Consider the following 433,555-nt stretch of genomic DNA (forward strand, 5'->3'; position numbering starts at 1 on the left):
CGAAGGCGCGAATGATGGGCTACGCCCCGCCCTCGGCTGCGGGTGGCAAGTCCGAGAACAAGGACGCCATCAAGGAGCGCCGCAAGCGCGAGAAGGAAAACAAGAAGAAGAACCGGAAGAAGAAGTAGCCAGCCACCGCTCCAAAGAGGAGCGTCACACACGCGCCGCTCGGGAAGCCCCAAGGAGGGCCTCCTGGAGCGGCGCTGGTGTTTCCGGGAGAAGTCCGGCGAGGTAGACGGTGCATCCTGGGAACAAGACGAGGACGCCCCACGTAACTCCCCGGTTCGCGCTGGACTGAGGCATTCTCCGCGAGTTGTTTCGGGAACTTACACACGCAAGATCCCGAGACTCAGCCACAGGCGCCTGGAACGGAGCCTGCACTGCGGAGCGGCATGCAAACATTCAAACGCTACATCCCCCTGGTCCTCATTGGGCTGATTTCCGCATGCATTGACGTGCCGAACATCGAACCCAACAACCCCCCCACTACGCAATCGGACGCCGGTTCGACGGACACCCCTGACTCGGGTACACAACCGAGTGAGCTGTCTGTCGAGATCACCTCCCCCACGGGCACGATCTACACCAGCAGCTCGGTTTCCATCTCTGTCGGTGTGCGAGGAGGAACACCCGAGACGGTACAGCTCTTCAAGGGGTCCGTGGAACTCGCAACGATCTCCTCGCCCTACACGTACACATGGAACACAGAAATGGAGCCCGAGGGCAGTTACACGCTCATGGCTCGCGCCACCAGGTCTGGCCGGACTGTCTCCAGCGAACCCGTGACCGTGATCGTCGACCGTACCAATCTGCAGGTCGCTTCGCGTTCGCCCGCGCCCGGCTCAACCAACGTGGCCTACAGCACGCCCATCCAAGTGGTCTTCTCGAAGCCCGTAAAGGCGGCGACGGTCAGCGACACCACTGTGAGTTTCGCTGTCTCTGGAGTTCTCGCGGAGAAGACACTCTCGCTTTCGAGTGACGGGAAGACGCTGACGATCGCCCCAAAGGTAAAGCCTCCGCTGCCGGCAACCTTCTCGATTGGCCTGAGTAGCGGTATCACCGATCCGGCCGGTAACGCGCTCGTCGTCCCAAGCACACAGTGGAGCTTCGAGCTGCCACACTGGTACGCCTTCGGCGGGCCACTGAATGCGGTGGGTGGCAACACCCAACTGAAGGATACCGCGATGGTCCTCGACAGCCAGAACAATCCCGTGGTCGCCTGGAGTGAGGAAGTCACGACCGGAGGCAGGGCGTCCATCTTCGTCTATCGCTGGGACGGCAATGCCTTTACGCCTATCGGTAGCGCCCTGAACGGAACTCCGAGCGGCTCCGCTTCCAAACCAGCGCTGGCCCTCGACGGCGGCGGGAATCCCATCGTTGCATGGCAGGAATCAGACGGCTTCAATGAGAACATCTACGTGAAACGTTGGACTGGAACGTCCTGGCAGTCCGTGGGCACAGGAGCCCTGTCCGCAGAGAACGACACTCGCTCCAGCCCAGTTCCGACACCAGCTCGCAACCCCACACTCACAGTGCGCGGAAATGAAATCTACGTCGCATGGGATGAAACCAATATCGACCAATTCTCGTCCATCTACGTACGAAAGTCAGTCGGTGGTGGCGCGTTCACCGAAGCAGGCACGGGTGGAGGTTTAGTTAACGCCGTATACAAGCTGACCAGCGCATCCAAGCCCTCGCTCGTACTGGACAGCAACGGCCAACCCATCGTGGCCTTCCAAGAGCAGACTCTGGAGCAGTATTCCCCCACCAACATCTATGTGATGCACCTCAAGCCGGACGGCTATTGGGAGTATGCGGTTCCACCATTCTACGGCGACGACACCAATGGCTACGTCTCTGGCGGCCTCAGCGCCTCTCCCGGGGGGGACTCGTGGGCCCGTGATTGCTCACTGGCCATTGATGCCCAGAACAACTTGTATGTAGCGTGGACAGAAGAGACCTACACCGATGGACCTCGGGACATACAAGTCTTCCGTTCCATTGGACCACAGTCGTGGGAGCGGGTTGGAAATCCCCTGAGCGCATATGGCGCTATTACGACTGCTGGGCAACCACGAATCCAAGCCACCCCCTCCGGCAAGCTCTTCGTTACTTGGAAAGAGTTCGATGGAATGGCAGAGACGGGGTACGAGCACCTTTTCACCAGCTATTGGGACAGTAAGTCATGGAGGAGTCTAGCAATTCGCGATGGCATCAACCAGGGCCAGAAGAACAGCAACCGTCCTGTCCTTGCAATTGACTCATTTGAACGGCCCGTGGTCGCTTGGTACGAGAGCCGCGATGCTGTTGATGACGTCGCTGGAGACTATGCCTATGTCCGCCGGTACAACAATTAATCCTGTCGCCCCTTGCAACAGCGCCAAGGGCCACAGCGTCCCGCAGTAAATGCAATCTTCAAAGCGGCAGGAAGAAACTTCAGCCTTGCCGCTTTGGCACCACGAGTCCTCGGGAGAGGCGGCGCAGAACACGCCGCTTCTGACGACGCTTATAGAGTTTGTGAGCGTTCTCCCCTTCCTCGTTCTGGCGAGCGGTTTCTTCGTCGATGATCTGGAACTCCACGAGAGTAAAGATCGTACGGTTCTTGCGCTCGCGTGTGTCCTGCTCCGGCGGCGGCAGGTACGCATCCATCCGCAGAGGCACATCTACGATGAAGTTCAATGCCCGGTAGGAGCCTCCGGAGAACAGATTGCGCGTACGCTCCTCTCTATCCTCGTAATCGAGGTCCAGGTGGAGGTGCTGCGCGTACTGCTGGAGGTGGGGATTCTCCTCAAGCACGGCCTTGAAAGAAACGAGTGTGTTCTCGGTCTGACCAGGGACAACGAAGTTGAAGGGGAAGAGGTGCTGCGTCAGGAAATAGAGAACTGGGAGGATGTCCGCTTGATTCTGGGTAACGATACGAAATCGCGTCCGGTCGTAAATTTGAGCCGCGACCGTTTCTCTCTTGGCCAGCAGCTTCGTGATGAGAGACTCGCGTGATTTGATGGAATGGGCGAACTCGACGACAGGCAGCCCCTTATCCCGAAGCAACTGGGCCACCCCCAACACCTTGGCCATCACCAACTCGGACAGCTCCGCTTCGGAGACCGCCAAACGGTGGAGCAGATCCCGCCCCTCGATGTGCTGAATGACATGCATCACCTTGAGCACGATACAGGCGATACGACGGTGCCTCGGGAGCCCCTTTACGCCGGAGGCATAGAGGAAGAGATCGTGGATCTCAGCTGGGTCCGCTACAGCATCCGCTACCCGGTAGTTGTAAGTCTGCCGCAAGTACTCGACGGCATCCGCGAGCACCAAGCGGGCCCAGACTGCATCTTCAGGACGAGTAGTGTCGATTTGGCAGAGCCGCAGGAATCGGTCGACCTCATCCCGAGTCTGGAAGTGCATCCGCCGCCAGTCGATGACCGAACTCCCCCGAAGGATAAGCCGGATGCGCTCAAGCTCGCGGAGGCCCATGTCCGCCATGGTGCAAACAGGGATATCGGGCAACTGTGGGATAGTGGGCACGAACTTCACATCTGGGCTTCTAGCCGAGCCCGCCCACGGAGGGAAGGGCCTCCGGAATCGGCATAGGGGGTAGCAAGGTCGCCTCGCTACTCCCCTGCCACACCACCGGACATGCGGGTCCGCATCCGGCGGTTCAGTAGGTTGAGGTTAGCTGGAAAGTCTCGGGACTCCCAGCCGGTCGAAGTAGCTCGTGGGCAGGGCGACATGGAGGTACATGCCCGCGTTCTTCCACCAGCGGCGGGCGTTGGCGGCGACCTTGAGGGCCATATGCTCGGGCATTCCTCGGGCACACAGCTCGCGGTACACCGTCTTCCCCCGCTTCCACTGCTTGAGCTGGAGGGCTCGCAGGCGATGACGTAGCCACTCGTCTAGTCTCCGAAAGACACCGGGGGTGTCCGCCAGGTGGAAGTATTGCTTCCAGCCCAGCAGGTACCCACGTAGTTCCTCGGCCACTGCTTTCAGGCTGCGCCCCCCGGACACGGGAGGTCAGCTCCCACACCCGGTCCTTCATTGTCTCAAGGGCCTTGGGCGACACGCGCCGTTTCACCTGCCGTCCCTTGGCTATCCAGAAGCTGTAACCCAGAAACCGCCGGCCCCACGGTCGCGCCACCGCGCTCTTCGTCTCGTTGACTCGCAGCCGGAGCTCCGCGTACAGCCGCCTGAGCGTCTGCATGGCATCCTCCGCCGCACGCCTGGACTTCACGTACACGTTGCAGTCGTCGGCGTAGCGCACGAAGCACAACCCGCGCTTCTCCAGCACCTTGTCCACCTCGTCGAGGAGCACGTTCGCCAACAGCGGCGAGAGGGGACCTCCTTGCGGTGTCCCCTCGTACCGCTCCATCACCACCCCGTTGGCCATGACTCCGGCCTCCAGGTAGCGGCGAATCAGCCTCAGCATCCGCTTGTCCCCGATTCTCTTCTCCAACCTTCCAATCAGCACATCGTGGTTGACACGGTCGAAGAATTTCTCCAGGTCCACGTCCACCACCCACCTGCGTCCTTCCTGGATGTAACGCTGCGCCTCGCACACCGCGTCGTGTGCGCTGCGTCCAGGCCGGAAGCCATGGCTGTGCTCCGAGAAGGTGGGGTCGAACATCGGTTGCAGCACTTGCAGGATGCTCTGCTGGATGAGCCGGTCGAGCACCGTCGGAATCCCCAGCTTGCGGACTCCTCCTCCGCTCTTGGGTATCTCCTGCTCCCGTACTGGTTGGGGCTGGTAGCTGCCGTCCAGCAGTTGAGCCCGGACAGCCTCCCAGTTGTCCACCAGCCAGGGGCCCAGCTCTTCCACGTGCATCCCGTCGATGCCGGGGCTGCCCTTGTTCTGCCTCACTCGCTTCAGCGCCGCCTTGACGTTGCCGCGCTCGACCACCCGTTGCATCAGGTGGTCGTCTCCCGGGTGTCCGTTTCCGCTCTCCGCCGTCAGTGCTTCACCGCTCCGCTGGCCCTTCGGGGCTTCATCCCTATGCTCCAGCGGGAGCTCCCTTTGCAGGGACTTCTGGCGCCTGGCACTTCCGAGATTCACGTTCGTGACTCCCTCCCTACCATTTGGCCCTTCGCGGCTCGTCGTCTCTCCAGCTCCGGTGAGGCTTCCGCGCCATCCCTGCCGGTCCGCTCCCCGCTACTACGGCCTCTGCTGACTGCTCGCTCCGCCTCTCGGCGTCGCCCTTTCAGGCGCGAGGCGAGCTCTCCCCGGGTAAGAACATCGACCTTCACCACGCGAGCGCCGGCTTTACGTCACCTCGCCTTGGCCACCGAGGCTTCGCGGCTCTTTGCCCGCTCGCCCCGCTCGGTGCCGCCTCACAGCCGGTTCCTGTTCGTCGCCCCGCCGCTTCGTTCCCCGCTTCCTTCACGTCGGCCTCGCGGGCCGGCGCTCTGCGGTTCCCTTCGTTCGCGGTGGCCTGCTCTCGGGAGGACTTCCACCTCCCTGTCGATGCCCATGCCGGGCGCACCAAAGCGAAGGGCCCTCTCCCGCTCGGGGAGGGCCCTCTGGGTGTCACTGCGAGGCAGTTCGACTACTTCGCGGCGACCTGCTGGTCGTCGCGGTACTGGGCTTGGCGGATGAGTTTCCCGTCCTCGGAGAACTCCTGCACGAGTCCGTTGCGCTTGCCATTCGCGTACTCCTCCACGATGCGCGGCTTGCCGTTCGCGAAGTAGAGAACACGCTTGCCATGGTAGTTCTCACGCTGGAATTCAGTACGGCCGGTCACCTGACCAGCCTCGTTGTAGAAGGTCCACTGGCCGGAACGAAAACCATCGACGTACTGCCCCTCGGAACGCTTCTGGCCGTTGGGATAGTACGACATATACGGGCCATGAGGGGTGTGCATGCCGTCCGTAGCCTCGGCCTTACGACAGAAGAGTCCATCATCCGCGTTGCCGAATTGCTTGGTACCTGCAGGGCAGTTCAGTTTGTAGGTCGCCGCGCTCTTGGTCGCCTGCCCCTCGGCAAAAGCCATCGGCGCAGCAAGCACCACTCCAAGAGTGAGGGTCTTCATCATCTTCGAAGGCAACATGGACTCTCCTTGTGAGAACGTCGGCATCGCCGTACGCACACTCTAGAGGACGCCCCACCTCGGGAGAAATTCAGCGCTTTTCCCACCGGATTTCGAGCCGAATACGCCTAGAGCGGGCACGACTCAGTATGGAACTCTCAAATGCAAGGGCCCCGCTCAGCGAAGTGCCAAGCAGGGCCTGGAAGGCAACAACTGTTGCTGCTGAATCAAGACCGATACGAGATCAAAGCGTTAATAGTTGGCTTGATAGCAGAAGAAATTGCCGTTGGCGAAGTAGAACGCCGTCGAGAGCGTCTTGCTGGTGTCCGCAACGCAGAAGCTCAGGGTGATGTCCGCGCGCTCACGGTTCGTACCAGTCACCGTGTAATTGCCTGGCGAGCTGCTAATGATTGCAGGGGCAGACTTCTTGGTACCATCCACCTGAACCCAGAACATGCCATTCAGTTCGTCCTTCGTCTGCGGGAAGGGGCTGCCAGAATACGCAGAAATAGTCACCTTGACGCGCTTGGGCGTCGCAGAACCAGAACCGCAGAAGCTATCGGTCGCGGCACTTGTGGTCACGGCTTTGAAGGTGATGGGGCCAGTCGTCCCCAATTCATTGCGTGCGGTGAAGTTCTGGTAGTTCTCGCACGTGGGAGCAGGCACTGCCGCACACTTGCTGCTGCTGCAGAATTCGCCATAGGCGCAGGTGGTCTGACCCTCGCCAGAGCAGGTGGCGCCCGTGGTCGGCGCCTTGCACACGCCCGCCTGGCAGGTCTGGCCCGAGGCGCAATCCGCGTCCTTCGTGCACGTGGCCGGAGCGGTCCCGGTCGGCGCACACACCTTGTAAGCGCTCGAGCACTCCAGACCCGAAGCATCAGACAACCGCTCGTCCTGCTTGCAGAACTCCGACGTGCTGCACTTGCAGATCTTCGTGGTGTCCGTGCTGCTCAGCGCCTCGCAAACCTTCGCCGAGGCGGGGCAATCCGAAGCATTGCCACTGGCACAGGTCTGCACGCACACCTTCGCGCCAGGATGGCAGATCTCATTATCGAGGCAGTCCGCGGTCGTCGAACACGTCAGGCTCTCACGACCATTGCCGCCACAGCCCATCAGCGCCAGACCCACCGCGCTCAGCGCGGTCAGCATCAACGTCATCTTCCGAATCTGCATTCTCGACTTCCTCCTCAATGGGTACGTCGCTCGGGGTGGGCCTCCGGCCACTCAGTCAGGCTCCCCTTCCGTCCTGCAGCGCGCGGCTTTAGTCCCGGCGCTCCAGAAGTGTCAACGAATGTCGACACTTCCTCCGACGTATGGCCTCAGGGGAAATTCAGCAGGCGTGAAGCGGACAGTCGTACGAGTCGGTTGACTCAAATGTAACTGTCCGCTTCCCGAACTTTTAGAAGGTGAACGGGAAATCGATGGAGTCGCCCTGCACCTTGTGCTTCGGGAAGTTCCAGCCCTTGATGAGCCCAGAGATGCAGCTCGCCATGTAGGTCGAGCGGTACTCCGCCGTCTGGCACGACACGTTCTTCGTCTTGCCGTTCGTCTGGATCGTCCAGCGCATCACCAGCTTGCCGCTCAATCCCGGATCCTTCTTCTTCTGCTCGTTCACGCACTTGACGATCGCCGGCTTGTTCGCCACCACCACCTGCATGATGTCCGACTGGCCGAGCCGCTCGAGCGTCGCTCCACCACCGCCAGGCTCCGGCGGAATGTAGGCCGTACGGCCGTTCGCCGATGCATTGTCGTTCTTGGGACTCGACTTCTTCGTCCCGAAGAGCTCGTCGAACTCGTCATCCGCGTTCCCGCTGCTCTTGGGCTGCGTCTTGCTCGGGCGCGCGACCACCTCTTCTTCGTCGTTGCTCGGGGTATTACGCGTCGGCGGAGGACGGCTCGCCGCGGAGGTCCGCTTGGTTCCATTGCGATCCGGCACCTCGGCGCGAGCGATCTGCTGCGGCTCCGTCTTCGGAGGCTCGGCGGGCTTCACCGTCTCGGCGGGCGGAGGCGTCGTCGGATTCGCCGCTGGCGCAGTCCCAGGGGTCCCCGCGGCCGCAACGGCCGGAGCGGTCGCAGGAGCCGTCGTCGGTGCAGTGGCCTGCTGGGCCGAGGTCCCCGCCGGTGGCGTGCCCTGGGGATTCTGCGCCGCACCCGCCGGAGGTGGCGGCATGGGCGGCAGCTCCGCCGGCTTCGCCGGGGCTGTCGTCGGTGCCTGAGCCATCTGCTGCTGCGTCGCCGCGGGCGGCGTTACGGGCCCTCCATGATCGGAAGACCGGGTCGCGAAAAAGATCCCCACTCCACCGACCAGCAGCACCACGCCCGCCGCCACGCCGATGATCATCCCCATCTTGCCGCCCTGCTTCGGAGCAGGCGCCGCATGCGCATAGCCGGGGTAACCCTGAGGCGGCGCGTAGTGCTGGGGAGGCGGATACGGCTGGGCCATCGGCTGCGCATACGCCTGCGGGGGCGGCTGCGCGTAGGCCGGCGCCGGAGCAGGCTGCATGTACGGCGCGGGAGCGGAGGGCTCTGCCCGCAGGGGGCTCGGGGCCGCCACGGGCGCAGGCTCCGGCGGAGGTACGTCGAGCAACCCCGACGCCGCGGGCTTCGCCCGCTCCTCCACCGGCGAGGCCTTGGGCGCCGACTTCGACAGCGCCTCGTTCTCCTCCTTCACCAGCGACGCGAGCACGCTCGCAGCCGAGGGCTTCCAGCCCGAATCCTGCGCGGACGGTGCCACGGGTGCTGGCGTCTCGGCCTTCGCCGACTTCGACAGGCCACCCGCGCTGAAGGCGGACTCCACCGGCCCGGATGCCACCGGCGCGGGCGACGCCACCGGTGCGGGCTCCACGATGACCGGCCGGGTCGGGCGCGGCGCCAGCACCGACGCCAGCTCCGAAGCCTCCGAGAGCGGAATCCAGTCGCTGAAGCCCGCACGCCAGCACAGGCTGTCCGGACCGACCTCGCCCCGCTCCCAGTAGTCCTTCACCTTCTCGAGCGACAGCGGGCCCACCTGCTTCTCGTCGATGGCGACGAACCACTCGTGCGCGGCCGCGGGCTTGGCGCTCCCCGCCTCGGCCTCCGCGAGCTTGCGCACCGTCTCGCCAGCGTCCGACACGGCCGCTGCATCCAGCTGCGCCGGGCCGCTACCGGCCGCCTCGCCCGCGGGAATCCTGTGCGACCCGGAGTTGAGCACCTGGTCGAACACAGCGCCGAGCTCGTCCTCCTCGACACCGCTGAAGATGCCCCCCTCGGGAGGCGTCCCCAGCGACGCGGGCAGACCGAAGCCGGTGTTGTCCGATTGATCTTGGGACGCGGCCGCACCGCCAGCGGCCTCACCACTCGTCCCCTCCTCCTTCGCCGGCGCGGAGCCGGCGGGGCGGACCACGATGTTGTAGCCGCACTTCTTGCAACGAACCTTGACGCCCTTCGCGCCAACCTTGTCGTCGCTGATCATGTACTGCGCGCGGCAGCTATCGCAGACGAAACGCATCGTTCCCCGCAACTCTCAGTAATGACGGGAGAAAACCCGCCGGAATCGTAGAGGTGGCACCCGGGGGGGTCAAGGATGCCGACTTCGCCCGCCCGGTTGCCATTTCAACGTGTGAGCACCCCATTCGGGTCTCACGGATATTCGAGCCGCTCATCTACTTCCTTACCTGTACCTCCACGTCCGTACCCACCGCGACACGCAGCTCGCGGAGCTCGTCGGACGTGGCGAACAGCAGCAGCTCCTTCTGCTTCACCTTCGGGGAGACCCGGAAGGACGAACCGGTCTCCTCCAACACCATGCGCTTGACGGGCTCGCATTCGCCCGCGGCGAAGAGGCCGGCGCGCGCCGCCGTCAGCTCCACCCCCTCGAGGTACTGGCGGACATCCGCCGGCGTCGCCGTGGGCAGGTAGACGCGCGCCACCTTGGCCAGCGCCGCGCGGGCCGGATCGCTGAAGCTCTTCTCCAGCACCCGGCGCTCGGCGTCCACCAGCCGCGGGTCCACCGAGAAGCGCAGGTTGGGAACCACCAGGCCGAGCGCCGCCTGAACCACGGCCTCGAGCCGCTCCGGAGCCAGCCGCTGACTGAAGGCCAGCTCCGGGCGCACCAGCGCGAACGTCCGCCCCAGCAGGTAGTACGCCTCCTTCTGTCCCTGCTCCGCGAAGAAGCGCCCACCCGCGCGTACGCAGGCCGGGTGCGTCTGCAGCACCTCCACGTTGAGGCGCGGATCCGGCGTCGGCTCGTTGGAGCGCTTCGCCAGGTTGTCGCGGCGGACCACCAGATGCGGCGAGTACAGCTCCACCGCGTCCATCCCGAAGAGGCGCGCCACGTACCGGTAGTGCTGCACGTGGTACTCCTGCGCGCTCGCCAGGTCGATGCGGTGCTTCTTCGGAACGATCTGGTAGTTCTGGAAGGGCACCGCGTACAGGTGGCCCACCTGCTCGAAGAGCAGCCCCATCAGCTCGGTGAACGGCCCGCGCAGCTTCGGGTGCAGCAGGTGCGTCTGCCACATCCGATCCGGAAGCGGCCGCTGGGCTACCTCCTTGCGCTTCGCGTAGGGCCCCAGCTTGGTGAGGATCTCCTTCTCGTCTTCTCCCGCCTCACCGAGCAGCCCCGACACGGCCTGCGCCGCCATCCACGCGCCGTCGTAGTCCTTGCGCAGCGCAGACAAGCGCACCAGCTGAGAGACGACCTTGCGCGGATCGCCGGTATTCGGCAGGGCGCGGCGGAGCGCGGCGACGGCCTCGTCCTCCTTGCCCGGAGAAGCCGCGGCCAGCTCGGCGTAGATCTCCTGCGCTTGCGCGTCCTCGGGCAGGCCCTTGGCGACGACACCGTAGGCCGCCAGCGCGCCCTCCTGGCTCTTCAGCACCTGACGGTAGAGGTCACCCAGCGCCCGCCACAGCGCCATGCGCGCCCCGTGCGTGTCGGGCGTCTTCGGCATGCGCCCGATCATCTTCGCGTAGTTCTCCTCGAGCGACTTCCACTGGCCCGCGCCGCCCAGCATCGCCTCGAGCGAGCTGAAGGCTTCGACGAAGCGGTGGTCCAGGTCCAGCGCCGTGTTGAAGGCCACGGCCGAGCCCTCCACGTCGCGCAGTTCGTCCCGGCGCAGCTCGCCGAGCGCGAACCACACCCGCTTGGCCTTGTTCGGCTCGGAGGTCAGCGCGGGCAGCCGGAGCATCCGCTCCAGCATGTCCGCGGCCTTCTGGCCCTGACGCGTCTCGCGCAGCAGCACGTAGAGCGCGTCCAGCACCTCGAGCGACTCTGGCTGGATCTTGAGTGCGCCCGAGTACGCGTCGATGGCCTGGTACGGGTCCTTCAGCTTCTCGCGCGCGAGCTCGCCCAGCTCCAGGAAGACCTGTGCCTTCGCCTCCCCTTCCAGCACGTTGGCGAGCTGCTGGCGGAGATCGGCGGCCCGCTCCCACTTGCCCGACTGGTCCATCAGCGCCACCAGGGCGCGCAGGGACGCCTCGTGGCTGGGGTCGACGGCGAGCGCCTTCTCGAAGTGGTTCTGCGCGCGATCCAGTTGGTTCAGCTTCGCGTGGATGTCGCCGAGCTGCCAGTAGACCTCCACCACCTCCATGTCGGTGAGCTCTTCCCGGTGGTGGATGAGGATCGTCTGGAAGATGCGCAGCGCGTCCTCGTACCGCTTCGCGTGCTGCACGAGCAGATGGCCGTAGCCCTCGAGCACCGGCAGATAGGTGGCGTCGAGATCGTAGGCCTTCTTGTACGACTCGAGCGCCTTGTCGCGCCTGCCCAGCTTGTCGGCCACGTAGCCCAGCCGGTACAGCTGCCGGCAGAGGTCCGCCGCAAGCGCGGAGTCCTTCTCCGCGATGGCCTTCTCCGCCATCTTGCGCACGACGATGTCGAGCATCCGCTCGGCGGCCACCCAGTCCTCACGCGCGCTGTAGACGTCCGACAGCGGGCGCGCCGCCTCCAGGCAGTCCGGAGCGTACTTGAGGGTCTCCTCGTAGTAGGCCGTGGCCGTGTCCGGATCGCCCTTCGTCTCGGCGTTGTAGCGCGCCACCTCGAGCAGCGCGCGAGCCTTGGCCTCCGCGTCCTCGGTCTGCTGCGCCTCCTGGAGCAGCGTCTGCTCGTAGCCGCCCCAGTCCTTCTCCTGCTCCTGGATGCCCTTGAGGGCGCGGATGCTGGGCAGGTGGCCCGGGTCGATCGCAAGGGCCTGCTGATAGGCACTCCGGGCGCTGCCCGTGTCCATCAGCATGTCCTCCTGCATCTTGCCCATGCGGTAGTACAGCTCCACCGCCTCGGGCACCGGGCCCGCCAGCTGCGCCTCCTGCTGCAGCATCTCCAGAGCGTAGGGCCAGTTGCCGCTGCGCTCGTACAGCTTGCCGAGCGCATGCAGCGCGGGCCGGCTCGTCGGGTCCACCGCTTGCGCCTGGTGGTAGGTGTTCACCGCCCGATCCACCTGCTTGAGCTGCTGGTGGTAGACGTTGCCGATCTCCACGTACAGGTCGGCCTGCTCCTGCGGCGACGTGGCCAGCTGGAGCTGCCGCTCGTACGCGACGATCAGGTCCTCCCACCGGCCCTGCATGCGCCGCAGGCGAATCAGCGTCTTGATGGCCTGCAGGTTCTGCGGATCGATCGCCAGCACGCCCTCGATGAAGACGTCCGCGTTGGCAGGGTTCTGGTACTTGTCCTCCCAGATGCTCGCGCAGCGGAACATCACCCGCACCCGCTCGCGGTAGTCGGAGACGACCTCGAGCATGCGCTCATAGATGGCGAGCAGGTCCGCCGGCTGGTCCAGCTTCGTGTGCAGCCGCTCCAGCGACTCCAGCGCCTGGAGGTTGTACGGCTCGAACTCGAGCGCCTGCCGGAACGCCGCCACCGCGGCCTCATCGTCACCGATGTCACGCTCGTAGACGTCCGCGACCTCGACCTGGATGCGGGCCCGCTCCTCGACCGTGGCCGCCAGATCGCGCGCCCTCAGCAGCGTGGAGGCAACCTCCCGCCAGGCCTTCTGACGCCGGTAGAGCGCGACGAGCACGCCCAGCGTCTCCGCGTCCGGCTCCAGGTCCAACGCACGCAGCAGCGCGCTCGCGGCCTCATCCGGATCACCCTGCTCGTCCCGGACTCGGGCGATCTCCCGGAGGATGCTCTTGCGCGCCTCGATGGAGCCAGCGGCCTCGATCTTCTGCTCCAGGGCCACCACGTACTCGCGCTCGCGGCCCCGCCGCTGGAACATCCCCGCGAGCCCATCGAGCGCCGTGACGTTCGTCGGGTCGAACTCGAGGATCTTCCGCAGCGCCGCCTCCGCGGCCTGCGCGTCATCCAGCTTCAGGTCGTGGACGCGCGCCAGCGTGGCGTACATCCGCTCGGCGAGCGGCCCTCGCGGCAGCGCGTCGGCCACCTCCTCGTAGACGGCGGCGAGCTCCTCGTGAGAACCCGTCTCGTCGGCGAGCCGCTCCACCTCCTCGCGCAGGAGGTCGTCCGAGGCATCGATCTGCAGCGCGCGGCAGAGCGCCAGGAAGGCCACGTCCTTCTGGCCGAGCCGCTCCTCCTGCACCCTCGCCAGCTCCTTGAGGGTGGCCAGCTTCTCCTCGTCGGTGACGAGGTGCGGCAGGTAGCGATCCACCACCTGCGCATAGGCCCGCCAATCGTTGCTCGCGCGGTAGATCTCGCTGGCGCGCTCGTAGGCCGTGCGGTTGGCCGGATCGAGCTCCAGCACCTTCTCCAGCGCACCCGCGGACAGCTCGGGCTTGCCACCCACGCCCGCCCACAGGTCCGCCACCGCGAACCACGTGGCCACCGCCTGCTCACGCTCCTCGGCCTGCTGGTGCACCTGCACCTTCAGCTCGAGCGCGCGCACCGCGTCGTTGTAGGCCCTCAGTGAGACGAAGAGCGCGTGGACGCGATCCAGCTCCACCACCGAGTGCGGCTCCACCTCGAGCGCGCGGCGGGCCGCGTCCAGCGCCTCCTCGCGCCGGCTCATCCCCGCGAGCACCTCGGCCAGCCGCAGGCGCAGCACCTTCACGCCCTCGGCCGACTCCTGCAACGGAACCAGCCGCCGCAGGATGCCCACCAGTTCCTCCGCCTGCTCCGTCTCCTCGTACAGCTCGCGCAGCGTGTCCAGCACGCCCCGGTGCCGTGCATCGCGGTCCAGCGCCGCCTTGAGGTAGCTCACCGCCGCCGCGGGCTGCTTCAGCAGCCGGTACAGCACCCGGCCCAACCGCTCGTTGAGCCGCACCACCTCGCGCGGATCCAACGTCTGCGCCAGACGATCCGCCAACAGCGTACGCAGCTCCTCGTACCGGCCCGCCCGCTCGTAGAGGGCCTCCAGCGCGGTGAAGGCCTGCTCGTTGCGCGCATTCTTCGCCAGCAGCTCCCGGTACAGCTCGATGGAGCGGTCCAGGTCGTCCAGACCCTCGGCGGACACCTGCGCCATCCGCGTGAGGACGCGCTCGCGCTCGGGGCCGGTGACGCGCTCGGACTGCAGCTTCAGGATGGCGTACAGCTTGTCGTGCGCACCGGCCGAGTCGTAGATGTTCTCCAGCAACCGCGCCGAGGCGAGGTGACCGGGCTCCAGCGCCAGCACCTGCTCGAACGCAGAGGCCGCACGGTCCATGCCGTCCAGCTTCTCCTGGATGAGCTGGCCCAGCCGGAAGAGGAAGCCCACCTTGTCCGCCGTCTCCTCCGCCGTGGAGGCCAACGCCTCCAGCACGTTGGCCAGCTCCGGCCACGCCTCCAGCGTGATGTAGAGACGATCCAGCGCAGCCAGCGACTTCTGCTGATCCGACGGGTTCAGCGTGCGCGCGCGCTCGTAGTAGATGACGGCGCGCTCGGGCTCCTGCAGACGCGACTCGAAGATCTGGCCCAGCTTGAGGCACATCTCCGCCGCGTCACGGGCCTCGGCCACACGCGGCAGCGACTCCTCGTAGGCCACCACCAGCTCGTCGTACGAGCCCGCCGCGTCCGTGGCGTTCTCCAGCCGCTGGCGCAGCTCGCCGTCGTTCGGGTCCTCCTTGAAGGACCGGAACAGCGCCAGGAAGGTGAGCTCCGGCTCACCCTGGGCCTCGCGCAACGTGGCCAGCTCGCTCAACAGCGTCTTGCGCTCGTGCGCGTCCGGCGACACGCCCACCCGCGTCTCGATGAGCGACGCGAGCCGCGCCACGTCTCCGCTCGCCCGGAAGGCGCGCAGCAGCGTCTCCACCGCGAGCAGGTTCTGCGGCTCGCGGGCCACCAGCGCCTCCAACCGGCCCACCGCACCCGCGTGGTTGGGCTGCAGCGAGAGCACCTCGCCGTAGAGCGCCAGCGCCCCCGCCTTGTCCAGCAGCTTCGTCTCGCGCAGCACCGCGAGGCGGAACTTCAGCTCCAGCCCCTCCTCGGGCGACACGAGCGCGATGCGCCGCGCCAGCACGTCCGCCATCTCCGGCCAGCGCTCCAGCTTCTGGCACAGGCCGTCCATCCGCGTGAGCGCGGCGGCGTCGTCCGGCTTCACGTCCAGCAGGCGCCGCAGGGTGGCCAGTGCGCCCAACCCATCCTTCAGCTTCTCCTCCTGGAGCACGGCGATCTGCAGCAGCACCGAGGCCCGGCGCGCCGGCTCCTCCGCGCTCGCGAGCTGGCGGCGCAACACCTCCAGCAACTCCTGCGGCGTGCCCGAATCCGCCACCAGCCGTGCCACGCTGTCGAGCGCGTCGGTGTCCGTGGGCCGCAGCGTCAGCACCCTGCGCCACGAGGCCAGCGCCTCGTCATCCTCGCCCAGGCGCGCCTGCAGCCGGGCCAGTGCACGGTACAGCTCGGCACGGGCGGTATCTCCCGCTCTCGGGGCGATCTCGGAGAGGACGGCCGCGAACTCCTCGGCGGCCCCCGCCTTGTCCACCAGCGAGAGGCACAGCTCGAGCGTGCGCGGGTCGTCCGGCATGTCGCGCAGCGCGCGGGTGGCGGAGAGGAAGGCCATCTCCACGTTGTCCAGCGGACCCGCATACGTCTCGGCGATCCGGCGCAGCAGCGCCGCGCGCTCCTGGGGCACCGGCTCGGCGGAGACGCGCGACTCCAACATCTGCACCTGCTTGAGGTGGTCGCCCACCGCCGTGAACACCGGCTCGAGCGCCAGCGCCGCCTGGCCACGCAGCGGGCTGTCCGAGCGCGCCATCTCCTCCAGCGCGCCCACGGCACCGGCGTGTCCGGCCCGGCGACGGAGCACGTCCTGGTAGAGATCCAGCGCCCCACGCGGATCATCCAGGCGGCTGAACTTCAGGCGGCCCAGGCGCACGCGCAGATCGCTCCCCTCCTCCTGGGCGTTGCGGGCGTCGGTGAGCTGGATCTCCCGCTCGATGTGCTGCGCCAGCTCCGGCCAGCGCTCCATCTGCGTGAGCACGCGGCCCAGCAGCTTGAGCGCGTTGGCGTCCTCCGGCCGGCGCTCGAGAATCTCGCGATACGTCTGCGCCGCGAGCGCCTTGTCGGCGAGCGTCTCCTCGGCGAGGTGGGCCAGCTCGAAGAGCAGGTTCACCTGCGCGGCAACGGACGGCTCGGCCGACACCTGCCGGCGCATCACCAGTCCCAGCTCGCGGTGCGCGCCGGTGCGGCGGTGCACGCGGGCGATGGACTCCAGCACCTGCTTGTTCTGCGGATCCCTCCGGCTGACTTCCTCCAGCGCGCGCACCGCCAGGTCGTAGCGCTTGAGGCGTCCGTCGTAGATGCCCGCGAGCCGCCGCCACAGGTCTCCCGCCAGGGGCTCGGTGGCGCCGCGCTCGAGCTCGTCCTCGTACGCCGCGGCAACCTCCTCGAAGGAGCCGGAGTCGGCCGCGAGCCGCTCCAGGTCGTCGCGCACATTGGCGTCCTGCGGGGCTTCATTGAAGGCGCGCAGGCGCGCGACGAAGGCGAGCGACGTCTGGCCGAGCGCCTCGCGCAGCGTGGCGATCTCCTGGATGCGCTCCAGCCGCTGCACGGGCTGCGTGCCCGGCAGGAGGATCTCCAGCACCTCCACCAGCTTCCGGGTGTCGTTGAGGCCGCGATAGACGGGATCCAGGAGCCGTGCCGCTTCCGCGCGCTGCGCCTCGAGCTGGAGCATGCGCTCCAGGCCCGCGACGGCCTGCGGATCCGCCGGGGCCAACGCCATCAGGTCGCGGTACGCGCTCAGCGCCTCGGCGTGGCTGTTCTCCTTCTCCAACAGTTGTGCCCGGCGCAGGATGAAGCCGCGGCGGGATTCGTTGTCCGTGGACAGCTCGGCGAGCTGATCCAGCACGTCCGCCTGCTCCACGAAGCGCCGCGTCTTGGCGAACAGCTTGTCCAACGCGAGCAGACCGTCAGACGCCTTGCGGATGGCCAGTGCCGAGCGCCACGTCTCGATGGCCTTCGCGTCATCACCCGCGGCGGCATGGGCCTCGCCGGCCTTCACCAGCAGGGCGCGCCGGGCCTCGGGGTCCTTGGCCAGCGCCGACTGCGCGGCGTAGACCTCGGAGAGGCTCTTGGCGTTCTGCCCCCGCTCGTACAGGCGCGAGAGGGCCTCGAGCGCCTGCCGATCCTGCGGCGCGTCCTCGAGGATCTTCTTCCAGACGCTGGCGGCCTCCTCCGTCTGTCCGAGCTGCTCGCGCAACTCCGCGGACCGGCGCAGCAGGCCGAGGCCCGAGGGATCTCCCGCGGGCAGGTCCGAGGCAGCCTCCTCGTACAGCTCGGCCAGCATCTCGTGCGAGCCCGTCTCACGCGCGAGCCGCTCCAGTTCCACCTGCAGGCCCTGGCGATCCACGCCCTGAGAGAAGGCCTTCACCGCCGCCATGAAGGCGAGCGACGGCTGGTGCATGTCCTGCTCGTAGATGCGGCGGATGTCCGCGGCGAGCTGCGCCTTTTCCACGCTGAGCGCGGACTCCATGCGGGCCTCGCGCAGCGACACGCGCCGCGCGTGGTCTCCGAGCCGCGCGAGCACTGGATCGAGCACGTCCAGCGCGCCCGCGCTCATCGGCACGGCGGCCTTCACCCACTCCTCGAGCGCCGAACGGGCGCCAGGGTGGCCGGGGTCCTCGGAGAGGATGCCCTGGTAGAGCTGGAGCGCGGCGTTGGGGTCATCGAGCCGGGTGCGCAGCAGCTCCGCGAGGCGGAAGGAGACCTCGCGGCCCTGCGGGCTCTGTCCCTCCTGCGTGCGCCGCAGGCCGAGCGCCCATGCCAGCTCCTTCGGGCGGTTCAGTTCCCCGTAGAGCCGATCCAGTGCGACAGCGGCCTCGCGCTGGAGCGGATCCCTCTCGGCGATGGCACGCCACGCGGCGGCGGCGCTCTCCAGATCTTCCAGCTTCGACTCGTGCAGCAGAGCGGCCTCGCGCAGATACGCGAGCTGCTCGGCCAACTCGGGCGCGGCGGCGGCGAGCTTCTCCAGGACCTCGGCGAGCGCGGCCCATTCCTCGCCCGCACGGTGCAGGCGCTGCAGTGCACGCAGGCAGTCGAGGTTGCCCGGCTCCAGCTCCAGCAGGGACCGGAGCGCCTTCACCGCGGCGCCACGGTCGTCGAGCTTCTTCTCCTGGACCTCGGCCAGCTCGCGCAGCAGACCCGCTCGGGCGGGATGCGAGCCACCCTCCTCCGTCAGCTCGATGAGGATCTCCGCGTAGGCGTCCAGCGAATCCGCGTCCTCGGCGGCCTGGCGCGCGGCGGAACGGAGGGCGGCATCGCCCGGGGCCAGGCGCAGGGCCCGGGCGAGCGAGGCGAAGGCCAGCTCCGGCTGCCGCAGCTGCGTCAGGTGCACCTGCGCGGCCTGACGAAGCGCCAGCACCCGGGCGGAGTCGTCACGCGCCACCTCGGCGAGCACGTCCAGCGCCGCCACCAGCTTGCGGTGATCCTTGGTGGCCTCGTAGGCGGGGATGAGCGCTCGGGCGGCCTCCTCGCGTGCGGTGCCAGAGGAGAGCATGCCCTCGAGCGCGGTACGGGCGTTCGTGTCGGAGGGGCGCTGGCGGAGGATGTCCGCGAAGCTGCGCACCACGTCGGTGCGGTCCCCGGACGAGTCCTGCAGCACCTGCGCGCGCTTGAGCGTCAGGCGCGCCACCCGGTCCAGGTCACCCGCGTCCTCCGCGAGCGCGATCTGCCGCGCGAGCACCTCGCCCAGCTCAGTCTTGCGGCCGGCCTTCTCGTACAACTCGGCCAGACGAGGCAGGTGACGCACCTCGTCCGCGCCAGAGTTGATGGCGGCCTGGAGCGCCTCGGCGGCCTGCAGGGGCCGGCCCAGTCCGGCGTTGAGCTCCACGAGCTGCATCTGCAGCTCCACCTTCTCCGCCTTCGTGGCCGTCAGGATGCGCTTGCGCAACAGCGCGTCCGCATCCGCCGCCCGCCCCGCCTTGCCGTAGAGCTGGATGAGCCGGCCGAGCACCTCGGGCGACTCGGGCAGCCGCTGCAGCGCTGCCTCCAGCGAGCCGATGGCCTCCGGAAGCGCCCCGGACTCCTCGGCCAGCTTCGCCGCCTCGGAGAGCAGTTGCACCGCGAGCTCCGGCGCCTCGGCCTCGGTGGCCAGAGCCCGCAGCACGCGCACCAGCTCGGCGTGAGCGGACAGGTCGTGTGCCAGACGCGCCGCCTCGGCGCGGTTCTCTTCGTCCGTGGGGGCCTCGCGCAAGGCCTTCACGCGCAGGTCGAAGGCGGCCCGGCCATCGGCGAGCTGCTTCTCGTGGGTGTCGGCGATCTGGCCGTACAGGCGCTGGCGCGCCGCCGCGTCCTTCGTGGCCTCGAGCTGCTGCAGCATCGCGGACACCTGGCGCTGGTGGTCACCATTGCGTCCGTAATGGCTGGCGAGCGCCTCGGTGATCTCCGCCGTGCGCACACCGGCCGCCGCGAGCCGCTCGAGCCCGCCCAGCACCACGCCCGTGGCGACGTTCTCCGCGAGCAGTTGCAGGAACAGGCCCGCCGCCTCCTGCGGACGGTTGAGGCGCTCGGCGAACAAACGGGCCTGACGCGCCGCCCAGTCGCTGCGCTCCACCTGCGTCTCGGCCAGCTTCGCCAGCTTCCCGGCCAGCGCCGCGGCCTCCTCGAACTTGGACAGCGCCACGCACAGCGCCTGCAGGCGCCGCACGGGAGAGGGATCCTCGGGAGCCAGCTTCACCAGCTCGCGCACCATCGGCTCCAGCTCGGCCGGAGTCGCACCGGAGGCCTCGCGCCGGACGATCTCTCCCTCCAGGCGCACCTTCGGATCATCCGCGAGCGCGGCGGCGGACCGGAGCGACTTCACCGCCTCCTGCGCGGCGCCGTCACCCGGAGCACGGGCGAGCACTTCCTTCCAGGCCGCCTCGGCGCCCGCGGGGTCCGCCAGCGTCCCCTGGAGGAGTTGCGCGAGGTGCCGCCAGAGCGGGAGGGCCGCCTCGGGAGGAGCGACCGTGGCCGCGCGACGCAGCGCCACCGCGAGCGCCGGCTCCGCGTGGGCCTTGCTCGCGTGCTCCACCACCGAGTCGAGCAGCATGGGCCGGCCGGGCTCCAGCACCAGGGCGCGCGCGAGGACCTCGAAGGCCCCTCGGGCGTTGTCCGCCTCCTCGTAGAGGAGCGCGAGCCCCTCGCAGAAGGCCACGCGCTCGGCGCGCGGGCGCGGGGCGAGCAGCGCCAGATCCAGCAGTGGCTCCAGCGCCTCGAAGTTCTCCTCCTCCACCAGGAGGCGGGCGAGCTGGAAGGCCGCGAGTGCATTGGCCGGGTCCAGCTTGAGCGCGGCTTCGAGGTGCCCGCGCGCCGCGCCTCCATCGTTCTGCTGCAGGCAGAGGTCCGCCAGCCGCAGCCGCAGGGCCACCTGGGTCACGCGGTCCTTCACCGTGCCGAGGTAGCGCTCCAGCATCGCGAGGGCGTCCGCCGGGCGGCCCTGCTCCAACAGCAACTCGGCGCCGAGCGTCGCCACGTCCGCGCGCGCGGCATCCACGGAGGTGGCCTTCTCGAAGGCGGCGAGCGCCCCGGCCGCGTCGTTGAGCCGGGTGAGGCGCAGGGTGCCCAACCGCAGCCACAGGTCCACCTGGGCATTGCGCTCGCGCGCCTCGCCCGCCAGCGCCTCGTACCAGGCCTGCGCCGGAGCGAAGTCACCGTTGCGCTCGGCAACGCGCTCGATGAGGTTGAGGGCCTCGGGCATGCCGGGCCACAGCAGGAAGCAGCGGTCCAGCGCCTCCTTCACCTTGTCCGTGGCGGTCGGCTCGTACCAGGCATGCAGCTTGGCCACCAGGAGGGACAGCCGCGCCGCGCTCTTGCGGTCACGCTCCTCCAGGGACATGCCGCGCAGCATGCGGGCGCGCTCGCGCCACGACTGCTCGAAGCGCTGCATCGTCTGCGTGGCCTTCTCCACCCGGGCGTTCTTCGGATCCAACTCCCGCGCCACGTCCAGCGCCTGCTGGGCGAGCACGTGCTCGGTGGGATCCTCCACGAGCCGCTCGGCGAAGACGACGTACTCCTCCACCATGCCCTCGCCGCCGAGCGCGGCACGCTCGCGCTCCAGCGACTCGAAGACGGGCTGGAAGCGCTCCTCGGCCATGAGGAGCTGGCGCGCGCGCTTGAAGGTGGCGCGCTCGGGCTTCGCACGCGCGGCCCGCTGCAGGCACAGCACCGCGCGGTCGCGCCGGAACAGCTTCTGCTCGTGGAGGTTCGCCGCCTTCATGAAGCAGGACGCGGCCTCGTCCCCCTTGCTCAGGGCGCCGAGCCGCTCCAGCACGTCGACGAGCGCGGCCATGTCCTGGCGCGCCTCGTAGACGATCCTCAGTCCGCGAAGGACGGGCCGCGGGTCCTCGGCGATCAGCAGCGCGCGCCGCAGAAGCTCTTCCGAACGAGCCGGATTGCGCAGCCGCTCGTAGGCGAGCTGCCCCGCGCGCACCAGCACCCGCACCGCCTCGGCGGTGGGAGTCTCGCGCGCGCGTCCCTCGTACAGGCGGATGAGTTCCTCGACGCGCCCTGCCTTCTCGAGCGCGGCCTCGACCTCAGCGAAAGGCCGGTCGGACACGACACGCTCGGCGGGTCGACGGAGGTTCGGCTGGTCCATGTAAGGCGGGCCTCGCGAAAAGGAAGGGGGCGGGAGAGCGGGACTCTATCGCCCGCTCACCGCCCCCAGCAATCCCGCAAATCCCGCCAACTGTCGAGATTTATTGGCTTTCTCGCTCGTTTGCAGCGGGAGCGGACGAGCCTCCCTCAGAGCCCTTCTGGTCCTCGGAGCCAATCTCTTCGGCCTCTTCCGCGGCCGCAGCGGCATCCGCGGGCTTCTTGGGCGGAGGGGTGGCGGGCAGGGTCTGGGCCCGCTGCACGCCCGCGTTGTCGCCCAGCTTCGTGTACAGGTCGATGGCCCTGTCACGCAGCTGAAGCTCCTCGGCCAGGGCCGCGGCCTTCGGCAGGTGGCCGATCTGCTCATACAGCCCCAGGGCCTTCTCCTTGCGGCCGATCTCCTCGTAGAGCGCCGCCGCGGTGGCGGACTCCCCGAGCAGCTCCAGCCACCGGGCGCGGCCGGCGGGCTTGTTCTCCGCCTCGGCGCGGGCGAGCTCCTTCTGCGCGAGCGTCTTGGCCTCCTCCTCCAGCTTCAGCCGCTGGAGGAAGTGGAAGGCCTTGGGCGGCGGCAGGGTGCCGAGCACGTCCACCGCCTCCTGGCGGCGGCCGGCGTTCACCAGCAGGGTGGCCGCACCGAGCCGATCTCCACGCTCCACCAGGGCCTTCACTTCCAGGTCCCGGATGCGGTTGGCCGCCGCGAAGTCGCGGGTGCGCTCGTACGCCTTGCGCGCGAGGGACAGCTTCCCGGCGCGCTCGTAGGCGAGTGCCGCCTGGTCGAACTGACGGGCGCGCTCGTACAGCCGGGCGACGTTCTCGAAGTCGCCCTTGCCGATGTAGAGCTCCATCAGCAGCTCATAGGCACCGGCCTTCTCGAGCACCTGGGCGAGCTGCTCGGGGGGCACCGTGGCCATGAGGCGGCGGGCGATGTCGTTCTCCTTGCCCTCCAGCGCGGCGCGCAGCGCGCTCCGCACATCCCCACCGGCCTCGAAGAGCCGGGCGGCCTCGGCGAAGGACTTGTTGCGCTCGTGCATGCGCGCCGCGTCACGCGTACGGCCCATGCCCTCGAGCTGCTTCGCCTGCTCCTTCCAGTCCCCCGTCAGCTCGGGCAGGGGCTGCCGGCGCTCGCGCTCGCCCCGCTCACGGCCCTCGCGGCGCTCACCCTCGGGAGCACGCTCCCGACGCTCGCCACGCTCACGGCGCTCTCCCCGCTCACCCTCGCGGCCTTCACGACGCTCGCCACGCTCACGACCCTCGCGGCGCTCTCCCCGCTCACGACCCTCGCGGCGCTCTCCCTCACGGCGCTCACCCGCGGGACGGGCGGCGGGCTCCTCGCGCTCGGCCTGCGGCTCGCGTCCGCTCAGCGAGAAGGCGGCCGTGGCACGCTCTGGATCGCCAGCGGCGCGCCAGGCGCGGCCCACCAGGTACATGACGTCCACGTAGGCGACGATCTTCTCCTTCGCCGGATCCGCCGCCGGAGCCTCGACCGGAGCACCGGTGGACACGTCTTCCCCCGTGGCGACACCGGACGCCGCCTCACGGTCGGCGAGCGGAGCCGTCTCGGCGATCTCCTTCGTGACGGCGGGCGAGCCCTCGCTGATGCCCACGTCCGTCTCCCCGGGCACGTTGCCCGGAGTCCCCGGAGGCGTCAGCGTGGACACGGCCACCACGCCGGTGGCGCCCACGGCCGAACCGGCCTCACCCGCGGCAGAAGGAGCCGCGGGGGCCAGGGGCCACGTCGAGCCCTCGGGCAGGGGCGGACGGGTCTGGCGCTGCACGCGCAGCAGCGTGGTGATGAGCCGGCCCCTCACGTTGAGATCCAGCTCCTCGAGCGACTTCACCCGCATGGACCGCAGCGAGCGGACGATCGCCTCGAGCGGCTGCTTCTCGGCGCCGAGGTCGGACTTGCCCAGCGCCTTCTCCAAGGTGCTCAGCTCGGCGATGACGCGCTGGCCGGGACCGACAGGCCCTTCCGCACGATCACGACCCCGGCCTCGCCCGGGACCATCACCCCGGCCACGACCCCCGTCGCGACCACCAAAACCACCCGGACCGTCACGGCGCGGACCCTGGCCGGGCGCACCGCCCTCCCGGCCCCGCCCACCGCGCGGCCCACCGCTTCCATTCTCCTGAGGCACGTGTTTCTCCCGCTAGAACGCGTAGCGAAGGTTCGGCGTCACCGCGAACCCGAATGACTGAGACTTGACGAAGAGGCTCCCCGTCACCTCGACACCCACCGAGAAGTGGCGAAGGCGTGTGTAGTACTCCAGTCCCGGTCCGGCGAATACCAGAATGTCGGAGTCAGGCAGGAGCTGCTTCGGCCTGAAGATGGCGTAGCCGGCCCCGCCGCGGACATAGAGCCACGTCCGCTTGACGTCCTGGGAATCGGCGAAGCCCACGAGGTGGACACGGGCCAGCGCGCCGGGCACCAGCGTGGAGAAGTCTCCAGAGGCCGCGCCTCCCGAGTTCCCCACGTAGTCCGAACCGGCCCGGTTGGAGGCCCCCATCAGGAAGGCGCCAATGGACAGGCGCTCGCCAATGTCCACGCCCACCTCCACCTGGGCCATCTGTCCAGGAGAGAAGGGCCGCGGACCCGAGGAGGCCGGGGGGTTCACGATGAAGAAGGGGCCACCGAGCACAGAGAAGTAGAGGCCGCGCTCGATCTCCTCGAAGGTCTCGGCCGGCCTGTCACCGGCGGCCTGCGCGTTGGCGAGCGCGGGGAGAGCCAGTGCGGCGCAAAAGACAAATGGGCGGAGGGCTTTCATGCGGGGGCGGACGTTAGCCCAGGAGCACGGAGACGCCAGCGCCAAAAAGCAAGATGGGCGGCCCCGCCGAAGCGGAACCGCCCACCTGAACGTTTTCACTCAGCGGGAGCGACTACTCGCCGGCCGCCTTGAAGATGAACGGATAGGTGACCACCACCGAGCCACCGCCCTTGGGCTTGGGGAAGGACCAGGTGCGCACGCGGCCGGCCACGCACTGCTCCAGCTCGGCGTTGCCCGCGGTGGACTGGGCCACCGAGGAGGTGACCACGTTGCCCTCGGAGGCGATGGTGAAGCGGATGGACACCTTGCCGCCCAGCTTGGGGAAGCGGTTGAGCAGGCTCTCGTAGCAGAAGCGGATCTGCCCCTTGTTGCGCTGGATGACCTGGCGGATGAGCTCCTTGTCGAGCGAGCCGGTCACCGTGGCGTCCTCGGCCGCGATGCCCACGTCCACGCTCTGCTTGCCACCCAGGCCGCCCACGGCCGAGCCGTAACCACCCATGCCGCCGCCACGGCCCTTGGTGCCGACCGCGCCGATGCCGACGGTCTCACCGCCACCACCGCCGCCGCCGCCGCCGCCGCGCAGACCGAGGCCGCCGAAGCCGCCAGCGGCGCCGCCCTTGGCGCCGAACATGTTGCCCATGGCGCTCTTCAGGTCACCGCCCAGGCCGCCGCCGCCGAAGAGGCTCGCGGCGCCACCCTTCCCGCCGAAGATCTTCGCCGCCATGTTCTTGGCCGCTTCCTTCTTGTCGGGCTTGCCCTGGGAGGTGGCGTGGGCGGGCTGCTTGGGGGCTTCCTTCTTCCCCATCTGCCCTTCTTCCTTCTTCGCCTTGGCGGCCTTCTCGGCCTGCTTCTCCGCCTTCTGCTGGTTGAGCTTCTCCAGGAACTTGTTCTTCTGCGTGTCGGGCGCCTTGACGATGAGCTTGGCGATGCGCGAGTCGCTGCCCGCCAGCTCGTCCGCGTACTCGTCACCCGCCGCGGCATGGTTGGCCGCGCTGATGACGAACATCGACGCGAGGAAGAACATCACCAGGAAGATGTTGACGACGGAGAAGTCCACCGCCTCGCCCAGCGGCGCGAAGGCGCGCTTGGGCACGGACTCGAAGACGGCCTCCAGCGTCACGCCGCCCAGGTCCACCGAGAGGAAGTCCTCCTCCTTCAGGGTGAGCGCGTAGGCCTCGCCCTCGTGGTTGGCCTTGCCGGACTCGATGACGGCCTTGAGGTCCGTGGTCTCGCCCTTGCGGGTGAGCTCGCCCTTCATCTTGCCGGTGAAGAGCACCGTGAAGGACTGGCCGTCCGTGCGCACCACCTCGAAGCGCTCGCCGCCCAGCTTCGCGTCACCCATGATGAAGTTGACGCCCTTGGCGCTGCCCACCGTGAAGGACTGCTTCTTGCCCGGCGGGAGGAAGAACTCGCCCACGCGCTGGTCGCCCCACATGAAGTGCAGGCCCAGCCCGAGCGGACCGCTGCCCTTGCGAGCCACCCGGCGCACGCGCGGAGCGGGCTCGGCGGCCGGAGCCTCGGCCATGGGAGCGGCCACCGGCTGCGCGGCCGCCTTCTGCACGGGAGCGGCCACCGGCTGCTGTGCCACCGCCACGGGAGCGGGAGTCGCGGCCGGAGCCGGAGCCGCCGCAGTCTGGGCGAGGCCCGCGGCCAGGGAAACCTCCGGCACCGCGGCCGCCGGGGCGGGCGCGGCACTCGCGGCGGCCGAGGCCAGGTTCACCGCGGCAACGGCGGCGGGGTTGTCCAGGCGGATGGTGGTGCCACCGACCTTGATCTCGTCGCCGAAGGACAGCTGGCCCTTGTTGACCCGCTTGCCGTTGACGTAGGTGCCCTCGACGCTGCCCATGTCGATGATGGACAGGCTGCCGTCGGCGGCCACCTCGATGACGGAGTGGATGCGGCTGACCTTCTCGTCGTCCAGGCACAGGTGCGCCGAGGCGAGGCGGCCAATCTTGATGATGTCTCGCTCGAAGTCCTTCGTGGTGACGAGCGTGTCACCCTTGAAGACCTTGAGTGTCAAAGGGACGGGCATGGAAATTCCCCAGTTGGGTTTCGGCGATCTCTAGGACAACGCGGGCGTCGGTGGGTTCCCAACGATTTTTCAGAGCTCTCCCACCGACTGCATCACCTTGTCCTCGAAGTCCTCGCGGACGCGGATCAGGTTGGAGTGCTGGACCTTCTTGCGCGCCTCGACGTACTCGCCGTCCGGCTTGGTGAGGTCGCCCTCGATGGTGTCGTCCTCGAAGTCGATGGTCTGCGGGCCCTTCTGGCCCTTGCCACCACCACCCGACTCCTTGCGCACGGGCGCGCTCTCACCCTCATCCTGGGCAAGCGCCGGGCCCACGGCGAACACCACGCACAACATCAGGAGCTTCCGCATGACTGCCTCCGAGCGGTTCCCCCCACCGGGGTTCCGCATTACGTCCGCCATCGCCGGATTCCGGCGCCAGCGGACGAAGGTTCGCATCAATCCCCCCACCCTCGCCACTGCCACCTGCTAGAAGAGCTCGTCCGACGGCTCGTTGGAATCCGTCTTGGCTGGATTCTTCTGCTGGGGCGCGTTGGCCGGCTGCTTCGGCTGAGCCGGAGCGGGCGGCGGGTTGGCGGCGGGCTGCTGAGTGGCACCCGCGGGCTGAGTGGCACCTGCGGGCTGGGTGGCGCCGGCAGGCTGAGCCGGAGCCGGGGCGTTGGTGCCCGTGGCGGGTACCGCGCCCTGCTTGCCCTCCTCGGCCTTCATCAGCTCCTGCTGCTGCTTCTGGAGCTCCTCGAGCTTCTTGGCCTGCTCCTCCTGGAGCTGGGCTTCCTTCTGGGCCTGGACGATGGACTCCGCCTCGCGCAGCAGCCCGAAGATGGGGTGCTCGGCGTTGAGGGCCACCTCGCCACCAGAGAGGGCGATGTACTTGCGGTACAGCTCGATGGCCCGGTCCGGAGCGCCCTTGTTGCGGTGCAGGAGGACGCCACGGTTGAAGTAGATGGCGGCCATCTTCGGATCGAGCTTCTCCGCCTCGTCGTACTCCTGCATGGCCTTGTCGAACTGGCCCTGGCCCTTGTAGGCGATGCCGAGATCGAGGTGCGCGGCGGCGTTCTTGCTGTCGGCCTGGAGGATGCGGCGCAGGTGCGCCTCGGCCGTGGGGTAGTTCTCCACCTCGAGCGCCAGCTGCGCCAGCATCACGTGCGAGGGCACGTAGTCGGCGCGGGCCTCGACGGCGCGCTTGAACTCGGCACGGGCCTCGTCCTTCTTCTCCTCCTGCTGGAGGATGAGGCCGATAGTGTGGTGCAGCTCGGGATCGTTCTGGTCGATCTTGAGCGCGCGCAGCGCCACCAGCTTGGCCATGGCAAGCTGCTTGCGCTCCAGGTAGCTGCGCATCATCACCTTGTAGGCGGTGACGGACTGGGGCTCGCGCATGAGGGCGGCGCGAGCGAACTCCATCGCCTTGTCGTGGTCGCCGGTCTGCCGGTAGATCTCCGCCAGACGGGCGCGGCTGCTGGCGTCGTCCGGGTAGATCTTCAGCACGCCCTGGTAGATGGAGACCGCGCCGGCGACGTCGCCCGAGTTCTGGGCGATCACTGCCAAGTTCTCCGAGGCCTGGCGCAGCGTGGGCTTCTTCTTGAGGGCGGCCTGGTAGCGGGCGACCGCCTCCTGCTGGTTGCCCTGGCGCTCGGCGATGACACCCAGGTTGTACTCGGCCTCGGCGACGTTCGGATCCGCGTCCAGCGCGGCCTTGAACTTGCGCTCGAGCGACGGGTAGTCGAAGGCGCCGGCCTTCTTCTGGGCATCGAACGCACCGAGCGCGTCCTCGAAGAGGAGCTTGGCGCGGTTGGAGATGGACACCGGCTCATTGGGCTTGCTGGTCGAGCCCGTCTTGCCACCCGGGGTGTTGGTACCGGTGCCGGGACCGGCAGCTGTGGTGCTGGTGCAGCCCGCGGCGAACAGCGCCGCGAGCGCGGCCACGAGGAGTGAGCGCGTCATGGGGGTGCGATTCATTAGAGGAAGTCCTCCGGCTCCTGCTCATCCGTCCCGGCCTTCTTCGGCGTGCCTTCCTTGGTGGGAGCGGACGGGCCATCGACCTGGGTGGCCGTCTGCTGCTGGAGCCGCTTGGCCAGATCCGAGACATCCTCGGCCGCTTCCTGGGTCTTGCCCTGATCGGCCGTGGCCGTCTCGACGACGGGCGGCGGCACGTCCTGGATGGCGGCGAGCACGTCCCCGCCGATGGCCAGATCCCGACCCTTGGAGAGGGCGACCTTCTCCTCGAACATCGTCGGGAACTGCTCCGGGCGGTAGGTGTCACGCAGCATCTTCAGACTCTCGGCCGCGCAGTTGTTGAACACGTCCAGCTCCCGGCTCTTGGCCACGGCGTTGGAGAAGGCCTCCGTGGCGCTGTCCTTGAGGGGCTGGGCCTGGTTGCTGAACTCGTCGCGCAGCGCGTTCTCGGTCTCCTCGTCGATGCCCGGGGGCATGGGCGCGTTGGAGATCTTGTCCGCGAAGTTGTCGTAGATCTGCCCGATGCGGTTGAGGGCGCAGATGGCGGGCTCGGCCGCGCCGATCTGCACCGTCTGCACGTACTTCTTCTCCACCACGGCGCGCGAGTCGTTCTTCTCCTTGATGGAGCCCTTGAGCTTGTCCGGGCTGGGCGGACGGCCCCAGGTGAGCTTGAGGCGGGAGTAGAACTGGAAGTCCGGCTCCACGCTGCGGTACTGGGCACGGCCCACGGCCTCCAGCGCCGGCTTCTCGAGCGACTGCTGGATGCGGCGCGGCAGCTTCTCGTAGTAGTCGAGGATGCGGTTGTAGAGGCGCTCGGTGTCCTTGGGCTTGCGGACCTTGTTCTCGTAGATGTCGACGATGCGGCCCTCGGCCATGAGGAACTTGCTCGGGCTGCGCATGTACTGGCGCTCGTACTCCTCGAGCTGGGCGATGGCCTTGTAGAAGTTCCCCATCTTGTCGTGCAGGGTGATGATGGACAGGAGGATGTCCTCGGCGTCCTTGGCCTTGGGCCACAGCGTCAGGTAGCGCTCGCGCAGAGCCAGTGCCTGCTTGTACTGGGCGAGCCCCTCGCGGTAGGTGGCCGCGTTGAAGAGCGCCACCTGCGCCTTGGACTCCTCCCACTTCTGAGGCTGACCGGGCTTGTCGGACACCACCACGGCGGCGGCCTTGCCCTTGCCACCCTTGCCCGCCTTGCCCTTCTTGGCGGCGTGAGCGGGAGCCGCACGGACCACCGCCTTGCCACCACCGGCCAGGCTGGCCTCGTAGCCGCGCACGTACTGCTCGTACACGTCTGCGGACTCCTGGAAGTCACCAATGGCCTCCAGCGCCTCCGCGTTGTTGTAGATGCACTCGGGCACGAAGCGCGAGGACGGGTACTGCTCGATGATGCGCTGGCGGACCTGGATGGCCTTATCCAGCATCTTCGCCTTGTAGTAGTCCACCGAGGCGTTGAAGAGCGCCACGTCGGCGATCTCCGTCTGCGGGAAGTCCGCCACGAAGGACAGGTAGGCCTCGGCCGCCTTGCCGAACTGGTTCTTCGCCTCGAGCTGGCTCACCAGCTTGAAGGCCGACTGCTCGATGACCTTGGAGAGCTCCTCGCGGAACTTGCCGCTGGCGAGCTTGTCGTTGTTGTAGAAGCGCCGCGCCCACTCGTTCACCTTGGACCAGTCCTCGACCAGGTTGTACGAGTCGAGCACCAGGTTGGCGGCCACCTCGCCCGCGCGCTCGCCGGTCTCGAACTTGTAGTCCGGGTAGCCCAGCGCGATCTCGCTGAAGCGCAGCACCGCCTCGTCGAAGTGGTTGTGGCGGTAGTAGATGTTGGCCGCCTTGAAGGCGATCTCCACCCGCTTGTCGCCCTTGGTCACGTACTTGAGGTAGCGCTCGCAGGCCTCCAGCAGGTCCTTCTTGGCCTGCGGGATGGTGGCCTTCTTGCGGACGTCCTTGGCCTCCTCGGTCTTGAAGAGCCCCTTGGCCTCGGCGTCCTTCACCATCTCGTCATAGGCGAGCACGGCGTTGTACGCGGCGTTGTTGAGCCACTTGCCCGGCTTGCCCGGCTTGGGGTTGCCCTTCTCGTCCTTGGCCTCCAGGATCTTCACGTCCTGCAACGTCACCAGCGTGTAGTTGGCGGCGGCCTTGTCGTACTTCTGCAGGTTGTCGTTGAGCAGTTCCGCCCAGAAGAAGCGCAGGTCGTACGCCTTGGGGTTGTCCGGGAAGAGCGTGAGGTAGTCCTGGTAGATCATGTCGGCGTAGCCGAACGTGGCCTCCTCGCGCGTCTTCTTCGCCTCGTTGTGCCAGGTGACGGCCAGGTTGGACAGGGTGCGCTCGGCCAGATCCTTGGCCTCCGCGAGCGCCTTCTTGTCCTTCTCCTCCTTGATGACGCCGGAGCCCTCGACGTCCTTCATGATCTTCACGAGCCGGCGCACCTGGGTGACGGTGCGATCCTTGTTGCCCATGCGAAGGACGATGTCGACGATGCGGCCCTGGAAGCCCGGAGCCTCGGGCGACAGGGGCTTCTCCTTGATGAGGGAGTTGTAGGTGATGGCCGCCTCGCGGTCCTTACCATCGCCGTAGTACATGTTCGCCAGGGTCCGCATCATCGCGAACCGGTCATCCGGATTGGTGGCGACCTTGGAGAAGTCCTCGCGGGCGAGCATCACGTCGCCCTCGCGCGCATAGGCGCGGACGTAGTCGGTGCGAGCCTCGCGAACCAGCGAGCTGCCCTTCTTGCCCTTGCCGTCCTTCTCCACGTTCTTCTCGCCGGCCAGCTCGCCGTAGAGCACCACCGCCTTCCACTTGTCCTTGGCGTTCGGATAGTCGGCGAGGTTGAAGTAGCACCAGCCCTGCTTGTAGAGCGCGAAGGCGTACACCTGGCTCTCGGGGAACTCGGCGGCCTTCTTGTAGGCGGCGAGCGCCTTCTCCAGCTCCGGCCGCTTCCCCTTCGAGTTGTTGAAGTAGTACTCGCCGAAGGCCAGGTAGGCGTCGGGGATGTACTTGGACTTCGGGTGCTTCTCCACCAGGCGCTTGAAGGCCACCAGCGCCTTGCGGTCCTGGCCGTCCTCCATCAGGTACGTGCCGAGGAAGAAGAGCACCTCGTCCGAGCGCTCGAAGTCCGGGTACTCCTGGACGATCTTCGTGTACTGCTCGAGCGCGAGCTTGCCGTACTGCTTCTGCCGGGTGAGCAGCTCGGCCTTGCCCGCCTTCGCGCGGCTCTGGCCCGCGGAGTCACCGCGGTTCATCGCCTCGATGAGCTCGTCATCCTTCCGGTTCGCCTCGAAGAAGTAGAACTTCGACTCCTCCCAGTACAGCTCACCCAGGCGGAAGAGCAGCGAGGGCTGCTCCTTGGGGTCCGCCGACAGGGAGATGATCTTCTTGAGCGATTCGATCTGCTCGCGGCGCTTGGAGGCAACCTGCGTCTCCACGCCGAGGCGGAACTGGTCGTACTGGAGAGCGGGAGCGTTGTCCTGCTTCTCCTTCTTGCGGCTGATGTCGCCAGCGAGCGACTTGTCCACCACGGCAGTGGAGCTCTTCTTGCCGAGGTTGGCGTCGCGCGGCGCTTTCTTGTCCTGCGCTTGGGCAACCGAGGCCAGGAGCAGGAGGCTGAGGAGGAGCGTGCGGCGCATGGGTTTCCTCTGCTGGGGTCTTCCGGCCGGGCCCCTTGCCTGCTCGGCAAGTGTCCGGGACTCTTCGGGAATTTCCATGTGGAAGGCTGCGCACTATGCGCGGTGCGTTGGGGCCGGTCAACAGCCCCTTGGGGGTATGCCAGCTCGGCAGGTCCGAAGCGGGAAGATTTCAGGAATGCTGTGCGAAAAGCATCGCGCCCGTTGCGCTGTCAGCCCCGGCTGGTAAGGGGGAGCCTTGCGCCCGGCCGTCCGGCTGGCCACCTGGAGATGTAGCACCACATGAGCCTCCTGCCCGAGAGCGCCAGCTTCGAAGAGCTGGTGCAGGACTACTTCCTCGCGATGCGCGGCAGCGGATTGATGCTGTCCGCGCTGGACGCGGAGCTTTTGACGTCCTGGGCCGAGCAGGGGGTTCCCTTCGAGGTGGTGGCGCGGGGGATTGCCCGCTCGGCGGAGAAGGCGCTGTGGGACGCCCGGCCCGGAGAGCCCGTGCTGCGCAGCCTCCGGGCCTGCCGCAAGCAGGTGGAGGCGGAGATCAAGAAGCACCGGGAGCGCTCGGCGGGCGCGGGCAGCGAGGGGAGCCGGCGCACGGCCCGGACCCGCTCCTGGGAGGAGCTGCGGCACGCGCAACTCCAGGCCTCGCTGGAGCGGCTCGCCGAGAGGGAGCCGGGGCTGGCACCGCAGATCCACCGGCTGATGGAGGCGGTGCTGCACGAGGTGCCTACCGAGTTCGCGCGAATGGAGGCCCAGGAGTCCCTCGTGGGGCTGGTGCTGCTGCGCGCCCTGCCCTTCTCCGAGCGGCGGGGGCTGTGGCGCTCGGCGCGGGGGGAGGCCGTGGATCAGCAGTACATGTCCTTCCGTGCCCGGCGGCTGGCCCGGCGCTTCCGGCTGCTGGCGGTGGTGCGCCGGCGGCTGGGGCTGATGGACGCGTAGAGAGAAGGTGGGTGTACGCCCGTGTAGCCGCTGACGAGCGTCAGGGGGCTCTGCTATGGCCTCGCGACATGGTCACGAAGGCGATCGGCGAGGTGTGTGGCGAGTGTGGGGGACGGACGTACGTCATCGAGCGGCGCGGAGACCGGGCGCACGCGCGGGTGTGCACGTGCTCGGTCCGGTGCAGCATCTGTGACGGGCGCGGGTTCTCCTATGACGTGCGCGAGGAGACCTTCAGCGCCAAGGTGGGCCCCAAGCGCTACGAGGTGCTGGTGCCCTGCGTATGCCAGCACCGCGCGAAGAAGGTGGCGCAGTTCAACGAAGTGGGGCTTCCCGGAGTGATGTCGCACGCGGGCTTCGAGAACTACCAGCCCGCCGTCCCGGCACAGGGCCTGGCGCTCAACGTCGCGCGGGACTTCGCCTATAGGTTCAACAAGGCGGGGGTGAACAAGGGGTTCATCCTCGGCGGCCCCGTGGGCACGGGGAAGACCCACCTGCTGGTGGCCTCGCTCAAGCACCTGGTGCTCGAGGTGGGACTGGAGGCCCGGTACGTGGAGATCTCCCTGCTCTACGCCACCATCCGGCGCGGCTTCCAGGAGGGCAAGAGCGGCGGGGAGATCATCGGCCCGCTGTCGGACGTGGAGGTGCTCGCCATCGACGAGCTGGGCAAGGGGCGCGGCAGCCCCTTCGAGATGGAGACGCTCGATGAGCTGATCGCCCGGCGCTACAATGCGGGGCGCACCACGCTCTTCGCGACGAACTACTCGCTGGAGCCGGAGCGCAAGAGCACCCGGACCGCGGCTCCGAGCGGCTACCGCGCCACCGAGGATGCGAAGACCGCGGTGCGCGAGATGGAGCTGCTGCGCGAGCGCGTGGGCGAGCGCATCTACAGCCGCCTGTGCGAGATGTGCAGCTTCGTGGAGCTACCGAAGGAGACGCCGGATCAGCGCCGCATGCGGCAGGAGCTCGACATCCGGCCGGGCCCGGCACCGGGTGGGATGCGCGGCCCGGGGCGCTGAGAGCCACATCAGGGCTGCTTGGGTTCGAGCAGTCCTTCTCGAGCGGCGTACTGCCGCGTCGTCATCACCTCCTCGATGATCTCAGGGGAGTCCGGAAACATCCTCTCCGCCAGCTCCCCCAGCTTGAGCGCCTTCTCCAGGGTTTCTTTCGTCCGCTCGGCATTCCAGTACCGGAGCAGCCCCCACCACGCATCCTTGAGCGTCTCCGAGGCCTTGGTGGCACCTTCCTCGTAGAGCTTCGCCGCCTCGTGAGGAGAGTCGCGATAGGTGTCCAGGAAGAAGCCAAGTTCGACCAACGCGGACGCGCTCCGATACGAGCCCAGGACGGCCTGCTCCAACAGGTGCTGGATCTCCTTGAAGGGCCCCTCGGGCGCCTTGCCATCATCCTCCGCGGTCCAGAGCCGTCGTTGCATCAACCATGCGAGGAAGAGGGTGTTCTGCGTAAACGCGGGACAGGCCTCGAACAGCTCACGATGCAACTGGATCTGCTCTTCGCTCGGCCTCGCGATGTCACCTGAATGCCGGGCAGCTTGAAACTTCGCGACCAACTCCTCGAGCCCAGGGTGCGCCATGAGTCACCTCACCGTCTGGACGGCTCCCCCGCCATGGCGACAGCCCCCGGCGAAGAACAGCACGAACGCACACAGAGGCCACTTCCTGCCGGGCATGCCTCCCTCCGCGAATCACCGGGGCCTCGCCCGTGATTGTACTCCAGCAGAGGAATGGCCCCGGTGAATCCGCAGCGAGTGTGTGGCTCAGGTCACAGCCCTCATCCCTGCCCGCCCCCTGGGGCGGCTCAGGTCCCCAGGAACTCCCGGTGCAACCGCGCCGTCAGTGGCTTCAGGTGCTGTTTGTCCACCAGCAACGTCAATTGCAGGGGCGAGGTGTGCACTGCATGCACCCGCGCCCCCAGCTCCTCCGCCACCCCCAGGGCCCTGCGCAGGTAGCTCCAGTCCGCGTTCAGCCCCGCCCCCACCGCCGTCACCGTCCCCACCTCCTCCCGCAACGTCACCGCCTCCCCGAAGCGCGCTCCCACGTCCCGCTTCAGCGCCTCCAGCCCGTGCACGTCCTGCAACGGCACCGCGATGAACGCCCTCCCCTCGCGCCCCAACATCCCGTCGAACGTCAGCGCCCTGCCGCGCACCCCTCGCGCGTCCAGGAACTCCAGCAGCTCCGGCACCCGCACCGACTCCACCGCCGCCGACAACACCGCCATCTCCGCCTCCGCCGTCACCCCCTTCACCCGCGTATCCGTCGGCGCCACCAGCTCCTGCACCGCCGTCCCACTCCCCGCCGCATGCGCCGTGCGCGCCAGGATGACGATGCCCTTCGCCTTCGCGAACTCCACCGCCTGCGCGTTGAGCACCTTCGCCCCCGCGCTCGCCAGTTCCTGCATCTCGTCGTACGACAGCGACTCCAGCTTGCGCGCGTCCGGCACCACCCGTGGATCCGCGCTGAACACCCCGTCCACATCCGAGTAGATCTCACACGACTCCGCGCTCAACGCCGCCGCCAGCGCCACCGCCGTCGTGTCCGAGCCCCCTCGTCCCAGCGTCGTCACCTCCCGCTTGTACGAGACCCCCTGGTAGCCCGCGACGATGACCACCTTGCCCTGCGCCAGCTCGTCCTGGATGCGGTAGGGCCGCACCTCCACGATGCGCGCCTGTGAGTGCGCGTCATTCGTGATGATGCCGCTCTGGCTTCCCGTGAAGCTGATGGCCGGCACCCCCATCTCCTGCAGCGCCATGGACACCAACGCCATGGAGATGCGCTCCCCGCACGTGAGCAACATGTCCAGCTCGCGCCGGGGCGGATCCGGCGACACCTGCTTGGCCAGCGCCAGCAGTTCGTCCGTGGTGTCCCCCATGGCCGACACCACCACCACCACCTGGTAGCCTCGATCGCGCGTATCCTTCACCCGGCGTGCGACCTTGCGGATCTTCTCCACATCGGCGACTGATGAGCCGCCGTACTTCTGCACCACGATCGGCATAAAGCACCCGCTGCGTTGTTCCTAGGGGCCGACGAAGGTCACAGGTAACCTGTCGGCCGTGTCCGCCAAGACACACTGGAAGCACCTCATGCACAAGGCTCGCCAGCATCCCCCGAAGTGTCCCCGATGCCCGCCTGCCTGCCTTGACAGGCCAGAGCCAGCTTTTATATCGGCCGCCGGTCGAGCGCTTCTGAACGGAGCCTTCCCATGCCCATGATCGAGGTGCAGAACCTCACCAAGCGATACCGGGAACGGGTCGCGGTGGATCACCTGAACTTCTCGGTCGCCGAGGGGCAGATCCTCGGGTTCCTCGGCCCCAACGGTGCGGGCAAATCCACCACGATGAAGATCCTCACCGGGTTCCTGCCTCCCTCCGAGGGGATGGCCCTCGTGGCGGGTTTCGATGTCTTCGAGCAGCCCTTGGAGGTCAAACGGCGGATCGGCTACCTGCCGGAGACGCCGCCGCTGTACCCGGAGATGACGGTGGTGGGGTACCTGAAGTTCGTGGCCGAGCTCAAGGGACTGCCCGGCCGGGGCCTGCGCGCCGAGGTGGAGCGGGTGGGCGGCCTGACGGGCGTCTCCGACGTCATGGGCCGCGTCATCCAGAACCTGTCCAAGGGCTACAAGCAGCGCGTGGGCATTGCCCAGGCCTTGCTCGGCTCCCCGCCGGTACTCATTCTCGACGAGCCCACCGAGGGGTTGGATCCCGCCCAGCGCGCCGAGGTGCGCGGCCTCATCAAGGGGCTGGCGGGCAAGCACACGGTCATCCTCTCCACCCACATCCTCCCCGAGGTGACGATGACCTGTGAGAAGGTCCTCATCATCAACCAGGGCCGGGTGGTGGCGTACGACGACATCCGCAAGCTGGCGCGCGTGCACGGCGGCCAGGCGGAGAACGTGTCGCTCGAGGAGATCTTCATCAAGCTGACCGCGGCCTGAGGCCCGCGCGTCCCCACGCACACGGTTTTCGGAGGACCCATGCGCACCGCGCTGGCGATCGCCCGCAAGGAACTGTCCATCTACTTCACCACGCCGTGGGCCTACGCGGTCTTCACGGCGATGCTGGGTATCGCGTCGTTCTTCTTCATCAGCTACCTCTACGAGTTCCAGCGTGCCCAGGAGATGGCGCGCACGCTCGGCTGGGATCGCGTCCCCCAGGAGTTCCGCAACCTCACCGACGGGGTGATGGTGCCCTTCTGGTCCACGGTGATGATGATCACGCTCTTCGTGGTGCCCTTCCTGTCCATGCGGCTGTTCGCCGAGGAGAAGCGCAACAAGACGTTCGAGCTGCTGATGACGGCGCCGGTGCGGCCCGTGGAGATCGTCCTGGGCAAGTACCTGGGCGGCCTGGGCATCATCACCACCACCCTGGGGCTCACCATCTTCTTCCCGGTGATGCTGTCGCTCTTCGGAAAGAGTGACTCCGGCACCGTGCTGGAGTGGGGCACGGTACTCCTGGCCTACGGCGGGCTGCTCCTGTGGGGCGCCACGTGTATGGCCGTCGGCATGTTCATCTCCACGCTGACGGAGAGCCAGATGGTGGCCGCCCTGGTGACCTTCGCGGTGTTGCTGCCGTGGATGATGCTGCGAGGGCTCGCGCAGGCCACCGAGGAGCCCGTGCGCTCCTTCATCAGCTACCTGTCCTTCGACGCGCAGCTGCAGGGGATGATGCGCGGCGTGTTGGATCTCAAGACGCCCGTCTTCTTCGTGTCCGTCATCTTCTTCTCCCTGCTGCTCAGCCACCGCACGGTGGAGGCGCAGCGCTGGGCCTGACGTGCCCCCCTCGAGGACGCCAATGAAAGCGGCCAACATCGGCAAGATTCTGGGCGGGTTCGGGCTGCTGCTGCTGTTCTCCAGCCCCTTCACCCTCTTCTTCACCTCTGGCTCCATCCCCATCGTCGCCACCAAGGCGGTGGCCGGCCTGGTGCTCGTGGGTCTGTACTTCGCCACCAACTTCAAGCAGTTCGGCCAGTTCGCCTCGCGGCGCTCCAGCTTCTTCTTCGCCAGCACCGCGGGGATGGTGCTGGTGGCGCTCGGCGCGCTGGTGGCCCTCAACTACATCGCCCAGAAGAAGAACACGCGGTGGGATCTGACGGAGCAGAAGATCTTCACGCTCTCGCCCCAGACGGTGAGCACGCTCCACGCCCTCAAGGAGCCGGTGCGCGCCATCGGCTTCATCCCCACGGACCACCCCTCCTACGAGGCGCTGCACGCCACCTTCGAGCGCTACCACTCGGAATCCCCCGACACCTTCGAGTACTCCTTCAAGGATCCGCGCCGCCACCCGGACCTGGCCGCGAAGTATGAGCTGCACGAGGGCCAGACGACGGTGGTGCTCACGCGCGGCGAGGGCTCCAGCGAGTCGCACACCTCGCTCAACATCATCAGCGAGCAGGAGCTCACCAACGCCCTGCTCAAGCTCACCCGGGTGAGCGAGCAGAAGGTGTACTTCGTCATCGGCCACGGTGAGTGGCCGCTCGAGGGGCAGATGCCCGTGCCGGGCCAGCGCGGCCGGATGACGAGCCTCTCGGAGATGAAGCAGCAGCTCATCCAGGAGGGATACAACCCCCGGGAGCTCAACCTCGCAGGCGGCACCACGGTGCCTCCCAACGCCCCGCTGGTGGTCATCGCGGGCTCCAAGGCCCCCTTCAGCCCGCCGGAGGTGGAGTCGCTGCGGAGGTACCTGGCCGCCGGCGGCCGGCTGCTCTACTTCGCCGAGGCCTATGGCGAACCGGGCGCCGAGCTGGCGAAGCTGCTCGCCGAGTACGGTGTGGAGATCGACAAGGGCGTGGTCGCCGACGCGCAGTTCAACAGCGGCAGCCCCTACGTCGTCCTCTCGCTCTTCTACGGCAACCATGAGATTGCCCGGCCCCTGCGCCAGCGGCAGCTCAACATCGAGTTCCCCACCGCGCGAGGCCTCACCGTGCGCACCGAGGGACTCGCCGAGGGCGTGAAGGTGGAGCCCGTGCTCATGACCTCGCCCTTCGGCTGGGTGGAGACGACTCCCGACGACAAGCCGGCGCCCACCGAGGGCGAGAGGACCGGGCAGATCCCCCTGGTGACCGCCACGACGCGCAACACCTCGGGCGCCCCGGGCAAGCGCTACGACGAGGCCCGGCTCGTGGTGGTGGGTGACTCGGAGATCCTCCTGAACTCCAACTGGGGCCACGAGGGCAACCGCAACCTGGTGATGAACGCCTTCGGCTGGGCGAGCGCCCAGGCGGACAAGGTCACCATCCGCCCTCCGGATCGGGCGTCCTCCACCCTCCAGCTCGACACGGACATGCTCAACCGCATCCGTTTCGTATCCACCGACGTGCTGCCCCTGTCGCTGCTCGGCGTGGGGCTGGCCATCTGGCTCTCGAGGCGCAACAAGTGAACGCCAAACAGAAGAACCTCGTCTCGTTGCTGGCCGCCGCCGCCGCGGCCGGTGGGCTCGGGCTCTATGCGTACTTTGGCGTGATGAAGCCGGAGGAGAAGACGGCCCAGCGCAAGGAAGCGGATGAGACGCTCTTCGCCGTCAACCCCCCCGCCGAGCGCGGCACCGACGCGGGCACTCCCGCCGCTCCCGTCTTCACCTCGGTCTCCGTGGAGGTGCCCCAATCGAAGACGGTGATGGAGCTCCAGGACGGGGTCTGGCGCGTCACCTCACCGGTGTCCTCGCTCGCGGACAAGATGCAGGTGAGCACCCTCATCAGCGAGATCGCCACCGCGAAGTTCAAGGCGACCCTCGACGAGAACCCCACCGACGCGGACCTGGAGCGCTATGGGCTGAAGCCGCCCCGCGCCATCGTGACGGCCCGCGCCTACGTGCCCGATGCGCAGGGCGGCGGGAAGGACGATCCGGCACGCCAGCACTCGGTGACCTTCCACATGGGCGTCGAGAATGTCTTCGACGGCACGGCGTACCTGCGCCGCGAAGGGGACCCGCGCGTGTACCTCGCCGGTGGCGCGCTCCGCTTCGCGCTGCAGAAGAGCACCCATGAATGGCGTGACCACCAGCTGTTCCCCGTCGAGGAGCCCTCGCTCCTGCGCATCGAGGTGAAGGCGCGCAAGAACTCCCTCACCCTCGAGCGCACCACCACCGACAAGCCCTGGCAGCTGACCCAACCGGAGAAGATGCGCGCGGATCCCGAGCGGGTGGCGCAGATGATCTCGGATCTCAAGCTCCGCACCGCCCTCACCTTCCCCAACGAGGCCCAGGAGGCCAAGGCGCGCAAGGCCCTGGAGAAGCCCCAGGTGGAGGCCACCCTCACGCCCAAGATCGGCCCGCCCGTGCACGTGCGCATGGTCGAGCTGGTGCTGGACGGAGCGAAGCAGTCCTTCGCGCTGAGCGAGTGGGGCTCGGAGAGCGTCCTCGCCGTCGTGGACTCGGGCACCCTCAACGTCCTGGACCTCGAGGCGCGGGAGTTCAAGGACAAGAAGGTGCTCGCGCTCCAGGTCAACGACGTGCGGCAGATCATCATCCACCCGTCCGCTGGCGGCGAGGCGCTCACGCTGGCCAAGGCCCCGGACTCCGGGAAGTGGGAGGTGGTGGCCCCCATGCCCGGCCTGGCCCGGGAGTTCAAGGTGGCCTCGCTGCTGGGCTCGCTGGAGAAGCTCAAGGCCGCGGCCATCGGCGAGTCCCGCACGAAGAACTGGGCCCGCTATGGCATCAGCGATACCTCCCGGGGCGTGTCGCTGATGGACAGCACCGGCCAGGTGATGGCCCGGCTGTGGATTGGCAACCAGGTGAAGGGCAACCCCGAGCGTGTGTGGGCCCGCGGCTCGTCCGAGGACCTGTTCGAGCTGGACAAGTCGGCCCTCGACGCGCTGCCCTGGAAGCTGGAGGAGTTCCTGGACAGCTCGTCCGCCGCCGCCCGCCCCTGAAGCTCCCGCCTCACACCTCGAGCAGCAGGAAGCGATGCTCGGGGCGCATCTTCGTCATGAGCGGCATCGCCACGTTGTAGACGGGGATGCCGCTCTTCGTCTTTCCGGCGGGCGAACCGTGGTGCGCGTGGCCGTGGAAGACGGCCTCCGCTCCATAGTGGTCCACCGGCATCGCCAGACGGCTCGTCCCGAGAAAGGGGCGGATCTCGATGTTCTCGCCCTCCAGCGTCTCCGGCACCGGGGCGTAGTGCATGATGACCACCTTCTTCGGCGTGTCGAGGTGGCTGAGCGCCGCTTCCAGCTTGAGCGACTCGTGCACCGCCTCCTGCACGAAGGACTTCGTCTGCCCCTCGCCAAAGGCCTGCAGCGTGGCGTTGCCGAAACCACCGCCGAAGCCCTTCACCCCGGCCACGCCCAGCGTCTTCTCGAAGATGAAGTGGTCCCCATCCAGGATGTGTACCCCCACCCGGGACAGCTCGCCGCAGATCTCCTTCCACTGGTTGTGCTCGTAGTCATGGTTGCCGAGCACCGCCGCCACCGGCACCCGCAGCGCCGCCAACTCCTCGGCGAGCACCTTGCCCTCCTCCACCATCCCCCGATCCGTCAGATCTCCGCACAGCACCAGCATGTCCGCTTCCGCGTTGACCTGCTTGACGAGCTGGCGGAACCGTCCGTGCTGATCATCCCGGCAGTGGAGGTCACCGACCGCCGCCAACCGTATTTTCGAGTTCGCGTCCCGCGCCACGTGCCTCCCCCTTCTCTCGCTCTCGCTCGTCCCAGCACCGTCCGTCACCGAAGCCCCAGTGGTGGATGTCCACCGTGTAGTTCACCCTCGAGATGAGGTTGCCGCGGCACAGCCGCTCGTCCCAGTTGCCCTCCTTGAGGGTGTCCAGCGTGCGCGACATGAGCTCCGTCATCAGCCACACGGGGATCAGATCCCTCTCGCACGGGTAGGCGAAGCGGAACATCATCAGGTGGCTGAGCAGCACTTCCCAGTACCGGTCGAAGCGCCGCAGCAGCCGCTCCCAGTCCATCCCCTTCCCCATCTTGAGGATGAGGTGGTTGATGTCCGCCCCGTCGTACCGCTCGCGCTCGTTCACGAAGGCCTTGGACCAGATCATCTCCTCGGTCGGTGCCACCAGGCAGCGGTGGCCGAAGACGGAGGCCGAGCGCGCGTGGACGAACCACTCGTCATCCACCGTGGCCACTCCGTTGCCGGAGGAGAAGATGAAGTCCACAAAGTATTCGCCCCGGAAGGCCTTGTAGAGCCATACGTCATCGGTGCGCTCGGTGCGCCAGCCGTCCGCCTCCAGCACCACCAGCGCCCGCTCCGCGTCGCGCTTGCGGGGAAAGAGATCCAGGTCCTTCGTGTCCCGGTAGATGCCCGTATACGTGGCGTAGGCATAGGCCCCACCCACGAGGAAGGGCACACCGGCGTCCAGCAACACCTCGATGGCCCGGCCCCGGGCGTTGATCTCGTCCGCTGTCCGGCACCGCTCGGCGAGCGAGGCGTCGATTCCCATCTCCCCGGGGTGGTTGGGGTGGCGCTTTTCCATGCGGCAAACCTAGGAACGGGTCCTTTTTCCCGTCGGAGCCCCCGTCCGGTATGCCTGGAGGGCAACCAGGGGACTTCCAAGGGCTCGAAACTCCCGGGGTTTCGAGCCTCCGAAAATCGCCTTTTCTGTTTTTGGACCCCTGCTGTGTCCCTACGGGCGAACGACCCGCAACGGCCTGAAAGGGACCGGGCGGACACCCGAGAGGACCGACACATGACGTTCCGCAAGAGCCTGCTGATCTCCGCGCTGATGCTGGTGGGCTGTGGCCGTATGAGCCGTGAGGACGAGTTCCGCGCCGTGCTGCCGACGCAGGAGATGGTGGCGGTGAAGACGCCCGAGAAGAGCGGCCAGGCGCTGATGGCGGAGGGGACGGGTGCGCAGTCCGGACAGAACCAGCTGAGCGACCTCTACGTGCTGACCCGCGTCACGACCGTGGTCGTCAATGGCGGCACGCTGGCGGTGCTGGGCCTGGTGGACGCGGTGACGAAGTACCCGCCCACCTCCGTCACCAACGACACCGCGGTGTGGGGCCCGCACACCGAGGCGCTCGCCCGCAACACGTGGAAGCTCACCGTGAAGAAGACGGGCGACCACACCTATAGCTATGCCCTCTCGGCCAAGGCGAAGGACGCGGCGGACTCGGCCTTCGTGGACATTGTCACCGGCACCCATACCGCCTCGCTGGACGCGGCCGGCGAGCCCATGAAGGGCTTCGGCCAGGGTGAGTTCAAGCTCGACTGGGACAAGGCGGCGACGCTGCCCGAGCACGACAACAACGTGGGCTCCTTCTCCGTCAAGTACTCGCGCCTGGACGACAAGAGCACCGCCACCGTGGACGCGAGCTTCCGTCAGATAAAGGACGACAAGGACAGCAGCAAGCGCGTGGACGCGGACTACCGCTACGCCGCCACCCCGGGCCAGGGCGGCCAGTTCGACTACAAGCTGAACCAGGACTGGTACAAGCCCGAGGGCTCCAGCTCCGCCGCCCCGGAGACCCTCACCATCAAGAGCCGCTGGCAGGAGACGGGGGCCGGCCGCTCGGATGTCAAGCTGGCGGGCGGAGACCTGGGCACCGAGGAGGCCACCGCCAGCGAGTGCTGGAACGCCTCCTTCGCCAGCGTGTACCTGCGCGCCAGCTACACCTTCCCCCAGGTGCGCTACGGAACGGAGAACACTGACTGCGCCTTCACCCCGGCGGTCTACTCCTCGCTGTAGGCCCTCGTTGTAAGCTCGGGACCTTCCACCCCGAGGCGAGACGAGGAAGTTCGTGGCAGGAACGACCCAACCGGCCCTGAAGGTCATCGACGGAGGTCAGAAGGATCGGCGCGCGTTCCTGCGCGAGCTGTACACGGTCCATGGCGGCAGCGTGTACGGGCGCTGCCGCTATCTGTTGAAGGACGCGAGCAAGGCCGAGGACGCGATGCAGGAGGTGTTCGCCCGCGCCCTCACCCACTCGGACGCTTTCCGCGCGGAGACCTCGCCGCTGGCGTGGTTGATGAAGATCGCCACCCACCACTGTCTCAACCAGCTGCGTGCGGAGCGGGCTCCGTGGAGGCGCTGGTTCGAGCGGGACGAGAAGGCCCGTCCGGAGGGAGACCGGGGCGCGCAGGCGATGGAGACGCGGGAGCTGGTGCGCTCGCTCCTGTCGAAGGTGGACCCGGAGACCCAGGCGGCGGTGGTGCATTACTGGGTGGACGGGATGACGCTGGAAGAGGTAGCAGCGCTGCTGGAGCGCTCTGTCCCCACGGTGCGCAAGCGGCTGGAGCGGTTCGCCGCCCTGACGAATGAGGAGTTGAAGGTCCCATGAGCGCGCACCTGTCGGAATGGACGCTGCGGCGGCTGCATGCCGGAGAGCTCCCGGGCGCGGAGTCCCAGCAGGCCCGCGCGCACGTGGCCGCGTGCGCGGAGTGCCATGGGGTGCTCAAGGGCCTCGAGTCGGACCAGGCCCGCTTCGAGGCGGAGGTTCCCTTCGACCGCTTCGCGGCCGGCGTGGAGCGCGCGCTGAAGAATCCATCGGAGGAGAACTCGTCGCCGCGGTTCCACGGCTTCATGGTGGCGGTGGCGGCCACGGTGCTGCTGGCATTGCTGGTCCGGCCGATGCTGTCCGAGCCGCCCACCAACCGGCTCAAGGGCGGGGCCTCGGCGGAGCTGCGCATCGGAGGCGAGGGGCCGCAGCGCGCCGTCATGCCGGGCGACACCGAGTCGCTCCTTCAGGGCGAGCGGGTGCGGGTGGGGTATGTGCCGGGAACGTACCGGTACGTGATGACGGTGTCGGTGGACGAGGCCGGCGAGGTGTCTCCGCTCTACTCCCAGGCGGGGATGAGCCTTCCCGTGGAGGAGGGCGCCACCGTGCGGCACTGGCTGCCCGAGAGCGTGGTGTTCACCGGCTCCGGCTACGAGCGCGTGGTGGTGGTGCTCTCCGAGAGGCCCCTGGAGGTGGAGACGGTGAGAGAGGCGGCGCGTCGGGCCTGGGAGTCCGCGGGCGGTAATGTCTCGGCCATGTCCTCGCTGGGCGTGGACGGAGAAGAGAGTCACTGGCTCCTGCGCAAGCCATGAGGCGCGCTCCCGCTCATGGCCAGGCGTTGGTCCTGGCGCTACTGCTGGCGGCGGCCGTGCAGGCCCAGCCGGTGCGCCGCTTCGCGCTGGTGGCGGGCAACGACGAGGGCGGCTCGGACACCCGGACGCTGCGCTTCGCCCGGGACGACGCGCGCAAGATGCACGGCCTCCTCGTGCGGCTCGGTGGCGTGGCACCCGGTGACGAACGGCTGCTGCTGGACAAGAGCGCGAAGGACTTCCTCCAGGCACTCACTGAATTGGAGACAGGCGCACAGGCGGCACGCGCTCGGGGCGAGCGCACCGCGCTCATCGTCTACTACTCGGGCCATGCGAAGGACGGCTCGCTGCGGCTGGGGGACAGCACGCTGGACCTCGAGGCGCTCAAGCGCCGGTTGTCGGCGGCACCGGCGGACATCCGCATCGCCATCCTGGACTCGTGCCGCTCGGGGGCACTCACTCGGACGAAGGGAGCTCGGCGCGCGCCTGCCTTCGCCATCGACGCGGGCGCCACGCGCGAGGCCCGGGGGCTCGTCATCCTCACCTCCAGTTCGGCGGACGAGGACTCACAGGAGTCGGACCTGCTGGGCGGCAGCTACTTCTCCCACCACCTGGCCAGTGGACTGATGGGGGACGCGGATCGCTCGGGCGACGGACAGGTGACGCTCTTCGAAGCCTATTCCCATGCCTACGCCCGCACCGTGGCGGACACCGCGGACAGCAGCGCCGGGCCCCAGCATCCCACCTTCAGCTATGACCTGGCCGGCAATGGCGACCTGGTGCTGACGGATCTGCGAGGGCGTGACGAGGGCCTGCTGGTGCCCCGCACCGCGCCCGCCGGGGCCTATTACTTCGTGAGCCCGGGTGGCCTCGTGGTGGCGGAGCTGGACAAGGCCGTGGACACCGAGCGGCGCCTGGGCCTGGCCCCGGGCACGTACACGGTGAAGCGGCGGATGCCGGATCGGCTGCGCATCGGAGAGGCCGAGGTCCGGCGCGGGCGCACCACGGTGCTCGACGAGTCGCAGCTGCGCGACGCACCGTTCTCCGATGATCCGGTGAAGGGCGTGCCGCCCCAGCCGCGCGCGCTTCGCACGTACTGGACGCTGGGGCTCGCCGGTGGCTACCACTCCTTCTTCGACGCGCCGACGCGCGAGAACCTTTTCCTCTCCACGCCGCTGCTGGGCCTGGAGGTGGGACTGCACCACTACTTCCGCGAGAACTGGCGCTGGGACTTCGACCTGTCGCTGGGCGCGCGCCAGGCCACGCTGGAGCTACCGACCCTCTCGGGGCCACGCTACCGCTACTCGCTGCTGACCGTGGGCACCTCGTTGGTGGCCGAGTGGCCCTTCGGCCCCGTGGCCCCCTTCGTCGGCGTGCGGCTCGCCTATCTCCTCACGGGCCGGGACTTCGAGGACCCGAGCCTTCCAGACCAATTCTACGCGGTGCTCACGCCCGGCCTCGTGGGTGGCGTGCGCTGGCACATGTCGGAGCACTTCGAGCTCACCGGGCGCGGCCGCGTCCACTACCTTCTCTACAACGTCGACGCACAACGCTCCCTGGGGTACTGGGAACTCGGGGCGCTCGTGACGTACCGCTTCTGACAGGGAGCACACGATGCGGACCTCCTGGCTCCTCCTCCTGGGCTGCCTCGCCACCGCGTGCGGTGGGAACCTCTCCAACGACGACCTCGAGTTCTTCAACGCATTGCCGATGCGAGAGGACCTGGCTTCCAAGCTGCCCGGGAGCGAGCGCTCCGCCAGCGGGGGAGGCCTGCGCCAGCGCTCGGACCTGTTGACGCTGGGGGCTCCCTCGGAAATCTACGTGGAGACGCGCGCGGCGTCGGACACGTTCAACCAGGGGATGGATGGGCTGCTCACCGTGCTGGAGGAGATCCGCAAGCTCCCGCCGACGACGCGCGGACCGGATTACCGCGTGTGGGGACCCTGGCCGGACGAGCAGCATCCCGGCCACGAGGTGCGCTTCCTGATGGTCCGCGACGCGAACACCTTCGGCTACCAACTCCAGTTCCGGCCCAAGGGCTCCGGCGAGGAAGGGTGGTGGTCCGCCCTGGAGGGAACCTTCCAGGCGGACGGAGGGCTGCGCAAGGGCACGGGCGCGGTGCGGGTACTCGTCAAGGAGACGAAGGCCCACGGCTTCGACATGGGGTCTCTGTCGGGGATGGACCTGTTGGAGATCGTCTATCAAACGCGGGCGCTGCCCATCAGCGTGCGGATGCGCTTCGTGCCCGCCTCCACCCAGGCCGCGTCGGAGATCCTCTACGCGTACCGCGAGATTCCCGGGGGCCTGGGGGAGATGGGGTTCGTGCTCCAGGACACCGACCTGATCCCCGGGACACAGAAGGAGGATCTGACCATCCTCAGCCGGTGGACGCGGGACAGCGGGGGCGTAGGAGTCATCTCGGTGACGGGCGGAGACGTTCCCGCGGGCTTCACGTGGACCCAGATCGAGTGCTGGGATGCCAGCTTCCGCCTCACCTACCTGAAGCAGAGCTGGGAGACGGCGGCGATAGGCAACGCCTCCGCCTGCCCGGACGTGTCCGCGCTGGAGAACTGAGGGCGCGCGAGCCCATCACGGAGTCACGGCGGCGGCGAAGTGACGCTTGCCCTCGTGGATGGTGAGGATGACCGCCGGCTTCACCGGGTTGCGATCGGCATCCATGGTGAGGGTGCCCGTGGCGCCGGGGAAGTCCTTCGTGCTCGCGAGCGCGTCCCGGATGTCCGGGCCCGAGAGCGACTTCGCCCGCTCGATGGCGGCGAGCGCCACCTTGGCGGCGTCATAGCCCAGCGCGGAGGCGGCCTCGGGAGAGCGGCCGTAGCGCGCCCGGAACGAGGTGATGAAGCGCTGCAATTCGGGCGCGGGGTTGTCCTCGGCGTAGTGCGAGGAGTAGTAGGCGCCCTCGAGCGCACCACCCGCGAGCTCGAAGATGCGATCCGATTCCCAACCATCCCCGCCCAGCAAGGGCTGCATCAGCCCCAGCTCGCGCGCCTGGCGGGCGATGACCCCCACCTCGCTGTAGAAGCCCGGCAGGTACACCGCCTGGGGCTTCGCCTTCTTCACCGCCAGCAGCGGCGCACGGTAGTCCGTGTCGCCCTTGGAGTAGCTCTCCACGGCCACCACCGTCCCGCCCAGCTTCTTGAAGGCCTCGGTGAAGGCCTCGCTCAATCCGAGCGAGGAGGCGTTCTTGCTGTCATGCAGCACCGCCACGCGATCGATCTTCAGGTGCTCCCGGGCGAAGCGCGCCATGGCACCACCCTGAAAGGGATCGATGAAGCAGGTGCGGAAGATGAAGTCGCCCTTCTTCGTCACGTCCGGGTGGGTGGCCGAGGGCGTCACCATGGGAACGCGCGCCGCCTGCACCGCGTCCGCGATGGCCAGCGAGCCGGAAGACGTCACGTCTCCGAGGATGAGCACCACCCGGTCCTGCGTGAGGAGACGCTTGGCCGCGGCCACGGACTCCTCGAGCTTGCCCTGGGTGTCATAGGAGCGGAGCTCCACCTTGCGGCCCTTCACTCCGCCCGAGGCATTCACCTGCTCCACCGCGAACTGGATGCCATCGCGAACCACCGTACCGAACGAGGCCTCCGAGCCCGTGAGGCTCCCGAGCATCCCGATGACGATCGGCCCCTCGTCCGCGGCAGCACGCTGCTCCGAAGAGGCAGCCGACGGAGCCGGAGACGATTGAGGAGGAGACTTCCGCTCACAAGCGAGGGAGCACAGCGCGAAGACGGCGAGCAGCGGAACGAAGCGATGCATGAGGTGGCTCACGGGGAGCGCACTCTGTCATGGACGCCGGAGGTGGGCATCTCGGATGCACCCGAGCCGCCCGGAAGGCGGGCCTGTGCGCGGGGTCCTCAGGCGGCGCCCTGGGCTCCTCCCTCCGGTGCGGTGGAGGGCTCCTCCTCGGGAGGCTCGACCGGGCGGACCGGGAGCTCGATGCGCAGCCGCGCCCCGCCCTCGGGACGGTTGCTGGCGGTGAGCGCGCCGCCGAACTGCTCCACCAGCTCGCGCGACAGGGTCAGACCCAGGCCGGTGCCCTTCTCGGGGCTCTTGGTGGTGAAGAAGGCCTCGAAGAGCCGGGACAGCACATGCGGGGCGAACCCGGGCCCGTTGTCCTCGACGAGCAGCACCACGCGCTCCTGCTCGGCCCGGCCCGTCACCCGCACCTCGCCACCCTCCACCTTGTGCGACTCCAGCACGTCGCCCGCGTTGACCAGCAGGTTGAGCAGCACCTGCACCAGCCGCTGCCGCACGGCGAAGATCTCCGGCAGGTCCGCGGGCACGTCCACCCGCAGCAGCGCCACGTGCTTGAGCCGGAGCGAGGCCAGCTTCATGGCATCGGCCACCACGTCCGCCAGAGAACACGGCGTGGGCTCGTTGGCGTCCATCCGCGCGAAGCCCCTCAGGTCCGCGACGACCTGCCGGATGTGCTGGATGCCCACGCGCGTCTCCGCGAGCACCTCGGCCAGCTCCTCCCGGTCCACCTCCCGCCCCGACGTCAGCTCGTTGCGCACGAAGTCGACGTTGGAGCCGACGTAGGCGATCGGGTTGTTGATCTCATGCGCCACCCCCGACGCCAGCCGCCCGACGATGGCCAGCTTCTCCGACTGGGCCCGGCGATGCTCGCTCAGGGCCAGGGCCTCCAGGGACTCGCGGCGGGCGCGCTCGAGCCGGGCCTGCTGCTCGGCCGTCTGGACGTGGCGCGCCTGGCGCGAGAGGAAGTCCGCCAGCACCGCGGTGCCCATCATCATGAGCACCCAGGTCAACCGCTCGGCGAAGGAGTGATTCGCCCCCCCCACGAGCACGAGGGTGCCCACGAAGCTCACCCCGCCCGCGGCGAGGGTGGCGCGCCGATCCTCGCGGAGGACCAGGGCGGTGCCGAGCGGCAGGGTGGGCACCATGACGAAGTAGGGGCTCCCCACGCCTCCCATCACGAAGGAGAGCCCCGCGACGCAGATGCCGGACAGCCCCACGGACACATAGACCCGCCAGCGCGCCCCGGACGAGGAGTCCCCCGGAATGCCCCACATGAGCAGCAGGCTCACCACCCACCCCAGGCGGAACACGAGTGCCCAGACGCTGAAGGAGCCCAGGTAGAGGACGTCCACCCCGTAGAAGCCCAGGATGATCGCGGCGAGCCCCCAGAGCATCCGGCTGTTCCAGACACCTCGCTGCTCGTCCCGCTCGGCGGGGGTCGGCCCGGGTTCAGGGGAGCGAGGCATCAAGGAATTCACCGGGATACGGGAAGCGGAGCATCTTCTTCCGGAAAGGCACTGAAACCCGAAAAGCGTACCACGTCTCCGGTGGGGAGCAGGCGTCGCGTCCCGTGGCTGACGGGCAGCTCCATCCTTCCTTGACTCGGTGGGGGTCACTCTCTAGGTTGACTCCCTTACCTCAGTACCCTGCGAAGGATCTTCTCCACCATGGCTCGCGTCACAGTCGAAGACTGCCTCCCCCTGGTCGACAACCGCTTCGCGCTCGTGCTGCTGGCGGCCAAGCGCGCCCGTCAGCTCATGGCCGGCGCCCGCCCCATCATCGACACCTCGAAGAACAAGCCCCCCGTGCTCTCGCTGCGCGAGGTCGCCACCGGCCGGGTGAAGTTCGACCGGGACGTGCGCGAGGCCCTCACGGGCAAGTACTCGCAGAACGAGCCGCCGAAGGCCAACGCCAGCTAGTCCCCGGAGCCCTCCGGACGCACTCCGGAGAGGGCGAGGGTGGCCCCCGCGCGCAGCAGCATCCTGGCCGCTCGCGCGGCAATGGCCTTCTCGCCCTTGTAGCCCAGCAGGGCCGCCACCCGGGCGAGCGGTACCCAGCGCGTCTCGTCCACCTCCACCCGGTGTCCCTCGTGCTGGATGTCTCCCAGCACCCCGGACTCGTGGCGGAAGAGGAAGAAGTGGACGCGCTTGAAGATGCGCTGTCCGCGGAACTGGTAGACGTAGCGGATCTCCCCCAGCGGCGCGACGAGCGTGGCCCTCAGGCCCGTCTCCTCCCACACCTCACGTACGGCCGTCTGCTCGGGCGACTCCCCGGGGTCCACATGCCCCTTGGGAAGCGCCCACAGGGAGCGGCCGTGGGGCCGGATGACGGCCACCTCCAGCTCGCCCCCCTGTTCTCGGACGACAACTCCTCCAGCGGAGGCCTCACGGGGCATACGCCCTCAAGGTAACCGATGCCCGGCCGCCGCGTTCATGAGACTTGCGCGAAGTGCCTCAGCTTGGCTTCTGCACCCAACCGGTACGCGTAACGCAGCTCCGACAGGAGCCGCTCCAGCCGCCGGGCCGTCACGTGCCCCATCAGCCGGGAGCAGAAGTTGCGCGACAGCCGGTTGGCCTCCTCGTAGCGCCAGCGCTCCTCCCCGGACAGCTGCTCCCGGTAGGACACCCGATCGAACAGCCTCCGCCGCAGCTCCCCCGCCCACGCCCCCACCCCATCCCCCCACCGGTGCAGCAGGCACAGGGCGAACTTGTCCACCTCCGCCTGGGCCTCCAGCTCCAGCAGCGACACGGTACGCCCATGTGTGGCCGTGTGCGCCACATAGACAAAGTGGGACACACCCTCGGCGAGCTGGCAGAAGCCGTCCAGCTCGCGCTCCAGCAGGGAGGCCACCGGGCCGCTCTCGTAGGGCTTGAGGCGGTGGAGCAGCGAGGGGGCGAGGTAGAGGGCGAGCTCCAGCTGCCCCTCCCCCTCGAGCACCAGCAACTCCTCCTCGGCGCGTCCGGTGGCGCCGAGCTGGACGGCGGCCTCCGTGTCCACCACGAAGACCTCCGCCCGGGCGGCGCAGGTAATCCCGTAGATGGCCTCCAGGTGCGCCTGAACGCGACCGATCATGCAGGGCTCTCCGGCTAGTTGGGCAGACCCTTGGGCACCACCATGCCGGCGTCCACGAGCACCTGCTCCAGCCGGTCATTCCCCGTGCGCACCCAGCTCTCGTACACCTTGAGGGTGCCCGAGGGGCCGTTCTGTACCAGCCCTCGCGCGGCGATCTCCTCGAGCACATCCACCAGGGCGCGGAAGCGGGCGCTCAGCTCGCGGTAGACGGAGGCGAAGCCCGCGGCGGGTGCCAGGTCGGCCACCTGCCCGTAGGCCGCCCCACCCATCTGGATGTAGTAGTCCTGCCCCACCGGCCCCTCGCGCAGCGCGCCCGAGAAGAACCCGGCCTGGTAGAGCGAGACGTCCCCCAGCCGCCGCAGCGTGCGGATGCGCTCGTCCCGCTGCTGCTGGAGCGCGCGGTGGTAGAGCATCGCCAGCGGCTCCTGCTCCTTGCGCCCGTCATCGCCCTTGCTGAACAGGTTGTCCGCGCTCGCGAACTCGGCCAGCAGGTTCACCAGATAGAACTCGGTCGTCTCCGCGACCGCGAGCTTCTGGCGCCGGATGACTTCATCCAACAGCGTCCTGAAGAACTCCTTCAACGACGGGGCCGTCACCAGTTGACTCATGGACTCTCGACCTCCCTCGTCCCCGGGGAAGAATCAGGCCGGGGACGCCATGAAAAATTTACCAACGGCCCCCCACATGCCGCAAAAGGACCTCCAGTCATTCCGGACACTTACGCTGGCACTCGCCACCTCCGACTGCCAGAAACGCACGGCCTGCCCACCCACCAGGCCCAGGATGTCCACAGGCAGACAGAGTCGAAAAAGCGAGTTGTGACGAGGGTTTGGCGGAACCCTGCCCTCGGGTCTGGGCTCGCTTGACGGGTCGACTTCGCTGGTTATTATCCCGCGCGCTCGCCGGTTAGCACTCATGTGGTGTGAGTGCTAACGGCCCAGGGCCCCAGGCCCCATTTCCAACCCCTACACGGGTGCCCCGTGAGCGGGGTGCCTCATCAGGAAGGAGACAAACCGTGAAGATTCGTCCCCTGCAGGATCGTCTGATCATCAAGCGCGTGGCCGAGGAGAACAAGACCAAGGGTGGTCTGTTCATCCCCGACACCGCCAAGGAGAAGCCCCTCGAGGGCAAGGTGATCGCCGTCGGCAACGGCAAGGTGCTCGAGGACGGCAAGGTCCGCCCGCTCGACATCAAGGCTGGCGACACCATCCTGTTCAGCAAGTACGCGGGCACGGAGATCAAGATCGACGGCGAGGACCACCTCATCCTCCGTGAGGAGGATGTGCTCGGCGTGATCGAGAAGTAATCCCCCTCCCCCTCATCGCCTTACCCAAAGGAAGCAATCCACATGGCAAAGGACATTCTTTTCGACGTCCGCGCGCGCGAGTCCATCCTGCGCGGCGTGAACATCCTCGCCGACGCGGTGAAGGTCACCCTGGGCCCCAAGGGCCGCAACGTGGTGATCGAGAAGTCGTTCGGCTCCCCCACGATCACCAAGGACGGCGTGACCGTCGCCAAGGAGATCGAGCTCGAGAACAAGTTCGAGAACATGGGCGCCCAGATGGTCAAGGAGGTGGCCTCCAAGACCTCGGACGTGGCCGGTGACGGCACCACGACGGCGACCGTGCTGGCCCAGGCCATCTTCCGCGAGGGCGCCAAGCTGGTGGCCGCCGGGCACAACCCGATGGACATCAAGCGCGGCATCGACAAGGCCGTGGCGGCCATCGTCGAGGAGCTGAAGAAGCTCGCCAAGCCCACCAAGGACAAGAAGGAGATCGCCCAGGTCGGTACCATCTCGGCCAACGGCGACACCACCATCGGGCAGATCATCGCCGATGCGATGGAGAAGGTCGGCAAGGAGGGCGTCATCACGGTGGAGGAGGCCAAGGGCCTGGACACCACCCTGGACGTGGTCGAGGGCATGCAGTTCGACCGCGGCTACCTCTCCCCGTACTTCGTGACCGACCCGGAGCGCATGGAGGTCGTCCTCAACGACGCCTTCATCCTCATCTACGAGAAGAAGGTCTCGTCGATGAAGGATCTGCTCCCCGTGCTCGAGCAGGTGGCTCGCTCTGGCAAGCCGCTGCTGATCATCGCCGAGGACGTGGAGGGCGAGGCCCTGGCCACCCTGGTGGTGAACAAGATCCGCGGCGTGCTGAACGTGGCCGCGGTGAAGGCGCCGGGCTTCGGTGACCGCCGCAAGGCCATGCTCGAGGACATCGCCATCCTGACCGGTGGCAAGATGGTGGCCGAGGACCTGGGCATCAAGCTGGACACGCTGACGCTCAACGACCTGGGCCGCGCCAAGCGCATCACCATCGACAAGGACAACACCACCATCGTCGACGGTGCGGGCTCGCAGAAGGACATCGAGGCGCGCGTGAAGCAGATCCGCGCCCAGACCGAGGAGACCACCAGCGACTACGATCGCGAGAAGCTCCAGGAGCGTCTGGCGAAGCTGGTGGGCGGCGTGGCCGTCATCAACGTGGGCGCCGCGACCGAGACCGAGATGAAGGAGAAGAAGGCTCGCGTGGAGGACGCCCTCAACGCGACCCGCGCCGCCGTGGAGGAGGGCGTGGTCCCTGGCGGTGGCGTGGCCCTGCTGCGCTGCTCCAAGGCGCTGGACACCCTCAAGGTGGACGCCGGTGAGAAGTTCGGCGTGGACATCATCCGCCGCTCCGTCGAGGAGCCGCTGCGCCAGATCGTCGCCAACGGCGGCCTCGAGGGCAGCGTCATCGTGAACAAGGTCAAGGAGGGCTCGGGCTCGTTCGGCTTCAACGCCGCGACCAGCATCTACGAGGACCTGCTGGCCGCCGGCGTCATCGACCCGGCCAAGGTGAGCCGCACCGCGCTGCAGAACGCGGCCTCGGTTGCCTCCCTCATGCTCACCACCGAGGCGATGGTGGCCGAGCGTCCGAAGGAGGAGAAGGAGATGCCCGCCGGCGGCGGTATGGGCGGCATGGGCGGTATGGGCGGCATGGGCATGTAGTCCCCTCCAGGACTCCGGAGCGCGGCTCCTCCCGCGCTCCGGGTGCCTCGCAACGGCCTCCGGTTCCCTCGTGGAATCGGGGGCCGTTCGCGTTTGCGGGAAGCCAGCGGGCATCCATCGGGCGGCCATCGGGTGGCGCGCTGTCCCCTGCCCTCTTAGTTTGGAGGAAGACACCAGGAGGACATGTGAAGCCCGTCAAAATCTACACCACCACCTACTGCGGCTACTGCGTCCGGGCGAAGGATCTGCTCACGCGCAAGGGCGTGAAGTACGAGGAGCTGGACGTCACCGGCAACGACGACATGCGCGAGAAGCTGGTGGAGATGAGCGGCGGCCAGCGGACCGTGCCGCAGATCTGGATCGGCGACACCCACGTGGGTGGGTACTCGGACCTCGCCCGCCTGGAGACCGAGGGTCGGCTCGATCCGCTGCTGGCCTGAGCCTGAGCCATCCACGATGCCCGGGGGCAGGCGGCCAGCCAGTCCCCATGGGCGTCCTCCCTCCGCCGTGAGCAGGTTGCCCGGAGTGATGGGCTCACACAGGAGGTGGACGATGGCAGAGACAGGGGAACAGGTCACCGGCACCAAGGACGAGAACTACGACGTCATCAGCGTGCTCTACCACTGTCTCCAGGCGGCCTCGTCGGTGGACCAGTACATCCAGGACGCCGATCAGAGCGGGGACCGGGAGCTGGTGGACTTCTTCCGCGACTACCAGGAGTCCCAGCGTGACCTGGCCGAGCGCGCGAAGAACCTGCTCGCGGCCCGGCTGATGCGGACCGGGCGCGTGCAGACCCGGAAGAGCCAGAAGGCCGCGGGCGGCAGGAAGGGCGGCAGGAAGCCGGTGGTGGATGCGGGCCAGGGAATCAGCCCGGAGCAGCTCGGCGCCCAGACCAACGCCCAGGTGAACTCCGGCGGCCCCGAGTTCGAGGACCTCGTAGACGAGGAGTCCATGGAGTCCTTCCCGGCCAGCGACCCGCCCGGCAGGTACTAGCGGCGAACAGCTGCGCTTCGACAACCCAGGGCTGGCAACCCGATGCGCTGCTTCAGCACACCGGGATGTCGGCCTGTTCGTGCGCGAAGCCCCGGACGGGCAGAAAACCTGGCTCCGTTTGAGGCCGCGTTCGCCGTCCGGATGGAAATTTTCCCGAGCGACTCCTGCCCTGACGCACTGCCCCGCGGGCCTCGTCGGTAACGCTTGCCCCCGCCGTACCAACCCCCATAAACAGGGAACTCCCGCGACGCTGGCGGTGCTCGTAGCACTCCGCTCCGGGGGGAGGGTCTACGCCAATGATCAACGACAGGCCGGAGGTCACGCTCACCGTGCAGACGGGCGAGTCACGCCCGACACGGATTCAAGTGCGTGAATGGACGGTGGAGGTAGTGGCCGGCCCGGACAAGGGCAAGAAGGTCACCACTCAGGATGCGCTGCTGCGCGTGGGCTCGGACCCCGCCAGCGATCTGGTGCTCAGCGACCAGACGGTGAGCCGCCGTCACCTGGAGTTGGAGCGCTCGGGGAAGGGAATCCTCCTGCGCGACCTGGGCAGCCGCAACGGCACGTTCCTGGACGGCCACCAGGTGATGCAGGTGCTGCTGCAGCCCGGGGACAAGGTGGTGCTGGGCAAGACGAAGCTGGCCATCAAGCAGGAGCCGCGCGCCACGGAGGTGGAGGTCTCCGGTGGGGCGGACGCCTTCGGGGGGCTGGTGGGCACCTCGGAGAAGATGCGGGTCGTCTTCGCGCAGCTGCGCAGCATCGCCCGCGAGGACATGAACCTGCTCATCGAGGGCGAGACGGGCACCGGCAAGGAGCTGGCCGCGCGCGCCGTGCACCAGCACTCGATGCGGCGGCACGGTCCCTTCAAGGTGGTGGACTGCAACCTCATCACCGAGGAGAAGGCCGAGCGCGAGCTGTTCGGCGGCCTGCGCTCCGGCGAGGACGACGACAAGGGCACCAAGGGCGTCTTCGAGGCGGCCCAGGGTGGCACGCTCTTCCTGGACGAGGTGGGCGAGCTGCCACTGTCGCTGCAGCCCAAGCTGCTGCGCGTGCTGGAGTCGCGCGAGGTGCCCTCACTGGACGGGGCGCCGGTGACCGTGGATGTGCGCGTCATCGCCTCCACCCACCGCAACCTCGAGGAGGACGTGCGCCAGGGCCGCTTCCGGGCGGACCTCTACTACCGGCTGGCGGTGGCGCGCGTGCGCCTGCCCCCGCTGCGCACCCGGCGCGAGGACATCCCCGTGCTGGCCCAGTCCCTGCTGCGCGGCATCAAGTCCACCTTCGAGCTCACCCCCCAGACGATCGCCCTCTTCGAGGGCTACGACTGGCCCGGCAACGTGCGCGAGCTGCGCAACGTGCTCGAGCGCGGTGCCCTCATGCAGGAGACGGGCAACGTCAGCTGGCTGGACTTCATGGCCCAGCCCGAGCGGAAGATCGAAGGCAACCAGCCCACCACCAGCGTGGCCGCGCTCGTGACGGGCATGCCCTACCATGAGGCCAAGGACCGCGTGGTGGCCGACTTCGAGCGCCTCTACTTCGCCGAGGTCATGCGCCAGTCCAACTTCGACATGAAGACGGCCGAGCAGCATACCGGCCTGTCCATGCAGAGCCTCTACCGCCTCCTCAAGAAGAACGGGCTGCGGTTGAAGGATCTCAAGAACGCCGAGGGACTTGATAAATGAGTCCCCCCGCTGTCCCAACCCCAAGGGAGATCCCCGACATGATGCGCCGTATCGCCATCGCCTCCGTCCTCTTCGTCGCGGCTGGGTGTGCCACCCAGGAGCAGGCCCAGAAGAAGCAGCAGGGCCCGACCACCAAAGAGGAGCGGATGCGCATCACCAACCAGTCGCCGTTCGACGTGGCGGTGTGCCAGCCCAAGACGCGCTCCCTGCCCCAGCCCGCCAACCAGGAAGTCATCCTGGGCGCGCTCACCTCCGCCCGCCCCCAGGTGCTCGAGTGTCTGGTGGATCCCAAGTCCCGCGGCGCCGCGGACACCACCAACGTGACGGTGAAGACCACCGTCAACGACCAGGGCGGCACCCACGCCGTCTCCGGGGAGAACCTCACCCCCGAGGGCACCGCGTGCATCCAGAAGGTGGTGGATACGCAGGTGCCGCTCACCGCCCTGCCCAAGGGCGCGCAGCCGGTGACGTCCGAGAGCAGCTTCGTCCACGAGACGAGCAACAGCGCCAGCGTCAAGTTCGGCATCAACCCGGGCTCGGACTACTCGGGCACCGTGCGGCTCGCCCTGCCCACCTGGTGTGACTGCTACGCGAGCTTCGGAAACAAGGCTCCGCCCATCCTCAAGGCCAGCGTGGACCTGAAGAAGGGCCTGGCGACCGCGGCCGACATCACCTTCGATCCCGTGGGCACCCCCGAGGGTGACCAGCTCGCCGCCTGCCTCAAGGGCAAGATGATGGCGCTGCCGGCCAAGCTGGAGACGGACGAGCTGAAGTTCGGCTACCGCTTCGTCCAGTTCAACTCGCAGGCCTCCGAGCCCGCCGCGGACCTGCCGCCCGAGCTGCGCTTCCTGCAGCTGGACCTGGTGCGCAACCAGCGCTCCGCCGACGTGGCCATCGCCTCGGGCGCCCGCACCAACGCCGCCGAGGCCTATGACGCCATCGTCACCAAGTACCAGAAGAGCAAGGACTGGAAGCTGATCGACGAGCTGAAGACCAAGTGCAAGGCGCTCGTCGACTCCGCCCAGGGCTGGGTGAACGCGATCGACTCCCAGCTCAAGGTGGACCAGGCCTCGCTGGCCATCGTCCAGGAGCTCAAGGCCAAGGACACGGCCTGGGCCGATGTGGAGACGAAGAGCCAGGAGGTCATCGGCAACACCGAGAAGTACCTGGCCAATGCCCAGCAGCGTCTCAAGGACGACCAGGCGGCCTGCCCCAAGGAGCGCAAGTAGCACGCGCTCCGGCCCGAGCACACGGGCCTGAAACGACGAAGGCGCGGGACCTGGAGCCAGGTTCCGCGCCTTCTTCAATTCAACCGCCATGGCAGGCGATACCGCCCATTCCTAGATTGAACACAGCCATGGATGTTCCCGCGTCATTGCAGGACTTCTCGCTGCTCCAGGGAGGCCCGTTCCTCCTGCTGCGGCGGCGGTTCCATCTCCTCCGCCCGGGACGTCCAACCCTGCGCTGGCGCCTGCTCGCCCTCACGCTCCTGGGCTGGCTCCCCCTCCTGCTCCTCACGGCCGTGCGAGGAGAGCCCGCGGCGCTCCGTGCCTTCCTGCTCGACTACCACGTCCACACCCAGTTGCTGATCTCCCTGCCCGTGCTCATCGCCGCTGAGCGCTATGTCGACAAGCGGCTCGCGCTGGCCGTGCGCCAGCTCGTCTCCTCGGAGCTGATCGAAGCGGAGAACCTGAGTGCCCTCGACGACGCCGCGCGCAAGGCGCAGCGGCTCCGGAGCCTGGGACTCGTCGAGGCCGGGCTGCTGCTCGTCAGCTACATGCTCTCCTTCTGGCAACAGCTCCCCAAGCAGCACGTGGAGTGGCTCTTCGCGGACGGCGAGGGACACCTCACCCCGGCCGGCTTGTGGTACGTGGCGGGGAGCCTGCCCCTCTTCCGGTTCATGGTGCTCTGGTGGCTGTGGCGCGGAGCCGTGTGGGCCCTGTTCCTGTTCCGCGTCTCACGGATGCCCCTTGCCCTGAGACCGACCCACCCGGACTTCACGGGAGGCCTGCGGTTCCTGAGTACCTGCCAGAGCAGCTTCTCCGTCGTCGTCTTCGCACTGGCCTGCGCTTCCGCCAGTGCCACCCGTCACCTCAACCGGGTGAGCCCCACCGAGGACCCGCTGAGATACGCCAGCCCCCAGCTCGTCCTCGCGCTCATTGCCTTCATCCTCGTGTTCGCACCGCTGCTGCCCTTCGGGATCCCTCTCCTGAGAGCGAAACGGCGCGGAGTGCTCCAGTTCTCCGCGCTGGCGGCCCACCACTCGCGGGACTTCGAGCGCAGGTGGTTCGACCCCCAGGGCGGCCCACAGGGCGCTCCGGGCAACTCCGAGCGCCCTCTCCTGGGTGCCGCCGAGTTCTCCTCGCTCGCTGACCTGGGAACATCATTCGACGTCACGCACCGGATGCGGCTCATCCCGTGGGGCCGCCGGCCGCTCCTGAGCGTCGCCGCCGCGGCCCTGGCGCCCCTGGTGCCGCTACTCATCGTGGACCGGCAGTTCCTCGCCCTCGTGTTGCAACTCATCCAGAACCTGCTCTGAAGCGCGCCGCGCCCCACTCAGCGAGGCGCGAGCTTGGGGGCGGATGCCTTCTCGTTCCGCTCGATGCCCGGTGCAACGGGCAGGGTGAAGAAGAACGTGGTCCCCCGCCCGAGGGTGCTCTCCGCCCAGATGCGTCCCCCATGGGCCTCGACGATGCCCTTGGCGATGTAGAGTCCCAGGCCCGCGCCCCGCCGGTCCGTGGGCCTCTCCTGCCAGAAGCGGTCGAAGAGCCGGGAGAGGTGCATCGGCGCGATTCCCTTGCCCGTATCCGAGACCGAGAAGCACACCTCGCTGTCGCGGCGCTCGGCGCCAATACGGATGTGGCCACCAGGGGGCGTGAACTTCACGGCGTTGCCGAGGAGGTTCGAGAAGACCTGCAGAATCCTGCCCCGGTCGGCCATGACCAGCGGAAGCGCCTCGGCCAGTTCGGTCCGCAGCTCGAGGGATGCTGCGGACGCCGCCGCGGTGAACAACTGGACTGCCCCGGCCACCAGCTCCCCCGGCGCCACGCATTCACGCTCGAGGTGAAGCCCTTGCTTCTCGATTCGCGCCACGTCCAGCAGGTCCTCGATGAGTCGATTCGCCTGGTGGATGTGCCGTTCAATGGTCTCCGCCGCCTTGTGGACGGTTCTTCCCGGGTCGTCTTGCGGCACATTACGCCGGAGCGCCGCCGCGGCGAGCCCGACCGCCTGGAGCGGATTGCGAAGGTCATGCGCGACGATACTGAGCACCTCGTCCCTCGCGGCAACGGCCTGCTGTGCGGCCCGATAGAGGCGCGCGTTGTCGACCGCCAGGGCCGCACGGCGGGCCAACTCCTCGCCCAGCCGAAGGTCCTCCGGGTCGTAGTGACGGCGCGAGTCCGTGGAAACGACGAGGAGGACTCCCACCAGGTGCCCATGGGCCAGGAGCGGAAGTCCCATGAAGGAAGTGGGATGGAGCTGGCGGAGCAGCTCGAGGTGCTCGGGCCCCTGGGCAATGGACTGGAGGACTTCCGCGGAGACGTCGGACACCAGTATCGGCTGTTTCGTCTCGAAGATCTGACAGTAGAGAGAGCCCCTGTTTCGGTCCAGCGGCACCTGCTCGAGCGCGGCTGCGAGCTGCACCCTGGCGGGCTCCCGGTGAACGACGCGGAGCCGATGGAGCTGCCCCCCCTCCTCCACGATGTCGATGATGCAGGCGTCCGCCAGGAAGAGAACCGCGAGCTGGGCAATGCGGGTGAGGACCTCCTGGTAGTCCAGGGTCGCGGCGAGGACGCTTCCGACCTCCACCAGGAATCGCTGGTCGCGCTCGACGCGGGCGCGCTCGGTGATGTCGCGCAGCACGACGTTGAAGAGCACCTTCCCCCCGACTTTCAGCTTCGAGATGGCGGCCTCCGCGGGGAACTCCTGGCCGCTCTTGCGCAGGCCGAAGATGGCGGGGCGATGCTCGCCCATGTATCGCGCTTTCACGGGCCCGGCCGCGAACTCACGCATGTGCTGCCGGTGAATCTCCCGGAATCGCTCTGGCAGCAGGATGTCGAGCGGCCTCCCGAGGATCTCGTCACTCCGCCAACCGAAGATGCTCTCGGCGCCTTCGTTGTAGATGACGATGTGTTGCTCCTCATCGACCGAGATGACGGCGTCCAGGGCGATGGAGACAATCCCCGCGAACTTCGCCTCTGACTCGCGAAGCGCCTCCTCCACGAGCTTGGCGCCCGTCCGGTCAACGCCCACCAGATAGACGAACTCCGGCGTTCCGTCGGGGCGCCTCGACACCTGCGCCGACCAGGCAATCCACCTGCGCTCCCCCGCCTTCGTGAACACGACGGATTCCTGAGGGGGAGACTTGCCTTCCAGGAGCTGGGTGAGAAGGCGCCTGGCGGACTCGGCCCTGTCTGAAGCGGGATTGAACTCTCCGACCTTCCGGCCCCGGACCTCCTCGAAGTCATACCCGAGCAACTCCGAGCACGCCCGGTTCCACAGGAGGACCCGCCCCTCCCGGTCGAGGACGACCACGAGGGGCTCCCTCATCTCCAGGAGCCTCACATCGAAATCCATCATGGGGCGGACCTCTCCCGGGCCGCACCGACTGCACGGGCTCAACGCTCGCCGCTGTCCTCAAGGGTGAGCATCCCGGCCGGGCCTTGCCATGCCCGGCGTCCCCTTCGGCCAGGCGAGCCCCCAGCCGGATGTCTTCAAGACGCACATGGCAAGAAGCCCATCAGCCAGGCGAGCGGGGAGGAGCGGGCGAAGCCCCGAACCGAGACCCATGCATGCACCGGAGGGCAGCCGGGCGCTTCGCGGACTGGAGGACAAGACCCGCTCCGCGCAGCTCAGCGCGACTTCGTCACCAGGAGCACGGCGAGCAGGAGCGCGCTGCCCGCCCCCGCCACGACGACGAAGGGCTTGCGCAGACCCTCTCCCAGCGCGGCCAGGATGCCGCTGGACACCTCGCGGCCCGCTCGCTGAAGAACTCCCCCGACCGGAATGGACTCGCCCAGGGAGCGCACCTGGTGGACCAGCTCCCCGGTGGCGCCCCGCACGCATGCCGCGGCGATCTGCTCGGCCGTGCCTTCCAGGGCCCGGCCCAGCCTCCCCTCCTCCTTGCCCCACCGGGCCCGCAGCTCCGTGTCGAGCTGGTCCACGAGCGCGTGAACGAAGCGACGCCCCGCATGCTCGAGGAACTCGGCCAATGCATCGCTCTTCTCCGCCGCCTTCGCGCCGAGTCCCTCGATGAAACCAGCCCCTACCTGCGACGAGAGCTCGGCCGCCACTGGCACCAGCTCCTGCATCGAGTCGTGGACCTGTCCCAGCACGCCCCGCACCGCTCCTGCGGCGGTGAGCCGGGCGCGCATCTCGACCGTGTGAAGCTCCGTCTCCCGGTTCGCCTCGACCCTGATGGAGCGCTCGAGCAACTGGTTCAGACGCACCACCACCTCACGGGAGAGCACATCCACGCCGGGCATCAAGCGCCGCAGCTCCTCGACCGCTCCCCGCACCGCGCTCTCCGCGACGAGGCGCGACCACTCCTCGGGTGGCCGGAAGGGGCGCCCGGCGGCCTCGTGTGCCATGCGCTCGAGAAGCGTCAACACCTCCTTGAAGACCGCCTGGAGCTGCCCGTCGAGCTCCGGATGCCCCGCCCGGAGCTCCTCGGTGGCACCGCGCACCGCGCCGCTGGCGATTCCCTGGGCCGCGAGGCGCTCGACCGACAGGGTGAGTTGCCTCAGCAGCTCGACAGGAGACAGGCGCGCCTCTTTGCTCATCGCTCCTCCCGGAGAAGACGCTCGGCCCTGCCGGAGACTCACCAGATGTAACGGAGGATGAGCTGGCCATAGTAGAGCGTGGGCCTGCCGGACTTCGCGGGGTTGCCATCCGAGTCGCGACCGATGCGGGACTCCGCGTGGAGCACGGCCACGCCGCCCAGACCGAACTGCAGGTTGGGCCGCCCCGAGTAGTAGAGGCCGAGGCCGACCGAGCTGGTGTTCAGGTTCGTGCGGGCCAGCGCCACCTCCGACTGGTAGCCCGCGGTGAAGAGGTACTCGCCCATCAGCGCCAGGGGGACGCCGAGCGGCTTGAAGTCCGCCGAGAGCGCGGCCGCCAGATCGACGCGGGTGGAGGTGGAGTACTGGTCGACGCGATCGCCCAGGACGGAATCGAAGGGCCTGCGCGAGCGCCAGATGCGCGTGGCCGAGGCCGAGGCCTGGAACCCCATGACGGACCCCCCGAGCGCCTGGGCCAGGAACAGGCCGCCATTCGCCGAGTACTCGGAGGTGGGTACGGTGACGAGCTCGCCCAGGCGGCCACGCAGGATGTCCTCCAGCGTCGCGCCCGGGGTGTCCAGGATGGAGGTCACGAGTGTAAACAGCGAGAGCTCCCGGCCCTGCTGGTAACCGCCGCCACCGCGCAGCGACAACTGAGTGCCGCTCGAGTCGAGGTGAAGCAGCCGCACCACGAGACCGCCGTCGCCGCCCGCCTGGAAGTTGGCGCCATCCGAAAGGAACGAGCCCACCGTCAGGCCGGCGTAGAGGGTGCCTCGCGCCTGACCCCACAGACCAAGCCAGCGGGTGAGCCGCACGCCCAGGTCCAGCGTCTGCTGGTAGCCCGTGAGTGACACGTCCACCGTCCCCAACCTGCCGATGGGCAGATCCGGCACGTCGTACACCGCCGCGCCCGAGCGGAGGCCCACGTAGCTGGAGACGAAGGCGCTCTGCTGGAGCATGGGAAAGAGGAAGTTGTGGCCCCCGAGCTGGTGCGAACGGCCCTGGCCACACTCGCACGCCGGCGGCTCCCGGGCAGCCGCGCTCTCCGCAGGCGCCACGTTCAAGGCAAGAAGCAACGCAATCGCGGTCAGGTTCATGGCCCGGATATGAGGCCCGGGCACACGCGCGACACCTGCTTGCGAGGCGGGGCGGGAAGCGGAGTGGTGAACGCTGGCGGAAGGATGCCTGTCCACACAGCAGGCATCGCCCGTCCACCTCGCGACACCCCATGGCCCTGGAGTGCCGGGAGCCCGCGAGGGAGCGGAGACAGGCAGGTCACCCCTGGACTCCTCGAACGAGCACACCCGGATGTCCCCTCGCGAATGAACACCCCATGTTTCACGGCCAGAAGCACCCTGTACCGGAGCCGCACATGAGCCAGCGGGGCACAACCACGGACAGACGCTCCTCCTTCATTCCGTTCCTGGCCTCGATGCGGGGTTACCGCCCGAGCTGGCTGAAGCGAGACCTGGTGGGAGCGCTCACCATCACGGCCCTCCTCATCCCCGAGGGCATGGCGTACGCCCAGCTCGCCGGCGCACCACCCCAGGCGGCCTTCTATGCGTGCCCGGTGGCCCTGGTGCTCTACGCCCTGCTGGGCAGCTCGCGTCAGCTCGTGGTGGCCGTCTCCGCCACGGTGGCCGTCCTCTCCGCCGCCACCATCAGCGCGCTGGCGCCTTCGGGCTCGGCCCACTTCCTCGCCCTCACCGCTGGCCTGGCCATGCTGGCGGGCCTCATCTCCCTGCTCGCGGGCGTGCTGCGGCTCGGGCGCATCGCCCAGTTCTTCTCCCCTTCCGTCCTCACCGGCTTCGTCTTCGGACTGGCGCTCGTCATCGCCATCAAGCAGGTGCCCAAGCTCTTCGGATTGAAGGGCGCCGAGGGCGGATTCTTCGAGCGGCTGTGGTTCGTTCTCACCCACCTCCCGCGGACCCACCTGCCCACGCTCCTGGTGGGCGCGAGCTGCCTGGTGCTGCTGGTGGTCCTCGAGCGCATCTCGGAGCGCCTCCCCGCGGCCCTGGTGGTCCTGGTGCTGGCCATCCTCGCCTCCCATCTGCTCGGCCTCCAGGCGCGGGGGGTGGAGGTGGTGGGGAACATCCCTTCCGGGCTCGTGGCGCCACGGCTGCCGGGCATGAAATGGAGTGACGTGCTGACCCTGCTGCCGGGAGCGTGCGGCATCGCGCTGGTGGCCTTCGCGGAGGCCATCGGCCCGGCACGCATGCTGGGGGCCCGGCATGGCTACCCGGTGAATCCCAATCAGGAGTTGATCGGCCTGGGCTGCGCCAACCTGGGCGCCGGTCTCTTCCAGGGCTTCTCCGTCGGCTGCAGCCTGTCCAAGTCAGCGGCCAATGATCAGGCGGGAGCCCACAGCCAGCTCTCCTCCCTGGTGGCGGCCGGCTTCACGCTGCTGGTGGCACTCTTCTTCACGCCCCTCTTCCGGGCCCTGCCCGAGGCCACCCTGGGCGCCATCGTGGTGGTGGCCGTGTCGGGGATGATGGAGGTGGGCGAGCTGCGGCGGCTGTCCCGGCTGCGCCGTGTCGACTTCCTCGTGTCGATGACCGCCCTGCTGGGCGTGCTCGTCCTCGACGTGCTGCCGGGCCTGCTCCTCGCGGTGGGCCTCTCCCTGTTCCTCACCGTCTATCGCGCCAGCCTCCCCCGGCTGAGCGAGCTGGGGCGGGCCGCGGGCACCCTGGACTTCGTCGACATGCGGCACGACCCCTCGGCGCGTTCCCTGCCTGGGCTGAAGGTCCTCCGCCCCAACGAAGGCATCTTCTTCGCCAACGCCGAGTCCCTCCGCGAGGAGATCCTGGAACACGTGCGGCGCGGCCCCCTCTCGGTCCAGGCCGTGCTGTTGGATCTGGAGGTGACGACGGATCTGGACGTGCCCGGAGCCGACATGCTGGCCGGCCTTCACGAGGAGCTGGAGAGCCGGGGGGTGACGCTGATGCTGGCGCGGGCCATCGCTCCCACGCAGGAGATGATGGAGCGCACCGGCGTGCTGGAGAAGGTGGGCCGAGACCACCTCTACCCGCATGTGCTGGGCGGGGTGGTGGACTATCTGGCCCGGCACGCACCCCACGCTCGGGACGAGCGGGCGTTCTTCCACGACGGCCTGCACCGGCTGGGCACCCTGGCGGAGGAGGTCGAAGCCTCCATGCCGGACGAGGAGCGCGAACAACTGGAGCGGATGCGGCGGGAGCTCCGCCAGGCCGAGTCCGCGCTGGAAGAGCCACCCCACGGAGGCAGCGGACCATGACGGCATTCCCAACACTTCGCACCGCTCGCGCGGTGGCCCTGCCACTGCTGGTCCTGACAGCGCTCGCCGCGAGCACCCCCACCATCGCCCAGGCTCCAACGGCGCAGGTGGATCCACTTCCCTCCTGGAACGAGGGAGCGCCGAGGAAGGCCATTCTCGACTTCGTCAAACGTGTCACCACGCCGGGCAGCCCGGACTTCATCCCGGTCGAGGAGCGCATCGCCACCTTCGACAACGATGGCACGCTCTGGCCCGAGCAGCCCGTCATCCAGGGCGCCTTCGCGCTCATGCAACTCCAGAAGCGCGTCGCGAAGGATCCCTCGCTCAAGCAGAAGCCCGCGGTCAAGGCCGCCCTCGACGGAGACCTCGAGTACCTCACCCGGGCCGGTGAGAAAGCGGTGCTGGAACTGCTGGCGATCACCTCCGCCAACATGACCAACGAGCAATTCGACCAGGAGGTCCGCGACTTCTTCCAGACGGCGAAGCACCCGAAGCTCGGCGTGCCCTACACGCAGCTCGCCTACAAACCCATGGTGGAGCTGCTGGAGTACCTCCGCGCCAACGGCTTCCGTACGTACCTCTGCTCGGGGGGTGGCATCGACTTCATGCGGGTCGTCTCCCAGCGGATGTATGGGATTCCACCGGAGCAGGTGATCGGCAGCTCCCTGAAGAAGGAGTTCAAGACCCAGAACGGCAAGTCCGAGCTCTGGAGGAAGCCCGAGCCCGGCGCGGTCAACGACAAGGAGACCAAGCCGGTGAACATCGATCTGCACATCGGGAAGCGTCCGGTGCTCGCGGCCGGCAACGAGCGCAGCGGTGGAGACATCGCGATGCTCGAATACTCCCAGGGCCGAGAGGGGCCCTCGCTCCAACTCCTCGTCAACCACGACGACGGTCAGCGGGAGTTCGCCTACCAGGAGAAGGACAACGCCTCGCTCAACGCCGCCCGGACACACGGCTGGACGGTCGTGAGCATCAAGAACGACTGGAAGACTGTCTTCGCCCCTCCGCCCCCAGGCGCGAGTGGCCAGAAGCCGTGAAGCGTGGATCCCGGCTCCGGGACCCCGCCCCTCCGGGCTGTACGAGCAGCGGGGCTGGCGAGAGTCCCTCCCCGGAGCATGCACATCGTTCCTGCCAGACCTACCCGGAACCGGGCAACCACGGAGAGGGAGAAACACCATGGCCAGAGCTGCGAAGCCCCCCAACATCCTCGTCATCTTCGGAGACGACATCGGCTACTGGAACGTCAGCGCCTACAACCAGGGAATGCTGGGCTACGAAACGCCCCACATCGACCGTCTGGCGAAGGAAGGAGCGATCTTCACCAATTACTACGGGCAGCAGAGCTGTACCGCCGGCCGCGCGGCCTTCATCACCGGCCAGTGCCCCTTCCGCACGGGCCTGACGAAGGTCGGCATGCCGGGAGCCAAGGTGGGCCTGAGCGACGAGGACCCGACGATCGCCGAGATGCTCAAGCCCCTGGGCTACCAGACGGCCCAGTTCGGCAAGAACCACCTCGGGGACCGGGACGAATACCTGCCCACGAACCACGGCTTCGACGAGTTCTTCGGCAACCTGTACCACCTCAACGCGGAAGAGGAGCCCGAGAACCCGGACTACCCGAAGGATCCCCAGTTCCGGAAGCGCTTCGGTCCGCGCGGCGTCATCCGCTCGTACGCGGAAGGCCGCATCGAGGACACCGGGCCCCTCACGAAGAAGCGCATGGAGACGGTCGATGAGGAGTTCCTCGCCGCGGCCCTCGACTACCTCGAGCGGGTGGCGGACTCCGACAAGCCTTTCTTCATGTGGTTCAACACCACGCGCATGCACATCCACACGCACCTGAAGCCGGAGTCCCAGGGCAAGACGGGAATCGGGCTCTATCCCGACGGCATGGTCGAGCACGACGGACACATCGGCCAGCTCCTGGACAAGCTCGACGAGCTGGAGCTGAGGGAGAACACCATCGTCATCTACACCACGGACAACGGCGCCATGGTCAACATGTGGCCGGACGCCGGAGCGACTCCCTTCCGCGGCGAGAAGGACACCAACTGGGAGGGCGCGTTCCGCGTGCCGTGCCTCATCCGCTGGCCCGAGGTCATCAAGCCGGGCACCCGCATCAACGAGCTCGTCTCGTCCGAAGACTGGCTGCCCACGCTGGTGTCCGCCGCGGGCGACCCGGACGTCAAGGACAAGCTCCTCAAGGGCTACGAAGCCAATGACAAGACGTTCAAGGTGCACCTGGACGGCTATGATCAGACCGGGCTGCTCGCGGGGCGGGAACCCTCCCGGCGCAAGGAGTTCTTCTACTTCGGCGATGATGGCGAGTTGCTCGCGGTGCGCCATGGGCGCCTCAAGGTGGTCTTCGCCGAACAGAAGGCCGAGGGCATCGACGTCTGGTCGACGCCCTTCGTGATGCGCCGGGCGCCGCTCCTCTTCGACCTGGGAGCGGACCCGTTCGAGCGGGGAGAGGACGGAATCGGCTACCACTCCTGGCTGATCGACCGGGCCTTCATGTTCCTCCCGGCTCAGCAGGTGGTGGCCCGGTTCCTGGAGAGCTTCAAGGAGTTCCCGCCGCGTCAGAAGGCGGCGAGCTTCACCATCGACCAGGTGCTGGAGAAGCTGGAGAACGCGCCGCCCCCGGACCATTGACGGTGACGAGCGGCCCGCCCCCTGTGAGCCATTCCAGGGGGCGGGTCCAGCTCCGGTTCATCTTCTCGCTGCTCTTCCCGACAAAGAAATAGAGGTTTCCAATGTCAGATGTGCTCACTCAGATGTGGCGGGAGATCGTCGAACGCCCCGATGGGCCGATGGCATTCCGCTTCTACTTTCAACCGCTGATGGCGCTGCTGTTCGCCGTGCGCGACGGCATCAAGGACGCGCACGAGGGACGGCCCGCCTACTTCTGGGCGCTCTTCACGGACAAGCCGCACCGTCGCGAGTTGCTGCGCTCTGGCTGGAGCTCGGTCGGCAAGATCTTCATCCTCGCGGTGGTGCTCGACACGGTCTATCAACTCCTCGTGTTCAAGGGGCTACGGCCACTCCAGGGACTGATCGTGGCCGTGCTCCTGGCGCTCGTGCCGTACGTGCTGCTCCGAGGCCCGGTGAACCGGATCGCCCGCGGCCTCCTCCACCGCCGTGCCAGCCGGCAAGGATGAGCGGTGTCGGGGTGGTGATAGGTCCACCCTCGAACAAGGCGCGGACCCCGGGCCGTACTGCACATCCCGCTCTCATGCCAGGCAGGGAGCCGAGGGGATACACGCTCCCGTCCGGAGCCGGATGCGCCGTCCTGGCACCAACCCTCCTCCCGCCCTCGCGGTCTGATGGGAGTACCGCTCACCCGATACATACCCTCGACGCCAGGAGGAGCGAGATGCGATTCATTTCCATGAGGACCGTGGGGCTGCTGGTGGCGTTCGCAGGCGCCTGCCCCGCCCTGGCGGCCGAACCCGACATTCCCGCGAGCTTCGTCACCGAGAACGAGCAGGATTCGCTCGTACCGCACGTGGGCTTCAACATCGGAGCCGGCGTGAGCTTCCCGCTCGCCGACTCGGGCAAGCGCTTCGAGACGGGCGGCGCCTTCCAGCTCGGAGTGACGTACAACTTCAACCGGCTTCTGGGCGTGCAGGCCGAGTACCTCTACAGCGGCTACAACATCCAGTCCAACGTGCTGGACTCGACAGGCGTCAACGGCTACCACTCCATGCAGTACGGGGACCTCAACGCCGTCTTCAACGTGATCCCCGCCCGCCCCTTCGGCATCTACGTGCTGGGCGGGCCCGGCATCTACCATCGGCGGGTGGAAATCACCGAGTTCGCGGGGGTGGCCGCGGTGCCGTACTGCGACCCCTGGCTGTACATCTGCTACACCACGCCCGTGTCGGTCGAGTCCGTGCTCGGCGCGCGGAGCAGGACGGACTTCGGGCTCAACGCGGGCGTCGGCATCAGCCTGAGGCTCTTCGGAGGCCCCATGCGCCTCTACGCGGAAGCCCGCTACCACTACATCTTCAGCGGCGACATCGATACGGCGGCGGGCCCGAAGAAAGCGAATGGTCAGTACATTCCCCTCGTGTTCGGGTTGCGCCTCTGAGGCCCGCGTCAGGCGCGGCCGCCCGTGTCTCATGACGGGCGGCCTCATCTCGCCCTTAGACGTGAGCCTGCTGGAAGCGGGCGATGGCCTGCTCGACCTGATCGGCGAAGTGATGGAGCACCTCGCCGATGTTCGTGGTCGCGCCCTCCTCCTCTTCCTCGCGCTGCGCCTTCATCTTCGCTGACTTCTCCTTCATCTTCTCGCGCACCCTGTCCTTGAGGGGCCCGATGCTGAGACTGCCGGGCGCCTGGCTCGGTGGATAGTCGATGAGGCTCTCGGCGAACTGCCGGACGAGCACCTGCCCTGGCACGAAGAGGAACATCCGTTCGCCATACCAGCTGGTGTACTGCCCCGAGTGCGTGGCGTATTCGAACGGGTCGGAGCGCAGGTTGATGATGTAGGGCCATGCGGGGTTGAAGCGCTTGCCGCTGAACCACATGTCCGGCCCTTCGCCGTCCTGATAGGAGAAGATGAGCTTCCAGTCGTCGTAGCGGACGGCGGCGAGGTTGCCGCTGTCGAGCACGTAGATGTACTCATGACGCTTGCCGGGCCCCTGGCCCGCGAGCAGCTCGCGCTGGTCGTACCCGTCCAGGTACACGCGGAACTTCTTCTGGCCCACCTGGAAGCCCGTCTTGCACCGCTCGACCAGATCCTCGGGGCCTCCCGCGGCCGCCACGAGGGTCGGCATCCAGTCCTCGTGGGAGAAGATGTCATTGATGATGGTGCCCGGCTGGATGATGCCCGGCCAGCGCATCACACAGGGCACACGGACACCGCCCTCCCAGGTGGAGCCCTTCTCGCCCCGGAACGGCGCGTTGCCACCGTCGGGCCAGCCCATCTTCTCCACGCCATTGTCGGTGGAGAAGACGACGAGGGTGTTGTCCGCGATGCCCAGCTCCTCGAGCTTGGCGAGCAGGGCGCCCACGATGTCGTCGAGCTGGGTCATGGCGTCTGCGTAGAGGCCCTTGCCCGTCTTGTCCTTGTATTTGTCGCTGAGGTACGTCCACACGTGGGTGCGCGTGGTGTTGTGCCAGACGAAGAAGGGCTTGCCCTCCTTCGCCGCCCGCTCGATGAACTTCAGCGAGGAGTCCAAGAACTCGTCGTCCACCGTCTCCATGCGCTTCCGCGTGAGGGGCCCGGTGTCCTCGATGCGCTGCTTGCCCACGCGACCCCAGCGCGGATCCTCGGTCGGATCGTCCCGGTCCGTCGCCCAGCAGTGGAGCACGCCCCGCGGCCCGAACCGCTCCTTGAACTTCGGATCCTTCGGGTAGTCGGGGCACTCCGGCTCGTTCTCGGCGTTGAGGTGGTAGAGATTGCCGTGGAATTCATCAAAGCCGTGCACGGTGGGCAGATAGGGATTGGAGTCGCCCAGGTGGTTCTTGCCGAACTGGCCACACACGTAACCCAGGGGCTTGAGCATCTCGGCGATGGTGGGGTCCGAGTCCTGCAGTCCGTACTTGGCGCCGGGCATGCCGATGGTGGTGAGCCCCGTGCGCAGCGGGTTCATGCCGGTGATGAAGGCGGCGCGGCCCGCCGTGCAGCTCTGCTGCCCGTAGCAGTCGGTGAGCAGCGCCCCCTCCTTCGCGATGCGGTCGATGTTCGGGGTGCGGTAGCCCATCATGCCCTGGTTGTAGGCGCTGATGTTCCAGTACCCGATGTCATCTCCCCAGATGACGAGGATGTTGGGCTGCCGCTGCTCGCCCTTCTTCTCGTGGCCATTGCCCGTTTTCGAGTGGCCGTTGCCCGTCTTCTTGCCCTGCGGCATGTGCAGACTCCTTCCTCATGGGGACGACCGTCTCCGGTTACTTCGCGCCGGGCACTGGTGCCCGGGGATGTGTCCTCCGGAACAATCCGTGCGCATCCCGGCCGACACAGGGCAACGAGGTGGCGAGCGGCGGCATGGCGATGCCCGTGTCCTGTCCTCCGGGGAGGGACGGGCGGCGGCTCATGAACACGTGCCCCGGCCTGGAGTCCCGGGTGGCCCCGCTCCGGACGCTCCCCAGCTTGCGCCTGGGTAGGGAGCGCGAGTGCTCCACCCGGAAGAAGGGAGCGCACCCATGAGCACGGAAGACATTGGAGTGTCAGCGAGCCTGGAGACCCGGCCCCAGGAGCAACCCGCTCCGTGCAAGGCTCCGTTCCCGGACATGGTGTGGATTCCCGGCGGCACCTATTGGATGGGCTCGGATCACCACTACCCCGAGGAGAGGCCCGCCCATCAGGTGACGGTGTCTGGCTTCTGGATGGACATCCATCTGGTGACGAACTCGCGCTTCGCCTGCTTCGTGGAGGCCACCGGCTACATCACCGTGGCCGAGCGCCCACTGGACGCCAAGGATTATCCGGGAGCGGACCCCGCAATGCTCGTCCCCGGCTCGCTCGTCTTCCGCAAGCCCGAGCAGCGCGTCAGCCTCGACGACTTCTCGCAGTGGTGGGCCTATGTGCCGGGCACCTGCTGGAGGCACCCCGAGGGCCCCGGCAGCACCTGGGAGGGACGCGAGCAGCACCCGGCCGTCCACGTGGCCTTCGAGGACGTGGAGGCCTATGCCACCTGGGCCGGCAAGGAGCTGCCCACCGAGGCCGAGTGGGAGCGCGCCGCGCGCGGAGGCCTGGACCGCAAGAGCTACGCCTGGGGAGACCTGCTCTCGCCCGAGGGCCGGATGATGGCCAACACCTGGCAGGGACAGTTCCCCATGCAGAACCTGCTCGAGGACGGCTACGAGGGCACATCCCCCGTGGGCACCTTCCCCGCCAACGGCTACGGCCTCTTCGACATGATCGGCAACGTCTGGGAATGGACCACGGACTGGTACCAGGACCGGCACCAGGGCAACCGGGGCAAGGCGTGCTGCATCCCGGTGAACCCGCACGGGCCGGCCAGTCCGGAAGGAACCCAGGACCCTCTGACGCCCCAGGTGATGATTCCGCGCCGCGTGCTCAAGGGCGGCAGCCACCTGTGCGCGCCCAACTACTGCCAGCGCTACCGCCCCGCCGCGCGCTCCCCGCAAGCGGTGGACAGCGGAGCCGGTCATCTCGGCTTCCGCTGCATCGTCCGTCCTCCCTTCCAGTGAGCCGCACGGAGGAAACCCCTCAGGAGGGGGTATCCACCGGGCGCCGGGTGGCCAGCCGCTCGGCCCGCTCGCTCTCCAGGGCCCGCTCGGCACCGGTGGCGGTGATGGCCGCCGAGGGGCGATGCACCGTGCGGTACACGGCCGCCGCCGTGGCCCCGCCCAGCAGGGGCGCCACGATGAACACCCAGAGCTGGCTCAACGCCCAGCCTCCCACGAACAGCGCCGGCCCCAGGCTGCGCGCTGGATTGACGGAGGTGTTGGTGATGGGAATGCCCACCAGGTGCACGAGCGTCAGCACCAGGCCGATCGCCACTCCGGCGAACCCCACGGGAGCGCGGGCGTCGGTGGCGCCCAGCACCGTCAGCACCAGGAAGAAGGTGAGGACCACCTCGGCCAGGAAGGCCGCGCCAATGCTGTACCCTTCCGGCGAGTGGGCCCCGAAACCGTTGGCCGCCAGCCCCTGGGAGGCCGCCGAGTAGCCCTCCGGCGCGCCCTTGGCCAGCAGCAGCACCACGCCCGCGCCCACGATGCCCCCCACGCACTGGGCCACCACGTACCCCAGGGCGTAGCGGCGCTCCATCTTCCCGCTGAGGAGCAGGCCGAGCGTCACCGCGGGATTCAGGTGACAGCCCGAGATGGGACCGATGGCGTACACCATCGCGAGGAGCGCTAGCCCGAAGGCGAAGGCCACCCCGAGGAAGCCAATCCGCGCCCCCGCGAACACGGCGGCGCCCACGCCACCGACCACCAGGGCGAACGTGCCGACGAACTCCGCCCCGTAGCGCCGCATCGCCTCCGTTCCACCGGAGGGAGCTGCAGACCTCACCTCGACCTTGTCCATGGTCAGCCTCACCAGGCGGGAGCCCGGACTCATATCCGGTTCCCACCAAACGGGTCTCACGGGTCACGCTGTGCACGGTGCTTCACGAAGCAATCACCCAGGCAACGCACTCCCCCGCGCCTGCTGGGTCCGCGGATGGGGTACTCCCAGCGGGGCGGTCTTCCGCTCGGCGCCCACCCTGAGCCCCGCCGCCGGCCGCACTCCGACGATCTGCGCGTAGGCGAGCCCCTGGGGAATGAGCATCGCGCTGATGAATTCCTTCGGGGCTGTCAGTCCTCACATGGGCGTCGGGACGTACACGAGGTTGGGGCCGTCGTAGCTCGGCCGGTAATAGGTGGTCCCGCACTTCTGGTACACGACGCCCGCGTTGACGACCTCGACGCAGCCAGCGGGCAGCGTGGACACCACCGCTGCCGTCCCTACCGCGGCCGCTGTTCCCACTGCGGCGGCGGTCCCCACGGCCGCTGCCGTGGCTGCTCCCGCATAGGCCACTCGCCGGGTGGTGCGGCGGGCCACCCCCGCATAGCTCATGGGCGTCGCGGGCATGCCAATCACGGCCAGCGCCTCGCCCGCGACGAGCACGAGCGCAAGCGAGAGGGCGGAAAGGTGAGCACGTTTCATTTCTTGCCTCCTTGGGTCTCCGGTACGGCCGACTTCACCGTGAGGAAGTCGATGCGCTTGGCGTCTCGGGGCGGAACGAAGTGGAACACCTCGTCGGGGAGCCTGGGCGAGAAGTTCCACTGCGTGAGCTCGACCGAGAACTCGGGTGAGCCTTGAACCTTCTTCGAGGTGATCACGAACTTGCGCGGCGCGGGCTTGGGCCCGTCCTCGATCCAGATCTGCCAGTCGGTCTCGTTTCCACGAAACGCCAGGTGGTGGCAGGGAACACCGCGGACGGAGCTCATTCCCAGGTCGGTCCCCGAAACGACGTCCTCCATCAGGACCTCATAGGGATTGCTGTAGAGCAGATCCGCCCCGGGCGCCTCGATCCCCAGCTTCTCGCGCGCGGCATCGATCGCCTCGTCGAGGTTGGGCGGGGCATCCGTGGTCGCGTAGTAGTGTCTGTACTTCCCGAACAAGGTGAAGCTGCGTCCGTCGTAATAGAACTCCGCGTCCACCTTCTCTCCGCGCCGGTCGCTCCTGAGCATGTTGGGCCGCCTGACCCGAACGGTGCTCGAGTGCTCGAACTCCACCTTCTCTCCCGACTGGAGCACGACCTCCATCGAGCCGTCCGCCTCGACACTGAACTCCTGCTGGCTGGCGAGGAAGTCGCTCATCCCCTTGAGCAGCGAGCGAGCCTTGGGATCGACGTCAGGCTTCTGGGCGTTTTCTGCCTCCGGGGATGCTGCCCAGAGAGTTCCGCCAGCAAGCGCGGCGAGCACTGCGATTGGCCCGACCCACCGCCGCAGGACTGTGGCGGTTCCAAGGTGCTGCCCCCGTGGCACTGGCTTCCCCATCTTCGCCTCCGGCCGCGACCAACGGAGCCCCGGGTGGGAGGGGCCGTGGATTCGCGGACTGTGGAGAATCTGATGAGCACCCGATCGAGAAACAACCGCGGCTCCTCCACCCGCTCTCGGCCAGGCGGAACGCCCGCACAGCAGTTCGCCGCCCTGCCGATGAGGCCAAGGCATTCCCAAGCGAACGAGAGTCTGAGCTCGAAGGTCTGGACGGTGTCGCTGCCGCCGGGCATCCGAGCGGCGCGTACTCCAGGGCGGGGCAGGCGCGGAACCAGCCAGGCGCGAAGTGGGAGCCCGGAAGCCGGGCTCCCGTCCCCTCCCGGAGGAGAGGGGTAGCGGCTACGCCGCGGTGACGTTGTCGTTGGCGGCCTTGGCCTCGCGCAGCTTCACGCTCACCAGCTTGGAGATGCCGGGCTCTTCCATCGTCACGCCGTACAGCGTGTCCGCCACTTCCATGGTCCGCTTGTTGTGGGTGATGAGGATGAACTGCGACTGCTTGCTCATCTCCTTCACCATGTCGTTGTAGCGGCCCACGTTGCCCTCATCCAGCGGCGCGTCGACCTCGTCCAGGAGGCAGAAGGGCGTGGGCTTGATGAGGAAGATGGCGAAGATGAGCGCCACGGCCGTCAGCGCCTTCTCGCCGCCGGACAGCAGGTTCATGCTCTGCAGCTTCTTGCCAGGGGGCTGCGCGACGATCTCCACGCCCGGCTCCCCGCCCTGCCCCTCGTTCGTCAGCACCAGGCTGGCGCGCCCGCCGCCGAACAGCCGCGGGAAGATGGCCTGGAACTTCTCGTTGACGATCTCGAACGTCTGCTTGAAGCGCTCGCGGCTCGTCGCGTCGATGCGCCGAATGGCCTCCTGCAGCTTCTCCACCGACTCCGCCAGGTCCTTCTTCTGCGTGAGCAGGAACTCCGAGCGCTTGGACAGATCCGTGTGCTCGTCGATGGCGGTGAGGTTGATCTCCCCCATCTTCTCCACCTGCGCGCGCAGGTCCTTCAGCTCCTGCTCCGCCTCCGCGCTCAGCGACGGCAGCATGTGGTAGCGGTGGACCTCCTCGCTCAGCTCCGTCGCGTGCCGCTCGCGGATGCCCGCCACCAGGTGCTCCAGCTCGAGGGCGATCTCCCGCTCGCGCAGGGTGATCTGCGACAGGCCCTGGGTGAGACCTTCCAGCTTCGTGCGCAGCTCGCGGAACACGTTGTCCTGCTCGCGCACCCCGGCCGAGGCCGCGCCATGGGCCATGCGCCGGGCATCCAGGCCCTCGGACACACCGCGCAGCTCCTCGGCCTTCTTGCCGCGCTCCTCCTGCGTCTCGGAGATGCGGCGCTGCAGCTCCTCCACCCGCGAGGCGCCCTCGCGCACCGTGGACTCCAGCTTGCGCACCCGGCCCGCCATCTCCTCCTTCTGGGCCAGCAGGCTCTCCAGCTCCTTGCGAGCCGACTCGCCGCGCTCGCCGCCGGCGGCCACCTTCACCTTCAGGCTGGTGAGGTTGCTCGTGGCCGTCTCGCCCCGCTGCTTGAGCGACTCCAGCTCGCCCACCAGCTGCTTCACGCGCTCCTCGCGGCCCTCGCGGTCCGTCTGGCCGTGCGCCACCTCGCCCCGGCTGTTCTCCTCCTCGTGCGCCAGGCCGTCGTACATCTGCGTGAGGTGGGACTCGTCGGCGTCCAGCGCGCGCAGACGGTCGCGCACCCGCGCCAGGTCCTCGCTCGCCTTGTGCAGGTCCTTCTCCTGGCTGGCAAGGCTCAGCTCCTCGGCGTGCTGGTTCTTCGCCAGCCCCTTGAGGACGTCCTCCGTGTCCCCCATCTGCTTCTGCAGGGTGTAGTGCCGGGTGAGGATCTCGTTGTAGCGCTCCTCCACCCGGGCCACCTCGGTGGCCAGCTCGGCGATCTCGCGCTTCTTCTGCAGGGCACCCACCGCGGCGCCCTCGCGCTCGCCGCCGGTGATGGTGCCATCCGGACGGAACACCTCACCGTCCAGGGTGACGAGCGTGCATGCATTGCCCTCGGCGTCCGCGTAGGACTTCGCGGCGGCCAGGTCCTCCACGATGACCACATCCCCGAGCAGCAGCCGCACCACCGGCTGGAGCGACTCCTCGCACGTCACCTCGTCGAGTGCGCGGGCCAGCACCCCGGAGCGGGCCATGTCCGGCTGCACCGCGGAGGGAACGCGCTCGGGAGGAGGCACCGGCAGGAAGCTGCCCCGGCCCTCGGCGGCGTCCCGGAGGTACTCCACCAGCTCCACGCCTTTGTCGCGGCTCTCCACGACGACGTGCTGCAGGCGCTCGCCCAGCACGGCCTCCACGGCGCGCTCGAAGCGAGGCGTGGTGGAGATGACGTCCGCGACGAGGCCGAAGATGCCCTGGGTCCGGGCGTCGTCACCGGCGCGCACCATCACCGCGCGCACGCCCTTGTCGAAGCCCTCGTAGTCCTTCTGCAGCGCCTCGAGCGAGGCGAGCCGGCTGCGCTTGTCGCTCAGCTCCTCGCGCAGGCCGATGACCTGGACCTCGTTCTCCATGAAGGCCTGACGCGTGCGCATCAGAGCCTCCTCCTCGTGGCCCTTGCGCTCGGCGAGCTCCACGGACAGGTGGCGGCTCTCCTCCACCCGGCGAGCCACCTCCTGGCGCACGTCCTCGAGCTGCTTCTCCTGCTCGCGCAGCGCGTCCGCCTCGGTGCGGTTGCGCGAGCGCCGGGCCTCGAGGTCCGTCTTCTGGCGGGCCAGATTGACGAGGTTGCTCTCGTGGTTGGCCAGGCGGCTGGCCACGGTGACGAGCGCCGCGCGCTCCTGCTCCAGCCGCAGGGAGATCTCCGTCTGCAGCTGGCTCACCCGGCGCAGCTCCTCCTGCGCCACCTTCATGGCGACCTCGTCCTCCTTCCACGAGCCGGCGATGTTGCTGAGCTCCGCCTCGCGGGAGGCCATGGTGTCGGCCACCTCGGACTGGCGGGCCAGGAGCGCGCTGAGCTCCGTGTCGGACTGGGCGACGCGGGCGCTCGTCTCCTCCAGGTCCTTGCGCCAGTAGGCCAGGTCCTGGTCCGCGCGCTGCACGGCGCTCTCCAGCGTGTGCACGTCGGCGGAGAGCTTCTGGAGCGCCTCGGCCTCGGCCTCCAGCTCGGTGCGGCGGTTGGCGATGACCACTTCCAGCTCGCGCAACTTCTCCAGGCCCTCGCGCTCCTCTGTGCTCACGCTGTCCAGCCGCGTCTGGAGCACCTTGGCTTCCGCGTGCAGCTCCAGGAAGCGGTGCGAGGCCGAGTGCAGCTCGATCTCCCGCATGCGCGTCTTGAGCTTCTTGTACTTCTCCGCCTTCTTCGCCTGGCGCGAGAGGCTCTCGAGGCGGCGCTCCAGCTCGCTCGTAATATCCGTGACGCGCAGGAGGTTGGCCTGGGTGGCCTCCAGCTTGCGCTCGGCGGCCTTGCGGCGGGACTTGTACTTGGTGACGCCCGCGGCCTCTTCAATCAGGTGGCGCCGGTCCTCGGGCTTGCTGGAGACGATGAGGCCCACGCGGCCCTGCTCGATGATGGAGTAGGCCTTGGTGCCCACGCCGGTGCCGAGGAAGAGCTCGGTGATGTCCAGCAGGCGGCAGATGGTCTTGTTGATGAGGTACTCGGACTCACCGCTGCGGAAGAGGCGGCGGGTGACGGTCACCTCGGAGAGGCCGGAGAGGTGAACCGGGAGCGTGTCCGTCTCGTCCACGTGGAAGGTGAGCGACACCTCGGCCATGGACAGGGGCGGCTTGGACTCCGAGCCGTTGAAGATGACGTCCTCCATGCCGCGGCCGCGCAGGTTCTTGGCGCTCTGCTCGCCCATCACCCAGCGGATGGAGTCCACCACGTTCGACTTGCCGCAACCGTTGGGGCCGACGATGCCCGTCACCCCGTCATCGAACGTGAAGACGCTGCGTTCCATGAACGATTTGAAGCCGGTGATGTCCAGGCGCTTGATTCGCATGTGAAACGGGCTCCCGAAAGGTGTGCAGGCGAGGGAGAAAGCGCGCCGGAGGCCGAAAAATCGGCCTCGGAGCGTTCAGACGAGTAGCACGCTGGATCTCAGCCGATCAAGCATGACCCTGCCATGCGTGACGATATGCGAGCAGGCAAGCATGGCGCCCAACGGCCTGGCGACCGGGGGGTTGTCCGGGCGGGAACAGACCTTATCTGCACTCAATCGTTTCTGGAGGCGACCTGGGTTCAGGCCCCTGCCTGCTCTCTCCCTCCTCGTAGGAGCGTCCGGGGCGGGCATACCAGATGGGTCTGACACGCCTGCTCCCCAGGCGGGCAGCCCACCCCTCGCCCTGTCACTCCTGCTGACGCACACCCCGTCCACCGGCTCGGCTTCACCTACGACTCCGGCCGACACCGGGCGGCTGACGTAGGCTGGAGCGTCATGGCCCTCGTCATCCGCTACCGCTGCCATGCCTGTGGAGCCCATGTGGACTCCACGGGCCACGCCGCCTGGGTGCGCTGCGGCTACTGCCGTGCGCTGGTGGGAATCGACTGGCAGGCGTGGTTCGAGTCCCCCGCATACGCGGAGTGGCTCCGGAGCTACACGGCGCTACAGCCGAAGTTCACCGCCCTGCAGCAGCATCGGACCCAGGCCGAGGCGGCCGTCCGAGCGGGCCGGCTGGACGAAGCGGAGCGGCACCTGCGAGAGGTGGTGACACTCCAGATGGAGGTGACGCCACAGCTCTTCCCGCCGGAGGTCCGCACCGATGCGGCCTACCGCGAGCGCTACATCCGCTACGAAGCCTGGTCCCGTCTCCAGACGCTCGAGGACCCCACCCTCGCGGCGCTCGACGCACAGATGCAGGCGGTCAGCGTCTCGATGGATCTCAAGGATCCCATTCCCACGGCGGAGAAGGTGCTGGACATCGTGCGCCAGCACTACGACCGCCTCTTCACCCTGCCCGGCTTCGAGGATCCCGACGGCATGCCTCCCGCCTCGCGCTGCCGGCTCTCCCTCACGCTGATCGCCAATGCGTACCTGCCGCTGCTCTCCCCCGAGCAGCGGCTCACCCTGCTGCGGAGCGTGCACGGTGCGAACAACGTCCTGGAGACGGGGAAAACAGCCTCGGACGAGGTGGGCGTGTACCTCGAATGGACGTGCCCCACCTGCGGACTGGTGTCGTTCCAGGGGCGCACCGCGACGGAGCTCACATGTGTCGGGTGCTTCTACAAGCGCCCCTTCTCCGCCGACGTGCTGGGGCTCGACGAGGTCTCCACCCGCTGCGGAAGCTGCGGTCACCCGGTGACGCTCCCCGAGGGGACATTGGAGCTGCCCTGTGACGTGTGCGGTGCGCAGGTGCGGCGGATCGCCCGGACCGGCGCGGTGGAGCAGACGTTCTCGCGAGACATGGCGGCGCGTTACGGCACGGGGCTTCCGGTGCTCCCGGACGAGGGGGCGCCCGGGCTTCCGGTCACGGAGAGCAACCGGTGGGAGCTGCGCCTCGCCGGGCTGGCGCGCCAGGCGAGCTGGTACGCGAAGATCGTCCCGCTGTCCCGCTACGTGAGGCTCGTCCGCCAGAGCTTCCCGGAGCTGACGGACGCCGAGCGCGCAGCGATGCTGGAGCGCGTGGGAGAGCTGAAGACCTTCGAGGGGCTATCGGAAGATGGCCGGGTCCGGCTCGCCGAGGCCCGGGCGAAGCTGTTGGGCGCGTGACGGTCAGCGCTTGAGACGCCGGGTCCACTCGAGGCAGGGAGCCTCCACCCAGGTGTGCAGCAGGTGGGCGACGGAGATGCTCACCGCGAAGATGACTCCGAGGAACGCGAGGGCGACCGCGTCCGAGGGCGGAGCGACGCGCGACTTCACGGACATCAGGAGCATGCACAGGGGCACGTGAACGAGGTAGAGGCTGTAGGAGATGCGACCCAGGTACTGGAAGGGCCGGGCGGCGAGCCAGGAGTAGAGGCGCTGGCGGCGTCCGGCCACGTAGAGGATCGACGTGGTGGCGGCCGTCACGAACACGCGGTCGTCGAGCTTCCACAGGAAGAGGCCCCACAGCCCGAGCGTGAAGACGTACCAGACCGCGCGAGGCAGGCGGCCCTCGAGCGTCCACCACGTCAGGGCGCCGGCCAGGAAGACGAACACATGGGGAGGCAGGTACCGCACGTGAATCCGGGGGGACACCGTCTCCACCAGCCCCGTGGGCCAGGCGAGCGACAGCACGAAGAGGACCGCGAAGAACAGCGGCAGCACGCCCTCGCGGCCCGTCCGGCGGGAGAGCGCCTGGGCGAGTCCCAGGAGCACGGCGAACGCCAGGTAGAACTGGAACTCGATGCAGAGGGTCCAGAAGGCGACGTTGAGCTGCCCGTAGCCGAGGATGTCCTGCAGGTAGAGCAGGTGCGAGAGCAGATGCGGCCCCGAGGGCAGTCCCGCGGGAGTCCGGGTCACCCACGCGCGCAGGAACTCGTAGCCGCAGAACAGACCGATGGCCACCCAGTAGGGGGGATCCAGACGCAGCGAGCGGCGGAGGATGAAGTTGCCGATGGCCCCCGGGGACAGGTGCGTGCGGCGCAGCGAGAAGGCGATGACGAAGCCACTCAGCGCGAAGAACACCTCGACGCCACGGTTTCCGAAGACAGCCAGGCGCCCCATCAGCTCGGACAGGGCCCCCGCACCGGCGAACCGGAAGAGGCCCACGGAGTGCGGCACCACCACGGCAAGCGCGGCGAACCCGCGCAACCCATCCACCAGGGCCATCCGGCGAGCGGAGCCCCCTGCCTCGGGAGAGGGCCCGGCCTGCCCGGCGACGGACGGGGGCCCGGGCTCAACGGAGCGAGGCGCGTCGGAGGCGGGAGTCGAGGACGGGGACGACATGCAGACCGGGAACAAACGAGCGCGGCTCAGGCATCCGCTGGCGCCGCCACCGGGGGCTTCGGGCTCGACTGGGGTTCGACCGTCACCCGCACCACACGAGGCCCATCCACCTCCTCCACCTGGATGCGCCACATGTCCAGCTTGAGCGAGTCCCCCTTCTCCGGAATGCGGCCCAACTTCGCCATGATGTAGCCGGCGATCGTCGTCACCTCGACCTCCTCGTCCTCGATCTCGAACGAGACGTCCAGGCGATCCTCCAGGTCATCCAGCTGGGCCGTGCCCGGCAGCTCGAAGCGGCCGCCCGGCAGCGAGCGCACCTCGTCCACCCGGCGGCCCAGCTCGGCGACGTCGCCAACCACCTCGGCCACCACGTCCGCGATGGTGACCAGCCCCGACGTACCGCCGTGCTCGTCCACCACCAGTGCTGTCTGCCGGCGCCGTCGGCGGAACTCGTTGAGCAGCTGCTCCAGCGTCACGTGCTCCGGCACGTACAGCACCGGCCGCTGCACCTGGGACAGGCTGCGCAGCTCGCCTCGGGACAGGAGGAAGAAGAGGTCCTTCACGTTGACCAGCCCCTCGACCTCGTCCAGGTTGCCCCGGCACACCGGCAGCCATGTGTGGCCCGCGGCCCGCGCGTCCGCGATGCACTTCTCCAGGGGCTCCTCCATGTCCAGGAACTTCACCTGGTTGCGCGGCACCATCACCTGGCGAGCCGTCTTCTGGGCCATCTCCAGCGAGCGCTCCAGCAGCTCCGCGCGGGCCGTGGTGATGGCCCCCGCCTGCGCCGAGCTGTGGAGGATGACGCGCAGCTCCTCCTCGCTGTGGGCCTCCTGCGCCTCGTGCGCGGTGTCCAACCCGAAGGCCTTCAACACCCAGCCCGCCACGCCGTTGAGCAGCCAGATGGCGGGGTAGAAGAGGAAATAGAAGAGCCGCATGGGCAGCGCGACGGCGATCGTCGTCTGCTCGGCGCGCTGGATGGCGAAGCTCTTGGGTGCCAGCTCTCCCACCACGATGTGGAGGAAGGTGATGATGGCGAAGGCGATGGCCACCGCCAGCGAGTGCGCCAGCGCCACGCCCGCTGCCTCCGGCACCACCCGCGTCAGCACTGGCTCCAGCAGGTGGGCGAACGCCGGCTCACCCAGCCAGCCGAGTCCCAGCGACGCGAGGGTGATGCCGAACTGCGTGGCGGAGAGGTAGGCATCCAACTTCTCCACCATCTTCAGGGCGGAGCCGGCACCCGGCCTCCCCTCATCCGCCAGTGCCTGCAGGCGGGTGTGGCGGATCTTCACGATGGCGAACTCGGTCGCCACGAAGAACCCGTTCGCGAAGACCAGCAGCAGCGCCAGTCCGAGGAAGACCCATTCCATAGAAGAGCTCAGACGCTCAGAAGAGCGCCTCGAACTCGGGGTCGCCCTTCAGCGAGTCGAACATCGTATCCGTGGCCAGCCAGCCCTGCACCTTTTGGCGATCCGCCGTCACGGCCTTCTGCAGATAGGTCAACGCATCCGGCCGGCGGCCCCACAGCGCATAGAGCGCAGCCAGGTTGTAGTTGAGCAGCAGATCCTCGGCGTTGAGGGCGCGCGCCTTCTCGTAGGAGCGCTCGGCCTCGGCGTAGAAGCCCTTCTGGGCGTAGCAGATGCCCAGGTCCAGGTGCGCCTCGAAGTTCTCCGCCTCCAGGCGGACCACTTCCTTCAGCTGGGTGATGGCCGAGCGGTAGTCCCCCTCGTCCATCAGCAGCGCGGCAAGCTCGTGCCGGGGGAAGGCGTCCTGCGGATCCAACTCGATGGCCGTCTGCAGCTCGCGCATGGCGTCCTCGATACGCCCCTGGTCCGCGTAGGTGAGACCCAGGTTGAGGTGCGCGTCCGGATACTCGGGGTCCAGCTCGATGGCCTCGCGGTACTCGGTCACCGCCATCTCGGCCGCATGCGTGGAGAGGAAGCAGGCGAGGTTGTAATGGGCAGTGGGGCTCTCCGGCTCCAGTTTGAGCGCGGTGAGGTACTCGCCCAGGGCCTCGCGGAAGAGCTTCTTCTCGGCGTAGACGGTGGCGAGGTTGTCGTGCGCGTGGGCGGAGTCCGGATCGAGGTCGATCGCCTTCTTGAACTCCTTGATCGCCTCGTCGAGCCACCCGCGATCGGCCAGTTCGATGCCGCGCGAGTTGTGCTCGTCGGAGAGTACGATGTTGTCCTTTTCCCGGGCCATGAATTCGCGGGGCAATCTACGCGCCGCCACTTTCGCGGCGCAAGGAAGAGTCATGCCTCCCGCCGAGGGCTCGGCGGGTAAACCCTCAGGCTGCCCCGACGGGCCCGCCCCAAGGGAGTCCGGCGCAGGAAAGGGGTGCTCACCCCCTCCCCCAGGACTCGGGGGAGGAGGCAGGCAGAGGACTACTTGCGGCGCGCGCGATCGCGGCGGCGCTTGAGAGCCGACTTCTTCGAGGAAGCACGGTTGGACAGCTTCTTCTTGCTGCGATTTCCCTTCTGGGCAGGCATCTTCTGGTACTCCGTGATAGGCGGAAGTGGGCCGCACTGGCGGCAGCGAACCGCCCTTTTTTCACGCCCTCGGGCCCGAAGTCCACGGAATTTCTTGACCCCGTCCGGCCTTGCCTGTGGCCTGACAACGGGGCACAACCCCGACCCCTGACCGATGATTGACAAACTCGAAGAGGTGGAGCGCAAGTTCGAGCGCCTCACCGCCGACCTCTCCAACCCGGACGTCATCGCCGACTCGGCGAAGCTGCAGAAGGTCTCCAAGGAGCGCGCCAGCCTGGAGAAGCTGGTGGAGACCTTCCGCACGTACCGTAAGGTGCTCGACGATCTGAAGGAGGTCGAGGCCTGGCTCGGCAGCTCGGACCCCGACGAGAAGGCCTACGCCCGCGAGGCCCTGCCCGGGCTCAAGGAACAGCGCGAGACGCTGGAGGGCCAGCTCAAGATTCTGCTGCTGCCCAAGGATCCCAATGACGAGAAGGACGTCATCCTGGAGATCCGCGCCGGCGCCGGTGGCGACGAGGCGGGCCTGTTCGCCGAGGAGGTCATGCAGATGTACCTCCGGTACTCGGATCGCAAGGGCTGGAAGTCGGAGATCATCGACATGAGCCCGGGGAGTGTGGGCGGGGTGAAGGACGTCACCGTCATGCTCTCGGGCGAGGGCGTCTACAGCCACATGAAGTACGAGTCGGGCGTGCACCGGGTGCAGCGCGTGCCGGCCACCGAGGCGCAGGGGCGCATCCACACCTCCACCATCACCGTGTCGGTGATGCCCGAGGCGGAGGACGTGGACATCAAGATCAACCCGGCGGACGTCGAGATGCAGGTGATGCGCTCGACGGGCTCGGGTGGCCAGAGCGTGAACACCACGGACTCCGCGGTGCGCCTCATCCACAAGCCCTCGGGCATCGTGGTGAAGTGCCAGCAGGAGAAGAGCCAGACCAAGAACCGGGCCATGGCCGAGCGCATGCTGCGCGCCAAGCTCTATGAGATCGAGCAGGAGCGCATCCGCAACGAGCGCGACACCATGCGCCGCGGGCAGGTGGGCACCGGCGATCGCTCGGAGAAGATCCGCACCTACAACTTCCCGCAGGATCGGCTGACGGATCACCGCATCGGCCTCACGGTGCACAACCTGCCGGCCATCATGGTCGGGGGCATCGAGGACGTCATCACCGCCTGCCGCACCCACTACCAGGCCGAGGCCCTCAAGCAGCAGATGGGCGGAGGCCCCGGCACGAGCGCATGAGCGGAGACACCTGGACCCTCCGGAAGCTCCTCACCTGGACGACGCAGCACTTCGAGAAGAAGGGCATCGACGCGCCCCGGCTCACCACCGAGGTGCTGCTCGCCCACGTGCTGAAGACGACCCGGGTGCGTCTGTACGTGGACCTGGACCGGCCCATGGAGAAGGCGGAGCTCGCCGCCTTCCGCGCCCTCATCGAGCGGCGCGTGGCCGGCGAGCCCACCCAGTACCTCACCGGTGTGCGGGAGTTCTACAACCGCCCCTTCAAGGTGGACCCACGGGTGCTCATCCCCCGGCCGGAGACGGAGCTGCTGGTGGAGGCCGCCCTGCACAAGCTGCCCAAGGACGGGCCCGGTACGGCGCTGGATGTGTGCACGGGCTCGGGCTGCATCGCCATCAGCCTCGCGGCCGAGCGGCCCCAGGCCACGGTGCTCGCCACGGACCTCTCCCCGGATGCCTGCTCGCTGGCCAAGGAGAACGCCCAGGCGCTGGGCGTGGCGGACCGGGTGACGGTGCTCCAGGGCAGCCTCTTCACTCCCCTTCCCCCGGACGCCCGCTTCGACGTGGTGGTGTCCAATCCCCCCTACATCGCCTCGGGGGAGATTCCGGGCCTGTCCGCCGAGGTGCGCCGCGAGCCCCACATGGCGCTGGACGGCGGACCGGACGGGCTGGTGCTCATCCGCAAGGTCATCGAGGGAGCCCGCCGCTTCCTCAAACCTGGCGGGCTGCTTGCAATGGAGATTGGCGAGACGCAGGGCGCCGCCGTCCAGGGGCTCCTCCAGGCCGCGGGTTACGAGGACGCGCGGGTGGAGAAGGACCTGGAGCGGCGGGATCGCCTCGCTTTTGGGACACAGCCCGTGGCCGCAGGGCCACAGGGGTGAGACGGAACTGATGGACAAGATCATCGTGAAGGGTGGCCGCCCGCTGCAGGGCGAAGTGAACGTGTCGGGCGCGAAGAACGCGGCGCTCCCCATCCTCGCCTCGGCGCTGCTGGCGGACGGCAAGAGCGTGTACCGCAACGTGCCGGACCTGGCGGACGTGAAGACCATGCTCAAGGTGCTGGAAACCATGGGCTGTGGCACCGCGCGGCTCACCGGCCGCAAGAAGGACGTGTGCGAGGTGGCCGTCGAGGGCCCCATCACCCCCGAGGCCCCGTACGATCTCGTGAAGACGATGCGCGCCTCGGTGCTGGTGCTCGGCCCGCTAGTGGCCCGCTACGGCCGCGCCCGCGTGTCCATGCCGGGAGGGTGCGCCATCGGGGCCCGGCCCATCGACCAGCACCTCAAGGGCCTCAAGGCCCTGGGCGCCGACATCACCCTCACCGAGGGCTACGTCGAGGCCCGGGCGAAGCAGCTCAAGGGCGGCACCGTCAACTTCGACGTCATCACCGTGACGGGCACGGAGAACGTGATGATGGCGGCCGTGCTGGCCAAGGGCCGCAGCGTGCTGGAGAACTGCGCGCGCGAGCCCGAGGTGGAGGAGCTCGCCCGGGTGCTCAACAAGATGGGCGCCCGCATCGAGGGCGCGGGCACCTCCGTCATCACCATCGACGGCGTGGAGGCCCTCAACCCGGTGGAGCACGCCATCCTCCCGGACCGGATTGAGGCGGGAACACTCATGGTGGCCGCCGCCATCACCGGCGGTAACGTGCTGGTGAAGCACGCCGTCCCCGAACACCTGGAGGCCGTCATCCTCAAGCTGCGCGAGACGGGCTGCACCGTCACCGCCGAGCAGGGGGGGCTGCGGGTGAAGGCCCCCAAGGTCGTCGGCTCGGTGGACGTGAAGACGACCGAGCACCCCGGCTTCCCCACGGACATGCAGGCCCAGCTCATGGGGCTGATGACGGTGGCCAGCGGTACCTCGGTCATCTCGGAGAGCATCTTCGAGAACCGGTTCATGCACGTGCCGGAGCTGCACCGCATGGGGGCGGACATCACCATCCAGGGCCATACGGCGGTGGTGAAGGGGGTCAAGAAGCTGTCCGGGGCGCCCGTGATGGCCACGGACCTGCGCGCCAGCGCCTCCCTCGTGCTGGCGGGCCTGCGCGCCGAGGGCAAGACCGAGGTCCAGCGCATCTACCACCTGGACCGCGGCTACGAGCGCCTGGAGCGCAAGCTTCGCAACCTGGGGGCTGACATCCGCCGGGTGAAGGCCTGAGCCTGGGGGGCCCCCGGGTTTGCGCACGTGAACACATTGTGGCGGTCGGGTTGCATCTCAAAATTCATGCGACCTATCATTCTCTGAACGTCCGGGGGTGCACAGCTCCCCTGGACGCTCACCACGGGAGCGTTGCTCCCCCCTACAGGAGAATGAGCCACCCCATGAATTGCCCCGGTTGCAGCGTCGAGATGGCCGATCTCGAAGGCGACCACGAGACGTTGCGTAAGTGTGGAGAGTGCGGCGGGCTGTGGATAGACGTCGCGGATCTCAACCGGATCCTCCTTCACAACAACCTTCCCGGGCTCGAGAGCCAGGGCGGCAAGGTGGACGCGGAAGCGCTCACCGGCCAGTGTCCCGAGTGCCAGGTGGACCTCATTCGGGTGGACGGGGGTGATCGTCAGCACCCGTTGCACTACGACACCTGCGAGTCCTGCGGCGGCATCTTCCTCGAGTCGGAGTTCGCCGACGCCACCGACGCCAAGATCGCCGAGCAGGAGATCATCGACTTCTTCCGGCACTTCGGAGCCAAGAAGAAGACGGCCGCCGGCTGACGCCCCCACCGCGGGCGTCCCCTTGCGCACCACCCCTCCGGGCCCGTCGTCGTCGCGCGGGCCGGGAATACCCCCGCTCCGTCCTCCCTCCTTTCCCCCCTCGGGATGAAAGCGTCGCGCTGTCTGTTGGCGAACCTTGACACCCGGGCGCCAGGGGATTGAGTAGGCGCCCGAATGCCAAGAGGGAACGGAATGCGACGTCTGGGGTGGGTGTGGCCGTGCGCACTGCTGCTCGCCGGCTGTCCGAGCAGCTGCTCCAACAAGGGCTCCGAGGCACCGGACGCGGGTCCGGTCGTCACGGGGCCCGAGCAGCTCAACGAGAAGGAGCCCAACGACCGGCCCGAGCAGGCCCCCACCCTCGCGAGGGACGCGACGGTGAGCGCCAGCCTGGGGGCGGATCCGTCCAAACCCGACGAGGACTGGTACCGGCTCGCGCCCGACAGCCCGCGAGTGGCGGACGTCACCGTCTCCGGCATTCCCGGCGGGAACGTGGTGCTGGAGGTGTTCGACGCTCCCGGCGTGCGCAGCGCCAGCATCAACAGCGAGGGGGACGGCAAGCCGGAGCGCTTCCCCAACCTCTATGTCGAGCGCGAGCGCTGGGTGCGCGTGGCCTCGGCGCGCAAGGGCACGGGCGGCGCGTATACGCTCGAGGTGCGCTACCACGTGCCCGAGGACGGTGTGGAGCGCGAGCCCAATGACCGGGCCGTGGACGCCACGCCGATGCAGCTCGGACAGGCGGTAGCGGGGTTCCTCGGCCATGCGGGCGACGAGGACTGGTATCGGCTGGAGCTGCCCGAGCCGGCCGGTAGCACTCCCTCGGAGCCTGGAACGGCTCCGGACTCGGGTGGGGCCACCGGTGCCGCGCCCTCCACCGAGCAGCCCCCTACGGGCCAGCCCCCCGAGGGGACCGGCACCCCACCTCCCCCTCCTGGTTCCTCCGAGACGGCCCCCGCCACGCCTCCCGAGGAAACGGCCAACGCCCCCACGGGCGAGGGCAACCCGGCCGGCACGGGCACGCAGCCGCAGCCGGGGGGCTCACCACAATTCCAGGTTCCCGTGCCCGTCCCGGGCCAGGGCCTGCAGGCGCCCCCTCCCGAGGAGCCTCCCGCGGTGGCGCTGAAAATTGAACTCACCGGCATCGAGGGCGTGCGTCCGGAGCTGTCGGTCCTGTCGGCGGCGGAGGCGCCCCTGTTCACCACCCCCAAGGGCAAGGAGGGCGAGGGCTTCTCGCTGCGCAACATCGGCGTGCGCTCGAGCGATCGCGTCGTGTACCTGGTGGTGAAGAGCGGCTGGACGGGGACGGGCAAGGACGCGAAGCGGGGCTTCAACTCGGAGAAGCCCTACACGCTCACGGTGTCCTTGGAGGAGGCCGGGGCGAACGCGGAGCTCGAGCCCAACGACGAGCTGTACAAGGCCACGCCCCTGCCGGTGTCCGGCTTCAAGGAGGGCTTCCTGTCGCCCAAGGGGGACATCGACAACTTCGTCCTGAAGACGACGGAGCCGGTGCTGGCCAAGGTGGAGGTGTCCGGTGTGGAGCGCGTGGACCTGGAACTGTCGGTGGTGCAGCCCCCCGAGGGCGAGGGCCAGAAGGAGACGGTGCTCCAGCGGGCCAACGACGGCGCCATCAAGGAGCCCGAGCGCCTCAACAACGTGGCGTGCAGTGGCACCTGCTACTTCCGGGTGCAGGGAGCGGCGCGCAAGGTGGAGGGCAAGTGGGTGCGCGACTACGAGAACGCGGAGCAGCCCTACCGGCTGACCATCACCACCGTGCCCGACGATGGCAGCCAGGAGCGCGAGCCCAACAACACCCCCGACCGCGCCACGGAGCTCACCCCTGGCAAGGCGGTGCGCGGCACCATCTATCCACTCAAGGACGTGGACTACTACCGATTGGACCTGTCGGACCGGCCCGTGCGCACTCCGCTCAAGGCCACCCTGCTGGGCATCCTCAAGGTGGACGTGGGGCTGTACCTGCACCGCCTGGGCGAGGACGGAAAGCTGGCGCTCGTGCAGACGTCCGATCGCGCCAAGGGAGATCAGCCCGAGGTCATCCGCTACAGCGCCGAGCCGGGCGTCTACATCCTCGAGGTCCGCGACGCGCGCAACCGCGAGGCGAACTTCCAGGATGCCTACCAGCTCACTGTCGAGGAGGGCGAATAGCCCCCCGCGATACTTCTCGTTGACAAGCAGCGCTCAGCTCCCTACTTTGCGCCTGCTTGCGACGCGGTGGTAGCTCAGTTGGTAGAGCACGAGCTTCCCAAGCTCGGGGTCGAGGGTTCGAATCCCTTCCGCCGCTCACTTGAGGCCGACAGTTTCCGGGTCAACCCGGGGATTGTCGGCCTCTTCCTTTTCCGGCCCTCGAAGGAATTTTCCCGCGCGACCGGCTGTGCAGACTGCGCGTGAGCTCATTCCGTACCCGCCTGCCCCTCGGCCGTTCCGCCATCCTCTTCCTGGTCGCCGCCCTGCTCCTCCTGGCGCAGTACGCCATGGCGGCCACCCCTGCATCCGAAGCCATGGGGGGTAGCGCCGGGCAAAGCGTTCCTCGCGTGGAGCTGCTCTCCCGTGGGTTCAGCGGCGCCCTGCGTGCCGTCGTCGTGCCGCCGGGCGAGTCGCTCCAACCGTACCTCTCCGTCCGAGAGAGCTCGAAAGAGGCGCGTTGGTTCTCGCTGGGCTCCGGCCTGCAGGCCCCCGCCACTGTGTCCAACGAAGGACTGAAGGCACCGGACCAGCCGGGTATCTGGACGCTCGATTCCGCGCAGCCCGGCCTGGACGCTGCCCTGCACGCCGTCATCACCCCTGTCCACTTCGACGGCTCGAAGACCCACCTCAACGGCTACCACATCGGTCGCTGGCCGGCCCGCGCCGCCGGCCGCACCGGCCGCTACGCCCCACCCGAGCTCTTCATCGAGGTGACGCCTCGGAACCAGGACTTCGCCGTCTCCGAGCACTTCCGCCTCCGGAACTTCCTCACCAAGGACCAGGCCGACGTCTGGCCCAAGTACCTCGTGCTCGATCTGCGGCTGGTGGACAAGCTGGAGCTCGTGATCCAGGAGCTGCGCACCCTGGGCCATCCGGCGAAGGGACTCCACGTGATGAGCGGCTTCCGCACGCCCCAGTACAACGGGCCCGGCGAGAACGGCCGCGCGAAGTTCAGCCGCCACACCTATGGCGACGCGGCGGACGTCTGGCTCGATGATGACGGCGACGGGCAGATGGATGACCTCGATGGCAATGGGCGCATCGACGCGAAGGACGCCGAGGTGCTCGCCCAGGTTGTCGAGCGCGTGGAGCAACGTGTGCCCGCCCTGACCGGTGGCTGCGGGCTCTACCGCGCCAACCCGGCGCACGGGCCCTTCGTGCACATCGACGTGCGCGGCACTCCGGCCCGCTGGACCCGGCGCTAACCGCGCATTCCGCTCGAGGACGGAGGCTCACCCACCCGGGGCGGCGAATTCACCGCCAGCGCCTGCAACACCACTTCGTCCTGCTCGTAGATGTCCGGCCGGAACCCGACCCAGCCCTCCGTGTCCACGAAGGCCGTCCAGTAGAGCAGGTACACGGGGATCGGCGAGGGCAGTTCCACCCGCCTCGGCTCGCCACCCACCTTCATCTCGGCCGCCAGAGCGGCCTCCGACCAACCCTCGTGGCCCCGCAGCATGAAGTCCGCGAGCTTCGCCGGCTCCGCCACCCGGACGCAGCCGTGGCTGAAGGCCCGGTTCGTCTGGGTGAAGAGCACCGGATTGGGCGTGTCGTGCAGGTAGATGGCGAAGCGGTTGGGGAACATGAACTTCATCTGGCCCAGCGGGTTGGCCTCTCCGGGCGCCTGCGCGAAGCGGTAGGGCAGCTTTCCGGGTTCCAGCCCATTCCAGTCCACCGACCACGGGTCCACCTCCTCCCCCGTGGTCTTGTCGAGCACCGTCAACCCGAGTGCCTCGGCCGCGCCCGGATCCTCCCTTAGCTGCGGCAGCACCTCTTCCTCGGTGATGTCCGGGGGCACGTTCCATTCCGGATGGAGCACCAGGTACTTCACCTTGTCCTCCAGGACGGGCGTGCTCCAGTCCGGCATCCCGATGATGACGGGCATCCGCAACACCGTCCGGCCCTGCTCCACCGCCTCCAGCTCGAAGGCCGGAAGGTTCACCATCACGTACTGCGGCCCCAGGTTCCTCGGCATCCAGCGCCAGCGCTCCAGGTTCACCCGGATCTCGCCGATGCGCTCCTCCACCGGAACCCGCAGCTCCGCCAACGTCTCCTCACCCACCTTCCCGTCCACCGCCAACCCGTGCCGCCGCTGGAAGGTCTTCACCGCCGCCTCCATTTCCGCGTCATAGAGATCGTCCGGCGGAGGCATCCGGGGTGGCTCTGGAGCCGCCATCACCGCTCGGACGAGCTTGCCCACCAGCGCCACCGCGCCCACGCCCGGAACCTTCGCGTAGAGCTGCCGCTCCTCCGGGGCTGGCGGCAGGTCTCCCGTGACACGCAGCCGAGCACGTAACACAGACACCCGCGCCCCCTTCATCCCCCGCCTGAGCGGCTCGCCCTCCGGCACCAGGGGCCAGCCCCCAGCGGCGTCGATGGCCCGATAGCGAGCGAGTGCCTCGCGGAGTCGCACGAAGCCCTCGTTGCTCGGGGAGAGATTCCGCAGCGCACCGGCCAGGTCTCCGCTCGCGAGCGACCCTTCCAGCAGCGCCGCGAGCGCCACGGGCCCCGGTAGCTTCGTCCTCCACCGGATGAGCCGCGAGGACACCTCGCCGGACAGGAGATGCGAGGCGTAGGAGAGAAAGCTCGACGTCAACCCGAGCTCCATCCCCACCCACGCGTCCTCCGGCGCGCCACCCAGCGTCAGCCGGCGCAAGGACGCCTCGAGCTCCGAGCGGTGGTAACGCTCCGGCGACAGGCCCTCCGTCTCCGCCTCGCTAAGCGCCGTGAGGTACTGCTCCACCTGGGGCCGCACCGAGCCGTCATAGGAGAACCACGCGGGCTGGAAGCCCCGCGACTCGTAGAAGCGCAGCAGGGCCCTGGCAGTCTCCCGGGGCTCCATCTCCACCCGGGCCCGTACTGAGGACTCAAAGGAGGGAGGCATACCTCCTCCCGCGGCGAGAGCGGGCATCCCAACGAGCAAGCACCACAGGAGGACGAGCCAGGGCCTCATGGGACGACGGTAGGCATCCCCGGAGTGCGAGGCAGGCGAGCAGGCCCGCCCGCCCGCTCTCTTGACCGTTCAGGTATGGAGCCACCTGACCAATCAAACCTTGACTGAACGTCCTTTCAGCCCCACCCTGGGAGTGTGAAACCCCGCCCCGTCTCCAACCCGCCCAACCCTTGGGACACCACCGCGGTGGAGTACCTGGAGGAGATTCCTCCCGCGAAGTTGGAGGTCCTGGAGGACCACAGCCGCGAGGTGCTCGGGCGCAACGACAGCCCGGACGTGGGCTTCACCTGGAGCGTCAACCCGTACCGGGGCTGCCTCCATGCGTGCGCGTACTGCTATGCCCGGCCCTACCACGAGTACCTCGGATTCGGAGCCGGCACGGACTTCGAGACGAAGCTGGTGGTGAAGCCGCGCGCCGCGGAGCTGCTGCGCGCGGCCTTCGAGCGCAAGAGCTGGAAGGGAGAGACGGTCGCGTTCAGCGGCGTGACCGATTGCTATCAGCCGCTCGAGGCCTCGCTGCGGCTCACCCGGGCATGCCTGGAGGTGTGCGCCGAGTACCGCAACCCGGTGGGCATCATCACCAAGGGGCCGCTCATCGAGCGGGACCTGGACGTACTGCAGACGCTCGCACAGGAGGCCCGGCTGTCGGTGTGCATCACCCTGCCCTTCCACGACGAGCAGGTGGCACGCGCCATGGAGCCGTACGTCGCCACACCCCGGAGGCGGCTGCAGACCATCGAGCGGCTGGCCGCCGCGGGCATCACCGTGGGAGTGGCGGTGGCCCCCGTCATCCCCGGACTCAACGACGAGGACATGGTGCGAGTCCTCACGGCGGCGCGAGAGGCCGGAGCCACCCGGGCCTTCTACACGCTGCTGCGACTTCCCGGCCCGGTGCAGAACGTCTTCGAGGAGCGCCTGCGCGAGAAGCTCCCCCTGCGGGCCGAGCGAGTGCTGCACCGCATCCGCGAGACGCGAGGGGGCGAGCTCAACGACGCGCGTTTCCGCGTCCGCATGCGCGGCGAGGGCCTCTACGCGGACACCATCCGCAAGCTCTTCGAGACCACCGTGCGCCGAGTGGGGTTGAACACCGCGTGGCCCATGGACGAGACGGAGAAGGAGAAGGAGAGCCCCTTCCGCCGCCCCATGAAGCCGGGCACGCAGCTCAGTTTCTTCTGAGCGCCAACCATTCGAGTTCCAGAGCAAGGTCCGACGGCACCGGGCACCGGGTGGGATGATGTGCGCCAGCTGTCTCAGGCGTGTACGGCCGTCCAAGAGGCAAGACACTCTAGGAGGGGCAGGAGACCCTCGACCGGGGCCTTGGAGCCAGGGAGGGGCTTGACGAGACCCGACTGGCACGGCGAGTGCTTTCCCCGCCGACCGCACGCACAGCATCAATACGCCGTGCATCGAGCGAAACCCATGCACCGACGACTTCTCAAGACCCTTCTACCTCTCTGCATCCTGGGCAGCCCTGCCTGCATCGATGTCCCCGACATCGACACGCCCGGCCAGACGGTCGGCAACTTCTCGCTGTCCATCGACCCGAGCCAGACCAGTGTCTTCCAAGGAGGGAGCCGCGGCATCCAGCTCACGCTCACCCGTACGGGCGGCTTCACCGACAGCGTCACGGTCGAACTGCACAATCCTCCAGCCGGCATCAGTGCTCAGCCCGTCACGATCGACGCGGGAAGCACCTCCGCCACGCTGACTGTCTCCGCCAGCGGCAGCGCCGAGCCCGGCCCCAAGACACTCACCGTGCGAGGCAGCTCGGGGACACTCATCCTGGACGTCTCCGTGACGCTCACGGTGGCGCGGCAGGGGGACATCCTCGTGCAGTGGGCGAGCCCCACCCAGTCCAAGGCATACGCGAAGGACTCCATCCAGGTGCAGGTGGTGGTCGAGGGCGGCACGGCGGATTCCATCGACCTGTACAAGGGGACTCAGTTCCTGACGCGCCTGTCAGGGCCCTCGTACCAGTACACGTGGGACACCAGCCAGGAGACGGAGGGAGAGTACCCGCTCACGGCTCGCGCCACGGTGGGAGGCAAAACCTTCGACAGTGCGATTCGCACCATCGCGGTCGACCACACGGCGCCCAAGGTGGCTACGCGGACTCCGACCGCCGGAGCCACTTCTGTCTCCGTCCGAGACACCATCCAGGTGAGCTTCGATGAAGCGCTGAAGGCCGCCTCGGTGACCGATGCATCCGTGGTGCTGAGCACTCCGAGCGCGTCGAACATCGCCAAGACGCTCTCACTGTCGGCGGATGGGAAGACGCTGACGATCAGCCCTACGGCACCACTGGCGTTGCCGGCCGATGTCACCATCAGCATGGGCACGGGCACGGCACCGCTGACGGATCTGGCAGGCAACGCGCTGGCGTCCTCGTCAGCCTGGAGTTTCACGGTTCCTGCCTGGCTGCCACTGGGAGGAGCCATCAGCGCAGTCCCTGACAACACTCCCGCCGAAAACGTAGCCATGAAGGTCGGTACAGACGGAAACCCCGTGATTGCCTGGTCCGAATCCAACGGGGCGACGAAGAATATCTACGTCAGGCGCTGGACGGGCACGAACTGGGTGGACCTCGGAAGCACGATGAGCGCGGTAGCAGATACGGGCACACATTCAGACATGCCTGCGATTGCCCTGGACGCTTCGAACCGGCCCATCGTGGTGTGGCAGGAACTCACGACCACCTCCGGCCCCACCAACCTGTACGGAAGACAGTGGACTGGCTCAACTTGGGAGGCCCTTCCTGAAATCCCGGCCACCACAGGTTCTGACACCAGGCGCTACGAACCTTACGTCGCTTTTGACAGCACAGGCAACCTGGTCATCTCCGCATCCTACTATAATGGTGCCGGCTTTCAGGCACTCGCCTTCAAACTCGACGCCACCACCAACACATGGGCCGACGTCTCGCCTCCCAAGCCGAGCGATCTAATCCAGCCCAGCAATCCTGTCCTGGCTATGGATGGCACAGGCAACTGGTTTATCGCCTATGACGCCTACTCGGAAGCCTTGAGCCAGCGAGGCATTGTTGTACAAAAAAGAGACTCTTACGGCGCCTGGTCTCCACAGATGGGCAGTACAGTCACCAGCCCATCAAAGAACATCGGGTACCAAGCTTCACTTACCCTGGATGGAACCGGCTCTCCCTATATTGCATGGAAAGAGACCCCGGCGTGGGATAGCACGAACAACTCCATCTATGCCGCGTTCTGGAATGGATCGTCCTGGCAGATGATTGGCAGCAGTGTCAGCGGCAGCACAACCGCAAACTCGTTCCCCTCCATCATCATGGGCAGTGATGGACGTCCGCTCATCGCATGGAGTGGCTATGCCGCCCCCGAGACCTCCATCTGGGTGAGCCGGTGGAATGGCACCACCTGGCAGCCTGTAGGCCCTCGGCTCAGCGCGGAAACAGGCATCAGCACCGCTGGTTTCCAGCCGGCTCTGGCCCTCGACAAGAACGGGCAGCCCCTGGTCGCCTGGCATGAGTCCGATGGCGCCGTGTCGAACGTCTACGTCTATCGCTACAACTATTAGCCTCGACGGCGTGCGCCTGAGCGAGTGCTTTGAATAGAAGAAGGGCCGTGCCCGGTTGCAGGCACGGCCCTCGTCTTCAACTCCGCGGCTCCGCTCGAATCGCTACCAGACCTCGCAGCGCTGCGCGGCCGGGCGCACCATCTTCGCGCCTTCCTTGCACTGGAAGGCCTTCTGGAACCCGGGCAGGTTCACCACCGGCCCGTTCACCCGCCAGTACGGCGGCGAGTGCGGATCCACCACCGCCATCTGCCTCGCGAACGCGTCCCGGTACTTCGAGCACCACGACTGCGCGTATCCCAGGAAGAACTGCTGGCTCGGCGTGAACCGGTAGCTGTTCGCCTGCTTCGCCACCTCCGGCTCCTTCGCCAGCCACGCCTCCATCGCCGCGTGCGCCAGCTTCAGTCCTCCCAGGTCCGCCACGTTCTCGCCCAGCGTCAGCGCTCCGTTCACCTTCAGCTCGTCCACCGCCGTGTAGCCGTCGTACTGCGCCTTCACGCACGCCACGCGCTCGCGGAATGCCTTGTCCGAGGCCTGCGTCCACCAGTCGCGCAGGTTGCCCTCCGCGTCGTACTGACGGCCCTCGTCGTCGAAGCCGTGGGTGATCTCATGCCCCACCACCATCCCCATCGCCCCGAAGTTCACCGCCGGCGTCGCCTCGCGCGTGAAGAATGGAGGCTGCAGGATGCCCGCAGGGAAGACGATCTCGTTGAACGGCGGGTTGTAGTAGGCGTTCACCGTCGGCGGCGACATCAGCCACTCGGCCTTGTCCACCGGCTTGCCGATCTTCGCCAGCTGCCGCGCCTGCTCGAACGCCGCCGCGTTCTGGAACGAGTTCAGGAACGAGCCCCGCTCCACCTTCAGCGCGTCGTAGTTCCGCCACTGGTCCGGATAGCCAATCTTGTTGATGATCTTCCGCACCTTCACCAGCGCCTGCTCGCGCGTGGGCGCGTCCATCCACGTCAGCGTGTCCAGGTTGCGCTCGAAGGCCTTCTCGATCTCCACCACCATGTCCTGCGTGGTCTTCTTGCCCTCCGCGCCGAACGTCTGCGTGATGAAGGGCTGCGCCAGCGCCTCGCCCAGCGCTCCGTTGGTGAAGCGCACGCACTTCTTCCAGCGCGGCACATCCTCCTTCGCTCCCGTCAGGTTCTGCGCGTTGAAGCGGAAGCGCTCGTCCTGGAAGCTCTTGGGCAGCGCCGGAACGACGCTCACCACGTAGTTCCAGGTCAGGTAGGGCTTCCAGGCATCGGGCTTCGTCGCCTTCACCAGGCGATCCACTTCCGCGAAGAACGGCGGGTGGGTGACGTTGAGCGCCTGCACGTCCTTGGCGCTCGCCGCCGTGAAGTACACGTCCCACGGGAATGTCGGCGCGGTCTCCTTCAGTCCCTTGCGCTCCAGCCGGTGGTAGACGTTCTTCGGCTCGCGGCGGTCCACGCGCGACAGCGAGGCCTTCGCCAGCGCAGTCTCCAGCTCCATCACCGACGCCGCGCTCTTCGCCGCCTGCTCGGGCTTCTCGCCCAGCAGCCCGAAGATGTTCTTCATATGCTCCACGTACGCCGCGCGCAGCGCCTTCGATTTCTCGTCATCCTTCAGGTAGTAGTCCCGGTCCGGCAGACCGAGTCCGCCCTGATCCACCTCTCCGATGACCTGGGTGGCGTCCTTGAAGTCGGTGTTGGAGCCGAGCTGGAAGAACGGGAACACGTGCTGGGCATGCAGCGAGCCCACCACCTGGGCCAGCTCCTTGGCGTTCTTCACCGCCGTCAGCTTCGCCAGCTGGGCCTTCAACACGGGCAGCGATGCCTCGAGCTGGTTCTCGTCCATACAGGCGCCGTAGTAGTCCCCCAGCTTCTGCGCGTAGGGCGTGCCCTCGGGGGCCTTGCCCGTGGACGTCGCCGCCAGGATGTCCCGGAGGATTTCCTCGTTACGCGCCGCGATGGTGTCGAAGCCTCGCGACCAACGTGGGCGATCCGCGGGAATCTCCGCGCTCTTCACCCAGTTGCCGCACGCGTACTCGTAGAAGTCCTCGCAGGGATTCGCCTGCTCATTGAGCGCCGCGGCGTCCAGCCCGGACGGCAGCGGCTTCGTCTCGGCCACCGGCTGCGGCTGGGGCGCAGGCGCGGACTGAGGCTGCGCGGGAGCGGGTTCCGCCGTCTTGCAGGCGGACGCCAGGAGACAGCAGGCGGCGAGCAATGCCTTTCTCATCCAGTATTTCTCCATGTAGAGAGTCAAAGCGGTCCGCACCCTACTCGGCGGCTGGCTCCCTGCAACCTCTGGATGTGAGTGGCACTCCACGGCGAGCATGGGAGTGGGAACGCCTCGACACTCCGCGCCTCGGAGCCCCAGGCCCGGCGCTCCACGTACGCACCGCGCGAGGACGGGTGACACGGTGCGACGCGGCTCTCCATGATGTCCATCCCTCCCCCCGCCCTTCACTCCCAGGACGAGGCGGAGGGTGGCGCCCGGGTGGGGACTACTTGCCCAGCATTGCGTCCTTGAGGCTCTCGTCGACCGGGCTCTTCCCCAGCCACACCGAGAAGAGCGCGTCCGAGAAGTCCTTGCCCTCCACCGAGATCTTCTGCCCCGCCTTGCTCTCGATGGTGGTGCCCTTGCCCGGCGTGTACGTCAGCACCAGCTCGTCGCCCTTCTTCAGGTCCGGGATCGCCGCGGTGAACGTGTCCAGCCGCTGCTGCAGCGCCGGCAGCTTGTCCTTCGCGTTCTTCTTGAAGCCTTCCTCGATGGCCTCGACGATCGTCTTCTTCTCCAGGTCGCGCAGCATGGACATCCGCACGCGCTTCACCTGATCCGACTCGATGACCTGCTGGGCACTCTGCGACGGGTTCTGCAGGTACAGCCCGGCCGTGTACACGTTGAAGACGAACTTCTTGCGCAGGCCCGCACCGTTCAGCTTCAACTCCTTGCCCTCGACCGTCACCGTGTCGGGGAACTGAACCCCCGACACCTCCTTGGCGGCAGCGGGCAGCGCGAGCACGACGGCCATCACGACAGCGCACAGCGTAGCGTTCTTCATGACCCCTCCTGAAAGGTAAGGCCCCCCAGGTCTAGCCAATCGAACGCCCCTCCGTCGACAGATGGATGGATGGCGCCTCGCGTCAGCGGCGCCCTACCCGTTCTTGCGGATGAACTCCTCCATGAAGGACACCAGCGTCCGCACGTTGTCCACCGTCACCGCGTTGTACAGGGACACCCGGATGCCCCCCGCCGTGCGGTAGCCCTTGAGGCCCACCATGCCCACCTTCTTCGCCTCGGCCACGAACCGGTCGTCCAGCTCCGGCGTGGGCAGCTTGAAGACCGCGTTCATGTACGAGCGCGAGTCCTTCTCCACCGGCGCCTGGTAGAAGCCGGCGTGCTTGTCGAGTGCCGCGTAGAGCAGCTCGCCCTTCTGCCGGTTCCACTTCTCCAGCTGGGGCAGCCCTCCCACCTGCTTCACCCAGGCCAGCACATTGCGGCACAGGTAGATGGCCAAGGTCGGTGGGGTGTTGTAGAGCGAGTTGTTTTCCGCGTGGGTCGAGTAGCGGAAGATCTTCGGGATGTCCTTGCGGCCACGGGCGATGAAGTCCTTGCGGGCCACGGCGATCAACACGCCCGAGGGGCCGAGGTTCTTCTGGGCTCCCGCGTAGATGAAGGAGAAGCGGCTCACGTCCGTCGGCTTCCACAGGAAGTCCGAGCTCATGTCCGCCACCAGCGGGACGTCCCCCACCTCGGGCCACCAGTGCCACTGGGTGCCGTAGATGGTGTTGTTGGTCGTCACGTGGACGTAGGCCGCCTTTGGATCCAGCTTCAGCTCGTCCTGGCGCGGAATCCGCACGTAGCGCTTGTCCGGCAGCACCGTGGTGGCCGCGATGCGCGCCTTGCCCACGATCTGGGCCTCCTCGTAGGCCTTCTCGCTCCAGACGCCCGTCATCAGGTAGTCCGCGCTGGCGCCCGGGGGCAGGAAGTTCATGGGCACCTGGGCGAACTGCTGCCCGGCCCCACCGGTGAGGAAGAGCACCTGGTGGGTGTCCGGGATGCCCAGCAGCTCGGTGAGCAGGGAGATGGTCTCCGTGTGGACGGCGTCGTACTCCTTGCCCCGATGACTGTGCTCCATGATGGACATGCCCGAGCCCTGGAAATCCAGCAGCTCGTCCCGCGCGCGCTCGAGGGCGGGCAGGGGCAGACCGGCGGGACCGGGGTTGAAGTTGATGACGCGCATGGCTGTGTCCTCAGGAAAATGAACAACCGCGTGGCCATTCTGCCGCACACTCCTCCCAGGGGAAGCAGGAAGCGTGGCGTCCGTCCACCGGGTCGCGTGTGGCCGCTGTACCCCCAGGAGGGTCTATGACTCGGGTGGGTTCCTCGCGGGAGCTGACGGAATGGGTGGTGCGGGCGGCCCGGGGAGAAACGCCTGCATTCAGCGAGCTGTACCGGCGCACCCGGCCCCTGGTGGCCCGGCTGACCTCCAGTTTCGCCCCGTTGGACCCGGATGAGGTGGAAGACGTGATCCAGGAGACCTACGTGCGCGCCTTCAAGGCGCTCCCCCGGCTCAAAGAGCCGGCGGCCTTCGAGGCGTGGCTCCTGTCCATTGCCCGCAACCGCGCCCGCACCCGGCTGGAGCGCAAGGGCCAGACGCGCCGGATGGACGAGGAGCTCACCGAGCCCCAGCCCGAAACGGTCTCCGTGGTGCCCGAGGCCCTCCAGCTCGAGCGAGACATCTCCGTGGTGCGCCAGCTCATCGACGAGCTGCCCGAGGGCGAGGAGAAGAAGACCGTCTACCTCTTCTATGTGGAAGGCCAACTGTCCGCCCGGGAGATCGCCGAGAAGCTCGGGGTGGGAAAGAGCGCCGTGACCATGCGCCTGGAGCGTTTCCGGGCCCGAATCAAGCAGGAGCTGCTCCGGCGCGTGCTCGCCGGACGGTGGGAGTGAGCCACATGAAACACCTGGATGCCGAAGCCCTGCGAGCCCTCTCGGCCCATGAGCCCGAGGCGGTGGCGTACTTCCGCGAGCACCTCGCCCACCCGTGCGAGGAGTGCATGGACTTCCTCGCGAAGGTCCCCGGTCCCGGGCTGCTCGACGGCCAGGTGGATGCCCTCCTGCTCCAGCTCGCGCCGGCCCGGCAGGAGGAACCCAGGCTGGACGAGGTGGGTTTTGCCCGCGTCCGCCGTGGCATGAGGGGCCCCACGCGGCCCTGGCTCAAGGTGGGGGCAGCCGTGGCCCTGGCGGCCGGCCTCGCGGGGCTCATGCTCCTCCCCCGCGCCCAGCATCCGACCGGACGGGAGACGGGTGCGTGGAATGGGGTGAAGGGCGTGGGCCGGCTCGCCCTGGAGATGTCCGTGGTGGCCCGCGAGCCAGACGGAGACCTGCGCCGGATGGATCCGGGAGCCATCGCCTCGGAAGACGATGTGCTGGTGCTGCGCTACCACGCCACCGAGGCCGGTGAGGCCCTCCTCTTCCAGCAGCGCGACGGCGCCGCTCCCGAGCTGCTCGGCCGCTTCCCCCTCGAGGCCGGGACACACGAGCTGGAAGGCCCCCAGGGCCTGGTGGGCATCAGTCTGGAGGGCGAGTCCGGGCCGCTCGCCTTGTGGTTGGTGGGTTTCCCCTCGGGGCAGGTTCCCCCACCCGACGAGGTGCGCGATGCACTCACTCGTGGCGACATGGAGGAGAGCGCTGCCCTGGCGATCAACCGGTTCGAGCTCCAAGTTGGCGACCACGCAGGGCAGAATCCCCGCCCACGGTGAGATGCCTCGTCTTCATGCTGCTGGGGGTGCTCGCGGCCTGCGCGAGCCCGGGGTCGCTCGAGAAGGGCGACAAGGGCGGACTCGTGTCCGTGAAGGTGGATGAGACCGCGCTCTCGGAGGCCTATGCGCCCCGGAGGCTGGCCCTGCTGGTGGGCGTGTCGCAGTTCCAGGACGCGCAGTGGAGAGACCTGCGCTACTCCTCCAAGGACGCGGAGGACCTGGCCGCGGCGCTGAGGGATCCGGCGCGCGGCCACTTCGACCAGGTGCGCGTCCTCACCCGCCCCGAGGAGACGACCCGGGCCGCCATCCTCGGCGCGCTCCGCCAGTTGAAGCAGGAGGCCTCGCGGCCGGATGACGTGGTGGTGGTGTACTTCTCCGCGCACGGGACGCTGGCCCGCGATAGCAAGGGCGAGCTCAAGCGCTACCTGGTGACCGCCGACGCCGCGTACCGCGCCATTCCCCAGACAGCGCTGTCCATGGACGTGCTGAAGGCCGAGTTCGACCAACTCCCCTCGCGCCGCCGGCTGATGGTGCTGGCCACCTGTCACAGCGGCAGTGGCAAGTCGCTGCTGCCCCGCGAGCTGGAGGCCGAGCTGGCGGGGATCAAGGCCGGCTTCTACGCGCGGCCCATCGAGGAGTCGAGCCGGGCCTCCATGGTGTTCGCCGCCTGCGACTGGGGCGAGACGGCCCGAGAGGACGAGGGACTGAAGAACGACATCTACACCCACTTCCTCATCGACGGGCTGAACGGCGCCGCGGATCGCAACATCGACGGGGCCGTCACGGCCACCGAGGCCCATGACTACGCGCGCCGCCGCACCTACGCCTTCACCGAGGGGCGGCAGCGGCCCTCGGCGGAGATCCTGGAGGTGGGCGCGGATCCGGTGGTGCTCTCGGGCCGGATCGACCGGACGGGCCGCCCGGAGCTCTTCTCGTACAACCCCCGGCTGGACGGCTTCACGCTGAAGGTGGACGGAGAGACGCGCACGGAGCTGCCCGGAGGCGCCGCCGTGACGCCCGGCCGCCGCACCGTGGAGCTCACCAAGGGGGATGACATCCTCATCCGTGAGGTGGTGGACATCTCCGCGGGCGAGCGGCTGCCGCTGGAGCGCCTGCTGACCCAGGCCTTCCCCCACCGCTCGCTGGCGCTCATGGGCGGCATGTTCTCCTTCGTGGACGCGCGCAGCCGCAACGAGCTGCTGCCCGCCGCACCGGAGCTGGCGGTGGTGCTGCGGCTGGAGGAGCGCCCGCTGCCGGACCTGAGCCTCCTCTTCGACGTGAGCGGGAGCCGGGGCCATCGGAGCCTCCAGCTGACACCTGGCAACAGCGTGCCCTTCATCTACACCTCGCTGTCGCTGGGGGCCGCGGTGCCCTACACGTGGCGGTGGCAGCGCCTGTCGCTCTACGCGGGCCCACGTGTGGCCGCTCTGCTCCTCCAGCGGTCCTTCCAGACAGAGGCCTTTACCGGGGCACAGCAGTACTTCACCGTCAGCCCGGGCGTGGTGGGAGGTGTGGTGTGGCGGCTGAACGAGCGGCTGGAGCTGACATCGCAGCTGCAGATGATGGTGACGTACGTGGTGGTGGACGGGCGGGGGCAGGCCGTGGGTTTCACCGGCGGATGGGCCGGCATGGGGTACCGCTTCTGATGCGCCAGATCGGCTACAGCGTGCTGATGGGACTCGCCTTCGCGGCGGGGGCGTGCGGGGGGTTCGACAACACCCCCTTCCGCACGGGGACCGTGCGCGGCCACATCACGGAGGCCGACCCGGCGGTCGCCCTCGTGTCGCTGGTGGGCAACCCGGACATCCGCGGCACCGTGAACGCGGACGGAAGCTTCCTGGTGGAGCGCGTTCCAGCCGGCCCGGGGGAGCTCTTCATCGTGGCCTCCGCGAACAAGGCGTTGCGCCTGCCGGTGGTGGTGCCCGGGGGAGGCTCGGCGCGACTGGAGGACGTCAAGCCGCGCGCCGCCGGCTTCCTGGAGCTGAAGGTGAGGGCCCCCGGACACCAGCGGGTGGGCAACGGGCAGGTGTCCGTGACGGGCACGCCCTTCCAGGGGTTGCAGCTCGAGGAGAATGGGAAACGGCAGGTGGGTCCGCTCCCTGAGGGTTGCTATACCCTGGAGACGTCCGTCCCCGGCTTCCCGGTGAAGACGACGGACGCGTGCGTGGGAGAGGACGAGCACAAGGAAGTGAAGATCGATCTCCCCGAGCCGGACGAGGACTTCGCCAGCCGTGGTTGCAGCGTCAACGGCTGTGAGAGCGGCAGCCACTGCGCAGCGGATGGCCGGTGCCTGGAGTGCGTCTCGGATGACCAGTGCGCCCCAGGCCTTTCCTGCCAGAGCGAGCGCTGCAGGGCCCCTGGCGAGCCGTGTAAGCCCTGTGATGAGAATGAGGACGAGGGGTGCCCGTCCGACGGCCAGGGCCAGGGCTGCGAGGAGTTGCGCGAGGGCGTCTCGGCCTGCATGGCGCGGTGTGACAACCAGATCTGGTGAGGCCGGGTCACTCTGCGGGTGGGCACCTTCCGTGACAGCGACGGGCACTACCGCGCTCGAGGGATGACGCAGAAACCGTGCGTCGAGGGCACCTGCACCTACCACTGCGCCACGGGCGCGGCCCGGCTGCCCGCGTGGCGAGCGACTCGGAAGTACTCACCGGGCTCCCCACGCCAGGGGTGATCCATTCGTGAGAATTCAGGAAACCTCGCGTCCTCGCCCTCCCGGCTGCGATCCCGTTTCAAGCTTGCGGTGCGGATGAAGACACGGCCGGGCAACCACATGAACCCCCAAGCCAGACGTCAGAAATGGCGGTACGCTAGAGGCCTATGTGGAAGAAAACCTGGCTACTCGGCATCCTGATGGCAGCGACCGCGCTGTCTGGCTGTTCCTCCTGCGGCGACAAGCCCGGTGGGGGCGGTAATACGGTGGATGGCGGAGATGGCGGCGGCGGCTCACAAAACGATGGAGGCGGCGGCTCTACCGACGGCGGCGGCGGCTCTACCGACGGCGGCGGCGGCGGTTCTACCGATGGCGGCGGCGGCGGTTCTACCGATGGCGGCTCCACTGACGGAGGAGGAGGCGGCAGCCCCACGCTGGGCTCCCTGACGATTTCTCCCACCAACCCGACCCTCGCTGTCACGGGCAGCACAGGCGTCCTCCAGGCCTTCACGGTGAGGGGGACCTTCACCGACGGGCACACGGAGGACATGACGAGCCGGTCCAGCTTCAGCATCGACGATACGCGGCTGGGCACCTTCGGCGGAGCGAGCTTCACCTCGAGCACCACCGTCGGCGGCGCCAGCACCGTGCGTGCCCGGGTGGGCACCATGTCCGTCTCCACCCCCATCACGGTGCGGCTCGACCAGAAGGTGTCGGACACGCCTCCGGCCGGCAGCACGAGCACCACGCCCGTGCCCGCCGATCCGGGCTCGAAGTTCGGCGGCACGGTGGACACCTCGTACAAACCGCAGATCGTCTACCCCAACAATGGCGTCCTGGTGCCGCCCAACCTCGGGCAGTTGGAGATCCACTTCCTGCCGAACAACGCCTCCACCTCGCTGTTCGAGCTCGCCTTCTCCAACAGCATCACCAACGTGCGCGTGTACATGCGCTGCTACCTGCCGTCGGGCTTCACCCTGCCCTCGGGAGTGAGCCGCGGTTGCATCTACACGCCCGAGGACAAGGTGTGGAAGTTCCTGGCCGAGAGCAACCGTGGCGGCCAGCCGGTGAAGGTCACCGTGCGCTCCACGGACGACTCGGGTTCTGGCACGGTGGGCGTGTCCGATCCCATCGCCATCCAGTTCGCCCGCGCCGAAATCAAGGGCGCGCTCTACTACTGGACCACCTCGGGTGGCACCGGCGTGATGCGCTACGACTTCGCCGGCGGCACGGGCACGCAGACGGCCTCGCCCGTACTGAGGGCCAGCAACATCAGCACCAGCGTGAGCTGCGTGGGCTGCCACGCGCTGAGCCGCAACGGCAAGAAGCTGGTGGCCGAGGTCAATGGCCAGAACGACGGCCGGCTCGCCCTGGTGGACCTGTCCACCTTCAAGAGCACCGACAAGATCCCCCTGTCGCAGGGTGGCGTGAAGCTGAGCAACTTCGAGTCGTGGAACCCGGACGGCACCAAGTTCGTCGGCGTCTACGCCGATAGCGGCACCTCCCGCTACTCCCTGCAGATCTTCAACGGCGACACGGCGGCCTTCGAGTCGGAGATCCCCAACAGCGGCGACTCCACCAACCCCGCCAACCACCCGGACTGGAGCCCGGATGGCCAGACGATCGCCTACATGTCCATGAGCAACATCGGCTCGAGGACGAACCAGCGCAGCTGGATGGGCACCATCAAGATGGTGACGGCGAAGACGGGCGGCGGCTGGAACGCCCCGGTGACGGTGGTGGCTCCCGAGACCTACAAGAACCGGTACTACCCGGCCATCGCGCCCGACAACTCCTTCCTCGTCTACAACGAGTCCCTCTGCGTCACCGCCGATACGGACAAGAACTGCAACGGCGATACGGACCCGTCCGCCCGGCTGTGGGCCGCGAAGCTGCAAGCCGGCGCCCAGCGGGTGGAGCTGGCCAAGGCCAACGAGGGCGGTGTGATGGACAAGGGCGAGACGAAGCTGACCAACAGCTACCCGAAGTGGAGCCCCTTCGTGACGCGCGGCAACTCGGGCGACACCAGCCGGCTGATGTGGGTGACGTTCTCCTCCTCGCGCAAGTACGGCCTGCGCGTGCCCATCACCACCGGAGGCGATGAGAACCCCAGCGGCACCCTGCTGTGGATGGCGGCGGTGGATCCCGACAAGGTGAGCGCGGGAGTGGATCCGTCCTACGCGTCCTTCGCCCTGCCCTTCCAGGACCTCAGCACCTCCAACCACATCGCCCAGTGGGCCCAGTACCTCGTGAGCAACGGGTGCTCCACGGTGGGCGAGGGGTGTAACTCGAGCGGTTCCACCTGCTGCAACGGCCTGCAGTGCGTGCAGACCAGCTACGATCCGCCCATCCCCTGCGACGTGGCCGGCGCCTGCGTGTGCCAGGCCATCCCGCAGTGCGCGCCGTCGTTCGAGAAGTGCTCGTCCGTCGCGCCCTGCTGCGACGGTCTGAGCTGCGTGGATGACTCCACCGGTGGCGCGTGCAGCGGCCCCAACTGCACCTGCAAGCCGCCGTGCTCCAACGTCAACCAGCCGTGCGGCGGCGCCTCGGCCTGCTGCGACGGTCTGCGGTGCACGGATACCTCGAGCGGCAGCGTCTGCCGGATCATCATCGAGTAGCCGCACCCGCCGCGGCGGCTCCGGTCCACGCCGGAGCCGCCCGGTGAAGTCTCAAGGCGACAGGACGAGGCCGTCCGCCACGCACGACTCCACCGCGGCGCGGATGTCCGCCTCGGCCACGCTGGTCGCCTCCGCCACCTGAGGCGGCGTCAGTCCCTCCACCGCCATCTTCAACGCCAGCAGCGAACGATCGTTCGCTGACAGGTACATCGTCACCAGCCGCTCGGGGTGCCGCCACAGCAGCGCCATCTCCTGCCCCGGCTCCGGTCGCGCCCTCCGCTCCTTCGCCCGTACGTACGCGCAGAGCTGGAAGGGGTGCTCCAACACCACCAGCGTCGGGTTCACCGTCAGCCGCTCCACCTTCTCCGGCACCGGCTCCATCGACGTGTACACGGCGAAGTCCGCCCACTCGAAGCGAGCCAGCGAGGGCAGGAAGTCCGGCAGGCCGCGCCGCTCCGCCTCGTCCGCGAGGAAGCCCGGAAAGCCCTCGCCCAGGTGGTTCATCTCGTAGGGACGCGAGGGCCTGGACGCCTCGTAGGCCCGCCCCAGTTCCGCCCACAACGCCTCGTCCACGCACGCACGCGTCAGCGGGTAGAGCTTGTCCAGCGTGGACCTGCCGTGGTGGGCCACCATCCGGCCGTAGAGCTCCACGCGCGAGCGCGGTGCGTCCCAGCCCGGGTGCGCCGCGTACAGCCGTTCCAGTGCGTCCGGGCCCGGGGTGAGGAAGAACTCCGTCATCGAATCGAAGAAGCCGCGCAGCCCGGGTTTCATCGCGACTCCACCTCCGCCAGCACCGCGCGAGCCCGGTCCGCCTCGTCCAGCACGGCCTCCAACGAGGGAATGTCCTGATCCCATTCGATGAGCGTCGACACCGGCCCCGTGCGCTCCAGCACGTAGCGGTACAGCGACCACACGTCGTCGCAAACCGCCGCCCCGTGCGTGTCGATGATGACGTCCGGCAGGCGCTCGTGCCCCGCCAGGTGGATCTGCACCACCCGCTCCAGCGGCAGCGCGTCCACGAAGGCCCGCGGGTCATACCCGTGGTTCTGCGAGTTCACGTACACGTTGTTCACGTCCAGCAGCAGGCCACAGTCCGCCTGCTCCGCCACGTGCCGCAGGAAGTCCGCCTCGTGCAGGGTGCCCCCCGGCATGCGCGCGTAGTAGCTCGGGTTCTCCAGCAGGAAGGGCCGGCCCACCCGCTCCTTCACCTCGCGCACCCGCGCCACCACGTGCTCCACCGCCTCCTCCGAGAAGGGCAGCGGCAGCAGATCATAGAGGTACGCCCCGCCCAACCGCGTGTAGCACAGGTGGTCCGAGAAGAAGGGCGCGTCCACCCGCTCCACCAACGCCTTCAGCCGCGAGAGGTAGTCCTCGTCCAGCGGCTCGGGCCCGCCGATGTTCAGCGCCACCCCATGGGGCAACACCGGCCAGCGCTCCACGCACGCATCCAGCGCGCGCTGGGGACGGCCTCCGAGCGTGAGGAAGTTCTCCGGGATGATCTCCACCCAGTCCAGCGCACGGGAGGTCTCCGGGAGCTGCGCGTAGAACTCGCGCCGCAACCCGATGCCCGCTCCGAGCGGCTTCAATCCATGTCTGCGCGCGTAGCTCACTGACACGTCGGCACCTCGGGAAAAGACACGGGCGGCGGGAAGAGGCTCCCCACCGCCCGAAAGAGAACCCCGGGGATTCCGGGGGCTATCCCTTACTGCGGCTTGGCGGCGCCACAGCCGTCCTTGCCACAGCCGTGCTCGCTGCCCTTCTCGGAGGTGGAGGCGGCCTTGCCGCTGCACTTGGCCTCGCCGCCCTTCTCCTGGGTGGCCTCGGCGCCACCCTTGCAGGACGCCTCGGTGCCCTTCGCCTCGGAGGTGGCGGCCGCGGGCTTCGCGGTCGCACAGCCGGTGGCCAGAGAGCCGAGGGACAGGGTACCGACGATGGCTGCCATGGTCTTGACGTTCATGGTGTTTCCTTTCACTGCGTGAGGGGTGGCAACTGCACGTGGCGAGGACTCCCATCGCGAGAGACGAAGGGGTCGCGGTCAGACATACGCGCTCCGAATTTCGCGGTTACAGGGCCTCGGCGCGCTCCTTCCAGGGCTTCCCGCACCTGGCTGTCACGCGCGGCACCGAGCCTCACTCCGTCCGGCCCGGGCTCCACGCCCAGCGCTTGTAACAGAGGCTCCACCCCGGCAAAAGCAGGCTGGGACAGGTGGCGCTCGAGCAACTCGTGGAAGAGCGACCGACCCGCGACGGCATCCACCGCCGCACCAAACTCGTCGAAAGTTGCGGTAGGGCCGGAACTGGCGAGCCGCTCGAGCACCTCGTCCAGGCTCCGCGTGTTGCCAGTAGCGCGGCGCAACTCCACGTCCACGAGCAGGGCGAAGAGAGCCCCCGTCCAATAGATGCCCTGGAAGGAGGCGCCGTGAGTCATGACGTCCTCCATCGTCCGGGTGCCCACGGCGGCGCGCCCACGGGAGAAACCGGAGACCAGCTCCGCCCAGGCCTGCTCCGGCGTCTGCCTGCCTGAGCGCGCTCGCGCCAGCTCCGTGTAGTAGGTGGCCAGCCCCTCGGACAGCCAGGCGATGTGCGGCACGAAGGTGGGGTGCGCCAGGTGGAGGAGCTCGTGCACGGCCACCCAGTCCCGCGGGAAGAACTCGGGCCCCGCCTCCTGGCCCACCAGCACGGAGACGCTCGGCGGCGAGCTCCACAGCACCATGCCGAAGACGGCGGGTGCCTGGCGTCCCGGCACTGGGATGACGCGCACGGTGATGCGTGGGTACGGGAAGTGGCGCCGCACCGTGAGCACCTCGCTCGCGGCCTGGTGGAGCCACGCGCAGAGGCCGGCGTCATCCATGCGCGACATGTGGCCGAGCACCGCCACTTCCATCACCGCGTCCGGTAGCCGCACCGTGCACCGCCGTCCGCCGAAGGCATGGAAACCCGAGTCCACCAGATCTCCACCCTCCAGCCGGTAGACGCCGCTCGCATCCGGTTCCCACGGCAGCAGCGCGTCCACGCCCTCCACCACGAGCTCCGCGCGAAGCGAGGGCGATACCACGCGAGGGCGCAACAACCAGGCCCGGCCCGCCACATGCCACGAGTCCCCTTCGCCCATGCCGGAGGAGAAGTCCGGGCGCGCCCCCCGGACGCGAGCCTCCAAGGGATAGCGGTAACGCAACAGGCGCGTGTCCCGCGGGACGAGGACGCGGCCCTCCGGAGACACGGACAGCTCGTGGCCGGAACCTTCCGGGCCGAAGACACGCACCCGGTCGACTCCGCCAGGTTGGGTGAAGAGGAAGTCCCGGGGGGCATTCTCACCAACGAGGACGAGCTCCACGTCCAGCGCATGCACCGGCTCGCGGACATAGGTGACGCGGTAGCGCAGCGCCGTCGGATCCTCGCCCGGCCGAAGCGGAAGCGTCCGAGCCGGCTGGCACGCCCCCAACACCAACAGCAGGGACACCCGTACCGCGAAGGAGAGGACCGGCCTGGATGAAGGCATCACGCACCCCGCTGCCCGCAGAAACCCGGACACTCTATCGGCGCACTCATGGTGTGGCCGGGAGACGAATCGTGAGGTCACTCCCCTGCCCCCAGACCGGCAAGGCCACCGATCACCTTCCGGGTCTCTCCTCAACGGACTCGCCGCCCCCCGATTCCCCACCCCGTTGCTGGTAAACCGTAGCGGTAAAACTTTGACAGACCTTCTAGGGCATGGCCCGACAGGTCGCAGAGCTGTCCACCAAGCATTGTGAAATCAAACGGTTAGCCACTTCAGGACGGGTGGGGACGATCACCAGGCCCTCCCTCCGTTCCGTTGAGGACAGGGGCGGTTGCGCTCGAAAACGTTTATTGCAAATCGGTAAATGCCTCCGCACAGTGGCGTGTCGGAGGGGCCGGGTACTGGGGTAGAGGACCCCCCATCCAGGAAGCGCGGAGATGAACGAGAACGCACTCAACGCGAACGTGGGCCTGAAGCTGCGCAGCCTGAGACTCGCGCGGAACATCAAGCAGACGGACGCGGCCAAGGACCTGGGAGTCTCCCCGGCGTACCTGAACCTCATCGAGAAGGGCAAGCGGGTCATGCCCTTCCCGCTGCTGTGGAAGGCCCTGCGCTACTTCGACCAGGACCCCGAGCAGTTCATGTCCACGCTGGGCGAGGGCCGGGTGGACGAGGCGCTCGCGAAGCTGCTGGACGAGCCGCTGCTCAAGAGCCTCGACATCGATCCGGAGTCGCTGCAGAGCCTGTCGGCGGAGCCGAAGCTGGCGGGCACGGTGGCGGCGCTCTTCAACCTCTACAAGAACACGCGCACGCAACTGGAGAACGTGCTGGCGCAGCTCAACGCCGAGGAGCGGGCGCGCACGCAGTCGGTGCCGGGCAGCTCGGCGGGGCCGGGCCTGCGCTTCGACTACTCGCCCTTCGACGAGGTGAGTGACTTCCTGCAGTCGCACCACAACTACTTCCCCGAGCTGGAGGAGCAGGCCGAGGCGCTGCGGCGCGACTTCAAGCTGGGGCGCCTGCTCACCAGCCCGCAGTTGGTGCCGCTGCTGGAGGAGCGCTTCGGCTACCGCGTGCGCTTCGAGTCCGCGGTCAGCGGCTCCTCGGTGGTGCGCCGGTTCGATCCCGAGTCCCAGGAGCTCATCCTCTCGCCGGACCTGATGGAGCAGCCGCTCAAGTTCCAGCTCGCGACGTCCATCGGCCTGCTGGTGCTGGACCGGGAGAAGCTGGTGGAGCGCATCGTCGGTGCGGCGCGCACGCGGCACGCGGAGACGCTGCGCCTCATCAAGGTGAACCTGGCCAACTACTTCGCCGGCGCGCTGATGCTGCCCTACGGGGACTTCTTCAAGGAGGTGGAGCGCACGCGCTACGACGTGGAGCTGCTCTCCAACCTCTTCGGCACCACGTACGAGACGGTGGCCCACCGGCTGTGCAACCTGTCGGACCCCAAGCGCAAGGGCCTGCCCTTCCACTTCCTGCGCTCGGACATCGCCGGCAACATCTCCAAGCGCTACAGCGGCACCGGCATCAAGTTCGCCACGGGCGGCGGCTCATGCGGCAAGTGGGCCGTGCACCTGGCCTTCCTCAACCCGTCCCAGCTCACCCGGCAGTATTCGATGATGCCGGACGGCACCTCGTACTTCTGCTTCGCGAAGGTGCAGCTGCAGCCGATTGAAGGCTCCATCGTGCGCGGCACGGCGTACTCCATCGGCCTGGGCACGCACGCGGAGAACGCCAAGTACCTGGCGTACGGCCTGCCCACCACGGATCTGCGCAAGGACGCGGTGCCCAGCGGCATCTCCTGCCGCTTCTGCGAGCGCACCGACTGCAACCAGCGCGCGGCCGCCAGCTACCGCTTCGCCTTCTCCTTCGACGAGTACACCAAGAAGGATTGCTTCTTCTCGCCCCTGCTCGTCCACGAGGCCGGCCGGGGTGGCGATCACCTGCGTGCGGATTCGCTGGACAAGCAGCCGCGCCGACGCAACAAGGGCGAGGAACACTGAGCCCCATCCCCCCATGAGCATCTCCGACACCGAACGCGCCCATATCCTCGAAGCCCTGCAGAACCAGCGCAACGCGCTCGCCACGACGCGCATCACCGGTGAGCCCGGGGAGATCGGCCGGGGGCTCGTGCACCTGGCCGAGCTGCACGGCATGCTTGAGGACCACGCCGAGAGCCGCCGTCACTACGAGGAGGCGCTGGGCTTCTTCCAGACGGCCGGGGACAAGCACGGCCAGGCGCAGGTGTACTTCGGCCTGGGCGTGGCACGCGCCAACTTCGAGGACCACCGGGGCGCCATCGAGCAGATCGCCAAGGCCGCCATGCTCTTCAACGAGCTGAAGGACCAGGAGAACGAGGCGCTGTGCCGCGCGGCCGTCGGCGAGTCGCTGCGCTCGCTCGGTCAGGCCAAGGCCGCCGAGGAGAAGTACCAGGAGGCGCTGCTGCTCTACCGGCAGTCGAAGAACGGGCCGCGCATCGCCCAGCTGCTGCTGGACATCGGCGACATCCGCATGGAGGCGGGCGAGTACGAGGCGGCGCGCAAGCGCTTCGCCGAGGCGATGCCGCTGCTGGAGAAGGAGGGAGACCCGGAGCCGCTGGCGCTGTGCCGGTTGCTGCTGGGTGAGGCCGAGGGCCTGCTGGGCAACCACAACTCGGCGCGACCGTTGCTCCAGGCGGCGGTGGACCTCTACGAGGAACTGCACGATCACGTGTACGAGGCGCGAGCCCGGTGGGACCTGAGCATCGCGTACACCTTCGCCCAGGAGTGGAAGGCCGCGCGCGAGCAGCTCGAGGCGGTGATTCCGCTCTTCGAGGAGCAGGGACGCCAGGACGACGTGGCGAAGGCCCGCAAGGTCCTGGCGCACTTCGACGCGCGCGGGGTGTGAGTCAGGCGTGGAGCCCCGCGCCCACCGCCAGCGCGAGCAGCCCCAGCACACCGGCCGCGTAGAGCGCGTACTTCCACTCGCCGCGGATGCCCAGCGTGGTGCCAGCCACCACCAGCCGCACCACGGGCGTCACCAGCAGGGCCGACGCCGCCCCCTTGCGCAGCACGTCGATGACCACGTGCACGTTCTCGGACCTGGGAAGGGCCTCCAGCGCCAGTGAGGTCAGGAAGAGCGCTCCGCTGCACATGGCCCCGCCCCGGAGGAGCCGGGAGATCCACAGCTCCCCCGCCTCGGCGCGCGCCACCTGCGCGGGGGTGGCTGCTGTCGCGGGCGCCTCGGGGGCGTCGTGGGTCCCCTCCTGAGCATGGGCCCCTTCGGGCAGTCCCTCCTGGACGGCCTGCGTCAGGTCCATGTGGGCCGGGTTCTTCAAATCCACCGGAATGGCCCTCGTCAGCACCTCGGGCCCCCCCCTCGTCAGTTCGGCAGACTCGGCCACAGTCCCTCCCCTCCCTTCCACAGCATCTGGGCCGCCACCAGCAGCAGCACCAGAGCGAACAGCCGCCGCAGCACCGCCGTGGGCAGGCGCGGCATCAGCCGGCTCCCCACGGACGCACCGGCCAGCACCCCCACCACCAGCGGAGCCACCAGCGCGAGCTTCACGTGCCCGCGCCACGCGTAGGCGGCCACGCTCGCCGCCCCCGTCACGCCGATCATCAGGTTGCTGGTGGCGCTGGCCACCTTGAAGGGCACTCGCATGCCGTAGCTCATCAACGGCACCTTGAGTGGGCCCCCGCCCACCCCCAGCAGGGCCGACAGTCCCCCGGCCACGAAGGAGCCGGAGATGCCCAGCGGGTAGTTGGTGGGAACGTAGTCCTCGACACGCTGCTCCGGCGGCGCGCGCATCAGCAGCATCTGCGCCGACACGTACAGGGTGAAGAGCCCGAAGACGAGCGCCACCCACGCCGGAGCCAGCAGGCTCGCCACCAGCCCTCCGACGATGGCGCCCAGCACCGTGGCCAGCTCCAGCGTCAATCCCAGACGGATGTCACTGAGCCGACGCTCCACGTAGCTGGCCGCCGCGCCGCAGGAGCTGGCCACCACGCACATGAGGCTCGCGGGGACCGCTTCCTCCAGCGGAACCTTGAAGCCCAGGACCAGCGTGGGAACCAGGATGACCCCTCCTCCTACACCCAGCAGCGCACCGGTTGCACCCGCGAGGACACCGGCTGAGATGAGCAGGAGAAGCGTCATACCCACGAAGAGGATAGGGGTCACCTTGCCGATCGGATAGCGGCATTCCCCTTGACCTCCGGTGCTCGACTGGCCGGCTGCTCCTCACCCGGCTCGAGCACCTAGGCGGCGTATGCACCGATGGTGCCCTCGGGGAACTCCTCGAGGAAACGCGCGCGAGCACGCGGAGTGAAGATGCCGCGTGCCATGTACGCCAGCAGACGCCGCAAGACGGCGCGCGTCTGATCCACCGCGTGCTCCACCTCGGCGGCGAAGTCGAAGGCGTCGTTGCGGTACAGCTCCTGGAAGCTGAGCTGGGACCAGGCAGGCAGGGCCTGCATCCGCCCCATGGGGCTGGAGAGATACAACCCCGCCAGGTACAGGCCTCGCACCCACCCATCCACCTGGGCCTTGGTGGGCGCCTGCTGCAGCGTCTCCTGCGAGGCCAGCCGCACCAGCTCGTAGATGCCCCGGCCGATGCCCTTCACCGGCAAGCCGGCGCTCTTGGTCACCTCGAACTTCGAGCGCAGGCGCGGGCTGCCGACCAGGTCCACCCCGTGCAGCTCCCGCAGGTAGAAGAGCGTCTGCGTCCATTCAATCTTCCGGTGCGCGGCGAGCGCGTGCTCACCCCGGCGCCGGTGGCGCACCACCAGCCTGTCCACGTGCGGATGGAGGGCCCGATCCAGGGACAGGTGGGTGAAGTAGCCGGCCAGCAGCGCGAGCCCGGCCTCGGTGCCCACCAGCGCTCCGGCGGCCACCAGCTCGGCCATCTTCAGGCCCAGGCCCACTGGCGCCCGCTCGTGGTACAGCCGCGCGAAGTGGGGCCAGTCCCGCCCACCATGGCAGGAGTGGAGTGCGCGAATCCCCTCGCACAGGGGGAGATCCGGCAACGCCGCGCCGAAGCGCGCGTAGGCCAGGTCCTCGGTCAGCGCGCGCACGAAGTCCTCGGGGAGCGCTCCCGGGTTGGCGGCCAGTCGCTCGATGGCCGTGAGATGCAGCAGCAACGAGGGCATGTGTCGGACGTAGCCAGCACGGCGTGTCATTGCAACGACGGAAAGCTCGACCGTTCTTGCCTGAAACATTCGCGGCGCTACAGTCGCCAACCCCATTTCCAGGAGCCCGTTTTCCGTATGAACTTCAGCTTCATCTCCGGCGAGGCCGCCCGCGCGAGCGGTGAGCTGCTCGTGATTCCCCTCTTCGACGGCGAGACCGGGGACAAGCCGCCCGCGCCGCTGGCCGGAGCCAACTCGGCGCTGGAAGGCCGGCTGCTCACCGCCGCCACCCAGGAGGGCTTCAAGGGCAAGAGCGACCAGACCTTCGTGGTGCACTCGCTGGGCCGGCTCGAGGCGGAGCGCGTGGTGCTGCTGGGCCTGGGCTCACGCGCCCGGTACACCCCCGAGGTTCTTCGCCTGGCGGCCGGCCGAGCCGCGAAGACGGCCCAGCGCCTCAAGGCGCGCACACTCGTGTTCGCCGTGCCCGAAACGCAGGACACGCCCGCCGCCCTGCGCGCCGTGGTGGAGGGCCTGGAGCTGGGCGCCTACCGCTTCGAGCGCTACAAGTCCTCGGCCAAGGAGGACAAGAACGCGCCGAAGCTGACCACGGTGCGGCTGGCGCTCCCCGGCGGCGTGGAGAAGACGAAGGAGCACGATCAGGCCGTGGCGCTGGGGCAGCGCGTGGCCGAGTCCACCAACTGGGCGAGGGACCTGGTCAACGAGCCCCCCAACGTCGTCAACCCCGAGCACCTCGCGCGGGCCGCGCAGGAGATGGGGCGCGAGGCCGGCCTCAAGGTGACGGTGGGCAACCGCAAGGAGATCGAGCGGCTGAAGATGGGGATGTTCCTCGCGGTGGCGCAGGGCAGCGTGAACGAGCCCAAGCTCATCCACGTCGAGTACACGCCGAAGAATGCCCGGCACGCGAAGAATCCCCCGGTGGCGCTGGTGGGCAAGGCCATTACCTTCGACTCGGGCGGCCTGTCGCTCAAGCCCACCGACTCCATGGTGGACATGAAGACGGACATGGCGGGCTCGGCCGCGGTGCTGGGGGCCATGCGGGTGATCGCCACCCTCAAGCCGCCCTTCCCCGTGCACGCCTTCATCGGCGCCTGCGAGAACATGCCCTCGGGCACGGCCTACCGGCCCGGTGACATCCTCACCTCGCGCCTGGGCAAGACGGTGGAGGTCACCAACACGGACGCCGAGGGCCGCCTGGTGCTCGGCGACATCCTCACCTGGGCCACCGAGCACAAGCCGGCGGCGATCATCGACCTGGCGACGCTCACCGGCGCGTGTGTCGTCGCCCTGGGCAACTACATCGTGGGCGCCTTCGGCGACCATGATCCGACGGTGTACGACGTGCTTGAGTCGGCGCACACGGCGGGCGAGGAGATGTGGCGCATGCCCATCAGCGAGCTGCAGAAGGACGCGCTGCGCTCCGAGGTGGCGGACATGAAGAACTCGGGCGAGCGCTGGGGCGGCTCCATCAACGCCGCGCTCTTCCTCAAGGAGTTCGTGGGCGACACGCCGTGGGTGCACCTGGACATCGCCGGCCCGTCCACCAGCCCCAAGGAGCGAGGCTACCTGGGCAAGGGCGGCACGGGCGTGGGCGTGCGCACGCTGGTGGAGTACGTGCGGCGCCGCACGAACCAGCTCGAGGGGAGCGAGGCCGCCGAGGCCCCTGCTCCCAAGCCGGCGCGCGGCGGCCGGGCGAAGGGCTGAGGCCCCTGCTCAGGTCTGCTCGGGCGCGACGGGCAGCGGACGGACGCTCTCGAAGAGGGCGTTCACCGTCTTGGGCACCTCGTCCGGAGCGGTCGTGGGCCAGGTGGCGAGCATCATGAAGACGTGGCCGGGGCTGCCGTCGCGCACCACCACCCGGCCGCGCACGTTGTCACCCACGGCGAAGTCGAAGCCCACGGCGCTGTCGGACATGGACAGTGGCACGGGGTCCGAGGTGACGAAGCCCGGCTGGCTGCGCAGGCCCACCGTCAACCGCTCGGCGAACTGGGCGGGCGTGGCCACCGCCGGCGCCACCTGCAGCACGACCTGGGCACCGCTCGAGCGGTGGCGCAGGACGACGGGAATGGCGAGCCCCTCGGGGGTCTTCTCATCCGTCTGATCCAGGATCCACTCACCCCCGGGCTGGATGAGCTCGAAGCCGAGGGCCTCGTCCACATACCGTCGGGAACCAGACTGCTCGGAGTCCAGAGACTGGGAGCGGGCCACCGCGCCGGAGCCTCCGGTGCCCGGGTCGGACGGCTCCCTCACCGCCTGCTTCGCCCCACTGCATGCCGTGCAGAGAGCGACCAGGCCCCACCCCAACAACCGCCTTGCGTCCATGAGTTCTCCCCCAGCCAGATGGCCTTGGGGGCACAAAGTGGGTACGGAGCACAAGGGCGGCCAGGGGTCCTCGTGCGCGAGCCCGAGAGCGCTGTCAGGCGGTGGAAACTTCGTCGGCGATGGCACGCGCGGCGGCCAGCGGCTCCGCGGCGGTGTGGATGGGGCGGCCCACCACCAGCAGATCCGCTCCCGCGCGCACCGCGAAGGCCGGGGTCTCCGCGCGGCTCTGGTCTCCCTTGGCCGAGCCCGCGGGGCGGATGCCGGGCGTGCACAGGAAGGGCGTGGGGCCGAGCTCGCGGCGGAAGGCCTCGGCCTCGCGAGGCGAGCACACCAGCCCGTCCACGCCGGCGCGCACGGCCAGCTTCGCCAGCCGCAGCGCCGCCTCCTCCGGGGCGCCGGAGAGGCCCACCGAGGCCACGTCCTCGGCGGACATGGAGGTGAGCACCGTCACCGCGAGCACCTTCGGAGCCTCATGCCCCTTGGAGCGGGCACCCTCGCGCGCGCCCTTCACGGCGGCCTTCAGCATGGCCTCGCCCCCAGCAGCGTGAACGGTGAGCAGCGACGCCCCGAGCGCTCCGGCGCGTGCGGCCGCCAACTCCACGGTGTTGGGGATGTCATGGAGCTTCAGATCGAGAAACACCTTCGCGCCCAGCTTCAGGAAGGCGACCACGGCGGCCGGGCCGTGCTCGACGAAGAGCGAGAGACCCACCTTCGCGTAGGCCACGTGGGGAGCCACCTGCTGGTAGAGGCGCAGACCCTCCTCCAGCGGCAGATCCGCGGCGAGCGCGAGCCGCGCCCGCGCCTGGGAAGCATCCGTCACGAGAGTCCCTCCTGGAGATCGCGATAGCTGCGGTAGAGCCGCTCGGACATCTCGCCCGGCAGCACGTTGCGCGCGGAGAAGAGCGCGTAGGAGACGAAGCCGTCGAGCGCCTCGAGCGTCATGGCGCGCGCCAACGCCTCGTCTCCACCAGAGACGTTCTGGCGGATGCGCGCCACGTCCACCCGGCCATCCGGGCCGAGCGTCACCCCCTCATAGGCCGTCTCCAGGCCGGGCTGGGGCGACTCGAGGAAGCCGCGCAGCAGATCCGGGTTGGCGCCCGCGAGGCGGATGGCGGTGTGGATCTGCGCGAGCAGCGCGTTGAAGCGCTCCTCGGGGCTGAGGGGAGCCACGGGAGGCGGAGGCACCGCCATGAAGGTGCCAGAGGCGCGCCGGGGCAGGGGCGGCGTGGAGGCCTTCTGCTGAAGGACGAGCGCACCATCCCGAGAGCGCTCCTCCACCCACGTCAGGAAGGAGAAGAGGCTGCCCTCCCAGAGGGAGCGCAGCGCGCCCAGCGTGGTCCCGGCGGCGGCCCTGGCGAAGAGGGCCTCCTCACCCGGGGGTGGAGACTCCGGGCCGGCCAGCACGGGCGTGTCATCCGGGAAGTGCTTGCGCAGCCGGGCCACCAGCTCGCCGCGCTTCATCCCCTGGAGGACGAGGTCCTTGGTGCGCTCCTGGAGCTTCACCGAGTCGCCCTCGGGAGGACGGCCCTCGAGGAAGAGGAAGCTGCCCTCGGACATCTCGAAGAGGTTGAGCACCACCTCGCGCACCAGGTACGTCATGGCGCTGTAGAGGTTGGCTTCCGAGAGGAAGCCCTCGCGGGTGAGCACGGCGCCGATGCGCAGGGTGGGCGTCACCTTGCCGAGCGCATGATGGAGCTGCTCGGGAGTGACGAGCCCCAGCTGCACCACCACGGCGCCGAGCCGCTCATGGTGCACGCTGGAGACGGCGAAGATGGGCTGCCCGTCGCGGAAGCTGACGGTGCGCTGCACCAGGCCGTGCTGGAAGATGAGCTGGCCGCTGCGAACGCCCGAGAGGACGTGGCCGAGCACCTCTTCCACGGCCAGCGAGCTCAAGCTGCCAGCGAAGAAACCGGTGAGGGCGGCGGGCTCCCGCAACAGCACCATCCCCTCGGGCGAATGGAAGTGCGCCACGAGAGGATGGCCGGGAGAGAGGCTGGTGGCGAGCGGGCGCTCCAACTCGAGCGCGGCCGGCTCACCACTCAGCCCCAGGCGAGGCGTAGCCTTGGGGCGTGTCGCCACGCGCGCAGGCTCCTTACTTCTTCGCCTGCAGCTCGGAGTCGATGACGCTCTTGAACTCGTCGAAGGGCTGAGCGCCGGAGAGCAGGATGCCGTTGATGAAGAAGGCCGGGGTGCCGTTGACGCCCACCTTCTGACCGTCGGCCATGTCGGCCTGCACGGTGGCGGCCTTCTCGCCGGAGTCCAGGCACTTGTCGAACTTCGCCGAGTCCACGCCCACCTTCTTGGCGTACTCCTTCAGCTTGGGAACCTCGAGCTCCTTCTGGTTGGCGAAGAGCGTGTCGTGCATCTCCCAGAACTTGCCCTGGTCATTGGCGCACAGCGCGGCCTCGGCGGCCTTGGGCGCCTGCTTGTGGAACTCCAGCGGGAACTGGCGGAACACCAGGCGCACCTGGTTGGGGTAGGCCTTGAGGACCTCCTCCACGGTGCCGATGGCGCGGCTGCAGAACGGGCACTGGAAGTCGCTGAACTCCACGATGGTGACGGGCGCGCCCTCGGGACCCTTGGCCGGGCCGGTGGCGGCCACCTGCTTGCGCTCCACCGGCGGCTTCGGCGGCTCGGGCAGGGTGATCTGCACGTTGGCGTTCTTCTTCAGCTCGTTGAAGTACTCGCGAGCGCGCTCCTGCTTCTTGGAGCCGTTGAGGAAGTCGACGATCTGCGGCTTCACCTGCTCGTAGGTGGTGCCCGGGGGCAGACGCTCCTTGGCCTCGTCATACAGCTTCTTGATCTCCGCCTCGGGCGGCGCCGGAATCTTGTCGTCGACCTCGGCCTTGACCAGCTGCTCCTCGGTCATGTTGCGCTTCTTGGCCTCGGCCTGCACCAGCTTCTCCACCACGAAGCCATCCAGGCCCTGCTTGCGCAGCTGGAACTTCTGCTTGTCCAGGTTGGCCAGCGGCTCCTTGATGCGATCGTTGAGCTCACCGAAGGTGATCTTCTGACCATCGCCGAAGGTGGCCACGACCGTGTCCGGAGTGGGCTCCGCCGGGTTGGCGGCGGTGGGAGACGGAGTGGGGGCGGTCGCCGGGGCCTTCTCCTTGTTGCAACCGGAGAAGAGGGAAGCCGCCAGCAGCGCGGCCATCAGGGTGGAAGTAGAGCGCATAAGCATGGGAAAGGGGTGCTTAGTCGAGAAAACCCCGGACCCGCAAAGAAATTTCTCACGCCACCAGGGGCTCGAGCCCGAGCTCCGGCAGGCGCAGCTCCGGCAGTTCCAGGTGCTTGCGCGCCGGGACGATCTCGTAGCTGCTCGGGTCGGCGAGGACGGCCTTCACCAGCTTCTGGTTGAGCGCGTGACCCGTCTTGAAGGCCTTGAGGTGGCCCACCACGGGACGGCCGAACAGGGAGATGTCCCCGATGGCGTCCAGGATCTTGTGACGCACGAACTCGTCGGGGAAGCGCAGGCCATCCGGGTTGAGGATGGAGAACTCGTCCACCACGATGGCGTTGTCCAGCGAACCACCGCGCGCCAAGCCCATCTTCTTGAGCATCTCCACGTCGCGCAGGAAGCCGAAGGTGCGCGCGCGGGAAATCTCCTTGGCGAAGCAGCGGTCGGAGAACTCCAGCTCGAAGGCCTGCTCGGTGATGAGCGGGTGCTTGAAGTCGATGGTGCAGGAGATGCGGAAGCGGCTGGCGGGAGAGAAGCTCGCCTCCTTGTCGCCGTCCACCACGGAGACCGTCTTCTTGATGACGAGCAGGCGGCGGGGCTCCTCCTGCTCGCGCACGCCGGCCTCGGCGATCAGCGCGGCGAAGGGCGCGGCGCTGCCATCCATGATGGGCACCTCGGGGCCGTCCAGCTCCACCCGCACGTTGTCCAGCCCCATGCCGGCCAGGGCCGACATCAGGTGCTCCACCGTGCCCACCTTGACGCCTTCCTTGCCCAGGGTGGTGGCCAGCGAGGTGTCCACCACGAACTCCGTCAGCGCGGGGATGGCCACCGGGCGGGGCGTGTCCGTGCGCACGAAGACGATGCCGTGGTTCACCGGCGCGGGCAGCAGCGAGAGGTTCACCGGCGCTCCGGAGTGGAGCCCTACCCCCTGGCAACGGACGGGCTGGGTGAGGGTGCGCTGGTTGTAGGAGGTGTGAGCCATGGTTCGGTGTCGCCTCTTCGATGCGGGTGCTTCACTGTTCACTGCCCATCTGACGCGCCGCGTATCGATGCAAACCACACGCCATTGGGCCCACACCCGGAAGGGGGAAACCGGGCCTCTCTGAGCGTCCCAAGTATTGGGAATCACTGGAGTTTCTGGCTGGTTTGCCAGGACCACCGAAGCCTCCGGCGCCCTGCCCCCCTCGACTCGCTGTGCACCTACCCCGTCACCGTGACAAATGTGTCAGGACTTCCACTCGCTGACCGCCCTATGACGCGTCATGGCGCGACCCAATAACGCAAGCGGATGCCCGGAATCAAACGGTTGACAAACGAATCCGTGACGTAAGGAGGACTTACGATGACGGACTCCTGACAACCGCGCCTCACCGGGTGGCGGCAAGGAAACGGTCCCGGAGCAGCTCGGCCTCGGCCCGGTCGAAGTTGAAGCCCCGGAGCTGCGCGCGCCGGCTGACGGCGGCGAAGGTGTTCTCCAGCACCATGGAGAAGGCGCGCAGATCCTCGATGAGGCGGGTGCGCACGGCGGGGCCCTCGGGCGGCCAGGGGAGCTCGGTGAGCAGCGCGCTGAAGCGATCGAAGGCCTCGTAGTCCACGTAGCGCAGCAGCTGGTAGCTGCCGTCCTGGAAGTAGCCGAGGAAGGCCACGATGCTGGAGATGACGGACTCGGCGGACGGCACGTCGTCGTTGCGCAGGTGCCCCTCCGCGGCGCGGCACAACTGGGAGAAGACCCACAGGTCCTTGCGCAGCCGCTCGGCAGCCTCCATGGAGGAGGCGAGCTGCTCGAAGGGGGCCTCGCCGGAAGCGGAGCCCGGAGCGAGCGCCTCGGTGAGGGTCACCACCTGCGTCTGGAAGAGCTGGGTGAAGGCGTAGGAGGCGCGGGCGGCGGCGGCGCGGTCCCGGTCCAGCTCCACGAGGATGTCGCGGGCGATGCGCTCCGTCTCGCGGGCGATGTCGCGGGCGACGCGCAGACACGCGGCCTGGAGGGGCTTGGGACCCGCCTTGGGAGCGAGCTCGTTCTTCAGGTAGCCCACGAGGCTGAGCGCCTCGCTGCGCACCAGCGCGAGCAGCACGCGCACGCGGCGGGGAATGGGGCCCTGGGCGTCCTGGCTCACGTAGGCCAGGTAGTGCAGGAGGCGGAACATGCCCAGGTAGGCGGTGGTGAAGAGGGGCCGGGTCTCCGCCGGCACCGTGGAGAGCAGCGACAGCAGGCGCACCGAGCGCAGCCGGTCGTACTCCAGGCGGAACTCGTTGAGGCGGCAGGGCCGGAAGTAGCGGTTGAGGACGATCTCCCGCAGGACGAGGTTGCCCACGTCATTGAAGAGGCTCAGCCCGCACACCGGCAGTTGCAGCAGGTGATCGATGAGGTTGCGCAGCGACTCGAAGGACTGGCGCAGGACGAAGAGGCTCTCCTGGGGCGTCTCCTGATCCTGCTCGCCTTCGATCCGCGAGCGGCGCATCCGGTCGTCGGAGAGCTGCGTCTCCACGTAGCGGCGGAACTGGAGCTTCTGGGTGGAGTCCGGATCCAACAGGTGCCGCGCGAGGCGGATGGCCTGGCTCAGGGTGGCGCGGACGTCCTTGAGCTCCTCGCGGAAGTCACGGGTGACGAGCGGCTGATCCTGGGGATCGATGACGCCGTTGTCGTGCAGGTGGACGTAGCGCTCCACGCCACGCAGGAGCATCTCGAACTCGAAGAGGAGCTCCTCGCGGGCCTCCACGGGCAGGGCGCGCAGCCAGCGCTCGCGCTCGGCGAGGAAACCACCCCGGTTGCCCTGGGAGGTCCGGACGAGGTCCTCATAGAAGTCGCGAGGAACGCGCGACATGCGAGGCGGCTGGACGACGGTCGCGGTGGTGCTCACCAGAGTGTCCCCTGCGCCGTGGGGGGCGCCTTCTTGTTGAAATAGGTGTACGCGAGGTGCGTGGCCACGCGGCCCCGCGGCGTGCGCTGGAGGAAGCCTTCCTGGAGAAGGAACGGCTCGTACACGTCCTCGATGGTATCGCGCTGCTCGCCCACGCTGGCGGCGATCGTCTCCACGCCCACCGGGCCCCCGCCGAACTTGTCGAGGATGGTGAGCAGGATCTTCCGGTCCATCGCGTCCAGGCCGGAGGCGTCCACGCCCAGACGGGTGAGCGCCTGCGAGGCCAGCTCCTGGGTGATGCGGCCATCCCCCTCCACCTGGGCGAAGTCGCGCAGCCGGCGCAGCAGCCGGTTGGCGATACGGGGCGTGCCCCGGGCGCGGGTGGAGATCTCCTTCGCCCCATCGCGCTCCAGCTTCACCCCGAGGATGCGCGCCGAGCGGTTGAGGATCATCTCCAGGTGCTTGGGCTCGTAGTACTCGAGCCGCTCCTGGATCTGGAAGCGGTCGCGCAGCGGCGAGGTGAGCAGACCCGTGCGCGTGGTGGCGCCGATCAGGGTGAAGGGCGGCAGGTCGATCTTCATCGCCCGGGCGGCGGGGCCGGTGTCGATGGTGATGTCCAGCCGGAAGTCCTCCATGGCCGGGTAGAGGTACTCCTCGATGGCGGCGTTGAGGCGGTGGACCTCGTCGATGAAGAGGATGTCGCGCTCGTTGAGGTTGGTGAGCAGTCCGGCCAGATCGCCCTTGCGCTCGAGCGCGGGGCCGCTGGTGACGTGGATGCCCACGCCCAGCTCGGTGGCCATGAGGTAGGCGAGAGACGTCTTGCCCAGACCCGGAGGCCCGGAGAAGAGACAGTGGTCCAGCGCCTCCCCGCGGCTCCTGGCGGCCTGGACGTACACCTTGAGCTTCTCGACGACGGCGCTCTGGCCCACGTACTCGTCGAAGGTGCGCGGACGCAACGAGGCCTCGACCCGGACCTCGTCGTTGAGCGCCTCTCCCGAGAGCGTGTCGTCGGACTTCCGCTTCGACTTCGCCATACCAGTCAACCCTCTGCCGTCACCCTACCAGAACGGCTCTGTGTCGCGGGCCCTCTCGCGGCGGTAGACTCCCGGAGTGCCCGCCGTCAGGCCGCTTGCCCAGGGAGCCAGCCCGTCGTGAAGGGACTCATCTTCGAACTCTCCATCCCCAAGTACGTCCTCGCCAAGGGGATTGGAGGCATGTACCCGAAGTTGCACTACGGGCGCGGGAGCTGTCTCTCCCTGCGTGAGCTGGCCTCCCCCACCCTGCCCGGCCCGGACTGGGTGCGGCTGCGCCCGCTGGCGGTCAACCCGCTGTTGCCCTGCCGCCTGCGGGGCATCCAGCCGCCCTGCAAGCCGTGCGCGTCCGGCCAGGAGAACGGCTGCGAGAACACGGCCGAGGGCTGCCTCGCTCCCGGGCAGATGCTCGGCTTCCAAAAGGACCTGCCGGGGGGCATGAGCACGGAGATGGTGGCGCACCCCTCGCAGCTCCACCCCCTGCCACAAGGTGTGGGTGACAAGGCGGGCGTGCTGGTGGGAGCGGCGGGCCTCCTCGAGCGCGTGGACTGGACGACAGTGTGGCGCAACGAACTGACGCTGCTCGGCGCCTACGTGTACGGGCCGGAGCGCTTCCGCGACGGGCGTAAGCACACCTTCGACCTGGTGCTCGAGCTGCTCGCCCGCCGGGAGGGCCCGGATCCGAGCATGCTGGTGACGACACATACCTTTCCGCTCGCGCGTTACCAGGAGGCCATCGAGGCCAACCTGGCGCGTGGCCGCCACCAGTCCGTGAAGACCGTCTTCGACCTCAGGGAGAACCCATGAACGCCTCGTTCCGTCCCCTTCCCTTCCTCGCCGAGGCCCGCGCCGAGCCCGTATCCGCGCTGCGCCTGCAGAAGCTCCGACGGGCGGCGCAGGAGGCGCGCGATGCCTTCACGGCTGGAGGCCCCGTGGCGGCGGTGACCACGTGCGACCTCGTCACGTTCCCCTACCCGTCGCAGTTCGCCTTCAGCGGAGGAGCGCTGTCTCCGGCGCCCTACGTGATGATGACGAACCGGATGCAGGTGGTGCAGTACCAGGAGGACGGGGTGACGCGCACCCTGCTCTTCAACCCGAGCGACTACGAGCGCGGCCAGGCGGCCCCCTTCTTCAAGTCCCTGCGCGAGAAGTATGGCGACTTCATCTCGGACAAGGTGATGAGCCGGAGAATCGCCACGGTGCAGAGCCACCTGGCCGCGCTGGGGCTGCATCCGGAGGACGTGGACTACATCGCGTTCGACCACCTGCACGTGCAGGACGTGAGGCGGTGGCTGGGTGGAGACGGAGAGCCGGCGTATTTCCCGAGGGCGAAGCTGCTGGTACAGCGGACCGAGTGGGAATCGGTGAAGAACCTGCACCCGCTGGAGAAGGTCTGGTACGTGCCGGGCGGGACGGACGGCGTGCCGGAGGAGCGCGTGGTGCTGCTGGACGGAGACGTGTGGCTGGGCCGGGGCGCCGCCATCCTGTCGACGCCGGGACACACGATGGGGAACATGTCGCTCGCGGTGGCGTCGGACAAGGAGGTGTTCGTGGTGAGCGAGAACGGCGTGGCAACGGAGAGCTATACGCCGCTGCAGTCGGGCATCCCCGGAGTGCGCGCCTGGGCCGAGCACATGGGCTGGGAGGTGGTGCTCAATGGCAACACCCGCGAGAGCTCTCTGGAGCAGTACTCGTCCATGATTGTCGAGAAGGTGTTCGCGGGCCCGTCGCGAGTGGAGGGAGCGTTCGTGAACTTCCACCCGTCCTCGCTGCTGACGAGCTCGCTGGTGGCGCCGGGCCTGTCACCCACCATCATCCTGCCGGCGCCGAACCACGGAGACATCCGCCCGACCACGGCCGCCCGCCGCGCGGCCTGAGACGCACTGACGGGCCATCGGGCAAAGGAGCGGAAGCGCTCCTCTGCCCAGGCCTGACCGCTCTGCTCAATTGATGACGACCTTGTCGACAGTGATTGTCGCCCGCTTGTAGAAGTAAACCCTGTACTCCAGGGGGTGGTTGATCGTCGTCTGAGTGAAGCTCAGGCTGAAGTCCTGGTACTGGTTGATGGCGGTGAACTGTTGCGCCGTCACCTCCATGCTCGTGAGAACCGTGCCCGTGGTGCCGTCCCTCACATCGATGCTCGCGAGGCTCTGGGCACCCAGAGAGTTGTTGTCGGTCTTCAGCCGGAAGGTGACCTTCCGGGTGCCGACCGGCACATTGGCGTCATAAGGTCCGTAGAGCATGTGATCGGCTGCGTCGAGGGAAGGCGAAGCCTGCCAGCCGTCCCCGCTCACACGTCCGACGCGATGCGCCTGCACAGCGCCTTCCGCTTCGTATTGTCCGATGCGGGTCGTCGTCGTGACCTTGTCGATGTTGATGGCCGCCGTGTCCTTGAAGTTGGCCCTGAACTCGAGCTGATGCCCGGCGACGTTGTTGTAGGTCAGGCTGAAGTCCTGATAGAGGCCATTGGCCTTGAACTGATTGCGGTAGACATCGAACGCCGTCAACACGCTTCCCGTGGTGGCGTCCCTGACATCGAGCGTCACGACGTTGTCATTGTTCCCGGTGATGACGTCTATCTTCATCTTGAACGTCGTGGTCAGCTGCCCGGCCGGGAAGGTCGTCACATAGGGGCCATAGAGCATCATTCCCGCGTCGTCCTGTGTGACGTTCGCCGACCAGCCATTGTCGTTCGAGCGGCCGACCGTGTGCGAGAACGGCGATGCGGCGTAGCTCGTCGTCTCCGCCTCATAGGTCTTCACGACGGTGGACGGGTCCGTGGGCAGGTTGTTGTATTCCCGCATCAACTGGAAGTAGTTGTCCGGCCTCACGAAGACGATGTTGCCGTTGCCGCTGAAGTTGTTCACCACGTTGATGAAGCTTTGATAGCTGTTGCCCTCCCAGGGATTGGCCTGGATGCTGACGAACCGGGGCGCCGAGCCGCTCCACCCCGAGATGGCGCGGTTGATCTCGGAGATCATGGAGCTCTCCGTCGGACAGTACGTGGCGTTGAGCCCCTGGCTCGGCAGGACGTTGTTGTACACCGAGATGCCGCCTCCCGCGTTCTGCGCGGTCAAGCCCAACAAGGACGGCGCGTTGTACGCGAAGCTGTTTCCCACGTTCACGTTCGTGGCGCCGTCGATCTTGTTCCACACGGTGACGACCTTGAACCCCGCGCGGTTCATGTAGTCGTTGCTCAGCGACACATAGTTGTCCAGGAGGGACTGGCTCGCCCAGTAATTGGGGTAGGTGTAGCCAAGTCCCGTCGGGCCCGAGATGAGCGCGTCGTTGGGAGTGGCCGTGTTGTAGAAGTAGTTCAACACCCCGGGCATGGCGTCCAGCATCGCCGGAGAGAGCGTCCACCCCAGGGGAACCTGCCCTCGGGAGGGGCTGTCCCACAGCTTCTTGAAGAGATGCTCCACGTACTGCAGGTTGTCCCCGTCGCTCAGAATCAACGTGATGTAGATCTTGTTGCTCAACGTGGGCTTGTTGGGGACCGGTTTGACGTTGACGACTCTCGACGTTCCGCCGAGCACCGTCAGGTTCGACGCGAAATCGCTGGCGACGGTGGAGATGCCGTATTCGGATACCCGCTGAACGCCCGAGGCCTCTTCCGGCCACCATCCCATGTAGATGCCGCCGTTTCCATAAGGCATCTCCACCAGGAACTTCCGCAGCAACGAGTCCTCATCGGCCACCCTCGGGTCGAGCCACACGACGGCCGCCCGGACCGCCACGGCGTAATCCCGCAAGTTGCCTTTGACGCCGGGTGAGAGACCGACCAGCAACTTGTGCGTCACCTGGGACCAGTAATGATCGTACAGATACTGGTAGGCCTGGAGCTTCGTTGTGAAGGCGCCGCGCAGGTCCATCAGGATGGGCAGACTGTACGGTGCGGCCGTCAGCCTGGCCGCGAGTGAAGGAGAAGCAACGATGCCCCCCTGCAGACCCGCGATCGTCGTCGCCACGTTCAGCGTATCGGGCAGCGCGCTGTCATAGATGACGATGCCGCTGATCTCGCTCCTGTATCTGGTCAGGAGGCTCCAGTTGTCGGCGACCCCCGTGTACTGGAGACCCAGGGAGTCGAGCCAGCCGGACCTCCCATCCTGGTTCTGCATGGTTCTGTCATACGTGAAGATACGGGGCTGGGTCCTGTTCACGACCCCTTTCAGGGTCGTGAAGAGCGTCGTCTCTTCATCGCTGACTGGAGCCCTGGCCCCTACGCTGTCCACCTTGATGTAGGCTCTTCCGTACCAGTAGACCCTGAACTCGAGTCCGTGCCCGGCCACCGGATTGTTGAACGGGAGGTCGAAGCCAATGAACGTGGATGGGCTCTTGAATTCCGTCCGGGTGATGTCCCGCTGTGCCAGAACGGTTCCCGTCGTGTTGTCTCGAACATCCACGGTCACCATGACATCGTTGTTGGCCGTGTTGTTGTCGATGAGCAGATTGAAGAAGGCCGTGTTGTTGCCCGTGGGAATGTTGGTGGCATAGGGGCCGTAGACCAGGAATTGATTGGGTGTATCAATCGAGGTCTGCGCGAGCCAGCCGTTGCCATCCAGATGCCCGGTCCCGTGTCTGACCTGTGTGCCTTCAGCCTCGTACCTGTACTCGACGGCAGTCAAATCCATCAAGTCCAGCGTCGGCGCGGGCGCGGAGAAGGAAGGGAGCACCTGTCCTGAAGGCCATGTGAGTCCGGCGGCCGAAGCCGCCTGAGGGTGAGCCATCCCCGCCGCGGCGCATGTGACAGCGGATGCAAGCGCCAGATGAATCCATCGATTTCTGTTCATGGGCAGCAATCTCCTTCCCTTTGATACACCCTCGAATCCCATGAAATCAAGATTATCGAGCACAACCAACAAGACCCGTAGAAACGCGCTGGGTTTATTCTCGACAAAGTGTTCTCGGGCCCATCGCGAGTCGCGGATGAGTCCGTAAACTTCCGCCCGTCGTTGAAAACCGTGTCCACTCCGCCGGGCATATCACCGCCAGAGTGCACACCCCCCCCATCGAAGCCACGAGAGCACGCCTCGGTCTTCGATTGAGCAGTGATTGGTGTTACAACGGTACAACCCCACCACGGGAGAACCTGCAATGACTCGACGTATTCTCGTGTTCCCCATGATGCTGCCCCTGCTCTTCACAGCGGCGTGTGGCCGTGTCGACGCCAACTCCGAGGAGGCCGTCAAGGAAGACTCGATGGACCAGGGTGCTGACTCGGCCGGCAGATGCACCCTGGCGGGTTGCTCATCCGGCTTCGAGCTGCGTGTTCCCATCCACGTGAGCCTCGAGAAGCTGCGAACGAGCACCGTGTCCGTGTGCCACAACACGCTCTGCTACACGAGCGGCCTCGAAACGCTCGGGAAGACGAACAACACCATCCACTTCCCCGATCTTTCGAAGCGCGACGCCGAGCACACTCCGCTGATTGTCGTCGCGGTCGACCAGCCCACGAATAGCGGGCTCCAGCTCCAACTCTCCTATGACACCTGGTCACTGAAGGATGTGCAGGACGGAGACGCATACGACGTGACCCTCACGGACGAGCACGGTGAAAAGTTCGTCGAGGTACACGAGACGGTCTCGTACCAGACCCTCCAGCCCAACGGCCCGCAGTGCGCCCCCACGTGCTGGCGCGCCACGATCGACAAGACCTGATCGTGAGTTCCGGACTCCTCAGTTTCCCCCAGCCCCACCGTTCGCGGTGGGAGGACGGGGCGCCCCACCGGGACCGAGCAGGCCCTGCATGGAGTCGAAGAGGTTGAGGTTGGAGCCGCTGGGCAGGAACACCACCTTGTCCAGGCCTCCCACCACCGCGGCCTGCGCCTGAGCCGCCACGGCCTTGACGAAGTTCTCCCCTCCTCCGAGCGCCTCCACCCGCTGGCGGAACTGCGCGGCCTCCACCTCGGCGAGCCGCGCCTGCCGCTCCACCTCGAGGTCGTTCATCCGCTTCTGCCGCTCCAGCGCCATCTCGCTCATCTTCCGCTCGCGCTCGAGCTCCGCCTCGGTGCGGATCCGCGAGGCCCGGGCCTCGGCCTCCGCCCGGGCCAGTGCTTCCTCGCTCTCCACCCGCGCCCGCTCCAGTTGAGCCTCCGCCTCCACCTTGGCATGGCTGATCGTCGCGAGCTGGTTGTTGCGGTTCTGCAACTCGATGAGTGATTGCCGCTCGGCCTCCGACTTGCGGTGGCTGGAGATGTCCGCGAGCTGCTTCTCCTCCTCGCTGCGGATGCGCTTGAGCTCGGCCGCGGCCTGCGCCTCCTGCTTCGAGGCATCGAGCTGAATCTGAATGTTGGTGTCGATGGCCTCGCGCAGCTTGAGGGCCGTCTTGTCGTCGACCGGGGCGATGTCCTTGATGTCGATGTCGATGATGCGCAGCTGGTTCTCGGAGAACAGGCGATCCTTGCGCGCCTTGCCGGACTCATCGACTCCGAAGATGGCGCGGCGGATGAGCACGCTGGCGTTCTTGTGGAATGTCTCGAAGTCGTTCTCCGCGGCGACCTGGCGGATGCGCGAGGCGAGGTTCTCGCAGACGTACCCGATGAAGTCGTTCACCCGGAAGATGCTCTTGTCCTTCTCCGAGTCACCCTCCACGTCGAACTGCCACTTGTAGGAGAGCTTGATGCGCAGCCGGGCGTGGTCTCGCGTGGCCACCTCGAACAGGTCGGTGGCGAAGTCCGGTCCCAGCCGGAGCATCAGCACCTTGAGCTGCCGGGGCCGCTTCGGCGTGCTGCCGGACAGGTCGAGCACCGTCACGTCCTCGTACGGGCGCAACATCACCTTCGCGGGGCCGAACTCCACCCGGGCATGGTTGGTCTCGAAGTCGTTGATGAGCACCGCGGTGTTGTCCTCGATGCGCAGGACGATGGCGCGCGTACGGTCCACCCGCTCCATCACGGGCACCGGGCGCGGCGCCTTGCCCTCCTTGCCATCCACCGCCGCGAGCGGAGGCGCCGGAGGAGGTGGCGCCAATCCCAGCAGGGCCTCGGCGTCGGGCGAGAGCCGCTTCTCGTGCAGCTCCTGGTGCGCCTCGGGCATGAACTGGCACGGCCCCTGGACCAGCGACACCTTGCCCGAGCGCAAGTCCCTCACGTAGAGGCCCTCGCCCTGCCCGAGCGACAGGGCCGAGATCTCCTTATGGATGACCACCTTCTCGTTAGGCACGTAGGTCCGAGGCCCGCGGACGATCCACGTGTCGCCCGCCTTGCGCAGCCGGGGCTCTCCGCCCTCCTCCGGCTCGGCGAAATCGTCGAGTGCCTGGAGCTTGAGACCCTGCATCTCGGAGAGCACGTGCTTGCGGCGCACGTCTCCCTCCAGGGCCTCGCCCGGCTCCAGGAAGAAGACATCCGGTCCCGAGATGACCTTGCGGCGGCCCTCCTGGATGCGCCCGGTGGCCCGCTCCACGGGGTTGAGCACGACGCAGTACTCCGTCTCCTTGAGGACACGCGCCTTCTCCGCGGAGACGACCGTCACCGCCGCGCTGGGCACGTAGCGGCCGGGCCCTCGGACCAGCCACTCGTCACCCGCCTCGCGGCGGCGCGGCCCACCGGGCGCCCGCTCGTCCGTGAAGGTCGTGAGCGCACGCAGACGCAGCGCCTCGTAGATGCCGAGCACGTACTCGGGCGTGATGTCGCCCTCCAGCTCCTCGCCCGGGTAGAGGGGAAACACCTGCGGCCCGACGCGCACCTCCCGGTCGCCCACCGCGATGCGCGCCTGACCGAATTCATCCAACCCCACCCAGCCGTCCGCGCGCACCACCGGGTTGCGCACCACGCACCAGTTCCCCGTGCCCAGCTCAATCATCCGGCTCTTGGAGACCATCGTGAGATGGGCCTCCAGCGTGAGCACCTTGGGGCCAATCTCCACGAGCACCACGCCGCGGTTCGCATCCTCGATGTATGCGTACTCGCGATTCTTCAGGGAGATGCGCTGAATGGATTCGCCGCTGCTGTTCGAGGGAGGCACGAAGGCACCTGTCCGGTGGGGGTTCACCGTCCAGGTATTGCGAGCCGCATGCCGACCCGGTGCGGGCCCCGTTGCCTCGGAATGGGAGACGCTCCCGTCCAGAATGGATCGCCCGCCCGCTCCAGATTGAAGCGCGGTGGGCCACCCTGGTGCGCCTGCCCGGCACCCCACCGGACCCGGGCGGAACCCGGGCCCGGCGAGGCTCACCCCGCAATCAATAGCAGAGGAAGTTGTCGTCCCATGTGTGGCTGTCCGCGAACTCGTGCCACATCACGCAGGACTTCCCGAGGATGGGGCCCGCAGAGGACCACTGGAACAGGTACGGGCTGGAGGTCGGCACGCAGAGGTAGTTGTCATTCCACGTCGAAGACGCCGGCTCGGTGCCTTCCGTGATTTGAGTGCAGCGCATGCCGGCGATGGGGCCGGCGCTGCTCCACTGGATGCCGAGGTTGGAATCCGAGCACAGGTAGTTGTCCGTCCAGGTGTCCGGATCCGCCGCCTCGTGGATCTGCGTGCAGTACTTGCCGGAGATGGGCGCCGAGGAATCCCACGACAGCGTGCTGCGCACGCCATAGAGGCTCTTGATTCCATCGACATCGTCCATGGTCAGATTCCTCTTGATGCCCGAGTAATACGCATACATCACCGCGTAGGACTCATTCGAGTGGGCCAGACCGAGGGTATGGCCGAGCTCGTGCAGCGCGACCGACGCCAGGTCTGTGCCCGAGCCATTGTCGGACCAGGTCTCGGCGTCATCGAAGTGGACGCGGCCGTTCTGCGGGTAGAAGGCATGGGCCAGCACGCCGCTGGCGCCATCGAAGGGATAGCCATCTCCGTGGTCTCCCACGTGGAAACCCAGCCGGACGTCGATGGTGCCCGTGTCGGTAAAGGTCTGGGTGAAGCGCATGTCCGTCACGGCCGCCCAGCGGGCGAAGGCCCCCCGGATGGCGTCGGAGGTGGCCGCCGTGCCCATGTCACTGGTGTAGTTGTAGATGAAGAAGACGAGGTCGCGCTTGGACCAGGCGTAGCCCGACTGGACGTACTGGGCGCTGACCGAGCCCGGCTCGCGCGAGGGGTAGAGATCCGGAAAACCGCAGCGCGGCTGCTTCATGCGCTCGCGGGTCTCCGCGTTGAGGGTGCCGTCCACCGGCAGGCCATGCGCCTGCTGGAAGAGCCGCAACGCCTTCTCGAGCGATTCATCGAAGAGCCGCGGGTCCGCGGGCTCCTGCGCGACCAGCGGCTTCCACCCCGGCAGGTGTTGCAGCTCGGGGTTGGAGAAGTAGCCGTATTTGCGCAGGTACGAGACGAGGCCCCGCACCTCCTCGCTGCGGTCCCCCTTGCGCAGGTGCCGCGTCAGGAAGGACGGCGCCGCGTGCAACTCCTCCGACGCCGAGCTCGTGTCCGTGGACACCGGCTCCGGACCGCCGCACCCCGCCAGGGACAGCACACCCGCCCCCAGCACGAAAGACATGGCCAGACCCTGCCGGGCGGACCGGTTGAAGAAAGACATCATGGATGTGGGCTCCTTTGACAACGATACGAAACGGGAGAAGCCAGACGCCTCTCCCGCACTGCCCGAGGACGACCACGCCAGCTCGTAGCCTCTCGGGAGGCCACGGCTTTACCAGATTTTCATGTTTCGCGCACTAAACTCCTTGCATGTATTGCGACAAAAAAAGACGCCTCGGAGAGACATCCCTCCGAGGCGCGCTCGTTGAAAAAGATTTACACGCTTGGGATTCAGTGAATCGGGGAGAGCGCTCGCCCGCTCAGGTCCCCGGCGGCTTGCGCGGCAGGTCCACGCTGAGCACGGCCTGCATCAGGTCCACCAGGCCAGGCCACTCCTCGGCCGACAGCCACACACCCTCGGGGTCGTGCTCGGCGTTCATCAGCAGCGAGGAGGACTCGAAGAGCCGCGAGGACACCGCCCCTTCCTTCGGGAGCGCCCCGGACACCTTGAAGCGCTGCCCGTCCCAGCTCAGCCCCTCCGGCATCACCTGCTCGAGCACGGTGCGCAGCGCGGCCTTGCCTCCTCCCACGCGCAGCACGCCCTGCACCAGCGCCGAGGCCACCTTGGACTCCTCCAGGTCCACCCGGCCCGGGGTGAGCAGCGTCAGGTGGTAGCGGCCCGAGGCGAGCTCCAACCGCTCGATCGCCACGTCCACGCGCAGCTTCCAGCCGGAGACGGCCAGCCGCACATCATAAGCATGTGGCAGGTTGGCCCAGTTCCCCAGCGCCAGCTGGCGCACATCCCGCAGCGCCCTGCGCGTGAGCGCCTCCACCCGAGCATGGGACAGCCGCAGCCGCCGCCGAGCCACGTCCACCGTCACCTGGCCGGACAGGCCCGAGGGCAACTTCCCCACCCACTCTTTCGCGCTCTCCCACCACCGCGAAGGACTCGACATCTCGGTGCTCCCTCCTGGCAGACCCTCCCTGTATCTGGCCCCGGACAAGACCCGGATTCAAGCGGAACGGGCTGGCCCGTGTGTCTCCCCGCCCCGTGTGATTAGATGCCCCCAGGCATGACGATCGGTTCTCCAGAAGGTCCCCCGCCGCCGTGGCAGGAAATCCACCGGGCGGTCCTCTCCACGCTCGATGCACTGGCCTCTTCCACCGGGTGGATTCCCACCGCCGCGACGGTCGGCATCGAACCGCTCTTCGAACGCGTCCTCCAGCAGGTGTGCGAGCCCCATGGCGTCACCCCGGGCGCCTACATCGACCTCATCACCAAGGACACCGGGATGCGGCGGGAGGTCCAGAAGCGCCTCTCGAAGCTGATGGAGCATCCCGGGCTGGTGGCCATGCGCCGCGAGGCCCAGCGCCGCGAGGCCGAGCACCAGCTCTACGTCCTGCGCTACGTCATCTCGGGCGAGGAGCCTCCCGACTGGGTGTGGACGTCGATCGACGAGGCCCAGCAGGCGCAGCTCCGGGACGCGGCGGAGTCGGGCGAGGAGCGGGATCCCGTGCTCACCCCGCGCGTCCAGCATGCCCTGCGGAAGCTGGCCGAGGCTCCCTCCACGTACGGCGAGTGCGAGGACTGCGGCACCACCATCCTCCTGGAGCGCCTGCAGATCGTCCCCTGGGCGGAGTGCTGCGCCGCCTGCCAGCGCAAGCGCGAGGGCACTCCGGACGTGCCGCCCGAGCCCCAGGTTCCCGTCACCTACTTCTGACCGCGCGGGCTCCCTCCACCACGCTCCGGGCGATGGCGCGGCTGATGGGGTGCCCCAGCTTCAGCTCGACATCCAGGTAGATGGGCGAGCTGTTGAGCTCCAGGAACACCCAGGCGTCCCCCTGGTGCTTGATGTCGATGCCCGCGAAGGTGAGGCCACAGGCGCGCGCCGCCTCCCGGCAGAAGCGCTGGACGGACTCGGGGAGCCGCACCTCGCGGTAGGAGGCCCCGCCTCCGCTGTAGATGGGGTCCGCCCGGAAGTCGAGGTGCTGCTCGGGCGTCTCGATGGCCACGCAGGAGACGAGCTCGTCCCCCACCAGCATGACGCGCAGATCGTCCCCGGGAGCACGCTCCTGGAAGATGACGGGCGAGGCGGTGACGTCCTCGAGCCGCTCGAGCGCCTCGTCATCCAGCACCCGGGTGACGGCTCCTCCCATGATGGGCTTGTAGATGACGTCCTTCACACTCGCGTGGAAGGCGCGGATGGCGGCCGGGTCGTTGGAGATGAGCGTGCGAGGCACCCGCGCCCCGAGGCTCCGCAGCGCGTGGAGCTGGAAGGGCTTGTATTGCATGACGCTCGCCGCATGCGGGCCGTTGACCAGCGTGACACCCCGGTGGGCGAGTTGGAGCAACCACGCCACGAAGTAGGAAGCCCGCTCGCGCGTGTGCATGAAGGTGGTGAACCAGTCCTCGTAGAGGACGAACTCTCCCTCGTGCTCCAGGGACGGCACATAGGGCGCGGGAATGGAGCGGAGGTAGAAGCCCCGGAGGTCGTCCACCGGCTCGCCGAGGTAGTAGCTCTGCCCGTCGAGCATGGACAGCGGCAGGCCCCGGTCGAGCGCATCGGGCTCGATGAACAACGTGTCCGCGCCGAGCGCCGCGGCCTCGCGAGCCACTGCCTTGCACTGAACATCCGACGCGCCGCCAAAGATGCCGATCCTCAAGGCACTCTCCCGGGGAATGGGACCGGTACATGGTCCTCCCCTTGCAGCCCCGAAGATGAACCTCCAGGAAGGGAGATGTCGTGACGAAGACGCGAAAGGGCCCGCCATTCATCAAGTTCGAGCTGCCCAAGCCCAAGAAGCCCACCGACAACAAGCAGCCGAGCAAGCCCGACAAACCCAAGCCCGCAGACCGGTTGACGACGATGATGGTGGGCGAGGAAGGCGGCCACCCCCGCTGAGCCCGCCGAGGCAGCGCCGCACCGGGGGATGAGGAGACCTCCCGGGCACGTTTTCCCGCAACTGGTCCGATGGTCCTACCAGTCAACGCAACTTCGCGCCCGGACGTCAGGCGCTGGTGCGCAGCACCTTGAGGGCCTCGCGGAACAGGGCCTGGAAGGCGGCCTCTTCTCCGAGCCGCTCGCTGGCGGACTCGGCGGCCTTCTCCGCCTGGGGCTGCTTGTAGCCAAGGTTGACGAGCGCCGAGACCAAGTCCGCCATATGCCCCGACACGGGCGTCGCCGGCACCGCCTGCGCGGCCACCTGCTCCAGGTGCAGCGTCTTCACCTTGTCCTTGAGTTCCAGCACGAGCCGCTCGGCGGTCTTCTTCCCCACGCCATGAATCTTGGTGAGGCGCGCCACCTCGCCCCGGCCGAGCGCGGCCACCAGCTCCGGCACCTCCATGCCGGAGAGCACCGCCAACGCGAGCCTCGGCCCCACGTGGGACACCGAGTTGAGCAGGAGGAACAGCTCCTCCTCGGGCCGGGAGAGGAAGCCGAACAGCTCGAAGGCGTCCTCGCGCACCACGGTGCGCACCCGCACCTGGACGGGCTGGCCCTCGGCGGGCAGCCGCCCCAACGTGAGCGAGGAGAAGAACACCCGGTACCCCACTCCGCCCACGTCGATGATGGCCTCGTCGAGGCTCTTCTCCTGAACGGTCCCGCGCAGTGCCGCGATCATCGCGCCTCCGGTCTCCGGTAGGACGGCTTCAGCCTGTCCGTGAGCTGATCCTGCGCCGACTTGCGGCGCGTCTTCGAGGCCTTGCCACCCGCCACCGGCACGGCGGCCCGGCCATGATTGAGGTGGCAGATGGCCACCGCGAGCGCGTCGCTGGCATCCGCGCGCTCCAGCACCTCCACATCGAGGAAGGTGCACACCATGCGCGCCACGGCGTCCTTGTCGGCGGCGCCCCCCGCCCCCACCGCGCGCTTCACCCGGGCGGGAGGGTACTCGTGCACGCCGAGCCCCACCTGAGCGGCGGCCAGCAGCGCCACGCCCCGCGCGTGCCCGAGGATGAGCGCGCTGCGCGCATTGCGGAAGGTGAAGACGCCTTCCACCGCCACCGCCTGGGGCCGGTAGAGCTTGAGCGCCGTCAGGAGAGAGCCGTGCAACTCCTTGAGCCGCAGCTCCAGCGGGGCATCCGGGTCCACCTTGATGACGCCATGGCCCACATGGACCAGCCGGCCGCGCCGCTCCTCCACCACGCCATACCCCATGAAGCGGCTGCCGGGGTCGATGCCTAGGACACGCAAGTTCCTCTCCAGGGACAACGGAACAAGGGTTCAGCCAGCCCTATAACGCGCGGGCCGCCCCCCTGTCGATGTGCCTGTCTCCCCCACTACGCGGAGAGCGCCTCCATGAGGGCGTCGTCCATCTCGAAGTTGGCGTGCACGTTCTGCACGTCGTCGTTGTCCTCGAGCAGCTCCATCAGCTTGAGCATCTTCTTCGCGTTGTCGCCCTCGAGCCGGACGGTGTTCTCCGGGATGTATGTCCACTTCTGCTCGCCCAGCTTCAGGCCCGCCTGCTCCAGGCTGGCGGCCACCGCGTGCAGGTCCGCCGGAGCGGTGCGCACCTCGAAGCCCTCGGCGCCGTGGTTGAGGACGTCCTCGGCACCCGCCTCGATGGCCTTCTCCATCACCTGGTCCTCGGTAGGGCCCGGCTTCACGGTGATGAGGCCCTTCCTGTGGAACATCCAGTTCACCGAGCCTTCGGAGCCCAGGTTGCCGCCCCCCTTGGAGAACATGTTGCGCACGTCGCCCGCAGTGCGGTTGCGGTTGTCGGTGAGGCACTCCACGATGACCGCCACGCCGCCTGGGCCATAGCCCTCGTAGACGATCTCCTCGTAGCTCTCGCCCTCCAGCTCGCCAGTGCCCTTCTTGATGGCGCGCTGGATGTTGTCGTTGGGCATGTTGGCCTCGCGCGCCGCGAGGATGGCCACGCGCAACCGGGCGTTACCGTCCGGGTTGCCTCCGCCCAGCCGCGCCGCCACGGTGAGCTCCTTGATGACCTTGGTGTAGAGCTTGCCCTTGCTCGCCCCCATCGCCGCTTTGTACCGCTTGAGCTTCGACCATCGGTTGTGACCGGACATGGTGGGATGACGCTCCTGGAGGATGCCCTTCGAGAGATAACGCGACGCCGCGCCTTCTCCCCCGGACAGCGATGCCGAGTCAAACATGACCGCCAGCACGAGTCCCGTCCCGCCCGGGTCAGGCCGCCCGGGAGGGGCCCGCGGACTCGAAGGCCTCGGAGAAGGGCTCCTCCTCGTCCCCGGAGTCCAGCACCGGCTCGAAGAACGGGGGGATGGACTGGGGCACCGGCTCGTGCTCGGCGATGAGGTTGGCCGGCACCAGCACTCCCTGGGCGTAGAGATACGTCACCACCTCCAGGGTCGTGACCTCCGGCAGGCCGCACTCCAGGAGGACGACGTGCACGGTGCGCTGGCCATCGAAGAGCCGGATGACCTGGCCCACGTCGTCGGGCAGGGACTTGAGCATGTCCGCCAGCCGCTTGAAGTCCACCACGAGGCGGGCGGACAGGGGGATGCCCAGGGTGCACAGGGCCGCGAAGCGCTCGGCGGCCGGCAGGAGCAGCGAGGCGTAGATCTTCAGGTTGAGGAAGAGCTTGCCCTCGGCGAGCGCCTCCGCGAACGAGACGGCGTAGGCGCCCGAGCCGAAGAGCAGCAGGCGGCGGATGGCGGTGAGACCGCGCTCGCCCTCGAAGGAGGCGTCCACCACGTGGCCCTGGCGGAAGGAGAGCCAACCCGTGTTGTCGCGCAGCTCGATGCGGCCGGCGCGCGAGCCGCACAGCAGCGCATGGAGCACCTGGGCCAGGGGCATGCGAGCGGTATGGGCCTCGTAGGCGGGGGCGAAGGCGCTGCGGCCGGCCTTCAGACGGGCGAGCGACACCACGACCTGCGGGGGCACGGGCTGGAGCAGGTAGTCGTCGGCGCGGACGGCGTCGGCGCGCTCGCGGTGGTGGGGCGCCTCGTGGTGCGAGAGCAGGTACACCGGGAGGTGCTCGGTGCGAGCGTCGGCGCGCAGCCGCTCGCAGAAGGTGAAGCCGTCCATGCCGTCCCCGGTGGCCTCGACGGGGGCGAGGACGAGGTGTGGCAAGGGGCGGCCCTCGCCCAGCTCCCCGAGGATGTCCTCGATGGCCGGGGCGGCGATCACCTCGAAGCCGGCACCGACCAGACCCAGGGCGAGCGAAGCGCGGACGTCCTTGTCGGACTCGACGAGCAGGACGCGGGGGCGGAACCGGTGGGAGCGCCGCCGGGGGCTGACGTCGGCGGAGGCGGAGGTAGGGGCGGGCTCGAGGACGGTGGCTCGGGACGTGCTGTCGGCCATGGGAACCTCCTGGAGCGCCGGTCCTGGGGTGAGACCGGACCTCACTGTCAGTGAAAAACTATAAGATTCCGGGAAAAAAGACTACCGGGAAACGTATGTACGCCCAGATATAGCCGAGAGGAGGGCCACGTCGAAAGCCAAACACCTGAAATTGTTGGGTAACGGGCAAGCGAGAGGGCAAGGAAACGCTCGACGGGCGAGGGGGCGAGGCGACAAAGTGGGCGGCCTATGACGCGACTGATGCTGGTGTGGGCGCTCATGCCGCTCGCGGCGGTGGCGCAGGAGACGAAGGCGCAGCAGGCCCCGACGTCCGAGGCGGTGAGGCAGGAAGCGAAGCGGGAGAACTTCGGGGCGGTGGTGGCGCCGGCGGCGCTGCCGGACGGGGCGACGGCGATCTCCGGGTGGGTGGGAGTGCCGGAGGTAGGGGTGGCGTATCGCCAGGGGACGGCGGGCTGGGAGATTGGGGCGAGGGCGCGCTTCGACTATCTGCGGCTGGCGGTGACGGCGGAGGCGGTGGCGAGGCACCAGGTGTGGACGGACACGGAGAAGTGGACGGTGGCGGCGGAGCTGGGACTCGGGGTGACGGGGAACACGGGGAGCCGGTACTTCGACGAGAAGAACCTGGAGGGATGGTTCCTGAGGCTGAACCCGGCACTGGTCGCGAGCTGGAAGGCGGCGGAGACGGTGACGGCGGTGGGGCTGGTGGAGGTGCCGTACGACCTGGGACTGAGCCCGAGCGGGACGTGGCGGGTGAAGCCGATGGCGGGAGGAGGGGCGGAGATCTACCTGGGCGAAGACCTGTCGCTGTCCGCGGTGGGCGAGCTGGGAGTGGACGTGTTCAAGGAACTGCGAGGGGTGACCCAGACGCGACTCGGTTACGGGGTGCGCCTGGGCCTGGGACTGCGTCTCTTCTGAGTCGAGCCCGAGCTCACCACTCCGGAATGGGAGTGACACGAGGAGTGCCCAGGAGCTCCAAAGTGCGCAAAGCGACCTGAATCAGCGTCTGGGCACAAGGCTCACACCCGCCGCCACAACAGCGGGGCCAATGACCCTCGGGGTTGCGCAGGAGGGGCCTGACACAGGCCTCGTAGTACGAGGGGAAGGACAGCTCCTCGCTGGCGCGGCGGAGTGCGGAATCCATCTGCTCTTCGGTGAAGTCAGCCACGATCCTATTTTAATCATACCGGGGCTCGCCGCTCGACAGGGCCATTCCCCTCGAAGGAGTTCTTGCCCTGAAACCTGCGCGCGGCTAATTGCGCTGTGCGTTCGCGAAGAGAGCGAGGATGAAAGTCATGCAGGTCGTCAGTGTGAAGAAGGCGCTGGGGGGCTCGATCTCCCCGGATACCAAGGTGGAGGTGCGCGGATGGGTACGCACCCGCCGCGACTCGAAGGCGGGGATCAGCTTCATCAATGTCAGCGATGGCTCGTGCTTCGATCCCATCCAGGTGGTCGCGCCGAACTCGCTGCCCAACTACGAGAAAGAAGTGCTGCACCTCACGGCGAGCAGCTCCGTCATCTGCCGCGGCACGCTCGTGAAGTCCCAGGGTAAGGGACAATCGTACGAAATCCAGGCCGACGAGGTGCAGATCCTCGGCTTCGTGGATGATCCGGAGACGTACCCCATCCAGCCCAAGCAGCACACGCTGGAGTTCCTGCGCGAGGTGGCCCACCTGCGTCCGCGCACCAACACCTTTGGGGCGATCAGCCGCGTGCGGCACGCCGCGGCGCAGGCCGTCCACCGGTTCTTCCACGAGGAAGGCTTCTTCTGGGTGAACACGCCGATCATCACCGCCAGCGATACCGAGGGCGCCGGACAGATGTTCCGCGTCTCGACGCTGGACCTGATGAACCCGCCCCGTACGGACAGCGGGAAGATTGACTGGAGCAAGGACTTCTTCGGCAAGGAGGCGTACCTCACCGTCTCTGGCCAGCTCAACGCCGAGACGTACTGCACCGCGTTGTCGAAGGTGTACACGTTCGGGCCGGCCTTCCGCGCGGAGAACTCGAACACCACACGGCACCTGGCCGAGTTCTGGATGATCGAGCCGGAGTTCGCCTTCGCCGATCTCAACGAGAACGCGAACCTGGCCGAGCGGTTCCTCAAGTACATCTTCAAGGCAGTGCTGGCCGAGTGCGGCCCGGACATGAAGTTCTTCGCGGAGCGCCAGCAGAAGGACGTCATCGAGCGCATGGAGAAATTCATCGACTCGAGCTTCGCGCGAATGGACTACACCGAGGCGATCGAGATCCTGAAGAAGGCGAAGAAGAAGTTCGACTACGCGCCGGAGTGGGGCAACGACTTGCAGACGGAGCACGAGCGCTACCTGACGGAGGAGCACGTGGGCCGGCCGGTGGTGGTGATGAACTATCCGGAGAAGATCAAGGCGTTCTACATGCGCCTGAACGACGACGGGAAGACGGTGGCGGCGATGGACGTGCTCGCGCCGGGAATCGGGGAGATCATCGGCGGGAGCCAGCGCGAGGAGCGCCTGGACGTCTTCGACAAGCGTCTGGCGCACTTCGGCCTCGAGCCGTCGCACTACCAGTGGTACCGGGACCTGCGGCGCTACGGGACGGTGCCCCACTCGGGCTTCGGGCTCGGATTCGAGCGCCTCCTCGTCTACATGTGCGGCCTGCAGAACATCCGTGACGCGATCCCCTACCCGCGCGTGCCGGGCTGGGCGCATTTCTGACAGCGATTCCCCCCTCCAGAGTGGTTTCTGGAGGGGGGTCATCCGTTGTAGCCGTCGCCGACTCCCGCGCGACCTAATCGAGCTCGAAAATCTTCTGCGGGAACTTGTGGAGCTTCTCGGCCACCCCCTTCTCACCGACCAGGAAGTTGTCACATACCCAGGTGTATGTGCTCGCCGTGGCGTAGGTGGGATGGACGACGATGTTCATGCTCTTCTGGATGGGCATGGTTTCATCGAACCGGATGAGGGGCCGTTCCACCATGTCGTAGCCCTGTCCATGACAGTGCAACCGCTTTTCCTCGGGCCTGCCATTCTTGCGCATGAACGCGTTGTAGGACTCGAATATCTCCTTGCACGAAGCACCGGGCTTGAGCTGATTGAGAACGACCTTCTGCGCTTCCAGGACGAAGGCAAATTCGTCCTTCATTTCCTGGGAGGCCTTGCCCAATACACAGGTCCGGCCCAACTCGGTGTAGAGCCCGCCGGGTCCGTTGTTCTCTATCAGCAGGGTGAACTGGTCCCCCTTCTGGATCACCCGGTTCTGCAGGTGGCGGCTGCCAAACACCGCTGACACCCCGACCGGAGCCGACGAACTCAGGAACAACCCCTGCTCGCTGCCCAGGCTGTGTCCGACCTGTTCGGCGATGGCGGCCACTTCCAGGTCTCGCATTCCGGGCTTGATCGCCTTGAACACGGCTTCCATGGCCACGTCCTGCATGGCGGCGGTGCGTCGAATGAGCGTCAGCTCCTCTTCGCTCTTGATCGACTTGATCCGATCGACCATGTCGGAGGCATCCACGAACTTCGCCTTGGAGAGCTTGCCTCGCTTGAGGTAGTCCACCAGGGCAAAAGACATGGCGGCCGTTCCCAGGAGGCCCACCGTCGCTCCGGCGAAACGCCCGAGCGCCTCTTCCGCGAGCGCTGCATCGTATTCAGCGGTGTAATACGCGGAAGCGTAGCTCGGCGAGCCCAGGAATCGTGCGGTGCCACGACGCAGACCATCCCCTTCCGGAGGCAGTTCCCGCACCAGGCCAAACGCGCCCTGTGCGACCACCGTCATCCGATCGTCCTTCGGGAAGATCACGGTCACCGGGTAGCCGTTGGCCGCCGGCACATCGGTGAAGTATTTGACGTACCCCCCCATGAAGTCGTTGTTGGCCTGCATCAACAGCACGTCGATGCGGTGTTCGGCCATCGCGGCCCGCACGGCCGCCCAGCGCCGCTCCAACTCCGCCGTGGAGATGGCTGTGTTTATCCGCTCAGACATGTCAACCATCGGTTGTCTCCGTTTCCAGTTCAGGAGCCCTACCTATCCCCTGGCCTGCTCCGCACTCCGCGCGGCTCCGGTACTGTCCAGGACCGACTGCAAGCGATCCACGAGCTCTCCCAGGTGGGGCTCCCGCAACATCGTGGAATGCGAACCCGAAACCTCGATGCTCTCGAAAGGCCCCTGCACGAGCCGCTCCCACGCCGGTTGCAACCCGGCGACGGAAGAGGACGCCGCGGGGAGCCCGGACAAGAGCTCTTCGCGCGCCCGTAGCGTGGTCATCTTCAGGGAACACGGTTTCGGCGCGTAGCCCAGGATGGCTCGTGCGTTGCGCTCGAAATCGCCGAACATCCGCGAGAACGCGGTGAGGTCGAGATCCTTCTCACCCGCCGCTCGCGCCTGCTCGTGGACGTGCCGCAGCCTGTCCTCCGGCGTCATCTCCTCCAGGAGCAATCGATCCAGGCGCGCCACCAGCTCGGCACCGCCCACGTCGGCCGCGAACCACAAGAGGATGCCAACGTCGTCGGAGCAATAGTGGTAGGCCTCTGGCGTCCAGCTGTCGATCAGGATCAGGTGCTCGACGCTCTCCCCGCTCTCACGCAACTGGCGCGCCATCTCGTAGGCGAAGATTCCTCCCGTGGACCAGCCTCCGAGCAGATAGGGCCCCCGCTCCTGGACGGAGCGGATCTGCTCGATGTACTTCGCCACCCTCTTCTCGAGGGTCTCGGTGTCACTGTCGCCGAGGCCCGCGGCACGCAGCGCATAGATCGGGCGGCCCTCCCCGAGGCGGTTTGCCAGGGGGACGTAGCAGTTCACGTCGCCACCGGTCGGGTGCATCAAGAAGAGAGGCGCCGCGCTTCCCCCTTCCCGGAGCGCAATGAGCGGCGTCTGCGGCGCGGCGGGGGGCCGGCCCTCACCCAGGACCATGGCCAGACTCTCAATCGTATCCCCGGTCAGGAGGCTCGAGATGTGGAAGTCCTGTGCGAATTCCTTGCGGATGCGCGCCATCAACCGGACCGCCAGCAAGGAGTGGCCGCCGAGATCGAAGAAGCTGTCCTGAACACCAATGGGACGCCTCTGCAACAACTCCTCCCATATCCGCGTCAGGCGTACCTCGGTCGGAGTACGGGGCGCCACATACTTCGAGGTCGTGCTCTGGAGATTCTCCAGCGCCGGCAACGCTGCCCGGTTCACCTTCCCGTTCGCGGTCCTCGGGAATTCGTCGAGCAGGACGAACGCAGAGGGAATCATGGGGGAAGGGAGCCGCTTCTTGAGGAACGCGGCAATCTCCTCGGAAGAAGGCCGCACCTTGCCCGGCACCGTGGACGTCATGTAGGCGATGAGACGCTTGTCACCCGAATCGTCATCCCGGGCGACCACGACGGCATCCTGAATGCTTTCGTGCTCGGTCAGGTTCCGCTCGATCTCCTCGGCTTCGATCCGGTGGCCACGAATCTTCAGTTGCTGATCGGCGCGCCCGAAGAACTTGACGTCGCCGTTCGGCAGGAAGCACGCCTGGTCTCCGGTGCGGTACATGCGCGCCCCTGGATGAGTGCTGAAGGAATCCGGGAGGAAGCGCTCCGAGGTCAGGGTCGGCCGGTTGTGGTAGCCGCGGGCCACGCCCTCACCACCAATGTAGAGCTCTCCGGTGACTCCGGCCGGTACGAGCTGGCGGTTCGAGTCGAGGATATAGAACTGCGTGTTGGCAATCGGCTTGCCGATCGTGATCGCGGCGTCGCTCTCCACGCGGGCGGTGGACGACCAGATGGTCGTCTCCGTTGGACCGTACATGTTGTGGATCTCGCACGGCAGCGAGGAGAGATCCTTCACCAGGGCGGGCGGCAGCGCCTCACCCCCCAGCATCAGCATCCGCAGGCCATGGAGTGCCTCGAAGGTCTCGGAATCCATCGCCAGCATCCGAGCCATCGACGGCGTGCACTGGAGGTGGGTGACGCGGTGGCGCCGGATCTGCTCGGCGATCGAATCGCCTGCCTCGCTCGGCTCATTGCTGAGCTCCCGCAGCCGATTCAAGTACGTGAGGTTGGCCAGGACATCCCGGGTATCGACGCCGAAGTCGATCAGGCAGGCAACCTCATCGACCCCGATGGCCTTCAGGCGGTCGATAATAGGGAGACACGACTCGGGCGTCCCGAAGAGGCCGATGTTCCCGAAGAAGCGATCCACGGCCTTGGACAGCAGGAAGTCCATATCCTCCTTGGACAGGCTTTCGAACGAGGTCGTCCCCGCGAGTTGCCCCAGAGCGGCTTTCATCAGGTCCGCGGAGCACCTCAGGTACTCGGCGAGCGGACCGGGGACCTTGCGCCGCACGTAGTCTTCGTCGTGAGCGACGAAGGTGTGCATCATCAACGCGATGTGGCCCTGGCCCGGGTGGCCCGCCTCCGCCCACGCCTCGCGGTAGAGCTTCAGGTTCTTCTCCAGCCCCTCGATGTCCTGTCCGAGGAGGTGGGTCAGAAGCCCGGCGCCGCGCTGCCCCGCCAGCCGGTAGGTCTCCGGGTTGCCCGCCGCGGTGAGGAAATACGGCAGCTCCGCCTGAATGGGACGGGGCAAGGTCCTGACCTTCGCCTCCTGCCCCGCGCCGCCCGGGAAGTCGAGCGTCTCCCCGCGCCAGAGCCTGCGCACGGTGTCGATCCCCTCGAGCAGGAGCCGTCTCCGCTCCGCGTAGTTCTGCGGCATGAGCGCGAAGTCGTTCGCGTGCCAGCCGGACGCGAAGGAGAGCGCGACCCTGCCGTTCGAGAGGTTGTCGACGATCGACCACTCCTCGGCCACCCGGATGGGGTTATGCAGCGGAATGACGACGCTTCCGGCCCGGAGCTGGATCCGCTTCGTGGCCATGGCGATCGCCGCGCTCACGACGGACGGGTTGGGGTACGGGCCACCGAAGTCATGGAAGTGCCGCTCCGGCGTCCACACGGCCGTGAAGTCGTTCTGATCGGCGAACCTGGCTCCCTCCATCAGGATCTCATAGGAGTTGTCACCGCCGGCGGCGCTCGCGAAATAGAACAGGCTGAAGTCGATGCCTCTGTCGGCCTGTCCGCTGGCCTTCGGGGCCCGGGACCGGGAAACCGTCGGCGCGAGCTGCCTCGTGTTCTGGATCACGACCCGGAAGCCCCGAGCGAGCGTCCAGAACAGTTCGAGCACGGAGATGTCGAACGAGATGCTCGTGACGGCGAGCCAGGTTCCCACGTCGCCGCCGAGGCGCTCGTCCATCCCGGCGAAGAAATTCACGACGTTGCGGTGGGAGACCTCGGTGCCCTTCGGTTTCCCGGTGGAGCCCGAGGTGTACAGGATGTAGGCAAGGTGGTTGCTGCGAACGCCCGAGACAGGGTTCGCGATCGACTCTCGTGCGAGCGACTCCCGGTCCGAGTCGAGGCGAATCCTCTTCACGGGTGCTGCCGCCAGCGTCCGAGGGGCTCCCTCGCCCATGACGAGGACCTTCGCGCCCGAATCCTCGAGCATGAACGCCAGCCGGTCCTCAGGGTAGCCCGGATCCAACGGGACGTACGCCCCACCCGCCTTGAGGATGCCGAGCAGTCCCACCATCATGTCGATGGAGCGATCGATGCAGATGGCGACGAGGACCTCCGGCCCCACCCCCAGCGATTTCAGGCGGTGCGCGAGCTGGTTCGCGCGAGCATTGAGCTCCGCGTATGTGAGCTGCTCCTTCTGGAAGATCAGCGCCACGGCGTCCGGGGTCCGCTTCACCTGCGCCTCGAACAACTCGTGAACGCACGTGCCCCGCGCATACTCCACCGCGGTGTCGTTCCACTCCACCATGAGCTGGTGTCGCTCCTCGGCGCTCAAGAGCGAAATCTCCGAGACCCGGAGCTTGGACACATCGACGAGCGGGCGCGCCGGATCACCTTCGAGCTTCTCGAGAATCGCGGTGAAGTACCGCACGTAGCGCTCGATCGTCTCCTGCTTCCACAGCGCTCCGCTGTACATGAAGAGGAACTCCAACTCTCCACCGGCCTCGGTGACCTCCAGGTTGAGGTCGTACGGCGTGGCCCTGCGCATCATCGGGCGTTCGGTCAACGTGAGCCCGGGCAGCTGGATCGCCCCCCGCTCCTCCGCCTGCTCGTAGGAGAACATGACGTCGAAGAACGGGTTGTACCCATGGCCGCCCCCCTTCAGACGCTGGAGGATGACGCCCAACGGGAAGTCCTGGTGCTCGTTCGCCTCGAGGCAACGCCGCTTCACCTCGGCGAGGAGCTCGGCGAATGTGGCGTCAGCGGAGACCGCGACCCGCACCGGGAGCGCGTTGACGAACATTCCCACAGCATCCTCGAAGCCCCCACGCTGGCGCCCGTTCTGTGCCGTGCCAATGGTGATGTCGTGCTGCCCCGTGAGCCGCTGCAACAGCGTGTGGCAGGCCGAGAAGAGGAGCATGTAGAGCGACACGCCATGCTCGCGTGCCCGCTTCCGCAGGAGCCGCGCCGAGCGGCGCACGCGAACCTCTCCGCCCTCGAAGCACTGCACCGCGGGCCGCGGGAAGTCGAGCCCCAGCTCGAGGCGCGGCACCTCATCCGATAGGCGGTCACGCCAGTAGCGTTCCTGTGCCGCGGAGGCCTCGCTGAGCAGGAACTCCCGCTCCCACGTGGCATGCTCGCGGCCCTGCTTGACCACGGGAGGGAGTGCCTCGCCTTTGTACAGCGCCACGAGCTCCCGGACCACGATCGAGCCCGTGGTGCCGTCAGAGGTGATGTGGTGCAGGTCGATGGCCAGCACGTGCCGCTCTTCCGCCACCCGGAGCAGTCCTGCTCGGAAGAGAGGGGCGCTCGAGAGGGTGAAGGGCCGGATGAACTGCTGAAGCCATCCGTCGATGTCCCCGTCCACGGCGCGTTCGAGCTCGAATGGGACCGTCGGATGGACGCGCTGGACGAGCCGACCGTCGTCGCACAGCACGAAAGAGCTGCGCAGGGCTTCGTGCCGCCGGATGATCTCCCGGAAGCACGCCTCCAGGCGGACGTTATCCAGCGCGCCGTGGATCTCCCAGGCACCGTAGAGGTGATAGGCCAACTCCCCGTCCGGGAACTGGCACTGGAAGTAGAGCCCCCGTTGGATGGAGGACGTCGGGTATTCCACCACCGCGGTCAGGTCGTTCGCCGCCGAGGGCGTCGAAGCGGCGGTCGGGGCCACGTCACCAGAGCCGAGCCGCGGTGAAGGCGGCGGCGCGAATCCGGCCGCCATCATCTCGTCGATGCACTCCTTCAGCGCCGTGACGAACAGACGGATGTCGTCATCCGTGTGGGCAGTGGAGAGATAGAGGTTTCGGCCCTCCCACACATAGACGCCCTTGCACAGGAGCCGGTGATAGAGGAGCTCCCAGTCGCCCTTGAGCTCGATGCGGAACAGCGAGCCGAAGTGCACGAAGCGCACGGGCGCGCCGACCCGCTCGCAATGCTCGTTGAGCTCCCGCACGATCGCGGCCGTCCGCTCGTTGAGCCGCTCCTGCAGCCCGGCCCCCTCGCTCCGGAGGTGCCGCAACACCGCGCCCGCCGCTGCCAGCGATAGCGGATGGTGGCAGAAGGTTCCAGCGACGAAGGTGTTCTGCACCTTGGGATACGAGTCGTCGCCAAAGCGCCAGGCGCCACCGTCCACGGCATCCATGAACCGCTGAGTACCGGCCACGATGCCGATCGGCAGCCCGCCTCCGATGATCTTGCCGTAGGTGACGAGATCCGCGTGGACGCCGAAGTGCGCCTGGGCGCCTCCCGGGCCAATGCGGAAGCCGGTGATGACCTCGTCGAAGATCAGGGCCGCCCCCGCATCCGCGGTGATACGGCGCAGCTCGTGGAGGAAGCTCCGAGGCTGGAGATCGGGACGTCGGCTCTGCACGGGCTCCACCAGCACCGCCGCGAGCTCCGAGGCGCATCCGCGAATCGCCTCGAGCGAGGCAGGATTGCCGTACTCGAGCACCAGGATGTCGGAGACCGTGCCTCGGGTCGTACCAGGTGCCAGCGGGGCACCCTGCGCGGTGCCTTCGGAGTCGGCCACCGCCAGAACCCCGTCGAAGGTCCCGTGATACGAGCCGCTGAATATCACCACCTTCGAGCGACCCGTGATGGCGCGTGCCAGGCGCAGCGCCACCATCACCGCTTCGGTGCCGGTGTTGTAGAAGGCAACCCGCTCGACCCCGGTGGCCTCGACGATCATCTTCGCCACTTCACCCGGCAGCGGTGTCATGGGTCCGAGCGGTGCGCCGCGGCCCAACTCCTCGACGACCGCGTCGGCGATGAACGCCGGGCGGTGCCCGAAGAGATACACTCCGAAGCCCATCGTCACGTCGACGTATGCGTTGCCATCGACATCCCAGACCCTGCCTCCTTCCGCGCGGACGACCTGGAGCGGATAGGTGATCTCCTTCCAGGAGGGCCGGAACCCGGCGACTGCACGGTTGTTGGCGACCGTCGCCCGGGTCTCCTCGGTGAGGCGCTTCGAGCCCGGCGTGCGAGCCGTGTAGTCCCGGATGAGCGTCTTCAGGAACTCGCCCTGTCGGGCCTGCAGTTCGGGATCACGCTTCGTGTTGATTCTCCGGTACGGCACGAAGGCCGCCGGAGCCCCGGCGCGAGCCACGGGCGCGCTCACCTTTTCCCTGGCGGCGAGCACCGGAGCAGGCCGCACCGCGGGCTCCTTCCCGGCCAGCGGTGCGGGCGCGCGTGTCCCCGAGGCGTCGTCGCCACGAGCCCGCCGCAGCAGCGCGAGTTGTTCCGTGACGATCCGCTCGACACGTTCCCGAGAGCTGGCCCCGTCGCTGGGGTGACGCAACAACGCGAGCTGATCCACGACGATCCGCTCGAGCGTCCCCTGCGAGTCGGCGCCGTTCACCGCCGACTCCGCCACCACCGGCGCGGTCACCTCCAGCGCGAGCGACGGTTCCTGCGCGGGCTCGGGCGGCAGTTCCCTGTCCAGGAACGACGCGATCTTCCTGACCGTCGACAACTCCTCGTGGAAGGAATTGACGGGGATCAGCACTCCGAAACGCTTCTCGATGACCTTCCGGAGGCCGAACAGCGCGAGCGAGTCCACCCCGAGCTGGAACAGATCATTGTCGACGGGGATCTCGGAGGGCGGGTCGCCCGTGAACCCTCCAACCATCTCGCAGAGCTCGACGAGGATCCTGGCGTCCCGAGCTGCCGTCCCCGAAGACGCGGGGCCTCTGGACTCAACGGGCGGATGCCGTGGAACGGTCGGTGCCGCGAGCGGCGCGGCCTCCGGGGCCTGGGCCGGGGCCTCCGGTGCGAGCAACGGGCGCCTGGTGGCCGGAGCCTCGAGCCAATACCGCTCCCGCTGCCAGGGATACGCCGGGAGCGGCACCCGCCGCCCACCCGCGGGGAAGACACGCGACCAGTCGATCCGCGCCCCCGTGGACCAGAGGCTTCCCAGCGCCTCGAGCACGCTCACCGGTTCCTCACGGCCAGCGCGCAGCGACACGATCAGCGCCGGCTCCGCGTCCGGCAGGCAGGCCGTCACCAGGCCGAGCAGCGTCGACTTCGGGCCCACCTCGACGAACGTTCCCGCTCCGGCTTCGTGCAGCGCTTTCACCCCGTCCGCGAAGCGAACCGCCTCACGCACGTGGCGCACCCAGTAGCCCGGCGTACTCACCTCGTCCGAGACCCGCTTCCCACTCAGGTTGCTGACCAGCGAAAGCGACGGTCGCCGGTAGGTGACCGACTCGGCCACGCGCTCGAACGCTTCCAGCATCGGCCCCATGAGTGGCGAGTGGAATGCGTGAGACACGCGCAACTGCCGGGTACGCACCCCACGTGCGGCGAATGATGCGGCAATCGCGTGCACGGATTCCGCGACGCCCGCGATCACCACCTGCTCCGGCCCGTTGATCGCGGCGATCGACACCGAGGCCACATGCGATGCCAGTGCGGCGGCAACCTCGGACTCCGGAGCGGAGATGGACACCATCGCTCCACCAGCCGGCAGCGCCTGCATGAGCCGGCCGCGAGCCGCCACCAACCGCACCGCGTCTTCGAGTGAAAACACACCTGCCACACAGGCGGCCACCAGCTCGCCGATGCTGTGACCCGCCACCAGCTCCGGTTCCACGCCCCACGAGCGCCACAGCGCCGCGAGCGCGTACTCCAGCGCGAACAACGCCGGCTGGGTGTACGCCGTCTGGTCCAGCAACGCGGCCTCGGCGCTGCCCGGCTCGGACCACATAACCTCGCGCAACGGCCGTTCGAGCTCCCGATCGAACAGTGCAATGCACGAGTCGAGCGCCTCACGGAACGCAGGCCACGCCGCGGAGAGCCCACGACCCATTCCCGGAACCTGTGCGCCCTGCCCCGTGAACAGGAAGGCGAGCTTGCCGCGCGAGGCGTTGGCGGTGCCGCGCACCGCGCCCTGAGGGAGCTGTCCCTGCGCCGCGGCCTCCAACGCCGCCCGAAGTGTCTCGCGCGAGGTCGTCATGACCGCGAGCCGATGCTCCATGGGACTGCGTGTCGTCGCCAGGCTGAAGGCAACATCACCGAGGCCCAGCTCCGGGTGCGCATCCACGTGGTCCCGCAGCCGTGCCGCCGCGGCGCCCAGGGCCTCCGCGCTCCTGGCCGACAGCACCAGAAGCTCCGCCGGCCGCTCGGGCGCAGCGGGCGCGAGCTCCGCCGCTGGCGCTTCCTCCAGCACCACATGTGCGTTGGTGCCACTCAACCCGAAGGAGCTCACTCCCGCGAGACGCGGCCTGTCCGTCCGCGGCCAGGATACCGGCTCCGTCGCCAGGGAGAGCGCGGACCCTTCGATCTCGATGTGCGCGTTGAGCGTGCGGAAATTGAGGTTCTTCGGAATGCGCTCCTGCTTGAGCGCGAGCGCCGCCTTGATCAAGCCCGCGACACCCGCGGCGGCCTCGAGATGGCCGATGTTGGTCTTCACCGCGCCCAGCACACAGCTCGAACGATCGGGCCGCGCCGCCCCCAGCACCGCCCGGAGCGCCTCGACCTCGATGGGGTCACCCAACGAGGTTCCCGTCCCGTGGGTCTCGACATAACCAATGGCCCCGGCTTCGACACGTGCGCGCTGCAAGGCCTCGCGCAGCAGCGCCTCCTGGGCCAGCACGTTGGGCGTCGTGAGCCCCGTCGACCGGCCATCCTGGTTGATGGCCGAACCGCGAATCAGCGCCCAGATCCGGTTTCCATCCCGCCGCGCGTCGCTCAATCTCTTGAGCGCGATCAGACCGCAGCCCTCCCCCCGAACAAAACCATTGGCCGAGGCATCGAAGGTCCGGCAACGACCATCGGGCGAAAGCGCCTGGGTATGCGCCAGGCCTTCCATCGTGTCGGGGGAGAGAAGCATGTTCACGCCTCCCGCCAACACCAGATCACTCTCCCGGGTGCGCAGACTGCGACAGGCGAGATGAATGGCCACCAACGACGACGAACACGCCGTATCGACAGTCAGGCAGGGCCCCTGCAACCCCAGGGTGTAGGACAGCCGTCCGGCGGCAATGCTGAGCAGGTTGCCGGTGGTGCTGTACGCGTCCTGCTCGTCATGCGGCTGACGCGCGACGGTGTCGGCGTAGTCGCTGGAGCAGGCGCCGACGAACACGCCGGTGCGGCTCCCTTCGAGCGACCCCGGCGGAACACCAGCGTCCTCGAGCGTTTCCCAGGCGACTTCCAGCAGCAGGCGATGCTGCGGGTCGAGCGACCGGGCCTCTCGGGGAGCAATGCCGAAAAACGCGGCGTCGAAGTGGTCCACGGCCTCGGTGAGCAGCCCCGCCCAGCGAGGCACATCCTCGCCAGGTCGGGCGCCCACCAGCGCCCAGCGCGGCTCGAGAGGCTGGACCGCGTCCCGGCCCTCCTCGAGCAACTTCCAGAACGTCTCCGGACTGTCGGCGCCGCCAGGAAAGCGACAGCCAATGCCTACGATGGCGAGCGGCTCGGTCTGCTCCTGTTCCACCTGTTCGAGAGAAGCAAGCCGCTCCTCCAGCCGCCGGATGATGATGGCTGCCTTCTTCAACCGATCCTGCTGCGAGCTAGAGCTGGAGTTATTCATGCGAGCACCTCGAACTTCTCGTCGATCAGTCGCGCCAACTCCGCCTGCGACATGTCCTCGACCTCATTGGAAGAATCAGTGTGGGTCGGCGATGACTTCGCGGGGGGTTCCTCGCGTACTCCACGAGCCAGGTGCCCGCTCAGTGCCACCACGGTGGGGTAGGTCCACAAGAGGCTCGCCGGTGCGCGAATGCCCAGCGCGGCCTCGATACGGTTGCGCAACTCCAGACCCATCAGCGAGTCCATGCCCAGGCTGGAGAGAGGAGCCGCGACGTCGATCTTCCCTTCGGGGATGCGCAGCACCTGCGAGACCTGCCCCCGGAGGAATTCCTGGAACAGCAACGCTCTCGCGCCCGGCTCGGCAGCGGCAATCCGTTCGAGCAGGTTCCTGTCCCCGACGGGCCGTCCGGCCCGCTGCTCGGCCATCAGCCGCGACAACATCCGCGAGGACGCCGCCGCCTGGTTGAACCCCACCCACTGCCGCAGATCAAGCGGCACCACTCCCACCTGCGCACGGTCGCTGTCCAGCAGGCGCGCCAGCACGGACAGGCCCTCGGCGGGGGTGAGACTCTTCATTCCACGAGAGGCCAGCCGCGCACCGCGGCCATCCTGCGCGGCGGCCAGACCCACCTCCGAGAACGCGCTCCAGTCGATGCTCAGCGCCGACAGGCCCTGCGCCCTTCGGTGGTGAGCCAGCGCATCCATGAAGGCATTGGCGGCGGCGTAGTTGCCCTGACCCGCCGAGCCCATGAGGCCCGCCACCGAGGCGTGCATCACGAAGAAGTCCAGCGGCGCCTCCCGGGTGAGCTCGTGCAGGTGCAAGGAGCCCTGGACCTTGGGCGCCATGACCTTGCGCAAGCGCGTCGGGTCCTGTTGCTGCAACATTCCGTCGTCCAACAGCCCCGCGGCGTGGACGACCCCGCGCAGCGGCATCCCCGACGCGACCACCTCGTCGAGAACCCGCACGAGCTGCGCCCGATCGGCGACGTCGGCTTTCGCCACCGTCACACGGACGCCCCGGGCGGAGAGCGCGTCGACAGCGGTCTTCTGCTCCGGGCTCGCGGCCCCCGACCGGCCCATCAGCACGAGGTGGCCGGCCCCCTGCTCCGCCAACCACCCGGCCACGCTCAGACCGAGTCCGCCCAGACCGCCGGTCACGAGGTAGGAGCTGTCGCGGCGAATCGTGGCGCGGGACTCCGCCGGCACGCGGACCCGGACCTCCGGATCCTCCAACATGAGCACGAGCTTCCCGAGATGCTGCGCCTGCGCCATCTTCCGGAACGCATCGGCGACCTGGGAGATCGGCAGGGTCGCGATGGGCGGAGGAGTGAACGCACCCGCGGAGATCAGGCCGAGCATTTCCTCGAAGAGCGCACGGACCCGCGCCGGCTGCTTGAGCATCATTCCCCGCAGGTCCACCAGCGAGAACGACAGGTTGCGCAGGAACGGCTGCAGACCAAGCCGGTTGTTCGCGTAGTAGTCGCGCTTGCCCAACTCCACGAAGCGACCGTGGTCGCGCAGGAGATTGAAGCTCTTGTTGATGAACTCGCCCGAAAGCGAGTTGAGCACGACATCCACCCCCTCGCCGCCCGTCCACTCGCGCACATCCGCGACGAACCGGTCCGAGCGGGAATCGCTCACGTACCGCACCCCCAACGACTCCAGGTAGGCACGCTTCTCGGGCGTACCGGCCGTCGCGTAGACCTCGGCCCCTACGTGCCGCGCCCACTGCACCGCGGCCAGGCCGACACCGCCGGTCGCCGCGTGGATCAGCACCCGCTCCCCAGGCTGCAGGCGGGCCACTCTGTCCAGGGCATACCACGCCGTCAGATACGCGATCGGCATCGCGGCCGCATCGGTCGCCGAGAGCCCCGAAGGCCGTGGCAGCACCAGCGTGGCCGACGTGGTGACGTGAGAAGCAAAGGCTCCTCCCGCCAGAGCGATCACCGGTTGGCCCACCGCGAGACCGCTCACGCCCTCGCCCACGGCGACGATACGCCCGGCGCACTCGCCCCCGAGCACCAGCGGTGCGTTGGGCTCCCCCGCCGTGTCATGAGGCATCACGCCCAGCGCCAGCAGGACGTCGAGGAAGTTGAGTCCCGCCGCCTCGACGGCGATCTGCACCTCGCCCCGACCCGGAGCGCGCCGCTCCGCGACACGGAGCGCCAGGTGATCGAGCACGCCCGGCTTGTCGATCTCCAGCCGGAAGGGCCTGTCACCCGGGGGCTCGAGCTTCTCCCGGCGCTCGGTCTCGGGCAGCCGGCGGACGAGCCGGGCCACGAGCCGCTCACCCCCACGCAACGCGACCTCCTCTTCGGCGTCGTCTCCGAGCAACTCCGCCAGCAGGGCGCCGACCTCGCCTTCCGGACGAGCCGGATCCAGGTCGACGCGACCACACCGCAGCTCCGCGTGCTCCAGGGCGATGACGCGACCCAGTCCCAGAAGCGCGGCCTGCCCCACGGAGACATCGCCGGCACCAGCGGCCTGAGCGCCGCGGGTCAACAGCCACAGACGCGGCGCATCTCTCCACCCCATACCGGCCAGGGCCTGCACCGTGTAGAGCACGCTGTCACAACCGCGAGCCAGTGCCGTCTCGATGGCGCCGGAGTCGAGCTCACGTCCCCCATCAAGGCTGCCGAGGTGCACGACGGCCGTCGGAGCCTGTCCGCCGAAAGCATCGGCCAGGAGGGCTCGTACGCCAACGGTGCTCGTATCGTTCCCGGTCGCATGGACGACGGCATGGCCAGCCGCCTCCAGCGCCGAGCGCAACGAGTGGCCGAGTCCATCGCCCCCGCCCAGCAGCAGCCACCGACCCGCTTTGACTCTGGCGGTGGCCGGGGCCGCGGGCTCCCAGGTGAGATCCAGGAACCAGTCGTCTTCTTCCTTCCGACGCGAGCCGCCTTCCAGTCGCTGCACCACGAGCCCGGAAATCTCGGCGACCCGAGCCCCCGTGCTGTCGACCAGCCAGAAGTCGGCACTCCGCCGCTCGGGTGCCTGTTGCCCGGCGCTCACGCTCCGCACATGGCACCACAGCTCCCCCGAAGGCCGCTGGAACAGCCGCAGCGAGCCCAGCTCCACGGGCACCCACGGCGTCGTCTCTCCGCTGTCGGCGAGCGCGACGGCCATCACATGGAAGCACGCATCCAGCAGCGCCGGATGCAGCCGGTACGCCGCCGAGGAGCCGGCGAGCTCGGGCAGCCGCACCCGTCCCAGCGCCTCACCCTCACCTCGCCACAGCTCGGCAAGCCCCTGGAACGCCGGCCCGTACTCGAGCCCCATCCCGGTCAGTGCCGAATAGGCCGCCGCGGCGGGCACACTGGCTCCCAACCGGGCGCGCAGCGCCGCCAGATCCAACCCCACAGGGGCCTCGGCGTGCTCCGCCCGACGCAACGTGCCGCGGGCATGGACTCGCCAGGACGCACGGCCGGCGTCCGACATCCGGCTCGCGACCTGGAAGTGCAGCCGTCCCGGTTGTTCCTCGGTCGTCACCATCTGCACCGGCACCGCCGCATCACCCGCGAAGGCCAGCGCCTGCGCCAGCACCACGTCGGTGATCTGGAGCGGGCCATCACCCAGGTCCTCGGCCCCGGACGACAGCGCCATCTCCAGGTACGCCGCTCCCGGAAACACGACCGCCCCCTGCACCCGGTGATCACCGAGCCACGGCAGCCGCTTGAGATCCAGCGTCGTCTCCCACAGGCGCGTGCTCGTCTCGGTTGAAAGCGTCTGGGACTCACCCAGGAGCGGGTGGCCTCCTGAATGAGCGCGACGCTTGGAACCCGAGGCGCGCTCGGCCGGCACTTCGAGCCAGTACCGATCCCACTGCCAGGGATAGGTCGGCAGCGGCACACTCTGGCCTCCCGCGGGGAACAACCGCTCCCAGGTCACCGGATAGCCCTGCACCCACAGCGCGCCCAGTGCCTCCAGCATCGACGGGCGCTCGTCCTGCCCACGCCGCAGCGAGCCCACCGCGGCCCCCTCGCGCTCCGACGCCCGCCGGATCTCCTCGACCGAAATCGTCAGGATCGGATGCGGGCTCATTTCCACGAAGAGCCCATGACCGTCGTCCAGCAGCGCTTGTACCGCTTCGGCGAAGCGCACCGGCTGTCGAAGGTTGTCCGCCCAGTAGCTCGCCCGCAGTTCCGGACCCTCCACGGTCGCACCCGTCACCGTCGAGCGCATCGACACCGCCGCTTCCAGCGGCTCGAGCCCGCCGAGCGCGGCCAGGAGCTCCTCACGCAACGGGTCCACCTGCGGGCTGTGGCTGGCGACGTCCACCTTCACCCGTCGGCAGAACACGCCCTTCGCCTCCAGCGCCGACAGCACCTCCGAAAGCGCCGCCGGATTGCCCGACAGCACCGTCGAGCGGGGACTGTTGCTCACCGCCACGCCCAGCCGGTCTTCGTAGCCCCGGAGCGCGACCTCGGCCTCGGCCAGCGACAGCTCGACGAGCGCCATCTCGCCCTGACCACTGATCCGCCGCAACAGGAGGCTGCGCCGGCAGATGATCGCCACGGCATCCTCGAGCGACAAGGCACCGGCCACATGCGCGGCCGCGACCTCGCCCATGCTGTGTCCCACCACCGCGTCCGGCTCCACCCCCCACGAGCGCCACAGCGCCGCGAGCGCGACCTCCAGGGCGAACAGCACCGGCTGCACCACGTCGATGTGGTCGAGGCGCGAAACGGTCTCATCGGCGGCGAGCTCCGAGAGGAGCGACCAACCCGCTTCGGCCTGAATGGCCCGGTCGCATGCCTCCAGCGCGGCGCGGAAGACGGGCTCCTGGGCCAGGAGTTGCCGACCCATCCCCACCCACTGCGAGCCCTGGCCAGGGAATACGAAGACCACCTTCGGCACACCGCCGGCGGAGGTGCGACCCCGCACGGCCCCCGGCGGAATCTGGCCCTGTGCCGCCGCATCGAGCGCCGCGTGCAACGCCTCGCGGGAGTTCGCCGCCACCGCGAGCCGGTGCTCCATCGGGCTACGCGTGGTCGCCAGGCTGAACGCCACTTCCCCCAGCCCCAGTTCCGGGTGCGCATCCAGGTGCGCCGCGAGCCGCCCCGCCACACCATCCAACGCCGTCGAGCTCCGGGCCGACAGCACCACGAGCTCGGACGGACGCGCGAGCAACACCGGCGCGAGCACCTCCTTCGGCGCTTCTTCCAACACCACGTGGGCGTTGGTACCGCTCAGGCCGAACGAGCTCACGCCCGCCCGCCGAGGCGAATTCCACTCCGGCCATGGCATGCTCGTGCGCGTCACGGACAACGGCAGTTCGCCCCACGAGAGCCGGGGGTTCAGTGTCTGCGCGTGGAGGTGCGCGGGGAGCCGCCCTTCCCGAAGGGACAGGACGACCTTCAGGAGCCCGGCGATTCCCGCCGCATACTCGAGATGGCCAATGTTCGTCTTCACCGACCCGAGCAGCAACGGCTCGGCGGAGGTCCGCCCGGGGCCATACACCACGTTCAGGGCTTCGGCTTCGATGGGATCGCCCAGGGGCGTACCCGTGCCATGCGCTTCGATATAACCCACCGACGACGGGGCGCAGCCCGCATCCTCCAGGGCTCGCCTCAGCACGGCTTCTTGCGCACTTCCATTCGGCACGGTCAGACCACTGCTCGCGCCGTCATGGTTGATCGCCGATCCTCGAATCAGGGCCAATACCCGGTTGCCGTCCGCACGGGCCTGACTGAGTCGCTTGAGAACAACGACAGCACACCCCTCGCCGCGCCCGTAGCCATCTGCGTCCGCCGAGAACGTCTTGCAGCGTCCATCCGTCGCCAGCGCGCGGCTCTTCGAGAGCCACACGAAGGTGCTCGGCGACAGCATCAGCGACACTCCGCCGGCCAGGGCCATGGTGCACTCCCCGGAGCGCAAACTCTGGCAGGCCTGATGAATGGCCACGAGGGAGGACGAACAGGCCGTATCCACCGCGAAGCAGGGCCCTTGCAGCCCCAGGACGTACGAGATTCGGCCAACGCCGACGCTGGGCATCGTTCCCAACCCGGTGTAGGCGTCGATTCCAACGGAGGCCACCGCCTGAGGCCGGGCGGCCTCATACTCGGACGGGCCGATCCCGACGAAGAGCCCCGTTTCGGTCCCGACGAGTCCCTTCGGAGGAACCGCCGCGTTTTCCAATGCCTCCCAGCACACCTCCAGCAGGAGTCGGTGCGAGGGATCCATCCGCAAGGCTTCGCGGGGCGAAATACCGAAGAAGGCGGGATCGAAGCTGGCCACATCCTTCAGGAACGAACCGCGCGTCACGGACGTTTTTCCCGGGGCATCGGGGTCGGAATCGAGCCACCCCGACACATCCCACCGGTCCGCGGGGAATTCGCCGACGGTGTCCTTCGCGCTGTCGAGGAGCGTCCAAAGCCCCTCCAGGTCGACGACACCACCCGGCAACCGGCAACCCACTCCGACAATCGCGATTGGCTCCTCGGCGGCGTCCCCGGCGGGACGGTTCGCCACGAGCGGAGCGGACTCTCCCTTCGTCTCGAGCGAAAGCGCTTCGAGCACGAAGCGCGCGAGCGCCTCGATGTTGGGACGCGAGAAGGTGATGGTATCCGAGACCTGCTGCTGAATCCGGTTCGACAGTGCACGCGCCAGCGCCACCGAACGGAGCGAGTCGAACCCGAGCTCCATCAATCCCTTGCGATCCGCGTCCTCGCCGATCTCCCTGCCCAGCAGTTCCGCGACCTCGGCCCGGACCAGCCGCCGCACCTCCCGGAACCGCCCGGAAGAGGGCAACTCCTCCAGGCGTCGCCCCCATGCGGAGGCGTTCGACGAAGCAGCCGTTCGAACGACGGCCAGTCTGCCGTCGCGACCACTCTCCGAGCTCGCGCCGGTCATCGACCGCCCGTCCTGCGCCAGGAGACACATGGTCCGATGCGGTTGGGGAAACGCGAATCTCCTCCAGTCGATGTCGATGCCCTGCGCATGGAGCGCCCCGAGGCATGCGAGCAGCGAAGGCCAGTTGTCGCGCTGTCCATTCAACGACGGCGCGCACACGGCAGGACCTTCACCCAGACACTGAACCACCAGGTTCGTCAGTGTCGCACCGGGCCCGATCTCCACATAGGCGGAGACACCTCGGCTCTGGAGGGTTTCAATGGCCGCCATGAACCGCACCGGCTCCAGCATGTGGCGAACCCAGTATTCCGGATTCGTCACATCCCCCTCGCGCCCCCCATCCACCGTACTGACGAAAGGAATCTGCGGGGCCGAATAGCCAACCGACCCACATACCGCCCGGAACGCGGCCTCCGCGGGCAACATCAGCGGCGAATGGAACGCATGCGCGGTCTGAAGTGGCGTCGTCCGGATCCCCTGGGCCGCGAGCTCCCGAGACAGGGCCTCCAGCTCACCTGTCTCGCCTGCGAGCACCAGGCTCTCCAGCGCATTGAAGGCGGAGATGACGACTCGTCCAGCACGGCTCGAGAGATACGGAGTGAGCTGATCGACGCTCGCTCGCACGGCGCACATGGAGCCCGGAATCGCGTGATCCCTCATCGCCTGAGCGCGACCCACGACCAGCCGGATGGCGTCACGCAGCGAAAAAGCCCCTGCGACACAAGCGGCCGCGAACTCGCCGAGACTGTGCCCCACAAGCACGTTCGGATGCACGCCCCATGACCGCCACAGGTGAACCAAGGAATACTGAAGCGCGAAAAGGGCGACCTGCGCCTCGACACCATCTTCGATCGGCTGGTCCGCATCCCGACACAAGACATCGACGAGCGACCCTCCGATCAACTCATCCGAGATCCGTGCGCATTGTTCGATCCCGGCACGGAAGACGGGGCTGGTCTCGAACAGCTCTCGTCCCATTCCGGTTCGTGCGGAGCCCTGGCCGGTGAACACGAACGCCACCACGGGACGCCTGTCGACGACGCGCCGCGCGCCGAGCGCTGGAACGCGTCCCTGGGCCGCGGTCCGCAGGCCCTGCGCCAGAGAGGCCGCGTCGGCTGCGACAAGAGCGAGCCGGTGCGAGCCTGCGCCGGCATTCACGACGGCCTGGATGTCGCCTGGCGACGATCCTTCTCGAGACTCTTGCTCGATGAACCCACCCAATTGCTCCGCGCCACGCCGAAGCTCCTCATCACTCTCGGCGACGAGCGTGCAAAGAGAGACAGGGCGACGGAACGCCTCGGGCTCCGCGGCCGTTCGGAGGTCGTCGATCCACGCGGGGACCGCGAGGAAGGAACGCGCCACATGGCGATACCGGACGTGGAAGCTATGTCGCGTGTAGGGGATACCGCGCTCGTCGCCAAGGCTGGCGATCGCGGCCCGAAGCTCGGCATCGAACCGCTCTCGATCGGCCGGGGGGATGACCGAATAGTGTGCCTCCGAGCGAATCTGCCAGGCCCAATGAGCTTCCAGGGTGTCGTAATGCGCCGTCGTCTCTTCCGTGATCGTCAGCCCGGAGGACTCGAAACCGGAGAACAGACCATCGACGATATTTCGATCGAACGCGGCCATCATCGACGCCGCGCGCAGGCGCGTCTCCAGATCGACATATCTGGAGAGGACCTCGGCCGTCTTCCGTGAGAATTCTCGCCCGGTGTTCAAGCCGATGAACCACATGTCGAGCTCGCCGTCTTCCTTCAGGACACGACGGATTTCGGCGGCGCCTCGCCTGGGATCATTGGACCAATGAAATGCCCAGATACTGTACAGATAGTCCACCGAGGCGTCCGCGAGCGGCAGGTCCTCGAACCGACCCTCCCGAAGTTCGACCGAGGCGTTCCCCGCGTTGCGCTGCTGCGCGAAGAGACGCATCTGCTCGGAGGGCTCAACCCCGATGAACTTCGTGGAAGCAGGCGCGCGACCCTGCAGATGGTGCAGAGCACCTCCGGTCCCGCACCCGACATCGACGATGACACGATACTGGGGCTTGAGGACAAAGGCCTCGTACGAGCCGCGGGCGTGCTCGCCCCAGAATGAATTTTCGTTCGACTGCGTGTCGTACTTGTCAGCGACTTTCGAATAGCTGGCGGCGGGAATGTTCGAGATCATCGTCAAGGCTCCTCACTGAGCTACTTTCGCATTCAGCCAAACCGCGATGTCGGCAATCACTCGCTCGGTTCCAGGCTCGTCCACAATCCAGTGGGCGTTGTTGGCATATTCCAGGTAATCGCCGACGCGCTTGTACTTCTCCGCGACCCTGCGCTGCATGTCGATGTGGATGGCACGATCCCTGGCGGCGCCGATCGTCAAGACCGGCACGCCGATGCGCGCTTCATCGATGTGGGAGATCCTCTGGGTGTCCATCTCGCGATGGAACAGATCGCGATAGACGAGGCCCGATTCGTAGCACGTGTTCGCGTAGATTCCCGCGTGCCGAGAAAGGGGAACGCAATTCAAGATTCCCCAACTGAAGCCAATCCTCCAGAACTTGTGAGCCCGGGTCTCGGACTGTGGGGAATACAAGATGTTGGCAAAAGTGAACCGCGGCGCCAACGAGCGCTTGGGCTGCAAGCCAGACGGCGCTGTCGGCGTCAGGAGAACGACCGCCCGAGCCACACCCCGCTCCGCGAGCTTTTGCGCGATGAGTCCTCCCATGGAGTGACCGAAGATGACCGGAGGCCGACCCGTCTCGGCTTCGAGCCGGCGCGCCGCCGCCTCCATGTCCTCGACATAATCAGCCAGCTTCAGCTTCAAGAGCTCCGCGGACGGATCGGCCCTCACCCTGAGCTGCGGACGGAACGTTGGCGTTTCCACGCGCCAGCCGATGTCTCGGAACTGCCCGGCCATACGGCCCCAGACCTCGCCCGTGCAATTCACGCCATGGATCATCAATATCGCGCCCTTGGCACCTGCGCGGTCAGCCACGGTTTTCTCCCCTGATCGTGATCGGGCCGGCGGAAGTGCTCCCACGCAGCTTCAGCCCGGCCGACACGTACGACGGCCAGCGCGACTCCGCAAGAGAAGAAAGAGGTGTCTTCACCGCTTTTACTACAGTTGTAGATTCGTATGCCGAGCTGATCTGAGATCTGTGATTGCGACCATGACGCGGAAGCCACGCGCAGTGTCTGCGTAAATCCACGTACTCCGGCGATCTGGATATCCCAGGCAGGCTGTCTGCGTATTTCCGCGTACTCCGGCGATCTGGATATCCCAGGCAGGTTGTCTGCGTATTTCCGCGTACTCCGGCGATCTGGGCTGGACGCGGGAGCGACATCCCCCCCCTTCTCCTTCGAGCGAACAGGCAGCGGCAGAGGCAGCACCCCGCTCTCGCTGTCGGCTGGAGGACAGGATCACCCGCCCGACCTGCGAGCAGTGGTCTCCGGGCGAGATACTGCAGCGGCAGCTCGGAAGAAGACGGCGGAAGCTCGCTGTTGACGCAACGGAGGGGAAAGAAGGGGGATTCCCGTGTCCGCCGCTACACCCACCCAAGGGGGCGAGGCTGCCGTCGCCCAGACGCTGCCCGAAGGGTTGAGGGAGCTGGCGGCCTGGCTGGCGCCGCACTTCCGCCGACGGGAGGCACTCGAAGCGGCAGGGTCCTTCCTACGGGCGCTGCTGTCCCGAGCGGAGCGGAAGAATGCGTGGGGCCTCGCGGAGGAAGCCGGGAAGACGGACCCCTACGCGTTTCAACACCTGCTGGGGCGCGCCAGATGGGACGAGGATGCAGTACGCGACGGTGTGCTGGCCTACGCACGGCAGAGGCTGGGCGAAGGGGGCGTGCTGGCTGTGGCCGAGATGGACTTCCTCAAGAAGGGGGACAAGTCCGCGGGCGTGGCGCATCAGTACGCCGCAACAGCTGGCCGCATTGAAAACTGCCAGGTGGGTGTCTTTCTCGCCTACGTCACCCGCGAGGGCCGCTCCCTGGTGGATCGCGAGCTGTACCTGCCCGAGGAGTGGACGAAGCACAGGAACAGGCGCCATGAGGCTGGCATCCCGGAAGAAGTGGTCTTCCGTACCAAACCCCAACTGGCACAAGTCATGTTGCAGCGAGCCCTTGATGCGGGGTTGGCCCCCTCGTGGGTGATAGGCAACGAGGTGTATGGCAGTGATGGAAACCTGCGACGCGTCCTCGAACGACACCATCAACGCTACCTGCTGGCGGTGACCGCCAACACATCCGCGTGGCGCGCCACCACCCGGTTGACGGCCGGCAGAGCCTTGAAGGAGCTGAAGAAGAGGGACTGGGCACGCCTGTCCGCGGGCGCAGGTCCCCAGGGCCCACGCCTGTACGACTGGGCGCGCATGAGCGTCAAGTCGCATACGGGCACTCTCTCCCGGTGGTTTCTCTTCCAGCGCGGCCTCTCGGATGAAACAGAGGTCGCCTTCTACCTGGTGCACGCACCGGCCAACACCTCGCTGGCTTCCATGGTGGAAGCTGCCGGCAGTCGCTGGCCGGTGGAGGAGTGCTTCGAATCCGCCAGGGGCGAGGTCGGCCTGGACGACTATGAGGTACGCAGCTGGACGGGTTGGTATCGACACATGACGCTGTGTCTGGCGGCTCATACGTTCCTCGCGGCTGCACGCGCCAGGGCCAACTCGAAGGAGGGTCTCCTCCCCAAAGCGTCGAGCAGGCCGCATGGGAAGAAACACATGTCTGCTTTCCGCCGCCGCCAGGGCCTCCGTTCGTCCGGCTCCCCCCCCAGAACGTGAGGCTTTCCATGGATCCGCCCCCAGAATCGTTTCTGGGGCTCGGGCCTATCCCGTCAGTCGTATTCGTCCGCGGGGGCGAGGGGCTTGTCCGAGGGCACCTCTCTCAGCTGGGCTTCCGCCTTGTCGCGGGAGGGCGGTGAGTTCCTCTTGGATGCGCCCGGGCGCAGGTCGGCGGGAGGACAGGCGGACCGGTTGTCTCCGGACAGGCACTGGATGACCTGGTCGGCGACCTCCGTGCCCGCTGCCGTGGACTGGGTGGAAGACGCGGGGTGAAACACCTGGGAGCGCATCAGCAGCAACACCGCCAGGGCCGCCGCCGCCAGCCCGGCCACGGCCAGCAGCAGCAGCTTCGGCCTGGGACGACCCAGCAGCCGCTTCGGGGCGGGAGGCTCGCTTCGGGCCAGCTCGCGCAGCTTCGCCTCCGCGAGCGCCTCCCGCTGAAGCACCCGCGCGCACGCGTCACACTGGGAGGCGTGCACCTCGAAGAAGGACCGCTGCTGCGGCTCGAGGAGGCCATGCAGGTACTGCGCGGCCATCTCGGCCGTGATGTGGGGCTGCTCACTCATGGCGGTCCTCCTCCACCAGCTGGCGCAGGCGGCTGCGGATTTCCCAGAGAATCTGCCGCACGCGCTGCACGGAGAGTCCCACATGTTCGGCGACTTCCGCATGGCTCAGGTCGGGGCGACCGAAGACGAGCTGGAAGACACGCTGACCGGAGGGGGAACACTGCTCGAGCAGGGCGCGGGCCCGCTCCAACTCCTGCTTGGACAACAGCCGCGCCTCGGGGGAAGGGGTGGCATCCTCCAGCGCCTCGACCTTCAGGTCCTCCAGGCTGGCAAAGCGCTCGGGCCGGCGGCGAACCTCGTGCAGAAGCAGGAAGTGGGCCTGGGTGAGGGCAATGCCTGGCAGCCGCAGCTGCTGGAGCTTGCCGCGCTCCTGCTGGGCGAGCAGCGTGGCCCACGTCTCCTGCACCAGCTCCTGGGCCCGGTCCACCCGGACGCCCCGTGCCAGCAGGAAGACGAGCACCTCGTGACCGTGGCGTTGGATGAGCTCGCCCCAGGCCTCACGGTCGCCCGCCAGGGCCCGCGCCGCCACGTCCGCGTTGCTGCGGTCCATCTCCTTCACCTGCATGCGGGGCGATCGGGACAGTCTGAGTGTCAGGGCATTCTGCACGGACGGCGACCTCCAGAGCAACGGAGGCATCAATCCGCAAGGGAGGAAAAGATATCGGCCGCAGTGTAGAAAAAAGGCGTTGATTGCGCACGCGCCCCGGCTTCTGAGAGGAGGAGCCAATGCCTGCCCTCTCTCCGCGGCTGCGGCTGTTGCTGTTGCTGGCCGTCCTGCTGGCCTGCGCCCTGGTCTATTCCGGGCAGGCCCTCGCGCCTGCGCACCCCACCGCACCTCTGCCCGGCATGCCCCTGCCGCTCCCGCGAGACCCGAGAATCCGGCTCCAGGGCCTCCCCTCGTTCCGGGCCGCGTACGAGGAGTCCTTCCGCAGCAAGCCGGACGCGCGTTTCTTGCGAGCCCTCTCCGAGCTCGAGCGCCTTCTGGGGGGCAGCGCGTCAGCGTCCGTGGACGCCCGCTTCCACGAGGACGGATGGATACTCCAGGTGGAGGGGAAGGAGGTGGGAAGGCTCCCGGAGTTCCCCGACTTCGCCGATGCCTTGTCGCTCCTGGAGACACGCGCCCACCAACTGGGCGTGAAACGGTTGGAGCTGCAGACAGGCTCCCTCCCTCCTGGCGCGTCGCCGCTTCCCATGGGCCGAGCGACCCTGGAGACCTTGCGAGAGCTCGACGAAGCCTGGTCCCGCGGCAAGCGCAGCCCCGCCACGCTCGTGGGCGCCGCGCGGGCCTCGGTGGCCCTGGCGCTCCAGCTCACGGATCTGACCGAAACCGCCGATGCGGTCCCAGCCCGGGCCCTGGCGCTGCTGGCGCTGGGGCGCGCGACGACCTCGGCGGCCCTCACCGAGGAACGTGCGCTGCTCTCGCATGTCCTGGGGTACGAGCGCACGGCGCGCCAGCTCGCCTCGGCGCTGCCCTCCGGGGGGGCGGCGCGCGCCTTCCTGCTTCAGGAGGACGATCTCCTCGAGGCGCTGGCGGAGCGCGACGCGGGGGCCGGAGTAGCCAGTCATCTCTGGGTACGCCGGCTGGCGCGGATGGGACGCGTGGAGCGTGCGGAGCGCTCCAGCCGGCTGGCCGCCCAGCAACTCGGGGTGGGGCTCCACGTGGTGGCGCCAAGGCTGCTGATGGATGGCACGCACCCGGAAGATCAGTTCATCGGGAGGGTGGCCGCGCCCTTCATCCTGGCCGAAGTGGCCTGGGCGAACGCCCATGAAGCCCCCGGCGTGGCCAACCCCTACGGAATGCTCCCGCCGACGTGGCCCCGGACCTCGGACTCGGATGAGGCGCTCCTCCAGTGGATGCACCACAGCCGTGAACTCCTCCCCGTGAAGGAGCGTGGCCTGCTTCCCCTCTTCGACGAGCTGCTCGAGAAGACGGGCCGCCCGGGCGCCGTCTTCCTGGATGCCGAGGTGGAGCGCGCCTTCTTCCGGGGCCTGTTCGATTCGGCCCTCTACCGCAGCGCCATGCACTGTCTGGATGGGCTCGCCACGCCCGAGGCCACGGCGGACTGCACCGAGAGCTTCGGCACCCGGGAGGCCAGGACCTCGGGGGATTTCCAGCAGTGGTACGCGCGACTCGTCGCCGCCCGCAAAGGCCCTAGGGATGAGCAGGTGCTGCTCCAGAGCCTCAACGATTTGAAGAGCCTGGGAGCGCCCTTGATCAACGAGCTCCACGATGAGCTGGAAGCGACGATCGACCGCATCGACCCCGCGCGTACGACGATGACCCGGCGCCTCGCCGCCCGACTCGACACCCGCCCGGACCATCGGGTCATCCTGGCCGACGCACTGAGGGGCTCCCTCTCCAATCTCGTCCTGTCCGAGCGGCTCTACCGCGCGAGCCTGGAGGCCTGCCAGTACCCCGGGGTGGAGAGCTGGCTCGCGTGGCGGGAGCGCGACTTCGCGAAGATGAAGCAGTTGCTGCACGACCCTGCCGTGGGAGGGACGAACCAGCTCATGCTGCTCGAGAAGCTGCTCACGGAGAAACAATTGACCGCCGAGGAGGTGGCTCGCGAGCTGGAGGCATTGGTCGCCACTTCCGGCGACCAATGGTCCTTCACCCTCCGGGGAGTGGAGATGCTGGAGCGCGCGCGGGACTACCCGCGGGCGAGAGCCCTCGCCGAGCGGTGGCTGGAGTGGAATGCGCAACTGGATGACGTCACGCGCGGTGTCGTCCTGGTGAAACTGGCCCATCTGCACGCCCTGGAAGGCAACCCCGCGCGCGGCTGGGAGGTCCTCACCCCCGCGCTGACCACCTACCGGCACGAGGTCCTCGAACAGGGAGCGCTCCTGCTCCAGGCGCTCGGAGATGAGAAGAGGGCCCTGGCCATGGCGGAAGGAATGGCGCACCGCTACCCCGGCCCTTCCAGCCTGGCGCTGATCGCGGAGCTTCACTGGCGCAGCGGGCGCTACGCGGAAGCCGCCGCGGCCCTCAAGGCCTCTCCGGTGCGCCGCCTGCTCGCGAAGAACTGGAGGCTCATGGGGACCAGGTTCGCCGATGTCTTCGGCGGCAAGCCCCTGGAGGAGGGACTGCGTGCCTTCAACATGCTGCAGGAGGGGGGTCTCAATGCCGCGGAGCTTCAATTCCTGACGAGCTTCGTCAGAACCCGGGAGTCCTGGCAGCTGTCAGTCGAGCTGGATTCGAGAATCCAGTTCCCCGACGCGTCGATTCGCCTGGGGTCCCAGTTGCGAACCTATCAAAGCCTGGCTCGATGGAAGTCCAAGGCCGAGGCACTAGAGTGGCTGCGCCCTCGCGTGCCTCCCCCCCTGCGGGGAGTCCAGCTGGCGACGCTCGCCTTCGAGGCTGGAGCGGACGACCTTCTCTGGGAGTATGTCCAGAGCAACCATGAAGGGGAGCGCGATGTCGCCTATACTTGGTTGTTGAAGGCAGCCTCCAGCGTGCGCACTCGCGATGACAACCCGGAACACCGCCGGGCGCTGGAGGAGTACTTCCAGCTCGAGCGCCCGGACTTCTACCACCAGGTGGGCCGTTACCTGCTGGGGCTCACCTCGGAGGAGGAGGTGCTGGCATTGGCGAAGCAGCCGGACCAGCAGCAGGAGCTGGCCTTCTTTCTGGCACTCAAGGCCCAGGCCGAGCGGCGCTACGAGGACGCCGCGACCTGGTATGCCGCCGCCGTCGAGCAGGGCCTCTACCGCGAGGGAGAATACCAGTGGTCCCTCGCCCAACTGTGGCATTGGAGGGCGCAGGAGCTGAGCCTCGCGCAATTGCAGAAGCGCGGGCTGTAGCGAATACCGGCTACTGAGGGGTGAGACTCCCCGTAGGACGCGTTGGAGAGATTGGAGGCCACGGCTGGCCACGCCCAGGGGCTCCAACACCTCGCTCAACCCCATCCGCCTCATTCAGGCATCAACTACAACCTCACGCACCTGCGACGACACCTGGCTCACCGAAACCTTCACATCGAGAAAGTGCGCGAACGTCTCAATCTGCGTCTGCGCATGTCCATCAAGCGGCAGGGTCCGGAACGAGCCACCACGGGCCAGCGCCAGCAACAGCATGAGCTGATCACACAGGTGCTCTCCCACGGGCACACCGGCCTCCAGGTAGACCCGAGCCTCCTCCGACACCGCCTCGGCCACGGCCTCCGAGCGCACACCCTTCTCCCCGAACGCGGTGAATACCTCGGTGACGTGCTCGCTCTCGACCTCCAGGTACAGCGCGTTCCCCGGTCCCACCGAGTTCTTCACCTCCTCCACCCGCCGCTCGTCCGGGAACCACGCGAGCTTCCTCCCTACCGTCTCCAGTTCCCGCTTCGCCACCTCGAACGGCACCTGCGAGATCAGCGCCGTGGCCTGCCGCCGCAAGACCTTCCCCCGCTCGAGCAGGTGCAGGGGCTTGAGCGGCGCGGGCTCCACGCTCACGAGGAACTTCCCTCCCCCGGCCGGGAAGAACCCAGGCCGCTCCAGCGTCGCCTCCACGCTCGGCCCCATCCGACGCACCAGCGGCAGATACGCCTTCGTCAGGAAGTCGAACGGCGGCGCCGCCGGGTTGTGCGTCCCTCCCTCGAGCACCAGCATCGACGGCCCGCTCGCCCCCAGCAGCGCGGGCAACACCGTCTGCAGCACGAGCGTCGCACTCCCCGCCGTCCCCACCGCGAAGTGGTACTCGCCGGACTTCAGGCTCCGAGGCCGGAACGTCAGCTCCTTCGAGTGCAGCTCCGCCCCCTCCAGGTCCGCGTCGCCCACGGCCGCCGCGGCCTTCACCGCCGTCAGGTGCTGGCGCAGCAGTCCCGGCTTCGAGCGTCCCGCCCGGATGTTCACCATCTGGAAGGGCTGTCCCGTCACCAGCGACAGTGCCAGCGACGTGCGCAGCACCTGCCCCCCTCCCTCTCCCTTCGAACCGTCGATGCGAATCATCTCCAAACCTCCCGTGAACCCCGTGTGCCCGCACGTAGCGATGCCCGCTCCCTCATCCTAGCGACCGAAGTCTCGGAGAGAGCGGGCATCTCGATGTCTCTATCCCCTCATGTGTCTCCTCCCATGCTTGGGGTCCCCCCTTCTGGCTCACTCCTTCAACCCTTCACGCACACCACCTGGCGCAGCGTGTGGACCACGTCCACCAGGTCCGCCTGCGCCGCCATCACCGCGTCGATCGGCTTGTACGCACCCGGCGTCTCGTCGATCACCTCCGCGTCCTTCCGGCACTCGATGCCCTCCGTCGCCTTCGCGTGGTCATCCAGCGTGAAGCGCCGCTTCGCCGCCTCGCGCGACATCACCCGCCCCGCCCCGTGGCTGCACGAGTGGAACGCCTCCGCGTTCCCCTTCCCTCGCACGATGTACGAGCGCGCACCCATGCTCCCGGGGATGATTCCCAAGTCCCCCTCTCGCGCCCGCACCGCCCCCTTGCGCGTCACGAAGACGTTCTTCCCGTAGTGGTGCTCGCGCGCCACGTAGTTGTGGTGGCAGTTCACCGCCGCCTCCGTGAGCTCGAACTCCGGCAGCTCACCGCTCGCCTTCAGCGCCTCCACCACCGAGCGCAGCATCAGCTCGCGGTTCATCGCCGCGTACTCCTGCGCCCAGCTCACCGCGTGGATGTAGTCCTCGAAGTACTCCGTCCCCTCGGGCAGGTACGCCAGGTCCTGCTCGGGCAGGTGGATGAAGAAGCGGCGCATGTCCTCCTTCGCCAGCTCGATGAAGTGGCTCCCAATCCGGTTCCCCACCCCGCGCGAGCCGCTGTGCAGCATCAGCCACACGTGGCCGGCCTCATCCAGGCACACCTCGATGAAGTGGTTCCCCGTCCCGAGCGTCCCGAGGTGCCCGAGGTCCGGGCCGCGGTCGATGCGCGGGTGCTTCGCGATGATGGCGTCGTAGCCGGGCTTCAGGCGCGCCCACGCCTCGCGGTGCATGGCGGGCGAGTCCTGCCACGCGCCCCGGTCGTTCCGACCACCGTTATCCGTACGGCCGTGCGGCACCGCCTGCTCGATGGCCGAGCGCACCTTCGCCAGGGAGTCCGGGAGCTGCTCGGCGCGCAGCGTGGTGCGCACGGCGATCATCCCGCAGCCGATGTCCACGCCCACCGCGGCCGGAATCACCGCGCCCGCCGTCGCCACCACGCTCCCCACCGTCGCGCCGTACCCGCGGTGCACGTCCGGCATCACCGCCACCCACTTGTGGATGAAGGGCAGGGCCGCCATCGCCTTCAGCTGCTTCTTCGCCTCGTCCTCGAAGGGCACCCCCACCGTCCACGCCTTGATGGGCACTCCACCCGTCTCGTTCGTCAGCACCTCGTAGTTGCGCGGCGTCGTCTGCATGACCTGCTCCTTCGGAATCGTTCGCCCGGTCCGTGCCGGGCACGCGAGGGGGTAGAGCAGGCCGCGTGCCAACGTCCTTCCCGAGGGAGAACGCGAATCCCCTGCCCGTCTTCCTATCCTCCAGGATAAAGTCCTATCCGCATGGCGAAGACTCGGGCGCGCGAGACGGTGGTCATCGGGATGCTGGGCTCCATCCTCGACACGGGGCGAGGGCCCAAGCGCTGGGAGAAGTGGCGCCCCACGGTGTCCCTCTGTCAGCAGGAGGACCTGCTGGTGCACCGGCTGGAGTTGCTCCACCAGAGCGCCCATGCCGAAATGGCGCGGCATGTGGCGGAGGACATCGCCCAGGTGTCACCCGAGACGCGCGTGCACCTGACGGCGATGGACATCCAGAACCCGTGGGACCTGGAGGAGACCTATACGGCGCTGCTCGACTACGCGAAGGCCTACCCCTTCCAGCCCGAGCAGGAGGACTACCTCGTCCACATCACCACCGGAACGCACATCGCGCAGATCACCATGTTTCTGCTGACCGAGAGCCGGCACCTCCCCGCGCGGCTCATCCAGACGTCCCCGCCCACGGGAGGCAAGGACTACGGCGGCCCGGGAGCGCACACCATCATCGACCTGGACTTGTCGAAGTACGACACGCTGGCGAGGCGCTTCCAACAGGAGCAGCGCGAGGGCCTGTCCTTCCTGAAGGCGGGCATCGACACGCGCAACGCGGCCTTCAACCGGCTCATCGAGCGGATTGAACAGGTGGCCACGAGCTCGCGAGCGCCGCTGCTGCTCATGGGGCCCACGGGGGCGGGCAAGTCGCAGCTCGTCAAACGCATCTACCAGCTCAAGAAGACCCGGCGGCTCGTGAACGGCCCGTTCGTGGACATCAACTGCGCCACCCTGCGCGGAGACGGGGCCATGTCCGCGCTCTTCGGGCACGTGAAGGGCTCGTTCACCGGGGCGCTGGCGGACCGGCCGGGGCTGCTGCGCCAGGCGCACGGCGGCGTGCTGTTCCTGGATGAGATTGGCGAGCTGGGCGCGGACGAGCAGGCCATGCTGCTGCGGGCGCTCGAGGACAAGCGCTTCCTGCCGGTGGGCGCGGACAAGGAGGTGGAGAGTGATTTCCAACTCATCGCCGGCACCAACCGGGACCTGCAGGCCGAGGTGGAGCGCGGACGCTTCCGGGAGGATCTGCTGGCGCGCATCAACCTGTGGACCTTCCGGCTGCCGCCCCTGCGCGAGCGGCCCGAGGACATCCCTCCCAACCTCCTCTACGAGCTGGACCAGGCCTCGCAAGCACTGGGGACGCGGGTGACGATGAACAAGGAGGCCCAGGAGCACTTCCTGCGCTTCGCCACCTCACCCGAGGCACGCTGGAGCGGCAACTTCCGGGATCTCAACGCGGCGGTGCTGCGGATGGCGACGCTCGCGCCCGGTGGACGCATCACCCGCGAGGGCGTGGACGAGGAGCTGGAGCGGCTGCGCACCGCGTGGGCCAGGAACGGGCCGAGGCAGCAAGAGCCAGCGGTGGACCTCGTGGTGGAGGTACTCGGGGAGGAGAAGGCCCAGGCGCTGGATCGGTTCGACCGCGCGCAGCTCGCCGAGGTGCTCACGGTGTGCCGGCAGGCGCACTCGCTGTCCGACGCGGGGCGGGCCCTCTTCGCCCAATCGCGAGCGCAGAAGAAGAGCGTCAACGACGCGGATCGGCTGCGCAAGTACCTTGCCCGCTTCGAGCTGAGCTGGGCCGACGTGGCAACCCTGTCACCCACGGTCTGAATCCAGACGCAGTCCATGCGGCCGAACAACTTATAACATCCGCGCGCCGTCACCGGATTCCTCCTCCCCACAATGCACTCACACCTCGACTTGCAAGAGTCGAGCATGACCGGGGCTCGCTTCCTCGACGCTTGACACATCCGATTCCGCGACAGGTCCCTCCACGTCTCGGAATACGGTGTTGCAACGGCTGAAGATCGGGCTCGCGCGCGATCAGGCAACGCGTATTCCGTCTCAGCCGAGGCACTCCCCCTTGCCGGGTGCGCTGCCGGGGAGTCCGGCTCGCGACCCGCCCGCGTTCGTCACAGACCTCACCCACCGTCTCCGCCTTGGAGCAGCAAGGGCAACTCTACGGAGCCCTCGCGGGGCCGCGTCCATCCACCGGCCCGAGGACACGACATCCATGACTCGTGCATACGATCTTCCCGGTGCCGTGCAGTGGCATGAAGGAATGCTGCTCGCACCCCAGCACTTCCAACAGCAGGACCGCCGATACGAGGCGCTGCTGCACTTCCATCTCGGCCTGGACATACCCTTCCACTGGGGCGTGAGCCAGCTCCAGTATGACTGGGTCTTCCAGTCCTCCACCTTCACGCAGCCCTCGCTGCTGCGCGGCCTCTACTTCTGCGGTGCCCTCCCACCTGCTGGAGCGCAAGGCCTTCCCCGAGAGCGGACTGGCCAGCCCGAATGTCGAGGCCGCGCGCATCAACCGGCGGGGCGCCTCACCCTTCGATGACGCCCCCCCGCCCCCACCCTCCTCCCCGAGCCCCCAGCCATGGACGACATGAACCCCGCCTCTCCACTGGACCTCGAGCCGATCCTGCGGCCGATCTCCCCCGACGCGCCCTCGGGACGCAGCCTGCGCTACGAGCCCCTCTACGATCAGATCCGCGAGGCGCGCCGCGAGGATGACCCCTCGCTGCCCCAGGGCGTCTGGCAGACCTCCCTCAAGCGCGCCAACTGGGCCCAAGTGACCGAGCTCTGCCAGCAGGCCCTGGCGCACGAATCCAAGGACCTGCAGCTGGCCACCTGGCTCACCGAGGCCTGGGGAATCCAGCAGGGCTTCCCGGGCGTGGCGCAGGGACTGAGCCTGACCACCGCGCTGGTGGATCGCTTCTGGGATTCCCTGTGGCCGGCCCTCGAGGACGAGGATGCGGAGGCCCGGCTCGCCCCCCTGGCATGGCTCGACGACAAGCTTCCCCTCGTCCTGGGCAAGGTGCCCCTCGTCAAGGCGCAGACTCCCGGCGGCGTGAGCATTGACTTCGCGGCCTGGCAGCGGATCCTCCACCGGGAGAAGCACCAGGGAGCTGGCCAGGACGAATCGAGCCCAGAGAAAGCCGGGGCCTCGAGTGGCCCTCTGAACCGGGAGACCTTCCTGGCCAGCGCCGCGCTGATGCCAGCCCCCGCCCTCGACATGCTCGCGCGAGGGGTGGACGCCGCACTGGCGGCCAGCTCCGCACTGGAGCAGGCCCTCGACTCGCGGCTGGGACGAACCAGCGCGGCACTGCGCCGCACCCGCTCCACCCTCGGCGACCTCCAGACGCTGGTCTCCACGCTGCGCGCCAACACCCCTCGGGAGGAACCCGGAGCGGGAGTCGAAGCCCCGCTGGACACGGCGGTCGCGGACATGCCCTCGGTACCGGGGCGGCGTTCGGGCGCCATCCGTAGCCGGGAGGAGGCCTACCAGATGCTGGCCCTCGCCTCCGACTACCTGCGGCGTACCGAGCCCCACAGCCCCGTCGCCTACCTGGTCAAGCGCGCCGTGAGTTGGGGACAGATGCCGCTCGCCCAGCTCCTCTCGGAGCTCGTCCCCGATTCCTCCAACCTGGAAGCCATCCAATCTCTGCTCGGCATGAAGAAAGCGGAGTGAGCCCCTCGTGAGGCCAGACCATGACACAGAGCAAGCAGCTCCGCGGATTCCCGGCCCCGCTGTTCGACAGGCTGATGGACCTGGAGACCGTCCCCGCCGTGCTGGATGAGCAGGAATTGCGCGCCTCGGTGAGGCGCGAGGTGGCCCATGCGCTGAGCACCCGCTGCATGCTCTCCCTGGAGCAGGCGGATGCGCTCGAGCCACACGAGCGCTCGGTCCTGGACTATGGGCTGCCCGACCTGCGGACACTCGGCTCCACCGCCGACGCCGCCCGGCAACTGGAGCGGATCATCTCCCGCGCGGTGGAGGCCTACGAGCCACGCCTGCGGCAACTCCGGGTCTCCGTGCGGCTTCCTCCCGAGGAGGAAGGCCTCCCCGTCGCGGTGATCACCGCCCGGCTGGTGCACGAGCCCATGACGGAGCCCATCACCTTTCCGCTGCAGCTGGACCGGAGCGGGAGGCTGTTGGAGGTGGGCGAGGAGCGCTGAAGCCTCACAAAGGATGCCGGCGGTTTCTCCCTTACATGTCTCACGGAAAGGAGCGGTAGATGACATACATCAACATGACGACGGGACTGCTGAATGCGACGTACAGATTGCTCGCCGAGTCGGCGAAGAATCCCGTCGAGGTCGGACTGCTGATGCGTTGGAACGAGGACGACCGTTACCTCTGGACGATCTGGTCCGAGGCATACCATCCGGGCATCGTCACCAGCTATTCCTCGGCTGGGATGAGACGCGATGTCGGTGGGCATGCCGAGGAGATATTGATCAAGAATTGGAGGGGATACGAGCAAGAGGCGGGTTTCCGCCCCCGGATCGTCGATCTGATCCTCACCAAGCTTCCCTGCTTCATGACTTCGAATGCCGTGACGCTGGGCACGCGTCAACTGCCCGTGGGTTGTGCCGGCAAGCTCAAGGTGCTCATCGAGGAGATACAGCCCGGCGTGCTCGATTGGCGGCTCGCCTATTTCAGGGAGCTGAACCCCGGCCCCAACTCGGATATCGAGAACGGTGGATCCCTGTCGCTCCTGAGCACAATCCAAAAGCTGTCGGTCTACTCATTCTTGGATCACCATTCCTTCGTGGCGCAGGGCTTCGGGGATGGGCTGACGATTGCCTGAATTGGCGCCCGTCACATCTCCCCGCGCCACGCTCTACCCTGGAGTGCGCAGTGAAAGCCAGACACACTGAAAAGGAAGAATGACATGCCCACAAAGGAAAGCATCCAACACGTTCTGGATCGGGTCCGCCCTCCGCGGGTGCAGATCACCTACGACGTGGAGATTGGTGACGCGGTGGAACAGAAGGAGCTGCCGCTGGTGGTCGGCGTCCTGGCGGACCTGGCCGGCCAGCAGAAGGAGCTGCCTCGGTTGAAGGAGCGCAAGTTCGTGGAGATCGACCGCGACAACTTCAACAAGGTGATGGCGGCCATCGGGCCCCAGCTGCGGATGTCCGTGCCGGACAAGCTGCGCGACGATGGCGGCAGCATGGCCGTGGAGCTGCGCTTCAAGAGCATCGACTCCTTCCACCCGCGCCAGCTCGTCGAGCAGATAGAGCCCCTGCGGAAGCTGCTGGAGGCGCGCCAGCGGCTGGTGGACCTGCTCGCGAAGCTGGACGGCAATGACGCGCTGGCGGAGCTGCTGCGGTCCGCGCTGGAGGACAGGGCTCGCCTCCAGGCGCTCGAGTCCGAGCTGGCGGCGAAGCGCGAGCAGTGAGCACCCGTACCCATCCACACACACGACACGGAGAGAGAGAGATGTTCCAGGAAGAAATGAAGGAAGAGGCACGGGGTACCCAGACGGCGGTGACGGAGCCGGAGCGGGGACTGCTGGCGCGCATCATCGAAGAGGGCAGGCTGGCGCGCGACGACAGCCAGCAGCCCCGCGCCCGCGAGCTGGTGGGCGAGCTGGTGAGCCAGGCGCTCTCCACGGAGTCCATTCCCAGCGGCATGGACGTGGTGTCGCTCATCAACCAGCGCATCGCCCGCATCGACGAGCTGCTGGGCACTCAGCTCGACGAGGTGCTCCACGCCGAGCCCTTCCAGCGGTTGGAGGCCTCCTGGCGGGGGTTGCACATGCTGGTCCATGGCACCGAGACGGGGACGAACCTGAAGCTGCGCGTGCTGCACGCCACCAAGAAGGAACTGCTGGATGACCTGGAGCGGGCGCCCGAGTTCGACCAGAGCGCCCTCTTCAAGAAGGTCTACGAGGAGGAGTACGGCACCTTCGGCGGTCAGCCGTACGGGGTGCTCATCGGCGACTACGAGTTCGGCCGGGTGCCCCGGGACGTGGCGCTGCTGGAGTCCATCTCCCACGTGGCCGCCGCCGCCCACGCCCCTTTCATCACCGCGGCCAGTCCCTCGCTGTTCGACCTGGACAGCTTCACGGACATTGGCGCCCCGAGGGACCTGGCGCGCATCTTCGAGAGCACCGAGCTCATCCGCTGGCGGAGCTTCCGGGATTCGGAGGACGCCCGCTACGTGTCGCTGGTGTTGCCCCATGTGCTGGGAAGGCTGCCCTATGGCGAGGACACCCAGCCGGTGGAGGGCTTCGGCTACCAGGAGGACGTGGACGGCAGGGATCACCGCAAGTACCTGTGGGGCAACGCGGCGTACGCCCTGGGCCTGCGTATCACCGCCGCCTTCGCGCTCTACCAGTGGTGCGCCAACATCCGCGGGGTGGAAGGGGGCGGCATCGTCCAGGGGCTGCCCACGCATACCTTCCGCACCGACGAGGGGGACATCGCCCAGAAGTGCCCCACCGAGGTGGCCATCACCGACCGGCGTGAGAAGGAGTTGAGCGACCTGGGCTTCATCGCCCTGTGCCACTGCAAGGGAACCGACTACGCGGCCTTCTTCGGCTCGCAGACGGCCAACAAGCCCCGCCGCTACGACACGCCCCAGGCCAATGCCAACGCGGAGCTGTCCTCCCAGCTGCCCTACATCCTGTCCTCCTCGCGCTTCGCCCACTACCTCAAGGTCATCATGCGCGACAAGATTGGCGGCTTCGCCTCGCGCGAGGAGATCTCCGACTACCTCAACCGGTGGATCAGCCAGTACGTGCAGACGAACGAGAACGCATCCTTCTCCATCAAGGCCCGCCAGCCGCTGCGCGAGGCGCAAGTGGACGTCACCGAGGTGCCGGGCCACCCTGGCAGCTACCGGGCGGTGGTGTTCCTCCGCCCCCACTTCCAGCTCAACGAGCTGACCGCCTCCATCCGCCTGGTGGCCGAGCTGCCCAAGTCGGCCGCGTGAGCCCCGGCCTCCACCGTCGTCATCTCCCAGACTCATTTCCATGAGGCGTTAGAAAGACATGGCTTCAAGCATTTATCTCAAGATCGCCAAGGCAGAGGGCAGCTCGCAGACCGATAAATTCAAGGACCAGATCGAGGTCCTCTCCTACCGTTATGAAATCGCCTTCCCCATGACGCTCAACGAGCGGTCCAACAAGGACGGGGGGATCGTCCGGCAGGGCCGCTCCGATCACGGACAGGTCGTCATCACCAAACACGTGGACAAGGCCTCGCCCAATCTCTTTCTGTCCTGTTGCGTAGGGGATAGCGTCGGCAACGCCACCCTCACCGTGAGTGGAAGCAAGGACAAAAAGATTTTCACCTACGAAATGACAGACGTCATCATCACCTCGGTCGCCGTCGGGGGCGGGGGCTCGGACGACCCGGTGGAGACGGTGAAGCTCGACTACGGCACCATCAAATGGGCGCAGGGCGAGAGCAACTCGACGAAGTGGGATCGCAAGAAGAACGAGTCGACCTGAGCCAGAAGACAGACACGCACACGACAGCGGCGGACGAGTGGAGGAGAGCAATGGGCAGCAGTCAAGAAGAGTTGCTCCAGGCCTACCAGCGGGAGCTGGCATGGCTGCGCGGGGCGGGAGCGGAGTTCGCGGCCAGCTACCCCAAGCTGGCAGCGAGGCTGCGGCTGGGGGCCAGCGAGGTGGGCGATCCCCACGTGGAGCGCCTCATCGAGTCGTTCGCCTTCCTCACCGCGCGCGTCCAGCACGCCTTCGACAGCGACCTGCCGGAGCTCTCCACCGCCCTGCTGGGCCTGCTGGCTCCCCACCTGGTGGAGCCACTGCCCTCGCTGTCCATCGCCTGCTTCGAGGTGGATACGGCTGCCGGCCTGCCCCTGGCCGGCAGCCGTATCGAGCGCGGCACGCTTCTGCTGGCCGAGCCGCGCCCGGGGCAGACGTGCCGCTTCCACACCTGCTCCCCGGTGACGCTCTGGCCGCTGCGGGTGGCGGAGGCGAGCCTGGAGTCCCCGCTCTCCTTCGGCTGGCTGCGCGGGCGGCGGGACGTGTCGGCGGTGCTCCGGCTGCGGTTGGAGGCCAGCGAGGCCCGGCTGGCGGACCTGCAGTTGGATCGGCTCCAGTTCTTCCTCGACGGGCCCCCCGAGGTGACCTTCCGCCTCTTCGAGCTGTTCACCTGCCATGCCCGGGACGTGGCGCTCGTGCCGGACGGCTCGCCCGGCGAGCCCCGCTTCCAGCCCGCGGACAGCCTGCGGCAGCTCGGCTTCGGCCCCGAGGAGGCGGTGCTGCCTTCCCCGCCCCACCTCCACCGCGGCTACCGCCTCCTACAGGAGTACTTCGCCTTCCCCGAGAAGTTCCTCTTCTTCGAGCTGGCGCTGGAGCGCGCGTGCGTCCAGGCCTCCCAGCAGGCGCTCGAGGTGCTCGTGCTGCTGGATGCCACGCCCGGCGAGGACCTCGCGCTCACGCCCGAGACGTTCCGGCTGGGCTGTACCCCCATCGTCAATCTCTTCCCCCAGCTGGCCGAGCCCATCCGGTTGGACCAGCGCCGCACCGAATACCCGCTGGTGCCCGACTACCGCCGCCAGCAGGAGCTGGAGCTGCACTCCGTGCTCTCCGTCACCGCCGCCACGGAAGGTGCCGGGCACCCGCAGGTGGTGGAGCCCTTCTTCTCCTGGCGCCACCGGGAGGACGAGCAGGAGCCGCGCGCCTTCTGGTACGCACGGCGCCGGCCCACGGGCCGCGCGCTGGGGCCCGGCTCCCAGGTGATGCTGTCCTTCGTGGACCTGGCGCTCGACCCCCACCTGCCGGCGGAGCAGACGCTGAACGTGCGCACGCTGTGCACCAACGGGGAGCTGCCCGTGCAGCTCGCGCCCGGCTCGGAGCTCCAGGTGGAGGAGCGCGTCCCCGTGGGCGCCATCCGCTGCCTGCGCCGTCCCACGCCGCCTCGCGCGCCCCCGGACCGGGGCCCCATGCTCTGGCAGCTCGTCTCGCTGCTGTCGCTCAACCACCTCTCGCTCGCCAACGGCCCCCAGGCGCTGGAGGCGCTCGAGGAGCTGCTGCGGCTGCATGACTTCTCCGGCGGCCAGGTGTGCGAGCACCAGCTCCAGGGCCTGACGGGAATGGAGAGCCGCCCGGTGGTGCGCCAGCGCGGCTGGGATGCCTGGCGGGGTTTCTGCCGGGGCCAGGAGATCACCCTCACCTTCGACGAGTCCCTCTACGTGGGCGGCAGTGCCCTGCTCCTCGCGGCGGTGCTCCATCACTTCTTCGGCCTGTACGCCCCGGTGGATTCCTTCACCCAGCTCGCCGCGAGGAGCGAGCAGCGAAAGGACACATGGAAACGATGGCCCCCCATGGCCGGCGACGCGCCCCTGGTGTAGCCCAGGAGCTCTTCGAGTCCGGCCACCGCTTCGACTTCTTCCAGGCCATGCGCCTGCTGCGCCTGCTCCGCCCGAAGGATCCGGTGCGGCTGCGCGCCTCGGTGGACCTGGCCTTCCCTCCCAGCGACATCGTCCAGGTGAAGCCGCCCGCGAAGCCGGGGGCCGCACCGGAGATGACGGTGGCCTTCCTCGGACTGGGCGGGGTGCAGGGGCCGCTGCCGAGGCCCTTCGCCCAGCAGCTCCGGGACCGCACGCGCGCGGGAGACACCGGGCTGCGCGACTTCCTGGACATCTTCCACCACCGGCTGCTGTCGCAGCTCTACCAGGGGCGGGTGCTGCGCCGGGTGTGGCTGGAGCCGGGCCCGCCCGAAGCACACGCCGTGGCGCGCTACCTGTATGCGGTGATGGGCCTGGGCACCCGGGGCATGCGCGAACGGCTGGAGGTGGAGGATCGGCTGCTGCTGCGCTACGCCGGGCTGCTGGCGCACCGGCCCGTGTCCCTGGAGGCGCTGCGGGCGATGCTCTCGGACGCGCTGGGGGTGGGGGTGAGGCCGCGGGCGCCCCGGGGCGCCTGGCTGGAGCTGGAAGAGGAGCAGCGCACGCGCCTGGGCCCCACCGGACGCAACCAGCGGCTCGGCCAGGGCGCGGTGCTCGGCGGGCGCGCCTGGCTGGAGCAGGCGGGCCTGGAGCTGGAGCTCGGGCCCCTCTCCTGGCGCCGCTACGTGGACCTGCTGCCCGGTAGCCGGGGACTGGGCGCCCTGCGCTCGCTCACCCGCTTCGCGCTGGGCCCCGGCCCCGAGGTGCGCCTGGTGCTAGCGGTGCGCACCGGGGAGATCCCCGAGCAACCCCTGAGCGCTCCGCACGGCCCGCGCCTGGGGTGGACGTCCTGGCTGAGAGCCAGACCGGGCCGGCAGGGAACGCAGGCGGTGGCGCTCTCGCCCCGTCACATGTCCGCGCCAGGCGCGCGGGAGGATGGAACATGAGGTCGGGATACACGCAGGACAACGTCTACCTCTCCGTCACCACGCCCCTGGGCAAGGACGTGCTGCTGCTGCACGGCATCCAGGGCGAGGAGGCCCTCTCCCAACCCTTCCACTTCACCCTGGAGCTGCACTCCGATCGGCTCGACGTGGACTTCTCGCGGGTGGTGGGCAAGAGCGCCACCATCTCCCTGGCCCAGCGGGACGGCAGTGAGCGCTTCTTCCACGGCATCATCACCCGCTTCGTCCAGGCCGGCACCTTCGCGGACTTCACCCGGTACATCGCCGAGCTGCGCCCCTGGTTCTGGCTGCTCACCCTCACCCGCGACAGCCGCATCTTCCAGAACCAGACGGTGCCGCAGATCCTCCAGCAGCTCTTCCAGGACCAGGGCTTCACCGACTTCCGGCTGGCGCTGCGGCGCACCTACACCCCTCGCGAGTATTGCGTGCAGCACCAGGAGTCCGCCTTCGACTTCGCCTCGCGGCTGATGGAGGACGAGGGCATCTTCTACTTCTTCGAGCACACGAAGGACCGGCACACGCTGGTGCTGGCAGACGACGCGGCGGCCCATGTGCCCTGCCCGGGGCCCGGGGTGGCGAAGGTCCAGGGGCACCTGAACGCGGCGCGGACGGAGGATGCCGTCACCGGGTGCGAGCTGGAGCAGCAGGTGGTGCCCGGGCGCTATGCCCTGGGGGACTACTTCTTCGAGACGCCGTCGACCCGGCTCCAGACCCAGGTGAAGGGCAAGGAGGGGAGCCAGGAGCAGTACGAGTACCCCGGGGACTTCACGCGCCGGGACGTGGGCGAGCGGCGCGGCCGGGTCCGGCTGGAGGCCCACGAGGCGCAGGCCCGGACCCTGCGAGGCCAGGGCCACGTGCGCTGGTTCATCCCCGGCTACCGCTTCACCCTCGCCGAGCACGAGCGCAAGGACCTCAATGGGGCGTACGTGCTGCGCTGGGTGTCGCACTCGGCCACGGTGGAGGCGTACTCCAACAGCTTCGAGGCCTTCCCCGCCGCCACGCCCTTCCGTCCGCCCCGGGTGACGCCCCGGCCGGTGGTCCACGGCGTCCAGAGCGCCCGGGTGGTGGGCAAGGCGGGCGAGGAGATATGGACGGACCGGTTCGGCCGGGTGAAGGTCCAGTTCCACTGGGACCGCGAGGGCAAGAAGGACGAGAGCAGCTCGTGCTGGATGAGGGTGGCCCAGGGCCAGGCCGGCAAGGGCTGGGGCAACTTCTTCCTGCCCCACGTGGGCCAGGAGGTGCTCGTCACCTTCCTGGATGGGGATCCGGATCGGCCCATCGTCACCGGCTCCGTCTACAACGCCGAGCAGGTGGTGCCCTATCCGCTGCCCGCCGGACAGACCAAGAGCACGTTGCGCGGGGATTCCTCCGGCAAGGGGGAGCCCAATGAGCTGCGCTTCGAGGACAAGAAGGGCGCGGAAGAGCTCTACCTGCACGCCCGCCGGGACATGAAGACCACCGTGGCGCGCGACAGCGTGACGGAGATTCAAGGCAACTGCACCATCCGGGTGCGGGGCAACCTCACCCTGGACGTGGGGGGTTCCATCAAAATCAAGGCGGGGAGGAGCCTCACCCAGGAGGCGAAGATGTCGCTGACGAGCATCGCGGGGATGAACCTCACCCAGAAGGCGAAGCTCGCCCTGGAGAGCTCGGCGGGAACGATGCTGATGCACAAGTCCAAGCTCATGATGATGAACGACGCCCAGATGCTGCTCAGCAACGTCAAGACAATGCACGTGCTCAAGGGGATGCCCATGATGCTCCAGCTTCCGTTCCTCCCTGTCCCGGCGGGGGTGCCTCCACTCCCACCGATTCCGGACACCCCCTGAGCGGAGGGAAGAGCCCGTGCCAACGGAAATCATCGAGAAGGACGAGCGGGGGCAGGTGCGCGAGCGTTACTTCGAGGACGACGAGGGCCGTCTGGAGGGAGTGGCCAGCCACTATGACGAGGACGGCCGGCTCGTCCAGGAGTCGCACTGGCGCGCGGGGACACTACACGGCCCCACGAGCTCCTACGGCCCCGACGGCCAGCTGTTGCAGCGGGTCCTGTTCGCGGACGGCCAGTTGCATGGACCGGCGGAGCTCCAGGACGAGCAGGGACGCCTGCGCATGCAGCTCGGATTCCACGAGGACAGGCCGCATGGCGAATTGCTCGCCTGGCAGGACGGCCAGCCCCTGATGAAGCACACCCTGGCGGAGGGCAGGCCCGAGGGTCCGCTCGAGCTCTATGAGGACGGCAAGCTCACCCGCCGGGTGCTCTTCGAGCGGGGATGGCCCCTGGACCAGGGACAGCCCCCGGAGCAGGCCTCGAAGGCTCAAGACGCGAAGGCTCAAGACGCGAAGGCTCAAGACTCGATGGCTCCTGGACCGGAGGCCTCCGGGGACATTCCCTTGGAGCAGGAAGAGCAGGCACGGGCGCCACTCGACACCTGGTTCCAAGGCTGGCTCCGGGGAAGCGGCGGCTCCTGAGGGAGCTGCTGCCGCCCCAGGATTCCTCGCCCAGCGCAACGCGAATGCACACGTCCGGGTCTACGACAGCTTCATTCCCCGGCCACTGTATGCCCTTCCGGTTCCCCACATGACTCCAACATGCGGCGAGATGAAACACGCCTACGGCTGGATGTTCTTGTTCAACCGGAAGAAGTTGGTCGGGTCGTAGGTGCGCTTCAGGGCGGTGAGGCGCTTCCATTTGGCCTCGCCGTACGTCTCCCGCACACGCCCGGCGGGCTCGTCGGCGTCGATGAAATTGAGCGGGGTCCCCCCGCTCGAGAAGGAGTGGGCGGCTTGCCAGGCGTCCTGCACCCAGCGAGTGTGGCGCTCGGCGTCGGCCGGGTCTCTCCAGCTCGACTGGAACATCGAAAAGAAAGGCGACGCGCGCCCCGAGAATGCGGTCTCGTCCTCGCCAACCCACGCGATCGCGCCCTTCATATGGGCGAGCTCCAGGAAGCAGAGGGACGACGGGGCCGCTCGAAGCTGCGCGGTGATGGCCTCGATGGCCTCCTCTCCCAGCTTGGAGAGATAATCCGAGCGGATGGCTTGACTGTAGCCATGGGCAGCCCCCGGTCCCGAATCGAGTACCTTCTGATGACCCCCGCCTGAATGCGCGCGGTGCGCCGCGCTGGATCGACGCGGATGCCCTTCATGAGGGAGAGATCGATCACCAGGCCGCCGTCGCACACGCCGTTGCCGGCGACATCGTGCCCGCCGCCCCGCACCGCGACCAGCGCGTCGTGCTCCCGCGCGAACCGCACGGCGGCGAGGGACATCGGCGGCCCCGGTGCATCGAGCGATCAACGCCGGCCGCTTGTCGATCCGAGCATTCCAGACGACGCGGGCCGCGTCGTAGCGCGGGCTGCCGGGGCAATGAGCTCGCCGCGAAAGTTGGACCGAAGCGAGTCGAGCGCGGATTGCTTGAAGCGAGCTCCCTGGGAATTCATGGTGGAAGGCCTCCTGGCGCCGAAGGGCGGGAAACCGCGGCGGCGGATGATGTGCGGCACGAGCAGGATGAGCACTTCCGTCCCCGGGCGGTGGAGATGCCGCCCAGGGAGGGGAGGGGCGCTTCATCCCTGGGGAATGACGATCTGCTGGCCCGGCATGAGGTTGTCTTTGTTGAGGCCGGGGTTGGCCTCCACGATGCGAGGCCATTGATTGCCGTCGTGCAGGTAGCGCTGGGCGATGTCGTAGATGATGTCGCCCGGCTTGACGGTGTAGAGCGTGCCCTTGGGTTTGTCCTTGGGCGCGTACTGGGACGCGTACTGGGACGCGGAGGCCACGGGGCCCGTCTGGTTGGTCCAGCGGGGGCGCCCATCCGGGCCGCGGATGAGCAGGATGCCGTCGTCCCGCATCACCAGCTCGCTCTTCTCCTGGCCCTGGGTCTTGCTGCTCCACACGGGCGCATTGGCGGCCTGGTACACGACGAGATTGCCGTCGCGCTGCATGGCCGTGCGCCAGGCCCGCTTGCCCTGGGTGTTGGTGGCCCAGCGGGCCTGCTGGGTGGTCAGGTCGTAGATGACGAGGTTGCCGTCGTCCTGGTACACGAGGGCGAAGCGGCCGTTGGCGGAGACGAGCCGCTCGCCGGGCGTGAGGAACGCGTTGTCCCCTCCGCGCAGCACGCTCTTGGAGCCTCCGAGGAACACGCCCAGGAGGATCAGGAGCACGCCCAGCAGCACGCTCGCCGCGAGCCCTGCCTTGAGCAGGGTCAACTGCCGCCGGTTCTTGCGCAGGGCCTCGGCCTCGGGACTCGCCAGGCCGCTCTCGGGAAAGGCCTTGCGCTCCAGCAGCTGGGTGATGAAGGCCGGAGAGCGGGGCTCGCGCAGCCCGTCCCGGCCCGGCCGGAGGACACCTTCCGCGTCCGGATCCCCGCAGAAGTAGATGCCTCGCAGCAGCGCGGGCTCCGTGTAGGGGCTGGACTCGAAGAGTCCATCGAGCAGCCGCCGCACCGGCTCGGCCATGTCGCGCAGCTGGGAGGGGAAGAGGAAGGCGGACTCGCGCTCGGCCGCGGTGCCGCGCCCATCGGCGAACAGCTCCAGCTGCATCGTGCACAGGCCCTGGTGGATGCTGGCGAAGGCCTCGTTCACCCACGCGGAGATGTACGGCTCCTGGGGCGGGTGGGGAGTGGACCAGCCGAGCATCTCCTCGCGCAGGCTCGGTGGCAGGGAGCGGCACCACGCCGTGAAGCCGGGGAGGACGTCACACTGGGTGATGACGACGTAGATGGGGAAGCGCACGCCCAGCTCGCCGCGCAGGGACTGCAAGCCCTGGAAGAGGGCACGCGCCTTGCGGTCGAGTCCGACGTCGTCGAGCGCCTGCGGGCCCATCAGCTCATGGGCCGGTATCGTGAGCAGCACGCCGTCGATGGGGCGCTGGCCCCGCACGCGGCGCAGATCTCTCAGCACGCCCTGGAACTCGGGCCCCGGCTCCTCCGTCAGGCCGGGCATGTCGATGACGGCGCCCTGGTCGTAGAGCCAGACGCCCCAGCCCTCGGCCTCCATCTCCTTGCGGCTGGGCGTACCGTAGGGACGGCGCAGGTGGGCGCCCGCGGCCAGCGAGGTGCGCCCCGAGCGCGGCTCTCCCACGAGCATGAGCCAGGGCAGTTGGTAGCGGCGATTGCGACGGGTGCCGGTGGCCCCGATGCGGTCGATCGCCGTGTCGATGGGAGATTTCTGGAGGGCGGTCATCGGCGGTTCTCCTGGGCGGTGCGGGCGGCCGCGGGAGTGTGGTCGTGAGAGGTGTTGAGGACGATGGCGGTGGGGACGAGGACGAGGATCGCGGCGGCGATACCGGCGGCCCAGGGCCAGCGCGGCGCGAGCCGCCGATCCGAGCGCTCGTCCAGGGTGTGCGCGTAGGTCTGGGGCAGCAGCCGGCGCGACGGCGCGTCGGGCTCGGGCGGGCGTTGGTGGATGAGCACGTAGAGCTGGCGCTGCAGATCCTGCAGGAGCGCCTCCTCGCCGTGCTCGCGGTAGCGGCCCTGGAAACCGAGCGCGAGCATCAGCAGGTACACTTCGGCCATCTCGGCCTGGGTCGGGTCGCGGTCCTGCAGCAGGCGCTTCACGTCTTCGAAGATGCGCTCGCCGGCGTGGTGGGTGCCAAAGAGCACGTCCTCCAGCAGGCCCTCGCGCCAAGCATCACGGCCGTACCACGGGGTGTTGACGAGCACCTCGTCGGCGAAGCTGGCCATCACGTAGCGGCACTGCTCGAGCTGGCGCTCCTGGAGCGAGCCGCGGGGGGCGCCCTCGAGCCGGCTCTGCTGCTCCACGCGCGCGAGCAGTCGCTGGCGGATCTCCTCGACACTGGGGCCCTGCCGCCCCTGTCCGGAGGGGCGGGAGATGGCCTGCAGGCGTTGGCGCAGCTCGAGCAGCTCCGTGAAGAGCGTGCGGGTGCGCTCGAGCAACAGGGAGGAGCCGGACGGCTCATCGAAGAAGGGAGGCGTGTTCATGGCGGAAGAGGGCTCGCGGCGCCTGCCCCGGTCGTTCCAGGACGAGGAGGCGGAATGGGATGACGGACTCATGTGTGGTGACTCCTTCGGTTCTCAGGGTGAGTGGTGACGGCTGGATGTGACGTGGACTCACGGCTCGTTGCGGATGAGCAGGGAGATATCGGCGGCGGCCTGCACCTCTCCGGGCTCCAGCGTGTTCTCGAGCAACAGCCGCTCATCGGGCCGGAGGTAGAAGGGACTGGCCTCCAGGGAGAAGAGGAGCGCACCAGGGCGGGGCACCAGGCCCGCGGGGGGCTCGATGAGCTCGCGCCGGGCCCCGAGCGTGCGCGTCTCGCGCATCTGCCGGTGGCGCGTGTCCGAGCCGATGCGGCACCCGGCCATCCATCCCAGCACCTGCTGCCGCGTGGTGCCCGGACGGCCGCGCACTTCGAGCACCATCTCGCGGCCCATCCACGCGGGGAGCAGGCGCGTGTGGAAGCCGCTGCCCTCGGGAGTGAGCTGCACCCGCGTGTACGCCTCGGAGAGGCCCCGCTCCAGCGCGCCCTCGACGAAGTCGAACACCTGTTGGAAGGAGCGCAGCGGATCCAGGTGCTCGTACGCGGGGAACGCGGGAGGGATGCGCACCTCCGCGACGTGGGCGACCTGGCCGGCCAGGGAGCACAACGCGAGGTAGAGGGTGAAGGGGTGCACCTCGCCGGAGCGCAGCAGGGCCTCGTAGGGCGGCAGCCCGGCCACGAGCCAGTGCAGCTGACGCTGGTGCTCGGCGAGCACGTGCGGCTCGTCGGCGGCGTCGCGCATGGCCTCCACCAGGTGGGCGGCTTTCTGCCGGACGCGCAGGGAGAGCCGGTCACAGCGCTCGCCGAGCGTCGAATCCAGGCCCACGGCGAGCAGCGGCGGCAGGTAGTCCTCCACGGCGAAGGACTCGCCCAGGCGGCGCACCTCCACGAGCGGCAGGGAGGCGTACCCGGCGGGAGGCAGGCCGGCGAACAGCTGCAGGCGCGGGGTGAGCTGGGGGATGCTCAGCGGCGTGTCCCCGGTGCTCTCGTCGACGAGCGGCTCGCTGGTGGTGGACACGAAGCGGCTGGGATTGCTCGTGCGCCCGGTGGGCACGCCCACGTGCAGACGCACCGGGTGCTGCCAGTTCACCTCGGTGAGGCCCGCGAAGGCGAGTTGGAGGGGCGGGGCTCCTTCTCCCGCCTGGTACGAGAGGAACAGCCCATCGGGCAGCAGGGCCTCCAATTCCCGGAGCTGGAGGGTGCCCGCCACCAGGCGCGTGCGGTCGTACTCCAGCCGGCTCACGCCCCAGTGGAAGGGCGCGGCCCGCTGGAGATGGAAGTGCAGCAGCGCCTCGTGGTGCTGGTCCTGCTGTTGGAAGTGTTGGGGGGCCAGCAGCATGCCCTCGTGCCATTGCACGGCGGAGGGAATCGGCGGGGTGGGAGGCATGAACTGTCTCTCGGAGGGAAGGGAGTCGGCTGGCAGGTCCCCCCAGGTCCGAGCCCGAGGAAATCCGCCTCAGGGGTGGAGCCACGGTGGGCGCGATGTGATGTGACTGCTTCCGGGACGTGCTTCCCCGCCCGCCGTCAGACCCGCTGGCTGTTGTGCTCGAAGGCTTGTCCCATGCGCGCCATCAGTTCCTCCGTGCCCAGCCGCCAAAGTCCGGCAGGTGCACCCCGGGTGGGAGGAACCACGTGCACGGGTGGCACTGTATGGGCGCTTCGTACGCCACCATGTGGTGGACGGAGTGGCGAAGCGATGGGCTGGTACTCGCCCCCTGAGCGGCCGAGCAACCCCGCGCAACCTCGGGCATCCATGCTCCCGTGCGGCCACCGGGGCCGTACATCGGCGCCCCGCACACGTCACCAAGAGATTCCCCCCGCGTGACCCGAACGATGCTATCGAACAGGCAGCAGACCGGCCCCTGCTCGGTTAGTTGCTCGACGCCGACCCATGGTCATGGGAGATGGCGGTGCCCGGTGAAGAGTGGGCCCAGGGACGTACGCAGTTCCCGGTTCGAGGCCGAGCTCGTCCCGGGGAGCAGGTGATCAACGTGGACACAGCAGTCATGCATGACGGTCAGTCGCGGGGACAGGCCCCCATGGGGCTCTTCCGGCTGACCTGGCCGATCTTCTTGGAGTTCCTCCTCTTCATGCTGATGGGCACGGCGGACACGCTGATGCTCAGTGGCGTCTCCGACGACGCGGTCTCCGCGGTAGGTGTCGTCAACCAGTACGTCTACATCTCCATCCTGATCATGGAGGTGATCAGCAACGGGGCCTCCGTCGTCGTGGCGCAGTACATCGGCGCCCAGAGAACACGGGAAGCCGCCCGGATCGCCGCGCTCTCCATCACGCTGAACCTGCTGCTCGGCCTCGCGGTCAGCGCGGGCCTGCTGCTGATTGGAAACACGCTCCTGGACGACATGAACCTGCACGGCCAGGTGTTGGCCCATGCGAAGACGTACATGGGCATCGCGGGCGGATTCCTCTTCCTGCAGGCGCTCATCAACGTCTTCTCCAGCATGATCCGCACGTACGGATTCACGAAGCAATCCATGTACGTCTCGCTGGGCATGAACGTGATCCACGTGTTCTGCAACTACCTGCTCATCTTCGGCCACTTCGGGCTGCCGAAGCTGGGGGTGGCCGGTGCGGCGGTCTCCACTGTAATAAGCCGGTCCCTCGCGCTCGTCGTCTTCGTCTGGATGCTGTACCGCGTGATGGACGTCCGGATGGTGACTCGGGACTACGTGACGTTCTCGAAGGAGTACATCCGGAAGATCCTCAAGGTGGGCATTCCTTCCGCCGTCGAGCAGGTCACCTATCACGTCTGCCAGACGGTGTTCGTTTACTACGTGACCTTCCTCGGCTCCGCGGCCCTGGCGTCCAGGCAGTATGCGATGGCCATCTCCCAGTATGTCTTCCTGTTCAGCCTCTCCCTGGGGATCGGGACCTCCATCATCGTCGGACGTCTGGTGGGGGCGAGCCGCACGGACGACGCGTTCCGCCAGACCCTCACCAGCTTGAAATGGGGCGTGGCGCTCACCGTCGCGGTGGACGTGATCGCCATCCTGTTGCGCAAGCCATTGATCGGACTGTTCACGGAGAATGCCGACATCATCCGGATCACCTCCCAGGTCATCGTCCTGAGTCTCGTCCTCGAGACCGGGCGGTCCTTCAACCTCGTGCTGGTGAACTCCCTGCGGGCCGCCGGAGATGCCACGTTCACCGTCTACATGGGATTCCTGTCCATGGCCTGTTTGAGCCTGTCCCTGGGCTACCTCTTCGTCTTCAAGCTGAACCTGGGATTGCCCGGCGTCTGGCTCGCCGTCGCGGCGGATGAGTGGACGCGAGGCATCGTCTTCTGGTTCCGCTGGCGCAGCAGGGCCTGGGAGAGAAAGTCGCTCGTCGCCCCCGCCGAGCCCGCGACGGTGGCGCTCACGTGAGGCACTTCGTCATGGTCGCCTTGGGGGCCACCCTCTGGGGGTGCTGGTCCCTCTTCCTGCGCCCCGCTGGGCTCTCCGGCATCCAGTGCGCCTTCCTCTCCATGGCCCTCATGGCGCTCCCGGCGCCCTTCGTCCTCCGGCCCCAGGCCTTCCGGGACCGGCGGGCCACGCTCGCGCTCGGCATCCTCGGGCTGTCCGACGCCGCCAACTGCGCCCTCTTCTTCGCCGCCGTCCAGCGCGGCCCCGTCGCCGTCGCCGTCCTCACCCACTACCTCGCCCCCCTCCTCATCGCCCTCGCCGCCCCCTGGGTCCTCCGCGAGCGCCGCTCCACCCGCGCCCTCCTCGCCGCCCCCCTCACCCTCGCCGGCCTGGCGCTCCTGCTGGGGACTCCGCGCGGCGGCTTCTCCGACCCCTGGACCGCCCTGCTCGGAGGAGGCAGTGCCCTCTTCTACATGGCCAACGTCCTCGCCTCGAAAGAGGCCTCCCGGGCGTACTCGCCCCTGGCCGTCTCCGCCCTCCACGCCCCCATCGCCGCCCTCGCGCTCCTGCTCGTCTTCGGACGCGGCGCCCTGCCGCCCACGCTCGACTCCCACGTCCTCCTGGCCGCCGCCGGCTGCGTCCTGTGCGGCCTCTTCGCCAACATGCTGTTCCTCGCCGGACTGCGCGGCATCCCCACCACCGCCGCGGGAGCCCTCACCTACCTGGAGCCCCTCACCGCCGCCCTCGTCGGGCAGCTCGTCTTTGGCGAGGCCCTCGGGCCCCTGGGGGTCCTCGGGGGCCTCGCCGTCCTCCTCACGGGGGTCTGGGTCGCCAGCGAGCCTCGGGCCGGCGCCCAGCCGGTTCCCGCCCCCACGAGTACGGGGTAACCCGTGGGGTCGGGGGGGTCGAGGCTACTTCAGTTCCTCCTCCAGAGCGGCCCGGACCTGGGCGGTGAAGCCCGCCAGGAGCTGGCCGCCCGTGTCGATGAGGGGTCTGCGCACGTGGTTCGGGTTCGCCGCCAGGTGCCGCACCAGCTCCTCCTCCCCGAGCGCCCCCAGCTCCGCCTTCCTCTTGGGGGCGATCAGCTCCCGGACTCCGCCCAACCTCGCCGCCAGGGCCCGGACCTCGGCCTCGCTCAGCGGCTTCTTCGCCAGCTCCCGCACTTCCGCCTGCACTGCCTTGTGCGCGAGAAACTCCCGCGCTGACTTACAACCCGTTCAACCGTTCTTGATATAGAGCGTGATGGACATGCCTCCCGTCTACCAGTCCACCCCCCTCCCCTCAAATACCCGCTTGCGCTGAGGGCCGGGGGAGTGGTCCTCTCTGGTCATCCCGTCTGCCTCCACGGGAGCAGTCCCCTCATGGAACCCTCCGTCGATAGCCGCGAGTACCGCGTCGTCTTCTTCTGCCCGACCTCGAGCGCCCAGCTCGAACACATCGAGGCACCCGTGCGCCGCGTCCTCACGCGCATCTCCGCTCCCCCCGCCGAGCTCGCCCCGCTGGAGGCCGCCGGGACGCTCGGAGAGGCGGGCTGGCGTGTCTACCTGGTGCGCTCCATGACCGAGCGCTCCGCCGCGCACGCCCTGGCCGCCCATGTCACCGAGGCCGCCGCGGCCATCGCCGCCGAGCTGGACACCGAGGTGCTCGGGCTCTACGTGGACGTGGCCAGCGACTCGTCGCGCGTGTGCCGCTGCATGCCGGACGAGAGCCCCGAGACATTCGCCGGCCGCCGCCGCAACGTGCTCGACCGCACGGCCGAGTGGCTGGACGTCAACCCGGCCAGCCTGTCGGCCCTCTTCCAGCTCGGCATGGAGACGGACGAGGAGATGGACGCCGAGGACCGCTTCGTCGAGGCCAAGCTGCGCGAGGCGCGCGAGCTCATGCAGCGCTATCGTCAGGGCAAATGAGGTCTCGGACCCCGGCGGATCTCGCCGGTCGCTGCCCCGGCTGTTACCTGCCCACCGCGCTGTGCCTGTGCGCCGACGTGCCCCGGCTCGAGACGCGCACGCGCTTCCTCGTCATCCGCCACAACAAGGAAGCGAACAAGTCCACCAACACGGCGCGGCTGGCGGCGCTCGCCCTGACGAACTGCCACATCGTCTCCTATGGAGCCCCGGGTCAGCCCTTCGACCTGTCGGTGCTCGCGGCGCCGGACACGTGGCTGCTCTTCCCGGATGCCCAGCCGCCCCCGCCCGGTACGCCTCCGCCCGAGCGCGTGGTGGTGCTGGATGGCAACTGGACGCAGGCCCGGCGCATGTACCAACGACTGCCCGAGCTGCGCCGCCTGCCGGGGCTCCCCCTGCCTCCTCCCCCGCCAGAGGCCCGGCGCCTGCGCCGCTCGCCCCACCCCTATGGGATGTCCACCGTGGAGGCCATCGCCGGGGCCATCTCCGTCCTCGAGGGCGAGCCGGTGGCCCGCTCGCTCCATGCGCTCCACGAGCTGATGATCGACCGCGTGCTCGCCGCCCGGGGCCGGATCAACGACGACGACGACTGAGCGACGCCGCGGCGCGCCACGAGCCCCTGCCTGGAAGAGCGGCCGGGTGACGGATGGTCATCGGACAGCATCTCGGTGGTAGGGTCGGCGCCGTGAATCAAAGGCTGATCTTCGATTACACACTGCAGAGCAACCTCCGGGTGCTGGGACAACCGCTCGCGCCCGAACATGTCTCCGGGCTGATGGAGCTGGGCGTCGACCCGAGCAGGCCGTTGCTGCCGGCGTACCCGGTGGAGACGTACACCGCGGTCATCGACTTCATCGCCGCGCAGCTGTGGCCGGGGCTGCCTCGGGACGAGGCGGGCTTCGAGCTGGGCCGGGCCTTCATGCGCTCGTACCGGGAGACGCTGATGGGCAAGGCGGTGCTCTCGGTGACGCGGGTCATCGGGCCGCACCGGACCCTGGAGCGCATGAACCGCAACTTCCGCAGCGCGAACAACTACACCGAGACGCGCCTGCAGAAGGTGGGGCCGAGCACCTACGAACTGTGGTTCAACTATGCGATGCGCACCGGCTACTTCCGGGGGCTGATCACCGAGGCGCTGGAGAAGACCAGCGCCAAGGCGCTCTCGGTGACGCTCGTCGCCAGCAGTACCGGCGGCGAGGCCACGTTCCGCATCTCGTGGACGGATTGAGCCTCCCGCGGGGAGGGGCAACGGTCCCGATGCGGCATCCCGGAGACACGCCTGAGACCGGCTCGCGCCGCCCGGAAACCGGCTGGCGACAAGCGCATGGAGCCTTCGAGAAGCGGCCCCCATCATTGCACTCCAGGAGGGACCATGAACCTGATGACGCACCCCGCCACCGGGCGCGTAGGCTGCGGCAATGATGCAGAGAGCTTCGTTCCTCCTCCCTCGCCTGTTCCTAGCGCTGAGCCTCGCCCTTGCCTCCTCGTGTGCCACCTCTCAATCCGGTGTGGCCGACAACCAGAGCCAACCACCTGCTGAGCCCCAAGTGGTGCGCGCCACGTGGTTGCTGGGAGAGCAGCTCCAGCTCGACTTCGAGCCCGTCCCGCTGCCTCCCCGTCTGGAGACAGTCACGGTGGAGGAAATCCGTTCGGTGCTTGCCGACTTCCTCCAATGCGTCGAGGACACGTCCCAGTTCCAGATCCTTCCCGTCCTGGCCTCATCCACGAGCGGGCTCCCGCCATGGGAAGCGCGGCTGCGTGCGGAGTTCCTCACCCGGTACGGCCCAGGGCTGTTGCCACTGCCCGACTCGTTGGAACGCAGCCCGCTTTTCATGGCCCTCAGGCTCTCGCCTCGCTATATGGGGCCGGGCCTCCGCGACGCAGCGCGAGAGCTGTTCCGCTCGCCCATCTTCCTGGCCAGCGTCACTCTGTCGATCCTGGTGTACTTCTCCGCGTGGGTGCTGCCCGAGCCCCTCTTCTCCAAGGCGTTCGCCGCCACGCTTACCGCCAGGCTCGCGCTCGCGGTGGGACTGTTGGAGCTGCGCAACATCGCGCTGGCCTTCCTGCAGTTCTACAGAGAGGCACAAACGGCCAGGACGATGAAGGAGATAGAAGCCGTCGCCGAGAGGTTCGGCCGTGCGCTCGGAGGCACGGCGCTGCGCGTGCTCGTCATGGCCGCCAGCTTCGGCGTGGCGAAGGCCCTGCCCAACGTGCCTCCCGGCGGGCTCGGCCCGCTGCTGAGTTCTCCACGCTTTGCCATGGCGGGGGGAGGAAGCGTCCAGTTCGCGAGCACGGCTCATGTGGTGGCGGACGGCACCATTGTTCTCGCGGGAGCGGCCATGGGGACTGCCGGCTCCACGGCGGGCGGTGTCTGCAGTGACGGCTCCGAGAAGAAGGACGGCTACCAGTGGCACCACCTGGCCACAGACAAGAATGACGCTTCACCTCTGAGAGGTGGACCTTGGACACCGCGCTTCCAGCGGCTCTTTGGCAAGGCGGGAATGCAGCTCAACGATCCCGCGAACCGCGTCTACCTCTTGGGCCATCTGGGACCACACCCAGAGCGGTATCACGCGGAAGTCCACCGGAGGCTCGAAGCAGCCCTGGAAGGCTGTGGCAGCATCTCGCAGTGCAGAGTGCGCTTGGTGGAGGAACTCCGAAGAATCAAGGATGAAGTATGCACCCGCGGCTCCCCCCTGCATCGGCTCCTGACGGAATCGTGAAGGATCGAGGCGAGAGTCAAAGTATGACTTGGTATTACGATTTACTGGACGACACGCGGCTGCCAGGAAGATGGCAGCTTGGGGCGCCCCTGGATGATGGGGGAAACGAAATCGACCCGTGGCAGTTCAAGAAAGGGCGCGTTCTGGAGCTGGGATGCGTGCCCCGCTTCACGCTTGATCTTCCTGGCCATCCGCTGGATTTCAGCTGGGCGGCTTTTAGCATCCCAGTGGTCTCTGGCCGCTTCGCCAAACTGTTCGAGCGACTGCGCGTAGAGGGTGTGCAGTTCATTAAAGCCCAGGTCGATGATCAGCCAGAGCCCTGGTACATCCTCAACGCGCTCCGGATCATCCGTTGTATTGATGACGCTCGTAGTGAGCAAGTCCAATACTGGAAGCCCCAAGACAACCGGCCGGACAAGCTGGGCGAGTATCGTGCTGTCTATGGCATGCGCATTGACTCAGCGAAAGTAGGGGACGCTCGCATCTTTCGTCCTTGGGGCTGGCGCGTAGCGCTCATCGTTGCAGGGGACATCAAGCAGGCCATCGAAGACACGAACCTCTCTGGAGCAAGATTCGTAGAGGTTTAGAGGCGGCGCGAATCGAACCCGCGCTGGGCGGTGCGAAACCTCTAGTACTACTGTGTCATAAACGTCAGGCTCTGCCGGTGACGGTACGGACAGCCGATGCATGAAGGATGAGGACTGCCCGAAAGAGTTCTCCTGCCTGCCCGTCAAAACCAAGGATGGACAGGCCCTGGTCCGCAGGTGCTCGCTCATTGGAGAGCGGAAGGAAGGAGAAAGGTGTGACGTGCTCGCACGCAGTCATCGTTTCGGCTGCGCGCGAGGACTCCTCTGCCAGGCGGGCACCGGCTACTTCCGGGGGCTGCTCACCGAGGCGCTGGAGAAGACCAGCACCTCGGCTCTCGGTGACGCTCGTCACCAGCAGTGCCGGCGGCGAGGCCACATTCCGCATCTCGTGGACGGATTGAGCCTCCCACAGTGGGCTCTCTCCGGGCCAGAGAGTCCTTCTCCTATGCTATCTCCGGGTGACTCGAGTACGCAGAGGAGCGCGATGGATACCGAAGTGGAAGTCATGAAGACGCGGTGGTTGTTACCCGCGGCGTTGCTGCTGGCCATCACGGGATGCGGTGCGCGTTCCGGTGGCGCGGAAGGCAAGGTCACGTACGCGGAGGTGCCCAGCCCGAGTGAGCCCCGCGGGGTGCATCCGCTGACACTCGACATCGCGGTGCCAGAGGGGCCGGGGCCCTTTCCCGCAATCGTCTTCATCCACGGTGGCGGATGGGTCATCGGAGATCTGCACGAAGGGAATCTCGAAGAACGAGTCCAGGAAGCGAGCCGGCGGGGCTTCGTCGGGGTGACCCTCAACTATCGACTCGCGAACCTCGACGATGGACACGGCAAGGCCCTCCATCCCTGGCCGGCGCAACTGCAGGACGTGCGTTGTGCGCTCCGGTGGCTCGCCGCGAATGCCTCCACGTACAAAGTGGATACGGCCCGGGTGGGGGTACTCGGCCAGTCCGCCGGCGGGCACCTCGCGATGATGTCGGCGTACGCCCGAAACGACGCACGCTTCGAGCCAGCCTATTGCCCCTACAACGAGAACCTCGAGGTGAAGGCCGTGGTGTCCATGTGCGGCGCCGGTGACCCCGCGTCCGTCTATGAGACGACAGACTGGTGGGTCAAACCCTACATCTCCCGGTTCCTCGCGCTGCCGGACGGAGCGAAGGTGCGGGATGCGCCCGAGGTCTTCGCTGACGTCAGCAACCTCACCTACATGGGCCGCGGGCCCAAGGTGCCCCTGCTGATTCTCCAGGGGACGAAGGACACCCTCGTCGTCCCCGAGGTGCAGCGAGCCTTCGCGGCATCAGCCGAGCTGCTCGGGCAGGAGGTCCACGTCCAGTACTTCGAAGGCGCGGGCCACGACATTGATGCCACCCACCGGGCCGAGTCGGACGTGCACATCTGGAAGTGGTTCGGGGAGCGGCTATGAAGATGCGCCACTTCATCGGCATGCTCGTCCTGCTGGGGGCGCCGCGAGCACTGGCTCAGTCAGGCGAAGCGCAGACCCAAGCTCCAACCGCGGAGCCCTTCGCTCTTCGGCTGGGGCTCAGCGCCCGGCCGCTCATCGGGCTCAGTGGGCTGAGTGCTATCAGGACCCACACGCTTCGGGACGGAGGGTGGGTGGTCGCGGACGTCGCCCCCTCCTACCGCCTGTCACGATTCTTCGCCGCCGAGCTCGGCCTGTCGGCGATGGTGCCCGTGAAGGACGCGTGGGGGTTTCCGGACTTCCGGCTCGCGGTGACACCCGCTGCCCGGCTCGATGCCGGGCCTCTCTACCTGCGCGTCGGGGTCCCCTTGATGTTCGGGGAGGGATTCAGCATGGGCGCACAGGCCGCGGTGGGCGCGACGCTCTTCAACCACTTCTACGTGGGAGTCGTCGGGGAGGCCAACGTCAGAGACCTCCTGGGGATGGCGGGGCTCGAACTGGGCGTCCGCTTGGGTGGCCCGAAGCCCTGACAAAGAGCGCGGAGCCAAGCAACGTCTTGGCGCGCGCCACCAGTCGCGAGCGATCCTGGGCGGGAACGGCCAGCATGCCCCCCTCGATCATCGCCCAGCTGCACACGAAATCGTCGAGCGTCACACCCGGCCGCACGAGTCCCTGCGCTCGCGCCGCCTCCACCGGCCCGGCGAGCAGGCCGCGCAACTGCTGGTTCAGTTGTTCGAGGGCTGTCCTCCCTGCTTCCGTGGATGCCAGGTACGGGTGCAATCCCGGGATGGCGCTCAAGGTGTCAGCGATCCAGAAGAAGATCTCCTCGACGGAGCGGGCCGGGTCGGGGGCCGCGGCGAGGCGTTGTTCGATGAGGTCCACGCGGCGCTCGATCATCGCCCGGGCGAGGTGGTCGCGATCCGGGAAGTGGCGGTAGAGCGTGCCTCGCCCGACCCCGGCGCGCTCGGCGATGAGCTGGAGCGGCACGTGGAGGCCGTGCTCACGGAAGACCTGTTCGCCCGCCTCGAGGAGAAGTTCGCGGTTGCGTTGAGCGTCCTGTCGTTGCGTCACGCCCAGGAGTGTACCCCACGAAATGGACACCCATGTCCGCTTCGTGGTATGGCGCTTCCAGAAACGGACATCCATGTCCGCTTCTCCGGAGAAACAACCCTACGCCCAGGGAGACCCGCCCCATGACCGCACCGCACAAGGACGTCATCGTCATCACTGGCCTCGGCGGCATGGGCCTCGCCACCGCCCGCCGCCTCGGCTCCGGCCGCCAGCTCGTCCTCGCTGACTACGCCCAGGAGCTCCTCGACCGCGTCGCCGACACCCTCCGCGGCGAAGGCCACACCGTCCACCCCCTCCGCGTCGACGTCTCCGACCCGCGGTCCGTCGAACGGCTCGCCCAGCACGCAGGTGCCCTCGGCTCGCTCCGCGCTGTCGTGCACACCGCCGGCGTCTCCCCCGTGCAGGCCAGCCCCGAGCGGGTCGTGCAGGTGGACGTCCTCGGCACCGCCCACGTCCTCGATGCCTTCCTCCCCTTCGTGACGCTCGGCAGTGTCGCCGTGTGCATCGCCTCGATGGCCGGTGCGATGGTCCCCCTCCCCCCCGAGGCCGAACGGGCCCTCGCCACCACCCCCACGAGCGAGCTCGCGGGGCTCCTCATGCTCGACCCCAAGAAGCTCGATTCCGGCGCCGCCTACAGCGTGGCGAAGCGCGCGAACCAGTTGCGCGTCCAGGCGGCGTCGATTCCGTGGGGGCGGCGGGGCGGCCGGGTGGTCAGCGTCAGCCCGGGCATCATCTCCACCCCGATGGGTCAGGCGGAGTTGCAGGGCCCTCACGCAGAGGCCATGCGCGGCATGATTCAAGCGTCCGGCACGGGGCGCATCGGCACCCCGGACGACATCGCCAGCGCCGTCGAGTTCCTGATCAGCCCTCGGGCGTCATTCATCACCGGCACCGACCTCCTCGTCGACGGCGGCGCCGTCGCCGCGGCGCGCTACGCCCGGCCGTAGCGCATCCCTTCCACGAACCCCATCAGGAGCATTTCCATCAAGGGAGCCCCCCATGAGGGTGGGGAGGCTCACCGGCCGATGCCCCTTATCGGACTTCCCTGAAGCAGGTCAGAACTTGAAGTTCCCGCCATCCAGCGTCGTGGAGCTGCCGCAGGCCGCCGTGGTGGCCTCGCGGTTGCCGCTGGAGGTGGAGGCGTTGCTCTCCCACACGGCCGTGCTGCCGTTGTACTTGACGAACTTGTACTGGATGGCGGTGGAGGGGCTGAGCTGCACCGTGCCGCTCCAGGTGACGTTGGCGCCCGAGCCCTGGATGGTCAGCTTGAAGCCGTTGGCCGGAGTCCAATTGCCCAGCTGCGACTGGTTGCCCACCACGTAGAGATCCTGCCCGAACGTGGTGTTCGCGTTGCTGATGCTGAAGGTCACGGGCACCGTGGTGCACGTACCACCGCCCCCTCCGGTTCCACTCGTCCACACCGCATAGTTGGACCCCGACGCGGCCTGCGTCCAGCCGGTGCCCGGGCTCCAGGAGTTGGGGCCGATCTTCACCGCCGTGTTGCCGTTGATGATGGCCGCGTAGAGGCCCGTCTCGGCGACCTGGATGGCCACCGTGGAGGTCGAGGTGATGCCCTGGGCCTTGCGCACGTCCATCAGCGCCTTGATCTGCGCCTTGAGGCCCCAGTCGTAGATGTGCGGGTAGTAGACCGAGGGGATACCCGGATGCGTCAGCACGTAGGCATAGCCCTGCATCACCTTGTCACAGGGCACCGGCCAGTGGTTCTGCCCGTTGCCACAGGACTCGCTCGGGCCGGTGTCGTGGTTGTCCACGAACGTCACGGACTTCTGCGCCCACCAGCCGATGGCCCCCGCCGGCTTGCCCGCGGAGTCCTTCAGCCGCCCGTACTCGTTGTTGGCCAGCGCCTGGTTGAGCAGACCCTTGGTGGTGAAGTCGAACGCGCCGCACGTCCCCTGCGTCCCGTCGATCCAGTTCATCAACTGCTGACGGTGCGCATCCACGTTGTTGTAGTCGAGGTTCGTCCAGATCTCGCCGACACAGAAGTCCGGCTGCATGGCGTCCTGGTAGAGCTTCGCGTAGCTGGGGGCATAGCCCTTGGAATAGTCAAAGCGGATGCCACTGAAGCCCACGCCCTTGAGCCGGCTGGACAGCCAGTTCTTGAGGTCCGTCTGGACGACGGAGTTGCTGTGATCCAGGTCCCGGGCGGCGCTGTAGCCATCTCCCGAGTCCGCGGCGCCCGTGGAGCAATTGCACTCATCGCCCGCGGCGATGGAGGACGTGCCCCAGGACGGATTGGTGAAGTCATACCAACCGGTCGACCCCACGCGGTGGTTGATCACCACGTCCGCCACCGACTTGATGCCAGCGTTGGAGAAGGCGGTGATGGCGTTCTTCAGGTCGGTCTCGCTGCCGTAGCTGGAGTTGAGGACGTTGAGCTGGCGCGGCAGGTAGCCCTGCGTGGAGGCCGCGTCGGAGGGCGGCGGGAGCCACACGTGGGTGAAACCCATGGCGCCCAGGTCGCTCGCCTTGCCCTGCAGGACGTTGTACCAGTTGGGGTTGGAGTAGCTGGCCGAGTTCCAATGAAAACCCTGCACCAGGATGGCCGTGCTGGCCTGGGTCTGCTGGGTGGCCGCGGCGGCCTCTCGGGCCGGAACCAGACAGGCCAGCGCCAGCGCGGCGTACGACATCCACTTCGAATGGTTCATCTTCTTGTTTCTCATCGGTGGGGGGGTCCGAGGGCGAGGGGTCCCCTTCAACCACTTTCGCCGTGTATGACTTGATTTCCTCACTATCGGTGAAGTCAAGGAGCGGTGCGGCATCCCGGTGAGAGACTCGAGACCGGCTCGCGCCGCCCGGAGACCGGCTGGCGACAAGCACATGGAGCCGTGGAGGACCGGGACCCATCCTGGCGCTCCAGGAGGGACCATGAACCCGATACCGAAACCCGCCATCGAGCGCCGCCCGGACCTGGACTGGCTCCGGGTGGTGGCGATCCTGCTGCTCCACCTCTTCCACACCGGAATGATGTTCAACTCCTGGGACTGGCACCTGAAGGCCCCCGAGCTCCTGCCCGTCCTGGAGCCCCCCATGGAGCTCCTGCACCACGTGCGCATGCCCCTGCTGATGCTCATCTCGGGGGCGGTCACGGCCGTGGCCCTGAGACGGCGGGGAGTCGGGGCGTTCGTGTGGGACCGGACGAAGCGCCTGCTGTGGCCGCTCGTCTTCGGCATCTTCGTCATCGTCCCGCCGCAGATCTACGCCGAGCGCCTCTTCCGGGGCACCTTCCACGGCGGCTATCTGGACTTCTACCCGTCCGTCTTCCAGTTCGTGTCCTACCCCGCGGGCAGCTTCAGCTGGCACCACCTCTGGTTCGTGGCCTACCTCTTCGTCTACTGCCTCCTGGCCGCGCCCCTGTTCGCATGGCTGGAGACGACTCGAGGCCGGGCCTGCTTCGAGCGCGCCGAGGAGTGGCTCGCGCGGGGATGGAACCTCTGGCTCCTCTTTCTGCCCCTGGCCCTGGGCCGCATCCTGCTGCGGCGCTTCCCCGAGACGCACGCGCTCACCGACGACCCCAACACCTTCGTCTACTACGGCCTGCTCTTCCTGCTCGGGCACCTGCTCGGCCGAGGCTCCCGGCTCCAGGAGCGGCTGGTGGTCATGCGCCAGCGTTCCCTGGCAATCTTCGGGGTGCTCTTCGCGCTCATGGTGCCGCCCTCCGAGTACCCCTTCCCCTTCGAGCACCTCGGCACCTACGCCTTCGTGTGGTGCCTGCTGCTCACTGCCCTCGGCTACGCGCGAGCCCACATCACCACGCGCAGCGCCTGGGTGACGTACGCCCAGGAGCTCGCCTATCCGTTCTACATCCTCCACCAGACCGTCATCGTGCTCGTGGGCTTCATGCTCCTGCGGCCAGCCGTGGGCCCGTGGACCCGCTTCGGACTGGTGCTCACCCTGTCCTTCCTCGTCACCTGGGCACTCTGCGAGGGCGTGAAGCGCGTGTCCTGGCTCCGCCCCTGCTTCGGCATGGCAGGCCGGAAGCCGGTGGCGCCGGGAGCGGTTCCCTCCCCGAGTCCCCTCGAGGCGAAGTCCGGAGTCTGAGTCCCCATGGAAGCCACCCCCACGCGCCAGCCCGCACTGGAGTCCCGCCCCTGGCGCTGGCCGAACATCCGTCCGCGCCCGGCCCTGGCGTTGCTCGGGTTCGGCGTGACCGTGGGCCTCTGGCTGGGCAGCACGGTGTGGCTCACCCTGAGGGCGGACGGCAGCACGGTGCCCTGGACCCGCCCCTTCCTGTGGGAGCTCACCGGGGCCCTCAGCGCCCTCCCGCTGCTGCCCATCCAGCTGACCGCCGTGCTGAACGCCCCGAGTCCCCGTGCCTCGGGGGAGAACCGTGGCGCGGCGTGGGGGCGCTTCCTCGGCATCCACCTGGGCGCCTTCCTGCTCTACACCTCCCTGCACATCCTCTTGATGGTGGGCTCCCGGCACCTGCTCTACTCGCTCCTGGGATGGGGCTCCTACAACTACGGGCTCCTGGGCTTCCGGGTGCCCATGGAGGTCCAGAAGGATCTGATCGTCTACGGGCTCTCCTACACGGGCCTCACCCTCTACGGTGCCTGGAAGGAGCGCCAGGAGAACGCCCTGCGCGAGGCCCGGCTCGAAGGACAGCTCAAGGCCGCCCAGCTCCGCGCGCTCATGGGCCAGCTCAACCCGCACTTCCTCTTCAACGCGCTCAACACCATCAGCTCCGTGATGTACGAGGACCTGGCGAAGACGGACCGGCTCCTGAGCGACCTCGGGCTGCTGCTGCGCGAGAGCCTCGAGCGCGGCACGGGCCCCACCTGGCCGCTCGCCGACGAGCGCAAGCACACCGAGCGGTTCCTCGCGCTGATGCAGGCCCGCTTCGGTGAGCGGCTCCGCGTCCGCTGGGAGCTGGAGCCCGGTCTGGAGCCCCTCCCCGTCCCCCGCTTCGCGCTGCAGCTCCTGGTGGAGAACGCCCTCAAGCACAACCAGGAGCAGCTCACCGGGCTGGAGGTCCGGCTCCGGGCCCGGAGCGAGTCCGGCGCCCTGCTGCTGGAGGTCGAGGACACCGGACGGGGCCTCGCGCGCCCCTCCCCGGCGACACACGGCTCCGGCCTCGGCCTCACCGGGCTCCGGCAGGCGCTGGAGCTGCTCCATGGTCCCGAGGGCCACCTGGAGCTGGGCGCGGGCCCCGAGGGTGGCGCCCGCGTCCGCATCCGGGTGCCCCTCTCGCGGACCCGTTCCGAGGAGGCCCTGCCATGACGACTCCCCTCTCCGTGCTCGTGGTGGATGACGAGGCCCCTGCCCGGGCCAAGGTGAAGCGCTTCCTCGCGGAGGATGAGCGATTCTCCCTCGCCGGAGAGGCCCAGGACGGCGCCGAGGCGCTCGCACGCATCGAGGTGCTGAAGCCACACCTGGTGCTGCTCGACATCCAGATGCCAGGGCTCACCGGGTTCGAGGTGTTGGAGGCCCTGGGGCCCGAGCGCTGCCCCGAGGTCATCTTCTCGACGGCCTATGATCAGTTCGCCCTGAAGGCCTTCGACGCCCACGCCGTGGACTACCTGCTCAAGCCCTACGACGCCGAGCGATTCCGGAAGGCCCTGGACAAGGCCTGGACCCGGCTCGACGGGGGGCGTACCGACACGGAGCGCCTGAAGGCGCTGCTCTCCAGCCTGGAACCAGGCCGGGAAAAACCCCTGGAGCGCCTGCTGGTGAAGACCGGGGAGGCCTGGATCGCCCTGCGCGTGGACCGGGTGAGCCGCTTCTCCGCCGAGGACAAGTACGTGCGCGTCTTCTCCGACGAGGGCGAGCACCTGGTGCGCCAGACGCTCAAGCACCTCGAGGAGCGCCTGGACCCGCGGCGCTTCGTGCGCGTCCACCGCAGCGAGCTCATCCAGTTCGACGCCGTGGTCCGGCTGGAGCCCTGGAGCCATGGCGATGGCCTGCTGATGCTCCGGGACGGCAGCTCCGTGGTGCTCAGCCGCACCTACCGGGAGGCCTTCCTGGAGCGGTGGGGCGTGGAGGGGTAGGCTCCCTCAAGCCCCAGAAAAGACCGCGGCCCGCTCCCCGATGCCCCCCGGCATCAAGAAGCGGGCCACGTAGAATCCCGCGTGCCCCCCCGGACCTCGCGGGAATCGGAGGCGCCTCCCCCCTTTGCACTGCAAGGCGCCTCCTGGAGGTTTTCGGATTCCGCAGTGCAAGCCCCCTCGCTCGACGGAACCGTCCCCCGTGTTCTGAAAGCACCTTCTCACGAGTCCGCCGCCGAGGCTGTGAGCCGGCTCACTCGCCCGCTGTGAAATGTTTCACACCCCCCGCCCCCGCCCATACCCCCTGTACAGGCAGGCAGGCCCTCTCGCGAGGCGCTCGCACGCGGAGCCCCACTCCACGCTTCGGTGGATCGCGGTGGGTGCGCTACCGTTCGGTTCCCGGACGCTCTTCTTCCCCCTGGAAGGCACATGCCGCGTACCCTGCTCACGAGTTTCGCCCTGGCCTTCGGCCTCGTCGCCTTGACCGCGTCGGCGGCGGAGCCCCCCCCCACCGCCCTCCCCTCCCGCGAAGAGCGCCTGGATCGACTGGCCCGGTTGTGGGGACAGGTGCGTTACCGCCACCCCTACCTGGCCTACAAGGACATCGACTGGGACGCCGCGCTCGTGGCCGCCATCCCCCGGGTGGAGGCCGCCAAGGACCGGGCCGCCTACGCCACGGCCGTGCAGGACATGCTGGAGGAGCTGAGAGATCCGGCCACCCGCATCCTGCGCCCCGACGAGCAGCAGGAGGCCACGCAGAAGGCGCCGACGGCCCCGGTCCGCGACCTGCGCAGCTGGGAGGCCAAGGACGTGCTCGTGCTGGACCTGCGAGCCGCCCAGCAGCCGGCGGCCCTGGCGCTCCTGCGCGGCAAGTCCGAGGAGCTGCGCCCGGACCTCGCGAAGGCCAAGGCCGTCATCGTCGATCTGCGCGCCCGGGGCGTGGACGAGCGCACCACCTGGTCCATGAATGACCTGCTCGGCAAGGTGCTCCCGCTCTTGCTGACCCAGGAGCTCCAGGTTCCGGGAGAGCGCTCGGTGTACCACTCGGGCTACCGCCCGCAGTCCGGTGGCAGCAGCGGCGGTTACGCCATGTCGTTCCTCACCTCGGCGGGCGAGCTCATCTCCCCTCAGGGAGAGGGAAAGGCTCGCCCGGTCATCTTCCTGCTGGATGACAAATCCTATGCGGATCCCCGCGTCCTCACCATGAAGGCCCAGGGGCAGGCGCAGATCGTCACCGAGGGACGGCTGGACGACGGGGCGGCGGTGCAGAAGACGCGGGTGGAGCTCGGCGGCGGGCTGACGGCGGTGGTGCGGCTGAGCGAGCTCGGCATCCCCCTGCGCGCGGACGCGGTGCTGCCCAAGCGCGCGCGCTCGGAGGGCAAGGATGACACGCTCCAGAAGGCGCTCGAGCTGGCGCGCAAACCGGCGAAGAAGGGCAAGGCGCGCGAGCTCGACCTGCCCCCGGCCCGGTGGCAAGCGGACCGCAAGTACGAGGACATGCTCTACCCGAAGCGCGAGTACCGCCTGCTCGCGCTCTTCCGGCTGTGGAACGTCATCCAGTTCTTCTACCCGTACAAGCACCTGATGGACCGGGACTGGGACGGCACGCTGGCCACGTTCCTGCCGAAGTTCGAGAAGGCGAAGGACGCCGCGGAGTACGCGCTCGCGGTGGCGGAGATGAGCACGCTCATCCAGGACGGGCACACGGGCCTGCGCGGCCACCCCGAGCTGGAGAAGCGGGGCCTCGCCGGCGTGGGCGCGCCCTTCGAGCTGATGGAGATCGAGGGCCAGCCGGTGGTGGTGGGCATCCGGGACGCGGAGGCGGCTCCGGGGCTCGCACCGGGCCAGGTGGTCGAGACGATCGACGGCAAGCCCCTCGCGGAGCGGGTGGAGGCGCTGAAGCCCTATGTCACGGCCTCGCACCCCGTGCACCTGCGGCACATGCTGCTGGCGCGGGCCATGATGGGGCCCGAGGGCTCCCAGGCAACGCTGGGCGTGCGTGACGCCGCGGGGCAGCCCAAGCAGGTGCGCTTCACCCGGAGCGTGAAGTCGTTCCAGAAGCCCCGGCAGGGCGAGGCCTGGCGCGTGTTGCCGGACAACATCGGCTACGTGGACCTGACGCGCCTGCAGGTGCCCGAGGTGGCGGGCATGTTCGAGAAGCTGAAGAACACGAAGGCGATCGTGTTCGACATGCGCGGCTATCCGAAGGGGACGGCCTGGAGCATCGTGCCGTACCTCAACACGCGCAAGGCGCGCTACGGGGCGGTGTTCGAGCGCAACGTCATCACCGCGGTGTCCGAGGAAGAGGCGAATGGGCGGTACAAGTTCTTCCAGGAGCTGCCCAAGGCCGACGTTCCCTTCCTGTACCGCGGCCGGACGGTGATGCTCATCGACGAGCGGGCCATCAGCCAGTCCGAGCACTCGGGCCTGTTCTTCGAAGCGGCCAACGGCACCACCTTCATCGGCAGCCCCAGCGCGGGAGCCAACGGCGACGTCACGGACCTGGTGTTGCCCGGCGGCATCACCCTGGGCTTCACCGGCCACGACGTGCGGCACCTGGACGGCCGCCAGTTGCAGAGGGTGGGTCTGCGGCCCCAGGTCTTCGTGAGGCCCACGATCCTGGGCGTGCAGGCCGGGAAGGACGAGGTGCTGGACAAGGCCCTCGAGTTCCTCAAGGGCGGCAGCAGCAGCGGCGGCGCGGCGGTGGCCGGCGACTCGGTCCGGTAGCACCCGCGACGGACAGTCCACCAGGGAGGCACGGGCGCTGGTAGGGTGCCGGCGCACCGTCAACCCTACCCTGGAGGACCCGACATGCCGACCCTCATCCCCGCCCCCACGCGCATCACCGCCGCGGGCAACAAGCCCAAGCTCATCGACGAGTACGTGGGGCGGGTGAACACGAAGCAGGGCGAGCTCAGCGTCGCCCACATGCGCAGCCCCGGCGGGTGGCTGGAGCCCGGCCAGACGCCCGAGTTCCGGGAGATCACCGTGGTCATCAAGGGCCTGCTGCGCGTGGAGCACAAGGGCGGCCACCTGGACGTGCGCGCCGGCCAGGGCGTGGTGACCGAGCCCGGGGAGTGGGTGCGCTACAGCTCTCCCGAGGCCGAGGGCGCCGAGTACATCGCCATCTGCCTCCCCGCCTTCTCGCCCGACACCGTCCACCGCGACGCGTAGCCGCCGCGGGGCCCGGCGCTAGTTGACCTTCTTCATCTCCACGACGAAGGAGCGCGGCGCCAGGAAGCCCGTCACCCTCGGGGCGGGGAGGATCTCCCCAGTGGAGGAGACGAACGCCACCGTGGGCAGTCCCTCCACCCCGAAGCGCTCCATCAGCGAGTCCAACGCGTCATCGCTGTTCGTGGCATCGACCTTCACGTTGATGAAGCGCTCGGACTCCGCGATGACCTCGGGAGCCGGGTACGTCTCACGATCCAGCTCCTTGCAGGCCGCGCACCAGTCCGCGAAGAAGTCGATCATCACCGGCCGCCCCTCGCTCTTCGCGCGAGCCATCACCTGCGCGAAGGACTCGGACGAGAAGCCGTTGCCCTTGGCCGGCATCACCGCGTGCCACGCGAAGGAGGGCGCCTTCGGCTGCTCCATCACGCCGAGCGACACCCACAGGGAGCCCACGCTCTTGGTGTCCATGGCCCCACCGCGCAGCACCAGGGCCACCACCACCAGCGCCACGCCGAAGCCCTTGAGGGTGAAGTCCCTCGCCCCCTCCTTGAAGGACAGGTGGATGGCGCCCAGCAACACCCCCAGCGCCGCCAGCACCGCAGCGATGACCGTGCCCGGCGTGCGGCCGAGCTGCTCGGCAACGCCCTTCACCGCGCCACCCAGCGCCGGGAAACCATCCTTCAGGTACGAGATGGCGAGCGCCACCAGCACGATGCCCAGCACGCTCTTCACCCACTCCATCCACACGCCGCCCCGGGGCAGGCGCACGGTGAAGACGCCGATGAGGAAGAAGGGCACGCCGATGCCGAGCGCGTAGATGAAGAGCAGCACCGCGCCGAGCAGCGTGCTCTGCGACTTCGCCACGAAGGCCAGCAGGCCCGTGAGCACCGGCCCGGTGCACGGAGCCGCGAGGAAGCCGGACACGCTGCCCATGAGGAAGGCGCCCGTGACGCCCGAGCCACCCACCGAGTTGAGCCGCTGCTGGAGCCCCTGGGGCAGCGCCAGCTCGAAGGCGCCGAACATGGACGTGGCCAGCGCCAGGAGGAACACCGCCAGCCCCGTCACCACCACCGGGCTGCCCAGCATCGAGCCAAAGGCCTGTCCCGTCTTCGCCGCCAGCACCCCCAGCCCGCTGAACACCACGCCCATGCCGACGATGTAGGAGCTGGTCAGCACGAGCGCCTTGCCTCGGCCCTCGGCCTTGCGCGCCCCGAAGACGGACACGGTGATGGGGATGAGCGGGTAGACGCAGGGCGTCATCGCGGTGAGCAGGCCACCGGCGAACACCACGGCCGCGCCGAGGGCGAAGCTGCCCGCCTTGAGGAAGCGCGCGGCGTCCAGCCCCGAGCTCGGGCCCGTCGGGAGGAGCCAGGGCACGATCACCACGGCCAGCCCGAATACCGCTGCAATGACCCCCACCTTCTTCTTCGCGTCCATGTGACTCCTCTTGCCCCTACCGGCCCCTATATACGCGCGAGGGGCCGATGGTTACACCGGAGGTTGCTCCAGGGCGCGCGCACCTGACGGAACCCAACCCGGCGAGCCAGCCCTCCTCCGCCCTGGTCCCCACGGTGGCCGGAGAACCGTTCCCGGAGCCCTTCTTTTCTACACCTGGGGTGAAGCGACGGGCTCGGGCAAGGGCTGCGTCCGCCGCAGGGGCAGGAGGAGCGCCACGAAGGCCACCGACAACACCGTGCCGAGCAGGAACACGTTCGAGTAGCTCCAGCCCAGCCGGGTGGCCAGTAGCCCCGCGAGGGGGCCCCCAGGCGACTTGCCCAGCACTTCCACGCTCGCCAGCAGGGTGTAGTGCGTGGCCCCGATGCGCTTGTCCACCCGCGACATCATGAACGCGAACAGCGCCGTGGTGAGCACTCCTCCGAAGAAGTGCTCCGCCACGGTGACGGCGACGACGCCCGGGGCCGTGGGCCCATGGAGCGCCAGCCACCACTCGCCACCGAGCGGGAACACGCGCAGGCACGAGGCGAGCGCCAGTGCCCCCAGCAGCGGCATCCGGCTGGCGAGCCACCCTCCCGCGAAGGAGCCGAGCAACGAGGCCACGAGGCCCCACGTCCCCACCCACTGGCCGATCTGCGCGGGCGTGAAGCCCACATCCACGAGGAAGGGCTTGAAGAGCACATCCACGAGGGTCTCACCCAGCTTGTAGGTGCCGATGAAGAGCAGCATCCACGCCGTACCGGGCAGGCGCAACGCGGCCAGGAGCCGCGCCCGCACATCGGACCAGGAGACCCGTTCGCCCTCCGGGCCCTCCGCGGCGCGACCGGGCTCGCGCACCAGGGCCGCCACGCCCAACACCCCCAGGGACAGCAACGACATCGCCAGGAAGAGCCCCCGCCAACCGACGAAGTCGATCATCCACATGAGCAGCCCGCCCGAGGTGAGCATCCCGGCCTTGTAGCCCACCACCTGGGCCGTGTTGCCCCACCCCAGCTCGTGCGGCTCCAGCAGGTCCACCGCGAGCCCGTCCACGGCGATGTCCTGCGTGGCCGCGAAGAAATTCATCAGGAAGACGAGGCCCAGCAACAACCACAACGCGCCCGGCACCGGCACGAAGGCGGCCGCCGCGCACGAGGCCGCCAGCCCGGCCTGCATGGGGAGGATCCACGACTTGCGCCGGCCCAGACGCTCCGAGCCGTAGCGATCCACCAGGGGCGACCACAGGGCCTTGCCCATCCAGGGGAGCGCCAGCAGCCCGATGCTGCTGATGACCATCAGCGACACGCCCTGCGTGCGCAGGTACACCGCCAACGCGGTGGTCTGGAAGCCGTACGGCATCCCCTGCACGAAGTACAGAGCGCTGAGCAGCCCCAACTTCCGGTACGAGAGCCTCTTCACCCCCCGAACCCTAGCGGAGAACCGCCCCGCGCGCTCGCGGGCTCAGGCCTCCGAGGGGCGGCGGCGGAACAGCACGATGGCGTTCTCGGTCATCACCACCTCGCCCTGCTGGTTGCGGACCTCCATGCGCATCTTCAGGGTGCCGCGATCCGGCTTGCTGCGCGAGGGCGTCGACTCGAGCACCTCGATGCGCGCGGAGAGCGTGTCACCGGGACGCACCGGGACGCACCGGGCGCAGCCAGCGCAGCTCGTCCAGCCCCGGCGAGCCCATGCTCGAGGAGCCCTCCAGCACGGCGCGCACCAGCAACCGGTGGCAGATGGCGGCGGTCTGCCAACCGCTCGCGATGATGCTTCCGTAGATGGATTGACGACCCGCTTCCTCGTCCACGTGGAACGGCTGCGGATCATACTGCCGGGCGAACGCCAGGATCTCCTCGCGCGTCACCACGTACGAGCCAAGCTCCAGCACCTGGCCCACCTGGAAGTCCTCGAAATAACGCATGTGCTCCTCGGAAAGAATCCACGCGGGGAGCCACAATCGAACATCTCGCTCCGCGCGGGAATCCAAAGTCGCGGAGATCGTTGACGCCCGCCCCTCAGTGTTCAAGAAATACCGCCCTCTGGCGACTCTGGTGGCGGACCCGCGGCTGGGCCTCCCCTCCCCCCTCAGGAGGCGGCATGGGCATCTCGGACTTCATCAGCCTCGATGACTCGCTCTGGCCCCTGCTGATCGCGAAGTTCGTGGGGCAGCCCTCGCTCCAACAGCAGGAGGAGTACTTCTCCCGGCTGCTCGACTACCTGGGACGCGAGGAGCAGTTCGTGGGCATCCTCGACACGCGCCAGGTGCGGATGATGACGGCCGAGCATCGCCAGCGGCTGACGGAGTTCATGGAGAAGCACGACGCACTGATACGGGCCCGGTGCGTGGGCTGCGCCGCCGTCATCACCTCGCCCGTGATGCAACTGGTGGCGAGCCTCGTCCTCTACTTCAGACCCATGCCCTTCCCGTACTACTCGACCTCCACCCTGCCCGAGGCGGTGAGATGGACGGCGAGGTGCCTGGAAGACGCGGGACACCAGCCCGACGCCAGCCGCATCCGGCAGCACTACGGCCTGCACGTGGAGAAGCGCGCGGGTTGAACGGGCTCACCGCGCTCCGAACGTCTTCACCATCTTGTTGTAGACGCCCATGATGAGCAGCGGCCCCACCCACATGCCCACGAAGCGGCTGGTCCGGGTCCGGTGCGCCAACTCCATGCCCAGCGAGAAGGCCATCGCGCACAGGCTGGCGAAGAGGAACACGTCCGAGGGAACCTTCGCCGTCTGCTGCTCCAGCAGCCGGGTGAACGAGCCCTCGTCGTGCTCGGCCCGCATCACCGTCGCGGCCCGGTAGTCCCTCATCGACTTCTCGCTCGCGGGATTGATGTCCTGCTGCATGCCGCACCCTTCCTTCCCGTGTTGCTGAGGCCGAGGCCCTGCCTCGACCCCCGTGCGCCCACCATTGCGCCGTGCACCATATTTAGGCCGTCCGGCGGAGGAGGCGAGATGGCGGAGGCAGGCACGGAAACAGGCGGCAGCATGCACGAGGGGCTGCTCTCCGCGGTGGAGGGCGCCGGGCCGCTGCTGCAGCGCGACTACTGGGCCATCATCGATGGCTGCGGCTGCTCCCCCTCGGAGCTGATGGAGCTGGTGTCCTCCCGCTTCGCGGAGTTCGCCCCGGAGGAGTTGGTCATCTTCGGGCGCGAGACCGAACGAGACTCGCCGATCGAGCCTGGGGACGAGCTGCGGGTGCGCATCCGAGGCGCGGGGACATTCCGCGTGCGCATCATCCACCGGGATCGCCAGAGCATCACCATGGCCACGCTGCCCGGACACCCCGAAGCGGGACGCATCACCTTCGGGGCCTACCGCAACGAGCGGGGCGACGTCATCTTCCACATCCGCAGCCGGGCGCGCTCGGGCTCGCGGGTGAAGTACCTGGGGTTCCGCACGGGCGGCGAGGCCATGCAGACCAACACCTGGACCGACTTCGTGAACACCGTCGCCCTCACCGTGGGACAGGGCGTCATCGGCTTCATCCACGCGGAGACCACCGTGATGAAGGAAGCACACGAAAACGCGGATGACGTCCGGGGCCCCACCTTCCTCGCGCGTGGAGACTGAACATGACGGATGTCGAGTGGCGCTGGCTGAGGGGCTGGTCGAAGGACGAGGTGTTGGCGCGGCTCGATCAGGCCGCCACCCTCCCCCTCAACTTCGAGACTCCCGAGGAGGAGATGACGCTCGACAACGGCTGGAGCCAGGTGGAGTCGCAGGCCGTCATCGCCCACGACCGCCCGGGTCCGCCGTCCGGGGATGACGCGTTCGACAGGTTGAAGCATGCCGTCACCCACTTCGGATTCTCCGACCCCCGCATCGTGTACGGACACTTCGACGCCTCGGAGCCGCTGAAGGGACGCCCGATGCTGCTCGAGCTGCGGACCCTGGGCCCGCGCTATCTCTGCCCGGTGCGGATCGGCGCCGTCCGCGCCGAGAACGAGGCGGAGCGCACCGTGTTCGGCTTCCGCTTCGACACCCTGTGGGGGCACATCGAGGCCGGGCGGGAGTGGTTCCTCCTCAGCAAGGACCACGGCAGCGGCGAGCTGCGCTTCCACATCAAGGCGTCCTGGCGCGAGGGCCACTTCCCCAACTGGTGGAGCTACGTGGGCTTCGAGCTGGTGGGACGCCGCTACCAGCGAGCCTGGCACCACCTGGCCCACGCGCGGCTGCGGGAGCTGATGCGCACCGGCCACCTGGAGCGGCACCCCGAGGTCGAGGAGCTGCTCCACGCGGAGCTGCGGGTCGGGCACAAGCCGGTGCAGTTCTATTCACAGAGAGGCACGGGACGCCGCCTCGGCGGCGTCGAACGGGAGGTCGAGCGCGTGAGACGAGATAGACTGCTGACCACGGTGGGTTTCGGAGTGTTGGCCGGGATGCGGGCCTTGAGCGCGCCCGCGCTCCTCAGTCACCAGCTCTCACGGGAGCCCGTCGAGGCCCCCGAGGGACGCTCGCATGTGCTCGCCTCACCGAAGGCCTCGCGCGTGCTGGCCGTGCTGGCCGCCGGTGAGCTCGCCGCGGACAAGACCCCCTGGATTCCCGCGCGCATCTCGCCACCGGCGCTGGTGGGACGGGCCCTCTCCGGCGCGTTGACCGGCGCCGCCGCGGCCGCACCGCACCGGCGGCTGTCCGCCGGACGCGCCCTGCTCGGAGCGGCGGCGGCCGTGGCCTCGAGCTTCGCCTTCTATGAGCTGCGGCGGCTCGCGACGAATCGGCTGGGCCTGCCCAACGTGGTGGCGGGATTGCTGGAGGACGCCGTCGCCGTGGCGCTCGGGGGCAGGCTGCTCACCGCCATGCACTGAGGCCTGCCCACCGCCACCGGCTGCTGCTCACCGGTAGCCGGTGGCGTCGGCGGGCTTGCCCGCGTCCTGGACCTCGCGGACGTAGCGCCAGGCATCGGGCTGGGAGCCGTCGAGATCGGTGAAGCCGTAGACCTTCGCGAGCTGGCCGCTCGAGAGAGACTGGCCGCTCCAGCGCGCCACGTCCGGATCCGCCGCGAGCGCGGCGACCGCGCGCCCCACGTAGTGAGGCGTCTCCGAGATGATGAAGTGTGGCTGCTTCCGGGTCGCGTCGCGCCAGTTCGCCTCGGTGACTCCGAAGATCTCCAGCATGAGCTCTGAACGCAACCAACCCGGTGTCAGCGCGACGGCGGTGGCACCGTGGGGCCGCAGCTCATGGGCCTGGGCCCACGCCAGGCGAATGATGGACGTCTTGGCGAGGTCGTAGAAGAGCGACAGCCGGTAGTTCGTGGCGTTGTACTCGGCGGTGCCGTCCGTGACTTCGACGAGCAACCCCCTCGGGGATTTGATCAGCAACGGCAACGCGAAGTGGCTGGTGATGACATGAGTGTCGATCGCCAGCCGCAGGAGCCGCAGCCCTTGCTCCAGCGGCTGCTCCCACAACGGCTTGTTCCATTCGAAGAGGAACTCGGCGCCCCAGATGTCGTTGACCAGCACATCGAGCCGGCCGTGCTCACGCTCAATGCGCGCCACGAGCTCCCGCACCTGGACGGGCTCCAGATGATCGACCTGGACCGCGATGCCCTGGCCACCGGCCCGGGTCACCAGTTCCGCGGTCTCTTCGATCGTCTCGGGGCGGTTCAGCTCCGAGCGCTGCGCACGCGTGCTGCGGCCCGTGACGTAGACCGTGGCGCCAGCCACACCCAGCTGGACCGCGATCCCTCGGCCCGCGCCGCGCGTCGCGCCCGCGACCAGCGCGACCTTCCCGTGCAGAGGCAACATTCCCTTCTTCATCCCCTCGGTGTGTTCGCTCATTCGCACCGAAGGTACCAACCATTGTTGACACCTTCTGTCAGGTATCGCGGCGGCCCTGTTCAGCGCGGGTGGGGATCTCCGTGCGGGAGCTCGAGCATCTCGGGTGCGTCCGCCAGGAGGTTGGCGAACGGGAAGAGGGTGACATGCGCCGCCTGACGTTCAATCAAGCCCTGGAGTCCCCCCGGCGCGAGGGTGAAGGGCGCGCCATGCACCTGGAAGGCAGCCTCGTCGTAGAGGCGGGCCATGTGCCTGCGCCAGGAGGGCGGCAGCTTCTGGGCCGTCTGCCGGGCGCGCTCGCTCAGCGGCTCGTCCACGGGGGTGTCGATGTCCGCGAGCACCGCCCGTTGGAAGCTCTCCCTCACCCGAGCCCGCTCCGCCGGGGTGGCGGGGGCCAGAGCACGGATCGCCTCGGACAGACACTTCCAGAGCTCCAGCGACACGGCGAAGGGAACGGTCGAGATGAAGTTGTTCACCATCACGTGCATGGGCGAGAAGGACTCGACGTGATGCCACCAGAAGGGCGGGATGAGCAGCACATCCCCGGGCTCGAGCACGGCCACGTAGGCCTCTTGCAGCGCGGTGCGGAACTTCGGGTAGTGGTCGAAGTTGGCCTTGAGCAACTGCACGTGCGTGGTGGGCGCGTAGCCGCACAGGATGTCGTAGGGGGCGTGGTACATGTTCGGCATCTGCTCCGGGGGGAACATCGTCACCCGTTTGGTGCCTTCGAACATGCAGATGAAATTGATGAAGTCGTCATAGTGCAGGTTGAACACCTGCCCATCCGAGCCCACCCAGAACTTGCTCCGCGCCCCGATGGGATTGGAGAACTTCAAGAAGTCGAACTGGAGCGCCCCTCGTACGAGCTCCTGCTCGAGGACCCCGTCCTGCATGTATACATACTCACCCGTGGTGGGGGCGGCCTTGAGACGCCGGGCGAACTCGGAAAAGGGCACGCCTTGCACGGCCACGTCGTCGCCGTGGCCCAGGGTCGAGACGAGCTCGGGCAGGTAGTGGCCCCCGGACTCGGGAGGCAACACACAGAAGTCCACGGTCCGGTCCTGGAAGTACTCGCCGAGCACGGAGATCCTGGCGTCCAGCGTCGAGCGGGATTGGAACTCCTTGAGCAGCGGGCATGAGTCCAACATCCCCTTGAGGAAGACCGGCTCCCGGTAGTGCCACTCGCGCAGCTCGTCGAGGGGCGGGCGATGGAGCTTCCGGGGGGTCTTGGCATCGAAGGGAAGCGGAGGCAGTGGCATGGGAAGGTCCAGCAAGAGGGGGGGATCGCGATGCTAGCGTGGAGGCCTGGGGCGGAACAATCCACCCGCCCCCAGTCCTCCCTCCCCTCGAACGGGACGCACACAAGGGCCGGAAGCCGCTGAGCTCTCAGTGGCTTCCAGCCCTGGTGTTTTCACGTCTCCAGAATGTCGCGATGGGCCCTACTTCTTCGGCTTCTCCTGCTCCATCTTCGGCTTCTCCTGCTCCATCTTCGGCTGCTCCTTGTTCATTCCGGAGCCGCCAACGCCAGTAGACGGGACGTCGCCCCAGCCCGGCTCGAACATCGCCTTCCACTTCCACTGGCCATCGCGCTTCACCAGGAGCCCGGCGTTCCGGCCGGCCAGATTCTTCCCGCCCATGCTCATGGTGTAGTCATCGGCATAGGAGACGAGCGAGTCCGACAACACGGTGATGTTGCGCTTGTGGGTCAGCATCTTCGTGTCCGGGTGTGACTGCTCGTACATGGGCTTCATCATGTCCGTGTACTGCTGACGGTCATACAGCTCGGCCTTCGGGACGCCCTTGCTGTCATCGGTCGCCATGAAGATCGGGAAGTCGATCCGGGCGAGCGACGCATCGAAGTCGTGCTTCTTCATGATGGCGTCCTCTTCCTTGAAGAAGGCTTCAACCTCCTTCCGGGTCTTGGCTTCGTTGGTTGGCTTGCGGGTCCAGGGTCCCATCTTGGACATGTCCATGGGCGCGCCCGTGGTCCCCGTGGCGGTGCCGGGCTGCGTGTCTTGCGCCCAGACGGGAGCGGTGAGCATGAGAGAGACGAGACACATTGCGATTCGACGCATCATGAGCGACCTCCTCCTCGCCCGAAGGTGAGGGCGGTCCTATTCCCGGGCAAACCCGCCTGCCGAGGTCGCCCCACCCTGGGGTCCGCCCCCCAGCCAGACTTCTGTACACGCCGGGCGCGGGCACGGTGGTCGTGAGCGTCGACGGACGGCCGGACAACCGGCTCGGCGGGCCTCCCTACAACCCGGACATCGAGGCGCTGAAGAAGAACCCGATGGAGCTCGCCGGCAACGTGGTGGTCATCGACCACGGAGGTGGGGAGTACAGCCTGCTGGCCCACATGCAACAGGGAAGCGTCACGGTGAAGGCCGGCGACAAGGTTCGCGCCGGCCAACCGAACCCGGCTCTTTCCCCAAGGCCGCCCGCTCGCCCTCCGGCCAGCCCCAGCCCTCGGGGGAAGACCCACGCTCCTGGTTCCGGACAGCCGCACCCGGCGCGGCTTGACCCCCACGGAATTGAAACCTATTCTCATTCTCACTTGAACGCCGCGCGCCGCGGCCAGCCGTGAGTCGAACCCGTATGATCGTCTGCCTCTGCCATGTCGTGTCGGATCGGACCATTCGCGCCCGGATCTCCGAGGGAGCCCGGACCGTGGACGCCCTGGGAGATGCGTGCGGAGCGGGGACCGGATGTGGCGGGTGCAAGGGCCAGCTGGCGCAGATGCTGGTGGAGGCCCGCCAGGGGCCGTGCCCCAGGGCCGCCCACCGTGAAGATTGTGCGGTCGTCGCCCTGCCGCTAGTGTCCGCGGCGCTATGAAAGGCCACCCACAGGTCATCGACCTGCTCAACGACGTCCTGACGACCGAGCTCACGGCGATCAACGAGTACTTCCTGCACGCGCGTATCGCGGACAACTGGGGGTACGACCGGCTCGGAAAGAAGATCTACGAGGAGTCGATCGGCGAGATGAAGCACGCCGATCGGATCGTCAAGCGCATCCTCTTCCTCGATGGCCTGCCCAACCTGCAGCGCCTGGGGAAGGTGAACGTGGGGGAGACGATCCCGGAGATGCTCCGCCTGGATCTGGACCTGGAGCTCGGCTCGCAGAGGCGCCTCAACGACGGCATCGAGCTGTGCCGTTCACTGGGCGACAATGGCAGCCGCGAGCTGCTGGAGGCGATCCTCGAGGACACCGAGGAGCACATCGACTGGCTCGAGGCCCAGCTGGAGCTGATGAAGCAGGTGGGTGAGACGAACTACCTCGCCCAGCAGATCAAGAAGGAGAGCTGAGCCCGTCTACGCCCTCCGCAGGCTGTTGAGCAGCCGTGGGCGCATGATGGTGGGGATGTGCTCCGCGCGCCGGAGTGCCTCCTCCAACAGCACCACTGCTACCTGGCGCTCGCCCCGCCTCAGCCGGGCGAGGGCCTGGAGCTCCAGGACCTCTAGCGGCTCCTGCTCCACGGAGCACGCGTCCGAGCGCACCCGCAGTGCCTGCCACTCCTCGGGTGAGGTCGGGCGCGTGGCCATCTCCACCAGTGAGAAGAGGACGGACTCGGAGGGGTTGAGCTCCGTTCCCGGCCGCTCCGCCAGTGCCTGGCGGATGGCTTGTAATGCCTGGCGGGCCTGCTCCTCCTGCCCCGCGTAGGCCAGGGCCCGAGCCCGCAGCAGCAGGCCCCATGGACGGGGTGCCACCTCCGGGTGGTTGCGCTCCACCTCCACCGCACGCGCGATGTGGGGCTCGGCCGCCTCGAGGTCTCCCATCTGGTAGTGCAGCTCGCCCATGTTGTGCTCGGCGAAGTACTCCCAGCCCACCATCCCCAGCTCCCGCCCCAGCCGCTTGAAGTGCTCCTGGTCCTCCAGTGCCCGCGCGAGCTCTCCGCGAGCCACCCAGAGGTTGCGGCGATTGTTGATGGCGCTACCCAGGTGCAGCGTGTCTCCGCGCGCGGAGCAGGCGGCGATGCACTCCTCCAGCACGCGCTGCGCGTCGCCGATGCGGCCCAGGTTGGGGAGGATGAAGCCCAGCAGCAGCAGGGAGATGATGCGCGACTCGTAGCCGGCATCCCCCAGGAGGCCGCCCTGAGCCGAGGCGGCCTCCAGCAGGACGCGGGCCTGCTCCCACCGACCCTGGCGAAACCTGACGCGTCCCATACCGAGCAGCACCCGCACCTGCGACAGCGGTGTGTCCAACCGGGCGGCGACGGCCAGGGACCGCGCCTGCTCGACGCGCTCCGCGGAGCGTGCGTAGTCATTGGTCCAATCCAGGGCGGTGGCCTCGTCCAGCAGTACCTCCAACTCCTCGCGTGTATTGCCGAGATGGCGGGCCAGCTCCCGGGCGCGCTCCAGGTCGGCCAGCGAGTCCTCATAGCGGCCCACCCTGTAGCGCATGAGGCCCCGGCCGCGCAGGGCGGCGAGGCACCACAGGTCGGCCATGTCCGGTAGCAACTCCAGGACGCGGGTGTAGGTGGCCTCCGCCTCCAGGTATGCGTGACGGGCCCGGGCCGACTCGGCCAGCTCCATGTAGAGGGCGGAGGACTCCCCCCGCAGGCCGCAGGCGGCGGCGTGGAAGGCCAGCCGGGGCTGGCGCGGGCGCCCGCGGGTGCAGGCCTCGCGCAGGTGGTATTGGTGGGCCGCGCGGTGGATGCGCCAACGCCAGGCCTCGGACAGCGAACGGGTCACCGCCTCCCGCAAGAGCTCATTGCGGAAGCGCAGACCCTCCCGGGGGTGGGCCACCAGCAGCCCCAGCTCCACCAGCCGGTGGGTGGCATGACGGGGCTCCAAGGGGAAGTCGGAGGCGCCGTCCTCCCTCGCCAGTTCTTCCACCACCCCCTCCACCTCCTCGAGGTCGAAGTCGCTGCCCAACAGCGCGCACAGCAGGGTATGCGCGGTGAGCTCTGCGGGCAGGGCCGCCAGCTCATGCTGGGCCAGCCACTCCACGAGATGGATTTCCGGCACCCGCTCCAGCTCGTCGGTGGCCAGGTACCAGCCCCCACTGGAGCGCTGGCGCACCATGCCCTGACGCTTGAGGCCACGCGCCAGCTCGACGAGGAAGAGGGGCACGCGCTGAGCGCGCTCGGCCAGCCGGGCCAGGGCCTCCGCGGGCACGCTCTCGGCGGGGCGCAGCTCGGCGCGGCACAGCTCCATGGCGTCGGGAAGGGCCAGGGGGCCGAGCTTCAAGGAGTGGTGGTGGGCGGCGCGCGAGCCCCACTGGGGGTGGGCTCGTTTGAAGCCGGGACGGGAGAGCACGCACACCCACAGGGGAATCCGGGACTCGGCACGCGCCGCGTACTCGAGCGCCTCCAGGGTCACCTCCTCGACGAAGTGGGCATCGTCCAGCAACAGCAGCAGGGGGTGGGCCCGGGCACTGGCGGCCAGCAGCTCGCCCACGGTGCGTACCACGAGCGCGCGCAGGGCACCGGGTGCGGCGGCCTGGCTCGACAGCCCGGGGGTGGAGGTGAGCCAACCCAGGCAGCTGGCCACCACGGGCCACAGCTCATGTACCAGCCCGACCCCCAACAGCTCCTCGCACCGGGCGCGGTAGGCGGCCTCCTCCGGCATCGTGCCTCCCCCTCCCAGCACCTGGCGCAACAGCAGGCGAAGGGTCCCCTCGGAGTCTCCCTGCACCGGCGCACGCGCACGCAGGGAGAGGACGCGGGCTCCGGGAAGCCGCTGCCTCAGGTGGTGGAGGAGCGCGGCGGCCAGGTGGCTCTTGCCCAGCCCCCGGTCCCCTCTCACCGTGGCCAGGGTGGGAGCCTGCTGCCACACCGCCGAGCAGGCGCTCCGCACCAGCGCCTCCAGCTCCCGCTGCCGGCCCAACAGCATCCCGTGCTCCAGCCACAGCATGATGGGGGTGTCTTCACCGGCCTCTGGGGAGGCCTCGCGAAACAGGCCCGGGCGCCCCGGCACCGGGACGAAGGCCAGATGCGGCAGCGTCATCACCGCCGCCTCCGTCAGCAGCAGGATGCGCGGGTCGTGCTCGGTGGGGTAGTGCTCCAGGAGGGAGAAGATGGGGCTGAGGTAGCGAGGAGAGCCATTGGCGCCACGCAGCACCTTCACCCGGGCCACGTCCACCAGGAGGGTGACGGCCAGCCCCGTGCTCAGCATGCGCTCGGCGCATTGGCGGGCCCCCTGAAGGGGATGGGCCTCGGCCCCCGAATCGAAGACGGCGGCGAAGCAGGTGCCCTTCTGGAAGGCGAGCTGTCCGCCACAGAGGGCCAGCGCCTTCTGGACCGTGACGGGATTGGCTCCGGAGCGCAGGAAGAGCACGGCCGCGGAGCAGGAAGAAACGGCGGATGGGCCCGGAGGAGCGGTGCGCTGGCGAGCGGGCGCTCCGGAGGGCTGCTCCAGCGCCCGCCGCAGGGCGAGGGACAGCTCCCGGGCCGAGGCGTAGCGGCGGGAGCGCTCCTTGGCCAGACATCGCAACACCACTTCCTCCAGGGCGGGAGGCACCGCGCCCAGCTCGGAAGGACGAGGCGGGCGGCGCGTGAGGTGGGCGCGGTGGACATCCGCGGTGGGGCCGAAGAAAGGTGTCCGGCCGGTGAGCATCTCGTAGAGGAGCACTCCCACGGCGTAGATGTCCGTACGCGCGTCCAGCGCCGCCCCCAGACATTGCTCGGGCGCCATGTACTCAGCGGTGCCGGCATAGGCCCCTACACGGGTGGAGGGAGTCTCGTCCTCCACGATGACCAGCGGCCGCGCCAGCCCGAAGTCGAAGAAGCCCACGGCTCCGGCGGCCTCGTCGACGAAGATGTTCTCCGGCTTGAGGTCGCAGTGGATGAGGCCCCGGTGGTGAACGGTCTCGAGCGCCTCCACCAACGCCAGCGCGCGGCGGCTCCCCTCGGACAGTGATGCCCCCTCCCGCCGAGCCAGGAGCTCGGCCAGCAACGGGTGGTGGATGAACTGCATGACAAGATAGGGCGAGCCCAGGGCCACCCGGCCCGTCTCATACACCTCCGGCACGGTGGGCGGACCGATGGTGCGCAGTGCCTCGGCCTCCTGGCACAGCGCCTGCTCGGCGGGGGCTCCACGGTGATGGGCCAGCTTGATGGCGACACGCTGACCGTCTCGCAGGCGCCGGGCGGACAGCAGGGAGCCGAAGCCACCTCGCGCCACCATGCGCTCCACGTCATATCCGGGAATGAACGGAGGCGGCAGAGGCGTAACGGGAGGTGTCTCACTGAGAGTGGCCCCCGTGGAACAGCGGAGATGGGTCCCCGCCCAACGCAGCCCGCATGTCATGCAGCGTGGCACGTGTCCTCGCCCCCTGATACCAGTCATTCCAAGACAAACCATTGTACTCCCGGCCACATCGCCCACCGCGCAATGTCATGCACCTCACCCTCGAGGTGTCGGCGGCAGGATGAATCACCGATTTTCCGGGTCTACAGACATGCCGGGACCTCCTTTTGGAGGCAATCTCTTCCTGGAGCCGTCTCCCAGGTTCCCACGCTGTCGTGGCTCCCCGGGTCCACGCTCGTTCGCGCCCGGACTACCTCTTCTTACATGGGGGGCAACATGCAAGGCATTGGGTTCAAAGGACATCTCTTGGGGGCGGCATTACTGCTCTCGTCTCTGAATGGCTGCGGGCCGGTGGAGACGCGGCCAGCGAAGGAGGAGATCCTCGCCGCCAAGATGCAGGCGATGGAGGAGTTCAACGGCCTGAGCACCAACGGCCTGGGCACCAACGGCCTGAGCACCAACGGCCTGGGCACCAATGGCCTGGGCACCAATGGCCTGGGCACCCTGCAGTTCTCCACATGGTTCCAGACAAACCCGCAGCTCAACGAGGAGGTGATGAAGTACTTCGTCTATTGTGCGGTATCCGCGGGGCAGACACGCACCTATGTCGATGCCTCCTCGGACACCACCTATACCTGGAGCGGCGGATTGGGGCTGGCGCCAGGCTGGTCCGAGGGAATACCAGCGACCGTGGACGAGCAGCAGCTCATCTCCGCCTGCCTGGCCGCCCATACGAACAAGTATGGAGCGCGCGTCCCCATCTCCGTGCTGGGGCGCAACGCGAATGGAGAGGCCATCCCCTTCACCGAGCAGGAGCTCAAGGACTACCCGGACAAGGAGGCCTGCTTCTTCGGCAATCTCTTCAATGGCGAGGGTGTCTTCTCCGGCAGTGACGGAAGCCCGCTGGCCCGCAACAACAGCGCCGCACGCTTCTGCGCGCTGACGGACAACTCGGACATCAAGAACGGCGAGCAGGAAGATGACGATCGCTGCGCTCCCATGCACCGCATCCGCCGCCTCAAGTGCAACAAGCTCTGCGAGCAGGATCCCGAGAAGAAATTCTACTCGACCTGCACCTACAACGGCGTCACCTACCGGGCCATCACCACGCGGATGCGCAAGCAGGATGTCTTCAAGTGCGGTGACGGCGTCTGCCAATACACCGAGAAGTGCGGCACGAGCGACACCCCCGACAACTGCAAGGACTGCGGGCCCTGTCCATAAGCTGCCCATGGGAATTCCATGAGCGCCCTCCCCGGCCAGTCCACCATCCTGGCGACCGAGGAGGGCATCCCCTACGAAAAGCGCCGCTGAGCGCGGTCCAGCCTGGGCCGCCCTACTCCCGGGCAGCCTCGGCATGGGGCGAGGAGGGGCTGGGCGCGGACACGCGCGGTCCCGGCAGACGTCCCCGGTTGTTGACGAGGAAGTCCACGGGCGCCGAGTCCCCCACGTTGTCCGCCGCGTCGAGGGCCCGGGCGCTCAGCACGTGGGTGCCATTGGCCACGCGCGCGGAGTTCCAGGTGAACGCATAGGGCTCCGTGTCGCTGCTGCCCACCAGCATGCCGTCCACGTAGTAGTCCACGCGCGCCACCTTGAAGTTGTCCAGGGCATCGGCGATGAGCGTGACGGTGCCGGTGACCGTTGAGCCCTCCCCGGGGCGCGTCACGGAGACAGTGGGCAGCTGGTTGTCCACCCACAGCGAGAGCTCGGCCAGGCCCCGGTTGCCTCCGGCGTCATGGGCCAGCACGCGCAGCGCATGGGGCCCATCGGCCACGCCGGCCGTGTCCCAGCTGAAGAGGTAGGGAGGCGCCGTGAGCACGCCCACCTGCGTGTCGCCGTCGTAGAGCACCACCTCCATCACGCCCACGTTGTCGGAGGCGGCCGCGGAGAGCAGCACCACGCCGCGGACCGCTCCGGACGGCGGCGCGTCGACGCTCACCATGGGGGGAGCCGGGTCCTCGACGAGCACGGAGACGGGGGCGGAGAGACCCACGTTGCCCGCCGCGTCGTAGGCCCGGGCGCTCAGCACGTGCGTGCCGGGCCCCACCGGCTCCCAGGTCCAGGCATAGGGCGCCGAGACCGCGCTGCCCAGCAGCATGTCATCCACGAAGAACTCCACGCGTGTCACCCCGGACTCATCCGACGCGGTGGCGGTGAGGAGCACGGGCTCCCCCACCGTCGTGCCGCCCTCGGGTACGGTGAGGGAGACAGTGGGTGCCTGGTTGTCCACGGTGACGGTCACGGAGGCGGAGGTGCCCACGTTGCCCGCCGCGTCGTAGGCCCGGGCGCTCAGCACGTGCGTGCCGGGCGTCACCCCCACCGGCTCCCAGGTCCAGACATAGGGCGCTGAGACCGCGCTGCCCAGCGGCATGCCATCCACGAGGAACTCCACGCGAGCCACCCCTGACTCATCCGACGCGGTGGCGGAGAGGAGCACGGGGCCCCCCACCGTCGTGCCGCCCCCGGGTGCGGTGAGGGAGACGGTGGGCGCCTGGTTGTCCACGGTGACGGACACGGAGGCGGAGGTGCCTACGTTGCCCGCCGCGTCGTAGGCCTTCGCACTCAGCGTGTGCGTGCCATTCGCAGCGTTGGCCGTGTTCCAGGTGGACGTATAGGGCGGCGCCGTGCGGGTGCTCACGAGCACGGTGCCGTCATAGAACTCGACCCGTGCCACGCCCACGTTGTCGCTGGCCGAGGCGGTGAGGCTGACGGAGCGCCCCACGCGCGCGCCCACCGAGGGCGACGTCAGGGCCACCGTGGGCACGACGGCATCCGCGGCGGCGACCGGGAAGGCCAGGTCGTCGTGGTCCATGATGCCGCTGTTGTAGACGCACGCGCCGTTGAATGAGCCACCCGAGTAGTAGATGCCGCGGATGGCCTGGACCCCCGCCTGCGCGGGCAGCGTGTAGTTGACGCGGATCACCTGCGCGCCGAGCGCCGGAGGCAGGTACGTGCCGATGAGCACCCAGTTCTGGCTGCTGGCGTTGGCGCTGTAATAGAGGTTCAACCGATCGTTGTACAAATCACTGGCCCACACCGTGGCCTCGATCTGCACGGTCTTGCCCGCCGTGAAGTTTCCGCCATTCACGGCCGACACCTTCAGCCGATCCAACGACTGATCGACGTGGTAGGCGCCGGCCATGCCGTCCAGGCAGGGACCGATCGTGTTGGGCTGGTTGGGCTCCGGGCCCAGCTGCCCACGGCCATTGAGCAGGGAACCCGAGTCGCAGGACGAGCCGGCGCTCACGCACTGGGGCGCCCCGAGGACGCTGTCATAGGTGGCACCGACCGCGGTGGACGGGAGGGCGACCGTCACCGTCACGGTGGCCACGTTGGACACCAGGCTCCCGTCGCTCGCCTGGAAGGTGAACGTGACCGTGCCCGCGAAGCCGGCCGGTGGCGTGTAGAGGAGGTCCGGCGCCGTGCCCGAGAGTGTTCCCTCGGAGGGCCCCGTCACCACCGTGAACGAGAGGGCATCGTTGTCCGCGTCCAGCCCCGACAGCTTGACGGCCACGGGCGTGCCCACCACCGTGGAGAGGGACAGCGGCTGGACGACCGGAGCGTCCGGAGTGGGCCGCACGGTCAGCGTCACGGTGCCCTCGGCCGAGCCCGTCCCGTCCGAGGCCCGGAAGCGAAACGAGTCCCCGCCGAAGTAGTCCTTCGCCGGGGTGTAGGTCAGGTTCGGCGCAGTGCCAGAAAGCGTGCCGTGCGCGGGCGGAGCGACCACGGAGAAGGTCAGCGGAGCCCCCAGGCGGCTCGAGGCCACCAGCGTCACCGCCACGGGCATATCCTCGTCCGTGGAGGCCACGGCGTCCGGAGCCGTCACCGTGCCGGGCTGGAGCCGCACCACGCGCCCGCCCGGAATGCCGTTCACCGTGACGGACAGCAGATAGTGCCCCGGCGCGAGCCCGGGCGTGATGGCGCTCACCGAGGTGCTCGAGAACGCCGTGGGCGTCACCCGCGTGACAGCGCCCCCTCCCACGGGCATGAGCGACACCCAGGCGGGGAAGTCCGTGCCGGGAGAACTGGCCTTGCCACCACCCGCCTCGGAGATCCCCCGGAAGCGGCTGCCACTCGCGACGAAGGGCGAGCCCTGGAAGAGGTCCGTGGGCAGGGTGACGGACGGGCGCCAGGCATCGCTCGCGCCCACCGCGTCGTAGACCTCGTTCGCGGCGAGCGGAGTGGTTCCCCCACCGCCCAGCAGCAGCACGCGGCCCGAGGGCAGCGGCACGGCCACATGCGCGTGCCGGCCCGCCGCCAGGGACACGGTGCCCACCGTCCAGCCGTTCGTCCGGGGCTCGTAGACCTCCAGCGAGGTGAGTCCGGCCCCCGAGGTGTCGCTCCGGCCACCGGCCACCAGCGCCTGGCCCGACGGCAGCAGCGTGGCCGTGGCGGAGTCACGCGCCGTCGTGAGGTTGCCCGCGGCGCTCCAGGTGCCCGTGGCCGGGTCATACCGCTCCGCCGAGGCGAGGAAGCTCCCCGAGGTGGTCCGGCCCCCGACCACCAGCACCTGCCCCGCGGCCAGGAGCACGCCGCCCGCTCCCACGCGCGCCGTCGCGAGGCTCCCCGTGGGGCTCCAGGTGCCCGTGGCCGGGTCGTACACCTCCGCCGAGGCGAGCGCTCCCGCCGTCCCATTGCCCGCGGCCACCAGCACCTTGCCATTGGGCAGCGACAGGGCGATGTGCCCCTCGCGCGCCACGCTCAGGGCCCCCGTGGGGCTCCAGGTGCCCGTGCCCGGGTCATACACCTCCGCCGAGGCGAGCGGGACTCCCGCGTCATCCACGCCGCCGGTGACCAGGACCCGGCCATCGCGCAGGAGCGTCGCCGTCTGCCGCGAGCGCGGCACGCCCAGACTGCCCGTGGCGCTCCACGCATTGGCCTCGGGATCGTACTGCTCCACCACGGCGCTCGAGACGCCGGAGGCACTTCCCCCGGCCACCAGCACCCGTCCGTTGGGCAGCAGCGTGACCGTGGCGCCCGTGCGCGGCACCGCCGGCCCGGCCACGGTGCTCGCGCTGGACGTCTCGGGCACGAACAGCTCCGTGGGGGCAACGGCCCCGCTGGAGGTCAAGCCCCCGACCACGAGCACCTTGCCCGAGGGCAGCAGGGTCGCGCTGGGGATGGAGCGGGCCGTCAGCAGGGCCCCCGACACGAGCCGGGTGGCGTTGGAGGGCTCGTAGATCTCCGCGCTGGTGGCGGTTTTGGAGCCTCCCATGATGAGCACCCGCCCATCGGGGAGCAGGAGCGAAGAGTGGGAGTAGCGCGCCACGGACATGAGCGGAGTCACGGTCCAGAGGGCCGCGGTGGGGTCGTAGACCTCGCCGCTGTTGGTGGCCATGAAATAGAGGTACCCGTCGAAGCCGCCCACGAGCAGCACCTTGCCGTTGGGCAGCAGGGTCGCCGTGGCGAGGGCTCGCTTGTAGATGGTGTTCTTGGTGGTGGACCAGGTGCCCGTGGCCGGGTCGTACAGCTCGCAGCTGGTGAGGGCCTGGTAGGTATCCGTGCCGAGCCCGCCCGCAACCAGGACCTTGCCATCGGGCAGCAACGTCGCCGTGGACATGCGCCGGGCCGTGGCGAGTCTGCCGGTGGCCGACCAGGTGGACGTGCTCGGATCGTACACGGTGGCCAGGGCGCTCACCGCGCCGTTGACGTCACCTCCCGCGACGAGCACCTTGCCATTGGCCAGCAGGACGGCCACGTGTCCGCTGTGCCGCTGGGGCATGTAGCCCGTGGAGGTCCAGGTCCCCGTGGCCGGGTCATACAGCTCAGCGATGTCCAGGCTGACGCTGACGATGCCTCCGGCGACGAGCACCCGGCCATCGGTGAGGACGGTCGCCGTGTGATAGGTGCGGCTGGCCGTCATCGGGCTCGTGAGGGACCAGGTGCCCGTGGCGGGGTCATACAGCTCGGCGGTGGGCGTGCCCGTCGAGGGCGTATAGCCGCCGGTGACCAGGACCTTGCCGTTGGACAGCGTGGTCATCGTGTGCGCGAACCGCACCACGTTCATCGAACCGGTGGAGGACCAGGTGCCCGTGGCGGGGTCATACAGCTCCGCCGCGGCGGAGGCGCCCGAGCCGGCGCGTCCGCCAACGGCGAGGACCTTGCCCCCAGGCAGCAGCGCCGTCGTGAACTCCGGGCGGCTGACCGCCATGGTGCCGGTCGAGGACCAGCCCGGATCCACCACGAGGGGACCCGTCATTCCCTCCAGCCCGAGCACCAGTTCCACCGCCAGTGTGCGCTCCACGAGCGCATAGCGCGCGGGCTCGCGGTGGGTGGCCACCACGCCCCGCAGCCGCGTCTCGCCCTGGCGCGCGAGGCCCCGGACATCCCGGACCACGCCGTAGTGCATGCGCAGCACCGGCACCTCCCGGGCATCGAGGAACTCGAGGTAGGACCCCGCGTCCCGCACCGCCACGACCCCCTCTGGCACCGTCACCTCGTAGCGGACGCGGTGCTCCCGGGTGCCCTCGGGCAGCACCACGTACTCCTCCACGCGCTGACTTCCCTGCCCCGCCATGCTCCACAGGTGCCCGGAGCCATAGAAGACGGCGCCCTCGAAGGTGCGCCGGGGAGCGCGCGCCCCACGGGTGTCCGCCTTCACCTGGAAGACGTGGCCCCGGGTGGACAGCGTCATCGCCTCCCCCTCGGCTGCGGGCCACTCCACCTTCAAGGCGGCCTCTGGAGGGACGAAGGCCGTGCCCTCTCCCTCGAAGAACTCGGGGTAGTACGCCCGGGCGAACCCGAGCGCCGTGGACTCCTCGCCCTCGCCCGTCTTCACCACCTTGGGGGGAGCGGAGAGACCCTGAGGAAGCTCACCAGGGTGTCCGAGCCGCACCCAGTCCCGGGCCACGCCAGGCGAAGAGGAGGACTCGACCGCGGACGGACTTGAATCCTGGCAGGCCACCAGGGCCAGGGCCGCGACAAGAAAGACTCGCAATGAAGTGGATGTCATGAATGTGCCGGTGAAAGAGATTCAGGAGCCGTTCACGGGTATCGGTCCGGCTCGCCTCGGTCTTGGTCTGGGTAAGCTTGTAGCGGGGCACCAGCAAGCGGCGTACCAGCACGACGAACGGACCGGGCTCGCGGCGCTCGCGGATTCTGTCCCTGAGACGTAGACGGACGGTGCGCTGGAACGCCTCAGCGCTGGTTCGCAGCACGTGGGCTCCCATGAGGGGCGCCTCTGCGCCGGAAGGTTGCGTAGTGCCGTAACGCCGATGCGTGTTGAGGACACGCATCGGCGCGGGGCGCCGCCCTTCGCCAGAGCCCTCGCAATCACTGATGCGCCTTGCCGCCGCCCGACGCGGTGAACGGTTACTTTCCCCTTTGGAGGCGGAACGAGGCGTTGTCTGGTTTCACGGTGACTGCCGAGCCCTCTTCCTTTGCGCTCCAATCGCTCCAGACGCGGCGGCACGCAGGATGCGGCGGAAGGTGGGGCATTCCATGTGACTCGGCGCGGGGCAGGCAGCGGCGTGCCGTAGGCCGTCGCGCATGGCGCTGAGTTCGCGGATCGTCCTGTCCAGCTCCTCCGCCTTGGCCGCGAGCATCTGTCGGTCGATGCGCGGCCGCCCGTCCGGCGCGAACATCAGCGCGATCTCATCGAGCGAGAAGCCGGCTGCGCGCCCCAGCGCGATCATCGCCAGCCGTTCCAGCACGCCAGGATCGAACAGACGGCGCAGGCCTCGCCTGCCGGTAGAGGCGATCAGCCCCTTTTCCTCATAGAACCGCAGCGTCGAGGCAGGAACGCCGGATCGCTGCGCCACCTCAGTGATGTCCAGGTCTCTCACCCTCTTGACCTCAAGTCGACTTGAACTGGCACAGTACGGCTTTCAATTCTCGAAGGCACGCAAAAGGAGACGCTCATGAATGTCGCGAGCCAGACCGATGACGAGCAGATGGCGCTTTGGAATGGCCCCGCTGGACGCGCCTGGGTCGAGACGCAGGAGTTGCTCGACCAGATGTTCAAGCCGATTGAAGACCTGCTCGTCGAAGCGGTTTTCGCCAGCTCCGGGCGCCGGGTGCTCGACGTCGGCTGCGGTACGGGCAGCACGACGCTCGCCGTCGCGCGGCTGCTCGGCGAGAAGGGCCGCTGCACCGGCATCGACATTTCGGAGCCAATGCTCACCGCCGCCCAGGCCCGCGCCGAACGGCAGAGCACGCCGGCAAGCTTCATCCGCGCCAACGCGCAAAACCACGCCTTCGAGCCTGCAAGCTTCGACATGCTCATTTCGCGCTTCGGCGTCATGTTCTTCGACGACCCCGTCCGGGCCTTTGCGAACCTGAGGCGTGCAGCAAAGGACGACGCCCAAATGCGGTTCCTCGCCTGGCGGAGTCCTTCGGAGAATCCGTTCATGACGACGGCCGAGCGCGCCGCGGCACCGCTCCTGCCGAACATCCCCGCCCGCCGGCCGGACGCGCCGGGGCAGTTCGCCTTCGCGGATCAGCGCCGGGTCCACCGCATTCTGGAGGAAAGCGGCTGGACCGAGATCGACATCCGGCCGATCGATGTTGCCTGCACCCTGCCCGAGAAGGAGTTGGTCCGTTACCTGACCCGGCTCGGTCCCCTCGGCCGGATTCTTCACGAGGTGGACGACCGGACTCGCACCCAGGTCATCGAAACGGTCCGCGCCGCTTTTGAGCCCTATGTGCACGGAGCGGAAGTCCGCTTCACCGCCGCATGCTGGATGATCGGCGCCCGAGCGCCATCCGCGACAGCCGCGCCGTGAGGAGGGAGCGAGTGCCTGAGGTGGTGGACGCTCCTCTGACTCGAGTAGCCCCAGCCGAAACGAAGGCACTGCAAATCACCGGCTTCGGGGAGATGGCGTACCATCAGGGCTTCTCCATCCTCCGCGAGATGCTGGTGCGGCTGTGATGCAGGAGGCTTCATGAGTGTCGCGGACGCATTCCTCACGTTTCATGGCCAGGTGTACGGGCTCTGGCCGTATGAGGCCTCCTCTGAGGCCCATCACTTCCTCTTCGAGGCGGACCCGCGTCGGCTCGCGGCGCTGGTCGGAGCCGTTCACGCCTTCGAGCGCACGGCCGAGGCGGCGACCCTGGTCGACTTCCTCGCCCGGGAGCGCCCCGGCTTCGACCTCGCGCTCGACGCAGTGCGGGGGCATGTGCTCGCGTCCGAGCTCGAGGCCGTACTGCGCGAGGACGGCGACGCGCGCGCGGCGTGGCTGGACGCTCGGGAGGACGCGGGAGGTGTGCGGACGCACCGCTACCGGACGCTCCAGTTTGGTCTGCGGCGACTCCGCCAGCTCGAGGAACTGGGGGCGGCCCGGGAGATCATTCAGTTCGAGAGGGACGAGCTGCATCGGCTCGTGCGGGAGCCACCCGCTCCGGGGGCGCTCGTCCAGGCGGCCCGGGAGCGCGCCGAGGCAGGCTATCTGCACGAGGTCTTCGGGCTCTGCCTGCAGACGGCGCTGCTCCCGGAGGCGCGTGATTGGGGGTATGGCGTTCTTCCGAGCCTCGACGTGGACGCGGGGCCGTGCCCGCTGCCTCGGACGCTCATCTCCGACGCGTCCGAGGCCCATGCCGCCCTGCTCTCGGACGGCCTCTACGAAAGCATGGGGGCCATCACCTGGGGCGCAGCGGAGGACCTCGAGCGGACGGCTCGCGGCCTCCAGACTTCGGACCTGGCGGACAAGGGCTGGTATGGCTCGGCGGAGCTGGCGCCGGCGCTGGCCCGGATGGGTGCACGCGGCTCCTGCGCGGTGTCGTTCACGGCCATGCACGACACGGAGGATTGAGTGGGAATCATTCCCGAGGTGAAGCGGAAGCGGCCTTGCCCCGCTCCTTGAGCGTCTTCATGAAGTCACGGAAGTGCGGCTGGAGCTGCTGGAACAGCGGGTGCTCCCGGTTGCGCAGCATCACCTCGCTGAACAGCTTGAGACCCACCGCGAGCTCCCGTTGGTCTCCCTCGCTGAGGCCTTCCTGCCGCCGCATGCGCGAGATGATCTCGAAGAGGTCATCGTGGTTCTCGAACTCGAAGACGACAGGCTCGGAGTGGAGTGTCTCGCCTTCCCGGCGGGTGGCCAGGTGCTCCAGGCTTCGGCTCCGCCCTCGCCGCTGCATCAGGTGGAGAGGAGAAGAACGAGGGGGTCTACCCGGCTCCGGTGGACGCTTTCTGAGCCAGTACCTCCGAGAGACTGCGGGCGCGCAGGGCCTGCTCGAACCAGAGGTCGAGCGTGGCCAGGTCGGTGCAGCCCAGAATGCGCTGACGGGACTCGTCATTCACGCGCACACCCCGGGAGGCAAGGATCCGAAGTATCCCCTCGGCCAGTCCTTCAGCCCGCCCCTCGGCCAGTCCTTTCCGGCGTCCCTCTGCCCTGAGTCGCTGTCCCACCGTCCACATCAGTGCCTCCACTCGCTGCTCCCGCATCAAGCAACCTAACACCTGCTGGGTGACTTCACCAGTCACCTCCGTTCCACACTCCCGGAGGTAACAGACGACCGCCTCCAGCTCCCGCGCCCCTTGGGGTGAAGTGTAGACTTCCCTGAACAGGTCTACCTGCTGCGTCAGCCGCGCATTCAACTCCCGGGCGCTCGCCAGGCGCAGCAACACCAGGGCCAGCCTCACCAGGGGTGGGCAGGCGAGCGCCTTCAGTTCCCGTTCGCTGTGGGTCATCAGGTCGTACAGGACGTACTCCAGGCGTAACAGGTACTGGAGCCACACTGGCACAGAGGAAATCCGCGCCCACGCACCATCCACGCGGCTGGAAACCATCTCGGCACGAGTCGGCGTCGCCCAACGACGGTGGCGTATGCAGGCCTCTTCACGACTTCGAGGACTGGAGCGTCTCCAGGAGGTATGTCCCTTCAATCCATCCTGAGCTTCCTGGCCCTGATGATTGCCCTCTTCCATGTGCTCACTGGAAGGGTGCCACTCTGGCTCGCCGTCATCCTGCTGGCGCTGGCGGTGCTTCTGCCCTCGTGGACACTACGGTAGCCCTCCGAGCCCGAGGGCCGAGCCGCCGTTTCTCGGAAGGCGGCCGTCTACGGGCCCTGCTGGAGTCGGCGAAGCAGCAGCATGCCCACCACCGCCACGAAGACCGAGGCGGACACGGCGAGCGAGATGTGGGTGTTGGTCACGCTTCCCAGGAGCCCCACCGTCACTCCGCTGAACGCCCTCAGGCCGGAGGCCGACATGCTGAAAAGCCCCAGGACGCGGCCCCGGATGGTGTCCGGCGCATTCAACTGCACGAGCGCCTGGGTCATGCTGCTGAAGGAGAGCTCGAGGAACCCGGCCAGGAACAGCACGCAGATCGCCGCCGGATACCAGCGCATGAACGAGAACGTGAAGAGCGAGCATCCCCACAGGAACGCAATCTTCAACGCGGAAGCCGCTGTCGTCGGCAGCCACGTACCGCGCGTCTCGAGCAGGACGCCCGCGAGCAGCGCACCGGCCGCATCCGCTCCCAGCAGGAGCGTATAGGCCATGCCGGGGTCTCCATGGCCCAGATCATGGGCGAAGCCCGGCATCTGCGCCTGGTAGCTATTGCCAATGAAGAAAGAGGCTGCCCCCGCCAGCAACACCATGGCAGAGACCACGGGCATCCCGCGCACGTCACGGAGGGTCTGGACGATGTCGGCGAGTCCCCGGACGGCACGCTTGGGGCCCGTCGTCCCCCCGCGAAAGTGCCGGCCATAGGGTGCGCTCACCAGCCAGAGGAGGAGGGGCAGATAGAACAGCGTGTTGACGAAGATGCCCCGGGTCGGCCCGAGCATCTGCATGATGATGCTGCCCACACCGGGGCCCACCAGGACGCCGAGGTAACGGGCCGTCGCGTTCAGGCGCACCGCGCTGGCCAGGAAACCCGGGCCCACGATGTCGTAGAGCAACATCTGGCTGGAGGTGCCCCAGAGAACCCCCGCGCAGCCGTGGATGGTGAGGAGGACCATCGCGTGCCACATCTGCAAGGAGTCCGTGACGAAGAAGTATCCCCACCCCACGGAAGCGGTGATGAAGAGCACCATGCCGGCCTGAATGAGGCGCCTGGAATCGAACCGGTCATTGAGCGCGCCCACCGGCACCGAGAACATCAAGAAGGGGAGCCAGTGGGACACCACCGCGAACCCACCCAGCGCCGCCGAGTGGAACTTCTGGAACGCCACCCAGTAGCTGATCACGTGCTCGATGTTGTCGGCCATCATCGCCAACATGAACGTGATGAGAAAGGTCCGGTATCCAGGGGTGCGGAGCGCGCTCGATTCAGCGGGGGTGGAGGCCACGGTGGAGGTCATCGGTGATCACGGCACAGGGTAGTGGGGGGACCACCTTACCTCAGGCCTCCTCGGAGGGCCGGGTGTCCTGCCGCAGACCATCCGAAAGGGGCCCTTGGGCCGTGCCTCCCGTCTCCTGGATGCGTCAGTGGATCCGCAGCGCGAGCTTGCCCAGGTGGTGCTTGAGCACCTCCTGCTGCGCCCTGACGGCCTCCTCCATCGAATAGAGATGGCCGATCTCCAGATGGAAGGGACCTGCTTCGATCAGTTCGTTGAGCCGCTCGAGGATCTCCGGGCTGGGGATGCCATCGTAGGCAATGACCTCGACCCCCTTGGGGCCGCGCGGGCGCGGATCCACGCCGTTCGGGTGAGCGATGCGGCCGCCCTGGCGAACGTGCTTCAACGCTGTCTGGCAGGTGTCACCGCACGCCAGCACCAGCGCCGCGTCGAGTCCGTCCGGTGCGAAGTCGCGACAAACCTTCTCCACGTCACCGTGGTGGCCCTCGACGACTGCGTCCGCGCCGAGGCGACGGGCCAGTTCCACCCCGTCCTCGCCCGAGGCGCTTGCCAGCACCTTCGCCCCCAGCCGCCTGGCGAGCTGCAGCGCGATGTGGCCCACTCCGCCGCTGGCGCCGAAGATGAGCAGGCGTTGCCCCTTCTCGAGCTTGAGGTGCTCCTCGAGCCCGCGAAGCGCGGTGATGCCGTCCGCCGCGAGTGCCGCCGCCTGCTCCACCTTCATTCCCTTGGGAATCCGTGCCGTGTGCTTCGCCTTCACCGCGGCGAACTCCGCGTAGAAGCCTCCCTTGGGGTTTCCGAACGCGTAAGCATAGACGCGGTCATGCTCCTTGAAGCCCTGAACGTTCTTGCCCACCGCGAACACCTCACCCGCGCCATCGGAGCCAGGCACATAGGGGAACCGCGGCCCCCCTTCGATCATCTTGGCCATCACGCCTTCCCGCTCCCAGGGATCCCAGACCCCCACCCCGGCCGCCTCGACGCGGATGAGGATCTCGTCATCACCGCATTGGGGAACAGGCAACGTCTTGATGCTGAGGACCTCCGGGCCGCCGAAGCGGTCGAGCGCCGCGGCTTTCATCGTGCCAGGAATGGATGTGGCCATGTCGATACTCCTCCTCGGGTGAATCCAACTCCCGAGAAGATGGGCACGCCCCGAGCAACCAGCAGTGCCCGTCCCTCCGAAGCCCGAGCATGGAATGCATGGGAGGGTACTTCGGCTGACGCAGGGCAGGAGTGGGAAGCAGGCCTCGGCCAGGTCGGCTGCACCGCGACGCCGCGCTGGAGCGGCAACTGCTGGCTCGGGTCTCCCAGCTGGCGCTGGTAGCCGCCCTGGAGCTGGACGACCCTACCCGAGCGGCTCCGATGTGTCGCTCATCGACCGCGCGGACCTGCTGCTGCCCATCATCCAGCGGTCACCGTTCGGCCGGCCGGGGCCTCCTCGGCCGAGGCGGCGGGCTCCACGCGAGCGCGCAGCATCGGCGCGAAGGCGGCGCGGTAGCTCCACGCGAGGTACAGCTCCAGCGCGAGGAGGACGATGGGCATTGCAGGCGCCGGGGCGAGCACGAAGTGGAAGCCCGCGATGTTGATGAGGATGGGCGCGAGCACGGTCAGCGCCAGGGGGACGAAGCGGTTCGCCAGCAGCGCGAGGCCCGCGGCAATCTCAATCGCCTTGATGAGCGGGAAGACGTAGCCCGTCACCATGAGCCCTTCGATGAACACGCCTGCCTCCTTGGGAGGCGGAGGCGGCTGCGGCAGGAAGTGGAGGAAGAAGTTGAGGCCGAACACGAAGAACACGAGGCCGAGCAGCGTGCGAGCCACGCGCGGGCCCCACCTGGCAACGAGAGACATGGGGAATGCTCCTGTGAAGTTCTCGCCCCCAAGCTAACGGCCACCCCCGGGCTGCACTAGTATGCCGGCGGGCAACGTATTATTGCTGTGGGAGCAATGGACCTGAACCGCGTCGCCACCTTCCTCCGCGTCGTCGAGGCCGGCTCCTTCACTGCCGCCGCGACGCGCCTCCAACTGCCCACGTCGTCCGTCAGCCGCAGCGTCGCGAAGCTGGAGGAGGACCTCGGCATCGTGCTGCTGGAGCGCACGACGCGGAAGATTTCCCTCACCGACGCCGGCCGCGCCTACTACGAGCGAGCCCGCGAGGCCGTCGCCGGGCTCGACGAGGCGACGCTGCTGGCGGGGGATGCCGCGCGCGAGCCGAGCGGTGTGGTGCGCCTCGCCGCGCCGCCCGAGCTGTCAGGGAAGCTCGCGCACACCCTGGGCGCGTTCGTCCGCCAGCACCCGAAGATTCATGTCGACGTCATCCACACGGCGCGCGGCACGGAGCTCGTCGGAGGCCAGGTGGACATCGCCATCGTGGCCGGGCAACTCCAGGACTCGGACCTCATCGTGCGCAAGCTCGGGGTGAGCGTGCACCGGATGTACGCCTCCGCGACGTACCTCGAGCGACGCGGGATGCCCCGCACGGTGGCCGACCTGGCCCGCCACGAGGCGGTGCTGTACCGGGGCAACTCCGGGCAGGCGACATGGGAGCTCATCGGCCCGCGTGGCTCGGAGAGCGTCAAGGTCCAGGGCGCGCTGAGCGCGGACAGCGTGCAGTTCGTCTTCGAGGCGGTGATGGGAGGCCACGGTATCGGCCTGCTGCCCGAGCAGCTCCTCTCGTGCATCTCCGCGTCGAGCACGCTCCTCCAGCCTGTCCTGCCGAAGTACGTCTCCACCGGCACGCTGCAGTCGCTCGTGCACGCCTCCCGGCACCTGCCCAAGCGCGTGACGCTGCTGCGCGACTTCCTCTCCCAGCACCTCGTGTCCTGCGAGCGGGCCTTCGAGCGGCCCAGCCGGCCCGCGTGACACCGTGGCCCAGCGGGACCCGGGCCACGGGCACGCTGCCCTCAAAGCACGAACGAGCGGGAGCGCCACTGGAGCCACACGGCAACGGAAGCGGCGCCACCTCAGAAAGACTCGAGGAACGGTAGGTCCAGCCGTCCAGGCCCAGTCTCGTTCTCTCTCGAATCCGGCGTTTCGAATCCTGTAACACCTGCTCCAGGTCCGGGCCTCGGGCAGTTCACCGGCTGATAGGCCCCTCCATTCCCTGTGTACGCGTAGGTGTCCATGGTCCCGTGCCCATCGACGAAGCCAAAGAACCCGCTGCCGGACTTGGCGATCGCCAGGTACGTGCCGGGAGGCACGAACAGCGCGTCGTACCAGCCGAACCCATGCTTCCTGCAGACATGAGTGAAGGGAACCTGCGCCGGGAAGGAGGCTTGCACCGAGGCCACGTCCTCTTGCGTGATGCTGGCGAGCTGGTCGGGAGTGCACTTGCCACGATTCTGGCAGAGCGCCGAGTCCGGTCCGATGCGGATGACGATGAAGCCCGTGCCCACGCAGGAGATGCCGAGCCGTAAGCGGCCCACATCAGGCATGGAGATGACGCGCGTGTCGGGGTTGGTGCGGTGGTAGTCCGAGGCCAGGTACACCGGCGTGCCCGGCACGGTCGTTTCTCCCTGGCAGGGCCCGGGATAATCCCTGCTGCTGGCTGCCTGGGACGCGCTGCCTCCCAAGAGGGCGAGGACGCTCAGCCCTACCCGCGTGAGCTCCCTCCGCTTGGATGTCATGTTGGCTTTCATTGGATCGACGCTCTCCTTTCGGCAGCGGGTGCTGCACTACCGTGGGTACGAGAGCGAGCAAGAATTGGATGAAGGCCTTCTCACGGGCCGCGGAAGCAGCACGAAGAGCAGAGGAGGAAGCTCGGCTGCCATGTTGCGTGGAGGTCCGCGTCCCACGGCACCGCCCCTTGTTCGGCGTATCGGCGGCTGTCGCCGACAAATCGGCGGCTGTCGCCGACAAATCGGCGGCTGTCGCCGACAAATCGGCGACTGTCGCCGACAAATTGTGGCGGGTCACCGGATTGGGGCTGGCGCCGGTTCATTGGACAGCTCGAGCAAGCTGCTGGCTGTGCCCGTCGAGGCGGCGAGCTCGAATCCCGCCGAGCTGAGAGAGCCCGGCTTCGGCTCTGCCCCCAGTCAGCCCGGCGCGAGTCCACTGGCGCGCCCCGTGCAATGACTGGATTTCGCGCCGGCTGGCGCAGGGAGCAGTCCCCCCGGCAGTCACGCCCTCCACGTCGGCACCCTCTACACGGGAGAAATCAATGTCGCGAGAACACAATCGTCCAGGAGTCCCGAGGTCTTCGAGGTTCGTGCGCTGGTCGTCGGCGCTGTGTGTCTTCCTTGGCGCATGCACCACTCAGGACGGTCTACCTGAAGCGAATCTCCAATCCTCGACCCAGGAGATCATCAACGGCACTCCGTACGAGGCGGAGAACAGCGGCTTCGTCATGATGGTCAGCAATGGCTCGCTCTGCAGCGCCACGTTGCTCAACAACGAGTGGGTGCTCACCGCGAAGCATTGCAACGTCGTCGCGGGAGCGACGGCGTATATGGGCTCGCAGTCCCGCGGGGTGATTCAGGTGGTCAACCACCCGAACCTGGATGTCACCCTGGCGCACCTGCAGAGCCCGATGAGCATGCGGAACTCGAGCAACGCATACGCCAGGGCGCTGCGCACCACGCCGCTCGCGGTGGGGGAAGCGGTGCAGTGCTTTGGCTACGGCCTCAACACCTTCGACGCGGGTGCTGGCACGCTGCGCACGGCGGCCCTGAGCCTCAGCAGCCTGACGGCGACCGAATACAACTTCGACCGGAACGGCTCGGGCCAGGTGCAGTGGAAGGGGGACTCTGGCGGCCCCTGCATCGACAGCGAGGGCAGGGTCGTCAGCGTCGCGTCCTACTGCTGGTACGGGAACAACGAGGTGTATTCCTGTGCCGTGGTGCGCTCCGATGTGTTCGCGAGCTGGGCGAATGACTACACCAACCTCCGGACCGGTGCCAGCTATCGCATCCAGGTGAAGGCGGATGGCCGCTTCCTCCACGAGGATGGATGGGGTGACAAGTTGCTCAGCACGCGCTACCAGCCCAACGACGACTACACCCAGTTCATCCTGGAGCCCAATGGCGAAGGCTGGCGGATCAAGGTGAAGGCGGATGGCCGCTTCCTCCACGAGGATGGATGGGGTGACAGGTTGGTCAGCACGCGCGTCCAACCCAACGATGATTTCACCGTGTTCATGTTCACTCCGTCCGGAGATGGGAGCTGGCGCATCTCTGTCAAGGCAGACGGCCTCTTCCTCCACGAGGATGGATGGGGTGACAAGTTGCTCAGCACGCGCTACCAGCCCAACGATGACTTCACCCGGTTCTATCTGACGCGGGTCGACATCCCGGTGAACTTCGAGTTCGGGGATGCGCGCCGTACCACCTCCACCGGCGACTGGGCCGCCTTCAGCTACAAGTCCGAGTGCGCCAGCGGTGAGATGGTGGCCGGCCTGTCCCTCAACCCCACCTCGCGCAATACCCGCGTCGCGCTGTGCCGCGCCAGCGGTGACTCCCGCTTCCCGCACAACGGCTGCTACACCCGGCACTTCTCCTCCGGCGACAGCCGCGGAACCCTCGCCACCGGCGACTGGGATAACGGGTACTACAAGGGGGAGTGCGGCACGAACGAGTTCGTCGCCGGTGTAGCCCAGGACGCCGCCCATGGAATCACCGCCATGCTCTGCTGCCCCGGCACGGTGGCCCACAACTCCTGCGTCGCCCGCGTCTTCGACGGCCAGAATGGAGGCTGGAACCCCGCCTCGGGCGACTGGGACCCCGGGAATTGGAAGGGCGAGTGCGGTCCCGGCAGCTACACCGCGGGCCTCTCCCGCAACACCTCCACCGGCACGCCCCACGCGCTGCTCTGCTGCAATCCTTAACAACACATCCGTATCGAGGAACCCAATCCCCATTCCGGCTCAGATGAGCCCGGCACATCGAAACTCACGAGGAGACCCATGAACGTTTCCCCCTTCTGTTCGATTCGAGCATCCCTCGCGGCGGCCTTGCTGCTCCTGTCCGCCTGTCAGCCCCCCGAGTCCCCCGAGCCCGGCGTCGAGTCCGCGCTGCCTGGGACGGGCGGGGCCAGCGGCACGAGCGAGGAGGTGCGCACCGTGGTCCAGGCCGTCGACATCCCCTCCAACTACGACTCCGGCATCTGGGCCATTCCCAGCGAGGGAAACCTCTACGCGGACCGGCTGTATGGCGTGAGCGCCCAGTCCTGCGCCGATCTGTGCAGCGCGAGGCAGGACTGCACCGGCTTCTACGCCTTCACCGATTGGGATACCTGCCAGCTCTATGGCGCGCAGGCCGAGACCGCCGGCCGTATCGGGCCCTGGAACAACATCAAGATGTACTGGAAGCGCAAGAGCGTGAATGCGCAGCAGTACGCCTCGGGCATCTGGGCCGTCCCCAACGAGGGGTACATCTCGGACACGCTGTATGGGTACACGCCCGCCCAGTGCTCGCAGCTCTGCGAGTCCAAGGCCGATTGCACCGGTTTCTACGCGTTCACCGACAGGCTGCAGTGCCGCCTCCACGGCCCGGCCTCCGAGAAGTCCGCCACCAACGGCCCGTGGACGAACCTCATGGAGTACCAGCGCAAGCGCGCGACCCGGGCATTCCTCGTGGATTTGAAGGTCCTCACCACCTCCAGCGGCGGGAACGAGTTCTGGAGCGAGGCGCATGCCCGCAACGTGCTCGCCGAGGCGACGAAGCTGATGCAGGGCGAGGTGGCCTTCAGCCTGGCGACCTACACGCGCGTCGTCGATGACGCGCGTTACAACGGCAACTCGCAGTACGACATCCTCCTGGCCTATGGGAACACGACGCAGAGCGGCCGGATGACCGTCTACGTCTCCAGCCCAAATACCTACGACTCCGCCGGTGTGGCCTGGCAGGGCGCGCAGTTCGCGCCGTACTTCGTGATGCGCTCGCGGCAGAACAATGGCAGCGCGAGCGACCTCGACGAGACGGCCCGCATCTTCCTGCATGAGTTCGGGCACAACCTGAACTTCTCGCACGGGGCCGCCACCGAGCAGGACCCCTTCCACACGGACTGGTACTGGAACGTCGCCCAGGCCCGGCAGGTCGTCACCCGGCTCGCGGACTGGTCCCGGCTCTACCTCATGGGGACCAGCCCGAACATCAAGACCGACAGCCTCGACTGTGGTTGGGGCTGGGGTGTCCCCACCCAAGGAGCCCTGACGGAGCCGCAGTTCTACGCGCCCACGGCGCTGGCGTGTGCCGCGCGATGCGCCCAGACCTCGGAATGCGCGAGCTCCCACTGGCGTGATGATGGGGCATGCGTCCTCTATGGCGCAGACAGCATCGGCCATACCGGCATGGGCTGGTCCAACGTGGAGGTGTGCTGGAAGAAGTCCGATGGGACGGACCTGGCGCTCGCGCGCCCCACGCTCCAGTCCAGCACCGATTGGGGCGGCGCCGCGTCGCGCGCCGTGGACGGCAACATGGATGGCAACTTCAACGCGGGCTCCGTCACCCACACCGCCACCGAGTCCCAGCCCTGGTGGCAGGTCGACCTCCAGAGCTCCCGGTTCATCAACAAGGTCGTGGTCCGCAACCGCACCGACTGCTGCTCCGACCGGCTGAACAACTTCAAGGTCCTGGTCTCGGAGGATGGGAGCACCTGGCAGGCGTACAGCTTCCCGAACGTGGCGCCGCAGCAGACCGAGTTCCCGGTGGGGAGGACCGGCCGCTTCGTGAAGGTGCAGCTCGACGGCTCGGGCGTCCTCAGCCTGGCCGAAGTGAAGGTGCTCTAGGCGGGCCCCGCGGCTCCAGAGCCCGGGCGGCGCGGTGGGGGCCGCCCGGGAGCTCGAAGCGCGCGTCCACCTTCTCCACCTCGTGGTTGTCTCCGGGTTGGACGGATTGCGACGGTAGGTCCAACCGTCCAGGCCGTAAGCGGCCGACATCAGGCATGGAGATGACGCGCGTGTCGGGGTTGGTGCGGTGGTAGTCCGAGGCCAGGTACACCGGCGTGCCCGGCACGGTCGTTTCTCCCTGGCAGGGCCCGGGATAATCCCTGCTGCTGGCTGCCTGGGACGCGCTGCCTCCCAAGAGGGCGAGGACGCTCAGCGCTACCCGCGTGAGCTCCCTCCGCCTGGATGTCATGTTGGCTTTCATTGGATCGACGCTCTCCTTTTGGCAGCGGGTGCTGCACTACCGCGGGTACGAGAGCGAGCAGGAATTGGATGAAGGGCTTCTCAAGGACCGTGGAAGCAGCACGGAGAGCAGAGGAGGAAGCTCGACTTGCCATGTTGCGTGGAGGTCCGCACGAGCAGCAAGACTCCGAGTGAGAGCCCGCGGCAACCGCGTCCAGACCCGCATCAGTCCGGGGACACTATTATTTCTGGAATGAACTCGATTCCTGATTGATTCGGAAAAGCTGGTTTTCGTTTGACGGAGCGTGAAAACATTGGGAATCCTCTTCTCGGCCACTGCTCCGTGGTCTGTGCGCCACCGTGGTGCGCTCACCCCCCAAAGAAACCGAGGACAATCCCATGAAGAGCTTCCGCCTCCTGAGCACGCTGTGCGTTCTGTTCCCCGCCCTGGCGTGGAGCGGCCCGGTCCACAACGTCTGGTCGACGTCGCCGTTCTTCATCAAGGACGGGAACAACACCTACAACGCCACCTCCGGCAACAGCGCGTTGAGCTGGAACGAGTCCACCGGCTATGCGTTCGCCAATGCCCGCGCCACCAGCAGCCTCGGTGACGTCTACGAGTTCCAGCTCGTCTCCACGACGGCCACCACGACGAGCTACGAGATCGTCGGCACCTGGAACGTCACCAAGAACGGCAGCCCGCTGTGCACCAACTGCACGGGCTCGGCCTACGGGCTGAACATGGGGGTTGGCAGCTACTTCAAGATCTACGTCAGCGGTGAGACCTATGGCCTCAGCGCTTACGTCACGAGCGTCTTCAACTACTGAGACGGGCTCCTCGGCGGTGCGCGCGTGGGCCGGGACGCGCGCACCCGCTCGCGCGTGCTGTATAAATGCGCTCCGACATGAGCACGTCCACCTCGCCTCTCCTGCCCCCCGCGAAGCTGCCCGGTCCCAACGAACCCTGCTGGTGCGGAAGTGGGACGAAGTACAAGAAGTGCCACCGGGGCGAGGACTCGCAGGCCCGCGCACCCGTGCCCGCCTCGCGGCGTGTGCAACCCGGAGTGGTGAGCCCGCGCCGCCCGGTGCCTGCTCACATCCCTCGGCCCGACTACGCGGAGACAGGCCGTCCCGGTCCCGGAGTCCTGGGCGATCCGACGACCCGCCTGACGCGGATGCGGAGGGCCTGCCGCGCCGCCGCCGAGGTCCTCCAGGTGACGGGCGCCGCCGCACAGCCGGGCATCACGACGGACGCGCTCGATGCCCTCGCGCACGAGGAGTACATCCGCCGCGGAGGCTACCCGAGCACGCTGGGCTACCACGGGTTCCCCAAGTCCCTCTGCACCTCGGTCAACGAGGTCATCCTCCACGGCATCCCGGACAGCCGGGCCCTGGAGGATGGGGACATTGTCAACCTCGACATCACCATCTACCTCGATGGGATGCACGGCGACTGCTCAGCGACCTTCCCCGTGGGGAAGATCGACGCGGCCTCCGAGCAGCTGCTCCGGGTGACCCGCGAGTGCCTGATGCTGGGCATCGAGGCGGTACGTCCGGGCCTCCCCATCAACGTCATCGGCCGGGCCATCGAGGCCCACGCCAAACGTCATGGCTATGGCGTGGTGAACGCATACTGCGGGCACGGCATCGGCGAGGTGTTCCACCGCTCGCCGCAGGTCTGCCATGCGTTCGATCCCCACGCGACCGACATCATCGAGGAGGGCATGTTCTTCACCATCGAGCCCATGCTCACGATGGGCGCCATCCACCATCGGGATTGGGATGATGGGTGGACGGTGGTCACCGCGGATGGCAGGCGCTCGGCGCAGTTCGAGCACACCATCTTCGTGACGCGCGATGGCGCGGAGATCCTGACCCAGGTGTAACGCCTGGCGTCAGTTCAGGGGCTCTGTCCCTCCTGGCCGACGCAGCCTGTAGAGCTCTTTCACGAAGGAGACGAAGCTGCGGGGCCCCTCGCACACGAGTGTGGCGATCAAGAAGAACCCCAGAGCGATAAACGGGCCTGAGTGGTACCCGATGAAGCCGCCCGCGAAGAATCCTCCCACACTCATCAGAGGGTGGAAGGAGAACCCGAGCGTGGCTCCGACAACAGCGCCGACAAGCGTGCAAAGCAACGCCATGAATTCAAAGACGTTCATGGCGCGGTGCCTTTCAAGATGCACGCCATGACGTGCGCTCCTCCCGAGAAGCAGCAAGAGTCGAGGAGCGCGCCGCCAGACTGACATCCGACAGCGCGTCGAGGCGACACGCTGTCACTCCCGCCAGCGAGGGCTACGCGGCCGGGTCCTTCTTCGGCGCCGTGGGCACCTGCAGGCCCGCCGAGCGCGCCAGGCCCATCACGCCCTCCACCGCCGCCGCGATGTAGCCGAACGGATTGGCTCCATCCACGGCCGTCACGTGCACCTCGCCCATCTTCTGCTGGAACGCCGCCGCCACCTGCGGCAACTGCTGCGCCAGCACCAGTTGGATCGACTCCGGCGACAGCGTGTTGTCGATCTCCCGCAGCGCCCTCGCCCTCGCCAGCTCCGGGTCCTGCGTGATGCGGGCCTTGCGCGCATCCATCTCCGCCATCGCCAGTTCCGCCTCGGCAATGGCACACCGCGCCTCCGCCACCTTCGCCTGCGCCCTCGCCCGCTCCGCCTCCTGCTGCAACACCGCCATCATCGCCGCGTGCCGCGCCGTCTGCGCCTGCTGCTCCTGGTGCAGCTTCTCCAGATCCGCCTCCGCCTTCACCACCGCCATCTGCCGCTCATGCGCCAGGCGCGCCGCCTCCGCCTCCTGCTCCAGCTTCAGCCTCTCCAGCTCCGCCTGCGCCTTCGCCACCGACAGCGCCCGCTCATTCGTCAGCTTCGCCGTCTGCGCATGCTGCTCCAGCTTCAGCCTCTCCAGCTCCGCCTGGGACCTCGACGCCGCCAGCCCCCGCTCCTGCGCCAGCTTCGCCTCCGCCATCCGCCGCTCGGCCTCGAGCTGCGCCAGCTTCTGCGCCTCCTCCGCCTTCGTCTTCTGCTCCCTCACCTCCAGCTCGGCGTTCAGCTTCGCCAGCGCCGTCTCGCGCTCCAGCGTCACCTGCGCCTGCCGCGTGCTCCGCTCCTTCGCGACCCGCGCCTCCTCCACGCGCGACTCGATCGCCAGCGCCTCCAGCTTCGCCTGCTCCTCCGCCTCCTGCCGCTTGTGCCGGACCTCCTCCTCCGTCGCCAGCCGCGTCAGCGAAATCTGCCGCTCCGCCTCCGCCTCCTCCTTCCGGATGAAGCGCTCCTTGGCCAGCTCCGCCTCGCGCGCCACCCGCTCCTGCTCCTCCCGGAAGCGCGCCTGCATGTTCGCGAACACCGTCTCCGACAGCACCCGCACGTCCTGGATCTCAATCGTGTCCAGGACCACGCCCCACCCCGTGGCCGCCCGGTCCTCCGGCCTCCCCTTCCCCGACACCACCGGCGCGATCTCCCGCATCAGCTCCGTGGCGATTCCCTCCTTGCGCTTGGAGAGGCACTCCTCCACCGACAGGTTCGCCACCAGCCGCCGCACCGCTCCCACGAACATCTCCCGCAGCAGCTCCGCCAGCTTCTGCTGCGCCCGCTCCGGGAAGGAGAAGTTCAGCATCCGGAAGGCCACCAGCGGATCGACAATCCGGTACACCGCCAGGCCCGTCACCTGCACGCCCACCTTCTCGCTCGTCACCTGGTCCGCGGTGAACTGCAGCCGCTGCACGCTCGTGGGGACGATCGCCACCGCGTCCCCCGGCAGCTTGAAGCACGAGGCCCCCTGCCCGCTCACCTCGCGCACCCGGCCCCGGCGCATGTGGATGAGGAACTCGCTCGGCCTCGCGGTGACCAGGCCCCACTTCTTCATCTTCTCCGGGTCCTCCTCCGGCTTGCCCGCCCTCCACCCGCCCTGGTACCGCCGCAGGTCCTCCCCGCCCCCCTGCGGCTCGCCCCCGCCACTGCGCACCAGCTCCGACCGCCCTCCCACCGACAGCTCCATGGCCCCCACGGCGTTCAGCTTCATTGCCCGCTTCTCATTCGTGCTCATTGGCGCACCCTCCGGAAGTCCCGGACTCCCGGAATTGCAGCCTGCTGGCCAACGCCCCGCTGCCCTGAAATCGCGCACTTGGCCACTCGGGGTGTTCCAGGCTGGCGCACCTGCTCCAGAGTGGAGCGCTCCGCTCCGGTACAACCCGTGATAGAGGACTGAATCGGTCTGATTCGCGGTTGATACAGCCTGGGGCGCCCCGCCCTTATGTCAGCTTGACCGGGAGGGTCCCGATTTTATAATTGACCGGTCCAGTCCACATTAGGTGTGCCCAGGTAGGACATCCTAGGACCTCGCGGGGTTACCGGCACCCGCGGCGAGGGGACGAACAGTTGCCCGGAAGGTTTACCGAGATGCTGAAGCTGCCCATCTACATGGACAACCACGCCACCACCCCGCTGGACCCTCGGGTGCTGGAGGCGATGATGCCGTACCTCCGTGAGGACTTCGGCAATGCCGCGTCGCGCAACCATGCGTTCGGCTGGAAGGCCGAGGCGGCGGTGGAGCAGGCGCGCAAGCAGGTGGCGGCGCTCATCGGCGCGTCGGACAAGGAGATCGTCTTCACCTCGGGCGCCACCGAGTCCGACAACCTGGCCATCAAGGGCGTGGTCGAGTTCTACAAGGACAAGGGCGACCACATCATCACCCTGAAGACCGAGCACAAGGCGGTGCTCGACACCTGCAAGCGCCTGGAGCGCGTGCGCCAGGAGCGGCTGGACGAGCTGAAGCTGCTGCGGCTGGGCCAGCTCACCGGCGCGCCCGTGTCGCGCGACAACCTCGCCGAGCTGTCCATCAAGCACGACCTCGACAGCGACCCGGTGTACCGCCAGTGGGCCGAGCTGCCCACCGGTGGCGCGCGCGTCACCTACCTCGAGGTGGAGAAGGATGGCCGGATCGATCTGAAGAAGCTCGAGGCGGCCATGACCGACAAGACCATCCTGGTGTCGATCATGCTCGCCAACAACGAGATCGGCACCGTGCAGCCCATCGCGGAGATTGGGAAGCTGTGCCGCAAGAAGGGCATCCTCTTCCACTGCGACGCGGTGCAGGGCATCGGCAAGGTGCGCTTCAACGTGGAGGAGATGAACGTCGACCTGGCGTCCATCTCGGCGCACAAGATGTATGGCCCCAAGGGCGTGGGCGCGCTCTACGTGCGCCGCAAGCCGCGCGTGCGCATCGCCCCCATCATCGATGGCGGCGGCCATGAGCGCGGCATGCGCTCGGGCACGCTGAACGTGGCGGCCATCGTGGGCTTCGGCAAGGCGGCGGAGATCGCCCAGCAGGAGATGGCCGACGAGTCCACCCGCCTGCTGCGCCTGCGCGAGAAGCTGCGCAAGGGGATTACCGACCAGCTCGACATGGTGACTGTGAACGGCTCGCTGGAGCACCGGCTGCCGGGCAACCTCAACATCTCCTTCGCCTACGTGGAGGGCGAGGCGCTGATGATGGCCATCAAGGACGTGGCGGTGTCCTCGGGCTCCGCGTGCACCTCGGCCTCGCTGGAGCCGTCCTACGTGCTGCGCGCCTGCGGCGTGGAAGAGGAGCTGGCGCACAGCTCCATCCGCTTCGGCCTGGGCCGCTTCAACACCGAGGAAGAGGTCGACTACGTCATCAAGCTCATGGTGGACAAGGTGAACCGTCTGCGCGAGATGAGCCCGCTGTACGAGATGGCGAAGGAAGGCATCGACCTGAAGAGCATCGAGTGGACGGCGCACTAGCCCCGTCCCGGGCCCTCCCCTGGTTGGAGGGCAGGCGGGCACCCGACCCCGGCACGGTTGCCGGGCAACGGACCCGGTGACAAGCGTTCATAAGGGAGTAGCGAGTACCCATGGCCTACAGCGACAAAGTCATCGACCACTACGAGAACCCCCGCAATGTCGGCACGCTCGACAAGGCCGACCCCAACGTGGGCACCGGTCTGGTGGGGGCTCCCGCGTGCGGCGACGTGATGCGCCTGCAGCTGAAGATCACCGACGAGGGCATCATCGAGGATGCCAAGTTCAAGACCTTCGGGTGCGGCTCGGCCATCGCCTCCAGCTCGCTGGTGACCGAGTGGGTCAAGGGCAAGACGGTGGACGAGGCGATGACCATCTCCAACAAGGACGTGGCCCGCGAGCTGGCGCTGCCGCCGGTGAAGATCCACTGCTCGGTGCTGGCCGAGGACGCCATCAAGGCCGCCATCGACGACTTCAAGAAGAAGCGCGCGGCGCGGCAGCAGAAGGCCTGAGCAGGACCGAAGGAGGAGGCGCGTGATGAGCGAGCAGGCGACAACCCAGACGAGCCAGACGCAGACGGCGCCTGCCCCCACGGCCGCGAAGCCGGCGGCACGGGGCATCACGCTGCACGACACCGCGGTGGAGCAGCTCAAGAAGCTGCTGGCCGAGCGGCAGACGCCCGAGGCGGGCTTGCGCGTCGCGGTGCGCGGCGGCGGGTGCTCGGGGCTGGCGTACGTGATGGAGTGGGCGGAGAAGCCGCGCGAGAAGGACAAGATCTTCGAGCGGGATGGCGTGCGCGTGTTCGTGGACCCGAAGAGCTACCTGTACCTGCTCGGCACGGAGATCGCGTACGAGTCCACGCTGATGGCCTCCGGCTTCAAGCTGAACAACCCCAACGTGAAGAGCGCGTGCGGCTGCGGCGAGAGCTTCTCCGTCTGAGGGGCTCGCTCATCCCAGGTTGGCTCCGGGGCTCGGCCGAGGAAAGCCGAGCCCCTTCGTTTTGCCCCGGAAAGGGGACCCGAAGTGAAGTGCTGGAACTGTGAGAAGGACACGGCCGGGCGCCCCTTCTGCCCGGCGTGTGGAAAGATCGCGGCCCGTCCCCCGGGAGCCACCCACTTCGACGTGTTCGGCCTGCCCCGGGCGTACGACGTGGACCTGCCCGCGCTGGAGAAGCAGTACCGGGAGCTGTCGCTGCAGCTCCACCCGGACCGGTTCGCCCAGGCGGAGGCACGCGAGCGCCGGCTGTCCCTGGAGCAGACCACGGCGCTCAACGAGGCCTTCAAGACGCTCAAGGACGGCACGAAGCGGGCCTTCTACCTGCTCAAGCTGCTCGGGGTGGACCTGGAGCGGGAGGACGCCGGCACGCAGAAGGACATGCCCCTCGAGTTCCTCGAGGAGGTGATGGAGCTGCGCGAGGCGCTCGACGAGGCCATGGAGGCCCGGGACACCGAGCGGGCCCGGAAGATGGCCTCGGACGTGGCGAGCCGCCGCAAGGCCGCCCTCCAAGAGGCCGTGGACACGCTGCGCACCCTGGAAAAGGGCGTGCCGGTCGAATCGTCGGTGAAAAAGGCATCGCACGCCCTGGGACGGGTGCGGTACTTCACGCGCTTCCTCGAACAGGTCGACGCGTTCGAGGAGGAGATGCTGTCGTGAGCAAGAACGGCTTCCTGCAGATTCATGACCCGCTCAAGCCCAAGGGGCATGCGGTGGGCATCGACCTGGGCACCACGAACTCGCTGGTGGCGAGCGTCATCCAGGACAAGCCCCGCTGCCTCGTCGCGGACGAGGGGGACTCGAAGCTCCTGCCCTCGGTGGTGCACTACGGCAAGGACGGCGGCGTGGTGGTGGGCTCTCGGGCCAAGCAGCTCGCATCCGAGCACCCCACCGACACCATCATCTCCGTGAAGCGCTTCATGGGCCGCAGCCCGGACGACGCGGAGACACGCAAGCTCGGCGCCTACAAGTTCGCCAGCGGCGGCAAGGTGGTGCGCTTCGAGGTGGTCGGCGGCCAGCCCGTGACTCCCATCGAGGTGTCCGGGGAAATCCTCCGCGCCCTCAAGCGCCGCGCCGAGTCCCACTTCTCCGGCAGGGTCGAGCAGGCCGTCATCACCGTGCCCGCCTACTTCGACGACGCCCAGCGCCAGGCCACCAAGGACGCGGGCCGGCTCGCGGGCCTCGAGGTGCTTCGCCTCCTCAACGAGCCCACCGCCGCCGCGCTCGCCTACGGACTCGACAAGGGCAGCCAGGGCACCTACGCCGTCTATGACCTCGGCGGCGGCACCTTCGACATCTCCATCCTCAAGCTGGTGGACGGCATCTTCGAGGTGAAGTCCACCGGCGGTGACTCGGCGCTCGGCGGCGATGACTTCGACCGGGCCATCGCCCAGCGCGTGCTCGAGGCCATGGGTCAGTCCTCCCCTGCCCCCGCGCTCGTCGCCGAGGTGCTCGCCGCCTCGCGCAAGGCCAAGGAGTCCCTCACCGACGTTCCCGAGGTGGAGCTCTCCGTGGGCTCTCACCGGCAGACGCTGCGTCGCCCGGACTTCGAGGAGTGGATCCGCCCCTTCGTCCAGAAGACGGGCGTGGTGTGCCGCCGGGCCATCAAGGACGCGGGCGTGGAGGCCTCGGAGCTGGATGGCGTCATCCTCGTGGGCGGCGCCACCCGGGTGCCCGCGGTGCGCCGCTTCGTCGCCGAGCTCTTCGGCCGCGAGCCGCTCGGCGACATCGACCCGGACCAGGTGGTGGCGCTCGGCGCGGCCGTCCTGGCCAACCTGCTCACCACCGTGGACCGCCAGGACGACGTGCTGCTGCTGGACGTCAATCCCCTGTCGCTCGGCCTGGAGACGATGGGCGGCCTGGTGGAGAAGCTGATTCCGCGCAACTCCACCATCCCCACCGCCGCCGCCCAGGTCTTCACCACCTTCAAGGATGGGCAGACGGGCCTCGACATCCACGTGCTCCAGGGCGAGCGCGAGCTGGTGGAGGACTGCCGCAGCCTCGCGCGTTTCACGCTCAGTGGGATTCCCGCCATGCCCGCCGGTATGGCCCGGGTCGAGGTGCGCTTCCAGGTGGACGCCGACGGCATCCTCGCCGTCACCGCCCGCGAGCAGAGCACCGGCACCACCCAGTCCATCACCGTCAAGCCCAGCCACGGCCTCTCGGATGAGGAGATCGAGCAGATGCTGCTCGACTCCATCGACCACGCGGAGGACGACGTGCAGGTACGCCAGGTGCGCGAGCAACGCGTCGAGGCCGAGCGCGTCCTCACCGAGGCCGAGCGTCAGCTGGGGCAGAACGCGGCCCTGCTGGCCGACGGGGAGCGCCCCGCCATCGAGGCCGCCATGGCGAAGGTGCGCGAGCTGGCCAAGGGGAACGATTCCCACGCCCTCAAGGAAGCCATCCACGCCCTCGACGAGGTGTGCAAGCCGTTCGTCGAGCGGGTGATGAACCAGGCCCTGACGAAGGTCGTCGCGGGCCATTCGGTCGAGGAGTTCTGACGTGCCCAAGGTCCACTTCAAGAGCCCCCTGGATGACGTCACCGTGGAGGTGACGACGGGGACCACCCTGCTGGACGCCGCCGAGAAGGCCGGCGCCCAGGTGGGTCACTCCTGCGGCGGAGTCTGCGCCTGCTCCACCTGCCATATCTGGGTGCGCAAGGGCCTCGAGTCGCTCTCCGAGCAGACGGACCAGGAGATGGACCGGCTGGACATGGGCTTCGACGTGCGCCCGTACTCCCGCCTGTCCTGCCAGAGCGAGATCGGGAATGAGGACATCCTCGTGGAGATTACCGAGGAGTCCCTCTCGGCCTTCATGGACGAGAACCCCGCCGTCCGGCGCCGGCTCGAGTCCGAAGGGAAATGGCCGTTGAAGAAGTGAGGTTGAAACAACTGCTTGACGGGGACGGTTCAGGCATCTATACACCGCACCCGTCGACGCAACGCACCGCCGAGACGCACCGCCTGCCCAGGTGGTGGAATTGGTAGACACACTAGATTCAGGGTCTAGCGCCTGCAAGGGCATGGAGGTTCGAGTCCTCTCCTGGGCACTGAAAAAGGCTCCGACTGAAAAGTCGGGGCCTTTTTCTTTTTCAGCACTCCGCTGTCCCCTCGGCCTCAGCTCGGGGCGTGAACGGGCTCCACCGCCTCGTGGGCCACGTGGCTCGCCGCCTCCCGAGCCAGGCTGCCGCCCTTGCGGAGATCCTTGATGCGGATGCCGCGCAGCCGCACGGAGAGTGCCCCCAGCAGTACCTGACTCAACACCGTGCCCAGATGGGTGAGCGTGGAGAAGGCCGCCGCGTCCTCGGCCGAGGCTCCCAGGTTCCGCGCCGCCCAGCTCGTGACGAAGTAGTAGATGCCCATGCCCGCCGGAATCCCGGGAAGCGACTGGCCCAGCGCGATGGCCCCCAGCACCACGGTACCGGCGAAGAGGCCTCCCCGCACCCCGATGCCCCGCAGGGCCAGCCCATAGGCCAGCGCGGGGGCCAGCACCGACGGGATGGAGAACACCAGCGCCTTCGCCATGCCTCGGAAGCTGCGCGCGGTGCCCAGCCCCTCGGAGATGTGCCCCAGCAGGTGCTGCAACCGCGGCAGCTTCTTCTTGCGCTCCAGCAGGCGCGCCAGCGGCAGCGAGTAGTGGGCCAGCAGCACCACCAGCACCACCAGCCCCACGCACACCCCCACGGCGATCCGCAGAGGACCGGCGAAGTGGGACATCGTCGCGCCGAACGGCCCCGCGAAGGACAGGGCCACCAGCCCCATCAGCACGGCGAACTCCAACAGCTTGCATACCGCCACCGAGCCCAAGGCCTGGAGGAACGGAATGCGCTGGGTGCGCGACAACAGAAAGGACCGGATGAAGTCCCCCAGCTTCCCGGGCAGCGCGTTGTGCGTGAAGGCGCCGATCGCCACCAGGTGGTAGCGCTCGCGGAAGGGCACCGGCTTGCTCAGCGTCGTCTGCCACTGCACCGCCCTCGCCGGGAGGATGGACGCGGACAGCAACAGGAAGGGAATGAACCAGTGCAGGTGGCCCGGTAGCGCCCGGACGAACTTCCGCAGCGAGAAGCGCGGACTGACCAGGGGCCCTTCCCTGAACAGGTTCCACTTGAAGAAGGCACTGGAGATGAGGAGGACGGTCAGCACCACCCCCAACAGCACCAGCAGTGCCTTGAGATACGCCCAGCCCGCCGGCCGCCTCATGTCGCCTCCGCCCACCTCGTCTCCGGGATGATCAACGGCTTCGCCCCGTCGCGGTACACCTCGGACAGCCGCTCGTGCAGTTGCGTGCAGTGGCTCAGCGCCGACAGGTCCACCGGAAGCTCTCTCGGCCAGCAGATGAGGCTGGAGGTCTCCGTGCGCGTGAGCCCACCGTGCGAGCCGAACTCCCACGCGAAGCCCACCGTGCCACCCCGAGGCACCGCCTGGCCAAAGAGCACCAGGTCTCCCGCCGTGGACATGTAGGGCAGCTCGCGCAGGAAGTCCGCCACCGCCCGGCGCGAGAACTCCGCATCCAGTGGCGCGCTGTCGATTTCGCCCGGCCCGTACACTCCTCCGTTGATGACGGCCACCGCCGAGTCACCCCGGCGCACCGCCACGATGGCGATGTCCGGATGGCGCGCGGCCCTCGCGATCACCTCCGGGTGGCGCGCCACCAGCTGCGCCGCCTCGAGCGGCTTCTGCTCCCGCGTCAGGTAGACGTGGGAGAAGTTGCCGGACTCGACGACCACCGGCTCCTCCGGAGCCCCTGCCAGTCCGACCACCGGATGCGGGCGGCCATCGAGCAGCCCCCGTGCCACGTCCTCGGAGAGCGGCAGGGGCTCGCCTCGCAGGAGGATGTCCTCGAGCCGCTGGCCCCCGCGCTGCTCGATGGGGTGGCTGTCCACGTGACCGTGGTCCGTGAGGAAGATGAGATCGTACCCGGGCTCCACCACCTGGGCCACCGCGTAGAGCTCCGCGAGGTAGGCGTCCACACGCTGCAACTCCGCGAGCGCCTGCGCCGAGTGCGGGCCGCGGCGGTGGGCCACCTCGTCATAGTTGCCGTAGACGAGGTAGACGATGGGCACGCCGCGAACCATGTCCAGCAGGCTCTTGGAGTGGACGAAGCTCCACCCGAGCCGCTGCAACACCACCCGGCTCATGAGGAAGCCGCTCTCATGGCGCCAGTCCCGGAGCGCGCGGGCCCAGCCGTACACCTCGGTGAAGGCCTTCCACGCGTCGCGGCCGAGCGAGCGCAGATAGGAGAGCGGCGTCTGCGTGCGCGCCGCGAGAATGCCCGCCATCTCGTACTTGAAGTTCTTCGCCATCAATCTGTAGCTGCCCAGCGTGCTCATGCACATGCGATTGCTGGCGTCCGCCTTGAAGAGCGAGAAGTACGTGTGCCCGCCACTCGACAGAAGGCTCCCGCCGGGGCAGCTCCGCAGCCGGGCCTCGACCGCGAGCGTGTCGCTCGGCATGTTCATCTGGACCTTGCGGCCGAGCTCCCGGTCGAACCAGCTGTAGGCCGGCAGGTTGGGATGGCGCAGGCCATAGAGAAAACCCGCCTGGAAGAAGGGCGTGGAGGCAGGCGAGCCCCAGAACGCATCATCCATGGAGTAGGCGCCGGAGCGCATGAGCTTCGAGAAGAAGGGCATCCGCCCGGTGCGAACGGCATCCTCGAGATGTGACTTGGGGACCCCGTCCAGGTGGACGACGAGCAGCTTGCGTCGACGAGAAGTCGACAGCGGGGCGACCTTCGCCCCCACGCGCCGCACGTACTCTCGAGCCCAGGCCTGCAACTGTGGGTTGATGACTTCGTTCACGGTCTCGCCTCCCCTCCCCCCGCGCCGAAGATGCGCACGGAGGAGGCCGCCAGCCGTGCGGTGCGAGTCAGGTCCGCCGGAGGGCAGCCGGACGGACGCGGGCCCCAAACGTCAACGTGGTCCAGCCCCTCCGCGGCATGGCACCTTGAAGATTGATGCTCACGACCGCGCTGCTGTTGACAACGCTGGCCACTGCCCCCACCGCGCCCCCGAGCGCCCTCTCCACCACCACGGACTCGGCCTCGAGTCCGGCCCCGGCGGAACAATCCTCGAAGAAGGAGCGGGGCGTGGACGCCATCGTCCTGCCCCTGGTGAGCTACAACTCGGACCTGGGCTTCACCTATGGCGGTGTGGCCGGCGCCTACGTGTACGCGCCGGGACATAAGCCGTACCGGCATGGCATCGCCGTCCAGGCCATGTTCACCAGCCGCGGCCAGCAGAACCACTACCTGCGCTACGACGGGCCCCAGCTCATCGGCCCCTTACGGTTGGAGGCGCGCCTGGAGTACCGGCGCGAGCTGCACAGCCCCTTCTATGGGCCGGGCAACGTGTCCGCTCAAGGCTTCAACGGCGACGAGAGCCAGGAGTTCTACAACTACAAGAAGGGCTCGCCGAGCGCGTTCGTGCGCCTGCGCGGCCATCCCTGGGGAGAGGACCACCCGCTCCAGACCTACGTGGGCTACTCGTGGCGGTACACGCAGGTGGATCCCTTCGAGGTCTCGGCGCTGGCGCAGCTCAAGCCGGTGGGCATCGAGGGAGGGCCCACGGGGCAGATCATGGCGGGCGTGCTCTGGGACACTCGGGACAACGAGTCGGATCCCGTGCGCGGCGGTGTGGAGGAGCTGGCCCTGCGGGTGTCGGGGAGCGCCACGGGCAGCCGCTACCAGTACGCGGGCGTGACGCTGAGCGAGCGGCGCTTCTGGCAGCTGGGCCCGCGCTTCGTCCTGGCGCAGCGGCTGACGCTGGACGCGCTGTTCGGCGAGGTGCCCTTCTTCGAGTGGGTGAACACGGGCGGCGTGAGCAGCTCCGAGGGCATTGGCGGCATGAGCACCGTGCGCGGCATCGAGCGCAACCGGTTCGCGGGCAACATCAAGGCGTTCTCGAACACGGAGCTGCGCGTCCGGGCCTTCGACTTCAAGCTGTTCGGCTCACCGGTGATCGTCGGCGGCGTGGCCTTCGTGGACCTGGGACGCGTGTGGCACCCGAACGTGGCGGACGGTCCGTGGTGGATGTGGCACCCGGGCCTGGGCGCCGGTCTGCGGCTCACCCGGCGCGCCGCGGTGGTGCGGTTCGATTGGGCCATGTCCCCGGAGTCGGGCCGCAGCCGCATCTACCTGAACTTCGGCCACATGTTCTGAGGGCCCGGGCCTCACGGATGGGCGTCGGCCGTCTGCTCCGCCAGGGCCAGGCTGAACGAGAAGGTCGAGCCCTTCCCCTCCTCGCTCTCGAACCAGATACGGCCGCCGTGGCGCTGGAGGATCTGCTCGCTCAGGTGGAGACCGATCCCCATTCCGCCGCGGTCACTCCCGAGCCCGGCATGGGCGCGGTAGAAGCGCTCGAAGACCTGGCCCTGCCGCTCCCGGGGAATCCCCATTCCCTGATCCCGGATCGACACTTCCGCCAAGGAGCCCCGGCTCCTCACCCAGACCTCGATGTCTCCGCCCCCGGGCGAGTATTTGATGGCGTTGTCGACCAGGTTGGTCAGCACCTGCTCGATCCGGTCCCGGTCCGCGTCGACGAACACGGGACCCTCCCGGTGGAGCACGAGCCGGTGCCGGGATGAAACGCCCTCCATCCGATCGAGCACCTCGCTCACCAGCTCGCCCAGCTCGAAACGCTGGCGCCGCAGCTCCAACCGGCCCAGCTGGAGCCGGGAGACCTCGAGCAGTTCCTGCACCAGCTCGCTGAGCCGATCACTCTGGCGGCTGAGGATCTGAAAGGCCTTGCCCTCTCGAGGCTCGTGCCCGCCCGGCGTCCAGCGGTCCAGGAGCTGCGCATACCCCTTGATGGTGGTGATGGGCGTCCTCAGTTCGTGGGCGGCGATGGAGAGGAACTCGTCCCGCATCCGCTCCAGGCGCTTGAGCTCGGTCACGTCGCGGACCATCACCACCGCCAGCATGGGCGATGGATCCGCCTCGGAGACGACCGGGGAGGCAGTCACATGGATGTAGTGCAGCTCTCCGTCCTGGCGCCGGAATTGGAACTCCTCCTCGAGCACCGTCTCACCCCTCAAAGCCCTCCGGCTGGGCGTCTCGTCCCTCGGCACCCGGCTCCCATCCGGACGGCGGATGTCGAACAGTTCGACCAGGTGCTGGACATCCTCCGGCACCCTGCCCCCCTCCAGCTTGAACAACGTCCGCATGGCCCTGTTCGCCTCCACGATCCGCCCCTGGGAGTCGATCAGATAGAGCGCGTCGGCCATGCACTCCAGACTCGCCCGGTGACGAGCCTCGGATCGACGCAGGGCCAGGGTGTCCCGCCGGATGAGGGCGTACAGCAGGCCCGAGGTGGCGGCGACGAACACCCAGCCCTTGAGGATCTCCACCAGGGTGAAGTGGCCCACGCCCCCCACCACCAACGCGGTGAGCATGTCCGAGAACGTGATCCACAGCACGGCGACCACGGCATAGACGACAACGGGCCGCCAGGGGGTACGGAGCCGCCCTGCTTTCGCCGCATGGGACATGACAATCTCCAACCTAAACGAGAGGCCGGTGCGGGAGCAGACTGTGAGCCAGGACCGCCCGTAGGGGATACGAGCGGGCGGGAAGGTAGGGGGTGGACAGTGCACTGGAGCACAGGGCACCGGGCCCGGCGCCGCCCTACTCCGCCTCTCCCTCGTGCACCAGGCCGTACTTCTTCAGCTTGTCGTGCAGGGTGGCTCGGCCGATGTCCAGCAGCCGCGCCGCCTCGCTGCGGTTGCCGTGCGCCTCCTCCAGCGCGGCGACGACGAGCGCCCGCTCGTAGGCCTCCACCTTCTCCTTGAGGCCCGCTCGCGGCGCTCCCTCGCGGCGCTCCTGCTCCGGCCCTCCTGGCAGCAGCGACAGGTCCAATGTCCCGTCCGGGCTCATGGCCACCGCGCTCTCCAGGGCGTTCTCCAGCTCACGCACGTTGCCCGGCCACCTCCACGCCGTCAGCCGCGCCATCAACTCCGGCGTCACCTGCACCGCCGGCACGTGGAAGCGCTCGGCGAAGCGCGTGAGGAAGTGCTTCGCCAGCGCGGCGAGATCCTCCGGCCGCTCCCTCAGGGGCGGCACGTGCAGGTTCACCACCTTCAGCCGGTAGAAGAGATCCTCTCGGAAGCGCCCTTCCTTCACCCGCTGCGCGAGGTCCCGGTGCGTGGCCGCCAGGATGCGCACGTCCACCGGCCAGGCCCGATCCTCCCCCACCGGCCGCACCTCGCCCTCCTGCAGCACGCGCAGCAGCTTCGCCTGGGTGGCCGGCTCCAGCTCGCCCACCTCGTCCAGCAGCAGCGTGCCGCCGTCCGCCTCGCGGAACAGGCCCTGCCGCGCACGCACCGCCCCGGTGAAGGCTCCCCGGGCGTGGCCGAACAACTCCGCATCCGCGAGCTCGGGGGTGAGGGCGGCGCAGTTGAAGCGCACGAAGGGCCGGTCCGCCCGGGGAGAGGCGCGCACCAGCGCCTCGGCGATGCGCTCCTTGCCCGTGCCGCTCTCGCCGGTGATGAGCACCGTCACGTCGCGCGGCCCCACCCGCTTCACCAGCAGCGCCAGCCGGCTCATCGCCTCCGAGACGAAGACGAGCGAGCGCAGCAGGTTCACCTCCCCCGCCAACTGCTCGTTCTTCGCCTCCAGCGCGAGGGTGCCCAGCACCCGGCGCACCACCACCAGCACGTCGTCCACCTCGAAGGGCTTGCGGAAGTAGTCCAGCGCGCCGAGCTTCATCGCCTCCACCGCGTGCCTCTCGCTGCCGTGCGCGGTGATGAGGATGACGCGCGGAACGGGCGAGAGCGCACGCCCCCGGCGCAGCAGTTCTATTCCGTCCACCTTCGGCATCCGCAGGTCGCTGATGACCAGGTCCACCGGGGGCTCCGCGGCCAGCCGCCGCAGCGCGGCCTCTCCGTCCCCCACCTCCTCCACCTCGAGCCCGTCGTCCTCGAGCAGCCCACGCAGCGTGTAGCGCACGCCCGCGTCGTCGTCCGCCACCAGCACTCGCGCCTTCATGCCACGGCCTCCGTCCTCGCCTGCTGAGGCACCAGCTCCGCGGGCAGCACCAGCTCGGCCACACAGCCGCCGCCCTCTCGCGGGTGGAGCTCCAGCTCGCCGCCGTGCTGCCGCGCCAGCGCCCGCGCCAGGGCCAGCCCCAGCCCGTTGCCCTGGGGCTTCGTGGTGACACCCGGCTCAAAGACGCGCTCGCGCACCTCGGGCGCGATCCCCGGCCCCCGGTCACGCACCTCCACCCGTCCGCCTCCCTCGGGCGTGGGCAGGACCACCAGTTCCACCTCGCTCCCGCGTGGCGCGGCCTCCAGCGCGTTCTGCACCAGGTTGATGAGCAGTTGCTTCACTTTGCGTGGATCGCACCGGACAGCCACCGGCCGCTCGGCGAAGAGGCGCAGGCCCATGCCCCGCTCGCTCGCCATGCCCTCATGCAGCTCCACCACCTGCCGGCACAACCCCTCCAGCGAGGTGCGCTGCTCGTTGAGCGGGAGCAGGGGCCGGGAGAAGTTGAGGAAACCCTCCAGAATCTCCTGCATCCGGTCCACCTCGCGCCGCAGCACCGCCAGGCGCTCGGCCGGCTTGCCCTCCACGTCTCGCGCCACCATGGCGGCCAGGCCCTTCACACTGGCCAACGGGTTCTTCAGCTCGTGGGCAATCTCCCCGCTGAGCAGGGTGAGCGCGTTGAGGGCCTCGGTGTGGGTGCGCAGCGTCTCGTCGCGCGCGTCCAGCGCGTCCTTCGCCATGCCCTGGAAGACGCCCCGCAGGAGGGAGCCAACGCCGGCAGAGAACGCCACCAGCACGCTCAGCACCGTCACGTAGGACAGCAGCAGGGCGTTATTGTGCCCGGCCCGTGCACCGCCCCCGTAGAGCTGCGGCAGCAGGTCCGGCACCACTCCGGTGAAGGAGACCACGGCCAGCCCCCACAGCGTCGCCACATACAAGAGCGCGAGAACCCATGCACCTCGAGTGGTGGTGAAGAGGGTGATGAAGAAGCTCACGAGGAGCAGCACCGGCGTGAGCGGCCCCTCGAGCCCGCCCGTCACCAGGAGCAGGCACCCATGAATCGGGAGGCCGACGCCGATGGCGTAGGTGAACTGGAATTCCTGGCGCGGCGTGCGGCGCAGGTAGTGGTAAAGCTCGATGCCCTCGACCACCACGAAGAGTCCCAGCAGCCCCCCGAGCAGCCACTTGCGCCAGACCGCCGGCTCTTGCACGAGGAAATAGAGGAGGAGGAAGAGGGACGGCGGCGTCATGTAGATGCGGACGCGCCCCATGCGCATGAAGAGGCGGGCGAAGGCCTCGCGCGACACCTGATCGAGGCCGCTCAGTGGCGGGGAGGCGGGGGAGGGTTTCACGGCGTCTCCTCGGGGGACGGACTTCTTCATCCTACGTCCGAGCTGCAAGTCGGATGCACGCCCTTCGTGCCCCCTCGCCCGGATGGGCCCGCTCGCTCGTACGAGGGCGCTGTCCGGAAACCCGGCACCCCGCCCCCCAGGGGGTGACGGAGGTCCGGACAGCCAGTTCCCCCACCCCGTTCCATTCCCAGAGGGAGAGAGGCGTTGGCATGTGAGGTGCTCATGGGGTGGCCCAGGTCGCCAGCGACGGTGCGCTGGCCAGCCCTCCTGGAGCACTCGATGTGGCCCCTCTTCCGCATTGCCCTTCGCAACGTCGCCCGTAATCGCCGCCGGACCCTCATCACCCTCGCGGCCCTCCTGGTGGGCGTGGGGGCGGCCGTGCTCACCCGCGCCATGATGAACGGGCTGCAGCGGGCCATGGTGACGAACATCACCGCCAGCGCCACCGGAGCCTTGCAGGTGCACCGGGCGGGCTACCTCGACAACGTCCTCTCCACCCCGCTGACCATGGACTTCGCCATCGACGAGGCCTTCCTCGCACGGGTGCGCGCCGTCGAGGGCGTCAAGGCGGTGTCCCCGCGCATCCAGTTCGCCGGCTCCCTCAACGCCAACGACGAGAGCCTCTTCCTCGCCGCCACCGCCATGGACCCCACCGCCGAGAGCACGGTGTGCCCCAGCCGCGCGAGCACATTCGTGCCGGGCTCGCGCTTCGACTCCACCGACGGCGTCCTGCTCGGCGAGGCGGTGGCCAACGCACTCGGCACACAACAGGGCAGCGAGGCGGTGTTCCTCGCTCCGGATCGCGACGGCACCCTCAACGGCGAGCTGGTGCACGTCACCGGCGCCACCCGCTCGGTGATGCCCGGCGAGCCGAAGGCGGCCGTGGTTCCGCTGGCGCTCGCCCAGCGTCTGCTGCGCATGGAGGGGCGCGCCACCGAGCTCGCCGTGGCGGTGCACCAGCTGGAGGAGGCCCCCCAGGTGGCCGCCCGCCTGCGTGAGGCGCTCGGCCCCGAGTACGAGGTCCACACCTGGGACGACATCTTCGTTCAGGTAAAGGAGAGCCAGGCGCGCAACGACGCCTCCATGGGCCTCATCGCCGCCGTCTTCCTGGTGCTGATGCTGCTCGGTGTGGCCAACACCATGTTGATGAGTGCGCTCGAGCGCACGCGCGAAATCGGCACCATGATGGCGGTGGGCCTCCGGCGCGGGAAGGTGATGGGCCTCTTCGTCGCGGAGGCGGTGGTCCTGGGGGCGCTGGGGAGCACGGTGGGCGCGCTGCTCGGCGCCGGCCTCAGCGCGTGGCTGAACCACCGCGGCATCATCTTCAACGCCCCCACGATCAGCGTCCCGTTCGACATCCGCCCCTACGTGGACGTGGGTTACCTGGTGCGCATCGTCCTGCTCGCCACTGCCGGCGCGGCCGTCTTCTCCCTCTATCCCGCCTGGCGCGCCAGCCGCCTGCGCCCCATTGAGGCGCTCGCCGGCCGCTGACCCGCCCCTCCCCCTGGAAACCTGGAAACCTGGAGACCCCATGACTCCGCTCCTGATGCTCGCCGTGCGCAACGTGGCCCGCAGCAAGGCCCGAAGCGCCCTCACCACCGGCGCCGTCACCTTCGGCATCCTGATGACGCTGCTGATCGGCGCCTTCATCCACGGCACGCAGCGCTACCTCATCGACGAAACGGTGAAGTCCTCCGTGGGCGCCTTGCAGGTGCACCACAAGGGCTACTTCGAGCAGCGCGACCGCCAACCGCTCAAGCTGGACCTCGAGGAGGGGGGCGCCTTGGAAGACGCCATGCGCCGCGTCCCCGGCATGGCCGCCGTCACTCCGCGGCTCGTCTTCTCCGGCCTGGTGAGCAACGGCAGCTCCGCCACCATCTTCATGGCCCAGGGCATCGACCCGGAGCGCGAGAAGCAGGTGCTGCCGTGGGCCACCCAGCAGGTGCGCGGCACCCGCCTTTCCGCCGACACCCCCCGCAGCGCCCTGATGGGCAGCGAGCTGGCCACGGCCCTCGGCGCCGATCCGGGCGCCTCCCTCACCCTGCAGGCCACCACGAAGGGAGGCAAGGAGAACGTCCTGGACGTGGACGTGGCCGGCACGCTGTCGGGCAACCTGCTCGCCCAGAGCAAGCGCGTCCTCTACGTGCCCCTCCCCTTCGCGCAGGAGCTGCTGCGCATGCGGGGCCGGGCCACCGAGTACGTGGTGGCCGTGGAGGAGGGCGCGGACGTGGATCAGGTGGCCGTCGGCCTGCGCGCGGCGCTCGGTGCGGACTACGAGGTGCGCACCTGGCGCGAGCTGCAGCCCGCCGTGGGCGAGACCATCCGCATCCAGCGCACCATCCTGCTGGCCATCGGCGCGCTCTTCCTCATCATCGCCATCTTCGGCGTGGCCAACACGCTGCTGATGAGCGTGCTGGAGCGCACCCGCGAGATTGGAACCATGATGGCGGTGGGCGTGCGGCGCGGGAGGATTGCCCTCCTCTTCGTCCTGGAGGCCGTGATGCAGGCGCTGCTCGGCGCCGTGCTCGGCGTGGGGGGAGCCTACGGACTGGTGGCCCTCGCGGTGGCGAAGGGCGGGCTCACCCTGCCCATCGACAAGACGCAGACCTTCACGCTGATCCCCGAGGTGGCCGGCTACCAGGTGGCCATCGCGGTGGTGGCCACCACCGTGGGCGCCATCCTCGCCGCCGTCTCGCCCGCCCTGCGCGCCGCGCGCCTGCGCCCCGTGGAGGCCCTGCGCGGAGCGTGACGTTTCCCCTCCCAGGTTTCCCGAGGAACAAGACCATGAAGACACACCTGAAGCTGCTGTCCCTGCTCATCCTGCTGCCCCTGGCCGCCGGCGCGGCCACCCCGAGCGCGGAGGAGCTCCTCCAGAAGTACGACGCCATCATGGGGCCCACCGACTTCGAGGCCACCATGACGATGGTGGCCCACCGCGATGACGGCTCCACCCGCGCCTACAAGATGCGGATGCTGAAGGCCGGCGACGACAAGGCTCGCATCTGGTTCCAGGAGCCGGCCGCCGCGCGAGGGCAGGAGATCCTGCGCCAGGGCGACAACGCATGGCTGTACATGCCCAACCTCAAGCGCGCGGTGCGCATGGCCAACCGCGACTCCTTCCAGGGCGGCGACTTCAACAACGCCGATGTCCTGCGCACCAACTACGCCCGCGACTACTCCGCCCAGGTGGTGGAGGACCCGTCCATGCCGGAGGCGTACCTGCTCGAGCTCAAGGCGAAGACGGAGGACGCCGCCTATGACCGCATCAAGCTGTGGGTGGCGAAGAAGGACGTCATGCCCCTCAAGGGCGAGTTCTACACCGCGAGCGCCAAGCTGCTGCGCGCCGCCGAGTTCCTCGAAGTGAAGAGCTTCAACGGCGTCAGGCGCCCCTCGCGCGTGGTGATGAAGAACATGATCGCCATCAAGCGCTTCAGCGAGCTGGCCGTCGACGCCTTCGACGTGCGCGTGCAGCCCGCCGCCGGCCGCTTCGTCCTCGACGACCTGGGCCGCTGATCCCTCTCCCCGCCCCCACTCTCCCGGAGTCCCACCATGAACGCCCTGCTCACCCTGCTGCTGCTGGCCACCGTCCCCCAGGAGACGGCGGCCCCCGAGGCCGAGGCGCCCGATGCGCAGGAGGAGGCCGCTCCGGAGGCGGAGCCGGAGACGAAGCTGGAGGCCACCACCACGGGCTACCTGGACACGCGCTTCACCGGCTCACACGTATCCTCCGCGGGACTGGTGCCCACCACCGGAGTGCCCGCGCTGGCCAACCTCAGCGAGGGCAACATGCAGGTGAAGCTGCGCTACGGCCCGGGGCTGTCGGCCGGCGCGGACCTGTCCCTCTACTGGCAGTGGGCGGGCCTCTTCCGCGGCGTGGATACGCGGGGCGAGGAAGTGGTGCTGTCCGAGCAGGACGTTCCGCTCTACCGGCCCTCGGCCGTGGTGAGCGAGTTGTTCGCCGCCTGGGAGGCCGCGCCCCACCTGCACCTCACCCTGGGCAAGAAGCGCGTGGTGTGGGGCAGCGGTATGGCCTTCAACCCCACGGACCTGCTCAACCCACCCAAGGATCCCACCGACCCGGCCGGGCAGCGCGCGGGCGCGTGGCTGGCGCGAGTGGAGATGCCCTTCGAGCGCTTCACCGTGTCGCTGGTGGGCGCGGCAAAGGTGCTGCGCCAGTACGCGGGCCTGCCCACCTCGCTGCTCGTCTACCCGGACTACCCCACCTCCGAGGCGGTGCAGAACCCGGCGCTGGACGACCGCGACAACGAGGCGCACTGGGCCGCGGCCGCGCGTCTCTACGCCCTGGTGGCGGACACGGACGTCACGCTCACCTACCACTTCACCCACCTCTACAACGATCCCTTCCGGGAGAAGAGCCGGGTGGGCCTGTCCCTCTCGCGCGTCTTCGGCGCCACCGAGGTGCACCTGGAGGCGCTGGCTCAGACGGGCTCCTCCCGGCTGTATGCGGCCCCCGCGTGCACGACGAGCACCGAGGCGCTCCTCGGATGCACGGTGTCCGGCACGCCGCCTCTGGCACGCACGCACGTGGATGACCGCGGCGTGCGCGCCAAGGTGCTGGTGGGGGCGCGCTATCTCTTCGAGGACAACGCCATGCTGTCCGCCGAGTATTACTTCAACGGCGAGGGCTACAGCGCTCGCGAGTTCGCCGACTACGTGGGGCTGCTGGGCCAGGGACGGCAGTTGCTGGCGCAGCTCACGCCCGAGCAGGCCGAGGCGCTCACCGCCCGCCTCAGTCCCACGGGCGCCGCCGCGGACCCCGGCTCGCCGCAAAAGTTCACCTTCGAGCCGCTGCGCCGCCACTACCTCCTGCTGCAATACAGCAAGCCCCAGGTGGCGGATGACTTTGTCCTCGGCGCCTCGGCGGTGGTGAACCTCGGAGACCTCTCCGGCCAGCTCATCCCGCAGGTGTCCTGGAGCGCGCGCGAGTGGCTCACCCTCTCCGCCTCCGCCTTCATCCCCCTGCCCGGCGTGAAGTCCCTCGCCGCCGAGGTGGCCGGCCAGCGCATCACCGAGGCCAGTCTCTCCGCCTCCGACTGGCGTGCCCTGCTGAGCGCCCGCCTCTTCTTCTGACCCGCATTCCCCCAAGGAGCCAACCATGGCCCTCATTCAGCTGAAAAACATCCACAAGGCGTACGAGCTGGGCAAGACCACCGTCACCGCGCTGCGCGGTGTGGACCTCGAGGTGCAGAGCGGCGAGTTCACCGTCGTGATGGGCCCCTCCGGGTCCGGCAAGACGACGCTGCTCAACATCATCGGACTGCTCGACCGAGCCTCCTCCGGCTCGTACCGGCTGGAGGGCGAGGAGGTGGGGGACCGCGACTTCAACGACCTGGCCGAGCTGCGCAACCGGAAGATCGGCTTCATCTTCCAGTCCTTCAACCTCATCCCCGTGCTGAACGTGCTGGAGAACATCGAGTTCCCCTGCCTCATCGCCGGCGAGCCGAGGCGGACGCTGCGCGAGCGCACCGAGCGCGTGGCCGCGGACGTGGGGCTGTCGCAGTTCCTGCACCACCGCCCGGACGAGCTGTCCGGCGGCCAGCGGCAGCGCGTGGCCATCGCGCGGGCGCTCGTCACCCAGCCGCAGCTGGTGCTCGCCGACGAGCCCACCGCGAACCTGGACTCCGCCACCAGCGAGCAGATCCTGGACCTGATGGAGGAGCTCAACCGCACCCGGCGCGTCACCTTCCTCTTCTCCACGCACGACCCTCGGGTGATGCGCCGCGCCCGCCGGGTGGTGCGGATCGCCGATGGAGTGCTGGTGGACGGCACCGCCGAGGGCCGGCACGAGGCGCGGTCACTGGAGCTGGCCTGACCCCGCCTGAACCGGTCGTGGCGCCCCCTAGAACCGGCGGAGCGCGGACCAGGGGAAGGGCTTCCAGAAGGGCGTCGCCACCTCGTTGCCCTCCAGGGAGAACCACGGGCCGTCCTCGCCCGGGGAGAGCACGTGGAAGTCCTGCGCCGGGATGAACCCCTGGCCGAGCAGCGCCACCCGCTTGCCCTCCGCGTTGCGCGCCACGTCGAGCACCAGCACCGCATGCCCCGGGCTTCCTCCCAACACGAAGAAGTCCCCGGGGCGCACGTCCTCGCGCTTGGGGCGCTGCGCCTCAGCGGCCAGGGACAGCGTGCCCGCGTAGGTGAAGACCAGGTCCAGGTATCCACGGAACGCGACGCGCGAGCCATCCACCGGCCCGCTCTTCACCCACGTCACCTTGGAGCCGGATACCCGGGCACGCTCTCCGGCCGCGTAGCGGGTCCACGAGGCCAGGTGCCCACTGGTGAAGTGGTACGCAATGCGATCCTTCTGGCTTCGCGACCACAGCCACTCGGCATGCAGACGGATGATGGAATCCGCGCACTGCTGGATGTTCGCCGAGCCCACATCGAGCTCGGCCACCGCCGCGAGCGCGTCAGCATCCCCCGCCAGCACCTGCCCTCCCTGGAAGTCCCGCACCGGGGTGCCAGCCGGACGCAGGGGCAGGCCCCGCAGCCACGCCCCGAAGGAACCGTCCTCGACCGCCACCCGCGTGTAGCCGGACGGAGGAGGAATCGCCTCGGCGAGCGGGCGGATGGAGCGCTCCGCGGAGAGCCACGGGTAACGGGCCCGCTCCTCTTTCGTGGGCGCGCGGGGTTCAGCGGAGGCCTTCGCCACTCCTCCTGGAAGTCCCATGAGGGCGGCGAGCGACACGAGCAGAAACAGGGAAGGAGTCCTCTGACGCATTCCCGCATCCAAGCAGAGATGGCGCGCGAACGCTCCCTCGAGTCCTTCCTCACCAGGAGAGAGCCCACCAGGCGCATGGGCTCGCTCGCGAGGTGTCCCGTGCCGCACCTTTCAGGCACGTCATCGCCACAAGGAGGCCGTCATGAGGGCCCGCTGGTTGAACCTTCTGTTGTCCGCCTGGCTCGTCGTCGCACCGTTGATCCTCGGCTTCGACTCGCCAGCGGCACGGGCCAACACCGTCACCGTGGGCCTCTGCCTCTTCCTCTTCGTGCTGGTGGCCGACTCCATTCCGGCCTTCCGCTTCGTCGACACCGCACTCGGCTTGTGGCTCGTGGTCTCGCCATTCCTGCTCGGCTACAGCCGTGAGGGGGGATCCACCGTGAACAGCATCATCGTGGGACTCGTCGTGGCGGCCCTGTCGCTCCTGCCCGCCAGGAGAGCCGGGCAGCTCTCCCTGCGCTCCTGGCGCGCAACCCACGTATAGCGATTCGAACCTGACAACCTCCCAGGGGACGGGCCGCTCCGCCGTCCTCCTGGCGACCGGCCACACAGAGTGGGGGTCAGACCCTCGCGCCGCGGCTCACCGCAGGGCGTCGAGCCAGGAGCGCAGCCGCGCGTCAGGCTGGGCCTCCCCACGCACGCCTGGCTCCACTTCGAGCTCCAGCGTGTGGAAGCCCCGCGCACGGATGCCCTCCAGCAGCGCGGCCCGCTTCTCCGCGTCCGGGGCGAACAGGATGCACCCGTCTCCGCCTCCGGCGCCGGACTGCTTGCCCACGCACCCGTACGCCGACGCCATGCCGAGCACCCGCCGCATCGGCTCGGTCTCCAGCGGGCCCAGCTCCTGGAGCAGCGCGTGCTGCTCGCGCACGGCCTCGGAGAAGGCGCGGAAGTCCCCTCCGCCGAGGCCCACTTCGATCTCATGTCCCAGCGCGTCCGAGCGCTCCACGAAGGCCCGGCGCCCCGCCTCGCCCATCTTCGCCTCCACCTGCGAGATGAGCACCCGCGTCGAGGCGCTCTCCCCGGTGAAGGCATACCCCAGGGACACCCGGGGCACGGGCAGCCGCCACACGTCCACCGTGGGGGCCACATCCAGCGCCGCGCGGTAGCCGCCAGCGCTCGAGGCCTCGATGAGCCCCGCCACCTCATAGCGCCGGTAGCGCACCACACCGCCCGCGAAGCTCGCGGCCACGTCGCCGCCACTGCCCTTCCCACCCTGAGCCGCCGCGTGGGAGACGAGCGCCACCTTCAGCGCGTCGAACTTCTCCTCCAGCACGAAGCGCACCGCGTCCGCCGCGAGCACCGTGGCGCACGCGCTGCCGCCCATGCCCAGCTTGCGCCCGTTGGGCCCCACCGCCGACGGAGACACCGCCAGGTCGAAGCCCACGGACTCGCGCCCGTGCAGGCGCAGCGCCTCGTCCAACGTGCGCGCCACGAAGGAGAAACCCGGAGGCACCTCGCGCTCCCACTTCACGCCCCGAGGCGTCGTGCGCCCCGACAGCGTCCCCTCCTCCACGCACACGTGCACCTGGCTGTCCGAGCGCCGCCGCACCAGCGCCGACGTCCGCGGGCCCACCGCCGCCACGCGCGACACGCCGCCCCACAGCACCGCGTACTCGCCTGAGACGAACAGCTTCCCCGGGGCCGAGAGCGCGCGTTCCATCAGAAGAGGTGCTCCGCCAGCAGCGCCGCGTCACCGCCCGGCACGCACCGCACCACCTCGGTGGCCCCGCACGCCCTCGCCACCGCCTCCGCCGCCACCTCGTTCGCCGCGTCCGTCAGGATGCAGGGGTTGGGCCCCGCGTCCAGCGTGAACCACACCGGCACGCCCTTCTTCCGCTGCTCGCGCAGCGAGTGGATCAGCTCCAGCGTCTTCGGCATCAGGTAGCAGAGCGGAGGATCCGCCGCGAGCGACGTGGCATGCATCCGCCACGCGTTGCGCTCGCACAGGTCCCCGAGCGCCTGCAGGTCCTTCCGGGCGATCAGCTCACGGGCGCGGACGACCTCGGCCTCGGCATCCTTCACCCACGCCGGGTAGTACGGGCTGGTCTCCACCGCGTTCTTCATGCCGTCGCGCGACTTCACTTCCTTCTCGTCACGGCTGACGATGGCCACCACCATGCGCAGCTCCGGCCAGTGCTTCTCGTCGAAGCGCTGCACCGCGTAGCTGTCCGTGCCATCCGGGCGCTCGCCCCGCATCCACTCGCAGAAGCCACCCTGGACGCTGCGGCACGCCGAGCCGCTGCCCAACCGGGACAGGATGCTCGCCGCCTTCGGATCCGCCGGCAGCCCCGCCGCGGCGCGAGCCGCCACCGCCAGGGCCGCGAAGCCCGCCGCACTGCTCGCCAGGCCCGCGGAGGCTGGGAAGTCCCCGCGCGACACCATCCTCGCCGGGCCGAGCTTCGCGTCCTTCGCCTCGGCGCGCACCGCGTCCAGCACGCGCAGCACACGGTCGCGCTCGCTGCCCTTGGCCACGTAGCCGTTGAGCTCCACCTCGTCGGCCGAGCCCACGCCGAAGGCCACCGTCGTCCGCACCGACAGCGGCGACAGCGTCATCGACAGGCTGGACTGGTGCGGGAGGATGAGCGCGTCGTCGCGCTTGCCCCAGTACTTCACCAGCGCGAGGTTCGGATGAGCCCGGGCGGTCGCCTTCATGCCGCCCCCCGGGCGCCATCTGTGCGCGGTCCCGCGAGCTGGCTGTCGAAGCACCGGATGCCGAGCCGCGTGAGCTCGTGCACCACCGGCCCCGTGTCCTGGAAGAGGCCGATGACGGCGCCACCATCCCCTCCGGCCCCGGTCAGCTTGGCGCCCAGCGCGCCCATGTTGCGCAGCCGGTGCACCATGTCGTCCAGGCCCGGCGAGGACAGGCCCAGCGCCGCGAGCAGGCCGTGGTTGACGTTCATCACGTCCCCGAGCGCCTCCACGTCCCCCTCCTCCACGGCCTCGGCGCCCTCGGAGGCCAGCAGGCCGATCTCCCGGAAGATGCGCTGGTAGCGCTCCGACCAGCGCTTCTGCCGCTCGCGCAGCGCACCCACCGTCTGCTTCGTCGGGCTGCGCGCGCCCGCCATCACCACCACCAGCTTCACCGGCTTGGGGCTCTCCACCACCTTCGCCTTCCCCTGATCCGTGCCCGGCTTGCGGCGGTAGAGGATGAGCTGCTCCATGGCGCTCGTGGTGTGATCCACCCCCGACGGCGTCCCGTGGAACTCCTGCTCCATCTCCCACGCTACGGCCGCCACCTCGGTGGCCGTCGCCTTGCGTCCCGCCGCCTGCAGCAGCACCCGCGCGCACGCCACCGACAGCGCTCCGGAGCTGCCCAGGCCCATGGACAGCGGGAGCTCCGTGTCGAACGACACCTTCACTCCGGGCTCGCCGCACGCCGCCATCGCCCGCCCGAAGGCCGCCTTCAGTACCTTGCGCTGCTCGCCCGTCAGCGCTTCCGGAATGACGAGCTGGCACCGGGCCGCCGGCTCACCGCGCGCCGTCACTCCGCGCGACAGCGGACCGGCCAGCGCCGGGTAGCCATACACCACGCTGTGCTCGCCCAGCAGGATGACCTTGCCAGCGCCGAAGCCGGTCAGGGGAGCAGTGTTGTTCGTTTCCATGAATGTCCTTGGCCCTCACCCTGGCCCTCTCCCGAAGGAGAGGGGGGTTTCAGCTCTCGGTGCCGGTGGCCGCGCGGAAGTCCTCGGCCGACAGCGAGGCAATGATTTCCCGCGCCTTCTCCACCTTCACGTGACCCGCCGTCACCAGCAGCTCGGCGATCTTCTCCACCCAGTCGCCCCGCGCTCCCGCCGTCACCGCCACGCACCGCGCATGCAGCGCCATGTGGCCCTTCTGGATGCCGATGGAGCCCAGTGCCCGCACCGCCGCGAAGTTCTGCGCCAGCCCCACCGCGGCGAACACCATCGACAGCTCGCGCGCGGACTCCACGCGAAGAATCTTCATGGCCACCTGCACGCCCGGGTGCACCTTGATGGGGCCTCCCACCATGCCCAGCGCCATGGGCAGCTCGATGCGGCCCACCAGGTGCCCATCATCCACGTGCCACGTCGACAGCGGCCGGTACTGCCCATCCCGGCAGGCGAAGGCGTGCGCACCCGCCTCGATGGCCCGCCAGTCCTGGCCCGCGGCGATGGCCGCCGAGTCGATGCCGTTCATGATGCCTTTATTGTGCGTGGCCGCCCGGTATGGATCGGCCAGCGCGAAACGGCTCGCCTGGTAGATGCCCTCGGCGATGAGATCGCCCGGCAGGTCGAAGTCCGCCAGCGCCCCCACCGGGATGCGGCACGTGGCGCGCGCCAGCCGCCGATCCGCCAGGTTGGAGAGAATGCGCAGGAACACCTTGCCGCCGGTGAGCTGCTCCAGCAGCGGGGCCACGCCCTCGGCCATGGTGTTGATGAGGTTGGCCCCCATGGCGTCCTGCGTGTCGATGATCAAGTGGACGACGAGCAGCGGCTCGCCCCGAGGGCCTTCCGGGGCCGGGAGCACGCGCACCTCGATGTCCCTGCACCCACCGCCGCGCTTCACCATCGACGGGTGGAAGCTGTTGGCCAGCGCGAGCAGGGCCTCCTTGGCCGCGAGGATCTTCTTCGTCGCCTCGGTGGGATCCCCGTAGCGGGTGAGCTGCACCTGGCCAATCATGATGGGGCCATCCGCCTCGGCGGTGAAACCACCCGCCTCGCGGACGATCTTCGAGGCGAAGGACACCGCGGCCACCACCGACGGCTCCTCCACCGCCATGGGCACCAGGTAGTCCCGCTCGTTGATCCGCAGGTTGAGCCCGAGCCCCAGCGGCAGCGAGAACGTGCCCACGGCGTTCTCGATCATCTGGTTCGCCAGGCCCGGCTGGAGCGCACTGATGCCCTGGAGCTGCGCCAGGTCCATCTCATCCAGCCCCAGCATCTGAGCGAGCTTCTCGTGGCGCTCGACCATCGACAGCTTGTGGAAGCCAGACAACCGGGACGTCAGCGTTTCAGACATTCGTATCTCCGCTACGGAAGGGCGAATTCGGGGTCGCGGGAATAATCCCTACAGCGCCGAGAGCCAGTCCTTCAACTGGCCCATGATGACGCGGGGTTTCTGCCTCAGTTCCCCACAGTTCCGGCTGCCTGTCAGCACGAGAGCCTGGCGAAGGCCGGAGAGGATGATGGCGAGCGCCTGCTCGGCCCCTTCCAGCCCGCCTGCCTGCTGGGCCCGGAAGAGAGGCAGCGCCATCCCGGCCAGATCCGCTCCCAGTGCGAGCACCTTCGCCGCATCCAGTCCAGTGCGCAGCCCACCCGAGGCCACCAGACGCGGCTCCGGACCCACGGCCCTGCGCACGGAGGCGATGGCCGCCGCGGTGGGGATGCCCCAGCTCGAGAACTCGGCGCCCACCTGGGCCTGCACGCCCGTGGCGCGCAGCTGCTCCACCCGCACCCACGAAGTGCCGCCCAACCCCGACACGTCCACGTTGCGCACGCCCAGGTCCACCAGCCGGCGCGCCACCTCGGGGCCGATGCCGCACCCCGTCTCCTTCACCAGCAGGCGCGAGCCGAAGGCGCGCACCAGCCCCTCCACCACGTTGTACCCACCGCGGAAGTCCCGATCGCCCTCGGGCTGGGTCAGCTCCTGGCCCGCGTTGAGGTGCAGCGCCATGCCGTCCGCGCCAATGGCATCCGCCAGCCGCCGCACCCCGTCCACGCCCAGCTCTATCGCCTGGTACAGGCCGATGTTGCCCAGCAGCGGCACCGTGGGCGCCACGTGACGCACGGCATAGGACTCCGCTGCCTTCGGGTTCTCCGCCATGGCTCGCTGGCTGCCTACCCCGAAGGCCAGCCCGTGCCGCTCGGCCAGCAGCGCCAGGTCCCGGTTCACCACCCCGGCCCGCTCCGTGCCGCCCGTCATGCCGGTGATGAGCAGCGGGTAGCGAATCTTCTTGCCTAGGAACTCCGTGGAGAGGTCCACCTCTTCCACGGCCAGCTCCGGCATCGCGCAGTGCACCAGCCGCACGTACTCCAGCAGCGTGCTGTTCTCCGCCGGCTCGACGTCTCCGGTCGCGCACAGGTCGAGGTGGGCGTCCTTGCGCTTCGCGGTCGCCTCCTCACCCGTCACATCCCGCCTGCCCTGTTTAGGAACCATGTGCCTGGAAAATTACAAGAACGACGAGAGTGTCCGATATCCTCGAATCCCTAGCAAGTAGGGCAGGCAGGCGCAAGCCACGCCTGTTCAACGGAGCCCTACACCGGGTGCGGGTGGACGGTTGGAGAGAGCGGACGGTATGAGGGCGGGCGTGAGCACGCCCGCGTCCAAGGTGGCGGTCTTCCTGCACAGTGGAGACTATGACCGAGTGCACCAGGGGTTGGCCATCGCCGCGGCCGCGGTGGCGTCGGGCCGGCGCGCGGAGGTGTACCTCTTCTGGTGGGCGCTCGAGCGCTTCCTCCAGGGTCGCCTGGACGAGCCGGACTTCCACCCTCCGCGAGAAGACGTGGTGGACCGCTTCGAGTCGCGCCGCATCCCCACCCTGCGCCAGTTGCTGGAGCACCTGCGTGAGTCCGGGCTGTGCACGGTGCAGGGGTGCACGGGCTCGCTGGGCGCGCTGGGGGCCGAGTCCCTGGCCGACAAGGGTCCGCTCGACGGCTGGGTCGGCTGGAGCGCCATCCTCCAGAGGACCGCGGGCGTGGTGGACCGCTTCTACCTCTAGCCCCACCCGGCACGTTTGACGCGTCCCGCCGCCTGCTTACGTTGTTCCCGACCCCGAGAGAGGGAAAGGAAAGGCAAGGCAACGTCATGAGTGCTGGCGCGAGGTATGGATCGTCAATGCCCCAAGAGGGCCTGCGCGGGAGCGGCTGGGGACACCGGCTGAGCAACGCGCTGAAGACGACGGTGCTGCTGGCGGGACTCACGGCGCTCCTGTTGTGGGTAGGCGAGCGCCTGGGCGGCCCGCAGGGGCTCGTTGTCGCGGGCTTCTTCGTCGTGGTGATGAACTTCGTGTCGTACTGGTTCAGCGATCGGATCGCCCTGGCCATGCACGGGGCGCAACCCCTGGAGTACGCCGAGGCACCGTGGCTGCACCAGATGGTGGAGCGGCTGGCCGCGCGTGCGGGCCTCCCCAAGCCGAAGCTGTACCTGCTGCCCACCCGGACGCCCAATGCGTTCGCCACGGGCCGCAACCCGGAGCACGCCGCCGTGGCGGTGACGGCCGGTATCGTGGACCTGCTGGATCAGCGGGAGCTGGAGGGCGTGCTCGCGCACGAACTGTCGCACGTGAAGAACCGCGACACCCTCATCGGCACCGTGGCGGCCACGCTGGCGGGCGTCATCAGCTACGCGGCGCAGATGCTCTTCTGGTTCGGCGGCTCGATGCTCAGCCGCGATGACGACGAGGACGGGCTCGGCCACGCGCTCGGCAACCTGGGCGTGCTGCTGGTGGCGCCCATCGCCGCCACCCTGCTGCAGCTCGCGGTGAGCCGCTCGCGCGAGTACGGCGCGGATGCCACCGGCGCGGAGCTGGTGGGAGACCCGGATGCCCTGGCCAGTGCGCTGATGAAGCTGGAGCAGGGCGTGCACCTGATGCCCTATGACCGGGCGCCGGCCACCTCGCACCTCTTCATCGTCAACCCGCTGTCGGGCGGTGCCATCATGCACCTCTTCTCCACGCACCCGCCCATCGCCGAGCGGGTGCGCCGCCTGCGCGAGATGAGGGGCCGCCTGAGCTCCTCGCGCGGCTGGAGCAACGCCTGGGCTTGAGGCTCCGGACGTGACGGGGCCCCGCCCATCCGGCCGGGTGGGGCTCCTACCCCGCGGCCGAGGCCGGTGGTGGCGGGGTCTCGGCCGGCAGCGCGGGGGCCACCTCGTCGAGCTTGTCGAAGTGCGCGAAGGGGTTCTCCAGCATCTCGCGCAGCGTGTTGGCCAGGATGCCGGCGTGGAAGCCGTCGATGAAGCGGTGATCGAACGAGGCGTTCACGTTCATGACCTTCCCCGGCACCACCTTCCCGTCCTCCACCACCGCCGCGTCCTTGATGGCGCCCGGGGCGATGAAGATGGGCACGCGCGTGTAGGGCACCAGCGGCACGTACGCCGTGTCCAGCCCCAGCGAGCCCACGTTGGTGATGATGGCCGAGCCAAACGCGTCCCGGGGCATGCCCGCCCACGTCATGTCCCAGTTCAGCGTGTACATGAAGAAGGACATCAACCAGGTGAAGACGTTGAGGAACATGTAGGGGATCTTCTGGATGCTCCCCTTGCCCTTCTCCATCATCTCGTCCTTGCGCTGGCGGACCCGCTGCACCGCCGCCTCCATCTCGGCGGCGATCTCCCGCAGCGACTTCTGCTCCGCGTCGTCGAGCTTCGCCGAGGTCAGGTCCACCTTCCCGCCATCCGTCTGCACCACCAGCGTGGAGACGGTCACCCGCTTGCGCAGGTAGATCTTGTTGAAGCGCAGGATGGCGTTGGCGTCCGGGCAACGGCGCAGCGCCTCGGCCATGGCCTTGACCAGCAGGTGCGTCACCGTGAGGCGGATGCCCGTCTTCTGGCGGAAGGCCTCGATGTAGGCCAACGCCTTGTCCATCCGCAGCGTCATCGTCCCGTAGACGGTCGGGTCGTACGCGGTCTTCCAGCTTCCGATGGCGAGCTTGCGGAAGCTGGAGATGTTGTCCTTGGGAATGAGCTCCAGATGCGCCATGACGCGGGGGTCCCTCCAGAAGGTGCGCGCGAGCCCTCCAGCATTACCTTTTTTCCAGTGCTTGGAGAAAGCCCCCCTGCCCCACTCACCGCCATCCGGGCCCTTCGAGCACTCCGCCACCCAGACTCCTAACTTGAGCAGCGGATCGCAGCTCTGCAGGGGTGGACGGGCGAGGTGGGGCCAGGTCCGCTGGACGATGGGCGAGCGACGAGACCTATTGACGTCCCGCCTCCGAACGTTAGGCTGCGCCGCTTTTTGCATCATCCCCGGAGGTTTCCCTCGTGCTGGTAGCACTCCTCATCGTCGTCTCGCTGGGCTTCCTCATCACGCTCAGCATGCTGCTCTTTGGCTCGAAGCAGGCCGCGGCGCTCCCCTCCTCGACGCACCCCGTCAAGGCCGAGCTGGAGTCCGACACCAAGGCGCGCGCGCGTCTGGAGGCCGACCTGGAGCGCAAGCGCAAGGAGCTGGATGAACAGCGTACGCAGCTCCAGGATGTGAAGGAGCAGCTCAAGCAGGCCAAGCGGAAGATCTACGAGCAGAAGGAATCGGAGAAGGGCGAGAAGGACCTGGTCAAGGCCCGCCTCGAGGTGGAGCGCACCGCCTCCACGCAGCTCGAGGTCGTCCGGGGCGAGTTGGCCCAGGCCGAGGCGGAGATTGCTCGGCTGAAGGCCGAGACCGAGATGGGCCGGGGTGGCCGCCGGGGTGGCGCTCCCGCCGCCGCACCTGCTCCTGCTCCTGCTCCCGCTCCCGCCGTGGCCGCCACGCCGGCGCCGCAGCAGCAGCTGTCCGCCCCCGCGCAGCCGGAGGAGCGGGTGGTGACCGCGACCACGACCGTGGTGCCCGCCGCCGCCGAGCCCGCGGCCGAGAAGGGGCAGCGCCGCTACCGTGATCTGAACGACGCCGACCGCGAGAAGATGGAGCGGCTGGAGGCGACGGCGAACAAGGAGCGCAGCCGGTCCGCCGAGCTGGAGCGCGAGCTCAAGCGCGTCAAGGGCCGTGCCGACTCGCAGCAGCGCATCTTCACCGCCAGCAAGAACGATCTGGAGCTGGTGAAGGACAAGTACAAAGCGCTGGAGAAGCGCCTGAACCGCACGCTGCTGGAGCGTGATCTGCTGCGCCGGGCCATCAAGGACCTGGAGAAGAAGACGGGCATGCTGGCCGAGCGCACGGAGCTGACGCCGGACGAGATGGCCGCCAGCGATCGGAAGGTGGAGGAGGCCGCACAGGCCCGCACCGCCGCCGAGGCCGCGCAGCAGCAGGCCGTCGCCGCCGCCGAGCAGTCCAGCACCCCTGCCGAGCAACCCGCGACGGGCGAGTCCCAGCAGGACGAGAAGCCCTCGGCGCCGACCGCGTAGTGGCGCGCTGGGAGGAGTGGGGTTCCACTCCTCCCACGCCGCGCTCAGCGTCGAGGCGGGTTTGAGTCTCAGCTGCCCAACATGCGCAGGAAGGGAGATGCCGACAGACGTCCGCGCATCTCCCGGGCCTGCACCAGCCCGGTATGCTGGAGCTGCGTGAAGGCCCGCGTCTGGAGCTGACACGCCCCCTGACTGCGGAGGGAGAGCTCCAACGCGAGCACGTGCCGTCGCCGCATGGGGCCCTGCTCCAGTTCCTCCAGCAGGCCGTCCAGACTGAACGCGCGCCCGCGCAGGTAGCGGGTGCCACGGGCGAAGTCCTTCCGAGATTCCGACCACCACGCGGCCACCGCCTCTCTTGCCGGTACCGGTAGCGCATCCTCCGGCCGAGGCTCCAGATCCCGCGAAAGGTCCTCCACGAGCGGGGGCAACGGCTCTTCTTCTTTCCCCTCCCTCGCGTAGGCGCCTTCCAGCTTCAGCCCGGTGATGGCACTGAAGGCTTCGCCCGCCAGGGCCGCCACGGGTCCCGGCCCCATGAGCTCCAGGCACGCCTCGGCGGCCTCCACTCGGCCACTGAAACCCAGCGCCCAGAGGGCGTTCTCGCGCATCGCCTCCGCCCCGGTGCACGCCGACAGCCGCACCAGGTCACGCTCGTCGCCACCGAGCGCCAGCATTACCAGCGACATCCGATCCACCTTCGTGCGCGAATCCACCGCCTTGCGGCACGCCTCCCAGGCGGCATGCACTCCAGACATCATCCCCGCCGCGATGGCGGCTTCCCGCACGCCAGGACGCGAGTCCGCCAGCAATCGGGGCAGCTCGCGCGAGGCCACGTCCCGGGGCAAGGACGGCATACCGCGGAGCACGGCCACCACCACCCGGGCGTCCGGGTGCCCGAGCAACTCCACCTCGACACCGCGAGGGAGCTGACCCCTGGAAGCGAGGACCTCGAGGGCCCAGGCCTGGAGCACGGGCTCCGGGGTCTTCAGCAATGACAGCAGGGCCTCGCCCACCTCCGGCCGTCCGTTCAGCTCCAGCGCCCGCCCGAGGGGGGCGAGCGGCCCTTCGGGAGCGGCGGCCTGTACCCGCTTCACCAGTTCGGCCAGTTCCAGGCGTCCGGGCTCGGCCAACAGCGCCCAGAGCGCAGCGGAGATGCGCGGCGGGTCCTCCGAGTCCAACGCGGGCAACAGCAACTCCCTGGCCACGGCCTCGCCGCCCACCACCAGCCCGTCCAGGTGAGCCAGCAGCCGCTCCTCCAGCGAGGCCACGTCCTCCAGGGAATAGTCTGGCGCCACCAGGGCGCGATTCCACTGCACCCAGAGGAAGCTCGCCTCGTCCAGGTGCTCCTCGTAGATGTCCATCAGCGGGGATGCCATGGATCAGTTCACCTGCACCGAGCCACCCTTGATGCGGTGGGTGCCCGAGGCGTGGCTTTCGATCTGGGTCCCCTTGATGACAACCCGGCCATTGCGCCGCAGGGTGATGCTGGCCTGGCCGCATCGCAAAACAATCTCATCCTGGCCCTCGATGACGACTCGTTTGCCATCGACATGAGCCTCCACGGGCTGCTCCTCGATGGGCGCGGACTGCGCAAGGACTGCGTCCAGCAACGGCGTGGAACTGGGTGTCTGCTCCAGCCCCACCACCAATGGCATCAAGGGATCTCCATTTTCGAAGAGCAATACCGCCCGCTGACGGGTAGCAATGGCATCCCGCAGCGCCTCGGGCTCCAACGGAACCGTGCGCCGGGCAGCCAACGGACGGCCGGTGCGATTTCCCTCGAAGTCCACCAGCAGCATTCCCGCCTCATCCGTCCCAACGACCCACCCCAACTTGCTTCCCCAGATGGGCTCGCGCGTTTCATCGTCCGACCCTGTTCCCAACGAATGCATGGGTACCTTCATCCGGTGTCTCCTCTGATTGTGCTGGGTCCCAGCCCTGCCCCCCCATGGGTAGGAATAGTCTATCAGGTGGAACACCTTCTCCAGGAGTCCCTACCAGTCGCTATCAGAGCAACGAGAGTGCTGGATGGCAAACACCTACAACGTTTGACATATGCATCTGAATTTATCTAACGTCACTCCTCCGAAGTAGGGGGGATTAAACAATGTGGGGGCTGAAGAATCGCACGGCCTACGCCGCAGAACGGAACTGGACGCGCGACAAGGACGGAGTCCATTGGTGGCTCGTCGCAGTCAAGGCAACGTTCGACATCGCTCCCGGGGGACGGCTCATGCTGGCGGACGAGCAACCGCCCCCGGTGCTGGCACCAGAGTATTTCGGCGAACCAGGCCGGTCGAGCTTGCGCTACGACTCCGATCTCCTCGCGGCGAAGCCGGGCACGGACGTGCTGGTCGCCGCGCACGCGCACGCGCCGCATGGAAAACCTGCTCCCACGGTGCCGGTCTCGCTCCGTATCGAACGGCTCCACAAGGAGATACTCATACACGGGGAACGCCTCTACGACCGGGGGTTGCTCGGCGTGACGGTGACCCGGCCGCAGCCGTTCACCACGCGCCCGATTCGATACGAATTCGCATTCGGTGGCAGCGACCTGTCCAACCCCGATCCCCAGAAGCAGCGTATCGATGAGCGGAACCCGATCGGACGCGGCTTCGCGCGGCGAACAACTGACGTCGTTGGGGAACTGGCCCACGCGATAGAGTATCCACGTGGCGCTCCAGCGGAGATGGGACCGGCGGGGTTCGGCCCGATCGATTCCTCCTGGATGCCGCGGCGCAAGCTCGCGGGGACATATGACGCACGGTGGGAACAATCGAAGAAGCCGCTGCTGCCTGATGACTTCGATCCCGCCTTCGCGCTGAGTGCCCCCACGGACCAGCGGACCGAGAAGCCCATCGTCGGCGAAGAGCGTGTCGAGCTCTTGAACATGACCCCCGACGGTGTCCTGCGCTTCGAGCTCCCGCGCATTTCGCTCGGCTTCACCACGCGCATCGGCACGCGGCGCGAGCAGCACGGCTCGCGACTGGTAACGGTGCTCGTGGAGCCCGAGGAGAGGCACCTCTCCCTGGTGTGGCAGAGCGTGCTGCGCGTTCCCGTCCCTGACGCGGACTATCTCGACGAAACGGAAATCGTCGAACAAAGGAGTACGATGTGAACGCCCAGGTCGAGGTGGTGGCCGTCGGCGCGCGAACCCCTGTCGGCCTCACCGCCGAGAGCAGTGCGGCGGCCGTGCGCGCTGGCATCACGCGGTACGCCGAGTATCCCTTCATCGACCCTCGCGGCGAACCGGTCGTGGTCGCCGCCGACCGGCTGCTCGAACCCAAGTTCGAGGGACGAGACCGTCTGGCGCCCATGGCCGAGAGTGTTCTCGAGGAGATTGAAGCCAAGATCGATCAGAAGATCCTCTACGGGGGCAGGCTCAGCGTGTTGCTCGCGCTTCCAGAAACCCGCCCGGGGTTCTCCGAGGACGACGCGGCCTGGGTGGCGAACGCCCTGGCTGCTCGGTTCCGAGCAAAAACGTCCAACGCGCACGTCGAGATCGCCGGGCGAGGGCACGCCGGAGCGATTCGGGCCGTCGAGCAGGTGGTGAGGGAGTGCTCCGAAAGCAGGGACAATCTGTTCCTGGTCGTTGGAGTCGACAGCTACCACCACGCAGATACGTTCGCATGGTTGGAGCGCAGCCGCCGGTTCGCACAACCGGGGATTCGCAACGGGTTCACCCCGGGCGAGGGAGCTGGATGCCTCGCACTGATGAGCGCGGGACTGCGCCGTCGCTTGCGCCTCCCCCAACTGGCCATCATGCGAGGGGCGAGCACCGCACAGGAGCGACTGCTGCGCGACAGTGACACGGGCTCGTTCGGCGTCGGAATGACCCAGGCGCTCCAAGGCGCCATCGCTGGCCTCGACCGTCCCCGCGAGGGCGTCGACGCCGTGTACACGGATATCAATGGTGAACGTTACCGCAGTGAGGAGTGGGGCTTCGTCGCGTTGCGTGCACCGTCGGTCTGGAAGACGCCCGGGTACAAGGCCCCGAGCGACTGCTGGGGTGACGTGGGCGCTGCATTTGGGACGCTCGGGAGCATCCTGGCGGTCCAGGCGTTCGCGCGGAGCTACGCGCGAGGCCCGAGGGCTCTGGTGATGGCAGGCTCAGATGGCGGGCTGAGAGGGGCTATGCTCCTGCAAGCTCCCCAGGTGTCATGAGGAGGCAATCCGAATGTCGAAAGTCTCTGTGAATACTCCGAAGACCCCGGTGACCGAAGGGACCAACGGGGTCGCCGCGGCGACGTTGCCCAACGTGTGCAAGATGCCGGGGCCGCCAGCTCCGTTTGTCCCGACCCCTCTGCCCAACATCGGCAAGAGCGGAACAGACCCGAAGAACTACTCCAAGAGCGTCACAATCGAAGGGAAGAAGGTGGCGATCAGGGGCGCCACCTTCGGTTCCATGGGTGACGTGGCCAGCAAGGGGACCGGAGGCGGAATCGTCTCCTCCAACGTGGAAGGACCCACGAGCTTCGTGGGACCCGGGTCCATGGACGTGAAGATCGAGGGGAAGAACGTCCAACTGCTCGGCGACCCGATGCTCAACAACTGCGGGCCGAGCGGCAGCCCGGCGAACGCGGCGACAATGATGGGCGTGCTCCAAACGACCGGGTTCGTCACGGTCGTCAATGGGGAGGACAAATGCCCTTTGTGCAGGCAGCGACACGGTGAAGACGCTACTCTGAAAGAGGCTCCGTCGACGAAGGTCAATGCCGGGCGACTAGCGCAGAGAGTCGCCAGGAAGGTGCGCTCTGGCGAATCTCCCCCTCTCGCGACAATGCTGGGGGTAGTCCAGTGCAAGTGTGGAAAAAAGAAAACCTATGCAGACCACTCGGGGGATACACTCCAATGTGTTTGCGACAGTATCGCGGAGCTAAAATGGGTGGGCCCCACGACTGCAACCAGTCCTGACATCAAAAAGAAAAAGGTCAAGAGTTTCCTTGAAGGTCGTTTCAGCCAACGAGGGGCAGACTTAGACAAGACGTGGCAGAAACTCACTCACCGCGCCCAAAAGAGCAAGCGCGGTGAGACCTCGTCTGCGGCCTACCCTCCGGGCTCTTGTGCTGGCCCAAGGGCACTCGTGCTCGCTCTAGAAGATAAAGCCTATCCGGCTGGCCTCACCGAACGATGGTTCCACAGCGGAAAGCAGCCGGTTGAGGCGAAGATCAGGTTCCGCGATGCGGAGAGCGGTGAAGAGGTCGAAGCTTACTTCGACCATGGAAAGACCGTCCCGCCGTGTTTGACCTGCAATGTCATCATTCCTTCAATGCTCTGCCCCGAAGACAAGGAAATCGAATGTCAGCACCCTTAATGGAACTCGAGATGGAAGAACTGCTCCTGAGAATCGAGCCAGAACTCGCGGACCAGTGGCAGGGGGCGACTCCCGACATGATCGAGAAGATCGAGCGGCTTGCTGGTCACCCTTTGCCTCCATTCTATCGCTGGTTCCTAAGTCGCATGGGTAAGAGCATGGGGGCTCTGGCCTATCCGACTGTAGACTTCTCAGCGCAACGCGTGCTCGCCTGCTACGCCGAGAAGTTGGTCATGCCCGACCCCCGATTCTTGCTCATCGGATATGAATCCAATGAGATGATGCCTCTGCATGTCTTTTACGATTTCGATGCGCCGGCTCGAGAGGACGCCCTGGTGACGGAACGTTACGCCAAGGGAGGTGAACTTTACGACAGCTTCGAGACTTTGCGCGAAATGTTAGCATGGGGTGCGCTCTTGAAGTTCAGGGTCAACAAGATGCCGCAACAGTGTGAGGGCGTTCTCTCCAGCGATGATCCAGATCTCCTCTCACACCTCGATCCGCTGATGAGTAGTCTTGGGTTCACCAAGCCGATTCCCACCGGGCCTCGCTGTGGCCTTTACGAGCGGCACGATTCGGTCCTGATATGCTCGCGTACGCCGAGGGAAGAACTTATCGGCAATCAGGCCTTCACGCTCGGTGGACGCGACTCGGGAGTTCTCAGAAAGATTCTGGGCAGGATCACAACCGAGTCCTCGCTAGAGGTCGAAGTCGACGAGTGGACGCCAGCGCTCCGATGAAACGTCAGCTGTGCCCATGTTCCAGGGTTTATAAATCACCCGGCAGCAACGCTCGAAAATCCACTTGATTTCGGGCATTTGGCCAATGCCAACGGTTGGTGACTTACGTTCTCTGGAACATTGCAAACCGCTGGCGCGGTGGAGAAAACCAGCGGCGGAAGGAAACGCCCAAGAATTCCAAGCGCTGACTCTGGGACCGAACGCAGCTCCGGGCATCGACCCTCCCCAAGAGGTGAAGAGGACCTGTCAGTCCAGCGGTACTGGCGTGTAGATGAACAGGTCCCCCAGTGTCGTCTGCCGGACCCCGTTGTCGTCCAGGCCGCCCACCACGAGCACCGAGCCGTCCTCCAGCACCGTGCACGTGTGCTGGTGACGCTCCCGCTCCAGCGGCTTCAACCCGAGCAGCGCCGTCGGGCCACCTTCCTTCCCGGGGACGAGCATCTCCACATGCGGGTCACTCACGAGCCCACTCGTGCTGGACCCCAGCCCTCCCAGGGTCATCACCCGCCCATCCGGCAGCGCCACCGCGCACAGGTTGCTCCGGGCGAACACCTGGGGCCCCGCCGTCACCTGTGAGTCGCTCGCGGAAATGATCTCCGAGGAGGCCAGGAGCCTCACGTCCTCCACGCGGCCGGGCGAGTCGTAGCCCCCCAGGTACGCCAGCCGCTCCGGCCCACCGAATGGCACGAGCGCCCCGTCGCGCCGGGGCTCCCGCAGCCGTGCGCCCTCGCCCACCGGAACGAAGCTGCCTCCCTCGTACCCGAAGAACAGCACCTCCGGGCGCAACTCCGTCCCATCCCAGCCCCCCACCACGGCGATGCGCCGCCCCTCCTGCACCGCCATCACCCCCATGCCCACCCGGGGCACCCGCGTGCTCACGGAGAACCCCTGGCCCGTCGTGCTGTCGTAGCCCTCGGCCTCCGACACCACCGCCCCCCCCTCCCCCACTCCCCCGACGAGCAGCACCCGCCCGCCCGAGTCCACCGCCGCCGCGTGGTGGCTGCGCGCCACCTTCAACTCCACCGCCGTGGACGTCCCCTGGGCCACGTCCAGCACCCGGGCATTCCGCATGGGCAACGTCCCCTCCGCCGACACCGCCTCGCCTCCCGCCACCAGCACCTTGCCTCCCGGCAGCCGCGTCGCGGTGTGGAATGCCCTCGGCGAGCCCAACCCCAGCCCCTGCTCCAGCGCGCCCGTCACCGGATCGAAGAGCTCCGTCGAGGACAGCGTCGTGCTGTCCCCGTTCAGGTCGAGCTGGATGCCTCCGGCCAGCAGCACCCGCCCGTCCTCCAGCAGCGTCGCGGTGTGCCCCGCCCGGGGCTCCGCGAGCGTCACGCACGCATCATTCGCCCCGCCCGGCCTCACATACTCGTCCACACGGCGCACCGCGACGCGCACCGTCGGGCGGCCCTCGTCCGCCGACTCCGGCACGTCGAAGGGATGCGAGCGCCCCACGGACACCACGCGGCCTCCCGCTCCAGGCAGGTCCGTGTAGCCGCGCACCTCCAGCACCCGACCCTTCCCCGAGGGGACCTCCGGCGGCTCCACCCGGCCCGGCTCCACCAGGACGTAGCGCTCCACGGGCTCCATCCCCACGCCGGTGACTCGGAAGCGCAGGTAACGCACCCCCTCCAGGGCCGGCGTCCCCGAGCACGCCTCCGTGCGGAGTTCCACCCCGTAGAGCCCCTCCCTCGGCCCACAGCCAGCGAGGAGCCCCATCGCCACCACCCAGGCCTTCCAGCCTGGCGACCGGGCCCTGCCCTGTCCGATGCCCCACCCGGCGGGCAAGGTCCACCCGTTGATACTCCGCCCCATGGCGTTCCCCTTTTGCGGTTTCCGGCCACGGCTCAGCCAAAGATGGCTTGCGCTCGGACCGCCGCGAGCGTAGCGATGCCCTCTGGCCGTGGTCAACGCGGCCCCTGTCCCCGAATGAAGCTCTCGCTCGCCACCCGCATCTTCCTCGGTTACGCGGTGGTGCTCGTCACCTTCGGCGCCGTGTCCCTGTTCAGCGTGGCCGAGCTCCATCGCAACCGCCTGGAGATCCGCTTGGTGAGCCAGGGCTACCTGCAGCTCTCCCAGGACGCCGCCACGCTCGAGTCCATCCACGCCAATCAGGAGCGGGACACCGAGCGGTTGCTCGAGGAGGGCAGCGTGGAGACGCGGCGGGCCCTCATCCGGCTCGCCCGGGTGTACCTGCCTACCCCCATGGAGCGGTTGCGGGCCGCCCAGGAACGGACCCGCGAGATGCGCGCCCTGGTCCCCGCGGGCGAGGTGCAGATCGTCATCCAGGAGCTGGAGTCGCGCTTCGGCGAGCTCGCCAACCGCTACCAGTCCTACGGCCGGGCGGCCGAGGCCGTCTTCACGGTGCTCTCCAGCGAGAGCCCCGCCACGGAGGAGGTGTCCCGCGCCACCGCCGAGCTGCGTCAGCATCAGGCCTCCATCGGCAGCGACATCCACCGCCTGCGCGCCGCCCTCAGCAACCGCATCCGCGAGCGCGTGGACGGGGCCGAGGACCGCGAGCGGCGCACGGGCCTGGCCATCATCACCCTGTCCGTGCTGGCCATCGGCGTGGGTCTGGGCGCCACCGCCTGGTCCGCCCGCACGCTGCGCCCGGTGCGCACCCTCATCGAGGGCGTGTCGCGCATCGGCCGCGGCGACTACAGCGCGCAGCTCGGCGTGCGCGGCGACGACGAGGTGGCGGTGCTCGCCCGCAGCTTCGATGCCATGGCCCGCTCGCTCCAGGCGCGCGAGGCCCAGCTGAAGGCCCAGGCCGAGGCCCTCATGCGCGCCGAGCAGCTCGCCGCCGTGGGCCGCATCTCCGCCCAGGTCGCCCACGAGGTACGCAACCCCCTATCCTCCATCGGCCTCAACGTGGAGCTGATGCAGGACGCCTTCGAGCGCGCCACCTTCGAGTCCCCGGCCGATGCCCGCGAGGCGCGCGAGCTGCTCGCCGCCGTCACCCGCGAGGTGGACCGGCTCACCGAGGTGACGGAGCAGTACCTGCGCATGGCCCGCCCGCCCAGGCCCAGCCTCGAGCCCACCGACGTCACCGAGGTGCTCGCCAGCGTGCTGGACTTCTCTCGCGAGGAGCTGGAGCGCGCCCACGTGGAGGTGGTGCGCGAGCTCACCCCGGACACGCCTCGCGCCCTGGCCGACGAGGGCCAGCTGCGCCAGGTGTTCCTCAACCTGCTGCGCAACGCCCGCGAGGCCATGCCCGACGGCGGCCGGCTCACCATCGCCACGCGCGTCCTCGAGCGCGAGCTGGAGGTCGCCCTCCAGGACACCGGCCGCGGCATGAGCGAGGCCGTGCGCTCGCGCATCTTCGAACCCTTCTTCTCCACCAAGGAAGACGGCACGGGGCTGGGCCTCGCCGTCTGCCAGCAGATCCTCAAGGCCCATGGCGGCGAGCTCTCGTGTCAGAGCGAGTCCGGCCAGGGCACCACCTTCTTCGTCAGGCTTCCCCGCGCATGAGCTTCACCTACCACCGCGACGTCCTGCCCAACGGCCTGCGCGTCGTCACCGTCGAGACCCCGCACCTGCACACCGCCCTGCTCGCGGTGTACGTGCGCACCGGCAGCCGCCACGAGACGGCCGCCAACAACGGCGTCAGCCACTTCCTGGAGCACCTCTTCTTCCGCGGCACCGAGGGCTGGCCGGATACCGTCAAGATGAACACCGCCGTGGAGGAGGTGGGCGGCAACCTCAACGGCGTCACCACCCGGGACCACGGCTACTACTACACCCCCCTGCACCCGGCGCACCTGGACGTGGGCCTGGCCATCATCGGCGACATGCTCACCCGACCCCGCCTCACCGACATGGAGGTGGAGCGCAACATCATCCTCGAGGAGATGCTCGACGAGGTGGACGAGAAGGGCCGGGACATCGACATCGACAACCTGTCCAAGCGCGTGCTCTTCCCCGAGCACCCCCTGGCCTTCAAGATCGCCGGCACGAGCGAGTCCGTCTCGCGCCTCACCCACGAGCAGATTCGCGAGCACTTCGCTCGCCACTACGTCACCGGCAACCTGGTGGTGACGGCCGCGGGCCGGGTGAAGCGCGACGAGGTGCTCGCGATGGTGGAGCGCCACTTCGCGCGGCTGCCCCAGGGACCCGAGAGCCTCGACATCCCACCGCCCTCCACCCCCGCCGGGCCCCGCCTCCACATCGTCACCCATGACGAGTCCCAGACGGAGTTCCGCCTGAGCTTCCGCACCGTCCCCGAGCACCACGAGGACTGGCCCGCCCTGCAACTGCTGCGGCGCTTCCTGGATGACGGGCTGTCCTCGCGGCTGCCGTTTGAAATCGTGGAGAAGCGCGGGCTCGCCTATTCGGTGCATGCCTCGCTGGAGGCCTTCCACGACGCGGGCATCTTCGAGATCGAAGCCGCGAGCGCCCCGGAGCGGGCCTCGCTGGTGGTGGCGGAGACGTTCCGCGTGCTGGGCGAGCTGTGCGGCACGGAGGTGAGCGAGGAGGAGCTGAACCGCGCCAAGCGGCGGCACCGGATGTTGCTGGAGTTCTCCCAGGACTCGCCGGGCGAGCTGGCCGGATGGTTCGGCGGCACGGAGCTGTTCCGCCGGCCCGAGTCCTTCGGCCTGCGCGCGGACCTGGTGGACGCAACGAGCGCGGCCCGGGTGCGCGAGGTGGCCCGGCGCTACTTCGCCCGGGAGAACCTCACCGTGGTGGCCGTGGGCCAGCGCAAGGGCATCAAGGCCCTGGAGAAGGTGGTCGACACCGCCGAGGGGCTCCCGACCCGCTGACTTCCACTTTCTCAAACTCAAAGAACACATCGTTGACAGGGAGATCCCCGCTCATCGAGGCTCTCCCCGAGACGTCGTCCGGGAGGCACGAGAAGAACCCACCTCGGGAGTCAACTTCCGAGGCATCAAATGCCCGGAGAAGGTGATAGATGCCCATCGCCGAGGGGCGACCCAGCCCCGACGCTCGTCGCGGACGATGGGGCTCCGAGCGGAGCCTCCTTCGCTCCAGGGATGCTCGATGATGACCGCTGTCGCACCCCGGAAGGAACCCGTCATCTTCAGCCAGGTGGTGGAAGCGCTCTTCAAGCACGCCATCAAGAGGGAACGGTTCGACGAGAGCACCCGGAAGCGCCTCAAGACGATCGGCATCGACCTGGACCAGCCCTTCCTGGTCGCCTACTCCATTCCCACCTGGTTCGCCGCCATCAACGTCTGTGCCGAGGTCCTCCACCCGGACCTCCCCAGCGAACAGGCCCGCTACCGGCTCGGCCGCCAGCTGGTGGATGGCTACGGGCAGACCACCATGGGCCGGGCCGTGTTCGCGATGCTCCGGATGCTCGGCTGGGAGCGGTCGCTGACGCGCATCTCCCGAGGGCTCCAGTCCGGGACCAACTACCTGGCGGCCCGGACCCGCTTCCTGGATGAAAACACCCTCGAGATGATCTTCGAGGTCATCCCCGAGTTCCACACCGCCCTCGGTCCGCAGCCTGGGATCGATCCGTACTTCATGAACGGCACGATGGACGGGATGATGGCACTGGTCGGCGCGCCGTTCGCGGGAGGCGAGCTGCAGCCCCTCGAGCCCGGCGCCCAGCACGTCGTCTACGTCCTGCGCCGCAAGGGCTGAGCCTACGGGCTCACGCGTCCAGGGGCTCGAAGTCGGCCTTGGTCGCGCCGCACTGGGGGCAGTACCAGTTGTCCGGAATCTTCTCGAAGGGAGTTCCCGGCGGGATGCCAGAGTCGGGATCGCCCTCGGCCGGGTCGTAGATGTGCTCGCAGACGGTGCAGCGGTAACGCTTGTTCATACCGTTCATCTACCCTGTTCCCACCGGCCCCGCCCACCCTCTTGCGTCCATTGGAGCCCCAACGCTCAGCGCTCGCTCGCGTTCAGGTAACGGGTGATGCGCAGCTTCAGCGCCAACGGCGTGAGCGGCATGAACCAGGCGCCCAGCCGGTTGATGACGCCGGGCACCACCACCGCCTTGCCTCGTACCAGGGCCCGGTAGCCCGCCTCGGCCACGTGCCGCGCGTCCCCACTCCCGAGCGGTCCACTGAAGAGACGGGGCCGCTGGTGCTCGGCCGCCCGCGCGGCGAACTCCGTCTCGGTGTACCCCGGACACAGGGCCGTCACCGTCACCCCCCGGCCCCTCAGCTCCTCGTGGAGTGCGGCGGAGAAGGACAACACGTATGCCTTGGTGGCGTAGTACACGGACATGAACGGGCCAGGCTGGAAGGCCGCCGTCGACGCCACGTTGAGCACGTACCCGCGCCGCCTCGCCACCATCCCCGGGATGACCTCGCGGGTCAGCGAGGTGAGCGCCCGGATGTTGAGATCGAGCATCTCCAACTGCTGTCCGGCCGGTAGCTCGTCGAAGGGCCCCGCCAACCCGAAGCCGGCGTTGTTCACCAGCACCTCGACGTCGAGCTGGCGCTCCTTCACCTCGCGCATCACCGTGGCCACGCCCTCGGGCGCACCGAGGTCCGCCCCCACCACCACCGAGGGTGTCCCATGGGCCTGCTGGAGCTGCTCCGCCAGCACCCTCATGGGTTCGGTGCGCCGGGCCACCAGCACCAGCGCGTAGCCCTCGCGCGCCAGGATCGCCGCCAGCTCCCGGCCGATGCCGCTGGAAGCGCCCGTCACCATTGCATACCTGCGCGCCTGCGCCTGAACGATGCTCTCCATCACGCCACGCTTCCAAGAGAGCGAGCCCGGCGTCAATGGCCATGGAGAACTCCAGGGGTGTACCCTGAGGGTCACACCATGAAACCCTCCCCCATCGATTGGCGTGCGCGCCTGGAAGCGTGTGGATTCGAAGGGGCGCAGTACGTGCCTCCCACGTTCGGGGCGCAGGTGCTGTGGTCCTGGAGGGAGCCCCTGGCCGCCGAGGCGGCGCTGCGCGAGCAGCTCGAGCAGCAGCCGGAGGACAAGGATGCCCTGAAGACGCTGATCTCCATCCTCCGGGAGACCGGGCGTGCCAGCGAGGAGGCGCCACTCCGGCGCCAGCTCCACGAGCGGCGCTGCCGCGACCTGGGAGTCCCCGAAGCGCAACGGAACGAGGTAGTCGCCTACCTCGAGGCGGCCGAGACCGGGAGCGCGCCACCGGAGCGCTCGTCGGACGCCTATGTCACCGCGCTGTTCGATGTCTACGCGCCGAGCTTCGATGACAGCCTGCGCGGCTTCCTGGCCTACCGCGCGCCCGAGCGGCTCATGGACGCGGTGCGCGCCGCGCTCGGTGGACGGAGGGAGCTCGACGTGCTCGACCTGGGCTGTGGAACCGGGCTGGCCGGTCCACTCCTGAGACCCCTGGCGCGGCGGCTGGAGGGCATCGACCTCTCGACGGGCATGCTGGCCAAGGCAAGCGAGCGCGGCGTCTACGATGCGCTGCGCGCCGGGGAGATCACCTCGGAGCTCGGAGCCGCCACGACGCTCCATGACCTCATCGTCGCCGTGGATGTACTGGTCTACTTCGGAGCGCTGGAGGTGCTCTTCGAGCGAGCGGCCCGGCGGCTCGCGCCCGGAGGCCTGTTCGCCTTCACCGTGGAGAAGGGAACCGAGCCCGGTTACCGGCTCCAGCCGAGCGCGCGCTATGCGCACCACCTCGACTACGTGCGCAGCTGCGCCCATGCGGCGGGCCTGCGCGCGGTGGTGGAGCACGAGGACACCCTGCGCAGACAGGCGGGTCAGCCGGTCATCGGCCACGTGGTGGTGCTGACCGGAACCTGAGCCGCCACGTGGCTCAGCGCCGACCGCCGCGGATGATGAGGGGCCCGGAGGCCTTCTTCCGGGGCAGTGCCTTCTTCAGCGCCTTCTGGATGTCCAGGTACTGGAAGTTGGTCGCGTCCTGCTTGAGCGCCTCGGCGATGAGCTTCAGCCCCCGTTCGGGCTTCGTCCGGAGCTGTGCGTACAGGTCGGCGAGCGCCACCTTCTCCTCCAGCGAGGCCTCCCCCGTGTCGACGAGCCGCTCCAGGGTGACCATGGCCTCCGGGTTCTCACCGGCCTGCTGTTGCAGGCGCCACAGGCGCGCGAGCGCTGGCGCGAAGCGGGGATTCTCGTTGAGGGCGTAGCCGTACTCATCCTTCGCGCGCTTCACGTCCCCCTGGACTTCCTGCACGCGGCCCCGGACGTAGAGGGCGCGAGCACAGTCCGGCTGCGCCTTCAGCGCCTGCTCCACCCGAGCCAGCGCATCGGCCTTGTTCCCCTGCGCCAGCTTCGTCTCGGCGAGCCGGGCGATGAGGTCTCCGTTCTGCGGGAACTTGGACACCGCCTCGGTGAGCAGGGCATCCGCGTCCGCGTGGCGCCCGAGCATCGTGAGCACCCGCGCCCGCAACGAGACGATCTCCGGCTTCGAGGCGTCCTCGCCCTGGACCTGCGCCAGGTCCTGCTCGGCGTACTCCGCATAGCCGCTCTGGAGGAAGTAGCGGGCGCGCAGAATCCGCGCCGTCGTGAGCCCCGGCTGCTCCTCCAGGAGCCGATCCATCAGCTTCGCGGCGAGCACCTCGTCGCCCTTGGCCAGGAGGATCTCCGCCTCCACCACCTTGGCGTCCACGTCGTCCGGGCGCTCGCGCTGGATGCGCTCCAGCGTCTTGAAGGCGGCGTCGTGCTGGCCGTTCATCGTCTGCAGGTGGGCCAGCTTGAGGATGTCCAGGTCACCGAGTTGATCCGCCTCGCGCAGCTCCAGCAGGAGGCCGATGGCCTGGCGCAGCAGCCCGTCCTGCTCGTAGCGCTCGGCCAGCTTGCGCTTGATGTCGGGGGCCTCGGCGGGGTTGAGGGCCATGGCCTGCTTGAGGGCCAGGATGGACGCGCCCGTGTTGCCCGCCCGGCGATGGGCCTCGGCGAGCTGGATGAGGGGCTCGGTGCGATCGGGCATCAGACCGGCGGCCTCACCGAAGGCCTTCGCGGCCTGCTGGGGATGCCCGCCGGCCAGGAGGTCACGGCCCTCGTCCATCTTCGCCTGGATCTTCTGCTCGCGAGTCTGGACGGAGAGCGTCTCCGGGTCCTTGCAGGCGAGCGGGAGCAACAGTGGTAGGGCCCAGAGCGGGCGAGGAAGTTTGAAATGCATCGCTGAGATGGAGGGTAGCGGATGTTATCCTGCGGCGTCGATGGACCCATTCGTGCGGCGCCTCGTGGAGAGGCTCCATGACCCGGCGCGACCCCTGTCGCGCAACCGGCACTTCCACACGTTCGACACCCCCGAGGGTCGGATGGCGCTGAAGGTGTATCGCCGGCTGAACAGCATCCACAAGGACATCCTCGCCTGCGTGAAGGAGGGCCGGCGCGCCCGGCTCTTCCGCCACGTCAACGAGGAGGGCGAGCACCGCATCGAGCTGCACTTCGAGCGGATCGCCGGACGCCGTGTCTCCCACCTCAAGGCCGCCGAGCTGGAGCTGCTCGCCCAGCTCCCGGGCGTGCGCGACGCGCTCGAGGGGGACCTCTAGCCCCCTGCCCTCCAGAAGCCCGGCGCGCACGGGTTGCGCGGGGTGCCCTCCCAGGGCGCACGGGTTGCGTCGGCTGACACCTCCGCCCCCCGGCACCACCGTTGGAACGAAGGCTGCTAGCGGCGGGACGGGAGGGTTCATGAACGAACAGGACTGGCAGGCGCGGTACGCGGACAAGGTGACGACGGCGGAGGAGGCCATCCGCCAGATTCCCCGGGGGCGGCGCATCCTCATCGGCTCGGGGGCAGCCGAGCCCGTGAGCCTCGTCAAGGCCATGGTGGAGAAGGGCGAGCACCTGGCCGACAACGAGGTGGTGCACCTGATGACGCTGGGCCCGGCCCCCTACGTGGAGCCCGAGTACCAGCACCGCTTCCGGCACATCGCCTTCTTCATCGGCGCCAACACGCGCAAGGCGGTGCAGGAGGGCCGGGCGGACTTCATGCCGGTGTTCCTCTCGGAGATTCCCGAGCTCATCCGCAGCCAGCGCGTCCGGGTGGACGTGGTCCTCCTCCAGGTGAGCCCGCCGGACGCGCACGGCTACGTGAGCCTGGGCGTGTCGGTGGACGTGGTGCGCTCGGCGGTGGAGGCGGCCTCGCTGCTCATCGCCGAGGTCAACCCGCGCATGCCGCGCACGCATGGGGACTCGTTCGTCCACGTGAGCCGCCTGCACCGACTGGTGCCGGTGGACCAGCCGCTCCTGGAGCGTCCCCACGAGGAGCAGGACGCGGTGTCCCAAGAGATTGGCACCCACATCGCCCGGCTGATTCCGGATGGGGCCACGCTGCAACTGGGCATTGGCAGGATTCCGGACGCGGTGCTGGCGCAGCTCACGCACCACAAGGACTTGGGGCTGCACACGGAGATGATGTCCGACGGGGTGATGGAGCTGGTGGAGGCGGGGGTGATGACGGGGCGCAGGAAGACGCTGCTGCCGGGCAAGCTGGTGACGTCCTTCATCATGGGCACCCGGAAGCTGTACGAGTGGGTGCACGAGAACCCGGCCATCGAGATGCGGCCGAGCGACTTCACCAACGACCCGGGAGTGGTGGCGCGCAACGAGCGGATGGTGGCCATCAACGGGGCGCTGGCGGTGGACCTCACCGGGCAGGTGGCGGCGGACACACTGGGCGGGTGCTTCTTCTCGGGGATTGGCGGACAGGTGGACTTCATCCGGGGCGCGGCGAGGAGCCGGGGCGGCCGGCCCATCATCGCCCTGCCCTCGACGGCGAAGGGCGGCAAGGTGAGCAGGATTCAGGTGGCGCTGGAGGGGGGCACCGGCGTGGTGACGAGCCGCGGCGACGTGCACTACGTGGTGACGGAGTATGGCGTGGCGGACCTGTGGGGGAAGAACATCCGCGAGCGCGCCAAGGCGCTCATCCACATCGCGCACCCGGACTTCCGCGCGGAGCTGATGGCGGCGGCCAAGGAGCGGCGCTGGGTGCTGCCGGACCAGGTAGTGCCCCGCGCGCGCTACCCGTGGACGGAGGAGCGGGTGGAGCGCATCCTCTCCGGGCAGGAGCTGCTCATCCGCCCCACGCGCATCACCGACGAGCGGGCGCTCCAGGATCTGCTGTACGGGCTGAGCGACGACAGTACCTACCGGCGCTTCATGTGCTTCAAGAAGCGCCACCCGCACGAGGAGGTACAGGAGCTCGTCAACCCGGACTTCGAGCAGAACATGGCGCTGGTGGCGTGCGTGCCGGGCACGGACAACGTGGTGGGCGTGGTGCGCTACGACGTGGTGCTCTCGACGGGGCTGGCGGATGTTGCCTTCGTGGTCCGCGACGACTGGCAGGGCAAGGGGGTGGGCACGGCGCTGATGAAGCGCATCCGTGAAGCCGCGCAGGCCCGGGGACTGCCGGGCTTCCAGGCCGACGTGCTGGTGACGAACAAGTCCATGCTCGACGTCTTCCACGAGAGCGGCCTCACCGTGAATGCGCGCCTGGAGAGCGACAGCTACCACCTGGAGTTGCTCTTCCCCACGGGCGACGCCGGGCTCACCGGGCCTACTGCGACACCTGGCAGGACGTCCGCAACTCCTCCACGGTGACCCGCTCCGTGGGTCCCAGCAGCGCATAGAGGGTGATGCGATAGCCCTCGACAGGGGACAGACACACCGTGGTCAGCAACTTCCGGGCGCTACCTATGACAGGCCTCGCAGCAGCACGCTCGCCAGCTCTCCCGAGGCCAGTACGGTGAGCGTATCCGCGAAGGTGAAGGTGACGACCGTGGCCCCCGCTGGGATGACAGGCGCCCGACTCGCGGTGTCTGGGCTCTCCTCCAGGGCCTGGGGAAGGTGTGCATGGGTGTGCCCAATGTCTGGCATCACGCACGAGACTGTCCATGACCCACCAGTCGGGAATCATTGCATGGAAATGACCAGCTTTCCGGTACCCACCGATGGTGGGGCCCGGGGGTCAACGTGTCTGCCTTTGGCTATCCAGCTACGGGCATGGACCGTGGGGCCTGCGGGACGCCAGGCAACAGCGGCGCCGGGTTGAGCGCCAGGATGAGCAAACTGCGCAGCGCTTCCTGGAGATCCTCCCCCACGCTGGTGGCTCCCGCGGGCGCCCCCTGCAATTCCGGCGGGACCGGGTGGCCCACCATCACCACCGGCATGCGGATGTCCCAGGCCAGGAAGTGCGCCAGCTTCACCGCCGCTTCCGAGGCATCGAAGAGCAGCGCGCCCAGCGCTCCCGAGCTGAACGGCCGCCACAACGGCCTCGCGGCCTCCGCCGGAGGCAGCACGCAGAAGTCCAGGTGCAGCAGCTCGCTGAGATCCATCCGCCCCAGCGTCCCAAAGCCACTCTTCACCGCGGGGGGCTCGGCGGCCACGGCCTCGATGCCGGGCAGTTGGGACAGCAGCTTCCGCGCCACCGCCGGGCCGCTGCCACAGACGAAGAGCTTCGCGGTGGCCTCGCGCGACGGCCCCCGGCCCCGGAGGATGCGCCCTCGCAGTGCGTGCAGCTCGGCGGGCCCCAGCAGCGGACCGCTCCCCTCCTCCCGGAGGACCTCGGCCATCCGGGCCACGCCCTTCTGGAGGAGCGTGTGCAACACGCCCACCACATCCAGGTCCGTGGCGGGCGCCAGGTCCAACACCTCTCCGAGCGCCCTCGGTTGGCGCAGCAGCTCCACTACCTGTGCCGTCACCGGATGCTGATCCTGCGTCAGGTCCGCGTCCGGCGAGAGCACCAGCCGGGTGTTGCGCGCCGGCAGCCCCGGCAGCAGCCGGTTCAGCTCGTCCGCCTGGCGCATCGCCTCCAGCAGGGCATCGTCCACGGCGCGCTGGATGCGGGGCTTGCCGCTGGTGGTGCCCGGAGAGAAGGTGAACGAGCCCTCGGTCCACACCAGCAGCCGGAAGAGGGCCTTCTCGCCTTCCGCGCGGCCCATCTTCGCGTTCACCGGGCGGCCTTCCACCACGGAGATCTCCCCGCGCTCGCTGCCCCGCTCCAGCGTCAGCTTGCCGCTGCGCTTGTTCATCCCGAGGATCTGCATCAGGTCCGGGATGCTCAGCTGGCTCAACGAGCCTTCGATCTCCTGGACATCGGCCTTGAGATCCTTGGCCGCCTCGCCGCGGCGGAAGACGTGCTCGATGCGGGAGAGCACCTCGTCGATGTTGAAGGGCTTGCGCAGGAAGCCGTCGCGCAGGCCGCGCAGCTTGTCCGCCTCGAACTGGCCGGTGGAGACCACCACCGGAATGTCATCCGTGCGCGGGTTGGTGCGCAGGATGTTGATGAAGGTGCGCGCGTCCAGCATCCGGCACGCCTCATCGAAGAGGATGAGGTCCGGGTGGCGCAGCACGGCGACTTCCAGGGCGCGCGAGCCATCCGGCGCGTAGTGCACCTGGTAGCCCTTGGTGCGCAGGGCGCGCGAGAGCGGGCGAACCGACTCGAGGTCGGGATCGGCGATGAGGATCTTTCGAACCTGGGCCATGGTCGCTCCCCAACCTTCTCAGTACGGCTGCAGATCGTACTCAGCCTGCAAACGGGTGATGAGCCCATCCACCACGGCGGTGTCCGATGAATGGAAGCCCCAGGTGGCCCCGAGCCCCCGGCGCTGGATGAGCGCGTAGGCGGCGCTCTCCGAGAGCCAGAGGATGAACTCGTGCCGGTTCATCCGGTCGTCTCCCTCCAGGAAGACGGGCGTGAGCGCCGGGTGGGACTCCAGGTCCGAGCGCCGCCCCAGCAGGTAGATGCGCGAGGCCATGTCCGGAGGGGCCGACTCCAACCCCATCGCGATGGGCAGATCCGCGCGGATCTCCGGCCCCCCCACGTACAGCAGCCCGCGCGAGCCCGGATCTCGCATCAACTCGCGGGCGATCTCCGTCTGCAGCTCGTCGAAGAGGACGTCGGACACCTTGCCCCGGCGCGAGGGCTCGGCGTTCTCCTCTATTGGCAGCTTGGGACTGGAGGCATTGCCGAGCAGCAGGTCCACCTCGTCCCAGAAGGGCAGCGTGTCCAGCATCAGCTTGCGCTGCAGGGAGGCGCGCCGCTCGTCCATGCGCCGGCGGCAGCGGTGCACCAGCTCGTCGAAGTCCTCGCCGTCCTTGGGGAAGGTGCTCGCCCCGCCCACCAGCGCCAACGGCAGGCGCGACTCCACCTCCCGCGCCTCCGGCTCCGCGCGCACCGCGTCCAGGGCGCGGCGCACGAACATCATCGCGCCGAAGAAGTCCGTCTCCGGCAGCAGCAGGTAGAACTCCTGGTCGCTCGCCTTGGCGATGACGTCCGAGTCCCGGACGATGCGCGAGAACGCCTTGATGATGCCGCGCACCGCGAGCTTCGCGTCCGCCACGCCCAGGCGCATGCGCACCATGGGCAGGTTGTCCACGCTGAACGTCAGCAGCGAGAACGACCGCCCGTAGCGCCGCGCCTTGTAGATCTCCTTGGAGGCGTAGTCGGTGAAGTAGCTGAGGTTGTAGGCGGCGGTGTCGCGGTCCCGGAGCCCCAGCCGCTGCAATGCCTGGATCCGGCGGCCGTTCTTGACGCCCACCGCGGCCGAGTCACCCAGGATCTTCGCGTAGCGCACGTGCTCGACGCGGAAGTCCCCGCCGAGCGGATCCGACAGCTGCGCCAGGCCCATGATCTCCCCGCTGGTGACGAAGGGGACGTAGAGCACCGGCGAGCGCTCGTCGCGGGCAATCCACGGCGTGGCCTCGCGCAGACGGTTGCCGAGAGGCCCCTCGGGGCTCATGCGATCGGTGAGGAACTGCTTGTCCAGCAGGCCGCGGTAGGCACGGAGGATGAGGTGTCCGCGGTCATCGGTGATCCACAGGGCGGCGCTCTGGGCATCGCAGACGGAGGCGAGCTCGGCGGCCACACGCTCCTGGAGCCACTCGAGGTCCGGCTGGGAGAGGAACTCCAGGCAGCGCTGGTGGAGGTTCTGGTAGCGGGCGAACTCGAAGTTCTCGGTCTGGAGCTGGGTGCGCTCGCGGCGCAGCTGGGCGCGCTCCATGGCGCGCTCGGTGGCCAGCAGCAGGTCCGTCTCGTCGACGGGCTTGGTGAGGACGACGGCCACCCCCGCGCTCAGGGCCATGGCCGAGCCCTTCACGTCCGTGCGCTGGGTGATGAGGATGATTTCCTGATCCGGGTCGCGCTCGCGCAGCTTCGCGGTGAGGCCGAAGCCGTCCATCTCGGGCATCACCAGGTCGGTGATGACCAGGTCGAAGGATTCGCGCCCCACCTCCTCGAGGGCCCGGGCGGCGCTCTCCGCCATGACGACGCGATAGCCCCTCCGGGTGAGGATGTCGGAGGCGAGCTGCCGGAAGAAGTTGTCGTCGTCGACGACGAGGATGGGGCCAGCCACGGCGGAGGACTCAACGAGGGGAGAGTGGACGTCCGAGGTTACCGGCCCGGGAGATCCGGGACAACGCCCGTGAAGACGAAGGCCACGGGGCCCCGGAGGCGGACGTCCGACAGGTCCGAGGGGACACGGATGTGCAGGTCCCCGCCCGGCAGGGTGACGCGCAGCCAGGCATCCGCCGGCAGCCTCTTGGCGAGCACCGCCGCCACGGCGGACGCACAGGCCCCGGTGCCACAGGCCTGGGTGAGGCCACAGCCCCGCTCCCACACCACGACGGTCAGGCCGTCCTTGTCCACCCGGACGAACTCGACGTTGGTGCGCTCCGGGAAGCCGGGGTGCCGCTCCAGATCCGGGCCCAGACGGCCGGCGTCCTCCAGGGGCCGGTCGAGCAGGACCAGGTGCGGATTGCCCATGTTGACGGCGTAGCCGCGCAGCCCGGAGTGGCCGGGCACGGGCGCATCGACGAAGGGCTGACCAGTGGCACCGGAGGGCAGGTTGGCGGCGACGAGCCGCGCGGGCCCCATGGAGAGTTCCACCGAGGCCACCCCATCCACGCCATACCCCGGTGCGCACGAGAGGATCCCGGCCCCCGTCTCCACGTCGACGCGCTCGGGCTTCTCGCCAGAGTTGTCCACGAGATACTTCACGGCGCAGCGCAGGCCGTTGCCGCACATCTCGGCGATGCTGCCATCGGCGTTGTGCACCACCATCCGCGCCATGCCGGCGTCCGAGGGCAGCAGAGAGAGGACCCCGTCCGCGCCAACCCCCTGGCGCCGATCGCAGAGCCACCGCGAGAACTCCGCGTCGATGTCCGCTCCGCTCTGGCGGCGATCCAGCACGATGAAGTCGTTGCCAAGGCCGTGGTACTTGAAGAAGAACTCTGCGCTAGTGCTCATGCTCGTCGCCTGGCTTCAGTCCTGCTCATCGGGTTTCGGGGTGGACGCGGGCGCTGGAGCGGATGTGCCCCCCTTGGGGCGGCGAAGCAACTCATTCTTCACCGCGTTCAGCTCAGCGTTGGCTCGAGCATAGATGTCCTGGACCGTATCCGCGCCCTTGCGGGCGGACAGGCGCTTCGAGGCGGCCAGCTCAGCGTCCTGCCCTTCCAGGCGGCGCTTCTGCTCCGCCAGTGCCGCGTCGCGCTCGGACAGTGTGGCCTGGAGGGTGTCGACCTCCGTTTGCAACCGCTCCACCTCCTCGGACATCTCCAGGATGGCCTCGGAGTCCGAGACCGGCTTGCGCGATTGGAGATGCTCGACCTTCTCTCGCAGTGCGGCCCGCTCGGTCTCCAGGGCCTTGATGCGGGCGGTCAGCGCCTCGGCCGCCTGGGCCTGCTTCGTCTTCTCCGCGCGCTCGGCCTCGAGGAACTTCACCGCCTCGGCGGAGGCCGCCTCCAACGCCGTCACCCGGCCCTCCAGCCGGATGCGGGCCGCCCGGGCCACCGTGAGATCCGAGTTGAGCCGCTCGCGCTCGGAGACGAGCGTCCCCTTCTCCGCCTCGAGCCTCGCGAACTGCTCCTGCACCGCCTGCGTGGAGCTGTCCCGCTCCCGGACCCGCCGCTCCGCCTCTTCCGCCCGAGCCTCCAGCTCGGCCTGCTTCGCCTGCGTGGAAGCCTCGAGCTCCCGGGCGTGCCGCTCGGCCTCTTCCGCCTGGGCCTCCAGCTCCACCAGCTTCGCCTGAAGAGAGGCCTCGCGCTCCCGGGCCTGTTGCTCGGCCTCCTGCGCCTGGGTCTCCCGCTCCGACAGCTTCGCCTGAAGGGAGGCCTCGCGCTCCTGGGCTTGCTGCTCGGCCTCTTCCGCCTGGGCCTCCAGCTCCGACAGTTTCGTCTGAAGGGAGGCCTCGCGCTCCCGGGCGTGCCGCTCGGCCTCTTCCGCCTGGGCCTCCAGCCCGGCCTGGCTCGTCTTCGAGGCCTCCAGCTCGGCTCGGACTTCCGCGAGCCGGGACTCGAGCTCGCCCGCCGAACGCTCCGCCGTGGAGACGCGCTCCCGCTCCGCCTGGTGCTCCTCCCGCGCCTGGATCAGCTCGGCGCGAAGGGTCTCCAGGTCCTCGTGAGCAGTCTCCAGGCCTGTGCGCGCCTTCTCGAGCTCGGCCCGGGCGGACGCGAGTGCCTCACGCTCCTCCTGGAGGGCGGACTCGAGCGAGGGCGCCTTGCCCGCGATGCGCCGCGCCGATTCGAGCTGCACGGTGAGCAGCTCCATCTGCTCGTGCTCGGAGGCGAGCCGGGCCTGGGTCTCGGACAGCTCCTTCTGGAGGTGAGCGAGGTGCTGGTCCCTGTCCCGCAGCGCTCCGTGGGCCTGCTGGAGCGCCATGGAGGCCTGCTGCGCCTGAAAGCGAGCGGCATCCAACTGCGCCACCTGGGCCCGCAGCGCCTCCAGCTCCTGGTCCTTCTTCCCGAGGTCCTCCCGGAGCCCCTCCAACTCGACCCGGGCCTCCACCGCGTCGCGCTTGCGAGCCTCGCGCTCGGCGGCACTGGACTCCTCGCGTGCCCGGGCCTCCGCGAGCCGGGCCTCGGTCTGCTCCACCTGCTCCCGCAGGGCCGTCTCGCGGGCCTGGGCATTGGCGGTCACCTCGGAGGACGTGCCGCGCTCCCACTCCAGGTTCGCCCGGAGCTCCTCGACGAGTCGCTTCTGCTCCGCCAGGGACTCGCCCAGCGCTGTCCCCTCTCGGCGGGCCGACTCCAGCTCCGTGCGCAGGGCCGAGGACTCCTCACGGGCCGCCTCCAGCGCCGAGAGCCGGGTCCGCTCGCGCTCGTCCGCGCCCGCCTGGGCGGACTCCAGATCGGCGCGCGCCTCGGCCAGGGACTGCTCCAGGGCCACACGTCCGGAGTGCTCGGACTCCAGCTCCCGCTGCGTCTCGGTGAGGGTGGACTCCGCCTCGGCCAGCGACGCCGCCAGCGCCGAGCGCTCCTGCCGCGTCTCCTCCAGCGCCGAGCGCAGCTCCTCGAGCCCGCGTTCCGCCTCGGCGCGCGCCTGCTGCTCGGCGTCGAGCCCGGCACGCACCTGGGACAGCAAGGCATCCGCGCTCTGGCTCTCCGCCGCGAACGAGGCCTCGGTCTCGGCCCGCTGCCGCCGCTCCGTATCGAGCTCTGCCCGGACGAGCGCCAAAGACTCCTCGGAACGCGTCCTGCTCTCGCGCTCCGCCTCCAGCTCATCTCGAACAGCCGCGAGCGACTCCTCGGAACGCGTCCTGCTCTCGCGCTCCGCCTCCAGCTCATCTCGAACAGCCGCGAGCGACTCCTCGGAACGCGTCCTACCCTCGCGCTCCGCTTCCAGCTCGTCTCGAACAGCCGCGAGCGACTCCTCGGAACGCGTCCTGCCCTCGCGCTCCGCCTCCAGCTCGTCTCGAACAGCCGCGAGCGACTCCTCTGCCTCGGTGCGCTGCCGCCGCTCGGTATCGAGCTCGGTGCGCACCTGGACGAAGGACTCCTCCGAGGCCCCATGCGCCTGCCGTGCGGACTCCAGCGCGGACTCGAGCTGGGTGATCCGCTGCCGCTCGGCCTCGAGCGCCGCCCGGGCCCGCGTGAGGAGCTCGTCCGCCAGGGTCCGCTGCTGACGCTCCTCCTCGAGCTCGGAGCGGGTGCGAGCCCCCTCCTCGTTCGACTCGATGCGCAGCTGCCGCTCGGCCTCGAGCCCGGCACGGGTCCGCGAGAGCGAGTCCCGGGCCTCCTCCAGGAGCTGCCGCTCCGCCTCGAGCTCCGCCTGAGCCCGCGACACGGCCTCCTCCAGCCGCGCCCTGCCCTGCCGTTCGAGTTCGAGCTCGGCCAGGGCCTGCTCGCGCTCCTCGTCGGCCTTCGCCCGGGCCTGCTGCTCGGCCGCGATGGAGCCCTGGGTCGCCTTGAGTGCCGCATCGAGCCGGGAGATGGAGTCCACGTCCGAGGCACGAACCCGCTCCAACTCCGCGAGCATCGCCTCGGCCTCCACCACGCGCCTGCGCAGGGCACCGCGCTCGTCGGCCCACTGCTGTTGCCGCGCCTCCAGCTCGGCGAGGGCCCGCGCGGCCTCCTCACGCGCACCGGCCTCCACGGCCACCTGGTTCTCGAGCCCCTCGGCGCGGCGCTCCTGGGCTTCCCGCGCGGCCAGCTCCCGAGCGGCCTCGGCCTCGGCCTTCTCCGCCCTCGCCCGCTCCACCGCGACCGCCTGCGCGAGCCGTTCCTCGGCGCGCCGACGTTCCTCGTCGATGGACTCCTCCAGCTCCACGGCGGCGCGGACCCGCTCCTCGTCCAGCGAGGCCAGACGCCCCTGGAGCTCGTGCACGGTCTGCTCGAGCTGGGCCGCGGCCGCCCGGACATTCGCCTCGGCGCGCGAGCGGGCTTCCACCTCGGCCGAGAGCTGCTCCACGCTGGCGCGCGCCGCGGTGAGCTCCGTGTCCAGTCCACGCCACTCGGCCTCGCGAGCGGTGAGCCGCAGCTCCGCGTCCCGCCGGCCCGCCTCCGCGGCCGACACACGGCGGGCGCTGTCCTCCAGCTCGCGAGACATGCGCGCCAGGTCCGCGTCCTGCAGGCGCAGGGACTTCTCCGCCGCCTCGCGCGCCGCGTCGGCCCGGGCCACGTCCGACTTGAGCAGCTCCACCGCGGCGAGCGCCGTCGAGTACTGCTCGGCGATGCGCAGCTCCCGCTCGCGGGCCGCCTCCACCTGCCGCCGCAGATCGTCGGACTGCTCGCGGGCGCGCTCCGCCGAGAGCCTGTCCTTCTCGCGCTCGACGCGCAGGCCGGCCAGCTCGTCCTGCAGCTCGCGCAGCTGGGTGTATGTCTGGGTGAGACGCTCGCGCGACTCCTCGAGGGTGGTGTTCAGCTCCTCGCGGCGGGCGCGCTCCAGCCGAACCGCCTCCTGGGCGCCCAGGGCCTGGACATCGGCCTCCTTCCGGGCGCGCTCGGCAGCCTCCAGCTCCAGCCGCTGCTGGGTGAGGCGCCGGTCCGCGTCCGTCACGCGCTCCAGGGCCACCTGCAATTCCAGCTCGGTGCGGCGCAGCCGAGAGGACAGCTCATCGCGCTCGCGGGTGGACTCGGGGGTGCCGCGCGCCTGCTCCAGTTGCGCGGTGAGCCGGGCCACGTCGTCGCGGGCGATCTCCAGCGAGGGCTTGAGCTGGGCCAGCTCGGTCTCGCGGTCGGTCAGCTCCGCGCGCAGCCGGGTGAGGGACTCCTTGAGACGGCCGGTGCGCTCCTCCCAGCCCTTGGCGCGCTGGACCACCTCGTCCAGCTTGCCGCGGGTGAAGGCGAGCGGCTCGGGAGGAAGCTGGACCCAGGTGGGGTCCACGATGCGAGCCGGCTCCAGGCTGGCCACCACCACGAAGTAGGCCGCCTCGCTGCCGCGGATGAGGGTGCCGTCCACCTGGAGCCCATCGCCCTTCTCGAAGGCGAGCTGGTAGCCCAGCACCGGGGACTGGGTGGCCACCTCCACGTGGGGGAAGTGCGGCGAGAGCGCGTCGAGCAACTGCCCATACGTGGGCGGCACGCCCTCCTCCACATCCATGAGCTGCCAGAGGGCCAGGCCCGCCGCGTTGCGCAGGCCGCCGATGAGGTAGCCCTGACGGCTCACGAGCCGGGCCAGCTCGGCGAACAGCGCGGGGGCGCGCACATAGGGGGCCAGGTCGGCCACCAGGACCAGATCGAAGCTGCCGGGCTCGAGGTCGTCGTAGACGTTGGCGCGGTAGCGCAGCGTGGCGCTGCCGTGGGCCTTCTGGGCCGACTCGACCGCCTTCAGGTCCGCGTCACAGGCCACGACGGTGCGGGCGCCGCGCTCCAGGAGGAAGCGCGCGCTCTCGCCGCCGGTGGTGGCGACCGCGTCCACCTCCAGCACACGACGGCGTGCGAAGAGGCTCTCCGCGAAGATGTACCGGGGCAACAGCTCGCTGGTCCCCAGGCGGCGGAATGTGGGATGCATGAAGTCGGACGGCCGAGTATAGCCCCGGGAACGGTTGTCCCAAGGAAAGCGCCGAGGCCGGGAAATCGCCTCGCCGCCCGGACGTCTGGGGAGCAAGCGACATGAATCCCATGATGAACCCGCAACAGAACCGGCCCAGCTTCGGACGCCGGGCCACGAGCGCCTTCACGAGGCTCTTCGTCACCCTTCTCATCCTCAGCCTGGGCGGGCTGGTGGCCTTCCTCCTATCGGAACGGAACGCCCGGACCTTCACCCTGGCCCTGGAGAACGGGCAACTGGTGGTGATGAAGGGGCGGATGCTGCCCATGGGGGCGGTGCCCTACCAGCCCGGGGACGGGCGGCTGGCGGACGCCTATGCCCCCCTCTCCGTCGAGGGCCGGGACGTCTCATTCCTGATGGAGCGGCCCTTCCGGGAGCGGGAGGAGCTGGACCGGGCGCTCTTTCCGGTGCTGGAGGGGCTCGCCCAGCCGAAGGTGCAGTCGGACGACCCGGAGCTGCTGGCGAAGGGCCTCTACTACCTGCGGCGCGCGGAGCTCCTCTCCGGACTGACGGAGGAGCAGCGACGCACGCTGGAGACGATGAAGGCGGATGTGTCCTTCTTCCAGGCGAGGCAGCAGTTGGAGGAGGCGCGGCGGAACGTGACGGAGGCGCTGACGCAGCTGAAGCTGGCGGCGGAGAGCCGGAACCGGAACACGCAGCGGGCCAACCAGATGCTCAGCACGGTGGGCCCGGCGGCGCAGGCGCTGGAGAAGGCGCTGCGAGCCGTGGATGCCAGCCTGCTCGAGCCCGGCGGTGCCTCGACGCCGGCCGAGACGCCCATTCCCCCGCCGGCCGCACCACAGCAGACGCCCGGAGCCACGACGCCCGGGGCCACGGCGCCGGCGGCACCGGAGCAGAAACCGGGGGTGCGAACCACGGACAGTGAAACGCAGCAGCACCCCGCCGGGACGGAGCAACCCGGGACGGGCACGGCGCGCTGACTCCGCGCCCGCGTGCGGTATACGTGGGGCCTCACGAGGAGACGACCCCATGTCGATGACCCCGGTTCCCCCCGAGATGAAGAGACTCGTGCCGTTCGAGATGGCCCTGCGCGAGGCCGGCATGAGCTACCCCGAGGTGACCGAGGACTTCCCGTGGGGGCACCGGACGCTCAAGGTGAAGGGCAAGGCCTTCATCTTCATGGGGCTGAGCACCGAGGGCTTCTCGCTATCCGTGAAGCTGCCGGAGTCGAACGGCGCGGCCCTGATGCTGCCGTTCGTGCAGCCGACGGGGTACGGCCTGGGCAAGAGTGGCTGGGTCTCCGCCAACTTCGGCGCGCGAGACACGCCCCCGCTCGACATGCTGCGCAAGTGGCTCGACGAGAGCTACCGCGCGGTGGCCCCCAAGAAGCTCGTGGCGCAACTCGGCGGCACCACGGCGCCGAAGACGGATAAGCCGGAGGCTGCGCCCGCCAGGACCCGGAGCGCACCGGCGCGGAAGTCCGCACCGGCCGCGGCGAAGAAGCCCGCCGCGAAGAAGGCCACCCCGAAGAAAACGGTGGCAAAGAAGACGGCCGGTGCGAGGGCCCGGCGCGCCTGAGGCTCGAAGTGGCGCTCACTCGGAGTCGCCTCCGAGTGAAGCGTGCTTCTGGAGAGAGCGCGAGGGACTACTTCCCCTTCATCACGCCGATGAAGGACAGGTTGCGGTAGCGCTCGGCGTAGTCGAGCCCATAGCCCACGACAAAGACGTCGTCGATGACGAAGCCCTTGTAGTCGATGGGAATCTGAGTGCGAGCGCGCGCCGGCTTCTCCAAGAGGGAGCAGACCTTGAGGGACGCTGGGTGGCGGGCCCGCAGGTTCTCCAGCAGGAAGCTCATGGTGAGCCCGGTGTCGATGATGTCCTCGATGACGAGCAGGTGCTTGCCCGCCATGGGCTTGCTCACGTCGGTGGTGATGCGCACCTCGCCCGTCGTCTCGGTGCCGCCCTGGTACGAGGACACTCCGAGGAACTCGATCGTCAGCGGCAGATCCACGTAGCGCGCCAGGTCCATGGCGAAGAATGCCGAGCCCTTCAGCACGATGACGAGCGTCAGCTCCTTGCCCTGGTAGTCACGGGTGATTTGAGCGCCCAGCTCGCGCACGCGCGCCTGGAGCTTCTGCTCATCGATGTGGATGCCGACGTCCTGCTCGTAGAAAGCCACGGTCCTACCTCTACACGTACGCGTTGTTCATGATCTCCCCGAAGCCGCCGCCACCGGGGACGATGTACTGCCGGTCATCCAGCCCCCGCTCCTTCTCCCACAGCTCGCCGGGCACCGTGCCGAACACCTCCGGCGGTGACAGCCCGCGGTCCAGACGCAGCGCGTACACCACCACATCCGGATGCTCGCGGGAAATCCTCCGCAGGAACTCGGGGGTGACGATCAGGTTGAGGCTGAGGATGCGCCGGGGAGTGCCGGGCACCTTCTCCTTGTACATGGACACCGCTGTGCACAGGCTGCCGCCGGTGGCGCCCATGGGGTCCGGGAAGAGGACGATGGCATCGTCGATGTCCCCGCCGATCTTCGCCCCGCCGATGTTCGACCCGACCACCGTCTCCTTGGCGTCGATCATCCGGCTCATGATGATGTGGTCCTGGCGCACCAGCGCCGGGTCCACCGTGGTGTTGAGCAGATCGTACGTCACCTGCGAGGGCAGCGTGCCGGCGCGGGCGATGTTCACCGTCACCGCGCGCACGTCCGGGTCGATGACCTCGCCCTGGTACATGCCCTGAGGCGTGTGATCGATCATCCGCGTGGGCAGGGCCACCATCTTGCGCGGGAACTCGGCGTTGATGACGGTCTTCACCAGGTCCGTGTAGAGCAGCGCCACCAGCCGGTTGATCTCCGGCTGCACGGTGCCCTTGGCGCACAGCTTCGCCAGTTGCGACAGCAGGAACGGGTTGCCCACCAGGTGCACGTTGGCGCCATACCGGTGGGGCATCTCGCTCAACTGGAAGGGGACGTTGGCGTAGAGGGTGTCGCGCATGGCGGGGCCTCGGAGGGCTTCACAACTTGAACAACTCGAGCGTCTGCGGAGGCGTGGCCTCGGTGGGCTCGGCGCGGTGGCACTTGCGGCAGCGCGCCTCGTAGGCCCCGGCGGCGCCCACCACCACCCGCTCCCCGCTGTCCACCAGACGCTGCGAGCGGTTGGCCGGATTTCCGCACACCACGCAGATGGCCAGCTGCTTCGTCACGTACTCGGCGATCGCCAGCAGTTGCGGCATCGGCTCGAAGGGACGTCCCTGGTAGTCCTGGTCCAGTCCCGCGACGACGACGCGCATCCCCCGGTTGGCCAGTGCTTCACACACCGTCACCACCTCGGCGCCGAAGAACTGCACCTCGTCGATGCCCACCACCTGGGTACGGGGAGACAGGTGAAGGAAAATTTCTTCAGCCCGTTCGATGGGGATGGAGGTCAATTTCAACTGGGAGTGGCTGACGACCTGGGTCTCGTCGTAGCGGGTGTCCAGCTTCGGTTTGAAGACCTGGACCACCTGCTTGCCGTACACCGCACGTTTGATGCGGCGGATCAGCTCCTCCGTCTTGCCGGAGTACATCGAGCCGCAGATGACCTCTATCCACCCGATATCTGTGGGAAATTGATGCACGAGCAGGACTCGATCGGGGTCTGTGCGGGAGCGCGGGTCTCCTCTGTCACGCCCCTCCTGGCACGTCAACTTTCAAAATCCCCCCACTTCGCGCGGCGCCCGCCCGCCCTCGCCCTGCCACGTTGGCAAGCATCTTGAAGAACCCCGCCCGGATTCCAACGGGGAGGTTCGGGTGGCGGCGACGACTCAAGAAACGCGTTGGGCAGGTATCGAGGGAGCTTCCTTTCACATCTCTCCCGCGGCGGTCCTGCTGTTGGTGCTCAACCTGCTGGATGGGCTTTTCACCCTCACCTTTTTACAGCTGGATGCGGCCGAGGAGCTCAATCCGCTGATGCGGCTGGCCTACGAGCACTCGCCCCTGGCCTTCATGGGCGTGAAGCTCGTCATCGTGAGCCTGGGGCTGACGCTGCTGTGCCTGCACCGCTCCATGCGCCTGAGCCAGCGGGCGATCCAGGCAGGGGCCGCGCTCTACACCGTCATTGACATCTACCACCTGGCGTTCCTGGCCCACATGTGTCACCGAAGCGTTGGTTGACGCACAACAAGCCCCGACAGACTTGATTTTCCGGGTCGGTCTGTCTCAGTCTGCCTGCTAGCTCGGACCTCAGGGGTCCGGGGGGGGACCATGAACATCACCGACGTCAAGGTGTACCCGGTCGACGAGGATAAGCTGAAGGCCTACGTGACCATCACCTTGGACCACTGCTTCGTCATCCGGGATCTCAAGGTAATTCACGGCGCGTCTGGCCTGTTCATCGCCATGCCGGCCAAGCGCCGGAAGGACGGGACGTACAAGGACATCGCCCATCCGCTCAACGCCGACACGCGCAACCAGATGGAGCGCACCATCCTGCTGGAGTACGAGCGGCACCAGCACCAGCAGACGGCAAACGGGGGGGCGAGCTCCTTCCTGGTCGCTGCCGAGCACGACTGAGCACCGGGTCGGACGGTCCGGTGGAAGGGGCTTCCCTTCCGCCACGGGGCGCGCTAGTAGCGCGCCCATGCAGCCGCGCGACTTCAAGGTGTTCACCGGAAGCTCCAACCCGGGTCTGGCCCACCGGATCTGCGACTACCTCAAGCGTCCGCTGGGCAAGGCGCACGTAGGCCGCTTCTCCGATGGAGAAATCCACGTGGAGATTGGCGAGAACGTGCGCGGACTGGACGTCTTCATCGTCCAGTCCACCTGCCCTCCGGCCAATGATCACCTGATGGAGCTGCTCATCATCTGCGACGCGCTCAAGCGCGCGAGCGCCGGCTCCATCAACGCGGTCATCCCGTATTACGGGTACGCCCGGCAGGACCGGAAGGTGGCACCGCGCACGCCCATCACCGCCAAGCTGGTGGCGGACATGCTCGAGGTGGCGGGCGCCACGCGAGTGGTGTCCATGGACATGCACGCGGGGCAGATCCAGGGCTTCTTCAACATCCCCTCGGATCACCTCTACGCCTCGCCGGTGTTCCTGGAGGACCTGCGCAAGAAGTTCCCCGACACCCAGGACCTGGTCATCGTGTCGCCGGACGCGGGCGGCGTGGAGCGGGCGCGTGCCTATTCCAAGCGGCTCAACTGCGGCTTCGCCATCATCGACAAGCGCCGGCCGCGGCCCAACTCCTCCGAGGTGATGAACCTCATTGGAGACGTGAAGGGCAAGGACGCGGTGCTGGTGGACGACATGGTGGACACCGCGGGCACGCTCACCCAGGCGGCCGCCGCGCTGAGGGAGCGGGGCGCGCGCCGGGTGGTGGCCTACGCTGTCCACCCCATCCTCTCCGGACCCGCCAACCAGCGCCTCCAGGAGTCGGTGCTGGATGAGGTCGTCTTCACGGACACGGTCCCCCTGTCGCCCGCCGCCCAGGCCACCGGCAAGGTGCGCGTGCTCACCACCGAGCGCCTCTTCGGCGAGGCCATCGCGCGCATCCACCGCGCCGACTCGCTCAGCTCCCTCTTCGTCTGACGGAGAAGGGCGCCCCTGCCCGCCGGGCGGCTTGACTCTGGCCGTCCGCGCTGGCATGTCGCACCCACACCACGCCGGCCCTTCCTTTTCGCAAGGCGCCGTCTCGGGGCCCGCCACGGGGGCGGGATGCCAGAGGCGCCGGGGTTCCGGCGGGGTCACATCGCAGTCCCCCACCGAGGAAATCCATGTCCATCGACAAGAGCACGCTTGAGGTCAAGACGCGCGAGGGCTCCGGCAAGGGCGCCGCCCGCCGTCTGCGCAGCCAGGGCCTGGTGCCCGCCGTCGTCTACGGCAAGCACCTGGAGAAGCCGCTGTCCATCGCGGTCGACCCCAAGGCCGTGCGCCAGGCCATCAACACCCCGCACAAGCTCAACACCCTCATCACCCTCAAGGGCGTGGGTGCCGAGCAGCAGGTCCTCTTCAAGGACTACCAGCAGGAGCCGGTCACCCGTGAGATCCTCCACGTGGACTTCATCGCCGTGCGCGAGGACGATCAGGTGAAGGTGAACGTGCCCCTGGTGCTCACCGGCCGGGCCGAGGGCGTCGCCGAGGGTGGTCTGCTCACCCAGGCCCGCCGCGAGCTCGAGGTCTACGCCAAGCCGCGCGCCATCCCCGAGAAGATCGAGGTGGACGTGACGCCGCTGAAGATCGCCATGGCGCTCCACATCAACGACGTGAAGCTGCCCGAGGGCGTGGTCGTGAAGACCAACGTCAACTACACCATCGCCGTCGTCAGCGCGCCCGAGGGCGCGGTCGAGGCGGCTCCCGCGGCGGCTGCGGCTGCTGCGGCGGCGGCTCCTGCGGCCGGCGCTGCGGCCAAGCCCGCGGCCGGCGCTGCGGCCAAGCCCGCGGCCGGCGCTGCGGCCAAGCCCGCGGCCGGCGCGAAGAAGTAGTCTTCTTCCTCCTGCCGTACACGCGGGGTCAGCCCGAAGGGGGGCTGGCCCCGTCTGTTTTTCGGAGTGTCTGCCATGAAGCTCATCTGTGGACTGGGCAACCCCGGGCGCGAGTACGAGCGCCACCGTCACAACATCGGTTTCATGGTGGTGGAGGCGCTGCTGTCGCGCGCTCGCGCCGACCTCAACCACGAGAAGTTCCAGGCCCGGGTGGGCCAGGGCACCCTGGGCGGCGAGAAGGTCCTCTTCCTGGAGCCGCAGACGTACATGAACCTGTCCGGCCGCTCGCTGGCCGAGGCGGCGCGCTTCTACAAGGTGGCGGTGGAGGACATCCTCGTCATCCACGACGAGTTGGACCTGCCCTTCGGGCGGCTGCAGCTCAAGGCGGGCGGGGGCAGCGGCGGCCACAACGGGCTCAAGAGCAGCGTCTCCTCCCTGGGGGCGGACGGCTTCATCCGCCTGCGCTTCGGCATCGGCAAGCCCCAGGGCCCCAACGCCAAGGACCGGGTGGCCGACTACGTGCTGTCCAATTTCGACGATGGCGAGCGCCGGCAGCTCGACGACCTGATCGCCCAGGCGGCGGACGCGTCCGAGACCTGGGTGCGCGACGGGCTGGCCACGGCCATGAACCGCTACAACAAGCGGGCGCCTTGACTCGGGGTCTGGCCCCTCGTAGAAGGCCCCTCCCTGCTCGCTGGAAGGCTCGGCGGGGCAGGACTGTTCTTTTCCATCATCCCGGGTGCGTGCATCCGGGACGAAGCGCGAGGGAGACGGGCGCGCGGTTTTCCCGTTCCCGGCGGACGGTCCCCCTTGGACCGGCCGACCGTTTCCCCGCTCCTCGGACAACCGGGGGGCACTCAACCCCAAGGGGAGAGAAACATGGCTGAGACGCAGGCCGCCAAGCGGCTTCGTGAGTACGAGACCATCTTCCTGGTCAAGCCGGACCTCACTGACGACAACGTGGACAAGCTCAAGGAGCGCGTCCGCGGCATCGTCAACCGTGAGGGTGGCAAGGTCATCCGCTTCACGGTGTGGGGCAAGAAGAAGACTGCCTACCCCATCGCCAAGCAGCCCCGCGCCATCTACGTGCACGCCGACTTCCTGGGCAACACTGCCCTGGTCGCCGAGGTGGAGCGCAACCTCCGCATCTACGACGAGGTGACGCGCTACCTGACGGTGAAGCTGGCGGACGAGGTGGACCCCGAGACCCGTCCGGTGCTCGAGGACCTCAAGCTGGCCGGCGACGTCGAGGAGACGCGCCCGGGTGCCGCGGCTTCCGCCGAGCGCGCCGAGGCCGCTGACGAGGGCGCTGAGTCGGAGGAGGAGGGCACCGAGGAGGCCTAGTGCCCCCGAGGTCGTCTTCCACGGACCCAATCCAGAGACGAGAGAACACTCATGATCGGCAATGACAGGAACGCTCCCCGCGGTGGGGACAGGGACAGGGACAGGGGCGACCGGGACGGTGGTGGTCGCGGCGGCGCCGGGGGCGATGAAGAGAAGCGTGGTGGTGGCCGCGGCTTTGGCCGCAAGAAGGTGTGCCGCTTCTGCGCCGAGAAGAACGCCAAGGTCGACTTCAAGGATCAGGCGACCCTGAAGTACTTCGTCACCGAGCGCGGCAAGATCATCCCCCGCCGCATTTCCGGCAACTGCGCCAAGCACCAGCGTGAGGTGGCCACCGCCATCAAGCGCTCGCGCGGCCTGGCGATGCTTCCCTACAACGCGATGGTCGGCTGATCGCCCGGCCTACGTACCAACGGAGACATCACATGAAGGTCATTCTTCGTGAGGACGTCGCGAACCTGGGCAAGTCCGGTGAGCTCGTGACGGTGAAGGACGGCTTCGGCCGTAACTACCTGCTGCCGCGCAAGATGGCGGTGCTGGCCACCGAGCAGAACGTGCGCCAGCTCGAGCACGAGCGGGCCGTCATCTCGGCGCGCAACGCCAAGCTGAAGGGCGCCGCCGAGGAGCAGGCCAAGAAGCTCGGTTCGGTGAAGGTCACCATCCGCCGCAAGGTGGGTGAGCAGGACAAGCTGTACGGCTCCGTCACCGTGCTGGACATCGCCGAGGCGCTCGCCGCCCAGGGCCAGACGGTGGATCGCCGCCAGCTGCACCTGGCCGAGCCCATCAAGGCCACGGGTCAGTACGAGGTGGAGCTGCGGCTGCACCGGGACGTGATCGCCAAGATCAAGGTCGAGGTTGCGGCGGAGGCCTGATCCTCCATCCCGCTGTGAAGTCAAGGGCCGTCCGGGACTCAACCCCGGGCGGCCCTTCCATTTGCGGGAGGGTGCCGGTCCAGAAGCCTCGGGTGTGTCAGAGGCGACTGCCAGGGTCTCTCCCCTACAGACCTGTAGCAGACCCTGTAGACTGGCCGGCGGGTAGCCATGGACAACATCCTCGACATTCGGACGGGCGGACGCAGGTCTCACGAGGACCTCGCCGCCGAGCGCGCGGTGCTGGGCGCCGTGCTCGCGGACAACTCGCTCCTCGACAGCCTGGCGGAAGTGGTGCATCCGGACGACTTCGCCAGTCCAGCGCACGCGCAGATCTTCGAGGCGATGCTCAAGCTGACCGGCTCCTCGCGGCAGGTGGACCACCTGACGCTGGCCGAGGAGCTGAAGGTGCTCGGGCATCTGGCGGCGGTGGGCGGCCCGGCCTACCTGATGAGCCTGGATCAGGTGGTGCCCGTGCCGGGCAACGCCGTGCAGTACGCGAAGATCGTCAAGGACCAGGCCATCCGGCGGCGGCTGGCGGGCGCGGGGCGGGAGATCCAGGAGCTGGCCAGCCAGGAAACGGGCGAGCTGGACGCCCTGCTAGACGAGGCCGAGCGCAAGGTCTTCCTCCTCGCGGAGAAGAAGCGCGTGGGAGACCTGCGGCCCGTCAGCGAGCTGATGGAGCACACGCTCGATCTGCTCGACAAGATGAAGGGCGCGACGACGGGCATCACCGGCCTGTCCACCGGCTACGCCGACCTGGACCAGGCGCTCACGGGCCTGCACGGTGGCGAGCTCCTCATCCTCGCGGCGCGCCCCGGCTGCGGAAAGACGTCCTTCGCGATGAACATCGCGACGCACGTGGGCCTGGCGGACGAGCCCAAGGCGGCGGCCATCTTCAGCCTGGAAATGCCCGCGGACCAGCTGCTCATGCGTCTGCTCGCCTCGAGCGCGCGCGTGGACATGAAGAAGCTGCGCGGCGGCCGGCTCACCCCTCATGACGAGGAGAAGTTCCAGGAGATGGCGGGCAAGCTCTACAACGCCCCCATCTACATCGACGACTCGGGCGGCCTGTCCCCGTTCGACCTGCGCGCCAAGGCGCGCCGGCTCAAGCAGAGGGACCCACGGCTGTCGCTGATCGTCATCGACTACCTCCAGCTGATGCACCAGAAGGGCAAGGTGGAGAGCCGCCAGCTGGAGATCGCGGAGATCTCCCGCGCGCTCAAGCAGCTGGCCAAGGAGCTGGAGGTGCCCATCATCGCGCTCTCGCAGCTCAGCCGTAAGGTGGAGGAGCGAAAGGGCGGCAAGCCGATGCTCTCGGACCTGCGCGAGTCGGGCGCCATCGAGCAGGACGCCGACGTGGTGATGTTCATCCACCGCGAGGACCAGCCGGAGGGCGAGGGCGGAGAGCAGCGCGCCACCACGGCGATCCCCGTGCAGCTCGTCATCGCCAAGCAGCGCAACGGTCCCATCTGCGACATCGATCTGGTCTTCCTCGCCGAGTACACGCGCTTCGAGAGCCGGGCCCGTACCGAGTAGGCCCCGGGCTCCACCGCTCAAACCACGAGCGAGATCCGCACGCGGTCGCGTCCCTTCGCGAGCTGTCTCACCAGGGACTCGGGCGTGTCCCCGGACTCGCTCCAGGCGTCGAGCTCCTCCATCTCCCAGTCCTCGAAGATGCTTTCCCCCTCGAAGCCGGGGATGAAGCCCTCGCGCATGGCCTGCTGCACGCCCTGCAGCGGCCCCAAGATGACCACGTCACCGAAGCCGAAGAACCGCAGGGACGTGCCACACGCCTCCAGCGCCGCGTTCAGCAGGGCCAGCACCGCGTTGATGTTGTAGTAGTCCGAGATGTCGTGGAACGTGACGCTGTAGCGCCGCCCCCCGTGGCGCAGGCGCAGCGTGTACCGGCTGTTCAGTCCGCCGTCCTCGTCGGCTGCGTCCGCCGGGCCGAGGGCCCTCGCCTCCTGCTCCACGTCGCCTTCGCCCGGCAGCACCTGCGTGAACCTCGCCCCATTCAACAGCGGCGACACGAGCGGAAGCAGATCCCTGAACAGGTCCTCATGATCCACGGGGTACTCGCCCGCCTCCGGGTCGAACCCGTACCCACGTCCCAGGCGCATGAAGGTCTCGTCCCAATACTCGGGCCTGTTGTCGTCGGGCACCGAGGCTCCGGACGAAATCTGGAGCAGCTCGCGCAGGCGTCGCTCATTCTGGATGGCCATGTTTGCTCTCCCCTGCTCGGAGCCCCTGTTTCCCATGCGGGTCTGACAGAGAAGGGAGGCGAGGACAGCCATCTGGGACGCGGGAGGCCTCATCCTCCGGGCGGCACGTTGAACGCCAGGCTGCCTTCCGAGAAACGCATCTCCACGTAGGCGAAGTCCCCTTGCGGCAGGTGCCACACGGCCCTGCCCGACGTCGGCACCGGACGTCCGTTGAGCTCCTGCCAACCGTCGATCGGAGTCGTCCAACGCGTTCGGACGAACGGCCGTTTGGGATCGTGGGGGTCCTGGCAGAAGCGATCGGTGGTGCTGAAGTCGCGTGGTGCGCCACGCTCATCCAGGAAGACCCGGGCGGTCACGGTGCGCCCCCGGTCGGTGAGGGCCACATCGAAGGACCTGTCGTCGACAGCGCTCCAGGAGCTCTCCGAACCGAGCACCAGGGACGGTGCCAGGAGGATGGCGTCGTTGAGATAGGTCACCAGCTCACCGATATCGAGCTCGGCCCCCCTGGCGTCCTCGGCGGTGAAGAGGTCGAGCGGCCTGACGAGCATCCGGCCCTCGCCCCGAAGATAGGTGTCCCGGGCGAGCACCGGCACGAGGCCCAAGAAGCAGATCCGAATATGGAAGATGCGCGCGATCTCGAGGCGCGTGTTGTACTGCCAGGCCTCCATTGCCTTCCAGGCCTGGTCGGGTCCGAGCCGGAAGCGCCCGGTCACGCCCGCGCGGAAGGACCAGTCCCTCGGACGCCCCACCACGCCCATGAACCGCAAGTAGCGCCGCACCGGCTCGGGCAGCGATGAAATGTCAGCCTCGGTGACGGGCTCGGCGGGCCCGGGGCCGGACGGCAGACCCGCTGCGGCGACCTCTCGCGAGAATCTGGCTCTCATGGCGGCGCATCCTACTGGCCGCCCCAACCTCCGCGTGGCCTCGTCGGAGATGGAGTGCGGAACCTCAGTCGCGGCCGGTGCGCAGGTAGCGCGTCACGTAGCGCTTCGCCCGGCGCGCGGCGGCCGTGGGCGTCTTGCCCCGCCCCAGCTCCACCGCGAAGGCCGAGCCCAGCCGGCACCCCGTCCCCCGGCGCTCGGGTGGGCGCTCCAGCCGCTCCCCTTCCAGCACCACGTCCCGGCCCGGCAGGACCAACACATCCACCGCTCCCGTGGCCCGGTGCCCGCCCTTCACCAGCACCGCCCCGAAGCCGTGTGACACGAGCGCCCTCCCCGCCTCGCGCGCCTCCTCCACCGTGCGCACCGCGCCCCCGCCAAGCAGCCACGCCGCCTCGTCCAGATTGGGCGTGAGCGCCACCTTCGGCCCCGCCAGCGCCAGATAGTGCCGCCGAGTCAGCTTCGAGAGCGGCTCGCCCTTCGATGTCCGGACGACCGGATCCACCACCCACCACGCGTCCACGCCCTCGAGCGCCTCGCGCAGCGCGGCCAGCAGCGCCGGCCCGGGCACCTGCCCCAGCTTCACCGCATGCAGCGGCCCCAGCTCGAGCGCCGCCTTCACCTGGGCCCGCAGCACGCGCGGCGGCGTGGGCTGGTACAGGAAGGTTCCCCGCCCCTGCGCCGTCTGCGCGGAGGGCACCGCCACCGGCGCCCCACCGAGCGCCCTCACCGCGGCCACGTCCGCCAGCAGCCCTGCCCGGCCCGTGGGCTCGTGGCCCGCGCACAACAACACGCGCGGCACCCCGCTCACCGCCGGTGCTCGCGCGCTCGCTGGATGAACATCCGGTACACGCCCACGTGCGCGGGAATGGTGTGGAGCATCAGCTCCGGATGCCACTGCACCCCCAGCGCGAAGGCGTACTGCGCCGACTCGATGGCCTCCACCACTCCGTCCGGCGCCACCGCGCTCACCACCACCTGCGCGCCCGTGCGGCTCGCCGCCTGGTGATGCGTGGAGTTCACCATCAGCTGTCCCTTGCCGAGCGCCTCCGCCAGCAGCGTCCCATCCTTCACCTCCACCGGGTGCTGCGGATGGGTCCGGTCATGCTTCTGCTCGTGCTCGTGCGCGCCCTGCACCTCGCGGCCGATGTCCTGATACAGGGTGCCGCCCAGCACCACGTTGAGCAGCTGCATGCCCCCGCAGATGCCCAGCACCGGCATGTTGCGCTTGAGCGCCCCGCGCATCAGCGCCGTCTCGAAGGCCGTGCGCGACACCTTCTGCGGCCCCATTCCCTCGCGCGCCGTCTCGCCATAGGCCTCGGGCGGAATGTCGAAGGCCCCGCCCGTGACGAGCAGCCCGGAGATGCGATCCAGGTACGCATCCACGCACGCCAGCTCGTCCGAGTACGGCAGCACGAAAGGCAGGCCTCCCGCACGCAGCACCGCGTCCGCGTAGGGCACCTTCAGCTCGTAGTACGAGAACTGCGAGTCCGGCCGGCTCGCGCTGAAGTCCGGGGTGATGCCGATGTTGGGCCTGCGTGGCGGCTGGCCATGGCCATGTGGTTTGTGCGTCATGCGTCTCCGGCCGCGAGGCTAGCCCCCTGGGCGCCCCTGTCAAAGGCGGCGCTCAGGCGCCGGACCCGCTCGGCAATGTCCTCGGCGAGCAGGGCATCCGAGGCCACCGCTCCACCGTACGCCCCGGTGGCGGCCAGCTCCGCGATGTTCTCCAGCTTCACCCCGCCAATCCCCACCACCGGCAGGGGACTCACCCGGGCCACCGCGGCGAATCCCACCAGCCCCAGCACCGGCGCGGGCACCTGCTTGGTGGTGGTGCCGAAGACGGGCCCCAGGCCCACGTAGTCCGCCCCGGCCGCCCGGGCCGCCTGCGCATCCGCCAGGTTGCGCACCGTCACCCCCACCAGCCCCTCCGGGCCCAGCAGTTGCCTCGCCGCCTCCGGGGGCAGATCCTCATCCCCCACGTGCACCCCATGCGCCCCCGCCAGCAGCGCCAGGTCCACCCGGTCGTTCACCAGGCACACCGCCCCCGCGCGCCGGCAGGCGGCCACCACCTCGCGCGCCGCGGCCAGCCCCGCCCTCAGCGGGGTGCGTTTCATCCGCAATTGCACCACCCGTGCCCCTCCAGCGAGCAATCGGGCGGCCTTCTCCCCCAGTGGCAGCTCGGGGCGCACGGTGTCATCACAGAGGACATACAGTCCCCGGGGAAGGGACGGGCGGACGGGGGCGTTCATCGGCTCCGGACGGGTGTGGGTTCAGTGGCGTTGACAGAGGGTAGCCCTGCTATAAGGTGGCGCGCCCTTTTCCAAGAGATTCCGAGGAGTTGAACATGGCCAACACGACAAACCCCAAGTACCTCGACAAGCGCACGGCTGAGCGCTACCAGCGCAGCGGCGAGCTGGACGAGAAGGCGTACCAGCGCCACATCGAGTCCCTGCCGGACGTGGCCGAGAAGTCCGTCCCCGTGGAGACGGTGATGCACGACGAGCTCGAGGACGACGAGGACGACTTCGAGGACGACGAGGACGAGGGCGAGGGCGAGGACGAGGACTCCGAGACCGAAGAGTGACGCCATGAGCGAGGAGAAGCGCGGAGAGACCTTCGTGATGCGGGGCGAGGCGCGGCAGAACGCACCCGAGGCCCCCATCACCTTCAGCACCTTCCTCATCGGCCTGGCCTCCAGCGCCCTCATCCACCTGGGTGAGGCGCCCAACCCGGAGACGGGCCGCTCCGAGCGGGATCTGGTGCTCGCCCGTCAGAGCCTGGATCTGCTGGGGATGCTGCACGAGAAGACGCGCGGCAACCTCACGCCCGAGGAGAAGCAGCTCTTCGAGAACCTCCTGGCCGACCTGCGCCTGCGCTTCGTGGAGGCGAGCAAGCGGTGACTTCTCCCGCCTCCCCTGCCCCGGGCCTGCCGCGGGGCATCCGCTTCGCGGCGTTCGTGGGCCTCGTGCTCTCGGCCTTCACGGGCTTCTTCGCCCTCAGTGAGTCCATGGGCCTCGGTCGGCTCTCGGAGTTCAAGGAGGCCAGCGGCTCGTCGCACTTCTCCATCGTGGGCGATCCGGCCATCGACGCGCGCATCTCCAAGGCCCAGCTCGCCGCGCTCGAGTCCATGCGCGAGCCGCGCTCACTGGTGCTCGGAGCCCTGTCGGTGGCCTGCGCCCTCGTCTTCGTGTCCGCCGGCCGCATGCTCCGGCCCGAGGGGCTCCCCCTGGAGCGGATGCGCCGGATGTTCGGAGGCGCCGCCATCGCCGCGGCCCTGCTGCGCACCATCGATGGCGCCCAAGGGGCCGTGGTGGCCCGGCGCATGGGCCCCGTCCTCACCGAGGCCATGAAGACCCTCCCCGAGTTCCAGGGCCCGGCCTCTGATCACCTCCAGGTCATCCCCTGGATCGTATCGGCCAGCACGGTGATGCTCACGGCGCTCGTCGCCGGCACCTTCGCCCTGCTCGGCCAGTACTTCCGCAGCGAGCGCGTCCGCCAGGCCATCAGCGCCCAGGACGGCGACCTCGCCGAGGAAGAGGACTGAGTCAGGCCGCGACGCCCCTCAGCAACTGCTCCAGGGGCGGCTCCGACTCCGGCCCCGAGCCGTCGATCGCCAGCCGCGTCCCCTGCATGCGGTGCAGCTGCAACAGCAGCTCGCGCTCCACCCCGTACACCCATGCCAGGTGGCCCATCGGCCAGCGCGACTGCATCCGCGCGAAGGCCTCGTCGTCGAACTCCCCGTCCAGGCACTCGGGCAGCTCCACCTCTTCGTACTGGAGCCGCTCCCCGCCCACGTGGTGGCCCCCTCCGAAGGTCATGACCTCCTCGTACTCCTGAGGGTCATACACGTAGGAGTGCACGGTGACGCCCGCCGCGCGGGACAGCAGGCGGGCGAGCGCATGGTGCTCGCTGTACCAGTGCGAGCCCCGGCGCCCCGCGGAGTGGGGGCCGTCCAGGGCCAGCCGGATGATCTTGCGCCGGCGGTAGACGGACACCGACAACAGGGTGTCCTCCGCGGCGCCGTCCTCGACGAGCGCCTGCCGGGCCAGCGCCATCAACCGCAGGCCACCCAGGGATTCAACTCGGATGAGATAACCGCCGTGCGCTTCCAGTGGACGCCCCCCCGGTACTCGGGCCATATACCCGGACTGACCGCACAAAGGCAACTCCCGGAGAGCCTGGAAGTCCGTCGCGGCTCCAAACATCCAGGCACGCGCGATCAGTGAAACGCAAGGGCCCCCCGAGTCCTTGCCAAGGGATCTTCGGCCCTTACGTTGGGTTCATGCGACTCGACAAATACACGGTCAAGGCCCAAGAGGCCATTCAAGAAGGGCAGTCGCTGGCCCGGCGCGCCGAGAATCCGAACTACGAACCGGAGCACCTGGCGACAGCGCTGCTCGGACAGAAGGACGGCATCGTCGAGCCTCTGCTTCGCAAGATTGGCGTGGATGTCAAGCTGTTCGCCTCCCGGTTGGGCGAGGCGCTCCAGAAACTGCCACGCATGCAGGGCGGCGAGAGCGCCATGCTCAGCCAGCGGTTGCTGAAGGTCTTCGACAAGGCCGAGGACGAGGCCAAGTCCCTCAAGGACGACTTCATCTCCAGCGAGCACCTGGTGCTGGCCCTCACGCAGGACAAGGGGGCCGTGGGTGAGGTGATGAAGTCCTCGGGCGTGACGCGCGATCGCGTGCTCTCCAGCCTGAAGGAGGTGCGCGGAACCGGCCGGGTGACGAGCCAGGACGCCGAGTCCACCTATCAGGCCCTGGAGAAGTACGGGCGGGATCTCACGGACGCGGCGCGGGCCGGGAAATTGGATCCCGTCATCGGCCGGGACGAGGAGATCCGCCGCTGCATCCAGGTGCTGAGCCGGCGCACGAAGAACAATCCGGTGCTCATCGGTGAGCCGGGCGTGGGCAAGACGGCCATCGTCGAGGGCCTGGCGCGGCGCATCATCGACGGAGACGTGCCCGAGGGCCTGAAGAACAAGCGGCTGGTGACGCTGGACCTGGGCGCGATGGTGGCCGGGGCCAAGTACCGCGGCGAGTTCGAGGAGCGCCTCAAGGCCGTGCTCAAGGAGGTGGCGGACGCGGCGGGGGAGATCATCCTCTTCATCGACGAGTTGCACACCCTGGTGGGCGCGGGCAAGGCCGAGGGCGCGATGGACGCGGGCAACATGCTCAAGCCGGCCCTGGCGCGCGGTGAGCTGCACTGCATCGGCGCGACCACGCTGGACGAGTACCGCAAGCACATCGAGAAGGACGCGGCCCTGGAGCGGCGCTTCCAGCCGGTGATGGTGGGCGAGCCCACGGTGCACGACACCATCAGCATCCTGCGAGGCCTCAAGGAGCGCTACGAGGTGCACCACCACGTGCGCATCCAGGACTCCGCGCTGGTGGCGGCGGCCAACCTGTCCAACCGCTACATCTCCGACCGCTTCCTGCCGGACAAGGCCATCGACCTCGTCGACGAGGCATGCAGCCGCCTGCGCATCGAGATCGACTCGATGCCCACGGAGATCGACGACGTGCGGCGCAAGGTCACCCAACTGGAGATCGAGCGCGAGGGCCTGCGCAAGGAGAAGGATCCGCACTCCAAGGAGCGGCTGGCGCAGATTGAAAAGGAGCTGGCGGACCTCAACGAGCGCTTCAACGCGCTGAAGACCCACTGGGATCAGGAGAAGAAGGCCATCAGCGGGATTGGCGTGCTGAAGGAGAAGCTGGAGAAGGCGAAGAACGACCAGGCGGCGGCCGAGCGGCAGGGCGACTTCAACAAGGCCGCGGAGATCAAGTACGGCGTCATCCCCGGCCTGGAGAAGGAGGTCACCCAGCAGAACGCGAAGCTGGCCGAGCTGCAGAAGAGCCACAAGTTCCTCAAGGAGGAGGTGGACGCGGAGGACATCGCCGCCGTGGTGGGCAAGTGGACGGGCATCCCCGTCTCGCGGCTCATGGAGGGCGAGGTCCAGAAGCTGGTGCACATGGAGGATCGGCTCGCGAAGCGGGTCATCGGCCAGCGCAGCGCCATCGAGGCGGTGAGCAACGCGGTACGCCGGGCGCGCTCCGGGTTGCAGGACCCCAACCGCCCCATCGGCTCGTTCATCTTCCTGGGCCCCACGGGCGTGGGAAAGACGGAGACGGCCAAGGCGCTGGCGGAGTTCCTCTTCGACGATGACAGCGCGATGGTGCGCATCGACATGTCCGAGTACATGGAGAAGCACTCCGTAGCCCGGCTGGTGGGCGCACCTCCGGGGTATGTCGGCTACGAGGAGGGCGGTCAGCTCACCGAGGCGGTGCGGCGCCGGCCGTACACGGTGGTCCTGTTCGATGAGATCGAGAAGGCCCACCCGGACGTCTTCAACATGCTGCTGCAGATCCTCGACGAGGGCCGGCTGACGGACAGCCAGGGGAGGACCGTGGACTTCAAGAACACGGTGCTCATCATGACGAGCAACGTCGGCTCGCAGGCCCTGCAGGAGGGGATGGCGGGCAAGGAGGAGCTGGACGAGGCGACGCGCAACGACGTGCTGGGCATTCTGCGCCAGCACTTCCGGCCGGAGTTCCTCAACCGCGTGGATGAGATCATCATCTTCGAGCCACTGCGGAAGAAGGACATCCAAAGCATCGTCGACATCCAGGTGGCGAGGTTGCAGAAGCTGCTGTCGGACAAGCGGCTGACGCTGGAGCTGACGGAGAAGGCCGAGGCGTTCCTCGCCGAGCGCGGCTACGACCCGACGTACGGGGCCCGGCCTCTGAAGCGGGCCATCCAGAAGTACCTGATGGATCCGCTGGCGCTGAAGGTGCTGGGCGGCGAGTACGTGCCCGGAGACCACATCGTGGTGGACGTGAGCAAGGACGCGCTGAGCTTCGGCAAGGGCTCGGCGAAGGCCGCGTAACCCATCCCTGGCTTCTCCATACGAGAGGGCCTCGGGTCTCTGGACCCGGGGCCCTTTCGCGTTTCCCGACCTCGCCTTCCAGTGCCGTAAACGGTCACCCCTCGACGAAAAACGTCACTGCACTCCTGGCACGCACAAGCCGTGCTCCGTGATTGCAAGGGCTTGCCTGACTGCCTGCTCTGGCACGACCCCTGCTGAGCGGCGCTCGGCGCACGAGATCCTTCCAGGTCGTTAGCAGCGGTCGGTGACCGTCAGGGCCTCGTGTTGCCTGAAGCGCCAAGTGGGGATCGAGAGAGGATGACATGCAACGAAGAGGAAACCATTGGAGCTCACTACTGGCGCCGTTGCTCGGCATCATGTTGTGGACGGGTTCCGCGGCGGGCGCGGACGCCAGGCACGCGGAATGCCCACCGAAGCCGCTGGTGCCGGCCTCACGAGACACGATCTCGGCCAGCATGCTGAATGCGCTCGCGGTGCACCCGGATGGCACCGTCTGGGCCTGGGGCAACAACCAGGAGGGCCAACTCGGGGATGGAACCACCGAGACCCGGTACGCGCCGCAGCGGGTGAAGAATCTCTCGGACGTGGTGGCCGTGGCGAACGGCGAATTCCACAGCCTGGCACTGCGCCGGGACGGCACCGTCTGGGCCTGGGGCAACAACTCCTTCGGCCAGCTCGGCACCGGTCTGCCGGGAAGAAACCTCACTCCGGTCCAGGTTCCGGACCTGACGGATGTGGTCGCCATCGAGGCAAGTGCCTACTTCTCGCTGGCACTGCGCCGGGACGGCACCGTCTGGTCCTGGGGCGACAATGGCTACGGCCAGCTCGGTGATGGGACGAAAGACATGCGGTCCTCGCCCGTGCGGGTGCAGGGACTGGAGAACGTGGCGGACATCGCCGCCGGCTACCGCCACAGTCTGGCAGTGGACCAGGATGGCACCGTCTGGTCCTGGGGCCACAATGGCTCCGGCCAGCTCGGTGACGGGACGACCGCGCAGCGCAACACGCCCGCCCCGGTGCCGGGCCTGACGGACGTGGTCACCCTCGAGGCGGGAAACTTCCACTCGCTGGCACTGCGCCAGGACGGCACCGTCTGGGCCTGGGGCCACAATGGCTACGGCCAGCTCGGTGATGGGACGACCACGCAGCGCAACACGCCCGCCCCGGTGCCGGGCCTGACGAACGTGGTCACCCTCGAGGCGGGGGACTATCACTCGCTGGCACTGCGCCAGGACAGCACCGCGTGGTCCTGGGGCTTCAATGTCCTCGGCCAGCTCGGTGATGGGACGACCACTCATCGCAACACGCCCGTACAGGTCTCGAAGCTCGAGGACGCGGTGGCCATCGGCGCGGGCAGCAACCAATCGCTGGCCATGCGCGCCAATGGCACCCTGTTGGGCTGGGGAGACAACTCCATGGGCCAGCTCGGGACGGGCTCCAACTTCCGAGACACCCCCGTGCGGCTCAAGGCCGTGAAGCATGGAGTGACCGCCTCGCTCACCCTCCATGCCCTCGTGCTGCGCGAGGATGGCACCGTGTCGTCCTGGGGCTTCAACCTCGATGGCCAGCTCGGGGATGGGACGAAGTCCACGCGCGCCGAACCGGGACAGGTGCTCGGTATCGCGGACGCGGTCGCCGTGGAGACCGCGAGGTCCAACTCGTTCGTGCTGGGCTCGGACGGCACCGTGTGGGCCTGGGGCAGCAACTCCTCCGGCCAGCTCGGGGATGGAACGCGCACCTCCCGGATCACCCCCCTGCCCGTGCAGGGATTGACGAACGTCACCGCCCTGACGAGCAATGGGGATCATGTCCTGGCGTTGCGCCAGGATGGCACGGTGTGGAGCTGGGGCGGCAACACCGCTGGCCAGCTCGGAAACGGAACGACGAGCCCCAGTCTCACGCCCGCCCAGATCCAGGGCCTGTCGGACATCGTGGCCGTCGCGTCCGGCTCCTTCCGCTCGATGGCGCTGCGCCGCGACGGCACCGTGTGGGCCTGGGGCGCCAACAACTTCGGCCAGAACGGAGACACAACGACGAGCCGCCATCTCACGCCCGTCCAGGTCCAGGGTCTGTCGGACGTCGTGGCCATCGCGACCGACTACGGCCACTCGCTGGCGCTGCACGCCGATGGCACCGCGTCGGCCTGGGGCTACAACAACTATGGTCAGCTCGGGGACACGTTGGAGACCAGCCGAAGCATCCCGGCACGAGTACCGGGCCTGACGAACGTGTCGAGCATCGCCGTGGGGAGCCTGCACAGCCTGGCACTGCGCGAGGATGGGACCGTCTGGGCCTGGGGCTACAACGGGTATGGCCAGCTCGGTGATGGAACCCTGGCGCCCCGGCACATGCCAGCACCCGTCCCGGGGCTGAAGCACATGAGGGCCATCGCAGCGGCTGGCGACAACTCCCTGGCCATCCGCAAGAATGGCGAGCTGTTCAGCTGGGGGAGCAACTGGTTCCTCACGATTGGAGATGGAGTGGGCTTCGCCCACACCGTCCCGGCGCCTGTGCTGATGCCATAGCGGCGGAGCGCCAGGGCCACACCGGAGGGGCAGGCAGCCTCCCCCGGTGTGGCCCGCCGCCCCCATTGACGGCAAGGGGCATCCGGCCGAGAGTCGGCCCGTGATTCTCCCCCTGGTGGCCGCCCTCGTGGTGAGCCAGCCGATCGACCCCCAGCAGCCCGGCGCGGGCGTCCCCAGTCCGGACGTCGTCGGGCCATCCATCTCCGAACCCACCCCTCCCCCGGCCCCGCCCGAGCCCGAGGAGACCGACCGGCGCAAGCAGACGGTCGTCACCTCCTCGCGCGCCGAGCGCAAGCTGGAGGACGCGGTGGTGGCCACCGAGGTCATCACCCGCAAGCAGATCGACGCCGTCGGCGCCAGGGATCTGGGTCAGCTCCTCCAGCAACACCCGGGTGTGGAGCTCGTCCACAACTTCCGGGGCACCGGCCTGCGTCTGCAAGGTTTGGATCCGGAGTACGTGCTCGTGCTCGTCGACGGCGAGCGCGTGAGCGGCCGCGTGGGCACCACGCTCGACCTGGGACGCTTCAACCTGCGCGACGTGGAGCGGGTGGAGATCGTCAAGGGACCGGCGGCGGCGCTCTACGGTGCGGACGCCATCGGCGGCGTGGTGAACCTCATCACCCGCCGCGTGCAGCGCCCGCTGGAGCTCGACGCCCGGGGCTCGTTCGGCACGTTGTTGGAAGGTGACTTCCGCGCGAACGCCGGCACGAAGCAGGGTCCCTTCGAGGTGCGCGTGGGCGGCGGCTACCGCACCCGCAACCCCTACGACTGGGTGCCCGCGGACGCGGCGACGAGCGGCGCGGGCCTCCAACGGGTCGATGGGGATGTGGCCCTCGCCTATGCGCCGGACGAGCGCTCCCGTCTGTGGCTGCGCAGCCAGTACAACCTGCGCAACGAGAACGCCGTCGATCTCAACCCCTCGGGCGCCGTGCTCGACCGGCGGCAGCGGCAGGAGCAGTTCGACGTCTCGCTCGGCGGAGGAAAGCAGCTCGCCGGCGGCACCTCGCTGCTCGTCCGGGGACACTTCGGCCTGTTCCGCGAGCAGCTCCTGCAGGACCAGCGCGGCTCGCGGGCGCTCGACGACTACTCGCAGAACTTCACCCGGCTCTACGAGGGCGTCGCCCAGGCAGATCACCACCTGGGCGACCACACGCTCACCGGTGGCATCGAAGTGCTCGGCGAGCGGCTCACGTCCATGCGGCTCGAGCAGAGCCCCGTGAGCCGCATCCGGGGCGGTGCCTTCCTCCAGGACGAGTGGGATGTGGCGCTGTCCTCGGACGGCTCGGGGCCGAAGCTCAAGGTGGCGCCGGGCTTCCGCTTCGACCTGGACTCTCAGTTCGGCGGAGCACCTTCACCTCGGCTCGCCATCAAGCTGGACACCAGCCCCGCCCTCACGGTGCGCGCCTCGGTGGGACTCGGGTTCCGCCCGCCGTCCTTCCAGGAGCTGTACCTGCGCTTCTCCAACCCGGGCATCGGCTACATCGTCGCGGGCAACCGCGACCTCCAACCCGAGCACTCGGCGGCGGTGAACGTCGGCGTGGACTGGCGCCCGCCCATCGACGGGTGGCTCCTCTCCGCGAGCGGCTTCCACACCCGGCTCAACAACCTCATCAACGTCACCGCCACCGGCGAGCCCAACCCGGATGATCCGGTGACCTACAACTACGAGAACGTGGCCCGGGCGTACACGCAGGGCTTCGAGCTCAACGGGCGCTTCCGCCTGCCCGTGCGCTCGACGTACCTGGACCTGGGGTACATGTTCCTCGACGCGAAGGACCTCACGCGCGACCGCCCGCTGGAGGGCCGCTCGCGGCATCGCGTCAACGCGCAGCTCTCCACGCGCTACCGACCGCTCGACCTCGAGGCCACCGTGCGCGGCTCGTGGGTGAGCGGCCGGCCGTACTACCTCGGCTCGGATGGCGGCATGGCCAACGTGCTCGGCTTCGGCGAGGAGCAGCGGGTGTGGTCGCCCGCGTATTTCGATCTCGAGGCCAAGGTCGCCTACCGGCTGCGCAGCGGGTTCGAGGTCTTCGTCAACGGCTACAACCTGCTCAACGCGGGAGACCAGCAGTTCAACCCGCGGCCGCCGCGAGGCGTGCTGGGCGGCGTCCAGTGGGAGTACTGAGGTCCACATGCGGATGCGAATACACGAGACGGTGCTGCTGCTCGGGCTCGCGGTGGCGGGCTGCGCTCCGGACCTGCGCGAGGACTACCCGTTCGACGGCCAGGCCACCACCGGGCAGCTCGTCGAGGTGACGGCGCAGGAAGACGGGAGCCGCGTCGCCATCATCGACGCGACGAACAAGTCCGCCACGGTCTTCTTCGACATCGACGAGGGCCGCGAAATGAAGGTCGACGAGGCCTTCGACACCAACGGGTGGGATCTGTCCTTCCAGCGCTACGTCATCACGATGAACGGTGGAGGCGGCAACCCGACGGGTGAGGTGCAGGTCGCGGTGCTCGAGGGCGAGAGCTGGGACGCGCTTACGACGGCCCCAACCCAGGGCTATCAGCAGGACGCCTCGGAGCCGGTGTTCAGCGGCGTCGAGGGCGGCTGGTACGCCTACGACATCGTCCAGCACAAGCTCGTCACCCGCGACGGGCTGCTGTACGTGGTGCGCAGCAGCCGCGGGCAGTTCTTCAAGCTGCAAATGCTCTCGTACTACGACAGCGCTGGCACCCCGGCGCGTCTGTCATTTCGCTACCAACAATTGCAGCGCCCAACCATTGCAACCACCACCAATGGCATACCAACAATGACAGACTGAGCGTCACGAAATTGTTTCAGCGCGAGGGGCCCGGCCGGCACTACATCGCCGCGCATCTTCATCTCGGAGCCCCCCACCTTGAAACGAAGCACCCTCGTCGTCCTCGCTACACTCGCATCGAGCGCCGCGCTGGCGCAGGCCACCGACACCTCCACCGCGTCCGCTCCGGCCACCCAGCCGCAGGAGACGGCGCCCACCTCCCCCACCGGCGCGCAGTTGCCGCCTCCGGAAAAGACGGAGTCGGGCAAGGACACCACGACCACCAAGCCCGAGGCCAAGGCCACGAGCTGGACCGAGCGCGTGAAGCTGTCGGGCAAGGCCTACCTCCGCTACTCCTACGAGCTGGACGGGCCGTCCAAGAACGCCAACCAGTTCGCGCTCGATCGGCTCTACCTCCAGGGCGAATACCAGCTCACCGACAACTCGCGCTTCCAGGTGACGCTGGACGCCGGTGACACCCGCAACAGCGGCACCAACAGCGTCTTCTTCGCCGAGGCCAAGTATGTCTTCCTCGAGTTGAAGAACCTGCTCGGCGCGGGCTCGTGGTTGCGCGCGGGGATGATCCCGCTGGCGTGGGTGCCCTACGCGGAGGACTTGTGGGGCTACCGCTTGCAGGGCCCCGTGGCGCTGGACCGGTTCGGCTACATCGCCTCGTCGGACCTGGGCCTGGCCCTGGGCGGTGCACTGCCTTCCAAGCACGGCAGCTGGCAGGTCAACGTGAACAACGGCGAGGGATTCCGGGTCGCGGAGATCGCCAAGCGCAAGGAGGTCCAGGCGCGCCTCACGCTCAATCCGCTCGCCTCGATGGGTGGACTGGCCGCCGGCCTCTTCGTCACCGGGTACGGCTCCTATGGCGAGTACGACGACGCGGGACTCGGAGCGCGCGTGAAGAGCCGGGTCATCGGCGAGATCGGGCTCCAGAGCCAGCCGCTCACCCTGGCGGCCGACTACTTCGTCGTCCGCGACTCCCAGCCCAAGGTGAGTGGCCGCTTCACGGTGGGGCCCGAGAGCATCGTGCACGGCCAGGGCCTCAGCGTCTTCGGCGTGCTCAACGTGGGGGCATTCGCTCCGGCCGTCAGCGGGCTCGACCTGCTGGCCCGCTATGATCTGCTGGATCCCGACACGACGCTCGACCACAACGACACCCGGGTGCTCATCGCTGGCGTGGGCTACCGGTTCAACGGCTTCGTCAAGGGACTGGTCGACTACGAAAGCCAGGGCTACGGCGCCGACGTCGGCGGCCCCGGTACCCACAAGCCCACGGAGAGCCGCATCAAGCTCCAGACCGAAGTGCGGTTCTGAAGCGCGGTTCTAATGGCCCTGCGCAGGCGGGGGCTCCTGCTTCAGCGGCACTGGAGGCACGGGAGTCCCCGCCCCCGAGCCCCCGCTGCCCGAGCCCTCGCCGCCCGAACCCGAAGGCACCTCGGGCAGGGGCCAACCGAAGAAGAGTGGCCACCCCCGGTAGACGTCTGGAGAGACTCCCGTTGGCTGGGAAGCCTGTGGGCTCCCTGGCACGGCCTGAGCCTGGGGAACTGGCGCGTGGGCTGAAGCCTTCTGCACCTCGGGAGGTGTCCGCACCAGGACGTAGATGAGGATCACGCTCAGCAGGCTCAGCGCCACGATGCTCCACGCGCGCACTCTCTCGTCCATCCCAACGTCTCCGGCGCACTCCGTCAGAACTGCCCTCTCTGCAACACGTCACTCTTGGAAACCGTCCCCAGCAGGCGCCGGTCGCGATCCACCACGGGCAAGCGCTCGAGCGTCGTCTTCCCGAAGCTCCTGGCCACCTCGGCCAGGGAGAAGCTCGGGGTGATGACGGGCACGTTCACGTCCATCACGTCCGCGGCTACCGTGGCCTCCAGAAGGGTGTGGTCCGGCAGGTGCCCCTTGAGCGCATCGAGCACGATGACCCCCAGCAGACGGCCCTGCGAATCCGTGACGTAGAGGTCCGCACCAGGAGGCTGCTCGAGCAGCAGCACCACCACCTCCTGGAAGGGCGCCGAGGGGTTGATCCGCTGTTCCACGGGCTTCAACAAGGCACGGGCCCCCTCCTCGCGCAGCCACTGGGGGACGGTCGCGGGCATCCGCACGTTGCGGCGGTTGAGCACCGAGGTGTAGAGCGACTCTGGCTCCAGCCAGCGGCTCACCACCGCGGAGATCACCGCGCAGAGCATCAACGGGAGGATGAGATCGTAGTCCGCCGTCATCTCGAAGATGAGGAGCACGGAGGACACGGACGCATGCGTCGTGCCCGCGAGCACGGCCACCATGCCCAGCAGCGCATAGGCCCCACTCGGAGCCCCACCGGGCCACAGCACCCCGACCCCCGCTCCGAAGGCGCCTCCCAGCAGGGCACCGTAGAAGAGTGACGGGGTGAAGAGACCACCAGGAACGCCCGCGCCCGCGCACAACGATGTGGCCAGGAGCTTCGCCAGCGGGAGCATCGCGAGCAGGAGCAACGGCATCTTCCCGAGCAGCGCCGCGTTCACCGAGTCGTAGCCGTTACCGAGGAGATACGGCAGCCAGATGGCGGCCAGGCCCACCAGGCTCATGGCCACCAGGGGCAGGAAGGGCTGGAGCCAGTCGGGTGCCCGGGCCAGGCTGTCGGACAGCAGATTGATGCCACGCACGTAGAGGGCGGAGGCGGCTCCCATCAGCACGCCCAGCAGGAGCGCGAGCATCAATTCGCGCGGGTGTGTCAGCACGTAGTGCGGGATGACGTAGATGGGACGGTCGGCGACGAAGGCGCGCGACACGAGCGTCGCGACCACGCAGGAGACGACGATGGGGCCGAACAGCTCGAGCGCGAAGCTGCCCAGCAACACCTCGAGTCCGAAGAGCGCGGCCCCGATGGGGGCGTTGTAGGCGGAGGCGATGCCCGCCGCGGCCCCACACGCCACCAGGAGGCGAGCCTGCCCCGAGGGGAGCCTCAACCGATGGGCGAGAGCGGAGCCGCTGGCGGCCCCCGTCGAGAGGAGCGCACCCTCGCGGCCCAGCGGCGCCCCCAGTGCCACCGCGATGATCGACACGAAGCCCCGGAAGAGCGCTCGCAAGAGAGACAGGCGGCCCGCCTTCACCCAGATGGACTCGATGATGCCCGCGGTCCCATGCCCGCGCAGGGGTTGCCCGACGAGCAGGGTCATCAGGGACACGAGCGCTCCGCCCAGCACCGGCACGAGGAAGCGGCGCCAGGGGGGTGAGGCGATGACGCCCGCGAGGAACCCCTCCACCTCGCTGCGCCAGAAGAGGTGCTGGGTGAAGCGGAGCACCTTGAGGAGCACCACCGCTCCCAGGCCAGAGATGAGGCCCACCGCGACGACGAGCCCCCAGAAGCGATTCTCCGCCCTTGCCAGGCCGCGCAGGATGCCGCCAAGCGGGGGAGATGTGCGCCGGGGGAGCTCCGCCTCGGGAAACGAAGTCGTCCGCTCGGAGGGGTGCTCGGAGTGGTGAAGGATGCCCACGCCACAGGAAGGTAGGAAGCGCGCTCGGGACATGCCTGCCCTCACGCTCTTCCGCCCGCCCCCCGAGGGAGCACCCCGGGCCCGTCTCACGGCTGCCGGGACGTGGCTCCAAGGAGCGCCTGCCGCACCGCCGCGCGCACGGGCCCGGGCACCTCGTCACCCGGGATGCGCCGGCACAAGGACACCGTGCGCTTGAGGGCCTCACAGGCCTGGGCACATCGCGGACAGCGCGACAGGTGTTCCTCGATGCGCACGCAGGTGGCTTGATCGATCTCCTGGGCCGCGTACTCCGAGAGTTCCTGGGAAAGCTCCGGACACCCGGGACCGGCCACCTGCCGCTCGTCACCCAGGAGGGTGGCCAGGTGCTCTCGAAGCTGGAGGCGCGCCCGGTGCAACCGGCTCTTGAGGGCCCCCACTTCGATTCCCACCACACGCGCGGCCTCCTCGGCGGAGAGGCCCTCCACGTCCCGGAGGATGAGCACCTCGCGGAGGCTCTCGGGCAACGCGGCCATGGCCGCCTGCAACACCTCTCCCATCTGCCTGGCGTGCGAGACCTCGTCGGGCGTGCTCCGCTCGGAGGGAACGAGGTTCGCGGCGGGCGAGTCGAGCGGCTGGAAGTCCTCGGGAGCCCCCACCCGCCGGCGCCGCAAGCGCGAGCACCAGGTGCGCGCCACCAGGTAGAGCCAGGTGGACAGCTCCGCCTCCCCTCGGAAGGAGTGGAGCCCTCGGAAGGCGGCCAGCAACGTCTCCTGGAGGACCTCCCTGGCGTCCTCCTCCGAGCCGCACATGCGCAGCCCGAACCGGTACACCTGATGCTCGTGCCGGGCGAGCAGCTCGTCCAGCGCCTTCTCGTCTCCGGCCCTCGCAGCCTCCATCAGCTCCACATCCGTCCTGCCTGCCATCGTGCCCTTCCCTCGTCTCGGACGTCTCTCATCCTGGCCCGGTTCGGGGTGATGAATCCTTTTCGCAGGCTCCTGGCTCTCACAGGGCAGAGACCTGAACGATGATTTTCCGCCAGCTTTTCGACCCCGAATCCTCCACCTGACCAGGCGCCATTGTGATGCGCATCCCTCGACCCCCTCATCCCTCAACCCCCTCAGGTGGCATCGAATGACCCCGATGGTATTTCCCCTCCTGGGAGGCGCCCTCCTCGGGCTGAGCGCCTCCCTCTTGCTGCTCTTCAACGGCCGTGTCGCTGGCATCAGCGGCATCGCTGGCGGGCTGCTTCCCCCCACGCGTGGAGAACTCGGCTGGCGGCTGGCGTTCCTCGCGGGCCTCGTGGCCGGAGGCCTGTTGCTGCGCGTCCTCTGGCCCGCGTCGCTGGAGTCCTCCGCCCGCCCCGGAGCCATCGGGTTGGTGGTGGCGGGCCTGCTCGTCGGCTTCGGCACGCGGCTGGGCAGCGGCTGCACCAGCGGCCACGGAGTGTGCGGACTGGCCCGTGGCGCCACACGTTCCCTCGTGGCCACCCTCACCTTCATGGCAACGGGGGCCCTCACCGTCTTCGTCGTGCGCCACGTGCTGGGAGGTGGCCAGTGAAGGCCGTGTGGACCGCGGGAATCGCCGGGCTCCTCTTCGCCCTGGGTCTCGGGCTGGGCGGCATGACGCAACCCTCCCGGGTGCTGGGCTTCCTGGACGTGACGGGGGCGTGGGATCCCTCACTGGCCTTCGTCATGGCGGGCGCGCTCGGCGTGCACGCCGTCCTCCAACGCCTCATCCGCCGCCGGAAGGCGCCCGTGCTGGCCGCCCACTTCCCTGCCATCTCCCGAACGCGAGTGGACGGGCGCCTCGTCACCGGGGCCGCGCTGTTCGGCGTGGGCTGGGGGCTCGCCGGTTACTGCCCGGGCCCCGCCTTCACCGCGCTGGCGACCGGCGGCAGGGAGGCAGTGCTGTTCACCCTCTCCATGCTGGGCGGGATGCTCCTCTTCACGGCGTGGGAGCGCGCCTCGGCTCCGGTCCCGGATGCCGCGGGCAGGGAGGTGCGGCACGCCACCGCGAGCGACAACGGGCGGTAGCGGGAGGGCCACGGCTGGCGCTCTGCGCCACTCAACCGGCCGGTGCACTCACCGGAGGGCGCTGTTGCACCGGAGCGACGACCTGTGGCGGGCGCTGCCTCACGGCATCGAGGTCCTGCACCAGGCGCCGGTACAGCGCGCTCCGGCCGAGCCGGATGTCACGAGCGGCCCCCTGGACGGGGACGAAGTGCCCCTTGCCTCCCTTGAAGAGCCGGGCGAAGGGGTGCGGCAGCCGCCGGAGCTCTTCCAGGTCCGAGTGGAGGGTCCGCTCCAGGGCGTCCGGCGAATCGGCCCGGATGGAGCCGACGAGCGACATCAACTCGCGCGCCACCTGCCGGCTGGCGGCGGTCTCTCCTTCGGCCAGCTCATCCGATAGCTGACGGGCCGCGGTGTACTCGTCATAGAGGGCATCCAGGTTCTGGCGGAGCGTGGCCATGAGGGTCCGCCAGACCTCGGTCTCCGGCAGAGCCCCGGTCGGATCCGCGCGCGTGCGGACGGCCGCGAGCACGCGCTCGGTGGTGGTCGCGTCGAGCTGCTCCTTCACCCCGCCCGGGCTGGAGCCCTCGAATGCCGCGACGACGGGGGAGGTGTCGATGGTGAGGGACGCGGGCGCCTGGCCGACACCGCGTGAGCAGACGGCCTCGAGCGTCATACGCAGCGCGGGCTCCGCGACGGGCTCGCCACGACACAGGCCCTGCTCGCGGCACGCATCCAACAGCTCGCCCCGCTTGCGCCCGAGGCTCGCCACCAACGACTCGATGGAGGGCAGACCCCCACAGCGCAGAGGGTGCGGCAGGTCGTCCGCGTCGAAGGCACATGCCGGAGCGGCGCCGAGGAAGGCCTGGGAGGCCCGCTGGAACCGCTCGCGCAGCTCGCGCTCCTGCTTGCAGGACGACGGGCCCCCGACGGGCAATGACGCCAGGGTCTCCAGCTCCCGCCGGTACTTCACGAGCGCCTCGCCAAGCGCGAAGAGGTCGGACCGGGGCTTGCTCTCGAGCACGGCCCGCGCCGTCCGACAGGGGAGGCTCTCGACAGGGAGCTGGGTGTCGCCGCGCCCGCAGACCTCCCCGTGGATGCTCGCCAACTCGTACACCCGCACCGCCATCTCCTCCCGTCCGAGTTCCGACTGGAGACGCTCGAGCGCATTGCGCAAGCGCAGGAAGCGCGGCTGATGGGCCGCGGCGAGCCCCTCCACCGGACAGCGCTCCGCGAGCCCCGGCTTCCCGCTCCAGGCGCCTTGCTCCAGCGCCGCCGCGCACTCCCGGGAGAACACCGTCGCCGGCAGCGGCTCCACCTGGAGGCGCGCGAACACGGCGAACTCCGGATAGCGGCTGCCGCTCGCGCTCACACGGAGCTGGCCGTCCCGCACCTCGTGCGTGGAGGCGAAGTCCTCGGCGGAACCATCCGCCTCCGTCACCACCACCACCTGCGAGCCCAGCACCCCACCGCAAGTCAACGGACTGTCCCGGCACGCCTGGAGCCGCTTCAGGACGAGGGGCTGACCGAGCTGCTCGTCCGTCTGTTCGATCCACGCCAGCGCGCGGTCCGACGACTTCTTGAAGCCATCCCCCGCTTCGTCGCCCATCACGCCCGTGATGGCGCCCCTGGCCCTCGCCGTCGCGGCTCCCAGCAGATCCTCGAAGAGCTGTCTGCCGAACGAGGGAAGCAGCGCCACACCGATGGAGATCTCCACGTGGTCATCCACCGGCATCGGAGCCGAGATGGGAATGCCGAAGCGCGCCGCCACGGGCCCTTGCGCCGAATCGGCCCCGGCCAGGCGCACCTCGGCCTTCTTTCCGTCCTCCCCCGTGGGCTCGATAGCCACTCCACGCCCCTGCTCGTCCACGAGCAGGTACGCCTTGCGGGACTGCCCCCCGGCGCTCACCACCACGGTGATCTTCTGCACGGAGTTGAAGATCAGCCGCCAGGGCAGTCCGCGCGCGGCGGGCTCCTGGAAGCCGAGTTCGACCGAGGCGTAGAGCGGCATCCCGGCGGGGAAGGTGACCTGCTTCAGCTCGCGCGCCGTGGCGTGCCGCCAGTCCAGGGTATCCAGTGCCTTCGCCTCGGGACGGAGGGTCAGGGCCACCACACCGGCGCGGGCCTGACTACAGACCAGAAGGCTCGCGACCAGGAGGTAGCGGATCAACGGATGGCGCATGAGATCCCTCGGGGGAGCAAGAGGGGGGAACGACCCTTTCCCCAACGGACGTGCCGCTACTTTATTCACTCGAGCCGCCCGCTCACTCACCCTTGCCGAGCACGAAGGACAGGAGCAGGAGGCAGAGCACCCCGAACGTCACCGCCATGAAGAGGCGGTCGCGCTGACGACCAAAGACGAGGAGTGAGAGGGCTACACGGACAACCGGTGTGGCGATCAACACCATCAGTCCCACCATCACCAAGGCCTGCCCCCGGATGGCCTCCACGCCCGCGAGCACGTCCGAGAGCGAATGAGGCGCATGCTCCGGGGCGGTGAGACGCCGGAGGGCCTGCGCGGAGGAGAAGTAGTCGGGGTGGTGGAAGAAGGTCACCACCATGCCGACGGACACCAGCGAGAGGCTGAGCACCACGCCGAAGCGCAGCAGGTTGCTGATGAGCAGCTCGGGGCCCGTGGACTCGCGAGCCAGTTCCGGCGCGGTGGATTTCGCCTGGACGGTGGAAGGCTCGCTCACGAGCTCGGCCCCTTGCGCGGCATGATCGAGGTCACATCCTTCTCCCTGGCCCGGCGAGGTGCAAACTCCGCGCACCCTCGCCGAGCCCGCCTGTCTGCTCCAGTCCGGTAGAGGACAAGGCCCGCCCTGGAGCGAAGCCGGCCCGACCTCAGGCCTTGGGTTCGGGCGCGGGCAGGGACGGGTTCATCCCCTGGGAACTGGCCACCAGCATGCGCCCGAGCAGCGCCTCCGTCAGCCCGCCGCTGCCCGCCCCGCCCACGGCGATGTCCGGCACCAGCTTCACGTGGTGCTCGCCCAGGATGCTGGCCACCTGCACCGCGGTGTAGGCCGTGGGGCCCAGGGCCTCCTGGCCCTGACGGTGGGCCTCGGCCTTCGCGGAGCCCACCTTGAGCACCAGCTCCGACTCGGCCTCGGCCCGGGCGGAGCCCACCCTGCGCACCGACTCGGCCTCCGCCTCCGCCTTCGCCAGGCCCACCATGCGCACCGACTCGGCCTCCGCCTCCGCCTTCGCCCTCACCGACGCCGCATCACCACGAGCCGACTCCACCTGCGCCCGAGCGTTCTGCTCGCTGATGCGCACCTGCTGCTCGCTGCGCACCACCTCCGCCTGGATGTTGGCGATGGCCAGCTCGCGCTGCAGATCCTGCCGCTTCATCTCCGCCAACCGCTGCACCTCGTAGGTGCGCTGCAGCTCCTCGGCGATCTTCCGGTCCGTCTGCGTCTTCATCAGCTCCGCGGGCGGCACGATGTCGCCAATGAGCGTGTCGATGCACTCCACGTCATACGCCTGGATGGCCTTCTTGATGGCCTCGAAGGCCTGCTTCTGCCGCTCGCTGCGCGCGGAGAGGAACTCCAGCACCGTCACCTCCTGCGCCGAGTTGCGGAAGTAGTTGCCCACCGTGGGCTGGAGCACGTGGTCCACCAGGTTCTGCATGCTGCCCACCCGCGAGATGACGCGCGGCGCGTTCTTCACGCCGATGTGGATGATCTGCGACACGTCCAGGCTGAAGCTGAACCCATCCTTGCTGCGCACCAGGATGCTGGAGAGCTTGTCGTCGTAGTGGTGCGCCTCCGTGCGGTTGGCCCAGTTGAGAACGATGTTGGTGGTGGGCACCAGCTCCACCTTCATCACCCGCATGTTGAGCGGGTGCTTGCCGGGCAGCAGCGGCTCCACCCACACGCCCTTGTGCCCGCGCTCCACCAGGTCTCCGTGCGTGAACGCGTCACCGGACACGTCCACGTGCTCGCTGCCCACGTAGGACACCACCACGCCCACGTAGCCGATGGGAATCTCCGTCAGGGAGATGAGCTCCACCTGCACGAACCACGGGTTGAGGTTCCACGAGCCCGACATCAACACCTCCTCCTGGAGGCCACGGCAGCCGCCCGCGTCGATGAAGGCCTGCGGGCTCTGGAAGCTGTCATGGCGCGCGGCCACGGGGCCGGCCAGGTCACCCGGAGGCACCGGCTTGCCGTCCAGCACCGTGACGATGCCCACGCGATCCGGCGGCACCTGGAAGACACGGAGCTGGGCCGGGTGCATGCCGTGCTTCTCCGCGTTGGCGCTCCTCACCACCTCGAAGAGCGCGGGGTTGATGCGGTAGTGGCCCGCGGTGAGGAAGCCGCTCTGCCGGCCGCGCTCGCCCTCGTTGGAGAGGAACGCCTCCGCGTCCTGGTAGTTGTCGCACTCCACCTCGCGCCCGAGGATGCGCTCGCTGGGCAGCGGCGCGCCGTCCTTGGCCACCACGAGCGCCACCTCTCCCTGCGGGACGATGATGAGCGGCACTCGCTCCACCTTGTACTGCCAGCGCCACAGGCCGTAGTGCCAACCCGGAGGCAGCATCCGCGCCTGGTAGCCGGCCTCGCCCGAGCGGGCGATGAGCCGCCCCGGAGGCAGCGGCCGCCCGAAGCGCCGGATGACGAGCCCGGACTCGCCCTCGCGGATGACCCAGGTGCCAAGCATGAAGATGACCCAGAACGTCACGCCGGACAGCAGCAGCAACGCCGCGCCGACGAACAGGGGATGGGTCGGGATGAAGTCGAACATGGGGGGACGTTTCCTTTCGGGTGTTGCCCACCGGAAGTGCATCCGCCCTGCCAAAGCCAACCCCTTGGATTTCCTCGGGCCGCGCTCGCGCTCCAGCGTCTGGACCGAATTGGATTTCGGTTCGGCCGGTGTTCCAATGACGCCATGGCCACCATCCTCTGGGAGGGCGCTGCCCCTCCGCCCTCGCTGTCCGCACAGCTCGCCGCCGAGGGCCACCAGCTCGTCACGAAAGGTGCCGCCGGGCTCTCCGTGGTGTGCACCGCCTCGGCCCGGGTGCCCTCGCCTTCCGCCACGGGCCTGCCATGGGTCTGGGCCTGCCGCACGCGCATCCCCTCCCTGCTCACCACCGAGGCGGCCCTGGCCGGAGCCTATGACTCGGTGTGGCTCGGCGCCGAGGACGGACCCCGCCGGCTGCTGGCCCGGCTCGCGGAGCTGGCCACCCCCGAGCCGGCTCCCGAGTCCGCGCCCACCTTCGTGGCCCGCAGCGCCGCGGCCCGCGCCACGCTTCATCAAATCGCCCGCGCCGCCCGCACCTCCCAGCCCGTGCTCATCACTGGAGAGACAGGCTCCGGCAAAGAGGTGACGGCGCGGCTGCTACACACCCTCGGCGAGCGCCGCGCCGGACGCTTCGTCCCCATCAACTGCGCCGCCATCCCCAACGAGCTGATGGAGGGAGAGCTGTTCGGCTACGCCAAGGGTGCCTTCTCCGGCGCCACGCGAGGCTTCGACGGGCAGCTCATGGCGGCCGAGGGCGGCACCGTGTTCCTCGATGAGATCGACGACACGCCCCTGTCCCTGCAGATGAAGCTGCTGCGCGTGCTGGAGGACCGGGTGGTGACGCGCCTGGGCGAGTCCGAGCCGAAGCAGGTGGACTTCCGCATCGTCGCCGCCACCAACAGGGATCTGCGCGAGCTCATCGCCCGGGGCGTCTTCGGCGCGGACCTCTACGAGCGCCTGGCCATCGTCAGCATCCAGCTCCCTCCGCTACGCGAGCGGTTGGAGGACCTGCCCGTGCTGCTCGAGCACTTCATCACCCGCTTCCAGCGCGAGGAGCCCTCCGCGCCACGAGGGCCGGTGCACGTGACCCCCGAGGCGCTCGCCGCGCTCGAGGCCTATCCGTGGCCGGGCAACATCCGCGAGTTGCGCAACGTCATCTTCGAGGTGCTCGTCTACAAGCGGGTGGGTGAGGAGATCCTCCCCTCGGACCTGCCGAAGCGAGTGCTGCGCCGGGGCGTGGAGCACGCGGCGAGCGGCGGCCGTGACGCGGCAGCCATGGGGCGAGCCATGGACGCGGGGAGCTTCAACCTGCGCGCGGAGGTGGAAGCCCTGGAGCGGCTGGCCCTGACGCTCGCCCTGGAACGAACCGGGGGCAATGCCTCGCGCTCTGCGGCGCTGCTGGGCGAGGTGGGCCGGGGCCGCTCCGCCGATCCGGGCGCCACCGTGCGCGCGATGATGCGCCGGTTCGGCATCTCCGGCCGCCGCTGAGCGCTCGCGCCCCTTCCGGGGAACCACCGGGCCAGCCCTTCGCATCTCCGGGACTCAGCCGCCCGTGGAGCCTTCTCCCTGGCCGTCGGTGCGCCCGAGCCGTGAGGCCGCCTTCTTCGCCGCGGCGCTCTGCGGGTCGCGCTCGAGCGCGAGCCTCCAGGCCTCCTGGGCTCGAGCCCCCTGCCCGAGCCGCTCGAGACAATCGCCCCATGCGAGCAACGCACCACCCCCCTGCCCCTTGTACGGATGCGAAGCCCCGGCCTCGAAGTGACGCGCGGCCTCCTCCAGCCGCCCCGCCGCCAGGGCGATCTGCCCGAGCATGAACAACCCGTTCCGGGTGCTCGCGGCCCGGCGCGCGAGTGACAACCCCTCGCGGGCCGACTTCTCGGCCTCGTCGTACCGCTGGAGTACCCGCAGCACCGCGGCACGGGTGAAGGCCACCTCGCTCCAATACACGCGGGGCAGGTCCCGGCGATCCAACTGGTCCATGGCCGCGAGTGCCTCGGCGCCGCGCCCGGTGTGCGCCAGGATCCACCCCCGTTGCAGGAGGATCGCATGCCGCAGGAGTGGCTCGTCCGCTTCCGTTTCCTCGACGGCCCGGAGCCGCTCGCTGGCGGCCGTCCAGTCGCCGAGGTTGTAGAGCGCCTCGCAGAGATTGAGCTGCACCAAGTCCCGCTGCTCATCGGGCCCCAGCTCCACCGCGAGGTCCTCCTCCGGGTGCTCCCAACGCCGCTCCACGTCGAGCGCCTCGCGGTAGAGGCCCGCGTTGATGAAGGTGTTGATGGCGGTATTGGCGAGCCCCCAATCCCCCGCGGCCCGGGCCTCGTCCGCGAGGAGCCATGCCATCTCGACGGCTCGCGCGGTGTCTCCGAGCGCCTCGTGGGCATGAACCCGGAGCTGGAGCAGCGACCGCCTCATGAGCCTGTCGGGGCGCAACAGCTCGATGGCGCGGGTGATGCGGAGGGTGCCGCGATAGGTCCCCCAGTGGAAGCTACACTCCTCCGCCAGCGCGAAGAGCGCGGAGATGGCCGGCTGCCGCAGCAGTACGACGACCATGAGGAGGAGAATGAAGGCGAGCCAGGACATGAAGGGAGGCGCGCCAGAGCCTACCGCATGGAGTGCGCACGCAGCAGTCTCGCCGGCCGCGGAGGCCATCCCGTCTCAAGGGGAGCGGGCCTCCTCCGGGTAGGACTCCGGTGGAGACGTGCGCGGCAGCACGCGCCTCCGGCACGTGGGCCCGATGAGCGTGAGCGCCCCCTGCGCCGCGAGCGCCAGCAACGCGCGCATCAGCTCGTACCCGCCCCGAGTGGGCGCGGACAGCGGCACACGGAAACACAGCGCGTCCTCGTCCTGCTCGGGCTCACAGGGGGCGAGCGTCTGGACGAGCTTGTACATGGCCAGGTTGCCGGCCAGCACCCGGAACTCGAAGCACTCCACGCCGCGCTCGCTCGCCGCCTCCACCAGCCGGTCCATCAAGATGCGGCCGAGCCCCTTTCCCTGGGCGTCGTCCACCACGGTGATGGCGACCTCGGCGACCTCGGGGGTCTGCTCCAGCCGGAAGAACCGGGCAACCCCCAGCCCCACTTCCTTCCCGGCCGGGCTCCTCGCCACCGCCCCGAGCGCCACGTGCCGTTCCCCATCCGCGCTCGTGAGGTAGAGCAGCTCGTCCGCGGACAGGCGGGGCTTGGCGGACAGGAAACGCTGGAAACGCGAGCGCGGGGAGAGCCGCTCGAAGCCGTCCCGCAGCAGCGGGGCGTCCTCGGGCCGCACCATCCGCAGCTCGGCCCACGTCCCATCCGCGAGCGCCAGCCGCTCACGGTATCGAGGGTGGAAACGACGGTAGGGCTGCATGACGGACCTCCGGGGTGTCCCGGCAAGGTGAGATGGATGCCGCAGCGCGGCAAGCCACCCCGGACCCCACTTCGGACCGCTGGGCGGTAGCGGACAGCGGGTGCGTCAAACTCTCGGCAATTCACGACAGACCAGACAAATGAACTGACGGCCAGGAGACCCTTTCCGTGACTCGGAGCACCGGAATCGGCCGCGCCGCGCCGATCCCAAAAGCCCGGTCTCCCCCAATATGTCTGGAGGCTTGCTCCGGCCCCTCGCCGGAGCCGGAGGACGATCATGGCGATGAATCGGTGGATGACGGCGGCGTGCGCCGCGGCGATGGCCAGTGCCGGCTGTACCAAGAGCGAGGTGGACCCGGAGGCGACCATCACGCTCACCGGCAAGGTGCTCAAGGAGGACAAGCAGCCCCTGGCCAACACACTCCTGCACATCAACCGCAGCACCAACTCGGAGTGCATCTTCAGCTTCTTCGGCGGCATCGACTGGAAGTCCGTGAAGACGAGCGCCGATGGCTCCTTCACCCAGGAGTTGCTGGGAGACGACACCCGGAGCGGAAGCCTGGCGCGCTGCTTCGAGCTGCAGGTTCCGGGAGGCGGGGCCAACAGCTACCTGTACGCCCAGTTCCTCATCCAGAGCGAGAACGTGCAGCTGCCCACGCTCCAGCAGTGGAGCGGCACGCCCTCGGCGGTGGCCGCCGCGGATGGGGCGAGCGTGTCCTTCAAGGACATCTCCGCCACCCAGGACGGGGTCACCGGGGAGCATGTCCTCCACGTGGAGACGAAGTCGTCTGGCTCGGTCTGGACGGTGACCTCGGCGCACTCGCCGGTGCTGCTGAACGACGATCTGCTCGAGGACGCAGCGGACCTCGAGGCCTATGTCTCCGTCTACCGCAAGGTCGAGGGCAGCAAGGCGTCCTTCACGATCTACAACCAGGGCGAGACCGTGGCCTTGCCCCGGCGCTCGCGCGTGCCGGCCAGTCGTGGCGCGAGCTGCACCTACGCTGGTGCACCGGCCACCTGCCCGTTGACGGATGGAAATCTCTCCTCCGGCGCGAGCTTCCAACAGGACGTTCGCGAGGTGGTCATCCAGTTGCCGAAGCCCAAGGTGCTGCGCAAGGCCGTGCTGCGCAACCTCGGGATGTCCCTGACTCCGAGCGAGCTGGTCCTCGAGGGCAGCAGTGATGGCACCCAGTGGGTGGGGCTGGCCAACCTGCTCGAGGGCACGAACGCAGTGCGCACGTTCATCGAGGTGCCGCTGAGCAACCCGGCTCCGCTGAGCCACGTGCGACTGCGCGCCACCTCGCCGAACAGCGACTTCCGGCTCTACTGGCTCAGCGAGCTGTCCCTCTTCGAGTAGCCACGGGCGCTTGCAGTAGGATGCGGGGGTGTCCCGGGAAGCCGTTGCTAAATAAACGGCTCCCCCCTCCGTCCAGGGCACTGATCCCACTTTTCCATCCGTGTCCTCTACTCGCATGCGCTCCCATCCCCTGGCCTCGCAGCTCTCCCCGCTCCTCGCCCTCCTGATACTGAGTGGCTGTAACACCGCCTACCGGGAGGCCCTCTCCCAGGCCAAGGAGGCGGCCGCTCGCGGCGACTTCATGACCGCCGCCCGCGCCTACCGCTCGGCCTGCGCCGCCTCTCCCGATGACGAGGTGGCCTGTACGCGCGTCCCCATCTTCGCGGAGAAGGCGACGACCCAGGCCATCGCGGCCGCTCGCCCGCCGTGCGAATCGGGTGACCTCGACCGGTGCATCCCGCCCCTGCTCGACTCCCTGGACCTCATCCCCCAGCACCCCGAGGCCACCGCGATGCTGGAGAAGGCCAGCCAGCTCCACACGGAGCGCTGCACCAGCAAGTGGAAGGCCGAGGGCTCGCTGAACACGGAGGTGGCCGGACTGGCCTGCCTGCAGTCCCGTGGCCACCAGTTCCGACTGCCGAGCTACCAGGCGCTCCTCTCCGAGCGCGCCACCCGGCTGGCCTCGCGCTTCGCCGAGCTCGCCACCACCGCGCGAAACAAGGGGACTCCGGGGGCCGCCGCCGTGCTGTGGTCCACCGCGCAGTGCCTCGCGCCGGACCCGGGCACCCTCGCGTGGAGCCAGCAGACCTACCAGGAGTTCCTCACCCAGAGCGCCATTCCCGTGGCCACCCGCCTTGACGGCTCGATCGCGCCCCAGGTCGCCTCGGGGCTCACCGGCCTGTGCCAGCGCCTGTCCTCGGGACTGCCTCCCTGGGCGCGGTGCGCGGAGGCCGGAACGGTGCCGGGCCAGCCGATGCCGCTTGAGCTCCAGGTGGACGCCATCATCCAGCGTGTCGTGGAGAACGTCAGCGAGGACCTGCGCAGCGTGAACTACATCAGTGGCACGCGGCGCGTGCGCAACCCTGCCTACCACACGGCCGAGGAGCGCCTCGAGCACGCCGAGCGCTCGTACCGGAGGGCCGACAAGATGAGGAACTACAGGGACGAGGCGTGCGACAAGGAGAAGAAGACGCACGATGCGGGCTGCGTCGGGTGCACCGACCCCAACGACAAGAACAACAAGAATAAGAAGACCGCCTGCGACGAGGCCCGGGAGCTCCACGCGGCCTACGACAGCGCGGCGCAAGAGCTCGGCGCGGCGCGCACGAACCTGTCCAACACGCCCGAGTTCATGGTTGAGGAAGTGCACGACACGTTCACCTACTCCGTGCTGACCCATCGCTGGTCGTCGGGCTTCCGCTTCACGCTCCAGACGAACACCCCGGGCGCTCCCGCTCCCGCGCCGCAACAGGGAGAGCTGCGCTTCCAGGACCAGGAGCATGTGGGCTTCAGCCCGGCTAAAATCCAGGCGGATCCGCTGGAGGTCCCGAACCCCTGGGCCTATTCGGATGCCTTCCTCCGGGAGCTGGCGCCCCACGTGTTCGCGGCGGTGCAGCAGGACGGCAGGGTCCGGGGCGCCCAGCGCCGCACCCAGTGCGCCGAGCTGCCGGCGAACTGGAGCACCCCCTGGGTGCAGTGCTGGGCCGAGGCCACGCTCTGGGAGGGCGGCCAGGAGCCCCAGCCGAATGGGTTCCTCCAGCTCCTGGCCAGCAACGCTGGCGCGTCCGAACAACCCATGTGCCGCTGAGTGGCGCGAGCCGCGGGAGCCCTCAGCCCGGCTCCAGCGCGCCGACCACCTCCGCCAGACAGTGCGGGCAGGCGGCACGTCCCTGAACCATGGACCTGCCGCACCCCGCGCACCGCACCATGCTAGGCAGGCGGCAGGCCCCGTCTTCCGGGGCACACTTCGGAACATCGGGGGCTCCGGCCTGCTCCAGGTCCCTCCGTACGACTTCGTCCTCCAGGTGCAGCCAGTCGGACAACCGGCGGCGGTTGTTGGAGAGCAGCTCGAAGGCGTTGCGCGCGAGCGGCATCAACGAGGGCCGGGACAACCGCTGTGCCCACGCCCGGTAGTCCTCCAGCGCCCACAGCACCATCAGCCACGCGTGGGTGTCCCGGTAGACGCCACCCTCGTCGTCCACCACCACGAGCTCCTCCGGGCCCGCCGAGCGGCGCAGCCCGGGAAAACGTCTCGCCGCCTCCTCGCTCCCAGCCGGGAGGCACTCGAGCCCCACCAGCGTGCGCTGCACCCCCAGCCACCGGGCACAGCCCACACAGAAGCCACACGTCTCGTCATACAGCACGCAGAGGGCACGCATGGCTCGCCTCACACCCCCTCGGCCACAGGAGCCGGCTGCGGAGAAACCCGGGTGAACTCGCGCGGCAGCACGGGCGGCGGCTGCTGGCGCATCTGGCCCGAGCGGCGGATGCGATTGAAGACGTACAGGTTGAAGAAGTGCATCGCCCCCAGCACGACCATCACCTTGCCCACCTTGCCGCAGACCAGCTCGATGACCTCCTGCACCGTCCAGATGGTCTGGTACTCCTTGAGCGACAGGGCAACGTACCCGATGTTCATCAGGTAGAAGCCCACCACCAGCAGGTGGTTCACCGAATCCGCCAGCCGCTCCTTGCCCAGGAAGGCATCGTGCAGGAAGTGCGAGCCGTTGCGTTGCAGCGTCTTCGCCACCCAGATCGTCAGCGTGATGCTCACGAGCAGGTAGAGCAGGTAGGCAGCCACCATGAACTGGCTCGACACGGGGGTCACCAGCGCGTTGGGTTCCATGACTCGTCTCCCTCGGAGAGCGCGGCCGCCCGGGGCTCCAGTGCCCCTCCTGGGTTGGCGCCGCCCTCCCCTTTCATCAGGGAGTACCGGAAGGAATTTTCGCGGTTGCGGGGTGCCCGCTCATTCACACGGCCCGGATGTAGGCAGGGTATCGGTCACATGCTCGCGGCTCGGAGCTTCGCGATCCACTCCCGGATTTCCTCATTGGTCCTCCGAGCCGCGACTCCCTCCTGGAACATCAGGAAGTCGAAACGACCTTCCACGATCATGCCCATCAGCGCCCGGTCGGCGGCGATGATCTCCGGCACCTCCCAGGGAAAGACGGGCCATGTACCGCGATCCTCACTGAAATCGGGCATCTCGTAGATGAACTCCAGATAGCGGGCGTAGGTGTCGAAGAATCGGTCCACATTGGAGGCAATGGGGAGTGCGTAGATGTCTTCGTAGGGGTCGACCTTGACGACCGGTTGGAGGCCCTGTGCATCGGCCAGGCTCGGCACCGTGGCGTAGCAATAGGACGAGGCATCCCGGCATCCAAAGATGAGAAGGGATCGGAAGGGCTCGGGCCAGTAGGGCTGAATCTCCTCGTTCGCCATGAGGATTCCATTCACCTGCTCATCACAGGGTTCCACAAGAAGATCGAAGTCGAGATAAAGCCCGCCCAGTCGCGAATAGAAGGTCGCCAGCATCGGGTCGAAGGGTCGGCCCAGGAGTCGCGTGCCCGCGGTTGGTGCACCTTCCCAGGGTTTTCGAATCTCGGCTCGGATGGGGTACTTCCCGCAGGCTGCCAGCAGCCTCTCGAGTCCAGGCAATGACATTTCGTTCATCATGCGCCTCTTTCGTCTCACCTCGCGACCAGGGCACGGACATCAGCCAGCGCCGCCGCTGTAGCCCTTTCGAGCAGAGCGTCTGACTGGCTCGGCTCGTAGACCTTGTTGAACCAACGCTCGAAGTGCCGCCGGGTGACGGCCGCTATCTGCTGAACCTGCTCGGGACTGGCCTTGTCGCCAGCCTCCATACGAAAGGCATTCCACACTCTGTTGATACCCTCATGAACGGGCTTTCCCAGTGCCTTGAGGTTGGCAGCAGCGTTGATGTCCAACTCGGGGAAGAGGTGGGCATACTCCAGGGGAATGAGGTGGTGGACGTCGTATCGTCCCCAGGCGCCTCGAAGCACTCCATTCAGTTCAGGATAGAAGACCCCATAGAAATCGTCTTGAGCCTTGGCCCTGAGCGCATCCTTGGCCTTCTTGTCCAATTTGACGGTGAGCGACTGCTCCATGCGCCGCAGGAGTTGGGTGAGTTCGTTGCGCTCGGCGGCGGAGAGGCATTCGAAGCCCTCCGTCTCCACCTTCACGAAGAGCCGCCGCAACAGTTCCTGGTCCGCGCGCCCCGCCCGAACGAGTTGCGTGCGCAACCAGCGCATCCCCGCGGCGCCTCCCCGGGTCGCCACCCGCATCACCGAGGGCGCCACCGCTTCGAAGGCGACGTGCAGGCCCTTGCCCACCAGTCCCCCGATAACGCATAGGGCCACCTGCTCCAAGGTGAAGGCGCCCGCCAGCTTCACCGAGTCCACCATCTCCTCACGGTAGTGGTGGAAGATTTGTGCGTGCAGCAGGCGGTACTCGCGCAGCACGTCCTCTCCCGCTTCATCCACCGGCTCCGGCCGGAGCGTCTCCGCCCGCTCCACCCTCCAGTGGGAGGTGGCGCTCGTCCCTCCGTGCATCCCGGACAGTTCCAGCCGCACAGTGCGTGGGCCCAGTCCGCGCATGAAGGGCAACAGGGTCAGGGTGAGTGCCTCGGCCACCCGAGCGTCCGCTGGGCGCACCGTGCCACCTCCAGCGGCGTGGTAGGGCCCCATCTCCCAGCCCGTGAGCCGGTCGTCCTCCAGCGAGAGCTCCACCCTCATGCGCGCCGAAGCACCCGCGGGCACCTGGAGCAGGCGCACCACCTGCTTCGCCATGGCCTGCACGGCGGAGAGCGCCCTGGACGAATAGCCCGTGCGCCGCGCTGGCAGCTTTCTCGCCTCCGGGGGCGCATCCATGGGGAGTGCCTCATAATCCACCCGCCAGCGGCTCTGCTCCCGGTGCAATGTGAAGCCGAGGGCACCTGTACGAGTCTCGGCGAGCGTGAAGAGCAACTCTCGCAGCCCGCCCGTGAACGCCTCCGCCTTCGTCGGCTGGCCCGCCTCTCCTCCAACCGCCCTCCGACGGACGGACAGCAGCGTGAGGGCCCCACGCTCGGCCCAGAAGGTGAACTCCAGTACCGAGCCCACCTGCCCCTCTCCGCTGGCCACTGCCCACATCTGCCCCAGCGCCCACTCGACCTCGGCCCTCCGAGCCCCGGCTTCCTCAACCCATTCGTCAGCGGATGGCGAGGCGCTCGGGTTCGCGGAGACGAGGGTGGCCTCGCTTGGAAACGACGCACTGGCCGGCAGGGCGAATCCTCTCCCGTTCTCGTGCTGTGTCGTGGCGCACCCCTGCACCATCAGCATCGCGAGCCCCACCGCCACGGCCCGCCAGCACGCCCTGCGCGTCATCGAGGATTCCCTTCAGGGCTGCCAGCGCCACAGGTAGAGGCCGAACTCGAGCACCGGGGTGTCAGCATCAGGGCGAGCCTGACCTATATCACCGGCTCGCGGGAGAGTTGGGCAGAGTATCCGTTACGTGCTCGCGGCCCGGAGCTTCGCGATCCACTCCCGGATTTCCTCGTTGACCCTCCGAGCCGCGACGCCCTCCTGGAACATCAGGAAGTCGAAACGACCTTCCACGATCATGCCCATCAGCGCCCGGTCAGCGGCGATGATCTCCGGCACCCCCCAGGGAAAGGTGGGCCATGTACCGCGATCCTCAGAGAAATCGGGCATCTCGTAGATGAACTCCAGATAGCGGGCGTAGGTGTCGAAGAAGCGGTCCACATTGGAGGCAACGGGGAGTGCGTAGATGTCTTCGTAGGGGTCGACCTCGACGACCGGTTGGAAGCCCTGTGCATCCGCCAGGCTCGGAACCGTGGCGTAGCAATAGGCTGACGCCTCTTCGCCCCCGAAGACGAGAAGCGACCGGAAGGGCTCGGGCCAGTAGGGCTGAACCTCCTCGTTCGCCATGAGGATGCCATTCACCTGTTCATCACAAGCATTGACATAGAGGTTGAGGTCGAGCAGGAGCCCACCCAGTCGTGAATAGAAGGCGGCCAGCATCGGGTCAAAGGGTCGGCCCAGGAGTAGCGCGCCCGCGGTTGGTGCACCTTCCCAGGGTTTTCGAATCTCGGCTCGGACGGGGTACTTCCCGCAGGCCGCCAGCAGCCGCTCGAGTCCAGGCAATGAGATTTCTTTCATCATGTGTCTCTTCCCTCTCACCTTACAACCAGGGCACTGACATCCTCCAGCGCCGCCGCCGTGACCCTTTCGAGCAGAGCGTCTGACTGGCTCGGCTCGTAGAGTTTGTTGAACCAACGCCCGAAATGTCGCTGGGTGATGTCCACCATCTGTCGAACCTGTTCGGGACTGGCCGTGTCACCCGCTTCCTTGCGGAAGGCATTCCATATCTTGTTGATACTCCCATGAACGGGCTTGCCTAAGGCCTTGAGGTTGGCGGCAGCGTTGATGTCCAACTGCGGAAACAGGTGGGCATACTCCAGGGGGACAAGGTGATGGACGTCGTATTGTTTTCCCTCAACGTCCCTCAATACCCTCTCCAGCTCGGGATGGAAGGCCCCGTAGAAATCAGCTTTAGCCTTGGCACGAAGCGCGTTCTTGGCATCACGGTCCAATTTGACGGTGAGCGACTGCTCCATGCGCCGCAGGAGTTGGGTGAGTTCGTTGCGCTCGGCGGCGGAGAGGCATTCGAAGCCCTCCGTCTCCACCTTCACGAAGAGCCGCCGCAACAGTTCCTGATCCGCGCGCCCCGCCCGGACGAGTTGTGTGCGCAACCAGCGCATCCCCGCGGCGCCTCCCCGGGTTGCCACCCGCATCACCGAGGGCGCCACCGCTTCGAAGGCGACGTGCAGGCCCTTGCCCACCAGTCCCCCGATAACGCATAGGGCCACCTGCTCCAAGGTGAAGGCGCCCGCCAGCTTCACCGAGTCCACCATCTCCTCACGGTAGTGGTGGAAGATTTGTGCGTGCAGCAGGCGGTACTCGCGCAGCACGTCCTCCACTGCTTCGTCCACCGGCTCCGGCCGGAGCGTCTCCGCCCGCTCCACCCTCCAGTGGGAGGTGGTGCTCGTCCCTCCGTGCATCCCGGACAGTTCCAGCCGCACAGTGCGTGGGCCCAGTCCGCGCATGAAGGGCAACAGGGTCAGGGTGAGTGCCTCGGCCACCCGAGCGTCCGCTGGGCGCACCGTGCCACCTCCAGCGGCGTGGTAGGGCCCCATCTCCCAGCCCGTGAGCCGGTCGTCCTCCAGCGAGAGCTCCACCCTCATGCGCGCCGAAGCACCCGCGGGCACCTGGAGCAGGCGCACCACCTGCTTCGCCATGGCCTGCACGGCGGAGAGCGCCCTGGACGAATAGCCCGTGCGCCGCGCCGGCAGCTTTCTCGTCTCCGGGGGCGCATCCATGGGGAGCGCCTCATAATCCACCCGCCAGCGGCTCTGCTCCCGGTGCAATGTGAAGCCGAGGGCACCTGTACGAGTCTCGGCGAGCGTGAAGAGCAACTCTCGCAGCCCGCCCGTGAACGCCTCCGCCTTCGTCGGCTGGCCCACCTCTCCTCCAACCGCCCTCCGACGGACGGACAGCAGCGTGAGGGCCCCACGCTCGGCCCAGAAGGTGAACTCCAGTACCGAGCCCACCTGCCCCTCTCCGCTGGCCACTGCCCACATCTGCCCCAGCGCCCACTCGACCTCGGCCCTCCGAGCCCCGGCTTCCTCAACCCATTCGTCAGCGGATGGCGAGGCGCTCGGGTTCGCGGAGACGAGGGTGGCCTCGCTTGGAAACGACGCACTGGCCGGCAGGGCGAATCCTCTCCCGTTCTCGTGCTGTGTCGTGGCGCACCCCTGCACCATCAGCATCGCGAGCCCCACCGCCACGGCCCGCCAGCACGCCCTGCGCGTCATCGAGGATTCCCTTCAGGGTTGCCAGCGCCACAGGTAGAGGCCGAACTCAAGCACCGGCGGCGTCAGCATCAGAACGAGTCCGGCCCACACCACCGGCTCGCGGGAGAGTGGACGCTGGCGCCGCCACGCCTCCAGGGTCGAGACGCACAGAAGGTAGAGCGCCGACAGCTCCAGCAGCCCTCCCACCAGCGGCATGAAGGGAGGCATCGAGATGCCCGCGCCCCACTCCAGCACGCCTCGCAGGGCGAACAGGCCCGAGCAGGCAATCGTCACCCCCAGGAAGGACCGGCCCTCGTGCAGCGGCACCTCCGGCGCGGGCGCATCCAGTCCCTCGTGGCGCCAGTGTCTGCGCAACAAGCCATACGCCGCCAACGCCACCGCGAGCCCCGCCACCGCGCCGAGGATGGGGCCCGTCTCGAAGCGCGCCCGTGTCACCCACCGGCCATCCGCCAGTCTCGCCGCGGGCTGCATGGTGAGGGGATCCAACTCGTGCGGGGCCAGCACCCGCGGCGTCACCGACACGACGAGCGCCCACAGCACCAGTGCGCACGCCACCGCCTGCAACACCGCCACCGCCCTCAGCCAGATGGCCTCGTCCGGAGGCAGGGCCGCCTCCGCCGCTCCGTCCGCGAGCCGCCGCAGGTCCAGGCCCAGTGCCTGCGCGCTCGCGTAGCGCCGTGACGGTTCGAGCGCCACCGCCCTGCGCACCATCGTCCCGAGCGCCCCCGTCAACGCGGGCGCCCCCGCCACCGGTGGCCGGCCCGTCACCATCTCGTGCAGCAGCACCCCCACCGCGTACACGTCCATGCGCGGGTCCGGCGGCGCTCCGGCGAGGGCCTCGGGAGCCATGTACTCAGGCGTCCCCACCACCGCGTGCGCGGCGGTGAGCGTGTCTCTCGGCCCCTCCTGCCGGACGATGCGGGCAATCCCGAAGTCCGTCACCTTCACCCGGCCCTCTCCGTCCATCAGGATGTTGGCCGGCTTGATGTCCCGATGCACCACGCCTCGCGCATGCGCGTAGGCCAGCGCGTCGCACACCTGGAGCGCCACGCGCACGGCCTCCGCCGGAGGCAACGGCAGTACCTGTGCCAGGGAGCGGCCCTCCACCAGCTCCATCACCAGGAAGCGCTCGCCCTCCTCGTCACCAAAGTCGTGCACCCGGACGATGTTCGGATGATCCAACAGTGCCAGGGCCCTCGCCTCCCGCGCGAAGCGGGCCTGCGCCTCGGCGCTCGAGGCGGCCTCCCCCGCGAGGAACTTCACCGCCACCGGCCGATCCAACCGCACATGGCGCGCCCGGAAGACACGGCCCATGCCTCCCCGGCCGATCTCCTCCTCCAGCTCCAGCGAGCCGATGCGCCCCGGATCCTCCATGTCCTCTCCCAGGAGGCAGCCGGGACATACCGCCAGGCGCTGGCCATCCACGGGCGTTCCGCAGCGCGAGCAGCGGGCACTCATCGCTTCAGCACCCGGAGCAGCTCGGCGAGCTCGGCCTCCGCCTCCTCCGGCCCTCCCACCGTGTCCGCCACTTCCTCGCGCACCAGCTCGCGGTAGCGCACCCGCGCCCGGTGCAGGAACGTCTTGAGCTGCGGCAGGGACATGCCGTGTGCCTCCGCCGCCTCCCGGTAGCTCGGCGGCTCACCCGGGCGGAAGAACTGGAGCACCAGGTCGAAGGGGCCCTTGCGCGCTCCACTGTCGTACTCGGCCTTCAGCCGCTCCAGGGCGCGCTCCATGACGCTCGAGGCCCATTCCCGCTCGAAGGCCTCGTCCGGGCCCTGGGCATCCTCGGAGGCAATCCGCTCCGCCAGCTCGAAGTCCAACGGCAGGGCCACCACGCCCCCTCCGCGCCGCGCGGCACTCTCCCGCTCGTAACGGTGGGCGAGGTGGTTGCGCGCGGCCGTCAGCAGGTAGCCCCGCAACCGGCCCTTCTCGGGGCTCAGCCGCTCGAGGAAGTCGTGCTCCAACAGCCGCACCAGCAAATCCTGCACGGCGTCGCGCGCGGGCTCCGCGTCCAGCCCCTGGCGGCGCATGAAGACGTAGAGAGGGCGCCAGTAGGTGCTCAGCAACGACTCGAGTGCCGCGCGGCGGGCCTCCGGCGATACCCGCGCCGAGCGGATGAGGGTCCAGCGCGTGGGTGGAAAGGAGCCCGGTCCTTCCTCTCGCGGATCTGCGCTCATGGAAGAGGTTCTAGCGCAAACAGGGGGAGTCCTTCCCGGGGGGCGGGCACCTGACCTCCAGTGCACATCTACTCCGGGCTCTGCTCGCTGCCGGACACGGCTCCTCCGCCCGCCGAAGCGGCGCATCCGTTTCACTGGAGGAAAAGGCACCAGCGCATTGCCCGGACACCTTCCGCTCTCTAGCTTCCCGCACCCGAAGCCACACCCCCAGTCGCAGTCACGCGAGGACGAACCATGACCCCTGCCTCTCAGATGAGCATGCCGATGCAGCCCGGAATGAACCCGATGATGGGCGGCATGCCCATGATGGGTATGAACCCGATGATGGGCATGAATCAGATGCCGATGATGGGCATGAACCCGATGATGGGCGGCATGCCCATGCCCATGCCCATGATGGGCGGCATGCCCATGCCGATGATGGGCATGAACCCGATGATGGGCGGCATGCCCATGCCGATGATGGGCATGAACCCGATGATGGGCGGCATGCCCATGATGATGCCCATGATGATGCGCATGCCGATGATGACCCGGATGACCTGTGAGATGGGCAAGGACGGCATGATGTGCCGGATGATGCCCATGGATCAGGGCCAGATGGAGATGATGAAGGACTGCTGTGACGCGATGAACTCCATGATGGCCATGGGAATGCCGGTGATGATGATGTGCAACGGCATGCCCATGATGATGTGTACCGCCAAGTAGTCCCGAGCCCCCGAGGGCCAGAAACGCAAGAGCCGGCGTGGCGCCCCGAGGGCCCGCCGGCTCTTCGTGTTTCCATCAACGCGCGCCGAGCGCCTAGCCGACCGTCTCCGCGTACGTCATCACCAGGTACATCACCGCGTCCACGTTGCCCGTGTTGCGGTACACGTGCGCCACGTCCGCCTCGAACAGGATGGCGTCTCCCGCGTGCAGCACGTGGTGCTCGTCCCCGCGATCGATCTCCACCGTCCCCGCCGTCACCACCAGGTTCTCGATCGTCCCCGGCGGGTGCGCATCCGCCCGCTCCACCGCGTGCGCGGCCAGGTGCAGTTCGTAGAACTCCACGCGCCGAGGCTCGTCGAAGGGGAAGAGCGCGCGCGAGACGAAGCTCCCGTCATGCGACGCGAGCCGCTTCGACTGGTTGGAGCGCATCAACCGGGTGCCGCTCTGCGCCGTGGTGCTGATCAGCGCCGAGAACGGGATGCCCAGCGCCCGGGCGATCTTCCAGATGACGTTGATGGTGGGCGCGCTCTGCCCCAGCTCGATCTGCCCCAACATGGCCCGGCTCACCCCGGACGCCTTGGAGAGCCGCTCCAGGGACAGGCCCCGCTGGGTGCGCAGGCGGCGCAGGTTGCGGCCGACGATGGGCGCCAGGTCCGTCGACGCGTCCGCATGCGCCACCTCGTAGGCCCACTCCTCCTCGGCGGAAGGAGCCTCGGGCGGAGAGACGGCCTCCTTCCCGGTGTCCTGCTCGCGCTTCTTTCCCCGGCCCTTGGCGGGAGGGGGGGGCGTCTCAGTCTCCTCCGGCGAGGGAGGCGTATTTTCCCGAACCGATTTCACGTGGGCCAGACCATGACCCACACCCACACTGGCGTCCAGAGGCTCATGGGGGCGGGCGACCGAGTCGACGAAGGCCTGGACTCACGCCGCTTCCGGAACTCATCGAGGTTGATCACTTCGGCAGCCTGGCTCATGACGGGATGGTTTCTCCGATAGCGGAACCATGTCCGCCGTAGCGGACGGACGCAATATCCGTTTTAACGGATGCCCTGTCAATCCTTCCCGCCAGTACGAGGGCCGGCCAGGGGGCAACCCCCCTAGCGGCCGCCATGGGACGCCAGCCAGGCCGCGACACGCGAGGACTCCTGTTCCTTGCGCGCCGTGAGGAGCTCGCCCTGCGCCTGGGAGGCAAGCTCCCGGGCGTGTGCCCGCTTGTCCTCCGCTCCCCCTTCCCAGAGGGCCCGCGCCAGGAGGAACCGGACGTCCGCCGCCTTCTCCGGGGCGACGAGGGGAGAGCCGCTCAGCGCCAGCGCCCGCTCCAGCGGCGCGATCGCCTGGGCCGGAGCGTTGAGTGCCACCTGGCAGCTGCCAATCCCCGCCAACGGCCCGAACAGGTTGGGATGCTGCGGTGACGGGGCCTGCTTCTCCCGCGCGGCCAGGGCCCGCTGGTAGTGCTGCAGCGCCTGCCGGTGTTGGCCGCCCTCCAGGTACCAGTCGCCCAGGCCCTCCTCCACGAGCGCCATCTCGTGGGAGTTCCCCTGCGCCTCCTTCCCCACCAGGGCGAGCGCACGCTGGTAGTCGGCCAGCGACTCGGCACGCCGGCCCATCTCCCGCAGCACCTCGGCGCTGTTGAGCAGGGGGTAGAAGGGGTCATCCGGATTGTGCTCCGGCGCGGACTCGGCGATCCGCAACGCCCGCCGGAAGCGCTGAAGGGCCTCGTCCTTCCTGCCCAGGCCCTTCAGCGCCAGCCCCACGCTCACCAGACTGTTCACCACATCCGTGTGCTCGGGCCCGAAGGCCTTCTCGCGGATGGCCAGCCCCCGCTCGGCCACGGGGAGACACTTCTCGTACTGGCGCAGGTCGCAGTAGCTGGAGCTCAGGGAGTCCAGCGTCGAGGCCACCTCCGGATGCTCCGGACCCAATCCCGCCTCCCGCGCCGCCAGGGCCCGCTGGAAGTAGCCCACGGCCGCCTCGTCATCCCCGGTCTTCTGCGCCAGCATCGCCAGGTTGTGCAACGCGTTGGCCGTCTCCGGGTGGTTGGGGCCCAGCGCCTTCTCGTAGATGACCTGCGCCTGCTCCAACTCCTTGCGCGCCTCGTCCAACCGCCCCGCCTTGACGAGCGAGGCCCCCAGGTTGTTGAGGATCGCCGCCACCTCTGGATGGTCGGGCGGATAGACCTTGCGCCGCAGCGCCACCACCCGGCGGAAGTACTCCATCGCCTCCTCCGTCTTGTCCTCGCGCATGAGGATGGCGCCCAGCGCGTTGGTGACGAAGGCCTCGATGCGATCATCCCCTCCCATCCGCTCCAGCACCGCGCGGGCGTGCTCGGCCCACTCGCGGCTCTGCGCGAAGCGCGCCTGGAGCATCCCCGAGCGCACCAGCCGGGCCGACGCCGAGGCGATCACCTCATCGTCCCGGCCCGCCTCCGCAGCCCACACCGCCTGCCGGAGCGTGGCCTCGGATGCCGCGAAGTCCCCGGCCTTCTCCTCCAGGGCCCCGCGCAGCTCGAGCACCTCCGCCTGCAACGGACGGTAGTGCAAGGCCTCGGCCTCTCCGGCGAGCACCTTGACGCGCTCCAGGGCGGGCTTGAACTGGCCGCTGTCGAAGAGGGCCCGGGCCTCGGCGAACCGGACCCGCAGCTGCTCCACCTTCTCGCGGGTCGCCGCGTCCTCTGGCGGGCGGACGGTGGCCCGCAGCGCCTCCACGTTGGCGCAGCCACTCAAGGGCGGCAGCGAGTGGGCGGCCTTCGCCGCCTGGTCCACCAGCGCCGCGTTGGCGTGGGCGTAGACGTCGGTGAGCGCCTTGAACGACTGCAGCCGCCGCTCCAGACACGCCATGCGCAGCGAGAGCACCTCGTCGGACTGCTCGCCCCGGACGCGCGTGGCCTCACAGGCCTCGGCGTGCATGGCCACCCACTCCTGGGCGTAGGTGTCCAGCACCTGCGCCGTGCGCGTCCAGGACTCGCCCGCGTTCGGCTTGCCGGTGGCGAGGAAAGCCTGGCCCAGCACCCCTCCCCGAGCGGTGTCCCACAGTCCCTCCAGGCGACGGGCACCGCCCCGGCAGGGCTGCTCGGGCGGAGCGCGGAGCTGGAGGGGCAACCCCACGCCCAGGGAGAGCAACAGGATGCACGCGGCGGCCATCAACCATTGGCGCTGGCGCATCGGCAGGGTCTGTCCGAGCGCCTCGAGCAGCGCCTCCATGGAGGGGAAGCGCTGCTCGGGCTTCTGATCGAGCCCGCGCAGCACGATGCGCCGCACGCTGGCGGGCACCCGGGCGTCCCGGGGAGGCTCCGGGGTGCGCCACGTGGAGGGCGGACCCGGAGTCCGGCCATAGGGCCGATCCCCGTAGAGCGCCTCGTAGAGGGCCACGCAGTAGCTGAACTGGTCTGCCCGCGCGTCGAAGACGCCACCGTACGACTCCGGCGCCATGTAGGCCGGCGTGCCGATGACCAGGCCCACCCGCGTGAGGGGTGTATCCAAGGGGGAGCTGCCCCGCTCGGGCAGCGGGAGCAGGGCCTCGGGAGCGGGGTCCTCGGGAACGGGAGGCGGAGGCTTCGCGGAGGCAGGGGCGGAGACCGATGCCTGCCGGGCCAGACCGAAGTCGAGCACGCGCACCCGCCCGTCCTTGCCCAGCAGCACGTTGTCCGGCTTGAAGTCGCGGTGCACCAGGCCCGCCGCGTGCGCGGCCGCGAGCCCCCTCCCGGCGGCGACGAACACCTCCACCACTTCGCGCCAGGGACGCGCCCCCTGCTTGAGCCAGTCGCGCAGCGAGGGCCCCTCCACCAGCTCCATGGCGATGAAGACGCGCTCCCGCCACGTTCCCACGTCGTAGATGGAGATGACGTGGGGATGGGACAGGCGCGCCATCGCCTGCGCCTCGCGCAGCAGGCGGGCCTGTCCACCGCTCTTCTCCACCTGGTCGGACCCCGGATGGAGCAGCTTGAGGGCGAGCTTGCGGTCCAGCTCCGGGTCATACGCGGCGTACACCACGCCCATGCCACCCGAGCCCAGCTTCTCCAGCACCATGTAGCGCCCCACCGTCGCGCCGCGCGGGAGCGTCTCCTCGGGAGGACTCTGGGGCAGGGGCGCGGGCTCCGGCACCACGTTGGTGGGCACGTCCTCCGACGAAGAGGAGGAAACACCACTGCGCACCAGCAACCGGCTGCACGAAGGGCACTTCTCCGCATGCGCGAGCAGCCGCGCGACCTCCGCCTCCGGAAAACGTCCCGAGGCGGCTTCCCGCACGAAATCCTCCTCGGGGCAGATGCTGTCGTTCGGGCTATCCACCATTCGCCTCGTCCTTCTTGGTGCCTCGACCATTCTGACCCGGAGTGCGGAGCGTTTGCCACCCCGTAACAATTGGAAAAACGGCAATCCCCGCTCCAGGAAGAACGAGACAGGAGGGCCCTCGGAGCTGGCGTAGGCTGCGCGGCCCGGAGAGCTCGCGAGTGCCCACCGACCCACGCGATTACATCCCCGACGTGCGCGACGGACTCACCCGCGTCGAGCGCGTCATCCTCCATACGCTGCACCGGCTCGAGCGCGAGCGCGGAGGCCGCTCCGTACCCTCCATGATGCTCTACGGGTACGTCGTCGAGCAGCTCGACATCGGTCCCGACGAGTTCCAGGACGTCCTCACGCGCATGGTCGGACGGCGGGTCCCATGAACATGCGCAATGAGACACATCCCGGAGACCCCTGGGCCGACGCGGGGTGCCCCCGGTACACGGTGCGGGATGCGGAAGGAGCCCCGGTGCTCACCCACATGCTCACCACGCGCGAGGGGCGGCCCTGGGCGGACCTCGTGTGGCGCATCCCCGGCGTGGAGGCACCCCGCTGCGCGGACGCGCTGCTCCCGGCCCTGCGCGGGTGGGCACTCTCCACGAATGACGAGGCACTCGCCGTGGCACTCATCGGCCGGGGCGCCCGGGTGGTGAGGTACGCGCACAGCTACTCGCGAGACCTGCGCACCGCCCCCGCTCCCTCCACCTGGGAGACTCCCGAGATGCCAGCGGGCTGCCGCCTCACGCCGGTGGACCGGAGCGCCGGAGAGCTCGTGCCCCCGCTGCTCATGGCCTATCCACCCGCCCACCCGGACCACTCCGGCTGGACGCCAGAGGAGGCCCGCCAGGAGGTGACGCGGATCCTCGCCGGGGAGGCGCTCGGCCCGTTCCTGCCGTGCAGCGCGCTCGCCGTCGAGGGAGACACGGTCATCGGGGCCTGCCTCATCACCCACCGTGAAGGAACCCCGCCCCACGGGGGCCCATGGGTGACGCAGGTATACCGGAACCCCGCGCCCCGGTATGCCGGGGCCGGAGCCGCACTGCTGCGCCGAGCCCTGTGGCTCGCAACCCAGGCGAAACTACCGGCCCTGAGCCTCGTCGTGAGCGATGGCAACCTGGCGCGGTGGGTATACGAGCGGCTCGGCTTCCTCCACGTGGGCGCCTCCCGCACGCTCGTGCTGCCGGACTGACCGGGCGGGGACCCTCCACGTGCTCAGGAACCGGAGCGCCCGGATTCCTGGCAGGAAGAAGTAGGCCCCACCCCGAACCTCGATGAAGCGGGTCAGCCCCTCGATGCGCTGGCACACCGGGAACCCGGGAAGGGACACCGAGCAGGGCTCCGGCGGGCCCTCTCCCTGCTTCAGGAGCGGGCGCGCATCGGGGTTGTCCCCGGCGATGGGATCCTTGCTGTCATAATACCCTCCGAACTTGGTGCTGTTCAGCCAGCTGTGCTGGATGAACTCGAACTGGCGCCGGATGTTGGTGTTGAGGGCGACAAAGAACAGCCCCCGCTGGTCCCTGCCCTCCGCGTCCTTGCCGTCGGTGTAGACCCTGCCGCGACGGATGAGCTGATGGCGGGCGACCACCTCCAACGAGGCCTCGCGGTCACCGGGGATGAGCGCGTCCCGCGGGTTGCTGCGGCGGATGTGCGAACCCACGGGGCACTGTATCCCCTGGAGGTCCTGAGCATAGGCGAAGCAGTTGTTGCGGCTGTCATCCCCACCGAGCTCCTTGTCATCCTGCTCTGGAGTCAAAACGAGCGGCGCGCCGCTGCGCCAGCGTCCCATGAGCCTGGCGGCCAGGAGCTCCTGCTCCCGCGCGTCGTCCCCTCCGTGCTGTTTCAGGAACGCATTGAACGCCTCCACGTTCTGCCACAGCTTGCGGATGACCATGTAGCTCCCATTGCGGCCCAGATCCTTGCGTGAGGAGCCTGGAGCGGCGTCGGGCAGCGCATTGCCGGCGTCCCATGCGGCGGGCACGGTCGGCGAGAGGGGCTTCTGACCATAGGTATTCTCGTAGCCCAGGATGAACTCTCCCGGCTTGATGACCGGGCCATGGGTGGCGGGGGGGCCGTTGCCTTCGATGCACGGCTCGGTGATGCCATCCCTGAAGCCAAACGGTTCCTCGAAGCCCTGGCGATCCTCCGTCGGCATCAAGAAGACGTCCTGGTGGAACACCGCCGTCAGCCCGTGCTTCTCGTACCGCGCACGATGGCGTTCGTGGAACTGCTCCAGCCATCGCTTGTCACTCCTCCTTCCCGCAGCGAAGAGCATGAGGACGAGGTGGATGTCCTTCTGTTTGATCTGCTCCTCATCTTCGCCCATGCCGCCGAACTCCCAGAGCTCGGGTGCGCTCCGGCCGGTGTCCCCGAGGATACGCGAGCGGTGGACCCGGGCCATTCCCTCCAGGAATTCCCGGGGGAAGGAGTCTTTCAGTTCCTCCTCCGGGAACCCGAGTGCTCTCAACCCATCGGCGGTGAACGCGATGTGCAAGGCATCGAGATTCCGGGCCGTGAGCCGGGTCTGGCGGATCCACGCCTCGGTGGTGATTCTGTCCGCGATTCCTTTCAACCAGTGCCTCGCCGCTTCCGGGTCGCCCACGCGAAGGAAGACGTAGCGGGCGAGCCGCAGGTTTCCGTACCCCGTGAAGATGAGCGCCTGGATGTCTTCAAAATCGAGTTGCTCTCTCATGATACAATTCCTCTCAATCCTGGATGCTCATGACAACAACTGCAACCACTGCATTCGTTTCACCACGGGCAGGGGCACGCCGGCCCGAGCGCGGAGCTCCCTGTTCGTGCGGATGTTGGAGACGCTCTTGTCGGGGTGCTTGCTGTACCAGGTCAGCGTGCGAATCTGGTGCTCGCGGACCCACCGCTTGAACTCGTCCTCCCTGTCCGCGCCCAGCTCGATGGCGAGAGGGAGCCGCCCCTTGGAGGGAAACCACCGGATCCGCGGCTTCGGGAAGCCCACGGTGTTGCACCAGATGGTGGTCAACCCGAGGCTGGCCCGGTCGATGAAGTCGTCGAGATAGCTCTCCCAGCTCCCATCGTAGTTGCTGAAGAAGAGCAGGCAGTGCCTCTTCCGGGAGATGCGCAGCCACCTCGGGCGGCCATCCTCCTTCGGAGGGGGCCACTCCTGCCTGCCCCCATCGATGATGACCCAGCGCGCGCGGTGTATTCCCTCGATGCTCCCGAGGTTGCCATCTGTAAAGTAGTACTTCGCCAGGTGCTTCCACCCCCACAACATCAGCCGGAGCACGGGCAGCCGCAGCAAGCCCGGCTTGAGCTCGACGAAGTGCGTGAGATGGTTCTGGGTCTGATAGTCCTCCCAGTCCTGGATCTGATCCAGCTTGTGCCTTTGCTCCTGGGTGAGCGCCATGGGTCCCGGTGTCTCGGGCTGAGACGGCCCCTTCCTCCGGCGCGCTCTCCACTCCTCCCATGACGCCGACAGGACCTCATGGCCCAACAGCAAGGCCCCCACCCCGAGCGCCGGAAAGGCGAGCGAGGACAAGAGCAGCCGGACAGGGCCCCACTTCCTGAGCCTGAGCCGCCACGGCTCCGGCTCGGCATCGAACTCGAGCGGGGGCTCGTCCTTCGCGGCGCTCTCCACACCGCTCACTCCGGGCGGATTCCTGGCCACTCCCTGATTCCTGGCCGCCTCCTGGAGCTCTCGCGAGATGATGGCATAGCAGTCCTCGATCTCCTGGTTCAGGCGGACCGCCTCGGAGCCCTGGGCCCGGGCGATGGTGGACAACACGGGCCGTGTGGCTGGCGCCTCCCTGAAGAGCTGAAGGAAGCGCCGGCGCACCCGGGCGTCATTCTGGATCTTGCAGGCGCTCAGGCCGCTGTAGCCCTCGTAGGGAAGCGCCGCCTTCACGGCATGCGCCAGGAGGAATTCCTTGAACCCCTCCACATCCGACCGGGGCGGCAGGCCGCAGTGGCGGTAGATCTTCTCCTTCAGCGTCCCCCCCGCCTGCTCATAGAGCTCGTTGAGGAACGCGTTGGTGGAGCCCTCGAAGTTGCCCTCGAAGGCCAGCCGCGCGGCGCCCTCCCTTCCCAGCTCGTCCCGTGTGCCCGGAATGAGGGACCAGCTCAGGAAGTGTGTCATTTCCAGCTTGTCGAACGCGATGTGTGGGTTCCCACGGATGTCCGTGCCCATTCCTCCTAGCAGATCCTCCAATTCCTGCCGTCCGGACTGGACGGGCACGATGGAGGTCAGGGTATCGGGTGTCCTGGCGAAGAATTTACGGCGAAGCCATTGCCACGCACGCCGCAGATGGCTGCTCTTGGATGCACGCATGTATGAGTATCCCCCAGAGGGAACGAGGGCGGAGCCATCACATGTGATGGAGGGTGCTCAGACGCCACGCCGGGCCATGGGGCTCACGGCAGCGGCTCGTCTCCCTGGCCGAGTGGATGCATCGTCCCGGAATGGGGAGAGAGCCCGTCGGGAGGCAGGCCGAGCCCCTCGGACTGGCCGGCCAACCTGGCCTGCGCCCACGACTCATAGAGGCGCGCCCCCTGCCGGCGAGCGACCTGGAGGGCCACCAGGAACTCCTCCCGGGCCTCCGCGTCCCTGTCGCGCAACAAGAGGAGCTGGCCGCGGATCAGATGGAGATCCGCCTCCCACGCCCGCTCTCCCGCCGGGAGTTGCGTGGGGGCCAGGGCCCGCTGCACGGCCACCAGTCCCTCCTCTGCACGCCCGAGCTTCAGGTAGATGTCGGCGAGCATGCCGAAGTTGTGGGGCGTGCCAATCAGGACTCCGGAGCGCTCCCACTCCGAGAGGGCCACGAGCATGAGGTCCAGCCCCTCCTCGGCCCTGCCCAACCAGGCCAGGGCCCAGCTCTTGAGGATCGTGGACCACCACAACCAGAGCCGGAACCGGTGCTCACGGGCGAGCGCGAGGCACGGCTCCGTCCATTCCAGGGTGCTCCGGGCCTCACGACGGATCTGCGCCCCGATGGCGGCATAGGTCAGCACACCCGCGCACGTGTGGGGATGTCCGAGCTTCCCAGCGAGCTCCACGGCCTCCCGAGCCTGCTGCCGGGCCAGGCCCGGCTCATGGAGCACCGAACGGATGACGGAGCTGAAGGCCAGGGCCATCGCCCGGGGGTTGATCCAGTACTTCACGGCGAGCATCCGGTGCCGCGCCAGCTCGCGGCCATCCCCCGAGTGCGCCAGCGCCAGCTCGATGTGCTGCCGGGCCACGGGCATATGACCCCAGGTGAAGAAGTCGGTGGCCATCATCCGGTGACCCAGGGACAGCAGATCCGCGCAGTGCTGGCGCTCGCCCAGGAGCACCAGGAACTCCGCCACACCGTGCGCCTCCTGGTACTTCTTCTGGGTGAAGAAGTAGGCGAAGGCGCCCCAATAGGGCAGCTTGAGCTGGGACAGGACGTCGCCCCCTTCGCGCAGCAGCTCGAGCACCCGGATATAGGTGCGCTCCACCTCGGGCGAGCGGTAGCCCTGGAGCTGCACCAGGGGAAGGCCCAGGGCCAGGAGCAGCTCCAGCTCCTCCTGGGAGCGCTCTGGGGTGGGCAGCAGGCCGCGCAGCAGCTTCAGCGCCTGGGTGAGGTGGCTCACCGCCTCCTGGTTGGCGTAGCTCTGGCTGGCGCGCAGGCCGGCCTTCATCCAGGCGCTGATGGCAGGCTGGGGCTCTCCCGCCTCCGTGTAGTGGTGGGCGAGCAGCTCGGGCCGGCTCTCCACCACGTCGGGGAAGTGCTCCACCAGCGTCTGCGCGATGCGCTGGTGATGCTGGCGCCGCGCCGTGCGCGGGAGGGACTGGTACGCCGCCTCCTGGATGAGGGCATGCCGGAACTGGTACCCGATCCCGGTGGACTCTTCGTTCCGCTGCAACAGCCCGGCGGTCACCAGTCCCAGCAGGTCCCTCCGGAGCGAGGCCTCGCTCATCCGCGTCAGTCGCGAGAGCAGCTGCCGCGTGAAGCTGCGCCCCACCACCGCGCAGAGCTGGGCCAGCTCCTTCTGGCGGCGCGGAAGCGAGTCCAGCCGGGCCAGCAACAGCTCCTGCAGGGTGGTGGGAATGGGCACCACCGAGCCCCCCTCCAACAGCGCGTGGGTCATCTCCTCCACGAAGAGGGGAACACCGTCCGTGCGCGCCACGAGCTGCTCCAGCACCGGCTCCGGCAGCGTCCGGCCCCGCGCCACCTCCTTCACCAGCCGCAGGGTGCATGGCGCCGTCAGCCGCTCCAGCACGAGCGGGTGGAAGTCGGGGCGCGGAGGCCAGGGCGGGCGGAACTCGGGACGGGCACTGAGCACCCCGAGAATGGGGGCCCGCTCCACACGCTCGCTCAACGAGCCCAGGAGCTTCAGTGTGGAGGGATCCGCCCAGTGCAGATCCTCCACCACCAGGAGCACCGGGCGCACCTGGGAGGTCCGCAGCAGGAGCAGCTCCAACGCCTCCAGCACCTCCTCCATCTCCCGCTCCGGCGTGAGCCGCCGGTGTGGAGACGTCTCGGCCACGGGCAGTGACAGCAGGGAGGCCAACAGATGCACCTGGACCTGCTTCAGCTCCCAACGCACCAGCCGCGCCTCGAGCATGCGCAGGTTCTCCTGGGGCGAGCGCTTCGGGGAGACGAACAGCCGCTGCACCAGCTCGATGATGGGATGGAAGGCACTGGTGGAGAACTGGGACCAGCACTGAAGCCGTAGCTGGAGCGCATGCGCCTGCGGCACCCGTTCGAGCAGTTCCTGGATGAGGCGGGACTTGCCAATGCCAGCCTCGCCGCTGAGCAGCACGAAGCCGCCGTTCCCCCGCCGCGACACCTCCCAGTACGCGAGCAGCTCCCCCAGCTCCCGCTCCCGTCCCACCAGCGGCGACAGGCTCCCGCTCGCGGCGAGCGTCCGGTCGAACCGGGACACCGTCTGGCGAGCACCCACCACCCGGAACACCCGCACGCTGCGTGCCCCCTCCAGGGCGCGCGCGCCGAGCAGCCGCGTCTCGAAGGCCCGATGCACCAGCGTGTGCGTCTCCTGGCTGAGCACCACCTCGCCGAGCCCGGCCTGCGACGCCAGCCACGTGGCGACCTTCGGCGCCTCACCCTGGATGCTGGGCGTGCTCCCACGCACTTCCTGGGAGAACCCATCCAGCACGACCATGTCCGTGTGGATGCCCACCTTCACCGCCAACGAGGACAGGGACTCCTGCGGCAGCCGCTCCTGGAGTGCCTGGAGGACGGAGGAGGCCAGCAGCAGGCCCGCGTGGACGGCGCGCTCCGAGTCCCCCTCGCGCGTCACCGGGTAGCCAAAGCAGGCCAGGGCCTCGTTGCCCATGCATAGCGTGACGAAGCCTCCGTGCTGATGGATGACCTTCGAGAAGGAACGATGGAAGGCCGCCTCGCACTCTCCGAAGTCCTCGGGGTCCAGCTGCCGCGCGAGGTGGACGAGCCCTTCCAATCTGCAGGACACCAGCGTCACCTGCCGCCGCTGCGGCGCCAGGGCGCGTGCCGGCCTGTGTCCCGGACGCAGGTACTCCTCCAGCTCGCGCAATTCCTCCTGCAGCTCGGACGCGGAGAGCAGCCGCTTCGAGGGCTCCTTCGCCAGCGCCACGGCCAGCAGGGACTCCAGCGCCCAGGGCAACTCCGGGTGGTGCTCGCGCAGCAGGGGCACTGGCTCGGGGGACAGGACCTTGGCCCGCAACTCCTCCAGCGAGGTGCTCGGATAGGGCAGCGCCCCGGTGAGCATCTCGTACAGCATGACGCCCGCGGCCCAGATGTCGGTGTGCTCGTCCAGCGCCTCCCCCCGCCACTGCTCCGGAGCCATGTAGGGCGGCGTGCCCGCCATGGGCAGGTTCGGGATGGACGAAGTGCTGGGATCGATGAAGCGTGCCAGCCCGAAGTCGAGCAGCTTCACCACTCCCTTGTGGGTGACGAAGACATTGCTGGGCTTGAGGTCCCCATGGACGATGTGGTGCTCGTGGGCATGCGCCAGCCCTGCGGCGACCGCGCTCATGATCTCCAGTGTGTGCCGCAGGCCCGGCCGCTCGCGCCGCATCGCCTGCGCGAGTGACTCACCGTCCAGGAACTCCATCACCAGGAAGGGAATGCGTGGCTCTCCCGGTGGGCGGCGCCATTCGGAGACGTCGAAGATGCGGATGATGTTCTCGTGATCGAGCCGTGCGATGACCCGGGCTTCCCGCAGCGCCAGCTCGGCCAGCTCCTGGCGGGGCAGCAGGAACTTGAGGGCCACCACGCGCTGCAACTGGGCATCCCAGGCTCGCGCGACCCACCCCATGCCGCCGGCGCCCAGCTCCTGGAGGAACTCGAACCGCCGGCCGTCCCAGCCCCCCAGCCGTTCCCCGGGAAACGGCCTGCGGACCACCACCGGCCCACGGACGACCTCCTTCAGGAAGGAATCACCGAAGTCCGAGTCCTCCTGCCCGCGCAATGCTGTCTCGAGTTGGGACTCCTCTGGAGGCCGCGACTTCCCCCCTTGCGGCCAACCATCGGACTCGTCGCCTTCCTGCATGGTCTCTTCCCCTAACCCCCCTCGGCGCAACCCCGTAGCGACCGGCCTCCCTCCCAGAAAGCTAGGAGGCCAGACAGTACCGGGCAATGACAGGTACACGAGGGACGGAAGCGGCCGTGAAGCGCCTCACCACCGGACGAGGTCCGGCTCAGCGGCCCCGCAACCGCCGTGCGTGCTGGCAGGCCGCGTAGGGAACGACACGCAGTCCCTGCAGGAAACCACTCGGGCGCAACCCGCGCCCGGAGCTCCCGGGCACCGTGCGCAGCTCGGTCTCCAGATTCTGTGAGAGCCGGGAGCCGAGGCGGATCTCCGCCACGGGGAGATGGACCTCCGACCCCAGGGGAGCGGCTTCGAGCAGCAGCCGGGCCACTCCCTCCTCGACCGCCCGCTGCAGCCGCTCCGCGCGATCCACGCCGGGCCGGCCCGCCCCGGACGCGGTGAGGCGCAGGGACACACGGCCGAACCCGTCTACCTCGTAGGGAGCCACGGCCCAGTAGGTATTGGCGAGGTAGTCGTGCAGGTAGGTCTGATGGATGCCGGAGATGAACTTCCGCAGCACGAAGGAGGGAAAGGAGACGAAATAGAGATCCTGATCCCCCTTGCCATGGAGGGCGCTCGGCAGGGGCTGGTCATGGAACCGCAGGCTGATGCCGAGCGAGTCCTTCCCCGCCTCCCCCGAGAACCAGCCCCCCGCGAAGCGCACCAGCGCGGGCCCCACCAGCCGCGCCGCCAGGTCCGCGGGCGCGCCGGCGGCGACCCCGGTGGGAGGGACGACCCGCGCCGAATGCACTACCCCCGAGGGGTGAAAGAAACGAGCTCCTCGTGCGAAGAAGAAGGGATACAGCAAGGGAGAGACGAGTGCGCCCGCGGCGATGCCGAGGGCCCTGCTCGCTTGCAGTCCAGGCATGACACGCACTCCTGTGGGTTGAACCGGATACCGGGAGGGAGCACGCTGTCCATGGATGTGACGTTCACCGGATGCGGAGCACCATGGCGAAGCAGACACGCGGAGGAAGGGACGGCGCGCGGCCCGAGGAGACTGCTCAGGGCGAGGGCCCGGAGCCCCGGCAGGCGCCGAAGGTGAAGGGCTTCAACAGCCCGTTCGCCCGGCTCGAGGCCCTGCGCGAGACGCTGCCCTCCACGCAGCCCCAGGTGCGCCCGGAGGACTTCCCCGGCACGCCTCCGCCCCAAGGACCCGAGCGCGCGGTGGTGAGGCTCGAGCCCGGCCGCGGAGGCCAGGAGGTGACGGTGGTGGAGGGGTTGGGCCTTCCCTCCGCCGAATTGCAGGCGTGGCTCCAGGCCCTGCGGAGAGGACTCGCCTGTACCGGCACGGTGGAGGGCGAGCGGTTGGTGTTGCAGGGCGACCATCGCTTCAAGGTGCCCGACCTCCTGCTACGCCGGGGCGTCAAGCGCGTGGTCCACGGCTGAGTGCTCAGGCGGCGGGGGCCTTGGGCTCGCCCTCGGGCTTCGGCTCGGACGTCTCCGCACCGGACTCCGCCGCCGGGGCGGCCTCTCCACCGCTCTTCGCGGCCTCGCGCTGGGCGCTCTTCTCTCCCGCGCGCTCGGCTTCCCGGAGGAACTCGGCGTACTCGTCCTGACGCGTGGCCGCCTGCTGCTGCGCCTGCGCCACCTGCTGCCCCGCGGCGGCCCGGCCCTGGACAACGGCCCGCTGGCTGAGCACCACGCTCACGGCGAACGCGGCCCAGTCCAGCAGCACGAGCAGCCACCCGCGCTCCAAGTACCCGTCGACGCCGTCGCGCACGAAGTCGAGCGCGAGGAGGAAGGCCTGGCCGGTGAAGGCGGCACCGAGCGCGGTGGGCCACGGGCGCAGCTCGATGATGCGGGCGGCGCCGTAGCACAGCAGGGGCAGCACGGCGAGCGCCCACAGATTCTCCAGCACCAGGGCGATGGCGAACCGGAGGAACTCGAAGGGCAGTGCCTCGAGCCGGACCAGGAGCCGCACCCCGAGGGCACTGGACACCACGGAGCCAAGCACCAACGCGAGGAAGCCGAGCCCCACGATGAACTGGGCACGGCGGACTTGGACGCGCAGCGGTTCGAGGACGGACTTCTTCGGAGTGCTCACGGGGACGGGAGCCTAGCGCAAGCGCGGGCCCGGGGCGTATGGGAAGCCCTCACTCCTCGTCGTCCCCCTCCGTCGTGCCGCCCGGGGTACGAGGAGGCGGGCCCTCTCCATAGAAGACCTCCTCCAGGACGAGCCCGTGGGCCGGAGCGGTGGGACCGGCGCGCTTGCGGTCGCGCGAGGCGAGGACCTCGGCCACCCAGGACTCGGGACGGCGTCCCTTGCCCACCTCCACGAGGGTGCCCGCGATATTGCGCACCATGTGCTTGAGGAAGGCGGTGCCCTCGACGGTGATGGAGAGCTCATCCCCGGAGGTGCCCTGGACCTCTACCCGGCGCACCTCGCGCACGGCGTGGGCGGCCTGGCAGTCCGAGGCGCGGAAGGAGGAGAAGTCGTGCCGGCCCACCAGGTACGCGGCGGCGCGGCGCATGGCCTCCACATCCAGGGGGGCGAACACCTCCCAGTGGGTGGAGCGGCGCAGGGGCGAGCGCGAGGGCCTGTTGCTCACCCGGTACCGGTAGCGCTTGCCGTGGGACCAGCGGCGCGGGTCGAAGTCGGCGGGCACCTCCTCGGCGCGGACGACGGCGATGTCCTCTGGCAGGAAGCGGTTGAGCCCCATCCAGTACGCCTTGAGCGGCAGCGTGCGCGGCGTGTCGAAGCACACCACCTGCCCGGTGGCATGCACGCCCGCGTCCGTCCGTCCGGCCGCCTCCACGGCCACCCGCTCGCCGAGCAGTTGCTCCAACGCCTGCGCGAGCCGGGCCTGGATGGAGACACCATTGGGTTGGACCTGCCACCCCACGTAACGGGTGCCGTCGTACTCGAGCGTCAGCTTCAGGCGGGGCATGTCAGCGGTACTTGAGCCAGGCCGAGAGGATGTCCCCCACCATCTTCCCCACGGGGAGGTTGTGCTTGCGGGCGAGCGCCTCCAGGGCCTCCCACTGCGAGGCGCTGACGGGCACCGGGACGATGCGCTCGCCCGCGGAGCCGGAGGCGGGCTCCTCCACGGGCGGCACGGACTCCATCTCCGTTTCCGTGGTGGGCCCGGGCGCGGCGGGTGCGGCGGGGGCGGGCTTGGGACGCAGCCGCTGCTGCTCCTCCTCCAGCTCGTCCAAGAAGAGCTGCTTGAGGAAGTTGGAGAGGTGGAGGTGGGTGGGGGTGAACTCGTACGCGTTGAGGAAGCGGTCGAGGTCCTGCTGGAAGTGCCAGGCCGTGGGGTAGCGCTTGTCCCTGTCGCGCTCCAGCGCCTTCATGAGCATGGCTTCCACGGGCTCGGGGATGTCCGCGCGGAAGTACGAGGGCGCGTACACCTTGCCCTCGACGATGCTGCGCATGACGGCCACGTCCGACTCGCCGGTGAAGAGCTTGAAGCCGGTGAGCCACTCGTAGAGCACGGAGCCCAGCGAGAAGATATCGCTGCGGTGATCCAGGGGCTTGCCCAGACACTGCTCGGGGCTGAGGTAGCTGAGCTTGCCGCGCAGCTCTCCGGCGCGCGTCTGCTCCACCCGGTTGGCCGCCTTGGCGATGCCGAAGTCCAGCACCTTCACCGTGCCGTCGAAGCACACGAAGATGTTCTCCGGCGTCACGTCCCGGTGGACGATGTTCAGCGGCGCGCCGTACAGGTCCACCTTCTGGTGCGCGTAGTAGAGGCCCTCGCACACGGACGAGGCGATCTTCAGCGCGTACACCATGGGGAAGGGAATCCCCAGCGTCTCGGCCTTGGGCACCACCCGCCGCATGTCCCGGCCGAAGAGGTACTCCATGCCGATGTAGTAGCTGTCCCCCACCTTCCCCAGGTCGTGGATCTGCACGATGTTGGGGTGGTTGAGCTGAGCGGCGAGCCGCGCCTCGTTGAGGAACATGCGCACGAAGGCCGGCTGGCGGGACAGGTGGGGGCGGATCCGCTTGATGACGACGGGCTTCTCGAAGCCGTCCGGACCCGCCTGGTGGGCGAGGAACAACTCCGCCATGCCGCCCACGGCGAGGCGATCAATGAGCGTGTACTGGCCGAACGACACGGGGGCTCGCGGGGCGACGGGCGACATCGGAAGCAGCAGGATAGCGCTCCCGGGGCCTCGGGAGCCAAGGCATAAGGAGCCCAGACCTCCCCAACCATCCCACATGCCGTCCGGCAGCATCGCCCGCTGCATCCGCGGCATCCCGGGCCCGACGAGCGATTCCGGGCCAAGGCCCGAGGTGGGAGCCCGGTGCGGCAGACCGCTCGCTGGGCTCAGGGTGGGAGGCGACCTCGCGCCTCACCTCACTCCGGGCGGCCGGGCCCCGGCTCGGGGAGCAGGTGTATGGAGTAATGGTTGAGGTTGCGGTGATGCAGTGCGACGTGGCGTCTGCCTGCAATCATCATGAAGACTCTCTGGAGCGGCGCAGGCTGCCCCTTCAACCAGGCCTCAACCTCCTCGCGGGTCTCAAAGGCAGGCATGGTGGAAGGCGGGGCAGCTTGCTGGATCTGCTCGAGGTAGCCTTCGAGTATGGGGTGCGGGAAAAGCTGACGGTGATCCATTTCACGGACATGCATGACGATATGGTATTCGTCTGCAATCAACACGAAGGCGCCATGCGGAGGCTCGGGGTGCTGCCGCAGCCATGCGTCCGCCTCCTCGCGGGTCTCAAAGGATGCCACCGCGTAAGGCGGAGCCTCCCTGCGGAACTGGAGGTAATCCTCGAAGGAATGGACCGTACCGGTCTCCGAGATGAACATGAGCGCAGCAGTGGCGACCCGGAAGAGCTCCCGCTCCTCGTCGGACTGAGCACTCCGCAAGGTCCGCCCGAGGAGACCCTGGACTTCAAGGATGCGCTCATGAATGTTCATGGTGACACCGCTACGATGTAAGGGGAAACCGGGGCACCAGATGATGCAACGAGCACGACCGGAGCCAGGACAACAATCCCCGCCCCAGCGGAGACCGTGACGAATACGACTCCCGCGATGACAACCAGGCTGCCTACCAGTATTGCCTCGCGGTTGCGCTTCAACCAATCGACCGCACTGTCTACCGCTGTGAACTCCTGAGCACGCCGCCCCTGTGCCTTCAGGCACTCCGTGTATTTCCGCATGCACTTCTCGGAGCAATATCGGTCGTGTCCAGCACGAGGTCCGAAGTCATATAGGTATTGGTCGAAGTCCGGGGGAACAGGAGTCTGGCGGCACTGGTGGTAGCACTCGAGGTATTGCGCGTAGCAGTCGGGCTGCTGGCTTGCGACAAGCACAATACGCCCAGCTGAACCATCAGCGCTTGACCGATACCTGTAACGCTCGAGCTCAAAGTCCTCGGCACGCAGCCAGGAGTGGCTGACCCGACCATCAGGCGCCTCTTCTATGACGAGCACGAGACGGGTGAGTTCCTCTGCACTGGTGGAGGCGGTGTAGCGAGTGGCGCTACAGGACACGAGCAGAACACAGAGAACCGCTGCCACGACCGCCTGGGAGCCGCTGCGCTTCACGAGTCAGGCCCTCCGTTGAATATTCCAGGAGAGGAAGATAGCAAGCCCCTCACGTCGTCGACGTGCGACATTGGAAGCAGCAGGATAGCGCTCCCGGGGCCTTGGCGGCCAATGTTCCCCATCGGGACGGCACTTCCACGAAGCACCGCCCCGGTCCACGAATCCAGCTGCGCGTCCGATTGTTCGCTGGGAGAGAGAACGACCGCACCACACCGTCGACGATTGCGACCCCTCCCCGGGCCCCACTACAAGCCCGGCACCCCCAGATTCCGCGAGCCCCATGCCTCAACCCCCCCCTCCAGCGTCCCACGAGCCCGAACTCCAGGAGAGCCACCTCGCGGAAGGCGGAGAGATGGGCGCGCTGGTGCGCTCCATGGACTGGTCGAAGACGCCCCTGGGGCCCGCCTCCAAGTGGCCCACGAGCCTCAAGACGATGGTCGGTGTCGTGCTCCGCAACCGGTTCCCAATGCTGCTGTGGTGGGGGCCGGACCTGCTGCAGATCTACAACGACGGCTACCGGCCCGTGCTCGGCGTGAAGCACCCCGCCTCCCTGGGTGTCCCGGCGGCGCAGGTCTGGCCGGAGATCTGGGACGTCATCGGGCCCATGGCCGAGGGCGTGATCCGCGGTGGCCCCGCGACCTGGAGTGAGCACCTCCAGCTCTTCATCAACAGCCGGGGATTCGTCGAGGAGACGTTCCACACCTTCTCGTATAGCCCTGTCCCCGCGGAGGACGGGCGGGTCGGCGGCGTGCTCGTGACGGTGCAGGAGACGACCCAGCAGGTCCAGGACAACCGCCAGCTCCGGATGTTGAGGGATCTCGCGGCGCGCTCCGCCGACGCGAAGTCCGCGGAGCAGGCCTGCCGCACGGCCACGGGCATCCTCTCGGCCTATGACGAGGACCTGCCGTTCGCGCTCCTCTACCTCCTGAACGTGGAGGCCAACGAGTTCCAGCGGGTCAGCACGAGCGGGCTCGAGGCCTACGAGGGTCCGGCGGCACCAGCCCGCGTGCCGTTCGACCCCTGGGCCCACCCCCCCGGCGGCTGGCCCTTCGCCGAGGCGGCTCGCGCCGGGCGGGAGGTCATCGTCGAGACCCTCCAGGAGCGCTTCGGCCCCCTGCCTGGCGGCCGCTGGGGCACTCCACCGGACCGGGCGGTGGTCCTCCCCCTCTCTCGGCCCGGCCAGCCCCACCCGTACGGTTTCCTGGTCGCCGGGGTCAGCCCGCGCCGCCAGCTCGACGACCGCTACCTGGGACTCTTCCGGCTCACGGCGGATCAGGTGGTGACCGCGCTCGCCAACGCGCTCGCCTACGAAGAAGAGCGCCAACGCGCGGAGGCCCTGGCGGAGATCGACCGCACGAAGACGGCGTTCTTCAGCAACGTCAGCCACGAGTTCCGCACGCCCCTGACGCTGATGCTCGGGCCCACGGAGGAGGCGCTCGCGTCCCCGTCGAGGGCGCTCTCCGGAGACAACCTGGAGACCGTCCACCGCAACGAGCTCCGGCTGCTGAAGCTCGTCAACTCCCTGCTCGACTTCGCGCGCATCGAAGCCGGCCGCATCCAGGCCTCGTACGAGCCGGTGGACCTCGCGGAGCTGACGGCGGGCGTGGCGAGCGCCTTCCGCTCCGCCATCGAGCGCGCGGGGCTCGCATTCGAAGTCACCTGCCCTCCCCTTCCGGAGCACGTCCATGTCGACCGGGACATGTGGGAGAAGATTGTCCTCAACCTGCTCTCCAACGCGCTGAAGTTCACGTTCGAGGGCGCCATCCGCGTCTCGCTGTGCTGGCGGGAGGACCACGCCGAACTTCGGATCTCCGACACGGGAACCGGCATCCCCGAGCACGAGCTGCCGCGCATCTTCGAGCGGTTCCACCGCGTCCAGGGGGCCCGTTCGCGGACGCATGAGGGCTCCGGCATCGGCCTGGCCCTCGTGCACGAGCTGGTCCGCATGCACGGCGGCAGCATCTCCGCCGAGAGCAGGCTGGACCAGGGCACGACGTTCACCGTCCGCATTCCAGCCGGGACCGCGCACCTGCCCAGGGACCGGGTGACCCCCGCGCGTTCGCAGGTGTCCACGGCGCTCGGCGCCGCGCCCTATGTGACCGAGGCGCTGCGCTGGCTGCCAGGTTCCGTCGAGGTCTCGGCCGAGGAGGCCTCGGCGTTGGGGGCCGAGACGCCCCCGGTCATGGACATCGCGGCCGGCGCCCGCATCCTGCTCGCCGATGACAACGCCGACATGCGGGAATATGTGGGCCGGCTGCTCGCCACGCGCTGGAAGGTGGAGACGGCTTCGGACGGCGCGGAGGCGCTCCGGGCCATCCGCGAGCGGATTCCGGACCTCGTGCTCACGGACGTGATGATGCCGAACCTGGACGGCTTCGGACTCCTGCGAGAGCTGCGAGCCGACGAGCGCACCCGTCACCTTCCGGTCATCGTCCTGTCGGCGCGCGCTGGCGAGGAAGCACATGTCGAGGGACTCCGAGCGGGAGCGGACGACTACCTGGTGAAACCCTTTTCAACCCGGGAGCTGGTGGCGCGGGTCGAGGCGCAGCTCGCGCGGGCCCGGCTGAGGGCCCTCGAGGAGGAGCACGGCAAGCGGCTCGCCAGGGTCTTCCAGCATGCGCCCGTGGGCATCGCGATCATGCGTGGCCCGGAGCATGTGTTCGAGTTCGCGAACGCGAACTATCTCCAGCTCATCTCGAACCGCCCGGTGATCGGGCGGAGCGTTCGCGAGGCCCTCTCGGAGCTGGCCGCCCAGGGATTCCTCGCGCTGTTGGATCAGGTGTTCAAGTCGGGCGAGCCCTACATCGGCCGCTCCTTGCGCGCGATGCTCAACAACGGCCCCGGAGGTGCGCTCCGGGAGGGCTTCTTCGACTTCGTCTACCAGCCGATGCTCGACGACGAAGGCCGGGTGGACAGCATCGTGGTCGTCGCCTTCGACGTGACGGAGCTGGCGAACGCCCGGCGCGAGGCCGAGTCCGCCAACCGCGCCAAGGACGAGTTCCTCGCGATGCTCGGCCATGAGCTGCGCAACCCGCTGGCACCCATCCTGACCGCGCTGCAACTGATGCGGCTGCGCGGCAGCGATGCGACGGAGCGGGAGCGCACCATCATCGAGCGCCAGGTCAAACACCTCGTCAGACTGGTGGATGATCTGCTCGACGTGTCGCGCGTGACGCGGGGGAAGATCGAGCTCAAGCGGGAGAAGCTCGAGCTGGCCGAGGTGGTGGCGAAGGCCATCGAGCAGACCAGCCCGTTGCTCGAACAGCGCAGGCACGAGCTGACGGTGGATGTCCCGCGGAACGGCTTGCGACTGGATGCGGACCCGACCCGGCTCGCCCAGGCCTTCTCGAACCTGCTGACGAACGCCGCGAAGTACACCGAGCCCGGAGGAAGAATCTCCGTGGTCGCCTCGCGCGAGGGCTCCGAGGCAGTCATCAAGGTCCGCGACAACGGCACGGGCATCTCGCCCGAAATACTGCCCCGGGTGTTCGACCTCTTCGTCCAGGAAGGCCAGTCACTGGACCGGTCGCAGGGAGGACTCGGGCTCGGGCTCGCCATCGTCCGAAGCATGGTCACGCTTCATGGCGGCCAGGTGAGCGCGCACAGCGAGGGAAAGGGGCGCGGCAGCGAGTTCACCGTCCGGCTGCCCATGGTGGAGGCGGAACCCCTCCAGGCTACGGCCGGCCCGCCCCCGCTCGAGCCGAAGCCGCCGGTGAGCGGCTCCGCGCCCACCCGCGTCCTGGTCGTCGACGACAACCAGGACGCCGCCGACATCCTCGCCGAGTCGCTCGAGCTCCTGGGGTGCGAGACCCGCATCGCCTACGACGGCCCGAGCGCCTTGAAGATCGCGCCGACGTTCCAGCCCGACGTGGCCTTGTTGGACATCGGACTGCCCGTCATGGACGGCTACGAGCTGGCCCGCCTGCTCCGCCAGCAACTGTCGTCCCCCGCCCTCCGCCTCGTCGCCGTGACGGGCTATGGCCAGGCATCGGATCGTCAACGCTCGAAAGAGGCGGGCTTCGATGCCCACCTCGTGAAGCCGCTCGATTTCGATGTGTTGAATGCACTGATCGAGCGCCTGGCCGCTTTGTGAATTCGCCCCCAAATGGCGAGACATGAATAACCCGGCAGGTATTTTGCATGTTTGAGGCCTGTGGTACTCGTGCTCCCTGATGGGCGTCCCTCCGAGTAGCGAAGTCCCGGGCACCGCACCCGCCAGGGAAACGACGGTCGAGGAGTTGTTGGAGTTGGTCGCCAGGCTGGCGGCGAACGATCCCCACGCGAAGTGCCAGGTCGGCACGGGGACGCTCGCCCCCCTGGCCGAGGCGCTCAACAAGCTGTCGGTGCAGCTCGCGGGAGGACGCACGAAGGCGGGCGAGGCGTTCGACGTCCAGGCGCTGGTCGAGCAGGCGCCGAACATGATGATTGCGTGCGACCCGGATGGGCGGATCCGGTTCGTGAACTTCACCCTCCCGGGCCTCGTGATCGGCGATCTGCTTGGCACGAGCATGTATCGGTTCATCGCACCGGAAGATCTCGACCGGGTCCGAGGCACCATCCAGCGGGTGCTCGAGACCGGCGAGCCCGGAGGATTTGACATCCGCTCGGTGGTCAAACCGGGCCCCGAGTGGTTCTCCGCGAAGCTGGGAGCGATCAAGGCGGAGGGTCAGATCGCCGGCTTCACGATGATCCTCACGGACATCTCGGACCTGAAGCAGACGCAGAGCCGCCTGGAGCGCTCCAACCAGGAGCTGGAGAACTTCGCGTACGTCGCCTCGCACGATCTGCAGGAGCCGCTGCGGAAGATCCAGACCTTCGGCGAGCGGCTGAAGTCGACCTCCGCCGGAAAGCTGGGTCCCGAGGGGGTCGACTACCTCGAGCGGATGCACAGCGCATCGACCCGCATGCGCAGGCTCATCGATGACCTGCTCTCCTTCTCCCGGGTGGCATCGAGGGCTCAGCCCTTCACCCGCGTGGACCTCACCGCATTGGCTCGCGACGTGGTGGAGGGCTTCAAGCCCATCATCGAGAAGACGGGAGCGGCCGTCACGGTCGGGACGCTGCCCACACTCGAGGCCGACCCGACGCAACTGCGGCAATTGCTCCACCACCTCCTGGGCAACGCCCTCAAGTTCCACCGGGAGGACGCGCCCCCGACGATCTCCATCCGCGGCACGCTGAACGCGGACGGCACCCGGTGTGAGCTGGCGGTGGAGGACGACGGCATTGGTTTCGACGAGAAGTACCTCGACCGCATCTTCAACGTGTTCCAGCGCCTGCATGGGCGTGCCAGCAAGTACGACGGCACGGGGATAGGCTTGGCGATCTGCCGGAAGATCGTGGACCGGCACAACGGCAGCATCAGCGCGCGAAGCACGCCCGGAAAGGGCTCGACCTTCGTCGCCTCGCTGCCCCTCAATCAACACTCGAGCAGGTGAGCATTCATGGAGCAGAAGAAGCCCGTAACGATCCTGATGGCCGATGACGACGCGGATGACCGGGATTTCGCCCGCACCGCGATGGAGGAGAGTCGGCTCGCCAACGAGCTGCGGTTCGTCGAGGACGGCGAGGAGCTGCTCGACTACCTGTACCGCCGCGGCCGCTATGCGGACCCGAAGGACTCGCCACGGCCCGGGTTGATCCTCCTGGACCTGAACATGCCCCGCAAGGACGGCCGCGAGGCGCTGAAGGAGATCAAGGGCGACCCGTCACTCCGGCAGATTCCCGTGGTCGTCCTGACCACCTCCAAGACGGAGGAGGACATCCTGCGCAGCTACGACCTGGGGGCCAACTGCTTCATCACCAAGCCGGTGACCTTCGAGGGGCTCGTCGACGTCGTGAAGGTCCTGGACAAGCACTGGTTCCAGATCGTCGAGCTGCCCCGCATGGCGCCTCCCCAGGACAGCTGAGCATCAAGCGAGCTCAAGCACTCGCACCTTGAGGGCGGCCGGGTGCTCGGGCGAGGCCGGAAAGTCCACGGACGAGGGGCCCAGGTCGAGCCCTCCCCCGCCCCTCCGTCCAGCCCGGGACACGCCCTCCGTGACCATGGCCTCGAAGCGACGGGGCGCCAGCGTGGCGAGGTTGCAACACGCCACCAGCCGGCCCCCGGGAGCCACCACCCGGGCGGCGGCCTCGGCCAGCGAGGCATAGTCCCGGGCCGCGGAGAAACGGCTGGTGCGCGTGGTGGCGAACGAGGGGGGATCCGTCACCACCACGTCGAACGTCTCGCCCTTGCGCGCCAGCCGGCCGAGCCACTCGAAGACATCCCCCGCCACATAGTCGTACCGGTCCACGGGCTGACCGTTGAGGCGGGCGTTCTCCTCGCCCCAATCCAGCACGCGGCGGCTCGCGTCGATGTTGAGCACGCGCCTGGCCCCACCCGCGGTGGCCGCCACGCCGAAGCCACAGGTGTACGAGAAGAGGTTGAGCACGGTGAGGCCTCGCACCTCCCCGGCCAGCCACGCCCGCGTGTCGCGCATGTCCAGGTAGAGACCCACCGAGAGGCCCTGCCCCGGACGGATGAGGAAGCGCAACCCGTTCTCCAGCGCCACCAGCGACTCCACCGATTCGCCGAGCGCGGCCTGCTCGGGGGCGAGCTGCTCCTTGGCCACGTTGGCCAGGTGGCGTGCCTCCTTCGGCCGGCGCTTGAGATAGACGCTCCGAGGCGCCCAGGCGGCTTCGATGGCGCCGAGCAGCTCCTGCTCCTCGGCCGGAGAGAAGTCGCGATAGAGGCTCACCACGTGGAGGTACTCGAAGACGTCCACCGTCACATCGGGGACACCATCGGGCCCGCCATTGACGAGCCGGAAGGCCGTGGTGCGGGGATCCTCCCGCAGCGGAGCACGCCGCTCGCGGGCCTGGAGGAGGACATTAGCCAGGGAGGTGGAGCGAGGGCTCATCGTCCGCGCGCCGGGACCGCGGGGGCCTCGACGTCCGAGAGACGGGCTCGCGCCCAGACTTCGGAGAGGACCCGGGCGGCCTCGCGCGCCAGGGCAACCTCATCCGTGCCGAGGATCTGTCCCTCGCGCATGGTGACGCGGCCGTCCACGATGGTCCACGCCGCGCGCGCACGCCCGAGCTGCCCGAGCAGGTGCGGGGCCTGCCCGCTCTCCGCGTCCAACGCGGGCACGCAGTCGAACACCACCAGGTCCGCCAGCCGCCCCTCCTCCACCGCGCCGGAGGGCAGGCCGAAGAGACGCGAGCACAGCTCGGCCGGGCCGTCCGAGAAGAGCTGCACCAGCACGCCGTCGGGATCCACCAGGCGGGAGCCCCGCGCGGCGCCCAACGCCGTGACGAGCGCGGCGCCCAGCGCGTCCCAGAGGTTGCCGTGCCCGGCGCTGCCCAACCCCATCAGGTTCTGACGCCCATACAGCGTCTCCAGGGCCCGGCCGCTGGGCTCGACGAGCAGCGCCGCCCCGGGGCCGAGCGCCACACAGGTGCCGGACTGGGCCAACCGCACGGACTCGGCGTCGTCCACGGCGCGCGCATACGCGGCCACCGAGAGCGGCCCGAGCAACCCGAAGGACTCCAGCCGAGGCACCACCCGCTGGAAGTGCTGCGACCAGGTGGCGGCCAGGTCGTGGTCTCCCTCGGACAGGTGGAAGACGACGGGTGAACCGGAGGACTCCCGCAGGCGGGCCAGCCTGCGCAACAAGGGGTTGGCGCTCGTCCAGGAGGAGTGGAAGCCGAGCGCCCCCCGCACCAGGGGATGGGCGCCCCGGCGCTTGATGAAGTCGGCATTGGCCTCCGCCTGGTCCTCGGCCTGGACGGTGCCCTTGAGGCTGTGGGTGGAGTGGCTCACCACCAGCCGCAGGCCGAGCTGCTCGGCCGCACGGGCCTCGGCATCGAGGGCTCCGGCCACATCCCCCGGGCAGGACAGGTGATCCACCACCAGGGTGACGCCCGAGCGCAGCGCCTGGGCCATGGCATGGCGGGAGAGGGTCTCCACGTCCGAGGCGGTGAGCTGAGCAGCCAACCGCAGCTCGTGCTCCAGACGGACCTGGGGAGGGTGCAGGAGGAGCTCTCCGGCGGAGGGGACGAGCAGGTCACCCACGAGGTGGGCATGACAGTCCACGAGACCTGGGAGCACCAGCCGCCCACGGCAGGAGACCTCCCAGTCGCCGGGGAGGACGGGCACCTCGGCATCGGGAGCAACGCGGCGGATGAGCCCCCCCTCGACGACGACGGCCATGCCGGCACGACCTCGGCCGTCGGCGCGGAAGATGGAGCAGTTCTTGAGGACCAGGCGGCCTTCCATGGGGACGCGAGTATATGCGCGGAGCGGGAGTCTGGATCGGGAGTGTGTTGGAACCAGCCACCTGGGTAGACTGGCCGACGCTGACCCGCTGCGTCGCGGCCCCCCCCTGCTGACATGCTCTTCAACACCGCGCTGTTCGGCGTCTTCTTCCTGGTGTTCTTCGTGGCCTTCCACTTCGGAGCCCGCTCGCGCGGGGCGAAGCTGTGGCTCGTCACGGTGGGGAGCCTCGTCTTCTACGGGGCGTGGGACGTGCGCTTCGTGCCGCTGCTGCTGGGCACGGCGCTGCTGGACTTCTGGCTGGCGAGGGAGCTCGACCGCTCCCGGGACGAGCGGAGAAGGCGGCTACTACTGATAGTGAGCTTGACGGCGAACCTGGGCGTCCTGGCGCTCTTCAAGTACGCGCGGTTCTTCGCGGACTCGGCACACGGGCTGCTGACGATGCTCGGGGTGGCGGTACCGGAGCCCACGTTCTCGCTGGTGCTGCCGGCGGGCATCTCCTTCTACACATTCCAGAGCATGAGCTACACCGTGGACGTCTATCGGGGTGAGCTGAAGGCGCGGGAACGGCCGGAGGAGTTCATCGCGGCGGTGTCCTTCTTCCCGCACCTGGTGGCGGGCCCCATCATCCGGGCGTCGGTGCTGCTGCCCCAGTTCGAGCGGATGGAGCCCCCCCGGTGGGAGCAGGTGCAACGCGGCTACCTGCTCATCGCGGTGGGGCTCTTCAAGAAGACGCTGGCGGACTTGATGGCACCGGTGGCGGATGGGCTCTTCAGGGACTCGGGGCCGGCGGGGGCGCTGGAGAGCTGGACGGGGGCACTGGCCTTCACGGGGCAGATCTACGCGGACTTCTCGGGATACACGGATATCGCCATCGGAGTGGCGCTGCTGCTGGGCTTCGTGCTGCCACCGAATTTCGATCTGCCGTACCTGGCCACCTCGCCCGTGGACTTCTGGAGACGCTGGCACCTGTCGCTGTCCACGTGGCTGCGGGATTACCTGTACATCCCGCTGGGCGGAAACCGGACCGGGCGCTACCGCAACCTGCTGCTCACCATGCTGCTGGGAGGACTGTGGCACGGGGCCAACTGGACGTTCGTCGTCTGGGGCGCGTACCACGGACTGCTGCTGGTGGCCTCGCACCTGCTCGCGGCGCGCTTCCCGGGACTGTCCGGAGCGGCCACGCCCGCGCTCCTCCGCCAGATGAAGAGGGCGGGGACGTTCTACCTGGTGGTGCTCGGGTGGGTGCTGTTCCGGGCGGAGAACCTGTCCTCGGCGCTGCGGGTGCTGCGGGGCATGCATGCGCCGGCCGTGGCATCGGACATCACCTACGCCTCGGTGCTGACGCTGGTGCTGGTGATCGCGGGGCTCGGGGTGTGTCACGGGGCGTCGGCGCTCGCCGAGCGCACCGGATTGCAGCGGCGTCCCCTGCTGCTGTGGCCTGCGGTGGCCACGTGCATGGCCGTGGCGATGGCCATCGGCACACCGGGACAGAGCTTCATCTACTTCCAGTTCTGATTGGCTCCAGCGCAGGGGCTAGCCCCGCTACCCCCAACAGGGGTCCTGTCCTTCCTATAGCTGTGGGAGACGGAAGGAGGGAATGAAGGTAGAAGGCGGCCCCCATGGAGCCTGTTTCCACGAAGAAGCCCGTCCTCATCACCGAGATCTCGAAGGAGTTCACCTTCGAGGCAGCCCACCGGCTGCCCCACGTGCCGCCCGGCCACAAGTGCGCCCGCGTCCATGGCCACAGCTACCGCATCGACATCACCCTGCGCGGACCCGTGGATCCAAAGCTCGGCTGGATTGTCGACTTCGCCGAGCTCACCGCCGCCTGGCAGCCCCTGCAGGCCCAGCTCGACCACCAGCTGCTCAACGAGGTCCCCGGCCTGGAGAACCCCACGAGCGAGCTGCTGGCCGCGTGGCTCTTCGAGCGGCTGAACGTCCCCGGCGCTCAGGTGACGCGCGTGCGCGTGGCCGAGACGTGCACCTCTTCGTGCACCGTCTTCGCCGCCGGCACCTGAGCGTCAGTGCTCGAGCTGCCCCAGGTTCGCGTGGCCCACCGCCCCGTTGACCACCGGCCTCGGGGCGCATTGCAGGAGCAGCTCGGCGCTCCTCGGGGCGATGAGCCGGCCGAACGGGGTCCGCCCCCGCCAGCCGCTCGAGGCCCGCCGCCTCGCGGCTCACCCATCAGCCATCGGCCCGCCACTCCCACGAGGACCATTGTCCCGGCCCCGAGGCGCACTTGACCACCACGTGCTTGATGCGATCGGCGCGCAGCGCCAGGCCCTCCCCCACCAGCTCCTCGCCGAAGACGCGCGCCAGCTCCTCGAGCGTTACGTTCTCCACCGGCAGCACCAGCACGTCGCGCGCGAGGAAGCGCAGCTCCTCGTCGTGGAAGCGCGCGAGCACATCTCCCCGCGCGTCGCGCTCGATCTTCAGGTGCGGGGAGAGGCCCGGCAGCAGGAAGTGCTCGTTCCAGGAGCGGCAGCGCTCGATGACCGCCTTCTTCAAGGGGCCATAGTCAGCGAGCATCCCGTTGTCGGCCACCTCACCCGTCAGCGCCACGTAGACGGTGAAGTTGTGGCCGTGCAGGTTCTCGCGGTGCGTGGCGGAGAAGATGGTGAAGTGCCCCGCCGAGAACTTCATCTCTTCCTTGTGTAACTCGATGGTGGTCGTGCGCGCCATGGACCCGGATTCATTATCACCACAGCGGGGCCAGAGGCACGAGCTACATCCCTGGCCGCCCGACCCAGGGGCGAGAGGACGTCCTTACTGACGAAGACGAGGGAGCGAGGTCATGGCCTCGCTAGTGCTCTTTCTGCCCGAGGTTCGCGTGGAGCAAGGTGCCGTTGAGCACCGGGTGGTCCGCCGCGAAGGCTATCACCTGGGCGATCTCCTCGGGCTCGATGAGGCGGCCCTCACCCGTGATGGAGCGCAGCACCTCGAGCGTCTGGGCATCTCCCGCCACCCGCTTCTGCAACGTCTCGGTGTCCGTGACGCCGGGGCAGACGCACACGGTGTGCACGCCACGCCCGAGCAGGTCCTGGCAGGTGGCGCGCATCATCCCCACGTTGGCGTGCTTGGCCACCACATAGGAGTAGATGCCGGGGACCCCCTTCTCCGACAGCGTCGAGCCCACATAGATCACGGACGAGCCCCGGGGCATCCTCGGGATCAGCAGCCGGTTGAGCACCGTGGGGGCGACGACCTCCACCTCCAGCGCGCGCCGCAGCACGTCCAGCGAGCCCGCGTCGGCGGTGTCCTGCTCCAGCACGGCGGCGTTGTGGATGAGCACCAGCCGCTCGCAGCCCGCGATGGCCTGCAGGAGCGGCGCCTCCACGCCGCGCTCGAACCCGGCCACGGTCAGGTCCACCATCAGGTTGACGACGCCCTCGAGTTCGCAGCGGGAGCGCGAGAGGTTCACCACGGTGGCGCCCCTCTGGAGGAACAGCTCCGCAGTGGCGAGACCGATCCCCTTGCTGGCTCCGGTGATGACGAGGGCTTCCTTCATGGCGTGGGCAACTCCGGTGCTCCGAGGGTCTACTTCGAGGCGGCGGCCGCGGCGCCCAGGAAGTCGGGCCGCAGGTACTCGTCCACCGGGGGCGCCTTTTCGATGATGCCCAGGTCCACGAGCTGCTGACCCAGCGTCTCCCAGCGCTCCCGGCTCATGGTGCCCAGTCCCCTGGCGCGCGTCTCCCCGGTCTCGATGAGCGGCCTCTGCGTGTCGGCGACCAGGGCGAAGGTCTCCGCGTCCATGGTGGTGTTCAGCCTGGCCATGCCGTCATTGGCCGGCTTGGGGTTGTCCAGGTAGGCGCGCCACCCCTCGCGCACGGCGTCCACGAAGGCGCGCACGCGCTCGGGCTGCTGCTTCAGCAGCTCGCCCCGGGTCACCACCACCGTGGCATAGGGGTTGAAGCCCTCGTCCGCCACCTTGAAGACCACCGGGTCCCCCCCCTGCTTCCTGGCCGCCAGGGGCTCCGAGGTGAGGAAGCACTGCTGGACGAAGTCCTTGTCCGCCAGGAAGCGGGCCACGCCGCCGTCGTACGGGACGATCTTCACCTTGGCGAAGCCGTACTTCTTCCTCAGGAACTGCGCGTAGGCCAGGCCCGGCTCCAGGGCCACCGTGCTGCCGCTGGAGAGCAGCTGGGCCATGTTCGTGAACCCCTTGGAGGCGTGGGCCATGAGGGCGTGCGGTGTCGTCTGGTACGTGGCGAACAGGGGAATCAGGTCTATGCCTCGGGCGCGGGCCGTCAGCAACCCGTCCGCGCTGGTGGTGCCGAAATCCGCCTGTCCCGTGGCCACCATCTGGGCCACCGGAGCCCCAGCGCCACCGCCCAGGATCTCCACCTCCAGCCCATGGCGCGCGAAGGCCCCGCTCTCGCGCGCGGCGTAGAAGCCGCCGAACTCGGGTTCGGGGACCCAGTCCAGCGCCAGCTTCACCTTGGCCGGGGCGGGCTTCACGGCCGCCGCACCGCTCGAGGGCTGCCCCGCCGGGGTGGGCTCCGTCTTGTCCTTGCTACACCCCATCCCCGTAGCCAGACAGCACAGCAGTCCCACCCACCACGCCTTGTTCATGTCTCCTCCTGAGAAAGTCCGCAGAATAAAGATGCGTTGAGGCATTCAACATTGCCGGGACACAGCATACCCGGCAAGTCACTCAGTTCGAGTTTCGCACTTTCGAGAGACCAGGAGGAGCGAGCGACGGATGCGTTTTTTCCACAACGCACCAAGTGCTCGAAACCGGTGCATCTGCTGAAGCTGCGAGCAGGCTCTCTCGCATCCTGGCACCAACGGCTCTAAAGTCTCGGCGCCGCGCGCAGCCGGACGCACAACGTGATCCGCGCGGGCTTTGAACTCCGACACAGGGCCTGGCTCTACTTCGCCGTCCGCAGGGAACACGAGGGGCTCCCTGAGACAAAGAGTTTGGCTGCATTCATTGGCCGTTTGCCGTTGCCCCACCGGAAAGGAGCGTCATCGATGTATTGGAAGACGTTCACCTCGCTGCTCTGCATTCTGTCCCTGTCCACCGGATGCGGTGACACCAAGGAAGAGATTGAGAAGGAGCTGGATCCAAACGTTTGGACCTATGCCGATACCCATTTCCACCTCTCCAACTACGTGGGGCAAGGCGGGTCACTCCGAGACGTGCTCGACAATTACATGGGCACCACGGTGGGCCGCTCCACGGTGATGGCCATCCCGCTGGCCCAGAAGTGGGACTACTTCGAGCACTACCTCAACGATCAGACGCCGCCCACCTACTACATAGGGCCCAAGGCCAGCCTTTACTACTACTCGTTCATCGATTCGATGATCGCCCACGAGTACAACAAGCTCTCCAGCGTCGCGAAGAAGCGGTTCGATCCGATGATCACCGCGTTTGATCCCATGGATCTCTACGCGGTCCAACACATCAAGCGGGTGCTCTTGACCAACCCCGGAGTCTTCACCGGCATCGGGGAGTTCACCGTGCACAAGGAGGTCGTCTCGGACAAGACCTTGGGCGATCCGGTGGCGAAGATGGCCGGCTCCGCCACCCCGCCGGACGGAGACGACACCGTCACCCTCTACTCCCCCTCGCTCACCAAGATCCTGGACTTCACCGCGGAGGCCGGGCTGGTCACCGTGCTCCACAACGACATCTACAACGCCGAGGTGACCTACGACGGAACGGTGGTCTCCAAGGCCCAGACCGATACGACCTACGTCCAAGGCTTGAAGTCCCTGTGCATGCTGAGCCCCAACGCCAAAGTCATTTGGGCGCACACCGGCTTGGGCCGCTTCGTCAACCCCAGCGCTGACCACGTGAAGCGGGTCTCTTCCGTGCTCGATGCCTGCCCCAATTGGTCGGTGGACATCTCGTGGGACCTGGTTCAGGCCTACATTCTTGAGCCCAACGCCGGCGAGCCCCCAACCAGCGAGTGGGTGGCGTTCATGAACAAGTACCAGGACCGCATCCTTTATGGAACAGACAACGTGTTCTACCGGCGCACCACCATCGACAGCGGTACCGGCAAACCCGTCCTCGGCCGCCGCCAGAACTTGGAGGAATACTCGGCGGTCGGAAACAAGTACCAGGCCCTTTGGGACCAACTCGATCCCGCGGTGACCCGCAAGATCCAGCGCGGCAACTACGAAGCGCTGTATGACGCCGCTCGGGAGAAGGTCCGCGCCTGGGAAGCCGCCCACGCCAACGACGACATCTGGGCGCTCGAACCGTAGAGCCCCAGGGACCGCGGCGGCAGGGACCCTCAATGCCGCTGCAGTTGCTGTTTGTCCAACATGGAGGGGCTGCGACACAGCTCGGCAGCACCCGTCAGCGGCCCTTCTCCGCCTCTTTTGCACCAGCCCACTCCCTCAACAGAGCCCCCATCCCGCCTTCTGTGAAGCGGCCCCCCGAGTCAGGCACCTTGCCCTGTTCCACTCTCAACAACAGACATCCCTACCCAATACATGGATTTTTTGAGCGTGGGTGAACTGGCCAAACGCAGCGGGGTGGCGGTGTCGGCCCTGCACTTCTACGAAGCGAAAGGCTTAATCAAATGGCCAGCTGGCGCGCCGACCTCGATGCGCACATCGCGCGGCTGCAGGGACTGTGCAATCAGCTCGATGGCTGCATCGGCTGCGGCTGCCTGTCGCTGAAGGACTGCCCGCTGCGCAATCCGGACGATGCGCTGGCCGCCACCGGCACGGGCGCGCGCCTACTTGAGGCCGGCGGTTCGGCCTAGCCAGGCCACCAGCGCAGCCATGTAGTCGAGCGAGTCGGGCGCCTCGCGCTGCAGGTGCTCGACGTCGAAATCCATGTTCTCGCGCAGCGGATGCGCCATCCTGTGGTTGGCGTTTGGGATCACGCGCCAGGACATGCGCGGCTGGCGCGGCGCCAGCTGCTGCAGGCGCTGCACCGTGTCGGCGACCGGAATCCAGGGGTCGTCGGCGCCGAACAGGAACAGCACCGGCACCTTCAGCTTCGCCACTTCGACCAGCGGGTCGTGGGTCATCTGCTTATACCAGGTGGAGCTGCGCGGCTCGGCAGGCAGCTCGTCGGCGCGCGGGATGAAGGCCAGGTCGAACCAGGGCTGATTCTCGACGGCCTGCAGTTTGGCCGCAGCCGCATCGCGCGCGGCGCGGCCCATGGTGAAGTCGTCGACGGCGTGGCGCGCGTCGAGCGCAGCGCGCACAGCCGCTGCGTCGTGGCCGCGCACGGACAGCAGGTTGGCGACGGCGAAATTCATCTGCACATCGGGCGTGACCACGGGCGCCGATACCGAAATCGCAAACGCCGTTCCCGGGCTGCGGTTGGCAGCCAGCACGGCCAGCCAGCCGCCTTGGCTCAGGCCCCAGTAGCCGATGCGGCGCGCGTCGATGCGCGGATTTGCGGCGAGGGCGCGCGCACCGGCGACGGCATCGTCGGCCAACACATCGAAGCCCTCGCCCGCCTTGCCGCCGGACTTGCCGCTGCCGCGGCGGTCGTACACCAGCACCGCCATGCCAGCGGCCGGCAGGGCGCGGACCAGGTGGTCATACAGTGCATATTCGCGCGTGGGCGCAGCGGCGGCATGGGTCAGCACGACGGCGGGCACCTTGGCTTTGCCCTCGGGCAGGTAGAGCGTGCCGGACAGCGTCACATCTCCGTTCTGGAAGCGCAGCTCCTGCTGCGCGGCAGAAGCAACCGGCGCATGCCAAGCAGGCACTGGGTTCTCAGCGTGGACGGAAGGACCGCATATGCATGCGGCAGCGAGGAAAAGGGCGGGCAATGTTTTTTTCATGCCCGCGACGCTACGCGATTTTCAGCAGGCTTGCTGGTCAGCGCCCAAATTCGGTGCTGCGTTTCCTGAAGGCGCGCTTCGGCATGGCCGAACCCAACATCGGCGCCTGGCGCCGTGCGGTCACCGGAGATCTGCTGACCACTCTGGATTTCAAGACACCGGATGCGCAGTGGCCGCAGCTTCCAGACACCAGCGACTCGATGCACCGCGTGGACTTGTCCTGCCAGCTGGCGACGCCCATGCCGCCGAAGAAACAGGCCCTGCCGCGCCAGGAGCCCGGCCAACGCCCGGCTCGCGCCTTGCCCTACCAGTTGCAGGTGGATGGGTGAATCGACGCCGCCACCGGGAAGTACTGGCTGGACTTCTTCAACCTGGGCCAGGCCGGCGTCGGTTTCACTGTCTATGCCAGCAACCGCACGGACGGCCCCTGGTACTACACCGTGGAGTCTGGAAAGACCTTGTCCGACCACTGGAGCGCCGTATCCGTCACCGGGGGCATCTACGATTTGTCGGTGCAGGGTCCCAATGGCTTCCTGCGGCAGTTCAAAGGCGATCTGTCAAAGGCCATCTCCGCCACGGGCGCGAATCCCGAGCTGCGAGTCACCTACGAGAGCGGCCTCAACAGCCTGAAGCGCTACCTGCGCAACAGTGGCAGGGTGGCTTGCCGGCTGACGCTGAGCGCCAATCTCTACAGCAGTGAGCCGGCGCGCAGCTTCGATCTGGGTGCTGGAGCCAGCATGGAGCTGGATTGGCCGCTCACGGACAGCCAGAACTGGTATGACTTCAGCCTGACCAGTTCCAGCGACACGGGTTTCCTGCGCCGGATTGCGGGGCATGCGGAAAACGGACTGCCTGGCGTGAGCGATCCAGCGATTGGTCGGAGCTGAACAACTCGGGTCGCTCCATGCTGTCCGCGATAGGACCCAAGGGGGCCGACCGCCTCGAGCACGATTGGGACGAGGCCGGTCGCCCCGGGAGGGGCGGCTGCGTGCAGGGGCCCCGGCGCGGGCCCGATCATCAGGCCCGCGCCCGGGTCGCTCAGAACAGACGCATCTGGGACTTGTCCTCCTCGTCCTTGCTCGTGCGCGCGGGCAGCGGGGTGAAGCCGTGCTTCGTCGCCCACTCCTGGTTCGGCCCGGCCCAGCGGAAACGCTCCAGGGGCACCTTGCCCTTCGCGTCGAACTCGACACCCTCGGCCACCAGCAGCTCGCGCTGGCCGTACCCCTGCGTGCTGATGCCCCCCGAGCGGTTGATGATCCGCTGCCAGGGCACCTTGGCGGCGCGCGGCCCCAGGTCGCCCATCGCGAGCCCCACGACTCGCGCATCGCATCCGCCCCCCACGATGATCGCGATGTCACCGTAGGTGGATACCTGCCCTCGCGGCACCTGCTCGACGACCTGGTAGATGCGTTCGAAGAACCTTCGCTCTTGTGCGGTGATGGTAACGATTGTGGACATGTCTTCTCCAGTCAGATCCCGCGTACTACCTCAGAGGACCTGTCCAGGGAAGTCGGTATTACGTCCGCCGTCCTATGCCCGACCCGACACGTAGAGTAGGCAGCCACCGTCGTGGCCGGTGGGTCAGAGCTTCACGCCCTTGCCGAACCGCTTCAGGAGCGGCTTCAGCTCGTCCTCGGAGAGCCCCATCTGGCGCAGGTCCAGGTGGCTCAGCTTCGGCAGCGCCTTGGCGGAACGGAAGACCAGCACGCCCTCTTCACTCAACTCATTGCGCACCAGCTCGAGCCGCTGCAGGTTCACCAGCACCTTGCTGGCCGCGAGCACCTCGGCGGCCTCGTCGGTGAGCGCGTTGCGGTTGAGGGCGAGCAGTTCCAGTGATTGGAAACGCTTCCCGCCCGCCAGCGCGGCGACCCCCTCTTCCGACAGGTCCGTGCCCGACAGGTACAGGCGCGTCAACGTGAGCTGGGACTCCGCGAGCGCCCCGGCGGCCTCGTCTCCGAGCCCCTCGTTCCCCGTCAGGCTGAGCGAGCGCAGACCGGCCAGCGCCTCGCTCCCCGCCAGCGCGGTCAGGTCCTCCACGTCCATCAAGGGAAGCACCAGGGACGCCAGACTCCCGGCGTGCGTGGCGGAGGCCAGGGCCCGAGCCACTCCATCGCCGTTCCCCGACAGCTTCAGCCAGCGGAGCTGCTCGAACCACGGCTGTGCCGCGGCGCTCGCCAGCCCCTTGCCACTGAGGACCTCGACGTGCAGCCGATGCACCGGCTCGAGCGCGAAGAGGGTCTCCCCGTGCTCGGCGAGATCTTTCTCCGAGAGGGACAACTCCTCGACGAAGCCCCGGCTGTAGTGGAAGTCGGACGCGCCCAGTGCCTTCAACCGGCCCATCCACTTCTTCCCGTGCTCCGACAGCAGCGCGTCCACCCGTTTGCGCAGGGCGATCCTCCGCGCTGGATCCAATCCCCGGCCCGAGAGCGCCACCTGCGCCCGGATGAGCTCGGCGCGGGGTGCATCGTCCCCGAGGAGGACTTCCGCACAGGCCAGACGGGCCTCCACATCGTTCGGGTGGGCAGCCACTCCCGACAGCAGTTCGCGAAGGGATTTCATCGGGCGAGCAGCTCCTTCACCTCGCGCTGCCAGCGTGCGCCCAGCTCCGGGTGCACCATGCGGACATAGGCCGCATACCCCTCCAACCAGCGCTCGAAGTCCGGCCGGCCCCTCGCCTGCGCGGCCACTCCGTGGTGGCGGCAGTTGGCGAGGATGGCCTTGAAACGGCGCCGCTCCTCGCGAGGAATGGAGACTTTCTGGTTCACCGTGAGGCCCGTCACCCGCTGGCGCGAGCCCTGGCGCATCACCCGCCGCTTCTTGCCGTTCTCGGCAAAGCCCTCCTGCTGGAGGATGGCGTTGAGCCACCAGAAGAAGCGGCCCAGGCGCTCGGGAGGCTCGCGGAAGGAGAAGGACAGGTCATCCGCGTAGCGGGTGTAGATGGCACTGAACTTCTTCGCCAGCGCGGTGAGGCGCGCATCCATGCGCCGACAGACGAGGTTGGCGATGGCCGGCGACGTCGGAGCGCCCTGCGGCAACACGCCCGGCCATGCCACCGTCCCATCCGGCAGCTTCGTGCGGTGCGTGGTGAGCCCGGCGAGCACTCCAGCCACCTCGTCGCCATAGCCATACGCCAGGAACAGACCCTTCACCCGGCGGTAGTGCACCGTGGGAAAGAAGTCCTCGATGTCCACCCGCACCACCGCGGTGGCCCCCACGTGGGGCTCGGCATTGCTCACAGTGGAGCGGCCCTCGATGAAGCCATGCGCGGCCGGGTGCGGCGTCATGCGCGCGAGCACCTTGTCCAGCAGGGCCCGCTGCACTTCCTTGAGCTTCTGGCGAGGCGCGGAGATGCGGCGCACCCCACCCGTGCGCTTGGGCACCTCGAACTCCACGTATCCCGAGCCGGACTCCGTGCCCGGGCGCATCAGCGCGTCCAGCGCGTTCTCCTCCACGCCCACCAGCTCCGCCACATCGGCCCGGGTGCGCAGCTCGGGCAGCTCGCCCACGCGAGGAGGCGGGCGCTTCGCTTTCCGGGAGAAGCCGTAGAGCTCGTTGCCGAAGAGGCCGAAGTTCCAACCGGTCGGGTTCCACCTGCCGATGCTCCCGGCACTCCGGCCAGGTTTGACCCGGCGATCCGGCAGGGACACGTCCGCGAGTCCCAACCTGCGCACCGAGGCACGAGCGGCCTGGGCAACCCGCGTGTCCGGATCCTTCACCCGCTGGCGGAGCAACCGGGCCGCCGTCGCGCTGGAGAAGAGCAGCGGGAGCTGGCGTATCCCCTTCAACCGCTCGCGAGCGTCCATGCTGCGCAATCGGCTCTCGACGGGGGCCTGCCAGACGCGGCGCACGTAGAAGCGCGCCACTTCGTACTCGGCCAGTCCCTGGTGGCGATCCAGCAGCTCGGTGATGCGATCGAAGTTCGCCTCGGGGTCCGCCAACAGGGGCTTCAGTTCGAGGAGGAGGCTGGCGAGGTTCATGAAGGTGCACTCGGAGCGGCTGACGGCGAAACCGGTGCTCCTGGAGCCGCCGCCACCTGCACGGCAGAGGCAGACGAGGTCAGGGTAGCCCGCGAGGCGGACCTCGTACTGCATCGTTCTTCAATGGGTAACGTCAGCAGCCGCGACGTGACATCGCGGACGGAAGGCTGGCTGCACGCGGCCCCAGGAGCACCGGAAGCAAGCTGACCACAACCCGGCCTGGGTGGGAAGGCCACCCGCGCACGGGCCTGGCGAATCAGCGGCCGTCTCGAGCCCGGCCCCTCCTGTATCCTGAAGAGCGATGGCGAAAACCCGCGCGCCCCCGGCATGGCTCCCCCTCCTCCTGTCGCTGTGGACTCCAGGCTGTTCTCATCCCGGGGACAGACCTCCGGCCGTCCCGACCCGTGTCCTGGGAGCGCATCCCGATGCGAACAGTCCGGCCTACGTGGGGGCAGCCCTCGTCTCGGGTAGCAGCTCCGCACAGGAGCTCTACCAGGATTACCCCAAGCACGAACCCGACCCGAAGGTGGCCGCACAGCTCGCCGAGATCCTCGCCGATGAAGGCAAGACGCTTCGATGGAGCGCCTCCGCGAGCGTGGAATCCTTTCAGAATGGAGCGCTCGAGATTCCCATCGTCATTCGCATTCCTCCCCAATGCCAGAATGACGTATGTCCCGTCGTCGTCCACTACAGCGGCGGATGTGCTCAGCCCCGGTACCACTGGAGGCCGGAGTTCTTCCTGAGAGCCGGCTTCATCTTCGTGGAGCCCAACATTCGAGGAACCCCCTGCAATGCGGAGTGGGCCGCCGCGGACAACGGCGCCAGGAGACCCGAGGCGCTGACGGACATCGAAGCCTGCGGAAGATACGTCAAGGCACGGTTCAAGCAGGGAGACAGGGTTCCGAAGATTGGCATCCTCGGATGGAGCTACGGAGGCAATCAGACGCTAATCGGGATGACCCGGTTCGCGGGAACGTACGACGCGGGTTTTGCCCTGTCCGCGAAGACGGATCTCTATTCGTTCTTCAAACACACATCGGAGAGCTTGAAGAAGGCGCGAGAGCCTGAGTATGGCAATCCCGATACGGACCCGGAGTTGTTCCGTTCGATCTCACCCGTCACCTACGTCGACAAGCTCGAGGGCCCGCTTGCCATCATGCTGGGAGGACGCGACCCCAAGGTCTCGCTCTCCGACGCGGACGTGTTCGTCAGGAGGGCCAGGGAGCGCCATCAGGATGTGTCGCTGATGATCGTGCCCGAGCACGGCCATCTCACGGAGCAACCCGAGGAGATCATCTTCGAGCACGCCCACGTGATTCAGTTCTTCGCTGACAAGCTGGGCAGGCATTAGCGCCCCGGCTCACGCTTCGCGAGGAGCGCCCTGCCCCGGTCCCGGTCGACGGATGGGGACCGCCGTTCAGTAAAGCTGGCTTCACCCACAGTACTGGGGCAAAGTGCCCGCCCTTCAAAGAGAGGGGTTTAGATGTACGAATGGAAGAAGAAGCTCGGGAGCCGGCTCGCGGTGATGGTTTGGATTTCAGCGCTCGGCCTGAGCGCGTGTGACCCGAAACCGCCCCCTGAACCGGGCTCCTCGGACACGACGCCACCGTCGACCCGGGCCACCCCACGGGAAGGCACCTTCACCGTGAACGTCACCCTGGAGCTGCTCTGTGATGACGGAGCGGGCAGCGGCTGCGCGGCCACGTACTACACCACGGACGGCTCCGAGCCCACCGAGCGATCGGCCCGCTACGCCAGCTCGCTGCTCCTCACCAAGAACACCACGCTGAAGTTCTTCTCGGTGGACAAGGCGGGCAACGCGGAGACCATCCAGACCCAGACCTACGAGGTGGACACGCAGCCGCCCACCACCACCGCGACGCCGGCCGGCAGGGGCACCACCTCCGCTCTCAGCGTGACCCTGAGCTGCACGGACTCCAGTCAGGGCAGCGGCTGCGCGGCGACCTATTACACCCTGGATGGCACCACGCCGACCGCGAGCTCTCCCCGCTACAGCGCGCCCCTCTCCATCACCACCAGCACCACGCTGAAGTTTTTCTCCACGGACAAGGCCGGCAACGCCGAGCAGGTACGGACCGAGGTCTATTCCTTCGACTTCGTGGCGCCCACCACCACGGCGACCCCGGCGAGCGGCTGGTACAACACCATTCCGAGCGTCGTGCTGAGCTGCGACGACAGTGCGAGCGGCTGCGCGGCGACCCACTACACCCTGGATGGCACCACGCCGACCCTGAGCTCGCCCCGCTACACGGCCCCCCTCTCGCTCACCGCCAACACCACGCTGAAGTTCTTCTCCGTGGACAAGGCCGACAACGCCGAGGCGGTGCGGAGTGAGACCTACCTCGTCGACACGGCGGCGCCCACCACCACGATCACTCCACCGGCGGGGACCTACGGCGACACCCAGAGCGTGAAGCTGGCCTGTGACGACGGCACGGGCAGCGGCTGCAAGGCCACGCGCTACACCCTCGACGGCTCCATGCCGGGCGACACCTCGCCGCTCTACACCGGCCCTATCACCATCACCGCCACCACCACGGTGCGCTACTCCTCCACGGATCAGGTGGGCAACCGCGAGCCCGTGCGCCAGGCGGCCTACTTCATCGACAAGGTGGCGCCCTCCGTGTCCGCCTCGCCCCGGGGAGGCATCTTCCACACCGCTCAGAGCGTCACCCTGACCTGCACCGACGACGCCCTGGGCGGCGGCTGTGGCTCCATCCACTACACCACCGATGGCAGCAGGCCGACCCCTGCCTCGCTCACGTACTTCGCCCCCATCCTGGTGGCCACCACCACCACCCTTCAGTTCCTCGCCGTGGACACGGTGGGCAACGTGAGCGACGTCCGCTCCGAGACCTATAACCTCGACACCGTGGCCCCCTCGACAGAGGCCACTCCCGCGGGTGGCACCTACGCGGAGGCGAAGACCGTCACGCTGCGCTGCACGGATGGCTCGGGCAGTGGCTGCTTCACCACGTATTACACCGTCGACGGCAGCACGCCCACGCGCTCCTCGAGCACCTACTCGGTGCCCCTCTCCATCTCCGCCAACACCGTGCTGAAGTACTTCTCCGTGGACGCCGCCGGCAACACGGAGGAGGTGCGGACCGACACGTACTTCATCGACCTGATCGCTCCGACGGTGTCCGCCTCGCCCGCGGGCGGCAATTACCGCACCGCGCAGAGTGTCACCCTGACCTGCACCGACAGCACCCCAGGCAGCGGGTGTGCCGCCATCCACTACACGCGCAACGGAGACACACCCACCACGGGCTCGGCCACGTACACCGCGCCCCTCAACGTGGACTCCACCACCAACCTCCTGTTCCTGGCGGTGGACAAGGCGGGCAACACGAGCAGCGTCCGGCAGGAGGTCTACTTCATCGACACGCTGGCCCCCACCACCACGGCTACCCCCGCCGGTGGGACGTACCACACCGCGCAGAGCGTCACCCTGACCTGCGCCGATGGCTCCACGGGCATCGGCTGCTCGAACACGTACTACACGCTCGATGGCACTCCCCCCACCACGGGCTCCACCCGCTACACCGGTCCCATCTCCATCTCCGCCAACACCACGCTGAAGTTCTTCTCCGTGGACAAACTCGGCAACTCGGAGTCCGCGCAAACCCAGACGTATGTCATCGACACGATCGCGCCGACGGTGTCCGCCTCGCCCGTGGGCGGCAATTACCGCACCGCTCAGAGTGTCACCCTGACCTGCACCGACAACGCCTCGGGCACCGGGTGTGACGCCATCCACTACACGCTCAACGGAGACACACCTACCACGGGCTCGGCCACGTACACCGCGCCCCTCAACGTGGACTCCACCACCAATCTCCAGTTCCTGGCGGTGGACAAGGCGGGCAACGCGAGCAGCGTCCGGCAGGAGGTCTACTTCATCGACACGCTGGCCCCCACCACCACGGCCACCCCCGCCGGCGGGACGTACCACACCGCGCAGAGCGTCACCCTGACCTGCGCCGATGGCTCCACGGGCATCGGCTGCTCGAACACGTACTACACGCTCGATGACACTCCCCCCACCACGGGCTCCACGCGCTACACCGGCCCCATCTCCATCTCCGCCAACACCACGCTGAAGTTCTTCTCCGTGGACAAGCTCGGCAACTCGGAGTCCGCGCAAACCCAGACGTATGTCATCGCCCCCGACACGACCCCTCCGACCACCACGGCCAACCCGGCGGGCGGCGTGTATGCCTCGGCGCAGAGCGTCACCCTGGCGTGTAGCGACACCGGGGGCATCGGCTGCGCGGCCACGTACTACACGCTCGACGGCACTACGCCCACCCCGAGCTCCACGCGCTACACCAGCCCCATCTCCATCAGCTACCCCTCCACGCTGATTTTCTTCTCGGTGGACGCGCTCGGCAACGCGGAGATCCCGCGCTCCGAGACATACTCCTTTGGACTGCCAGCGCCCGACATCTCGGCGCAGATCGCCCGCATCCGCTCCCTGGCGGATGGCACCCTCAGCGAGCCCCTGGACTACGCGCTCGTCACCTACACGAAGCAGACCACCGGCCCTTCCGACCCCGCGGGCTTCTTCGTCCAGGCCGAGAAGGCCGGTCCGGCACTCTTCGTCGCGGTGGATCCGGCCTCGCTCACCCCCTCGCCCAAGGTGGGTGACCGCGTGTCCCTGCGGGCCACCGGGAAGAAGACGGTCGGCGGCGTGGTGCAGGTCATCTCCCTGGACTCCACCACCTTCGCCATCCGCAGCCGCGGGGAGCCGGTGGAGTTCCTGCGCAACGACGTGAGCAACGTCGACCTGTCGACCTCCGTGAGCGAATACGAGAGCGAGCTCATTACCGCCAGTGGCACGGTGGCCAGTACCTTCGCCGCCGCCGGAACGGGGCATGTCTCGGCGAACTTCGTGACGCTGGGCACCCCCTCCATCAGCTCCAACCTCAAGCTGCGCATCCCCACCGCGCTGCAGGACGCCTTCGACTTGGTGCAGACGTGCGCGGTCAGAGTGAACGCGCCGCTGTGGCGCTCCAATGCGCAAGCACAGCCCTCCGCATGGGCGACCCCGGACTTCGCCTCTCTGTCGTGCCCGTCCCCCAACTTGCTGCTCGCCATGCCCCTCAGCAGGACCAGCGTCCTGCTGTCGTTCGACCGGCGCATCGACCCGGCCAGCGTGCTCGCCAACGGCAGCCAGTTCACCTTCGACAATGGACTGGTGGCCACATCCGCCACCGTCACGGCTCGCCAGGTCCAGCTCACGACGTCCTCGCAGACGGACGGAACCCTCTACCGGGTCACGGTGGCATCCACCGTGAAGGACACCGTGGGCGCCAGCCTCGCGGTCAACAGCGCCACCTTCACTGGCAACCAGGCGCCCGCCACGCTGCGCATCAACGAGCTCAATCCCAACATCACAAACGGCAAGGATCTCATCGAGCTGCTCGTGGTGAAGGGAGGCAACACGAACGGGCTGACGCTCGTGGTAGACGGCACTCCCGCGACAACCCTGGCCACCTTCCCCAATGTCCAGGTCGCGACGGGTGACATCATCGTGGTGCACATCGCTCCGGCCGCGGCCCCCACCGATGCTCCGGCCTCGGAGACTCTCGGAAAGAGCCAGTACCCGAAGGCCAGCTACGGCGCCAACTTCGACACGGCCTGGGACTTCCTCGGTGGCGCCACGGGCATCAGCTACTCCGCGCACCGAGTGCTCCGGGTGAAGGATCCGATGGGGAATACCCAGGACGCGGTCCCCTTCGTGGTCGATGGCCAGACGACGAGCACCTTCCCGGCACAGCTCCAGGCCATCCAGGCGGAGGGGCTCTGGCTGCCAGCCGACTGTGGCGGAATGCTCTGCACCTACACCTCCGTCCCGAGCGCCATGCAGGTCTCCGTGAACTGGAGCAATCTCACGAGCACCTCCGCAACCTCGGTGCAGCGCTACGGCGGAATGGATACGAACCAGTACAGCGACTGGAGCCCCGCGGGTACCTCGTCGTTCGGGTTGCCCAACCCGTAGCGCATGGCGGAAGCGGACGAGCTCGGCGGCTCCTGCTCTATGGCCTGGGCGGGAGCGGAGGGCTCGTCCGCTGGTCCCACGCGGACATGGCGCAATCGACGATGGCCATCAGCACCTCGCGAGAAGCGCCGTCATGCGCCTGGGTGGAGAGCCCTTGCAGCACGGTCGTGTAGAAGACCGCCAGGGCCTCCACTTCGACCTCCGGGGCGAGCTCCCCCTCCTCCACGGCGCGGCGCAGGCGCGCGCGAATCACCTCCACCGCCTCCTGTCGGCAGGCCCGTAGGAAGTCCTGGACGCCCCGGCTCTCCGGCGAGCAGTTCATCACCCCCAGGTTCACCAGACAGCCCCGGGGCTTGCCCTGCGAGGAGTAGCTGATCACCGCGCTGCGCAGCATGTTCTCGATCGCGCCGCGTGCCGTGGGCGCGTTCAGGGCATCTCGCCCCAGATGGCGCGCCTCGGTCCGGTAGAGCTCCACCGCCTCGCGAAACAGCGCTTCCTTGGAGTGAAAGGCCGCGTAGACGCTCGGCGAGCACAGGCCTCCCATGGCGGCCTTGAGCTGCGACATCGTCGCGCTCTCGTAGCCCACCTCCCAGAAGACCTCCATGGCCCGCCGCAGTGCCTCCTCTCGATCAAAGCTGGCGGGCCGACCCCGCTTGGCCATCTCCGCTCCTTTTCATACCAGGCGGTATACAATCCTTGACTTCACCGCACAAGGTATCTATACCACCCGGTATAAATATCGGTTTCGCACGACAGACAGGCACTCCCTCGCGAAGTGGTGGGCCTGAATCCCGTGGCGGAAGCACTGCTCCTGGCTGACGGTTGTCTGGCCGTGCGCTGGCCCTGCTGCCGAGCCCTGGCGGCCTGGTGCAGGCATCTCAATCACAGTGTGACCCATTGCTGGAGTCAGCGTCTTGATCCCCTTCTCCGTTCTCGACCTGTCGATGATCTGCAAGGGCGGTGACGCCCCAACCGCTCTGCGCAACACGTTGGATCTGGCGCGCCACGCGGAGAGCTGGGGTTATCAACGCTACTGGCTGGCCGAGCACCACAACATGGCCAGCGTTGCCAGCGCGGCGACCTCGGTCGTCATCGGCTACGTCGCTGGCGGCACCAAGACCCTTCGGGTCGGGGCCGGCGGCATCATGCTGCCGAACCACGCGCCGCTCGTCATCGCCGAGCAGTTCGGCACGCTGGAGTCGCTCTATCCGGGGCGGATCGACCTGGGGCTCGGGCGCGCGCCGGGAACGGACATGCTCACCCTCCGCGCGCTGCGCAGGGATCCGGGGAGCGCCGAGTCGTTCCCGCAGGATGTGATGGAGCTCCAGGCATACTTCCGCCCCGCCGAGCCCGACCAGGCGGTGCGGGCGATCCCCGGCGCGGGCCTGAACGTGCCGATCTGGCTGCTGGGCTCGAGCACCTTCAGCGCGCAGCTCGCGGCGGCGCTCGGCCTGCCCTTCTCCTTTGCCTCGCACTTCGCGCCCGACCACATGATGTCGGCCCTGCAGATCTACCGCAGCCGGTTCCGGCCGTCCGAGACGCTGAAGCGGCCCTACGCCATGCTGGCCCTCAACGTCTACGCCGCGGACACGGACGCCGAAGCCCGGCGCCAGTTCACCACCATCCAGCAGCAGTTCATCAACCTCAGGCGAGGTCGCTCGGGGCCCCTCCAGCCGCCGCTGGACACCCTCGAGGGCCTTTGGTCCCCGATGGAGCGGGCGGGCGTCGAGCATGCGCTGTCCACCTCGGTGGTCGGCTCGCCCGAGACCGTGCGCCGCGGTCTGGAGGCATTCATCCAGCAGACGCAAGCGGATGAGCTCATGGTGGCCGCCCATATCTTCGACCATGCGTCGCGCCTGCGCTCGTTCGAGATCGTGGCCGGGGTTCGCGATGCGCTCGCCGCTGGGAAGGCGGGTCGGCCCGCCGAGGCCTGAAGCAGCTCAGCCTCCCGCCTCCGGTCCAGGCTCGTCCTCGTCGAGCAGTGCCAACAGGGTGTCGCGCGTGCCGCCCGGGGCCTGCCGCACGAGCGCGTTGAACCGCTGGTTGCTCGCGCGGACCCGCTCGCCGTGGGTCCGCATCGCCGAGAGCACGTCCGGCATCATCCAGGGGCGCTCGAGCACCTCCAGGTTCTGCTTCAGCTCGCGGTGGTTGCGCGGCGCGGTGAGGCACGCCCCCACCCCAGGCTGAGACAGTGAATAGCGGTAGCAGTCCACGGCGCTGGGGAGCGGAGTCTCCGGAGGCTCGCCCGGCGCGGGCCGCAGCAGGCGTCCGTAGCAGGTGGAGGTGAAGGTCAGCACGCCCGTTCCACGCGCGAGGGCCTCGGGGAAGAAGGCGGTCTCCGCCCCCGGGTGCGCGGCGCTGTGGCGTGTCATCACCACCGGCCATGGGTGCTGGCGCACAGCCTCCAGCGCGAGTTCCCGGTGGTGGGTGGAGAAGCCGAAGGCGCGGATCCTGCCCTCGGCGCGCAGGGCCTCGAGCGCCGCGAAGTTCTCCGCGTCCAGCCGCTCGCGCGAGCGCACCCAGAACAGCAGGAAGACGTCCAGATAGTCCGTGCGCAGCAGGCGCAGCGCGGCCCGCACGTCCCGCCGGATCGCCTCGGCACCCGAGTGGTACGTGCCCGCCACCACCACGAGCCCATCCCGCCGGGTGCGGCCGGAGCGAAGGAAGCGCGTGAGCTCCAGGTAGCGCGGCTCCCAGAAGAATGCGTTCACGCCTGCCTCATGGGCCTCGGCCAGCGAGCGGGCCGGCAGTCCGTGCGCCCCCGAGAGCACCAGCGGCGAGACGCTCAACCCCGTACGACCCAGGGGCCGCAGGGACGTATGCGGCGGGGACTCCGGCGCCGTGCGCACCGGACCCGTCCTGGCGCGTTGGGGACGCGAGGGCCGCCGCTGGCCGATGTCCGGCGCCGCCGCGAAGGACTCCTCGGGGAAGACGAGCGTCAGGGCCTCCAGGTGCGAAGCCACCCGCGCCGGCTCGGAGGAGTCTCGCAGCGCGGCGCACAGGCGCTCGAAGGCGGAACCATCCGCCTGGCGCAGCAGCCACGTGTAGGCGGAGACGCGGATCTCCTCGGCCAGCTCACGCCCGGGCCCGTGCAGCAGCCCGGCCAGGCGCTCGTCGAGCGTGGCGCACGCCTCCAGCACGGAGGCCGCCGCGGCCCGGACCATGGGCGACGTGTCGAGCGACAGGAGCAACAGCGCGCTCAACTCCTCCTGCTCTCCCTCTGCCTGGAGCAGCCCGGCCGCGCGGGCGCGAATCCAAGGGTCCGGCGACCGCGAGCCCGTGAGCGCGGCGGAGCGCAACTCCTGGAGAGGCAACTCGTGACGGTGGGACACGAGGAGCGCCATCGCCGCGCGGCGCACGGACAGGTCCGGATCGCTCTCGCACGCGGCCCGCGCCGAGTCCGTGTCCAACACGGCGGCGCGAATCCACGGGTCCTCGTGCCCGAACGCCGCGCGCACCTGCGCATCGGAGAGCACCCCTCGTGCCGCGAGCGCGGCCAGCGCCACCGCGCGGACCGAGGGCTCCACGTCCTCGGAGGCCCGGGCGAGCAGTGCCTCGTCCTCCAGGAAGGCCGCCGCTTCCGCCACGGCCCGGCGCTCACGGGACGAGCGGGCCCGAGGCGCGAAGGCCGCCAGCGCATGGGCGTACGCCTCCACTGCTCGAGGATCCACCGGCTGCCGCTCCCACGCGGAGAGGACCACTTCGCGCACCGCCTCTTCCGGGTCATCAAGCGCGGACAGGACCACCACCCGGCTCTCCGGGTCATGCACGAGCCCCGAGAGCACCGCGCGCCGCACCGCGGGCTCGGGATGACGGCACAGGGGACGAACCCGCTCCAGCAGTCCCGGATGCGCCCGCCGCGAGGCCACCCACGCGGCCTGACCCACCGCTCCGGGCCGAGGAGGCTCCTCGAGAATCCGCGAGGCGAGGGCCACATCGTCCACGTCGAGACGTTCGAGCAGTGCACGGACCTCGTCCGCGGCATGAGGGACACGCGGTTCGTCCAACCATCGCATCGCGAGCCGGAGCGCCTCCGAGTCCCGCCGCTCGCGCAGGAGACGCCGCGCCAGGGCCCGCAGGGGCTCGTGTGGATCGCCGAGCCACCCCACCAGGTCGGACACGGGCACGTCGGAGGCGGGCATCCGTTCGAGCCGCGCCGTCACCACCGCCGGGTCCTCGTTGTCGAGGGCCCCCGCCACTGACTGGATCGGCTCGGGCACCGGCATGGACGGGCTCCCCGGAGAACCCGGAGACGAGGCCCCCGCGCCCCACACGCCCTCGAGGTACACGGCGGCGGCCTTCACCGCTCCGTTCCGCGAGCCCTCCGCCGTGGCGTGCACCCGGCTCCGCACCAGGGAATTTCCCTCTCCGAGCCACCCCAGCGCCTGCACCGCCGCGTTGCGCACGCGCCAGAAGGGGTCCTCCAACGCCTCGAGCAGGAGCTCCAACGCCCCGGTCCCCGCCACCGAGGCCGCCGCGCGGATGGCGGCGCGGCGCACCCACCAGACGGGCTCCTCGCGAAGGGCGCGCGACGCATGCGGCAACAACTCGTCCGCGCCCAGCCGGGCCAGCGCGCGCCAGGCGCGGTCGCGGACACTGGGCATCGGGTCACCCAAGGCCTCGAGCAGGGCCGGGACGAATCGGGCCTGCCGGGCCTCACCGAGCCGGCGCGCGGCGGAGGCGCGGACCTCGGCGTCCTCGTCCGTCAGCAGGGCCTGACGCAGGGCGTACCGGCCCGGGGGCACCGAAGTATCAACAGCATCCACCGCCTCGCGCCGCACCTCGGCGTTCTCGTCGAGCAGCCGCACGGCGGCCGGATCCAGAAGGGCCATTCACGCCGACTCTACGCTCCCTGGTAGAGTGGTGGACATGCCCGACATGCTGGCCATCATCAGCAAGGCCGTATTCGAGAAGGAAGCGGCCGGCCGTGCCCCTGGCGACGTGCTCCCCATCGACCGCTACCGCAGCGCCAGCAAGCACCTGGAGCCACTGCACAACGGGGGGCGGCTGTTCCTCGTCACCGTGCGGCCTCCAGCGGAGGCGCTCTGGCTGGTGGCGGTGCTCGAGGGGCTCAGGTTCGATGGCGCCGAGTGGCGCGCCCAGCCCAACCAGGTGCCCATCACCGACATCACCGCCCTCATCCCCCAGCTCCGCTTCGAGTCGGGCAAGGGCATCCACGCGGCGAAGGGCGCCCTGGGCATGTCTCTGCAGACGCCGCGGGCGCTGGCGGCCGGGGACGTGACGCTGCTGCTGGGAGCGGCGGGGGGCGCGGCGGAGGAGCGCCTCATCAACCTCACGGCCCACGACCCCCAGGGGCCCCTGCCCTGCCTGTGCCGCCGCTGCCTGCCCGCGAGCAGCGAGCACGCCGAGGCGGGAGGCATGGCGTTCACCCGCAACCGGGTAGAGACGAAGAGGCGGGTGCTCCACTACTGGCTGCCCGACGACCTGCTGCCCGACGCGCAGCAGGTGGCGAAGTCGGTCCTGGACGCGCTCCATGCGCGCCTGCTCGCCCGCAACTGAAGCTCAGGAAGCCCGCTTCACGGGGGCCTGCCCGAAGTCGCTCTGGGCCCCCCCGCCCTTGCGCGTGAGCCAGCGCATGACGTTCGGCGCGTGCTGGAACACGACGTAGATCATCCCGAGCGAGCGGGGCACGTCCACGATGGGCGTGCGGCGCGCGAGGCCCTGCACGATGGCCTCGGCCACCTCCTCGGGAGCGAGCGGCGGGACGAAGTCCGCCATGCGTGGCATGCGCGAGGAAGGCACGTGCTTGCGGAAGAAGTCCGTGCCCGCCACCGTGCCGGGACGCACCAGCATGAGGTGCACGGGCGAGCCGCGCAGCTCGACCTGCAACGTCTGCGTATACCCGTCGACCGCCGCCTTCATCGCCGAGTAGGCCGCGGAAGAGCCTCCCACGAAGACGCGCCCGGCGGAGGAGCCCATGTTGACGATGTAGCCCCGCTTGTTCGCCAACATGGAGGGCAGCACGGCCTTGGTGGCGTAGACGATGGCGTTGAAGCCCACCTGCATCGTCTTCTCCACCTCCTCCACGGGCATCTCGAGCACATCCGTCCACCGCACGAAGGCGGCGTTGTTGATGAGGACGTCGACGCGGCCCGCCTCCTTCAGGATGCCAGCGCACCATGCCTCGAGCTGCCCCCGGTTGGAGACATCACACCGCGAGAAGTGAAGCCGCTCGGGCCAGGGGAGCTGCGCGGCCTGCGCTCGCGCCGCCGCGAGGTGCTCCTCGGAGATATCGCACACGTGCACGGTGCCCCCCGCCGCGGCGAGCTTCCTCGCCGTGGCCCAGCCGATGCCCTGAGCGCCACCTGTCACCACACACACGTGTTCCTTCAAGAATTCATTCGCCATGGCAATCTCGTCCTCGAGAGTGTGTCTCAGCGCACGGGCTTCGCGGGCCCCAACTGCGTACGCAAGTCCTTCATCCAGACGCTCATGAGCGGACGCCTGCCGGCGACGCCGAGCGCGGCCAGGGGACTGTCCGCTGGAACGTCGCAGTCCGCCCGCACCAGACGCAGCTCGCACTCGACACTCGGGAGGGTCGTGGTCACCTGTCCCCCCAGGGGCTGCACGGTCGCGACGGACACCTTCGTCCGCTTGGGAAGGCCCAGCCCCGAGCCATACCGCGCCTCGAAGAGCAACTTCCCCGCCTCATCCCACGCCCTGCCGGAGAATCCACCTCCCACCAGCCGGTGGTCGAGATCGAAGCGCGCCAGCTGCTTGGGAATCCCCCACAGCTCGCGCCCGCCCTTGAGCGAGCGGGGCTCGTCCACCCAGATCTGATCCGACATGACGCCGGAGAGCCCCGAGGGGTGACGGACCATCACGTTCGCGAAGAGCTCACGGTAGGTCATCACGCTGCCCTCCTGGTAGTCCACGAACCCCAGCATGACGACCACCCGCCCCGCCACCTTGACGGGAGTCAGCTCCGGATTCACCACCGCCAGCGAGCACCGTTCCGCGGGGACCAACCAGATGGAGCTGTACATCTGGCCCACCAGGGCCCATGGCGTCGGGGGATAGGACTCCTCCGCCGACGCGGCGGCCTTCACTGCATCCGCGCTCATGCGTTCTTCTCCTCGTCGTGTTGGGTGCGCCCCCGGTGCCTCACGTCCTCAGCCCGAGGGGCCGATGAAGATCAGCATCCCAGGAAGAAGGCTGATATCCAAGACCCCAGGAATTCCCTTCACACCCCGCTCCCTCCCCTCAATCTTGCATGCTCGCGGCGGAGCAATTGTGTGAGGAACTCGGTGAGTGCACGCACACGCGCTGTCTGTCGCAGATCTCGGTGGAGGACGAGCCACAAGCCACGCACCACGCCCTCGGAGACGGGGAGCACCTGGACGAGCCCCGGCACGGGCTCCGCGAGGTAGCATGGCAGGAGGGCCAGCCCCATCCCCGCCTCGGCCGCCGCGAGCTGCGACTGAGGACTGTTGCTCTTGAAGACCACACGCGCACCCCTGGTCCGCTGCGCCAGCCAGCGCACCTCCGCCTCGGGTTGGAACGTTTCGTCGAAACCAATGAGGTCGTGCCCGGTGAAGTCGGAGGAACGAGGCTTCCCTCGTGTGGAGAGGTAGGCCTTCGCGGCATAGAGAGTTGTACCTACCTCTGCCACCTGCCGGGTGACGAGGAGGGGCTGGGTAGGCCGGTCCAACCGCAGGGCCACATCCGCCTCGCGGCGAGACAGGCTGAAGGCCCGGTTGTCGGCCACCAACTCCAGCGTGATGTCCGGGTAGCGCTGGTGGAAGTCCGCGAGCCGCGCGGTGAGGAACCGGCTGCCGAATGTCTCGGGTGCGGTGAGCCGCACCGTGCCGACGAGCCGCGATTCCCCGCCCGCCACGTCGCGTGCCGCCGCGATCGCCTCATCCTCCATCCGCTCGGCGCGAGGCAGCAGCGCCTCACCCGCGGGAGTCAGCAGGTAGCCATCCGGCGTCCGGTCGAAGAGACGCGCACCCAGCGCGGACTCCAGCGCGGCCAGGCGCCGGCTCACGGTGGACTGATTGACCCGGAGTTTGCGCCCCGCGGCGGACAGCGAGCCCGCGCGGTGGATCTCCAGGAAGAAGCGGGCGTCATCCCAGCCGAACATGGATGCAGAAATGCATAGCAGGTACGCGAAAATGGCACGCGTCCATGCGCGGATGCGGGTGTTAGCCAGACGACATGAACACATCAGAGCACGAGGAAGAGACCCTGGACCCCGAGTCGCCCGAGGCCTGGGAGGCCCTGCGCACGCTCGGCCGGAGGATGGTGGACGACGTGATGGAATACCTGCGGACGGTGCGCGAGCGACCCGTGTGGAAGCCCCTTCCCGCGGAGCTGCGCACCACGCTGAAGCGTCCGGTGCCCGTGGAGGGCGAGGGCGCGGAGGCGGCATACCGGGATTTCGTGGAGAACGTCCTCCCCTACCCCACGGGCAACATCCACCCGCGCTTCTGGGGCTGGGTGATGGGGACGGGGAGCCCCCTCGGCGTGCTCTCGGAGATGCTGGCCGCGGGGATGAACTGCCATGTCGCCGGGTACGAGGACGCGGCGGCGCGGGTGGAGGACCAGGTGCTCGCGTGGTGCCGCGAGCTGCTCGGCCTTCCCGAGCAGGCCAGTGGACTGCTCGTGAGCGGGGCCTCGATGGCGACCTTGGTGGGACTCGCCGTGGCCCGGAGCGAGAAGGCCGAAGGTGACGTGCGGCGCACCGGGCTCTGGGACCTGCCCCGGATGACGCTGTACGCCTCGCGAGAGACCCATGCATGCGTGCGCCGGGCGGCGGAGGTGCTCGGGCTCGGGAGCGACTCGCTGCGGCTGCTGCCGGTGGATGCGGACTTCCGCGTGGACGTGAGCGCCCTGCGCGCGGCTATCGCCCGCGACCGGGCCGAGGGCCTCCGCCCCTTCTGCGTGGTGGGCAACGCGGGCACCGTCAACACCGGCGCGGTGGATGACCTGGAGGCACTCGCGGACGTGGCCTCGCAAGAGGGGCTGTGGTTCCACGTCGATGGAGCGTTCGGCGCGCTCGCGGCGCTCTCTCCCCGGCTACGGCCGTTGCTGCGAGGCATGGAGCGCGCGGACTCGCTCGCCTTCGACCTGCACAAGTGGATGCACATCCCCTTCGAAGCGGGGTGCGTCCTCGTCCGCTCCGAGGCCGCCCACCGCCGGGCCTTCGCCTACCAGACGGAGTACCTCGCACAGATGCCGAGGGGGCTCGCCGCCCGGCCCTCCATGTTCAGTGAGTACGGTGTCCAGCTCACCCGCGGCTTCCGGGCCCTCAAGGTGTGGATGAGCCTCAAGGAGCACGGAGCCGCGAAGTTCGCCCGACTCATCGAGCAGAATGTGGAGCAGGCCCGCGCGCTCGGGCAGCGGGTGGACGCGGAGCCGGAGTTGCAGCGGCTCGCGCCGGTGTCCCTCAACGTCGTGTGCTTCCGCTATGCCGGCCGAGGCGCGCCCGAGGAGCGGCTCGACGCGTGGAACCGCGAGCTGCTCTGCCGCCTGCACGAGTCCGGAGTGGCCGTGCCCTCCTATACGACGCTCGGCGGGCGCTACTGCCTGCGCGTCTGCCTCACCAACCACCGCACCCGCCGGGAGGACCTCGAGCTCTTCGTCCAGGAGGTGCTGCGGCTCGGCCGGGAGATCGCCGGAGGAGCGGTAAAGGGCACGTGACAGCCGGTGACGCCGCCCCGGACATGCCCCAGGAAGAGCGGCCTCGGGAGGCCGGACGGGCTCCCAAAAGGGCCCCCTGGGCACCTGTCAACCGGGCGACGTTTCGCTGGCAGTGTGGCATCCTCGCGGCCACGCCCCGATGAGACAACCCACGGCTGCGGTACTCCGTCCGCCCGATCCCCCCACCCTTCCGACGAGCGGCGACGCGCCCTCTCCCACCCCCGGCCTCAGACCCTGGGTGTTGCGCCTGTTCTTCCTCTCGGGCCTGTCGGGCATCCTCTTCGAGGTCCTCTGGACGCGCATCTTCACGTTCCTGCTGGGAGGGACCACGCAGAGTGTGAGCGCCGTCATCACGGCCTTCATGCTCGGGATGGGGGTGGGCTCGTATGTCTTCGGCGGGATCGTGGACGGCCGCACCCGCCGGCCCCTCGTCCTCTACGGCCTGCTGGAATTGGGCGTCGCGCTCAGCGGGCTCGTTGCCTTCTTCGCGTTCCAGCACATCGAGTCGCTCTACGCGGCCCTGTACACCTGGGCGCCCCAGGCCACCATCAAGTGGCTCGTCTTCCTCATCGCCTTCCTCTTCATCTCCATCCCCGCCACACTCATTGGCGGAACCCTGCCCGCGCTCGTCCGGCACTCGGTGGAGCACGCCGAGGGCGTGAAGGCCGCGCTCGGGCGGTTGTATGCCCTCAACTCCCTGGGCTCCTCCGCCGGCGCCATCCTCATGCTGGGCCTCGTCTGGGGGCTCGGGTACGAGACCAGCTATTACGTCGCGCTCCTGCTCAACTCCGTCACGGGGCTCTCCGCCCTGGCGCTGGCGCGGCGGGAGGCTCGAGCGAAACACACCGGGGACCTGGCCCCTCACTCCAGCCCACTCCCACCAGGAGACGAGAGTTCCGCTGGGGCTCCCGATGACCCAGGGCGGACCTCCGCACGAGTGCTGCTGCCGGCCTTCGCGCTCTCCGGCTTCTGCGCGCTCGCCTACGAAGTCATCTGGTTCCGCACCCTCGACTTCCTCCTGCTGGGGAAGCTCACCACCTTCGCCTGCGTCCTCGCCGTGTACCTGCTGGGCATCAGCCTCGGCAGCCTCGCGCTCAGCCACTGGAGTCCCCGGGGACTGAGCGAGCTCGGCCTGTTCGTCCGCTTCGAGCTCCTCCTGGGAGTGCTCGGGCTCACCAGCCTCCCCGTGCTCTCGCTGGTCAGTGGTCCGGGCCACCGGCCCCTCTCCATCGCCACGGGCTTCGTCCTGCTCTTCGGGATGACCTTCCTCCTGGGCGGCCTCTTTCCGCTGGCCGGCAAGCTGTATGCGGGGCAACTGCGGCTGCTCGGCAGGACGATCGGAAACCTCTACTCGGCCAACACCCTCGGCTCGGTGCTGGGCTCGTTCCTCACGGGGTTCGTCCTCATCCCCTGGATGGGCACGGCGAACACGCTCCTGCTCACCGCGGGGCTCAACCTCCTCATCGCCGCGGGTGTGGCCAGCGTGGCGCTGCGGCCGGTGCGCATGCGCCCGGTGGCGGTGGGCGTGGGACTGGCGGCGGTGACGCTCGCGGGCTGGTTCAGCGCGGATTGGCTCACGCGCTTCTACGAGCATGCGGGCCTCCGGCCGGGCTTCCACATCATCGCCCAGAGAGAGAGCAGCCTTCAGCCGGTGCTGGTGGCGGAGGACGCGCATGGAGAGCGGGTCCTCATGGGGGGCCCCTTCCAATCCGGAGAGACGGTGCCCGCGCGGCGGCAGACACAGCGGCTGCAGGCCCACCTGCCCATGCTCGTGCACCCCTCGCCACGCCGCGTGTTGGAGATCGGCTATGGCGTGGGCGAGCTCGCGCGCACGCTCCAGCTCTATGAGCCCGAGCTGTTGCACATCGCCGAGCTCGACGAGCACATGATTCCCGTGGCCGAGGAGTACTTCGAGGCGCTCAACGAGAAGGCCAGCCGCCGCCCCAACGTGCGCGTGGACGTGATGGATGGCCGGCACTTCCTGAAGATGAGCCCCGACCAGTACGACGTCATCATGTCGGACTCGATGATCCTCGCGAGCGAGGGGAGTCTCCGGCTCTACACACAGGAGCACTTCCGCGAGGCGCGCCGGCACCTGCGGCCCGGAGGCGTGGTACTGGCATGGCTGCCGCTCAACGCGGGCACCACCAAGTCGCTGGTCATCCTGAAGACGTTCCAGGAGGTCTTCCCGCAGAGCCTCCTCTGGCTGCCGCTGGGCCTCAACACGCAGGAGGCGTTCCTCATCGGTTTCCGAGACGAGGCGCGCATCGACTGGGAGGCGTGGCGGGAGAAGTTCGAGCGGGTGGCGAAGGAAGACCTGAAGAACTTCGGCTGGGAGGATCCGGCCCTCTTCTTCGCCAGCTTCCGGGCCGGACCCGAGCGTCTGGCGGACATCGCCTCGCGCGTGCCGCTCGTCAACCGGGACATGAATCCGGTGCTGGACTTCCTGCCGCAGGAGCGCCCCGCGGAGATCGCCTCCACCGTGGAGCGGCTCGTCGGGTACGACCCGGACTTCATCTTCGAGCACCTGCGCATGGGGCCGGGCGCACAGGAAGTGCTGGAGCCGCTGCGCGCCGGGGTGCGGCGCGTGCACGAGGCGGACCTGCTCTTCCTGCGTGGCGTGGCGGCCCTCGACCACTTCGGGGCCCGGCCTCCAGCGGAGGTGCTGGAGAACGCGGAGTCCCTGACGGCCGACTTCCGCCGGGCGCTCGAGGTGTATCCGGCACATCCCGCCGCCGCGGTGTGGACGGCGCAGGTGCTGGGACTGGCCACCCGGGTGGAACCCCCGCTGGCGCCAGAACGAACCCGGGCGCTGCTCGAAGAAGCCGTCCGCCACAATCCCACGGACCTCACCGCCACCGAGGCGCTCGCGCGCCTGGCCCTCCAACGGGGAGACCAGGACGAGGCCCGGAAGTACCTCGCGCGGCTTCGCGCGCTCGCCCCCTACTCGCGGCTCACCACCGAGACTCCATGACTGCCCCGACGACGCTCAGCCGCTCCCGGTTCCGTTTCCTCTGCGCGCTCCTGTTCTGCACGGGAATGACGTCGCTCGTGTTCCAGATCATCTGGCTGCGCGGGTTCGGCATCATCCTCGGCAGCACCATCTATTCCATGTCGTGCGTCGTCACCGTGTTCATGCTCGGACTGGCGCTCGGCAGCTTCCTGATGTCCCAGTTGCTGAAGCGCGGCCGGTGGCTGGCGGCGCATCCGCTCGCGGCCTACGGTGGAGTGGAGCTGCTGGTGGGGCTCAGCTCCCTGCTCGTCACCTGGACGATCTTCACACACCAGGGCTTCTACCTGTCGCTCTCCGGCTCGCCGTCGGCGCCGCTGCTGCAACTGCTCGTCACGCAGTTCACGGTCTGTGCCGCGCTCATCGCCGTGCCCACCACGCTCATGGGCATGACCCTGCCGCTGGTGAGCCAGCTCGTCACGGACCGCAGACAGGTGTCGGCCCTCTACGGCATCAACACCATCGGCGGCGCGACGGGGAGCATCGTCGCCAGCTTCGTCCTCATCTACTACCTGGGCTGCATCCGGGCCGGAGCGGCGGCCGCGGCGGTGAATGGGCTCATCTTCTGCGCCTCCCTGCTGACCAGCCGCTTCTTCCCGCCCGTCCCGGCGGGGGCCGGTGATGAGGCCAGTGAGGGTGCACCGAACGCCTCGGTTTCGGCCGAGGGCCGACTCCTCAGCCGCCCGTTGCTGCTGGCACTCGCGGTCTTCTCGGGCTTCATCGCCCTGTCGTGTGAGATCACCTGGACGCGCTTCCTGTCGCTGTGCTTCGGCAACCGCGTCTACGTGACGAGCATCACCCTGGCGCTCATCCTGCTCTTCATGGGCCAGGCGGCGCGAATGAGCAGCGCCCTGCTCCGGGGCCCGAATCCCCTGTGGCGCATCCTCCTCTACTCGTGCGCCCTCACCCTCATCTCCTTCTCGGCCGCGTTCCTGCTGGAGCGCCATGCCCTCCAGGCGACCCACCCGGGACTCGTCGTCCTCTTCATCCTCGTCATGGTGGTGTTCCCGGCCACGGCGCTCGGACTGCTCTTCCCGCTGACGCTCGCCGCCCGGCCCGTGGGCATTGGAAACCCGGCGAGCTGGGTGGGGCTCGTCTATGGATTCAACACCCTGGCCAGCCTCGTGGGCTCGCTCGCCAGCGGCTATGTGCTCATCAACCTCATCGGCTCCAACGGCCTCATCGCCTTCAACTCGGCGCTGCTGGTGGTGTCGGTGCTGGGGCTGGTGTACGCGTTCCGCCAGCACTTCCGGACTTCGGACCATGTGCTGGCCGCGGTGGCGGGCCTGGGCTTCCTGGCCATCATCCTCCCGCGCAGCGCCGAGGTGCCCCCGGTGGTGGACGCGGAGCGCGCGCTGGTGCGCAGCGAGGACGCACACGGCATCTTCAGCGTGGTGCAGATGGACGAGGGCCGGCTGCGGGTGCTCAACAACCGCACGGACCTCGTCTACCTGTACGGAGATCCCATCACCCAGTACGTGCAGGAGTCGCAGGCGTACTTCCCCATCCTCTACGCGCCCCAGCTGGAGAAGGTGCTCAACATCGGCTCCGGCTACGGCATCACCGCGGGAGCGTTCTCGCGCGTCGCCGAGGTGCGCTCCATCGAAGCGGTGGAGATCGTCCCGGCGCTCGTCGAGCACGCCAACCTGTTCACCCCGGGCAACCACCGCTATTTCGACAACCCGCGCATCCAGGTGCACGTCACCGACGGACGGCACTTCCTGGCCACCACGCCCGAGCGCTACGACATCATCTCCATCAACGTCTCGGACCCTTACCTGCCGGGCTCGTCGAGCCTGTTCAGCCGCGAGTTCTACGAGATGGCACGCGACCGCCTGAAGCCGGGCGGAGTGCTGGCGCAGCACATCTTCGGACCGGACATCGCGTCGCTGTACCACGGCATCCACGAGGTGTTCCCCCACGTGAAGGCCATTCCGGCGTATGGGAACGGGCTCACACTCATCGCCTCGGTGGAGCCACTGCAACCGCACCAGCGGGAGATGTTCCTGCGGCAGTACGACGAGGGCCGGGCGCTGTTCGATCCCATTGGATTGAAGGACGGGCTCGCCGGCTTCGAGAAGCTGGTGACGCTGGGTGACCAGAGGCTCGAGGAGCTGGCCTCGCGTGCCCCGGAGTTCCAGAACAGCGACGACATGCCGACCCTGGAGTTCCGGCGGCTGCCCGGCAAGCTGGGCCTCTTCTATTCCAACAACTGAGAGCGGCCATGCCGCGAACGTGGTGGGTGTTGGCCGGCAGCATGACTCTCACGGCCTGTGTGGGGGTGAGCACACCGGGCCGTGGGACTCCGAGTCACTACGCGCTTGACTCGCTGACGAACGCCTGCCGGCAGGATCCCAAGTACTGCGCCACCCTGGCGGGAAAGGAAGTCGCCAGCGGACCCGTGCAGACGGTGGGCTCGGCCGTGGCCTCGGGGGCCGCGGTCCTGAAGGTGCTGAGCCAGACGACGCGTGAAGACATCGAAACGGAGCTGAAGAGATGCGCCGACGAGGCGCGCTCGGAAGTCATCCTTCGCTATCCGACGGAGTTCAAAGGACAGACTCCCTCGGACGCCGAATGCAAACAATGGACGGTGGACGCGAAGGGCAGATGGGTGACCTGGGCCATGCGCCTGGGAACGGAGATGCACGACGTGGCACTCGGTTGCATCAACAAGACCTTGAGCAGACTGCGCAAGGGAGGCTACAGCCTGGATCCGTGCTACCGCTACGACAAGCAAACACAAAAGACGACCTTCGTGAGCTGCGAAGAGGTGAAGGACCTCCTCGATAGAGGATGTGGCGATGAGCTACGAGGCACCCTCCGGCCCGACCTCGTCCTCCACTCGGGCAATCCGCTTGATGTCCAGGCCGTCTACGACTTCAAGTTTCCCTGTGTGAATAGCAACACGAAGCCTGAATGGCGGGACTACCCCGAAACATCGCCCCATTACGGTTGCAATCAGGGGCAGCTGTACCAAGAGGCTCTGGGCGTAGAACCTGAAATCATCTTCCCGCGCTGGGGACTCATCCCATGAGCGAGCATTACCCGCGAATTCGCGCCCGCGTATGGAACGACCATCTCATCCGAGAAGGGCTGAGCCTGTGCTTCTACATGAAGCGCCCCCATGTGGAGATGGCGCAGTCCGTCATGCACTGCATCGAGACGTACGTGCTCGCAGTGGGAAAACAGACGCTCCGGTGGTACCTGGATGAAGAAGGGGAGTGGCAGGATCTCGATGAGACGGGCTGGGCTCTCACGCGTCGCAAACTGCTCGAGAGACCAGGCATGATCGTCGACTTATTGGGTAGGGATGACGATAGATGGTATCGGCTCATGTATCGGGGCAAAAACCCTGATGAACCGTTCTTGCCTGGAAACCCGGGGGAGGTTTGCGCATTGTCCGCCTGGTTGCCTACCGAGTACATGGAGGAGCATGGGCCAGGGCGGGTCCGCGAGCTGGCCCTGGCATTGGCAGCATCCCTCCCGTTCTGCTCTGGCCATGCCGGTCTCTCCTTCCACTGTCAGCTCAACCTCTTGGGAGTGGAGCGAAAGCTCCACGAGTACAGCTTGCGCCATCCCGGCCTGGATATTCCAGAACTGGGACACCTCTCATTCAGGCTCGGCACCCGGTTGCGTGGCCCCGCCTGGATGAACTTCCTGGGCCAACCTGTGCTGGGCGAGCTGGGAGGCACGGCGAGTCTGCGGGCCCGCCTGTCCTCGCAAGGCACCACCGTGCAGGAGTTGGACGGGGAACGCGCCGTGGTGACCCTGGGCCCGTGGCCCGAGGCGGGTGACACCGAGCAGGGTCAGATACTGCCCGCGTATCGGGAGCTGGCGCGCGTCCTGGAGCCCTGGCTCTACCGCGAAGTGCCTGGCCAGCCGTACCGCGAAGTCCCGGAGCGTACGCGCCGCTGGGAGCGCCGCTTCTTCGATTGAAGCCGGAGGCCCTTCCGCCCCTCCATGATGATGGCCCGCTCGTCAAGCAGGAGACCTGAGCGAGAGTCAAGCCGAGGACGGCCAGGGCCGTCCTTGCCACCGGCGAATGTTACGGCCGGTTTATCTTCACCAGCGGGGACTCGCGGGCTTGGTATCCTGGGACCCGGCTCCTCATGAACCCGCCGAAACCCCAGAGCTGGCTGGTGGCGGCCCTACTGCCGCAGTGGTGTACCTGCACGCCGTTGCAGCCAGGAGCGTCGCGACCTGCCGAGACCCCTCCGCCGCAAAGGGGGTCGCCATGAATACCCCGACTCCCATCTGGAGCGCCGGAGGGCACCGGCTCCTGTCCCTGCGGGTGCTCGTCCCGCTCGCGCTGCTCGCATATGCCTGCGTCTTCGGCCTCTACACCCTGCAACGGGATGTGGCGGTCCGCGAGCAGCAGGTGGAGGAGCACGCCCGCCAGGACGTCACCCTGCGGATGACGCACCTGCAGGGCACGCTCGAATACCTGCTGCGCACCGGGCAGCTCGAGGCGTTGCGCGAGATGATCTCCTACCTGGGCTCCAGTCCCGACCTGCGCGTGGGACTGCTCCTCGATGACCAGGGGATCGTGCTGGCCTCCACGCGGCTGCCCCTGATCGGACAGCCGGCGCGCCTGGCCTGGCCGGAGCTCGCGAGCCCGGAGGCCACCGCCCGCATGAAGGCCGCCCAGGAGCGGATGAGCGGGGACGTGCGGGTGAGCGAGGATGGGTCCCGGGTGGTGGGGTACTGCCCCATCAACCTGGGCGCGGGACTCCATGAGGCGCGCTGGGGCTTCCTCTACCTCCAGCACGATCTGTCCCAGCTCAAGGCTGCGCAGCGCTACCGGGCCGAGCGCGCCGCGCTCCGCTCGAGCCTCCTGCTGGTGCTGATCGCCGGGCTGATGGGCCTGTTCTTCCACTTCGCGCTGGGGCGGCGCGTGCAGCGGCTGGAGACCGCCGCCCGCCACCTCGCCGGAGGACGGCTGAACGTGCGCGCCGGGCTGCGCGGGGTGGACGAACTGGGAACGCTGGGCCGCGCCTTCGACGAGATGGCCGAGCGGATCAGCCAGGACCAGGAGGCCCTGCGGCGCTCAGAAGCCAGCTTCCGCACCCTCATCGAGCGCACCCCGGATGCCATCTTCGTCCACCGCGAGCACACCGTGCTCTTCGCCAACCTGGCGGCCGTTGCGCTGCTGGGCCATGAGCGCGAGGAGGAGCTGCGGGGCCGGAAGACGGAGGAGCTGCTCATGCCCGGCGAACAGGACGCGCTCGCCGAGTCCAGCCAGTCCGGTGCCGCCCGGGAGGTCCGCTTCCGGCACCGCGGAGGCCAGCAGGTGCTGGGCGAGGTGGTGACGTTCTCCGTTCCCTTCGACGGCCACCCGGCGGTGGTGTCCATCGCCCGCGACATCACCGAGCGCAAGCAGGTGCAGGAGAAGCTGCGCTCCACGGATCGGATGGTGTCGCTCGGCACACTCGCCGCGGGTGTGGCCCATGAGCTCAACAACCCCATCTCCTACGTGCTGAGCAACCTGCGCTTCGCGGTGGACGAGCTGGGCGAGCAGACCGCGTCGGGCACACCGCTCCCGACGGAGCAGGTGCAGGAGGTGCAACAGGCGCTCCGCGAGGCGCTCGAGGGCGGTGAGCGCATGCGCAACATCGTGCGCGACCTGCGGAGCTTCTCGCGCAGGGAGGACGAGGGGTTCGGCCCGGTGGACATTCATGCGGTGCTCGACTCGTGCTCGAGCCTGGCCCGGAGTGAGATCCGCCACCGCGCTCAGTTGGTGAAGGAGTACGGGGAGATACCGCAGGTGCTCGGCAACGAGTCGCGGCTCGGACAGCTCTTCTTGAACCTGCTCGTCAACGCCGCCCAGGCGATCCCCGAGGGGGACGCCAAGGCGAACACCGTCCGCCTCACCACCGCACGCGCGGAAGCGGGGTGGGTGGTGATCTCCGTGCAGGACACGGGCGTAGGGATTCCGCCGGAGAACCTCCAGCGGCTGTTCAAGCCCTTCTTCACCACCAAGCCCGTGGGCGTGGGCACGGGGTTGGGGCTCTCCATCTGCCACGGCATCGTCACGGCGATGGGTGGGCGCATCGAGGTGTCGAGCGAGGTCGGCAAGGGCACCACCTTCCGCGTCCTCATGCCCGTGGCCGAGAAGGGCTCACAGGCCACCCCCGGGGCGAAGTCCTCCTGAAAGCTCCGAGTGCCCAGAAGCTCTCCCATGAGCCCTCCCTCTTCCGCTGGTAACCGGATTGCCGCTCGTGCTCTCGCCGTGGGCCTTGGGCTCATGCTGGCGGCCTTGCTGCTAGCGCGCGGCTTCATCTCCCAGGTCGAGCGCACCACGGATCCGGAGACCCGTGCCAACATCACCGAGGGAGCCGGCCGTGTCCGCGGCTTCCTCCAGGCGCTGCCAGACATCGCCGCACGAGAGGACTCGGCGCTCGTCTTCGGCTCCTCCATCATCCAGCACGGCTTCTCTCCGGAGGTGTTCGAGGCACACCTGCGCGGGCCGCGCGTCACCGCCTACAACCTGGGCTTCCCCGGTGTGGATCCGGAAGTGCAGCAACTGCTCGCGCACCGGGTGGCGGAAGCCTTCCAGCGAGGCAACCATCGCGCCCGGTTGATGGTGGTGGAGTTCACGCCCTTCCAGGCCACCCTGGCGCGTGGGCAGGCCTCGCGCTACCGCGAGCTGGCCCAGGTCAAGAAGGCCTTGCTGTCCACTCCAGGTGATCTGGCGGAGACGGCCCTGCACTCGCCCGAGGAGGCCTCGCACCTGGCGTCGCTTCAGGCCCTGGGGGGACGCTCGCCCCTGGCGGTCACGTCGCTGCTGGAGCACCAGCTCCTCGATGGCCCTCCTCCCGCGTGGTGGCCAGGGCCTCGCGCCGAGGAGCCAGACACCGGGCGCAAGGCATTGATCGAGCGTGTACGGGCGGGAAGGGCGCGGGTGGAAGGGCGGCCCGTCCCGGAGTGGGATCCTCTGCGCCGGGGCGAGGTGCGCCTCGTCTTCGAGCAGACGCGTGAAGACTACCTCGCCTGGCTCCGGCTGCGCGCAGCGCCAGAGATGCTCGAGGGAGACCTGCAATGGCGGGTGGAGACGAGCGACATCCTGGAGCTGCGCTTCGATGAGCGCAGGGTGGCCGCCTTCGTGGACGTGGTGCGCACATTGGCCAGCGTGTCCGAGCGCACCGTGCTGCTGCTCGCCCCACGCAACCGCGCCTGGGTCCACCTCACGCCCGAGGGCCGTGCGCGGCTCGCCGAGGTGGTGGCCCGGCTCACGCGCGACACGGGTGTGCCGGTGCTGGACCTGACGGAGGCGCCGGAGTTCACCGCCGAGGACTTCGTCGACACGACGCATCTCAACGAGTCGAGCGGCCGACCCAAGCTGTCGCGCCGGCTCGCCGAGGAGCTCTCGCCCCCCGCTCCGCCCGTGGCCGTGGAGGATGCCCAGGAGGAATGAGGTACATGCAGGAGCCCGACAGGCACATCACCCCCGAGGTCGCACAGTACGGGGCTGAAGTCGTGAGCCGCCTTCGGGCATTCCTTCCAGCGGCTGGACGGCTCGGCTCCCACCAGGGAGTGAGGCGAACAGCCCGGTGCGCGTGGGCCTGAGCGATCACTTCATCAGGTGCGCCGCCCCTGAAAATGCTCCCGGTAGCGAGCGGGAGTGACTCCGAGTCCGCGCAGGAAGGCACGCCGCATCACCTCGGCACTGCCGAAGCCGCAGGTGCTGGCGATCTCCTCGACTCCCTTGTCGGTCCGTTCGAGCTGACGCCGGGCCGCTTCGACACGCACTTCCTGGACATAGCGGGCCGGGGTCGTCCCCAGTTCCCGGAGGAACACGCGGGCGAAGTTGCGGGGGCTCATGGCCACGCGCGCGGCCAGGGATTCGACCGATAGCTGCTCACCGGGGTTCTCGGCCATCCAGACCTGGAGTTCGCGCAGAGCCTTCCGCTCGGAGGACTGGGCGGACAGTGCGACGCTGAACTGGGCCTGCCCTCCGGGCCTGCGGAGGAACAGCACCAGGCCCCGCGCGACCTGGAGCGCGGCGGCGCTTCCGAAGTCCTCCTCCACCATTGCCAGGGCGAGGTCCATCCCGGTGGTGACTCCCGCCGAGGTGTAGATCTTGCCGTCCTGAGTCCAGATGGGATCGGGGTCGACGGACACACGGGGGTAGCGCCTGGCCATCTCGCGAGCCCACCCCCAATGTGTGGTGGCGCGCCGGCCATCGAGGAGCCCGGCTTCGGCCAGCAGGAAGGAGCCGGTGCAGATGGAGCCCAGGCGCCGCACCTGGGAAGCCCTCTCCCGCAACCAGCGAAGGAGCGAGGGATCGCACGCGTTCATCACACCGGTGCCCCCGGCCACCAACAGTGTGTCGATGGGTCCACGCACCTCTCTGAAGCTCCGCCCGGCCAGGAGCGAGAGCCCCGCCTCCCCCTGGACGAGCCGATCCGCCGTGCCCGTGACGAGCTCGATCTCGTAGCCAGGACCCCGCTGCCCGAGGAGACGGTTGATGCCCGCGAACACGTCCGCGGGCCCCACGACATCGAGCTCCTGGACGGGAGGCACGGCGAGCATGACCACGCGCCGAACCTGACGGCTCGCACCGTCCTTCCTTCCCTTCCGCGCCTGCGGCGCCACACGTGTACTCACCTCGTCCTCCCTGTCTTCGGACGACCTCCCACGAAGTGCTCGCGGCGCGTGGCAGAAATCGTGGGGTCATCGTCCTGACGGCCAAACCGCGCCGACATTACCTTGCGCGAGCCACACGACGGCAACCCATGCACACGCGCATGGATTCTCGAAGAGGACTCGAATGAACAGGCGTGACTTCGGAAAGACCCTCGGCACCCTCCTGGCGGCCTCGGCCCTGACTGATGGGCTCGAGGGCATGGCCGCACCCAAGGCATCGAGCAGCGGCCAGAGCTCCACCCCGGCGCCCTCGGGCGCGAGGCTGCGGATCGCCATGCTCGTCTACCCGAAGATGACCGCTCAGGACATGATCGGCCCGCAGCTCATCTTCGCCACGCTCGGGAATGTCGACGTCCACCTCGTGTGGAAGAACCGGGAGGCCGTGGTCAGTGACACGGGCGTCCCCATCCTGCCCACCGCCACGTTCGAGGAGTGTCCCAAGGACCTGGACGTCCTGTTCGTGGGAGGTGGCACCTCGGGCACCTGGGCACTCATGAACGACCCGGAGGTGATCGCCTTCCTAGAGGACAGGGGACAGCGCGCGAGGTACGTGACCAGCGTGTGCACCGGTTCCCTCGTGCTGGGAGCCGCCGGCCTGCTGCGTGGGTACGAGGCCGCCTCGTACTGGGGGATGAGGGACCTGCTTCCGCTGCTCGGGGCCAAGCCCGTCGCCAAGCGAATCGTCGAGGACCGCAACCGCATCACGGGAGGCGGCGTCACCGCGGGCCTCGACTTCGGTCTCCACCTCTCGGCGCGGCTGCGGGGAGAGTCGTTCGCTCGGATGCAACAGCTGATCATCGAGTACGACCCGCAGCCGCCGTTCCAGTCCGGAAACCCCGAGAGCGCCGGGGAGGCCATCACGGCCCAGGTCCGGACGCTCCTGGCGCCCGAGCACGACGCCGCCCGGCTGGCCGCGCTCGAGGCTGGAAAGCGGTTCGAGAAGCGCTGAGCTCAGGCCGCCACGGCCTCGGTGATGCTGAGCGCGGCCGGTGTGTGAATGACGCGCGAGAGCCGCAGCCCGGCCTCGGCGAAGAGCTTCCCGAACTCCGCCTCCGTGCGCTCGCGCCCCGGCAGGGACGCCATCATCATGACATCCAGCACCTTGCCTCCATGTGGCGCGTTCCCCGGGGGAATGACGGTGTCCACCACCAGGACGCGCCCGTGCTCCGCCATGGCCTCGCGGCAGTGGCGGAGGATGCGGACGCAAACCTCGTCGCTCCAGTCGTGGAGGATGCGCTTGAGGACATATGCGTCCGCGCCCGAGGGCACCGACTGGAAGAAGTCTCCCTCCACGAGCTCGCAGCGGTCCGCGAAGCCCGCCTGGGCGATGCGCGCCTCGGAGAGAACGTGGCGGTGGTCGAAGAGCACGCCGCGCACCTGGGGAGCGGCCTTGAGCACCTCGATGAGGAAGCCGCCATGCCCTCCCCCCACGTCCACCACGCGCTGGAGCGGAGTGAAGTCGTAGCTCCCGGCGATGAGGCCATTCTCCATGTCGGAGAGGCTGGACATGCCACGGTGGAAGATGGCTCCTTGCGTGGCATCACGCGTGAGGTAGTCGAAGAAGGGCGCGCCGAAGATGCGGTCGAAGGGGTTGTTGCCCATACGCACCGTCTCCACGAGCTCGCCGGCGGGCGCCCAGAAGATGCGCTGCGTGAGCATCAGCACGGCGCTGCGCAGCGAGCCCTGTGCGCTCGTGCGCAGGTACTCGGCGGCGGGCGTGAGCGAGAAGCGCCCGGAGTCATCCTCGGAGAACACCTCCACGCTCGCCAGCAATCGGAGGACGCGGTACAGCGACCGGGCATCGACGCCCAATTCCTCCGCGAGCGACGCGGCGCTCCGGGGGCCCTGCTCCAACCGGTCGGCCACGCCCAGCTCCGCCACGGCGGACAGCGCGGCGGAGAAGATGAAGCCAAAGCCCAAATCGACAATCCGCTGCGCGGGATGTACGGTGTTTGAAGTCATGCCTCGCATTCTGGAGTCAACGCCCAGAAGAAGGTCAATGGCCACACACACACCAGCCGTGTACCCCAGGCGGTCGCCGCGATGTGTCAGCCAATACACGCTCCTCGATGCGCCGTAGACGCATGCCTCCAGGGAGGTCCTCGTGATGCAGCCGCTCCTCTACAGTGACCTGGTGCCGTGGTACCGGCTCGTGGATCCGCCGGCCGATCATGCGGAGGAGGTGGCCAGCTATCAGGAGGCACTCGAGCGGGGGAGTTCCTTTCGGCCCGAGACGCTGCTCGAGCTCGGCGCGGGTGCCGGTCACAACGCGTTCCACCTGAAGCGGCGCTTCCGTTGCACGCTCACCGATATCTCGGAGGAGATGCTCACGCTCAGCCGCGAGCTGAACCCCGAGTGCGAGCATTTCGTAGGGGACATGCGGACGATCCGTCTGGGCCGCACCTTCGACACGGTCCTGGTCCATGACGCCGTGATGTACATGACCACGGAGGACGACCTGCTCGCCGCGGCCCGCACCGCCTTCGAGCACACCCGTCCCGGTGGAGCGGCTGTCTTCGCACCGGACTGCGTGAAGGAGACCTTCAGCGAGGGCACAGACCTCATCTCCGGAGAGGACGGCACGCGCGCGTTGCGCTGCATCGAGTGGCGTTGGGATCCCGACCCGGCGGACCAGACGTATGCCGTCGAGTACGCCTTCCTGCTCCGGGAAGGTGGACAGGTGAAAGCCTTGCACGACCGCCACCTCGAGGGCCTGTTCCCGAGAGCCACCTGGTACCGCATCCTCGAGAGCGTCGGGTATCGCGTGGAAACCTTCGAGCGGCCCCTGGGCGAGGGGCAGTTCGACCAGGTCTTCCTCTGCCGCAGGGCCTGAACCACCAACCACCACGAGGGCAGCCCTCCACGCCTCTGGCATCCCCCACCAGTCGGCGCACTCACCCGGCGGTCGCGCCCACGGACTCGGGCCGGGACTCCCCCTCCACCAGCTCGTTGGAAGCCGAAACCGTGCTCGCGAGAGCAGCGCACTCGAGCCCGAAGGGGAGGTAGCCAGCGAAGCCCAGCAGGGGCATCTCGAAGACGAGGAACCGGTGCACGTAGGGCACCGAGTAGATCCACTTGTTCATGCTGTGGAAGTTCCACATCTCCCAGAAGAAGCCACAGAGGAGCGATGCCAGCGCGGCGGTGACGACGGGCCGCCAGTCCCCCGCTGCGATGTCCGACAGGGCATGGCGCTCGCCGAGCAGGCCCTGCACCGAGACCAGGATGAGGACGGGAGAGACCCAGAGCAGCGGGAAGAGCTGGTCCGGCCAGATGCCGATGAGCGCCAGGCCCAGGCCCGACGTGGACAGGACGAGGGTCGCGGCGAGACGCGGGCGGCCGAAGCGGATGGGGCGGAACTTCGCGAAGATGCCATCCAGGCGCCAGAAGCTCCTCAACCACTCCTGGGTGCCGAGCACGGCGGGCAGCACGGTGGAGAACGACAGCGTCGCGGCCCAGAAGTAGTCCCGGGCGGTGAGCCGCGGACCCACGTAGTACCAGTTCTGCACGAACCGGTTGAGGTACTCGAAGAACCACCAGAAGGCCGCGCTCACCGGGAACAGCAGCAGGAAGAGGCGGGGCCGCTCCAGCATCATGCAGCGGCCGGTGCGCCGGTACGTGAGCGCGTTGATGACGACGATATAGGCGACCCACAAGGGCGGGAACGTGTGCGCCTGCAGGGCCGCGAACCAGGGCTGGCGCGTCCAGGCCAGCACCCAGGCCACGGCACCGAACGCCACGCCCGCCCAGCCCCACCACGGGAACACGGAAGGCACGCGCTCGCGGACATGCACCCGCCTCCAGCTCCGGAGCGCCTGCACCAGAAGGGGGACGACCCAGGCCAGCGTGAAGGCCGCGATCAGGAAAAAGGCGACCCAGGAGAAGCCCGCATGCCGCACGTAGTGGGTCGTGGGAGGGAACTCGAAATACCGCTCGCGAGGATGTCCCGCGAGCGTGGTCCCCACCAGGGGAAGCCCCAGCAACATCACCGTCAGGACGGTGACCTTCACCAATACGCTCTTCATGTGCAGTCCGGGTAACCAGCCACGGGGGAGAAGCCCCGCCGGGGCCACCCGGTCAATCCCTCATCGACGAAGCGTCGGAAACGGACTCCGTGACGTCATCTGCTACACTGCCGGTGCGATGATGACGTCGAGCCCCACCGCCGCGCTGCCCTCCCCGTCCGCCTCCCCGGCCGGGAGCCTCTCCTTCCGAGGACTGTGGCTGTTCTCTCCTCGACAGGATGCCCTCCTGCTGCTGGTGCCGCTGACCTTCACGCTGCTCACCTGGATAGCGGCCACCCTGCTGGCACCGCCTGTATCCGGCTCGGCCAACCGGATGGCCATCTGGACGGCCCAGTACCTGCTCGGCAACGGCACCCACGTGGTGCTCACCTTCCTGCTCTTCGCGGTGCACCGGGACGTGCTCCGCGCCGAGCCCCGGCAGCCGCTCCAGATACTGCTCGGGAGCCTCGGGATGCTCGGGGTGGGGGCGCTGCTGTTCGCCCTCTACTATGTGGATTCCACCGGCTACGCCTACGTGGTGGGCGTCCTCTTCAACGTGTTCGGGCTGCACCACATCCTCTCGCAGTGCAAGGGCTTCTGGGCGCTGCACACCCTGCGCGGCTCCCAGGCGGGACTCGCCGCCCCCGTCCCGCTCGAGCGCCGGCTCCAGCTCCTGTTCGTCCCGGTGATGCTGACGCTGGTCCTGGTGCGCCTCTTCTTCGTCGCCGAGTCCTCCCTCCCGGGTGACACGCCGTACCTGGACATCCACCAGGGCACTCCCCTGCCCCACGGCGCGCTGGCGGTGCTGCTCCTGGTGTGGCTCGGCTACTTCGGGCTGCTGTTCCGCACCCTGCTGCGCTCCGGCGCGGCCAGTGGCCCCAAGGTGCTCTACCTCCTCACCGTGGCCGTGGCCACGGGGCTCACCCTGGTGGCTCCCGCCTGGGGCAACGTGATGCTGCCCGGCCTGCATGGCCTCGAGTACTACCTGCTCTCCGCCCGGATGATGGAGCCGCGCGAGGGAGATCCGCCCTCCCGCGTGAGCCGCGCCTGGGTGTGGCCGCTGATGGTCCTGTCCATGCTGCCGCTGCTGGCGCTGGGCGTGGTGCACCTGGTCATCGCCGGGCCCGCCCACGGCACGGTGAGCGCCGCGGCCACGGACCTGAAGTCGCACGTGGTGCTGCGCGGGCTCACCACGCTGAGCCTCGGGGTGGTGCTCGCCCACTACTTCGCGGACGCCCTCATCTACCGCTTCCGCCTCCCGAGCATCCGCCGGGTGATGATGCGCCGGCTGGGCTTCTCGAGCTGATGCGCCAGGCGGTGCGCGGGCGGCTCGTCCCCTGGCTGGGGCTCCTCGCGGGCATGGCGCTCGTGTACCGGACCGTCCTCCAGGGCCGGGTGATGGCCGGACGGGATGCCTTCCGCGTCTTCATCCCCGACTCCGCCTTCCTCCTCGAGTCGCTGCGCGCCGGGGAGCTGCCCCTGTGGAATCCCTACCTCCGGCTCGGGCAGCCGTTCGCCGCCACCCTGTACTCGCAGGTCTTCTACCCGCCCCGGCTCCTCACCGTGCTGCTCGCGGGGCCGGAGCTCGGACTCACCCTCCAGCACCTGCTCCACGTGGCGATCGCGGCAGCGGGCACCTTCCTCCTGCTGCGGCACCTGCGCGCCTCCCGCCCCGCGGCCGTGCTGGGCTCCGCCGCCTTCGCGCTCTCGGCCCCCTTCGCCGTCCTGTCCGCCCAGCAGAACGTGGCCAGCGCCGCCGCGTGGACGGGCTTCCTCCTGCTGGCTTCGCGCCGCGCCGCGCTCCAGCCCTCGCCCCGCCGGACCGCACAGGTAGCCCTCATCGCGGGCCTCGCCTTCCTCGCGGGCTCTCCAGAGACGTTCCTGTGGCAGGCCCCCCTCGCCCTCGCCGTGGCCCTCGCCGCGCGGCGCGAGGTGCGCGCGCTGGTGGCCACGGGGGTGGGACTCGCCTGGGGCTTCGCGCTCGGGGCGCTGGTGGCCCTGCCCGCGCTCGAGTTCGCCCGTCACTCCACTCGCGGCGCGGGGCGGATGGATCAGCTCGAGTGGTCCATGTCCTGGCCGCAGCTCCTTTCGGTGGCGTGGCCTTTCGCCGAGCACCCGCGCTCGCGCTACTGGGCCGGTGACGACCAGTTCTTCATCCTCGTCCTCTTCCTGGGCACCCTCGTCTGCGCCCTGGCGCTCGCCGGAGGACTCGGGCACGCGCGGCGGACACTGCCCTTTGGACTGGGCGCTCTCGGACTCACGGCGCTCGCCCTCGGCGCGCACTTCCCTCCCGCGGCCCTCCTCCTCCAACTCCCGCCCTTCCACCTCTTCCGCTACCCGGTGAAGTACTTCGTCGGGGCGGCCTTCTGCGTGGCGGTGCTCGCCGCCTTCGGGCTGGATGTGCTCGCCCGCCGGGCCCGGGGAGGCAAGCGCTCGCTGAAGCACGTCGCTGGAGTGGTGGCCGCCCTCTTCGCCGTGCTGCTGCTGGGCCCACCCCTCGCCCGGCTGCCCCTCTTCCGCTCCGGCGTGGAGGCGGGACTGCCCTGGGTGGTACTGGCACTCGGCGCGGGCGCCCTGACCCTCGTCCTCCCCGCCGCGGGCCCGGGCCGGGCCCTCCGGGTCCGCCGTGCCCTGGCCGTGGTCGCCCTGATGGAACTGGGCGCCTTCCATCTGATGCAGGGAGGGACGGGCAGCGCGCCGCTCGAGTCGCTCCGCCGGGCCTCCCGGCTCGCCGCTGCCATTCCTCCCGAGTACGCGGGCCGCGTCAGCGTGGACCTCTCCTCGGACGAGCTCTCCGAAGTCCCCACCACCCTGAGCACCACCGCCGCGCCTCTTCCCGGAGAGGGAGGCTCGTACATCGCACTCAGCCGGGACGCCCTCGTCCCCAACCGCTTCGTCGAGGAGCGGCTGCGCGTCTTCGAGGGCTATGGCGCACCGGAGCCCCTGCGCATCGAGTCCCTCTACGAGTCGGGAGCACGCGCGGCCTTCGACCTGGCCGGGGTGGGCTACTACGTGCGGAGGGGCCCGCCGCCCTTCGCGGACCTGGAGCCCGTGCTCTCGTTGCCGGGGCTGCCCACCCTCTACCGCTCCGGCACCGCCCTCCCGAGGGCCTTCGTGGTGCACGCCGCACGCCTGGCGGGTGACGCGGAGGCGGAGGCAGCCTTCGTGGACGCCGCCCAGCCGCTGCGCCGCACCGCCCTGCTCGCCGAGGGCGAACCCCTGGAGGGCCCCGGCTGCGAGGGCTCGACGGCGCGGGTGACGAAGGCGGGCCTGTCCTCGGTGGAGGTGGCACTGGACGCGTGCGGCCCCGGCTACCTGGTGCTGAGCGACTCGCACTACCCCGGCTGGGAGGCCACGCTGGACGGGGCGCCCGTGCCGGTGCGGCGGGCCAACGCCGTCATGCGCGCGGTGCGGGTTCCTCCGGGGGCGCACTCGGTCCGCTTCGACTACCGCCCGCTCAGCTTCCTGCTGGGAGCGCTCCTCTCCACGCTCGCGTTCGGCGCGCTGGCCTGGCTCCTCCGGCCTCTCGGAACCTCAAAATCGGGTTGGCCACTGGCGCCCATCCCCGCGAATGGGGCCGGTGCCGTCGTGGTGGGCATCGAGGGGGAGCGCGCAGCTCGGCTGCCCCTGCACCCTCAAGCTATGGGAAGCACAGGGGCCGCGCACCATCACCCTGGGGAACGTCACATTCCCGGCGAGCCAGAAGAAGGAACCATGAGCACGGCCATTGCGAGCCGTGCCGAGCCTCAAGGGGCTGCGCGCCCGCCAATCTCCGGGAAGCGCTCGTAAGCCCGCAGTAGCGCGTCCAGGTGGGCGGGGTTGTCGTAATCGAGCGGTGCATCCGTGAGCTGCACGACCCACCCACCCGACGGCGTGCGGCGCGCCCGTGAGAGCAGCTCGGCGTCGCGAGCAGGATCCGGGAACCCGATGGCCTTCGCGGCAGCAGCAGACCAATAGTTCAGCCACCCAAGGAAACAGGGAATCTCAGGCGCGGGGAGCTTCTCTGGAAGGTTGAGCATGGGAAGCCCACGGGGTGAGCGCTCCGGTCCATGAGGCGAGCGGCGAAACTGCTGCGCGACTTCCGAGCCGTAACCATACGGCGACGCGTGCCCCCAAAATGCGCGTGCCCCTTCCGCCATTCCTTCCAGCACATTCGCTGCTGCCGCGATCACGGGCTCGCCTAGTGGCAGTTTTGCATGCACTTCAAACTGGTCCTGACCGCCTGCGCTAAAGAGTCCCGATTTTCCCATTCCCCAAACCGTCACGGGGTAACTCTCGTCCCCGTTGCACACGAGAGGGAATCCCCCGTCCTCAATGCTTTCTACGAGCCACGCGTCGCGCTGCGGCAATGCGATGGGGCGCCCGCCTTCTGAGAGCCGCCACGCCAGGCGCAAGCCGGGAAGCGCCTTCTCCATCCCATGGACGACATCGAGCGTGCGTCCGTCTTTGCCCACGAGAGCAGGCGCGTAAACGATGAGGGTGATGGCTTTACGCTTGGTCATCGTGTGCACCCCGTGACGACAACATCGAGCGTGGGAATTTCTTCGAGCAGCGCGTCTTTGTGAGCTTCGGTGCTCACCCCAACGACATAACCATATCCACATGCCGCCGCAGCTTTTCGCTGCTTTTCTATTTGTATAATCTCCCTCTTGATTTCCTTGTCTTGAATAAAGTCAGGATACGTGTCAAATTGATGGGTCTTGATTTCCCACAGCGCGCGCGCGCCGACTTGCAGCGCATCGAAGCTCACACCGCCCACGAGCACATCCATTCCGGGATAACGGTTGGGCGGAAACTGATCGGCGCACTTGTTATGCGCGTCATCCTTGCCCGCGTGCGGTTTCGGGATGGGTTCGCACTCCGGGCGGAGGTCTCGCTCCGTGACTTCGGGTGGCAACGGGGGCGGCCAGTCCTGCCCTGCTGGCTCCGGCTTGGGCCTTTTTTTCGGCGAGGGTTTCTGCGGAGCGGGCTTTGTTTCGGGCACGGGCTTCACTTCTGGCACCGGCCGCGTCTCCGGCACCGGCAGCGTAGGCGGCGGCCGAACCTGGGGACGGCCCTTCTTCTCGTAAGCCTCCAGCGCCTCTGAGATCGCGAAGCCCACCACCACCACGCCCGCGACGATCACCGCTCCCACGACGATCTCCGGTGCCGCCAGGACACAGACCCCGAGGCCCATTGCAGCGGCACCCGCAGAGGCAATCGCGCATCGTCCTGTGATGTCGTGAAACTCGATTCGGTCATGGTCGAGGGCCTGATAGCACCGCTCCGCCAGCACGGGCCAGGGCTCGGAAGCCTCTTCGACGGCACACCGGCCCCCGTCCGTCCAGGGCAGCGTCGCCGCTCGCTGGAGGTTGGCGAGCCTCGGGTCTCGGGCCGCTGGCTCTCTTGGGCTCGGCGCTGACGTAGCGCAGGCTGAGACGTAGAGCAGCAGGGCGATGCACGCTCGGAAACGCATGGCTACGTCCTCCAATCGAGTCGGGACCTAACGGGCCCTGGTGGGGTCATTCGGAGTATGCCGGCCCGCCCCGACAGCGAGGGACGAGCACGCGGGGGGAGCGGCACACGGCAGCCGCAGCTCGGGCCTGTGGAGGGCTCCTAGCACTACTGCGTCAGGGGCCCGAAGGGTGAACAGGGAGGCCAGCTGGGGTGCGCGAGGGGTGCTGCCGGGTGTTGGAGCGGTGGCAGGTGGGGCACCGAGGCAGCCAGGTGGCAATCACCCGAGCCAT

The 433,555-nt window shown here is 68.4% G+C and carries 348 protein-coding genes, 2 tRNA genes and 2 pseudogenes (1 of these 352 only partly in view); 178 read left to right on the forward strand and 174 right to left on the reverse strand.

Annotation, left to right across the window (positions count from 1 at the left end):
* Both ffh and DAT35_RS17180 read left to right on the forward strand, forming a co-directional pair.
* On the forward strand, nucleotides 1-128 hold the 3' end of the coding sequence (gene ffh / locus DAT35_RS17175; protein WP_108068114.1) for a signal recognition particle protein. 1,519 nt of this gene lie to the left of the window's left edge; only the last 128 of its 1,647 coding nucleotides appear in the window; its start codon lies off the left edge, out of view; the stop codon is at nucleotides 126-128.
* 264 nt (nucleotides 129-392) lie between these two features.
* Complete coding sequence (locus DAT35_RS17180) at nucleotides 393-2,357, forward strand: Ig-like domain-containing protein (protein ID WP_108068115.1); 1,965 nt, start codon at nucleotides 393-395, stop codon at nucleotides 2,355-2,357.
* Between the two features lie 79 nt (nucleotides 2,358-2,436).
* Here DAT35_RS17180 and DAT35_RS17185 read toward each other — a convergent pair whose 3' ends face one another.
* The 11 genes and pseudogenes from DAT35_RS17185 to cglF all read right to left on the reverse strand — a co-directional run bounded on the left by DAT35_RS17185 (nucleotide 2,437) and on the right by cglF (nucleotide 27,066).
* The gene (locus DAT35_RS17185; RefSeq protein ID WP_108068430.1) at nucleotides 2,437-3,486 is read right to left on the reverse strand and encodes a TIGR04552 family protein; all 1,050 of its coding nucleotides are present in this window, start codon (nucleotides 3,484-3,486) and stop codon (nucleotides 2,437-2,439) included.
* A 189-nt stretch (nucleotides 3,487-3,675) separates the two neighbouring features.
* Entirely contained in the window at nucleotides 3,676-4,008 is a 333-nt protein-coding gene (locus DAT35_RS62380; RefSeq protein WP_369945857.1) for a group II intron maturase-specific domain-containing protein, read from the reverse strand.
* Nucleotides 4,004-4,906, reverse strand: a pseudogene (gene ltrA / locus DAT35_RS62090) (group II intron reverse transcriptase/maturase); the annotation flags it as partial. The pseudogene ltrA and the gene DAT35_RS62380, both read right to left, overlap by 5 nt.
* 634 nt (nucleotides 4,907-5,540) lie before the next feature.
* Nucleotides 5,541-6,041: a toxin-antitoxin system YwqK family antitoxin gene (locus DAT35_RS17195; RefSeq protein WP_108068116.1), complete on the reverse strand. Its 501-nt coding sequence runs from the start codon at nucleotides 6,039-6,041 to the stop codon at nucleotides 5,541-5,543.
* A 231-nt stretch (nucleotides 6,042-6,272) separates the two neighbouring features.
* Nucleotides 6,273-7,193 carry a hypothetical protein gene (locus DAT35_RS58990; RefSeq protein ID WP_158501748.1) on the reverse strand — a complete coding sequence of 307 codons (921 nt, stop codon included), beginning with the start codon at nucleotides 7,191-7,193 and terminating at the stop codon, nucleotides 6,273-6,275.
* Nucleotides 7,194-7,419: 226 nt separating this feature from the next.
* Entirely contained in the window at nucleotides 7,420-9,507 is a 2,088-nt protein-coding gene (gene gltJ / locus DAT35_RS17210; RefSeq protein WP_108068119.1) for an adventurous gliding motility protein GltJ, read from the reverse strand.
* Nucleotides 9,508-9,661: 154 nt separating this feature from the next.
* Nucleotides 9,662-21,928, reverse strand: coding sequence for a tetratricopeptide repeat protein (locus DAT35_RS17215; protein WP_108068120.1), 12,267 nt, complete (start codon nucleotides 21,926-21,928; stop codon nucleotides 9,662-9,664).
* A gap of 100 nt (nucleotides 21,929-22,028) precedes the next feature.
* Nucleotides 22,029-24,059 (reverse strand): DEAD/DEAH box helicase, encoded by a 2,031-nt coding sequence (locus tag DAT35_RS17220; RefSeq protein ID WP_108068121.1) that lies wholly within the window; start codon nucleotides 24,057-24,059, stop codon nucleotides 22,029-22,031.
* A 12-nt stretch (nucleotides 24,060-24,071) separates the two neighbouring features.
* Nucleotides 24,072-24,686, reverse strand: coding sequence for an adventurous gliding motility protein CglE (gene cglE, locus DAT35_RS17225; protein ID WP_108068122.1), 615 nt, complete (start codon nucleotides 24,684-24,686; stop codon nucleotides 24,072-24,074).
* A 112-nt stretch (nucleotides 24,687-24,798) separates the two neighbouring features.
* Complete coding sequence (gene gltG, locus DAT35_RS17230) at nucleotides 24,799-26,718, reverse strand: adventurous gliding motility protein GltG (RefSeq protein ID WP_108068123.1); 1,920 nt, start codon at nucleotides 26,716-26,718, stop codon at nucleotides 24,799-24,801.
* 69 nt (nucleotides 26,719-26,787) lie between these two features.
* Entirely contained in the window at nucleotides 26,788-27,066 is a 279-nt protein-coding gene (cglF, locus tag DAT35_RS17235) for an adventurous gliding motility protein CglF (protein WP_108068124.1), read from the reverse strand.
* On the opposite strand from cglF, the gene DAT35_RS61810 reads away from it, so the two are divergent.
* Entirely contained in the window at nucleotides 27,065-27,187 is a 123-nt protein-coding gene (locus tag DAT35_RS61810) for a hypothetical protein (RefSeq protein ID WP_255415182.1), read from the forward strand. The two genes, cglF and DAT35_RS61810, sit on opposite strands and share 2 nt — an antisense overlap.
* Here DAT35_RS61810 and gltE read toward each other — a convergent pair.
* A complete protein-coding gene (gene gltE, locus DAT35_RS17240) occupies nucleotides 27,184-28,671 on the reverse strand; it encodes an adventurous gliding motility TPR repeat lipoprotein GltE (protein WP_108068125.1) in 1,488 nt (495 codons plus the stop codon). The two genes, DAT35_RS61810 and gltE, sit on opposite strands and share 4 nt — an antisense overlap.
* Complete coding sequence (locus tag DAT35_RS17245; RefSeq protein ID WP_199242919.1) at nucleotides 28,671-32,288, reverse strand: tetratricopeptide repeat protein; 3,618 nt, start codon at nucleotides 32,286-32,288, stop codon at nucleotides 28,671-28,673. The genes gltE and DAT35_RS17245 overlap by 1 nt, the downstream gene beginning before the upstream one ends.
* 279 nt (nucleotides 32,289-32,567) lie before the next feature.
* Between DAT35_RS17245 and DAT35_RS17250 the strand changes: the two genes are divergently transcribed.
* Together DAT35_RS17250 and DAT35_RS17255 are read left to right on the forward strand one after the other, a co-directional pair.
* Nucleotides 32,568-33,218 carry a hypothetical protein gene (locus DAT35_RS17250; RefSeq protein ID WP_108068127.1) on the forward strand — a complete coding sequence of 217 codons (651 nt, stop codon included), beginning with the start codon at nucleotides 32,568-32,570 and terminating at the stop codon, nucleotides 33,216-33,218.
* Nucleotides 33,219-33,286: 68 nt separating this feature from the next.
* A complete protein-coding gene (locus DAT35_RS17255) occupies nucleotides 33,287-34,234 on the forward strand; it encodes an ATP-binding protein (RefSeq protein WP_108068128.1) in 948 nt (315 codons plus the stop codon).
* An 8-nt stretch (nucleotides 34,235-34,242) separates the two neighbouring features.
* Here the strand turns inward: DAT35_RS17255 and DAT35_RS17260 are convergent, their stop codons facing one another.
* Both DAT35_RS17260 and DAT35_RS17265 read right to left on the reverse strand, forming a co-directional pair.
* Complete coding sequence (locus DAT35_RS17260; protein ID WP_108068129.1) at nucleotides 34,243-34,806, reverse strand: hypothetical protein; 564 nt, start codon at nucleotides 34,804-34,806, stop codon at nucleotides 34,243-34,245.
* A gap of 224 nt (nucleotides 34,807-35,030) precedes the next feature.
* Complete coding sequence (locus DAT35_RS17265; RefSeq protein ID WP_108068130.1) at nucleotides 35,031-36,227, reverse strand: aspartate kinase; 1,197 nt, start codon at nucleotides 36,225-36,227, stop codon at nucleotides 35,031-35,033.
* Nucleotides 36,228-36,434: 207 nt separating this feature from the next.
* Here DAT35_RS17265 and DAT35_RS17270 point away from each other — a divergent pair, with 207 nt between their 5' ends.
* The 4 genes from DAT35_RS17270 to DAT35_RS17285 are packed head-to-tail and all read left to right on the forward strand — an operon-like array spanning nucleotide 36,435 to nucleotide 41,096.
* A complete protein-coding gene (locus DAT35_RS17270) occupies nucleotides 36,435-37,166 on the forward strand; it encodes an ABC transporter ATP-binding protein (RefSeq protein ID WP_233261523.1) in 732 nt (243 codons plus the stop codon).
* Between the two features lie 39 nt (nucleotides 37,167-37,205).
* Complete coding sequence (locus tag DAT35_RS17275; protein ID WP_108068131.1) at nucleotides 37,206-38,000, forward strand: ABC transporter permease; 795 nt, start codon at nucleotides 37,206-37,208, stop codon at nucleotides 37,998-38,000.
* Between the two features lie 22 nt (nucleotides 38,001-38,022).
* Nucleotides 38,023-39,606 (forward strand): GldG family protein, encoded by a 1,584-nt coding sequence (locus DAT35_RS17280; protein WP_108068132.1) that lies wholly within the window; start codon nucleotides 38,023-38,025, stop codon nucleotides 39,604-39,606.
* Nucleotides 39,603-41,096 (forward strand): DUF4340 domain-containing protein, encoded by a 1,494-nt coding sequence (locus DAT35_RS17285; protein WP_108068133.1) that lies wholly within the window; start codon nucleotides 39,603-39,605, stop codon nucleotides 41,094-41,096. Before DAT35_RS17280 ends, DAT35_RS17285 begins: the two co-directional genes overlap by 4 nt.
* Nucleotides 41,097-41,106: 10 nt before the next feature.
* Here DAT35_RS17285 and DAT35_RS17290 read toward each other — a convergent pair whose 3' ends face one another.
* Together DAT35_RS17290 and DAT35_RS17295 are read right to left on the reverse strand one after the other, a co-directional pair.
* Nucleotides 41,107-41,811 (reverse strand): metallophosphoesterase, encoded by a 705-nt coding sequence (locus tag DAT35_RS17290; RefSeq protein ID WP_108068134.1) that lies wholly within the window; start codon nucleotides 41,809-41,811, stop codon nucleotides 41,107-41,109.
* A complete protein-coding gene (locus DAT35_RS17295) occupies nucleotides 41,795-42,652 on the reverse strand; it encodes a hypothetical protein (RefSeq protein ID WP_369945809.1) in 858 nt (285 codons plus the stop codon). The genes DAT35_RS17290 and DAT35_RS17295 overlap by 17 nt, the downstream gene beginning before the upstream one ends.
* A gap of 213 nt (nucleotides 42,653-42,865) precedes the next feature.
* Here DAT35_RS17295 and DAT35_RS17300 point away from each other — a divergent pair, with 213 nt between their 5' ends.
* The 5 genes from DAT35_RS17300 to DAT35_RS17320 are packed head-to-tail and all read left to right on the forward strand — an operon-like array spanning nucleotide 42,866 to nucleotide 47,779.
* Entirely contained in the window at nucleotides 42,866-43,867 is a 1,002-nt protein-coding gene (locus DAT35_RS17300) for a hypothetical protein (protein WP_108068136.1), read from the forward strand.
* A gap of 52 nt (nucleotides 43,868-43,919) precedes the next feature.
* Nucleotides 43,920-44,459, forward strand: coding sequence for an RNA polymerase sigma factor (locus tag DAT35_RS17305; RefSeq protein ID WP_108068137.1), 540 nt, complete (start codon nucleotides 43,920-43,922; stop codon nucleotides 44,457-44,459).
* Complete coding sequence (locus DAT35_RS17310; protein ID WP_108068138.1) at nucleotides 44,456-45,208, forward strand: zf-HC2 domain-containing protein; 753 nt, start codon at nucleotides 44,456-44,458, stop codon at nucleotides 45,206-45,208. The genes DAT35_RS17305 and DAT35_RS17310 overlap by 4 nt, the downstream gene beginning before the upstream one ends.
* On the forward strand, nucleotides 45,205-46,806 hold the full coding sequence (locus tag DAT35_RS17315; protein WP_108068139.1) for a caspase family protein: 1,602 nt from the start codon (nucleotides 45,205-45,207) through the stop codon (nucleotides 46,804-46,806). The genes DAT35_RS17310 and DAT35_RS17315 overlap by 4 nt, the downstream gene beginning before the upstream one ends.
* Nucleotides 46,807-46,819: 13 nt before the next feature.
* Nucleotides 46,820-47,779 carry a hypothetical protein gene (locus DAT35_RS17320; protein ID WP_108068140.1) on the forward strand — a complete coding sequence of 320 codons (960 nt, stop codon included), beginning with the start codon at nucleotides 46,820-46,822 and terminating at the stop codon, nucleotides 47,777-47,779.
* 15 nt (nucleotides 47,780-47,794) lie between these two features.
* Here the strand turns inward: DAT35_RS17320 and DAT35_RS17325 are convergent, their stop codons facing one another.
* Nucleotides 47,795-48,979, reverse strand: coding sequence for an ABC transporter substrate-binding protein (locus DAT35_RS17325; RefSeq protein WP_108068141.1), 1,185 nt, complete (start codon nucleotides 48,977-48,979; stop codon nucleotides 47,795-47,797).
* Nucleotides 48,980-49,077: 98 nt separating this feature from the next.
* The gene (locus DAT35_RS17330; protein ID WP_146209758.1) at nucleotides 49,078-50,445 is read right to left on the reverse strand and encodes an ATP-binding protein; all 1,368 of its coding nucleotides are present in this window, start codon (nucleotides 50,443-50,445) and stop codon (nucleotides 49,078-49,080) included.
* 201 nt (nucleotides 50,446-50,646) lie between these two features.
* Here DAT35_RS17330 and rpoZ point away from each other — a divergent pair, with 201 nt between their 5' ends.
* A complete protein-coding gene (rpoZ, locus tag DAT35_RS17335; protein WP_108068143.1) occupies nucleotides 50,647-50,898 on the forward strand; it encodes a DNA-directed RNA polymerase subunit omega in 252 nt (83 codons plus the stop codon).
* On the opposite strand, the gene DAT35_RS17340 is transcribed toward rpoZ, so the two are convergent.
* The 3 genes from DAT35_RS17340 to DAT35_RS17350 are packed head-to-tail and all read right to left on the reverse strand — an operon-like array spanning nucleotide 50,895 to nucleotide 52,659.
* Entirely contained in the window at nucleotides 50,895-51,374 is a 480-nt protein-coding gene (locus tag DAT35_RS17340) for an NUDIX hydrolase (protein ID WP_108068144.1), read from the reverse strand. The two genes, rpoZ and DAT35_RS17340, sit on opposite strands and share 4 nt — an antisense overlap.
* Nucleotides 51,375-51,409: 35 nt before the next feature.
* A complete protein-coding gene (locus tag DAT35_RS17345) occupies nucleotides 51,410-52,051 on the reverse strand; it encodes a hypothetical protein (RefSeq protein ID WP_108068145.1) in 642 nt (213 codons plus the stop codon).
* A gap of 14 nt (nucleotides 52,052-52,065) precedes the next feature.
* Nucleotides 52,066-52,659: a hypothetical protein gene (locus tag DAT35_RS17350; protein WP_108068146.1), complete on the reverse strand. Its 594-nt coding sequence runs from the start codon at nucleotides 52,657-52,659 to the stop codon at nucleotides 52,066-52,068.
* A gap of 407 nt (nucleotides 52,660-53,066) precedes the next feature.
* Between DAT35_RS17350 and groES the strand changes: the two genes are divergently transcribed.
* From groES to DAT35_RS17385, 7 genes are all read left to right on the forward strand, one after another.
* Complete coding sequence (gene groES, locus DAT35_RS17355; protein ID WP_108068147.1) at nucleotides 53,067-53,357, forward strand: co-chaperone GroES; 291 nt, start codon at nucleotides 53,067-53,069, stop codon at nucleotides 53,355-53,357.
* A gap of 42 nt (nucleotides 53,358-53,399) precedes the next feature.
* On the forward strand, nucleotides 53,400-55,040 hold the full coding sequence (gene groL, locus DAT35_RS17360; protein ID WP_108068148.1) for a chaperonin GroEL: 1,641 nt from the start codon (nucleotides 53,400-53,402) through the stop codon (nucleotides 55,038-55,040).
* 185 nt (nucleotides 55,041-55,225) lie between these two features.
* Nucleotides 55,226-55,480 carry a glutaredoxin 3 gene (grxC, locus tag DAT35_RS17365; protein WP_108068149.1) on the forward strand — a complete coding sequence of 85 codons (255 nt, stop codon included), beginning with the start codon at nucleotides 55,226-55,228 and terminating at the stop codon, nucleotides 55,478-55,480.
* Nucleotides 55,481-55,592: 112 nt separating this feature from the next.
* Nucleotides 55,593-56,033 carry a hypothetical protein gene (locus DAT35_RS17370; protein WP_108068150.1) on the forward strand — a complete coding sequence of 147 codons (441 nt, stop codon included), beginning with the start codon at nucleotides 55,593-55,595 and terminating at the stop codon, nucleotides 56,031-56,033.
* A gap of 296 nt (nucleotides 56,034-56,329) precedes the next feature.
* Entirely contained in the window at nucleotides 56,330-57,715 is a 1,386-nt protein-coding gene (locus DAT35_RS17375) for a sigma 54-interacting transcriptional regulator (protein WP_199242920.1), read from the forward strand.
* 38 nt (nucleotides 57,716-57,753) lie between these two features.
* Nucleotides 57,754-58,944 carry a hypothetical protein gene (locus DAT35_RS17380; RefSeq protein WP_108068151.1) on the forward strand — a complete coding sequence of 397 codons (1,191 nt, stop codon included), beginning with the start codon at nucleotides 57,754-57,756 and terminating at the stop codon, nucleotides 58,942-58,944.
* 128 nt (nucleotides 58,945-59,072) lie between these two features.
* Nucleotides 59,073-60,254, forward strand: a complete 1,182-nt coding sequence (locus DAT35_RS17385; RefSeq protein ID WP_108068152.1) for a hypothetical protein — start codon at nucleotides 59,073-59,075, stop codon at nucleotides 60,252-60,254.
* Nucleotides 60,255-60,271: 17 nt separating this feature from the next.
* Here DAT35_RS17385 and DAT35_RS17390 read toward each other — a convergent pair whose 3' ends face one another.
* The 3 genes from DAT35_RS17390 to DAT35_RS17400 form a co-directional block, all read right to left on the reverse strand.
* Nucleotides 60,272-62,293, reverse strand: a complete 2,022-nt coding sequence (locus tag DAT35_RS17390) for a PAS domain S-box protein (RefSeq protein ID WP_108068153.1) — start codon at nucleotides 62,291-62,293, stop codon at nucleotides 60,272-60,274.
* Between the two features lie 272 nt (nucleotides 62,294-62,565).
* Nucleotides 62,566-63,495, reverse strand: coding sequence for a hypothetical protein (locus DAT35_RS17395; RefSeq protein ID WP_108068154.1), 930 nt, complete (start codon nucleotides 63,493-63,495; stop codon nucleotides 62,566-62,568).
* A 38-nt stretch (nucleotides 63,496-63,533) separates the two neighbouring features.
* Nucleotides 63,534-64,589 (reverse strand): hypothetical protein, encoded by a 1,056-nt coding sequence (locus DAT35_RS17400; RefSeq protein ID WP_146209759.1) that lies wholly within the window; start codon nucleotides 64,587-64,589, stop codon nucleotides 63,534-63,536.
* A gap of 275 nt (nucleotides 64,590-64,864) precedes the next feature.
* Between DAT35_RS17400 and DAT35_RS17405 the strand changes: the two genes are divergently transcribed.
* The 5 genes from DAT35_RS17405 (at nucleotide 64,865) to DAT35_RS17425 (ending at nucleotide 70,838) form a co-directional block, all read left to right on the forward strand.
* Nucleotides 64,865-66,745, forward strand: coding sequence for a SulP family inorganic anion transporter (locus DAT35_RS17405; protein ID WP_108068156.1), 1,881 nt, complete (start codon nucleotides 64,865-64,867; stop codon nucleotides 66,743-66,745).
* Nucleotides 66,742-67,785 (forward strand): HAD family phosphatase, encoded by a 1,044-nt coding sequence (locus DAT35_RS17410; RefSeq protein ID WP_108068157.1) that lies wholly within the window; start codon nucleotides 66,742-66,744, stop codon nucleotides 67,783-67,785. The genes DAT35_RS17405 and DAT35_RS17410 overlap by 4 nt, the downstream gene beginning before the upstream one ends.
* A gap of 139 nt (nucleotides 67,786-67,924) precedes the next feature.
* Nucleotides 67,925-69,400, forward strand: a complete 1,476-nt coding sequence (locus DAT35_RS17415) for an arylsulfatase (protein WP_108068158.1) — start codon at nucleotides 67,925-67,927, stop codon at nucleotides 69,398-69,400.
* Nucleotides 69,401-69,501: 101 nt separating this feature from the next.
* On the forward strand, nucleotides 69,502-69,906 hold the full coding sequence (locus tag DAT35_RS17420; protein ID WP_199242921.1) for a hypothetical protein: 405 nt from the start codon (nucleotides 69,502-69,504) through the stop codon (nucleotides 69,904-69,906).
* A 215-nt stretch (nucleotides 69,907-70,121) separates the two neighbouring features.
* Nucleotides 70,122-70,838 (forward strand): outer membrane beta-barrel protein, encoded by a 717-nt coding sequence (locus DAT35_RS17425; protein WP_158501749.1) that lies wholly within the window; start codon nucleotides 70,122-70,124, stop codon nucleotides 70,836-70,838.
* Nucleotides 70,839-70,893: 55 nt separating this feature from the next.
* Here the strand turns inward: DAT35_RS17425 and DAT35_RS17430 are convergent, their stop codons facing one another.
* Nucleotides 70,894-72,603, reverse strand: a complete 1,710-nt coding sequence (locus DAT35_RS17430; RefSeq protein WP_108068160.1) for an arylsulfatase — start codon at nucleotides 72,601-72,603, stop codon at nucleotides 70,894-70,896.
* 292 nt (nucleotides 72,604-72,895) lie between these two features.
* Here DAT35_RS17430 and DAT35_RS17435 point away from each other — a divergent pair, with 292 nt between their 5' ends.
* Nucleotides 72,896-73,906, forward strand: a complete 1,011-nt coding sequence (locus DAT35_RS17435) for a formylglycine-generating enzyme family protein (protein WP_108068161.1) — start codon at nucleotides 72,896-72,898, stop codon at nucleotides 73,904-73,906.
* Nucleotides 73,907-73,925: 19 nt separating this feature from the next.
* Here the strand turns inward: DAT35_RS17435 and aqpZ are convergent, their stop codons facing one another.
* The 4 genes from aqpZ to smc all read right to left on the reverse strand — a co-directional run bounded on the left by aqpZ (nucleotide 73,926) and on the right by smc (nucleotide 80,143).
* Nucleotides 73,926-74,759, reverse strand: a complete 834-nt coding sequence (gene aqpZ, locus DAT35_RS17440; RefSeq protein WP_369945859.1) for an aquaporin Z — start codon at nucleotides 74,757-74,759, stop codon at nucleotides 73,926-73,928.
* A 264-nt stretch (nucleotides 74,760-75,023) separates the two neighbouring features.
* Nucleotides 75,024-75,368: a hypothetical protein gene (locus DAT35_RS17445; protein WP_108068162.1), complete on the reverse strand. Its 345-nt coding sequence runs from the start codon at nucleotides 75,366-75,368 to the stop codon at nucleotides 75,024-75,026.
* A complete protein-coding gene (locus DAT35_RS17450) occupies nucleotides 75,365-76,378 on the reverse strand; it encodes a DUF2092 domain-containing protein (protein WP_108068163.1) in 1,014 nt (337 codons plus the stop codon). Before DAT35_RS17450 ends, DAT35_RS17445 begins: the two co-directional genes overlap by 4 nt.
* A gap of 165 nt (nucleotides 76,379-76,543) precedes the next feature.
* Complete coding sequence (smc, locus tag DAT35_RS17455) at nucleotides 76,544-80,143, reverse strand: chromosome segregation protein SMC (RefSeq protein ID WP_108068164.1); 3,600 nt, start codon at nucleotides 80,141-80,143, stop codon at nucleotides 76,544-76,546.
* Between the two features lie 435 nt (nucleotides 80,144-80,578).
* On the opposite strand from smc, the gene DAT35_RS17460 reads away from it, so the two are divergent.
* Complete coding sequence (locus DAT35_RS17460; protein WP_108068165.1) at nucleotides 80,579-81,850, forward strand: hypothetical protein; 1,272 nt, start codon at nucleotides 80,579-80,581, stop codon at nucleotides 81,848-81,850.
* Nucleotides 81,851-81,853: 3 nt separating this feature from the next.
* Here DAT35_RS17460 and DAT35_RS17465 read toward each other — a convergent pair whose 3' ends face one another.
* The 3 genes from DAT35_RS17465 to DAT35_RS17475 all read right to left on the reverse strand — a co-directional run bounded on the left by DAT35_RS17465 (nucleotide 81,854) and on the right by DAT35_RS17475 (nucleotide 85,207).
* Nucleotides 81,854-82,891 carry an acyltransferase gene (locus DAT35_RS17465; RefSeq protein ID WP_158501751.1) on the reverse strand — a complete coding sequence of 346 codons (1,038 nt, stop codon included), beginning with the start codon at nucleotides 82,889-82,891 and terminating at the stop codon, nucleotides 81,854-81,856.
* 143 nt (nucleotides 82,892-83,034) lie between these two features.
* Nucleotides 83,035-84,375: a hemolysin family protein gene (locus DAT35_RS17470; RefSeq protein WP_108068167.1), complete on the reverse strand. Its 1,341-nt coding sequence runs from the start codon at nucleotides 84,373-84,375 to the stop codon at nucleotides 83,035-83,037.
* Nucleotides 84,376-84,391: 16 nt separating this feature from the next.
* A complete protein-coding gene (locus tag DAT35_RS17475; protein ID WP_108068168.1) occupies nucleotides 84,392-85,207 on the reverse strand; it encodes a lipopolysaccharide assembly protein LapB in 816 nt (271 codons plus the stop codon).
* 441 nt (nucleotides 85,208-85,648) lie between these two features.
* Here DAT35_RS17475 and prfA point away from each other — a divergent pair, with 441 nt between their 5' ends.
* The 7 genes from prfA (at nucleotide 85,649) to DAT35_RS17510 (ending at nucleotide 92,849) form a co-directional block, all read left to right on the forward strand.
* A complete protein-coding gene (gene prfA, locus DAT35_RS17480) occupies nucleotides 85,649-86,737 on the forward strand; it encodes a peptide chain release factor 1 (protein ID WP_108068169.1) in 1,089 nt (362 codons plus the stop codon).
* On the forward strand, nucleotides 86,734-87,615 hold the full coding sequence (prmC, locus tag DAT35_RS17485; RefSeq protein ID WP_108068170.1) for a peptide chain release factor N(5)-glutamine methyltransferase: 882 nt from the start codon (nucleotides 86,734-86,736) through the stop codon (nucleotides 87,613-87,615). The genes prfA and prmC overlap by 4 nt, the downstream gene beginning before the upstream one ends.
* Before the next feature lie 10 nt (nucleotides 87,616-87,625).
* The gene (gene murA, locus DAT35_RS17490; RefSeq protein ID WP_108068171.1) at nucleotides 87,626-88,891 is read left to right on the forward strand and encodes a UDP-N-acetylglucosamine 1-carboxyvinyltransferase; all 1,266 of its coding nucleotides are present in this window, start codon (nucleotides 87,626-87,628) and stop codon (nucleotides 88,889-88,891) included.
* Between the two features lie 164 nt (nucleotides 88,892-89,055).
* Complete coding sequence (locus DAT35_RS17495) at nucleotides 89,056-89,445, forward strand: zf-TFIIB domain-containing protein (protein ID WP_108068172.1); 390 nt, start codon at nucleotides 89,056-89,058, stop codon at nucleotides 89,443-89,445.
* A 192-nt stretch (nucleotides 89,446-89,637) separates the two neighbouring features.
* Nucleotides 89,638-91,605 (forward strand): ABC transporter substrate-binding protein, encoded by a 1,968-nt coding sequence (locus DAT35_RS17500; RefSeq protein ID WP_108068173.1) that lies wholly within the window; start codon nucleotides 89,638-89,640, stop codon nucleotides 91,603-91,605.
* A gap of 63 nt (nucleotides 91,606-91,668) precedes the next feature.
* Nucleotides 91,669-91,741, forward strand: a tRNA-Gly gene (locus DAT35_RS17505).
* Nucleotides 91,742-91,844: 103 nt separating this feature from the next.
* Entirely contained in the window at nucleotides 91,845-92,849 is a 1,005-nt protein-coding gene (locus DAT35_RS17510) for a D-Ala-D-Ala carboxypeptidase family metallohydrolase (RefSeq protein WP_108068174.1), read from the forward strand.
* Here DAT35_RS17510 and DAT35_RS17515 read toward each other — a convergent pair.
* A complete protein-coding gene (locus DAT35_RS17515; RefSeq protein ID WP_158501752.1) occupies nucleotides 92,846-94,528 on the reverse strand; it encodes a murein L,D-transpeptidase in 1,683 nt (560 codons plus the stop codon). The genes DAT35_RS17510 and DAT35_RS17515 overlap by 4 nt on opposite strands.
* A 204-nt stretch (nucleotides 94,529-94,732) precedes the next feature.
* Here DAT35_RS17515 and DAT35_RS17520 point away from each other — a divergent pair, with 204 nt between their 5' ends.
* On the forward strand, nucleotides 94,733-95,773 hold the full coding sequence (locus tag DAT35_RS17520) for a PA0069 family radical SAM protein (protein WP_108068176.1): 1,041 nt from the start codon (nucleotides 94,733-94,735) through the stop codon (nucleotides 95,771-95,773).
* Between the two features lie 243 nt (nucleotides 95,774-96,016).
* On the forward strand, nucleotides 96,017-98,146 hold the full coding sequence (locus DAT35_RS17525; RefSeq protein ID WP_108068177.1) for an Ig-like domain-containing protein: 2,130 nt from the start codon (nucleotides 96,017-96,019) through the stop codon (nucleotides 98,144-98,146).
* Between the two features lie 102 nt (nucleotides 98,147-98,248).
* Here the strand turns inward: DAT35_RS17525 and DAT35_RS17530 are convergent, their stop codons facing one another.
* From DAT35_RS17530 to serC, 3 genes are all read right to left on the reverse strand, one after another.
* The gene (locus DAT35_RS17530; RefSeq protein ID WP_108068178.1) at nucleotides 98,249-100,345 is read right to left on the reverse strand and encodes a M13 family metallopeptidase; all 2,097 of its coding nucleotides are present in this window, start codon (nucleotides 100,343-100,345) and stop codon (nucleotides 98,249-98,251) included.
* Between the two features lie 268 nt (nucleotides 100,346-100,613).
* On the reverse strand, nucleotides 100,614-101,171 hold the full coding sequence (locus DAT35_RS17535; protein ID WP_108068179.1) for a chalcone isomerase family protein: 558 nt from the start codon (nucleotides 101,169-101,171) through the stop codon (nucleotides 100,614-100,616).
* A gap of 93 nt (nucleotides 101,172-101,264) precedes the next feature.
* On the reverse strand, nucleotides 101,265-102,353 hold the full coding sequence (serC, locus tag DAT35_RS17540; RefSeq protein WP_108068180.1) for a 3-phosphoserine/phosphohydroxythreonine transaminase: 1,089 nt from the start codon (nucleotides 102,351-102,353) through the stop codon (nucleotides 101,265-101,267).
* Nucleotides 102,354-102,478: 125 nt separating this feature from the next.
* Between serC and DAT35_RS17545 the strand changes: the two genes are divergently transcribed.
* The 5 genes from DAT35_RS17545 to DAT35_RS17570 all read left to right on the forward strand — a co-directional run bounded on the left by DAT35_RS17545 (nucleotide 102,479) and on the right by DAT35_RS17570 (nucleotide 109,146).
* Nucleotides 102,479-103,063, forward strand: coding sequence for an RNA polymerase sigma factor (locus tag DAT35_RS17545; RefSeq protein ID WP_108068181.1), 585 nt, complete (start codon nucleotides 102,479-102,481; stop codon nucleotides 103,061-103,063).
* 5 nt (nucleotides 103,064-103,068) lie between these two features.
* A complete protein-coding gene (locus tag DAT35_RS17550; RefSeq protein WP_108068435.1) occupies nucleotides 103,069-103,875 on the forward strand; it encodes a hypothetical protein in 807 nt (268 codons plus the stop codon).
* A 14-nt stretch (nucleotides 103,876-103,889) separates the two neighbouring features.
* The gene (locus DAT35_RS17555) at nucleotides 103,890-105,521 is read left to right on the forward strand and encodes a caspase family protein (protein WP_369945861.1); all 1,632 of its coding nucleotides are present in this window, start codon (nucleotides 103,890-103,892) and stop codon (nucleotides 105,519-105,521) included.
* Complete coding sequence (locus DAT35_RS17560) at nucleotides 105,521-106,366, forward strand: carboxypeptidase regulatory-like domain-containing protein (protein WP_108068183.1); 846 nt, start codon at nucleotides 105,521-105,523, stop codon at nucleotides 106,364-106,366. Before DAT35_RS17555 ends, DAT35_RS17560 begins: the two co-directional genes overlap by 1 nt.
* Before the next feature lie 329 nt (nucleotides 106,367-106,695).
* Nucleotides 106,696-109,146 (forward strand): hypothetical protein, encoded by a 2,451-nt coding sequence (locus DAT35_RS17570; protein ID WP_158501753.1) that lies wholly within the window; start codon nucleotides 106,696-106,698, stop codon nucleotides 109,144-109,146.
* Nucleotides 109,147-109,197: 51 nt separating this feature from the next.
* Here the strand turns inward: DAT35_RS17570 and DAT35_RS17575 are convergent, their stop codons facing one another.
* The 4 genes from DAT35_RS17575 to DAT35_RS17590 all read right to left on the reverse strand — a co-directional run bounded on the left by DAT35_RS17575 (nucleotide 109,198) and on the right by DAT35_RS17590 (nucleotide 112,644).
* A complete protein-coding gene (locus DAT35_RS17575) occupies nucleotides 109,198-109,917 on the reverse strand; it encodes a DUF2063 domain-containing protein (RefSeq protein ID WP_108068185.1) in 720 nt (239 codons plus the stop codon).
* Complete coding sequence (locus DAT35_RS17580; protein ID WP_108068186.1) at nucleotides 109,914-110,762, reverse strand: DUF692 domain-containing protein; 849 nt, start codon at nucleotides 110,760-110,762, stop codon at nucleotides 109,914-109,916. The genes DAT35_RS17575 and DAT35_RS17580 overlap by 4 nt, the downstream gene beginning before the upstream one ends.
* 86 nt (nucleotides 110,763-110,848) lie before the next feature.
* The gene (locus DAT35_RS17585) at nucleotides 110,849-111,103 is read right to left on the reverse strand and encodes a hypothetical protein (RefSeq protein ID WP_108068187.1); all 255 of its coding nucleotides are present in this window, start codon (nucleotides 111,101-111,103) and stop codon (nucleotides 110,849-110,851) included.
* Between the two features lie 11 nt (nucleotides 111,104-111,114).
* Nucleotides 111,115-112,644: a hypothetical protein gene (locus tag DAT35_RS17590; protein WP_199242922.1), complete on the reverse strand. Its 1,530-nt coding sequence runs from the start codon at nucleotides 112,642-112,644 to the stop codon at nucleotides 111,115-111,117.
* Between the two features lie 437 nt (nucleotides 112,645-113,081).
* Between DAT35_RS17590 and DAT35_RS17595 the strand changes: the two genes are divergently transcribed.
* Both DAT35_RS17595 and DAT35_RS17600 read left to right on the forward strand, forming a co-directional pair.
* Nucleotides 113,082-114,644, forward strand: a complete 1,563-nt coding sequence (locus DAT35_RS17595) for a short-chain fatty acyl-CoA regulator family protein (protein WP_108068188.1) — start codon at nucleotides 113,082-113,084, stop codon at nucleotides 114,642-114,644.
* 13 nt (nucleotides 114,645-114,657) lie between these two features.
* On the forward strand, nucleotides 114,658-115,527 hold the full coding sequence (locus DAT35_RS17600) for a tetratricopeptide repeat protein (RefSeq protein WP_108068189.1): 870 nt from the start codon (nucleotides 114,658-114,660) through the stop codon (nucleotides 115,525-115,527).
* Nucleotide 115,528: 1 nt separating this feature from the next.
* Here DAT35_RS17600 and DAT35_RS17605 read toward each other — a convergent pair whose 3' ends face one another.
* From DAT35_RS17605 to DAT35_RS17615, 3 genes are all read right to left on the reverse strand, one after another.
* Nucleotides 115,529-115,984, reverse strand: a complete 456-nt coding sequence (locus tag DAT35_RS17605; RefSeq protein ID WP_233261524.1) for a hypothetical protein — start codon at nucleotides 115,982-115,984, stop codon at nucleotides 115,529-115,531.
* Between the two features lie 17 nt (nucleotides 115,985-116,001).
* Complete coding sequence (locus tag DAT35_RS17610) at nucleotides 116,002-116,778, reverse strand: sulfite exporter TauE/SafE family protein (RefSeq protein WP_108068190.1); 777 nt, start codon at nucleotides 116,776-116,778, stop codon at nucleotides 116,002-116,004.
* Nucleotides 116,779-116,879: 101 nt separating this feature from the next.
* On the reverse strand, nucleotides 116,880-117,800 hold the full coding sequence (locus DAT35_RS17615) for a zinc dependent phospholipase C family protein (protein ID WP_233261525.1): 921 nt from the start codon (nucleotides 117,798-117,800) through the stop codon (nucleotides 116,880-116,882).
* An 87-nt stretch (nucleotides 117,801-117,887) separates the two neighbouring features.
* Between DAT35_RS17615 and DAT35_RS17620 the strand changes: the two genes are divergently transcribed.
* A complete protein-coding gene (locus tag DAT35_RS17620; protein ID WP_108068192.1) occupies nucleotides 117,888-119,471 on the forward strand; it encodes a leucyl aminopeptidase in 1,584 nt (527 codons plus the stop codon).
* Between the two features lie 9 nt (nucleotides 119,472-119,480).
* Here DAT35_RS17620 and DAT35_RS17625 read toward each other — a convergent pair whose 3' ends face one another.
* From DAT35_RS17625 to ruvB, 7 genes are all read right to left on the reverse strand, one after another.
* The gene (locus DAT35_RS17625) at nucleotides 119,481-120,089 is read right to left on the reverse strand and encodes a hypothetical protein (protein WP_108068193.1); all 609 of its coding nucleotides are present in this window, start codon (nucleotides 120,087-120,089) and stop codon (nucleotides 119,481-119,483) included.
* Between the two features lie 94 nt (nucleotides 120,090-120,183).
* On the reverse strand, nucleotides 120,184-120,909 hold the full coding sequence (gene pyrF, locus DAT35_RS17630; RefSeq protein ID WP_108068194.1) for an orotidine-5'-phosphate decarboxylase: 726 nt from the start codon (nucleotides 120,907-120,909) through the stop codon (nucleotides 120,184-120,186).
* On the reverse strand, nucleotides 120,906-122,168 hold the full coding sequence (locus DAT35_RS17635) for a DUF4388 domain-containing protein (RefSeq protein ID WP_108068195.1): 1,263 nt from the start codon (nucleotides 122,166-122,168) through the stop codon (nucleotides 120,906-120,908). The genes pyrF and DAT35_RS17635 overlap by 4 nt, the downstream gene beginning before the upstream one ends.
* Nucleotides 122,169-122,181: 13 nt before the next feature.
* Complete coding sequence (locus DAT35_RS17640) at nucleotides 122,182-123,270, reverse strand: thioredoxin domain-containing protein (protein WP_108068196.1); 1,089 nt, start codon at nucleotides 123,268-123,270, stop codon at nucleotides 122,182-122,184.
* A 49-nt stretch (nucleotides 123,271-123,319) separates the two neighbouring features.
* A complete protein-coding gene (gene lpxC / locus DAT35_RS17645; RefSeq protein ID WP_108068197.1) occupies nucleotides 123,320-124,249 on the reverse strand; it encodes a UDP-3-O-acyl-N-acetylglucosamine deacetylase in 930 nt (309 codons plus the stop codon).
* Between the two features lie 385 nt (nucleotides 124,250-124,634).
* Complete coding sequence (locus DAT35_RS17650; RefSeq protein ID WP_108068436.1) at nucleotides 124,635-126,089, reverse strand: hypothetical protein; 1,455 nt, start codon at nucleotides 126,087-126,089, stop codon at nucleotides 124,635-124,637.
* Between the two features lie 32 nt (nucleotides 126,090-126,121).
* Nucleotides 126,122-127,159: a Holliday junction branch migration DNA helicase RuvB gene (ruvB, locus tag DAT35_RS17655; RefSeq protein ID WP_108068198.1), complete on the reverse strand. Its 1,038-nt coding sequence runs from the start codon at nucleotides 127,157-127,159 to the stop codon at nucleotides 126,122-126,124.
* Between the two features lie 117 nt (nucleotides 127,160-127,276).
* On the opposite strand from ruvB, the gene DAT35_RS17660 reads away from it, so the two are divergent.
* Both DAT35_RS17660 and DAT35_RS17665 read left to right on the forward strand, forming a co-directional pair.
* Entirely contained in the window at nucleotides 127,277-127,963 is a 687-nt protein-coding gene (locus DAT35_RS17660; protein WP_108068199.1) for a hypothetical protein, read from the forward strand.
* On the forward strand, nucleotides 127,960-129,033 hold the full coding sequence (locus tag DAT35_RS17665; RefSeq protein ID WP_108068200.1) for a hypothetical protein: 1,074 nt from the start codon (nucleotides 127,960-127,962) through the stop codon (nucleotides 129,031-129,033). The genes DAT35_RS17660 and DAT35_RS17665 overlap by 4 nt, the downstream gene beginning before the upstream one ends.
* 66 nt (nucleotides 129,034-129,099) lie before the next feature.
* Here DAT35_RS17665 and DAT35_RS17670 read toward each other — a convergent pair whose 3' ends face one another.
* Complete coding sequence (locus tag DAT35_RS17670; RefSeq protein ID WP_233261526.1) at nucleotides 129,100-131,829, reverse strand: GxGYxYP domain-containing protein; 2,730 nt, start codon at nucleotides 131,827-131,829, stop codon at nucleotides 129,100-129,102.
* A gap of 421 nt (nucleotides 131,830-132,250) precedes the next feature.
* Here DAT35_RS17670 and DAT35_RS17675 point away from each other — a divergent pair, with 421 nt between their 5' ends.
* Complete coding sequence (locus tag DAT35_RS17675; protein ID WP_146209760.1) at nucleotides 132,251-132,814, forward strand: hypothetical protein; 564 nt, start codon at nucleotides 132,251-132,253, stop codon at nucleotides 132,812-132,814.
* A gap of 18 nt (nucleotides 132,815-132,832) precedes the next feature.
* On the opposite strand, the gene DAT35_RS17680 is transcribed toward DAT35_RS17675, so the two are convergent.
* The 3 genes from DAT35_RS17680 to DAT35_RS17690 form a co-directional block, all read right to left on the reverse strand.
* Nucleotides 132,833-135,118, reverse strand: coding sequence for a hypothetical protein (locus DAT35_RS17680; RefSeq protein ID WP_108068203.1), 2,286 nt, complete (start codon nucleotides 135,116-135,118; stop codon nucleotides 132,833-132,835).
* 214 nt (nucleotides 135,119-135,332) lie between these two features.
* On the reverse strand, nucleotides 135,333-136,631 hold the full coding sequence (locus DAT35_RS17685; protein WP_108068204.1) for a M10 family metallopeptidase domain-containing protein: 1,299 nt from the start codon (nucleotides 136,629-136,631) through the stop codon (nucleotides 135,333-135,335).
* Between the two features lie 256 nt (nucleotides 136,632-136,887).
* Nucleotides 136,888-137,523 carry a hypothetical protein gene (locus DAT35_RS17690; protein ID WP_108068205.1) on the reverse strand — a complete coding sequence of 212 codons (636 nt, stop codon included), beginning with the start codon at nucleotides 137,521-137,523 and terminating at the stop codon, nucleotides 136,888-136,890.
* A 117-nt stretch (nucleotides 137,524-137,640) separates the two neighbouring features.
* Here DAT35_RS17690 and DAT35_RS17695 point away from each other — a divergent pair, with 117 nt between their 5' ends.
* Nucleotides 137,641-138,288, forward strand: coding sequence for a TraR/DksA family transcriptional regulator (locus DAT35_RS17695; RefSeq protein WP_158501754.1), 648 nt, complete (start codon nucleotides 137,641-137,643; stop codon nucleotides 138,286-138,288).
* On the opposite strand, the gene DAT35_RS17700 is transcribed toward DAT35_RS17695, so the two are convergent.
* On the reverse strand, nucleotides 138,275-139,231 hold the full coding sequence (locus DAT35_RS17700; RefSeq protein WP_233261527.1) for a RimK family alpha-L-glutamate ligase: 957 nt from the start codon (nucleotides 139,229-139,231) through the stop codon (nucleotides 138,275-138,277). The genes DAT35_RS17695 and DAT35_RS17700 overlap by 14 nt on opposite strands.
* Nucleotides 139,232-139,311: 80 nt before the next feature.
* Between DAT35_RS17700 and DAT35_RS59930 the strand changes: the two genes are divergently transcribed.
* Nucleotides 139,312-139,470: a hypothetical protein gene (locus DAT35_RS59930; RefSeq protein WP_199242923.1), complete on the forward strand. Its 159-nt coding sequence runs from the start codon at nucleotides 139,312-139,314 to the stop codon at nucleotides 139,468-139,470.
* 106 nt (nucleotides 139,471-139,576) lie between these two features.
* Here the strand turns inward: DAT35_RS59930 and ruvA are convergent, their stop codons facing one another.
* The 4 genes from ruvA to DAT35_RS17720 all read right to left on the reverse strand — a co-directional run bounded on the left by ruvA (nucleotide 139,577) and on the right by DAT35_RS17720 (nucleotide 142,851).
* Nucleotides 139,577-140,188: a Holliday junction branch migration protein RuvA gene (gene ruvA, locus DAT35_RS17705; RefSeq protein ID WP_108068208.1), complete on the reverse strand. Its 612-nt coding sequence runs from the start codon at nucleotides 140,186-140,188 to the stop codon at nucleotides 139,577-139,579.
* Complete coding sequence (ruvC, locus tag DAT35_RS17710; RefSeq protein ID WP_108068209.1) at nucleotides 140,185-140,760, reverse strand: crossover junction endodeoxyribonuclease RuvC; 576 nt, start codon at nucleotides 140,758-140,760, stop codon at nucleotides 140,185-140,187. The genes ruvA and ruvC overlap by 4 nt, the downstream gene beginning before the upstream one ends.
* Nucleotides 140,761-140,846: 86 nt before the next feature.
* A complete protein-coding gene (locus DAT35_RS17715; protein WP_108068437.1) occupies nucleotides 140,847-141,596 on the reverse strand; it encodes a YebC/PmpR family DNA-binding transcriptional regulator in 750 nt (249 codons plus the stop codon).
* Between the two features lie 118 nt (nucleotides 141,597-141,714).
* Nucleotides 141,715-142,851, reverse strand: a complete 1,137-nt coding sequence (locus DAT35_RS17720) for a response regulator (RefSeq protein ID WP_108068210.1) — start codon at nucleotides 142,849-142,851, stop codon at nucleotides 141,715-141,717.
* A 228-nt stretch (nucleotides 142,852-143,079) separates the two neighbouring features.
* On the opposite strand from DAT35_RS17720, the gene DAT35_RS17725 reads away from it, so the two are divergent.
* Nucleotides 143,080-143,766, forward strand: a complete 687-nt coding sequence (locus DAT35_RS17725) for a hypothetical protein (RefSeq protein WP_108068211.1) — start codon at nucleotides 143,080-143,082, stop codon at nucleotides 143,764-143,766.
* A 13-nt stretch (nucleotides 143,767-143,779) separates the two neighbouring features.
* On the opposite strand, the gene DAT35_RS60725 is transcribed toward DAT35_RS17725, so the two are convergent.
* Nucleotides 143,780-143,992, reverse strand: a complete 213-nt coding sequence (locus DAT35_RS60725) for a hypothetical protein (protein ID WP_108068438.1) — start codon at nucleotides 143,990-143,992, stop codon at nucleotides 143,780-143,782.
* 151 nt (nucleotides 143,993-144,143) lie between these two features.
* On the opposite strand from DAT35_RS60725, the gene asnS reads away from it, so the two are divergent.
* The gene (asnS, locus tag DAT35_RS17735) at nucleotides 144,144-145,544 is read left to right on the forward strand and encodes an asparagine--tRNA ligase (RefSeq protein WP_108068212.1); all 1,401 of its coding nucleotides are present in this window, start codon (nucleotides 144,144-144,146) and stop codon (nucleotides 145,542-145,544) included.
* 73 nt (nucleotides 145,545-145,617) lie between these two features.
* Here the strand turns inward: asnS and DAT35_RS17740 are convergent, their stop codons facing one another.
* The 4 genes from DAT35_RS17740 to DAT35_RS17755 are packed head-to-tail and all read right to left on the reverse strand — an operon-like array spanning nucleotide 145,618 to nucleotide 166,661.
* Complete coding sequence (locus tag DAT35_RS17740) at nucleotides 145,618-146,820, reverse strand: Xaa-Pro peptidase family protein (RefSeq protein WP_108068213.1); 1,203 nt, start codon at nucleotides 146,818-146,820, stop codon at nucleotides 145,618-145,620.
* A gap of 33 nt (nucleotides 146,821-146,853) precedes the next feature.
* The gene (locus DAT35_RS17745; RefSeq protein WP_158501755.1) at nucleotides 146,854-156,792 is read right to left on the reverse strand and encodes a type I polyketide synthase; all 9,939 of its coding nucleotides are present in this window, start codon (nucleotides 156,790-156,792) and stop codon (nucleotides 146,854-146,856) included.
* A 32-nt stretch (nucleotides 156,793-156,824) separates the two neighbouring features.
* Nucleotides 156,825-165,845, reverse strand: a complete 9,021-nt coding sequence (locus DAT35_RS17750; protein ID WP_108068215.1) for a type I polyketide synthase — start codon at nucleotides 165,843-165,845, stop codon at nucleotides 156,825-156,827.
* 12 nt (nucleotides 165,846-165,857) lie between these two features.
* Complete coding sequence (locus DAT35_RS17755; protein WP_199242924.1) at nucleotides 165,858-166,661, reverse strand: alpha/beta hydrolase; 804 nt, start codon at nucleotides 166,659-166,661, stop codon at nucleotides 165,858-165,860.
* Between the two features lie 540 nt (nucleotides 166,662-167,201).
* Between DAT35_RS17755 and DAT35_RS17760 the strand changes: the two genes are divergently transcribed.
* A complete protein-coding gene (locus tag DAT35_RS17760; RefSeq protein ID WP_158501756.1) occupies nucleotides 167,202-168,443 on the forward strand; it encodes an IS701 family transposase in 1,242 nt (413 codons plus the stop codon).
* 53 nt (nucleotides 168,444-168,496) lie between these two features.
* On the opposite strand, the gene DAT35_RS17765 is transcribed toward DAT35_RS17760, so the two are convergent.
* Together DAT35_RS17765 and DAT35_RS17770 are read right to left on the reverse strand one after the other, a co-directional pair.
* Nucleotides 168,497-169,009 (reverse strand): hypothetical protein, encoded by a 513-nt coding sequence (locus tag DAT35_RS17765; protein ID WP_108068217.1) that lies wholly within the window; start codon nucleotides 169,007-169,009, stop codon nucleotides 168,497-168,499.
* Complete coding sequence (locus tag DAT35_RS17770) at nucleotides 169,002-169,616, reverse strand: RNA polymerase sigma factor (RefSeq protein ID WP_158501757.1); 615 nt, start codon at nucleotides 169,614-169,616, stop codon at nucleotides 169,002-169,004. Before DAT35_RS17770 ends, DAT35_RS17765 begins: the two co-directional genes overlap by 8 nt.
* A gap of 119 nt (nucleotides 169,617-169,735) precedes the next feature.
* Between DAT35_RS17770 and DAT35_RS17775 the strand changes: the two genes are divergently transcribed.
* Entirely contained in the window at nucleotides 169,736-172,810 is a 3,075-nt protein-coding gene (locus DAT35_RS17775) for a hypothetical protein (protein ID WP_108068219.1), read from the forward strand.
* 114 nt (nucleotides 172,811-172,924) lie between these two features.
* On the opposite strand, the gene rtcA is transcribed toward DAT35_RS17775, so the two are convergent.
* Together rtcA and DAT35_RS17785 are read right to left on the reverse strand one after the other, a co-directional pair.
* The gene (gene rtcA, locus DAT35_RS17780) at nucleotides 172,925-173,941 is read right to left on the reverse strand and encodes an RNA 3'-terminal phosphate cyclase (RefSeq protein WP_108068220.1); all 1,017 of its coding nucleotides are present in this window, start codon (nucleotides 173,939-173,941) and stop codon (nucleotides 172,925-172,927) included.
* A 155-nt stretch (nucleotides 173,942-174,096) separates the two neighbouring features.
* The gene (locus DAT35_RS17785; protein ID WP_108068221.1) at nucleotides 174,097-175,335 is read right to left on the reverse strand and encodes an RtcB family protein; all 1,239 of its coding nucleotides are present in this window, start codon (nucleotides 175,333-175,335) and stop codon (nucleotides 174,097-174,099) included.
* Between the two features lie 141 nt (nucleotides 175,336-175,476).
* Here DAT35_RS17785 and rtcR point away from each other — a divergent pair, with 141 nt between their 5' ends.
* The 12 genes from rtcR to DAT35_RS17845 all read left to right on the forward strand — a co-directional run bounded on the left by rtcR (nucleotide 175,477) and on the right by DAT35_RS17845 (nucleotide 188,094).
* Entirely contained in the window at nucleotides 175,477-177,111 is a 1,635-nt protein-coding gene (gene rtcR / locus DAT35_RS17790; protein ID WP_108068222.1) for an RNA repair transcriptional activator RtcR, read from the forward strand.
* A gap of 403 nt (nucleotides 177,112-177,514) precedes the next feature.
* Nucleotides 177,515-177,847: a type VI secretion system baseplate subunit TssK gene (locus DAT35_RS17795; protein ID WP_146209761.1), complete on the forward strand. Its 333-nt coding sequence runs from the start codon at nucleotides 177,515-177,517 to the stop codon at nucleotides 177,845-177,847.
* Nucleotides 177,848-177,886: 39 nt separating this feature from the next.
* Nucleotides 177,887-178,981 (forward strand): type VI secretion system protein TssA, encoded by a 1,095-nt coding sequence (gene tssA / locus DAT35_RS17800; protein ID WP_108068224.1) that lies wholly within the window; start codon nucleotides 177,887-177,889, stop codon nucleotides 178,979-178,981.
* A gap of 20 nt (nucleotides 178,982-179,001) precedes the next feature.
* Nucleotides 179,002-179,469 carry a type VI secretion system baseplate subunit TssE gene (gene tssE / locus DAT35_RS17805; RefSeq protein WP_108068225.1) on the forward strand — a complete coding sequence of 156 codons (468 nt, stop codon included), beginning with the start codon at nucleotides 179,002-179,004 and terminating at the stop codon, nucleotides 179,467-179,469.
* Nucleotides 179,470-179,528: 59 nt separating this feature from the next.
* Nucleotides 179,529-180,104 carry a hypothetical protein gene (locus tag DAT35_RS17810; protein ID WP_108068226.1) on the forward strand — a complete coding sequence of 192 codons (576 nt, stop codon included), beginning with the start codon at nucleotides 179,529-179,531 and terminating at the stop codon, nucleotides 180,102-180,104.
* 84 nt (nucleotides 180,105-180,188) lie between these two features.
* Nucleotides 180,189-180,698, forward strand: a complete 510-nt coding sequence (tssB, locus tag DAT35_RS17815) for a type VI secretion system contractile sheath small subunit (RefSeq protein ID WP_108068227.1) — start codon at nucleotides 180,189-180,191, stop codon at nucleotides 180,696-180,698.
* 41 nt (nucleotides 180,699-180,739) lie between these two features.
* Nucleotides 180,740-182,236, forward strand: a complete 1,497-nt coding sequence (gene tssC, locus DAT35_RS17820) for a type VI secretion system contractile sheath large subunit (protein ID WP_199242925.1) — start codon at nucleotides 180,740-180,742, stop codon at nucleotides 182,234-182,236.
* Between the two features lie 58 nt (nucleotides 182,237-182,294).
* A complete protein-coding gene (locus DAT35_RS17825; protein WP_108068228.1) occupies nucleotides 182,295-182,756 on the forward strand; it encodes a type VI secretion system tube protein Hcp in 462 nt (153 codons plus the stop codon).
* A gap of 50 nt (nucleotides 182,757-182,806) precedes the next feature.
* Nucleotides 182,807-184,624, forward strand: coding sequence for a type VI secretion system baseplate subunit TssF (tssF, locus tag DAT35_RS17830; protein WP_158501758.1), 1,818 nt, complete (start codon nucleotides 182,807-182,809; stop codon nucleotides 184,622-184,624).
* Nucleotides 184,579-185,607, forward strand: coding sequence for a type VI secretion system baseplate subunit TssG (tssG, locus tag DAT35_RS17835; RefSeq protein ID WP_108068230.1), 1,029 nt, complete (start codon nucleotides 184,579-184,581; stop codon nucleotides 185,605-185,607). The genes tssF and tssG overlap by 46 nt, the downstream gene beginning before the upstream one ends.
* Nucleotides 185,604-187,454, forward strand: a complete 1,851-nt coding sequence (locus DAT35_RS17840; protein WP_108068231.1) for a type VI secretion system Vgr family protein — start codon at nucleotides 185,604-185,606, stop codon at nucleotides 187,452-187,454. Before tssG ends, DAT35_RS17840 begins: the two co-directional genes overlap by 4 nt.
* A 16-nt stretch (nucleotides 187,455-187,470) precedes the next feature.
* On the forward strand, nucleotides 187,471-188,094 hold the full coding sequence (locus DAT35_RS17845; protein WP_108068232.1) for a toxin-antitoxin system YwqK family antitoxin: 624 nt from the start codon (nucleotides 187,471-187,473) through the stop codon (nucleotides 188,092-188,094).
* A 141-nt stretch (nucleotides 188,095-188,235) separates the two neighbouring features.
* Here the strand turns inward: DAT35_RS17845 and DAT35_RS58995 are convergent, their stop codons facing one another.
* The 5 genes from DAT35_RS58995 to tssK form a co-directional block, all read right to left on the reverse strand.
* The gene (locus tag DAT35_RS58995; RefSeq protein WP_108068233.1) at nucleotides 188,236-188,553 is read right to left on the reverse strand and encodes a BBE domain-containing protein; all 318 of its coding nucleotides are present in this window, start codon (nucleotides 188,551-188,553) and stop codon (nucleotides 188,236-188,238) included.
* Nucleotides 188,550-188,891 (reverse strand): FAD-dependent oxidoreductase, encoded by a 342-nt coding sequence (locus tag DAT35_RS62385; RefSeq protein WP_199242926.1) that lies wholly within the window; start codon nucleotides 188,889-188,891, stop codon nucleotides 188,550-188,552. Before DAT35_RS62385 ends, DAT35_RS58995 begins: the two co-directional genes overlap by 4 nt.
* 294 nt (nucleotides 188,892-189,185) lie before the next feature.
* A complete protein-coding gene (locus DAT35_RS17860; RefSeq protein WP_108068234.1) occupies nucleotides 189,186-190,802 on the reverse strand; it encodes a type VI secretion protein IcmF/TssM N-terminal domain-containing protein in 1,617 nt (538 codons plus the stop codon).
* On the reverse strand, nucleotides 190,799-191,632 hold the full coding sequence (locus tag DAT35_RS17865) for a DotU family type IV/VI secretion system protein (protein ID WP_108068235.1): 834 nt from the start codon (nucleotides 191,630-191,632) through the stop codon (nucleotides 190,799-190,801). Before DAT35_RS17865 ends, DAT35_RS17860 begins: the two co-directional genes overlap by 4 nt.
* Nucleotides 191,633-191,689: 57 nt before the next feature.
* On the reverse strand, nucleotides 191,690-193,003 hold the full coding sequence (gene tssK, locus DAT35_RS17870) for a type VI secretion system baseplate subunit TssK (protein WP_108068236.1): 1,314 nt from the start codon (nucleotides 193,001-193,003) through the stop codon (nucleotides 191,690-191,692).
* 619 nt (nucleotides 193,004-193,622) lie between these two features.
* On the opposite strand from tssK, the gene DAT35_RS17880 reads away from it, so the two are divergent.
* Nucleotides 193,623-195,002: an MATE family efflux transporter gene (locus DAT35_RS17880; RefSeq protein ID WP_108068441.1), complete on the forward strand. Its 1,380-nt coding sequence runs from the start codon at nucleotides 193,623-193,625 to the stop codon at nucleotides 195,000-195,002.
* An 11-nt stretch (nucleotides 195,003-195,013) separates the two neighbouring features.
* Nucleotides 195,014-195,868, forward strand: coding sequence for an EamA family transporter (locus DAT35_RS17885; protein WP_108068237.1), 855 nt, complete (start codon nucleotides 195,014-195,016; stop codon nucleotides 195,866-195,868).
* A gap of 24 nt (nucleotides 195,869-195,892) precedes the next feature.
* Here DAT35_RS17885 and DAT35_RS17890 read toward each other — a convergent pair whose 3' ends face one another.
* Nucleotides 195,893-196,156, reverse strand: coding sequence for an ArsC/Spx/MgsR family protein (locus tag DAT35_RS17890; protein WP_108068238.1), 264 nt, complete (start codon nucleotides 196,154-196,156; stop codon nucleotides 195,893-195,895).
* A gap of 186 nt (nucleotides 196,157-196,342) precedes the next feature.
* On the opposite strand from DAT35_RS17890, the gene DAT35_RS17895 reads away from it, so the two are divergent.
* The 7 genes from DAT35_RS17895 to DAT35_RS17925 all read left to right on the forward strand — a co-directional run bounded on the left by DAT35_RS17895 (nucleotide 196,343) and on the right by DAT35_RS17925 (nucleotide 202,145).
* Nucleotides 196,343-196,888 (forward strand): hypothetical protein, encoded by a 546-nt coding sequence (locus DAT35_RS17895; RefSeq protein ID WP_108068239.1) that lies wholly within the window; start codon nucleotides 196,343-196,345, stop codon nucleotides 196,886-196,888.
* A complete protein-coding gene (locus DAT35_RS17900; RefSeq protein WP_108068240.1) occupies nucleotides 196,885-197,478 on the forward strand; it encodes a tRNA-uridine aminocarboxypropyltransferase in 594 nt (197 codons plus the stop codon). Before DAT35_RS17895 ends, DAT35_RS17900 begins: the two co-directional genes overlap by 4 nt.
* 92 nt (nucleotides 197,479-197,570) lie before the next feature.
* The gene (locus DAT35_RS17905; RefSeq protein WP_158501759.1) at nucleotides 197,571-198,113 is read left to right on the forward strand and encodes a DUF2378 family protein; all 543 of its coding nucleotides are present in this window, start codon (nucleotides 197,571-197,573) and stop codon (nucleotides 198,111-198,113) included.
* A gap of 190 nt (nucleotides 198,114-198,303) precedes the next feature.
* On the forward strand, nucleotides 198,304-199,608 hold the full coding sequence (locus tag DAT35_RS17910; protein ID WP_233261528.1) for an AHH domain-containing protein: 1,305 nt from the start codon (nucleotides 198,304-198,306) through the stop codon (nucleotides 199,606-199,608).
* Between the two features lie 23 nt (nucleotides 199,609-199,631).
* Nucleotides 199,632-200,195, forward strand: a complete 564-nt coding sequence (locus tag DAT35_RS17915) for an imm11 family protein (protein WP_233261529.1) — start codon at nucleotides 199,632-199,634, stop codon at nucleotides 200,193-200,195.
* A gap of 484 nt (nucleotides 200,196-200,679) precedes the next feature.
* On the forward strand, nucleotides 200,680-201,618 hold the full coding sequence (locus DAT35_RS17920) for an alpha/beta hydrolase (protein ID WP_158501760.1): 939 nt from the start codon (nucleotides 200,680-200,682) through the stop codon (nucleotides 201,616-201,618).
* Nucleotides 201,615-202,145 carry a hypothetical protein gene (locus DAT35_RS17925; RefSeq protein WP_108068243.1) on the forward strand — a complete coding sequence of 177 codons (531 nt, stop codon included), beginning with the start codon at nucleotides 201,615-201,617 and terminating at the stop codon, nucleotides 202,143-202,145. The genes DAT35_RS17920 and DAT35_RS17925 overlap by 4 nt, the downstream gene beginning before the upstream one ends.
* Here DAT35_RS17925 and DAT35_RS17930 read toward each other — a convergent pair.
* Nucleotides 202,081-202,761: a TetR/AcrR family transcriptional regulator gene (locus tag DAT35_RS17930; protein ID WP_233261530.1), complete on the reverse strand. Its 681-nt coding sequence runs from the start codon at nucleotides 202,759-202,761 to the stop codon at nucleotides 202,081-202,083. The genes DAT35_RS17925 and DAT35_RS17930 overlap by 65 nt on opposite strands.
* A gap of 47 nt (nucleotides 202,762-202,808) precedes the next feature.
* Here DAT35_RS17930 and DAT35_RS17935 point away from each other — a divergent pair, with 47 nt between their 5' ends.
* Complete coding sequence (locus DAT35_RS17935) at nucleotides 202,809-203,633, forward strand: SDR family oxidoreductase (protein WP_108068244.1); 825 nt, start codon at nucleotides 202,809-202,811, stop codon at nucleotides 203,631-203,633.
* A 108-nt stretch (nucleotides 203,634-203,741) separates the two neighbouring features.
* On the opposite strand, the gene DAT35_RS17940 is transcribed toward DAT35_RS17935, so the two are convergent.
* On the reverse strand, nucleotides 203,742-205,352 hold the full coding sequence (locus tag DAT35_RS17940; protein WP_108068245.1) for a glucan 1,4-alpha-maltotetraohydrolase domain-containing protein: 1,611 nt from the start codon (nucleotides 205,350-205,352) through the stop codon (nucleotides 203,742-203,744).
* A 220-nt stretch (nucleotides 205,353-205,572) separates the two neighbouring features.
* Here DAT35_RS17940 and DAT35_RS17945 point away from each other — a divergent pair, with 220 nt between their 5' ends.
* The 5 genes from DAT35_RS17945 to DAT35_RS17965 all read left to right on the forward strand — a co-directional run bounded on the left by DAT35_RS17945 (nucleotide 205,573) and on the right by DAT35_RS17965 (nucleotide 211,862).
* A complete protein-coding gene (locus tag DAT35_RS17945; protein WP_108068246.1) occupies nucleotides 205,573-206,745 on the forward strand; it encodes an acyltransferase in 1,173 nt (390 codons plus the stop codon).
* Nucleotides 206,746-206,751: 6 nt separating this feature from the next.
* Entirely contained in the window at nucleotides 206,752-207,924 is a 1,173-nt protein-coding gene (locus DAT35_RS17950) for a sensor histidine kinase (RefSeq protein ID WP_108068247.1), read from the forward strand.
* Nucleotides 207,921-208,691: a LytTR family DNA-binding domain-containing protein gene (locus tag DAT35_RS17955; protein WP_108068248.1), complete on the forward strand. Its 771-nt coding sequence runs from the start codon at nucleotides 207,921-207,923 to the stop codon at nucleotides 208,689-208,691. The genes DAT35_RS17950 and DAT35_RS17955 overlap by 4 nt, the downstream gene beginning before the upstream one ends.
* A gap of 426 nt (nucleotides 208,692-209,117) precedes the next feature.
* On the forward strand, nucleotides 209,118-211,415 hold the full coding sequence (locus DAT35_RS17960; RefSeq protein ID WP_108068249.1) for a S41 family peptidase: 2,298 nt from the start codon (nucleotides 209,118-209,120) through the stop codon (nucleotides 211,413-211,415).
* An 84-nt stretch (nucleotides 211,416-211,499) separates the two neighbouring features.
* Nucleotides 211,500-211,862, forward strand: a complete 363-nt coding sequence (locus tag DAT35_RS17965; protein ID WP_108068250.1) for an AraC family ligand binding domain-containing protein — start codon at nucleotides 211,500-211,502, stop codon at nucleotides 211,860-211,862.
* An 18-nt stretch (nucleotides 211,863-211,880) separates the two neighbouring features.
* Here the strand turns inward: DAT35_RS17965 and DAT35_RS17970 are convergent, their stop codons facing one another.
* The 4 genes from DAT35_RS17970 to DAT35_RS60740 form a co-directional block, all read right to left on the reverse strand.
* Complete coding sequence (locus DAT35_RS17970) at nucleotides 211,881-213,299, reverse strand: protein-disulfide reductase DsbD (RefSeq protein WP_108068251.1); 1,419 nt, start codon at nucleotides 213,297-213,299, stop codon at nucleotides 211,881-211,883.
* 168 nt (nucleotides 213,300-213,467) lie between these two features.
* Nucleotides 213,468-214,655 carry an MFS transporter gene (locus DAT35_RS17975; protein ID WP_233261552.1) on the reverse strand — a complete coding sequence of 396 codons (1,188 nt, stop codon included), beginning with the start codon at nucleotides 214,653-214,655 and terminating at the stop codon, nucleotides 213,468-213,470.
* A gap of 102 nt (nucleotides 214,656-214,757) precedes the next feature.
* Complete coding sequence (locus tag DAT35_RS60735) at nucleotides 214,758-214,934, reverse strand: hypothetical protein (protein WP_233261531.1); 177 nt, start codon at nucleotides 214,932-214,934, stop codon at nucleotides 214,758-214,760.
* Nucleotides 214,921-215,217, reverse strand: a complete 297-nt coding sequence (locus tag DAT35_RS60740; protein WP_233261532.1) for a MaoC/PaaZ C-terminal domain-containing protein — start codon at nucleotides 215,215-215,217, stop codon at nucleotides 214,921-214,923. The genes DAT35_RS60735 and DAT35_RS60740 overlap by 14 nt, the downstream gene beginning before the upstream one ends.
* A 176-nt stretch (nucleotides 215,218-215,393) precedes the next feature.
* Between DAT35_RS60740 and DAT35_RS17985 the strand changes: the two genes are divergently transcribed.
* On the forward strand, nucleotides 215,394-215,855 hold the full coding sequence (locus DAT35_RS17985) for an STAS/SEC14 domain-containing protein (RefSeq protein ID WP_108068253.1): 462 nt from the start codon (nucleotides 215,394-215,396) through the stop codon (nucleotides 215,853-215,855).
* Between the two features lie 6 nt (nucleotides 215,856-215,861).
* Here the strand turns inward: DAT35_RS17985 and DAT35_RS17990 are convergent, their stop codons facing one another.
* On the reverse strand, nucleotides 215,862-216,152 hold the full coding sequence (locus tag DAT35_RS17990; protein WP_108068254.1) for a hypothetical protein: 291 nt from the start codon (nucleotides 216,150-216,152) through the stop codon (nucleotides 215,862-215,864).
* Nucleotides 216,153-216,260: 108 nt separating this feature from the next.
* Here DAT35_RS17990 and DAT35_RS17995 point away from each other — a divergent pair, with 108 nt between their 5' ends.
* Nucleotides 216,261-216,878 (forward strand): DUF1990 family protein, encoded by a 618-nt coding sequence (locus DAT35_RS17995; protein ID WP_108068255.1) that lies wholly within the window; start codon nucleotides 216,261-216,263, stop codon nucleotides 216,876-216,878.
* A gap of 2 nt (nucleotides 216,879-216,880) precedes the next feature.
* On the forward strand, nucleotides 216,881-218,113 hold the full coding sequence (locus tag DAT35_RS18000) for a DUF1990 family protein (protein WP_108068256.1): 1,233 nt from the start codon (nucleotides 216,881-216,883) through the stop codon (nucleotides 218,111-218,113).
* A gap of 27 nt (nucleotides 218,114-218,140) precedes the next feature.
* Here DAT35_RS18000 and DAT35_RS18005 read toward each other — a convergent pair whose 3' ends face one another.
* From DAT35_RS18005 to DAT35_RS18015, 3 genes are all read right to left on the reverse strand, one after another.
* The gene (locus tag DAT35_RS18005; RefSeq protein ID WP_233261533.1) at nucleotides 218,141-219,085 is read right to left on the reverse strand and encodes an SDR family oxidoreductase; all 945 of its coding nucleotides are present in this window, start codon (nucleotides 219,083-219,085) and stop codon (nucleotides 218,141-218,143) included.
* A 59-nt stretch (nucleotides 219,086-219,144) separates the two neighbouring features.
* Entirely contained in the window at nucleotides 219,145-220,341 is a 1,197-nt protein-coding gene (locus DAT35_RS18010; RefSeq protein ID WP_108068257.1) for a cupin-like domain-containing protein, read from the reverse strand.
* 180 nt (nucleotides 220,342-220,521) lie between these two features.
* On the reverse strand, nucleotides 220,522-221,160 hold the full coding sequence (locus DAT35_RS18015) for a hypothetical protein (protein WP_146209763.1): 639 nt from the start codon (nucleotides 221,158-221,160) through the stop codon (nucleotides 220,522-220,524).
* A 131-nt stretch (nucleotides 221,161-221,291) separates the two neighbouring features.
* Here DAT35_RS18015 and DAT35_RS18020 point away from each other — a divergent pair, with 131 nt between their 5' ends.
* From DAT35_RS18020 to bfr, 3 genes are read left to right on the forward strand one after another with little or no spacing between them, the layout of a single operon-like run.
* Nucleotides 221,292-221,666: a peptidoglycan DD-metalloendopeptidase family protein gene (locus DAT35_RS18020; protein ID WP_199242928.1), complete on the forward strand. Its 375-nt coding sequence runs from the start codon at nucleotides 221,292-221,294 to the stop codon at nucleotides 221,664-221,666.
* Nucleotides 221,667-221,677: 11 nt separating this feature from the next.
* A complete protein-coding gene (locus DAT35_RS62390; protein ID WP_108068259.1) occupies nucleotides 221,678-221,914 on the forward strand; it encodes a bacterioferritin-associated ferredoxin in 237 nt (78 codons plus the stop codon).
* Complete coding sequence (gene bfr, locus DAT35_RS18030) at nucleotides 221,911-222,387, forward strand: bacterioferritin (protein ID WP_108068260.1); 477 nt, start codon at nucleotides 221,911-221,913, stop codon at nucleotides 222,385-222,387. Before DAT35_RS62390 ends, bfr begins: the two co-directional genes overlap by 4 nt.
* Nucleotides 222,388-222,393: 6 nt before the next feature.
* Here the strand turns inward: bfr and DAT35_RS18035 are convergent, their stop codons facing one another.
* Nucleotides 222,394-226,218 carry a serine/threonine-protein kinase PknK gene (locus tag DAT35_RS18035; RefSeq protein WP_369945823.1) on the reverse strand — a complete coding sequence of 1,275 codons (3,825 nt, stop codon included), beginning with the start codon at nucleotides 226,216-226,218 and terminating at the stop codon, nucleotides 222,394-222,396.
* A gap of 465 nt (nucleotides 226,219-226,683) precedes the next feature.
* Here DAT35_RS18035 and DAT35_RS18040 point away from each other — a divergent pair, with 465 nt between their 5' ends.
* A complete protein-coding gene (locus DAT35_RS18040; protein ID WP_233261534.1) occupies nucleotides 226,684-227,556 on the forward strand; it encodes a hypothetical protein in 873 nt (290 codons plus the stop codon).
* A gap of 112 nt (nucleotides 227,557-227,668) precedes the next feature.
* On the opposite strand, the gene DAT35_RS18045 is transcribed toward DAT35_RS18040, so the two are convergent.
* Both DAT35_RS18045 and DAT35_RS18050 read right to left on the reverse strand, forming a co-directional pair.
* On the reverse strand, nucleotides 227,669-233,269 hold the full coding sequence (locus DAT35_RS18045) for an Ig-like domain-containing protein (RefSeq protein ID WP_158501761.1): 5,601 nt from the start codon (nucleotides 233,267-233,269) through the stop codon (nucleotides 227,669-227,671).
* 415 nt (nucleotides 233,270-233,684) lie between these two features.
* Nucleotides 233,685-234,116: a helix-turn-helix domain-containing protein gene (locus DAT35_RS18050; RefSeq protein ID WP_108068263.1), complete on the reverse strand. Its 432-nt coding sequence runs from the start codon at nucleotides 234,114-234,116 to the stop codon at nucleotides 233,685-233,687.
* A gap of 75 nt (nucleotides 234,117-234,191) precedes the next feature.
* On the opposite strand from DAT35_RS18050, the gene DAT35_RS18055 reads away from it, so the two are divergent.
* From DAT35_RS18055 to DAT35_RS18060, 3 genes are read left to right on the forward strand one after another with little or no spacing between them, the layout of a single operon-like run.
* Nucleotides 234,192-235,055, forward strand: coding sequence for a class I SAM-dependent methyltransferase (locus DAT35_RS18055; protein ID WP_108068264.1), 864 nt, complete (start codon nucleotides 234,192-234,194; stop codon nucleotides 235,053-235,055).
* 11 nt (nucleotides 235,056-235,066) lie between these two features.
* Nucleotides 235,067-235,201 carry a hypothetical protein gene (locus tag DAT35_RS61815; RefSeq protein WP_255415184.1) on the forward strand — a complete coding sequence of 45 codons (135 nt, stop codon included), beginning with the start codon at nucleotides 235,067-235,069 and terminating at the stop codon, nucleotides 235,199-235,201.
* Between the two features lie 13 nt (nucleotides 235,202-235,214).
* Nucleotides 235,215-236,081 carry a hypothetical protein gene (locus DAT35_RS18060; protein WP_108068265.1) on the forward strand — a complete coding sequence of 289 codons (867 nt, stop codon included), beginning with the start codon at nucleotides 235,215-235,217 and terminating at the stop codon, nucleotides 236,079-236,081.
* Nucleotides 236,082-236,088: 7 nt separating this feature from the next.
* Here DAT35_RS18060 and DAT35_RS18065 read toward each other — a convergent pair whose 3' ends face one another.
* A complete protein-coding gene (locus DAT35_RS18065; RefSeq protein ID WP_108068266.1) occupies nucleotides 236,089-236,406 on the reverse strand; it encodes a DUF3861 domain-containing protein in 318 nt (105 codons plus the stop codon).
* 28 nt (nucleotides 236,407-236,434) lie between these two features.
* On the reverse strand, nucleotides 236,435-237,013 hold the full coding sequence (locus DAT35_RS60745; RefSeq protein ID WP_233261535.1) for a hypothetical protein: 579 nt from the start codon (nucleotides 237,011-237,013) through the stop codon (nucleotides 236,435-236,437).
* 129 nt (nucleotides 237,014-237,142) lie between these two features.
* Here DAT35_RS60745 and DAT35_RS59000 point away from each other — a divergent pair, with 129 nt between their 5' ends.
* Nucleotides 237,143-237,280: a hypothetical protein gene (locus DAT35_RS59000; RefSeq protein WP_158501762.1), complete on the forward strand. Its 138-nt coding sequence runs from the start codon at nucleotides 237,143-237,145 to the stop codon at nucleotides 237,278-237,280.
* Between the two features lie 47 nt (nucleotides 237,281-237,327).
* Here DAT35_RS59000 and DAT35_RS18075 read toward each other — a convergent pair whose 3' ends face one another.
* The 3 genes from DAT35_RS18075 to DAT35_RS18085 all read right to left on the reverse strand — a co-directional run bounded on the left by DAT35_RS18075 (nucleotide 237,328) and on the right by DAT35_RS18085 (nucleotide 240,420).
* Nucleotides 237,328-238,575 (reverse strand): MFS transporter, encoded by a 1,248-nt coding sequence (locus DAT35_RS18075; RefSeq protein WP_108068267.1) that lies wholly within the window; start codon nucleotides 238,573-238,575, stop codon nucleotides 237,328-237,330.
* Nucleotides 238,576-238,699: 124 nt separating this feature from the next.
* Nucleotides 238,700-239,674: an NADP-dependent oxidoreductase gene (locus tag DAT35_RS18080; protein WP_199242930.1), complete on the reverse strand. Its 975-nt coding sequence runs from the start codon at nucleotides 239,672-239,674 to the stop codon at nucleotides 238,700-238,702.
* A 299-nt stretch (nucleotides 239,675-239,973) separates the two neighbouring features.
* Nucleotides 239,974-240,420: a DoxX family protein gene (locus tag DAT35_RS18085; RefSeq protein WP_108068268.1), complete on the reverse strand. Its 447-nt coding sequence runs from the start codon at nucleotides 240,418-240,420 to the stop codon at nucleotides 239,974-239,976.
* 96 nt (nucleotides 240,421-240,516) lie between these two features.
* Here DAT35_RS18085 and DAT35_RS18090 point away from each other — a divergent pair, with 96 nt between their 5' ends.
* Nucleotides 240,517-241,431, forward strand: a complete 915-nt coding sequence (locus DAT35_RS18090; RefSeq protein WP_108068269.1) for a LysR family transcriptional regulator — start codon at nucleotides 240,517-240,519, stop codon at nucleotides 241,429-241,431.
* A gap of 101 nt (nucleotides 241,432-241,532) precedes the next feature.
* Here DAT35_RS18090 and DAT35_RS18095 read toward each other — a convergent pair whose 3' ends face one another.
* Nucleotides 241,533-242,195, reverse strand: a complete 663-nt coding sequence (locus tag DAT35_RS18095) for a hypothetical protein (protein WP_233261536.1) — start codon at nucleotides 242,193-242,195, stop codon at nucleotides 241,533-241,535.
* Between the two features lie 581 nt (nucleotides 242,196-242,776).
* On the opposite strand from DAT35_RS18095, the gene DAT35_RS18100 reads away from it, so the two are divergent.
* Nucleotides 242,777-244,390 (forward strand): trypsin-like serine protease, encoded by a 1,614-nt coding sequence (locus DAT35_RS18100; protein ID WP_158501763.1) that lies wholly within the window; start codon nucleotides 242,777-242,779, stop codon nucleotides 244,388-244,390.
* Nucleotides 244,391-244,468: 78 nt separating this feature from the next.
* Entirely contained in the window at nucleotides 244,469-246,292 is a 1,824-nt protein-coding gene (locus tag DAT35_RS18105) for a discoidin domain-containing protein (protein ID WP_108068271.1), read from the forward strand.
* Here the strand turns inward: DAT35_RS18105 and DAT35_RS18110 are convergent.
* The gene (locus DAT35_RS18110) at nucleotides 246,264-246,641 is read right to left on the reverse strand and encodes a hypothetical protein (RefSeq protein ID WP_146209764.1); all 378 of its coding nucleotides are present in this window, start codon (nucleotides 246,639-246,641) and stop codon (nucleotides 246,264-246,266) included. The two genes, DAT35_RS18105 and DAT35_RS18110, sit on opposite strands and share 29 nt — an antisense overlap.
* A gap of 389 nt (nucleotides 246,642-247,030) precedes the next feature.
* On the opposite strand from DAT35_RS18110, the gene DAT35_RS18115 reads away from it, so the two are divergent.
* Both DAT35_RS18115 and map read left to right on the forward strand, forming a co-directional pair.
* The gene (locus DAT35_RS18115; protein WP_108068273.1) at nucleotides 247,031-247,459 is read left to right on the forward strand and encodes a hypothetical protein; all 429 of its coding nucleotides are present in this window, start codon (nucleotides 247,031-247,033) and stop codon (nucleotides 247,457-247,459) included.
* Nucleotides 247,460-247,536: 77 nt separating this feature from the next.
* Nucleotides 247,537-248,517 (forward strand): type I methionyl aminopeptidase, encoded by a 981-nt coding sequence (gene map / locus DAT35_RS18120; RefSeq protein ID WP_108068449.1) that lies wholly within the window; start codon nucleotides 247,537-247,539, stop codon nucleotides 248,515-248,517.
* A 9-nt stretch (nucleotides 248,518-248,526) separates the two neighbouring features.
* Here map and DAT35_RS18125 read toward each other — a convergent pair whose 3' ends face one another.
* Both DAT35_RS18125 and DAT35_RS18130 read right to left on the reverse strand, forming a co-directional pair.
* Nucleotides 248,527-248,790 carry a hypothetical protein gene (locus tag DAT35_RS18125; RefSeq protein ID WP_108068274.1) on the reverse strand — a complete coding sequence of 88 codons (264 nt, stop codon included), beginning with the start codon at nucleotides 248,788-248,790 and terminating at the stop codon, nucleotides 248,527-248,529.
* Nucleotides 248,791-248,923: 133 nt separating this feature from the next.
* Nucleotides 248,924-250,678, reverse strand: a complete 1,755-nt coding sequence (locus DAT35_RS18130) for an SPFH domain-containing protein (RefSeq protein WP_199242931.1) — start codon at nucleotides 250,676-250,678, stop codon at nucleotides 248,924-248,926.
* 356 nt (nucleotides 250,679-251,034) lie between these two features.
* On the opposite strand from DAT35_RS18130, the gene DAT35_RS18135 reads away from it, so the two are divergent.
* From DAT35_RS18135 to DAT35_RS18165, 7 genes are all read left to right on the forward strand, one after another.
* Nucleotides 251,035-252,396, forward strand: a complete 1,362-nt coding sequence (locus DAT35_RS18135) for an IscS subfamily cysteine desulfurase (protein WP_233261554.1) — start codon at nucleotides 251,035-251,037, stop codon at nucleotides 252,394-252,396.
* 110 nt (nucleotides 252,397-252,506) lie between these two features.
* Complete coding sequence (gene iscU / locus DAT35_RS18140; protein ID WP_108068277.1) at nucleotides 252,507-252,905, forward strand: Fe-S cluster assembly scaffold IscU; 399 nt, start codon at nucleotides 252,507-252,509, stop codon at nucleotides 252,903-252,905.
* 25 nt (nucleotides 252,906-252,930) lie between these two features.
* Nucleotides 252,931-253,332 carry an iron-sulfur cluster assembly accessory protein gene (locus DAT35_RS18145; protein ID WP_108068278.1) on the forward strand — a complete coding sequence of 134 codons (402 nt, stop codon included), beginning with the start codon at nucleotides 252,931-252,933 and terminating at the stop codon, nucleotides 253,330-253,332.
* Nucleotides 253,333-253,479: 147 nt separating this feature from the next.
* A complete protein-coding gene (gene hscB / locus DAT35_RS18150) occupies nucleotides 253,480-254,046 on the forward strand; it encodes a Fe-S protein assembly co-chaperone HscB (RefSeq protein WP_233261555.1) in 567 nt (188 codons plus the stop codon).
* Nucleotides 254,043-255,887 (forward strand): Fe-S protein assembly chaperone HscA, encoded by a 1,845-nt coding sequence (gene hscA, locus DAT35_RS18155; protein ID WP_108068280.1) that lies wholly within the window; start codon nucleotides 254,043-254,045, stop codon nucleotides 255,885-255,887. The genes hscB and hscA overlap by 4 nt, the downstream gene beginning before the upstream one ends.
* 1 nt (nucleotide 255,888) lies before the next feature.
* On the forward strand, nucleotides 255,889-256,266 hold the full coding sequence (locus DAT35_RS18160) for a 2Fe-2S iron-sulfur cluster-binding protein (protein WP_108068281.1): 378 nt from the start codon (nucleotides 255,889-255,891) through the stop codon (nucleotides 256,264-256,266).
* 85 nt (nucleotides 256,267-256,351) lie between these two features.
* Nucleotides 256,352-256,435, forward strand: a tRNA-Leu gene (locus DAT35_RS18165).
* Between the two features lie 67 nt (nucleotides 256,436-256,502).
* Here the strand turns inward: DAT35_RS18165 and DAT35_RS18170 are convergent.
* Nucleotides 256,503-257,585: a lysylphosphatidylglycerol synthase transmembrane domain-containing protein gene (locus DAT35_RS18170; protein WP_108068450.1), complete on the reverse strand. Its 1,083-nt coding sequence runs from the start codon at nucleotides 257,583-257,585 to the stop codon at nucleotides 256,503-256,505.
* Entirely contained in the window at nucleotides 257,582-259,183 is a 1,602-nt protein-coding gene (locus DAT35_RS18175; protein WP_108068282.1) for an alkaline phosphatase family protein, read from the reverse strand. The genes DAT35_RS18170 and DAT35_RS18175 overlap by 4 nt, the downstream gene beginning before the upstream one ends.
* A gap of 155 nt (nucleotides 259,184-259,338) precedes the next feature.
* Here DAT35_RS18175 and DAT35_RS18180 point away from each other — a divergent pair, with 155 nt between their 5' ends.
* Nucleotides 259,339-260,541: a BamA/TamA family outer membrane protein gene (locus DAT35_RS18180; protein WP_108068283.1), complete on the forward strand. Its 1,203-nt coding sequence runs from the start codon at nucleotides 259,339-259,341 to the stop codon at nucleotides 260,539-260,541.
* Between the two features lie 11 nt (nucleotides 260,542-260,552).
* Here the strand turns inward: DAT35_RS18180 and DAT35_RS18185 are convergent, their stop codons facing one another.
* The 3 genes from DAT35_RS18185 to DAT35_RS18195 all read right to left on the reverse strand — a co-directional run bounded on the left by DAT35_RS18185 (nucleotide 260,553) and on the right by DAT35_RS18195 (nucleotide 264,713).
* Nucleotides 260,553-261,869: a cell wall metabolism sensor histidine kinase WalK gene (locus tag DAT35_RS18185; RefSeq protein ID WP_108068284.1), complete on the reverse strand. Its 1,317-nt coding sequence runs from the start codon at nucleotides 261,867-261,869 to the stop codon at nucleotides 260,553-260,555.
* 136 nt (nucleotides 261,870-262,005) lie between these two features.
* Complete coding sequence (locus DAT35_RS18190) at nucleotides 262,006-263,364, reverse strand: sigma-54 dependent transcriptional regulator (RefSeq protein WP_108068285.1); 1,359 nt, start codon at nucleotides 263,362-263,364, stop codon at nucleotides 262,006-262,008.
* Nucleotides 263,361-264,713: a HAMP domain-containing sensor histidine kinase gene (locus DAT35_RS18195; protein WP_158501764.1), complete on the reverse strand. Its 1,353-nt coding sequence runs from the start codon at nucleotides 264,711-264,713 to the stop codon at nucleotides 263,361-263,363. The genes DAT35_RS18190 and DAT35_RS18195 overlap by 4 nt, the downstream gene beginning before the upstream one ends.
* Before the next feature lie 279 nt (nucleotides 264,714-264,992).
* Between DAT35_RS18195 and DAT35_RS18200 the strand changes: the two genes are divergently transcribed.
* The 5 genes from DAT35_RS18200 to DAT35_RS18220 are packed head-to-tail and all read left to right on the forward strand — an operon-like array spanning nucleotide 264,993 to nucleotide 270,546.
* Nucleotides 264,993-266,204, forward strand: a complete 1,212-nt coding sequence (locus DAT35_RS18200) for an FtsX-like permease family protein (protein ID WP_158501765.1) — start codon at nucleotides 264,993-264,995, stop codon at nucleotides 266,202-266,204.
* A 40-nt stretch (nucleotides 266,205-266,244) separates the two neighbouring features.
* A complete protein-coding gene (locus tag DAT35_RS18205) occupies nucleotides 266,245-267,462 on the forward strand; it encodes an ABC transporter permease (protein WP_108068288.1) in 1,218 nt (405 codons plus the stop codon).
* Between the two features lie 35 nt (nucleotides 267,463-267,497).
* Nucleotides 267,498-268,226, forward strand: a complete 729-nt coding sequence (locus DAT35_RS18210) for an outer membrane lipoprotein-sorting protein (RefSeq protein WP_108068289.1) — start codon at nucleotides 267,498-267,500, stop codon at nucleotides 268,224-268,226.
* Between the two features lie 36 nt (nucleotides 268,227-268,262).
* Nucleotides 268,263-269,804 carry a hypothetical protein gene (locus tag DAT35_RS18215; RefSeq protein ID WP_108068290.1) on the forward strand — a complete coding sequence of 514 codons (1,542 nt, stop codon included), beginning with the start codon at nucleotides 268,263-268,265 and terminating at the stop codon, nucleotides 269,802-269,804.
* 25 nt (nucleotides 269,805-269,829) lie between these two features.
* The gene (locus DAT35_RS18220; RefSeq protein ID WP_108068291.1) at nucleotides 269,830-270,546 is read left to right on the forward strand and encodes an ABC transporter ATP-binding protein; all 717 of its coding nucleotides are present in this window, start codon (nucleotides 269,830-269,832) and stop codon (nucleotides 270,544-270,546) included.
* Between the two features lie 27 nt (nucleotides 270,547-270,573).
* On the opposite strand, the gene DAT35_RS18225 is transcribed toward DAT35_RS18220, so the two are convergent.
* Nucleotides 270,574-271,401, reverse strand: a complete 828-nt coding sequence (locus DAT35_RS18225; RefSeq protein ID WP_233261556.1) for a DUF4846 domain-containing protein — start codon at nucleotides 271,399-271,401, stop codon at nucleotides 270,574-270,576.
* A 193-nt stretch (nucleotides 271,402-271,594) separates the two neighbouring features.
* Between DAT35_RS18225 and DAT35_RS18230 the strand changes: the two genes are divergently transcribed.
* Nucleotides 271,595-271,936, forward strand: coding sequence for an SPW repeat protein (locus tag DAT35_RS18230; protein ID WP_108068292.1), 342 nt, complete (start codon nucleotides 271,595-271,597; stop codon nucleotides 271,934-271,936).
* A 96-nt stretch (nucleotides 271,937-272,032) separates the two neighbouring features.
* On the opposite strand, the gene DAT35_RS18235 is transcribed toward DAT35_RS18230, so the two are convergent.
* From DAT35_RS18235 to fni, 5 genes are read right to left on the reverse strand one after another with little or no spacing between them, the layout of a single operon-like run.
* Nucleotides 272,033-273,112 carry a mevalonate kinase gene (locus tag DAT35_RS18235; RefSeq protein WP_108068293.1) on the reverse strand — a complete coding sequence of 360 codons (1,080 nt, stop codon included), beginning with the start codon at nucleotides 273,110-273,112 and terminating at the stop codon, nucleotides 272,033-272,035.
* The gene (mvaD, locus tag DAT35_RS18240; protein ID WP_108068294.1) at nucleotides 273,112-274,104 is read right to left on the reverse strand and encodes a diphosphomevalonate decarboxylase; all 993 of its coding nucleotides are present in this window, start codon (nucleotides 274,102-274,104) and stop codon (nucleotides 273,112-273,114) included. Before mvaD ends, DAT35_RS18235 begins: the two co-directional genes overlap by 1 nt.
* Complete coding sequence (gene mvk / locus DAT35_RS18245; protein ID WP_108068295.1) at nucleotides 274,101-275,054, reverse strand: mevalonate kinase; 954 nt, start codon at nucleotides 275,052-275,054, stop codon at nucleotides 274,101-274,103. The genes mvaD and mvk overlap by 4 nt, the downstream gene beginning before the upstream one ends.
* 49 nt (nucleotides 275,055-275,103) lie before the next feature.
* Nucleotides 275,104-276,432, reverse strand: coding sequence for a hydroxymethylglutaryl-CoA reductase, degradative (locus tag DAT35_RS18250; protein WP_108068296.1), 1,329 nt, complete (start codon nucleotides 276,430-276,432; stop codon nucleotides 275,104-275,106).
* Between the two features lie 48 nt (nucleotides 276,433-276,480).
* A complete protein-coding gene (gene fni, locus DAT35_RS18255; protein WP_108068297.1) occupies nucleotides 276,481-277,569 on the reverse strand; it encodes a type 2 isopentenyl-diphosphate Delta-isomerase in 1,089 nt (362 codons plus the stop codon).
* Between the two features lie 151 nt (nucleotides 277,570-277,720).
* On the opposite strand from fni, the gene DAT35_RS18260 reads away from it, so the two are divergent.
* A complete protein-coding gene (locus DAT35_RS18260) occupies nucleotides 277,721-278,131 on the forward strand; it encodes a hypothetical protein (protein ID WP_233261537.1) in 411 nt (136 codons plus the stop codon).
* Nucleotides 278,132-278,247: 116 nt separating this feature from the next.
* The gene (locus tag DAT35_RS18265; protein ID WP_233261538.1) at nucleotides 278,248-279,177 is read left to right on the forward strand and encodes a zinc metalloprotease HtpX; all 930 of its coding nucleotides are present in this window, start codon (nucleotides 278,248-278,250) and stop codon (nucleotides 279,175-279,177) included.
* Nucleotides 279,178-279,223: 46 nt separating this feature from the next.
* Here the strand turns inward: DAT35_RS18265 and DAT35_RS18270 are convergent, their stop codons facing one another.
* The gene (locus tag DAT35_RS18270; RefSeq protein ID WP_108068299.1) at nucleotides 279,224-280,111 is read right to left on the reverse strand and encodes a 2-oxo acid dehydrogenase subunit E2; all 888 of its coding nucleotides are present in this window, start codon (nucleotides 280,109-280,111) and stop codon (nucleotides 279,224-279,226) included.
* Nucleotides 280,112-280,395: 284 nt separating this feature from the next.
* Between DAT35_RS18270 and DAT35_RS18275 the strand changes: the two genes are divergently transcribed.
* Nucleotides 280,396-281,466, forward strand: coding sequence for a cell envelope biogenesis protein TolA (locus tag DAT35_RS18275; RefSeq protein ID WP_108068453.1), 1,071 nt, complete (start codon nucleotides 280,396-280,398; stop codon nucleotides 281,464-281,466).
* A 68-nt stretch (nucleotides 281,467-281,534) separates the two neighbouring features.
* On the opposite strand, the gene DAT35_RS18280 is transcribed toward DAT35_RS18275, so the two are convergent.
* Entirely contained in the window at nucleotides 281,535-282,839 is a 1,305-nt protein-coding gene (locus tag DAT35_RS18280; RefSeq protein ID WP_108068300.1) for a TIGR02270 family protein, read from the reverse strand.
* Nucleotides 282,840-282,842: 3 nt separating this feature from the next.
* Nucleotides 282,843-283,367 (reverse strand): DUF6484 domain-containing protein, encoded by a 525-nt coding sequence (locus DAT35_RS18285; RefSeq protein WP_108068301.1) that lies wholly within the window; start codon nucleotides 283,365-283,367, stop codon nucleotides 282,843-282,845.
* Between the two features lie 203 nt (nucleotides 283,368-283,570).
* Between DAT35_RS18285 and DAT35_RS18290 the strand changes: the two genes are divergently transcribed.
* From DAT35_RS18290 to DAT35_RS60750, 4 genes are read left to right on the forward strand one after another with little or no spacing between them, the layout of a single operon-like run.
* Entirely contained in the window at nucleotides 283,571-284,581 is a 1,011-nt protein-coding gene (locus DAT35_RS18290) for a DUF2169 domain-containing protein (RefSeq protein WP_108068302.1), read from the forward strand.
* Nucleotides 284,578-285,627 (forward strand): hypothetical protein, encoded by a 1,050-nt coding sequence (locus DAT35_RS18295; protein ID WP_108068303.1) that lies wholly within the window; start codon nucleotides 284,578-284,580, stop codon nucleotides 285,625-285,627. The genes DAT35_RS18290 and DAT35_RS18295 overlap by 4 nt, the downstream gene beginning before the upstream one ends.
* 13 nt (nucleotides 285,628-285,640) lie before the next feature.
* The gene (locus tag DAT35_RS18300; protein ID WP_108068304.1) at nucleotides 285,641-286,777 is read left to right on the forward strand and encodes a PAAR-like domain-containing protein; all 1,137 of its coding nucleotides are present in this window, start codon (nucleotides 285,641-285,643) and stop codon (nucleotides 286,775-286,777) included.
* 11 nt (nucleotides 286,778-286,788) lie between these two features.
* Nucleotides 286,789-287,517: an SMI1/KNR4 family protein gene (locus DAT35_RS60750; protein WP_233261539.1), complete on the forward strand. Its 729-nt coding sequence runs from the start codon at nucleotides 286,789-286,791 to the stop codon at nucleotides 287,515-287,517.
* A gap of 246 nt (nucleotides 287,518-287,763) precedes the next feature.
* Here DAT35_RS60750 and DAT35_RS61820 read toward each other — a convergent pair whose 3' ends face one another.
* A complete protein-coding gene (locus tag DAT35_RS61820) occupies nucleotides 287,764-289,332 on the reverse strand; it encodes a kelch repeat-containing protein (protein WP_255415185.1) in 1,569 nt (522 codons plus the stop codon).
* A 114-nt stretch (nucleotides 289,333-289,446) separates the two neighbouring features.
* Here DAT35_RS61820 and DAT35_RS18315 point away from each other — a divergent pair, with 114 nt between their 5' ends.
* From DAT35_RS18315 to DAT35_RS18325, 3 genes are all read left to right on the forward strand, one after another.
* Nucleotides 289,447-290,988 carry a HAMP domain-containing sensor histidine kinase gene (locus tag DAT35_RS18315; protein ID WP_108068305.1) on the forward strand — a complete coding sequence of 514 codons (1,542 nt, stop codon included), beginning with the start codon at nucleotides 289,447-289,449 and terminating at the stop codon, nucleotides 290,986-290,988.
* Entirely contained in the window at nucleotides 290,985-292,277 is a 1,293-nt protein-coding gene (locus DAT35_RS18320; protein WP_108068306.1) for a pitrilysin family protein, read from the forward strand. Before DAT35_RS18315 ends, DAT35_RS18320 begins: the two co-directional genes overlap by 4 nt.
* Before the next feature lie 238 nt (nucleotides 292,278-292,515).
* The gene (locus DAT35_RS18325) at nucleotides 292,516-293,124 is read left to right on the forward strand and encodes a DUF2378 family protein (protein WP_158501766.1); all 609 of its coding nucleotides are present in this window, start codon (nucleotides 292,516-292,518) and stop codon (nucleotides 293,122-293,124) included.
* Nucleotides 293,125-293,134: 10 nt separating this feature from the next.
* On the opposite strand, the gene rd is transcribed toward DAT35_RS18325, so the two are convergent.
* On the reverse strand, nucleotides 293,135-293,302 hold the full coding sequence (gene rd, locus DAT35_RS18330) for a rubredoxin (RefSeq protein WP_108068308.1): 168 nt from the start codon (nucleotides 293,300-293,302) through the stop codon (nucleotides 293,135-293,137).
* 65 nt (nucleotides 293,303-293,367) lie between these two features.
* Nucleotides 293,368-294,180 (reverse strand): SDR family oxidoreductase, encoded by an 813-nt coding sequence (locus DAT35_RS18335; protein ID WP_108068309.1) that lies wholly within the window; start codon nucleotides 294,178-294,180, stop codon nucleotides 293,368-293,370.
* Between the two features lie 78 nt (nucleotides 294,181-294,258).
* On the opposite strand from DAT35_RS18335, the gene DAT35_RS18340 reads away from it, so the two are divergent.
* Entirely contained in the window at nucleotides 294,259-295,221 is a 963-nt protein-coding gene (locus DAT35_RS18340) for a class I SAM-dependent methyltransferase (protein WP_108068310.1), read from the forward strand.
* A gap of 13 nt (nucleotides 295,222-295,234) precedes the next feature.
* On the opposite strand, the gene DAT35_RS18345 is transcribed toward DAT35_RS18340, so the two are convergent.
* Complete coding sequence (locus DAT35_RS18345) at nucleotides 295,235-296,557, reverse strand: lipopolysaccharide assembly protein LapB (RefSeq protein ID WP_108068311.1); 1,323 nt, start codon at nucleotides 296,555-296,557, stop codon at nucleotides 295,235-295,237.
* 40 nt (nucleotides 296,558-296,597) lie between these two features.
* On the opposite strand from DAT35_RS18345, the gene DAT35_RS18350 reads away from it, so the two are divergent.
* A complete protein-coding gene (locus tag DAT35_RS18350) occupies nucleotides 296,598-296,933 on the forward strand; it encodes a hypothetical protein (protein WP_108068312.1) in 336 nt (111 codons plus the stop codon).
* 139 nt (nucleotides 296,934-297,072) lie between these two features.
* Complete coding sequence (locus DAT35_RS18355) at nucleotides 297,073-298,983, forward strand: bifunctional acetyl-CoA hydrolase/transferase family protein/GNAT family N-acetyltransferase (RefSeq protein ID WP_108068313.1); 1,911 nt, start codon at nucleotides 297,073-297,075, stop codon at nucleotides 298,981-298,983.
* Between the two features lie 93 nt (nucleotides 298,984-299,076).
* Here the strand turns inward: DAT35_RS18355 and DAT35_RS18360 are convergent, their stop codons facing one another.
* From DAT35_RS18360 to DAT35_RS58200, 5 genes are all read right to left on the reverse strand, one after another.
* Nucleotides 299,077-299,262: a hypothetical protein gene (locus DAT35_RS18360; RefSeq protein WP_158501767.1), complete on the reverse strand. Its 186-nt coding sequence runs from the start codon at nucleotides 299,260-299,262 to the stop codon at nucleotides 299,077-299,079.
* A gap of 107 nt (nucleotides 299,263-299,369) precedes the next feature.
* The gene (locus DAT35_RS18365; RefSeq protein ID WP_108068315.1) at nucleotides 299,370-300,866 is read right to left on the reverse strand and encodes a DUF4388 domain-containing protein; all 1,497 of its coding nucleotides are present in this window, start codon (nucleotides 300,864-300,866) and stop codon (nucleotides 299,370-299,372) included.
* An 18-nt stretch (nucleotides 300,867-300,884) separates the two neighbouring features.
* Nucleotides 300,885-302,735: a response regulator gene (locus tag DAT35_RS18370; protein ID WP_108068316.1), complete on the reverse strand. Its 1,851-nt coding sequence runs from the start codon at nucleotides 302,733-302,735 to the stop codon at nucleotides 300,885-300,887.
* Nucleotides 302,736-302,773: 38 nt separating this feature from the next.
* Nucleotides 302,774-303,628: a diaminopimelate epimerase gene (dapF, locus tag DAT35_RS18375; RefSeq protein WP_108068317.1), complete on the reverse strand. Its 855-nt coding sequence runs from the start codon at nucleotides 303,626-303,628 to the stop codon at nucleotides 302,774-302,776.
* A 15-nt stretch (nucleotides 303,629-303,643) separates the two neighbouring features.
* Nucleotides 303,644-308,608: a methyltransferase domain-containing protein gene (locus DAT35_RS58200; RefSeq protein WP_146209766.1), complete on the reverse strand. Its 4,965-nt coding sequence runs from the start codon at nucleotides 308,606-308,608 to the stop codon at nucleotides 303,644-303,646.
* Between the two features lie 101 nt (nucleotides 308,609-308,709).
* Between DAT35_RS58200 and DAT35_RS18385 the strand changes: the two genes are divergently transcribed.
* Nucleotides 308,710-309,588: an IF-2 protein gene (locus DAT35_RS18385; protein ID WP_199242933.1), complete on the forward strand. Its 879-nt coding sequence runs from the start codon at nucleotides 308,710-308,712 to the stop codon at nucleotides 309,586-309,588.
* Nucleotides 309,589-309,637: 49 nt separating this feature from the next.
* Nucleotides 309,638-310,186 carry an MmcQ/YjbR family DNA-binding protein gene (locus tag DAT35_RS18395; protein WP_108068456.1) on the forward strand — a complete coding sequence of 183 codons (549 nt, stop codon included), beginning with the start codon at nucleotides 309,638-309,640 and terminating at the stop codon, nucleotides 310,184-310,186.
* A gap of 67 nt (nucleotides 310,187-310,253) precedes the next feature.
* Here DAT35_RS18395 and hpt read toward each other — a convergent pair whose 3' ends face one another.
* The 3 genes from hpt to DAT35_RS18410 are packed head-to-tail and all read right to left on the reverse strand — an operon-like array spanning nucleotide 310,254 to nucleotide 312,235.
* Nucleotides 310,254-310,787, reverse strand: a complete 534-nt coding sequence (gene hpt, locus DAT35_RS18400) for a hypoxanthine phosphoribosyltransferase (RefSeq protein WP_108068318.1) — start codon at nucleotides 310,785-310,787, stop codon at nucleotides 310,254-310,256.
* A 10-nt stretch (nucleotides 310,788-310,797) separates the two neighbouring features.
* Complete coding sequence (locus DAT35_RS18405; RefSeq protein ID WP_108068319.1) at nucleotides 310,798-311,613, reverse strand: uracil phosphoribosyltransferase; 816 nt, start codon at nucleotides 311,611-311,613, stop codon at nucleotides 310,798-310,800.
* Nucleotides 311,614-311,632: 19 nt separating this feature from the next.
* The gene (locus DAT35_RS18410; RefSeq protein WP_108068320.1) at nucleotides 311,633-312,235 is read right to left on the reverse strand and encodes a thymidine kinase; all 603 of its coding nucleotides are present in this window, start codon (nucleotides 312,233-312,235) and stop codon (nucleotides 311,633-311,635) included.
* A 172-nt stretch (nucleotides 312,236-312,407) separates the two neighbouring features.
* Between DAT35_RS18410 and DAT35_RS18415 the strand changes: the two genes are divergently transcribed.
* From DAT35_RS18415 to dnaB, 9 genes are all read left to right on the forward strand, one after another.
* Nucleotides 312,408-312,770 carry a DUF5658 family protein gene (locus tag DAT35_RS18415; RefSeq protein WP_108068321.1) on the forward strand — a complete coding sequence of 121 codons (363 nt, stop codon included), beginning with the start codon at nucleotides 312,408-312,410 and terminating at the stop codon, nucleotides 312,768-312,770.
* Nucleotides 312,771-312,860: 90 nt separating this feature from the next.
* A complete protein-coding gene (spoVG, locus tag DAT35_RS18420) occupies nucleotides 312,861-313,169 on the forward strand; it encodes a septation regulator SpoVG (RefSeq protein WP_108068322.1) in 309 nt (102 codons plus the stop codon).
* 67 nt (nucleotides 313,170-313,236) lie between these two features.
* Entirely contained in the window at nucleotides 313,237-314,187 is a 951-nt protein-coding gene (locus DAT35_RS18425) for a ribose-phosphate pyrophosphokinase (protein WP_108068323.1), read from the forward strand.
* A 185-nt stretch (nucleotides 314,188-314,372) separates the two neighbouring features.
* Entirely contained in the window at nucleotides 314,373-315,080 is a 708-nt protein-coding gene (locus DAT35_RS18430; protein WP_108068324.1) for a 50S ribosomal protein L25/general stress protein Ctc, read from the forward strand.
* A gap of 75 nt (nucleotides 315,081-315,155) precedes the next feature.
* On the forward strand, nucleotides 315,156-315,734 hold the full coding sequence (pth, locus tag DAT35_RS18435; RefSeq protein WP_108068325.1) for an aminoacyl-tRNA hydrolase: 579 nt from the start codon (nucleotides 315,156-315,158) through the stop codon (nucleotides 315,732-315,734).
* A 225-nt stretch (nucleotides 315,735-315,959) separates the two neighbouring features.
* Nucleotides 315,960-316,424, forward strand: coding sequence for a 30S ribosomal protein S6 (gene rpsF / locus DAT35_RS18440; protein WP_108068326.1), 465 nt, complete (start codon nucleotides 315,960-315,962; stop codon nucleotides 316,422-316,424).
* A gap of 51 nt (nucleotides 316,425-316,475) precedes the next feature.
* Nucleotides 316,476-316,814, forward strand: coding sequence for a 30S ribosomal protein S18 (gene rpsR / locus DAT35_RS18445; protein WP_108068327.1), 339 nt, complete (start codon nucleotides 316,476-316,478; stop codon nucleotides 316,812-316,814).
* Nucleotides 316,815-316,846: 32 nt separating this feature from the next.
* A complete protein-coding gene (gene rplI, locus DAT35_RS18450) occupies nucleotides 316,847-317,293 on the forward strand; it encodes a 50S ribosomal protein L9 (RefSeq protein ID WP_108068328.1) in 447 nt (148 codons plus the stop codon).
* 168 nt (nucleotides 317,294-317,461) lie between these two features.
* Entirely contained in the window at nucleotides 317,462-318,829 is a 1,368-nt protein-coding gene (gene dnaB / locus DAT35_RS18455; RefSeq protein WP_108068329.1) for a replicative DNA helicase, read from the forward strand.
* Between the two features lie 17 nt (nucleotides 318,830-318,846).
* Here dnaB and DAT35_RS18460 read toward each other — a convergent pair whose 3' ends face one another.
* The 5 genes from DAT35_RS18460 to thiE form a co-directional block, all read right to left on the reverse strand.
* Complete coding sequence (locus DAT35_RS18460; protein ID WP_108068330.1) at nucleotides 318,847-319,515, reverse strand: hypothetical protein; 669 nt, start codon at nucleotides 319,513-319,515, stop codon at nucleotides 318,847-318,849.
* Between the two features lie 89 nt (nucleotides 319,516-319,604).
* A complete protein-coding gene (locus DAT35_RS18465) occupies nucleotides 319,605-320,399 on the reverse strand; it encodes a DUF6544 family protein (protein ID WP_108068331.1) in 795 nt (264 codons plus the stop codon).
* Nucleotides 320,400-320,463: 64 nt separating this feature from the next.
* Nucleotides 320,464-321,204: a bifunctional hydroxymethylpyrimidine kinase/phosphomethylpyrimidine kinase gene (locus DAT35_RS18470; protein ID WP_108068332.1), complete on the reverse strand. Its 741-nt coding sequence runs from the start codon at nucleotides 321,202-321,204 to the stop codon at nucleotides 320,464-320,466.
* A complete protein-coding gene (locus tag DAT35_RS18475; protein WP_108068333.1) occupies nucleotides 321,201-321,968 on the reverse strand; it encodes a gamma-glutamyl-gamma-aminobutyrate hydrolase family protein in 768 nt (255 codons plus the stop codon). Before DAT35_RS18475 ends, DAT35_RS18470 begins: the two co-directional genes overlap by 4 nt.
* Nucleotides 321,965-322,642 (reverse strand): thiamine phosphate synthase, encoded by a 678-nt coding sequence (thiE, locus tag DAT35_RS18480; protein WP_108068334.1) that lies wholly within the window; start codon nucleotides 322,640-322,642, stop codon nucleotides 321,965-321,967. Before thiE ends, DAT35_RS18475 begins: the two co-directional genes overlap by 4 nt.
* Nucleotides 322,643-322,737: 95 nt before the next feature.
* Between thiE and DAT35_RS59005 the strand changes: the two genes are divergently transcribed.
* From DAT35_RS59005 to DAT35_RS18495, 3 genes are read left to right on the forward strand one after another with little or no spacing between them, the layout of a single operon-like run.
* Nucleotides 322,738-322,977 (forward strand): hypothetical protein, encoded by a 240-nt coding sequence (locus DAT35_RS59005; protein ID WP_158501768.1) that lies wholly within the window; start codon nucleotides 322,738-322,740, stop codon nucleotides 322,975-322,977.
* A gap of 4 nt (nucleotides 322,978-322,981) precedes the next feature.
* Nucleotides 322,982-323,293, forward strand: a complete 312-nt coding sequence (locus tag DAT35_RS18490; protein ID WP_108068336.1) for a DUF1844 domain-containing protein — start codon at nucleotides 322,982-322,984, stop codon at nucleotides 323,291-323,293.
* Complete coding sequence (locus DAT35_RS18495) at nucleotides 323,290-323,937, forward strand: hypothetical protein (RefSeq protein ID WP_108068337.1); 648 nt, start codon at nucleotides 323,290-323,292, stop codon at nucleotides 323,935-323,937. The genes DAT35_RS18490 and DAT35_RS18495 overlap by 4 nt, the downstream gene beginning before the upstream one ends.
* A gap of 1 nt (nucleotide 323,938) precedes the next feature.
* On the opposite strand, the gene DAT35_RS18500 is transcribed toward DAT35_RS18495, so the two are convergent.
* Nucleotides 323,939-324,532, reverse strand: a complete 594-nt coding sequence (locus tag DAT35_RS18500) for a hypothetical protein (protein WP_108068457.1) — start codon at nucleotides 324,530-324,532, stop codon at nucleotides 323,939-323,941.
* A 143-nt stretch (nucleotides 324,533-324,675) separates the two neighbouring features.
* On the opposite strand from DAT35_RS18500, the gene clpB reads away from it, so the two are divergent.
* The 5 genes from clpB (at nucleotide 324,676) to DAT35_RS18525 (ending at nucleotide 333,874) form a co-directional block, all read left to right on the forward strand.
* A complete protein-coding gene (clpB, locus tag DAT35_RS18505) occupies nucleotides 324,676-327,279 on the forward strand; it encodes an ATP-dependent chaperone ClpB (RefSeq protein WP_108068338.1) in 2,604 nt (867 codons plus the stop codon).
* Between the two features lie 455 nt (nucleotides 327,280-327,734).
* Nucleotides 327,735-329,804: an RCC1 domain-containing protein gene (locus DAT35_RS18510; RefSeq protein ID WP_233261540.1), complete on the forward strand. Its 2,070-nt coding sequence runs from the start codon at nucleotides 327,735-327,737 to the stop codon at nucleotides 329,802-329,804.
* Between the two features lie 100 nt (nucleotides 329,805-329,904).
* Nucleotides 329,905-331,929: a TonB-dependent siderophore receptor gene (locus DAT35_RS18515; protein ID WP_158501769.1), complete on the forward strand. Its 2,025-nt coding sequence runs from the start codon at nucleotides 329,905-329,907 to the stop codon at nucleotides 331,927-331,929.
* A 7-nt stretch (nucleotides 331,930-331,936) separates the two neighbouring features.
* On the forward strand, nucleotides 331,937-332,572 hold the full coding sequence (locus tag DAT35_RS18520; protein ID WP_108068340.1) for an HmuY family protein: 636 nt from the start codon (nucleotides 331,937-331,939) through the stop codon (nucleotides 332,570-332,572).
* A gap of 78 nt (nucleotides 332,573-332,650) precedes the next feature.
* On the forward strand, nucleotides 332,651-333,874 hold the full coding sequence (locus DAT35_RS18525; protein ID WP_108068341.1) for a hypothetical protein: 1,224 nt from the start codon (nucleotides 332,651-332,653) through the stop codon (nucleotides 333,872-333,874).
* Between the two features lie 9 nt (nucleotides 333,875-333,883).
* Here DAT35_RS18525 and DAT35_RS18530 read toward each other — a convergent pair whose 3' ends face one another.
* From DAT35_RS18530 to DAT35_RS18540, 3 genes are read right to left on the reverse strand one after another with little or no spacing between them, the layout of a single operon-like run.
* Nucleotides 333,884-334,222, reverse strand: a complete 339-nt coding sequence (locus DAT35_RS18530; RefSeq protein WP_108068342.1) for a hypothetical protein — start codon at nucleotides 334,220-334,222, stop codon at nucleotides 333,884-333,886.
* Between the two features lie 23 nt (nucleotides 334,223-334,245).
* The gene (locus DAT35_RS18535) at nucleotides 334,246-336,066 is read right to left on the reverse strand and encodes a chloride channel protein (protein ID WP_108068343.1); all 1,821 of its coding nucleotides are present in this window, start codon (nucleotides 336,064-336,066) and stop codon (nucleotides 334,246-334,248) included.
* A 53-nt stretch (nucleotides 336,067-336,119) separates the two neighbouring features.
* Nucleotides 336,120-336,935 carry a sigma-70 family RNA polymerase sigma factor gene (locus DAT35_RS18540; protein ID WP_108068344.1) on the reverse strand — a complete coding sequence of 272 codons (816 nt, stop codon included), beginning with the start codon at nucleotides 336,933-336,935 and terminating at the stop codon, nucleotides 336,120-336,122.
* 208 nt (nucleotides 336,936-337,143) lie between these two features.
* Here DAT35_RS18540 and DAT35_RS18545 point away from each other — a divergent pair, with 208 nt between their 5' ends.
* Nucleotides 337,144-337,569 carry a YeeE/YedE family protein gene (locus tag DAT35_RS18545; RefSeq protein ID WP_108068345.1) on the forward strand — a complete coding sequence of 142 codons (426 nt, stop codon included), beginning with the start codon at nucleotides 337,144-337,146 and terminating at the stop codon, nucleotides 337,567-337,569.
* Nucleotides 337,566-338,045, forward strand: coding sequence for a YeeE/YedE family protein (locus tag DAT35_RS18550; protein WP_108068346.1), 480 nt, complete (start codon nucleotides 337,566-337,568; stop codon nucleotides 338,043-338,045). Before DAT35_RS18545 ends, DAT35_RS18550 begins: the two co-directional genes overlap by 4 nt.
* Nucleotides 338,046-338,076: 31 nt before the next feature.
* Here the strand turns inward: DAT35_RS18550 and DAT35_RS18555 are convergent, their stop codons facing one another.
* The 3 genes from DAT35_RS18555 to DAT35_RS18565 all read right to left on the reverse strand — a co-directional run bounded on the left by DAT35_RS18555 (nucleotide 338,077) and on the right by DAT35_RS18565 (nucleotide 342,764).
* Entirely contained in the window at nucleotides 338,077-340,203 is a 2,127-nt protein-coding gene (locus tag DAT35_RS18555) for a hypothetical protein (RefSeq protein ID WP_108068347.1), read from the reverse strand.
* 82 nt (nucleotides 340,204-340,285) lie between these two features.
* Nucleotides 340,286-340,717, reverse strand: a complete 432-nt coding sequence (locus tag DAT35_RS18560) for a DUF1634 domain-containing protein (RefSeq protein ID WP_108068459.1) — start codon at nucleotides 340,715-340,717, stop codon at nucleotides 340,286-340,288.
* Nucleotides 340,718-340,865: 148 nt separating this feature from the next.
* The gene (locus tag DAT35_RS18565; RefSeq protein ID WP_199242934.1) at nucleotides 340,866-342,764 is read right to left on the reverse strand and encodes an SPFH domain-containing protein; all 1,899 of its coding nucleotides are present in this window, start codon (nucleotides 342,762-342,764) and stop codon (nucleotides 340,866-340,868) included.
* 144 nt (nucleotides 342,765-342,908) lie between these two features.
* On the opposite strand from DAT35_RS18565, the gene DAT35_RS18570 reads away from it, so the two are divergent.
* Nucleotides 342,909-344,249 carry a sigma-54-dependent Fis family transcriptional regulator gene (locus tag DAT35_RS18570; RefSeq protein WP_158501770.1) on the forward strand — a complete coding sequence of 447 codons (1,341 nt, stop codon included), beginning with the start codon at nucleotides 342,909-342,911 and terminating at the stop codon, nucleotides 344,247-344,249.
* 54 nt (nucleotides 344,250-344,303) lie between these two features.
* Here the strand turns inward: DAT35_RS18570 and DAT35_RS18575 are convergent, their stop codons facing one another.
* Together DAT35_RS18575 and DAT35_RS18580 are read right to left on the reverse strand one after the other, a co-directional pair.
* Nucleotides 344,304-345,335, reverse strand: coding sequence for a tetratricopeptide repeat protein (locus tag DAT35_RS18575; protein WP_146209767.1), 1,032 nt, complete (start codon nucleotides 345,333-345,335; stop codon nucleotides 344,304-344,306).
* 75 nt (nucleotides 345,336-345,410) lie between these two features.
* The gene (locus tag DAT35_RS18580) at nucleotides 345,411-346,100 is read right to left on the reverse strand and encodes a GNAT family N-acetyltransferase (protein WP_108068350.1); all 690 of its coding nucleotides are present in this window, start codon (nucleotides 346,098-346,100) and stop codon (nucleotides 345,411-345,413) included.
* Between the two features lie 276 nt (nucleotides 346,101-346,376).
* Between DAT35_RS18580 and DAT35_RS18585 the strand changes: the two genes are divergently transcribed.
* Both DAT35_RS18585 and DAT35_RS18590 read left to right on the forward strand, forming a co-directional pair.
* Nucleotides 346,377-347,456 carry a hypothetical protein gene (locus DAT35_RS18585; RefSeq protein WP_108068351.1) on the forward strand — a complete coding sequence of 360 codons (1,080 nt, stop codon included), beginning with the start codon at nucleotides 346,377-346,379 and terminating at the stop codon, nucleotides 347,454-347,456.
* 115 nt (nucleotides 347,457-347,571) lie between these two features.
* The gene (locus tag DAT35_RS18590; protein WP_108068352.1) at nucleotides 347,572-349,203 is read left to right on the forward strand and encodes a hypothetical protein; all 1,632 of its coding nucleotides are present in this window, start codon (nucleotides 347,572-347,574) and stop codon (nucleotides 349,201-349,203) included.
* Nucleotides 349,204-349,225: 22 nt separating this feature from the next.
* Here DAT35_RS18590 and DAT35_RS18595 read toward each other — a convergent pair whose 3' ends face one another.
* The 8 genes from DAT35_RS18595 to DAT35_RS18630 form a co-directional block, all read right to left on the reverse strand.
* Nucleotides 349,226-349,774, reverse strand: a complete 549-nt coding sequence (locus DAT35_RS18595; protein WP_108068353.1) for a thiol-disulfide oxidoreductase DCC family protein — start codon at nucleotides 349,772-349,774, stop codon at nucleotides 349,226-349,228.
* Between the two features lie 8 nt (nucleotides 349,775-349,782).
* On the reverse strand, nucleotides 349,783-350,241 hold the full coding sequence (locus DAT35_RS18600) for a hypothetical protein (protein ID WP_108068354.1): 459 nt from the start codon (nucleotides 350,239-350,241) through the stop codon (nucleotides 349,783-349,785).
* A gap of 155 nt (nucleotides 350,242-350,396) precedes the next feature.
* The gene (locus DAT35_RS18605) at nucleotides 350,397-351,071 is read right to left on the reverse strand and encodes a hypothetical protein (protein WP_146209768.1); all 675 of its coding nucleotides are present in this window, start codon (nucleotides 351,069-351,071) and stop codon (nucleotides 350,397-350,399) included.
* Between the two features lie 14 nt (nucleotides 351,072-351,085).
* Nucleotides 351,086-352,780, reverse strand: coding sequence for a hypothetical protein (locus DAT35_RS18610; RefSeq protein ID WP_108068356.1), 1,695 nt, complete (start codon nucleotides 352,778-352,780; stop codon nucleotides 351,086-351,088).
* 123 nt (nucleotides 352,781-352,903) lie between these two features.
* Nucleotides 352,904-353,578, reverse strand: a complete 675-nt coding sequence (locus DAT35_RS18615) for a hypothetical protein (RefSeq protein ID WP_146209769.1) — start codon at nucleotides 353,576-353,578, stop codon at nucleotides 352,904-352,906.
* Between the two features lie 14 nt (nucleotides 353,579-353,592).
* On the reverse strand, nucleotides 353,593-355,290 hold the full coding sequence (locus DAT35_RS18620) for a hypothetical protein (protein ID WP_108068358.1): 1,698 nt from the start codon (nucleotides 355,288-355,290) through the stop codon (nucleotides 353,593-353,595).
* A 12-nt stretch (nucleotides 355,291-355,302) separates the two neighbouring features.
* Nucleotides 355,303-356,748 carry a serine/threonine-protein kinase gene (locus DAT35_RS18625; protein ID WP_108068359.1) on the reverse strand — a complete coding sequence of 482 codons (1,446 nt, stop codon included), beginning with the start codon at nucleotides 356,746-356,748 and terminating at the stop codon, nucleotides 355,303-355,305.
* On the reverse strand, nucleotides 356,745-357,467 hold the full coding sequence (locus tag DAT35_RS18630) for an RNA polymerase sigma factor (protein ID WP_158501771.1): 723 nt from the start codon (nucleotides 357,465-357,467) through the stop codon (nucleotides 356,745-356,747). Before DAT35_RS18630 ends, DAT35_RS18625 begins: the two co-directional genes overlap by 4 nt.
* A 276-nt stretch (nucleotides 357,468-357,743) precedes the next feature.
* On the opposite strand from DAT35_RS18630, the gene DAT35_RS18635 reads away from it, so the two are divergent.
* Nucleotides 357,744-358,178, forward strand: coding sequence for a hypothetical protein (locus DAT35_RS18635; protein WP_233261541.1), 435 nt, complete (start codon nucleotides 357,744-357,746; stop codon nucleotides 358,176-358,178).
* Nucleotides 358,179-358,271: 93 nt separating this feature from the next.
* Here the strand turns inward: DAT35_RS18635 and DAT35_RS18640 are convergent, their stop codons facing one another.
* Together DAT35_RS18640 and DAT35_RS18645 are read right to left on the reverse strand one after the other, a co-directional pair.
* The gene (locus tag DAT35_RS18640) at nucleotides 358,272-359,015 is read right to left on the reverse strand and encodes a helix-turn-helix domain-containing protein (protein WP_233261542.1); all 744 of its coding nucleotides are present in this window, start codon (nucleotides 359,013-359,015) and stop codon (nucleotides 358,272-358,274) included.
* A gap of 257 nt (nucleotides 359,016-359,272) precedes the next feature.
* The gene (locus DAT35_RS18645) at nucleotides 359,273-362,464 is read right to left on the reverse strand and encodes a serine/threonine-protein kinase (protein ID WP_108068363.1); all 3,192 of its coding nucleotides are present in this window, start codon (nucleotides 362,462-362,464) and stop codon (nucleotides 359,273-359,275) included.
* 158 nt (nucleotides 362,465-362,622) lie between these two features.
* Between DAT35_RS18645 and DAT35_RS18650 the strand changes: the two genes are divergently transcribed.
* Nucleotides 362,623-362,841, forward strand: a complete 219-nt coding sequence (locus DAT35_RS18650) for a hypothetical protein (protein WP_108068364.1) — start codon at nucleotides 362,623-362,625, stop codon at nucleotides 362,839-362,841.
* The gene (locus DAT35_RS18655) at nucleotides 362,838-363,647 is read left to right on the forward strand and encodes a GNAT family N-acetyltransferase (protein WP_108068365.1); all 810 of its coding nucleotides are present in this window, start codon (nucleotides 362,838-362,840) and stop codon (nucleotides 363,645-363,647) included. Before DAT35_RS18650 ends, DAT35_RS18655 begins: the two co-directional genes overlap by 4 nt.
* Here DAT35_RS18655 and DAT35_RS18660 read toward each other — a convergent pair.
* From DAT35_RS18660 to DAT35_RS18675, 4 genes are all read right to left on the reverse strand, one after another.
* A complete protein-coding gene (locus DAT35_RS18660) occupies nucleotides 363,537-365,147 on the reverse strand; it encodes a Dyp-type peroxidase (RefSeq protein ID WP_108068366.1) in 1,611 nt (536 codons plus the stop codon). The genes DAT35_RS18655 and DAT35_RS18660 overlap by 111 nt on opposite strands.
* A 27-nt stretch (nucleotides 365,148-365,174) precedes the next feature.
* Entirely contained in the window at nucleotides 365,175-366,758 is a 1,584-nt protein-coding gene (locus DAT35_RS18665) for a hypothetical protein (protein ID WP_146209771.1), read from the reverse strand.
* 83 nt (nucleotides 366,759-366,841) lie between these two features.
* Entirely contained in the window at nucleotides 366,842-370,942 is a 4,101-nt protein-coding gene (locus DAT35_RS18670; protein ID WP_108068368.1) for a protein kinase, read from the reverse strand.
* A 148-nt stretch (nucleotides 370,943-371,090) separates the two neighbouring features.
* Complete coding sequence (locus DAT35_RS18675) at nucleotides 371,091-371,849, reverse strand: hypothetical protein (protein WP_108068369.1); 759 nt, start codon at nucleotides 371,847-371,849, stop codon at nucleotides 371,091-371,093.
* Between the two features lie 83 nt (nucleotides 371,850-371,932).
* Between DAT35_RS18675 and DAT35_RS18680 the strand changes: the two genes are divergently transcribed.
* Nucleotides 371,933-372,370, forward strand: coding sequence for a translation initiation factor (locus DAT35_RS18680; RefSeq protein ID WP_108068461.1), 438 nt, complete (start codon nucleotides 371,933-371,935; stop codon nucleotides 372,368-372,370).
* 4 nt (nucleotides 372,371-372,374) lie between these two features.
* Here DAT35_RS18680 and DAT35_RS18685 read toward each other — a convergent pair whose 3' ends face one another.
* From DAT35_RS18685 to DAT35_RS18700, 4 genes are all read right to left on the reverse strand, one after another.
* Nucleotides 372,375-373,028 carry a hypothetical protein gene (locus DAT35_RS18685; RefSeq protein ID WP_199242935.1) on the reverse strand — a complete coding sequence of 218 codons (654 nt, stop codon included), beginning with the start codon at nucleotides 373,026-373,028 and terminating at the stop codon, nucleotides 372,375-372,377.
* A 49-nt stretch (nucleotides 373,029-373,077) separates the two neighbouring features.
* Entirely contained in the window at nucleotides 373,078-373,872 is a 795-nt protein-coding gene (gene truA / locus DAT35_RS18690; protein ID WP_108068370.1) for a tRNA pseudouridine(38-40) synthase TruA, read from the reverse strand.
* Between the two features lies 1 nt (nucleotide 373,873).
* Nucleotides 373,874-375,070: a serine/threonine-protein kinase gene (locus DAT35_RS18695; RefSeq protein WP_108068371.1), complete on the reverse strand. Its 1,197-nt coding sequence runs from the start codon at nucleotides 375,068-375,070 to the stop codon at nucleotides 373,874-373,876.
* A 215-nt stretch (nucleotides 375,071-375,285) separates the two neighbouring features.
* Nucleotides 375,286-375,852, reverse strand: a complete 567-nt coding sequence (locus DAT35_RS18700; protein WP_108068372.1) for a head protein — start codon at nucleotides 375,850-375,852, stop codon at nucleotides 375,286-375,288.
* Nucleotides 375,853-376,764: 912 nt separating this feature from the next.
* Between DAT35_RS18700 and DAT35_RS18710 the strand changes: the two genes are divergently transcribed.
* The 3 genes from DAT35_RS18710 to DAT35_RS18720 all read left to right on the forward strand — a co-directional run bounded on the left by DAT35_RS18710 (nucleotide 376,765) and on the right by DAT35_RS18720 (nucleotide 382,393).
* The gene (locus DAT35_RS18710) at nucleotides 376,765-380,577 is read left to right on the forward strand and encodes an ATP-binding protein (protein ID WP_108068373.1); all 3,813 of its coding nucleotides are present in this window, start codon (nucleotides 376,765-376,767) and stop codon (nucleotides 380,575-380,577) included.
* Between the two features lie 154 nt (nucleotides 380,578-380,731).
* Entirely contained in the window at nucleotides 380,732-381,922 is a 1,191-nt protein-coding gene (locus DAT35_RS18715) for an ATP-binding protein (RefSeq protein ID WP_233261543.1), read from the forward strand.
* Between the two features lie 6 nt (nucleotides 381,923-381,928).
* The gene (locus tag DAT35_RS18720) at nucleotides 381,929-382,393 is read left to right on the forward strand and encodes a response regulator (protein WP_199242936.1); all 465 of its coding nucleotides are present in this window, start codon (nucleotides 381,929-381,931) and stop codon (nucleotides 382,391-382,393) included.
* A 3-nt stretch (nucleotides 382,394-382,396) separates the two neighbouring features.
* Here the strand turns inward: DAT35_RS18720 and DAT35_RS18725 are convergent, their stop codons facing one another.
* On the reverse strand, nucleotides 382,397-383,383 hold the full coding sequence (locus tag DAT35_RS18725) for a class I SAM-dependent rRNA methyltransferase (protein WP_108068375.1): 987 nt from the start codon (nucleotides 383,381-383,383) through the stop codon (nucleotides 382,397-382,399).
* Nucleotides 383,380-384,741 carry an amidohydrolase family protein gene (locus DAT35_RS18730; protein ID WP_108068376.1) on the reverse strand — a complete coding sequence of 454 codons (1,362 nt, stop codon included), beginning with the start codon at nucleotides 384,739-384,741 and terminating at the stop codon, nucleotides 383,380-383,382. Before DAT35_RS18730 ends, DAT35_RS18725 begins: the two co-directional genes overlap by 4 nt.
* Before the next feature lie 114 nt (nucleotides 384,742-384,855).
* On the opposite strand from DAT35_RS18730, the gene DAT35_RS18735 reads away from it, so the two are divergent.
* Both DAT35_RS18735 and queD read left to right on the forward strand, forming a co-directional pair.
* The gene (locus DAT35_RS18735) at nucleotides 384,856-386,256 is read left to right on the forward strand and encodes an MBOAT family protein (RefSeq protein WP_108068377.1); all 1,401 of its coding nucleotides are present in this window, start codon (nucleotides 384,856-384,858) and stop codon (nucleotides 386,254-386,256) included.
* A gap of 104 nt (nucleotides 386,257-386,360) precedes the next feature.
* A complete protein-coding gene (gene queD, locus DAT35_RS18740; RefSeq protein WP_108068378.1) occupies nucleotides 386,361-386,759 on the forward strand; it encodes a 6-carboxytetrahydropterin synthase QueD in 399 nt (132 codons plus the stop codon).
* A 166-nt stretch (nucleotides 386,760-386,925) separates the two neighbouring features.
* Here queD and DAT35_RS18745 read toward each other — a convergent pair whose 3' ends face one another.
* The 3 genes from DAT35_RS18745 to DAT35_RS18755 all read right to left on the reverse strand — a co-directional run bounded on the left by DAT35_RS18745 (nucleotide 386,926) and on the right by DAT35_RS18755 (nucleotide 389,313).
* Nucleotides 386,926-387,423 carry a 6-carboxytetrahydropterin synthase gene (locus tag DAT35_RS18745; protein ID WP_108068379.1) on the reverse strand — a complete coding sequence of 166 codons (498 nt, stop codon included), beginning with the start codon at nucleotides 387,421-387,423 and terminating at the stop codon, nucleotides 386,926-386,928.
* 121 nt (nucleotides 387,424-387,544) lie between these two features.
* Entirely contained in the window at nucleotides 387,545-388,249 is a 705-nt protein-coding gene (locus DAT35_RS18750) for an SDR family oxidoreductase (protein ID WP_108068380.1), read from the reverse strand.
* Nucleotides 388,250-388,278: 29 nt separating this feature from the next.
* Nucleotides 388,279-389,313: an ABC transporter substrate-binding protein gene (locus tag DAT35_RS18755; RefSeq protein WP_108068381.1), complete on the reverse strand. Its 1,035-nt coding sequence runs from the start codon at nucleotides 389,311-389,313 to the stop codon at nucleotides 388,279-388,281.
* A gap of 402 nt (nucleotides 389,314-389,715) precedes the next feature.
* Here DAT35_RS18755 and DAT35_RS18760 point away from each other — a divergent pair, with 402 nt between their 5' ends.
* The 3 genes and pseudogenes from DAT35_RS18760 (at nucleotide 389,716) to DAT35_RS18765 (ending at nucleotide 391,466) form a co-directional block, all read left to right on the forward strand.
* Nucleotides 389,716-390,960, forward strand: coding sequence for an amidohydrolase (locus DAT35_RS18760; RefSeq protein WP_108068382.1), 1,245 nt, complete (start codon nucleotides 389,716-389,718; stop codon nucleotides 390,958-390,960).
* 231 nt (nucleotides 390,961-391,191) lie between these two features.
* Nucleotides 391,192-391,251: pseudogene (locus DAT35_RS62095) on the forward strand (hypothetical protein); the annotation flags it as partial.
* A 29-nt stretch (nucleotides 391,252-391,280) separates the two neighbouring features.
* Nucleotides 391,281-391,466, forward strand: a complete 186-nt coding sequence (locus DAT35_RS18765; protein WP_304466057.1) for a hypothetical protein — start codon at nucleotides 391,281-391,283, stop codon at nucleotides 391,464-391,466.
* On the opposite strand, the gene DAT35_RS18770 is transcribed toward DAT35_RS18765, so the two are convergent.
* Nucleotides 391,440-392,504 carry a S9 family peptidase gene (locus DAT35_RS18770; protein WP_108068383.1) on the reverse strand — a complete coding sequence of 355 codons (1,065 nt, stop codon included), beginning with the start codon at nucleotides 392,502-392,504 and terminating at the stop codon, nucleotides 391,440-391,442. The two genes, DAT35_RS18765 and DAT35_RS18770, sit on opposite strands and share 27 nt — an antisense overlap.
* Nucleotides 392,505-392,587: 83 nt before the next feature.
* On the opposite strand from DAT35_RS18770, the gene DAT35_RS18775 reads away from it, so the two are divergent.
* Together DAT35_RS18775 and DAT35_RS18780 are read left to right on the forward strand one after the other, a co-directional pair.
* Nucleotides 392,588-392,833 (forward strand): hypothetical protein, encoded by a 246-nt coding sequence (locus DAT35_RS18775; RefSeq protein ID WP_158501772.1) that lies wholly within the window; start codon nucleotides 392,588-392,590, stop codon nucleotides 392,831-392,833.
* Entirely contained in the window at nucleotides 392,834-393,391 is a 558-nt protein-coding gene (locus tag DAT35_RS18780; RefSeq protein ID WP_255415187.1) for a phospholipase domain-containing protein, read from the forward strand.
* 151 nt (nucleotides 393,392-393,542) lie between these two features.
* On the opposite strand, the gene DAT35_RS18785 is transcribed toward DAT35_RS18780, so the two are convergent.
* The 3 genes from DAT35_RS18785 to DAT35_RS18795 all read right to left on the reverse strand — a co-directional run bounded on the left by DAT35_RS18785 (nucleotide 393,543) and on the right by DAT35_RS18795 (nucleotide 396,595).
* Nucleotides 393,543-393,962 carry an MGMT family protein gene (locus tag DAT35_RS18785; protein WP_108068385.1) on the reverse strand — a complete coding sequence of 140 codons (420 nt, stop codon included), beginning with the start codon at nucleotides 393,960-393,962 and terminating at the stop codon, nucleotides 393,543-393,545.
* A gap of 123 nt (nucleotides 393,963-394,085) precedes the next feature.
* Complete coding sequence (locus tag DAT35_RS18790) at nucleotides 394,086-395,063, reverse strand: TIGR02996 domain-containing protein (protein WP_108068386.1); 978 nt, start codon at nucleotides 395,061-395,063, stop codon at nucleotides 394,086-394,088.
* Nucleotides 395,060-396,595 (reverse strand): reverse transcriptase family protein, encoded by a 1,536-nt coding sequence (locus tag DAT35_RS18795; RefSeq protein ID WP_108068387.1) that lies wholly within the window; start codon nucleotides 396,593-396,595, stop codon nucleotides 395,060-395,062. Before DAT35_RS18795 ends, DAT35_RS18790 begins: the two co-directional genes overlap by 4 nt.
* Nucleotides 396,596-396,926: 331 nt before the next feature.
* Here DAT35_RS18795 and DAT35_RS18800 point away from each other — a divergent pair, with 331 nt between their 5' ends.
* Together DAT35_RS18800 and DAT35_RS18805 are read left to right on the forward strand one after the other, a co-directional pair.
* On the forward strand, nucleotides 396,927-397,832 hold the full coding sequence (locus DAT35_RS18800) for a S9 family peptidase (RefSeq protein WP_158501774.1): 906 nt from the start codon (nucleotides 396,927-396,929) through the stop codon (nucleotides 397,830-397,832).
* Nucleotides 397,833-397,964: 132 nt separating this feature from the next.
* Nucleotides 397,965-402,509, forward strand: a complete 4,545-nt coding sequence (locus DAT35_RS18805) for a chitobiase/beta-hexosaminidase C-terminal domain-containing protein (protein WP_108068389.1) — start codon at nucleotides 397,965-397,967, stop codon at nucleotides 402,507-402,509.
* 37 nt (nucleotides 402,510-402,546) lie between these two features.
* Here DAT35_RS18805 and DAT35_RS18810 read toward each other — a convergent pair whose 3' ends face one another.
* Nucleotides 402,547-403,170 (reverse strand): TetR/AcrR family transcriptional regulator, encoded by a 624-nt coding sequence (locus tag DAT35_RS18810; RefSeq protein WP_108068390.1) that lies wholly within the window; start codon nucleotides 403,168-403,170, stop codon nucleotides 402,547-402,549.
* Nucleotides 403,171-403,423: 253 nt separating this feature from the next.
* On the opposite strand from DAT35_RS18810, the gene DAT35_RS18815 reads away from it, so the two are divergent.
* Nucleotides 403,424-404,443, forward strand: coding sequence for an LLM class flavin-dependent oxidoreductase (locus DAT35_RS18815; protein WP_108068391.1), 1,020 nt, complete (start codon nucleotides 403,424-403,426; stop codon nucleotides 404,441-404,443).
* Nucleotides 404,444-404,449: 6 nt separating this feature from the next.
* Here the strand turns inward: DAT35_RS18815 and DAT35_RS18820 are convergent, their stop codons facing one another.
* Nucleotides 404,450-407,341, reverse strand: a complete 2,892-nt coding sequence (locus DAT35_RS18820; RefSeq protein ID WP_108068392.1) for an aldo/keto reductase — start codon at nucleotides 407,339-407,341, stop codon at nucleotides 404,450-404,452.
* 37 nt (nucleotides 407,342-407,378) lie between these two features.
* Here DAT35_RS18820 and DAT35_RS18825 point away from each other — a divergent pair, with 37 nt between their 5' ends.
* Nucleotides 407,379-408,029, forward strand: coding sequence for a hypothetical protein (locus DAT35_RS18825; protein WP_108068393.1), 651 nt, complete (start codon nucleotides 407,379-407,381; stop codon nucleotides 408,027-408,029).
* Between the two features lie 3 nt (nucleotides 408,030-408,032).
* Here DAT35_RS18825 and DAT35_RS18830 read toward each other — a convergent pair whose 3' ends face one another.
* The 3 genes from DAT35_RS18830 to DAT35_RS18840 all read right to left on the reverse strand — a co-directional run bounded on the left by DAT35_RS18830 (nucleotide 408,033) and on the right by DAT35_RS18840 (nucleotide 410,613).
* On the reverse strand, nucleotides 408,033-408,878 hold the full coding sequence (locus DAT35_RS18830) for an SDR family oxidoreductase (RefSeq protein WP_108068394.1): 846 nt from the start codon (nucleotides 408,876-408,878) through the stop codon (nucleotides 408,033-408,035).
* A 26-nt stretch (nucleotides 408,879-408,904) separates the two neighbouring features.
* The gene (locus tag DAT35_RS18835; protein ID WP_108068395.1) at nucleotides 408,905-409,594 is read right to left on the reverse strand and encodes an acetoacetate decarboxylase family protein; all 690 of its coding nucleotides are present in this window, start codon (nucleotides 409,592-409,594) and stop codon (nucleotides 408,905-408,907) included.
* 119 nt (nucleotides 409,595-409,713) lie between these two features.
* Nucleotides 409,714-410,613: a LysR family transcriptional regulator gene (locus DAT35_RS18840; RefSeq protein ID WP_108068396.1), complete on the reverse strand. Its 900-nt coding sequence runs from the start codon at nucleotides 410,611-410,613 to the stop codon at nucleotides 409,714-409,716.
* A gap of 74 nt (nucleotides 410,614-410,687) precedes the next feature.
* Between DAT35_RS18840 and DAT35_RS18845 the strand changes: the two genes are divergently transcribed.
* The 7 genes from DAT35_RS18845 (at nucleotide 410,688) to DAT35_RS18875 (ending at nucleotide 422,596) form a co-directional block, all read left to right on the forward strand.
* Nucleotides 410,688-412,172, forward strand: a complete 1,485-nt coding sequence (locus tag DAT35_RS18845; protein ID WP_108068397.1) for an aspartate aminotransferase family protein — start codon at nucleotides 410,688-410,690, stop codon at nucleotides 412,170-412,172.
* 238 nt (nucleotides 412,173-412,410) lie between these two features.
* Entirely contained in the window at nucleotides 412,411-415,146 is a 2,736-nt protein-coding gene (locus DAT35_RS18850; RefSeq protein ID WP_158501775.1) for a fused MFS/spermidine synthase, read from the forward strand.
* A complete protein-coding gene (locus tag DAT35_RS18855; RefSeq protein WP_108068399.1) occupies nucleotides 415,143-417,398 on the forward strand; it encodes a fused MFS/spermidine synthase in 2,256 nt (751 codons plus the stop codon). Before DAT35_RS18850 ends, DAT35_RS18855 begins: the two co-directional genes overlap by 4 nt.
* Nucleotides 417,399-417,406: 8 nt before the next feature.
* Nucleotides 417,407-418,216 carry a hypothetical protein gene (locus tag DAT35_RS18860; RefSeq protein ID WP_108068400.1) on the forward strand — a complete coding sequence of 270 codons (810 nt, stop codon included), beginning with the start codon at nucleotides 417,407-417,409 and terminating at the stop codon, nucleotides 418,214-418,216.
* Nucleotides 418,213-419,118: a DUF3396 domain-containing protein gene (locus tag DAT35_RS18865; protein WP_108068401.1), complete on the forward strand. Its 906-nt coding sequence runs from the start codon at nucleotides 418,213-418,215 to the stop codon at nucleotides 419,116-419,118. The genes DAT35_RS18860 and DAT35_RS18865 overlap by 4 nt, the downstream gene beginning before the upstream one ends.
* Nucleotides 419,119-419,416: 298 nt before the next feature.
* Complete coding sequence (locus DAT35_RS18870; protein WP_158501776.1) at nucleotides 419,417-421,333, forward strand: ATP-binding protein; 1,917 nt, start codon at nucleotides 419,417-419,419, stop codon at nucleotides 421,331-421,333.
* A 27-nt stretch (nucleotides 421,334-421,360) separates the two neighbouring features.
* Entirely contained in the window at nucleotides 421,361-422,596 is a 1,236-nt protein-coding gene (locus DAT35_RS18875; RefSeq protein ID WP_146209773.1) for an SGNH/GDSL hydrolase family protein, read from the forward strand.
* A gap of 164 nt (nucleotides 422,597-422,760) precedes the next feature.
* Here DAT35_RS18875 and DAT35_RS18880 read toward each other — a convergent pair whose 3' ends face one another.
* The gene (locus tag DAT35_RS18880; protein ID WP_233261544.1) at nucleotides 422,761-423,789 is read right to left on the reverse strand and encodes a GlxA family transcriptional regulator; all 1,029 of its coding nucleotides are present in this window, start codon (nucleotides 423,787-423,789) and stop codon (nucleotides 422,761-422,763) included.
* Between the two features lie 163 nt (nucleotides 423,790-423,952).
* Between DAT35_RS18880 and DAT35_RS18885 the strand changes: the two genes are divergently transcribed.
* Nucleotides 423,953-424,777 carry a DJ-1/PfpI family protein gene (locus DAT35_RS18885; protein WP_233261545.1) on the forward strand — a complete coding sequence of 275 codons (825 nt, stop codon included), beginning with the start codon at nucleotides 423,953-423,955 and terminating at the stop codon, nucleotides 424,775-424,777.
* Nucleotides 424,778-424,779: 2 nt separating this feature from the next.
* Here the strand turns inward: DAT35_RS18885 and DAT35_RS18890 are convergent, their stop codons facing one another.
* A complete protein-coding gene (locus DAT35_RS18890) occupies nucleotides 424,780-425,790 on the reverse strand; it encodes a methyltransferase (RefSeq protein ID WP_108068405.1) in 1,011 nt (336 codons plus the stop codon).
* Between the two features lie 145 nt (nucleotides 425,791-425,935).
* Between DAT35_RS18890 and DAT35_RS18895 the strand changes: the two genes are divergently transcribed.
* Complete coding sequence (locus DAT35_RS18895; RefSeq protein ID WP_108068406.1) at nucleotides 425,936-426,661, forward strand: trans-aconitate 2-methyltransferase; 726 nt, start codon at nucleotides 425,936-425,938, stop codon at nucleotides 426,659-426,661.
* Between the two features lie 61 nt (nucleotides 426,662-426,722).
* Here DAT35_RS18895 and DAT35_RS18900 read toward each other — a convergent pair whose 3' ends face one another.
* On the reverse strand, nucleotides 426,723-427,850 hold the full coding sequence (locus DAT35_RS18900; protein WP_146209774.1) for a hypothetical protein: 1,128 nt from the start codon (nucleotides 427,848-427,850) through the stop codon (nucleotides 426,723-426,725).
* Nucleotides 427,851-427,968: 118 nt separating this feature from the next.
* Here DAT35_RS18900 and DAT35_RS18905 point away from each other — a divergent pair, with 118 nt between their 5' ends.
* Both DAT35_RS18905 and DAT35_RS18910 read left to right on the forward strand, forming a co-directional pair.
* On the forward strand, nucleotides 427,969-429,135 hold the full coding sequence (locus tag DAT35_RS18905) for a hypothetical protein (protein ID WP_108068408.1): 1,167 nt from the start codon (nucleotides 427,969-427,971) through the stop codon (nucleotides 429,133-429,135).
* On the forward strand, nucleotides 429,135-431,618 hold the full coding sequence (locus tag DAT35_RS18910; protein WP_233261546.1) for a YfhO family protein: 2,484 nt from the start codon (nucleotides 429,135-429,137) through the stop codon (nucleotides 431,616-431,618). The genes DAT35_RS18905 and DAT35_RS18910 overlap by 1 nt, the downstream gene beginning before the upstream one ends.
* On the opposite strand, the gene DAT35_RS18915 is transcribed toward DAT35_RS18910, so the two are convergent.
* Together DAT35_RS18915 and DAT35_RS18920 are read right to left on the reverse strand one after the other, a co-directional pair.
* Entirely contained in the window at nucleotides 431,576-432,331 is a 756-nt protein-coding gene (locus DAT35_RS18915; protein ID WP_108068466.1) for a DUF5953 family protein, read from the reverse strand. The genes DAT35_RS18910 and DAT35_RS18915 overlap by 43 nt on opposite strands.
* Nucleotides 432,328-433,284, reverse strand: a complete 957-nt coding sequence (locus DAT35_RS18920) for a DUF6310 domain-containing protein (protein WP_108068409.1) — start codon at nucleotides 433,282-433,284, stop codon at nucleotides 432,328-432,330. Before DAT35_RS18920 ends, DAT35_RS18915 begins: the two co-directional genes overlap by 4 nt.
* Between the last annotated feature and the right edge of the window lie 271 nt (nucleotides 433,285-433,555).

The organism is Vitiosangium sp. GDMCC 1.1324 (assembly GCF_003044305.1).
Lineage (GTDB): Bacteria > Myxococcota > Myxococcia > Myxococcales > Myxococcaceae > Archangium.

Coding starts and splice junctions, on each gene's coding strand:
- DAT35_RS18725 (WP_108068375.1), bottom strand. CDS start 383,383: ATGAGCCCTCGCTCCACCTCCCTGGCTAATGTCCTCCTCCAGGCCCGC.
- DAT35_RS18655 (WP_108068365.1), top strand. CDS start 362,838: ATGAACATGCGCAATGAGACACATCCCGGAGACCCCTGGGCCGACGCG.
- DAT35_RS18345 (WP_108068311.1), bottom strand. CDS start 296,557: ATGCATTTCAAACTTCCTCGCCCGCTCTGGGCCCTACCACTGTTGCTC.
- DAT35_RS18915 (WP_108068466.1), bottom strand. CDS start 432,331: ATGACCAAGCGTAAAGCCATCACCCTCATCGTTTACGCGCCTGCTCTC.
- DAT35_RS18290 (WP_108068302.1), top strand. CDS start 283,571: ATGTGGGGGCTGAAGAATCGCACGGCCTACGCCGCAGAACGGAACTGG.
- iscU (WP_108068277.1), top strand. CDS start 252,507: ATGGCCTACAGCGACAAAGTCATCGACCACTACGAGAACCCCCGCAAT.
- DAT35_RS17945 (WP_108068246.1), top strand. CDS start 205,573: ATGAACCCGATACCGAAACCCGCCATCGAGCGCCGCCCGGACCTGGAC.
- DAT35_RS18460 (WP_108068330.1), bottom strand. CDS start 319,515: ATGGCCATCCAGAATGAGCGACGCCTGCGCGAGCTGCTCCAGATTTCG.
- DAT35_RS17665 (WP_108068200.1), top strand. CDS start 127,960: ATGAACGCCTCGTTCCGTCCCCTTCCCTTCCTCGCCGAGGCCCGCGCC.
- DAT35_RS18810 (WP_108068390.1), bottom strand. CDS start 403,170: ATGGCCAAGCGGGGTCGGCCCGCCAGCTTTGATCGAGAGGAGGCACTG.
- DAT35_RS18870 (WP_158501776.1), top strand. CDS start 419,417: ATGAATACCCCGACTCCCATCTGGAGCGCCGGAGGGCACCGGCTCCTG.
- DAT35_RS61810 (WP_255415182.1), top strand. CDS start 27,065: ATGACTGCCTCCGAGCGGTTCCCCCCACCGGGGTTCCGCATTACGTCC.
- DAT35_RS17995 (WP_108068255.1), top strand. CDS start 216,261: ATGGCGGAGGCAGGCACGGAAACAGGCGGCAGCATGCACGAGGGGCTG.
- DAT35_RS17465 (WP_158501751.1), bottom strand. CDS start 82,891: ATGGCCCTGGTGGATGGGTTGCGCGGGTTCGCCGCGCTTGCCGTGGTG.
- DAT35_RS18595 (WP_108068353.1), bottom strand. CDS start 349,774: ATGCGTGCCCTCTGCGTGCTGTATGACGAGACGTGTGGCTTCTGTGTG.
- prfA (WP_108068169.1), top strand. CDS start 85,649: ATGATTGACAAACTCGAAGAGGTGGAGCGCAAGTTCGAGCGCCTCACC.
- DAT35_RS18660 (WP_108068366.1), bottom strand. CDS start 365,147: ATGAGAGAGCAACTCGATTTTGAAGACATCCAGGCGCTCATCTTCACG.
- DAT35_RS17750 (WP_108068215.1), bottom strand. CDS start 165,845: ATGATCTCGAACATTCCCGCCGCCAGCTATTCGAAAGTCGCTGACAAG.
- DAT35_RS58200 (WP_146209766.1), bottom strand. CDS start 308,608: ATGCATCCCACATTCCGCCGCCTGGGGACCAGCGAGCTGTTGCCCCGG.
- DAT35_RS17255 (WP_108068128.1), top strand. CDS start 33,287: ATGGTCACGAAGGCGATCGGCGAGGTGTGTGGCGAGTGTGGGGGACGG.
- DAT35_RS18825 (WP_108068393.1), top strand. CDS start 407,379: ATGCCCGACATGCTGGCCATCATCAGCAAGGCCGTATTCGAGAAGGAA.
- tssA (WP_108068224.1), top strand. CDS start 177,887: ATGGACGACATGAACCCCGCCTCTCCACTGGACCTCGAGCCGATCCTG.
- DAT35_RS17620 (WP_108068192.1), top strand. CDS start 117,888: ATGAACTTCAGCTTCATCTCCGGCGAGGCCGCCCGCGCGAGCGGTGAG.
- DAT35_RS17350 (WP_108068146.1), bottom strand. CDS start 52,659: ATGAGTCAACTGGTGACGGCCCCGTCGTTGAAGGAGTTCTTCAGGACG.
- DAT35_RS17990 (WP_108068254.1), bottom strand. CDS start 216,152: ATGCAGCAGGACATCAATCCCGCGAGCGAGAAGTCGATGAGGGACTAC.
- DAT35_RS17325 (WP_108068141.1), bottom strand. CDS start 48,979: ATGCATCGCTTCGTTCCGCTGCTCGCCGTCTTCGCGCTGTGCTCCCTC.
- DAT35_RS18075 (WP_108068267.1), bottom strand. CDS start 238,575: ATGACCTCCACCGTGGCCTCCACCCCCGCTGAATCGAGCGCGCTCCGC.
- ruvB (WP_108068198.1), bottom strand. CDS start 127,159: ATGGCGAAGTCGAAGCGGAAGTCCGACGACACGCTCTCGGGAGAGGCG.
- DAT35_RS18645 (WP_108068363.1), bottom strand. CDS start 362,464: ATGGTGGATAGCCCGAACGACAGCATCTGCCCCGAGGAGGATTTCGTG.
- DAT35_RS17425 (WP_158501749.1), top strand. CDS start 70,122: ATGCGATTCATTTCCATGAGGACCGTGGGGCTGCTGGTGGCGTTCGCA.
- DAT35_RS17795 (WP_146209761.1), top strand. CDS start 177,515: ATGACTCGTGCATACGATCTTCCCGGTGCCGTGCAGTGGCATGAAGGA.
- DAT35_RS18590 (WP_108068352.1), top strand. CDS start 347,572: ATGCGCTCCCATCCCCTGGCCTCGCAGCTCTCCCCGCTCCTCGCCCTC.
- pth (WP_108068325.1), top strand. CDS start 315,156: ATGAAGCTCATCTGTGGACTGGGCAACCCCGGGCGCGAGTACGAGCGC.
- DAT35_RS18200 (WP_158501765.1), top strand. CDS start 264,993: ATGTGGCCCCTCTTCCGCATTGCCCTTCGCAACGTCGCCCGTAATCGC.
- DAT35_RS17910 (WP_233261528.1), top strand. CDS start 198,304: ATGATGCAGAGAGCTTCGTTCCTCCTCCCTCGCCTGTTCCTAGCGCTG.
- DAT35_RS17900 (WP_108068240.1), top strand. CDS start 196,885: ATGAGGTCTCGGACCCCGGCGGATCTCGCCGGTCGCTGCCCCGGCTGT.
- DAT35_RS18180 (WP_108068283.1), top strand. CDS start 259,339: ATGCTCACGACCGCGCTGCTGTTGACAACGCTGGCCACTGCCCCCACC.
- DAT35_RS18555 (WP_108068347.1), bottom strand. CDS start 340,203: ATGCGCCATCCGTTGATCCGCTACCTCCTGGTCGCGAGCCTTCTGGTC.
- DAT35_RS62390 (WP_108068259.1), top strand. CDS start 221,678: ATGATCGTCTGCCTCTGCCATGTCGTGTCGGATCGGACCATTCGCGCC.
- DAT35_RS17545 (WP_108068181.1), top strand. CDS start 102,479: ATGACTCGGGTGGGTTCCTCGCGGGAGCTGACGGAATGGGTGGTGCGG.
- DAT35_RS18670 (WP_108068368.1), bottom strand. CDS start 370,942: ATGCAGGAAGGCGACGAGTCCGATGGTTGGCCGCAAGGGGGGAAGTCG.
- DAT35_RS17345 (WP_108068145.1), bottom strand. CDS start 52,051: ATGATCGGTCGCGTTCAGGCGCACCTGGAGGCCATCTACGGGATTACC.
- cglE (WP_108068122.1), bottom strand. CDS start 24,686: ATGAAAGCCCTCCGCCCATTTGTCTTTTGCGCCGCACTGGCTCTCCCC.
- DAT35_RS17785 (WP_108068221.1), bottom strand. CDS start 175,335: ATGCAGACGACGCCGCGCAACTACGAGGTGCTGACGAACGAGACGGGT.
- bfr (WP_108068260.1), top strand. CDS start 221,911: ATGAAAGGCCACCCACAGGTCATCGACCTGCTCAACGACGTCCTGACG.
- smc (WP_108068164.1), bottom strand. CDS start 80,143: ATGCGAATCAAGCGCCTGGACATCACCGGCTTCAAATCGTTCATGGAA.
- DAT35_RS18005 (WP_233261533.1), bottom strand. CDS start 219,085: ATGAGCGAACACACCGAGGGGATGAAGAAGGGAATGTTGCCTCTGCAC.
- DAT35_RS18285 (WP_108068301.1), bottom strand. CDS start 283,367: ATGAAGGTACCCATGCATTCGTTGGGAACAGGGTCGGACGATGAAACG.
- DAT35_RS17470 (WP_108068167.1), bottom strand. CDS start 84,375: ATGGAATGGGTCTTCCTCGGACTGGCGCTGCTGCTGGTCTTCGCGAAC.
- DAT35_RS17715 (WP_108068437.1), bottom strand. CDS start 141,596: ATGTCCGGTCACAACCGATGGTCGAAGCTCAAGCGGTACAAAGCGGCG.
- DAT35_RS17280 (WP_108068132.1), top strand. CDS start 38,023: ATGAAAGCGGCCAACATCGGCAAGATTCTGGGCGGGTTCGGGCTGCTG.
- DAT35_RS18775 (WP_158501772.1), top strand. CDS start 392,588: ATGGCCGAACCCAACATCGGCGCCTGGCGCCGTGCGGTCACCGGAGAT.
- DAT35_RS18145 (WP_108068278.1), top strand. CDS start 252,931: ATGAGCGAGCAGGCGACAACCCAGACGAGCCAGACGCAGACGGCGCCT.
- DAT35_RS18365 (WP_108068315.1), bottom strand. CDS start 300,866: ATGGCCCAGGTTCGAAAGATCCTCATCGCCGATCCCGACCTCGAGTCG.
- DAT35_RS17950 (WP_108068247.1), top strand. CDS start 206,752: ATGGAAGCCACCCCCACGCGCCAGCCCGCACTGGAGTCCCGCCCCTGG.
- DAT35_RS17340 (WP_108068144.1), bottom strand. CDS start 51,374: ATGCCCCGTGAGGCCTCCGCTGGAGGAGTTGTCGTCCGAGAACAGGGG.
- dapF (WP_108068317.1), bottom strand. CDS start 303,628: ATGAGCACTAGCGCAGAGTTCTTCTTCAAGTACCACGGCCTTGGCAAC.
- DAT35_RS17310 (WP_108068138.1), top strand. CDS start 44,456: ATGAGCGCGCACCTGTCGGAATGGACGCTGCGGCGGCTGCATGCCGGA.
- mvk (WP_108068295.1), bottom strand. CDS start 275,054: ATGGAAACGAACAACACTGCTCCCCTGACCGGCTTCGGCGCTGGCAAG.
- DAT35_RS17460 (WP_108068165.1), top strand. CDS start 80,579: ATGGCCCTCGTCATCCGCTACCGCTGCCATGCCTGTGGAGCCCATGTG.
- DAT35_RS18405 (WP_108068319.1), bottom strand. CDS start 311,613: ATGCGCGACACCCTCTACGCCAACGTCCCCTTCCAGTTGAGCGAGATG.
- DAT35_RS17420 (WP_199242921.1), top strand. CDS start 69,502: ATGTCAGATGTGCTCACTCAGATGTGGCGGGAGATCGTCGAACGCCCC.
- DAT35_RS18065 (WP_108068266.1), bottom strand. CDS start 236,406: ATGCAGCGGCGAGGGCGGAGCCGAAGCCTGGAGCACCTGGCCACCCGC.
- DAT35_RS17960 (WP_108068249.1), top strand. CDS start 209,118: ATGCCGCGTACCCTGCTCACGAGTTTCGCCCTGGCCTTCGGCCTCGTC.
- DAT35_RS18770 (WP_108068383.1), bottom strand. CDS start 392,504: ATGAAAAAAACATTGCCCGCCCTTTTCCTCGCTGCCGCATGCATATGC.
- DAT35_RS17475 (WP_108068168.1), bottom strand. CDS start 85,207: ATGGCCCGGGAAAAGGACAACATCGTACTCTCCGACGAGCACAACTCG.
- DAT35_RS18855 (WP_108068399.1), top strand. CDS start 415,143: ATGACTGCCCCGACGACGCTCAGCCGCTCCCGGTTCCGTTTCCTCTGC.
- DAT35_RS18610 (WP_108068356.1), bottom strand. CDS start 352,780: ATGACGCGCAGGGCGTGCTGGCGGGCCGTGGCGGTGGGGCTCGCGATG.
- DAT35_RS17260 (WP_108068129.1), bottom strand. CDS start 34,806: ATGGCGCACCCTGGGCTCGAGGAGTTGGTCGCGAAGTTTCAAGCTGCC.
- DAT35_RS60750 (WP_233261539.1), top strand. CDS start 286,789: ATGGAAGAACTGCTCCTGAGAATCGAGCCAGAACTCGCGGACCAGTGG.
- DAT35_RS17525 (WP_108068177.1), top strand. CDS start 96,017: ATGCACCGACGACTTCTCAAGACCCTTCTACCTCTCTGCATCCTGGGC.
- DAT35_RS18635 (WP_233261541.1), top strand. CDS start 357,744: ATGAACCCGATGATGGGCGGCATGCCCATGATGGGTATGAACCCGATG.
- DAT35_RS17515 (WP_158501752.1), bottom strand. CDS start 94,528: ATGCCTCCCTCCTTTGAGTCCTCAGTACGGGCCCGGGTGGAGATGGAG.
- DAT35_RS17410 (WP_108068157.1), top strand. CDS start 66,742: ATGACGGCATTCCCAACACTTCGCACCGCTCGCGCGGTGGCCCTGCCA.
- DAT35_RS17185 (WP_108068430.1), bottom strand. CDS start 3,486: ATGGCGGACATGGGCCTCCGCGAGCTTGAGCGCATCCGGCTTATCCTT.
- DAT35_RS17560 (WP_108068183.1), top strand. CDS start 105,521: ATGCGCCAGATCGGCTACAGCGTGCTGATGGGACTCGCCTTCGCGGCG.
- DAT35_RS18790 (WP_108068386.1), bottom strand. CDS start 395,063: ATGAAATCCCTTCGCGAACTGCTGTCGGGAGTGGCTGCCCACCCGAAC.
- DAT35_RS18090 (WP_108068269.1), top strand. CDS start 240,517: ATGGACCTGAACCGCGTCGCCACCTTCCTCCGCGTCGTCGAGGCCGGC.
- DAT35_RS58995 (WP_108068233.1), bottom strand. CDS start 188,553: ATGAAGGGCGCGATCGCGTGGGTTGGCGAGGACGAGACCGCATTCTCG.
- DAT35_RS62385 (WP_199242926.1), bottom strand. CDS start 188,891: ATGTCCCTCGCCGCCGTGCGGTTCGCGCGGGAGCACGACGCGCTGGTC.
- DAT35_RS18865 (WP_108068401.1), top strand. CDS start 418,213: ATGAGCGAGCATTACCCGCGAATTCGCGCCCGCGTATGGAACGACCAT.
- DAT35_RS18695 (WP_108068371.1), bottom strand. CDS start 375,070: ATGTCGCCCGTCGCCCCGCGAGCCCCCGTGTCGTTCGGCCAGTACACG.
- DAT35_RS18130 (WP_199242931.1), bottom strand. CDS start 250,678: ATGAGCACGAATGAGAAGCGGGCAATGAAGCTGAACGCCGTGGGGGCC.
- DAT35_RS17385 (WP_108068152.1), top strand. CDS start 59,073: ATGGATGTTCCCGCGTCATTGCAGGACTTCTCGCTGCTCCAGGGAGGC.
- DAT35_RS17695 (WP_158501754.1), top strand. CDS start 137,641: ATGACGATCGGTTCTCCAGAAGGTCCCCCGCCGCCGTGGCAGGAAATC.
- DAT35_RS18795 (WP_108068387.1), bottom strand. CDS start 396,595: ATGCAGTACGAGGTCCGCCTCGCGGGCTACCCTGACCTCGTCTGCCTC.
- DAT35_RS17720 (WP_108068210.1), bottom strand. CDS start 142,851: ATGGCCGACAGCACGTCCCGAGCCACCGTCCTCGAGCCCGCCCCTACC.
- DAT35_RS17650 (WP_108068436.1), bottom strand. CDS start 126,089: ATGTCGCGCGTTCCTCGCGACTTCTATGAGGACCTCGTCCGGACCTCC.
- DAT35_RS18250 (WP_108068296.1), bottom strand. CDS start 276,432: ATGTCTGAAACGCTGACGTCCCGGTTGTCTGGCTTCCACAAGCTGTCG.
- DAT35_RS18475 (WP_108068333.1), bottom strand. CDS start 321,968: ATGACGCACAAACCACATGGCCATGGCCAGCCGCCACGCAGGCCCAAC.
- DAT35_RS17375 (WP_199242920.1), top strand. CDS start 56,330: ATGATCAACGACAGGCCGGAGGTCACGCTCACCGTGCAGACGGGCGAG.
- DAT35_RS18575 (WP_146209767.1), bottom strand. CDS start 345,335: ATGTCCTGGCTCGCCTTCATTCTCCTCCTCATGGTCGTCGTACTGCTG.
- DAT35_RS17725 (WP_108068211.1), top strand. CDS start 143,080: ATGACGCGACTGATGCTGGTGTGGGCGCTCATGCCGCTCGCGGCGGTG.
- DAT35_RS18765 (WP_304466057.1), top strand. CDS start 391,281: ATGGCCAGCTGGCGCGCCGACCTCGATGCGCACATCGCGCGGCTGCAG.
- DAT35_RS17775 (WP_108068219.1), top strand. CDS start 169,736: ATGCCTGCCCTCTCTCCGCGGCTGCGGCTGTTGCTGTTGCTGGCCGTC.
- DAT35_RS18115 (WP_108068273.1), top strand. CDS start 247,031: ATGAAGAGCTTCCGCCTCCTGAGCACGCTGTGCGTTCTGTTCCCCGCC.
- DAT35_RS18875 (WP_146209773.1), top strand. CDS start 421,361: ATGAGCCCTCCCTCTTCCGCTGGTAACCGGATTGCCGCTCGTGCTCTC.
- DAT35_RS18500 (WP_108068457.1), bottom strand. CDS start 324,532: ATGGCCCGAGTACCGGGGGGGCGTCCACTGGAAGCGCACGGCGGTTAT.
- DAT35_RS18900 (WP_146209774.1), bottom strand. CDS start 427,850: ATGAAGAGCGTATTGGTGAAGGTCACCGTCCTGACGGTGATGTTGCTG.
- DAT35_RS17685 (WP_108068204.1), bottom strand. CDS start 136,631: ATGATGTCTTTCTTCAACCGGTCCGCCCGGCAGGGTCTGGCCATGTCT.
- DAT35_RS17315 (WP_108068139.1), top strand. CDS start 45,205: ATGAGGCGCGCTCCCGCTCATGGCCAGGCGTTGGTCCTGGCGCTACTG.
- DAT35_RS18785 (WP_108068385.1), bottom strand. CDS start 393,962: ATGTCCACAATCGTTACCATCACCGCACAAGAGCGAAGGTTCTTCGAA.
- rd (WP_108068308.1), bottom strand. CDS start 293,302: ATGAACAAGCGTTACCGCTGCACCGTCTGCGAGCACATCTACGACCCG.
- gltG (WP_108068123.1), bottom strand. CDS start 26,718: ATGCCCGTCCCTTTGACACTCAAGGTCTTCAAGGGTGACACGCTCGTC.
- DAT35_RS18385 (WP_199242933.1), top strand. CDS start 308,710: ATGAATCCCATGATGAACCCGCAACAGAACCGGCCCAGCTTCGGACGC.
- DAT35_RS18735 (WP_108068377.1), top strand. CDS start 384,856: ATGCTCTTCAACACCGCGCTGTTCGGCGTCTTCTTCCTGGTGTTCTTC.
- DAT35_RS18215 (WP_108068290.1), top strand. CDS start 268,263: ATGAACGCCCTGCTCACCCTGCTGCTGCTGGCCACCGTCCCCCAGGAG.
- DAT35_RS18730 (WP_108068376.1), bottom strand. CDS start 384,741: ATGGAAGGCCGCCTGGTCCTCAAGAACTGCTCCATCTTCCGCGCCGAC.
- DAT35_RS18840 (WP_108068396.1), bottom strand. CDS start 410,613: ATGTTCGGCTGGGATGACGCCCGCTTCTTCCTGGAGATCCACCGCGCG.
- DAT35_RS18010 (WP_108068257.1), bottom strand. CDS start 220,341: ATGCCACTGCCTCCGCTTCCCTTCGATGCCAAGACCCCCCGGAAGCTC.
- DAT35_RS17610 (WP_108068190.1), bottom strand. CDS start 116,778: ATGACGCTTCTCCTGCTCATCTCAGCCGGTGTCCTCGCGGGTGCAACC.
- DAT35_RS18190 (WP_108068285.1), bottom strand. CDS start 263,364: ATGAAGGCGCGAGTGCTGGTGGCGGACGACGACGCGGGCGTGCGCTAC.
- DAT35_RS17690 (WP_108068205.1), bottom strand. CDS start 137,523: ATGTCGAGTCCTTCGCGGTGGTGGGAGAGCGCGAAAGAGTGGGTGGGG.
- DAT35_RS18395 (WP_108068456.1), top strand. CDS start 309,638: ATGTCGATGACCCCGGTTCCCCCCGAGATGAAGAGACTCGTGCCGTTC.
- DAT35_RS18080 (WP_199242930.1), bottom strand. CDS start 239,674: ATGGCCACATCCATTCCTGGCACGATGAAAGCCGCGGCGCTCGACCGC.
- DAT35_RS60725 (WP_108068438.1), bottom strand. CDS start 143,992: ATGGATTCCGCACTCCGCCGCGCCAGCGAGGAGCTGTCCTTCCCCTCG.
- tssG (WP_108068230.1), top strand. CDS start 184,579: ATGGAAACGATGGCCCCCCATGGCCGGCGACGCGCCCCTGGTGTAGCC.
- DAT35_RS17380 (WP_108068151.1), top strand. CDS start 57,754: ATGATGCGCCGTATCGCCATCGCCTCCGTCCTCTTCGTCGCGGCTGGG.
- DAT35_RS17880 (WP_108068441.1), top strand. CDS start 193,623: ATGCATGACGGTCAGTCGCGGGGACAGGCCCCCATGGGGCTCTTCCGG.
- cglF (WP_108068124.1), bottom strand. CDS start 27,066: ATGCGGAAGCTCCTGATGTTGTGCGTGGTGTTCGCCGTGGGCCCGGCG.
- DAT35_RS17970 (WP_108068251.1), bottom strand. CDS start 213,299: ATGGACGCGAAGAAGAAGGTGGGGGTCATTGCAGCGGTATTCGGGCTG.
- murA (WP_108068171.1), top strand. CDS start 87,626: ATGGACAAGATCATCGTGAAGGGTGGCCGCCCGCTGCAGGGCGAAGTG.
- DAT35_RS17925 (WP_108068243.1), top strand. CDS start 201,615: ATGAAGATGCGCCACTTCATCGGCATGCTCGTCCTGCTGGGGGCGCCG.
- DAT35_RS61820 (WP_255415185.1), bottom strand. CDS start 289,332: ATGGGGCGGAGTATCAACGGGTGGACCTTGCCCGCCGGGTGGGGCATC.
- DAT35_RS17595 (WP_108068188.1), top strand. CDS start 113,082: ATGAACGAGAACGCACTCAACGCGAACGTGGGCCTGAAGCTGCGCAGC.
- DAT35_RS17415 (WP_108068158.1), top strand. CDS start 67,925: ATGGCCAGAGCTGCGAAGCCCCCCAACATCCTCGTCATCTTCGGAGAC.
- rpoZ (WP_108068143.1), top strand. CDS start 50,647: ATGGCTCGCGTCACAGTCGAAGACTGCCTCCCCCTGGTCGACAACCGC.
- DAT35_RS17810 (WP_108068226.1), top strand. CDS start 179,529: ATGACATACATCAACATGACGACGGGACTGCTGAATGCGACGTACAGA.
- ruvA (WP_108068208.1), bottom strand. CDS start 140,188: ATGATCGCGGCACTGCGCGGGACCGTTCAGGAGAAGAGCCTCGACGAG.
- DAT35_RS17435 (WP_108068161.1), top strand. CDS start 72,896: ATGAGCACGGAAGACATTGGAGTGTCAGCGAGCCTGGAGACCCGGCCC.
- DAT35_RS18600 (WP_108068354.1), bottom strand. CDS start 350,241: ATGGAACCCAACGCGCTGGTGACCCCCGTGTCGAGCCAGTTCATGGTG.
- DAT35_RS18860 (WP_108068400.1), top strand. CDS start 417,407: ATGCCGCGAACGTGGTGGGTGTTGGCCGGCAGCATGACTCTCACGGCC.
- DAT35_RS18845 (WP_108068397.1), top strand. CDS start 410,688: ATGAACACATCAGAGCACGAGGAAGAGACCCTGGACCCCGAGTCGCCC.
- DAT35_RS18630 (WP_158501771.1), bottom strand. CDS start 357,467: ATGAGCGCAGATCCGCGAGAGGAAGGACCGGGCTCCTTTCCACCCACG.
- tssC (WP_199242925.1), top strand. CDS start 180,740: ATGTTCCAGGAAGAAATGAAGGAAGAGGCACGGGGTACCCAGACGGCG.
- DAT35_RS17500 (WP_108068173.1), top strand. CDS start 89,638: ATGCGACGTCTGGGGTGGGTGTGGCCGTGCGCACTGCTGCTCGCCGGC.
- DAT35_RS58990 (WP_158501748.1), bottom strand. CDS start 7,193: ATGCAGATTCGGAAGATGACGTTGATGCTGACCGCGCTGAGCGCGGTG.
- DAT35_RS18805 (WP_108068389.1), top strand. CDS start 397,965: ATGTACGAATGGAAGAAGAAGCTCGGGAGCCGGCTCGCGGTGATGGTT.
- truA (WP_108068370.1), bottom strand. CDS start 373,872: ATGCCCCGCCTGAAGCTGACGCTCGAGTACGACGGCACCCGTTACGTG.
- DAT35_RS17625 (WP_108068193.1), bottom strand. CDS start 120,089: ATGGACGCAAGGCGGTTGTTGGGGTGGGGCCTGGTCGCTCTCTGCACG.
- DAT35_RS18265 (WP_233261538.1), top strand. CDS start 278,248: ATGCCCCAAGAGGGCCTGCGCGGGAGCGGCTGGGGACACCGGCTGAGC.
- dnaB (WP_108068329.1), top strand. CDS start 317,462: ATGGACAACATCCTCGACATTCGGACGGGCGGACGCAGGTCTCACGAG.
- DAT35_RS17895 (WP_108068239.1), top strand. CDS start 196,343: ATGGAACCCTCCGTCGATAGCCGCGAGTACCGCGTCGTCTTCTTCTGC.
- spoVG (WP_108068322.1), top strand. CDS start 312,861: ATGAACATCACCGACGTCAAGGTGTACCCGGTCGACGAGGATAAGCTG.
- serC (WP_108068180.1), bottom strand. CDS start 102,353: ATGCGCGTCATCAACTTCAACCCCGGTCCCGCCGGTCTGCCCCTGCCC.
- DAT35_RS18530 (WP_108068342.1), bottom strand. CDS start 334,222: ATGGACGAGAGAGTGCGCGCGTGGAGCATCGTGGCGCTGAGCCTGCTG.
- rtcA (WP_108068220.1), bottom strand. CDS start 173,941: ATGATTCGCATCGACGGTTCGAAGGGAGAGGGAGGGGGGCAGGTGCTG.
- DAT35_RS17640 (WP_108068196.1), bottom strand. CDS start 123,270: ATGCTTATGCGCTCTACTTCCACCCTGATGGCCGCGCTGCTGGCGGCT.
- DAT35_RS18185 (WP_108068284.1), bottom strand. CDS start 261,869: ATGTCCCATGCGGCGAAAGCAGGGCGGCTCCGTACCCCCTGGCGGCCC.
- DAT35_RS17965 (WP_108068250.1), top strand. CDS start 211,500: ATGCCGACCCTCATCCCCGCCCCCACGCGCATCACCGCCGCGGGCAAC.
- DAT35_RS17765 (WP_108068217.1), bottom strand. CDS start 169,009: ATGAGTGAGCAGCCCCACATCACGGCCGAGATGGCCGCGCAGTACCTG.
- DAT35_RS17985 (WP_108068253.1), top strand. CDS start 215,394: ATGGGCATCTCGGACTTCATCAGCCTCGATGACTCGCTCTGGCCCCTG.
- DAT35_RS18710 (WP_108068373.1), top strand. CDS start 376,765: ATGCCTCAACCCCCCCCTCCAGCGTCCCACGAGCCCGAACTCCAGGAG.
- DAT35_RS18910 (WP_233261546.1), top strand. CDS start 429,135: ATGCGCCAGGCGGTGCGCGGGCGGCTCGTCCCCTGGCTGGGGCTCCTC.
- DAT35_RS18580 (WP_108068350.1), bottom strand. CDS start 346,100: ATGCAGCCCTACCGTCGTTTCCACCCTCGATACCGTGAGCGGCTGGCG.
- DAT35_RS17600 (WP_108068189.1), top strand. CDS start 114,658: ATGAGCATCTCCGACACCGAACGCGCCCATATCCTCGAAGCCCTGCAG.
- DAT35_RS18745 (WP_108068379.1), bottom strand. CDS start 387,423: ATGGCGCGCACGACCACCATCGAGTTACACAAGGAAGAGATGAAGTTC.
- DAT35_RS18340 (WP_108068310.1), top strand. CDS start 294,259: ATGAAACCCTCCCCCATCGATTGGCGTGCGCGCCTGGAAGCGTGTGGA.
- thiE (WP_108068334.1), bottom strand. CDS start 322,642: ATGAACGCCCCCGTCCGCCCGTCCCTTCCCCGGGGACTGTATGTCCTC.
- DAT35_RS18325 (WP_158501766.1), top strand. CDS start 292,516: ATGATGACCGCTGTCGCACCCCGGAAGGAACCCGTCATCTTCAGCCAG.
- DAT35_RS18520 (WP_108068340.1), top strand. CDS start 331,937: ATGCGGATGCGAATACACGAGACGGTGCTGCTGCTCGGGCTCGCGGTG.
- DAT35_RS17930 (WP_233261530.1), bottom strand. CDS start 202,761: ATGGATGTCCGTTTCTGGAAGCGCCATACCACGAAGCGGACATGGGTG.
- DAT35_RS18465 (WP_108068331.1), bottom strand. CDS start 320,399: ATGAGAGCCAGATTCTCGCGAGAGGTCGCCGCAGCGGGTCTGCCGTCC.
- tssK (WP_108068236.1), bottom strand. CDS start 193,003: ATGCCTCCCACCCCGCCGATTCCCTCCGCCGTGCAATGGCACGAGGGC.
- rplI (WP_108068328.1), top strand. CDS start 316,847: ATGAAGGTCATTCTTCGTGAGGACGTCGCGAACCTGGGCAAGTCCGGT.
- DAT35_RS18665 (WP_146209771.1), bottom strand. CDS start 366,758: ATGCGTGCATCCAAGAGCAGCCATCTGCGGCGTGCGTGGCAATGGCTT.
- asnS (WP_108068212.1), top strand. CDS start 144,144: ATGCAGGTCGTCAGTGTGAAGAAGGCGCTGGGGGGCTCGATCTCCCCG.
- DAT35_RS18350 (WP_108068312.1), top strand. CDS start 296,598: ATGGACCCATTCGTGCGGCGCCTCGTGGAGAGGCTCCATGACCCGGCG.
- DAT35_RS18835 (WP_108068395.1), bottom strand. CDS start 409,594: ATGAGCGCGGATGCAGTGAAGGCCGCCGCGTCGGCGGAGGAGTCCTAT.
- DAT35_RS18755 (WP_108068381.1), bottom strand. CDS start 389,313: ATGAACAAGGCGTGGTGGGTGGGACTGCTGTGCTGTCTGGCTACGGGG.
- DAT35_RS18110 (WP_146209764.1), bottom strand. CDS start 246,641: ATGACATCCAGGCGGAGGGAGCTCACGCGGGTAGCGCTGAGCGTCCTC.
- DAT35_RS18625 (WP_108068359.1), bottom strand. CDS start 356,748: ATGAGTGCCCGCTGCTCGCGCTGCGGAACGCCCGTGGATGGCCAGCGC.
- queD (WP_108068378.1), top strand. CDS start 386,361: ATGGAGCCTGTTTCCACGAAGAAGCCCGTCCTCATCACCGAGATCTCG.
- DAT35_RS17450 (WP_108068163.1), bottom strand. CDS start 76,378: ATGCCTTGGCCTCATCGGCAGGGCGGCGAACTGCTGTGCGGGCGTTCC.
- DAT35_RS18895 (WP_108068406.1), top strand. CDS start 425,936: ATGCAGCCGCTCCTCTACAGTGACCTGGTGCCGTGGTACCGGCTCGTG.
- DAT35_RS60740 (WP_233261532.1), bottom strand. CDS start 215,217: ATGCGTTATTTCGAGGACTTCCAGGTGGGCCAGGTGCTGGAGCTTGGC.
- DAT35_RS18535 (WP_108068343.1), bottom strand. CDS start 336,066: ATGTCCCGAGCGCGCTTCCTACCTTCCTGTGGCGTGGGCATCCTTCAC.
- DAT35_RS18085 (WP_108068268.1), bottom strand. CDS start 240,420: ATGTCTCTCGTTGCCAGGTGGGGCCCGCGCGTGGCTCGCACGCTGCTC.
- DAT35_RS59000 (WP_158501762.1), top strand. CDS start 237,143: ATGTCCCTTCAATCCATCCTGAGCTTCCTGGCCCTGATGATTGCCCTC.
- tssF (WP_158501758.1), top strand. CDS start 182,807: ATGGGCAGCAGTCAAGAAGAGTTGCTCCAGGCCTACCAGCGGGAGCTG.
- rpsF (WP_108068326.1), top strand. CDS start 315,960: ATGGCTGAGACGCAGGCCGCCAAGCGGCTTCGTGAGTACGAGACCATC.
- tssB (WP_108068227.1), top strand. CDS start 180,189: ATGCCCACAAAGGAAAGCATCCAACACGTTCTGGATCGGGTCCGCCCT.
- DAT35_RS18905 (WP_108068408.1), top strand. CDS start 427,969: ATGATGACGTCGAGCCCCACCGCCGCGCTGCCCTCCCCGTCCGCCTCC.
- DAT35_RS18430 (WP_108068324.1), top strand. CDS start 314,373: ATGTCCATCGACAAGAGCACGCTTGAGGTCAAGACGCGCGAGGGCTCC.
- DAT35_RS17975 (WP_233261552.1), bottom strand. CDS start 214,655: ATGCCGTACGGCTTCCAGACCACCGCGTTGGCGGTGTACCTGCGCACG.
- DAT35_RS18280 (WP_108068300.1), bottom strand. CDS start 282,839: ATGGCATCCCCGCTGATGGACATCTACGAGGAGCACCTGGACGAGGCG.
- DAT35_RS18300 (WP_108068304.1), top strand. CDS start 285,641: ATGTCGAAAGTCTCTGTGAATACTCCGAAGACCCCGGTGACCGAAGGG.
- DAT35_RS17590 (WP_199242922.1), bottom strand. CDS start 112,644: ATGCCTTCATCCAGGCCGGTCCTCTCCTTCGCGGTACGGGTGTCCCTG.
- DAT35_RS18820 (WP_108068392.1), bottom strand. CDS start 407,341: ATGGCCCTTCTGGATCCGGCCGCCGTGCGGCTGCTCGACGAGAACGCC.
- lpxC (WP_108068197.1), bottom strand. CDS start 124,249: ATGGCTCACACCTCCTACAACCAGCGCACCCTCACCCAGCCCGTCCGT.
- DAT35_RS18545 (WP_108068345.1), top strand. CDS start 337,144: ATGACCCCGATGGTATTTCCCCTCCTGGGAGGCGCCCTCCTCGGGCTG.
- DAT35_RS18700 (WP_108068372.1), bottom strand. CDS start 375,852: ATGAACATTCATGAGCGCATCCTTGAAGTCCAGGGTCTCCTCGGGCGG.
- DAT35_RS17575 (WP_108068185.1), bottom strand. CDS start 109,917: ATGAAACCCGGGCTGCGCGGCTTCTTCGATTCGATGACGGAGTTCTTC.
- DAT35_RS18615 (WP_146209769.1), bottom strand. CDS start 353,578: ATGATGAAAGAAATCTCATTGCCTGGACTCGAGCGGCTGCTGGCGGCC.
- DAT35_RS18095 (WP_233261536.1), bottom strand. CDS start 242,195: ATGACATCCAAGCGGAGGGAGCTCACGCGGGTAGGGCTGAGCGTCCTC.
- DAT35_RS18830 (WP_108068394.1), bottom strand. CDS start 408,878: ATGGCGAATGAATTCTTGAAGGAACACGTGTGTGTGGTGACAGGTGGC.
- DAT35_RS18585 (WP_108068351.1), top strand. CDS start 346,377: ATGGCGATGAATCGGTGGATGACGGCGGCGTGCGCCGCGGCGATGGCC.
- DAT35_RS17740 (WP_108068213.1), bottom strand. CDS start 146,820: ATGGTTGACATGTCTGAGCGGATAAACACAGCCATCTCCACGGCGGAG.
- DAT35_RS18270 (WP_108068299.1), bottom strand. CDS start 280,111: ATGGCGCATCTGGAGCTCATTCCCAAGGACAACATCTCCAGCTTCCGC.
- DAT35_RS17865 (WP_108068235.1), bottom strand. CDS start 191,632: ATGAGTCCGTCATCCCATTCCGCCTCCTCGTCCTGGAACGACCGGGGC.
- prmC (WP_108068170.1), top strand. CDS start 86,734: ATGAGCGGAGACACCTGGACCCTCCGGAAGCTCCTCACCTGGACGACG.
- DAT35_RS17955 (WP_108068248.1), top strand. CDS start 207,921: ATGACGACTCCCCTCTCCGTGCTCGTGGTGGATGACGAGGCCCCTGCC.
- rpsR (WP_108068327.1), top strand. CDS start 316,476: ATGATCGGCAATGACAGGAACGCTCCCCGCGGTGGGGACAGGGACAGG.
- DAT35_RS17300 (WP_108068136.1), top strand. CDS start 42,866: ATGACGTTCCGCAAGAGCCTGCTGATCTCCGCGCTGATGCTGGTGGGC.
- DAT35_RS17675 (WP_146209760.1), top strand. CDS start 132,251: ATGACTCGACGTATTCTCGTGTTCCCCATGATGCTGCCCCTGCTCTTC.
- DAT35_RS17495 (WP_108068172.1), top strand. CDS start 89,056: ATGAATTGCCCCGGTTGCAGCGTCGAGATGGCCGATCTCGAAGGCGAC.
- DAT35_RS18760 (WP_108068382.1), top strand. CDS start 389,716: ATGTATTGGAAGACGTTCACCTCGCTGCTCTGCATTCTGTCCCTGTCC.
- DAT35_RS18540 (WP_108068344.1), bottom strand. CDS start 336,935: ATGGCAGGCAGGACGGATGTGGAGCTGATGGAGGCTGCGAGGGCCGGA.
- fni (WP_108068297.1), bottom strand. CDS start 277,569: ATGGTTCCTAAACAGGGCAGGCGGGATGTGACGGGTGAGGAGGCGACC.
- gltJ (WP_108068119.1), bottom strand. CDS start 9,507: ATGCGTTTCGTCTGCGATAGCTGCCGCGCGCAGTACATGATCAGCGAC.
- DAT35_RS18425 (WP_108068323.1), top strand. CDS start 313,237: ATGCAGCCGCGCGACTTCAAGGTGTTCACCGGAAGCTCCAACCCGGGT.
- DAT35_RS17920 (WP_158501760.1), top strand. CDS start 200,680: ATGGATACCGAAGTGGAAGTCATGAAGACGCGGTGGTTGTTACCCGCG.
- DAT35_RS18355 (WP_108068313.1), top strand. CDS start 297,073: ATGAACGAACAGGACTGGCAGGCGCGGTACGCGGACAAGGTGACGACG.
- DAT35_RS17550 (WP_108068435.1), top strand. CDS start 103,069: ATGAAACACCTGGATGCCGAAGCCCTGCGAGCCCTCTCGGCCCATGAG.
- DAT35_RS17250 (WP_108068127.1), top strand. CDS start 32,568: ATGAGCCTCCTGCCCGAGAGCGCCAGCTTCGAAGAGCTGGTGCAGGAC.
- DAT35_RS18210 (WP_108068289.1), top strand. CDS start 267,498: ATGAAGACACACCTGAAGCTGCTGTCCCTGCTCATCCTGCTGCCCCTG.
- DAT35_RS17445 (WP_108068162.1), bottom strand. CDS start 75,368: ATGAAACGTGCTCACCTTTCCGCCCTCTCGCTTGCGCTCGTGCTCGTC.
- DAT35_RS17585 (WP_108068187.1), bottom strand. CDS start 111,103: ATGAACGTCAAGACCATGGCAGCCATCGTCGGTACCCTGTCCCTCGGC.
- DAT35_RS17180 (WP_108068115.1), top strand. CDS start 393: ATGCAAACATTCAAACGCTACATCCCCCTGGTCCTCATTGGGCTGATT.
- mvaD (WP_108068294.1), bottom strand. CDS start 274,104: ATGAAGGCGACCGCCCGGGCTCATCCGAACCTCGCGCTGGTGAAGTAC.
- DAT35_RS18920 (WP_108068409.1), bottom strand. CDS start 433,284: ATGCGTTTCCGAGCGTGCATCGCCCTGCTGCTCTACGTCTCAGCCTGC.
- DAT35_RS18890 (WP_108068405.1), bottom strand. CDS start 425,790: ATGACTTCAAACACCGTACATCCCGCGCAGCGGATTGTCGATTTGGGC.
- DAT35_RS17915 (WP_233261529.1), top strand. CDS start 199,632: ATGACTTGGTATTACGATTTACTGGACGACACGCGGCTGCCAGGAAGA.
- DAT35_RS17370 (WP_108068150.1), top strand. CDS start 55,593: ATGGCAGAGACAGGGGAACAGGTCACCGGCACCAAGGACGAGAACTAC.
- DAT35_RS17825 (WP_108068228.1), top strand. CDS start 182,295: ATGGCTTCAAGCATTTATCTCAAGATCGCCAAGGCAGAGGGCAGCTCG.
- DAT35_RS17840 (WP_108068231.1), top strand. CDS start 185,604: ATGAGGTCGGGATACACGCAGGACAACGTCTACCTCTCCGTCACCACG.
- DAT35_RS17430 (WP_108068160.1), bottom strand. CDS start 72,603: ATGCCGCAGGGCAAGAAGACGGGCAACGGCCACTCGAAAACGGGCAAT.
- DAT35_RS18570 (WP_158501770.1), top strand. CDS start 342,909: ATGGCCACCATCCTCTGGGAGGGCGCTGCCCCTCCGCCCTCGCTGTCC.
- DAT35_RS18605 (WP_146209768.1), bottom strand. CDS start 351,071: ATGATGAACGAAATGTCATTGCCTGGACTCGAGAGGCTGCTGGCAGCC.
- DAT35_RS59005 (WP_158501768.1), top strand. CDS start 322,738: ATGGCCAACACGACAAACCCCAAGTACCTCGACAAGCGCACGGCTGAG.
- DAT35_RS17885 (WP_108068237.1), top strand. CDS start 195,014: ATGGTCGCCTTGGGGGCCACCCTCTGGGGGTGCTGGTCCCTCTTCCTG.
- DAT35_RS18235 (WP_108068293.1), bottom strand. CDS start 273,112: ATGGAACGCGCGCTCTCGGCCCCGGGGAAGCTGTTCGTCTCAGGCGAG.
- DAT35_RS18055 (WP_108068264.1), top strand. CDS start 234,192: ATGAATGTCGCGAGCCAGACCGATGACGAGCAGATGGCGCTTTGGAAT.
- DAT35_RS17570 (WP_158501753.1), top strand. CDS start 106,696: ATGTGGAAGAAAACCTGGCTACTCGGCATCCTGATGGCAGCGACCGCG.
- DAT35_RS17405 (WP_108068156.1), top strand. CDS start 64,865: ATGAGCCAGCGGGGCACAACCACGGACAGACGCTCCTCCTTCATTCCG.
- DAT35_RS18490 (WP_108068336.1), top strand. CDS start 322,982: ATGAGCGAGGAGAAGCGCGGAGAGACCTTCGTGATGCGGGGCGAGGCG.
- DAT35_RS17330 (WP_146209758.1), bottom strand. CDS start 50,445: ATGCCTCGCTCCCCTGAACCCGGGCCGACCCCCGCCGAGCGGGACGAG.
- DAT35_RS17530 (WP_108068178.1), bottom strand. CDS start 100,345: ATGAGAAAGGCATTGCTCGCCGCCTGCTGTCTCCTGGCGTCCGCCTGC.
- DAT35_RS17320 (WP_108068140.1), top strand. CDS start 46,820: ATGCGGACCTCCTGGCTCCTCCTCCTGGGCTGCCTCGCCACCGCGTGC.
- DAT35_RS17615 (WP_233261525.1), bottom strand. CDS start 117,800: ATGACACGCCGTGCTGGCTACGTCCGACACATGCCCTCGTTGCTGCTG.
- DAT35_RS17245 (WP_199242919.1), bottom strand. CDS start 32,288: ATGCGCCGCACGCTCCTCCTCAGCCTCCTGCTCCTGGCCTCGGTTGCC.
- DAT35_RS17400 (WP_146209759.1), bottom strand. CDS start 64,589: ATGAACCTGACCGCGATTGCGTTGCTTCTTGCCTTGAACGTGGCGCCT.
- DAT35_RS18675 (WP_108068369.1), bottom strand. CDS start 371,849: ATGCCTGGACTGCAAGCGAGCAGGGCCCTCGGCATCGCCGCGGGCGCA.
- groL (WP_108068148.1), top strand. CDS start 53,400: ATGGCAAAGGACATTCTTTTCGACGTCCGCGCGCGCGAGTCCATCCTG.
- DAT35_RS18060 (WP_108068265.1), top strand. CDS start 235,215: ATGAGTGTCGCGGACGCATTCCTCACGTTTCATGGCCAGGTGTACGGG.
- DAT35_RS17935 (WP_108068244.1), top strand. CDS start 202,809: ATGACCGCACCGCACAAGGACGTCATCGTCATCACTGGCCTCGGCGGC.
- tssE (WP_108068225.1), top strand. CDS start 179,002: ATGACACAGAGCAAGCAGCTCCGCGGATTCCCGGCCCCGCTGTTCGAC.
- DAT35_RS18620 (WP_108068358.1), bottom strand. CDS start 355,290: ATGACGCGCAGGGCGTGCTGGCGGGCCGTGGCGGTGGGGCTCGCGATG.
- map (WP_108068449.1), top strand. CDS start 247,537: ATGAGCACGTCCACCTCGCCTCTCCTGCCCCCCGCGAAGCTGCCCGGT.
- DAT35_RS18225 (WP_233261556.1), bottom strand. CDS start 271,401: ATGGGACTTCCAGGAGGAGTGGCGAAGGCCTCCGCTGAACCCCGCGCG.
- DAT35_RS18885 (WP_233261545.1), top strand. CDS start 423,953: ATGAACAGGCGTGACTTCGGAAAGACCCTCGGCACCCTCCTGGCGGCC.
- DAT35_RS17270 (WP_233261523.1), top strand. CDS start 36,435: ATGCCCATGATCGAGGTGCAGAACCTCACCAAGCGATACCGGGAACGG.
- DAT35_RS17390 (WP_108068153.1), bottom strand. CDS start 62,293: ATGATGGATTTCGATGTGAGGCTCCTGGAGATGAGGGAGCCCCTCGTG.
- DAT35_RS17940 (WP_108068245.1), bottom strand. CDS start 205,352: ATGAACCATTCGAAGTGGATGTCGTACGCCGCGCTGGCGCTGGCCTGT.
- DAT35_RS18220 (WP_108068291.1), top strand. CDS start 269,830: ATGGCCCTCATTCAGCTGAAAAACATCCACAAGGCGTACGAGCTGGGC.
- DAT35_RS17215 (WP_108068120.1), bottom strand. CDS start 21,928: ATGGACCAGCCGAACCTCCGTCGACCCGCCGAGCGTGTCGTGTCCGAC.
- DAT35_RS18000 (WP_108068256.1), top strand. CDS start 216,881: ATGACGGATGTCGAGTGGCGCTGGCTGAGGGGCTGGTCGAAGGACGAG.
- DAT35_RS18720 (WP_199242936.1), top strand. CDS start 381,929: ATGGAGCAGAAGAAGCCCGTAACGATCCTGATGGCCGATGACGACGCG.
- DAT35_RS18230 (WP_108068292.1), top strand. CDS start 271,595: ATGAGGGCCCGCTGGTTGAACCTTCTGTTGTCCGCCTGGCTCGTCGTC.
- DAT35_RS17275 (WP_108068131.1), top strand. CDS start 37,206: ATGCGCACCGCGCTGGCGATCGCCCGCAAGGAACTGTCCATCTACTTC.
- DAT35_RS18125 (WP_108068274.1), bottom strand. CDS start 248,790: ATGAACGTCTTTGAATTCATGGCGTTGCTTTGCACGCTTGTCGGCGCT.
- DAT35_RS18335 (WP_108068309.1), bottom strand. CDS start 294,180: ATGGAGAGCATCGTTCAGGCGCAGGCGCGCAGGTATGCAATGGTGACG.
- DAT35_RS18170 (WP_108068450.1), bottom strand. CDS start 257,585: ATGAGGCGGCCGGCGGGCTGGGCGTATCTCAAGGCACTGCTGGTGCTG.
- clpB (WP_108068338.1), top strand. CDS start 324,676: ATGCGACTCGACAAATACACGGTCAAGGCCCAAGAGGCCATTCAAGAA.
- DAT35_RS18205 (WP_108068288.1), top strand. CDS start 266,245: ATGACTCCGCTCCTGATGCTCGCCGTGCGCAACGTGGCCCGCAGCAAG.
- DAT35_RS18315 (WP_108068305.1), top strand. CDS start 289,447: ATGAAGCTCTCGCTCGCCACCCGCATCTTCCTCGGTTACGCGGTGGTG.
- DAT35_RS17395 (WP_108068154.1), bottom strand. CDS start 63,495: ATGAGCAAAGAGGCGCGCCTGTCTCCTGTCGAGCTGCTGAGGCAACTC.
- gltE (WP_108068125.1), bottom strand. CDS start 28,671: ATGAATCGCACCCCCATGACGCGCTCACTCCTCGTGGCCGCGCTCGCG.
- DAT35_RS18320 (WP_108068306.1), top strand. CDS start 290,985: ATGAGCTTCACCTACCACCGCGACGTCCTGCCCAACGGCCTGCGCGTC.
- DAT35_RS17265 (WP_108068130.1), bottom strand. CDS start 36,227: ATGCCGATCGTGGTGCAGAAGTACGGCGGCTCATCAGTCGCCGATGTG.
- DAT35_RS18565 (WP_199242934.1), bottom strand. CDS start 342,764: ATGTTCGACTTCATCCCGACCCATCCCCTGTTCGTCGGCGCGGCGTTG.
- DAT35_RS18015 (WP_146209763.1), bottom strand. CDS start 221,160: ATGATGCGTCGAATCGCAATGTGTCTCGTCTCTCTCATGCTCACCGCT.
- DAT35_RS17535 (WP_108068179.1), bottom strand. CDS start 101,171: ATGAAGAACGCTACGCTGTGCGCTGTCGTGATGGCCGTCGTGCTCGCG.
- DAT35_RS18680 (WP_108068461.1), top strand. CDS start 371,933: ATGGCGAAGCAGACACGCGGAGGAAGGGACGGCGCGCGGCCCGAGGAG.
- DAT35_RS17295 (WP_369945809.1), bottom strand. CDS start 42,652: ATGGAAAAGCGCCACCCCAACCACCCCGGGGAGATGGGAATCGACGCC.
- DAT35_RS18105 (WP_108068271.1), top strand. CDS start 244,469: ATGAACGTTTCCCCCTTCTGTTCGATTCGAGCATCCCTCGCGGCGGCC.
- rtcR (WP_108068222.1), top strand. CDS start 175,477: ATGGCGAAGACTCGGGCGCGCGAGACGGTGGTCATCGGGATGCTGGGC.
- DAT35_RS17195 (WP_108068116.1), bottom strand. CDS start 6,041: ATGTTGCCTTCGAAGATGATGAAGACCCTCACTCTTGGAGTGGTGCTT.
- DAT35_RS18510 (WP_233261540.1), top strand. CDS start 327,735: ATGCTGAATGCGCTCGCGGTGCACCCGGATGGCACCGTCTGGGCCTGG.
- DAT35_RS17555 (WP_369945861.1), top strand. CDS start 103,890: ATGCTGCTGGGGGTGCTCGCGGCCTGCGCGAGCCCGGGGTCGCTCGAG.
- DAT35_RS17860 (WP_108068234.1), bottom strand. CDS start 190,802: ATGACCGCCCTCCAGAAATCTCCCATCGACACGGCGATCGACCGCATC.
- DAT35_RS18750 (WP_108068380.1), bottom strand. CDS start 388,249: ATGAAGGAAGCCCTCGTCATCACCGGAGCCAGCAAGGGGATCGGTCTC.